425 protein-coding genes, 7 tRNA genes, 3 rRNA genes, 1 pseudogene and 1 riboswitch (2 of these 437 cut by a window edge) are annotated in these 458,728 nt (G+C 68.0%); of the genes and pseudogenes, 244 read left to right on the top strand and 192 right to left on the bottom strand.

Translation table 11 applies throughout. From position 1 onward, the window contains the following. A protein-coding gene (locus ACH46_RS02910) for a polynucleotide kinase-phosphatase (protein ID WP_062394900.1) crosses the window boundary here: on the bottom strand, window positions 1-91 show its 5' portion. 2,381 nt of this gene lie to the left of the window's left edge; the window shows 91 of its 2,472 coding nt (coding positions 1-91); the start codon lies at window positions 89-91; its stop codon lies beyond the left edge, outside the window. A 46-nt stretch (window positions 92-137) separates the two neighbouring features. Further along, complete coding sequence (locus ACH46_RS02915) at window positions 138-1,514, bottom strand: 3' terminal RNA ribose 2'-O-methyltransferase Hen1 (RefSeq protein WP_062394902.1); 1,377 nt, start codon at window positions 1,512-1,514, stop codon at window positions 138-140. A 263-nt stretch (window positions 1,515-1,777) separates the two neighbouring features. On the opposite strand from ACH46_RS02915, the gene ACH46_RS21810 reads away from it, so the two are divergent. Both ACH46_RS21810 and ACH46_RS02920 read left to right on the top strand, forming a co-directional pair. Continuing rightward, window positions 1,778-1,912, top strand: a complete 135-nt coding sequence (locus ACH46_RS21810; protein ID WP_257720449.1) for a hypothetical protein — start codon at window positions 1,778-1,780, stop codon at window positions 1,910-1,912. A 121-nt stretch (window positions 1,913-2,033) separates the two neighbouring features. Beyond that, complete coding sequence (locus tag ACH46_RS02920; protein WP_157850989.1) at window positions 2,034-2,252, top strand: hypothetical protein; 219 nt, start codon at window positions 2,034-2,036, stop codon at window positions 2,250-2,252. Between the two features lie 84 nt (window positions 2,253-2,336). Here the strand turns inward: ACH46_RS02920 and ACH46_RS02925 are convergent, their stop codons facing one another. Together ACH46_RS02925 and ACH46_RS02930 are read right to left on the bottom strand one after the other, a co-directional pair. Next, complete coding sequence (locus tag ACH46_RS02925) at window positions 2,337-3,917, bottom strand: DHA2 family efflux MFS transporter permease subunit (protein WP_062391602.1); 1,581 nt, start codon at window positions 3,915-3,917, stop codon at window positions 2,337-2,339. 22 nt (window positions 3,918-3,939) lie between these two features. Further along, on the bottom strand, window positions 3,940-4,410 hold the full coding sequence (locus ACH46_RS02930) for a MarR family winged helix-turn-helix transcriptional regulator (RefSeq protein WP_062391603.1): 471 nt from the start codon (window positions 4,408-4,410) through the stop codon (window positions 3,940-3,942). An 81-nt stretch (window positions 4,411-4,491) separates the two neighbouring features. On the opposite strand from ACH46_RS02930, the gene ACH46_RS02935 reads away from it, so the two are divergent. From ACH46_RS02935 to ACH46_RS02950, 4 genes are all read left to right on the top strand, one after another. Continuing rightward, on the top strand, window positions 4,492-4,983 hold the full coding sequence (locus ACH46_RS02935; RefSeq protein ID WP_062391604.1) for a glutathione peroxidase: 492 nt from the start codon (window positions 4,492-4,494) through the stop codon (window positions 4,981-4,983). Between the two features lie 127 nt (window positions 4,984-5,110). Next, on the top strand, window positions 5,111-5,350 hold the full coding sequence (gene purS, locus ACH46_RS02940; RefSeq protein ID WP_062391605.1) for a phosphoribosylformylglycinamidine synthase subunit PurS: 240 nt from the start codon (window positions 5,111-5,113) through the stop codon (window positions 5,348-5,350). Between the two features lie 7 nt (window positions 5,351-5,357). Continuing rightward, window positions 5,358-6,038, top strand: coding sequence for a phosphoribosylformylglycinamidine synthase subunit PurQ (gene purQ, locus ACH46_RS02945; RefSeq protein ID WP_062391606.1), 681 nt, complete (start codon window positions 5,358-5,360; stop codon window positions 6,036-6,038). After that, complete coding sequence (locus ACH46_RS02950; protein WP_062391607.1) at window positions 6,038-7,333, top strand: M18 family aminopeptidase; 1,296 nt, start codon at window positions 6,038-6,040, stop codon at window positions 7,331-7,333. Before purQ ends, ACH46_RS02950 begins: the two co-directional genes overlap by 1 nt. A 70-nt stretch (window positions 7,334-7,403) precedes the next feature. On the opposite strand, the gene ACH46_RS02955 is transcribed toward ACH46_RS02950, so the two are convergent. Next, window positions 7,404-8,261: an NmrA family NAD(P)-binding protein gene (locus ACH46_RS02955; RefSeq protein ID WP_062391608.1), complete on the bottom strand. Its 858-nt coding sequence runs from the start codon at window positions 8,259-8,261 to the stop codon at window positions 7,404-7,406. A gap of 110 nt (window positions 8,262-8,371) precedes the next feature. Here ACH46_RS02955 and ACH46_RS02960 point away from each other — a divergent pair, with 110 nt between their 5' ends. Beyond that, entirely contained in the window at window positions 8,372-8,767 is a 396-nt protein-coding gene (locus ACH46_RS02960; RefSeq protein WP_062394904.1) for a winged helix-turn-helix transcriptional regulator, read from the top strand. Between the two features lie 13 nt (window positions 8,768-8,780). Here the strand turns inward: ACH46_RS02960 and ACH46_RS02965 are convergent, their stop codons facing one another. Then, on the bottom strand, window positions 8,781-9,272 hold the full coding sequence (locus ACH46_RS02965) for a MarR family winged helix-turn-helix transcriptional regulator (RefSeq protein ID WP_062394906.1): 492 nt from the start codon (window positions 9,270-9,272) through the stop codon (window positions 8,781-8,783). A gap of 88 nt (window positions 9,273-9,360) precedes the next feature. On the opposite strand from ACH46_RS02965, the gene ACH46_RS02970 reads away from it, so the two are divergent. After that, window positions 9,361-9,738 carry a DoxX family protein gene (locus ACH46_RS02970; protein ID WP_062391609.1) on the top strand — a complete coding sequence of 126 codons (378 nt, stop codon included), beginning with the start codon at window positions 9,361-9,363 and terminating at the stop codon, window positions 9,736-9,738. Between the two features lie 110 nt (window positions 9,739-9,848). On the opposite strand, the gene ACH46_RS02975 is transcribed toward ACH46_RS02970, so the two are convergent. After that, complete coding sequence (locus ACH46_RS02975; protein ID WP_226995743.1) at window positions 9,849-11,165, bottom strand: PQQ-binding-like beta-propeller repeat protein; 1,317 nt, start codon at window positions 11,163-11,165, stop codon at window positions 9,849-9,851. 384 nt (window positions 11,166-11,549) lie between these two features. Between ACH46_RS02975 and ACH46_RS02980 the strand changes: the two genes are divergently transcribed. The 6 genes from ACH46_RS02980 to ACH46_RS03005 all read left to right on the top strand — a co-directional run bounded on the left by ACH46_RS02980 (window position 11,550) and on the right by ACH46_RS03005 (window position 18,882). After that, window positions 11,550-14,090, top strand: a complete 2,541-nt coding sequence (locus ACH46_RS02980; RefSeq protein ID WP_062391611.1) for an ATP-dependent Clp protease ATP-binding subunit — start codon at window positions 11,550-11,552, stop codon at window positions 14,088-14,090. Between the two features lie 337 nt (window positions 14,091-14,427). Then, a complete protein-coding gene (locus ACH46_RS02985) occupies window positions 14,428-15,021 on the top strand; it encodes an LLM class flavin-dependent oxidoreductase (protein ID WP_226995744.1) in 594 nt (197 codons plus the stop codon). Window positions 15,022-15,023: 2 nt separating this feature from the next. Further along, window positions 15,024-16,100 carry a zinc-binding dehydrogenase gene (locus ACH46_RS02990; RefSeq protein WP_062391612.1) on the top strand — a complete coding sequence of 359 codons (1,077 nt, stop codon included), beginning with the start codon at window positions 15,024-15,026 and terminating at the stop codon, window positions 16,098-16,100. Between the two features lie 30 nt (window positions 16,101-16,130). Beyond that, a complete protein-coding gene (locus tag ACH46_RS02995; protein ID WP_062391613.1) occupies window positions 16,131-17,108 on the top strand; it encodes an alpha/beta fold hydrolase in 978 nt (325 codons plus the stop codon). A 46-nt stretch (window positions 17,109-17,154) separates the two neighbouring features. Next, window positions 17,155-17,793 carry a TetR/AcrR family transcriptional regulator gene (locus ACH46_RS03000; RefSeq protein WP_062391614.1) on the top strand — a complete coding sequence of 213 codons (639 nt, stop codon included), beginning with the start codon at window positions 17,155-17,157 and terminating at the stop codon, window positions 17,791-17,793. Window positions 17,794-17,934: 141 nt separating this feature from the next. Beyond that, the gene (locus tag ACH46_RS03005; RefSeq protein WP_062391615.1) at window positions 17,935-18,882 is read left to right on the top strand and encodes an alpha/beta hydrolase; all 948 of its coding nucleotides are present in this window, start codon (window positions 17,935-17,937) and stop codon (window positions 18,880-18,882) included. Between the two features lie 25 nt (window positions 18,883-18,907). Here the strand turns inward: ACH46_RS03005 and ACH46_RS03010 are convergent, their stop codons facing one another. Together ACH46_RS03010 and ACH46_RS03015 are read right to left on the bottom strand one after the other, a co-directional pair. Beyond that, window positions 18,908-19,486: a Dabb family protein gene (locus ACH46_RS03010; protein WP_062391616.1), complete on the bottom strand. Its 579-nt coding sequence runs from the start codon at window positions 19,484-19,486 to the stop codon at window positions 18,908-18,910. Next, window positions 19,479-19,823: a hypothetical protein gene (locus ACH46_RS03015; protein ID WP_062394908.1), complete on the bottom strand. Its 345-nt coding sequence runs from the start codon at window positions 19,821-19,823 to the stop codon at window positions 19,479-19,481. The genes ACH46_RS03010 and ACH46_RS03015 overlap by 8 nt, the downstream gene beginning before the upstream one ends. Before the next feature lie 275 nt (window positions 19,824-20,098). Here ACH46_RS03015 and ACH46_RS03020 point away from each other — a divergent pair, with 275 nt between their 5' ends. Then, the gene (locus ACH46_RS03020) at window positions 20,099-21,007 is read left to right on the top strand and encodes an SGNH/GDSL hydrolase family protein (protein WP_062391617.1); all 909 of its coding nucleotides are present in this window, start codon (window positions 20,099-20,101) and stop codon (window positions 21,005-21,007) included. Window positions 21,008-21,191: 184 nt separating this feature from the next. Here the strand turns inward: ACH46_RS03020 and ACH46_RS03025 are convergent, their stop codons facing one another. After that, window positions 21,192-22,730, bottom strand: coding sequence for an acyltransferase (locus ACH46_RS03025; RefSeq protein ID WP_062391618.1), 1,539 nt, complete (start codon window positions 22,728-22,730; stop codon window positions 21,192-21,194). A 223-nt stretch (window positions 22,731-22,953) separates the two neighbouring features. Between ACH46_RS03025 and ACH46_RS03030 the strand changes: the two genes are divergently transcribed. The 5 genes from ACH46_RS03030 to ACH46_RS03050 all read left to right on the top strand — a co-directional run bounded on the left by ACH46_RS03030 (window position 22,954) and on the right by ACH46_RS03050 (window position 27,597). After that, complete coding sequence (locus ACH46_RS03030) at window positions 22,954-24,039, top strand: alpha/beta hydrolase (RefSeq protein WP_062391619.1); 1,086 nt, start codon at window positions 22,954-22,956, stop codon at window positions 24,037-24,039. 52 nt (window positions 24,040-24,091) lie between these two features. After that, window positions 24,092-25,111, top strand: a complete 1,020-nt coding sequence (locus ACH46_RS03035) for a hypothetical protein (RefSeq protein WP_157850990.1) — start codon at window positions 24,092-24,094, stop codon at window positions 25,109-25,111. A gap of 139 nt (window positions 25,112-25,250) precedes the next feature. Further along, window positions 25,251-25,997, top strand: coding sequence for a mycofactocin-coupled SDR family oxidoreductase (locus tag ACH46_RS03040; protein WP_062394910.1), 747 nt, complete (start codon window positions 25,251-25,253; stop codon window positions 25,995-25,997). A gap of 5 nt (window positions 25,998-26,002) precedes the next feature. Then, entirely contained in the window at window positions 26,003-26,866 is an 864-nt protein-coding gene (locus ACH46_RS03045) for a mycofactocin-coupled SDR family oxidoreductase (RefSeq protein WP_062394912.1), read from the top strand. After that, window positions 26,863-27,597, top strand: coding sequence for an SDR family NAD(P)-dependent oxidoreductase (locus tag ACH46_RS03050; protein ID WP_062391621.1), 735 nt, complete (start codon window positions 26,863-26,865; stop codon window positions 27,595-27,597). Before ACH46_RS03045 ends, ACH46_RS03050 begins: the two co-directional genes overlap by 4 nt. 155 nt (window positions 27,598-27,752) lie before the next feature. On the opposite strand, the gene ACH46_RS03055 is transcribed toward ACH46_RS03050, so the two are convergent. The 6 genes from ACH46_RS03055 to ACH46_RS03080 form a co-directional block, all read right to left on the bottom strand. Continuing rightward, the gene (locus ACH46_RS03055) at window positions 27,753-28,619 is read right to left on the bottom strand and encodes an alpha/beta fold hydrolase (RefSeq protein ID WP_062391622.1); all 867 of its coding nucleotides are present in this window, start codon (window positions 28,617-28,619) and stop codon (window positions 27,753-27,755) included. Window positions 28,620-28,700: 81 nt separating this feature from the next. Beyond that, window positions 28,701-28,958, bottom strand: coding sequence for a hypothetical protein (locus tag ACH46_RS03060; RefSeq protein ID WP_062391623.1), 258 nt, complete (start codon window positions 28,956-28,958; stop codon window positions 28,701-28,703). Window positions 28,959-28,978: 20 nt separating this feature from the next. Next, the gene (locus ACH46_RS03065; RefSeq protein ID WP_120298687.1) at window positions 28,979-29,344 is read right to left on the bottom strand and encodes a nuclear transport factor 2 family protein; all 366 of its coding nucleotides are present in this window, start codon (window positions 29,342-29,344) and stop codon (window positions 28,979-28,981) included. A 35-nt stretch (window positions 29,345-29,379) separates the two neighbouring features. Further along, window positions 29,380-29,889: a VOC family protein gene (locus ACH46_RS03070; RefSeq protein WP_062391624.1), complete on the bottom strand. Its 510-nt coding sequence runs from the start codon at window positions 29,887-29,889 to the stop codon at window positions 29,380-29,382. Next, window positions 29,886-31,565, bottom strand: coding sequence for an FAD-dependent oxidoreductase (locus tag ACH46_RS03075; RefSeq protein ID WP_062391625.1), 1,680 nt, complete (start codon window positions 31,563-31,565; stop codon window positions 29,886-29,888). The genes ACH46_RS03070 and ACH46_RS03075 overlap by 4 nt, the downstream gene beginning before the upstream one ends. A 30-nt stretch (window positions 31,566-31,595) precedes the next feature. After that, complete coding sequence (locus ACH46_RS03080) at window positions 31,596-33,152, bottom strand: FAD-binding protein (RefSeq protein WP_062391626.1); 1,557 nt, start codon at window positions 33,150-33,152, stop codon at window positions 31,596-31,598. 241 nt (window positions 33,153-33,393) lie between these two features. Here ACH46_RS03080 and ACH46_RS03085 point away from each other — a divergent pair, with 241 nt between their 5' ends. Next, window positions 33,394-35,031 (top strand): flavin-containing monooxygenase, encoded by a 1,638-nt coding sequence (locus ACH46_RS03085; RefSeq protein WP_226995745.1) that lies wholly within the window; start codon window positions 33,394-33,396, stop codon window positions 35,029-35,031. 159 nt (window positions 35,032-35,190) lie between these two features. On the opposite strand, the gene ACH46_RS03090 is transcribed toward ACH46_RS03085, so the two are convergent. From ACH46_RS03090 to kstR, 6 genes are all read right to left on the bottom strand, one after another. Then, entirely contained in the window at window positions 35,191-35,703 is a 513-nt protein-coding gene (locus ACH46_RS03090) for a flavin reductase family protein (protein ID WP_062391628.1), read from the bottom strand. A gap of 151 nt (window positions 35,704-35,854) precedes the next feature. Beyond that, complete coding sequence (locus ACH46_RS03095) at window positions 35,855-36,664, bottom strand: IclR family transcriptional regulator (protein ID WP_082399356.1); 810 nt, start codon at window positions 36,662-36,664, stop codon at window positions 35,855-35,857. A gap of 216 nt (window positions 36,665-36,880) precedes the next feature. Then, on the bottom strand, window positions 36,881-37,786 hold the full coding sequence (gene bphC / locus ACH46_RS03100) for a biphenyl-2,3-diol 1,2-dioxygenase (protein ID WP_062391630.1): 906 nt from the start codon (window positions 37,784-37,786) through the stop codon (window positions 36,881-36,883). 32 nt (window positions 37,787-37,818) lie between these two features. After that, a complete protein-coding gene (locus ACH46_RS03105; protein WP_062391631.1) occupies window positions 37,819-39,000 on the bottom strand; it encodes an acyl-CoA dehydrogenase family protein in 1,182 nt (393 codons plus the stop codon). Between the two features lie 207 nt (window positions 39,001-39,207). Continuing rightward, window positions 39,208-40,362 (bottom strand): 3-ketosteroid-9-alpha-monooxygenase, oxygenase component, encoded by a 1,155-nt coding sequence (locus ACH46_RS03110; RefSeq protein ID WP_062391632.1) that lies wholly within the window; start codon window positions 40,360-40,362, stop codon window positions 39,208-39,210. Between the two features lie 240 nt (window positions 40,363-40,602). Continuing rightward, window positions 40,603-41,265 (bottom strand): cholesterol catabolism transcriptional regulator KstR, encoded by a 663-nt coding sequence (gene kstR, locus ACH46_RS03115; RefSeq protein ID WP_062391633.1) that lies wholly within the window; start codon window positions 41,263-41,265, stop codon window positions 40,603-40,605. Window positions 41,266-41,396: 131 nt separating this feature from the next. Between kstR and ACH46_RS03120 the strand changes: the two genes are divergently transcribed. The 8 genes from ACH46_RS03120 (at window position 41,397) to ACH46_RS03155 (ending at window position 50,773) form a co-directional block, all read left to right on the top strand. After that, window positions 41,397-43,571: an acyl-CoA dehydrogenase family protein gene (locus ACH46_RS03120; RefSeq protein WP_062391634.1), complete on the top strand. Its 2,175-nt coding sequence runs from the start codon at window positions 41,397-41,399 to the stop codon at window positions 43,569-43,571. A 100-nt stretch (window positions 43,572-43,671) separates the two neighbouring features. Beyond that, window positions 43,672-44,763, top strand: a complete 1,092-nt coding sequence (locus ACH46_RS03125) for an acyl-CoA dehydrogenase family protein (protein WP_062391635.1) — start codon at window positions 43,672-43,674, stop codon at window positions 44,761-44,763. Further along, window positions 44,754-45,920 (top strand): acyl-CoA dehydrogenase family protein, encoded by a 1,167-nt coding sequence (locus tag ACH46_RS03130; protein WP_062391636.1) that lies wholly within the window; start codon window positions 44,754-44,756, stop codon window positions 45,918-45,920. The genes ACH46_RS03125 and ACH46_RS03130 overlap by 10 nt, the downstream gene beginning before the upstream one ends. 10 nt (window positions 45,921-45,930) lie before the next feature. Beyond that, the gene (locus ACH46_RS03135; RefSeq protein WP_062391637.1) at window positions 45,931-46,968 is read left to right on the top strand and encodes a bifunctional MaoC family dehydratase N-terminal/OB-fold nucleic acid binding domain-containing protein; all 1,038 of its coding nucleotides are present in this window, start codon (window positions 45,931-45,933) and stop codon (window positions 46,966-46,968) included. Beyond that, the gene (locus ACH46_RS03140) at window positions 46,965-47,381 is read left to right on the top strand and encodes a MaoC family dehydratase (protein ID WP_269465035.1); all 417 of its coding nucleotides are present in this window, start codon (window positions 46,965-46,967) and stop codon (window positions 47,379-47,381) included. The genes ACH46_RS03135 and ACH46_RS03140 overlap by 4 nt, the downstream gene beginning before the upstream one ends. Next, window positions 47,381-48,559 (top strand): lipid-transfer protein, encoded by a 1,179-nt coding sequence (locus ACH46_RS03145; RefSeq protein ID WP_062391638.1) that lies wholly within the window; start codon window positions 47,381-47,383, stop codon window positions 48,557-48,559. Before ACH46_RS03140 ends, ACH46_RS03145 begins: the two co-directional genes overlap by 1 nt. Before the next feature lie 46 nt (window positions 48,560-48,605). Beyond that, window positions 48,606-50,228, top strand: coding sequence for an AMP-binding protein (locus tag ACH46_RS03150; protein WP_062391639.1), 1,623 nt, complete (start codon window positions 48,606-48,608; stop codon window positions 50,226-50,228). A gap of 197 nt (window positions 50,229-50,425) precedes the next feature. Then, entirely contained in the window at window positions 50,426-50,773 is a 348-nt protein-coding gene (locus ACH46_RS03155) for a DUF732 domain-containing protein (RefSeq protein ID WP_062391640.1), read from the top strand. A gap of 9 nt (window positions 50,774-50,782) precedes the next feature. Here the strand turns inward: ACH46_RS03155 and ACH46_RS03160 are convergent, their stop codons facing one another. Both ACH46_RS03160 and ACH46_RS03165 read right to left on the bottom strand, forming a co-directional pair. Continuing rightward, entirely contained in the window at window positions 50,783-52,396 is a 1,614-nt protein-coding gene (locus ACH46_RS03160) for an ABC-F family ATP-binding cassette domain-containing protein (protein WP_062391641.1), read from the bottom strand. Window positions 52,397-52,571: 175 nt separating this feature from the next. After that, complete coding sequence (locus ACH46_RS03165; RefSeq protein WP_062391642.1) at window positions 52,572-53,024, bottom strand: MarR family winged helix-turn-helix transcriptional regulator; 453 nt, start codon at window positions 53,022-53,024, stop codon at window positions 52,572-52,574. 98 nt (window positions 53,025-53,122) lie between these two features. On the opposite strand from ACH46_RS03165, the gene ACH46_RS03170 reads away from it, so the two are divergent. Continuing rightward, the gene (locus tag ACH46_RS03170) at window positions 53,123-53,506 is read left to right on the top strand and encodes a DUF5313 family protein (protein ID WP_062391643.1); all 384 of its coding nucleotides are present in this window, start codon (window positions 53,123-53,125) and stop codon (window positions 53,504-53,506) included. A gap of 18 nt (window positions 53,507-53,524) precedes the next feature. On the opposite strand, the gene ACH46_RS03175 is transcribed toward ACH46_RS03170, so the two are convergent. From ACH46_RS03175 to ACH46_RS03185, 3 genes are all read right to left on the bottom strand, one after another. Further along, window positions 53,525-54,103 carry a hypothetical protein gene (locus tag ACH46_RS03175; RefSeq protein ID WP_157850991.1) on the bottom strand — a complete coding sequence of 193 codons (579 nt, stop codon included), beginning with the start codon at window positions 54,101-54,103 and terminating at the stop codon, window positions 53,525-53,527. 104 nt (window positions 54,104-54,207) lie between these two features. After that, on the bottom strand, window positions 54,208-54,798 hold the full coding sequence (locus tag ACH46_RS03180; RefSeq protein ID WP_062391645.1) for a hypothetical protein: 591 nt from the start codon (window positions 54,796-54,798) through the stop codon (window positions 54,208-54,210). Between the two features lie 11 nt (window positions 54,799-54,809). Continuing rightward, window positions 54,810-56,351: an MFS transporter gene (locus ACH46_RS03185; protein ID WP_226995746.1), complete on the bottom strand. Its 1,542-nt coding sequence runs from the start codon at window positions 56,349-56,351 to the stop codon at window positions 54,810-54,812. Between the two features lie 125 nt (window positions 56,352-56,476). Between ACH46_RS03185 and ACH46_RS21195 the strand changes: the two genes are divergently transcribed. Then, window positions 56,477-56,632 (top strand): hypothetical protein, encoded by a 156-nt coding sequence (locus ACH46_RS21195; RefSeq protein WP_157850992.1) that lies wholly within the window; start codon window positions 56,477-56,479, stop codon window positions 56,630-56,632. A 38-nt stretch (window positions 56,633-56,670) separates the two neighbouring features. On the opposite strand, the gene ACH46_RS03190 is transcribed toward ACH46_RS21195, so the two are convergent. From ACH46_RS03190 to ACH46_RS03215, 6 genes are all read right to left on the bottom strand, one after another. After that, window positions 56,671-57,102 (bottom strand): DUF6918 family protein, encoded by a 432-nt coding sequence (locus tag ACH46_RS03190; RefSeq protein ID WP_062391647.1) that lies wholly within the window; start codon window positions 57,100-57,102, stop codon window positions 56,671-56,673. Between the two features lie 14 nt (window positions 57,103-57,116). Next, window positions 57,117-57,977 carry a MaoC/PaaZ C-terminal domain-containing protein gene (locus ACH46_RS03195; RefSeq protein WP_062391648.1) on the bottom strand — a complete coding sequence of 287 codons (861 nt, stop codon included), beginning with the start codon at window positions 57,975-57,977 and terminating at the stop codon, window positions 57,117-57,119. 3 nt (window positions 57,978-57,980) lie between these two features. Beyond that, window positions 57,981-59,675 (bottom strand): 3-oxosteroid 1-dehydrogenase, encoded by a 1,695-nt coding sequence (kstD, locus tag ACH46_RS03200; protein ID WP_062391649.1) that lies wholly within the window; start codon window positions 59,673-59,675, stop codon window positions 57,981-57,983. Between the two features lie 279 nt (window positions 59,676-59,954). Next, entirely contained in the window at window positions 59,955-60,797 is an 843-nt protein-coding gene (locus tag ACH46_RS03205; RefSeq protein ID WP_062391650.1) for a class I SAM-dependent methyltransferase, read from the bottom strand. Window positions 60,798-60,802: 5 nt separating this feature from the next. Beyond that, entirely contained in the window at window positions 60,803-61,588 is a 786-nt protein-coding gene (locus tag ACH46_RS03210) for a VOC family protein (RefSeq protein ID WP_062391651.1), read from the bottom strand. Window positions 61,589-61,696: 108 nt separating this feature from the next. Next, window positions 61,697-62,605: a cytochrome c oxidase assembly protein gene (locus ACH46_RS03215; RefSeq protein WP_062391652.1), complete on the bottom strand. Its 909-nt coding sequence runs from the start codon at window positions 62,603-62,605 to the stop codon at window positions 61,697-61,699. 178 nt (window positions 62,606-62,783) lie between these two features. Between ACH46_RS03215 and ACH46_RS03220 the strand changes: the two genes are divergently transcribed. Further along, window positions 62,784-64,115, top strand: a complete 1,332-nt coding sequence (locus ACH46_RS03220) for an LCP family protein (protein ID WP_226995747.1) — start codon at window positions 62,784-62,786, stop codon at window positions 64,113-64,115. Between the two features lie 26 nt (window positions 64,116-64,141). Here the strand turns inward: ACH46_RS03220 and ACH46_RS03225 are convergent, their stop codons facing one another. Both ACH46_RS03225 and ACH46_RS03230 read right to left on the bottom strand, forming a co-directional pair. After that, window positions 64,142-64,531, bottom strand: a complete 390-nt coding sequence (locus ACH46_RS03225; protein ID WP_062391653.1) for a hypothetical protein — start codon at window positions 64,529-64,531, stop codon at window positions 64,142-64,144. Beyond that, window positions 64,531-65,709, bottom strand: coding sequence for a 3-ketosteroid-9-alpha-monooxygenase, oxygenase component (locus ACH46_RS03230; protein WP_193392937.1), 1,179 nt, complete (start codon window positions 65,707-65,709; stop codon window positions 64,531-64,533). The genes ACH46_RS03225 and ACH46_RS03230 overlap by 1 nt, the downstream gene beginning before the upstream one ends. A 158-nt stretch (window positions 65,710-65,867) precedes the next feature. On the opposite strand from ACH46_RS03230, the gene hsaA reads away from it, so the two are divergent. The 6 genes from hsaA (at window position 65,868) to ACH46_RS03260 (ending at window position 71,882) form a co-directional block, all read left to right on the top strand. Next, window positions 65,868-67,052 (top strand): 3-hydroxy-9,10-secoandrosta-1,3,5(10)-triene-9,17-dione monooxygenase oxygenase subunit, encoded by a 1,185-nt coding sequence (gene hsaA, locus ACH46_RS03235; protein ID WP_062391655.1) that lies wholly within the window; start codon window positions 65,868-65,870, stop codon window positions 67,050-67,052. 107 nt (window positions 67,053-67,159) lie between these two features. Continuing rightward, the gene (hsaC, locus tag ACH46_RS03240) at window positions 67,160-68,074 is read left to right on the top strand and encodes an iron-dependent extradiol dioxygenase HsaC (protein WP_269465036.1); all 915 of its coding nucleotides are present in this window, start codon (window positions 67,160-67,162) and stop codon (window positions 68,072-68,074) included. Between the two features lie 121 nt (window positions 68,075-68,195). Then, entirely contained in the window at window positions 68,196-68,771 is a 576-nt protein-coding gene (hsaB, locus tag ACH46_RS03245; RefSeq protein ID WP_062391656.1) for a 3-hydroxy-9,10-secoandrosta-1,3,5(10)-triene-9,17-dione monooxygenase reductase subunit, read from the top strand. After that, complete coding sequence (locus tag ACH46_RS03250; RefSeq protein WP_226995748.1) at window positions 68,762-69,958, top strand: hypothetical protein; 1,197 nt, start codon at window positions 68,762-68,764, stop codon at window positions 69,956-69,958. The genes hsaB and ACH46_RS03250 overlap by 10 nt, the downstream gene beginning before the upstream one ends. Before the next feature lie 9 nt (window positions 69,959-69,967). Then, entirely contained in the window at window positions 69,968-70,750 is a 783-nt protein-coding gene (locus ACH46_RS03255; RefSeq protein ID WP_062391657.1) for an SDR family oxidoreductase, read from the top strand. After that, window positions 70,743-71,882 (top strand): sulfotransferase family protein, encoded by a 1,140-nt coding sequence (locus tag ACH46_RS03260; protein ID WP_062391658.1) that lies wholly within the window; start codon window positions 70,743-70,745, stop codon window positions 71,880-71,882. The genes ACH46_RS03255 and ACH46_RS03260 overlap by 8 nt, the downstream gene beginning before the upstream one ends. Window positions 71,883-71,885: 3 nt before the next feature. On the opposite strand, the gene ACH46_RS03265 is transcribed toward ACH46_RS03260, so the two are convergent. Then, window positions 71,886-73,409 (bottom strand): long-chain-fatty-acid--CoA ligase, encoded by a 1,524-nt coding sequence (locus tag ACH46_RS03265; RefSeq protein WP_062391659.1) that lies wholly within the window; start codon window positions 73,407-73,409, stop codon window positions 71,886-71,888. Between the two features lie 127 nt (window positions 73,410-73,536). Here ACH46_RS03265 and ACH46_RS03270 point away from each other — a divergent pair, with 127 nt between their 5' ends. The 6 genes from ACH46_RS03270 to ACH46_RS03295 all read left to right on the top strand — a co-directional run bounded on the left by ACH46_RS03270 (window position 73,537) and on the right by ACH46_RS03295 (window position 78,543). Further along, window positions 73,537-74,718: a lipid-transfer protein gene (locus tag ACH46_RS03270; RefSeq protein ID WP_062391660.1), complete on the top strand. Its 1,182-nt coding sequence runs from the start codon at window positions 73,537-73,539 to the stop codon at window positions 74,716-74,718. Further along, the gene (locus ACH46_RS03275) at window positions 74,718-75,179 is read left to right on the top strand and encodes a MaoC family dehydratase N-terminal domain-containing protein (RefSeq protein ID WP_062391661.1); all 462 of its coding nucleotides are present in this window, start codon (window positions 74,718-74,720) and stop codon (window positions 75,177-75,179) included. The genes ACH46_RS03270 and ACH46_RS03275 overlap by 1 nt, the downstream gene beginning before the upstream one ends. Next, window positions 75,176-75,583 carry a MaoC/PaaZ C-terminal domain-containing protein gene (locus ACH46_RS03280; RefSeq protein WP_062391662.1) on the top strand — a complete coding sequence of 136 codons (408 nt, stop codon included), beginning with the start codon at window positions 75,176-75,178 and terminating at the stop codon, window positions 75,581-75,583. The genes ACH46_RS03275 and ACH46_RS03280 overlap by 4 nt, the downstream gene beginning before the upstream one ends. Window positions 75,584-75,614: 31 nt before the next feature. Further along, a complete protein-coding gene (locus ACH46_RS03285) occupies window positions 75,615-76,442 on the top strand; it encodes an SDR family NAD(P)-dependent oxidoreductase (RefSeq protein WP_062391663.1) in 828 nt (275 codons plus the stop codon). A 24-nt stretch (window positions 76,443-76,466) separates the two neighbouring features. Next, entirely contained in the window at window positions 76,467-77,597 is a 1,131-nt protein-coding gene (locus ACH46_RS21415; RefSeq protein ID WP_162234637.1) for a TetR/AcrR family transcriptional regulator, read from the top strand. A gap of 103 nt (window positions 77,598-77,700) precedes the next feature. Then, window positions 77,701-78,543, top strand: a complete 843-nt coding sequence (locus tag ACH46_RS03295; protein ID WP_062391665.1) for an SDR family NAD(P)-dependent oxidoreductase — start codon at window positions 77,701-77,703, stop codon at window positions 78,541-78,543. Between the two features lie 103 nt (window positions 78,544-78,646). Here the strand turns inward: ACH46_RS03295 and ACH46_RS03300 are convergent, their stop codons facing one another. After that, on the bottom strand, window positions 78,647-79,516 hold the full coding sequence (locus ACH46_RS03300) for an alpha/beta fold hydrolase (RefSeq protein WP_062391666.1): 870 nt from the start codon (window positions 79,514-79,516) through the stop codon (window positions 78,647-78,649). Between the two features lie 131 nt (window positions 79,517-79,647). On the opposite strand from ACH46_RS03300, the gene ACH46_RS03305 reads away from it, so the two are divergent. Together ACH46_RS03305 and ACH46_RS03310 are read left to right on the top strand one after the other, a co-directional pair. Further along, window positions 79,648-80,886 (top strand): Nramp family divalent metal transporter, encoded by a 1,239-nt coding sequence (locus ACH46_RS03305; protein ID WP_062391667.1) that lies wholly within the window; start codon window positions 79,648-79,650, stop codon window positions 80,884-80,886. Between the two features lie 110 nt (window positions 80,887-80,996). Then, a complete protein-coding gene (locus ACH46_RS03310) occupies window positions 80,997-81,536 on the top strand; it encodes a hypothetical protein (protein ID WP_082399862.1) in 540 nt (179 codons plus the stop codon). A gap of 12 nt (window positions 81,537-81,548) precedes the next feature. On the opposite strand, the gene ACH46_RS03315 is transcribed toward ACH46_RS03310, so the two are convergent. The 4 genes from ACH46_RS03315 to ACH46_RS03330 are packed head-to-tail and all read right to left on the bottom strand — an operon-like array spanning window position 81,549 to window position 85,682. Then, entirely contained in the window at window positions 81,549-82,640 is a 1,092-nt protein-coding gene (locus ACH46_RS03315) for an acyl-CoA dehydrogenase family protein (protein WP_062391669.1), read from the bottom strand. Then, entirely contained in the window at window positions 82,637-83,602 is a 966-nt protein-coding gene (locus ACH46_RS03320) for an acyl-CoA dehydrogenase family protein (RefSeq protein WP_062391670.1), read from the bottom strand. The genes ACH46_RS03315 and ACH46_RS03320 overlap by 4 nt, the downstream gene beginning before the upstream one ends. Before the next feature lie 2 nt (window positions 83,603-83,604). Beyond that, complete coding sequence (locus ACH46_RS03325; protein ID WP_062391671.1) at window positions 83,605-84,768, bottom strand: acyl-CoA dehydrogenase family protein; 1,164 nt, start codon at window positions 84,766-84,768, stop codon at window positions 83,605-83,607. Next, window positions 84,768-85,682 carry an enoyl-CoA hydratase gene (locus ACH46_RS03330; protein WP_062391672.1) on the bottom strand — a complete coding sequence of 305 codons (915 nt, stop codon included), beginning with the start codon at window positions 85,680-85,682 and terminating at the stop codon, window positions 84,768-84,770. Before ACH46_RS03330 ends, ACH46_RS03325 begins: the two co-directional genes overlap by 1 nt. Before the next feature lie 175 nt (window positions 85,683-85,857). Here ACH46_RS03330 and ACH46_RS03335 point away from each other — a divergent pair, with 175 nt between their 5' ends. Then, window positions 85,858-87,126: a Fic family protein gene (locus ACH46_RS03335; RefSeq protein ID WP_062391673.1), complete on the top strand. Its 1,269-nt coding sequence runs from the start codon at window positions 85,858-85,860 to the stop codon at window positions 87,124-87,126. Window positions 87,127-87,144: 18 nt separating this feature from the next. On the opposite strand, the gene ACH46_RS03340 is transcribed toward ACH46_RS03335, so the two are convergent. The 6 genes from ACH46_RS03340 to ACH46_RS03365 all read right to left on the bottom strand — a co-directional run bounded on the left by ACH46_RS03340 (window position 87,145) and on the right by ACH46_RS03365 (window position 90,689). Continuing rightward, entirely contained in the window at window positions 87,145-87,594 is a 450-nt protein-coding gene (locus tag ACH46_RS03340) for a hypothetical protein (RefSeq protein ID WP_062391674.1), read from the bottom strand. Continuing rightward, on the bottom strand, window positions 87,591-88,187 hold the full coding sequence (locus tag ACH46_RS03345; protein ID WP_062391675.1) for a helix-turn-helix transcriptional regulator: 597 nt from the start codon (window positions 88,185-88,187) through the stop codon (window positions 87,591-87,593). The genes ACH46_RS03340 and ACH46_RS03345 overlap by 4 nt, the downstream gene beginning before the upstream one ends. A gap of 21 nt (window positions 88,188-88,208) precedes the next feature. After that, window positions 88,209-88,556, bottom strand: coding sequence for a ferredoxin (gene fdxA, locus ACH46_RS03350; RefSeq protein ID WP_062391676.1), 348 nt, complete (start codon window positions 88,554-88,556; stop codon window positions 88,209-88,211). A 4-nt stretch (window positions 88,557-88,560) separates the two neighbouring features. Then, entirely contained in the window at window positions 88,561-88,974 is a 414-nt protein-coding gene (locus ACH46_RS03355; RefSeq protein WP_062391677.1) for a cupin domain-containing protein, read from the bottom strand. Between the two features lie 100 nt (window positions 88,975-89,074). Next, on the bottom strand, window positions 89,075-89,761 hold the full coding sequence (locus tag ACH46_RS03360) for a hypothetical protein (protein ID WP_157850993.1): 687 nt from the start codon (window positions 89,759-89,761) through the stop codon (window positions 89,075-89,077). A 40-nt stretch (window positions 89,762-89,801) separates the two neighbouring features. Continuing rightward, entirely contained in the window at window positions 89,802-90,689 is an 888-nt protein-coding gene (locus ACH46_RS03365) for an IclR family transcriptional regulator (RefSeq protein ID WP_082399360.1), read from the bottom strand. A gap of 53 nt (window positions 90,690-90,742) precedes the next feature. Here ACH46_RS03365 and cysD point away from each other — a divergent pair, with 53 nt between their 5' ends. Next, on the top strand, window positions 90,743-91,696 hold the full coding sequence (gene cysD / locus ACH46_RS03370) for a sulfate adenylyltransferase subunit CysD (RefSeq protein WP_417935292.1): 954 nt from the start codon (window positions 90,743-90,745) through the stop codon (window positions 91,694-91,696). Then, window positions 91,696-93,585, top strand: coding sequence for an adenylyl-sulfate kinase (gene cysC / locus ACH46_RS03375; RefSeq protein WP_062391680.1), 1,890 nt, complete (start codon window positions 91,696-91,698; stop codon window positions 93,583-93,585). Before cysD ends, cysC begins: the two co-directional genes overlap by 1 nt. A gap of 19 nt (window positions 93,586-93,604) precedes the next feature. Here cysC and ACH46_RS03380 read toward each other — a convergent pair whose 3' ends face one another. After that, window positions 93,605-93,982: a hypothetical protein gene (locus ACH46_RS03380; protein WP_062391681.1), complete on the bottom strand. Its 378-nt coding sequence runs from the start codon at window positions 93,980-93,982 to the stop codon at window positions 93,605-93,607. Window positions 93,983-94,120: 138 nt separating this feature from the next. Here ACH46_RS03380 and ACH46_RS03385 point away from each other — a divergent pair, with 138 nt between their 5' ends. Then, window positions 94,121-94,699, top strand: a complete 579-nt coding sequence (locus tag ACH46_RS03385) for a type IV toxin-antitoxin system AbiEi family antitoxin domain-containing protein (RefSeq protein ID WP_157850994.1) — start codon at window positions 94,121-94,123, stop codon at window positions 94,697-94,699. 549 nt (window positions 94,700-95,248) lie between these two features. Here ACH46_RS03385 and eccA read toward each other — a convergent pair. Continuing rightward, complete coding sequence (gene eccA / locus ACH46_RS03390) at window positions 95,249-96,964, bottom strand: type VII secretion AAA-ATPase EccA (protein ID WP_062391683.1); 1,716 nt, start codon at window positions 96,962-96,964, stop codon at window positions 95,249-95,251. Between the two features lie 144 nt (window positions 96,965-97,108). On the opposite strand from eccA, the gene purL reads away from it, so the two are divergent. From purL to ACH46_RS03415, 5 genes are all read left to right on the top strand, one after another. After that, on the top strand, window positions 97,109-99,388 hold the full coding sequence (purL, locus tag ACH46_RS03395; RefSeq protein ID WP_062391684.1) for a phosphoribosylformylglycinamidine synthase subunit PurL: 2,280 nt from the start codon (window positions 97,109-97,111) through the stop codon (window positions 99,386-99,388). 5 nt (window positions 99,389-99,393) lie between these two features. Next, window positions 99,394-101,160: an alpha/beta hydrolase gene (locus ACH46_RS03400; RefSeq protein WP_417935272.1), complete on the top strand. Its 1,767-nt coding sequence runs from the start codon at window positions 99,394-99,396 to the stop codon at window positions 101,158-101,160. Window positions 101,161-101,181: 21 nt separating this feature from the next. Next, window positions 101,182-101,628, top strand: coding sequence for a DUF2752 domain-containing protein (locus tag ACH46_RS03405; protein WP_226995749.1), 447 nt, complete (start codon window positions 101,182-101,184; stop codon window positions 101,626-101,628). 110 nt (window positions 101,629-101,738) lie between these two features. Then, window positions 101,739-102,614, top strand: coding sequence for an RDD family protein (locus tag ACH46_RS03410; RefSeq protein WP_062391686.1), 876 nt, complete (start codon window positions 101,739-101,741; stop codon window positions 102,612-102,614). Between the two features lie 52 nt (window positions 102,615-102,666). Next, complete coding sequence (locus tag ACH46_RS03415) at window positions 102,667-103,593, top strand: RDD family protein (RefSeq protein WP_062391687.1); 927 nt, start codon at window positions 102,667-102,669, stop codon at window positions 103,591-103,593. Between the two features lie 15 nt (window positions 103,594-103,608). Here the strand turns inward: ACH46_RS03415 and ACH46_RS03420 are convergent, their stop codons facing one another. Further along, a complete protein-coding gene (locus ACH46_RS03420) occupies window positions 103,609-104,271 on the bottom strand; it encodes a TetR/AcrR family transcriptional regulator (protein WP_062391688.1) in 663 nt (220 codons plus the stop codon). 53 nt (window positions 104,272-104,324) lie between these two features. Between ACH46_RS03420 and ACH46_RS03425 the strand changes: the two genes are divergently transcribed. Beyond that, window positions 104,325-105,773, top strand: coding sequence for a carotenoid oxygenase family protein (locus ACH46_RS03425; RefSeq protein WP_062391689.1), 1,449 nt, complete (start codon window positions 104,325-104,327; stop codon window positions 105,771-105,773). Here the strand turns inward: ACH46_RS03425 and ACH46_RS03430 are convergent. Then, window positions 105,755-107,263 (bottom strand): glutamate-cysteine ligase family protein, encoded by a 1,509-nt coding sequence (locus ACH46_RS03430; protein WP_062391690.1) that lies wholly within the window; start codon window positions 107,261-107,263, stop codon window positions 105,755-105,757. The two genes, ACH46_RS03425 and ACH46_RS03430, sit on opposite strands and share 19 nt — an antisense overlap. Window positions 107,264-107,345: 82 nt before the next feature. On the opposite strand from ACH46_RS03430, the gene ACH46_RS03435 reads away from it, so the two are divergent. The 4 genes from ACH46_RS03435 (at window position 107,346) to purM (ending at window position 111,633) form a co-directional block, all read left to right on the top strand. Continuing rightward, window positions 107,346-108,212, top strand: a complete 867-nt coding sequence (locus tag ACH46_RS03435) for a PHP domain-containing protein (protein WP_226995750.1) — start codon at window positions 107,346-107,348, stop codon at window positions 108,210-108,212. 86 nt (window positions 108,213-108,298) lie between these two features. Beyond that, the gene (locus ACH46_RS03440) at window positions 108,299-108,766 is read left to right on the top strand and encodes a sterol carrier family protein (RefSeq protein WP_157850995.1); all 468 of its coding nucleotides are present in this window, start codon (window positions 108,299-108,301) and stop codon (window positions 108,764-108,766) included. A gap of 57 nt (window positions 108,767-108,823) precedes the next feature. After that, window positions 108,824-110,416, top strand: coding sequence for an amidophosphoribosyltransferase (gene purF, locus ACH46_RS03445; protein ID WP_062391691.1), 1,593 nt, complete (start codon window positions 108,824-108,826; stop codon window positions 110,414-110,416). Between the two features lie 131 nt (window positions 110,417-110,547). Then, a complete protein-coding gene (purM, locus tag ACH46_RS03450; RefSeq protein ID WP_062391692.1) occupies window positions 110,548-111,633 on the top strand; it encodes a phosphoribosylformylglycinamidine cyclo-ligase in 1,086 nt (361 codons plus the stop codon). 775 nt (window positions 111,634-112,408) lie between these two features. Here purM and ACH46_RS20740 read toward each other — a convergent pair. From ACH46_RS20740 to ACH46_RS03460, 3 genes are all read right to left on the bottom strand, one after another. Next, window positions 112,409-112,588 carry a DUF3073 domain-containing protein gene (locus ACH46_RS20740; RefSeq protein ID WP_082399364.1) on the bottom strand — a complete coding sequence of 60 codons (180 nt, stop codon included), beginning with the start codon at window positions 112,586-112,588 and terminating at the stop codon, window positions 112,409-112,411. A 176-nt stretch (window positions 112,589-112,764) separates the two neighbouring features. Then, window positions 112,765-113,937, bottom strand: a complete 1,173-nt coding sequence (gene ygfZ / locus ACH46_RS03455) for a CAF17-like 4Fe-4S cluster assembly/insertion protein YgfZ (RefSeq protein WP_062391693.1) — start codon at window positions 113,935-113,937, stop codon at window positions 112,765-112,767. A gap of 112 nt (window positions 113,938-114,049) precedes the next feature. Continuing rightward, entirely contained in the window at window positions 114,050-114,916 is an 867-nt protein-coding gene (locus tag ACH46_RS03460) for an SDR family NAD(P)-dependent oxidoreductase (RefSeq protein ID WP_062391694.1), read from the bottom strand. Window positions 114,917-115,004: 88 nt separating this feature from the next. On the opposite strand from ACH46_RS03460, the gene ACH46_RS03465 reads away from it, so the two are divergent. The 5 genes from ACH46_RS03465 to cydC all read left to right on the top strand — a co-directional run bounded on the left by ACH46_RS03465 (window position 115,005) and on the right by cydC (window position 121,908). After that, on the top strand, window positions 115,005-115,847 hold the full coding sequence (locus tag ACH46_RS03465; protein WP_062391695.1) for an aminodeoxychorismate lyase: 843 nt from the start codon (window positions 115,005-115,007) through the stop codon (window positions 115,845-115,847). Between the two features lie 101 nt (window positions 115,848-115,948). Then, on the top strand, window positions 115,949-117,511 hold the full coding sequence (locus ACH46_RS03470; RefSeq protein WP_062391696.1) for a cytochrome ubiquinol oxidase subunit I: 1,563 nt from the start codon (window positions 115,949-115,951) through the stop codon (window positions 117,509-117,511). A gap of 10 nt (window positions 117,512-117,521) precedes the next feature. Then, window positions 117,522-118,574, top strand: coding sequence for a cytochrome d ubiquinol oxidase subunit II (cydB, locus tag ACH46_RS03475; RefSeq protein WP_062391697.1), 1,053 nt, complete (start codon window positions 117,522-117,524; stop codon window positions 118,572-118,574). Continuing rightward, a complete protein-coding gene (cydD, locus tag ACH46_RS03480; protein ID WP_062391698.1) occupies window positions 118,571-120,265 on the top strand; it encodes a thiol reductant ABC exporter subunit CydD in 1,695 nt (564 codons plus the stop codon). The genes cydB and cydD overlap by 4 nt, the downstream gene beginning before the upstream one ends. Continuing rightward, window positions 120,262-121,908, top strand: coding sequence for a thiol reductant ABC exporter subunit CydC (cydC, locus tag ACH46_RS03485; RefSeq protein WP_062391699.1), 1,647 nt, complete (start codon window positions 120,262-120,264; stop codon window positions 121,906-121,908). Before cydD ends, cydC begins: the two co-directional genes overlap by 4 nt. Window positions 121,909-121,936: 28 nt before the next feature. Here cydC and ACH46_RS03490 read toward each other — a convergent pair whose 3' ends face one another. Then, entirely contained in the window at window positions 121,937-122,554 is a 618-nt protein-coding gene (locus ACH46_RS03490; protein ID WP_062391700.1) for a heme-binding beta-barrel domain-containing protein, read from the bottom strand. A 298-nt stretch (window positions 122,555-122,852) separates the two neighbouring features. Here ACH46_RS03490 and ACH46_RS03495 point away from each other — a divergent pair, with 298 nt between their 5' ends. From ACH46_RS03495 to ACH46_RS03535, 9 genes are all read left to right on the top strand, one after another. Next, the gene (locus ACH46_RS03495) at window positions 122,853-123,548 is read left to right on the top strand and encodes a 3-oxoacid CoA-transferase subunit A (RefSeq protein WP_062391701.1); all 696 of its coding nucleotides are present in this window, start codon (window positions 122,853-122,855) and stop codon (window positions 123,546-123,548) included. Beyond that, window positions 123,545-124,207, top strand: coding sequence for a 3-oxoacid CoA-transferase subunit B (locus ACH46_RS03500; RefSeq protein ID WP_062391702.1), 663 nt, complete (start codon window positions 123,545-123,547; stop codon window positions 124,205-124,207). Before ACH46_RS03495 ends, ACH46_RS03500 begins: the two co-directional genes overlap by 4 nt. Window positions 124,208-124,268: 61 nt before the next feature. Next, window positions 124,269-125,177, top strand: coding sequence for a LysR family transcriptional regulator (locus ACH46_RS03505; RefSeq protein ID WP_062391703.1), 909 nt, complete (start codon window positions 124,269-124,271; stop codon window positions 125,175-125,177). Between the two features lie 114 nt (window positions 125,178-125,291). Further along, a complete protein-coding gene (locus tag ACH46_RS03510; protein ID WP_062391704.1) occupies window positions 125,292-125,684 on the top strand; it encodes a hypothetical protein in 393 nt (130 codons plus the stop codon). A gap of 26 nt (window positions 125,685-125,710) precedes the next feature. Further along, window positions 125,711-126,661: a ferritin family protein gene (locus tag ACH46_RS03515; protein ID WP_062391705.1), complete on the top strand. Its 951-nt coding sequence runs from the start codon at window positions 125,711-125,713 to the stop codon at window positions 126,659-126,661. Further along, window positions 126,658-126,942, top strand: a complete 285-nt coding sequence (locus ACH46_RS03520; RefSeq protein ID WP_062391706.1) for an MmoB/DmpM family protein — start codon at window positions 126,658-126,660, stop codon at window positions 126,940-126,942. The genes ACH46_RS03515 and ACH46_RS03520 overlap by 4 nt, the downstream gene beginning before the upstream one ends. A 26-nt stretch (window positions 126,943-126,968) precedes the next feature. Continuing rightward, window positions 126,969-128,528, top strand: a complete 1,560-nt coding sequence (locus tag ACH46_RS03525) for a YHS domain-containing protein (RefSeq protein ID WP_062391707.1) — start codon at window positions 126,969-126,971, stop codon at window positions 128,526-128,528. A gap of 3 nt (window positions 128,529-128,531) precedes the next feature. Continuing rightward, entirely contained in the window at window positions 128,532-128,858 is a 327-nt protein-coding gene (locus ACH46_RS03530) for a phenol hydroxylase subunit P4 (protein ID WP_062391708.1), read from the top strand. Between the two features lie 17 nt (window positions 128,859-128,875). Then, window positions 128,876-129,952: a 2Fe-2S iron-sulfur cluster-binding protein gene (locus ACH46_RS03535; RefSeq protein ID WP_062391709.1), complete on the top strand. Its 1,077-nt coding sequence runs from the start codon at window positions 128,876-128,878 to the stop codon at window positions 129,950-129,952. Window positions 129,953-130,029: 77 nt separating this feature from the next. Here the strand turns inward: ACH46_RS03535 and ACH46_RS03540 are convergent, their stop codons facing one another. The 5 genes from ACH46_RS03540 to ACH46_RS03560 all read right to left on the bottom strand — a co-directional run bounded on the left by ACH46_RS03540 (window position 130,030) and on the right by ACH46_RS03560 (window position 134,165). After that, window positions 130,030-130,974 (bottom strand): type IV toxin-antitoxin system AbiEi family antitoxin, encoded by a 945-nt coding sequence (locus ACH46_RS03540; RefSeq protein ID WP_062391710.1) that lies wholly within the window; start codon window positions 130,972-130,974, stop codon window positions 130,030-130,032. A 167-nt stretch (window positions 130,975-131,141) separates the two neighbouring features. After that, a complete protein-coding gene (locus ACH46_RS03545) occupies window positions 131,142-131,642 on the bottom strand; it encodes a hemerythrin domain-containing protein (protein ID WP_062394927.1) in 501 nt (166 codons plus the stop codon). Window positions 131,643-131,805: 163 nt separating this feature from the next. Then, window positions 131,806-132,111 carry a DUF1416 domain-containing protein gene (locus tag ACH46_RS03550; RefSeq protein WP_062391711.1) on the bottom strand — a complete coding sequence of 102 codons (306 nt, stop codon included), beginning with the start codon at window positions 132,109-132,111 and terminating at the stop codon, window positions 131,806-131,808. A gap of 33 nt (window positions 132,112-132,144) precedes the next feature. Next, on the bottom strand, window positions 132,145-132,972 hold the full coding sequence (locus tag ACH46_RS03555; RefSeq protein WP_062391712.1) for a sulfurtransferase: 828 nt from the start codon (window positions 132,970-132,972) through the stop codon (window positions 132,145-132,147). A gap of 278 nt (window positions 132,973-133,250) precedes the next feature. After that, window positions 133,251-134,165 carry an LmeA family phospholipid-binding protein gene (locus tag ACH46_RS03560; protein ID WP_062391713.1) on the bottom strand — a complete coding sequence of 305 codons (915 nt, stop codon included), beginning with the start codon at window positions 134,163-134,165 and terminating at the stop codon, window positions 133,251-133,253. Between the two features lie 115 nt (window positions 134,166-134,280). Between ACH46_RS03560 and ACH46_RS03565 the strand changes: the two genes are divergently transcribed. From ACH46_RS03565 to ACH46_RS03595, 7 genes are all read left to right on the top strand, one after another. After that, window positions 134,281-135,021 (top strand): response regulator transcription factor, encoded by a 741-nt coding sequence (locus ACH46_RS03565; protein WP_062391714.1) that lies wholly within the window; start codon window positions 134,281-134,283, stop codon window positions 135,019-135,021. After that, window positions 135,014-135,946 carry a mycothiol synthase gene (gene mshD, locus ACH46_RS03570; protein ID WP_062391715.1) on the top strand — a complete coding sequence of 311 codons (933 nt, stop codon included), beginning with the start codon at window positions 135,014-135,016 and terminating at the stop codon, window positions 135,944-135,946. The genes ACH46_RS03565 and mshD overlap by 8 nt, the downstream gene beginning before the upstream one ends. 202 nt (window positions 135,947-136,148) lie before the next feature. Beyond that, complete coding sequence (gene pstS, locus ACH46_RS03575) at window positions 136,149-137,219, top strand: phosphate ABC transporter substrate-binding protein PstS (RefSeq protein WP_082399366.1); 1,071 nt, start codon at window positions 136,149-136,151, stop codon at window positions 137,217-137,219. Between the two features lie 53 nt (window positions 137,220-137,272). Continuing rightward, the gene (pstC, locus tag ACH46_RS03580; protein ID WP_062394928.1) at window positions 137,273-138,316 is read left to right on the top strand and encodes a phosphate ABC transporter permease subunit PstC; all 1,044 of its coding nucleotides are present in this window, start codon (window positions 137,273-137,275) and stop codon (window positions 138,314-138,316) included. A gap of 11 nt (window positions 138,317-138,327) precedes the next feature. Then, entirely contained in the window at window positions 138,328-139,215 is an 888-nt protein-coding gene (pstA, locus tag ACH46_RS03585; protein ID WP_062391716.1) for a phosphate ABC transporter permease PstA, read from the top strand. Between the two features lie 4 nt (window positions 139,216-139,219). Next, a complete protein-coding gene (gene pstB, locus ACH46_RS03590; protein WP_062391717.1) occupies window positions 139,220-139,996 on the top strand; it encodes a phosphate ABC transporter ATP-binding protein PstB in 777 nt (258 codons plus the stop codon). A 136-nt stretch (window positions 139,997-140,132) separates the two neighbouring features. Beyond that, window positions 140,133-140,753: a TetR/AcrR family transcriptional regulator gene (locus ACH46_RS03595; protein WP_062391718.1), complete on the top strand. Its 621-nt coding sequence runs from the start codon at window positions 140,133-140,135 to the stop codon at window positions 140,751-140,753. 24 nt (window positions 140,754-140,777) lie between these two features. On the opposite strand, the gene phoU is transcribed toward ACH46_RS03595, so the two are convergent. From phoU to ACH46_RS03640, 9 genes are all read right to left on the bottom strand, one after another. Next, complete coding sequence (gene phoU, locus ACH46_RS03600) at window positions 140,778-141,440, bottom strand: phosphate signaling complex protein PhoU (RefSeq protein WP_062391719.1); 663 nt, start codon at window positions 141,438-141,440, stop codon at window positions 140,778-140,780. 100 nt (window positions 141,441-141,540) lie between these two features. Further along, window positions 141,541-143,853, bottom strand: a complete 2,313-nt coding sequence (locus ACH46_RS03605; RefSeq protein WP_062391720.1) for an LCP family protein — start codon at window positions 143,851-143,853, stop codon at window positions 141,541-141,543. 128 nt (window positions 143,854-143,981) lie between these two features. Further along, window positions 143,982-145,067 carry a tRNA dihydrouridine synthase DusB gene (gene dusB / locus ACH46_RS03610; RefSeq protein ID WP_236995121.1) on the bottom strand — a complete coding sequence of 362 codons (1,086 nt, stop codon included), beginning with the start codon at window positions 145,065-145,067 and terminating at the stop codon, window positions 143,982-143,984. 170 nt (window positions 145,068-145,237) lie between these two features. Continuing rightward, the gene (locus tag ACH46_RS03615) at window positions 145,238-146,230 is read right to left on the bottom strand and encodes an acyl-ACP desaturase (RefSeq protein ID WP_062391722.1); all 993 of its coding nucleotides are present in this window, start codon (window positions 146,228-146,230) and stop codon (window positions 145,238-145,240) included. Between the two features lie 452 nt (window positions 146,231-146,682). Continuing rightward, a complete protein-coding gene (locus ACH46_RS03620; protein WP_062391723.1) occupies window positions 146,683-147,537 on the bottom strand; it encodes a DUF1266 domain-containing protein in 855 nt (284 codons plus the stop codon). A 4-nt stretch (window positions 147,538-147,541) separates the two neighbouring features. After that, complete coding sequence (locus ACH46_RS03625; RefSeq protein WP_226995751.1) at window positions 147,542-148,291, bottom strand: DUF1266 domain-containing protein; 750 nt, start codon at window positions 148,289-148,291, stop codon at window positions 147,542-147,544. 169 nt (window positions 148,292-148,460) lie between these two features. Beyond that, window positions 148,461-149,309: a DUF1266 domain-containing protein gene (locus ACH46_RS03630; protein ID WP_157850996.1), complete on the bottom strand. Its 849-nt coding sequence runs from the start codon at window positions 149,307-149,309 to the stop codon at window positions 148,461-148,463. After that, the gene (locus tag ACH46_RS03635) at window positions 149,276-149,980 is read right to left on the bottom strand and encodes a DUF1266 domain-containing protein (protein ID WP_082399863.1); all 705 of its coding nucleotides are present in this window, start codon (window positions 149,978-149,980) and stop codon (window positions 149,276-149,278) included. The genes ACH46_RS03630 and ACH46_RS03635 overlap by 34 nt, the downstream gene beginning before the upstream one ends. A 181-nt stretch (window positions 149,981-150,161) precedes the next feature. After that, window positions 150,162-150,674, bottom strand: a complete 513-nt coding sequence (locus tag ACH46_RS03640; RefSeq protein ID WP_062391726.1) for a nuclear transport factor 2 family protein — start codon at window positions 150,672-150,674, stop codon at window positions 150,162-150,164. A 160-nt stretch (window positions 150,675-150,834) separates the two neighbouring features. Here ACH46_RS03640 and ACH46_RS03645 point away from each other — a divergent pair, with 160 nt between their 5' ends. Continuing rightward, on the top strand, window positions 150,835-152,628 hold the full coding sequence (locus tag ACH46_RS03645) for a serine/threonine-protein kinase (RefSeq protein WP_062391727.1): 1,794 nt from the start codon (window positions 150,835-150,837) through the stop codon (window positions 152,626-152,628). Window positions 152,629-152,639: 11 nt separating this feature from the next. Further along, window positions 152,640-153,440 carry a hypothetical protein gene (locus ACH46_RS03650; protein ID WP_082399864.1) on the top strand — a complete coding sequence of 267 codons (801 nt, stop codon included), beginning with the start codon at window positions 152,640-152,642 and terminating at the stop codon, window positions 153,438-153,440. Window positions 153,441-153,465: 25 nt separating this feature from the next. Here ACH46_RS03650 and ACH46_RS03655 read toward each other — a convergent pair whose 3' ends face one another. From ACH46_RS03655 to ACH46_RS03680, 6 genes are all read right to left on the bottom strand, one after another. Beyond that, window positions 153,466-154,059, bottom strand: a complete 594-nt coding sequence (locus tag ACH46_RS03655) for a hypothetical protein (RefSeq protein WP_062391729.1) — start codon at window positions 154,057-154,059, stop codon at window positions 153,466-153,468. A 51-nt stretch (window positions 154,060-154,110) separates the two neighbouring features. Next, the gene (locus tag ACH46_RS03660) at window positions 154,111-155,406 is read right to left on the bottom strand and encodes a hypothetical protein (protein ID WP_062391730.1); all 1,296 of its coding nucleotides are present in this window, start codon (window positions 155,404-155,406) and stop codon (window positions 154,111-154,113) included. A 77-nt stretch (window positions 155,407-155,483) separates the two neighbouring features. Continuing rightward, the gene (locus tag ACH46_RS03665; RefSeq protein WP_062391731.1) at window positions 155,484-156,239 is read right to left on the bottom strand and encodes a DUF8176 domain-containing protein; all 756 of its coding nucleotides are present in this window, start codon (window positions 156,237-156,239) and stop codon (window positions 155,484-155,486) included. A 223-nt stretch (window positions 156,240-156,462) separates the two neighbouring features. Beyond that, window positions 156,463-157,887 carry a MinD/ParA family ATP-binding protein gene (locus ACH46_RS03670; protein WP_062391732.1) on the bottom strand — a complete coding sequence of 475 codons (1,425 nt, stop codon included), beginning with the start codon at window positions 157,885-157,887 and terminating at the stop codon, window positions 156,463-156,465. A gap of 67 nt (window positions 157,888-157,954) precedes the next feature. After that, a complete protein-coding gene (locus ACH46_RS03675) occupies window positions 157,955-159,169 on the bottom strand; it encodes a MinD/ParA family ATP-binding protein (RefSeq protein WP_082399372.1) in 1,215 nt (404 codons plus the stop codon). 396 nt (window positions 159,170-159,565) lie between these two features. Continuing rightward, complete coding sequence (locus ACH46_RS03680; protein WP_062391734.1) at window positions 159,566-159,850, bottom strand: hypothetical protein; 285 nt, start codon at window positions 159,848-159,850, stop codon at window positions 159,566-159,568. A gap of 354 nt (window positions 159,851-160,204) precedes the next feature. Here ACH46_RS03680 and ACH46_RS03685 point away from each other — a divergent pair, with 354 nt between their 5' ends. From ACH46_RS03685 to ACH46_RS03705, 5 genes are all read left to right on the top strand, one after another. After that, window positions 160,205-161,779: a hypothetical protein gene (locus ACH46_RS03685; RefSeq protein WP_062391735.1), complete on the top strand. Its 1,575-nt coding sequence runs from the start codon at window positions 160,205-160,207 to the stop codon at window positions 161,777-161,779. 120 nt (window positions 161,780-161,899) lie between these two features. Beyond that, window positions 161,900-162,847, top strand: coding sequence for an acyl-ACP desaturase (locus ACH46_RS03690; RefSeq protein ID WP_062391736.1), 948 nt, complete (start codon window positions 161,900-161,902; stop codon window positions 162,845-162,847). Window positions 162,848-163,014: 167 nt separating this feature from the next. Further along, window positions 163,015-164,460, top strand: a complete 1,446-nt coding sequence (locus ACH46_RS03695; RefSeq protein ID WP_062391737.1) for a WS/DGAT/MGAT family O-acyltransferase — start codon at window positions 163,015-163,017, stop codon at window positions 164,458-164,460. Window positions 164,461-164,548: 88 nt separating this feature from the next. Then, entirely contained in the window at window positions 164,549-165,238 is a 690-nt protein-coding gene (locus tag ACH46_RS03700; protein WP_062391738.1) for a nitroreductase family protein, read from the top strand. A gap of 120 nt (window positions 165,239-165,358) precedes the next feature. Continuing rightward, complete coding sequence (locus ACH46_RS03705) at window positions 165,359-165,850, top strand: hypothetical protein (protein WP_157850997.1); 492 nt, start codon at window positions 165,359-165,361, stop codon at window positions 165,848-165,850. 174 nt (window positions 165,851-166,024) lie between these two features. Here ACH46_RS03705 and ACH46_RS03710 read toward each other — a convergent pair whose 3' ends face one another. Then, on the bottom strand, window positions 166,025-168,043 hold the full coding sequence (locus ACH46_RS03710) for an NAD(+) synthase (protein ID WP_062391740.1): 2,019 nt from the start codon (window positions 168,041-168,043) through the stop codon (window positions 166,025-166,027). A 98-nt stretch (window positions 168,044-168,141) separates the two neighbouring features. On the opposite strand from ACH46_RS03710, the gene ACH46_RS03715 reads away from it, so the two are divergent. Together ACH46_RS03715 and ACH46_RS03720 are read left to right on the top strand one after the other, a co-directional pair. After that, window positions 168,142-168,675, top strand: coding sequence for a copper resistance CopC family protein (locus ACH46_RS03715; RefSeq protein WP_062391741.1), 534 nt, complete (start codon window positions 168,142-168,144; stop codon window positions 168,673-168,675). 3 nt (window positions 168,676-168,678) lie between these two features. Next, window positions 168,679-169,584: a CopD family protein gene (locus tag ACH46_RS03720; RefSeq protein WP_062391742.1), complete on the top strand. Its 906-nt coding sequence runs from the start codon at window positions 168,679-168,681 to the stop codon at window positions 169,582-169,584. 94 nt (window positions 169,585-169,678) lie between these two features. On the opposite strand, the gene ACH46_RS03725 is transcribed toward ACH46_RS03720, so the two are convergent. Beyond that, window positions 169,679-170,584 (bottom strand): alpha/beta fold hydrolase, encoded by a 906-nt coding sequence (locus tag ACH46_RS03725; protein ID WP_062391743.1) that lies wholly within the window; start codon window positions 170,582-170,584, stop codon window positions 169,679-169,681. Between the two features lie 111 nt (window positions 170,585-170,695). Between ACH46_RS03725 and ACH46_RS03730 the strand changes: the two genes are divergently transcribed. Next, complete coding sequence (locus ACH46_RS03730; protein WP_062391744.1) at window positions 170,696-171,586, top strand: alpha/beta fold hydrolase; 891 nt, start codon at window positions 170,696-170,698, stop codon at window positions 171,584-171,586. On the opposite strand, the gene ACH46_RS03735 is transcribed toward ACH46_RS03730, so the two are convergent. Further along, a complete protein-coding gene (locus ACH46_RS03735) occupies window positions 171,583-174,630 on the bottom strand; it encodes an MMPL family transporter (protein WP_062391745.1) in 3,048 nt (1,015 codons plus the stop codon). The two genes, ACH46_RS03730 and ACH46_RS03735, sit on opposite strands and share 4 nt — an antisense overlap. Window positions 174,631-174,808: 178 nt before the next feature. Here ACH46_RS03735 and ACH46_RS03740 point away from each other — a divergent pair. Next, window positions 174,809-174,881 (top strand) — tRNA-Lys (locus ACH46_RS03740). 317 nt (window positions 174,882-175,198) lie between these two features. Here the strand turns inward: ACH46_RS03740 and ACH46_RS03745 are convergent. Next, a complete protein-coding gene (locus ACH46_RS03745; RefSeq protein ID WP_062391746.1) occupies window positions 175,199-176,026 on the bottom strand; it encodes an ABC transporter six-transmembrane domain-containing protein in 828 nt (275 codons plus the stop codon). Window positions 176,027-176,370: 344 nt separating this feature from the next. Continuing rightward, window positions 176,371-178,287 carry a potassium transporter Kup gene (locus ACH46_RS03750; protein ID WP_062391747.1) on the bottom strand — a complete coding sequence of 639 codons (1,917 nt, stop codon included), beginning with the start codon at window positions 178,285-178,287 and terminating at the stop codon, window positions 176,371-176,373. Between the two features lie 161 nt (window positions 178,288-178,448). Between ACH46_RS03750 and ACH46_RS03755 the strand changes: the two genes are divergently transcribed. The 8 genes from ACH46_RS03755 to ACH46_RS03790 all read left to right on the top strand — a co-directional run bounded on the left by ACH46_RS03755 (window position 178,449) and on the right by ACH46_RS03790 (window position 186,395). Then, a tRNA-Glu gene (locus tag ACH46_RS03755) sits at window positions 178,449-178,521 on the top strand. A 45-nt stretch (window positions 178,522-178,566) separates the two neighbouring features. After that, a tRNA-Asp gene (locus tag ACH46_RS03760) sits at window positions 178,567-178,640 on the top strand. A 28-nt stretch (window positions 178,641-178,668) separates the two neighbouring features. Further along, window positions 178,669-178,742: transfer RNA gene (locus ACH46_RS03765), tRNA-Phe, on the top strand. Between the two features lie 179 nt (window positions 178,743-178,921). Next, entirely contained in the window at window positions 178,922-181,744 is a 2,823-nt protein-coding gene (locus ACH46_RS03770) for a hypothetical protein (RefSeq protein ID WP_226995752.1), read from the top strand. A gap of 103 nt (window positions 181,745-181,847) precedes the next feature. Further along, window positions 181,848-183,011 carry a zinc-binding dehydrogenase gene (locus tag ACH46_RS03775; RefSeq protein WP_062391749.1) on the top strand — a complete coding sequence of 388 codons (1,164 nt, stop codon included), beginning with the start codon at window positions 181,848-181,850 and terminating at the stop codon, window positions 183,009-183,011. 149 nt (window positions 183,012-183,160) lie between these two features. Continuing rightward, window positions 183,161-183,715 carry a YceI family protein gene (locus tag ACH46_RS03780; RefSeq protein WP_062391750.1) on the top strand — a complete coding sequence of 185 codons (555 nt, stop codon included), beginning with the start codon at window positions 183,161-183,163 and terminating at the stop codon, window positions 183,713-183,715. A gap of 62 nt (window positions 183,716-183,777) precedes the next feature. Continuing rightward, on the top strand, window positions 183,778-185,517 hold the full coding sequence (locus ACH46_RS03785; protein WP_226995753.1) for an adenylate/guanylate cyclase domain-containing protein: 1,740 nt from the start codon (window positions 183,778-183,780) through the stop codon (window positions 185,515-185,517). Between the two features lie 2 nt (window positions 185,518-185,519). Then, window positions 185,520-186,395 (top strand): oxidoreductase, encoded by an 876-nt coding sequence (locus ACH46_RS03790; protein WP_062391751.1) that lies wholly within the window; start codon window positions 185,520-185,522, stop codon window positions 186,393-186,395. A 198-nt stretch (window positions 186,396-186,593) separates the two neighbouring features. Here ACH46_RS03790 and ACH46_RS03795 read toward each other — a convergent pair whose 3' ends face one another. Further along, entirely contained in the window at window positions 186,594-187,226 is a 633-nt protein-coding gene (locus ACH46_RS03795; protein ID WP_062391752.1) for an alpha-ketoglutarate-dependent dioxygenase AlkB, read from the bottom strand. A gap of 111 nt (window positions 187,227-187,337) precedes the next feature. Between ACH46_RS03795 and ACH46_RS03800 the strand changes: the two genes are divergently transcribed. After that, window positions 187,338-187,778, top strand: coding sequence for a hypothetical protein (locus ACH46_RS03800; RefSeq protein WP_062394934.1), 441 nt, complete (start codon window positions 187,338-187,340; stop codon window positions 187,776-187,778). A 33-nt stretch (window positions 187,779-187,811) separates the two neighbouring features. After that, on the top strand, window positions 187,812-188,969 hold the full coding sequence (locus tag ACH46_RS03805) for a pyridoxal phosphate-dependent aminotransferase (protein WP_062391753.1): 1,158 nt from the start codon (window positions 187,812-187,814) through the stop codon (window positions 188,967-188,969). A 31-nt stretch (window positions 188,970-189,000) separates the two neighbouring features. On the opposite strand, the gene ACH46_RS03810 is transcribed toward ACH46_RS03805, so the two are convergent. Together ACH46_RS03810 and ACH46_RS03815 are read right to left on the bottom strand one after the other, a co-directional pair. Further along, the gene (locus tag ACH46_RS03810; RefSeq protein WP_062391754.1) at window positions 189,001-190,653 is read right to left on the bottom strand and encodes a DNA repair helicase XPB; all 1,653 of its coding nucleotides are present in this window, start codon (window positions 190,651-190,653) and stop codon (window positions 189,001-189,003) included. Window positions 190,654-190,715: 62 nt separating this feature from the next. Next, window positions 190,716-193,052: a helicase-associated domain-containing protein gene (locus tag ACH46_RS03815; RefSeq protein WP_062391755.1), complete on the bottom strand. Its 2,337-nt coding sequence runs from the start codon at window positions 193,050-193,052 to the stop codon at window positions 190,716-190,718. Window positions 193,053-193,098: 46 nt separating this feature from the next. Here ACH46_RS03815 and ACH46_RS03820 point away from each other — a divergent pair, with 46 nt between their 5' ends. Next, entirely contained in the window at window positions 193,099-193,278 is a 180-nt protein-coding gene (locus ACH46_RS03820) for a hypothetical protein (RefSeq protein ID WP_120298690.1), read from the top strand. A 166-nt stretch (window positions 193,279-193,444) separates the two neighbouring features. Here ACH46_RS03820 and ACH46_RS03825 read toward each other — a convergent pair whose 3' ends face one another. From ACH46_RS03825 to ACH46_RS03835, 3 genes are all read right to left on the bottom strand, one after another. After that, on the bottom strand, window positions 193,445-194,071 hold the full coding sequence (locus ACH46_RS03825; protein ID WP_062391756.1) for a transglycosylase family protein: 627 nt from the start codon (window positions 194,069-194,071) through the stop codon (window positions 193,445-193,447). A gap of 7 nt (window positions 194,072-194,078) precedes the next feature. Beyond that, window positions 194,079-194,265: riboswitch (cyclic di-AMP (ydaO/yuaA leader) on the bottom strand. A 260-nt stretch (window positions 194,266-194,525) separates the two neighbouring features. Next, on the bottom strand, window positions 194,526-195,056 hold the full coding sequence (locus ACH46_RS03830) for a flavin reductase family protein (RefSeq protein ID WP_062391757.1): 531 nt from the start codon (window positions 195,054-195,056) through the stop codon (window positions 194,526-194,528). Beyond that, on the bottom strand, window positions 195,053-195,262 hold the full coding sequence (locus tag ACH46_RS03835; protein WP_062391758.1) for a hypothetical protein: 210 nt from the start codon (window positions 195,260-195,262) through the stop codon (window positions 195,053-195,055). Before ACH46_RS03835 ends, ACH46_RS03830 begins: the two co-directional genes overlap by 4 nt. A 113-nt stretch (window positions 195,263-195,375) precedes the next feature. Between ACH46_RS03835 and ACH46_RS03840 the strand changes: the two genes are divergently transcribed. After that, window positions 195,376-195,801 (top strand): cold-shock protein, encoded by a 426-nt coding sequence (locus ACH46_RS03840; RefSeq protein WP_062394937.1) that lies wholly within the window; start codon window positions 195,376-195,378, stop codon window positions 195,799-195,801. A gap of 68 nt (window positions 195,802-195,869) precedes the next feature. Here ACH46_RS03840 and ACH46_RS03845 read toward each other — a convergent pair whose 3' ends face one another. Further along, the gene (locus ACH46_RS03845) at window positions 195,870-196,466 is read right to left on the bottom strand and encodes a DUF2771 family protein (RefSeq protein ID WP_062391759.1); all 597 of its coding nucleotides are present in this window, start codon (window positions 196,464-196,466) and stop codon (window positions 195,870-195,872) included. 25 nt (window positions 196,467-196,491) lie between these two features. Then, entirely contained in the window at window positions 196,492-198,276 is a 1,785-nt protein-coding gene (locus ACH46_RS03850; RefSeq protein WP_062391760.1) for an MFS transporter, read from the bottom strand. A gap of 94 nt (window positions 198,277-198,370) precedes the next feature. Between ACH46_RS03850 and ACH46_RS03855 the strand changes: the two genes are divergently transcribed. The 3 genes from ACH46_RS03855 (at window position 198,371) to ACH46_RS03865 (ending at window position 202,638) form a co-directional block, all read left to right on the top strand. Further along, window positions 198,371-199,231 carry a DUF3027 domain-containing protein gene (locus ACH46_RS03855; protein WP_082399376.1) on the top strand — a complete coding sequence of 287 codons (861 nt, stop codon included), beginning with the start codon at window positions 198,371-198,373 and terminating at the stop codon, window positions 199,229-199,231. Continuing rightward, complete coding sequence (locus ACH46_RS03860) at window positions 199,212-201,200, top strand: sacsin N-terminal ATP-binding-like domain-containing protein (RefSeq protein ID WP_335334158.1); 1,989 nt, start codon at window positions 199,212-199,214, stop codon at window positions 201,198-201,200. The genes ACH46_RS03855 and ACH46_RS03860 overlap by 20 nt, the downstream gene beginning before the upstream one ends. 790 nt (window positions 201,201-201,990) lie before the next feature. Beyond that, a complete protein-coding gene (locus ACH46_RS03865; RefSeq protein ID WP_226995754.1) occupies window positions 201,991-202,638 on the top strand; it encodes a phosphatase PAP2 family protein in 648 nt (215 codons plus the stop codon). On the opposite strand, the gene ACH46_RS03870 is transcribed toward ACH46_RS03865, so the two are convergent. Continuing rightward, entirely contained in the window at window positions 202,614-202,868 is a 255-nt protein-coding gene (locus tag ACH46_RS03870) for a DUF2530 domain-containing protein (RefSeq protein ID WP_062391763.1), read from the bottom strand. The genes ACH46_RS03865 and ACH46_RS03870 overlap by 25 nt on opposite strands. Before the next feature lie 99 nt (window positions 202,869-202,967). Here ACH46_RS03870 and ACH46_RS03875 point away from each other — a divergent pair, with 99 nt between their 5' ends. Beyond that, window positions 202,968-204,482, top strand: a complete 1,515-nt coding sequence (locus ACH46_RS03875) for an NCS2 family permease (RefSeq protein WP_062391764.1) — start codon at window positions 202,968-202,970, stop codon at window positions 204,480-204,482. Between the two features lie 79 nt (window positions 204,483-204,561). On the opposite strand, the gene ACH46_RS03880 is transcribed toward ACH46_RS03875, so the two are convergent. Further along, entirely contained in the window at window positions 204,562-205,803 is a 1,242-nt protein-coding gene (locus ACH46_RS03880) for a GNAT family N-acetyltransferase (protein WP_226995755.1), read from the bottom strand. Between the two features lie 74 nt (window positions 205,804-205,877). Between ACH46_RS03880 and ACH46_RS03885 the strand changes: the two genes are divergently transcribed. Next, the gene (locus ACH46_RS03885) at window positions 205,878-206,747 is read left to right on the top strand and encodes a TrmH family RNA methyltransferase (protein WP_062391765.1); all 870 of its coding nucleotides are present in this window, start codon (window positions 205,878-205,880) and stop codon (window positions 206,745-206,747) included. Between the two features lie 145 nt (window positions 206,748-206,892). Here the strand turns inward: ACH46_RS03885 and ACH46_RS03890 are convergent, their stop codons facing one another. The 5 genes from ACH46_RS03890 to yczE all read right to left on the bottom strand — a co-directional run bounded on the left by ACH46_RS03890 (window position 206,893) and on the right by yczE (window position 211,090). Then, a complete protein-coding gene (locus ACH46_RS03890; RefSeq protein ID WP_062391766.1) occupies window positions 206,893-207,738 on the bottom strand; it encodes a DUF6928 family protein in 846 nt (281 codons plus the stop codon). A 17-nt stretch (window positions 207,739-207,755) separates the two neighbouring features. Continuing rightward, entirely contained in the window at window positions 207,756-208,799 is a 1,044-nt protein-coding gene (gene sepH / locus ACH46_RS03895) for a septation protein SepH (RefSeq protein WP_062391767.1), read from the bottom strand. Window positions 208,800-208,994: 195 nt separating this feature from the next. Continuing rightward, entirely contained in the window at window positions 208,995-210,128 is a 1,134-nt protein-coding gene (gene serC, locus ACH46_RS03900; RefSeq protein ID WP_062391768.1) for a phosphoserine transaminase, read from the bottom strand. 63 nt (window positions 210,129-210,191) lie between these two features. Next, window positions 210,192-210,272, bottom strand: a complete 81-nt coding sequence (locus tag ACH46_RS21905; RefSeq protein WP_417935293.1) for a hypothetical protein — start codon at window positions 210,270-210,272, stop codon at window positions 210,192-210,194. Between the two features lie 182 nt (window positions 210,273-210,454). Then, window positions 210,455-211,090: a membrane protein YczE gene (yczE, locus tag ACH46_RS03905; protein WP_062391769.1), complete on the bottom strand. Its 636-nt coding sequence runs from the start codon at window positions 211,088-211,090 to the stop codon at window positions 210,455-210,457. Between the two features lie 60 nt (window positions 211,091-211,150). On the opposite strand from yczE, the gene yczR reads away from it, so the two are divergent. The 3 genes from yczR (at window position 211,151) to ACH46_RS03920 (ending at window position 214,679) form a co-directional block, all read left to right on the top strand. Then, window positions 211,151-212,614, top strand: a complete 1,464-nt coding sequence (gene yczR / locus ACH46_RS03910; RefSeq protein ID WP_062391770.1) for a MocR-like transcription factor YczR — start codon at window positions 211,151-211,153, stop codon at window positions 212,612-212,614. Between the two features lie 11 nt (window positions 212,615-212,625). Further along, the gene (gene pdxH, locus ACH46_RS03915) at window positions 212,626-213,339 is read left to right on the top strand and encodes a pyridoxamine 5'-phosphate oxidase (protein ID WP_062391771.1); all 714 of its coding nucleotides are present in this window, start codon (window positions 212,626-212,628) and stop codon (window positions 213,337-213,339) included. A 62-nt stretch (window positions 213,340-213,401) separates the two neighbouring features. Continuing rightward, window positions 213,402-214,679: an MFS transporter gene (locus tag ACH46_RS03920; protein ID WP_062391772.1), complete on the top strand. Its 1,278-nt coding sequence runs from the start codon at window positions 213,402-213,404 to the stop codon at window positions 214,677-214,679. A gap of 175 nt (window positions 214,680-214,854) precedes the next feature. Here ACH46_RS03920 and ACH46_RS03925 read toward each other — a convergent pair whose 3' ends face one another. The 5 genes from ACH46_RS03925 to ACH46_RS03945 all read right to left on the bottom strand — a co-directional run bounded on the left by ACH46_RS03925 (window position 214,855) and on the right by ACH46_RS03945 (window position 219,614). Next, window positions 214,855-215,928 carry a YihY/virulence factor BrkB family protein gene (locus ACH46_RS03925; RefSeq protein WP_062391773.1) on the bottom strand — a complete coding sequence of 358 codons (1,074 nt, stop codon included), beginning with the start codon at window positions 215,926-215,928 and terminating at the stop codon, window positions 214,855-214,857. A gap of 56 nt (window positions 215,929-215,984) precedes the next feature. Then, window positions 215,985-216,917 (bottom strand): alpha/beta fold hydrolase, encoded by a 933-nt coding sequence (locus ACH46_RS03930; RefSeq protein ID WP_062394940.1) that lies wholly within the window; start codon window positions 216,915-216,917, stop codon window positions 215,985-215,987. A 103-nt stretch (window positions 216,918-217,020) separates the two neighbouring features. Continuing rightward, a complete protein-coding gene (locus ACH46_RS03935) occupies window positions 217,021-218,010 on the bottom strand; it encodes an oxygenase MpaB family protein (RefSeq protein WP_062391774.1) in 990 nt (329 codons plus the stop codon). 45 nt (window positions 218,011-218,055) lie between these two features. Then, window positions 218,056-218,922, bottom strand: coding sequence for a 5-oxoprolinase subunit C family protein (locus ACH46_RS03940; protein WP_062391775.1), 867 nt, complete (start codon window positions 218,920-218,922; stop codon window positions 218,056-218,058). Continuing rightward, window positions 218,919-219,614 carry a 5-oxoprolinase subunit B family protein gene (locus ACH46_RS03945; RefSeq protein WP_062391776.1) on the bottom strand — a complete coding sequence of 232 codons (696 nt, stop codon included), beginning with the start codon at window positions 219,612-219,614 and terminating at the stop codon, window positions 218,919-218,921. The genes ACH46_RS03940 and ACH46_RS03945 overlap by 4 nt, the downstream gene beginning before the upstream one ends. A gap of 146 nt (window positions 219,615-219,760) precedes the next feature. Here ACH46_RS03945 and ACH46_RS03950 point away from each other — a divergent pair, with 146 nt between their 5' ends. The 5 genes from ACH46_RS03950 to ACH46_RS03970 all read left to right on the top strand — a co-directional run bounded on the left by ACH46_RS03950 (window position 219,761) and on the right by ACH46_RS03970 (window position 224,578). Next, window positions 219,761-221,071 carry a citrate synthase gene (locus ACH46_RS03950; RefSeq protein ID WP_082399382.1) on the top strand — a complete coding sequence of 437 codons (1,311 nt, stop codon included), beginning with the start codon at window positions 219,761-219,763 and terminating at the stop codon, window positions 221,069-221,071. 2 nt (window positions 221,072-221,073) lie between these two features. Further along, window positions 221,074-221,430: an FKBP-type peptidyl-prolyl cis-trans isomerase gene (locus tag ACH46_RS03955; RefSeq protein WP_062391777.1), complete on the top strand. Its 357-nt coding sequence runs from the start codon at window positions 221,074-221,076 to the stop codon at window positions 221,428-221,430. A gap of 97 nt (window positions 221,431-221,527) precedes the next feature. Further along, window positions 221,528-222,511, top strand: a complete 984-nt coding sequence (locus ACH46_RS03960; protein ID WP_062391778.1) for an acrylyl-CoA reductase family protein — start codon at window positions 221,528-221,530, stop codon at window positions 222,509-222,511. Window positions 222,512-222,628: 117 nt separating this feature from the next. After that, on the top strand, window positions 222,629-223,360 hold the full coding sequence (locus ACH46_RS03965; RefSeq protein WP_062391779.1) for an enoyl-CoA hydratase: 732 nt from the start codon (window positions 222,629-222,631) through the stop codon (window positions 223,358-223,360). 180 nt (window positions 223,361-223,540) lie between these two features. Further along, window positions 223,541-224,578, top strand: coding sequence for a hypothetical protein (locus ACH46_RS03970; RefSeq protein WP_157850998.1), 1,038 nt, complete (start codon window positions 223,541-223,543; stop codon window positions 224,576-224,578). A gap of 53 nt (window positions 224,579-224,631) precedes the next feature. On the opposite strand, the gene ACH46_RS03975 is transcribed toward ACH46_RS03970, so the two are convergent. Continuing rightward, complete coding sequence (locus tag ACH46_RS03975) at window positions 224,632-225,945, bottom strand: D-arabinono-1,4-lactone oxidase (RefSeq protein WP_062391781.1); 1,314 nt, start codon at window positions 225,943-225,945, stop codon at window positions 224,632-224,634. Continuing rightward, the gene (locus ACH46_RS03980; protein ID WP_062391782.1) at window positions 225,942-227,186 is read right to left on the bottom strand and encodes an alanine racemase; all 1,245 of its coding nucleotides are present in this window, start codon (window positions 227,184-227,186) and stop codon (window positions 225,942-225,944) included. The genes ACH46_RS03975 and ACH46_RS03980 overlap by 4 nt, the downstream gene beginning before the upstream one ends. 123 nt (window positions 227,187-227,309) lie before the next feature. Here ACH46_RS03980 and ACH46_RS03985 point away from each other — a divergent pair, with 123 nt between their 5' ends. From ACH46_RS03985 to ACH46_RS03995, 3 genes are read left to right on the top strand one after another with little or no spacing between them, the layout of a single operon-like run. Next, window positions 227,310-228,407 carry an MBL fold metallo-hydrolase gene (locus ACH46_RS03985; protein ID WP_226995756.1) on the top strand — a complete coding sequence of 366 codons (1,098 nt, stop codon included), beginning with the start codon at window positions 227,310-227,312 and terminating at the stop codon, window positions 228,405-228,407. Beyond that, the gene (locus ACH46_RS03990; protein WP_062394943.1) at window positions 228,404-230,947 is read left to right on the top strand and encodes an HAD-IC family P-type ATPase; all 2,544 of its coding nucleotides are present in this window, start codon (window positions 228,404-228,406) and stop codon (window positions 230,945-230,947) included. Before ACH46_RS03985 ends, ACH46_RS03990 begins: the two co-directional genes overlap by 4 nt. Before the next feature lie 50 nt (window positions 230,948-230,997). Next, entirely contained in the window at window positions 230,998-231,186 is a 189-nt protein-coding gene (locus ACH46_RS03995; RefSeq protein ID WP_062391784.1) for an antitoxin, read from the top strand. Window positions 231,187-231,381: 195 nt separating this feature from the next. Here the strand turns inward: ACH46_RS03995 and ACH46_RS04000 are convergent, their stop codons facing one another. Next, window positions 231,382-232,032: a DNA-3-methyladenine glycosylase gene (locus ACH46_RS04000; protein WP_062391785.1), complete on the bottom strand. Its 651-nt coding sequence runs from the start codon at window positions 232,030-232,032 to the stop codon at window positions 231,382-231,384. Here ACH46_RS04000 and ACH46_RS04005 point away from each other — a divergent pair. Further along, window positions 232,010-232,447 (top strand): type II toxin-antitoxin system Rv0910 family toxin, encoded by a 438-nt coding sequence (locus ACH46_RS04005; RefSeq protein ID WP_062391786.1) that lies wholly within the window; start codon window positions 232,010-232,012, stop codon window positions 232,445-232,447. The two genes, ACH46_RS04000 and ACH46_RS04005, sit on opposite strands and share 23 nt — an antisense overlap. Window positions 232,448-232,454: 7 nt before the next feature. Here the strand turns inward: ACH46_RS04005 and ACH46_RS04010 are convergent, their stop codons facing one another. The 6 genes from ACH46_RS04010 to ACH46_RS04035 form a co-directional block, all read right to left on the bottom strand. After that, window positions 232,455-233,054, bottom strand: a complete 600-nt coding sequence (locus ACH46_RS04010) for a sunset domain-containing protein (RefSeq protein ID WP_062391787.1) — start codon at window positions 233,052-233,054, stop codon at window positions 232,455-232,457. A gap of 109 nt (window positions 233,055-233,163) precedes the next feature. Further along, window positions 233,164-233,236: transfer RNA gene (locus ACH46_RS04015), tRNA-Arg, on the bottom strand. A 74-nt stretch (window positions 233,237-233,310) separates the two neighbouring features. After that, on the bottom strand, window positions 233,311-234,792 hold the full coding sequence (locus ACH46_RS04020) for an amino acid permease (protein WP_062391788.1): 1,482 nt from the start codon (window positions 234,790-234,792) through the stop codon (window positions 233,311-233,313). A gap of 9 nt (window positions 234,793-234,801) precedes the next feature. Further along, on the bottom strand, window positions 234,802-236,244 hold the full coding sequence (locus ACH46_RS04025) for an aspartate ammonia-lyase (RefSeq protein WP_062391789.1): 1,443 nt from the start codon (window positions 236,242-236,244) through the stop codon (window positions 234,802-234,804). Between the two features lie 82 nt (window positions 236,245-236,326). Further along, the gene (locus ACH46_RS04030) at window positions 236,327-237,277 is read right to left on the bottom strand and encodes an asparaginase (RefSeq protein ID WP_062391790.1); all 951 of its coding nucleotides are present in this window, start codon (window positions 237,275-237,277) and stop codon (window positions 236,327-236,329) included. Then, window positions 237,274-237,981 (bottom strand): FadR/GntR family transcriptional regulator, encoded by a 708-nt coding sequence (locus ACH46_RS04035; RefSeq protein ID WP_062391791.1) that lies wholly within the window; start codon window positions 237,979-237,981, stop codon window positions 237,274-237,276. The genes ACH46_RS04030 and ACH46_RS04035 overlap by 4 nt, the downstream gene beginning before the upstream one ends. Before the next feature lie 100 nt (window positions 237,982-238,081). On the opposite strand from ACH46_RS04035, the gene ACH46_RS04040 reads away from it, so the two are divergent. Then, entirely contained in the window at window positions 238,082-238,906 is an 825-nt protein-coding gene (locus ACH46_RS04040; RefSeq protein ID WP_062391792.1) for an SDR family oxidoreductase, read from the top strand. Window positions 238,907-238,976: 70 nt separating this feature from the next. Here ACH46_RS04040 and ACH46_RS04045 read toward each other — a convergent pair whose 3' ends face one another. Then, a complete protein-coding gene (locus ACH46_RS04045) occupies window positions 238,977-239,726 on the bottom strand; it encodes a 3'(2'),5'-bisphosphate nucleotidase CysQ (RefSeq protein WP_062391793.1) in 750 nt (249 codons plus the stop codon). Window positions 239,727-239,790: 64 nt separating this feature from the next. On the opposite strand from ACH46_RS04045, the gene ACH46_RS04050 reads away from it, so the two are divergent. Continuing rightward, entirely contained in the window at window positions 239,791-240,684 is an 894-nt protein-coding gene (locus ACH46_RS04050) for an Fpg/Nei family DNA glycosylase (RefSeq protein WP_062391794.1), read from the top strand. Window positions 240,685-240,691: 7 nt separating this feature from the next. Here the strand turns inward: ACH46_RS04050 and ACH46_RS04055 are convergent, their stop codons facing one another. Continuing rightward, window positions 240,692-241,894, bottom strand: a complete 1,203-nt coding sequence (locus ACH46_RS04055; protein WP_082399384.1) for a DUF4185 domain-containing protein — start codon at window positions 241,892-241,894, stop codon at window positions 240,692-240,694. A gap of 85 nt (window positions 241,895-241,979) precedes the next feature. Then, entirely contained in the window at window positions 241,980-243,269 is a 1,290-nt protein-coding gene (locus tag ACH46_RS04060) for a DUF4185 domain-containing protein (protein ID WP_062391795.1), read from the bottom strand. Between the two features lie 166 nt (window positions 243,270-243,435). On the opposite strand from ACH46_RS04060, the gene ACH46_RS04065 reads away from it, so the two are divergent. Together ACH46_RS04065 and pgi are read left to right on the top strand one after the other, a co-directional pair. Beyond that, entirely contained in the window at window positions 243,436-244,176 is a 741-nt protein-coding gene (locus ACH46_RS04065; RefSeq protein ID WP_062391796.1) for an SDR family oxidoreductase, read from the top strand. A 78-nt stretch (window positions 244,177-244,254) separates the two neighbouring features. Beyond that, window positions 244,255-245,949, top strand: coding sequence for a glucose-6-phosphate isomerase (gene pgi / locus ACH46_RS04070; RefSeq protein WP_120298692.1), 1,695 nt, complete (start codon window positions 244,255-244,257; stop codon window positions 245,947-245,949). Between the two features lie 24 nt (window positions 245,950-245,973). On the opposite strand, the gene ACH46_RS04075 is transcribed toward pgi, so the two are convergent. After that, complete coding sequence (locus ACH46_RS04075; protein ID WP_226995849.1) at window positions 245,974-246,246, bottom strand: chorismate mutase; 273 nt, start codon at window positions 246,244-246,246, stop codon at window positions 245,974-245,976. Between the two features lie 194 nt (window positions 246,247-246,440). Here ACH46_RS04075 and ACH46_RS04080 point away from each other — a divergent pair, with 194 nt between their 5' ends. Together ACH46_RS04080 and ACH46_RS04085 are read left to right on the top strand one after the other, a co-directional pair. Further along, complete coding sequence (locus ACH46_RS04080; protein WP_062391799.1) at window positions 246,441-248,273, top strand: hypothetical protein; 1,833 nt, start codon at window positions 246,441-246,443, stop codon at window positions 248,271-248,273. A 45-nt stretch (window positions 248,274-248,318) separates the two neighbouring features. After that, window positions 248,319-250,844, top strand: coding sequence for a UvrD-helicase domain-containing protein (locus tag ACH46_RS04085; RefSeq protein ID WP_062391800.1), 2,526 nt, complete (start codon window positions 248,319-248,321; stop codon window positions 250,842-250,844). A 544-nt stretch (window positions 250,845-251,388) separates the two neighbouring features. Here the strand turns inward: ACH46_RS04085 and ACH46_RS04090 are convergent. Further along, window positions 251,389-252,393, bottom strand: a complete 1,005-nt coding sequence (locus tag ACH46_RS04090; RefSeq protein ID WP_082399386.1) for a M23 family metallopeptidase — start codon at window positions 252,391-252,393, stop codon at window positions 251,389-251,391. A gap of 299 nt (window positions 252,394-252,692) precedes the next feature. Here ACH46_RS04090 and sucC point away from each other — a divergent pair, with 299 nt between their 5' ends. The 19 genes from sucC (at window position 252,693) to ACH46_RS04185 (ending at window position 274,599) form a co-directional block, all read left to right on the top strand. Next, window positions 252,693-253,856: an ADP-forming succinate--CoA ligase subunit beta gene (sucC, locus tag ACH46_RS04095; protein ID WP_062391801.1), complete on the top strand. Its 1,164-nt coding sequence runs from the start codon at window positions 252,693-252,695 to the stop codon at window positions 253,854-253,856. 16 nt (window positions 253,857-253,872) lie between these two features. Further along, entirely contained in the window at window positions 253,873-254,775 is a 903-nt protein-coding gene (sucD, locus tag ACH46_RS04100; RefSeq protein ID WP_062391802.1) for a succinate--CoA ligase subunit alpha, read from the top strand. A gap of 99 nt (window positions 254,776-254,874) precedes the next feature. Continuing rightward, the gene (locus tag ACH46_RS04105) at window positions 254,875-255,441 is read left to right on the top strand and encodes a hypothetical protein (protein ID WP_062391803.1); all 567 of its coding nucleotides are present in this window, start codon (window positions 254,875-254,877) and stop codon (window positions 255,439-255,441) included. Further along, window positions 255,431-255,922 carry an RDD family protein gene (locus tag ACH46_RS04110; RefSeq protein ID WP_082399388.1) on the top strand — a complete coding sequence of 164 codons (492 nt, stop codon included), beginning with the start codon at window positions 255,431-255,433 and terminating at the stop codon, window positions 255,920-255,922. The genes ACH46_RS04105 and ACH46_RS04110 overlap by 11 nt, the downstream gene beginning before the upstream one ends. 8 nt (window positions 255,923-255,930) lie before the next feature. Beyond that, window positions 255,931-256,671 carry a DUF5336 domain-containing protein gene (locus tag ACH46_RS04115; RefSeq protein ID WP_062391804.1) on the top strand — a complete coding sequence of 247 codons (741 nt, stop codon included), beginning with the start codon at window positions 255,931-255,933 and terminating at the stop codon, window positions 256,669-256,671. Window positions 256,672-256,712: 41 nt separating this feature from the next. Continuing rightward, window positions 256,713-258,062 (top strand): carboxyl transferase domain-containing protein, encoded by a 1,350-nt coding sequence (locus tag ACH46_RS04120; RefSeq protein WP_226995757.1) that lies wholly within the window; start codon window positions 256,713-256,715, stop codon window positions 258,060-258,062. Window positions 258,063-258,075: 13 nt separating this feature from the next. Further along, window positions 258,076-258,690 (top strand): TetR/AcrR family transcriptional regulator, encoded by a 615-nt coding sequence (locus ACH46_RS04125; protein ID WP_062391806.1) that lies wholly within the window; start codon window positions 258,076-258,078, stop codon window positions 258,688-258,690. A 141-nt stretch (window positions 258,691-258,831) separates the two neighbouring features. After that, window positions 258,832-260,397 (top strand): carboxyl transferase domain-containing protein, encoded by a 1,566-nt coding sequence (locus tag ACH46_RS04130; protein ID WP_062391807.1) that lies wholly within the window; start codon window positions 258,832-258,834, stop codon window positions 260,395-260,397. A gap of 11 nt (window positions 260,398-260,408) precedes the next feature. Then, on the top strand, window positions 260,409-262,490 hold the full coding sequence (locus tag ACH46_RS04135; protein WP_062391808.1) for an acetyl/propionyl/methylcrotonyl-CoA carboxylase subunit alpha: 2,082 nt from the start codon (window positions 260,409-260,411) through the stop codon (window positions 262,488-262,490). A gap of 74 nt (window positions 262,491-262,564) precedes the next feature. After that, window positions 262,565-263,713 carry an acyl-CoA dehydrogenase family protein gene (locus tag ACH46_RS04140; RefSeq protein WP_062391809.1) on the top strand — a complete coding sequence of 383 codons (1,149 nt, stop codon included), beginning with the start codon at window positions 262,565-262,567 and terminating at the stop codon, window positions 263,711-263,713. Then, on the top strand, window positions 263,710-264,207 hold the full coding sequence (locus tag ACH46_RS04145; RefSeq protein WP_062391810.1) for a MaoC family dehydratase: 498 nt from the start codon (window positions 263,710-263,712) through the stop codon (window positions 264,205-264,207). The genes ACH46_RS04140 and ACH46_RS04145 overlap by 4 nt, the downstream gene beginning before the upstream one ends. 13 nt (window positions 264,208-264,220) lie before the next feature. Further along, window positions 264,221-265,045, top strand: coding sequence for an HpcH/HpaI aldolase/citrate lyase family protein (locus tag ACH46_RS04150; protein ID WP_062391811.1), 825 nt, complete (start codon window positions 264,221-264,223; stop codon window positions 265,043-265,045). Window positions 265,046-265,402: 357 nt separating this feature from the next. Next, window positions 265,403-267,043 (top strand): AMP-binding protein, encoded by a 1,641-nt coding sequence (locus ACH46_RS04155; protein WP_062391812.1) that lies wholly within the window; start codon window positions 265,403-265,405, stop codon window positions 267,041-267,043. Beyond that, window positions 267,040-268,977 carry an acetoacetate--CoA ligase gene (locus ACH46_RS04160; protein WP_062391813.1) on the top strand — a complete coding sequence of 646 codons (1,938 nt, stop codon included), beginning with the start codon at window positions 267,040-267,042 and terminating at the stop codon, window positions 268,975-268,977. Before ACH46_RS04155 ends, ACH46_RS04160 begins: the two co-directional genes overlap by 4 nt. A gap of 104 nt (window positions 268,978-269,081) precedes the next feature. Next, entirely contained in the window at window positions 269,082-269,969 is an 888-nt protein-coding gene (locus tag ACH46_RS04165; protein ID WP_062391814.1) for a DUF5336 domain-containing protein, read from the top strand. A 158-nt stretch (window positions 269,970-270,127) separates the two neighbouring features. Beyond that, window positions 270,128-271,531 carry a cell division protein PerM gene (locus ACH46_RS04170; protein WP_062394948.1) on the top strand — a complete coding sequence of 468 codons (1,404 nt, stop codon included), beginning with the start codon at window positions 270,128-270,130 and terminating at the stop codon, window positions 271,529-271,531. A gap of 169 nt (window positions 271,532-271,700) precedes the next feature. Then, a complete protein-coding gene (gene purN, locus ACH46_RS04175; RefSeq protein WP_062391815.1) occupies window positions 271,701-272,282 on the top strand; it encodes a phosphoribosylglycinamide formyltransferase in 582 nt (193 codons plus the stop codon). Continuing rightward, the gene (gene purH / locus ACH46_RS04180) at window positions 272,279-273,853 is read left to right on the top strand and encodes a bifunctional phosphoribosylaminoimidazolecarboxamide formyltransferase/IMP cyclohydrolase (protein WP_062391816.1); all 1,575 of its coding nucleotides are present in this window, start codon (window positions 272,279-272,281) and stop codon (window positions 273,851-273,853) included. Before purN ends, purH begins: the two co-directional genes overlap by 4 nt. Beyond that, entirely contained in the window at window positions 273,850-274,599 is a 750-nt protein-coding gene (locus tag ACH46_RS04185; protein WP_062391817.1) for a sulfite exporter TauE/SafE family protein, read from the top strand. The genes purH and ACH46_RS04185 overlap by 4 nt, the downstream gene beginning before the upstream one ends. On the opposite strand, the gene ACH46_RS04190 is transcribed toward ACH46_RS04185, so the two are convergent. The 3 genes from ACH46_RS04190 to ACH46_RS04200 are packed head-to-tail and all read right to left on the bottom strand — an operon-like array spanning window position 274,596 to window position 276,600. After that, window positions 274,596-275,297, bottom strand: a complete 702-nt coding sequence (locus ACH46_RS04190) for a hypothetical protein (protein WP_062391818.1) — start codon at window positions 275,295-275,297, stop codon at window positions 274,596-274,598. The two genes, ACH46_RS04185 and ACH46_RS04190, sit on opposite strands and share 4 nt — an antisense overlap. Then, window positions 275,294-276,214, bottom strand: a complete 921-nt coding sequence (locus ACH46_RS04195; RefSeq protein ID WP_062391819.1) for an ABC transporter ATP-binding protein — start codon at window positions 276,212-276,214, stop codon at window positions 275,294-275,296. Before ACH46_RS04195 ends, ACH46_RS04190 begins: the two co-directional genes overlap by 4 nt. Beyond that, window positions 276,211-276,600 carry a GntR family transcriptional regulator gene (locus ACH46_RS04200; protein ID WP_062391820.1) on the bottom strand — a complete coding sequence of 130 codons (390 nt, stop codon included), beginning with the start codon at window positions 276,598-276,600 and terminating at the stop codon, window positions 276,211-276,213. Before ACH46_RS04200 ends, ACH46_RS04195 begins: the two co-directional genes overlap by 4 nt. A 95-nt stretch (window positions 276,601-276,695) precedes the next feature. Between ACH46_RS04200 and ACH46_RS04205 the strand changes: the two genes are divergently transcribed. The 5 genes from ACH46_RS04205 (at window position 276,696) to ACH46_RS04225 (ending at window position 279,437) form a co-directional block, all read left to right on the top strand. Then, window positions 276,696-277,094, top strand: a complete 399-nt coding sequence (locus ACH46_RS04205) for a YchJ family protein (RefSeq protein ID WP_062391821.1) — start codon at window positions 276,696-276,698, stop codon at window positions 277,092-277,094. 82 nt (window positions 277,095-277,176) lie between these two features. Then, the gene (locus tag ACH46_RS04210; protein WP_226995758.1) at window positions 277,177-277,953 is read left to right on the top strand and encodes a TauD/TfdA dioxygenase family protein; all 777 of its coding nucleotides are present in this window, start codon (window positions 277,177-277,179) and stop codon (window positions 277,951-277,953) included. 76 nt (window positions 277,954-278,029) lie between these two features. After that, window positions 278,030-278,386, top strand: a complete 357-nt coding sequence (locus tag ACH46_RS04215; RefSeq protein WP_062391822.1) for an ArsR/SmtB family transcription factor — start codon at window positions 278,030-278,032, stop codon at window positions 278,384-278,386. Then, window positions 278,383-278,877 (top strand): SRPBCC domain-containing protein, encoded by a 495-nt coding sequence (locus ACH46_RS04220; protein ID WP_062391823.1) that lies wholly within the window; start codon window positions 278,383-278,385, stop codon window positions 278,875-278,877. Before ACH46_RS04215 ends, ACH46_RS04220 begins: the two co-directional genes overlap by 4 nt. Beyond that, complete coding sequence (locus ACH46_RS04225) at window positions 278,874-279,437, top strand: DinB family protein (protein ID WP_062391824.1); 564 nt, start codon at window positions 278,874-278,876, stop codon at window positions 279,435-279,437. The genes ACH46_RS04220 and ACH46_RS04225 overlap by 4 nt, the downstream gene beginning before the upstream one ends. A 42-nt stretch (window positions 279,438-279,479) precedes the next feature. On the opposite strand, the gene ACH46_RS04230 is transcribed toward ACH46_RS04225, so the two are convergent. After that, window positions 279,480-280,073, bottom strand: coding sequence for a TIGR03086 family metal-binding protein (locus ACH46_RS04230; RefSeq protein ID WP_062391825.1), 594 nt, complete (start codon window positions 280,071-280,073; stop codon window positions 279,480-279,482). 102 nt (window positions 280,074-280,175) lie between these two features. Between ACH46_RS04230 and ACH46_RS04235 the strand changes: the two genes are divergently transcribed. The 4 genes from ACH46_RS04235 to ACH46_RS04250 are packed head-to-tail and all read left to right on the top strand — an operon-like array spanning window position 280,176 to window position 284,825. Then, the gene (locus tag ACH46_RS04235) at window positions 280,176-281,615 is read left to right on the top strand and encodes a sigma 54-interacting transcriptional regulator (RefSeq protein ID WP_226995759.1); all 1,440 of its coding nucleotides are present in this window, start codon (window positions 280,176-280,178) and stop codon (window positions 281,613-281,615) included. Between the two features lie 36 nt (window positions 281,616-281,651). Further along, window positions 281,652-283,640, top strand: a complete 1,989-nt coding sequence (locus ACH46_RS04240; RefSeq protein ID WP_062391827.1) for a VWA domain-containing protein — start codon at window positions 281,652-281,654, stop codon at window positions 283,638-283,640. After that, on the top strand, window positions 283,640-284,221 hold the full coding sequence (gene mug / locus ACH46_RS04245) for a G/U mismatch-specific DNA glycosylase (RefSeq protein ID WP_062391828.1): 582 nt from the start codon (window positions 283,640-283,642) through the stop codon (window positions 284,219-284,221). Before ACH46_RS04240 ends, mug begins: the two co-directional genes overlap by 1 nt. Window positions 284,222-284,231: 10 nt before the next feature. Further along, the gene (locus ACH46_RS04250) at window positions 284,232-284,825 is read left to right on the top strand and encodes a DUF1707 SHOCT-like domain-containing protein (RefSeq protein WP_062391829.1); all 594 of its coding nucleotides are present in this window, start codon (window positions 284,232-284,234) and stop codon (window positions 284,823-284,825) included. 107 nt (window positions 284,826-284,932) lie between these two features. Here the strand turns inward: ACH46_RS04250 and ACH46_RS04255 are convergent, their stop codons facing one another. The 3 genes from ACH46_RS04255 to ACH46_RS04265 form a co-directional block, all read right to left on the bottom strand. After that, on the bottom strand, window positions 284,933-285,745 hold the full coding sequence (locus ACH46_RS04255; protein ID WP_062391830.1) for a hypothetical protein: 813 nt from the start codon (window positions 285,743-285,745) through the stop codon (window positions 284,933-284,935). Continuing rightward, window positions 285,708-286,754, bottom strand: a complete 1,047-nt coding sequence (locus tag ACH46_RS04260) for a type IV toxin-antitoxin system AbiEi family antitoxin (RefSeq protein WP_062391831.1) — start codon at window positions 286,752-286,754, stop codon at window positions 285,708-285,710. Before ACH46_RS04260 ends, ACH46_RS04255 begins: the two co-directional genes overlap by 38 nt. Window positions 286,755-286,912: 158 nt before the next feature. After that, window positions 286,913-287,845 carry an AEC family transporter gene (locus tag ACH46_RS04265; protein ID WP_062391832.1) on the bottom strand — a complete coding sequence of 311 codons (933 nt, stop codon included), beginning with the start codon at window positions 287,843-287,845 and terminating at the stop codon, window positions 286,913-286,915. A 393-nt stretch (window positions 287,846-288,238) separates the two neighbouring features. Between ACH46_RS04265 and rpmF the strand changes: the two genes are divergently transcribed. The 4 genes from rpmF (at window position 288,239) to ACH46_RS04285 (ending at window position 293,915) form a co-directional block, all read left to right on the top strand. After that, a complete protein-coding gene (gene rpmF, locus ACH46_RS04270; RefSeq protein WP_062391833.1) occupies window positions 288,239-288,412 on the top strand; it encodes a 50S ribosomal protein L32 in 174 nt (57 codons plus the stop codon). 244 nt (window positions 288,413-288,656) lie between these two features. Further along, a complete protein-coding gene (betT, locus tag ACH46_RS04275) occupies window positions 288,657-290,825 on the top strand; it encodes a choline BCCT transporter BetT (protein ID WP_193392939.1) in 2,169 nt (722 codons plus the stop codon). Further along, complete coding sequence (locus tag ACH46_RS04280; RefSeq protein ID WP_062391834.1) at window positions 290,815-292,314, top strand: aldehyde dehydrogenase family protein; 1,500 nt, start codon at window positions 290,815-290,817, stop codon at window positions 292,312-292,314. Before betT ends, ACH46_RS04280 begins: the two co-directional genes overlap by 11 nt. A gap of 23 nt (window positions 292,315-292,337) precedes the next feature. Next, a complete protein-coding gene (locus ACH46_RS04285) occupies window positions 292,338-293,915 on the top strand; it encodes a GMC family oxidoreductase (protein ID WP_062391835.1) in 1,578 nt (525 codons plus the stop codon). Between the two features lie 85 nt (window positions 293,916-294,000). Here the strand turns inward: ACH46_RS04285 and ACH46_RS04290 are convergent, their stop codons facing one another. Continuing rightward, window positions 294,001-294,771, bottom strand: coding sequence for an SDR family oxidoreductase (locus tag ACH46_RS04290; RefSeq protein WP_062391836.1), 771 nt, complete (start codon window positions 294,769-294,771; stop codon window positions 294,001-294,003). 153 nt (window positions 294,772-294,924) lie between these two features. Between ACH46_RS04290 and ACH46_RS04295 the strand changes: the two genes are divergently transcribed. The 10 genes from ACH46_RS04295 to ACH46_RS04340 all read left to right on the top strand — a co-directional run bounded on the left by ACH46_RS04295 (window position 294,925) and on the right by ACH46_RS04340 (window position 304,159). Next, complete coding sequence (locus ACH46_RS04295; protein ID WP_062391837.1) at window positions 294,925-295,857, top strand: AurF N-oxygenase family protein; 933 nt, start codon at window positions 294,925-294,927, stop codon at window positions 295,855-295,857. 9 nt (window positions 295,858-295,866) lie between these two features. After that, the gene (locus tag ACH46_RS04300; RefSeq protein WP_062391838.1) at window positions 295,867-297,444 is read left to right on the top strand and encodes an FAD-dependent oxidoreductase; all 1,578 of its coding nucleotides are present in this window, start codon (window positions 295,867-295,869) and stop codon (window positions 297,442-297,444) included. Window positions 297,445-297,525: 81 nt separating this feature from the next. Further along, window positions 297,526-298,209 carry a response regulator transcription factor gene (locus tag ACH46_RS04305; RefSeq protein WP_062391839.1) on the top strand — a complete coding sequence of 228 codons (684 nt, stop codon included), beginning with the start codon at window positions 297,526-297,528 and terminating at the stop codon, window positions 298,207-298,209. Between the two features lie 9 nt (window positions 298,210-298,218). Further along, window positions 298,219-299,637 carry a HAMP domain-containing sensor histidine kinase gene (locus tag ACH46_RS04310; protein ID WP_062391840.1) on the top strand — a complete coding sequence of 473 codons (1,419 nt, stop codon included), beginning with the start codon at window positions 298,219-298,221 and terminating at the stop codon, window positions 299,635-299,637. Between the two features lie 91 nt (window positions 299,638-299,728). Further along, window positions 299,729-301,120, top strand: a complete 1,392-nt coding sequence (locus ACH46_RS04315; protein ID WP_062391841.1) for a S1C family serine protease — start codon at window positions 299,729-299,731, stop codon at window positions 301,118-301,120. A gap of 72 nt (window positions 301,121-301,192) precedes the next feature. Continuing rightward, window positions 301,193-301,714 carry a MogA/MoaB family molybdenum cofactor biosynthesis protein gene (locus tag ACH46_RS04320; protein ID WP_062391842.1) on the top strand — a complete coding sequence of 174 codons (522 nt, stop codon included), beginning with the start codon at window positions 301,193-301,195 and terminating at the stop codon, window positions 301,712-301,714. Continuing rightward, complete coding sequence (locus tag ACH46_RS04325; protein ID WP_062391843.1) at window positions 301,704-301,889, top strand: hypothetical protein; 186 nt, start codon at window positions 301,704-301,706, stop codon at window positions 301,887-301,889. Before ACH46_RS04320 ends, ACH46_RS04325 begins: the two co-directional genes overlap by 11 nt. Window positions 301,890-302,061: 172 nt before the next feature. Further along, window positions 302,062-302,694 carry an MspA family porin gene (locus tag ACH46_RS04330; RefSeq protein WP_062391844.1) on the top strand — a complete coding sequence of 211 codons (633 nt, stop codon included), beginning with the start codon at window positions 302,062-302,064 and terminating at the stop codon, window positions 302,692-302,694. 91 nt (window positions 302,695-302,785) lie between these two features. Next, window positions 302,786-303,382: an MspA family porin gene (locus ACH46_RS04335; RefSeq protein WP_335334159.1), complete on the top strand. Its 597-nt coding sequence runs from the start codon at window positions 302,786-302,788 to the stop codon at window positions 303,380-303,382. A 105-nt stretch (window positions 303,383-303,487) separates the two neighbouring features. Beyond that, window positions 303,488-304,159, top strand: coding sequence for a biliverdin-producing heme oxygenase (locus ACH46_RS04340; protein ID WP_062391846.1), 672 nt, complete (start codon window positions 303,488-303,490; stop codon window positions 304,157-304,159). A 63-nt stretch (window positions 304,160-304,222) separates the two neighbouring features. Here the strand turns inward: ACH46_RS04340 and ACH46_RS04345 are convergent, their stop codons facing one another. Continuing rightward, complete coding sequence (locus tag ACH46_RS04345; RefSeq protein ID WP_062391847.1) at window positions 304,223-305,473, bottom strand: IS110 family RNA-guided transposase; 1,251 nt, start codon at window positions 305,471-305,473, stop codon at window positions 304,223-304,225. Window positions 305,474-305,735: 262 nt separating this feature from the next. Here ACH46_RS04345 and ACH46_RS04350 point away from each other — a divergent pair, with 262 nt between their 5' ends. Continuing rightward, complete coding sequence (locus ACH46_RS04350; RefSeq protein WP_062391848.1) at window positions 305,736-306,995, top strand: IS256 family transposase; 1,260 nt, start codon at window positions 305,736-305,738, stop codon at window positions 306,993-306,995. A 194-nt stretch (window positions 306,996-307,189) separates the two neighbouring features. On the opposite strand, the gene ACH46_RS04360 is transcribed toward ACH46_RS04350, so the two are convergent. Then, window positions 307,190-307,963 (bottom strand): MscL family protein, encoded by a 774-nt coding sequence (locus ACH46_RS04360; RefSeq protein WP_236995113.1) that lies wholly within the window; start codon window positions 307,961-307,963, stop codon window positions 307,190-307,192. A 126-nt stretch (window positions 307,964-308,089) separates the two neighbouring features. Next, the gene (locus tag ACH46_RS04365) at window positions 308,090-308,638 is read right to left on the bottom strand and encodes an SAF domain-containing protein (protein WP_062394951.1); all 549 of its coding nucleotides are present in this window, start codon (window positions 308,636-308,638) and stop codon (window positions 308,090-308,092) included. Window positions 308,639-308,856: 218 nt separating this feature from the next. On the opposite strand from ACH46_RS04365, the gene nhaA reads away from it, so the two are divergent. Next, window positions 308,857-310,122: a Na+/H+ antiporter NhaA gene (nhaA, locus tag ACH46_RS04370; RefSeq protein ID WP_062391851.1), complete on the top strand. Its 1,266-nt coding sequence runs from the start codon at window positions 308,857-308,859 to the stop codon at window positions 310,120-310,122. On the opposite strand, the gene ACH46_RS04375 is transcribed toward nhaA, so the two are convergent. Then, window positions 310,086-311,633: an alanine/glycine:cation symporter family protein gene (locus ACH46_RS04375; RefSeq protein ID WP_062391852.1), complete on the bottom strand. Its 1,548-nt coding sequence runs from the start codon at window positions 311,631-311,633 to the stop codon at window positions 310,086-310,088. The genes nhaA and ACH46_RS04375 overlap by 37 nt on opposite strands. A gap of 158 nt (window positions 311,634-311,791) precedes the next feature. Between ACH46_RS04375 and ACH46_RS04380 the strand changes: the two genes are divergently transcribed. Continuing rightward, on the top strand, window positions 311,792-312,103 hold the full coding sequence (locus tag ACH46_RS04380; protein ID WP_062391853.1) for an FmdB family zinc ribbon protein: 312 nt from the start codon (window positions 311,792-311,794) through the stop codon (window positions 312,101-312,103). Between the two features lie 6 nt (window positions 312,104-312,109). On the opposite strand, the gene ACH46_RS04385 is transcribed toward ACH46_RS04380, so the two are convergent. Continuing rightward, the gene (locus tag ACH46_RS04385) at window positions 312,110-312,691 is read right to left on the bottom strand and encodes a 5-formyltetrahydrofolate cyclo-ligase (RefSeq protein WP_062391854.1); all 582 of its coding nucleotides are present in this window, start codon (window positions 312,689-312,691) and stop codon (window positions 312,110-312,112) included. Window positions 312,692-312,753: 62 nt separating this feature from the next. On the opposite strand from ACH46_RS04385, the gene ACH46_RS04390 reads away from it, so the two are divergent. From ACH46_RS04390 to ACH46_RS21450, 5 genes are all read left to right on the top strand, one after another. Further along, entirely contained in the window at window positions 312,754-313,692 is a 939-nt protein-coding gene (locus tag ACH46_RS04390) for a UTP--glucose-1-phosphate uridylyltransferase (protein ID WP_062391855.1), read from the top strand. Between the two features lie 124 nt (window positions 313,693-313,816). Further along, complete coding sequence (glp, locus tag ACH46_RS04395) at window positions 313,817-315,121, top strand: molybdotransferase-like divisome protein Glp (protein ID WP_062391856.1); 1,305 nt, start codon at window positions 313,817-313,819, stop codon at window positions 315,119-315,121. 31 nt (window positions 315,122-315,152) lie between these two features. Continuing rightward, window positions 315,153-315,809, top strand: coding sequence for a GNAT family N-acetyltransferase (locus ACH46_RS04400; protein WP_062391857.1), 657 nt, complete (start codon window positions 315,153-315,155; stop codon window positions 315,807-315,809). 120 nt (window positions 315,810-315,929) lie between these two features. Further along, window positions 315,930-317,150 (top strand): divisome protein SepX/GlpR, encoded by a 1,221-nt coding sequence (gene sepX / locus ACH46_RS04405; RefSeq protein WP_062391858.1) that lies wholly within the window; start codon window positions 315,930-315,932, stop codon window positions 317,148-317,150. Window positions 317,151-317,177: 27 nt separating this feature from the next. Next, entirely contained in the window at window positions 317,178-317,354 is a 177-nt protein-coding gene (locus tag ACH46_RS21450) for a hypothetical protein (protein WP_193392941.1), read from the top strand. A 114-nt stretch (window positions 317,355-317,468) separates the two neighbouring features. Here the strand turns inward: ACH46_RS21450 and ACH46_RS04410 are convergent, their stop codons facing one another. The 3 genes from ACH46_RS04410 to ACH46_RS21050 all read right to left on the bottom strand — a co-directional run bounded on the left by ACH46_RS04410 (window position 317,469) and on the right by ACH46_RS21050 (window position 319,528). Next, window positions 317,469-318,212, bottom strand: coding sequence for a hypothetical protein (locus ACH46_RS04410; RefSeq protein WP_062391859.1), 744 nt, complete (start codon window positions 318,210-318,212; stop codon window positions 317,469-317,471). Window positions 318,213-318,314: 102 nt separating this feature from the next. Beyond that, window positions 318,315-318,812 carry an MmpS family transport accessory protein gene (locus ACH46_RS04415; RefSeq protein WP_062391860.1) on the bottom strand — a complete coding sequence of 166 codons (498 nt, stop codon included), beginning with the start codon at window positions 318,810-318,812 and terminating at the stop codon, window positions 318,315-318,317. A gap of 458 nt (window positions 318,813-319,270) precedes the next feature. Beyond that, window positions 319,271-319,528: a hypothetical protein gene (locus ACH46_RS21050; RefSeq protein WP_120298694.1), complete on the bottom strand. Its 258-nt coding sequence runs from the start codon at window positions 319,526-319,528 to the stop codon at window positions 319,271-319,273. 285 nt (window positions 319,529-319,813) lie between these two features. Between ACH46_RS21050 and ACH46_RS21205 the strand changes: the two genes are divergently transcribed. Then, on the top strand, window positions 319,814-319,987 hold the full coding sequence (locus tag ACH46_RS21205; protein ID WP_157850999.1) for a Rha family transcriptional regulator: 174 nt from the start codon (window positions 319,814-319,816) through the stop codon (window positions 319,985-319,987). Between the two features lie 352 nt (window positions 319,988-320,339). Then, window positions 320,340-320,594 carry a hypothetical protein gene (locus ACH46_RS04425; protein ID WP_062391861.1) on the top strand — a complete coding sequence of 85 codons (255 nt, stop codon included), beginning with the start codon at window positions 320,340-320,342 and terminating at the stop codon, window positions 320,592-320,594. A 589-nt stretch (window positions 320,595-321,183) separates the two neighbouring features. On the opposite strand, the gene ACH46_RS21210 is transcribed toward ACH46_RS04425, so the two are convergent. Then, complete coding sequence (locus ACH46_RS21210; RefSeq protein ID WP_157851000.1) at window positions 321,184-321,564, bottom strand: DUF5994 family protein; 381 nt, start codon at window positions 321,562-321,564, stop codon at window positions 321,184-321,186. Continuing rightward, a complete protein-coding gene (locus ACH46_RS21215; RefSeq protein ID WP_157851001.1) occupies window positions 321,561-322,259 on the bottom strand; it encodes a hypothetical protein in 699 nt (232 codons plus the stop codon). The genes ACH46_RS21210 and ACH46_RS21215 overlap by 4 nt, the downstream gene beginning before the upstream one ends. Window positions 322,260-322,781: 522 nt before the next feature. Here ACH46_RS21215 and ACH46_RS21220 point away from each other — a divergent pair. From ACH46_RS21220 to ACH46_RS04455, 5 genes and pseudogenes are all read left to right on the top strand, one after another. Next, on the top strand, window positions 322,782-322,952 hold the full coding sequence (locus tag ACH46_RS21220) for a hypothetical protein (RefSeq protein ID WP_157851002.1): 171 nt from the start codon (window positions 322,782-322,784) through the stop codon (window positions 322,950-322,952). Between the two features lie 148 nt (window positions 322,953-323,100). Next, the gene (gene istA / locus ACH46_RS04445) at window positions 323,101-324,687 is read left to right on the top strand and encodes an IS21 family transposase (protein ID WP_062391207.1); all 1,587 of its coding nucleotides are present in this window, start codon (window positions 323,101-323,103) and stop codon (window positions 324,685-324,687) included. Continuing rightward, window positions 324,687-325,439: an ATP-binding protein gene (locus tag ACH46_RS04450; protein ID WP_062391206.1), complete on the top strand. Its 753-nt coding sequence runs from the start codon at window positions 324,687-324,689 to the stop codon at window positions 325,437-325,439. Before istA ends, ACH46_RS04450 begins: the two co-directional genes overlap by 1 nt. Before the next feature lie 74 nt (window positions 325,440-325,513). Beyond that, entirely contained in the window at window positions 325,514-325,696 is a 183-nt protein-coding gene (locus tag ACH46_RS21225; protein ID WP_157851003.1) for a hypothetical protein, read from the top strand. Window positions 325,697-325,709: 13 nt separating this feature from the next. Next, window positions 325,710-325,979 (top strand): annotated as a pseudogene (locus ACH46_RS04455) (IS30 family transposase); the annotation flags it as partial. Window positions 325,980-326,123: 144 nt separating this feature from the next. Here the strand turns inward: ACH46_RS04455 and ACH46_RS04460 are convergent. Then, window positions 326,124-326,196: transfer RNA gene (locus tag ACH46_RS04460), tRNA-Ala, on the bottom strand. A 509-nt stretch (window positions 326,197-326,705) separates the two neighbouring features. Then, on the bottom strand, window positions 326,706-327,761 hold the full coding sequence (locus ACH46_RS04465; protein ID WP_062391866.1) for a GmrSD restriction endonuclease domain-containing protein: 1,056 nt from the start codon (window positions 327,759-327,761) through the stop codon (window positions 326,706-326,708). Window positions 327,762-327,825: 64 nt separating this feature from the next. Between ACH46_RS04465 and ACH46_RS04470 the strand changes: the two genes are divergently transcribed. Then, window positions 327,826-329,238 carry a carboxylesterase/lipase family protein gene (locus ACH46_RS04470; RefSeq protein WP_062391867.1) on the top strand — a complete coding sequence of 471 codons (1,413 nt, stop codon included), beginning with the start codon at window positions 327,826-327,828 and terminating at the stop codon, window positions 329,236-329,238. A gap of 8 nt (window positions 329,239-329,246) precedes the next feature. Here the strand turns inward: ACH46_RS04470 and ACH46_RS04475 are convergent, their stop codons facing one another. The 4 genes from ACH46_RS04475 to ACH46_RS04490 all read right to left on the bottom strand — a co-directional run bounded on the left by ACH46_RS04475 (window position 329,247) and on the right by ACH46_RS04490 (window position 333,792). Beyond that, complete coding sequence (locus tag ACH46_RS04475; RefSeq protein ID WP_062391868.1) at window positions 329,247-330,875, bottom strand: alpha/beta hydrolase family protein; 1,629 nt, start codon at window positions 330,873-330,875, stop codon at window positions 329,247-329,249. Further along, window positions 330,872-331,156, bottom strand: a complete 285-nt coding sequence (locus ACH46_RS04480; protein ID WP_062391869.1) for a hypothetical protein — start codon at window positions 331,154-331,156, stop codon at window positions 330,872-330,874. The genes ACH46_RS04475 and ACH46_RS04480 overlap by 4 nt, the downstream gene beginning before the upstream one ends. A gap of 124 nt (window positions 331,157-331,280) precedes the next feature. Further along, window positions 331,281-332,774, bottom strand: a complete 1,494-nt coding sequence (locus ACH46_RS04485; RefSeq protein ID WP_062391870.1) for an FAD-dependent oxidoreductase — start codon at window positions 332,772-332,774, stop codon at window positions 331,281-331,283. 7 nt (window positions 332,775-332,781) lie between these two features. Continuing rightward, window positions 332,782-333,792, bottom strand: coding sequence for an AurF N-oxygenase family protein (locus ACH46_RS04490; protein ID WP_062391871.1), 1,011 nt, complete (start codon window positions 333,790-333,792; stop codon window positions 332,782-332,784). A gap of 166 nt (window positions 333,793-333,958) precedes the next feature. On the opposite strand from ACH46_RS04490, the gene ACH46_RS04495 reads away from it, so the two are divergent. Then, window positions 333,959-335,641 (top strand): cation:proton antiporter, encoded by a 1,683-nt coding sequence (locus tag ACH46_RS04495; RefSeq protein ID WP_062394953.1) that lies wholly within the window; start codon window positions 333,959-333,961, stop codon window positions 335,639-335,641. Window positions 335,642-335,664: 23 nt separating this feature from the next. Here the strand turns inward: ACH46_RS04495 and ACH46_RS04500 are convergent, their stop codons facing one another. Beyond that, entirely contained in the window at window positions 335,665-335,967 is a 303-nt protein-coding gene (locus ACH46_RS04500; RefSeq protein WP_062391872.1) for a hypothetical protein, read from the bottom strand. A 173-nt stretch (window positions 335,968-336,140) separates the two neighbouring features. On the opposite strand from ACH46_RS04500, the gene ACH46_RS04505 reads away from it, so the two are divergent. Further along, window positions 336,141-337,007 carry a universal stress protein gene (locus ACH46_RS04505; protein WP_062391873.1) on the top strand — a complete coding sequence of 289 codons (867 nt, stop codon included), beginning with the start codon at window positions 336,141-336,143 and terminating at the stop codon, window positions 337,005-337,007. A gap of 93 nt (window positions 337,008-337,100) precedes the next feature. Then, on the top strand, window positions 337,101-338,291 hold the full coding sequence (locus tag ACH46_RS04510) for an MFS transporter (RefSeq protein WP_062391874.1): 1,191 nt from the start codon (window positions 337,101-337,103) through the stop codon (window positions 338,289-338,291). A gap of 10 nt (window positions 338,292-338,301) precedes the next feature. Here ACH46_RS04510 and ACH46_RS04515 read toward each other — a convergent pair whose 3' ends face one another. After that, on the bottom strand, window positions 338,302-339,858 hold the full coding sequence (locus ACH46_RS04515) for a dolichyl-phosphate-mannose--protein mannosyltransferase (protein ID WP_062394955.1): 1,557 nt from the start codon (window positions 339,856-339,858) through the stop codon (window positions 338,302-338,304). Between the two features lie 53 nt (window positions 339,859-339,911). Here ACH46_RS04515 and rsmI point away from each other — a divergent pair, with 53 nt between their 5' ends. Next, window positions 339,912-340,787 carry a 16S rRNA (cytidine(1402)-2'-O)-methyltransferase gene (gene rsmI, locus ACH46_RS04520; protein WP_062391875.1) on the top strand — a complete coding sequence of 292 codons (876 nt, stop codon included), beginning with the start codon at window positions 339,912-339,914 and terminating at the stop codon, window positions 340,785-340,787. Continuing rightward, complete coding sequence (locus ACH46_RS04525; protein ID WP_062391876.1) at window positions 340,784-341,851, top strand: tellurite resistance/C4-dicarboxylate transporter family protein; 1,068 nt, start codon at window positions 340,784-340,786, stop codon at window positions 341,849-341,851. Before rsmI ends, ACH46_RS04525 begins: the two co-directional genes overlap by 4 nt. An 11-nt stretch (window positions 341,852-341,862) precedes the next feature. Here the strand turns inward: ACH46_RS04525 and ACH46_RS04530 are convergent, their stop codons facing one another. The 4 genes from ACH46_RS04530 to ACH46_RS04545 all read right to left on the bottom strand — a co-directional run bounded on the left by ACH46_RS04530 (window position 341,863) and on the right by ACH46_RS04545 (window position 347,961). Continuing rightward, entirely contained in the window at window positions 341,863-343,029 is a 1,167-nt protein-coding gene (locus tag ACH46_RS04530) for an aminodeoxychorismate synthase component I (RefSeq protein ID WP_062391877.1), read from the bottom strand. 10 nt (window positions 343,030-343,039) lie between these two features. Beyond that, window positions 343,040-344,611: a methionine--tRNA ligase gene (gene metG, locus ACH46_RS04535; RefSeq protein WP_062391878.1), complete on the bottom strand. Its 1,572-nt coding sequence runs from the start codon at window positions 344,609-344,611 to the stop codon at window positions 343,040-343,042. Between the two features lie 141 nt (window positions 344,612-344,752). Beyond that, window positions 344,753-347,119, bottom strand: coding sequence for a glycoside hydrolase family 65 protein (locus ACH46_RS04540; protein ID WP_062394957.1), 2,367 nt, complete (start codon window positions 347,117-347,119; stop codon window positions 344,753-344,755). A gap of 110 nt (window positions 347,120-347,229) precedes the next feature. Beyond that, window positions 347,230-347,961: an HAD family hydrolase gene (locus ACH46_RS04545; RefSeq protein ID WP_062394958.1), complete on the bottom strand. Its 732-nt coding sequence runs from the start codon at window positions 347,959-347,961 to the stop codon at window positions 347,230-347,232. A gap of 94 nt (window positions 347,962-348,055) precedes the next feature. Here ACH46_RS04545 and ACH46_RS04550 point away from each other — a divergent pair, with 94 nt between their 5' ends. The 12 genes from ACH46_RS04550 (at window position 348,056) to ACH46_RS04605 (ending at window position 362,724) form a co-directional block, all read left to right on the top strand. Continuing rightward, window positions 348,056-348,904 carry a PhzF family phenazine biosynthesis protein gene (locus ACH46_RS04550; RefSeq protein WP_062391879.1) on the top strand — a complete coding sequence of 283 codons (849 nt, stop codon included), beginning with the start codon at window positions 348,056-348,058 and terminating at the stop codon, window positions 348,902-348,904. Further along, a complete protein-coding gene (locus tag ACH46_RS04555; RefSeq protein ID WP_062391880.1) occupies window positions 348,901-349,779 on the top strand; it encodes a TatD family hydrolase in 879 nt (292 codons plus the stop codon). Before ACH46_RS04550 ends, ACH46_RS04555 begins: the two co-directional genes overlap by 4 nt. A gap of 76 nt (window positions 349,780-349,855) precedes the next feature. Then, window positions 349,856-350,968: a resuscitation-promoting factor gene (locus ACH46_RS04560; protein ID WP_062391881.1), complete on the top strand. Its 1,113-nt coding sequence runs from the start codon at window positions 349,856-349,858 to the stop codon at window positions 350,966-350,968. Between the two features lie 601 nt (window positions 350,969-351,569). Continuing rightward, on the top strand, window positions 351,570-352,463 hold the full coding sequence (gene rsmA / locus ACH46_RS04565; RefSeq protein WP_226995761.1) for a 16S rRNA (adenine(1518)-N(6)/adenine(1519)-N(6))-dimethyltransferase RsmA: 894 nt from the start codon (window positions 351,570-351,572) through the stop codon (window positions 352,461-352,463). Further along, the gene (locus tag ACH46_RS04570) at window positions 352,463-353,383 is read left to right on the top strand and encodes a 4-(cytidine 5'-diphospho)-2-C-methyl-D-erythritol kinase (RefSeq protein ID WP_082399396.1); all 921 of its coding nucleotides are present in this window, start codon (window positions 352,463-352,465) and stop codon (window positions 353,381-353,383) included. Before rsmA ends, ACH46_RS04570 begins: the two co-directional genes overlap by 1 nt. 19 nt (window positions 353,384-353,402) lie before the next feature. Beyond that, entirely contained in the window at window positions 353,403-355,217 is a 1,815-nt protein-coding gene (locus ACH46_RS04575) for an ABC-F family ATP-binding cassette domain-containing protein (RefSeq protein ID WP_062391883.1), read from the top strand. 125 nt (window positions 355,218-355,342) lie between these two features. Next, window positions 355,343-355,870, top strand: a complete 528-nt coding sequence (locus tag ACH46_RS04580) for a DUF4282 domain-containing protein (protein ID WP_062391884.1) — start codon at window positions 355,343-355,345, stop codon at window positions 355,868-355,870. 58 nt (window positions 355,871-355,928) lie between these two features. Continuing rightward, the gene (locus tag ACH46_RS04585; protein WP_062394961.1) at window positions 355,929-356,930 is read left to right on the top strand and encodes an enoyl-CoA hydratase/isomerase family protein; all 1,002 of its coding nucleotides are present in this window, start codon (window positions 355,929-355,931) and stop codon (window positions 356,928-356,930) included. A 193-nt stretch (window positions 356,931-357,123) separates the two neighbouring features. Next, a complete protein-coding gene (locus ACH46_RS04590) occupies window positions 357,124-358,680 on the top strand; it encodes a sodium:solute symporter family transporter (protein WP_157851004.1) in 1,557 nt (518 codons plus the stop codon). Then, the gene (locus ACH46_RS04595; RefSeq protein WP_062391886.1) at window positions 358,680-359,093 is read left to right on the top strand and encodes a hypothetical protein; all 414 of its coding nucleotides are present in this window, start codon (window positions 358,680-358,682) and stop codon (window positions 359,091-359,093) included. Before ACH46_RS04590 ends, ACH46_RS04595 begins: the two co-directional genes overlap by 1 nt. Window positions 359,094-359,140: 47 nt before the next feature. Continuing rightward, entirely contained in the window at window positions 359,141-361,024 is a 1,884-nt protein-coding gene (locus ACH46_RS04600) for a helix-turn-helix domain-containing protein (protein WP_062391887.1), read from the top strand. Between the two features lie 53 nt (window positions 361,025-361,077). Then, a complete protein-coding gene (locus ACH46_RS04605; RefSeq protein WP_062391888.1) occupies window positions 361,078-362,724 on the top strand; it encodes an AMP-binding protein in 1,647 nt (548 codons plus the stop codon). Between the two features lie 7 nt (window positions 362,725-362,731). Here ACH46_RS04605 and ACH46_RS04610 read toward each other — a convergent pair whose 3' ends face one another. The 3 genes from ACH46_RS04610 to ACH46_RS04620 all read right to left on the bottom strand — a co-directional run bounded on the left by ACH46_RS04610 (window position 362,732) and on the right by ACH46_RS04620 (window position 366,430). Beyond that, the gene (locus ACH46_RS04610; RefSeq protein WP_226995762.1) at window positions 362,732-363,439 is read right to left on the bottom strand and encodes a hypothetical protein; all 708 of its coding nucleotides are present in this window, start codon (window positions 363,437-363,439) and stop codon (window positions 362,732-362,734) included. A gap of 4 nt (window positions 363,440-363,443) precedes the next feature. After that, entirely contained in the window at window positions 363,444-365,051 is a 1,608-nt protein-coding gene (locus ACH46_RS04615; RefSeq protein WP_062391889.1) for a peptide chain release factor 3, read from the bottom strand. A 359-nt stretch (window positions 365,052-365,410) separates the two neighbouring features. Continuing rightward, entirely contained in the window at window positions 365,411-366,430 is a 1,020-nt protein-coding gene (locus tag ACH46_RS04620; protein WP_062391890.1) for a beta-ketoacyl-ACP synthase III, read from the bottom strand. Between the two features lie 162 nt (window positions 366,431-366,592). On the opposite strand from ACH46_RS04620, the gene ACH46_RS04625 reads away from it, so the two are divergent. The 3 genes from ACH46_RS04625 to ACH46_RS04635 all read left to right on the top strand — a co-directional run bounded on the left by ACH46_RS04625 (window position 366,593) and on the right by ACH46_RS04635 (window position 369,072). Beyond that, the gene (locus ACH46_RS04625) at window positions 366,593-367,237 is read left to right on the top strand and encodes a PadR family transcriptional regulator (protein WP_062391891.1); all 645 of its coding nucleotides are present in this window, start codon (window positions 366,593-366,595) and stop codon (window positions 367,235-367,237) included. Window positions 367,238-367,322: 85 nt separating this feature from the next. Then, window positions 367,323-368,327 (top strand): ATP-binding cassette domain-containing protein, encoded by a 1,005-nt coding sequence (locus tag ACH46_RS04630; RefSeq protein WP_062391892.1) that lies wholly within the window; start codon window positions 367,323-367,325, stop codon window positions 368,325-368,327. Then, window positions 368,311-369,072: an ABC transporter permease gene (locus ACH46_RS04635; RefSeq protein WP_062391893.1), complete on the top strand. Its 762-nt coding sequence runs from the start codon at window positions 368,311-368,313 to the stop codon at window positions 369,070-369,072. Before ACH46_RS04630 ends, ACH46_RS04635 begins: the two co-directional genes overlap by 17 nt. Window positions 369,073-369,130: 58 nt before the next feature. Here the strand turns inward: ACH46_RS04635 and ACH46_RS04640 are convergent, their stop codons facing one another. Then, entirely contained in the window at window positions 369,131-369,646 is a 516-nt protein-coding gene (locus ACH46_RS04640) for a nuclear transport factor 2 family protein (RefSeq protein ID WP_062391894.1), read from the bottom strand. Between the two features lie 218 nt (window positions 369,647-369,864). Between ACH46_RS04640 and ACH46_RS04645 the strand changes: the two genes are divergently transcribed. Continuing rightward, window positions 369,865-370,920, top strand: a complete 1,056-nt coding sequence (locus tag ACH46_RS04645; RefSeq protein WP_417935294.1) for an oxidoreductase — start codon at window positions 369,865-369,867, stop codon at window positions 370,918-370,920. 105 nt (window positions 370,921-371,025) lie between these two features. Here ACH46_RS04645 and ACH46_RS04650 read toward each other — a convergent pair whose 3' ends face one another. The 3 genes from ACH46_RS04650 to ACH46_RS04660 all read right to left on the bottom strand — a co-directional run bounded on the left by ACH46_RS04650 (window position 371,026) and on the right by ACH46_RS04660 (window position 374,876). After that, complete coding sequence (locus ACH46_RS04650) at window positions 371,026-372,102, bottom strand: beta-ketoacyl-ACP synthase 3 (RefSeq protein WP_120298695.1); 1,077 nt, start codon at window positions 372,100-372,102, stop codon at window positions 371,026-371,028. 159 nt (window positions 372,103-372,261) lie between these two features. Beyond that, window positions 372,262-373,521 (bottom strand): MFS transporter, encoded by a 1,260-nt coding sequence (locus ACH46_RS04655; RefSeq protein WP_062391897.1) that lies wholly within the window; start codon window positions 373,519-373,521, stop codon window positions 372,262-372,264. Next, the gene (locus tag ACH46_RS04660) at window positions 373,518-374,876 is read right to left on the bottom strand and encodes a GH1 family beta-glucosidase (RefSeq protein ID WP_062391898.1); all 1,359 of its coding nucleotides are present in this window, start codon (window positions 374,874-374,876) and stop codon (window positions 373,518-373,520) included. The genes ACH46_RS04655 and ACH46_RS04660 overlap by 4 nt, the downstream gene beginning before the upstream one ends. Before the next feature lie 183 nt (window positions 374,877-375,059). On the opposite strand from ACH46_RS04660, the gene ACH46_RS04665 reads away from it, so the two are divergent. After that, a complete protein-coding gene (locus tag ACH46_RS04665; RefSeq protein ID WP_062391899.1) occupies window positions 375,060-375,494 on the top strand; it encodes a hypothetical protein in 435 nt (144 codons plus the stop codon). A 230-nt stretch (window positions 375,495-375,724) separates the two neighbouring features. Here the strand turns inward: ACH46_RS04665 and pth are convergent, their stop codons facing one another. Together pth and ACH46_RS04675 are read right to left on the bottom strand one after the other, a co-directional pair. Further along, window positions 375,725-376,291: an aminoacyl-tRNA hydrolase gene (pth, locus tag ACH46_RS04670; protein WP_062391900.1), complete on the bottom strand. Its 567-nt coding sequence runs from the start codon at window positions 376,289-376,291 to the stop codon at window positions 375,725-375,727. A 26-nt stretch (window positions 376,292-376,317) separates the two neighbouring features. Further along, window positions 376,318-376,920: a 50S ribosomal protein L25/general stress protein Ctc gene (locus ACH46_RS04675; RefSeq protein WP_062391901.1), complete on the bottom strand. Its 603-nt coding sequence runs from the start codon at window positions 376,918-376,920 to the stop codon at window positions 376,318-376,320. Between the two features lie 205 nt (window positions 376,921-377,125). On the opposite strand from ACH46_RS04675, the gene ACH46_RS04680 reads away from it, so the two are divergent. Next, the gene (locus tag ACH46_RS04680) at window positions 377,126-377,572 is read left to right on the top strand and encodes a limonene-1,2-epoxide hydrolase family protein (RefSeq protein WP_062391902.1); all 447 of its coding nucleotides are present in this window, start codon (window positions 377,126-377,128) and stop codon (window positions 377,570-377,572) included. Here the strand turns inward: ACH46_RS04680 and arsC are convergent. Beyond that, window positions 377,569-377,910 carry an arsenate reductase (glutaredoxin) gene (gene arsC, locus ACH46_RS04685; protein WP_062391903.1) on the bottom strand — a complete coding sequence of 114 codons (342 nt, stop codon included), beginning with the start codon at window positions 377,908-377,910 and terminating at the stop codon, window positions 377,569-377,571. The two genes, ACH46_RS04680 and arsC, sit on opposite strands and share 4 nt — an antisense overlap. 82 nt (window positions 377,911-377,992) lie before the next feature. On the opposite strand from arsC, the gene ACH46_RS04690 reads away from it, so the two are divergent. Then, window positions 377,993-378,580 carry a hypothetical protein gene (locus tag ACH46_RS04690; RefSeq protein WP_062391904.1) on the top strand — a complete coding sequence of 196 codons (588 nt, stop codon included), beginning with the start codon at window positions 377,993-377,995 and terminating at the stop codon, window positions 378,578-378,580. On the opposite strand, the gene ACH46_RS04695 is transcribed toward ACH46_RS04690, so the two are convergent. Then, window positions 378,552-379,529, bottom strand: coding sequence for a ribose-phosphate diphosphokinase (locus ACH46_RS04695; RefSeq protein ID WP_062391905.1), 978 nt, complete (start codon window positions 379,527-379,529; stop codon window positions 378,552-378,554). The genes ACH46_RS04690 and ACH46_RS04695 overlap by 29 nt on opposite strands. 78 nt (window positions 379,530-379,607) lie before the next feature. Further along, complete coding sequence (gene glmU / locus ACH46_RS04700; RefSeq protein ID WP_062391906.1) at window positions 379,608-381,092, bottom strand: bifunctional UDP-N-acetylglucosamine diphosphorylase/glucosamine-1-phosphate N-acetyltransferase GlmU; 1,485 nt, start codon at window positions 381,090-381,092, stop codon at window positions 379,608-379,610. Window positions 381,093-381,340: 248 nt separating this feature from the next. Between glmU and ACH46_RS04705 the strand changes: the two genes are divergently transcribed. The 6 genes from ACH46_RS04705 to ACH46_RS04730 all read left to right on the top strand — a co-directional run bounded on the left by ACH46_RS04705 (window position 381,341) and on the right by ACH46_RS04730 (window position 388,932). Next, a tRNA-Gln gene (locus tag ACH46_RS04705) sits at window positions 381,341-381,411 on the top strand. A 19-nt stretch (window positions 381,412-381,430) separates the two neighbouring features. Next, window positions 381,431-381,994, top strand: coding sequence for a hypothetical protein (locus ACH46_RS04710; protein WP_157851005.1), 564 nt, complete (start codon window positions 381,431-381,433; stop codon window positions 381,992-381,994). Window positions 381,995-382,525: 531 nt separating this feature from the next. Beyond that, window positions 382,526-384,046: ribosomal RNA gene (locus ACH46_RS04715) — 16S ribosomal RNA — on the top strand. 509 nt (window positions 384,047-384,555) lie between these two features. Beyond that, window positions 384,556-387,691 (top strand): 23S ribosomal RNA (locus tag ACH46_RS04720). Between the two features lie 144 nt (window positions 387,692-387,835). Then, window positions 387,836-387,952 (top strand): 5S ribosomal RNA (gene rrf / locus ACH46_RS04725). The 16S, 23S and 5S rRNA genes sit together here, the layout of an rRNA operon. Window positions 387,953-388,230: 278 nt before the next feature. Continuing rightward, window positions 388,231-388,932 carry a TetR/AcrR family transcriptional regulator gene (locus ACH46_RS04730; RefSeq protein ID WP_062391908.1) on the top strand — a complete coding sequence of 234 codons (702 nt, stop codon included), beginning with the start codon at window positions 388,231-388,233 and terminating at the stop codon, window positions 388,930-388,932. Here the strand turns inward: ACH46_RS04730 and ACH46_RS04735 are convergent. Continuing rightward, window positions 388,907-390,295: an amino acid permease gene (locus ACH46_RS04735; protein ID WP_226995763.1), complete on the bottom strand. Its 1,389-nt coding sequence runs from the start codon at window positions 390,293-390,295 to the stop codon at window positions 388,907-388,909. The two genes, ACH46_RS04730 and ACH46_RS04735, sit on opposite strands and share 26 nt — an antisense overlap. A 41-nt stretch (window positions 390,296-390,336) precedes the next feature. Here ACH46_RS04735 and ACH46_RS04740 point away from each other — a divergent pair, with 41 nt between their 5' ends. The 5 genes from ACH46_RS04740 to mfd all read left to right on the top strand — a co-directional run bounded on the left by ACH46_RS04740 (window position 390,337) and on the right by mfd (window position 397,237). Next, complete coding sequence (locus ACH46_RS04740; RefSeq protein WP_062391909.1) at window positions 390,337-390,840, top strand: GNAT family N-acetyltransferase; 504 nt, start codon at window positions 390,337-390,339, stop codon at window positions 390,838-390,840. A 383-nt stretch (window positions 390,841-391,223) separates the two neighbouring features. Beyond that, on the top strand, window positions 391,224-391,799 hold the full coding sequence (locus ACH46_RS04750) for a hypothetical protein (protein ID WP_062391911.1): 576 nt from the start codon (window positions 391,224-391,226) through the stop codon (window positions 391,797-391,799). A 71-nt stretch (window positions 391,800-391,870) separates the two neighbouring features. After that, the gene (locus ACH46_RS04755; RefSeq protein WP_062391912.1) at window positions 391,871-392,410 is read left to right on the top strand and encodes a copper chaperone PCu(A)C; all 540 of its coding nucleotides are present in this window, start codon (window positions 391,871-391,873) and stop codon (window positions 392,408-392,410) included. Then, complete coding sequence (locus ACH46_RS04760) at window positions 392,407-393,624, top strand: Dyp-type peroxidase (RefSeq protein ID WP_062391913.1); 1,218 nt, start codon at window positions 392,407-392,409, stop codon at window positions 393,622-393,624. Before ACH46_RS04755 ends, ACH46_RS04760 begins: the two co-directional genes overlap by 4 nt. A 10-nt stretch (window positions 393,625-393,634) precedes the next feature. Continuing rightward, the gene (gene mfd / locus ACH46_RS04765) at window positions 393,635-397,237 is read left to right on the top strand and encodes a transcription-repair coupling factor (RefSeq protein WP_062391914.1); all 3,603 of its coding nucleotides are present in this window, start codon (window positions 393,635-393,637) and stop codon (window positions 397,235-397,237) included. On the opposite strand, the gene ACH46_RS04770 is transcribed toward mfd, so the two are convergent. Next, entirely contained in the window at window positions 397,234-397,791 is a 558-nt protein-coding gene (locus ACH46_RS04770; protein ID WP_062391915.1) for a TIGR03086 family metal-binding protein, read from the bottom strand. The genes mfd and ACH46_RS04770 overlap by 4 nt on opposite strands. A 105-nt stretch (window positions 397,792-397,896) precedes the next feature. Between ACH46_RS04770 and ACH46_RS04775 the strand changes: the two genes are divergently transcribed. Both ACH46_RS04775 and ACH46_RS04780 read left to right on the top strand, forming a co-directional pair. Beyond that, the gene (locus ACH46_RS04775; RefSeq protein ID WP_062391916.1) at window positions 397,897-398,235 is read left to right on the top strand and encodes a hypothetical protein; all 339 of its coding nucleotides are present in this window, start codon (window positions 397,897-397,899) and stop codon (window positions 398,233-398,235) included. Between the two features lie 25 nt (window positions 398,236-398,260). Then, window positions 398,261-399,157 carry a helix-turn-helix domain-containing protein gene (locus ACH46_RS04780; protein ID WP_157851006.1) on the top strand — a complete coding sequence of 299 codons (897 nt, stop codon included), beginning with the start codon at window positions 398,261-398,263 and terminating at the stop codon, window positions 399,155-399,157. A 348-nt stretch (window positions 399,158-399,505) separates the two neighbouring features. Here the strand turns inward: ACH46_RS04780 and ACH46_RS04785 are convergent, their stop codons facing one another. The 3 genes from ACH46_RS04785 to dapA form a co-directional block, all read right to left on the bottom strand. Next, window positions 399,506-399,949 carry an Hsp20/alpha crystallin family protein gene (locus ACH46_RS04785; protein WP_062391918.1) on the bottom strand — a complete coding sequence of 148 codons (444 nt, stop codon included), beginning with the start codon at window positions 399,947-399,949 and terminating at the stop codon, window positions 399,506-399,508. A 179-nt stretch (window positions 399,950-400,128) separates the two neighbouring features. Next, a complete protein-coding gene (locus tag ACH46_RS04790; protein ID WP_062391919.1) occupies window positions 400,129-401,313 on the bottom strand; it encodes a Fic family protein in 1,185 nt (394 codons plus the stop codon). A 137-nt stretch (window positions 401,314-401,450) separates the two neighbouring features. Beyond that, on the bottom strand, window positions 401,451-402,380 hold the full coding sequence (dapA, locus tag ACH46_RS04795; RefSeq protein WP_062391920.1) for a 4-hydroxy-tetrahydrodipicolinate synthase: 930 nt from the start codon (window positions 402,378-402,380) through the stop codon (window positions 401,451-401,453). A 72-nt stretch (window positions 402,381-402,452) separates the two neighbouring features. Here dapA and ACH46_RS04800 point away from each other — a divergent pair, with 72 nt between their 5' ends. Then, entirely contained in the window at window positions 402,453-403,352 is a 900-nt protein-coding gene (locus ACH46_RS04800; protein ID WP_062391921.1) for a LysR family transcriptional regulator, read from the top strand. 4 nt (window positions 403,353-403,356) lie between these two features. On the opposite strand, the gene acs is transcribed toward ACH46_RS04800, so the two are convergent. After that, window positions 403,357-405,306, bottom strand: a complete 1,950-nt coding sequence (gene acs / locus ACH46_RS04805; protein WP_062391922.1) for an acetate--CoA ligase — start codon at window positions 405,304-405,306, stop codon at window positions 403,357-403,359. Between the two features lie 255 nt (window positions 405,307-405,561). Here acs and ACH46_RS04810 point away from each other — a divergent pair, with 255 nt between their 5' ends. Further along, window positions 405,562-406,791, top strand: a complete 1,230-nt coding sequence (locus ACH46_RS04810; protein WP_062391923.1) for a P-loop NTPase family protein — start codon at window positions 405,562-405,564, stop codon at window positions 406,789-406,791. A 66-nt stretch (window positions 406,792-406,857) separates the two neighbouring features. On the opposite strand, the gene ACH46_RS04815 is transcribed toward ACH46_RS04810, so the two are convergent. From ACH46_RS04815 to cynR, 3 genes are all read right to left on the bottom strand, one after another. Beyond that, window positions 406,858-407,364 (bottom strand): DUF4822 domain-containing protein, encoded by a 507-nt coding sequence (locus ACH46_RS04815; RefSeq protein ID WP_062391924.1) that lies wholly within the window; start codon window positions 407,362-407,364, stop codon window positions 406,858-406,860. Between the two features lie 34 nt (window positions 407,365-407,398). Further along, window positions 407,399-407,902 (bottom strand): nucleoside deaminase, encoded by a 504-nt coding sequence (locus ACH46_RS04820; protein WP_062391925.1) that lies wholly within the window; start codon window positions 407,900-407,902, stop codon window positions 407,399-407,401. Between the two features lie 69 nt (window positions 407,903-407,971). After that, complete coding sequence (cynR, locus tag ACH46_RS04825) at window positions 407,972-408,865, bottom strand: transcriptional regulator CynR (RefSeq protein WP_062391926.1); 894 nt, start codon at window positions 408,863-408,865, stop codon at window positions 407,972-407,974. Window positions 408,866-408,972: 107 nt separating this feature from the next. Between cynR and ACH46_RS04830 the strand changes: the two genes are divergently transcribed. After that, window positions 408,973-409,764: an ankyrin repeat domain-containing protein gene (locus tag ACH46_RS04830; protein WP_226995764.1), complete on the top strand. Its 792-nt coding sequence runs from the start codon at window positions 408,973-408,975 to the stop codon at window positions 409,762-409,764. Next, complete coding sequence (locus tag ACH46_RS04835; protein WP_062391927.1) at window positions 409,761-410,933, top strand: amidohydrolase family protein; 1,173 nt, start codon at window positions 409,761-409,763, stop codon at window positions 410,931-410,933. Before ACH46_RS04830 ends, ACH46_RS04835 begins: the two co-directional genes overlap by 4 nt. A gap of 63 nt (window positions 410,934-410,996) precedes the next feature. Here ACH46_RS04835 and ACH46_RS04840 read toward each other — a convergent pair whose 3' ends face one another. The 3 genes from ACH46_RS04840 to ACH46_RS04850 all read right to left on the bottom strand — a co-directional run bounded on the left by ACH46_RS04840 (window position 410,997) and on the right by ACH46_RS04850 (window position 413,838). Continuing rightward, entirely contained in the window at window positions 410,997-411,305 is a 309-nt protein-coding gene (locus ACH46_RS04840) for a hypothetical protein (RefSeq protein ID WP_157851008.1), read from the bottom strand. A 536-nt stretch (window positions 411,306-411,841) separates the two neighbouring features. Continuing rightward, complete coding sequence (locus ACH46_RS04845; protein WP_062391929.1) at window positions 411,842-412,309, bottom strand: PaaI family thioesterase; 468 nt, start codon at window positions 412,307-412,309, stop codon at window positions 411,842-411,844. After that, entirely contained in the window at window positions 412,306-413,838 is a 1,533-nt protein-coding gene (locus ACH46_RS04850) for a class I adenylate-forming enzyme family protein (protein WP_062391930.1), read from the bottom strand. The genes ACH46_RS04845 and ACH46_RS04850 overlap by 4 nt, the downstream gene beginning before the upstream one ends. A gap of 487 nt (window positions 413,839-414,325) precedes the next feature. Between ACH46_RS04850 and ACH46_RS04855 the strand changes: the two genes are divergently transcribed. The 4 genes from ACH46_RS04855 (at window position 414,326) to ACH46_RS20745 (ending at window position 418,718) form a co-directional block, all read left to right on the top strand. Then, entirely contained in the window at window positions 414,326-415,465 is a 1,140-nt protein-coding gene (locus ACH46_RS04855) for a nucleoside triphosphate pyrophosphohydrolase (RefSeq protein WP_062391931.1), read from the top strand. 6 nt (window positions 415,466-415,471) lie between these two features. Further along, on the top strand, window positions 415,472-416,230 hold the full coding sequence (locus ACH46_RS04860; RefSeq protein ID WP_157851009.1) for an HNH endonuclease: 759 nt from the start codon (window positions 415,472-415,474) through the stop codon (window positions 416,228-416,230). A gap of 216 nt (window positions 416,231-416,446) precedes the next feature. After that, on the top strand, window positions 416,447-417,730 hold the full coding sequence (locus ACH46_RS04865) for a DNA cytosine methyltransferase (protein ID WP_062391933.1): 1,284 nt from the start codon (window positions 416,447-416,449) through the stop codon (window positions 417,728-417,730). Between the two features lie 49 nt (window positions 417,731-417,779). Then, on the top strand, window positions 417,780-418,718 hold the full coding sequence (locus ACH46_RS20745; protein WP_082399400.1) for a NaeI family type II restriction endonuclease: 939 nt from the start codon (window positions 417,780-417,782) through the stop codon (window positions 418,716-418,718). 696 nt (window positions 418,719-419,414) lie between these two features. Here the strand turns inward: ACH46_RS20745 and ACH46_RS04870 are convergent. The 4 genes from ACH46_RS04870 to efeU form a co-directional block, all read right to left on the bottom strand. Continuing rightward, window positions 419,415-419,831: a TIGR02611 family protein gene (locus tag ACH46_RS04870; RefSeq protein WP_062391934.1), complete on the bottom strand. Its 417-nt coding sequence runs from the start codon at window positions 419,829-419,831 to the stop codon at window positions 419,415-419,417. A gap of 392 nt (window positions 419,832-420,223) precedes the next feature. Then, window positions 420,224-421,552 (bottom strand): iron uptake transporter deferrochelatase/peroxidase subunit, encoded by a 1,329-nt coding sequence (efeB, locus tag ACH46_RS04875; protein WP_062394968.1) that lies wholly within the window; start codon window positions 421,550-421,552, stop codon window positions 420,224-420,226. A gap of 29 nt (window positions 421,553-421,581) precedes the next feature. After that, window positions 421,582-422,799 (bottom strand): iron uptake system protein EfeO, encoded by a 1,218-nt coding sequence (efeO, locus tag ACH46_RS04880; RefSeq protein ID WP_062391935.1) that lies wholly within the window; start codon window positions 422,797-422,799, stop codon window positions 421,582-421,584. A 41-nt stretch (window positions 422,800-422,840) separates the two neighbouring features. After that, window positions 422,841-423,734, bottom strand: coding sequence for an iron uptake transporter permease EfeU (efeU, locus tag ACH46_RS04885; protein ID WP_062391936.1), 894 nt, complete (start codon window positions 423,732-423,734; stop codon window positions 422,841-422,843). A 415-nt stretch (window positions 423,735-424,149) separates the two neighbouring features. Between efeU and ACH46_RS04890 the strand changes: the two genes are divergently transcribed. From ACH46_RS04890 to ACH46_RS04910, 5 genes are all read left to right on the top strand, one after another. Beyond that, a complete protein-coding gene (locus ACH46_RS04890; protein ID WP_082399401.1) occupies window positions 424,150-424,851 on the top strand; it encodes a lytic transglycosylase domain-containing protein in 702 nt (233 codons plus the stop codon). A 73-nt stretch (window positions 424,852-424,924) separates the two neighbouring features. Beyond that, entirely contained in the window at window positions 424,925-426,208 is a 1,284-nt protein-coding gene (eno, locus tag ACH46_RS04895) for a phosphopyruvate hydratase (RefSeq protein WP_062391938.1), read from the top strand. 259 nt (window positions 426,209-426,467) lie between these two features. Continuing rightward, on the top strand, window positions 426,468-426,944 hold the full coding sequence (locus ACH46_RS04900) for a septum formation initiator family protein (RefSeq protein WP_226995765.1): 477 nt from the start codon (window positions 426,468-426,470) through the stop codon (window positions 426,942-426,944). Then, a complete protein-coding gene (locus ACH46_RS04905) occupies window positions 426,945-427,463 on the top strand; it encodes a DUF501 domain-containing protein (RefSeq protein WP_062391939.1) in 519 nt (172 codons plus the stop codon). Then, window positions 427,460-428,416: a Ppx/GppA phosphatase family protein gene (locus ACH46_RS04910; RefSeq protein ID WP_062391940.1), complete on the top strand. Its 957-nt coding sequence runs from the start codon at window positions 427,460-427,462 to the stop codon at window positions 428,414-428,416. The genes ACH46_RS04905 and ACH46_RS04910 overlap by 4 nt, the downstream gene beginning before the upstream one ends. A 64-nt stretch (window positions 428,417-428,480) precedes the next feature. Here the strand turns inward: ACH46_RS04910 and ACH46_RS04915 are convergent, their stop codons facing one another. Beyond that, the gene (locus tag ACH46_RS04915; protein ID WP_062394972.1) at window positions 428,481-428,981 is read right to left on the bottom strand and encodes a DUF4395 domain-containing protein; all 501 of its coding nucleotides are present in this window, start codon (window positions 428,979-428,981) and stop codon (window positions 428,481-428,483) included. A 191-nt stretch (window positions 428,982-429,172) separates the two neighbouring features. On the opposite strand from ACH46_RS04915, the gene ACH46_RS04920 reads away from it, so the two are divergent. Further along, the gene (locus ACH46_RS04920; RefSeq protein WP_226995766.1) at window positions 429,173-430,090 is read left to right on the top strand and encodes an endonuclease domain-containing protein; all 918 of its coding nucleotides are present in this window, start codon (window positions 429,173-429,175) and stop codon (window positions 430,088-430,090) included. 18 nt (window positions 430,091-430,108) lie between these two features. On the opposite strand, the gene recQ is transcribed toward ACH46_RS04920, so the two are convergent. The 5 genes from recQ to ACH46_RS04945 form a co-directional block, all read right to left on the bottom strand. Beyond that, on the bottom strand, window positions 430,109-431,944 hold the full coding sequence (gene recQ, locus ACH46_RS04925; RefSeq protein WP_062391941.1) for a DNA helicase RecQ: 1,836 nt from the start codon (window positions 431,942-431,944) through the stop codon (window positions 430,109-430,111). A gap of 7 nt (window positions 431,945-431,951) precedes the next feature. After that, entirely contained in the window at window positions 431,952-432,245 is a 294-nt protein-coding gene (locus ACH46_RS04930) for a hypothetical protein (protein ID WP_062391942.1), read from the bottom strand. 67 nt (window positions 432,246-432,312) lie between these two features. Further along, window positions 432,313-433,245: an alpha/beta fold hydrolase gene (locus ACH46_RS04935; RefSeq protein WP_062394979.1), complete on the bottom strand. Its 933-nt coding sequence runs from the start codon at window positions 433,243-433,245 to the stop codon at window positions 432,313-432,315. Between the two features lie 196 nt (window positions 433,246-433,441). Further along, complete coding sequence (locus ACH46_RS04940; RefSeq protein WP_062391943.1) at window positions 433,442-434,608, bottom strand: fatty acid desaturase family protein; 1,167 nt, start codon at window positions 434,606-434,608, stop codon at window positions 433,442-433,444. Between the two features lie 5 nt (window positions 434,609-434,613). Continuing rightward, the gene (locus ACH46_RS04945) at window positions 434,614-435,690 is read right to left on the bottom strand and encodes a ferredoxin reductase (RefSeq protein WP_062391944.1); all 1,077 of its coding nucleotides are present in this window, start codon (window positions 435,688-435,690) and stop codon (window positions 434,614-434,616) included. Window positions 435,691-435,860: 170 nt separating this feature from the next. On the opposite strand from ACH46_RS04945, the gene ACH46_RS04950 reads away from it, so the two are divergent. The 4 genes from ACH46_RS04950 (at window position 435,861) to ACH46_RS04965 (ending at window position 440,070) form a co-directional block, all read left to right on the top strand. Then, on the top strand, window positions 435,861-436,553 hold the full coding sequence (locus tag ACH46_RS04950) for a TetR family transcriptional regulator (RefSeq protein ID WP_062391945.1): 693 nt from the start codon (window positions 435,861-435,863) through the stop codon (window positions 436,551-436,553). Between the two features lie 60 nt (window positions 436,554-436,613). Continuing rightward, entirely contained in the window at window positions 436,614-438,101 is a 1,488-nt protein-coding gene (locus ACH46_RS04955; protein WP_062391946.1) for a serine/threonine-protein kinase, read from the top strand. Between the two features lie 53 nt (window positions 438,102-438,154). Continuing rightward, a complete protein-coding gene (locus ACH46_RS04960; RefSeq protein ID WP_226995767.1) occupies window positions 438,155-439,033 on the top strand; it encodes a serine hydrolase in 879 nt (292 codons plus the stop codon). A 119-nt stretch (window positions 439,034-439,152) separates the two neighbouring features. Next, the gene (locus ACH46_RS04965; RefSeq protein ID WP_226995768.1) at window positions 439,153-440,070 is read left to right on the top strand and encodes a serine hydrolase; all 918 of its coding nucleotides are present in this window, start codon (window positions 439,153-439,155) and stop codon (window positions 440,068-440,070) included. A gap of 244 nt (window positions 440,071-440,314) precedes the next feature. On the opposite strand, the gene ACH46_RS04970 is transcribed toward ACH46_RS04965, so the two are convergent. Genes ACH46_RS04970 through ACH46_RS04985 form a run of 4 tightly spaced genes read right to left on the bottom strand, consistent with a single transcriptional unit; the run spans window position 440,315 to window position 443,877 of the window. After that, on the bottom strand, window positions 440,315-441,673 hold the full coding sequence (locus tag ACH46_RS04970) for a dipeptidase (RefSeq protein ID WP_062391948.1): 1,359 nt from the start codon (window positions 441,671-441,673) through the stop codon (window positions 440,315-440,317). 28 nt (window positions 441,674-441,701) lie between these two features. Beyond that, entirely contained in the window at window positions 441,702-442,457 is a 756-nt protein-coding gene (locus tag ACH46_RS04975) for a pirin family protein (protein WP_062391949.1), read from the bottom strand. Continuing rightward, a complete protein-coding gene (locus ACH46_RS04980) occupies window positions 442,454-442,906 on the bottom strand; it encodes a MarR family winged helix-turn-helix transcriptional regulator (protein ID WP_062391950.1) in 453 nt (150 codons plus the stop codon). Before ACH46_RS04980 ends, ACH46_RS04975 begins: the two co-directional genes overlap by 4 nt. Continuing rightward, a complete protein-coding gene (locus tag ACH46_RS04985) occupies window positions 442,903-443,877 on the bottom strand; it encodes a pirin family protein (protein ID WP_062394982.1) in 975 nt (324 codons plus the stop codon). The genes ACH46_RS04980 and ACH46_RS04985 overlap by 4 nt, the downstream gene beginning before the upstream one ends. A 118-nt stretch (window positions 443,878-443,995) precedes the next feature. On the opposite strand from ACH46_RS04985, the gene ACH46_RS04990 reads away from it, so the two are divergent. From ACH46_RS04990 to ACH46_RS05000, 3 genes are all read left to right on the top strand, one after another. Beyond that, window positions 443,996-444,409 (top strand): SNARE domain-containing protein, encoded by a 414-nt coding sequence (locus ACH46_RS04990; RefSeq protein WP_062391951.1) that lies wholly within the window; start codon window positions 443,996-443,998, stop codon window positions 444,407-444,409. An 81-nt stretch (window positions 444,410-444,490) separates the two neighbouring features. After that, the gene (gene aqpZ / locus ACH46_RS04995; protein WP_062391952.1) at window positions 444,491-445,297 is read left to right on the top strand and encodes an aquaporin Z; all 807 of its coding nucleotides are present in this window, start codon (window positions 444,491-444,493) and stop codon (window positions 445,295-445,297) included. 4 nt (window positions 445,298-445,301) lie between these two features. Next, window positions 445,302-446,135 carry an alpha/beta hydrolase gene (locus ACH46_RS05000; RefSeq protein ID WP_062391953.1) on the top strand — a complete coding sequence of 278 codons (834 nt, stop codon included), beginning with the start codon at window positions 445,302-445,304 and terminating at the stop codon, window positions 446,133-446,135. A 99-nt stretch (window positions 446,136-446,234) separates the two neighbouring features. Here ACH46_RS05000 and ACH46_RS05005 read toward each other — a convergent pair whose 3' ends face one another. From ACH46_RS05005 to ACH46_RS21455, 3 genes are read right to left on the bottom strand one after another with little or no spacing between them, the layout of a single operon-like run. Then, window positions 446,235-448,025 (bottom strand): acyl-CoA dehydrogenase, encoded by a 1,791-nt coding sequence (locus ACH46_RS05005; RefSeq protein ID WP_062391954.1) that lies wholly within the window; start codon window positions 448,023-448,025, stop codon window positions 446,235-446,237. 15 nt (window positions 448,026-448,040) lie between these two features. Beyond that, complete coding sequence (locus tag ACH46_RS05010) at window positions 448,041-448,889, bottom strand: SDR family NAD(P)-dependent oxidoreductase (RefSeq protein WP_062391955.1); 849 nt, start codon at window positions 448,887-448,889, stop codon at window positions 448,041-448,043. 4 nt (window positions 448,890-448,893) lie between these two features. Beyond that, window positions 448,894-449,055, bottom strand: coding sequence for a hypothetical protein (locus tag ACH46_RS21455; RefSeq protein ID WP_193392942.1), 162 nt, complete (start codon window positions 449,053-449,055; stop codon window positions 448,894-448,896). A gap of 230 nt (window positions 449,056-449,285) precedes the next feature. Between ACH46_RS21455 and ACH46_RS05015 the strand changes: the two genes are divergently transcribed. Then, window positions 449,286-450,440, top strand: a complete 1,155-nt coding sequence (locus ACH46_RS05015) for a DUF3089 domain-containing protein (protein ID WP_062391956.1) — start codon at window positions 449,286-449,288, stop codon at window positions 450,438-450,440. An 8-nt stretch (window positions 450,441-450,448) separates the two neighbouring features. Here ACH46_RS05015 and ACH46_RS05020 read toward each other — a convergent pair whose 3' ends face one another. From ACH46_RS05020 to ACH46_RS05050, 7 genes are all read right to left on the bottom strand, one after another. Further along, window positions 450,449-451,960, bottom strand: coding sequence for a serine/threonine-protein kinase (locus tag ACH46_RS05020; RefSeq protein ID WP_062391957.1), 1,512 nt, complete (start codon window positions 451,958-451,960; stop codon window positions 450,449-450,451). A 64-nt stretch (window positions 451,961-452,024) separates the two neighbouring features. After that, window positions 452,025-452,720 carry a hypothetical protein gene (locus ACH46_RS05025; protein WP_226995769.1) on the bottom strand — a complete coding sequence of 232 codons (696 nt, stop codon included), beginning with the start codon at window positions 452,718-452,720 and terminating at the stop codon, window positions 452,025-452,027. 26 nt (window positions 452,721-452,746) lie between these two features. After that, window positions 452,747-453,370 carry a TetR/AcrR family transcriptional regulator gene (locus ACH46_RS05030; protein ID WP_062391959.1) on the bottom strand — a complete coding sequence of 208 codons (624 nt, stop codon included), beginning with the start codon at window positions 453,368-453,370 and terminating at the stop codon, window positions 452,747-452,749. A 9-nt stretch (window positions 453,371-453,379) separates the two neighbouring features. Continuing rightward, window positions 453,380-455,647 carry an MMPL family transporter gene (locus ACH46_RS05035; protein ID WP_062391960.1) on the bottom strand — a complete coding sequence of 756 codons (2,268 nt, stop codon included), beginning with the start codon at window positions 455,645-455,647 and terminating at the stop codon, window positions 453,380-453,382. Window positions 455,648-455,728: 81 nt separating this feature from the next. Next, entirely contained in the window at window positions 455,729-457,144 is a 1,416-nt protein-coding gene (locus tag ACH46_RS05040) for a YibE/F family protein (protein ID WP_062391961.1), read from the bottom strand. 35 nt (window positions 457,145-457,179) lie between these two features. Then, window positions 457,180-458,337: an acyl-CoA dehydrogenase family protein gene (locus tag ACH46_RS05045; RefSeq protein ID WP_062391962.1), complete on the bottom strand. Its 1,158-nt coding sequence runs from the start codon at window positions 458,335-458,337 to the stop codon at window positions 457,180-457,182. A 72-nt stretch (window positions 458,338-458,409) separates the two neighbouring features. After that, window positions 458,410-458,728, bottom strand: partial view of a TetR/AcrR family transcriptional regulator gene (locus tag ACH46_RS05050; protein WP_062391963.1) — the 3' portion only. Its footprint extends 293 nt past the window's final position; only the last 319 of its 612 coding nucleotides appear in the window; its start codon lies beyond the right edge, outside the window — the gene reads right to left on this strand; the stop codon is at window positions 458,410-458,412.

A 458,728-nucleotide genomic window follows, 5' to 3' on the forward strand; every position in this document is an offset into this window, starting at 1 on the left:
CGCTGGAGACCACCTCCGTTGGGAGGAAGTGGCGGGCGGCGAAGGTCGACTTGCCGCTGCCGGACGTGCCGATCAGCAGGATCAGGCCCATTGCGGGCACGCCGAGCTCGGCCGGGCGGACGGATCGCGTGGAGTCGTCAGTCACGGGTGAACACCGCCATCTGGGTCGGGCTGCCGAGGGTGTCGTCGACGTCGCCGATGCCGGACCGGGTCACGTGGTAGCCGTGTTCGGCGGCGACGCGGTCGGACCAGTCGGCGAACTCCGCGCGTGACCACTCGAAGCGGTGATCGGTGTGCCGGAGCCCGTCGAGACCCTCGTACAGGGTGTTGTAGTCGCTGTTGGGGGTGGTGAGGATGACGGTCTTCGGGGCGGCAGCGCCGAAGACGACGCGTTCCAGGGCACCGAGCCGCGGCGGGTCGACGTGCTCGATCACCTCCATGAGCACGGCGGCGTCGAATCCTGCGAACCGGTCGTCCTCGTAGGTGAGCGCCGCCTGGAACAGGTCCAGGCGGTCGGCCTGGCGTTCGGTCATGTCGTCGACGTGCAGGCGGTCGTGTGCGCGGCGGAGCTCGCTCATCGACACGTCGCAGCCTGTGACCTTCGGAATGCCGGTGTCGCGCAGCACTTTGGAGAGCAGCTGCCCCGAACCGCAGCCGAAGTCGATCACCGACGACGGCGTCAGGCCTCTCAGCACGCTGAGCACGGCGTCGTGCCGAGCGACGTTCAGCGACGGTCGTGCCGGTGCGGGCTCCGCGGGTTCGTCGGGGTCCACGGTGTCGTCGAGCTCGGCGAGGCGAGCCCGAGCGACGGCGTCGAGCCCGCTGGTCCGCGCCAGGTATCGGCTCGCGATCAGATCGCGTTCGGGGTGGGCGGCGAGCCAGCCCTCGCCGGCGCGGAGCAGCTTGTCGACCTCGTCAGCGCTCTGCCAGTAGTGCTTCGACATGTCGAACATCGGCAGCAGCACGTACAGCTGGTTCAGGGCGTCGGCCAGGCGGATGTCGCCGGTCAGCCGCACCGAGAAGTAGCGGCTGTCGCCCCAGTCGGGGAAGGCGGCGTCGAGCGGGATCGGCTCCGCGGTCACCGTCCAGCCGAGCGGTCCGAAGACCCGGTCGATGACGTCGGCGCCGTCGCGGCAGGGGAGTGCCGGGATCGAGATCTCCAGCGGGATCGGTGAATCCGCGAGCTCCTGCCGGGAGTCGCAACGGCCGGTGCGGGCCGTCCGGAAGACGTCGGCCAGGGCCGAAGCGAGCATCGAAGTGGCTGCGTAGGGGCGGTCGTTCACGTACTGCGCGAGCGCGAAGTCCGGCGATCGGCGGCCGCGCGCCTTCGCCAGGCGCAGCGGATCCACCTCCAGCAGCAGCGCCGCCGTGCACCGTTCGTCCGTCGCCTCCGGGTAGAAGACCGTCGCCGTGCACGACGGCTGGTCGAAGCGTTGGACGCGCTCGGGATGCTTGTAGAGCAGGTAACCGAGGTCGGTGGCGGGGCGGTGCGTGGTGGTGATGGTGATCAGCACGTCGATCAACTGCCGTGCGGCAGAGTCCTTTCGGGTGGACGGATCCGGCCGGAGGTCGGATGTCCAGTATTGCCGGGGTGCCGAGGCGTGCAAGTGATTTAGCGGGTAGCGTCCGAATCTGTGGAATTCGAGGGATTCGTCCACAGAGGGCGGTCAATGTCGTGACGTGGGCGTGAAACCCAGCCGAGTGGCTTTACGTTCGCCTCATGCCGGCACAAGCATGGGTGACCCCGATCGTGGGACTTGTCGCGACAGTGGGGGTCGTGAGCACTCCCAATCAGCGGAGCCGTGCCGACAACAGGCGCGAGTGGTGGGTGCGGTTCGAATGGGCGATGAACGCGACGTACTCGCCGGATCCGCTGGTTCGGAGCGACGGATGGGGGATCGTGCGGGTCTAGGTCGTCTCGGACCTCGCGACGACGACCGAACGAACCGTGATCACCGCGATGACCAGGAGACTCGTCGGTGAACCCGTGGGGCAGGAGGAGCGGTAACGTGTCGGGTACGGAGGAGGTCAGCATGGACGGTTCGAGGCAGCGGGTGCTGACGGAGCGGGACCGCTATCAGGCTGCACTGACCCTGGCGTTGGCCAGTCGGACGATGAAACAGCCGGTGCCACCGGAAGCGACGGCAGTCATCGACAGCTACGAGGCGGAGCACGGTAAGTGTGAAGTCATGCCCGAGTTGCCTCCTCCGACCTGGGCCCAGCGAGTGAAGTCCTTCTTCCTTCGCAGTTGACGTCGGGTGTGCACGCAAGAACACGAAAGCGCCCCGCGAGCATGCAGCTTGCGGGGCGCTTCGTATTCGTCAGTGTGGTGACGGTCAGTGCATCACGACGGGCGTCTGAGTCTCCTCGTCGGCTCCACCACCGAGGACCATCTTCTTGCGCGGCAGGAAGAAGGCCGGGACCAGCGTCAGGACCACCAGGACGGTCGCGACGATGAACGTGTTGCCGAAGGTCGACGCCATGTCGGCCGCGACGGTGCCCTTCGCCTGTGCTGCGATGGCCGGGATCTGGTCGGGCGTCGTCGTCGCTGTGATGAGGCCCTGGTCCTTCATCACTTCCAGACCCTTGTCCTGGTCCTGCCCGGCCTGCATGAAGGCGCGAGTCAGTGGGCTCAGCGACGTGGTGAAGATGACCGTGATGACGGCGGTGCCGATCGACGACGCAGTCTGCTGGATCGCGTTCATCAGGGTGGAGCCGTCGGCGATCTCGTGGCCGCGCAGCGTGGCGAGCGAGGCCGACATGATCGGCATCATCGTCATGCCCATGCCGAGACCCTGGACGAACAGAGCGCCACACAGGAACCAGTACGAGGTGTCGGTGCCGAGCGTGATGAACGCCGAGACGCCGATGGCGATCAGGACCAGACCGCCGAGGACGAACTTGCCGGGGCCGATCTTGTCGGTCATCTTGCCCGCGATCGGCATGGTCAGCATGGCGCCGATGCCCTGGGGAGCCAGAAGCAGGCCTGCGGTCAGGGTCGTCTCGCCGCGGACGCCGATGAAGTACTGCGGGTACAGCAGTGAGGCGCCGAAGAAGGCGATCGCGAACAGCGACATGGTGATCACCGCGGTGCGGAGCGTCGGGTTGCGGAACAGACGCAGGTCGATCAGCGGGTTGCTGCTGCGCAGCGCGTGCGTGATGAAGGAGGCGATCAGGATGGCGCCGATGATCATCGGGATGTAGACGCGGGGCGCGTTGAAGGTCTGCTCCTCGGCGCTCGACGAGACACCGAACAGGAACAGTGCCAGGCCCGGGGACAGCATGAGCAGGCCGAGGACGTCGATCTTCTTGCCCGGCTCCTCGTCACCGCCCGGCAGGGCGAAGAACGCGTACACCAGCGAGATGATGCCGATCGGGACGTTGATCAGGAAGACCCAGTGCCACGAGGCGATCTCGATCAGCCAGCCGCCGAGGATCGGGCCCATGATGGGGCCGAGCAGCATGGGGATGCCGAGGACGGCCATGACCGAACCGACACGCTCCGGGCCGGCCGCGCGGGTCATGATCATCATGCCGATCGGCATGAGCAGACCGCCGCCGAAGCCCTGGATCACGCGGAACGCGACCAGGGAGCCGATGTTCCACGCGAGGGCGCAGAGGACGGAGCCGATCAGGAACAGGACCAGCGACGCCATGTAGACGCGCTTGGTGCCGAAGCGCGACGCGGCCCAGCTGGCCGTCGGGATCACCGCGGCCAGGGCCAGGGTGTAACCGGTCATCGACCAGGCGGCGCCGGCCGTCGAGGTGTTGAAGGTCTCGATGAAGGTGTTCTGCGCGACCGCGACGACGGTGACGTCGAGGATCGACATGATGGCACCCAGGACGACGACGCCCGCGACGATGAAGACTTGGCGGTCGAGCTTGTCGCTCGCGACTCCCGGTGGGGAGGTGGTCATGAGGATTCCTTTTTCGAAAGGGTCAGTGATGAGCGGACTTCGGGGCGTCGGAGATCGACTCGAGAGCCGAGCTCAGAGCGGACTGGAGGTCGGCGCGGACGTCTCCGGGGATCTCGGCGACGATGCTCGCCAGATCCTCGTCGCGCATCCGGAACTTGCTGTGGATGAGCTCGCGTCCCTGGTCGGACAGGGACAGACGTTTCACGCGTCGGTCGGTCTCGTCCTCGCGTCGGACGACGAGGTCGATCGCCACCAGTCGGTCGGCACCGCGACCCGCCGCGGCGAGCGACAGATCGACGGCCTCGGCCAGTTCGTTCACCGACAGATCGTGATCGCTGCGGAACAGGACCATCAGCATGCGGAGCTGCGAGAGGGTCATGTCCGTGGAGGCGACGCGATCGACGGTGCTGCAGGAGGCCCGTGCCGCGACCCGTTCGAGGAACGACACCAGAACGCTGGTGCAGGCCTCGACGGAAGTGGGAGAGTTCGACACCTGAAAGAAGTTACGCCCACGCAACTATTGCCGCAACGCAATAAGTGGTGACTTCTCCCACGGGCGCTTATCCTGTGGGACATGGGTCACGCCAACATCAAAGAAATTCCTGTCCGCGCTCTCGACGGCGGTGAGTTCTCCCTCGCAGGCCTCACCGGACCGCTGCTCGTGGTGAACGTCGCGTCCAAGTGCGGCCTCACTCCCCAGTACACCGCGCTCGAGAAGCTGCAGAAGGACTACGGCGACCGCGGCCTCACCGTCGTCGGCGTTCCGTGCAACCAGTTCATGGGGCAGGAGCCCGGCACCGCCGAGGAGATCGCCACCTTCTGTTCCACCACCTACGGCGTCACCTTCCCGCTGCTGGAGAAGACCGACGTGAACGGCGACGACCGCCACCCGCTGTACGCCGAACTGACGCAGACGCCCGACGCGAACGGCGAGGCCGGCGACATCCAGTGGAACTTCGAGAAGTTCCTCGTCGCCGCCGACGGCACCGTCGCGGCCCGCTTCCGTCCGCGCACCGAGCCCGACGCCCCGGAAGTCGTCTCGGCCATCGAGGCGGCCCTCGGTTAGGCACGGCCTAGGTCTCGGTCAGGGAATGTCTGCCGCCTGCGGTTCGGCAGGTAGAGTAGGCGCGTAAACCGTCCGGCCCGCTCGGGGTGGACATTCGACACCATCGGTGTGAGGAGCAGTGCGGCGAATGGCGCGTGTAGTTGTCGATGTGATGCCCAAGGCGGAGATCCTGGACCCGCAGGGACAGGCCATCGTCGGGGCGCTCGGGCGTCTCGGATTCGAGGGCGTCGCCGACGTCCGACAGGGCAAGCGGTTCGAGTTGGAGGTCGACGGCTCGGTCGACGACGCCACCCTGGAGCGGATCGCCGAAGAACTCCTGACCAACACGGTCATCGAGAACTTCAACGTCTCGCGCGTCGCGGAGTAGGGACGCCATGACTGCACGTATCGGAGTCATCACCTTCCCCGGCACGCTCGACGACATCGACGCGGCCCGCGCCGTCACCGCGGCCGGCGGCGAAGCCGTCAACCTGTGGCACGGCGACGCCGACCTGAAGGGCGTCGACGCCGTCGTCGTGCCCGGCGGGTTCTCGTACGGCGACTACCTGCGCTGCGGTGCCATCGCCAAGTTCGCGCCCGTCATGGGCGAAGTGGTCGCGGCGGCCGAGCGGGGCATGCCGGTCCTCGGCATCTGCAACGGCTTCCAGATCCTCGCCGAGGCGGGGCTGCTGCCCGGCGCCCTGACCCGCAACGAGGGTCTGCACTTCGTGTGCCGCGACCAGTGGCTGCGCGTCGAGTCGAACACCACCGCGTGGACCTCGCGCTACGAGGTCGGTGCCGAGATCCTGATCCCGCTCAAGTCGGGTGAGGGTCGCTACGTCGCCGACGACGAGACCCTCGAAGAGCTCAAGGGTGAGGGACGCATCGTCTTCTCGTACGCGGGCGACAACCCCAACGGCTCGAGGCTCGAGATCGCGGGCGTCTCCAGCGCCAACGGTCGTGTCGTCGGCCTGATGCCGCACCCGGAGCACGCCATCGGCGCGCTCACCGGCCCCAGCGACGACGGTCTCGGCCTGTTCTACTCGGCACTGGACACGGTCCTCGCGTCCGTCTGATGACTGCGAACACGTCGGCGAGTGCGGCGGGGCTCGGTGACTTCATCGACGCCTCGCCGTCGCCGTTTCACGTCTGTGCCACGGTCGCGGGGATCCTCGACGACGCCGGATACACGCGGCTGTCGGAGACCGACGCCTGGGCCGACTCCGCCGCCGATCTCGGTCGGCACTACGTGGTGCGCGGCGGCTCGATCATCGCGTGGAATGCGGAGGGGCGCGGTGCGAGCCCCCTGCCTCCGCGGCCGCGCTTCCGAATCGTCGGCGGCCACACCGACAGCCCCAACCTGCGCGTCAAGCAGAACCCGGACCGCACCAGTGTCGGCCTGGCGACCGTCGCGCTGGAACCGTACGGCGGCGCCTGGCTGAACTCCTGGCTCGACCGCGACCTCGGCCTGTCCGGGCGCCTGGCCTACGCGGACGCCGACGGGAACGTCGACTTCGCACTCGTGAAGATCGACGAACCGATCCTGCGCGTCCCGCAGCTGGCGATCCACCTGTCCGAGGATCGCAAGGGCGTGAGCCTGAATCCGCAAAACCACGTCGACGCGATCCGCGGGGTGGGGGAGACGCAGCCGCTGCTCGCCTTCGTCGCGGAGCACGCGGGCATCGATCCGGACGCCGTTCTGGGCTGGGAGCTCATGACGCACGACGTGGCGCCGTCGCGCATCATCGGCGCCGAGCAGGATCTGCTCAGCGCACCGCGCCTGGACAACCAGGGCACCTGTTACGCCGGACTGCGCGCGCTGCTCGACGCGGAGCCGTCGGGCAGCATCGCGATGCTGGCGCTCTTCGACCACGAGGAGGTCGGCTCCGGATCCGAGCGCGGCGCGTCGTCGGATTTCCTGGTGACGGTGTGCGAACGGATCGTCGGCGCGACCGGCGGCGGCCGAGACGACTTCCTGCGAGCGATGGCCGACAGCATCTGCGTCTCCGGCGACATGGCGCACGCGACGCACCCCAACTACCCGGACCGGCACGAGCCGTCGCACCGCATCGCGATCAACGGCGGCCCGGTGCTGAAGGTGAACCAGAACCTGCGCTATGCGTCCGATGCGATCGGCGAGGCGGAGTTCGCACTCGCCTGCCGTGACGCGCAGGTGCCGCTGCAGCGGTACATTCACCGCGCCGACCTGCCGTGCGGCTCGACCATCGGTCCGCTCACCGCCACCCGCACCGGCCTGCTGACCGTCGACGTCGGCGCACCCCAACTCGCGATGCACAGCGCTCGCGAGTTGATGGGCGCCGACGACGTCGCGATGTACTCGGCGGCGCTCGCGGCGTTCCTGCGGAGGTAGTCCACGACCGCCTGTGCCGTACTTCTGTCCCGAGTTGCGGGACGGAAGTACGGCACAAGCGCCTGCCGGACTACGCCAGTGCAGCCTTGACGACCTCGGCGAACGGGGTACTCGACGTGCCGCGCAGGTCGGCGAGAGCCGACGAGGTGGAGTCGAGAGCGCCGTTGGCGACGCCCGCATCGGAGTCGGCGAGGATCGCGGCGAACGGTCCGGGGACGCCTGCGCCCTCCAGGATCTTCGCGTACTCGGCCTCGGGCAGGTCCTGGTAGGCGACCGGCTTGCCGCTGACGGCCGCGAACGTCGCGGCGATGTCGGCGTAGGTCAGGTGCTCGTCGCCGGCGAGCTCGTAGACGGCGGCGGGCTCGTCGATCAGCAGGGCGGCTGCGGCAGCATCGGCGTAGTCGGCGCGAGCCGCGGGTGCCACGACACCGGTGCCCGCGCTGCCGGCGAAGACGCCCGACTCCAGTGCCGGGGCCAGTGACTGCGTGTAGTTCTCCGAGTACCAGCCGTTGCGCAGCAGCACCGTCGTCAAGCCGCTCTCGGCCAACAGCTTCTCGGTGGCGACGTGCTCCTCGGCGAGGGCGAGCGGAGACTTGTCGGCGCGCAGGATGCTGGTGTACGCGAGCAGACCGACGCCCGCGGCCTTCGCCGATTCGATCACGTTGGTGTGCTGGGGGAGGCGCCTGCCGACCTCGGGGCCGGACACCAGGAGTAGCCGGTCGACGCCGGCGAAGGCGGCGCCGAGCGCGGCGGGATCGCCGTAGTCGGCGACGCGGACGGTCACGCCCGCGGCCTTCAACGCATCGGCCTTGGCCTCGTCGCGGACCACTGCCACGATCTCGGACGGTGCGACGCCGCGCGCGATGAGTGCGTTCACGGCGGCACCGCCGAGGCCGCCGGTTGCTCCGGTCACTGCATAGGTCGTCATCGGTCTTCCCTTCGTCGATGATTCTTGGTTCCCAAACATCATGCACTTACTAAAAGTAATGTGCAATGGTGATCGTCAGCACATGCGGTTCGGGCGCGTACGATGGCGGCATGTCCGCAGTGCCGCAGCCTGAGAATGAGGTCGACCCCACCCTGGAGGCCGACGTCTTCTCGCGGAACTGCTCGTCGCGCGAGATTCTGCAGAACGTCACGAGTCGCTGGGGTCTGCTCGCGCTGGTGGCCCTGCTCGACGGAGAGTTGCGGTTCAACGCGCTCCGTCGCCGGGTGGACGGCGTCAGCGAGCGGATGTTGTCGGTGACCCTGCAATCCTTGGAGCGCGACGGCTACGTGCACCGCGAGATGCTGCAGGCCATCCCGCCGCGCGTCGAGTACTCGCTGACCGACATGGGGCGTGCGGTGGCACCGCAACTGCGCGGGTTGATCGACCTCGTCGAGGGACAGGTGCCCGCCGTCAGCGAAGCGCGCGGGGAGTACGACGCGCGCTGACCTCCGCCGGGTCTCAGTGGTCGCAGTCGGGGGCCAGTCGCTGAATCATCTTGGTGCACGCCGAGCGGAGGGCGTCGCGTTCGTCGTCGGTCAGGCCGTCGAAGACCAACCGTCGCACCTCCGCCACGTGTCCGGGTGCGGCCGCGCCGACCGTCTGTAGCCCGTCGGCGGTGAGGACGGCCATCGTGTAACGGCCGTCGGTCGGGTCGGGATCGCGGCGAACCAGACCACGCTTCTCCAGGCGACGGATCAGATGCGACAGCCGAGACAGCTCGGAGCTCGCCAGGAGGGCGAGGCGGCTCATGCGCATCGCATAATCGGGCTGCTCCGACAGGGCGGCGAGCACGTAGTACTCCAGGAAGCTGAGCTCGGCGTCGCGCTGCAACTGCGCGGTGAGGGCGGCCGGCAGGGTGCTCATCATGACGTGCAGGGCCTGCCACGTCGCGAGTTCGTCGCCGGTGAGCCAGTGAGGTTCGGGGATGCTGTCCGGCTCGACGACGTTCATGACCACCACTCTACTAGCCGTCACTTGAACATTCATGTCATTGGCTCTAGAGTTACATGAAAATTCAAGTAAAAGACAGGGAGAACTGATGAACATCGCACTGTGGATCGTGGCCGGCGTGCTGGCCGCCCTGTTCCTGATGGTCGGTGCCGCGAAGGCGGTCAAGTCGAAGGAGCAGTTCCTCGCCGACCCGCGCATGGCCTGGGCGGAGAATTATCCGGCTGGTCTGATCACCTTCATCGGCGTCGCCGAGGTACTCGGCGCAGCGGGTCTGATCCTGCCCGGCGCCTTCGGAATCGCCACCCCGCTGGTCGGCATCGCGACGATCGCGTTGGCGATCACGATGGTCGGCGCGATCGTCGTCCACGTGCGGCGCAGCGAGTGGCAGAGCGTCGTGATGAACGCGGTTCTGCTGGCGCTGCTGGTGTTCGTCGCCGTCGGTCGCCTGGGCGCCTACTCCTTCTAATGTCCCGCACCACTTGTCGGCGAGTCGCACCACCTCTGTTTCTCGCACTCGGTCGCGACCAAGTGCGGGAAACACAAGTGGTGCGACTCGATGTGCCGGCCGCGACGGGACTAGTTCGGGCGTAGCACGGTGAGGGTGCTGCCCTGGCGGAGAACGATCCGACCGTCGACGATCTCAGCGGTTCCGGAGATCGGACGCGACCACAGTTGCGTTCCGGCATCGATGCTGTAGGCGGTCAACTGATTCGGATTCGCGAAGACGGCCATCTCGTTGGAGGCGCCCACGCAGGTCGAGACGTCGAGGCCGGCGTCCGGGTCGTCGAGGGCCGGGGGCGGCATGGAGCCGCGGCGAGCGCCGTCGATCAGGTCGAAGAAGACCCGTGACCGATCCTTGCGCGCCACCGAGAACACCGCGCCGCACGGCCGTGCATTGGACTTCGACAGGTTCGGGTCGCCTATCTGCCAGAGTGCTTCGCCGGTCGCCGGATCGACGATCTCGTAGCGTCCCGCCGCTTCGAGCGCCGAGCCCTCGCCCGCGGGTGCGATCACGGGATACGTCGACGGGCCACGGACCAGACGCGATCGCTCGGCGGTGCCCGACGGCGTGCCGGAGACGCCGGTATCGGTGGCGGGGTAGAAGGTGACCGACTCCGATCCGGGCGCGGTCCGAGCGGCGGCGATCCCGGTGCTGAAGGTGTCGATGGTGCACTGGCTGCAGGAGACGAGGTCGTCGCCGTCGACCGGGTCGACGACGAAGCTCGCGCCGTCCGAGGTGGCGACGACCAGCGCGTCGTGCGCCGCACTGACCTTGGCGGCGCCGGCGAAGGTGCGGCTCCACATCGTGGTGCCCGAGGGGGTGCGCAGGCTGACCTGGTAGCCCGACTGATTGACGTGCACGAAGTTCGGACCCAAGCCGATCACCGTCGACGTGTCGTCGCTGTCCGCGGCGCGGGTCGGGATGCCCGACGAGCGGTCGACCAGGTAGAAGCCGTTCTTCGGGCCGTCTATCTGGAGGCGGATCGCGCAGCCGATCTGGCCGCGAGCGGTGATTCCGCAGCTGCCGAAGCCTGCGTCGACGGGCGCGTCCCACTGAGGTCGCCCCGAGCGGGAGTCGACCAGCATGAACTCGCGTTTGAATCCGACCGGGTACGAGATCAGCCAGTCGTTGCCGGCGGTGGCCGCCACGGTGACCGCTCCCTGACCGCCCGCGCCAGGCAGCACGGTGTCGTCGAGCGTCCACGACTCCGCGGGCTCGGCGGCGTAATTCTGCAGGACGCCCTGCGCGGAGGGATCGCCGTCGACGGTCGGCGTGCCGGACAGGACGACGCCTGCGGTCACCAGCAGAGCGATGGATCCGGCCGCGGCGACCGCGGGCATCCCGAGGTGCAAGCGGTCGAGGAGTGCGCGCAGCGACATGCGATCAGTCAATCACGTGTCCGGGATACCTCCGGAACCCCGGCTCGGAGGCGAGTTCGCGACCCCGGTCGGCCCGGACCCGGACGGCGCTGTGATCTGGCGCACGCTACCATCGGTAGGGTGTCGAGCCGCTGGAAGACGTGCGTTTCCGGTGCGGTTCGAGAGGTCGATCTCCACTCTTGACGCCCGTTCGCTCAGGGCGTACGAGGGCGGGAACATCGGCCTTGAGCGCGACGTTATCAACCACAGAACCCCGTCGCAGTCCAGAGCACCCGCCTGAGGCTGGGCGTAAAAGCAGCGTTGTCGTCACTGACCACTACAGTGGAGGCAGGGCTGGTCGCCAAAGTTCGTCACATAGGTGACAGCGGCCGGGGCGCAAGCAATAGAGGGAGAACAATGTTCGAACGGTTCACCGACCGCGCACGCCGGGTTGTCGTCCTGGCGCAGGAAGAAGCGCGGATGCTCAACCACAACTACATCGGTACCGAGCACATCCTCCTGGGTCTCATCCACGAGGGTGAAGGTGTCGCCGCCAAGGCACTCGAATCACTCGGCATCTCGTTGGAGGCCGTCCGCAGTCAGGTCGAGGAGATCATCGGTCAGGGCCAGCAGGCGCCGTCCGGTCACATCCCCTTCACCCCGCGTGCCAAGAAAGTGCTGGAGCTGAGCCTCCGCGAGGCGCTGCAGCTGGGCCACAACTACATCGGCACCGAGCACATCCTGCTCGGCCTGATCCGCGAGGGTGAGGGCGTCGCCGCGCAGGTGCTGGTGAAGCTGGGCGCCGACCTGAACAAGGTCCGCCAGCAGGTCATCCAGCTGCTCTCGGGTTACCAGGGCAAGGAGCCTGCCGAGGCGGGCACCGGCGCGCGGTCGTCGGAGTCGGGCACCCCGTCGACGTCGCTGGTGCTGGACCAGTTCGGTCGTAACCTCACCACCGCCGCGAGCGAGGGCAAACTCGACCCCGTCATCGGGCGCGAGAAAGAGGTCGAGCGGATCATGCAGGTCCTCTCGCGTCGCACCAAGAACAATCCGGTCCTCATCGGCGAGCCCGGCGTCGGCAAGACCGCCGTCGTCGAAGGCCTGGCGCAGGCGATCGTCGCGGGCAACGTCCCGGAGACGCTCAAGGACAAGCAGCTGTACACCCTCGACCTCGGTTCGCTGGTCGCGGGCAGCCGCTACCGCGGTGACTTCGAGGAGCGCCTGAAGAAGGTCCTCAAGGAGATCAACACTCGCGGCGACATCATCCTGTTCATCGACGAGCTGCACCAGCTGGTCGGTGCCGGCGCTGCCGAGGGCGCGATCGACGCCGCCAGCATCCTGAAGCCGAAGCTGGCCCGCGGCGAGCTGCAGACCATCGGCGCCACCACTCTCGACGAGTACCGCAAGTACATCGAGAAGGATGCCGCGCTGGAGCGTCGTTTCCAGCCGGTCCAGGTCGGCGAGCCGTCGGTGGAGCACACCATCGAGATCCTCAAGGGTCTGCGCGACCGCTACGAGCAGCACCACAAGGTGTCCATCACCGACGGAGCCCTCGCTGCGGCGGCGACCCTCGCGGATCGCTACATCAACGACCGCTTCCTGCCGGACAAGGCCATCGACCTCATCGACGAGGCCGGCGCCCGCATGCGCATCCGTCGCATGACCGCCCCGCCAGACCTGCGCGAGTTCGACGATCGCATCGCCGACGCGCGCAAGGAGAAGGAGTCGGCGATCGACGCGCAGGACTTCGAGAAGGCCGCCAGCCTCCGCGACAAGGAGAAGCAGCTGGTCGCCGAGCGGGCTGAGCGGGAGAAGCAGTGGCGTGCGGGCGACCTCGACGTCGTCGCCGAGGTCAACGACGAGGAGATCGCCGAGGTCCTGGGCAACTGGACCGGCATCCCGGTCTTCAAGCTCACCGAGGAGGAGACCACCCGTCTGCTCCGCATGGAGGACGAGCTCCACAAGCGGATCATCGGGCAGAAGGACGCCGTCGCCGCCGTGTCGCGGGCGATCCGTCGTACGCGTGCGGGCCTCAAGGACCCGAAGCGTCCGTCGGGCTCGTTTATCTTCGCCGGCCCGTCGGGCGTCGGTAAGACCGAGCTGTCCAAGGCGCTCGCCAACTTCCTGTTCGGCGAGGACGACGCCCTGATCCAGATCGACATGGGCGAGTTCCACGACCGCTTCACCGCGTCGCGTCTGTTCGGTGCCCCTCCCGGCTACGTCGGCTACGACGAGGGCGGCCAGCTGACCGAGAAGGTCCGCCGCAAGCCGTTCTCCGTCGTCCTGTTCGACGAGATCGAGAAGGCGCACTCGGAGATCTACAACACCCTGTTGCAGGTCCTCGAAGACGGCCGCCTCACCGACGGTCAGGGTCGCACGGTGGACTTCAAGAACACCGTCTTGATCTTCACGTCCAACCTGGGCACCGCCGACATCTCGAAGGCCGTCGGCATGGGCTTCAGCAAGGACGACGGCCGCGGCTCCAACTACGACCGGATGAAGCAGAAGGTCAACGACGAGCTGAAGAAGCACTTCCGCCCCGAGTTCCTCAACCGCATCGATGACATCATCGTGTTCCATCAGCTGACGCAGGACGAGATCATCCAGATGGTCGACCTGATGATCGGTCGCGTGGAGGCGCAGCTGAAGAACAAGGACATGGATCTGGAGCTGACCGACAAGGCCAAGCTGCTGCTGGCCAAGCGTGGCTTCGATCCGGTGCTGGGCGCGCGTCCTCTGCGTCGCACCATCCAGCGCGAGATCGAGGACCAGCTCTCGGAGAAGATCCTCTTCGAGGAGATCAAGGCCGGTCAGATCATCCTGATCGACGTCGAGGGCTGGGACGGCGAAGGCGTGGGCGAGGACGCGAAGTTCACGTTCAGCGGTTCCGAGCGTCCGCGCGCGGTCCCCGACGCTCCGGTGGAGCTGACCAAGACCTCGGAGGGCGAGGCGGGCTGATCGTGACGATCGGCTGACACCGCAGTACCACGGCGCCGACCGTCGCCGGGAGAGATCCCGGCGGCGGTCGGCGCTTTTTCGTCGTGTGACGTCCGTGGACGATGAGCGTCTCCCGGTGAGTGGGAGGTCCGCCGAGTTTCAGCACAATTGTTAAGTCAAGTGATCAAACTCTTTGTCAGGCCGGAATCGATTCAGATGACCGGCGAGGACCGACTGGTTCACGCTGCGCGAAGCCCGTGCGCAGCTGCCGACGTACGACCCCGCGGGCATCGAGGTCGTCACCGCGTCGACCATCTCGCCGAACGGGTCGGTCCTCGCAGGCACCAACGGCCTGTCGATGCTGTCGTTGGCGGCGAGCTCGCCGGTCGGATTCGAGGCGCTCGATCGGAACTGGGGGATCTACGAGAAGGTCTCGGCCGAGCACGGGCACGTCGCCGACCGCTCCACCTGGCGCGTGGTCAACCCGATGTTCCTCGCCGAGACGCAGGCCGACGCCGAACGCGCGGTCCAGCGACGCATCCAGTCGATGGCCTACTACGCGAATCGCCAGAACGGCCGCTACCCCGACTGGGGCGAGACCCCGAAGGGCGTCATCGACCACTGGCGCAACGAGGGGATCGGCGAGTTCGGTCAGGCCATCATCGGCACCCCGGACCAGGCGATCGCCCAGATCGAGCGCCTCATCGAGAAGACCGGCGGCTTCGGCACCATGCTGATCCTGCACGTCGACATGGCCGACTGGGAGGACACCAAGCGCAGCTTCGAACTGTTCGCGTCCGAGGTGATCCCTCACTTCCGACGTCGCAATGTCGGTCGACAGGCCAGCCTTCAGTTCGCCGAGGACAACCGGGAATTCTTGATCGGCGGCCTGGTCAACGCGCTCCAGAAGGCGAGCGCCGAGTACGCCGACGGCGAGAAGGCGAGGGCGTGACCATGCGCGCTGTGCAGTTCCTGGACGACGAGTTCGCCCTCGCCGAGGTCGCCGATCTCCCCACGCTGGGACCCGGACAGATCCGGATCGACATCCACGCCTGCGGCATCTGCGGCAGCGACCTGTCCGCGTCGAAGGCGCCGTGCCGGTTCGTGGAGGTGATGCACGCGGCCCGCTACCCGCTGGCGGAGTTCGACCCGAATCGGCCCATCGTCCTCGGTCACGAGTACGCCGGACTGGTCGCCGAGACGGCCGACGACGTGACCGACCTCGCGGTCGGCGACCGCGTGACCGGGCTCGGGATCGTCACCGACACCAGCACCGGGATCCCGAAGATCATCGGCTACTCCAACAGCTATCACGGCGGGTTCGGCGACCAGATCGTCGTCGACGCGGTGTGGGTGCGGCACGTCCCCGACGGCTTGTCGCTGGAGCACGCCGCACTGGCAGAGCCCCTGCACGTCGGCGAACTGCACATGCAGCGGTCCGGGTTGACCTCGTCCGACTCCGCCCTCGTCATCGGCTGCGGAACCATCGGGCTCGGCGCGATCATCGCCGCCAAGGCGCGGGGCGCGCATCGGGTGATCGCGTCCGAGCCGTCACCGAAGCGACGTGAACTCGCGAAGCGGATGGGTGCCGACATCGTCGTCGATCCGACGGCCGAGGATCCGATCGACGTGTGGAATCGCTTCGTCGCCGACGGCGGCGACACGCTGGAGAGCGGTGGCGGCGGGACCCTCATCGCCTATGAGTGCAGTGGCCGCCAGGGCATGATCGACACCCTGCTCCGGACCCTGCCGTTCGACTCCCGCATCCAGGTGCTGGCCGCGCCGTTCGCCGACGAGACCATCGTGCCGGTGATCGGACAGCTCCGTCGCATCGCCATCAACTTCGGACACGGGCCCACCGAACGCGCCTACGAGATCGTGCTGGAACGCCTGGCGGACGGCACCGTCGACGCCGACGCGATCATCACCGGCCGCGTCGGTCTGGAGGGCGTCGCCGACGCCTTCACCGCGCTCCGGAGCCCCGACGACCACGTCAAGATCATGGTCCTCCCGCGCGGCACGGCCCACTGACCGGCGACTCCCATCAGAAAGCGACACGACATGCTGCTTCCCGAACCCCGATTCGTCGACACCGACGGTGCGCGGATCGCCGTCTACGAGGCGATTCCGACCGGCGTCCCCAACGACGTCTGCGTGGTCCTGTGCCACGGCTTCCCCGAGCTCGCCGCGAGCTGGCACCGCCAACTGCAGCCGATCGCCGACGCCGGCTTCCACGTGCTGGCACCCGACATGAGCGGCTACGGACTGTCCACCGGTCCCGAGGACCGCACCGCGTACAGCATCGCGGAGAACACCGCCGACGTCGCCGCGCTGGTCCGCGACGCCGGCTTCGAGAAGGCCGTGGTCGTCGGCCACGACTTCGGCGGAATGATGTCGTGGTGGACGCCCTACCTGCAACCGGAGGTGGTCGCCGGCGTCATCACGCTGAACACGCCGTTCGGCTACATCCGCAACGATCCGCTCGAGAAGTACGCGGAGCTCTACGGCCCGGACAACTACGTCGCGTACTTCCAGACCGACGAGTGCGAGGCGTTGATGGACGCGGACGTCGCGCGGACCGTCCGGTTCTTCTTCCGTCGCGACACCGGGCAGGGCACCAACCTCTCGAGATCGGGCCGACACGATCCGGAGTCGATGGCCTACATCCACTGGCTGAAGGACGACGAGGCCACCTGGCCCGGCGAGGTGGTCATGTCCGACGAGGAGATGGCGTTCTACGTCGACGCGTACCGACGGTCGGGCTTCGGCGGCGGACTCAACTGGTACCGGAGCATCCAGAACAACTGGCGCGTCCACAACCGACTGTTCCCCGACGGCCGGATCCCGCGCCAGTCGATACCCGCGCTGTTGATCGCGGCCCGCCACGATCCGGTTTGCGCACCGCAGCTGACGGACGATCTGCTGCAGTACTTCGACACCTTCGAGCGGCGGGTGCTCGACACCGGGCACTGGACGCAGCTGGAGGACCCGGACGGGACGACGGCCCTGATCGTCGACTGGCTGACACGTCACTTCTGACCGATTCGCTATCGTCGATCAGCGAGGACGGACAGTGAGGACATCGATGGCGGACGCGGTACCCAACCGGCTGGGCACGGCGACGCGCGCCCTGCTCATCGAGACCGCGGAACGGCTGTTCGCCGAGCAGGGGATCGACGCGGTCTCGGTGCGCTCGATCAACACCGCGGCGGGGCAGGGGGCCGCCGCCGTGTACTACCACTTCGGGACCAAGGAGGGACTGCTCACAGCGGTCCTGACGGACCTCGGGAACGATGTCGCCGCCGACATCACCGGGCGCCTCGCCGACCTGGCCGGCGATCCGCGCACCCCCGACCTCGAGGACGTGGTCCGCGCCCTGGCGACGCCGTATCTCGCGCTCCTTCAGCGGGAACGCGTCCGCGGCATGCGGTGGATCCGGATCGTCGTACAGCTGCTCGGCGATCGTCGAGCAGCGATCGCCGAGACCGGACAGGACGAGGTGACGGCGGCACTGCGCGCGCAGGTCCGTCGAGCCGTTCCCGGCGTCGCCCGGGAGCGGGTCGACAGGCGGTGGCCCATCGCGGTCGCGAGCTTCCTGCAGTCGCTCACCCGGATCGACGACGGAGTACCCGGTCGCGGACGGTTGTCGGACGATGAGCTCGTCGAGTTCTTCGACGATCTGGTGGCGTTCGTCGCGGGCGGCGCGGCGCGGATGCTGGGCTGAGTCGGATGCTGGGCCGGCCGGTCGGCTCGGGTCCCGCTGTCCGGGACGGGGCGGCGCCGCTCGGGTCCTCTGCTCCTAGGTTCGTAGGAGAAGCGTCGTGCGCGCTGCGCCGCCCCGCATCCGTCACTCTGGAGGACCCCGATGAGCAACCGTCGAACCGATCTGCACCCCGAGGTGGAAGCGATGCTCGCCACCCTCGAATCGGGGTTCCCCGACGTCACCGCGTTCCCCGCGGCGGAGGTGCGGGCCATGATCGACGCGCGCAAGGCGCCGCTCGGAACCGAGCCCGCGATGCAGACGGTGACCGACCTGACGATCGACGGGCCCGACGGCGATCCGCTGCCGCTGCGCGTCTACACCCCGCATGCGGCGGCCGATAGGGCGCTCCCGACCATCGTCTTCGCGCACGGCGGCGGCTTCGTCTTCTGCGGCGTCGACAGTCACGACGAGTTCGCGCGGTCGCTCGCCGAGAACACCGGCACCGTCGTCGTGTCGGTGGACTACCGACTGGCACCCGAGCACCAGGCACCGGCCGCGCTGGAGGACATGTACGCCGCCGTCCAGTGGGCGGCCGAGCATGCGGGCGAATACGGTGGTGATCCGGAGCGGATCGCCGTCGCGGGCGACAGCGCGGGCGGACTCCTCTCGGCGACGGTGTGCCTGGCGGCCCGCGAGCGAGGCGGCTCGACGATCGTCGCGCAGATCCTGCTGTACCCGGTGATCGACGACGACTTCGACACCGAGTCGTACCGCCGCTACGGCGAGGGCTACTACAACACCACGTCGGCGATGCGGTGGTACTGGGATCAGTACGCGCCGAACAATCGTGACGACATGCTGGTGATGCCGACGAAGGCGGAGTCTCTCGCCGGACTGCCGCCCGCCGTCGTCGTCACCGCCGAACTCGATCCGCCGAGCGTGTCCGGCGAACGCTACGCCGACCGGCTGCGCGCCGACGGCGTCGAGGTCTACGCGCACCGCCTGGACGGGCTGTTCCACGGGGTGCTCACCTTCGCGAAGTTCCCCCTGACCCCGCAGGCGCGGGCCACGGTGTGGGATCTCGTCGCGAAGGTGCTGCCCAGCGCGTAGATCCGGTGACGACCGGCTCGACGTCTCAGACGTCGAGCCGGTCGTCTGTCAGCAGACAGGCGACGTGGCACAGCCGTTCCAGCGTGATGTGCTCGGGGACCTCGGGATCGAACCAGCGATCCACCAGACCCCAGTGCACCGGATGGCGCATGTACTGGCCGCGCAGGCCCTCCGGATCGGAGAACACCTGCTCCCACACGTGTGTGAACGGAGTGGGACCGTGCGCGGATTCGACGCGGCTCAACCGCCACCAGAGGATCGACGGGAGGTGCTCGGGCATCGTCAGGGTGTCCCGCTCGAAGCGGGCGATCGCCGCGTCGTCGGCGTCATCGCGTACCCCGAGCAGCAGGGTGCGGTAGACGTTGCCCGGGCGCGGAGTGCGCCGCAGACCGGCCGTCCCGGGCCGGTAGCGGACCCACTCGTCGGCGGCCGACGCCTCTGGGAGCGCATGGGAGCGGGCGTGCACCAGGACGTCGCCGCCGTTGATGGCACCGGGCAGAACCGGTCCGACGATCGTCGGACCCGCGGTGGCCGAGCGCAGTGCGGCGACGGCATCGTCGGCGCGGGCGGTGGTCAGCAGACGCGTTTCGAGCAGCTCAGACATCGGCCAACGCCGCCAGATTCAGATCCCGTGCGGCCGACGTCCGGGACCGACTCTCGATCAGCGGGGCCACCTCCGACCACCATGCCGACGGATCCGGGTCGTGGCGGGCAGCGAGGGCGGCGGCCCACCAGGCGTCCACATCGGCGACGGCGAGAACCGCAGTGACGGTGTTGACGTCGTGGTCGAGCCACAGCGGCGGGCTGACCAGCACGGAGTCGAGGACCAGACCGCGCCGGGCGGCGGCGGGCACGTATTCGTTGCGGTAGCGCCGGACGAACTCGCGGCCCGCACCGGGCGCGGTGACGACCCGATCGACGATGTAGACGGCTTCGGACAAGTCGTGATCCTTCCGCATGGAACGTGGGCGATCACGTCGCCGCGGCCGGTCGGCGGCACGGGGATGTGATCTGTGGCCACTGTTCACCGCGCGACGGCAGTTCAGTGGGGGTGCGGCCGGTGGTCGGGCACGTGTCGTCGAACGTTCCGATGACCGGGAGGCGCAGGGCCGATCTGTCCGAACCGTGTCGTCGCATCGTGGGATTCCTTACATGACAGAGCGATTGCGGAACCGCATTAGGCGTTTGTTCAGGTGAGTGTGTGAAAATCTCCTCCATGCGTCCCTCCGCGAATCGTCCGGCAGCCATCGTCGCCGTCATCGTCGCGGTGGTCGTGACGGCAATGGTGGGAATCGTGCTCTCGACGACGCGCGGCGGACCCGCCGCCAGCACCGCGTCGATGGTGACGGCGTCGCCTGACGAAACCGCGGTGCCGACCTATGTGGCGATGGGCAGTTCGTTCGCGGCCGGCCCCGGTGAGGGGCCGATCGTCGACCACCGGTGCCTGCGGACCGGCGACAACTATCCGAGCCAAGTGGCGCGGCAGGTCGGACTGAAACTGGTCGACGTGACGTGCTCGGGATCCACGGCCGCCGAACTGGTGACGGGTCCCAAGAAACACCGCAAGCCCACGCGTCGACCGCAGGTGGAGGCTGTCGACCGGAACACGAAGCTGGTCACCATCACCACCGGCGGAAACGACATCGACTTCATCGGGCGGATCATGACCGAGGCCTGCGTCAACATGCGCGCGCTGGGACTCTCGCACTGCGGGTCGGGTCGGCTGATCCCGGTTCCGCCGAACCCCGCCGACTATGCGCGTCTGGAGCAGTCGCTGATCCGGGCCGTCGACACGATCAAGGCGCGCGGCCCGCAGGCGCGGATCGTCCTGGTGGACTACACGCCGGTCGTCGCGGTCAACGCGCCGCCGTGCGAACTGTTGCCGCTGGCACCGTGGCAGGTGGACCAGGAGACGCAGATCGCGCGTGAGATGTCGGCGATCAACCAGCGCGTCGCCGACCGCACCGGCGCCCTGCACGTGGTGACCACACAGTTGGCTCCACAGCACTCCGCGTGCGGTCCGCAGCCGTGGGTGCGCGGCTTCGGCAAGAAGATGGTGTTCCACCCGAATGCGGCGGGTAAGGCCGGCATCGCCGACCTGGTGGTCGCAGAACTGCGTCGCTGATCGCGTTCGCGCCTCGTCGCACCAGTTCTGTCTCCCGCACTCGGTCGCGACTGAGTGCGGGAGACACAAGTGGTGCTGCTGGTCGACGAGTGGTGCAACACGGCCTAGGGCCCCGCATTGATCGGTGAGATCGGTGCGGGGCCCTGGGCTCGCGTGTCGAAACCGGTCGGTTCCGGGCGGCGGTCTACGCCTTGACGGGCTTCGCGTCGTGAGCGGCGTTGCTCTGCTTGACGCCGACGACGACCGCCGAGAGCATCAGCAGGGCGCTGATTCCGAAGATCAGGAAGCCGAGCTGGGCGCCGTCGGGCACCTTCTCGTAGATCGCGAAGCCGACTGCACCGCCCAGGGCGGCGACGAAGGACGCCCGGCCCCAGCGCTGGATGCGCCAGTCGATGCGCTCGCGGCCGGTGGTGACCAGGCTGATGGGGCTGCGCCGCAGGACCTCCACCAGGAAGACCGTGACGGCGACGGTCACCAGGAAGGTGGTGATCAGGTTGAACCACAGCGGCACGGTGTCGAAGTGCCTGCGCGAGAGCGGCAGCACCGACGACAGGACGATCACGTGCGCCAGGTAGATGCCGAAGGAGCGATCCGCAGCCGTCTGCATCACGCGGTCGGCTCCCGACCCCGGTCGACGGTGCTCCTGCCAGATGGTGCCTGCGATGTACAGGATGATGATGATTCCGACGAACATGAAGGCGTTGTGCACCATGAACACGTTGGTGGCGCGGAACATCTCCTCGGCCTTGGGGCCCTTGTTGATGACCGGGATGATGACGTTGTTCACCTTGATCACGTAGTAGACCAGGGTGAGCACGATCGTGACCAGCGAGACGCCGATGAGCGGTGCACGGTAGCGGCGCATCAGGGCGCCGAAGGCGTCGAAGTGGTAGGCCGCGAGGCAGCCGAGCAGGATGAAGAACTGGTACGGGAACAGGGTGACGCCCAGGTAGCGCCAGATGAGACCGGGGAGGTCATTCGGGTCGTCGAAGAATCCGAGTGGCGGTCGGACCATGTGGTACAGCAGCCAGATGTGGAAGATTCCGCTCGCCGCCAGGATGTAGCGGTGGTAGCCCCAGGTCCGCTTGATGACCCACAGGACGGCCGGGAAGACCAGGTAGATCTGCATGCTCACCGACAGGAAGTACAGGTGGTAGGCGGCGTTGCCGGTCGCGAGGTCGTAGATCAGGCTCTTCAACGCCAACCGCTCGCTGGCGCCGTCGTGGAAGATGCCCCAGATCGCGTCGAGGCCGCCGCGCTGATAGTGGCGGTTGAGCCAGTAGAACAGCGACCACATCAGGAACGGCAGGCCGATCAGCTTGTATCGGCGTCGCCAGAAGGTCGGGGCGTGCAGTTCGCGGTTGCGGTACTGGTAGGTCAGCACGAAGCCGGTGAGCGCGAAGAAGCAGTAGCGCGTGTAGCGCAGCATGAGACCGACGCCCTCTGCGACGATCGCGGTGGCCGGTGCCAGACCCAGGATCACGTGGTCGAGGATGACGCCGCCGAAGGTGAACAGGCGGACGAAGTCGATCTGGTAGAGGTGCCCGCCGGACTTCTTCTTCGGTGCCGGAGCCGCAGGGGCTTCAGTCGAGGTCTCGGCTCCGTCTCCCGGCGTCTCCGCTGAGGGATCTGCGGGGGCAGCCTCTCCCGTCGTCGGTCGGGTGTCTTCGGCGTCGGTCACGCGTTCCGGCGCGTCCTCGACCTTCGCTTGGGTTTCTACCACCTGAGGGATCCCTGTCATGGTTCGTTCGGTTGCCACGACGGCATGCCGTCGCCTTGCAGAGGGTACTAGCCGACGCTGGGTAAACGCACTTTCCGGCCTCGAGAATTGCCGGGAAATGCCATAATGCGGCCTTCTTGTGTGGTTCTGATAACTGTCCGGCCGCAGAATTTCCTCGGGTTTCAGTCTTTCGCAGCCAGTGGTTACTATGTGACTGAAGTTGTTCATGGGGCGGAAGGGGTTTGCTGTGCGGAATGTCAGTTCGCGCGCCGCGGTGCTGGCGAGCGTGTTCGCCGTGGTGATCGCGGGTGCGGGAGTCGCGTCGGCGGAACCCGCGACGACCACACCGAGCACGACGGCGCCGGGAGCGAGCACGTCCACCGAGCCGACCACCGCGAAGCTGCCCGCGCGCATGGTGTCGTTGACCAAGGTCTCGCCGACCGAGTCGCTGGCCGAGGTGTACTCGGGCGCGATGGGCCGCACCATCCAGTTGAACGTCCTGCGCCCGACGGACAGCGATGCCCCTGCCCCGATCCTGTACCTCCTGAACGGTGCGGGCGGCGGCGAGGACGCGGCCACCTGGCGCGCCAAGACCGACTACAAGCGCTTCTTCGCCGACAAGCACGTCAACGTCGTCACTCCCGTCGGCGGAGCCTTCTCCTATTACACGGACTGGCAGAAGGACGACCCGGTGCTCGGTCGCAACAAGTGGCAGACCTTCCTCACCGAGGAGTTGCCCCCGTTGCTCGACACAGCACTGAACGCGACGGGCGCCAACGCCATCGCAGGCATCTCGATGTCGGGTACGTCGGTCTTCAACCTCGCGATCGCGGCACCGAAGCTGTACCGCTCGGTCGCCGCGTACAGCGGTTGCGCTCGCACCAGCGACCCGCTCGGCCAGGCCTACATCCGCACCGTGATCGGCGATCGCGGTCGCGGCGACGTCACCAACATGTGGGGACCGCTCGACGGTCCCGGCTGGCGGGACAACGACCCATACCTGCACGTCTCAGCGCTCAAAGGCGTCAAGGTCTACATGACCTCGGGCACCGGACTGCCCGGTCGCTACGACACCCTCGACTCCCGCCTGATCGACGGTGACCCGGCCGTCCTGATGGATCAGGTGCTCATGGGCGGAGTCATCGAGGCCGCGGTCCGCAGCTGCACCACGCAGATGGAGCAGGCGCTCAAGTCGGCGAAGGTCGACACCACAGTCATCAATCGTCCGCTCGGCACCCACTCGTGGGAGTACTGGCAGAAGGACCTGCACACCACGTGGCCGATGATCGCCAAGGATCTCGGCATCGGTTGATCTCCGAAGCGTCGGCCCGCCGATGTCGGAGGGCGACGCTATGGTTTCGACCATGATGCGACGACGTAGACTCCGCCTTCTGCTGGTCGGGGTGGCGGCTCTGCTCGGAATCGGGATTCTGGTCGGCTGCGGCGGCACGGACAGTACTGCCGGTGACGGCGGACCGGTGCTCACCGAGACGGTCACCGCTGACCCCACCGCATCGGGGCCGGCGACCTCCGCGGCACCGGACTGCTCGAAGGGCGTGCCCGATCTCAGCGGGCCGGTGACGCTCAGTTCGGCCGGCAACTTCTACCACGTCGGGAAGACGGTGCAGTCGGGCGGCGACTCCTGCTTCGGCTTCCGGATCTATGACGGCATGATCGGCGACCGCACGCAGGGTGCGGGCACCGGCGCGTCCGCGGTGCAGCTCCTCGTGGTCTTCGTCGACGGAAAGCCCGTCCTCGACCCCACGCCGTATCTCACCAAGGGCGTTCGCGCCGTCAAGTGGAGTGCCACGCAGATCGACGTGCAGTTCGACATGCGTGAGCGGGGCATCGATCCGGAGTCGTGGGTCGATGCGACCTACCGGCGTTCGGGTTCCACCGTGACCGCCGATCGCCCGGACTTCGGTTCGCGGATGTCCGTGACGTCGTTCCCCGGCTCGAACGCCGCACCGTCGACGCCCCCGTCCGCCGGGACGGTTCCGCTGGACCGGTTCCGGAAGGGCGAGCAGTTCGCGTTCCGGTCGCCGACCGGCGCGATCGTGTGCGTGTCGCGCGGCACGGCGTTCCGCTGTGAGACTCCGAACGCCGGACACCGGGTGCCGGCGACCGAGGTGTGCGGCTTCTACGCCGAGAAGTACGAGACCGCCGGCTCCAACGTCTTTATGTGGAAGGACGGCGCCGCGTGCGCCACCACGCTGCAAGGCATGTGGGCGACGGCCGACGGGATCCTGCAGTACGGCGAGAGCGTGACCGTTCCCGTCCCCGACGGGAACCTCACCTGCTCGTCGAGCGACACCGGGTTCCGGTGCGTCGACGTGAACGGTAGGGGCTTCTCTGTGTCGAGGGAGACCTTCGCGCGCCTGTAGGGCCGTCGCCCGGGCATCGGTGTTCCGGTGATCGGGAAGTGAGCGCGCCGACCTGGGCCGTCGACCTTAGATTCGGGCCGTGGACACAACTGTACGAATCGACGGAACGGTCGCGCTCGTCACCGGCGCGGCCAGCGGCATGGGCCGCGCTCACTGTCGGCGACTCGCGCAAGCGGGCGCCGACATCATCGCCTTCGACCTCGACGCGGCCGCCGACGGCCTCGCCGAGACCGCGGCGCTCGTGGAGGCGGAGGGACGACGGTGCGTGACCGCACTCGTCGACGTGACCTCGGTCGACGGTATGAAATCGGCGGTCGACGCCGCCGTCGCCGAGACCGGTCGGCTCGACACCGTGGTCGCCAACGCAGGCATCTACCCGGCCGCGGGGTTCTCGTGGGAGTTGACCGACGAGGAATGGCAGCGGCCCCTCGACATCAACGTGACCGGAGCGTGGAGCACCGTGCGTGCGGCGCTGCCGCACCTGACGTCCGGCGCGTCGATCGTCATCATCAGCTCCACCAACGGCATCAAGGGCGGCGCCCGCGTCGCCCACTACACCGCGGGCAAACACGCGGTGGTCGGACTGGCCCGCACCCTCGCCAACGAGGCGGGCCCGCGCGGCATCCGCGTCAACACCGTCCATCCCGGTTCGGTCGCGACGCCGATGATCCTGAACCCGCAGGTCTTCGCCAAACTGTGCCCCGGCATCGAGAACCCCACCGAGGAGGACGCGGCCCGGGTCCTCTCCACCCGCACCTTGCTGCCCGTCCCATGGGTGAAGCCCGAGGACGTCAGCAACGCCGTCCTCTTCCTCGCCTCCGACATGTCCCGCTATGTGACCGGCACCCAGATCGTGGTCGACGCCGGCCTCGTCCAGAAAGTGTGAACCCGATGACTGACACTCCCGCCACCGCAAGTACGGCGCGTCCCGGGCGCCTCTCCGGCAAGGTCGCGTTCGTCACCGGTGCCGCCCGCGGAATCGGGCGCGCGCAGGCCGTCCGCTTCGCCGAGGAGGGCGCCGACGTCATCGGCGTCGACCTCTGCGGCCCCGTCGAGACGGTCCGCATCGATCCGGCGACGCGCGAGGACCTCGACGAGACCGCCGCCGCCGTCCGCGCCGCGGCCGGTCGATTCTCCGCGCACGTCGCCGACGTCCGCGACGGGGAGGCCCTGCGCGCCGCCGTCGCCGCCGGCGTGGACGAGTTCGGCGGCCTCGACGTCGTCTGCGCCACCGCGGGCATCACCTCCCGCGGCATGGTCGGCGAACTGTCCGAGGATACCTGGAAGACCATGCTCGACGTCAACCTCACCGGCGTCTGGCAGACAACCAAGGCCGCGATCCCGCACCTGATCGAACGTGGCTCCGGCTCCATCGTGCTGGTCAGCTCCATCGCCGGACTCCGCGGCCTCTACGGCGTATCGCACTACGTGGCGGCCAAGCACGGCGTCGTCGGCCTGATGCGGTCGCTGGCGCAGGAGATGGCGCCCTACGGCATCCGCGTCAACACCGTGCACCCCACCAACGTCAACACGCCGATGATCCAGAACGACGTCGTCCGCGGCGGTTTCCGCCCCGACCTCGAAACTGTCACCCTCGAGCAGTTCGCCGAGTCGGCCAAGACGATGAACATGCTCGACATCCCGTGGGTGGAGCCCGTCGACATCGCCAACGCGTCGCTGTTCCTCGCGTCCGACGAGGCCCGCTACATCACCGCGATCACGCTTCCCGTCGACGCCGGTTCGACGCAGCGGTGACCGACGCGGGGACGGCGCGGCACGCGGTCGTGACCGGCGGAGCGAGCGGGATCGGCGACGCTGTCGTCGAACGGTTCGTCGACCGCGGTCTCGCCGTGACCGTGCTCGACCTCGCCGTGCCCGCGGCCCCTCGTGCCGGTGTCCGCTACCTCCCGCTGGACGTCACCGACGTCGACGCAGTGGAAGCGGCGATGGCGCCGGCCGCGGAGGGGCAACCGGTGCCGGACGTCCTGGTGACCAGTCACGGCATCCGCGGGGAGTTCGTGCCGGCGCTTGAGATGGACCCGGAACGCTTCCGCCGCGTCTTCGACGTCCACGTCACGGGGACGTTCCTCGTCGCACGAGCCTTCGCGCGTCCGCTCCTGGAAGCCGGTGCGTCCGGCTCCATTGTCACGATCTCGTCGACGACGGCCTACCGAGGGTGGACGAATCAGGCAGACTACGGCTCGGCGAAGGCCGCGGTGGGACAGCTGACGCAGAATCTGGCCGTCGAGTGGGCACCGCTCATCCGCGTCAACGGCGTCGCACCCGGGCACACCCTCACGCCGATGGTGCAGGAGATGATCGATCAGGGTTACGACGTCTCGGCGACCGAACAGCGGACGCCACTGGGACGTCTGTGTCGTCCCGACGAGATGGCGCGCTCCATCGAGCACCTCGCTCTCGACGCGAGTTTCGTGACCGGCGTGACGCTCCCCGTCGACGGCGGCTGGACGGCCGTCGGGAAGTGACGACTGAGGTCCCGCAGACGCGGGAAACCGCATCCGCGTGACTCCCCGACATCCGTGTGCCTCCTGGGTCCGCGGATACCGCTGAACCACGCGGATGCCCCCAACGACGACGGAGCCCGGGCTGGTGACCCAGCCCGGGCTCCGTCGTCTGTCCGTCAGGCCTCGAGCAGGAATCCCATCACCGAGCGCTCGAAGGCGGCCTTGGCCTCGATCATCGCCCAGTGACCGCAGTTCGGGAACACGTGGAGTTCGGCGTTCGGGATGGTCCGCATCGGCACGAGGGCCATGTCGAGCGGGCTGACGCGGTCGTCGCGGCCCCAGGTGAGCAGGGTCTTGGCGGTGACCTTGTGCATCATCGCCCACTGCGGCGGGGTGTCGGACGCGTTCATCATCTTGATCATCGCGGCGAAGGTCTCGCGGCCGTACATGCGGCGAGCGCTCTCCAGTGCGCCCGGATCGGTCGCGAGGGCCCAGCGCTCCTCGATCAGCTCCTCGGTGACGGTCGCGGGATCCCACACCATCGAGTGCAGCCAGCGGAGCAGGGCGTCGCGGGTGGGGTTCTCGGTGAAGTCCTGCAGCAGCTTGATGCCCTCGCCGGGGCCGGGGCTGAAGATGTTGCGGCCGATGCCGCCGACGGTGACCAGACGGCGGATCCGGCCGGGGTGGGCCAGGTCGTAGCCGATGCCGACGCCGCCGCCCATGGAGTTGCCGACCACGTCGAAGGTCTCGAGGCCGAGCTGGTCGACGAAGACCTCCAGCGCGCTCAGTGCGGTGACCATCGGGTGGCCGCCCCAGTCGTCGCTGATGCCGAAACCGGGGAACTCCAGGATCAGGCAGCGGAAGTGCTCGCCGAACAGGCCGATGTTGCTGCGGAAGTTGCGCCAGCCGGAGACACCGGGACCCGATCCGTGCAGCAGGACCAGGGGCGGACCGTCGCCGAACTCGTGATAGCGCAGGACCCCCTGGTCGGTGGACAACTCGCGCAGGGTCTCGTCGTAGTCGGGGATGACCGAGGCGGTCATGGATATCTCCTTCGAAGTGGTGGAAAGCAGAACGCCGGCCGTGCAGTCGTGAGACCTCAGGCCGGCGATCTTCAGAGGTGACTAACCGATCCGGCCGGGGACCGGCTCTTCGCGGTGGGTGTCGGTCGGGACGTGGCCCATACGGACCTGCGCCTCGATCGAGTCGCGCAGCGCCAGGCAGTGCGGGACGTGGTTGATGTCCTCGCCGAGCTTGGCGCGTTCGGCGAACTCGGGGCAGGACGCGATCGAGTCCTGCGTCCACTGCACGCTGGTGTGCACCGGGCTGAACTTCTCGACCAGGACCTTGTTGCTGCAGCTGGCGCAGGTGACTTCGTACATCTGCTCGTTCCTTTCGCCGCTCAGGCGGCGGTCATGTCCTCGGGCGCCCAGAACGCGCGCATCGAGGTGATCTGACCGGCGTCGTTGAAGGTCATGACGTCGATCGGTTCGATCGTGTAGGTGGCGTCGCCGGCCTTGGTGACGACCCGGAACAGGAAGGCGGCCTCCAGGCCGGCCACGCGGGCGGTCAGCAGTTCGGTGCTGATCTCGCCCTGCAGGCCGCCGTAGAAGGCCTCGATCGCGGCGCGACCGCGGTGCGGCTCCGAGCCCACCGGGTCCTCGAGGGTGGCGTCGTCGGCGTAGAGCGCCGCGACCTTCGAGGCCTCGCCGGAGGCGACGGCCGCCAGGTACTGGCCGATCGCGGCCTTGATGTCGGGTGCTGCCATGGTGATTCTCCTTGCTTGGTGGTGTGGGTGGCCGGTCAGCCGAACTCGCGGACGGGGTCGGTCCCGTCCCAGTCCCGGGCGGCCGCGATGCCTGCGTCGAGCATCTCGCGCATGCCGTGGCCCTGGATGTACTCGAACACGAGACCGGGCTGATCCGGCGATTCCAGGTAGGCCACCTGGGTCGCCTCGTTGCCCGCCCGGAAGAGGACCTGCAGCCCGCGGGCCGTGGCCGCGGCGACGTCGGCGTCGAGGTCGTCCCTGAGCCACGCGACGTGATGCGGACCGAGTTTGGGCGTGCCGTCGTCGAACGCGTACGGCGACGGGGTGGACGACGTGATCGCCATCAGCTCCACCGGGAGGGAGCCGGTGTAGCCCATGGCGACGTCGAAGGTCACCGAGGTGTCCTCGCCGCGATACTGCCCGTCGAGGGTGACACCGCGGAACACGGTCCACGGACCGATGCCGGTGTGCTCGATCCAGTGTGCGATCGCGGCGTCGAGGTCGGAGACCACGTAGCCGTTCTGGACGATCTGCCCGCCGGTCATACGGTCTCTGCGACCTTCACGTCGGCGGCGTGGTTCGCGGCCACATAGCCGAAGGTCATCGCGGGGCCGATGGTGGCGCCCGGGCCGGCATAGTCGTTGCCCATCACGGCGGCGGAGGTGTTGCCGACCGCGTACAGGCCGCCGATCACCGAACCGTCTCCCCGCAGCACCTGGGCGTTCTCGTTGTAGACCAGGCCGCCCTTGGTGCCGAGGTCGCCGACGACCATCTTCAGACCGTAGAACGGTCCCTGATCGATGGAGTCGAGGACCGGGTTGGGGAGCGTCGGATCGCCGTAGTAACGGTCGTAGGCGCTCTCGCCGCGCTGGAAGTCGTCGTCGCGACCGGACGGGACCATCCGGTTGTAGCGGTCGACGGTGGCGCGGAACTGCTCGACCGGGACGCCGATCTTGCCTGCGAGCTCCTCGATGGTGTCGGCCACCACGAGCAGGCCGCTGGAGTACCACTTCTCCGGGAACTTCTGGCCGGGCATGATGCCGCCGACCGGGTACCGCTTCTTGGCGAGGGCGTCGAACACGAACCACGCCGGACCGTGATGGCCTGCCAGCTGCTCGTGCGTGAAGGTGACGTACGGGGCGGCCTCGTTGGTGAACCGCTTGCCGTGCTGGTCGACGATGATCGCGCGCGGCACCGACCGCTCGGCGACCATGGTCTGGTTGGTGCCGCGCGGCGTGTGGATGGACGGCATCCACCAGGCGTCGTCCATCAGCGAGACGGCGGCGCCGACGGCCTCGCCCGCGCGGATGCCGTCACCGGTGTTGCTCTCGGCGCCCGCGCTGAAGTTCTCGTGGGAACCCTCGGGCAGGTACTGCTTGCGCATCTCGTCGTTGAACTCGAAGCCGCCGCTGGCCAGGACCACGCCGCGGGTCGCACGGATCCGCCGGGTCTTGCCGCCGCGCGTCACCTCGACGCCGATCACGGCGCCGGACTCGTCGGTGATCAGCGACTGCATCGGCGACGACAGCCACAGCCGGACGTCGGTGTCCTGCAGCGCCAGGCGCAGCCGGATGATCAGCGCCTGGCCGAGGCTGGCCATGTCGCGCTTCAGGACGACGGCCTTGACGGCCTTGAAGCCGGTGGCCAGCGCGGCGCGCTTGGCCTTCCAGGTCCGCGCGATCATGTTGAGCGCGACGAAGTCCTTCTGCGTGATGTACAGGCCGGGCGGAGTCGGAATGGCGTCCGGGCGCAGCTGCGCCTCGTCGACGCCGAGGGCGTGACGGTCGACCGGCACGGGCTCGATGGACCGACCGCGCGGATGCCCGCCGGGGTTCTCCGGGTGGTAGTCGGCGTAGCCGGTGCACCACGACCACCGGATGTGCGGGCTGCGGTCCAGGAAGTCGAGCATCTTGGGGCCCTGCTCGATGAAGGCGTCGAGGTTGGCCGACGGCACCTGGTCGCCGACGATCGAGTCGAGGTACCGGCGGACGTCGGCGGGGTCGTCGACGATGCCGAGCTTGCGCAGCGTCGGGTTGTTCGGGACCCACACGCCGCCGCCGGAGAGAGCGGTGTTGCCGCCGTAGACGTCGGCCTTCTCGACGATCAGCGTCTTGAGCTTGCGGTCTGCGGCGGTCAGCGCGGCGGTCATGCCGCCGGCGCCGCTGCCGACGACGACGAGGTCGTACTCCTCGTCCCACTGTGCGTTCTGGGTATCGCTCACTGTCGTGTCCTTATCGAAGTCGGTGGTCGCTCAGCCGCGCGCGAGGATGTCGCGGACGGCGAGGTGGCTGAACAGCATCGAGGTGCCGATGGGGTTGCCGCCGCCGGGGTAGACGGTGCCGCTGGGTGCGGCCATGGTGTTGCCCGCGGCGTAGAGGCCGGTGATGACCGAGCCGTCGGGGCGCAGCACGTTGCCCGCGTTGTTGGTCTTCAGACCGCCCTTGGTGCCGAGGTCGGAGACGCCGAACGCGGCCGCGTGGAACGGTCCCTGGTCGAGGGACACCAGCGGCGGCTCACCGTTCGAGAAGGCGCGGTCGTAGGCCTCGTCGCCGCGACCGAAGTCGGGGTCGACGCCGGTCGGGACCTGCTCGTTGAACCGTGCGACGGTCGCAGCGAGGGCGTCGGCGGGGACGCCGATCTTCTCGGCGAGCTCCTCGACGGTGTCGGCGGTGTGCCACAGCCCGGCCTCGCGGTACTCCTCGGTGGGGAAGAACTCGAGGTTCGCGGCCTTGATCGGCGGGACCTCGCCCTCCTTGTCGTCGTAGATCATCCAGAACGGGAGGGTGACGTCGCCCTTGGCGATCTGATCGAGGACGTCGCGGCCCAGGCGGTCGTAGGGGGCTGACTCGTTGACGAAGCGCTTGCCGTCCTGGTTGACGAAGATGCCGCCGGTGAACCAGAGGGCGAACGCGCTGCGGCCGTCCGGGTGGGTGAGACCCGGCGACCACCAGGCCTGATCCATGAGATCGATGTCGGCGCCGGCGGCGATGCCCGCCTTGTGCGCCAGGCCCTGGTTGGTCGGCGGACCCATGGTGTCGCGGGCGACGCCTGGCACGCCGTACTCGGTGCGCATGGCGTCGTTGCCCTCGAAGCCACCCGCGGCCAGCAGGACGCCGCGACGTGCGCGGATCGCCTGGCGCTCACCGTTGACTTCGATGATCACTCCGGTCACGGCGCCGTCTTCGACGACCAGATCGACCACAGGCGAGTTCAGTTGGACGGTCGCGTTGTCGAAGGTCGCGATGGCCTTGAGGAAGCGGGCGACGAGGGCGCGACCGCCGATGTACAGGTCGTTCGGGGTCTCGGAGCCGTGACGGTCGACGTCCAGCGGTCCGCGCACGACGTCCTTGTACTCGGGGGCGTCGGAGACCTGCAGCGGGTTCGGCATGGTGTGCCGCATGCCGTCGAGCTTGGCCTTCGGTGCCTTGCCGAAGTAGTCGGGCCACGGCAGCGGCACGAACTCGAGGTGCTCGTCCTGCTCCAGGTACTCGATCAGCGGGGCGCCGCCGCGGACGTAGGTCTCCTGCAGGTCGGCCGGGGTGCGGTCGCCGACCACCGAGCGGTAGTAGGTGAGGGCGTCTTCGATGGTGTCGTCGGCGCCCGCGCGCAGCAGGACCGGGTTGCACGGGAACCACATGCCGCCGCCGCCCGAGTATGCGGTAGTGCCGCCGAACTTGTCGGAGGCCTCGACCATCAGGACCGACAGGCCTTCACGCGCGGCGGTGTACGTGCCCGTGACGCCGCCTGCGCCTGATCCGGCGACGACGACGTCGTATTCCTGAGTCCATTCGGGGGTCTGCTCGGGCATCGAATTTTGCTCCATCCGGGCCGTCCGTGCCAGTGCACTCGGGGCCCTTGGGTCGTAGGGAGGACGTGTCGACCGTATGGGGTGAGGCGTGCGTCACGCAGAGTGATTCCCGCTCATCGGGACGTGCCGGTCAGCGGGAACAGCCCTGGCAGACGGGGGTGCGCGGCCCCTAGCGTTAATGCTCGAATCAGGAAACTGTCGTCCGCCCTCGAGTCGGTTGGCAGCAGGAGAAAGGCACATCGTGACCGAACAAGTGACGACTCCCGTCGCAGAACCCACCGGCTCGACGCCCCTCGACGCAGTGGTCGTCGGCGCGGGCTTCGCCGGCATCTACTCCCTCTACCGTCTCCGCAAGGACGGTCTGTCGGTGCGGGTCTTCGAGGCCGCGGCCGGCGTCGGCGGCGTCTGGTACTGGAACCGATACCCGGGCGCCCGCTGCGACGTCGAGAGCGTCGACTACTCGTACTCCTTCGACGAGGACCTCCAGCAGGAGTGGAACTGGAAGGAGAAGTACGCGACGCAGCCGGAGATCCTCGCGTACATGGAGCACGTGGTGGAGCGCTTCGACCTTGCGAAGGACATCACTCTCAACACCCGCGTCACCGACATCGTCTTCGACGAGGACGCGCAGTTGTGGGCGGTCACCACCGACACCGGCGAGTCCGTCCGTGCCCGCTTCGTGGTGCTCGGCCTGGGCCCCCTCTCGAACTCCAACATCCCGAACATCCCCGGGATCCACGACTTCGCCGGACCGATGCTGCACACGGGTCAGTGGCCGCATGAGCCGGTCGACTTCACCGGTCAGCGCGTCGGCGTCATCGGCACCGGTTCCTCCGGCATACAGTCGATCCCGGAGATCGCCAAGCAGGCCGCCAAGCTGACCGTCTTCCAGCGGACCCCGAACTTCTCGGTCCCCGCGGGCAATCGGCCGCTCACCGACGAGGACCGCGCCGCGCAGAAGGCCGACTACGCCGAGCGCCGGCGGCTCTCCCGCCTGAGCGGCGGCGGTTCGCCTCACGAGACGCATCTCAAGAGCGCGCTGGAGGTCTCCGACGAGGAGCGTCGCGCCGTCTACGAGGAGTGGTGGCGCAAGGGCGGCGTGCTGTTCAGCAAGGCCTTCCCCGATCAGTTCACCAGCATCGAGGCCAACGACACCGCCCGGGACTTCTGGGTCGAGAAGGTGCGCGCCAAGGTCGACGACCCGAAGATCGCCGAGCTGCTCATCCCCACCAGCCATCCGATCGGCACCAAGCGGATCTGCACCGACTCCGGCTACTTCGAGACCTTCAACCGCGACAACGTGGAACTGGTGAACCTGCGGGAGTCGCCGATCGAGCGGATCGACGCCACCGGGGTCGTCACCGCCGACGGCCGCCACCACGACCTCGACGCGCTGGTCCTGGCAACCGGCTACGACGCGATGACCGGCTCGGTGAAGAAGATCAACATCGTCGGGCGCGGCGGCAAGACCCTCAACGAGGAGTGGTCGGGGGGCGCCCGCACCTACCTCGGCCTCGGCATCGAGGGCTTCCCGAACCTGTTCAACCTCACCGGCCCCGGCAGCCCGTCGGTCCTGGCGAACATGGTCCTGCACTCCGAGCTGCACGTCGACTGGGTCGCCACTGCCATCGCCGACCTCGCCGACCGCGGCGCCGTCCTCATGGAGCCGACGCACGACGCCGTCGAGGGCTGGGTGGAGGAGTGCCGCAAGCGCGCCGAGGGCTCGTTGATGGTGAAGGCCGACTCCTGGTACCTCGGTGCCAACATCCCCGGCCGGCCGCGCGTCTTCATGCCCTTCGTCGGTGGCTTCGGCGTCTACGGCGAGATCATCAACAAGGTGGCCGCGGACGGCTATCCGGGGTTCGCGTTCTCGGAGTGACGTCGCGCTGATTCATCGAGGCGGGCCGGGTCGTGATGACCCGGCCCGTTTCGTGTGTGTGGAGCTGACCGGCGCGGTCGGCTCCTCCAGGGAACGACGGAGAACCGAATAGGGCGGGCTGGGTCGTGATGACCCAACCCGCCTCTCTGCGGCTTCGCGCTAGCTGAAGTTGCCGAACCCGCCGCGGTAGAAGAGCAGGGGACCGTTGTCGATCGAGTGGATCGCGAGGTCGGTGACGCGGCAGACGACGATCGTGTGGTCGCCGGCGTCGTGCTCGGCCTCGACGGTGGCCTCCACGTGGGCAAGGGCCTCGTGGATGAACGGGGCGCCGTTGCCCGCGGGGCTGTGGGCCACGCCGGCGAACTTGTCGGTGCCCGACTTTGAGAACTGGCGGCACAGCGGGCCCTGGGGGCCGGCCAGGACGTTGATGCACACGGTGCCGCTGTTGCGCAGACGCGGCCAGCTGGACGACGTCTTGGCCGGGCAGAACGCGATCAGCGGGGGATCGAGTGACACCGAGACGACGGACTGGCAGGTGAGCCCGACGGGCTCGTCGCCGTCGTTGGCGGTGATGATGGCGACGCCGGTCGCGAAATGGCCCATCACTTCGCGCAGGTCGGAGGATGAGATCACGGCTTGCTCCTGGACGGGATGGGGGAGGGTGCTCTGCATGGGGTGCCTCGGTATCAGAACTCCGGTCCGTGCCGGAGGATGTTCGTGGACTTGGTTTCGTGGACTGTGTTCTCGATGGTCTGCGCGGGCGGCGGCAGGAACAAGACTTTCTCCCACCGAGCGGTTAACTCGCGCGGATGCCGGGGAGTGCTCAGCCGGCGACGGGAAGGTGCTGGCGGGCCACCATCGGGCGACGCTGCTGCAGGGTCGGCGTGATGCGGAGATCGGGTCCGCCGGCGTTGCGCCAGGTGCCGAGCGCGGCCATGCGGAGCGGGGCGGCCAGTCGGTTGTCGAACTTGAGCTGGTCGACGGGGCCGCAGATGGAGACGGCGGCGACGGCCCTGCCGGGCTCGCCGATCGGGGCGGCGATGCAGCCGAAGCGCGGGACGGCCTCTTCGCGCTCGATGGCGATGCCGCGGTCGCGGACCGACTCGAGCTCCTTCGTGAGCTGCGTGCTGGAGGCGATCGAGAAGCGGGTCTTGCGCTCCAGCTCGTGGGCGTCGGACGACTCCGGTTCCTGCTCCGTGTGGGCCAGCAGGACCTTGCCGATGGCGGTGCAGTGGGCGGGCTGCTTGCCGCCGACGCGGGTGGGGAGGGCCTTGCCGAGGTTCTCGCCGACCTTCTCCAGGTAGACGACGTCGTTGCCCTGCAGAACCCCGAGGTGGACCACGAAGCCGGTCATCCGATGCAGCTCGTGCAGGAACGGGACGGCCGAGGCGTGGAGGCGGTCCTGGTGGATGGCGAGCGAGCCGAGCTCCACGAGGCGCATGCCGAGCTCGTACTCGCGGCCTTCACGGCGGAGCCAGCGGAGGGCGACGAGGCGCTCCAGCATGCGGTGCGCCGACGAGCGGGGGAGACCGGTGCGGCGGACGATCTCCGCGAGGGTCTGGCGGGCGTGGCCGTCGAAGGCGTCCAGAACGAGGGTGAGGCGGTCGAGAACTGCGCTCGGGGTTTCAGTCATGGTCTTTCGCTCCTGTTGCATCGGGCTGAATGCGTGAAAGAGGGGGAGTCTGGCCAGTAAAACGTCTGTGACCACGCTCTTTCTATTAGGTATATAGGACTGTATCCCGTGATGAGAGGTATGTCACGCGAAACTTTGAAAGTGGCTCGTGACATGCGAGAACGCCGCGTTCCACAGATGTGGAACGCGGCGTTCTTCAGGTGTCGAGACGGCCGATCACATGGCGGCGAGCGGCTCGCTGCCGGACCAGTCGTGGCCCCAATAGCTGTCGGCGGTGATCTCCTCGGCCGTGTAGCCGGCCTCGTCGACCCGCATGCCCTCGCAGCCGAACTCGATGTCCCAGCCGCCCGGTGCGCGGACGTAGAACGAGATCATCTTGTCGTTGGTGTGCCGACCGAGGGTCGACGACACCGAGAAGCCGTCCTTCATGACGCGGTCGAGCGCCTGGCCGACGGCGTCGAGGGTCTCGACCTCCACCATGATGTGGATGAGGCCGGGGGCGCCGCCGTGCGGGGCGGGGCACAGCGCGAGGCTGTGATGGCGCTCGTTGACGCCCATGAAGCGGATGCGGACCGGACCGAACTCCGGCGGGGCCGGGATGCGCATGGCGCCGCGGGGCAGGAAGCCGAGGACCTTCTCGTAGAACTCCACCGAGCCGTTCAGATCCATGACGGGCAGCACCACGTGGCCGAGGCCCTGGTCGCCGGTGACGAAGGTGGCGCCGAACGGCGTCACGATGGGGCTGTGGTCCAGGACGGGGCCGTGGAAGATCTCGATGGTGGCGCCTGCGGGATCGGTGAAGGTGAAGCCCGCCTCGATGCGTCGTGCGTCGGCCTCGTCGTTCGTCAGGTCGGTGACCGCCACGCCGGCACTGGACACGGCCTCGCGGACGCGGGCCAGAGCCGAGCCGTCGCGCACCTCCCAGCCGATGGTCACGATCTCGTCGGTCTCGCCCTCGACGATGGTGATGCGGGCGGCCCGCTCGTCCATCCGCAGGTAGAGCGCGTTCTCGTCCGGGCCCGAGCCCTCGGCGAAGCCGAGCACGTCGAAGGCGAAGGTGCGCCAGCGCGGAAGGTCGTTGGTCTGGATCTTGACGTAGCCAAGTCCCTTGATGTCGGTCATCTCAATCGGTCTTTCTCGTGTTCGGGAGGGGATCAGATCATCGACGCGAGGTTCGGCGGAACCTCGAAGCCCATCGAGCTGAGTGCGGCCGCGTGCCAGGTGGTGCTCGGCACGTGGATCGCGTGGTTGAGGCCGGCGTGCGCGTCGCGCCAGAAGCGCTGCAGCGGCTGGTCCATGCGCAGGGCGTTGCCGCCCGAGCGCGCGAAGATCTGGTCGACGGCCATCACGGCGCGCCATGCGGAGTGGATCTGCTGCTGGCGGCCTGCGGCGCGACGCTCGAAGTCGACCTCCTTCCCCGCATCGACCAGATCCCAGATCTCGTCGATGTTCGCCAGGAGCGACATGCGAGCGGACTTGATCTCCGCGGCGGCCTCGCCGAGGGCGAACAGGTTGTAGGGGTCGTCCTTGATCGCGACGCCCGACGCACCGATGCGGTTGCGCTGGTAGTCGAGGTGAGCGGCGAGCGCGCCCTCGGCGATGCCGATGACGGCCGAGGTGATGCCCAGCGGGAACATCGCCGACCACGGCATCTTGAAGAGGGTCTTCTCCATGCCGGCTTCGATCTGGGCGGTGCCGTCGATGACGTGGTCACCGTTCATGACGCGGTACGACGGGACGAAGGCGTCCTTGACGATGATGTCCTTGGAGCCGGTGCCCTTCAGGCCGACGACGTTCCAGGAGTCCTCGACGATGGTGTAGTCGCTGCGCGGCAGGATCATGTGGAGCATGGTCGGGGGCATGGCCATCTCGCCCTCGGGGGTGCCGAGCATGGCGCCGAGGAAGATCCAGTCGCAGTGGTCGGTGCCCGAGCTGAACTGCCAGCGGCCGTTGAAGATGTAGCCGCCGTCGACCGGGCGAGCGATGCCGGTGGGCGCGTACGGCGAGGCGATCCAGGTGTTGTCGTCCTCGCCCCAGACCTCTTCCTGCACCTTGGGATCGGCGAACGCCATCTGCCACGGGTGGACGCCGACGATGCCGCACACCCAGCCGGTGGAGCCGTCGAGGCTCGCGGCCTTCATGACGGTCTCGGCGAACTCGCGCGGGTGGGACTCCAGGCCTCCGTAGTTGGCGGGTGCCAGAAGCTTCATGACACCGGAGTCGCGCAGGCCCTTGGCGATCGGGTCCGCGACGCGGGTGAGCTGCTCGTTGGTCTCGGCGCTCTCACGGATCTGATCGGCGATCTCGCCGATGGCGTCGATGGGGCGTGTGGTCATGGGGTCCTCGGTTCTACAGAAGGGATGGGTCGGAGATCGTTCCGCCGTCTGCCGGATGATCACCCGGATGGCTCCATGGTGGCCTGCGTCTCAGTGGCGTGCGAGGGGCGTTCCCGGTCAATGGAACAGGTTCGCGTCGCGTGCGGGGGTCGAACCGCGGAAAAGGGCACCGCTGCGCTGCAGCGGTGCCCTTCCGTCGGAATCCGATCACATGGTGGTGGTGTCCACGACCCGGCCGGCGGCGATGTTCTCGGCCACCTCGGCCTCCCAGCTCTCGACCGCGCGGGTGGTGTCGATCTCGAACTCGAAGCGGTTGGTCATGTCCTCGGTGACGTCCTCGATGTCGACGTAGAACTGCTTGTACCAGCGACGCATCTGGTAGACGGGGCCGTCCTCCTCCGACAGGAGCGGGTTGTCGATGGGCGCCTTGTCCTTCCAGATCTTGACGTCCTGCTCGAAGCCGACCTTGACGCCCTGGGCGAACTGATCGGCCATCGCCTGCGCATCCTCGTCGGACATTCCCTGCGGCTTCTTGACGCTGGCGCCGTACATGAGCACGAAGGAGTTGTTGTCGATCGGGTAGTGGCAGTTGATCAGGTTGGTCTCGATGACCATGTCGTTGGCGTAGCTGCGGAGCACGTCGATCATGTAGGACGGGCCGTAGTAGTACGCCTCGGACTCCAGGCGGGAGTCGGGGTCGTCGTAGTTGGTGCCGCTGGTGATGTCCTCACGCGGCGTCGAGTGCATGATCTGGCCGGCGACGTGGCCCTCGAAGATGTTCTTGAAGAACCGCGGGAACGCGTAGTGCACATAGAAGAAGTGCGCCATGTCGACGTTGTTGTCGACGATCTCGCGGCAGTGCGAACCCTCGATGACCAGGGAGCTCCAGTTCCACTCGGTCCACTCGTCGGTGCCGTAGCCCTCGATCTCCGGGATGGTGACCTCGTCGGTGGGCTTGGATCCCTGGGGGTCGTGCCAGACGAACAGCTGACCGTTGCGCTCGAGCGTGGGCCAGGAGCGGGTCTTGGCGACCGGGGGCACGCGGCGGGCGTAGGGGATGCCGGTGCAGCGGCCGTTGCCGCCCCAGCGCCAGTCGTGGAATGGGCAGGCGATGGAGTCGCCCTTGACCTCGCCGTTGGCGAGGTTGCCGCCCATGTGGCGGCAGTAGGCGTCGAGGATGTGGATCTTGCCGTCGTTCTGGCCCTGGAAGACGACGAGCTGGGTGCCGAAGGCCTTGATCTGGTGGGGCTTGCCGTCGTTGTATTCGGACAGCAGGCCGAGGCAGTGCCAGCCGCGAGCGAATCGCTCGGGGGCTCCGGCCGATTCGATGGACCGGAATTCTTCGTCAGCGGTGGTGGTCATGAATGGTGTCCTCCTCGGTGCCGGTCGGGACTGGGCCGGCGCATCGGGTGTCATCCTGGGCCTCGCCCAGACCATCTCATCGTTATCTGGATCACTCAGGAGGGAAGGATGTGTTCCCGGTCAATGGAACACTGCGATGACAGGAGGTCGATCGGGGGACAGTGCGCAGTGGCGGAAAACGACAGGTCCCGCGACGACAGGCGTCGCGGGACTTCGGCTGATCGAGGGGATTTCGGCTGGTCAGTCCCGGTCGAGAAGCAGCTTGACCGTCAGCTCCATGCGGTTGGTGACGTCGGTGGCCGACGCGCGGCGGGTGAGCCACTGGACCAGGTTCGACATCCAGACGTCCGAGATGACGCGGGCGATGGCGAGTTCCTGTGCTGAAGGCTGGGCCTCGGGGTCGTCGGTGTCCATCATCGCGCCGGCCAGCAGGCGGTCGATGATGTCGGCGACGCGGTTCACCTCGCTGGTGGCCGACGCGTCGGCGAACATGAACGCTCGGGTCATGGCCTCGGTGAGCAGGGGGTCCTTCTGCATCGCGAAGGTGATCATGTCGAGGACGAAGCGAAGTCGTTCCACGGGGTTGTCGCCCTGCAGGACGGTTCGGTCGGCGCGCGACTCCACCTTCTCGAACTCGCGGGCCAGCGCCGTCACCAGCAGGTGGACCTTCGACGGGAAGTAGCGGTAGAGGGTGCCGACGGCGACGTCGGCCTTGTCGGCGACGGCACGCATTTGCACCGCGTCGTAGCCGCCCTTCGAGGCGAGGGCGAGGGTGGCGTCGAGGATGCGGCGGCGGCGTTCGCGCTGTGCCGCCGACCCGACCTCCGCGCCCGACAGCTGGGCGGGAGCGGGCGGGGGAGCCGGAACGTCGGCCTCGGTCTTCGTCGATCCCGCGCCTGCCATAGAAATTCGTCTCCTCGTTGCCGTGCATCTCCCTGCCGCCGGTTGGCAGCGACGGGAAGATCGTGTACACCCAATGAATATTAGAACAGGTTCTAATTGGTGTTACCAACAAAATCGCGGAGGAGATCTCGGTGACAATCGCCACGTCAGCGGACCAACGGGTCGTAGTCGACAGTATCGCCGCCTGGGCTCGGGCGCGGGAGGTGCGTGCGGCGGTTCGCAGTGATCTCGACGATTCCGCCGCGTCGTGGCGTCCGCTGTGGCAGCAGATCGCCGACCTCGGGCTGTTCGCCGCCGGCGTCCCCGAGCGATTCGGCGGCGCCGACGGCACCGTCGAGGACGTCGCGGTGATGCTCTCCGCATGCGGCGAGGAACTGGTTCCGGGGCCGCTCGCGGCCTCTGTCGCGACCGCGTACGTGCTCGCCGCCCAGGAGAACCCGCTGGCAGAGGCGGTGCTGGCGGGGGAGCGTCCGGTGGTCGTGCCTGCGTCCGCGTATGCGGACGCGGCGGGCTTCGGGCTGGGCGACGACGGTCGTGCGGACCTCGGGCTGGTCCCGGGTTTCGTGCCGGACGCATTGATCGTCGCGCCCGTGAAGTCGGGCGACGGTCGTGCGGTCTGGCGCGTCATCGACCCGTTGACCTGCGGTGTCGAGACCGAAGCGGTCGACGGACCGCTCGACGGCACCGCGGTCCCGGTCTCGGTCCGGCTGACCGGGGTCTTGACCGACGCGCTGATCGAGATCGGCGACGGCGACCTGTTCGTCGCTCTCCTGCACCTCGGCGTCGTCGCCTATCAGGCCGGCGTGGCCCGCCACGCGCTGACGACCGCTGTCGAGTACGCGAAGGTCCGCACGCAGTTCGGCGCGCCCATCGGTTCGTTCCAGGCCGTGAAGCAAATCTGTGCCGACATGCTCTGCCGCAGCGAGCAGCTGGGGGCGGCCGCCTGGGACCTGGCGCGGGCGCTCGACGACGCAGTGGACGACCCGACCGACGATCGGGCTGCGCAGGTGGAGTTGAGCCGACTGGCCGCGGTGGTCCTGACCGCCGACCTGGCGCAGGCCAACGCCAAAGACGCGATCCAGGTACTCGGCGGCATCGGCTTCACCTTCGAGCACGACGCTCACCTGGACCTGCGGTCGTCGCTGGCCGCACGGATGCTGCTCGGGGCGGGGGAGGCGCAGCGCGTCGAACTCGCACGACTCGGCCGCGAGGGTCGCCGGCGCGAGTTCTCCCTGGACCTGGTCGACGCTGAGGCGCAGCGCCCCGCCATCGCGGCGACCGCCGACGCCATCGCCGCGGCGGCACCCGACGCCCGTCGCGCCGAACTGGCGCGCACGGGCTTCCTGGCGCCGCACTGGCCGGCCCCGTACGGGCTGTCGGCCGACCCGGCGCTGCAGCTGCTGATCGACTCCGAACTCGACCGCGTCGGCGTGGTCCGTCCCGACCTGGTGATCGCGGGCTGGGCGCTCCCCACGATCCTGGAGCACGGCACCGACCTGCAGCGCGAGACGTTCGTCGCGCCGACTCTCGCAGGCGACATCCGGTGGTGCCAGCTCTTCAGTGAACCGGAGGCCGGTAGCGACCTCGCGTCCCTGCGGACCCGTGCGGTCCGGACCGACGGCGGCTGGCTGCTGACCGGGCAGAAGATCTGGACGTCGGAGGCGCAGATGTCCCAGTGGGCGGTCTGCCTCGCCCGCACCAACCCGGACGTCCCCAAGCATCAGGGCATCACCTACTTCCTCGTCGACATGGCGGCGGCCGGCATCGACATCCGCCCGCTGCGCGAGCTGACCGGTCGCGCCATGTTCAACGAGGTCTTCCTCGACAACGTCTTCGTTCCCGACGAGATGGTGGTCGGCGAGGTCGACAACGGGTGGCGGCTGGCGCGCACGACACTCGCCAACGAGCGGGTCGCCATGGGCGGGTCGGGCCTCGGCAAGGAGGTCGACTCGCTGCTGCGTCAGCTCGATGCCGCCGACATGGACCTCACGCAGGCGCAGACCCTGACGCTCGGCGGGATCATCGCCGATGCCCACATCGGCCGCGTGATGGATGCGCGGTCGGTGGCCCAGCGACTCAGCGGTACCGACCCCGGCGCCACGTCGAGCGTTCGGAAGCTGATCGGCGTGGTGCACCGCCAGGCGGTTCCGGAGTTCGCGACCGATCTGCTCGGCACGGCCGGGCTGGCGGCGAGCGCGGCTACCGGGTTCCTGTTGCTGAACCGCTGTCTGTCGATCGCCGGCGGCACCAGTCAGATCCTGAAGAACGCGGCCGCTGAGCGGATTCTGGGCCTCCCGCGCGGCTGATTCGCCGGTAGAAGTCCTGGATGTGGCCGCTTTGTGACGGCGGTCTCGATCCATCTGATATGAATAAATAGAACACGTTCTAATTTTGAGGAGGAGCCGGGTGGATTTCGCCCTGGAGCCCGCCGCCGCTGCGGTCCGCGACGTCGCCGACGAGGTGATCAAGCGGCTGCAGCCCGACTGGGAGAGCAAGTTCGCCGACGACCTCGGCGGCTTCGATCATGCCGCGTGGGAGGCGCTCGTCGCGTCCGGCGTCACCGTTCTGCCGCTGCCGGAATCGCTCGGCGGTGACGACCTGCAGATCGACGCGCTGGTCCCGTTGATGCAGCGGGCCGGGCACGACGCCGTCGTCGCACCGCTCATCGGAACCCTCGTGTCCGCACTGATGCTCGCGCGGTCGCCGGAGGCTAGTGCTCACGGTCGCTCCATCGCGGAGGGCGGCTGGCATGCCGTCGCGATCGGGGAGAACGGTCGTGCGCTCGGCGAACGACCCGCCGCGACCCTCACCGGAACGGTCGACGGTGCCCGCCTCGACGGCGTCAAGACCGGCGTCCTCGCCGCCGAGGGCGCCGCCGCGATCGTCGTCGCCGCCGACCGCGGCACCGTCATCGTCCCGGCCGACGCACCGGGTGTCACGATCACCCGCACCGCGTCGTCGTCCGGTCAGGGCGAGTACCGGGTGGTGTTCGACGCCGTCGAGATCCCGGTCGCCGACATCCTCGACCACGGCCCGCGTGCGGCGGTCGACGCCTACCGCGCGCTGCTCGCGGCCTACGCCGACGGCCTCGTCGCCGGCGCCATCGCCCGCACCGCGACGCACGTGTCGACCCGCGAGCAGTTCGGCAAGCCGATCGCCGCGTTCCAGGCCGTCGGCCAGCAGCTCGCCGACGTGTACGTGGTCTCGCGGACCATGAATCTGGTGGCGACCGCGGCCGCCTGGGATCTCGCCAACGGATCCGACGCGTCGGCCGACCTCGCGACCGCGATGTACTGGGTCTCCGCCGAACTCCCCGCCACCCTGCGCACCATGACGCACCTGCACGGCGGGATCGGCGTGGACGTCACGTACCCACTGCACCGGTACTTCTCGCTGGTCAAGGACTTCGCGCGCCTCGCAGGCGGTGCGCACCAGACCCTGGACGTCCTCGCCGACGAGACCGTCCCGACCGGACGGGAGGCCGCCGCATGTTCGTAGCGTTCACCGACGAGCAGATCGCACTCCGCGACGAGCTCCGCACCTACTTCGCCGGCCTCATCAGCCCCGACGAGGAGCGCACCATGCGCACCGAGCGGCACGGCCCCACCTACCGGAACGTCATCGCCCGCATGGGCGCGGACGGCTGGTTGGGCGTCGGCTGGCCGACCGAGTTCGGCGGCAAGGGCTTCGGCGAGATCGAGCAGCAGATCTTCACCAACGAGGCCGTCCGAGCCGACATCCCGCTGCCGTCGGTCACCCTGCAGACCGTGGGTCCCACCCTGCAGCGCTACGGCACCCAGGAGCAGAAGGACTTCTTCCTCCCGAAGATCCTCGAGGGCACCGTCCACTTCGCGATCGGCTACACCGAGCCCGACGCGGGCACCGACCTCGCGTCGCTCACCACGCGCGCGGTCGTCGACCCGGCGACCGGCGACTACATCGTCAACGGCCAGAAGATCTTCACCACCGGCGGCCACGACGCCGACTACATCTGGCTGGCCTGCCGCACGGATGCGGACGCCCCCAAGCACAAGGGCATCTCGATCCTCATCGTGGACACGAAGGATCCGGGCTTCACCTGGACGCCGATCATCACCGCCGACGGCGCCCACCACGTCAACGCCACCTACTACAACGACGTCCGCGTGCCCGCGAGCATGCGCGTGTGCGAGGAGGGCGACGGCTGGAAGCTGATCACCACGCAGCTCAACCACGAACGCGTCATGCTCGGGCCGTCGGGCCGCATCGGCGGACTCGAAGACCGCGTCCGCGCCTGGGCCACCGCCGCCCAGCACGAGGGCGCGCCCGTCATCGAGCACCAGCGCGTGCGTCGGCTGCTCGCCCAGATCGGCGCCTACGAACGGCTCAACGAACTGCTCAACTGGCAGGTCGCGTCGAACGGGGAGATCTCGATGGCCGACGCCGCCGCGACCAAGGTGTTCTCCACCGAACGACTGCAGGTGATCTACCGGCTGATCGACGACGTCGTCGGGCACTACGGCGACTTCTCCGACCCGGTGACCGCCGAGTTCGTCGACTGGCTCGACATGCAGGCCAAACGCAACGTCGTCATCACCTTCGGCGGCGGCGTCAACGAGGTCATGCGCGACATGATCGGCACGGCCGGGCTCGGCCTGCCCCGGATCAAGCGATAGGGGACCGGACATGACCCTCACACCCCAGTCCACGCCGGAGGAGATCCTCGCGGCCGCCGAGACCGTCAAGGCTCGCGGCGCCAGCGCCCCGCGCGCCGGCCGCGATCCCATCAACCAGCCGATGATCAACAACTGGTTGGAGGCGATGGAGGACGCCAACCCGATCTACGTCGACGACGACGCCGCCCGCGCCGCCGGGCACCCGGGCGTCGTCGCGCCGCCCGCCATGGCGCAGGTCTGGACCATGCGCGGCCTGCACGGCACGCGCACCGACGACGATCCGCTGGGCCTGGCCACGGAGCTCTTCGACGACGCCGGCTACACCTCGGTGGTCGCCACCAACTGCGACACCGTCTATCACCGCTACACCCGGCCGGGTGAGGAGGTGACCATCTCGTCGGAGCTGACCGACGTGGTGGGCCCCAAGCAGACCGCACTCGGCGAGGGCTGGTTCTTCACCACGCGCAACACCTGGCGGGTGCGGGCGAGCGGAGCGACGGGGGACGATGCAGGCGAGACGGTCGCCGAGATGGACTTCCGGATCCTCAAGTTCCGGCCCGCGGCTGCTGCGCCCGCTGAGGCCGAGTCCGCGTCGGCGTACGACGACCTCGATCCCACCAAGCTGATCCGGCCGTCCGCCTCCCGCGACACCCAGTTCTTCTGGGACGGCGTCGCCGCGCACGAACTGCGGATCCAGAAGCTCCCGGACGGCTCGCTCCATCACCCGCCGATCCCCGCGACGTGGACCGAGCGCGACGCCGACGGTCGGTTCCCCGGCACCGACTACGTCGTCGCCTCGGGCACCGGCACCGTCTACAGCTACGTCGTGCACCACGCCCCGCGCGTGCCCGGTCGCGAACTGCCGTTCGTCGTCGCGCTCGTGGAACTCGACGAGGGCGTCCGAATGCTCGGTCAGCTCCGCGGTGTGGACCCCGAGACCGTCGCCATCGGCCAGCCGGTCGAGGTGGAGTTCCTCGACTTCCCGGCCGACGACGACAACGACCAGCCCTGGCACCTGTACGCCTGGCGGGCGAAGGAGGCGAAGTGAGCACCACGAGTACCGAGGTGGGGACCATCGAGGTGGGGCAGGCCCTGCCACCGCTGGTGATCGACGCGACCCCGACGTTCGTCGTCGCGACCGCCCTGGCGACCCGCGACTTCCAGGACGTCCACCACGACCGCGACCTGGCCCACCAGAAGGGCTCCAAGGACATCTTCGTCAACATCCTGACGGACACGGGTCTGGTGGAGCGTTTCGTCACCGACTGGGCGGGCCCGCGCGCCCGGATCACCGGCATCAAGCTCAAGCTCGGCGTGCCCTGGTACGCCTACGACACCCTCACCTTCACCGGCGAGGTCACCGCGGTGGACGGGAGCGCGATCACCGTCGCGGTGACCGGCACCAACGCTCTCGGCAAGCATGTGATCTCCACGGTCACCTTCACCCGCGAGGAGGCGTGATGACCGACCGCACCCTGTCCGGGAAGGCGGCGATCGCCGGCATCGGCGCCACCGACTTCTCCAAGAACTCCGGCCGCAGCGAACTGCGACTGGCCGCCGAATGCGTCAACGCCGCGCTCGCCGACGCGGGTCTGACCGCCGCCGACGTCGACGGCCTGGTGACCTTCACGATGGACACCAACATGGAGATCGCCGTCGCCCGCGCCACCGGCATCCCCGAACTGAAGTACTTCTCGCGGATCCACTACGGCGGCGGGGCCGCTGCGTCGACCGTGCAGCAGGCGGCCATGGCCGTCGCGACCGGCGTGTGCGACGTCGTGGTCGCCTACCGCGCCTTCAACGAGCGGTCGGGGCATCGCTTCGGTCAGGTCAGCAAGGACGTCGCCAACCAGGCCAACTCCTCGGGCGCCGACAACGCCTTCTCGTATCCCCACGGCCTCTCGACGCCCGCTGGGTTCGTCGCGATGGTCGCGCAGCGCTACATGCACGAGTACGGCGCCACCAGCGAGGACTTCGGTCGCATCGCCGTCGTCGACCGCAAGCACGCCGCCGTGAACCCGAACGCCTTCTTCTACGGCAAGCCGATCACCCTCGAGGACCACCAGAACTCGCGGTACATCGCCGAGCCGCTGCATCTGCTGGACTGCTGTCAGGAGTCCGACGGCGGCGTGGCACTCGTCATCGTCTCGCCCGAACGCGCCAGGGACCTGAAGCAGAAGCCGGTCACGATCGCCGGCGCGGCGTCGGGCAGCGGTCGCGACCAGTTCATCATGACCAGCTACTACCGCGATGCGCTGCCGGAGCTGGAGGAGATGGGCCTGGTCGGGCGACAGCTGTACGCGCAGTCCGGGCTCGGGCCGTCGGACATCGACATGGCCGTCCTCTACGACCACTTCACGCCCTACACGCTGATCCAGCTCGAGGAGCTGGGCTTTTGTGAACGCGGCGAGGCGAAGGACTTCGTCTCCCAGCCCGGCGCATTGGAGGTCGGCGGCGCGCTGCCGCTGAACACGCACGGCGGCCAGCTCGGCGAGGCCTACATCCACGGGATGAACGGCATCGCCGAGGGCGTGCGCCAGCTGCGCGGCACCTCCGTCAACCAGGTCGACGGCGCCGAGCGCGTCCTCGTCACCGCGGGCGCCGGCGTGCCCACCTCCGGCCTCATCCTCACCGCCTGACCCACCACGTCCGACTCGTCGGCCCTCCCAAGGAGATCTAAGAAAGATGAAGTTCAACCTCGCAGACGTCTTCGAGACCGTCGCCGACGCCGTATCCGACCGCGTGGTCCTCACGTGGGAAGGCCAGGACATCACCTATGCCGAGCTGGATCGGCTGGCCAACCAGGTGGCGCACAACTTCGCCGCCCACGGTGTCGGCAAGGACGACAACGTCGCCCTGTACCTCAAGAACAGCGTCGAGCACGTCACCTCGCTGCTCGGCCTGATCAAGATCCGCGCGGTCCCGGTCAACGTCAACTACCGCTACACCGACGCCGAGCTGGAGTACATCTTCGACAACTCCGACTCCGCCGCCATCGTCGTCGAACTTCCCGAGCATCAGCGCAGCGTCGCCGAGCTCATGCCGAAACTGCCGGAGCTGCGCACCGTCTTCGTCCTCGGCGACGTGGTGGACGAGTTGACCGCCGCGGCCGCTGCGCTGGACGGTCGGACCGTCGAGATCGTCGATTTCAACGAGTTCCAGGGCCGGCCCACCGAGCGCGATTTCGAGGCCCGCACCGGTGAGGAGATCTACATGATCTACACCGGCGGCACCACCGGCTACCCGAAGGGCGTCATGTGGCAGCACGACGACTTCTTCCGCAAGCCGATCTCCGGCGGCAACCCGTACGGTCCGCCGCGCGCCGACCTCGCGGAGCTGGCCAAGGAAGTCCAGAACTTCCCGTCGATGTCGTTCCTCATCGCCGCGCCGCTGATGCACGGTGCCGCGTCGTACTCGCTGTTCACGTTCATCTCGCTGGGCAGTCGCCTGATCCTGGAGCGCGACTTCGACGCGGCCAAGATCATCCGCAACATCGGCCGCGACAAGACCCAGATGATCCTGATCGTCGGCGACGCCATGGGCATGCCGCTGGTCGACGAGATGGAGAAGCAGAAGGACACCGCAGACTTCTCCACCCTGTTCTCGGTCACCTCCGGCGGTGCGCTGTGGAGCCAGAGCTGCCGCGAACGGATGCTCGCGGTCAAGCCCGACCTGCTGCTGCGCGACAACTTCGGCGCCTCCGAGTCGGGCAACGACGGCGAGATCAAGATGGACGAGAACGGCAACCTGATGGTGCCGCCGACCGACCGCATGATGGTCGTCGACGAGAAGTTCGAGCGGATCACCGAGCCCAACCAGGTCGGGCACATCGCGCGCATCGGCAACATTCCGCTCGGCTACTACAAGGACCCGGAGAAGACCGCCCGCACGTTCCCGACACTGGAAGACGGCACGCGGATCTCGGTGCTCGGCGACATGGGCTACGTCCGCGAGGACGGCAGCATCATCTTCCTGGGCCGCGGCAGCCAGTGCATCAACACCGGCGGCGAGAAGGTCTATGCCGAAGAGGTCGAGGGTGCGCTGCACGCCCACCCGGCCGTCGCCGACGCGCTGGTCGTGCCCGCGCCGGATCCCAAGTACGGGCAGCGGGTCGCCGCCGTGATCTCGCTGAAGCCCGGGGCCGCCGAGCCGTCGCTGGAGGAGATCCAGGAGCACGCCCGCAAGACCCTCGCCCGCTACAAGGTGCCGCGCACCGTCGTCATCGTCGACGAAGTCAAGCGCAGCCCCGCGGGCAAGGCCGACTACAAGTGGGCCAAGGCTACGGCCGCCGACGGGGTCACCGTCTGACGGAGTCATCGACCGACTCTTCTGAAACCGCGCAACGTTGGCGCTTTTCGTCGCATCCAGTACGACGAAAAGCGCCAACGTGCGTCGTTTTCGGCTCGGTTCGCCGAGCCCGCCGCATCGGTATCTCGCGTCGCGACTCTTCGGGCGTTCGGTCGGTCTAGACTTCGATGACTTGTTCCCGACTGAACGGACAGACGATGAAATTCCGGGTTCTTCTGGCGGCTCCGCTGATCGCGGGCGTCGCACTCCTGTCGGCGTGCGGCGGCAGTGACGACAGCGGTTCGGCGGACAAATCCGACGCCGCGACTCAGACCTATCTGAAGGTCGTGAACTCGTCGGGCACGTCGTTCGCGAACGATGACGACGCAGTCGACGCAGGTAAGAAGGTCTGCTCCGACCTGAAGTCCGGGACCTCCATGCTCGACGTCACCAAGGATCTGGAGTCGAAGGCCGGCGGGCAACAGCAGGCGATGATGGTCGCCAGCGCGGCGATCGGCGCGTTCTGCCCCGATCAGCTGGACAAGGTCGGCGCGCCCCACAACTGAGCCCGCTTCTCACGGCAGTTCGGCGCGCTGCTGCAGGCCGCCGTCGCCGTCGAGTTCCACGACGGTGTCCAGCCCCAGTGTCTGCAGGAACGGATAGTCGTGGCTCACGACGATGAGGGCGCCGCGGTAGGCGTTGAGGGCCTCGGCGAGGTGCTCCACGCTGGCGACGTCCAGGTTGTTGGTGGGCTCATCGAGGATCAGCACCTGTGACGGCGGCTCCGCGAACAGCAGCTTGGCCAGGCAGACACGGAATCGTTCGCCGCCGGACAGGGTCGACACCGGGCGATCGACGGCGGCACCGCGCAGCAGCAGTCGCGCGAGGTGATTCCGGATCTGACCGGACTCGGCATCCGGTGCCACCGCATGCACGTTGTCGAGTGCGCTGGCGTCTTCGTCGAGGCCGTCCAACCGCTGCGGCAGGTAGCCCGCGCGGTCGGTGAGGAGCGTGCCGCCGATGTGGCCTGCGGTCGGCTCGGCACCGGTCACCATCTGTTCCAGAAGGGTGGTCTTGCCCGCGCCGTTGGGGCCGACGACCGCCACGCGTTCGGGCCCCTGCACGATCACCGTGCGGTCGCCGTCGGTGAACTCGGCGATCCGTCGGCTGCGCGGGACTGCGGGGTCGGGGAGTTCCAGACTGATGTGGTCGTCGTCCCGGAGGCGGGCGTCAGCGGCGTCGACCGCGGCCTGCGCGGCGTCGACCCGCTGGTCGAGCCCGGACCGCAGCGAGGCTGCCGAGTTCTGCGCGTTGTTCGCGCGCATCCCCTGAATGATCTTGGGGATGCCGCCGTCGCGCGCCGCCTTCTTCGCGGTGCGCTCCCGGCGAGCGAGCTTGGTCTCGGCCTCGACCCGCTGCCGCTTCTCGGTCTTCAAGGTCTGCTGGGCACTGCGTGCGGCCTGCGCGGCGGCGGCCTGCTCTTGCTCCAGGTGTGCCTTCCACTCGCTGTAGGGGCCGCCGAAGGTCTCGACCCGGCCGGCGTGCAGTTCGGCGGTGTGCTGCATCCGCTCCAGCAGTTCCAAGTCGTGGCTGACGACCACCAGAGTGCCCGGCCAGTCGTCGATCATCTCCGCGAGCCGTGCGCGGGTGGGGCGGTCCAGATTGTTGGTGGGTTCGTCGAGCAGGGTGACGGCAGTGCGCCGCAGGCGGAGGCCGGTGACCGCGACCAGCATTGCCTCGCCGCCGGAGAGTTCGGCGACGCTGCGATCGAGGTCCGCAGCAGAGAAACCGATGCGGCTCAACCCCTCGTCGGCGCGGGCCTCGATGTCCCAGTCGTCGCCGATCACGTCGAAGTGCTTCGGATCGGCGTCGCCGGACTCGATGGCCCGCAGCGCGGTCAGCACGTCGGCGATGCCGAGCAGATCGGCGACCGTGGCGGAGGCGGCGAGGGTCAGGTCCTGCGGCAGGTAACCGACGTCGCCCGCGACGTCGATCCGACCGGACGTCGGTGTGAGTCGCCCGGCGATCAGCTTGAGCAGCGTGGACTTTCCGGAGCCGTTGCGGCCGACGAGGCCGGTCCGGCCGGGGTTGAACGCGCCGTCGACGCCGGACAGCGCGATGCTGCCGTCGGGCCAGGCGAAGGAGACGTCGCGCAGAGTGATCGACGACGCGGAGGAACTGGAAGACATGGAGGAGGTCCTTCTACAGAGGAAGTCGTCGCGCGCTCAGACAGGCGCGACGGACTGTGGACAGACGGGTGCCGTGTGACGGCGTCAGATTCTGTCGACCTCGATCTCCACGTCGGCCACCCTACCTGACGTGACTCTGCGGGTGCACTCGAATATCGGTCGGGGCTCGGGCCGGTCAGTCCTTCTCCGATGCGACGGCCGCCGCATTCACCTTCGTCAGGACCGCGTGCAGTTCCTCCAGGAGAGGAAGGTCGCCACCGAGGGCGTCGACCACCTGGCCGGGGATCGCGAGGGCCTGGTTGCGCAGTTCGACGCCGGCGTCGGTGAGGTGGATCTCGACGCTGCGCTCGTCGGCTCCGCTGCGTCGTCGTTCGATGACGCCGTCGGCCTCAAGGCGCTTGAGCATGGGGGACAGGGTCGCCGAGTCGAGCTGCAGTAGCCGCCCGATCTCCTTCACCGGTAGGGGCGCGTGCTGCCAGAGGGTCAGCATCACCAGGTACTGCGGATGCGTGAGGCCGAGCGGTTCCAGGATCCGCCGATAGACGCGCAGCACTGAACGATTGGCGAGGGCGAGTGCGAAGCACACCTGACGTTCCAGCAGCAGCGGGTTTCCAGCGATCGCGGTCATGGCCCGATTCTACGACCGATCGAGTAGCGCGCGATTGAATCGTGCTGTAAGTTGCGTGATATTCAATCGCACGCGATTTATTTTCGAGAGGTTCGACGATGAGCGGTCGCCCGAATCCGATTCAGTGGGTCAGGTACGCCTACGGCCACACCCTGCCCGAGAGCAAACGGGAGTGGGTGCGCAACGATCTCACCGGCCCGATGGCCACCCCGCGGCACCTGATCCGCACGCAGTTCGCCTTCCTGCCGCTGTACCTGGCGATGTTCTTCGCCTTCGACGGTGCGGTGTGGATCCGGGCGCTGATGGTGCTGCTCGCGGTGCTGCTGGCGCTGATCTTCTCCGCCGCCTACATGGCACAGAATCGGGTGGTGCGGCTCCGCAAGCACGACCTCGGGTTCTCGCCGCTCACACAGCGACAGCGCGTTCAGGCCGACGCCGCGACCGAACGCTACCGCGAGATGTACGTGTCCCGTCGCGCCTGACGCCCCGGTGGTCGCGGGTCACGACGTCGCCAGAACACCGTTCTGCACCGTGAACCAGGCGTCGGGTGAGGTGCAGGTGATCGAATTGTTCGGCCGGGCGGTGCACGCGAGGTCGCCGAAGGTGAGTCGGCTGCCCGCGGGCAGATCGGGCGCCGCGGCGGGACCGCCCTCGACGATCGTCGGTTCGGTGCCCTCGTTGGTCAGCACGATCGCGTTCGGCTGTCCGTTGAAGACGTCGACGCTGATGGTCGGTGCGTCGGGCGGGAACGGCGCCGAGCAGGTGATGCGGGCGGTGAGGCCGTTCATCGCCGGGCTCAGGGAGCATTCGCGCAGGGGGTCGTGCGCATAGCTCCACCGGAAGGCGCCGGGGCTGCCTGCCACCGCGTACGCGGCGGGATCGGCCTCGGTGGCGGGCGTGGTCGGAGTGAGCGGTACCGAGGTGATGGTGATCGTCGACGTCCCGGCGGGCGACGGTGTCACCGCCGTGATGCCGGGAGGCGTGCTGGAATCGCTCGCCGGCTGAGCATCGGAACCGCACGCGACCAGCGCGCCGGCGGCGACGACAGCCAGTCCGGACACGGTCCAGAGCCTCTTCACGCCGTCCCCCTCCCGGAATCCCACTTGCCCGGATTCCTCCGCTTCGTTGTTCTGTCTGAGGTTACCCGCACGCTCGGACGAAATCGCCGTGCGTCCGTGATGGATCAGAGGTCGGCCAGTCGCGTTCGGATTGCCGCCCACCGGCGGTGGGCGCGCTGCTGGTGGGCGGTCATCGCCGCCCAGTGCTCGGCCAGGTCGGCGGTCGCGGACTCCTCGGCCACCAGACCCATGCGCGCCAGCAGACCGGCGTAGCCCCGCCGATACCAGCGGTCGATCAACGCTGCGGCCAGGTGCGGGACGTCGGCACCGCCCGGCAGCGGTCCGGGGCCGGACGGGGCGGCGATCTCCAGAATCACTCCGCGCAGCGCAGTCCGGGCGCGGGGATCGTCGATCCCCTCGGACAGCAGGGTCGGGGTCACCGGCAGGCCGTCGTCGACGCGGGCGGTGATCGCGGTGAAGAGGGTGTCGTGGATCGGCCGGAGGAACAGGCCGCTCGCGACGGGCAGATGATCGTCCGACCGCGGCCGGTCGGCGGGTGCGCCGACGATCGCCGTCACGGTCGCCGTCGTCATCGCGTCGGGCGCCCAGATCAGTGAGGTCAGGAACTCCAGCTCCAGGCGGATCGCGTCGTCGATGTCGTCGGGCGACGACGGCGTGCCCGGCGCGATCGACGTCTCTCCGACGTGCTCGTCCATCGATGGCTCCTCTACTGCTCGGACGGCATCACTTGGCGGGGCGCGAACCACCCGAGGCCGGCGGCGCCGACGACGAGGATCGATCCCAGGACCAGACAGGCCGACTGCAGAGGCGGAAGGAACGCGGCCTGCGCGCCGTCGACGATCTGCTGCGCCAGCGGGGCGGCGCTCGCGGGCAGGTGATCGGCCACCTCGACGGCGCCGACCAGCGAACTGCGGATGCCGTCGGACGCCTGCTGCGCGGCGTCGGGGGAGAAGGTCGCGATCTGCTGGTGGGCGAGGTCTGCGGTCGCGTCGATCCGTTTCTCGTATCCGGCGGCGAGAATGCTGCCTGCCAGGGCGATGCCGATGGCGGCGCCCAGTTCGCGGGCGGTGTCGTTGACCGCGGAGCCGACGCCCTGGTTCTCCAGCGGGGTGTTCGCCATGATCGCGGTGGTCGACGGTGCCGTCGCCAGACCGATGCCGACCGCGACCACGCCGAGCATCACACCGAGCTTCCAGTAGACGTCGGCGTCGACCAGGCCGATCGCCAGGATACCGATCCCGGCGGTCGCGATGCCGACCGCGAGGACGATCCGGAGGGAGTCGAAGCGGACCGCGACCCAGTTGCCGATCATCGCGAACGCGCCGACGCCGACGACCATCGGGAACAGGGCGATCGCCGACATGAGCGGGGAGTAGCCGAAGACCAGCTGCAGTTGCAGCAGGAGCAGGTAGAACACGCCGAACGACGCCAGGAACTGCAGCGCCACCGACAGCGACCCGGCCGCGAACGCGCGATTGCGGAACAGTCGGACGTCCAGGAGCGGCGAGGTGCGACGCAGCTCGATGAGCACGAACCCGACCGCCATCGCGACGCCGCCGACCAGGCAGACCAGGATGAGCGGATCGGTCCACCCGCGATGCGGCGCCTCCAGGAGTCCGAAGACGACGGCGGCGACCGCCGTCATCGAGGTCAGGGACCCGACGACGTCGAAGGCTCCGGGGTTCTCGTCCCGGGAGCTGCCGATCGTCGCGACGAGGACGAGCGTCGCGAGTGACGACGCCGCGAACGTGATGAACACCGAATGCCAGGTGAAGAAGTTGAGGAGGACTCCGGTGACGAAGAAGCCGAGGATGGCGCCCGCACCGGCGACACCCGCCCAGACGCTGATCGCGAGGGCGCGCTTCTCTCGGGGCACTCCCGCACTGATCAGCGAGAGCGTCGCGGGCATGATCATCGCGGCGCCCGCGCCCGCGACCAGACGAGTCAGAATGAGCTGGGTGGGGGTGTCGACCCACACCGCGGCGAGGGAGGCGACACCGAAGACCGCCAGACCGGCGAGCAGGACGGGCTTGCGTCCGATCCGGTCGCCGATCGCCCCCGCGGGCAGCAGCAGGGCCGCGAGAACCAGGGTGTAGCCGTCGATGATCCATGTCATCTGGCCGGTGGTGGCGTGGGTGGAGCGCGCGATGTCCGGGAGGGCGGTGTTGAGGGCGGCCATCGCTGCGACGACCAGGCTCACGGCGAGACACGAGACCAACACCAGCCAGGCGGTTCGAAGCGCGGGCATGTCCGCCGCGCGATCTTCACCTGGACTTCCCCCGACACGCACCATCAGTTCACAGCTTTCTTTTGTAACTTGTGACACATTAGTCACACGGACAACAGATCACTCTCGAGCGAAAGATGATCACCATGGCTTCCAACCAACTGACCGCCGGCCGATTGACCACAGGTCGCGTCACACCGTTGCAGCAGGGCCGAATCCACGTCTGGCGCATGCTTGCAATGCTCGCGATCCTGGTCGGCGTCTTCGCCGCACTGCTCCTGATAGTGGCAAGCGCGGTCTGATCAGCATTCTGATCAGACCGCGCTCGTCGCATTCGGAACTATCCCGCGTACTTCTCGATGACGTCGCCCACCGGGCCGAGGGCGTCGATCACATAGCCCTTGGCCTTGCCGCGCACGCTCTTGTACGGCTTCGCGAGCATCGCGGGAGCACTCTCGGCCTGACCGTCGGTCACGGCCAGCAGGGCCTCGGCCGCCGCGTCGTCGTTGGCCTTCAGATGCTCACCGAACGACGTGCCCGCGGGCTTGGAGTCCCACAGCGGTGAGAGCGCCGTCATGAAATCCGGCAGCATCTTGCTGGTGGCGACCTGCACGATGCCCGGCTTGAACTTCTGTGCCGCCTTGTACGCGGTCTTGATCGCAGTGCCCGACAGACCGGACTGCTTCTTCACCTCCGCGTCGATGACGTCGGCGAAATCGGAAGCCATGGCTTCCCGGTTGGCGTCGAGCAGGGGGACGAGCGAGGCGGTCATGCGGAGCCTTTCAGTCAGGAACGAGTGAAGACGACGTTGCCCAGAGCCGGAGCGTCGTCACGATCGACGACGGTGGTGGCCGCAAGCAGTCGGTCGCCATCCTCCCAGGCGCGCACGCGGAGCGTCTCACCGGGGAACACAACGCCCGCGAAGCTGACGCCGTACTCGGCCAACGCTGCCGTGTCGCCGCCGAACACCTCGTCGACGACGGCGCGCGCCACGCTGCCGTACGTGCACAGACCGTGCAGGATCGGGCGCGGGAAACCGGCGGCCGCCGCGAACGCCGGATCGCTGTGCAGCGGGTTGCGGTCGCCGCACAGGCGGTACAGCAGAGCCTGCCCGGGCTGTGTCGGGACCAGGATCTCGTGATCGGCGGCACGATCGGGCAGCACGACCTTCGTCGACGTGCCGCGGTCGCCGCCGAAGCCGCCCTCACCCTTGGCGAAGATCGACGACCGTGCCGTCCACAGCGGCTCGCCCGCCTCGTCGACGGTCACCGACTCCTGGATGACGACGGCGGCCGAGCCCTTGTCCTGCACCTCGGCGATGCGGGTGCGGGTGGTCGCGGTGCCGGATGCGGGCAGCGGCCGGTGCACCCGCACTTGCTGGGCGCCGTGCACCACCTTCGCCAGGTCGATGTCGACGCCCGGGAACTCCACCTTCGGCGCCTCCGTGGCGTGGAAAGTGGCGGCCACCGTCGCGAACGACGGCAGCACCTTGGGCTCGGCGTCGTGGACGTACTGCAGACCGACGGTGTCCATCGGGTCGTGCGCGCCGCCCACGGCGAGGTTGTAGAGGGCCACCTCCCGCGACGTCCACGAGAACGTGACTTCGCCGAGGTCGGCACCGACGGCGACGGAGGGATCGATGGGCATGAATCAAGCTCCTACCTGCGAGACATGGGCCTGCTTGGCCTTCTCGACGGTGTCGAGTGCGGCCAGGTAGCCGAAGACGATGGCCGGTCCGATGGTGGCACCGGGACCGGCGTAGGTGTGGCCCATCACCGGCGCGCTGGTATTGCCCGCGGCGTACAGGCCGGTGATGACGCTACCGTCTTCGCGCAGTGCGCGGCCCGCGATGTCGGTATTGATGCCGCCCTTGGTGCCGAGGTCGCCCGGCACCATCTTCACCGCGTAGAAGGGGGCCTTGTCGACCACGCCGAGGCTCGGGTTCGGCTTGTTGGTGATGTCGCCGTAGTAGTGGTCGTAGGCGCTGTCGCCGCGGTGGAAGTCGGCGTCGGTGCCGCTGCGCGCGAAGCCGTTGAACCGCTCGGTGGTGGCCTTCAGCTTGTCGGCGGGGAGTCCGGTCTTCTCCGCGAGTTCGTCGAGCGTCGCGGCCTTGACGACCACGCCCGACTTGAGCCAGCTCTTCGGCAGTGGCTGTCGGGCGGTGATGCCCGCGAACAGGTAGCGGTTGCGGCAACGCTGGTCGAAGATCAGCCAGCCGGGCACGTTCTCGCCCGGGCCGTCGCCCTGGCCGAAGGCGCCGCCGTACATCTGGTGAACGGCCTCGACGTACGGGAGCGACTCGTTCATGAACCGCTCGCCGCGGGTGTTCACGATGAACGTGCCGGGGACCGACCGCTCCGACAGCGCGAACCACGGACCCTTCGGGAGCGGGATGGTGGGACCCCACCACGCGTCGTCCATCAGGGAGACGCCCGCGCCCGCGGCGAGGGCCGCGTTGATGCCGTCGCCGGTGTTGGTCGGTGCGCCGGTGGTCCACTCGCTGCCGATCGGGGCGCGCTGATACTTGGCACGCATTTGCGGGTTGTGCTCGAATCCGCCGCTGCCCAGAATGACGCCGTAGCGCGATCGGAGTTCCGACGGCTTGCCGTCCACCTCGACGCGGACGCCGACCACCGCGTCGTTCTCGACGATCAGGTCGGTCAACGGCGTGTTCAGCCGGATGTCGACGCCGGCCCGGCGGCAGCCGATCAGCAGTTCGGCGGCCAGCGCGGCGCCCATCGCGATCATCTTCTTGCCGCGGCTGCGCGCCCAGAAGAAGCGGGCGCCCACCTTCGCCATGCGCAGCGGACCGCGCCAGTGACGCAGGCCGGTGTTGAGCCAGCGGTAGTCGGACTGCAGGACCACCATGTTCAGCGGGGCCTTGGTGTACTGCGGGTGCAGGGTGGCGAGGTCGTCGCCCAGCTCGCGGGCGTCGAAGGGCTTCGGCTCCACCGATCGGCCCATCGCACGACCGCCGGGCGCCTCCGGGTAGTAGTCGGAGTAGCCCTTCACCCATTCCAGGTTCAGCGGCGAGTGGGCGATCATGTAGTCGAGCGCCTCGGGGCCGCGGTCGATGTAGGTGTCGATCCGCTCGGCCGGTGCGTGCTCGCCGATGATCGCGTGCGCGTACTTGCGCGCCTCCTCGGGGGTGTCGACGACGCCGTCGCGCTTCAGCACCGAGTTGTTCGGGATCCAGACGCCGCCGCCCGACCGCGACGTGGAGCCGCCCCAGTACGGCGACTTCTCCACCAGCACCGTCTTGAGTCCCTTGCTCGCGGCGGTCAGCGCCGCGGCCAGTCCGGCTCCGCCCGCTCCGACGACGATGACATCGAATTCCTCGCTCATGACTTCCCTCCGGCTCAGCGTCGCGCGCCGCGCACAAAAATAGAACGTGTTTCAGAACAGCTTAAACTAGAACGTGTTCTCACTGAAAGTGGTACGGCTGCGGGCCGCGCGACGACGCAGATGTCGCCGGGAGACGCAGATGCGCTGATTTCACACACTTGCGTCTCCCGCAGACGGTTGCGTCGTCCCGGACGACGCAGATGTCGGCCGGAGACGCGGATGGTGTCCGGGGGAGACGCGAATGTTCCCACTGTCGTCGACTGTCCCCGAAACGGTGCTCTATTTACGAGCGGTCACCAACCAGCAGTGGTTGTCGTGCTGCAGCACGCCGTCCACCACGTGTGCCCGGATGGCGTCGCGGGCACGGCCCAGGAGTGCGAACCACGCGTCGTCGCCGAGTTGGGCGCGCAGCGCACCGCTGCTGGTGGCGCCGATGACGGCGAGTCGCTCGTCGACGCCGTCGGTGAGGCCGCCCGCGCCGTCGTCGCGCGAGTAGACGCTGGTGAAGGTGAAGTCCCGGACGTCGACCTCCGACCACCCGCCGCCCGTCAGGACGCGGCGGACGTGGTCGGGGTCGGCGAAGGCCATCGGCCCGGGTTCGCCCGGGCCGGGCTTGGTGGGCGGCGGATCGACGGCCGCGGCCAGCACGTCGGTGCCGAGTGTGAACATCAGATTGTCGGGTCGGGCCTGCCAGCACACGAATGTGAGGGTGGCGCCGTCGGCCGCGGCCCGATGGATGTTGGCGAACGCGGAGACCGGGTCGGGGAAGAACATGACACCGAACCGGGAGATCACCCGCGCGAAACCGGCACCGTCGGTCAACGCGCGGAGGTCGGCGACCCCGGCGTCGGCGACCAGTGTCCGGGCCTGCGGGACCCGGCGCGTGGCCACCTCGATCATGGCGGGGGAGATGTCGACGCCGACCGGCTGCGCGCCGACCTCCGCCACCGCCTCGAGCAATGCACCGGTACCGCACCCGACGTCGAGCACGATGCCGGCCGGATCGGCGGTCGCGATGATCGCCCCGGTCACGTCACGGAAGAGGTGATCGAAGATCGCGCCCTGCGACGCCCAACCCCCGCCCGCGGTGGCCCACGCCGGGCCGGCACCCTGCTCGGACACGTCGATCACATACCGGCGGGCGGCGAGGCGATGCAGATGGCGGCGCCCAGCGGATCCTTGATCGCGGCGAGAACGCCGTAGGGGGTGTCGTCCGGCGGCATCAGCACCGAGCCGCCGAGTTCCACGGCCTTCTCCAGGGCGGCGGGCACGTCGTCGACGGTGATGTAGACCTGCCAGAACGACGGGTGCCCCTCGCCGAGCATCGCCGCCGCGTCCATGATTCCGGCGTTGGCCTCGCCGCCGATCATCACCTGCGAGTACCCGCTCGGACCGTCGTCCGCGGCGGGGATCGCCTCCAACTCCCAGTCGAAGATCTTCGGGTAGAACGCGGTCGACGCCGCGTAGTCCATCGACATCTCGTCGAACCAGTACGGGGTGCCTGCGGTACCGCGCTCGATGAAGCCGGGGTGGGTGCCCGGCTGCCACGCGCCGAACGCGCCGCCCGCCGGATCGATGTAGACGGCCATCGTGCCCATGTCGCCGACCGGCATCGGCGGGACGATCACGGTGCCGCCGTTCGCGGCGACGGCTTCGGTGGTCGCGGCGGCGTCGTCGCTGCGGAAGTAGACGGCCCAGACGTTGGTGGGTTCGTTGTCCGAACCGGCCATCGGCATCAGACCGGCGACGCGGGCGCCGTTGGCCTGGAAGTTGCGGTAGCCGCCGAAGTCGGCCGACGGCTCCTCGGTGGACCAGCCGAACAGGGCGCCGTAGAACTCGGAGGCGCGATCGACGTCGCTCGACATGAGGTCGAACCAGATGGGTGCGCCGGGAGCGGCGGAGTAGTCGGGCACGGTGGTCTCGCTTTCGATGCTGAAGGATCGTGGAGAGGGAATGTCACGGTTGATGATCGTCGATGGACGATGCCTTGTCGACGGGAATCGTCCGGATCGCGGCGTCGATCATCGGCGGTGGAACCGCTCGCTGAGCTCGGGGTCGTCGAGGAACCACGGACGGTCGGTCGCGACGCCGTCGGTGGGTTCGGCGGGGGAGGTCAGCGCGACATCGGCAGCCCGCGCCGAGCGGTCGTCGTCGGCACGCCAGCGGGCGAACAGATACATCAGGAACGGCAGCCCGACCACGTCGCCGAGGACCCACAGGATCCCCGCGCCGACGGTCTGATCGGTGCGCGGCGACGGTCCCCAGTCCCGGAGCATCGCTTGCCTCACGACGGCGTCGAGAACCCAGCCTTGCCAGAGGACCACGCCGAGCACACCGTCGCCGAGCGTCTCCGCCGTCGCGATCACCAACGACAGTCCCGCGTGTCGATGGCGGGGCACCGGATCGGCCTGCAGCCTGGCGTAGAAGTACACCGTGCCGACCGCGACGAGCAGGGACTCCGTGGCGCGCTGCGCGACCGCCGACTCGACCGTCGCCGAATACCAGGGCGTGAGGAACAGCAGCCACGGGGTCACCAGCATCAACATCGAGGTCGCTAGGGGCGAGAGCAGCCACCGCGCGCCCCACGATCGCCCCGCGCGCAGGGCGGCGCGACGCAGTCGACGATGCGCGACGGCGACGGTCACGGGACGCCCCGCGGCCAGGAGGAACCCCGCGACCAGAGTCAGAAGGACGAAGCCGAGGGCGCGCACCCAGAACAGCACGTCGCCGTAGACCGCGATGAAACCGTTCGCCGTGAACCACCACGCGGCGCACCCCGCGACGAAGGCGGCACGGGTGCCGCGACCGACCCGACCACCGCGCGCGGCGGCCAGGTACGAGACGACGCAGACCAGACACAGCACGGTCGACACCGGGTCGAATCGCCATGAGGTGAGCGCCGTGTGAACGGTGAGTTCGGCCGGCGGCATAGCGCCATGGTTCCACCGCGAACGAGATCCGTCGAACGGCGTTGACCAGTGGTTTCGTGAGTACGGTCCGACGCCGGATCGCCAGTCGACGGATTAAGGGAACAGCAAGGCGCCGCGCGGAGACTGGAACGTTGCGCCGCGGTTTCACGCTGCGCCGGACCGTGAGATGAGGTGAGACGTGCGGCGTCGTCGCAGTGTGGCTCCGGTGCGGCCGACGGCCCGAGAGGTGGTTCAGGCCAGGGTCGCGGCCGGTGAGTACGTTCCCGAATGGCGGATCCCCGGTGCGGCGACGAGACATCGTCGAGGCCCGGCACGACAGCCCGTTCGACGGCAGTCGGCGGGGCTGAAGCTCGCGCGCGGTGTCGTCGCCGTCGCGTCGGTCGTCACGATCGCCGCGTCCGGACTGACCTGGGCCGGAACCCACCACCTGGTCGTCGGATTCACCGTGTCGAGCGCGCTCGGAGTCGACGCGCCGCACTCGACGGGCGGTGCCGAGAACATCCTGCTGATGGGCCTCGACACCCGCAAGGACCTGCACGGTCAGGACCTCCCGCCCGACATCCTCAAACAACTGCACGCCGGCGACAGCAGCAACGGCGGCTACAACACCAACACGATGATCCTGGTGCACATCCCCGCGGACCGGAAGAACATCGTGGCCTTCTCGATCCCGCGCGACGACCTCGTCGACGTCCAGGGGGTCGACGTGCCGCAGGCCAAGATCAAGGAGGCCTACGGTCGGAAGAAGGCCCTCACCGAGAACGAGTTGCAGGCGGCGGGCGTCACCGACCCGTCCGAACTGGAGACCCGCGGCCGCGAAGCGGGGCGGGCCGAGACCATCAAGACTGTCCGTGCGCTCACCGGCGTGCCGATCGACCGGTTCGCCGAGATCAGCCTCGTCGGCTTCTACGACCTCGCGTCGGCGCTCGGCGGGGTGAAGGTCTGCCTCAAGCACGCCGTCTCCGACGGCTACTCGGACGCTCACTTCTCAGCGGGGGAGCACACCCTGACACCGGCGCAGTCGGTCGCCTTCGTCCGACAGCGGCACGGGCTTCAGAACGGCGACCTCGATCGCACGCACCGCCAGCAGGCGTTCATGCTGTCGGCGCTCAATCAGCTGCGCGATGCCGGAACGTTCACCGACCTCGGCAAGATCACCGCCCTGGTCGACGCCGCGCAGCGCGACGTGGTGCTGTCGTCCGGATGGGATCTGGCGACCTGGGCGCAGGAGATGGGCACCGTGCCCGACCAACGGATCTCCTTCTCGACGCTCCCCGTGGTCCGCTACGACACGGTCGACGGTCAGGACGTCAACATCGTCGATCCGGCCGCGATCCGGGCGCGCGTCCAGCGGGCCTTCGGCATGCGGCCGTCGCCGGCTCGGAAGGTCGTGCCGGCGGCCACCGCGGCGTCCGCCACGGACGCCGCTTCGGCGACGGTCGTCGACGCGCCCGTGCCGGACTCCGGGAAGCCGGTCACCAGCGATTCCGGCGTGCCGTGCGTCAACTGACCCCGAGCGGTCGAGTCAGCGGAGGCTCACCAGTACCCGTCCGGGTCCACCTCGGGGGACTCGTCGGGCAGGATTCCCTCGGCGACGGCGTGGTCGATACTCGCCGACAGGCGCGGGCAGGTCGGGAGCAGGGCGGCGTTGCCCCCGCCGGCCCGGATCTCGGCGATCTGCGAGCACTGCGCCAGGGCGTCGTCGTTCCACTGCACGCTGGTGTGATGCGCGCCTGTCTTCTTCACCATCACCTTCGCCAGACAGGTGCGGCACTCCACTTCGCGGAGACCGCCGGTGAGGTAGTGCCGACGATCGCGAGCCGTGGCATCGGCGATCGCCGCAGCGCGGTCCGGGTCGTGCACCCACTGCGGGGCCTTGGCCCAGCCGGACCCCGCAGCGGCGTCGCGTTCGTCGGTGCGGGTCATCAGACCGATGCGCCCTCGTCGGAATCGGCCGAGGCCGCGGCGGCCTCTTCGGCGGCCTTCTTCTCGGCCTGGATCCGGAGGTTCTCCTGGATCTCCAGGTTCCAGGTCTCCTGGGCCTTGGCGGTGTCGATCTCGTACTCGTACCGGCCCGACATCTCCTCGGTGACGTCGGCGGCGTCGACGTAGAACTGCTCGTACCAGCGGCGGAGCTGGTAGACGGGGCCGTCCTCCTCTACGAGCAGCGGGTTGTCGATCCGGGTCTTGCGCTTCCAGATCGCGACGTCCTGCATGAAGCCGACCTCGACGCCCTTGGTGATGGTCTTGACCATGCCGTCGGTCTGCTCGGGCGAGAGTCCCTTCGGGATCTTCGCCATGACGCCGAACATCAGGACGAACGAGTTCGCGTCGATCGGGTAGTGGCAGTTGGTCAGGATGGTCTCGATGGAGTACTTGCCGTAGTACTGCACCATCGGATTCAGCATGTAGGACGGGCCGTAGTACGCGGCGATCGACTCGAGGCGGGTGTCGCCGTACGCGGTCGAGATGCCGACGTCGGGCCGTCCGTGGCTGTTCATGTACTGCGCGGCCGTCTCGCCTTCGAAGACGTTCTTGAAGTAGTCGGGCAGCGCGTAGTGCACGTAGAAGAAGTGCGCCATGTCGACCACGTTGTCGATGATCTCGCGGCAGTTGGAGCCCTCGATCACGATCTTGTTCCAGGTCCAACCGGTCCACTCGTCGCTCCCGAACTCGGCGAGTTCGGGGATCACGATGTCGTCCGACGGCGGGTTGCCCTCGGGATCGTTGTAGACGAAGACCTGGCCGTTGCGGACCATGGTCGGCCAGGTGCGGGTCTTGGCCAGCTTCGGGTGCCGCTTGGCGTAGGGGACCGAGGCGCAGCGGCCCTTGCCGTTCCACTCCCAGCCGTGGAACGCACACGCGACGTTGTCGCCCTTGACCGTGCCCATCGACAGGTCGGCGCCCATGTGTCGACAGAAGGCGTCGAGCGTGTGGACGTCGCCCTGGCGGTCGGCCCACACCACCAGCTTGGTGCCGAAGATCTCCAGCGAGTGCGTCTCGCCGTCGTTGTACTCGTCGACCAGGCCGATGCAGTGCCAACCGCGGGCGAAGCGGGTCGGGGGCGTGCCGGTGTCGATCTCCCGGATATCGGTGTCAACCATCGTGGACTCCTCGTTCGGTGTCTGCTTCGGGCGCATGCGCCCGTCTACTGACGATATTAGAACATGTTTCAACCTAAAATGAGAACGTGTTCTAGTTTTGAACGAGAACGTGTTCTAATGTTGGCATCGAGCGGATGACACGAACAGGAGAGACTCTCATGGCAGGACAGCGAAGCGAGGCCGCACAGCAGGTTCTCGACAAGATCGACGCGCTGCTTCCCGACCTCGCCCAGCGGGCGCAGTCGACGGAAGATGCACGACGGATCCCGGACGAGGTCGCGAGCCTGGTCCAGGCGACGGGCTTCTTCAAGCTGCTGCAGCCCGAGCAGTGGGGCGGTCTCCAGTCCGATCCCGTGACCTACTACGAGGCGGTCCGCCGACTCGCGACCGCGTGCGGGTCCACCGGCTGGGTCTCCGGCATCGTCGGCGTCCACAACTGGCACCTCGCGCTCTTCAGCCAGCAGGCGCAGGAAGACGTCTGGGGCGAAGACCCCGAGACCCGCATCTCGTCGTCGTACGCCCCGATGGGCATGGGCGAGGTGGTCGACGGCGGCTACAAGGTCAACGGATCGTGGGCATGGTCGTCGGGCTGCGAGATCGCGAAGTGGGTCGTGGTCGGCGGTCCGGTGATCAAGCACGGCAAGCCGGTCGACTTCGTCAGCTACCTGATCCCGCGCAGCGACTACAACATCAAGGACGTCTGGAACGTCGTCGGTCTGCGCGGTACCGGCTCCAACACGATCGAGGTCAAGGACGTCTTCGTCCCGTCGCACCGCGTGCTGAGCTTCCGTGCCATGAGCATGGGCACCGCGCCGGGCCTCGAGATCAACACCGCGCCGGTGTACAAGATGCCGTGGGGCACCATTCACCCGTCGGTGATCTCCGCGCCGATCGTCGGCATGGCGTACGGCGCCTACACCGCGCACGTCGAGCACCAGGGCAAGCGCGTCCGCGCCGCCTACGCCGGCGAGAAGTCCAAGGAGGACCCGTTCGCCAAGGTCCGCATCGCCGAGGCCGCCTCCGACATCGACGCCGCGTGGCGTCAGCTGTCGGGCAACCTGCAGGCCGAGTACGACCTCATCGTCGCCGGTGAGGAGGTGCCGATGGAACTGCGCCTGGCCGCCCGCCGCGACCAGGTCCGCGCGACCGGTCGCGCGATCGACGCCATCGACCTGCTCTTCGAGAACTCCGGCGCCCACGCCCTGGAGAACGGCACCCCGATCCAGCGCTTCTGGCGCGACGCCCACGCCGGCCGCGTCCACGCCGCCAACGACCCCGAGCGCGCCTACCAGGCGTTCGGCAACGGCGAGTTCGGGATCCCCATCGGCGACACGATGGTGTAGTGACGCGGAGCGGCAGGTCGAGCCGACTTCCGAGGCCGAAGGCCGAGGCGTCGGTCGAGACCACGTGACGCGGGCTGGGTAAGAAACAACGAACAAGGAACATCGAATTGACTGACGACCAGAGCCCCATCCGGTCTCTCGGCTACATGCGGATCGACGCCACCGACATGGACGCGTGGCGCGAGTACGGACTGAAGGTCCTCGGCATGGTGGAAGGAAGCGGCAGCATTCCGGAGGCCCTGTACCTGCGGATGGACGACTTCCCCGCCCGCCTGGTGATCGTGCCGTCCGACCGCGACCACCTCGCGGCGTCGGGCTGGGAGTGCGCGACAGCGGAGGGACTGCAGGAGGTCCGCGATCGCCTGACCGCTGCCGGCGTCGACTTCCGCGAGGGCACCGCCGAGGAGATCGCAGACCGTCGCGTCGCCGAGTTGATCGTCTTCGCCGACCCGGACGGCAACGTCCTGGAGGCCTTCCACGGGGTCGCACTGCAGCACCGACGCGTGGTGAGCCCGTACGGGCACACGTTCGTGACCGGCGAGCAGGGCCTCGGCCACGTGGTCCTGACCACCACCGACGATGCGAAGGCGCTCGCCTTCTACCGCGATGTCCTCGGCTTCCGTCTCCGCGACTCGATGCGGCTGCCGCCGCAGGTCGTCGGACGGCAGGAGGGGGAGGAGCCGGCATGGCTGCGCTTCTTCGGCTGCAACCCGCGTCACCACTCTCTGGCCTTCCTTCCGATCCCCAACCCGACCGGCATCGTGCACCTCATGGTGGAGGTCGAGAACTCCGACGACGTCGGCCTGGCCCACGACCGCGCCCTGCGTAAGAAGGTCAAGATGTCGGCGACGCTGGGCCGCCACGTCAACGACCTGATGCTGTCCTTCTACATGAAGACGCCCGGCGGCTTCGACATCGAATTCGGGTGCGAGGGACGCCAGGTGGACGACGATGACTGGGTGGCCCGCGAGTCGACGGCCGTCAGTCTGTGGGGTCACGACTTCACGATCGGCATGAAGTAACCACCGATGCTGACATCTGCGTCCCCCTGACGGCACTCCGAGGGCAAATAGCCCTCGGCAGGCCGTCAGGGGGACGCAAATATCGGTACACCCGAACTGAGCTCACGAGTAGGAGAGTCCGATGACTCCGCATTCCCCGTACGGCACCGACGAATTCGACTCCCGGCAGTTCCGGACCGCGATGGGCCAGTTCTGCACGGGCGTCACGGTGATCACCTCGCTCGACGGCGAGGGCGCCCCGGTGGGCTTCGCCTGCCAGTCGTTCTCGGCGCTGTCGCTGGACCCGCCGCTGGTCCTGTTCTGCCCCCAGAAGACCTCCCGCACCTGGCCGGTGATCGAGGCCAACGGCAAGTTCTGCGTCAACGTCCTCTCCAACCGCCAGCAGGACGTCAGTGCGACCTTCGGCGCGCCCGGCTCCGACAAGTTCAAGTCCATCAGGTGGGACGCGTCGCCCGCGGGGCTGCCGGTGCTGCGCAACAATCTCACCTGGGTCGAGTGCTCGGTGGAGAACGTCGTCGACGGCGGCGACCACTGGATCGTGGTCGGTCGTGCGCTCACCCTCGGCGAGGTCCTGCAGGACAAGCCGCTGCTGTTCTACCGCGGCGGCTACCTCTCGACCGAGCATCCTCGGGTGACGCCGGTGCAGGCCGAGCTCGAGAACTTCCTGACCTGGAACGGAGGAGACACGTGGCTGTAGGGGCCGATCTCGCGGGCGTCACCAAACCCTTCACGGACGCCATCGCCGAAGCGGAGGCACTGGTCCTGTCGGCGGAGTTCGCGGAGACCGACGCCGACCTCGCCGAAGGCCTCGACTACCTGGCAGGCGGCATCTCGTCGATCCTGCAGGTGGCGCGGGCCGGGGAGAAGTCGCACCCGTACTTCGTCACCTCCACCGGGCCCTACTCCAAGATGGGCCTCGACAACCCGGACACGATCTACTACCACGCCACGGTCGAGGCCGACGCCACCTATGTGGTGCGCGGCGTCCGCGGCACCACCTCCGACCTCGCCTTCCAGGTGCTGCGCGGCAACTACACGGCCGATGACGTCCCCGGCGGCGAGGTGGCCTTCGACGACCGCGAGATCCCCATCGCCGCCGACGGCACCTTCGAGATCACCTTCGGTCCCGAGAACCCCGACGCCCCCGCGGGCACCCACTTCGTCCTCGGCGAGGGCGCCACCATGCTCTCGGTCCGCGAGGTCTACAGCGACTGGGCCACCGAGGCGCGCGGCTCCATCAGCATCGAGCGGGTCGACGCCGTCGGGGTCCCGCCCGTCGAATTCACGACCGCCCGCATCGCCAAGCGGTACGCGATCGCCGCGAAGATGCTGACCTCCCGCGTCAAAACCTGGTTCAACTTCCCGAAGTGGTTCTACCTCGGGGAACCGGTCAACACCTTCACCGCGCCGCGCACCACGCCCGGCGGGCTCGCGACGCAGTACTCGTCGGTCGGCCACTTCGACCTCCCCGCGGGCACCGCGATGGTCGTCACCGTGCCGAAATCCGACGCCCCCTACCAGGGCTTCCAGCTCGGCAGCCTCTGGTACATCTCGCTCGACTACGTGAACCACCAGACGTCGCTCAATTCGGCGCAGGCCCAGGTTGATCCGGACGGCATGATCCGCATGGTCATCTCGGCCGACGATCCCGGCGTCGCCAACTGGGTCGAGACCACCGGCCGTCGCCGTGGGATCCTGCAGTTCCGGTGGCAGCGGACCGACGCCCCGATCACCCCGGAGCAGGGGCCGACCGCGGTGGTGGTCGACGCCGCCGACGTCCCCGCACACCTGCCCTTCTACGACCAGAACCGCATCGACGCCGCCGGCTGGGCCGAGCGGATCGCGGTGCGACAGCGCGCCTTCGCCCGCCGGATGCTCGGATAGGAGACGACCATGACAGGATTGCTCGACGGAAAAGTGGTCGTCGTCTCGGGCGTCGGCCCCGCCCTGGGACGGGCCGTGTGTCGGCGCTCCGCCGCCGAGGGCGCCCGCGTGGTGCTGGCCGCGCGAACCGCGTCGCGCCTCGACGAGATCGCAGGCCAGATCCGCGACGCCGGCGGTGAGGCGCTGACCGTGCCGACCGACATCACCGACGACGACGCCGTCGCCGCTCTCGTCGACCGCGCCGTCGGCGAGTACGGCCGCGTGGACGCCCTGGTCAACAACGCCTTCGCGCTGCCGTCGATGAAGCCGTTGGGCCGCACCGACTTCGATCAGGTGACCAGCGGCATCGACCTGACCGTCCTCGGCACGCTGCGCGTCATCAAGGCGTTCACGCCCGCGCTCACCGAGGCCAAGGGTTCCATCGTCAACATCAACTCGATGGTCATCCGGCACTCCGAGCCGCGGTACGGCAGCTACAAGATCGCCAAGAGCGCCCTGCTGGCGATGTCGCAGACCCTGGCGACCGAACTCGGCGACGCCGGGATCCGCGTCAACAGCGTGGCGCCCGGCTACATCTGGGACGACCAGCTCAAGTGGTACTTCGGTCAGGTCGCCGAGAAGTACGGCATCACCCCCGAGCAGGTGTACGAGCAGACGGCGTCGCGCAGCGACCTGAAGCGGCTGCCCGAACCCGACGAGATCGCCGACGCCGTCGTCTTCCTCGCCTCCGACATGGCCCGGGCCATCACCGGCCACACCCTCGACGTGAACTGCGGTGAATACCATGACTAGCGCACAGCGAACGTCCGTCGGCAGCATCGACGAGCTGCACGACGCCGCGACGCGGACCGTCGGCCTGTCGGACTTCGGCGACGACGACTACCGCGAGGGTCTGCAGGTCCTCCTCGATTCCTACGCCGCCACCGCCGAGCTGGAACCGCTGGGCAGCAAGATGTTCCGCTACTTCCTCAAAGGCGCGCTGATCGCCCGGCTGCTCAGTGAGGCAGGCTGGAAGGCGAACCCCGGCTGCGTCGAGACGCCGATCGAACGGCCGGTCTTCGTGACCGGACTGCCGCGCACCGGCACCACCGCGCTGCACCGACTGCTCGCCGCCGACCCCGCAAACCAGGGCCTGGAGATGTGGCTGACCGAGTTCCCGCAGCCGCGCCCGCCGCGCGACACCTGGGCCGCCAACCCCGTCTTCCAGCAGATCGACGCCGGACTGTCGCAGCATCACGTCGAGAACCCCGAGTTCATGGGTCTGCACTACATGGGTGCCGCCGAGGTGGAGGAGTGCTGGCAGCTGCTGCGGCAGTCGCTGATGTCGATCTCGTACGAGACCCTCGCGCACATCCCCGACTACTCCGCGTGGCTGTCGCAGCAGGACTGGACGCCCGCCTACGCGCGGCACAAGCGCAACCTGCAGCTCATCGGATCCAACGACGCCGACCGCCGCTGGGTGCTCAAGAATCCGAGCCACCTGTTCGCGCTCGACGCGATCATGGAGGTGTACCCGGACGCGATCATCGTGCAGACGCATCGCGCGCCGGAGACCATCATCGGATCCATGTGCAGCCTCGCCGAACAGGCGACCGCAGGTTACTCGCGGGCGTACACGCCGGAGCGGATCGGGCAGACGCAGTTGGACCTGTGGTCGCGCGGCCTGCGCGACTTCTCCGCGGCCCGGGCGAAGTACGACCCCGCCCAGTTCGTGGACATCGACTTCGCCGACCTGCGCGCCGATCCCTTCGCTGCGGTCGAGAAGGTCTATGACGCCGTCGGCACCCCGCTCTCCGACGAGGGGCGCGCCGCGATGGTCGCGCTCGACGAGGACTCCAAGTCCGGCGACCGCCGTCCCAAGCACACGTACGCCCTGGAGGACTACGGCCTCACCGCCGAGCAGGTGCGGGAGGCGTTCGCCTGACGCCTACCACTCCATCTCGCGCAGCGTCCGCTTCAGGATCTTGCCCGCGCCGGACATCGGGAGGGCGTCGACGAAGGCGACGGTCCGCGGGACCTTGTAGTTCGCGATCTGGTCGCGGCACGAGTCCCGGAGCTCGTCTGCGGTGACCTCGGCGCCGGGCGCCAGGACGACCACCGCGTGGACGCGTTCGCCCCAGGCGTCGTCGGGCACGCCGATCACGGCCACCTGCGCGACCGCCGGATGCTTGGCGAGGGCGTTCTCCACCTCGACGGAGTAGACGTTCTCGCCGCCGGTGATCACCATGTCCTTGATGCGGTCGGCGAGGAAGACGTACCCGGCGTCGTCCATCCGTCCGGCGTCGCCGGTGTGCATCCAGCCGCCGCGTAGAGCTTCTGCGGTCGCGTCCTCCTTGTTCCAGTAACCGGTCATCACGTGGTCCCCGCGGACCAGGATCTCGCCGACCTCGCCGCGCGGCACGTCGACGTCGTCCGGGCCGACGATCCGGATCTCCGAATGCACCGCCGGGCGGCCGCAGCTGCGACGCAGGGCGGGATCGTCGTGGTCGTCGGCGGTGAGGAGCGTGGCGACGGGCGCGACCTCGGTCATCCCGTACGCCTGCGTCAGTCGGGCTGACGGCAGCACTTTTCCGACCCGCTCCAGCAGCGCCTCGGAGATGGGCGACGCGCCGTACAGGATCCGGGACAGGCTCGAGAGGTCCGCGTTCTGCGCTTCGGGGGAGTCGACGAGCATCTGGATCATCGTCGGAACCAGCAGAGCGTCGGTGGCGCCGTGTTCGGCGATCGCGTCGACGACGCCCGCGGGGCTGAACGCCGGGATGATCAGGTGCGTCGCACGGGTGAGGCAGGCCAGATGCCAGGCGGCGAGGTCGGCGAGGTGGAACATCGGTGCGGCGTGGAGCAGGATGCCGCCGCGGTTCATCATGTCGGTGGTGACCTGTGAGCCCATCGCCGAGGTGAGGCACGAGCGGTGCGAGAGCATCACGCCCTTCGGCGCGCCGGTGGTGCCGCCCGTGTAGAAGATGCCGTACAGGTCGTCGCCGTGGCGTCGGGCGTCGTCGACCGGGTCGGCGTCCGCGATCAACTTCTCGTAGTCGAGCATTCCGTCGGGCAGCTCGCCCTCGCCGGTGAAGATCACCGAGCGGAGGTTCGGCGCGGCGTCTCGCAGTGCCGGGACGAGCGGGGCGAACGTGTCGTCGACCAGCAGGATGTCGGTCTGGCAGTCGACCAGCGAGTAGGCGATCTCCGCGGCACTCCAGCGGACGTTGACCGGGTTCACCACGCAGCCCGCCCACGGGACCGCGAGGAGGAACTCGTGGTAGCGGTCGCTGTTGAGGGAGACGATGCCGATCCGGTCGCCGGTCCGCGCGCCGAGCGACTGGAAGGCGCCGGCGAGGCGGGCCACGCGATCGTGGACCTCGGCAGCGGTGCGTCGGCGACCTCGGTACACGGTGACCACGTGCTCCGGCATCAGCTGGGCGGTCTGAGTCAGGGACTGGGTGATCTGCACGGGGACCTCCGGGAGTGAACGAGCGACTGTGTGATATGCGCTACAACTTAGATGACTATTGCATGTTATCTGGGCCTCGTGCAAGATATGTGAATATTCAGTCGTACAAACAATCACGGAGGTCGACATGAGTCGAACATTGGTCGCGGGCGTCGGCATGATCCCGTTCGCCACCCCGCGCAACGGCGCACCCTACGACGAGATGGCACCCGACGCGGTACGTCGCGCCCTCGCGGACGCGGGTGTGGAACTGCGCGACGTCCAGCAGGCCTACGCCGGCTACGTCTATGGCGACTCGACCAGTGGACAGCGTGCGCTGTACCAGGTCGGGACCACCGGAATCCCGATCATCAACGTCAACAACAACTGCTCCACCGGGTCGACGGCGCTGTTCCTGGCCCGTCAGGCCGTGGAGTCCGGCAGCGCGGACTGCGTCCTCGCTTTCGGGTTCGAGCAGATGGAGCGCGGTGCGCTGACGATGAAGTGGCCGGACCGGCCGAGTCCGTTCGTCGACTTCATGAAGATCGCCAACGAGCGCAATGGCGGCGCAAGTGACGCGCCGTTCGCCGCGCAGCTCTTCGGTGGCGCCGGAGCCGAGTATGCGGAGAAATACGGCATGGCGCCGGAGACCTTCGCCCAGATCTCGGTCAAGTCGCGCAAGCACGCCGCGAACAACCCGTTCGCCGTGTTCCGTGACCCGCTGACCGTCGAGGAGGTCATGGCGTCGCCGCAGATCTTCGGTCCGCTGACCCGACTCCAGTGCTGTCCGCCCACCTGTGGCGCGGCCGCCGCCGTCATCGTCAGCGAGGAGTTCGCCCGCAAGCGCGGCCTGCGCACCACCGTCGCGATCAGCGCCCAGGCGATGACCACAGACAACGATGCGACCTTCGACGGCAGCCTCGCCAATCTCGTCGGCGCCGACATGAGCCGTCGCGCCGCCGACCAGGTCTACGAGAAGGCGGGCGTCGCGCCGTCGGACATCCGTGTGGTCGAGTTGCACGACTGCTTCACCGCCAACGAGATCCTCTCGTACGAGGCACTGCGTCTGACACCGGACGGGACCGCCGAGAAGTTCATCCGCGACGGCGACAACACGTACGGCGGCGCCGTCGTCACCAACCCGTCCGGCGGTCTTCTCTCGAAGGGGCACCCCCTCGGTGCCAGCGGTCTGGCCCAGTGCGCGGAGCTGTCGTGGCAACTGCGCGGCGAGGCGGGCGACCGGCAGGTGGACGACGTCACCGTCGCCCTGCAGCACAACATCGGTCTCGGCGGCGCGGCCGTCGTCACCCTCTACGAGAAGGTGTCCTGATGCCGATCGACGCCGACGCCGCCAAGGCGCTCGAGTTCGACGAGTTCTCCGTCGACGTGGAACGCGGCCGCCTGAAGTTCTTCGCCCAGGCCATCGGGCAGACCGATCCGGTCTTCTCCGACCTCGACGCCGCGCAGGCCGCGGGACACCGTGACATTCCGGCGCCGCCGACCTTCCTGTTCAGCCTCGGACTGGAGGCCGCCGAACCGTTCGGTTACCTCGACGACCTCGGCATCGACCTCCGCTTCATCCTCCACGGCGGGCAGGAGTTCGACTATCGCGCGCCGATCTACGCCGGCGACACGATCACCCTGCGCGAGCGGATCGTCGACGTCTACAGCAAGCGCGGCGGCGGGCTGGAGTTCCTCGTGAAGCGCACCGAGTACCTGCGCGGGGAGGAACTGGTGGGGACCGCCACCTCCACGATCGTCGTCCGCCACCCGGAAGGAGCCGCCGCATGAGCGCACCCGCCCTGGCCGACGTCGCCGTCGGCGATCAGCTCCCCGACCTCGAGGTCGGCGAGATCACCCGCACCGTGCTGGCGCTGTTCGCCGGCGCGAGCGGCGACCACAATCCCATCCACATCGACCTCGACGTCGCCCGGTCGGCGGGCCTCGACGACGTCTTCGCGCACGGCATGCTGTCGATGGCGTACCTCGGTCGGCTGTTGACCGACTGGGTGCCTGTCGACCGGATCCGCAGCTACGCGGTGCGGTTCGCCGCCATCACTCCGGTGCACGCCACGCCGGTCTGCCGCGGCACCGTCACCGCTGTCGACGACGGCACCGCCACCCTCGACCTGTCGGTCTCCCTGCCCGACGGCACCGTGACCCTCGCGGGCAGCGCCGTCGTCGCACTCACCTGAATCCTCTTCCCGCACAACAGAAAGCTGAACTGTGAGCACCCTGCAGAACAAAGTCGCCATCGTCACCGGCTCCGGCCGCGGCATCGGTCGTGAGATCGCCCTGAAGCTCGCCTCCGACGGCGCCAAGGTGGTCGTCAACGACCTCGATCAAGAACCCGCCGAGCAGACCGTCGCCGACATCAAGGCCGCGGGCGGCGAAGCCGTCGCGTGCGCGGGCAGCGTCACCGCCGAGGGCTTCGCCGAACGCTTCGTGCAGACCGCTGTCGACACCTTCGGCGGTCTCGACATCATCGTCAACAACGCCGGGTACACCTGGGACTCGGTGATCCAGAAGATGACCGACGAGCAGTGGGACGCGATCCTCGACGTCCACCTCAAGGCGCCGTTCCAGATCCTGCGCGCCGCGCAGCCGGTGATCTCCGGTCTGGTGAAGGCCGAACGCGCCGAGGGGCGCGAGGTCCCGTGCCGCAAGGTCGTCAACATCGCGTCCATCGCCGGCCTCGGCGGCAACGCGGGCCAGGCCAACTACGCGGCCGCCAAGGCCGGCGTCACCGGACTCACCAAGACCATCTCCAAGGAGTGGGGTCGCTACAACGTCACCGCGAACACGGTCGCGTTCGGGCTCATCACCACCCGCCTCACCGAGGTCCCCGCCGGCGGCGACGGCAGCATCGAGATCGAGGGTCGCGAGCTCAAGGTGGGTGTCAACCCGCAACTGCTGGAGACCTTCGCCCAGCAGATCCCGCTCGGCCGCCCGGGCACCCCCGCCGAGGCCGCAGGCGCCGTCTACCTGCTGTGCCGTCCGGAGTCGGACTACGTCAGCGGACAGACGCTGGTGTGCGGCGGCGGATTCTCCTGATCTGAGAATGAGAGGATCGTGACCGTGAGTGGAACCGGAGTCACGCGGACACGACCGGCCAACCGACGAGAGTTGATCGTTGATGCGGCCACGATCCTCTATGCCGATCGCGGCTACGAGAACGTCGCGATGAGTCACGTCGCGGACGCCGTCGGAGTCCGACCGTCGGCGCTGTACCGTCACTTCGCGAACAAGGAGTCGCTGCTCGGCGAGGTCTTCGCCCGATACGTCCAGGCGCTCTGCGACGCCCTCGATGCGACGACACTCGACGGCGGTCGGTTCGACGGCGTCATCGACGTCGTCCTGGCGCGACGCCAGGCGGGCCGACTGTGGATCCGCGAGTCGCGCTTCCTGCCGCACGACGTGGTCGGACCGATCCGCGAGACCCTGCTGTCGCGAGTCGACCGCATCCTCGATGGTTCGACCGGCCCCGGCGTGCGCGTCCGGTCGACCGCCGTTCTCGGGGCGCTGTTCAGCGTGTCCACCCATTCGACGACGGCGGCGCACCCGCCGATGCGTGACCTGATGGTCGATCTCGTGGAGCGAGCCGCCACGGGGCCGGTCGCCGCACCGTCGTCCGAGCGCCCTTCCGGCACCGGCCTCCCGCGCATCACCAAACGCGAGCTCATCCTGTCGGCGGCCGTCGACCTCTTCGCACGGCGCACCTACGACGGCGTCGCGATGGACGACATCGCGGCGGCCGCCGATCTCGCGTCGTCGAGCCTGTACAACCACTTCGCGAGCAAGGGGGAGATCCTCGCGACGGCGCTGCACCGCGGCAACGGCTTCATTCAGATCTCGCTCGACGATGCGCTCGCCGTCGCGGCGTCACCCGAAGACGCATTGCGCGGGGCCGCTGCGGGCTATGCGACGTTCGCCGTCCGTCACCCGGCGCTGGTGCAGGCGATCGTGTCCGAGGTCGCCGAACTGCCCGAGCCCGATCGCGGAGTGCTCTTCGACGCCCAGCGCGGCTATGTCGACGAATGGGTGCATCTGTGCGAGCACCTCGACGCCGACCCGGCCGCTCGCCGCGTCGTCGTGCTGGCTGCGATCGCCGCGGTCAATGCGCTCGCCAACTCCGACGCGGTGGGGCCGACCGACATGGAGTTCGTCGCCGACTACGCGTACCGGATTCTGGGTCTCGACGCCGACTGAGCGTCGCCTCCATCACTGTGTGTCAGGCGAGGAATCAATACCACCTCCCGATGGTTGTACGAATAGAAATACCCAGTACAACCACTATGTGGAGGCAAGTGTCATGTCCGAGATCCCAGCAGCCGAACAATTCGCGGGCAAGGTCGTCGTCATCACCGGCGCGTCGGCAGGCATCGGCTCCGGCTTCGCGAAGCAGGCGGCGGCCTACGGCATGAAGCTGGTCCTGGCCGACATCGCCGAGGAGAAGCTCAACACCGTCGCCGAGGACCTCCGGGCGCAGGGCGTCGAGGTGGAGGCGGTCCGCACCGACGTCTCCGACCCGGCCTCGGTGGAGGCGCTCGCCGAGCGCGCGTACGACCGCTTCGGCGCCGTCGACATGCTCATCAACAACGCGGGCATCATGGCGATGGGCTTCTCGTGGGAGGTTCCCGCGGAGAAGTGGGACGCCGTGCTGCGCGTCAACATCGGCGGTTACGTCAACGGTCTGCGCGCCTTCGTCCCGCGCATGCTGGAGCAGGGGACCAAGGGCTGGATCCTGCAGGTCTCGTCGATCGGCGGCCTGTTCCCGAGTCCGCTGATGTCGCCGTACAGCGTCACCAAGTTCGGCACCCTCGCGCTCACCGAGTCGCTGCACTACGAGATGCAGATGCGTCAGGCACCCATCCAGGTGTCGGTGGTCCTGCCCGACTCGGTCAAGAGCGAGATCTTCTCCGCGGCAAAGGGGGAGAGCACACTGCCCGCCGCGGACGCCTTCAACGACGCCCTGCAGCAGCGCGCCGACACCATCGGCATCACACCCGAGGAGCACGCAGCCCGCGTCTTCGAGCAGGTGGCGCAGGGTCGCTACTGGGTCACCGCGCAGCCGGAGGCCGTCGACCAGGGCATCGTCCCGCGCGCCGAGATGATCCGCGACCGCGTCAACCCGGTCCTGAGCTTCGAGGTCTAGGCTCGCAGAATCGCCGAGTCGCACCACTTCCGGCTCCCGCACTCGGTCGCGACCGAGTGCGGGAGACAGAACTGGTGCGACTCGTCGGCAAGCGGCGCGGGAACTACAGCCCGTGCCGGTCCAGGAACTCAACGATCGCGGCCGCGAACACCTCGTTGTCGTCGCCGGCGACCATGTGCCCGGCGTCGCTGACGTCGGCGATCTCGGCGTGCGGCACCAGCTCTCGCATGTTCTCGATCCCCGCGTCGCTGACGACGTCCGACTTGCCGCCGCGCACCACCAGTGTGGGCGCGGTGACGTTCCTCGCGGCGGCCGCGAGGCGGGCCGGATCGGTGTGACGGCGCGGCTCGTCGCCCTGCCCGGACGTGATGAACGCCGGATCCCAGTGCCAGTACCAGCGGCCGTCGTCGTGGAGGCGGACGTTCTTCTTCAATCCCTCGAGGTTCTTCGGCCGTTTGCGTTCCGGGTTGTAGGCGGCGACGGCGTCGGCCACCTCATCGAGGTTCGCGAAGCCGTCGATGTGGTCGGTCATGAACGCCTTGATGCGGTCGATGCCCTTCTGCTCCACATTGACGACGACGTCGACCATCACCAGTGCGGCCGCGAGGTCGGGATCCTCGCCGAGGGTGCACAGGCCGGTGATGCCGCCGAGCGAGGCGCCGATGATGACCGGTCTGCGGGCGCGGTCGGTCAAGACGGTGCGGAGGTCGGCCACGAAGGCGTCCATCCCGTAGTCGCCGTCGGGCGCCCACTGGCTGTCGCCGTGGCCGCGGAGGTCGAGGGTGTAGACGTCGCGACCGCGCGCCGCGAGGGCTGCCGCCGTCCGGTCCCACGAATGCCGCGTCTGCCCGCCGCCGTGCAGCAGTAGGGCGGGGGTGACGTCGCGGGCGTCGCCGGTCCCGGGCCAGTGGTCGCCGCGGAGTGTGAGGCTTCCGCTGGAGACGGAGAAGGGCTGCGACGTGGAGGGAGCCATTCCTCCACTACTACACCGGCATTGCGCCGCCGGGGCATTGATGTCGGAATCGGTCCCGGTCTGCGGGAGGGTGATTGAACTCATCTGGTTTTCGGTATCCCGAAACTTTGATGGTCGGCTAACCTCAATCCATGTTGCAGCGGCCGCGAAATGGAGTGATCGCGCGAAGCGTAGGACTCCTGGGTCCCGCATTCGTGGCGTCGATCGCCTACGTGGATCCCGGCAACGTCGCCGCGAACATCACCGCCGGCGCCAAGTACGGCTACCTGCTGGTGTGGGTGCTGGTCGTCGCGAACGTGATGGCGGTGATGGTGCAGTACCAGTCGGCCAAACTCGGCGTCGTCACCGGAAAGACGCTGACGACGACGCTCGGCGAGAGGCTGTCGCGGCGCAGTCGGCTGCTCTTCTGGATGCAGGCCGAGCTCGTGGCGGGCGCGACCGACATCGCCGAGGTGATCGGTGGCGCCATCGCACTCAACCTGCTGTTCGGACTGCCGCTGCCGGTCGGCGGCGTGATCGTCGGCCTCGTCTCGATGCTGCTGTTGGCGCTGGCGAACCCGCAGCGACAACGTCAGTTCGAGCATGTGATCGTCGGGCTTCTGGCCGTCATCGTGATCGGCTTCCTCGCCGGCCTCGTCGTCAGTCCGCCCGACGCGGGCGGCGTGCTGAACGGGATGGTCCCGCGGTTCGACGGCACCGAGACCGTCCTCCTCGCGGCATCCATGCTCGGCGCCACCGTGATGCCGCACGCCATCTACCTGCATTCCTCACTGGTCATCGATCGGCACGGCCGCCCCGAGACCGAGCGGCGGACGCGACGACTCCTGTCCGCCACCCGCGTCGACGTGGTCGTCGCACTGGTGATCGCCGGAGCGGTCAACATCGCGCTGCTGGTCCTGGCCGCGACCAGCCTGTACGGCCGCGAGGGCACCGACAGCATCGAGGGAGCGCACGCGGCGGTCCGCGACGCACTCGGTCCGGTGGTGGCGACCGCCTTCGCGGTCGGCCTGCTGGCGTCCGGCATCGCGTCGACGTCGGTCGGCTCGTACGCGGGCGGGACCATCATGAACGGACTGGTGCGCAGGCAGATCCCGATGCTCATCCGACGATCGGTGACCCTGGTGCCCGCGGTGCTGATGCTCGCGATCGGAGTGAACCCGACGATGGCCCTGGTGATCTCGCAGGTGGTGCTGAGCTTCGGCATCCCGTTCGCGATCATTCCGCTGCGCCGCTACACCGCAGACAAGCGACTGATGGGTTCGTTCGCCGACAACCCGTGGCTGCGCTGGGGTTCGGCCGGCGCCGCGGTGGTGATCGTGGCCTTGAACGTCGCGTTGATCATGCTGACGGTGGCGGGTATCGGCGACTGATCGTCGCTCCGGATCTGCGTACCGAAAAGTGGCTCCAGTCCACTTTTGGATACGCAAATCGGTTGCGCCGCAGTGACACACTGACGTCGTGGACATCGGAGAACCGCGACATGTGTGAACAGTGCCTGACGGCACCGGTCTACTTCGGTCAGCCGCTCCCGGGGTGGACGTTGGCGCGTGCTCGGGCGGAGCATCCGAACTCCACCTGGCACCGGGGCGAGTGGGGGCTGATCCGCATCGACGATCCTGCGTTTCGCTGGCGGATCACCCCGACGCGGTCGCCGGATCACGGGATGCCCGAAGAGGAGGCCGACGCCTACTTCAACTCGTTGGATCCGGAGTCGCCGGAGCACCGCCGTTTGATGGTCTTCACCAGTGAGAGCTGGGCTGACTTCTCCGAGGCCTTCGAACGGTGCGATGCCGTCGACGGCTACGAACTCATCAAGGCGGCGGTCCAGGTCGGCTACGACGACTCCGAAGGATACGGATTCTCCCGGTGGCTCTTCGATTACCTCGGCGCGTACCTCGGCACGGCCACACCGGAGTACGACGACGCCGGCGATGCCTGGTACCGAGACAGGTTCGGGGCGGCATCGATCGACGGATCGATCGGTGCCGCCCCGCTGCCCGGCGAGCCGGGCCACGAATGACGATCCGTCCCGCTACACGACCACCCGCGCGAGCGCGTCGTGCGGCTGGCCGAAGAGCTGGGCGTCGGCCTGGGCGCGCTTGAAGTACAGGCCGATGTCGTGCTCCCAGGTGATGCCGATGCCGCCGTGCAGTTGAATCGCCTCGCCGGTCACCGCCATGTAGTTCTCGGAGCAGTAGACGTGGGCGGCGGCCGCCAACTCGGCGGCGTCGTCGCGACCCGTCACCAGGGCGTCGATCGCCGCTGCCGACATCGACCGCATGGCCTCCACCTTCACGTACATGTCGGCCATCGCGTGCTTGAGCGCTTGGAACGACGCCAGCGTGCGCCCGAACTGCTTGCGCGCCGAGGTGTACTCGACGGTGAGCGCCAGGGCGCGGGCCGCTCCGCCGACCTGCTCGGCCGACAGCATGGCCCACGCGAGCGTGCGGATGCGCTCGGCGATGTCCGGGGCGGACGCGATGGTCGTGGCGGGCACCTCGTCGAACGTCACGCGCGCCAGCGCACGGGTCGGATCGAGGACCGGCAGCGGGGTGACGGTGACGCCCTCGGCGTGTGCGTCCACCTCGTGCAGGGTGTGCGCGTCGGGGTTGTCCGGACGCCCGGCGATCACCAGGAAGACGTCGGCGGAGTCACCGTCGAGCACGTACTCGGCGGTGCCGCGCAACAGCCCGGCCTCGGCGGTGACGCCCGGTGCGGTCCAGCCGGGATTGCCGGCCCAGCAGAGACCGCCGATCTTCTCGCCCGACGCGAGGTCGGGGAGCAGTCGTGCAGAGGCCTCGTCGTCGCCGGCGGCCAGGACGGCACCGACAGCGAGGACGGCCGACGAGAACACCGGCACCGGAGACAGCGTGCCGCCGACCTCTTCGACGGCCAACGCGGTCTCGGCGAGGGTCGCGCCCGCGCCGTCGAACTCCTCGGGGACGGCGAGCGCGGCGACGCCGATCTCGGTGCAGAGCGTCTCCCACAGCGGCCGATCGATACGACCTTCCGTACGGGTCGCGGCGCGCACCGCGGCCGAGTCACTGCGACGCCTCAGCACGTCGCGAATCGACTCCGCCAGGGCCGCACGGTCTTCGGCGCTGATGGTCTCCGGCGTGCTCACAGCGTCTCCAGGATCAGGGCGCGATGCTGGGCGGGGGTGCCCCACGCCGAGACGAGCGCGCGCGTCTTGGTCAGGTACAGCGAGAGGTCGTGCTCGGCGGTGTAGCCGATCGCGCCCAGCACCTGCAGGCTGCGGCGCGACGCCAGGTAGGCGGCATCCGCAGCGGCGACCTTCGCGGCGGACACGTCGCGCGCGACGTTCGTGCCCTCCGGAGCGTTCCCGTCCAATCCGACGGCCGCGCCGTGCACCAGCGGTCGCGCCATCTCGACGGCGATCGCGACGTCGGCCAGGTGGTGCTTCACCGCCTGGTAGGAGCCGATGGCGCGGTTGAACTGCTTGCGGGCCTTGGCGTAGTCGGACGCGAGGTCGAGCATCGCCGAACCCAGACCGATGAGCTGCGCCGCGGTGGCGAGCGCGCCGAGCTGGGCGACGGCCGACTCGTCGGCCGAGCCGAGCGCTGCGCCCGCCTCGACGTCGGCGACGGTGCGCGTCGGATCCACCGAGGCGTGCTCGGCGACGACGGACGCGGAGCTCAGCGTGCCGTCGCGCAGCAGGTAGACGTCGGCGTCGGCCGGGGCGGCCGCGCGGTAGCCGGTCGCCGCGGCCGCGAGGGTGGCGGGACGACCGCCGAGCAGCGCTTCGAGGGCGTCGGAGGCACCGGCTGCCGCGAGCGCGGTCGGGACGGCGGCGAGGGTCTCGGCGACCGGACCGGGCAGCGCGATGCGTCCGATCTGCTCGGCCGCGACCACCATCTCGGTGGCACCCGCTCCGGAGCCGCCGAGCGCGTCGTCGACGATCAGGCCGGTGATGCCGGCCTCGGCGAGCTGTCGGTAGACGGTCAGGGCGGGGGCGTGGTCGCCCTCCGACCAGGCACGGGCGACGGCGCTGCCGCCGGCCTTCTCGCCGATCGCGGCGACGGTGTCGCGCAGGTCGGTGTGGATGTCGTTGAGGAGGAAGTCCATGTCTATCGGTCTCCGCGGGGCAGGCCGAGCAGTCGCTCGGCGATCACGTTGCGCTGAATCTCGTTGGTGCCCGCGTAGATCGGGCCGGACAGTGAGAAGAGGTAGCCGTCCATCCAGGGATCGTCGAGCTCGGCGTCGACGCCCTGCAGGTCGAGGGCGGTCTCGTGGGCGGCGATGTCCCACTGCGACCAGAACACCTTGTTGATCGACGACTCCATGCCCAGCTGTCCGCCGGCGGCCAGGCGGCTGACCGTCTGGTACGTCGAGAGTTCGTAGGCGCGGGCGCCGATCCAGGCGTCGGCGACGCCCTTGTCGGTGGCGGCGGTCGACGGCAGGTCGCCTGCTGACTTCCACAGCTTCACCAGGCGGTCGGTGGCGGCGAGGAATCGGCCGGGGGAGCGCAGCGAGAGGCCGCGCTCGTTCGCCGCGGTGCTCATCGCGACCTTCCAGCCGTTGTTGACGTCCCCGATGACACCGGAGTTCGCCGGGTCGGCGGGGTCGTCGGGCACGAAGACGTTCTCCAGGAACAGCTCCGCGAAGCCGGCCTCGCCGTCGAGCTGGGCGATCGGGCGGACGGTCACGCCCTCGGCCTTCAAATCGAACATGAAGTACGTGATCCCGCGGTGCCGCTGCGCCTCGGGGTCGGTCCGGAACAGCCCGAAGCCCCAATCGGCGAAGCTGGAGCGCGAGCTCCAGGTCTTCTGTCCGTTGAGGAGCCAGCCGCCCTCGGTGCGGGTGGCGGTGGATCGGAGCGACGCGAGGTCGGAGCCTGCCTCGGGCTCGCTCCACGCCTGGCCCCAGATGACCTCCGACCGCGCCATCTGCGGCATGATCCGGGCCAGCTGCTCGGGGCTCGCGTGCTCGAACAGAGTCGGTGCGAGGAGGAAGATGCCGTTCTGGCTCACGCGCCCGGGCGCACCCGAGCGGTAGTACTCCTCCTCGAAGATCAGCCAGTGCAGCAGCGGCTCGTCGCGGCCGCCGAACTCCACTGGCCAGCTCACCACGGACATGCGGTCGGCGGCCATCTCGGCCTCCCACTTGCGGTGGGCCTCAAAGCCTTCCGCGGTGTCCATGGAGGGAAGCGGCTCGGCCGGGACGTGCTCGGCCAACCAGGCGCGGATCTCCGCGCGGAACGCCTGTGCGGCGTCGTCGAACAACAGATCCATCAGGCCTGTCCCTTCTTCTGGGCGGCGTCGCGCATGCTGCGCGCGTCCATGCCGCCGAGCGAGTCGCCGGAGTCGGCGTCGTTCGCGGCGTGCGCGTAGTGGTGCCAGCCGAAGACCGAGTCCATGGCGTTGCGCATGCCCATCTGGTCTTCGCAGATGTTGACGGCCTTCTTGCTCAGGAACAGGCCCTGCATCGGCATCTCGGTCATCTGCGCGCAGATCTCGTCGACCTTGGCGCCCAGCTCCTCGCGCGGCACGACGTGGTTGACCATGCCCCAGTCCAGGGCCTGCGCGGCGGTGAACCGCTGGCCGGTGAACAGGATCTCCTTGGCGCGACGGGCCCCGAGGACGTAGGCGTGCGCGAAGTACTCGACGCCCGGGATGCCCATGCGGGCCACCGGATCGGAGAAGAACGCGTCGTCGGAGGCGACGATGAAGTCCGCGGCCCACGCCAGCATCAGGCCGCCCGCGATGCACGCGCCGTGCACCTGCGCGATCACCGGCTTCGGGATCTCCCGCCACCGGCGGCACATGCCCATGTAGACCTCGATCTCACGGGCCAGGCGCTGCCCGCTGTCGAGCGGCTGGTCGTCGCTGCGGGTGTGATCCCAGTGCAGCGTCGCGACGTTGGGGTAGAAGGTGTTGAAGTCGCGCTCGGGCGTGCCGATGTCGTGGCCGGCGGAGAAGTGCTTGCCGTTGCCGCGCAGCACGATCACCTTGACGTCGGCGTCGTCGACGGCCTTGCGGAACGCCGCGTCCAGCGAATACGTCATCACCGAGTTCTGCGCGTTGCGGAAGTCGGGACGGTTCAGGGTCACGTAGGCGACGGCGCCGTTGGTCTCATAGGCGATCGGCGACGTGTCGGGTCCGAGGTCGTCGGGCCCCAGCGGGGGAGGGATGACGGCGTTGCTCATACCTCCAGACTCTAACCTAGCAAGTGCTTGGTTGGTAGCCGACGGTCCGCTGGGTGGTCTTTTCGGAATCGGTCTCGCCGTCTTTGATGGTTCCTATTTGACGCGAAGTGTCACTCACGTCGAATAGGATCGACTGCTGACGGCCGTATCTGCTGTCGATGCAGGAGAAAGTGACATGGCCTACCGAACTCTGAAGTCGATCTTCCATCAGCATGATCGCGCTGGATTGGTTCGAGAGGAACGGGTTCGCAGAAACTCGCCCTCGGCCATCCACTGGGACCTTCTGATCGGTGACAGCTCGGCGTTCATGCTCGTCACCCGAGAAGTAGCCGTGCTGGTCGAACGGATCCTGACGCTCGAACCGAGGATCCGCCATCACTGGGATCGACTGCCGGGACGTGCACAATCCGACTATCTGGCTCAGATGATCGTCGACGAGGTTCAGGCCACCAACGAGATCGAACAGGTGCGGTCCACGCGCAAGGAGATCGGCGAGGCGCTGGAAGCCCTGCGTGCAGATGCGCCGATCGGAGGCAAGCGTTTCACGGAGATGGTTCGGCTCTACATGGGCATCGGGAACGCCGACGCGCGGGCACCGCAGACCCTCGACGACCTCCGAGGGGTGTATGACGCGGTGACAGCGGGTGAGGTCGGTGCGGATGCGGCTCCCGACAGTGCACGGTTTCGGACCGGGCCGGTGACCATCGAGTCGGGGACGAAGGTGGTCCATCGGGGAGTTGTTCCGGAGTCGGCGATCGACGAGGCGTTGACAGTGATGATGAGTCAGACACGGGACGTCGAGATTCCGCGGCTGCTCCGGGCCGTCGTCGCGCACTTCATCTTCGAGTTCGCGCATCCGTTCCACGACGGCAACGGCCGGACAGGTCGGTACCTGTTGGCGCTGGACCTTCGCGAGGTTCTGGCACCGTACTCGAGCTTGGCGTTGTCGGCGACGATCGCCGACAACAAGGATCGCTACTATCGGGCGTTCGCCGATGCCGAGGAGCCGTTGAATCGGGGAGACCTGACGGTCTTCGTGACGTCGATCTTGGAGATCATTGCGGAGGCCCAACACCGTCTGCTGACTGATCTTTCAGACCGGGCACAGAAGATCGAGGCGCTGAACGAGCGTATCGGTGACTTCGTGAGCGACGGCCCGCAAGACGGACTTGTATTCCACTCGGCGATCGGCAACCCGTTCGACCTGGCCGACATCGGTGATCTGCTGTTCATCCTGGGGCAGGCGTGGCTCTTCGACGTCAACCGGGCCATCAAACTGCAGTCGCTGGTGCGAACGACGGGGCGGTCGGTGCAGTTCATCAGGCCGCGAGTCCAGTCGCTGGTCGACGTGGGCCTCGTGGAGATCGTGACCCAGAAGCCGCTTCGATTCCGGATCACCCGCAGCGGCGCTGAGATCCTCGGGATCGGCGGGCAACCCGGCTGACGTCGAGTGCGACGCTGACTACCGCGCCCCCAGCACCATCCCGATCGGCGCGCTCACGATGAGGATCGTGAGGATCGCGAGGTAGGCGTACGCCAGGGTGTTGCGGAGCCGGATCAATCCGTGGCCGGCCCACCACGTCAGCGCCAAGACCAGGAGCAGCAGGACGGCGCCGACGTCGATGGTCACCGACGACGAGACGAGCGCGCCGACGATCACGACGGCGTTGGCGACCGCCCACCCGCTGAGCTGAACGATCTGGATCGGTGCGGGGACCGGGGTCGGCAGATTCTGCTGCGCGATCCCGATGATGATGAGCGCGACGCCGCCGACCAGCACCAGATACGCGGCGAGCCAGCTGCCCTTCTCCAGGCCGAGCGGTCCGGTGACGGCGGCCACCAGGCCTCCGGCGACGACGAGTGCGCCGCCGCCCGCGGTGTGGGCGTCGATGCCGATCTGGCGCGTGGTCACGGATGGTCTCCTTCGGTCAGCGAGGCGAAGCAGTGGTCGCCGTCGACGAAGGCGTCGAGTCCGGCCAGTGCCACGTCGGTGCTGTGGGTCGACAGCACCCCTTGCATGATGCCTCGATGGACCGCACACGTGATGCCGGGGCGCTCGCGGGCCAGCTCGAGGAAGGGGCAGCGGTTCAATCGGATGCCGTCGCACGCCTTCTCGGGAGCGAAGCCGAACTCGTCGAGCACGGTCACCAGATCGTCGGTCGGATCGGCGGACGCGGTGGCCCGCTCGCGACCCCACGTCCACCCGGCCTCCGCGGCCTGCTGTTCCGCACCCGGCAGTGCGGCCAGGGCCTTCACCAGCACGCCCGCGAGGAGTTCGTAGTTCCGCGGGCCCGACGGATCCATGGCCGGACGGGCCCGGTACAGCAGTCGGGGACGACCGCGACCGGACTGCTCGGCAGTCTCGGCGAGGACGAGCCCGTCGCCCTCCAGACCGCGCAGATGGAACCGGACGGTGGTCGCCGGGATGTCGCACGCGGCGGACAACTCGGCGACGGTCATCGCAGCTCCGGCGGCGCGGAGGGCGTCGAGGATCGTCGAACGCATCGGGTCAGACCCGTCGGGCCGTCAGTTCTCGCCCTGCGGCGGCTGCGAGGCGACGAGCGGGGCGTCGACGCCGGTCGGACCGATCTTCATGGCGCCGCCGGGCGAACCGAGCGGGGCGTCACGGCCGGGAAGCACCTTCTGGAAGAAGTCGGCGTTGTCGGTGGCGTAGGGAACCCATTCGTCCGGGAGGTCGTCCTCGTAGAAGATGGCTTCGACCGGGCAGACGGGTTCGCAGGCGCCGCAGTCGACGCACTCGTCGGGATGAATGTACAGGCTGCGTCCGCCCTCGTAGATGCAGTCGACGGGGCATTCCTCCACGCAGGCGCGGTCCATCACGTCGACGCAGGGCTGGGCGATCACATAGGTCATCGGATCATCGATTCGGGTTGAAGGGTTCGATGGTGAGCGACGGCTCGCGATGGGAGTGAACCGTCAGGTAGCTGAGGCCGTCGGGGCCCGCGGTGAACGACCGCAGCGAATGGTGCGGCAGCCACAGCAGATCGCCCGCGGTCACCGCGACGTCGTCTGCCTCGGTGCCGACCGTGCCCGAGCCGACGAGGATGTGGACCAGGACGTCCACCTCGCCGCCGCGATGGGTGCCGATGGAACGGCCCGGCGCCAGTCGGATCAGGTTGGAGTCGAGCCCGCGGTCGGGGAAGTCGAGCTTCCAGGCGACCTCGGTGGTCTCGACCTCGGCCCGCGTCCGTTCCGCGGTGTTGCCGAGGACTTGCGGAATCGCGTCCTCGGCAACGGGTTTCGCTCGCGGGCTCGGGGTGGCGTCGGACATGGGCCGTCCTCTCGATTTAAAACAATGGGCTGTTGTAAAAAATCTAGTCCCGTCGAGAGGTGGGCGGCAATGGTGTCTTTGGTCTCTACTCGCGCCGCGACTACCGCGGAGACGCGGCGGCGGCGCGATCGGCGATCGTGGCGAGATACTTCTCGAACTTCTTGGGGTCCAGCAGATCCGGCTCGGTGCCGGGTGACGATGCCAACGACGTCATGATGATCGTGAGGCCGACGTTGTTCCGGTTCACGTAGCCGGTGTACGTGTCGCCCGCACGCTGTCCCGTGTCGGCCATCCGGCCCACCTGGCGGAACACCGTGGCGCCGTCGACGGAGGTGCGGACCGGCGTGTATCGCAGGGTGAAGTCGTAGGCGCCCTCGGACGTCTCCTGCTTCGCGCACCGTCCCGACATGGCGGCCGAGGCCGCCCGAATGTCGATCGTCGGTTGGACGGCCATCTGCATCACCATCACGCCGGGCTCCAGGGTCGCGACCACCGCGTCGGAGTCGGTCGACTTCACCTGCGTCGCCTTGATGAGTCGGGCGCAGTACGGATCCTTCGGCAGCTTCTGCTTGGACGGGTCGATGTCTTTGAGCTTGTCCTGGGCGACGTGCTGGAACGTGGTGCCCGGCGGAAAATCGGCGGCGGTCAGGAGGTAGTCCCGCAGCGAGCTCGGCGTGTCGCTGGGCTGGATGTCGTCGGCGTCGGTCGCATCGCCGCCGCACGCCGTCGCGCCGAGCAGCGCCGCTCCCACGAGTACCGAGGCGGCCACGCGTCGCAGAGTTCTCATGTCGCTGAATCTAGCGGGGGTGACAGCCGAGGTCGTGCCGTCAAATGACGGTCGGCGCACCGAGTTCCGTCGATGCGCGCGCGGCGAAACGCTGCACGGTCTCGCCCAGAGTGGACAGTTCGGCAGCCGGCATCGTCCGGTCCGGTCGTGAGACCAGTGCGGCGACCACCGCGCCGTCTCCGTCGAAGATCGGGGCGCCGATGCTGACCGCGCCGACCTCTCCGACCAACTCGTCGGGGAGGTAGTCGATGGCCGACAGTTCGGAGACCAGGTCGGCCATCCGGGCGCGCAGCCCGGACGGCGCCCCGGCCAGGCCGTTGAGGGCGTCGATGATGGCGCGGTGGTCGTCGGTGATTCGCTCGATGGAGTAGCCGCGCTCGCGGATCGCGTCGAGCGCGGCGGTCAGGCGGGGTCGTTGGTCGTCGGGCGCGCCGGCCAGCCAGGTGTCGCGGGTCGAGGCATCGGCCCAGGCGACGAACTCGCGGCACAACGGCGGTCGTAGCGCCATTCGTCGAACCGGGGTCGACACGACGGTCGACGGTGGACCGGCATGATCGGTGACCGTGACGGCGTCGCCGTCGCGCTGGGCCAGGAAGGCGGGAGTGCCGGTCGCGTCGACCAGTGCCTGCAGGGCGGGGGCTGCGGCAGTGGCCACGATGTCGATCCGGGCGGCACGTCGGCTCGTCGCCAGAAACGACAGCCCGAGGGTGAAAGAATTGTCCGGGCGACGGGTCAGCCAGCCGAGGTCGCACAGTTGTGTCGCGACGGCGTGGGCGGTGCCTCGCGGGATGCCTGTCGACCGCACGATGTCGGCGAGGGTGAGGCCGGTGTCGGCGTGCTCGACGAGCAGCGACATCACCTGCACCACGCGACGCGTGGGCGGGGAGGATTGACGCTCCGTCCCGTCGTCGCTTACCGTGACTGTCATATTGCCAACATTAAGTGTCGGATATTCGACACGTCAAGGAGTGGTTGCGAGTGATCACCTCACCGGACGGAACAGGCTCCGTCGCGTCGGCCGGGACCGGACGACGCTACGACCTGACCACCCTCGAAGAACTCGAAGCGGAGTCGATCCACATCTTCCGTGAGGTCGCCGCGACCTTCGAGCACCCGGCGATGCTGTTCTCCGGCGGCAAGGACTCGGTGGTCATGTTCCACCTGGCGCAGAAGGCCTTCTGGCCGGCGCCGGTTCCGTTCCCGCTGATGCACATCGACACCGGTCACAACTTCGACGAGGTCATCGAGTTCCGCGACCGCGTGGTCGCCGAGACCGGCGTCCGACTGATCGTCGCGAGCGTGCAGGACGACATCGACGCCGGCCGCGTCGTCGAACAGACCGGCCCCGGCACCTCGCGCAACCGCCTGCAGACCACCACGCTGCTGCGCGGCATCTCCGAGAACCGGTTCGACGCGGTCTTCGGCGGTGCTCGCCGGGATGAGGAGAAGGCGCGCGCCAAGGAACGCTTCTTCAGCTTCCGCGACTCCTTCGGCGCGTGGGATCCGCGGAACCAGCGGCCCGAGGTGTGGAATCTGTACAACGGCCACTGCGCGCGCGGCGAGAACATCCGCGTCTTCCCGCTCAGCAACTGGACCGAGCTCGACATCTGGAACTACATCGCGCAGGAGGGCATCGAGCTTCCGTCGATCTACTACGCGCACGACCGCGAGGTGGTCCCGCGCGACGGCATGCTGCTGGCGAACACCCGTTTCCTGGAGACCTACCCGGGGGAGACCGCGCACGTGGAACGCGTGCGCTTCCGGACCGTCGGCGACGCCACCTGCACAGGCTGCGTCGAGAGCGACGCCGACACTGCGGAGAAGGTGATCGCCGAGGTCGCGACCACTCGCGTCACCGAGCGCGGCGCCACCCGCGCCGACGACCGCATCTCCGAAGCAGGCATGGAAGACCGCAAGAAGGAGGGCTACTTCTGATGAGCTCCGATACCGACACCGCCCCCGAGGTCGCCGCTCCCGACGTGGTCGCCCCTGCTGAACTGCTGCGCATCGCCACCGCGGGCAGCGTCGACGACGGCAAGTCGACCCTGATCGGTCGCCTGCTCTACGACTCCAAGTCGATCCTCACCGACCAGCTCGAAGCGATCGAACGGACCAGTGCCAAGCGCGGCGACGAGCACGCCGACCTCGCGCTCCTCACCGACGGCCTGCGCGCCGAACGCGAGCAGGGCATCACCATCGACGTCGCCTATCGCTACTTCGCGACGGCGACGCGGAAGTTCATCATCGCCGACTCGCCCGGCCACGTGCAGTACACGCGCAACATGGTCACCGGCGCGTCGACCGCCGACGTCGCGATCATCCTCATCGACGCGCGCAAGGGGGTCCTGGAGCAGACGCGTCGGCACGCCTTCCTGTCGTCGCTGTTGGGCATTCCGCACCTGACGGTCTGCATCAACAAGATGGACCTGGTGGACTACTCCGAGTCGCGGTTCGAGGAGATCCGCGACGAGGTGGTCGCGTTCGCGGCGAAGCTCAACGTCACCGACATCTCGTTCATCCCGATCTCGGCGCTCGTCGGCGACAACGTGGTGGAGCGCTCCGACGCGATGCCGTGGTACTCCGGTCGGCCGCTGCTGAGCCACCTGGAGAACGTCTACATCGCGTCCGACCGCAACCTGCGCGACGCGCGGTTCCCGGTCCAGTATGTGATCCGCCCGCAGCGCAGCGACGGTTTCGATCACCGCGCATTCGCGGGCACTGTCGCCGGCGGCACCTTCGCGGTCGGTGACAAGGTGGTCGCGCTGCCCGGTGGCTTCGGCACCACCGTCAAGGCCATCTGGGGTCCCGGTGGGGTCGAACTGACCGAGGCCTTCGCCTCGCAGGCCGTGTCCATCGCGCTGGACGACGAGATCGACATCGTCCGCGGCGACATGCTGGTCCGCCCCAACAACCGCCCGCACGTCGGCCGCGAGCTGGATGCGATGGTCTGCTGGTTCTCCGAGACCTCGCAACTCGCGCCCGGCAGCACCTACCGGATGCTGTGCGGCACCCGCGAGACCCGAGTTCGCGTCGACGGCCTCAACTATCGCCTCGATGTCAACACCCTGCACCGCGACGAGGGTGCGAAGGGGTTGGCGCTCAACGAGATCGGCCGTCTCTCGCTGCTCGCGCAGAAGCCGGTCATGTTCGACGAGTACCGCCGCAACCGCGCCACCGGCAGCTTCATCCTGATCGACGAGGCCACCAACGCCACCGTCGCCGCGGGCATGATCAGTGCACCCCTCGCGCGCGACACACAGGTGGTCTGGCAGTCGACGAAGGTGACCCGGGAGCACCGGTCGCACCGCGGAGCCACCCTGTGGCTCACCGGCCTGTCGGCGTCGGGGAAGTCGACCATCGCCATGGAACTGGAGCGACGCATCGTCGCCGAGGGACGGCCGGCGTACCTGCTCGACGGCGACAACCTGCGCCACGGCCTCAACAGCGACCTCGGTTTCAGTGACGACGACCGCCGCGAGAACATCCGCCGCACCGCCGAGGTGGCGTCGCTCTTCGCCGACTCGGGCGCCGTCGCGCTGGTGTCGCTGATCAGTCCGTTCGCCGCCGAACGGCAGCGGGCTCGCGAGATCCACGAGGCGTCCGGCCTGCCCTTCTACGAGATCTTCGTCGACACCCCACTTGAGGACTGCGAGTCCCGCGACCCCAAGGGGCTGTACGCGAAGGCCCGCGCGGGGGAGATTCCGCTGTTCACCGGCATCGACTCGCCGTACGAGCGGCCCGAGAACGCCGACCTGGTGATCCGTCCCGGCGACGGTTCGCCCGCTGAGGTGGCCGAGCGGATCCTTCGGGAGCTCGGGTTGTAGGTCTACTGGGGTGGTAGAGCTACTGGGGGCCGAACTGAAGCGCCATTCCTCCGCTGACGACGAGTAAGACGATCTGCGCCGCGAAGAAGCCGACGGACACGGCGGCGCTGCGGATTCGCCGGTGCACGGCCCAGCAGAGCCACGCGAGGGCCGTGACCCAGAGGACGATGCCGCCGATCGTGCTCAGCGTCGCGGCCCGGTCCGGCCACGCGGGATCGCCGCAGTCGGAGTAGCCGTCGCCGGGTCGGAAGCTGCAGTAGCTGTCGTCAAGAGTCGACAGCTTCGCGAATACGATGCCGATCAGCGGGAGCGGGATCTGAGCGATCAGCAGGGCGATCGAGATGTTTCGGTCCTTTGATGCCGACTGTGCATCGGGTTCGTGGGGCAACATCGGCATTCGCTGACTCTAACAACGTTGTCGGGCAGCGTCATTCGGCCGACTGGCTAGAGTGTCGGATCGTATGCGGCAGATTTGCGTATGAATAAGTGCCTCCAGGGTCGATTTCCATACGCAAATCACTCGAAAATGATTTCGATGGAACCGGACGGGCGTCTGGTGCGTCTAATTGTTGTGGGGGATACGGGAGAAGTCGCACAGTTCCTGGCGGATCATGACGGCGTCATCACGACGAAAGAGGCGTTGGCGTGCGGTTTGAGTCCGGCGCGGATCCGAGGCCGGGTGAACCGTGGCGAGTGGATCAGATTGGCGCACGGTCTTATGCGGTCCGCTTCTCATGAATTCAGCGAGAGGGCGATGGTGCGAGCAGTTGTTCTCGCGCACAACGGCATTGCCGACAGTACGACGGCCGCATGGTGGTTCGGAATGTTGTCAGAGCTGCCGGTGCCATTGACGCTGTCGTGTACGGGGAAGCCGTCGGTGGTCGACTGGCCGGTCGAGGTCCGAGTCAGTCGCCGTGGGCTCCGCGCGGACTGGGTGACCGAAGAACGCGGGCTGGCGGTGACGACGAAGCCGCTGACCGCGCTGATCGCGGCCGTGGAGCTCCCCGAAGGGACGACCTTCCTCGACCGCATGCTGCAGACCGGTCAGGTCGAGCTTCGAGACCTGCAGAAGGCTGTCGAGAGTGCGGCGGGAATGATGTCGATCAGCCCGTAGAAGTTCCAGCTCCAGTCACGTGGTCTCGACCGACGCCTCGGCTTCAGGCCTCGGAAGTCGGCTCGACCTGTCGCTCCGCTCCATTCGCCTGGCCGGAATACGGGGTCGTCGTCGAGATCTCCGGATGGGTCTACCACCGCGACTCGCGTCGTCACGGCAACGACCTCGCGAAGGCGAACTACTTGCAAGAGATCAAATGGTCCGAGCTGCAGTACGACTGGCACATGCTCAACGGTGACGGCGCCGCCTGCATGCAGCAGGTCATCGACAAGCTCAATTCACGGGGTGCAACCGGAATGTGAGGCACGGCGGAGGACTTGCGTAAGAATTCGTCGACTGGGGGTACATTTCCATACGCAAATCGCGATGGGCGCCGTCGTGAGAGGAACGGCCGAGACGACGGGTCAGCCTGTCTGCGAGGCTGAGGCCGCGAAGGTCGCTCCGAAGGCGATGACCGCGACGTGCAGGGCGAGGCAGGTCCTCGCGACGGGGGTACGTTGCTCCATCCAACGGCGGACTCCCGATCCGGCGAGTAATGCGGCGCACCGCTCATCGCAGCCCCGCCAACGCCGCGCGGACGTCCTCCCCGGTGATCGTCATGAGCGCAGCGTCGCTGAGTTCGCCGAGGTCGGCGTCGAGGGCGAGCCGGAGTTCGCGTTCCTCCTCGGCAGCCTCGATCAGGTTGCGCACGTAGCGGCCGTTGCCGGCGAGGTCGGACGCGCGGCGGCCGCCGTCGACGTCGTCGTACAGCTCGGTGAAGGCGTCCTCGAGGACCTCGGCCGCGTCGGCGGATAGGCGTGCGTCCCGGCGCTGGGCCATCGTCTCGGCGATCCGGATCAGTTCGCTCGGCGTGTACGACTCGAAGCGGATCCGGCGCGCGAACCGGGAGGCCAGTCCTTCGTTGGCGGCGAGGAGGCGGTCGATCTCGTCGTCGTAGCCGGCGATGATGACGACGAGCCGGTCGCGGTCGTTCTCCATCCGGGCCAGGAGGGTGTCGACGGCCTCGCGGCCGAAGGCGTCGCCGCCGGACAGTCCCTCCTGAATGAGCGTGTAGGCCTCGTCGATCAGCAGAACGCCGTCAAGGGCGGAATCGAGGACCGCGGAAGTCTTGGGCGCCGTGGATCCGAGGTGTTGGCCGACGAGGTCGCGGCGGCTCACCTCGACCACGGTGTCGGACTTCAGGAGCCCGAGCGCGCAGTAGAGGCGGGCGACGAGTCGCGCGACGGTGGTCTTGCCGGTTCCCGGCGGCCCGGTGAACGCGAGGTGCAGGCTGCGCGACTGTGTCCGCAGTCCCTTCTCGGCGCGGACCTGCGCGAGCGTGGCCGTGGCGCGCAGCCGTTCCACCTGCTCCTTCACAGCGCCGAGTCCGATCTGCGCGGACAACTCGTCGGTCACAGCGCGGACCGCGTCGTCGTCGGGCTGCGCGGTCGGAGGAGCAGAGGGTTCGGGGTCGTCGGCATCGACCGCCAGCCGGTAGGCGGGATTCGCGAGCGCTCGCTGCGCCTCCGACAGCCGCGGGTCCAGCGCGAAGGCTTCCTCCAGGCACGATCGGGCCGCCTCCTCGTCGCCCCGCGTGCGCAGCGCCATCCCGATCAGGAACAGCGCCTGGGGTCGAGCATTCTCGAGCGCAGAGTTGCGGACCGACTCCAGTCGACGGAGACCTTCGTCGAACAGACCGAGGTGGACGCATGCGGTGCCGGCGAGGAAATCGGTGGCGGCGCGCAGGACATCGTCGGGCCACGTGATGGATCCGACGACGTCGAGGACCACCCGCCAGTCCTGCTCCCGGAGCGACACCAGTGCGCGGCAGAAGACGACCGACGGGTCGGCCGAGGCGCCGAGCTGGTCCAACACGTCGACGGCGCCGACCGGGTCGCCGCCGACGAGCAAGGATGCGGCATACGCGGCGGCCGCGTCGACGGGACCGGTGATCGGCAGATCGATGAACATGCCGGTCGGCAGATGTCCCGCAAGGTAGCCGGGCGGGATCCCGAGGCGACGCTGGTCGACGCCGATGCTCGCCCGAGCGCGATAGAGGCCCAGCAGGCTGGGCCCGGACCGATCGCCTGCCGCCACCCGACCGAGCCAGGCGTCGCCCATCCCGGGTGCGATCTCCGAGGCCCGGACGAAGGCCCTCAGCGCCCGGTCGCGGTCGGGTGGCACGTCGCTGACCAGGACGCCGAGGGCGCTGAGCCCAGCCGTGAAGTACTCTCGAGCCGTCGGCGCCACGGCCGTCCCGCGCGCACCCGAATTACTGACATTCATCGTGATCCCCCTGAAACGCCTGCCGGTGTTTCGACCCTAGCGGGTACCGCATCGCATCACGTCGAAATCGGGCGAAGCGGGCGGCGGTGCAGCTCACCTGGCCGAATTCTCGGGCACCGGTCGCGCTGACATAGACTGTCTGGCGTGAGCGCCCAGGTCGATACCGTTTCCCACGCCGCCGATACCCCCGAGCTTCCGCAGCCCTATGCGGAACTCGGCCTCAAGGACGACGAATACGCCCGGATTCGCGAGATCCTGGGCCGTCGCCCCACCGACGCCGAACTGGCGATGTACTCGGTGATGTGGTCCGAGCACTGCAGCTACAAGTCGTCGAAGGTGCACCTGCGCTACTTCGGTGAGACCACCACCGACGAGATGCGCGCGGGCATGCTCGCGGGCATCGGCGAGAACGCCGGCGTCGTCGACGTGGGCGACGGCTGGGCCGTGACCTTCAAGGTGGAATCGCACAACCATCCGAGCTACGTGGAGCCCTACCAGGGCGCCGCGACCGGCGTCGGCGGCATCGTCCGCGACATCATGGCGATGGGTGCCCGCCCGATCGCAGTCATGGACCAGCTGCGCTTCGGCGCGGCCGACCACCCCGACACCCGTCGCGTGGTCGACGGCGTGGTCCGCGGCGTCGGCGGCTACGGCAACTCCCTCGGCCTGCCGAACGTCGGCGGCGAGACCGTCTTCGACGCCAGCTACCAGGGCAACCCCCTCGTGAACGCACTGTGCGCCGGCGTCCTCCGCGTCGAGGACCTGCACCTGGCGTTCGCGTCCGGCGCGGGAAACAAGATCATCCTGTTCGGCGCCCGCACCGGCCTCGACGGCATCGGTGGCGTCTCGGTCCTCGCGTCGGAGACCTTCGACGACGACGGCGGCCCCAGCCGCAAGAAGTTGCCGAGCGTCCAGGTGGGCGACCCGTTCACCGAGAAGGTGCTCATCGAGTGCTGCCTCGACCTCTACAAGGCGGGCATCGTCGTCGGCATCCAGGACCTGGGCGGCGCTGGCCTCTCGTGCGCCACCAGCGAGCTCGCGGCAGCGGGCGACGGCGGCATGCACATCGAGCTCGAGAAGGTGCCGATGCGCGCCGAGGGCATGACGCCCGCGGAGGTGCTCTCGTCGGAGTCGCAGGAGCGCATGTGCGCCGTCGTGAAGCCCGAGAACGTCGACGAGTTCATGGCCGTCTGCCGTAAGTGGGACGTCCTCGCCACCGTCATCGGTGAGGTCACCGACGGCGAGAACCTCGAGGTCACCTGGCACGGCGACACCGTCGTCGACGTTCCGCCGAAGACCGTCGCGCTGGAGGGTCCGGTCTACAACCGCCCCGTCGAGCGCCCGGACTGGCAGGACGAGGTCATCGCCTCCACCACCGCGGGCCTGAAGCGGCCGGAGACCTCCGACGAACTGCGCGAGACCTTCTTGAAGCTGCTCGCCAGCCCCGCGCTGTGCAGCCGCAAGTTCATCACCGAGCAGTACGACCGCTACGTCCGCGGCAACACGGTGCTCGCGGAGAACGCGGACTCCGGCGTCATCCGGATCGACGAGGAGACCGGCCGCGGCATCGCGATCGCCACCGACACCTCCGGCCGCTACGCGTTCTTGGACCCGTACACGGGCGCGCAGCTCGCGCTCGCCGAGGCCTACCGCAACGTGTCGGTCACCGGCGCCACCCCGCGCGCCGTCTCGAACTGTCTCAACTTCGGTTCGCCCGAGGACCCGGCCGTCATGTGGCAGTTCAGCCAGGCCGTCCGCGGCCTCGCCGACGGCTGCGCGCAGCTCGGCATCCCGGTCACCGGCGGCAACGTCAGCTTCTACAACCAGACCGGATCCACCGCGATCCTGCCGACGCCGGTCGTGGCCGTCCTCGGTGTGATCGACGACGTTCGCCGCCGTACGCCCACCGACATCGGCACCGAGCCCGGTGAGACGCTGATCCTCCTCGGCGACACCCGCGACGAGTTCGACGGCTCGATCTGGGCCCAGGTGGAGCACGACCACCTCGGCGGCGTGCCGCCGAAGGTCGACCTGGAGCGCGAGCGCCTGCTCGGCGAGATCCTGGTCGCGGCGTCGCGCGACGGCATGGTCTCGGCGGCGCACGACCTCTCCGAGGGCGGTCTCATCCAGGCCGTCGCGGAGGCCGCGCTCGCCGGCGAGACCGGCTGCCGGATCATCCTCCCGAAGGATGCCGATCCGTTCGTCACCCTGTTCTCCGAGTCCACCGGCCGCGTCCTCGTCGCCGTTCCGCGGACCGAGGAGTCGCGCTTCTCGTCGATGCTCGACGCCCGCGGTCTCCCGTGGACGCGCATCGGCGTCGTCGACCAGGGCAGCGACGCGGTGGAGGTCCAGGGCCACTTCGAGGTGAAGCTCGACGAACTGCGCGAGGTGCACGAGGGCACGCTGCCGACCCTGTTCGGCTGAGATTTTTGAGCGAGCACGAACCGACGGCGGCGGTGACGCGGAGAACTCCGCGCGCCGCCGTTCGTCATTCCTCGATGCGGATGGGATCGGCCGTCACCCGCATCATGCGCATCCTGCGGGTGGATCCGCCGGGGCTGGTGATCGGCACCCTGTTCTACATGTGGTCGCTGACCCCATCGCTCCTGCCGCGGCACTGGGCGTTTCAGGGCCTGATCGGCGGCATCACCGCCGCCACCGGCTATCTGGTCGGCGTGATCCTCGCGGCGATGGCCCGGCGCTGGCTGCTGCCGCAGCTGTCGTGGTGGCCGCTGCCGATCAAGGTCCGTCGCCTCATCCGAATCGGGCTGCCGCCGGCGTGCCTCGCCGCCTCGCTGATCACCCTGCTCTTCGCGGTCCGCTGGCAGACGGAGATCGCCGATCTGATGGGGGCCGACGCGCCGTCGTACCTCGGCTATCTGCGTGCGCCCGTGCTGTCGGCGGTCATCGCCGTCGCGATCGTCGGGACCTTCCGGATCCTCCGCGACATCGTCGGATTCGTCGCGCGCAAGCTGAACCGCGTCTTCCGGATCCCGAAGCGTGTCGCGGGTGTGCTGTCGCTGATCCTGATGCTGGTGGTGGTCTACGGCGTCATCGACGGCATCGCGATCCGCGGCAGCTATGCGGCGATGAACGCGATCTTCAGCGTGCAGAACGACAACACGCGCGACGGCGCCGAGAAGCCGACGCTGCCGGAGAAGTCGGGCAGCCCGGCGTCGCTGGTCCCGTGGGACAGCCTGGGTTTCGAGGGCCGCAACTTCGTGTCGGGCGGGGTCCGCGCCGATCGGCTCGCCGCGTTCAACGGCCGCCCCGCGAAGGAACCGATCCGCGTCTACGCGGGCATCGAGTCGGCCGACGGCGTGGACGCGCAGATGACGCTGATCGTCAACGAGTTGGAGCGGACCGGAGCCTTCGAGCGATCCACCCTCGTCATCATTCCGACCACCGGCACCGGTTGGGTGAACCCGACCGCGTCGCAGACCTTCGAACTGGTCGCCAACGGCGACAGCGCGCTGGTGGCCGCGCAGTACTCGTACCTGCCGAGCTGGGTGTCGTTTCTCGCCGACAAGGAGAAGGCCGCCGAGGCGGGGCGTCGGCTGGTCGACGCGGTCCATGACCGGTGGCTCACGAAACCGGCCGATCATCGACCGAAACTGTTCGTCTACGGCGAGAGCCTCGGTACGCAGGCGGGGGAGGGTGCGTTCGACGACCTGAACGCCATCCGCTCCACCGTCGACGGCGTGCTCTGGGTGGGGCCGCCGAACTCGAATCGACTGTGGCACACCCTCGTTGAACGTCGCGACCCCGGCACGCCGGAGGCCGAACCGACGTATGCGAACGGTCTCGTCGTTCGTTTCGCGAACGACGCCGAGGGCATCCGGCGGAATCCGGACGAGTGGATGTCGCCGCGCGTGCTGTACATCCAGCACCGGTCCGACCCGGTGGTCTGGTGGTCGCCGGATCTGCTGCTGCGCAAACCCGACTGGCTGTCGGAGCAGGCGGGCGGCGACCGCGCGCGGGCCATGCGCTGGTATCCCATCGTCACGTTCTGGCAGGTCAGCGCCGACCTCGGCAATGCGGCGGGCGTTCCCGACGGGCACGGGCACAACTACGGGACGGTGATCCTCGACGGCTGGATCGCCGTGACGCAGCCCGCGGGGTGGACCGACGCCGACACCGCGCGCATCCGGAACGCTCTCGCGGCGCTGCGCGGGTACGACGGTCCGGAGAAGTAGGTGAACGCGGAGCCGGATCGAGTGTCGACGGATCAGGTCCCGTGGGGGCATCTGCCGTGGTTCCTCCGGCATCGGATCGTGACGCCGCTGCTCGCGGTGGTCGGAGTCGCCGTCGTCTGCGCGGTGGTGTGGGTCGGTGATCCGACGACGCCGGGCGGCTTCCTGCCGCCGTGCCCCACCGCGGTGCTCCTGCACCTCGACTGTCCGGTCTGCGGATCCACACGCATGCTGTACGCGCTGCTGCACGGGGATCTCGGTGCGGCACTGCGCTACAACGCTCTCGGCGTGATGGTGACGGTGCTGCTGGTGATCGCGTTCGCGACGTACGTGGTCGGGTTGTGGCGCGGGCGACGGATTCGGACGTGGCTGAGCTGGCGATATACCCCGCTCGTGGCGGGGATCGTCGCGGCGGCGTGGTTCGTGGTCCGCGCCGTTCCGGTGGGGCCGTTCACGGGTCTCGCAGTGTGATCTCGGCCCTGTGACCGGGGGCTTCGTCGGTTGATCGGTCTAGGCCGGGCAGGCGAGCCGTCGGCCGCGGCGCTACTGTTCGAGGGTTGGTTCGTTGAGAGGAACGTGGAATGAGCAACCCCTATGGAGTTCCGGGGCAGGCTCCGGACGGCAGCCAGTACGGTGGGCAGCCGAATCCGGGCCAGCCGCAGTCGGGTGGTCAGTCTCCGCAGGGGCAGCCCCAGTACGGCCAGCAGCAGTACGGTCAGCCTCAGTACGGGCAGCAGTCGTATGGGCAGCCGCAGTACGGTCAGCAGCCGCAGTATGGTCAGCAGCCGCAGTATGGTCAGCCGTCGTACGGTCAGCCCCAGTACTCGCAGCCCCAATACGCCCAGCCGCAGTATGCGCAGCCCCAGTACGCCCAACCTCAGTACGCGCAACCGCAGTACGCCCAACCCCAGTACGGTGCGCCGCAGGCGACCAAAGGCTTCGTCGACATCGCGGGTGTCGGACGCGTCCAGGTCGCCGATCTCACCCAGCGGTTCCTGGCTCGGCTGATCGACAGCGTCGTCTACAGTCTCGTCCTCGGAGCCATCTTCGGTATCGCCTTCGCGACCGTCCTGGGTTCCGAGCCGGAGTGCACCGTCAGCGTCGCGGGCACCTACACCTGCTCGGGTGGCCCCAGCAGTGCCGGCCTCGGTGCGATGTTGCTGCTGACTGCTCTGGGCTTCGTCGTCGGCCTCCTCTACGAGTGGCTCATGGTCGGCCTGACCGGCGCGACCCTCGGCAAGATGGCGATGAAACTCAAGGTGGTCAACGAGACGACCGGTCAACCGATCGGCCTCGACAAGGCCTTCGTGCGACAGTTGATTCCGTTCGTGGGCAGCTTCCTCTGCTACATCGGGGCGATCATCGTGTACCTGTCGCCGAACTTCGATGACACCGGCCGCATGCAGGGCTGGCACGATAAGGCGGCGAACGATCTGGTGATCGTCACACAGCAGTAGTCAGTGGTCCGCATCGTCTGATGCGGAGATCGCGGCGGGAAGAGGACGTGGAATGAGCAGCCCTCACGGGGGTCCCGTACAGGAGCCGAACGGCGAACTCGACGAGCAGGCGCAATACGCGCCGACTCAATTCGAGATCCCGAAGTACGGCTACTCGTCGACCGGGGACCCGACCGAGTTCGTGCAGCAGCCGGTGGATCAGGGCCCGTACGGGCAGGATCCGTTCGGCCAGGTTCCGTTCGGCGGGGCGCAGCATCCGGCGACGCAGCCGTACACGCAGCCCCAGTATTCACCGGCCGAGAACCTGCCACCCGAGTACCAGCAGACCGAGTACGGTCAGCCCGGGTACCTGCCGTCCGCGTACCCGCAGCCCGAGGTCCAGCCGTACTACGCGCCGGCGCCGTACACGGCCGCCCCGTACGGAGCGATGCCGGGCTACTCGGTGCCGACCGACGATTTCGTCGACATCGCGGGTGTCGGCCGGGTCCAGCCGGCGACCTTCCTGCAGCGTGCCCTCGCCCGCCTGATCGACAGTGTCGTCAACACAGCGCTGCTCGCTGTGGTGGTCGTCATCGGGGACAGAATCCTCCGGAACTCCGGGCCCGAGTGCGTCGCCGACGGCACGCGAACGAACGAAGAGTGCCTCCAAGAGGCGGTCGGTTACACCTTCAGTTGGATTTTTCTCATCATCGTCGTCGGGATGCTGTGCGGTGTGCTCTACGAGTGGCTGATGATCGGTCTCGCCGGTGCGACGCTCGGCAAGATGGCGATGCGATTGACCGTCGTCGACGAGGTGACCGGACGGCCGATCGGCCTCGGTGCCGCATTGATCCGACCGCTGATCCCGTTCCTCTCGTTCTTCATCTGCTTCCCGCTCGGCGTGCTCGTCGTCTACCTCTCGCCGGTCTTCGACGATTCGGATCAGCGGCGCGGCTGGCACGACAAGGCGGCGAAGGACATCGTCATCGTCAAGCAGTAGCGCGGCGGGCGGTCGTCACGCCTGCCGGGAGGCGACGTCGTCGAAGGCTCGTTCCGCATCCTCGGGGGGCGTGCCGTATCCGACCACGAGGGCGATGAGCGCGCTGCGGGCGACGAGGTCGTGCACCCCGGTGAGGTGCCCGGCGATCGAGAGCATCGCCAGTCCGTGCACCATGCTCCAGGTGGCGCCTGCACGGATCAGCAACTCGGTTTCGGCGTCGTCCGGGGTGACGCGTCGCAGTGCGTCGACCATCACCAGGAAGGCGGCCCGCCCACTGTTCGAGTCGGTCGGATTCCCGTGCTGCAGCAGCGATGTGCGCTTCGACGACGTCCAGTCCGGTGACGCGTACTGGAACATCAGTGTGTAGAGCCGCGGGTGCTCGGTGGCGAAGCGCAGGTAAGCCAGTCCCTGGCCGATCAGGTCGGCGACGGGATCGTCCGACGATCCGGCGGATCGCAGTGCGTCGGCGAACTCGACGAACCCGCGTTCGCAGACCTCGCCGGCCACCGCGCCGACGCTGCCGAACCGTGAGTACACGGCCATCGTCGACGTGTCCGCCTCCTTCGCGAGTCGGCGGACGGTGAGCGCCTCGACGCCCTCCTGCGTGATCAATCGGTACGCGGACTCGATCAGCATGGCGCGGACCGGATCCGGCGTCTCCCCTTTACGTGCACTCATAACAGCGTTATAGTCTCTTCATAACAGTGTTATAGCAACCGTGGAGGTGCCCGATGAACACGAACCGATTCCTCGAAGGCGAGTACGCGCCCGTCCGGACCGAACTCACCGAACACGACCTGCCGGTCACCGGCACACTGCCCGACTGGCTCGACGGTCGCTACCTCCGCAACGGGCCCAACCCGATCGCCGACGTCGACCCCGACACCTACAACTGGTTCACCGGCGACGGCATGGTCCACGGGATCCGCCTGTCCGGCGGGAAGGGGCTCTGGTACCGGAACCGCTGGGTCGACTCGCACCGCACCGACGTTCTGGGGCGGCCCGGGCCGCGCGAGGCGGGGCGGTCGTTCCTGCACGGTGCCGGCGCCAACACCAACGTCATCGGATTCCAGGGACGGACCCTCGCGCTCGTCGAGGCCGGGCTCGCCTGCGCCGAACTCTCCGACGAACTCGACACGCTCGACGTCTGCGACTTCGACGGCACTGTGCGAGGCGGCTTCACCGCCCATCCGATCGAGGACCCGACCACCGGGGAACTGCACGCGATCAGCTACCACTTCGGTCGCGGAGACAAGGTCCGCTACACCGTGATCGGCATCGACGGCCGTGCTCGCCGCGAGGTCGACATCACCGTCGGCGGCAGCCCGATGATGCACGCCTTCTCGCTCACCGAGAGCACCGTCGTCGTCTACGACCTCCCCGTCGTCTTCGACCCGCGGATCGCCGTCGCCTCCTCGGTTCCGCGCGCCGTCCGACCGCTTGCGCGACTGGCGATGACTGCCGCCGTCGGCCGGGTCCCGATGCCGCACGCGATGGCGGAGCGCCTGCCCCGATCTGGGGCCGGTTCACTGCCGTACAGCTGGAATCCGAAGTACCCGGCCCGAGTCGGGCTGATGCCGCGCGACGGCGACGATGCCGACGTCGTCTGGATCGACGTCGACCCGTGCTACGTCTATCACCCGCTGAATGCCCGCGACGTCGACGGCACGACCGTCGTCGACCTGGTGGTTCACGACCGGACCTTCGACCGCGACCACACCGGCCCCTCCGAGGGACGTCCGCACCTGGAACGGTGGACGCTGGACCCGGTACGTCGGATCTGTCGACGCGAACGACTCTGGGACGCGGCCGTCGAATTCCCGCGGATCGACGACCGCTTCGTCGGCCGTGATCACGGGTCCGGCTGGGTGGTCGGCGGCGAGGGCGACGAGCTCTTCGGGTCGCTGCTCGCACGCGTGAACGCCGACGGTTCCGAGCCGACGACGAGGCGGTTCGGCGACGGTGTCACGCTCGGCGAGTTCACCTTCGTGCCGCGGTCATCCGACGCCGCTCAGGGCGACGGCGTCGTGATGGGCCTGGTCACCGACCTCGCCGCGGACTCGACCCGGCTCGCGGTGCTCGACGCGCAGACCCTAGAGGACATCGCGTCGGTCGCGCTGCCGCAGCGCGTCCCCGCGGGGTTCCACGGGAACTGGAGCGGCTACACCGACCACGCGTGAACGGGCTCGCCCTCGTGCATCAGCGTCGCGTAGTCCTTGACCATGCCGCGCAGCGCCTGGTCGCGAGACTCGCCGGCGTTCTCGCGTGCCGCGACGGCCTTGCGCTGCCAGACCGACCCGGACTGCCTGGTGGCGCAGCGACCTTCGATGACGCCGAGGTAGCGGCGCTTGGCCTTCTCCGACACTCCGAACGCGGTGAGCCCGCGCTCGGCGAGGGGGAGCAGTCGGCGGAGCACCAGTTCGTCGGGGCGGACCCAGCCGATGTTCGGCCAGTACAGCTGCGCGCCGAAACCGAGGCGGGCGCCCGCGGCGAGGTTCTCCTCGGCGGCGTCGAACGACATCTGCGACCACAGCGGGAGGTCGCTCTCGACGAGACCCCGGACCAGACCGTAGTAGAACGCCGAATTTGCCATGATGTCGACGACGGTGGGCCCCGCAGGCAGGACCCGGTTCTCCACGCGCAGATGCGCCTGGCCGTCGACCACGTCGTACACCGGGCGGTTCCAGCGGTACACGGTGCCGTTGTGCAGGCGGAGCTCATCGAGTTCCGGGATGCGGCCGGCGTCGATCTCGGCGATCGGATCGATGTCGGTCGAGACGGGGAGCAGGGCCGGGAAGTAGCGGGTGTTCTCCTCGAAGAGGTCGAAGATGGTGTTGATCCAGCGTTCGCCGAACCACACGCGGGGTCTGACGCCCTGATTCTTCAGTTCCAGCGGGCGGGTGTCGGTGGCCTGCTCGAACACCGGGATCCGCGTCTCGTGCCAGAGCGCGCGGCCGTCGAGGAAGGGGGAGTTGCCCGCGATCGCGACCTGCACGCCGGAGATGGCCTGCGCGGCGTTCCAGTGCGCGGCGAACTCCTCCGGCGCCACCCTCAGGTGCAGCTGCAGCGACGTGCACGCGGCCTCGGGGAGGATCGATTCGCTGGTGGTCTTCCACCGCTCGGGGGTGCGACCGACCTCCAGCGGGACGCCGGTGATGTCCAACTCCAGCGCCTCGCCGCGGGCGGCGAAGATCTGCTCGTCGAGCAGGCTGTAGCGGGGATTGGTGGAGAGCCACTGGTGAGCGAAGTGCTCGTGGCGCAGAGTGGGGAGCATGCCGACCATCAGCAGGTGATTGCCGGTCGACGCCGCGCGCGACTCCGCGCGGTTCAGTGATGTCCGCAGCGACTGCTCCAGGCTGACGGTGTCGCCGCCGACGAAGGGCTGCGGTGCCACGTTGATCTCGATGTTGAACTGGCCCAGCTCGGTCTGGAAGTCCGGATCGGCGATCGCGTCCAGGACCGCGGTGTTCGCCATCGAGGGGGACGCGTCCTCGTCGATCAGATTCAGCTCCACCTCCATGCCGAGGAGCGGTTCCGGCGGCTTCCCGTGATCGGTGAAGAGCCCGTCAGCGAGCATGCGTGCGATGGCTTCGGTACCGCGCGAGACCTGGGATCGGAATCGAACGCGGTCTTCACCGCTGAACTGCTGTTGGCTCACGTCTGTGCCCATGCGGCAATCGTGCCGGACGCCGCGCCGTCGTGAAGCCGAACTCGCGTCATTCGCGGAAATCCGACGCCACTACTGTTGGTTCATGGCCCTCGAGATGACTGCGGATCTGCACACTCACACCATGTTCTCCGACGGGACCGACACACCCGCCGAGCTGCTGGCCGCAGCCCGCGCCGCCGGGCTGACCACCGTCGCGCTGACCGACCACGACACCGCCAAGGGGTGGGACGCGATGGCCGATGCGGTGTCGGCGGGCATGCGCGTGCTGCCCGGAGCGGAGTTCTCGACCAAGCATCCGAACGTCGACGGCGATCTGGTCACCGTGCACCTGCTCGGCTACCTCTTCGACCGCGACGACGCGGGCATCGTCGGCGAGTGGCAGCGGGTCAAGGACGACCGCGCCGGCCGCGGCGCGCGGATCGTGCAGAACCTCATCGACGACGGCTACCCGATCACGCTCGATCGCGTGCAGGAGATCGCGGGTCCCAGCAACATCGGACGCCCGCACATCGCCCGCGCGCTGATGGAGAAGGGCGTCGTCGGCTCGGTGTCCGAGGCGTTCGACGAACTCCTCCACGACGGCAGCCCCTACTACGCGTCACTGCGTTCGACGACCCTCGCCGAGGGCATCGCGATGGTGGTCGCGGCGGGCGGGGTGCCGGTGATCGCGCACTCGCGGGCGCGCGCCGCCGCGTCGGTCCTGACCGCCGAGGTCATCGAGTCGCTGGTGCCTCTCGGCCTCGCCGGCCTCGAGGTGCGCCACCCCGACCACGACGACGCCGCGCGTGCCGAGCTCGCCGACATCGCCGCGAACCTCGGACTGTTGCAGACCGGATCCAGCGACTACCACGGGACCAACAAGACCCTGCGGATCGGGCAGGAGCGGACGGCCGACGAGGTCGTCGAGCAGATCATCGACGCGGGAACCGTCGCGCCATTCGTCGGGTGAGCAGCTTATGCCGTACGTGCGGCCCAACATATGGGACGGAAATACGGCATAAGCGAGAACCGTCTGAGAACCACGAAGGAGGAGCGGTGGGACCGCGAGACAAGGCAGACCCGGCGCAGACTCGGGCGGCGGTGCTGGCCGTCGCAGACTGGTTGCGCGACGAGACCGTGCCTAAGCCGGGACGTGCGGCGTTGGCCGCCGCCGTCCGTCTGACGGCGCGGACCGTCGGACAGGACGCGCCCGGCAACGCGGTGGAGTTGCGGGTTCCGCCGTTCGTCGCGGTCCAGTGCATCGAGGGCGTGCGGCACACGCGCGGCACCCCGCCCAACGTCATCGAGATGGCACCGCGGGAGTGGCTGCTGCTGGCGACGGGGTTGCTCGACTTCGACGAGGCGGTCGCCGACCATCGCGTCAGCGTGTCCGGGCATCGCGCGGGCGATGTGGCCGACTACCTGCCGGTGGTCCCGCTCGGTGGTGTTGCTCACAGGCGGGCATCCGCGGGTGTTCATGAGCGTTCGGACGAGCACGAAGAATTTTCCGAAGGCGGATCGTAACCCGTAGACTGTGGTAACGGTACCGCCCGTCGAGCCCAGGAAATCGGAGCGACTCACTTGACCGAGAAGCTGACTCACCGTCCCAACCTGCTGAATCAGACCGGATGTGGCGGACCGTCGTACCCGAACGTGGATGCGGATCAGCCCGAGAACGAGCCGCGCGAAGAGTGCGGTGTGTTCGGTGTCTGGGCACCCGGCGAAGACGTTGCCAAGCTGACCTACTACGGCCTCTACGCGCTGCAGCATCGCGGCCAGGAGGCTGCGGGCATCTCGGTCGGCGACGGCTCGCAGGTCCTGGTATTCAAGGACCTGGGCCTGGTGAGCCAGGTCTTCGACGAGCAGACCCTCGCCTCCATGGTGGGGCATGTCGCCGTCGGCCACTGCCGCTACTCGACCACGGGTTCCACCACCTGGGAGAACTCGCAGCCGATCTTCCGCACCACCGCGACCGGCAGCGGCGTTGCGCTCGGCCACAACGGCAACCTGGTCAACACCGCCGAGCTGGCCGACCGCGCCCGTGAACTCGGCATCTACGGCACCGCGTCGAACAGTGCAGCCACCTCCGACTCCGACATCCTCGGCGCACTCCTGGCGCACGGTGCCGCGGACAAGAGCCTCGAGCAGTCGGCGATGGAGCTCCTGCCGACCGTCCGGGGCGCCTTCTGCCTCACCTTCCAGGACGAGACGACGCTGTACGCGGCGCGAGACCCGCACGGTGTCCGTCCGCTGTCGCTGGGTCGCCTGGACCGCGGCTGGGTGGTCGCGTCCGAGACCGCAGCCTTCGACATCGTCGGCGCCTCCTTCGTCCGCGACATCGAGCCGGGCGAACTCCTCGCCATCGACTCCGACGGTGTCCGCAGCCAGCGGTTCGCGGAGCCGACCCCCGCGGGCTGCGTCTTCGAGTACGTCTACCTGGCCCGTCCGGACAGCGTCATCAACGGCCGCTCCGTGCACTCGACGCGCGTCGAGATCGGCCGTCGCCTGGCCCGCGAACAGCCCGCCGAGGGCGATCTGGTGATCCCGGTCCCCGAGTCCGGCACGCCGGCCGCGGTCGGCTACGCCCAGGAATCGGGCATCCCCTACGGTCAGGGCCTGATGAAGAACGCGTACGTCGGACGCACCTTCATCCAGCCGTCGCAGACCATTCGCCAGCTGGGCATCCGCCTGAAGTTGAATCCCCTCAAGGAGGTGATTCGCGGCAAGCGCCTGGTGGTGGTCGACGACTCGATCGTCCGCGGCAACACCCAGCGCGCGCTGATCCGCATGCTCCGTGAGGCGGGTGCCGCCGAGGTGCACGTGCGTATCGCGTCGTCGCCGGTCAAGTGGCCGTGCTTCTACGGCATCGACTTCGCCTCGCCCGCCGAGCTGATCGCGAACGGCTCGGACTCCAAGGAGGCGATGGTCGAGAGCGTCCGACAGGCGATCGACGCCGACAGCCTCGGCTACATCACGATCGACGAGATGATCAACGCCACCGGCCAGGAGCGGTCGAGTCTGTGCGCCGCCTGCTTCGATGGCAAGTACCCGATCGAGCTCCCCAGGGAGACGACGATGGGCAAGGCCGTTCTCGAGAGCATGCTGAAGGGCACGAACGGGGTCGACCCGTTGACCGCGGCGAATGACAACGTCAGCGCCGTGATGCGACCCTGACCCACCCGTCGGGCTCCGGCGTCGTCCATTTCGTCGCCGTGCCCGGACCGACCGTGCACTCAGGTACCGTGAGTGCGTCCCACTGCCAGAACGGCTGATGTCAGCTGTCGAATTTCAGGAGAAACAAGAATATGACCGACGGGTCTGTCGACAAGCTGGCGGCCGGTGCATCGTATGCGGCCGCGGGCGTGGACATCGATGCGGGCGAGCGTGCCGTGGAACTCTTCGCGCCGCACGCCAAGCGCGCGACGCGACCCGAGGTCCTCGGCGGGCTCGGCGGTTTCGCCGGCCTGTTCTCGCTGAAGGGCGACTACCGTGAGCCGGTCCTGGCGGCGTCGAGCGACGGCGTCGGCACCAAGCTGGTGATCGCGCAGGCCATGAACAAGCACGACACCGTGGGCCGCGACCTGGTCGCCATGGTGGTCGACGATCTGGTGGTCTGCGGCGCTGAGCCGCTGTTCCTGCAGGACTACATCGCCATCGGCAAGGTGATCCCGGAGATGGTGGCGGACATCGTCAAGGGCATCGCCGACGGCTGCGTGGATGCCGGCTGCGCCCTGCTGGGCGGCGAGACCGCCGAGCACCCGGGCGTCATGGAGGACGGTCACTACGACATCTCCGCGACCGGCGTCGGCGTCGTCGAAGCCGATTCGATCCTCGGCCCCGACCGGGTCCGAGCGGGCGACGTGGTGATCGCGATGGGTTCGTCGGGGCTGCATTCGAACGGCTACTCGCTGGCTCGCAAGGTGCTGCTGGACTGGGGCCACATGGACCTGAACGGCCACGTGGAGGAGTTCGGCCGCACCCTCGGCGAGGAACTGCTGGAGCCGACCCGCATCTACGCGAAGGACTGCCTGGCGCTGGCCGCCGAGAGCGATGTCCGCACGTTTGCGCACGTGACCGGTGGCGGCCTGGCCGACAACCTGGGCCGCGTCCTGCCGAACGGTCTGACCGCGGAGCTGGAGCGCAGCACCTGGACCCCGGCCCCGATCTTCCAGTTGATCGCCCAGCGCGGCCGCGTGGAGCGCGCCGAGATGGAGCGCACCTTCAACATGGGCGTCGGCATGGTCGCGATCGTCTCCCCGGAGGACACCGACCGCGCTCAGGCGATCCTGACCGCCCGCCACGTCGACAACTGGGTGCTGGGCACGGTGAAGGCCGGCGAGGCCGGAGCCAAGGGCTCGGCCGTCCTGGTGGGAGACCACCCGAGGTTCTGACCGACTCTGGAGGTCGCGGCGAGCAATCGCCGCGGCCTTTTTGTCGTCTGCGGGTGGTGGTTTCGGCTCGCTTCGCGGGTCCTGAGCTCGTCGAAGGGCGCTCAACCAGCTGGTTCGCCGGACGAGGTGGCCTTCCCGCACCACTTGTCGGCGAGTCGCACCACCTCTGCTTCTCGCACTCGGTCGCGACCAAGTGCGGGAAACACAAGTGGTGCTACTGGTCGACAAATGGTGCGGCAACCCCTCTCCGGGTGCCGTCGGCCAGCCCGTCCGTCCATGCGCCGTCGACCGTGGGGCACTACTGCCAAAATCAGGCCGTCTGTGCCTCGCCGAGGGAAAACTAACTGCCGTCGGAGAGCCGCAGTCGGCCTGATTTCAGCGATATCGGCGGCTAGGCGTGTGTGATGAGTCCCTTTGCCTGTCTCTGCGGCCCACCGATCCAAGGCAGTGGACTTTTGCCACGCGGGCTGGAAGCAAAAACGCACAACGAGTGGGTGCGAGCGCGCGGTGTACGGACAACGGGTGGAGGGGCCGGATAAGTTGCTGCTGAGCTCTCCGCAGGGACGAGCCGCTAGGCGAGGAGCGAGGACTGCCGAAGCAGCAACTTATCCGGCCCCTCCACCCGCAGACCCAAACCGAACCGCACACAGGCAACACGAGAACCCCGGGTCCGAAGACACGGGGTTCTACGTGTTGTCAGGCGATCATGTCCGGCGCGGAGCGTCGTTCCCCGAACGGGGTGATGCCTGTACGAGTGGGTGAGGCGACAGCGCAGTCAGGCGCGTCGCCACTCCTCTTCACTGTTCCAGCTCTCCTCACTCGTGAATGAGTCATACGACTTGTCGGAGCCACCAGAGAGTTCACGCTGGAGACTGTCGAAGTCGGTATGAGGAGTGGAGTACTTCAGCTGACGAGCAACCTTCGTCTGCTTTGCCTTAGCCCGGCCGCGGCCCATATGGGACCCCCTCGCACAGTGACGGGGCGGCCATCGGTGTGGCGGCCCCGTTCTATTCGTTAATAGTTTTCGTACTGACAGTCTAGCGCGCAGTTCTCATTAAGTCCCATTGCAGCGACGGTCGACACGAAAACCGCTGGTGTCAGCGGTCTTCGTGTCGTCTGTTCGGGGCGGATTCAGCTGCGTCCGCGCAATCGATCGACGGCGGCGCGGCCGGGCGGGACCTGATCGTCGGGGGTGTAGAGGTCGGGGTCGATGCTCGCGGAGGTGGAGTTCTCGGGTGCTTCGGGGTCGCCGATGACGAGTTCGGCGTCGACCGGGATGTTCCGCTTCACGAGCGCGAGCGCGATCGGGCCGTACTCGAAGTGGTCGATGACGGTGCCGACGCGACCCACCTTGCGGCCGCCGGCGGTGACGTCGGCTCCGGTCTCGGGGCGGTACGACGCGCTGCCGTCGAGGTGCAGCAGGACGAGGCGGCGGGGCGGGCGGCCGAGGTTGGCGACGCGGGCCACGGTCTCCTGGCCGCGGTAGCAGCCCTTGTCGAGATGGACGGCGCCGCCCTGTTCGGGGCCGCCGATCCAGTCCACCTCGTGCGGGATGGTCCGTTCGTCGGTGTCGAGGTGCAGGCGTGGGCGCATGGCGCGGACGCGGAGCGCCTCGTAGGTCCACATGCCCGCGGGCTTGGCGCCGGCGTCGACGATCAGCTGCCACCACTCGCGGATGTCGGCGTCGGGGACCACCAGGTCGACGACGGGGGTCTCGCCGCGTTCGCCGAGCGGCGGCATGACGCGCCAGAAGCCGAGCGGCTCGTCGTCGTGCCGGAGTTCGGGGAGGTCGCCCGCCTGGTAGAGCCCGGCGTCGGCGGGGAGGCCGATGGCTTCGGCGATGGGGCCGGTCAGGACGTCGGGGCCGAGGAGGGTCAGGACCTTCATGTCGGGGCGGGCGGCGACGGTCACCTTGGCCCAGAAGACCATCTTGGTGAGGAAGTCGGTGAGGGCGGTGCCGCGGTCGGCTTCGGTGTCGACCCAGGTGGTGCCGTCGATGTCGGTGAGGACGAAGTGGTCCTCAACGCGGCCGTTGCCGTCGAGCGAGAGGTTCTCGGCGCTGTGCCGGTCGGCGAGATGGGTGAGGTGCTGGGTGGACACCGTGTGCAGCCAGGTGAGGCGTTCGTCGCCGGAGAGTTCGATGACGGCGCGGTCGGAGCGGTCGACGATCGCGGCGCGCCGCGTCGCGATGCGTTGCTCCCCGAGCGGGTCGCCGTAGTGCCAGGCGACGCCCGGACTCGGATCGCCTTCGGGAGTGGGGACAGCACCGGGATGGGACGCGAGGATCGCCGACGGAGACGTCATGTGTCCGAGTCTACGAGCCGCGCACGAGGGATGTGGCCGGGGTGGCTGCCCGCGGCGATCTCGATGCGCGGCTCGCTTCGCTCGCACGCTCACTCGATCAGCGTGGATGATCTCAGTCGATGACGGCGGCGGAGAACGTCGTCGGGTCGCCGAGGAACGGGCGGTGCGACGGCGGCTGGTTGCCTTCGATGTCGGTGATCTCGTGCTCCTGGGCCAGTTCGGCGCCGACGAGGATCTGGCCGGTCCGCTCCATCCGCTTCGGGTCGCGGGAGAGGGCGTCGATCACCCGGCCGGGGAACTCGACGGATTCGGCGGTGGCGACGAGGCCGTCGTACATGTCGGGGTCGGCGTTGAAGGCGGCCATGTTGACCTCGGTCTTGAGCAGACCCATCCAGAGCGAGACGACGGCGACGTCGAACGGCTTGAAGTCGACGGCCATGTCGTGCGCCATCTTGTCGACGGCGGCCTTGCCGGAGCCGTAGGCGGGGCCGTGCATGTAGCAGGTGCCGCCGAACGACGACGTGTTCACCACCAGGCCGCCGCCGGTCTCGGACAGGAGGGGTGCCGCGTAGTAAGTAGCGACGTAGGTGGAGCGCAGGCCGACGCCGTGCAGGTCCAGCAAGCCGAGGCCCTTCGTCCAGAACGGCCCCTTGTCGGTGAGGCCGGCTGGCAGGGCGATCGCGTTGTTGACGAGGATGTCGAGGCGACCGTGCTCGCTCCGGATGCGGTCGAACAGGGCCTCGACCTGGGCGTCGTCGTTGTGGTCGACGGCGACGGCGATCCCGGTGCCGCCGCGTGCGGTGATCTCCTCGGCGGTCTCGGTGATGGTGCCCGGCAGGGAGGTCTGGCCTGCCGCGGTGGTCCGGCCGGTCACGTAGACGGTGGTGCCGGGCTGGGCCAGCGCGAGTGCGATGCCCTTGCCCGCTCCGCGACTGGCTCCGGTCACGACGACGATGCGTTCTGTCTGTTCAGCAGTCATGCCTCATGGTGCTACACGGCTGCGCGCACATTCCGGGACTTGCTTCCCGCTGGGTGGAAGTCGTCTCAGGTCGTGACATCGTGGAGGCATGCAGCGTGTAGTGGTCGATGCCGCCGGTCGGGTCGTGGATCCCGACGTTCCGCTTCTGCACGCCGACGACCTCGGCGTCCTGCACGGCGACGGACTGTTCGAGACGATGCTGGTCTGGGACGGGCGGGTCTGCGGGACTGCACGACATCTGCGTCGTCTGGCATGGAGCGCCGAGCCGGCCGGACTGCCCGCGGTGGACGTCGACCACGTGGCGCGCCTGGTCGAGATCGCGGCGAGGGAGTGGACGTCGTCCGCGGAGGGTGCGCTTCGCGTCGTGTACACGGCGGGCCGGGAGGGCACTGCGGCGCCGACCCTCTACGTCTCGATCTCCGAGGTGCCGGAACGCGTCGAGGCCGCGCGGCGCGACGGCGTGCGGGCGGTGTCGTTGCCGTCGGCCTACCGGTCCGGGCTCGCAGCCCAGGCGCCCTGGCTGCTGGCCGGGGTCAAGTCCCTGAGCTACGCGTCGAACGTCGCCGCGTTGCGGCACGTGCAGGCCCTCGGGCTCGACGACGCCGTCTTCCTGTCCGTCGACGGCACGGTGCTGGAGGGGCCGCGCAGCTCGGTGGTCGCGGTGATCGGCGGCGCTCTCGTGACGCCGCGGCGCGACGACGGCATCCTGCCCGGCACCACGCAGGAGGCGGTCTTCGAGCTCGCGCAGCAGCGAGGGATCGCCTCGCGCGAGGAATCGTTGCACGTCAACGACCTGTACGACGCCGATGAGGTGTGGTTGCTGTCCTCGATCACCCTCGCCGCCCGGGTTCGGGAACTGGACGGGCGGGCACTGAACCAGACGAGTGTGGTGGGCGTCGCGGAGTTGGCGCGGGAGTCGGCAGCCTCATAGTTCGGAAATGGGTTGCCTCGGTCACGACCCCTTTACAGCGCAGGAAACACTACTACCGTATGTAGTAGTCCAGTGTTCGGTCGCTGAATCGAGGCCTGCTTGTGAACGTCGTCGACCTGTCCAGATGGCAGTTCGGTATCACCACCGTCTACCACTTCATTCTGGTCCCGCTCACCATTGGCCTCGCGCCGCTCATCGCGGTGATGCAGACCATCTGGCATCGCACGGGCAACGAGCAGTGGCTCCGTGCGACCAAATTCTTCGGCAAGATCTTCCTGATCAACTTCGCGCTCGGCGTCGCCACCGGCATCGTGCAGGAGTTCCAGTTCGGCATGAACTGGAGCGAGTACAGCCGCTTCGTCGCCGACGTCTTCGGCGCGCCCCTCGCGCTCGAGGGCCTGATGGCCTTCTTCCTGGAGTCCACGTTCATCGGCCTGTGGATGTTCGGCTGGGGTCGCCTGCCCAAACGGATTCACCTCGCGTGCATCTGGATGGTCGCGATCGGCGTCAACGTGTCGGCGTACTTCATCATCGTCGCGAACTCGTGGATGCAGCATCCGGTGGGCGTCGAATGGGACGCCGAACGCGACCGGCCGATGATGAACAACTTCATCGCAGTCATCACCAACAACACGACCCTCGTCGCGTTCCCGCACGTCATCCTGGGTGCGCTGCTGACGGCGTCGACCGTCGTCGCCGTGATCGGCCTCTGGTGGATGGCGCGCAACAGCTTCCGCGCGGCCAAGATCGAGGAGGCCGCCGAGACCGGCGACGAGTCGGTGATCCCGGAGACCAGCTCGCCGAGCCAAGTGGGCGCGTCGCCCGAACAGCTCCGGCACGACAACCAGACGCTCTGGCGACCTGTCGCGATCCTGGCGCTGTGGGTGGTCATGGGATCGGGTCTCGGCCTGTTCATCACCGGAGACATGCAGGCCCAGTTGATGTTCAAGCAGCAGCCGATGAAGATGGCCGCCGCCGAGTCGCTGTGCGAGTCCGAGACCGGTGCGCCGTTCTCCGTCCTGAGCATCGGGCGGCAGAACAACTGCGACAACATCGAGCACGTCATCGCCATCCCCAACATGCTCTCGTTCCTGGCCGACCACCGCTTCGACACCGAGGTCAAGGGCGTCAACGAACTGCAGAAGCAGTACCAGGACGCCCTCGGCATGCCCGGGCACAACTTCGCGCCGAACCTCTTCGTCACCTACTGGAGCTTCCGCGCCATGATCACCTGGGCGCTCGGCTCGGTGGTCGTGGCGGCCGGCGGGCTCTGGTTCCTGCGGCGTAAACGGAGCGACGTGCCGCGGTGGTTCGGGCGCCTCGCACTGTGGATGCTGCCCACGCCGTTCCTGGCGAACGCGTCCGGCTGGATCTTCACCGAGATGGGTCGACAGCCGTGGGTCGTCGTCCCGAACTGGGCGGATCCCGACGGCATGCCGTTGAAGGTCCACATGCTGGTGCAGGACGGTGTCTCCAATAACACCGCACCGATGGTGTGGACCACGCTCATCGGCTTCGCGCTGCTCTACGGCGCGCTGGGCGTGGTGTGGTTCTACCTGGAGCGGCGCTACGTGATCGAGGGCCCCGCCGACAAGGACTCCGCGGCCGTCGTCGCCAAGGACGACGACGCCGACGATTCCCCCGAACTCTCGTTCGCCTACTGAGGAGCTGACGATGACTCTTGAGAACGTCTGGTTCGTGATCATCGCGGTCATGTTCACCATGTACTTCGTGCTGGAGGGCTTCGACTTCGGCGTCGGGATGCTGATGACGCTGCCCGACAAGCACGACAGGCACGATCCTGCTCTGGCGGACAAACGGCGTCGCCTGCTCCTGAACACCATCGGCCCCGTGTGGGACGGCAACGAGGTCTGGCTCATCACCGGCGGCGCGGCGTTGTTCGCGGCGTTCGGCGGCTGGTACGCCACCATGTTCTCCGCCTTCTACCTGCCGCTGTTCCTGATCCTGATCGGGCTGATCGTGCGCGTGGTGGCGATCGAATGGCGCGGCAAGATCAACGACGTGAAGTGGCGCCGCTGGTGCGACGTCGGCATCGGTCTCGGCTCGTGGATCCCGGCGATCCTCTGGGGCGTCGCCTTCGCGAACGTCCTCCGCGGGCTGCCGATCGACGCCGACCACCAGTACACGGGCGGCTTCTTCAACCTGCTGAACCCGTACGCGCTGCTCGGCGGAGCGACCACGCTGCTCGCGTTCCTGACGCACGGCGCGGTCTTCGTCGCGCTCAAGACCAGTGGCGAGATGCGCGACGACGCGCAGAAGCGGGCCGCGATCCTCGCGGTGCCGACGGCGATCGTCGCCGCGGTGTTCCTGATCTGGACGCAGCTCGCCCACGGTCACGCGTGGACGTGGGGAGTGGTTGCGATCGCAGCGGTGGCCGCGGTCGGCATGGTGATCGCGACGTTCGCGCGTCGTGAGGGCTGGGCGTTCTTCGCCACGTGCATCGCCATTGCCGGCGTCGCCGTGATGCTCTTCGGCTCGCTGTTCCCGGACGTGATGCCCTCGACCACCGATCCCGCGTACACGCTGACCATCGCCAACACTTCGTCGAGCCACTACACCCTCGTCATCATGACCTGGGCCGCGGCCATCATGACGCCGGTCGTCGTCGGGTACCAGGCGTACAGCTACTGGGTGTTCCGCAAGCGACTGTCGGTGGAGAGCATTCCGGCATCCATCGGACTGCCGCTGCAGAACGTCGGGAAATGACCGCGACCGCCGCTCCGGCGACCGCGGAGGCGCGGCGACGACCGCCGCTGGATCCGCGGCTGCTGCGGGCGTCGCGGTCGGCCCGCAGGCACGTGATCCTGACATCGGTGTTCTCGGTCGGCACGGTGGTCGCGGTGATCGCCGCGGCCGTCGCACTGGCCGGACTGGTCGCCGAGATCATCACCGACTCGACCCGGCGGAGCTTCGCCGATCAGGCGGTCCACCTGACGGTGCTGGCCGTCGCACTGACCGCGCGGGCGGCGATGAGCTACCTCGCGGACCGGACCGGTCGTCGCGCCGCGCACGCGACGATCGATGAACTGCGGGTGGCGGCGCTCGACGCGCTGACCGATCCCACGACCACCAGCCCGCGTGACCTCCTGGGACAGCGCGAACGCGCGTTGACGGTGGTGCTCCGCGGCCTGGACCGGCTGTCGGACTACCTCTCCGGTTACCTGCCCGCGCTGCTGTCCACGGTGATCATCACGCCGATGGTCGTGGCCGCGGTGCTGTGGACCGACTGGATCTCCGGCGTGATCATCATCGTCACGATTCCGCTGATCCCGCTGTTCATGGTGCTGATCGGCCTGGTCACCCGTGATCGCACGCGCCGCAAACTCGACGCGATGAGCCACCAGAACGCCCAGCTCGTCGACCTGATGACCGGCCTGCCGACCCTGCGTGCACTCGGCCGCGCGCAGGGGCCGGCCGGGCAGGTCGCCGACCTCGGCGAACGCCTGCGCCGCACGACGATGAGCTCGCTGCGGATCGCCTTCCTCTCCGGAGCCGTCCTCGAACTGCTCGCGACCCTCAGCGTCGCGCTGGTCGCCGTCAGCATCGGCCTGCGCCTGGTCTTCGGCGAGATGAGCCTCTACTCGGGCGTCCTCGCCCTGGTCCTGGCTCCCGAGGCGTACCTGCCGCTGCGGCAGATCGGCGCCCAGTTCCACAACGCGGAGGACGGAGTCGCGGCGGCCGACGACGTGCTCGACGTGATCGACTCGCGGCACGATGAGTCACGTGGAACATCGCAGGTCACGGCACGTGGGGCTGTCATCTCGATCGACGACGTCGGCATCGCGGGTCGTGACGGCTGGGCGCCGCGCGGCCTCACTGCGACGATCCGTCCCGGCGAGCTCACCGTCCTGACCGGACCCAACGGGACCGGCAAGTCGACGGTCGTCGCCGCGATCCTCGGCCTGCACCGACCCGACGAGGGAACGATCCGCATCGGCGACGTCGACGTGCTCGATCTGGAGCCCGATCCCTACCGGAGTCAGATCGCCTGGCTGCCACAGCATCCCGCCATCGTGCCCGGAACCGTCGCCGAGAACCTCGCGCTGTTCGGAGGGCCCGCGGAGGGCGCACTGAACGACGCCGCCCGCGCCGCAGCGTTCGACGAGGTCCTCGCTGATCTGCCCAACGGCCTCGACACGATGCTGGGCGCGGGCGGCGCGGGACTGTCCGCGGGGCAGCGGCAGCGTCTCGCCCTGACGCGCACGCTCGCCTCGTCCGCGCCCCTGCTCCTGCTCGATGAGCCCACCGCCCACCTCGACGACGAGACCGCCGACCGCGTGCTCGCAGCCCTCGTCGCGCGGGCGCACGCGGGTGCGACGGTCGTGATGGTGTCGCACCGGCCCGCGACGCTCGCGGCGGCCGACCGGGTCGTCGATTTCGGGGAGGCGCTCCGGTGACACGCAGAGATCCGGTCCTCGCCGCGTTGGCGTTCACCGGCCTGCGATGGCGCGGCCTCGTCGTGCCGATCCTGCTCGGCGTCGCGGGCGCACTGTCGGCGCTCGGTCTCGCCGCGCTGTCGGCGTGGTTGATCACCCGCGCCTGGCAGATGCCGCCGGTGCTCTACCTGTCGGTGGCGGTGACCGCAGTCCGGGCGCTCGGCATCTCGCGCGGTGTGTTCCGCTACCTGGAACGCCTCGCGACGCACGACGTCGCCCTTCGCGCGATGGCCGACGCCCGCACCCGCGTCTACCGCGTACTATCGCAGGGCTCTCCCGGCTTCACCGTGGGCCTGCGCCAGTCGGAGCTCATGGCCCGCACCGCCGATGACGTCGACGAGATCGGCAACGCCCTGGTCCGCGGACTGATTCCGATGGCGGTCGGTGCGGTCACCTCCGTCGCGGCGGTCCTCATCATGGCGATGGTATCGGTGCCTGCCGCCGCGGTCTTGGCGGTCGCGTTGCTGGTCAGCGGCGTCCTGGCGCCGTGGTTGGCGGCACGCGGATCGTCCCGCCGGGTGGCCGACGCCGCCCAGGCACGCGAGGACGTGGCCGAGGCCGCCTCGTCGCTGCTGTGGCACGGGCCGGAACTGGCGGTGGCCGGCGCCCGCGAGCGGGTGCTGCGCGCGGTGTCGGCGGCGGATCGTCGCACCGAGCGTGCCGAGGACGCGGGCATGCGGTGGCAGGCCGCCGCGCAGGCCGTGACCCCGATCGCGATGGGCGTCAGTGTCCTCGCCGCTGCGATCATCGGCGTGCAACTGGCGTCCGGACTGTCCGGCTCGCTGATGGACGTCCCCACCGGTGACGGCATCACGCCGATGCTGCTGGGTGTCCTCCTGCTGCTGCCGCTGTCGTCGTTCGAGACCACCGCGCCGCTCGTCGAAGCGGGCATCGCGTGGGAGAGCGGGCGGCAGGCAGCGCGTCGGGTGATGACCCTGGTCGACGGCGCCCGCGCGGGCGGCGGGGCCGGGGACGATCCGGTGGTCGAGACCGCGCCGACGCGCCTGACCGCGGTCGATCTCGAGTGGGGCTGGGAGCACCCGCTGGGCGAGCCGCTCGATCTGGCGCTGGACCCCGGCTCACGCCAGGTGATCGTCGGCCCCAGCGGCGTCGGGAAGTCGACGCTCCTGATGACGATCGCCGGCCTCCTGCCTCCCTTGACCGGTGACGTGACCTGCGACGGGGCCGACCTGCGATCGTCGGTCTGCTACTTCCCCGACGACGCGCACGTCTTCTCGACGACGGTTCGCGAAAACCTGCGCGTGGCGCGCGGCGACGTCTCCGACGCCGAGATCGGCGTCGCGCTGAAGCAGGTCGGACTGGGGGAGTGGCTCGACGGTCTGCCGGGCGGTCTCGACGAGAAACTGGTCGGCGGATCGGCCGCGCTGTCGGGCGGTCAGCGACGTCGCCTGCTGCTCGCGCGGGCGTTGCTGCACCCCGCCCCGGTGGTCCTGCTCGACGAGCCGACCGAACATCTCGACGCTGCCGACGCGCAGCGCTTGATGGCGCTGATCTGCGGAGACCTGTTCGGCGACCGTACCGTCGTCGCGGTGACGCATCAGGACGTGTCGGGCGTGGACGTGCCGGTGCTGCGGCTGGGGTGACCCCCAGCGATCCGGGCGCGAAGCGGCGTCAGCCGATGACGCGACGGAGTTTCGCGGACAGCCGCGGCGTCAGTTCGCCCTCGGCGTCGACGCGCTCTTCCACGTAGGCGAGGTCGCCGTCGGGGACCAGACCGTAGAGGCGCTTGGCGCCGCCGGTGTGGGCGCCGGTCTCGGTGCGGATGGTGACGTCGGTGGTCAGATTCCACGACGTCTGGTTGAGAGGACGCCCGTAGTACAGCTCGATGGAGCCTTCGGCGTGCGTGAGCATGAGCTCGATGGTGTCGTCCTCGCTGATCCGCCAGAAACCGGATTCGCGGAGGTCGGGGCGCACGAACTCGCCCTGCTCGTCGAGCACCCACGAACGGGACTGCCAGACGAGGTAGTTGCCACCGTCGTGCGAGACGATGATCTGCTGACCGAACTGATAGTCGGTGCCGGTCAGCGGGTCGTGCCCTTCGCCCTGGCCCTCCCAGACGCCGACCAACGGCAGGAGTGCGAGCAGGCCGGAGTGAAGATCCGCGCCCTCGCGAAGGTTGGCCGTATCCGGAGGAACGGGGAGGTCGCCGACGGCTGCGAGGTTCTTGCCCGCAGTCTCCTGAGAGCGGAGCTCAGCGTCGGAGATCGCTTCGTTTCCGGAGCGGGTCATGACTCGTCGTTGACCAGTCGGTAGACGGTGTACAGCGCAAACCAGATGATCAGCAGGGATGCGGCTGCCAGCAGGATTTCAAAGAAGATGACCACGACGCTGATACTACAGCGCACCAGTGCCCTGATCGAAACGAGTCGGGCGAGTGAACGCTAGATCACAGGCTGTCTGCCCAACCGTCCCTGTTGAAATCTGAAGAGTATCAATCTCGGAAGAATGGGTAATTGCCAGTATGAATCCGAGGCCATAGCGTCGTAGGGGAACGAAACAACCTCTCACCTGCAGCTAGGAGTGAGCCGTGAGTGCCACTGTGTTCTGCGGCGACGCCGACGAGGCCGTCGCCGGGGTGTCCGACGGATCCACCGTGCTGGTCGGCGGGTTCGGCTTGGCCGGCATGCCCTTCGACCTGATCGACGCCCTCATCCGCCAGGGCGCCACGGATCTGACGATCGTCAGCAACAACGCGGGCAACGGCGATCACGGGCTGGCCGCGCTGCTGGCCGCCGGTCGCGTCCGCAAGATCCTGTGCTCCTTCCCCCGGCAGTCCGACTCGTGGGTCTTCGACGGTCTGTATCGGGAGGGGAAGATCGAGCTGGAGGTGGTTCCGCAGGGCAACCTCGCCGAGCGGATGCGTGCCGCAGGTGCAGGCATCGGCGCGTTCTACTCGCCGACCGCGGTCGGCACGCCGCTCGCTGAAGGCAAGGAGTCGCGCGTCATCGACGGCCGCACCTACCTGCTCGAATACCCGATCAAGGGCGACGTCGCGCTCATCGGAGCGCACCGCGCCGACCGTGCGGGCAACCTGGTCTACCGCAAGACCGCCCGCAACTTCGGACCCGTGATGGCTGCCGCCGCCGACACCACCGTCGTCCAGGTGGAGGAGGTGGTCGACGTCGGCACCCTGGATCCCGAAGCCGTCGTGACGCCCGGCATCTACGTCGACCGCGTCATCGCCACCCCGACCCGCCGATTCGCCGTGGAGGGCGCACGATGAACACTCAGATCACCCTCGCCGCCGATGCTGTCCGCGGCGGCGACCAGCCGCTCACCATGGACCAGCTGGCCGCCCGCATCGCCGCCGACATCCCCGTGGGTTCCTATGTGAACCTCGGCATCGGCCGTCCGACCCAGATCTCCGACCACCTCTCGCCCGACAGCGCCATTACCCTGCACACCGAGAACGGCATGCTCGGCATGGGGCCGCAGGCCCAGGGCGACGAGGTGGACCTCGACCTCACCAACGCGGGCAAGGTGCCGGTCACCGAGCTTCCGGGCGCGGCCTACTTCCATCACGCCGACTCCTTCGCGATGATGCGCGGCGGACACCTCGACGTCTGCGTCATGGGTGCCTTCCAGGTGTCCTACGACGGCGATCTCGCCAACTGGAGCACCGGTGCGCCCGACGCGATCCCGGCGGTCGGCGGCGCGATGGACCTGGCGATCGGCGCCAAACAGGTCTTCGTGATGATGACGCTGTTCGCCCGCAACGGCGACGCCAAGCTGGTGCCGTCGTGCCACTACCCGCTGACCGGCGTCTCCTGCGTCGACCGCGTCTACACCCCGGAGGCGATCATCGCCGTCGGCGCCGACGGAGCGCAGATCCTCGAGACCTTCGGCGAGGAGCCCGCGGAGTTGCTCGCTCGAATGGTCTGAGACCGCATCGGTTCCGCCCCCGCAGTGTCTACAGTCGGGGGCGGAACGGATCGGTGATCACTTGGAACTTCGACATCTCCGCTACTACGTCGCAGTCGCGGAGGAATGCCACTTCGGGCGTGCGGCACAGCGACTGCACATCGCGCAGCCGCCGCTCTCGCAGCAGATCAAACAGCTCGAGGAGGACCTCGGCGTCACCCTGCTGAACCGGTCCACCCGCAAGGTGGAGCTCACCGCTGCCGGTCAGCGCTACCTGGAGCGCGCCCGGGAGATCCTCGCGTCGGTCGACGCCGCCGGCGACGAGGCGAACCGCATCGCGGTCGGCGAGATCGGCCGCGTCTCCATCGGTTTCACCGGCTCGGCGACTTACCACCTGCTGCCCGCCATCGCCCGACGACTGCGCGCCGAACTGCCCGACATCGACCTCGACCTGCACGGCGAGATGCTGACGCCGCAGCAGGCCGAGGCGTTGCACAGCGGCGTCATAGACCTCGGCTTCCTGCGACCGCCCGTGCACGACCGCCAGCTGCGCTACGAGGTGGTCGGCACCGAGGCGATGATCGCAGTCGTGCCGCACACCCATCCGCTCGCGGCGCGGGCGTCCGTCGAGGTGGCCGATCTGGCCGGCGAGCAGTTCGTCTCCTACTCGGGCTTCAATCGATCGGTGGTCTTCCAGGTGGTGATCGACGCCTGCCAGCGGGCGGGCTTCACGCCGTCGATCCGTCACGAGGTCGGTGAGACCTCCACCCTCGTCTCCTTCGTTGCGGCCGGCCTCGGCGTCGCGCTGGTGCCGCAGTCGGTGCAGCAGCTGCAGATCGCGGGTGCGGTGTATGTGCCGCTCGCCGGAGATGCGCCGACCGTCGAACTGGCCATGGCGATGCGCGACGAGCCCCCGTCTCCGCACCTGGAACGTGTCCTGGCCTGCCTGTATACGGCCCTGCCGGAGATCGATCTCACCAGCCTCAGATAAAGATTCCTTTAGTCTTAATGCGGGTGTTTCTAATACTTCACTCCCACCCAATGGTGTGTGAAGATCATCTCAGTACGCAATGAGAATGCGCTACGCCACAGTGGAGGAGATGGGATGACCCCGTTCATGCACCAGGTGCAGGAGTTGCTCGACGGCGCGCCGGCGTCGTCGCCGCAGACCCTGCCGAGCGAAGAGGTGACCGTCGCGCATGCCGCCGACACCCAGGTCATCATCCGTTCGCTCGCCGAGCAGCTGGTCAGTGAGGCCAACGCGGTCCTCGCAGGCAGCGACGAGGCCGTCGGCGTGCTCGGCCTCACCGACGAGACCGGCACCGGCGCCCTCGCCTTCACCCTCGACTACGCCGACCGCACCGCCCGCATCGAGACCGTCGTCTCCGGGCACACCGCCACCGCGCAACTGGTGGTCCGCGGCGTCCCCACGTCCCGACGCCTGGCGGGTGAGGACGAGATGGCCGCGCTGGTCCTCGAACTCATCGCAGGCAACTGACCCAGCCCACCGAGCAGGAGATATCGATGCAATTCGAACTTCGCTACCAGACCATCGAACCGAAGCGACAGACCTACCAGAACATCATCAAGCGGTTCGGCGACGAGCCCGCCACCCGCTACCAGGAGGCCACCCTCGACATCGAGCCGCGGGAGAACTTCCACTACCGGCCCACCTGGACGCCCGACCACGAGCTGTACGACGCGAACTACAGCGCGCTCAAACTGACGGATCCGTACGTCTTCGCCGACCCGCGGCAGTACTACTACACGCCGTACGTCACCAACCGCGCCGCGTTGCACGACGAGTTCGGCAAGACCCTCTCGTACCTGGAGAACCGCGAACTCCTCGCCAAGATGCCCGAGGCCTGGACCCGCGTCGTGGCCGACGTCATCGTCCCGCTGCGCCACTACGAGGCGGGCGCCCAGCTGGTGAGCGTCGCCGGATCCCGATTCGCGTACGGCACGTCGCTGTCGCAGTGCGCCAGCTTCGCCGCGTTCGATCGCATCGGCAACGCGCAGATGCTGTCCCGCATCGGCATCGCCGCGGGTGTCGGCACCGTCGACGTCCTCAAGGGCGCCAAGGAGCAGTGGATGACCGGCGAGCACCTGCAGCCGCTGCGTCGCCTCGTCGAGGAGATCATGGTCGTGGACGACTGGGCCGAGGGCCTGCTCGCCATCGACGCCGTCGACAAGGTGCTGTACCCGGCCCTCTACAGCGGCCTCGACGACCGCGCGCTGCTCGGTGGTGCCGGCGCGTACAGCCTGGTTGCGCAGTACCTGACCACCTGGTTCGCCGACCAGCGCAAGTGGCTCGACGCCCTCGTCAAGGCCTGGCGCGCCGACGCCGAGCACGGCGAGGCCAACGCCGCGACCCTCGACCGCATCGACGTCGAATGGGGCGCCCGCGCCGCCGAAGCGATCGGAGCGCTGACCGCCGTCGTCGACGACGCCGTCGGAGCGGAGGTGTCGGCATGACGCGCGCGACCCGCCCCGTGGGCATCGACATGCAGGAGTCCGACGAGAACCGCGCCATCATCGCGGCCATCCGCGGCGACAACCCCGACATGGAGGTCCGCCGCCTGCCCGGCCTCGTGAAACTGTCGGCCCCCGGCCAGATCGTCATCAACCGCGAATCCGTGGAGGCCCACTTGGGCCGCGAATGGGAGACGGGCGAGTTCCAGCTCGCGATCGTCACCTACACCGGCAACTTCGCCGAATGGGACGACGACCAGATCGTCGTCGCCTGGGAACACTGACCGGACTGTTACGAGGAGACCATCACATGACCACCGCTCAGACCCCCAAGTCCTCGGCCCCCAAGCGCGCCAAGAAGCTGCCGCTCAAGCAGCGCTACTCGGCGCTGACCCGCGACCTCGACTGGGAGCCGTCGTACGTCGAGCATGAGAAGCTGTACCCGTACACCCGCTACGAGGGCATCAAGATCCACGACTGGGACGGTTGGGAGGATCCCTTCCGGTTGACCGTCGACGCGTATTACAAGTACCAGGCGGAGAAGGACAAGCGTCTGTACGCAGTCCTGGACGGCTTCGCTCAGAGCCAGGGGCACCTGACGGTGTCGGACGCGTCGTACCTGAACGCCATCAAGCTGTTCATCCAGGGCGTCACGCCGCTGGAGTACCAGGCGCACCGGCACTTCGCGTACCTCGCCCGCTACCTGGAGGGCCCGGCCCCGCGCTTCGCGGCCCTGTGCCAGAGCGTCGACGAGCTGCGGCACTGCCAGACGCAGGTCCACACCATCAGCAACTACAACAAGTACTACTCGGGCTTCCACTCGTGGTCGCAGATGCACGACCGCGTCTGGTACCTTTCGGTCCCGAAGTCGCTGTTCGACGACGCCATGACCGCCGGCCCGTTCGAGTTCCTGATCTCGATCTCCTTCAGCTTCGAGTACCTGCTGACCAACCTGCTGTTCGTGCCGTTCATGTCGGGTGCCAGCTTCAACGGCGACATGCCGACCATGAGCTTCGGGTTCTCCGCGCAGTCGGACGAGAGCCGCCACATGACGCTGGGCCTGGAGGCCATCAAGTTCCTGCTGGAGCAGGACGAGGACAACGTGCCGATCATCCAGGACTGGATCGACAAGTGGTTCTGGCGCGCGTACCGGATGTCGGCGCTGGTCGCCGGAATGATGGACTACATGCTCCCCAAGCCGGTGATGAGCTGGAAGGAGGCCTTCGAGCTGTACTTCGAGGAGCAGATGCTCGGCGGTCTGTTCCCGGACCTGGAGTTCTACGGCATCCGTCCGCCGCGCCACGTCGAGGACGCCATCGCGGAGAAGGACAAGCTCTCGCACGAGGTCTACAAGATCCTGCACAACTTCTCGTTCGCCGCGTCGTTCACCACGCAGGTCCCTACCGCGGAGCACACGGCGTGGCTGTCGGAGCAGTACGGCGAGACGTTCGACAAGCACTACGGCCCCAACTGGGACAAGCACCGGAAGATCGAGGCAGAGGGCGGTCGCGTCTTCTTCCAGGGGCTCCCGCAGCTGTGCCAGGTGTGTCAGGTGCCGATGGCGTTCACCGAGCGCGACGATCCGACGAAGATCTCGTTCCGGCACAGCGAGTACGAGGGCGAGACCTACCACACCTGCAGCGACGGCTGTCAGTGGATCTTTGAGCGCGAACCCGAGAAGTACGTCCAGGCGTGGCTGCCGGTGCACCAGATCTACCAGGGCAACTGCGGTGGGCCGACGGTCCCCGAGGTCCTCGAGTGGTACGGCATCCAGGAGGGCGACAACGGCGAGTACAAGGGGTCACCCGACTTCGTCTCCTGGCAGGAATGGCATCCCGACACCAAGCAGACCGAGAATCAGGAGGCGTGAGCGATGGCTGTCAAAGCGCTCTACGACTACAAGTACCCCGCGGCCGACCGCGCCGAGATCTTCGGCGAGGACCAGCTGCTGTACGTCCACTGGCTCGGCAACCCGCTGTTCTGTTCGGCGGCGTGCTTCCGTGCCCCGCAGGCGATGAGCTTCAGCGACTTCGTCGCCGAGATCGTGAACCCGTGGGCGGCGTCGGACCCGGACTTCGACCCGTCGTCGATCACCGGCTGGCAGCTCTTCGATGACGCGTTCGATCCGGGCGACGGATCGTCGTCGCTCAAGGATCTCGGCGTCGGGCACAAGGCGCTGCTGAAGTTCACGACGGCCTGAGGAGAAGGGGCCCTGCGATGACCGAAACCCACACCATCACCGTCGAGCCGCTCGGCACGGAACTGCAGTGCCGGGAGGACCAGTCGATTCTGGACGCCTGCCTGCGCAACGGCGTCTGGCTCCCGCACGCCTGCACGCACGGGACCTGCGGGACCTGCAAGGCGGAGGTGCTCGAGGGCGCCATCGACTACGGCGACGCGTCGCCCTACGCACTCCTGGAGAGCGAACGCGCGGAGGGCGCCGCGCTGATGTGCGTGGCCACGCCGCGCGAGGACGTGGTCATCGAGGGCGACGTGGAGATCGAGGAGGGGATCACGATGTATCCCGTCCGCGACTTCAGCGGGACTGTCGAAGTGCTCGACGAGATCGCGCCCGACGTCCGGCGGTTGATCGTGAAGCTCGACGAGCCGATGGACTTCAACGCCGGCCAGTACGTGCAGCTCAACCTGCCCGACGGCGACAATCGGCCGTACTCGATCGCGAGTGCGCCGCACGAGCGCGACCGGGTGGAACTGCACATCAAGCGGACCGAGAACGGTGTCGCGACCGCGGGCTGGGTGTTCGACGGGCTGGCTGTCGGAGACGCGGTGACGCTGTCGGGTCCGTACGGGAAGTTCTACTTCCGGCCCGGGCGTGAGAAGCCGCTGCTGCTCCTCGGCAGCGGCACCGGCCTCGCCCCGCTGGTGTCGATCCTCAAGACCGTCATGGCGATCGAGGACGACGAGGACGGCGACGGCTGGGAGCACGAGGTGGTGATGTACCACGGCGTCGCCCTGGAGAACGGACTCTACGACCGCCAGTGGTTCCAGGACATCGCCGACGAGCGCGATTGGTTCACCTACCGCCCCGCCGTCTCCCGTGAGGAGTGCGACGGCAGGCAGGGCCGCGTCCCCGCGCTGCTGGCCGAGGACTTCCCCCGCGCCGGCGGCAACGTCGCCTACATCTGCGGCAACCCCGCCATGGTCGAGGACACCATGCGTGCCCTCATGAAGGCCCGCCTCTTCCCCCGCGACATCTACCGCGAGGACTTCTTCGACGCCGCCGACCGCGCCAACGGCGCCCACGTCGTCCGCAGCCCGCTGATCAAGCGGTAGTGGGTCCGCGTAGTTCGCCGGTAGCCGCGTAGCTCGCCGTCAGAAGCTGGACTCAGAACCAAGCTTCTGACGGCGAACTACGCGGATAGGAGAGTGACGCCGAAGATCGGAAGGCGTTTGCTCAGATAGGGGATCAGCGTTCGGTTGCGCAGCCGTTCCCAGCCCCACCGAACGACGCCGAGGTCCAGGTCGCGGAGCTGATTCTCGCGTTCCTTCTCTCGGATGACCACCTCGGCGACGGTCTCACCGGGTCGCAACTCCTCTCGGAGGTACTTGCCGTAGCCGTCGAACTCGCCGACGGCGCGGCCCTCCCAGTCGTAGTCGCAGATCGCGAGATGCCCGTTCTCGATGTGGTATTCCGACTGGAGGAGCGGGATCTGGACGTGGGCCTCGATCATCTGGGCTCGACCCCACGACTCTCCGGGATTGTCGGACAGACCGTCGGCGAACTGCAGGGCGTGACGGGCTCTCGCCGCACCGCGTCGAGGGACGCTGAGTCGTTGTTCCAGCTCTTCGCGAGGGACTCCCATTCGGAGAGCGCTGTCGAGGACAGCGAGAATCTTCGCGAAGTCGGTTTCGTGCAGAGCCATGTCGACGGCGGTGCGTGCGGGACTCGTGACGCGGAGTCCGTCGAGGTCGATGACGTCGGCGTCGTCGAGCCTGCTGGCGTGGATGATCTTGGACGGAAAGATGTTGCCGCCGCTGTTGCGGCCGGTGGTGATGTGGACGGCCTTCCGACTCGGCATCAGCAAACCCAAGTCGAGGAGCGCGGCCGCGGACTGGTGGCTGACGGCTCGCACCTCCTCCTTGGCTCGCGCGAGTCCGACGGCCGCGGCGAGTGACCGCCGCCGGTAGCGTTCGCGGAAGGCGTCGCCGGGGTCGGTCGGGAGGTCGAAGGTCGGCGAGTATGCGCCTCTGGCCACCACCTCGATGTGCTTGTCTTTGAGTGCTTTCGCGATCTGCACGTCGGAGACCCCGGAGTCCAGGGCGTCTTTGCGCCAGATGATGCCGTGTGCGTCCATTCCCTGCATACCAATTAGACGCGGGTGCGATCGGATCGGTTCCACCGCCGCGAGTCGGGCGTGTCTCCGACCTATCCGCGTAACTCGCCGTCAGAAGCGGGGTTCAGAACCCAGCTTCTGACGGCGAATTACGCGGATCCCGGCGAACTACGCGGACGCGTGGGAGGTCAGGCGGCGACGGCGCGTTCGCACTCCCAGCCGTCGGGCGTCGTGCCGTCGGCGAGGAAGTCTCGGAGGAAGGCTTGGGAGTCGTCGTCCATGTCGGCGTCGAGGTGCGGGTAGATGATCGGCTCCTCCTTGCCGTTGTGGTCGGCGAGGAGTTCGAGCATCGCCTGGCAGGCGGCGACGGCCTCGCCGCGCTTGGGCTCCTGGTCGACGTCGGCGTCTGCCAAGCGCTCGTCGAGGGCGGCCATCTGGCGCCACATCTGGCCGTGCTCGTTGAGCATCACCATGATCGGCATCATCAGCGGGCCGTTGCGGAGCTGCGGGAACACCAGCTCCTCCTCCAGATAGATGTGGCGGCGAAGGGCCTCCATCGACCCGACCAGCGGTGCGGCCCACTCCTGAACCGATCCGGCGGGCGACGCGGCAACGAACTTCTCGATGCCCTCGTCGATCGCACGATGCTCGACGGTGAGGATCTCGGCGAGAGTGGCTTGTTCTGACATGACATCCTTTCCCGCGTCCGACACGGGCGCTATGTCCACGCTACTACTGCGCGTCGTTGAGTCGCCGTGGTCCGGGGAGACGACAGCGGAGACGACAAGACCCCGGCCCGCCTCAATTGGCAGACCGGGGCCCGTTCTCACCCGGAATCAACCGGGGGTGGTGCTACTTCGCGACGGTGACGTCCTGGTTGTGGACGCCGGGTCCCTCGGGGGAGACCTGCACGTCACCGTTGCCCTGAGCGCTCAGCGCGCGGAGGGTCCAGGTGCCGGGAGCGGCGAAGAAACGGAAGTCGCCGGTGGCCGACGCGACGACCTCGGCGGTGAACTCGCCGGTGCCGTCGAGCAGACGCACGAACGCGCCGGCGACGGGGTTGCCCGAGCCGTCGAGAACCTGACCGGTCAGAACGGTCTCCTTCTCGGTGTCAACGCCTGCGGGAAGGGTCTGACCCTGCTTGGGGGCTGCGCACATGTCGTTAGTCCTCTCAGAGATCTAGGGAAGCGCTCAGCGCTCGATGGGGGCGCCGACGAGGGAGCCGTACTCGACCCAGCTGCCGTCGTAGTTCTTGACGTTCTTCTTGCCGAGCAGCTCCTGCAGCACGAACCAGGTGTGGCTCGAGCGCTCGCCGATGCGGCAGTACGCGATGGTCTCCTTGGAGTCGTCGAAGCCCTGCTCCGCGTACAGCGCGGTGAGTTCGTCGTCCGACTTGAAGGTGCCGTCCTCGTTGGCGGCCTTGGACCACGGGATGTTCAGTGCGCTCGGCACGTGGCCGCGGCCCTGAGCCTGCTCCTGCGGAAGGTGAGCCGGAGCGGCGATCTTGCCCGAGAACTCGTCGGGGCTGCGGACGTCGATCAGGTTCTTGGAACCGATGGAGTCGATGACCTCGTCGCGGAAGGCGCGGATCGAGTTGTCGGCGGCCTGCGCCTTGTAGGTGGTGGCCTCACGCTGCACGGCGTCGCCGTTCAGGGGGCGACCGTCGAGCTCCCACTTCTTGCGGCCGCCGTCGAGCAGGCGGACGTCCTTGTGGCCGTAGATCTTGAAGTACCAGTAGGCGTACGCGGCGAACCAGTTGTTGTTGCCGCCGTACAGAACGACGGTGTCGTCGTTCGAGACACCGCGCTCGCTCAGCAGCGCCGAGAACCGGTCGGCGTCGAGGAAGTCGCGACGCAGGCCGTCCTGCAGGTCCTTCTTCCAGTCGAGGCGGATGGCGCCCGGGATGTGGTTGGTGTCGTAGATCGAGGTGTCCTCATCGACCTCGACGAACACGACGGAGTCGGTGTTGAGGTTCTCTTCAGCCCAGTCAGCGCTGACGAGCACATCGGAGCGTGCCATTTTCGGTTCCTTTCAAGAGATCGCCGCGCGGGCAGCGAAAGTCATTCGACTACAGAAGGGTTCTCGCGAACCTGCGAGAGAGGTTGAGTGCCCGGTGGTCGTACGTCTGCGACGGGACGATCGAGATGCCGCTGAGATCGTCAGCCACGCATCCCGGCGGATACGTTCACCGGTTTAGCGACAGCGTCCGGCGGCGACTCGACAGAGGTCGATCGCCAGTCGGCGTGTGAGCATCAGCTCACGTCGTTGCTGCATGAAATCGACACTACAACGAGAATTCAGGGTCGGCCGGGGAGCGGTTTCGCGTAGTCGATCGGACGGACCGCGACCGGACCGGTCTCGCCGACGGCGACGAGGTCGCTTCCCCTGCTCAGGGCTTGTATAGCGGTGGCTCCCCAGGCCATCTGCATGCGGGGGAGGACGGCTGAGAAGGCTTTTAATACCGCTGAGCGAAACTCCGCGGGGACGTCCGCGGAGTAGTGCTCCTCAGGCCCGTCGTAGAACCCGGTGGCCTCCACATGCACGCGGCCGTCGACGACGAATACGCGAGCGCTGACGCTGACCTTGACCTTCGGCGCGGTGTACGCGGCGGCCGACGGCGGGTAGCCGTTCTGCGTCGCAGGCGAACCCGGCAGCGGGACGGTGCCGCTCAGCATGATGCCGTCTGTGCGCTCCAGCAGGCCGTCGCCCGGACCGCCGCCGCCAGCCTTGTCCTCGGGCGCGGGCGTGTTGATGTAGAGGTCGACGATGTTCATCAGCCGACCGAGCGTCGGCGAATCGATCCGCGTCTCCACCCGCATCGACGACGCCTGCAACACCGTCTCGGGGCCCACGGCGCCGGTGTTCCCGATCCGGGCGTCCTGCAGTCGGGCGTCGACCGTCGACCGGCACGGGTAGCTGCCCGAACAGCCCTCGATCGGAATGCCCTCGGCACTGATCAGGATGGAGTCGAACTCGCCGGAACTGCGGTGGGGCAGGAACGGGAAGCCGCTCATCAAGACGTCGGGCTCGAATTCGACGCCGGGTGAGGCCTGCACGGCCTGCGCCAATCGGTGCTCGGCGCGGGAGCCGGCGAAGTCGTCGACCACCAGCGCCACCACCGCGGCGATCACGACGACGACAGCGATCCACGCGGCCGCGCGCAGGGCTCGGCGGGGCGCGGGCTTCGGGGTGTCGTCAGAGGTCGCGTGCATCGGCGCTATTCTGTCATCTGACAACCGGGTGCTGCGACCAGCGTCGATCGACAGCCCACAACGCAGGGGCGTGGCAAGGACACGCCCCAAGGCCACGACGAGATCGGAGTGGTGTGTGGACCTGCTGCTGTTGACTGAAGAACCGACCGCCGATGTCGCCCTGGGATCCCTCTCCCTGCTGTCCCATCGGGTCGAGATCCTGCCCGCCGACACCTCTTCCCTGGTGCGGTTGGGGCAACCCGCCGTGATCCTGGTGGATGCGCGCGCCGACCTGGCCGCCGCGCGCACTTTCTGCCGCCTGGTCTCCGACACCGATACCGCGCCGGTCATCGCGATCGTCGGCGAGGGCGGACTGGTGGCGGTGAACGGGGACTGGGGGATCGATGACTTCGTCCTGCCCGGCACCGGTCCCGGCGAGCTGGACGCCCGCCTGCGGATGGCGGTGGCGCGCGTCGCCCTGCACGTGGATCAACCCGCTGACAAGGTGACGCTGGGCGAACTCGTCATCGACGAGTCCACGTACACCGCGCGCCTGCGCGGCCGGCCGATCGATCTGACCTACAAGGAGTTCGAACTCCTTAAGTTCCTGGCGCAGAACGCCGGCCGCGTCTACACCCGCGCGCAGCTCCTCCACGAGGTCTGGGGCTACGACTACTTCGGCGGCACCCGCACCGTCGACGTCCACGTCCGACGGCTCCGCGCCAAGCTCGGCAGCGACCACGAGTCGCTGATCGGGACGGTCCGCAACGTGGGCTACAAGGCCGTGAAGCCGCCGCGTCGTCCGGCCGGCGACGGCGCTGCCGCCGAACCCGCGACCCGGAGCGCCGCGGCCGATACATTGGGAGACGATGAATGAGCAGACCTCCCTCCGTGTGATCACCGGCCCCCTCGACGCGTCGGACGTGGCCGCGGCCCACAGTCTCTGCGAGCGCGCCGAACGGGTCGACGGCGTGCCGCCGCTCGCCGAACAGGCACGCCTGGCCATCGACGCCGGGAGCGGCGCCGACCTCCACCTCCGCAGCGAGCACGGCTACGCCAACGTGATCGCGGCGCGCGACGGGGGAGCGGCGATGGTCGAGGCCGTCGTGGACCCCGATCATCGCGGTCGCGGTGAAGGTCGTGCGCTGATCGACGCCGCGCTCACCGCCGCGCAGCAGGTGCCGGGATCGGAGGCTCCGCAGGTGTGGGCGCACGGCGATCTCCCCGCGGCCGCCGCCGTCGCCGAGGCGCTGGGACTGGAACGCGCCCGCGAACTGCTGCAGCTCCGTCGCCCGGTGGCACAGTCGCTGCCCGACCTTCCGCAGCGCGACGACGTGGTCCTCCGCACCTACGCGGGCTCGGCCGACGACGCCGAGATCCTGCGCGTCAACAACGACGCCTTCTCCTGGCATCCCGAGCAGGGCGGGTGGACGCTGCGAGACATCGCCGAGCGCACCGGATCGAACTGGTTCGACCCGGCCGGCCTGTTCCTCGCGTTCGACGCAGACGATCCCGACACACTCCTCGGCTTCCACTGGACCAAGATCCACCGCTTCGACACCGGTGCCGCGCCGCTCGGCGAGGTCTACATCGTCGGCGTCGACTCCGGGTCGCAGGGGCGCGGGCTCGGCGCACTCCTGGCGCTCGCCGGCCTGCACTACATGGCGCAGCTCCGCGTCGACGGTCGCACGCTCGACGAGGTGGAGCTGTACGTGGAGGGCGACAACACCGCGGCGCTGCACACGTACTCGAAGCTCGGTTTCACCCGCTACACGGCGGACATCGCGTACCGGCGTCAGTAGCCCGCGGCCGAGCCGAAACCGTTCGGCTCGGCCGAGTACTCGCCGCCGCGGCGATTCATCTGCGAGATCCCGCGGCGTCCATCAACCGTTCATCTTCCCGTCCGGACTGTTACCCGCGGGGTAACCCTTCGGTCGCCTTTCGCTAACCGGGTGTCGATAGCTTCGGCTCGTTACCTGATCAATCGAAAGGCGCCCGACTCCCATGAGCGTGTCCCCGAAGCTCTTCCGCACCGCAGGTTCCGCAGCCGCGGGCCTGGCCGCAGTCTCCCTCGTCCTCACCGCTTGCGGTGGTGGCGGCGACGCAGCCGGCACCATCACCGGCGAAGGCTCCACCGCCCAGCAGAAGGCCGTCGAGCAGTTCGCGAAGGTCCTGACCGACAACGACGGCGCGGTCCTCGATTACACCGGCTCCGGCTCCGGCGACGGCGTGAAGAAGTTCCTCGCGGGCGACGTCGACTTCGCCGGCTCGGACTCGCCGCTCAAGGAGAAGGAAGTCGCCGACGCCAAGACCCGCTGCGGCGGCAACGACGCATGGCACCTGCCGCTCGTCGCCGGCCCCGTCGCCGTCGCCTTCAACATCCCGGGTGTGGAGAAGCTGAACCTGGACGCCCCGGCCCTCGCGAAGATCTTCGACTCCAAGATCTCCAAGTGGGACGACGCCGCCATCAAGAAGCTGAACCCGGGCGCCAAGCTGCCGTCGACCGACATCGTTCCGGTGCACCGCAGCGACAGCTCCGGCACCACCGACAACTTCACGCGCTACCTGAACACCGCGGCTCCCACCGAGTGGCCGTACGAGCACTCCAAGGAGTGGACCGGCCACGGCGGTTCGGGTGCGTCCAAGTCGACCGGTGTCGGCGACACCGTGAAGAAGACCGAGGGCTCCATCACCTACGTCGAGTGGGGCTTCGCCACCGAGAACAACCTGAGCGTCGCCGCCCTCGACTTCGGCGCGGGCGCCACCGAGCTGACCGCCGCCACCGCGGGCAAGGCGCTCGACGCCGCCAAGTTCGTCAAGTCGGACAGCAAGGACCTCGTCGTCGACACCAAGGCGCTCTACAGCCTCAAGCAGGCCGGTGCGTACCCGCTGGTCCTGACGACCTACGAGATCGTCTGCTCCACCGGCTACCAGGACGCCGAGGTCTCGAAGAACCTGAAGGCCGCGTTCACCACCATTCTCGACAAGGGTCAGGACGGCCTCGACAAGCTCGGCTACGTGCCGCTGCCTGACGCCTTCAAGACCAAGCTGCGCGGAACGATCGACGCGCTGTGACCCGCTCGGACACTCCCGTGAACCCTCGCACCAGACGTGACGAGGACCCGGCCGTGTCCGAGACGCCGGTAGTCGACGCGGCCGCGTCGACGACGGCGACCAGTCAGCGAGGACCGGCAGCCGGGCCGGGCACGAGTGATCGTGCCCGCTCGGCTGTTTCGCGTGTCGGGGACCGCGTCATGGGCACCCTCGCAACTGGCTCGGGCCTGCTGGTCTCGCTCGTCATCGGTCTGATCGCACTGTTCCTGCTGATCCAGGCGGTGCCGGCGCTGGCGAAGAACACCGCCAACTTCTTCACGTACACCGGCAGCTGGGTGGTCTCGGGCACGCAGCTCGAGTTCGGCATCCCGCAGCAGTTCTATGCGACGGTGCTGGTCTCGGTGATCGCCTTGCTGATCGCGATGCCCGTCGCACTCGGCATCGCCCTGTTCGTCACCGAGTACGCACCCAAGCGCCTCGCGGCGCCGATCGCGTACGTGGTGGACCTGCTGGCCGCCGTGCCGTCGATCGTCTACGGCCTGTGGGGCATCCTGGTGCTGGGTCCGGCCATGGTCGGCGTCAACAACTGGCTCGTGGACAATCTCGGTTTCCTACCGTTCTTCAGCACGCCCGACAACGTGGCGAACATGTCGACCGGTGGCACTCTCTTGACCGCGGGCATCGTCCTCGCAGTCATGATCCTGCCGGTCATCACCGCCGTCACCCGCGAGGTCTTCGCGCAGACGCCGCGCGCCCACCGGGAGGCCGCGCTCGCGCTCGGCGCCACCCAGTGGGAAGTGGTGCGCTACGCGGTCCTGCCGTTCGGGTTCTCCGGCTACATCAGCGGTTCGATGCTCGGCCTCGGCCGCGCACTCGGTGAGACGATGGCGCTGCTGCTCATCATCTCCACCGTCGGGCCGATCAACTTCAACCTGATGGAGAGCGGCCAGACCTTCGCGACCGTGATCGCGAACAACGCCGCCGAGTTCGACTCACCGCTCAAGACCGGTGCCTACATCTCGGCCGGCCTGGTGCTGTTCGCCCTCACCTTCCTCGTCAACGCCGCGGCGCGCAGCGTGATCGCGCGTCGGGCCAAGTGGCGGGAGAGAAGACAGTGACAACAACAGACATGGAACTGACAACCCTCTCGCCCCGCCGCAAGGTCACCGACAACGTGGTCCGCGGCGCGGTCACCGCGTCGGTGGCCCTCGCGATCCTGCCGCTCGGCTGGCTGGTCTACACCCTCGTCGCCCGCGGTATCGGTCCGATCCTGAACCCCGACTGGTGGCTGCGGTCCGAGCGCTTCGGCGGTGCGGCCAACGCCATCGTCGGCACCCTGATGCAGACGGCCATCGCAGCCGCCGTGGCCATCCCGCTCGGTGTGCTCGTCGCCATCTACCTCGTCGAATACGCCGACACCAGCAGGCGTCGGGGCGAGCGGAGCGACGGGAGATTCACGCTCGTCCGCATCACCACGTTCATGGTGGACGTCCTCTCGGGCGTGCCGTCGATCGTCGCCGCACTGTTCATCTACGCGGTCTGGCGGACGACGCTCGACATGCCGCGCTCCGGCTTCGCCGTCGCCCTGGCCCTGGTGCTCCTGATGGTGCCGCTGGTGGTGCGCGCCACCGAGGAGATGCTGAAGATCGTCCCGCAGGATCTCCGCGAGGCGTCGTACGCCCTCGGCGTCCCGAAGTGGAAGACGATCGTCCGGATCGTCCTGCCGACCGCGATGTCGGGCATCATCACGGGCATCATGCTGGCCGTCGCCCGCGTGATGGGCGAGTCGGCGCCGGTTCTGATCCTGGTCGGTGCCAGCCGAGCGATGAACTACAACCCGTTCATCGGCAACCAGGAATCGCTGCCGCTGATGATGCTGCAGGAATACAACAAGGGGCCGGGCGGCTACGAGACCGTGTGGGGCGCCGCCCTGACCCTGGTGATCGCCGTCGCGATCGTGTACGTGCTCGCGCGGATCCTTTCCCGATTCACCGGGCCCCGAATGGAGAGAGACTAGAGCCATGGCAAAGAGCCTGACCATTGAGGACCTGAACGTCTTCTACGGCGACTTCCACGCAGTCAAGGACGTGTCGCTGAAGATCGCACCGAAGTCGGTGACCGCGTTCATCGGCCCGTCCGGCTGCGGCAAGTCGACCGTTCTGCGCACCCTGAACCGCATGCACGAGGTGACGCCCGGCGCGTACACCACCGGCTCGGTGAAGCTCGACGGCCTCGACCTCTACGGCAAGAACGTCGACCCGGTCGGTGTTCGCACCACCGTCGGCATGGTGTTCCAGCGGGCCAATCCGTTCCCGACCATGTCGATCCGCGACAACGTGGTGGCCGGTCTGAAGCTGTCGGGCGTGCGCGACAAGGCCAAGCTCGACGAGGTGGCCGAGGCCAGCCTCCGCGGTGCCAACCTGTGGAACGAGGTCAAGGACCGTCTCGACAAGCCGGGCGGTGGCCTCTCCGGCGGCCAGCAGCAGCGACTGTGCATCGCCCGCGCGATCGCGGTCTCACCGCAGGTCCTCCTGATGGACGAGCCGTGCTCGGCGCTCGATCCGATCTCGACGCTCGCCATCGAGGACCTGGTCGCCGAGCTGAAGAGCAGCTACACGATCGTCATCGTCACGCACAACATGCAGCAGGCGGCGCGCGTCAGCGACCAGACCGCCTTCTTCAACCTCTCCGCCGCGGGCAAGCCCGGCGAGCTGGTCGAGGTGGGCGCGACGTCCGACGTGTTCTCGAACCCTGTCCGCAAGGAGACCGAGGACTACATCTCGGGCCGTTTCGGCTGATCTGTCGGCGTCGCCACCTGTGGCGACGCCGTTGCAACCCCGGTCGTGCACGGCACGATCGGGGTTGCCTTTATGGTGGACGATGACTGACTGCGCGGACGACCGTTCGCGATCGATCGATTGACTTCGGGGTGATATGGTCCGGCTCTCAGTAGAACAGCGACGCGAACTGGCGATCGACGCGACGATGCGCGTGATCGCTCGCGACGGTGTCGAGGCCGCCACCACCCGACGCATCGCGCAGGAGGCCAAGGTCGGTCAGTCGAGCCTGTTCTACGCGTTCACCTCTCGTGACGAGCTCCTCGCGGCCGTCGTCGAGCACGGGATCGCGCAGGAGTTGGCCGCCATGGACAGCTGGTTGCGTCAGGCTTCGGCGATGTTCACCGCCTCCCAGATGAGCATCGCCGACGTGCTGAGCACGGCCTTCCAGGCCTTCGCCGACGATCTCGTCGCCAACCGCGACCGCGAGCATGCCCTCGTCGAACTGGCGCTCTACGCACGGCGCACCGAGGGGCTCGAGCACCTGGGGGAGAAGCTCTACGGCGGCTACTACGAGATGATCGCCGGTCTGCTGACCTCGGCCTCCGAGGCCACCGGTGTCACCTGGACGCAGACGCCGGAGTTTCTCGCGCGCATCGTGCTCGCGATGACCGACGGCATGACGCTGAACTACTTGAGCACCGGGGACCGCGCGGTGGTGGACCAGATCGTCGCCGGCGGCGTGCAGCTGCTGCTGGGGTACGTCTCCGCGGGCTGAGCGACTAGTGTCCGGCGCAGGACACTAGCTGGCCTCGAGCAACTGCTCGGGCGTTTTGCCGGTGGCCTGGAAGACCACGCGGCGGGCGATCAGAACGGCGTGGTCGGCGAAGCGCTCGTAATAGCGGCCCAGGAGAGTCACGTCGACGGCGGCGGCGACGCCGTGCTCCCACTCGCGGTCCATCATCACGGTGAACAGGTGGCGGTGGAGGTCGTCCATCGCGTCGTCGTCGTCCATCAGGGTTAAAGCGTCGTGGTAGTCCTGGTTCTGCAGGACGCGCCGCGCGTTGTGCGCCAGCTCGACGGCCAGGCGGCCCATCTCCTCGAAGTAGCCCGCGACCTCTTCGGGCAGCACCTTGGCGGGATGGCGTCGTCGCGCCACCTTGGCGACGTGGAGGGCGAGGGCGCCCATGCGGTCGATCTCGGACACCAGTTGGAAGCCGCTCACCACCGAGCGGAGATCGCCGGCCACCGGGGCCTGCAGGGCCAGCAGTTGGAAGGCCTGGTCCTCGGCCTCACCGGACTTGTCGGCCACGGCGTCGTGATCGGAGATCACCTTCTCGGCCAGCTCGAGATCGGCCTCGAGTAGTGCCTGGGTGGCCTGAGCCATCGCCGTTCCGACCTCATCGACCATGTCGCCGAGAGTCTGATTCAGTGCAGCCATCTGCTCCTGATACGCGTCACGCATAGAGTCCACCTTACGTAAGGCAATTCGCGCACTCCGGTGTCCACGATGAAGACATCATGAACTCTTGGCGCTTTCGGATGTATCGCAGGCGACGCCGCTGCTACGAGCAGGTGGTGTCGCCGGCGTTGGTGACCGAGAGGTCGTTGGGCAGGTTGCTGTTGTCGACGTTCGCGGGCAGCTGCTGAACGTGCAGCACCGTCCCCGCGTCGGGGGCGGAGGTCATGGTCTCGACACCGCCGAAGTCGGAGCCGAGGATCACCGCGACGCCCACCTTCACGGTGTTGTCCTGCTGGATCTTGGCGCCGGGGAACATCGCGGCGACGGTCGCGGCGGAGTCCTGTTCGCCCGGACCGTACCGGACGACGGTGTCGGTGCGCTTCTCCGACGAGTCCGCCACACCCGAGACATCGATGCCCTGGCGGGCGAGTTCCTCCATGACGGTGCCCGCGAGGCCCTTCTCGGCCGTGCCGTTCAGCACGCGAACGCTGGTGTTCGACAAGTACTGCGCCGTCAGGTCGGACTTCGGGGCCGCGGGCTTCGGCTTGGCCGGTGCCGTCGACGTGGACTTCGGCTTGCTCTTCTTCTCGCCGGGCAGCGGCTTGTCGTCGATGATCGCGTTGAAGATGGCATCGATGTCGTCGGTGCGCGGGATCTCGTTGTTCTCGCCGTCTGTGGTGGTGCCCGCGGTCGGGATCGTCAGGAACGTGACGCGGCCCGCGTCCATGCCCTGCATCGACTCGGCCAGATCGATCAGCGACGCGGTGTCGACGTTGTCGACGGTGCTGTACTTGATGAACGTGCTGATCATCTTGTTCAGCTTCGACGGGTTCGAGAGGACGTCGCCCGACAGGGTGGCGCGCAGCAGCGACGACATGAACAACTGCTGGCGCTTGATGCGTCCGTAGTCGCCGTTGCCCTCCACCGAGATGTGGCGGGCGCGGACGTAGTTGAGAGCCTGCCGACCGGTCAGCTTCTTGTGTCCGGCCTTGCGGAGGATGGTGCCGAGCTCGTAGTCGTACAGCGGGACCGTCGAGCACACCTGGACGCCGCCGACCGCGCGCACCACGTGCTCGAAGCCGGAGAAGTCCATGGCGATGAAGTGGTTGATGTTGAGGCCGCTGATCTCGGTGAGCGTCTTGACCAGGCAGTCGGGGCCGCCGTCGGCGTAGACGCTGTTCAGTTTGACGCCGTCGGCGGCGGGCAGGTCGCCGCTGTAGGTGCGTTCGGTGTTGTCCCAGTCCTTGCACTCGGGCCGGCTCACAGCGAGGTCGCGTGGCCACGACACGGCGACCACACGGCTGCGGTCTGCGGGGATGTTCACCAGAATCACCGTGTCGGAGCGGGTGCCCTCGACGGAGTCGGCATCACCGGCACCGACCTTCGCGTTCTTGCCCGAACGACTGTCGGTGCCGACGATCAGGTAGGTCTCGTCGCCGTTCTGGTCGCCCGGCTTGCGGATGCTCGCGTTCTCGGGATCGATGGCCTGAACGACGTTCCACGCGCCGTCGACGGTCCGCAGCATGTTCCATGCGTAGCCGGTGCCGACCAACGACAACAGACAGGCCAGGCCGAGCAGGATGCGGCCGGTGTTGGTCGCGATCTTGCGGGTCCGATGCCGGTCGGTGGCGCTGCGTCGCGTCGCGCGGATCTGGCTGAGAGCCGCGGTCAGATCGGGGGTCTGCTGCAGTCGCCCCCGACGTTTACGCGGTGCGTCGTCGGTGGGCTCGGCGGCGGGGATCTCAGCGACCGGTGCCTTGGGCTTGGGCATGTCCTCGGCGGACGCGTCCGAGGTGGGCGCCTCGGGTGTCGCCGGTTCCGGAGGCCGCGGTGCGGACTGCGCGGCCTTCGCGCGTTGGGCCTCCGCGGCCATCGCAGCGGGGCTGCGCGTGACGCGGGTCTCCGCAGCGCGGCGTGCGGGAGGCGTCGCGGGCCGTTGACCACGCGACTCCTCGGAGAGGCGGGCCGCGGTGGCGGTGTCCGACAGGTCGACGGCCGGCTGATCGGTGACCGGAGGAATCGCCGTCGTCACCTCGTTGGAGGCGGGGGTCTCCGGCCGACGGGGTGCGGGCGGCCGCTGGGCCGGTGGCCGGGTGCCCCGCGGTTGGGGGCGACGCGGCGGCAGCGGCTGCGGGTTCGCGTGATGCGAGGTCTGCGGGGCATCGGTCTCGTCGACGCCCATCTGCTCCATGAGCTGGCGGACCGTCAACCGTCCGCGGGGACGGACATAACCTTCGCGGGACGACGGCTCCCGCAGGCCTTCGGCGCGCGGGGTGGGCGGCGTGCCTTCGGGCGGGCCGCCTGCCTCGCCGAAGCGGGCGCGGAAGTCGTACGCTCCGGACCGGCCGGCGCGACGTGACCGCCGCGCGGGCGTGTCGTCGCTGGGCTCGGAAGAACCGGGGCGGTCAGAACTCACAGTGCTTCTTTCTCGGTGTCGGGGCGGTCCGCGGCGTCGACGGAGGGTTCGACTGGTGAGCCGCGTGCTGCGCACATATTAATGGGAGCACCTGAGAAGTCTCTGCGGCGCGGCCGGTCGAGCGTGCGTCAGCCTCCGGAATGCATGATTTCGGCGCCCTCGGGGACGGTGTCGTCTTCGGGGTCGTCGAGCCAGCCCTCGGGCAGCGCGACCGATGCGGGTGAGCCCTGTCGGCCACGCGGACCGTGGGCGTCGTCCGGGAACGGCGTGTCCGACGGCAGGGTGGAGATCAGTTCTCGCAGGTCGTCAAGGGTTTTCACCAGGGCGAGCGAGGAACGCAGATCCGACCCGGCCGGGAAGCCACGCAGATACCAGGCGATGTGCTTGCGCATCTCGCGCATGCCCTTCATCTCTCCGTGGTGAGCCGAGAGCAGTTCACCGTGGCGAATCATGATCTCGCCCACTTCTCCGAGATTCGGGGGTACGGGGGCCTCCACACCGCGTAGGCGGGCCGACAATTCGGCGAACAGCCAGGGGCGGCCCAGGCAGCCGCGGCCGACCACGATGCCGTCGCACCCGGTCTGCTCCATCATTCGGACGGCGTCGTCGGCCTCGAAGATGTCTCCGTTACCGAGCACCGGGACGCTGGTCACGTGTTCCTTGAGGCGGGCGATCTCGTCCCACACCGCGGTGCCCGAATACCGCTGCGATGCGGTCCGGGCATGCAGGGCGACGGCCTGCGCGCCCTCCTCCGCCGCGATCCGGCCGGCGTCGAGGTGCGTGTGGTGCTCGTCGTCGATGCCGATGCGGAACTTGACGGTGACCGGGATGTCGGTGCCCTCCGTCGCGCGGACGGCGGCGGCGACGATGTTCCGGAACAGGCGACGCTTGTACGGGATCGCGGAGCCGCCGCCCCTGCGGGTGACCTTGGGGACCGGGCAGCCGAAGTTCATGTCGATGTGGTCGGCGAGGTTCTCGTCGACGATCATCTTCGCGGCCTGATAGGTGTACTCCGGATCCACGGTGTACAGCTGCATCGACCGCGGCGTCTCGCTGGGGTCGAAGGCCGTCATGTGCATCGTGACCGGGTGCCGCTCCACCAGGGCGCGGGCGGTGACCATCTCACAGACGTACAGGCCGGAGACGGTGCCGGTGCGGGCCATCTCCAGTTCGCGGCAGAGGACGCGGAATGCGACGTTGGTGACGCCGGCCATCGGGGCGAGGACCACCGGGCTGTTCAGCTCGATGGAGCCGATCCGCAGGGCGGGTTCAGCGGTCTGCTGTCCGGAAGGTGACGTCCGGGCGAGCGAAGCGACGGGAAATGACTTCGCACCGGCGTCTTCGGGGTTCCCCGAAGACGCCGGTGCGGTCAGAGCGACAGTACTCAGGACGCTTGCTTCTCACGCTTGGCGGCCTCGCGGGCCAACGAACGGTCGCGCATCTCCTCGAAGCGGGTCGCGTCGGCGTCGAGCTGTTCGAGGAACGCGGCGAGCTCCTCGCGCGTCTTCTCGCCCTCGGGGCCGAAGTCGGTGCGCTCGAAGACCTTCCACTTGCGCAGGACCGGGTTGACGACCTCTTCCAGGTGCTGGCGGAGGTCGTAGATGCCGTGCTTGGCCATCAGGACGCCGTGGCGACGGAAGTTCGGCATGCCCGCGCCCGGCATCTGGAAGTTGGTGACGATGTCGGTCACCGCGCGCAGCGTCTGGTCGGGGGAGAGGTCCATGCCCGCACCGCAGATGTTGCGGTAGAAGATCATGTGCAGGTTCTCGTCGGCCGCGATGCGCTGCAGCATCTTGTCGGCGATCGGGTCGTTGCAGGCCTTGCCGGTGTTGCGGTGGCTGACGCGGGTCGCGAGCTCCTGGAAGGTCACGTACGCGACCGAGTGCAGGAGGCCCACCTCTTCGCCGTTGGCCTTCATCTCTTCGGCGCGGTCGGCTGCGGCGAGCATCGGGTCGTACCCGTTGGTCATGTGGATCATGCGGGCCTGCTCGAGGGCGACCGGGTCGACGCCGCGGGTCACGACCAGGTAGTCGCGCATCGCGATGCCGTGGCGGTCCTCCTCAGCGGTCCAGCGACCGACCCAGTGGCCCCACGCCGAGTCCATCGAGAAGTTCTCGGCGATCACGCGGTGGTACGAGGGCAGATTGTCCTCGGTCAGCAGGTTGGTGATCATCGCGGCCTTGGCGACCTCGTCGAGCTGCGAATCGGCCGGATCGTAATCCGTGCCGCCCAGCGCCGCGTAGTTCTTGCCCTCGTCCCACGGAACGTAGTCGTGGGGGTTCCAGTCGCGAGCCGTCTTGAGGTGACGATTGACGTTGGCCTCGGCGGTCGGCTCGAGTTCCCGAAGGAGCTCCAGTTGTGTGAGTTGACGTGCCATCGGTGTTCCTCTGGTCGGGTACGGGGTCGTCTCAGGTGTCGGCCGGGTTGCCTGCTCGACACGCCCGACATGCGCATTCACTCCCAGGCTACGTCACGCGCAAGGCTCTCCCCAAGTCTTACGACGTGGCGCGCGGCCCGGAAACGGAGTGCTCCACGTCCTCTAATGTCGCCTGCCAGGGCCGGTGACGTTAACAGATTCCGAGGGTGGGTTACGTCACCGTAGGTTACTTTCCGGTCGGGGTGAGGGCGGCGAGTTCGGGTGGGGTACGAACTCCAGGCGTGCTGTCATGGCGCGACGGGGGTGATGGTTCCGTCGGGTGAGAGTTCGACGATCTGACCGTCGTCGTCCATGTAGACCGCGCGTGCACGCCTCGCACAGCCACCACAAATTACGCGGTTATCGCCCCTTTTTTCTAAGGCCGACGGCTATACGCGTTGGTAGTGCGAGCGTCAGTCGTCACCCAGGACGGGCTCGGTCGGAAACGGCAGGTTGTTCCACGGCGAGTGGCGGGAGTCCATGAACGGACGGACCCACTCGATGGTCTGGACCACCTGCTTGCCGAAGGTGTCGGGGTAGGTGACGATCCGGCCGGCGGCCACGCTCAGCCCGTACGACCGCCACGACGAATGGTTGACGAGCGCACGGTCGCGGGCGGCCAGGGCGACGTTGCGAACCACGTGCGGTCCGCCCCATCCCACCGCGAGCCCCCACTTGGCCACGTTGCAGACGCGGACGAGGTCGTAGCCGTCGAGTGCCTCCACCTCTTCGTCGGCGGCGAGCAGACGCGCCCTGCGGAGGGTGTCCTCCGCGGCGTGAATGTCGGGGATCGACGCGACCAATGCCTCTGCCCACCCGGCGGGGGCCTCCAGACGCTGGGCCTCTGCCGCCAACTCCTGCGACCAGGTGGCGTCGTCGAGCACGCGGACGTCGCGCCGCTGCTTGGCAGCGGTACGCACCTTGGCGGCGTGATAAGCGAGGCTGTTGCCGTACATGCCGTCGAGCAGTCCGCCCAGCACCTCCATCCAGTACTCCTCGGTGGAGATGCCCCAGTCTCTGGTCAGGGGTTGCTTCGGGTCGTAGCCCCAGTCTCCGAGATGGGTCAGCGAGTTCCACTCTGCTCCGTTGGCGGCGGCCATCGGCCCGGACAGGGAGAGCCCCTGAGCGACCGGTCCGTACAGCGTTCCCTCCGGGTCCACCGGGAGGACGTGCTCGGAGTAGTCGCGGTCGATGGCCGCGGCGATCTGCTCGGGGGAGTCGCCCGAGACCAGGCCGACCTTGTCGCGCAACTTGTCGAAGAGTGCCATCGGTTCAGTCCTTGCTCAGTACAGGGGTGGTCGGGAACGGCAGGTTGTTCCAGGGGGAGTGGCGGGAGTCGAGGATCGGCCGCACCGACTCGATCGAGTTGATGACCTGGCGACCCCACGTGTCGGGATAGGTGACGATGCGGCCGGCACAGAAGCTGAGCGCGTACGACCGCCACGACGAGTGATTAGTCAGCATGCTGTCGCGGCAGAGCAGGGCGACCCGCTCCACGACCCACGGTTCACCGAAACCTGCGATCACACCCCAGCGGGCCATCGCGGAGGCCCGGGCGAGGTCGTAGCCGGTGATCGCCTCCACCTCTTCGTCCGCCGCGAGCAGACGAGCCTGCCGAAGAACGTCCTCGGCCGCGCGGATGCCCGGGATGGTCGCGATCAGCGCATCGGCTCGGGCGGTCGCATTGTCGTACTCCGCCGATGCGGCGACGATGTCTTGCGTCCACGTGGCGTCGTCGAGAACGCCGAGATCGCGTCGCCGTCTGCCTTCGGTGCGCACATCGGCGGCCAGCATCGCCGCGACAGCGCCGTAGTCGAACGACACGAGTTCGTTCAGCACCGCCATCCAGCGTTCAGAGTCCGTGATCCGCCAGTTGGCCTCGAGGCCGTGTCGAGTGCTCTCGACGTCGTCGGCGCCGATACCGGTCAACGAGTTCCACTGCATGCCGCTGTCCATCGTGATCGGACAGGCCAACGACAGTCCCTGCGCCAGCGCCCCGTACAGCGGGCCCTCCGGATCCACCGGCAGTACGTAGTCGGTGTAGTCGCGGTTGATCGCCTCGGCGATCAGCGCGGGGTCGTCGTCCGGCCACGGGGCGTCGTCATCCTCGTGGCGGGGGCGACGACGTCGGGCTCGGTGGGCTTGTCGCGCCGGAACTTGTCACGAAGTGCCATGTGTCGGTTCCTCGCGATCAGAAGTCGAAGTCGGTGCCGGTCGGGAACTCGAGGTTCCGCCACGGGCTGTCGAGCGCGGTCAGCAGACTCGCGACATGAGGGAGAGCGCCGTCGAAGCCTGCGCGGGGGTCGTCGTCGTTCAGGGCCGAGCCGACGATGACCGACGCCGCGAACTCGTTCCAGCCGATGAAGTATCGGGTGGCGACGTCACGCGCGGCGAGCAGCGTCTGCCGGACGGCGGCGTAGTCGCCGTAACCGGAGTACGCGCCCCACCGGGCGACGGTGACCGCCCACGAGATCCGGTAGCCGAAGATGTCGCGGACCTTGATGCCCGGCTCCAGGAGTCCCACGTCGGCGATCCAGCCGTCGATCTCGTCCACGGTGCTGATGATGCGGTCGACGGTGTCGTGCGCATCGGGCGTCTGATCGTCCCCGGCCAGCCAACGGTGCATCTCGTCGCGCCACAGTCCGGTGGTGACGACCTCACCGCTGCGCATCATCTCGGCGCGGAAGCCGAGGACCAGGTCGATGTCGCCGCCGTCCGGATTCAGGGCGTCGCCGACCGTCGAAGTCCAGTCGTCCGTGCTGTTGACACCCTGCTGGGCCAGGAAGACACGCGCCGAATACGGCGTCGCGTCGTCGATCGTCAGCGAGTTCCACGCCTGGCCCTGTTCGACGCGGGCCGCGGCACCGAGTGCGAGTGCTTGCGCGACCTCGTCGTACAGGGGGCCGTCGGGGTGCACCGGGATGGTCGACGACGCGAAGGCGCGGAGTTGCTGCGCCGACCCGGCCAGCGGGAGCTGCGCGGGTGCGATGTGGAGGCGGTCCACGGTCAGTTCCGGCCCGGGAACGGAATGTTGGCCCACGGGCTCATCGGGTTCGCCAACAGCGCCTTCACGGTGTGCGCCGGTTCGACGTAGTGGGAGTCGGTCGGGTAGCCGCCGAACAGGACCGACGATGCTGCGACGTACGCGGCGCCGAACGACGCCCACGTCCGATAGCTGGTGATGCCCGACGCGTTATGGCCGAGGGCGTTGATCATCTGCGACACGGTGTTCGGGTCGGCGAATCCCATCCGCGCACCCGCGTGGACCAGGTACGCGGCGCTGACGAGGTCGTGGGCGAACATCGTGACGAGCCGCTCGCCGGGCGGCAGGAGGCCGTCGTTCGCGAGCTGCTCCTCGACGTAGTACGACTTCACCGCCAACCGCACCACCAGGTCCGTGTTCTCCTCGGTCCATCCGGAACGCTCGCCGTGCGCATAGACGGCGGCGACCCAGTCGTCGAGATCCAGGTAGGCGCTTCCGCGCTTCTCCAACTCCTCGTCGCGGATGTCGAGGGCGGTCTCGGCGGGCTTAGATCGGATGCGCTCACCGCGGATCAGGCCGTCGGTGACGTGCAGCCACGAGTCGGCGCTGTTGACCTGCCACTCCCTCGCCAGGTGCAGCTTCTCCTCGACGGTCACCTGCACCCCGCCGCCGGGGACCTCGGGACTGTTCCAATGCAGCCCGAGTTTCGCGGCGACCGGGGCGCTCATCGCGAGCACCGACGCCTGCGGTCCGTGTGCCGGGCCGTGCGGCGATGTGAGGATCGGAACGTCGAATCCGGATGTCTCTTGGGTCCCCTCCCCGTCGAGGATCGACTGTGCGCGTTCGTGGTGACCCTAGCGCAGCGGTCCGACGGGGTCGTTCGGGGCGAGGACGGACGAGATCGACGCGCTACCTTCGCCCGAACATCGCGCCCGTCGTCTCCATCCACTTCCGGGCAGCGTCGTCGAGCGTCCCGAGCTCGGCGGCGCGGTCGCACCAGCGGCGGGCCATCGCGCCGAACTCCATCGGGTTGTAGACGTCCTCCTCGCAGCTCCACAGGCCGTCACCCGCATACGTGAGGATCGTGATGTTGGTGGCGGTGAAGACGGAGCCGTCGCCGGGGTCGCGCATCGGATTGTCGATCTCGCAGATCACCCGTCCGGTCGTCGGGTCGGCCACGTGCCACAGCGCCGGATACTCCGCCATGTGGCTGCCGGGGAAGGCGTGCATCGTCTTCTTGACCCACGCGCGGATCTCCTCGCGACCGGAGAACCGGCCGTACGCGTGCTCGATGTAGTCGGCGTCCACCGTGAACTGGTCGGCCCACCGATCCCAGTCGCCGCTGATCGCGACTCCGGCGGTCGTCGTCTGAAACTGCGCGAACGCTTCGCCTAATTCCTGTGTCGAGAACCGTGTCGTCATGCGGCCCGATGGTAGGTGCGGAGTCCCGGTTCGGGGCCGTGTTCAGGAAGGACGACGCGACGGTGACGTCATTCGGCGGGGATAGGCGGGTTCGGCCGATCGCCCCGGGCCCCGGTAGCATTCGGCCCGAACGGCAGCAACCAGGTGAAACGGCAGGGGCATGTTCGGTATCGGGGACGAGATCGCGGGCTACCGCATCGAGAAGGTGCTGGGCGCAGGGGGCATGGGTGAGGTCTACAAGGCCGCGCACCCGCGCCTGCCGCGCCACGACGCGATCAAGGTGCTGCGCTCGGCACACGGCGGAGATCCGGTGGTGCGTCAGCGTTTTGAGCGCGAAGCGGACTTGATGGCGCCGCTGGCGCATCCGAATCTGGTGCGCGTGTACGACCGCGGCGCCTTCGACGACGTCCTGTGGATCGCCATGGAGATGGTGCCGGGCACCGACGCGTCGAAGCTCGCGAAGAACTCGCCCGCCGGGCTGGATCCCCGGCTGGTGGTCAACATCGTCAACGGTGTGGCCGCCGGCCTGGACACCGCTCACCGGCACGGCGTGCTGCACCGCGACATCAAACCCGCGAACATTCTGATCACCCCCGGGCCCGATCCGGTGATGCCCGACGCGGTCAAGGTCACCGACTTCGGCATCGCCCAGGCACTCGGCGAGGCCGGTGCGGCACTCACCAGCACCGGCACCACCGTCGGGACGATGCGGTACTGCTCGCCGGAGCAGATCGACGGTCGCGGGGTCGATGGTCGCAGCGACGTCTACTCGCTGGCTGCCACGACGTTCGAACTCCTGACCGGCAATGCGCCCTATGACTCGAACAGCCTGCAGGGGCTGATGACCGCGCATCTGTTCGCCGAGCCGCCGCGCGCGTCGGAGCGGACGCGGTCGTTGCCGTCGGCCGTCGACGAGGTGCTGGCCGCTGGACTGGCGAAGGATCCGGCTGCCCGCCCGGCCACCGCGACCGCCTTCGCGCACGCGTTGTATACGGCGTTCACCAGCGGAACCGTCAATCTGCCGCCGAGCGGCCAGATGTTCGCGAACACGCCGGGTGCACCGATCGCCGGTCCGCAGCGGACGCAACGCCCCACTACGCCGGCACCGTCGCAGCCCTTCGCGGCAGCCTCGACGACGACGCCGTCGCCCTGGTACCGGAAGGTGCCGGTGGTCGCGTCGCTCGCGGTGGTCGCCGCCCTGATCCTCGGTGTCGGCAGTGCGATGGTGTGGAACTCGGTCGGCGGTCTCTCCACCCCCGACCAGCCGGATGCGAAGGTGACCGCGGCGGGTGTCGAACTCTCCTGGAAACTGGTCTCCGGTGCTGAGAACTATCTGGTGAAGCAGGACGACACCGTCATTGCGGTGACGACGGATCCGTCGTACGTCCTGCAGTCGCCGCTGCCGGGCAAGCACAGCTACTCGATCGCCGCACGGTCCACCTCGAGCGACGGTTCCGGGTTCTCGCCGGCCGCGGACCTGGCCGTCACCTCGACGTGGGGCGAGTTTCTCGACATCGCCAAGCTGTACCCCGACCTGATCCCCAGCACGCCGGTCAACACGAGCGGCTACGACGCGCTGTGGTGCAGAGGTCTCGGACTGTATCCGGTCGCGGAGCCGAAATCGGCGTCGCGAGTCATTGTGTGCGACAAGCTCGACGACGCGAAGAAGCGGGTGTACTCGGTCGCGATCTACGCCTACCCCACGGCGCAGAATGCGCGTATCGGCTCGTACCGGGACTCCCTGACGGACTCTAAGACCGTTTTCAACTTCGAATCCGCGCAGGGCACCGAGGGCATGTTGAAGTTCGGCACGCTGGACGGCAACGCGACCGCGGTGTTCACGAGCGACTCGAGCCAGGAGAAGGGCAAGGCGCTGACGTTCATCGAGGTCTCGGTGGACGGGGCCAAGGACCCGGCCGCCGCACGCACGATCATGGAAAGGCTGCCGTTCTGATGTCGACGCCGATGACCACCGCAGGTCGGACAGGAATCCCGACCAAGACGATCGCCATCATCGCCGTCGTCGCAGTTCTGGTGCTGCTCGCTTCGCTGTTCGCAGTTCGCTCGATGGTGGGGAGTTCCACTCCCGATGCGCCGTCGGGGCTGAGTGTGTCGTACGAGGACGGCAAGGTCAAGGCGGTCTGGAACACCGTTTCCGGGGCCGACGAATACGTCCTGGTCCGCGACGACAGCACCGTCGCCTACTCCGGCTCCGAGTCGAAGGCAGAGGATCTGACGGCGACGGCCGGTGAGCACACCTATCGGGTTCGTGCCGCGAACTCGGGCCGCTGGTCGGCGGAGAGCGCGGAGACCAAAGTTGCGGTCCTCACCGGGTGGGGACAGCTGACCCAGTTCGTCACCCAGTTCCCTGATCTGCTGCCGAAGACGCCGGACGCCGAGGGCTGGCAGGGGATCACCTGCCGATCGATGGTTCGAGCACTGCTCATCGAGCGGGGCCCGTCGGATCACGGCTCGGGGGATCCCCTCGTCCGGGCTCGGATGCACTGCTTCACGTCTGACATCTCGCTGCAGCCGATGTGGATGACCTCCAAGAACGCGGTGGACCAGTTGATGTCCGAGGTGTCGAAGGACGACTCGCCGGAGTCGATCAGCTGGCGATACGGCACCGGATACGTCGTCGAGTCTGCGCGCACCATCTATCTGCGGTTCAGCGACCGCGACGACCTGGTCATCAATCTGTCACTGAAGGCAGGTGGAAAGAAGGAGCTGCTCGACCTCGCCAACTCGATGCCGCTGGAGAAGTAGGGCCGCCCGCGTCAGCCGGCCGCTCCTACGACAGCCCGCTGATCCGGCCGCCGGTGATCATCGCCAACAGATTCGCGATCTGTTCAGCGTGCTCGCGGCTGTAGGCGTCGACGTCGAAACTCAGTTCCACCGTCCACGGTTCCAGCACTTCGCGGTCGCGGGAGGGCCAGCCGGCATCGATCCCTTCGACGAGGGTTCCGGTCTGTGCGGCGGCCATCCAGGCCTCACGGCACGACGGGTCGGCGTAGTTCCGTTCCGGTTGTGCGGGCACCGGTTCGGCGGGGGCAGAGACTGCCTGTAGGCATGTCGGATGCTGCGAACGGAAGTCCGACGGTGCATCAGCCGTGTACCCGCAGCGGGTGCAGGTGAGCGTCACGACCGCCGGTCCCGCATGTGCGGACACCGGCCGCGGGAGGCGCGGGTCGTTCCGGTTGACGAGCTGCCCGAAGTCGGAGCCCTCGGCGAGAACCGCGTCGACCTCCCACGGCGTCAGGTACCAACTGGCGGGTGGGAGGCCTCGGTCGCGGACGACGCCGCCGGACGCAGCGACGCGCTGCGCGATGTAGGTGACCTTCCACTGAGGTTCCGCAGCCCACTCGGGGTCGACGTCGGAGTTCACCGGATGATCCTCTCTGTACCTACATGCGCGGGTGGTCGACCCGAACGGGAACTACCCGCGGTGTGCGCCGCTCTGGACCGGCTTCTCGGCGGCGGCGTGCTTCGGCGCCTGCTGCGGCCACTCGACCTGCAGTCCGCGGACCACGTCGCCGGCGAGTTCGGTCGCGGCGACGACACCATCGTTGATCGCCTTCTCGGCGGCGGGAGCGCCGGCGCCGAGGGCCTTGATCGGGCCCTGCGCCTGCTCGGCGGTCCAGCCGACCTTGGTGGCGCCGACGGTCATCTTGACGTCGCCGCGCTCGGTGACGACGTAGTCGACCGGCGGCAGTCCCGCGCGGGCGGCGGACTTCTGATCCAGACGGAGTTCGAACTGGTTGGGGCCGGTCTCGGCCTCCTCCGTCGGCGCCTCCGGCTGCGGATCGGTCCGCGGCAGGCCCTTCGGGGGAGCGGCGTTGCCCTTGTCTCCCGAGCCGAGAGCCCAGCCCGCGACGCCACCGATCAGACCGGCGACGACGGCGGTGCCCGCTCCTGCGACCAGGCCGGCTCCGACGGCGACACCGGCACCGATCGCGGCGCCGGCGGCGATGTTGAGGGGAGTGACACCGGGGACCGTGGAGCCGATCACGGCACCGAGCGGAATCGCGACCGCGCCGACGACGATGGTCGTCGCGGTGAAGGCGACCGCGCCGCCGATGGCGCCGGCACCCGCGGCACCCATGACGATCGCGGCGGCCTGGCGGGACGCCTCATCCTCCTCTGCCATGCCCATCGAGATCAGCCCGTTGGCGATCTGCTGTTCGGTGTACGCGGCCCAGCCGTTGGCCCAGTCGATGTACCCGGCCTTGTTCGGGAAGTTCGGGATGTCCTTGTTCTTCATCTCGAAGTTGCCGATGCGCAGGGTCTTCGGCTTCGGCGCGATGCGCTTGACCTTCGGTGCAGACGGATCAGGTGCGTGGATGACACGCGGCGTCGGATCGTAATCGCTGTTGTACGACGGCGGCGTACTGGTCCAACCGTCCTGCGGAGCGGCGGGGGCGGCGGGCAGGCCGCCGGGGCCCGGAGCCGACGACGGCGGCTGCGGAGCGGGCTGCGGCGCCGGAGCCGGAGCGGGAGCCTGCGGTGTGATGCCGCCCTGCTGGCGATCGCCCTGGCCGCCCTCGCCGAATCCGTCCTGTTGCGGTGCGGGGTTCTCACCGCCACCGCCGATACCGCCCTGCTGCGGCGCGGCGAACACTTCACCGGTACCTGCGACGGCGCCGAATGCGACCGACGTCGCCACGAGGGCGGCGAGGCCCGCGTGCGTCAACGGCCGGCCGTGCGAGCGGTGCGTGTCTGTCGTCGGATTCATGAACTCGGGTCCCCTTGTTGCTCAGTGACTGGGAAGTCGTGACCTGCCCGGTCGGGCAGCTGGATGGTGTGTCGGTGTCAGTCGACGGCCGTGTTCGACACGATCAACCACCTGCCGTTGTCGTCGGTGGTCTGGATCAATTGGTGGAAGGTGACCCGGTCGCCGCCCGGCGCCGGGTCGAACTGGGCGAGGTCGGTCCGGTACAGGCCGCCCCCGAGCTCGGTGATGGTCAGGCAGTGCGTCGTCTGCTTCGGCAGGGCGTCGATGGCCTTCTGCAGGTTCTCGATCGACGGGATCACGGCCTGCTGTGCGGCAGGCAGCACGAACTCGCTGACCGCATTCGCATCGCGCTTGTTGTAGTACGCGTAGTTGAACGCCTTGATGACCTCGGGGCCGCTGCCGGTTCCGCCGGCGTCGCGTCCCGTGGTGACCTTGCCGTCCACCTTGGACGGGCAGATCTCGTCGACCGGGGCCGACACGGGAGGCTTGGGCGTCGAAGCGATCGGAGTCGACGAGTCGTCGTCGCCCGCGAAGATCCAGAAGGAACCGCCGATGATCGCACCCAGCACCACGACGCATGCGGCGGCGATCAGCGCGAACCGGCGATTCTTCCGGCGGGTCTTGGGGGCGAACGCATCCGAGGGGAGCACCGTGTAATCGGACGGTGCGGCCCCCGCCGCAGGTCGCTGCGCCGTCGGGAGATCGCCGCTGACCGGCAGATACGCCACCGTCTCGGCGCCGTAGTCGATGCCGTCCTCGACGACGGGGATCTCCTGGGTGTCGTCGTCGGCGAGGAAGAAGTCGTCGCCGTCGGGCCTGCGCGAATCGGTCACCGCCGAACCTCAGCTGCCGTCGACGACGGGGCCTCCGTCATGGAGAGCACGGGACGAGAGGTGCAGGTGGCTCGTGACATCCGATGTTCCTCCCTGACTCGGACCGGCTGATCCGACCGGTATTGCTGCTGTGAACCCATCTGCGTGTTACGTCGAGTTCCGGAAAGGGATCCTAGCCGGGTAGCGTCGGCCTCCCAATTCAGCGACGCGACGACGTGACGCTTCACACCTGCGGGACTTGCGGTCCTTGCTGCGGCGCCTGCATCGGGACTCCCTGCGGTTGCGCCTGCATCGGTGCGCCGGGCATCGGGGCACCCTGCGGCGGCATCCCGCCGAACGGGCCGCCGTAGTAGGCGGGCGGCGGCTGGATCGCGAACGGCTGAACCATGGTCGCGGCCAACTCGAGGAACGCCGACCGGGTGGCAGGCTTCATTTCGTTGAGATCGATGAAACCGCCGATGGCGAGATGCTCGTCGTACGGAATGATCTGCACTGCGCGCGTGCGACCGAGGAAGTACTCCCGCAGCATGTTGACGTCGACGGGCGCGTTCCGGGTCTTCGACGCCGCGATGACGACGACGGTCTCGCGGGCGATCTGCTCGTAGCCGTGGGCGACGAGCCAGTCGAGCGTCGCGACCGCGCTCTGTGCGCCGTCCAACGCGGGCGAGGTGACCAGGACCAGAGCGGTCGCCGACTTCATGACACCCGCCATCGCGGACTGCACGAGTCCGGTGCCGCAGTCGGTCAGGATCATGTTGTAGTGGTTCTCGAGGATCTCGATGACCTGCAGGTACTCGTCCTCGGTGAACGCCTCCGAGATCGCCGGATCCCGCTCGGACGCCAGCACCTCCAGCCGGGACGGTGCCTGGCTGGTGTGCTTGCGGACGTCCATGTAGCGCTCCAGGTGCTCGTCCTGGAGGAGGTCGCGGACCGTCGACGCCGTCTGCGCGGGGATGCGACGCGCCAGGGTGCCGAGGTCGGGATTGGCGTCGACGGCGATCACGCGGTCGCCGCGCAGCGACGCGAGAGCCGAACCGAGGCCGACGGTGACCGTCGTCTTGCCGACGCCGCCCTTCAACGACAGCACCGCCACGCGGAAGTCGTTGCGGATCGGTTGGCGCACGCGATCGGCGAGCTGCGCGATCTCATCCTTCTTCCGAGTGCCGCCGAAGGCCACGAAGTTGTTGGCGAAGCCCTGCAGCGACCGGCGCCAGCCGGGCCGGGATGCGGGTGCCGGTGCCTGCGGGGCCTGACCGTAACCCTGCGGTGCGTATCCCTGGGGCGGGACGCCCTGCGGGTAGCCCTGCTGCGGCTGCTGCTGCCCGTCGACCGGCCCGTAGGCGGGGGCCTGCATCCCTGGGTTCGGCATCACCGGCGCCTGCATGCCTGCGGCCGGCATTCCGGCGGGCGGAGTGAAACCGGACTGCGGGTCGGTGTGGCCGTACGGGACGTCCGGCTGAGGCTGGTAGGGCGGCTGCGCGTGCTGCGGCTGGTAGCCGTACGGGGCCTGAGCTGCAGGATCGGAGACGTAGGCCTCCGCCGGCGCGGCCGGTGCGTCCTGCTGGGGGTATCCGAACTGCGGGTCGACGACCGGGTCGGGCTGGTCGACCGTGGCCCAGGCGGGGGGATGAGTGGAGTTCTCGTTCACTGTTGAAGCCTTTCGAAGAGTTCTGGACCGGGTCGGGATTCACCGGTGCGGGGCAGGTGGGTGGCGGCTATTCGCGGCGGGCGGAGTGCGGGAAGCCCTCGGCGACGGTCGCCGCGAGCTCCATGAACGCCTGACGGGTCTTCTTGTGCATCAGGTCGAGCTCCACCTCGGCGCCCTCGGCGAGGTGCGCGTCGAAGGGGATCTGGTGCACCGCCCGGGTGCGGGCGCGGAAGTGTTGGGCCAACTGATCGACGTCCACCGACTCGGAGGTGCTCCGCGACGAGCAGACGACCACGACCGCCGACTTCGCGAGCTCCCCGTAACCGTGCGCCGACAGCCACTCGAGGGTCGCCGTGGCGCTGCGTGCGCCGTCGATCGCGGGCGAGGTGACCAGCACCAGTGCGTGCGCGTAGCCGAGGACTCCATTCATCGCGGAGTGGCTCAGTCCGGTGCCGCAGTCGGTGAGGATGATGTTGTAGTGGCGACGGAGGATCTCCATCACCCGGCGGTAGTCGGCCTCGCTGAACGCTTCGGCCCGGGCCGGATCCCGCTCGGACGACAGGACTTCCAGTCGGTGCGGTGCCTGCGAGGTGTGGGCGCGGACGTCCGCGTACCGCGTCACCGACCGGTCGGCGATCAGATCGCGGACGGTGGACTTCGTCTCCTGCTGCACCCGCTGCGCCAGCGTCCCCAGGTCGGGGTTGGCGTCGACGGCGATCACGCGGTCGCCGCGCGTCGAGGCGAGCATCGCGCCCAGGCCGATCGTCGTGGTGGTCTTGCCGACGCCGCCCTTGAGGGACAGCACCGCGATTCGATAGTCGCCGCGGATCGGTTGCCGCACAGCGCGAACCAGTTCGGCGTGTCTGATGTCGGCAGGGGAGTCCCCGAGATTCAGCGTGCCGCCGGAGGCCTTGAACACCGCGCGACGCCATCCGCGGGCCGGCGGATGCTTGGCGCGGCGGAGTAGAGCTGCCTCGTCGACGGCACCCGGATCCGGCTCCGAGGGATCAGGCCGCTGTGTCGGCTGCTGAGGTGGCTGCGGGGCCGGGGGCCGCTGCGGTGGAAATGGCGGCATCGGCGCCAGAGGTGCCTGATATGATGGCTCCTCCGGTTCGTCGTCGCCCATGTCGAGCCACGACGGATTCTCCTGCGGTTGGTTCATCCCCGATTTCCTTGCCCCGTCACCGCGACCTGGATCTGCGCGCCGGCGTCCCCGAGTCCCGGTGGTGTCTCGGGTCGATCGGACCCGAGACTCGTACGACGTCTCCCGCAAAGGGAACATCCACGTATTCGGGCGAAACCTACCACGCCGTGGCCGACTCGGCCTAAATGCGTAGGGCTCACTGCGGGGCGTCCTCCTCGTCGTCGTGCGGTGCTCACCAGCATTGATAACAGTGCGCGGAGGGGGCGTCGTCGGCTGTCTGAATGGGCCGATTCGGGCGACGAAAGAGCCGCGACCGAACACCTGAGTGCCGTCGCGGCCGGCAGGTCGGGCGGGGCCGCACCATCTGTCGGCGAGTCGCACCACTTGTGGTTCCCGCACTTGGTCGCGACCGAGTGCCAGAAGCAGAGGTGGTGCGACTCGCCGACAAGTGGTGCGAGGAAGGCCGTCTCGTCCGGCGAACCAGTGGGGCGGTCAGCGACGCGCGGCCTCCCCCGGCGGCCGAATGCACGGCGACTAGGCTTCGAGTTCGACCCGCACGTCGGACCCGTCGGGTGTGGTCGTCACGCGAAGGCTGACAGTGAAGCCGCGGTGGTCGTGGACGGTGATGTCGCGGTTGCTCGGGTGCGGGCCGGGAGCCGGGGTCGGAGGAATGAAACCGCGTTCCTCGGTCAACCGGAGGACGCAGTCTCGCCACTGGTCGATCACGGCGTCCGTCGCGCCGTCCTTCCAGCGTTTGACGTCGTAGCGCCACGGCGGACCCTGGGTAGAGCGGACGGGAACGCTGTGCGACATCCCCATTCGCCCATCGTCTCCCCGTTGAGCGAGGCCAGCGGGACGCTTCCGTCGACGGCGTCGAGGTGGGCGTTCAGGATTCGTTCCACCTCGGTCTTCGACATGGTGATGGCGTCGACGTCCTCGCCGTCGCTGAAGCAACCACCGAGGGCCAGAGTGGGGACGGCGATCAGTGCCGCGGTGGCGCGGCGCGCCGTGGAGGTGATCACAGTCGCCCACAGTAAAGGCAGGGCGCGGTGGCGGAGGCCATGCCGATTCGGTGTCGTCCGAGCGAATGGCCCGACTTCGGGAGATGACGGGTCCGCGTGAGAAGGTGGAAGCCGAAGTACGAGCATGACCGTAGTCGGGGGAGAGGTTTTCGTGCGCAAGAGTCTGATCGCAGCTGCCGGGGCGGCAGTGCTGCTGGTGGTCGTATTGATACTGACGTTGGCCGGAGCCATCCTCCCGTCGGTGGAGGGCACCGCTCGACCCAACGAGGCGACACGTGCACTCAGCGACCTGAACAAGGCGTCGACGGCCCTCGCCGACGCGCCGGGTGCCGAGTACGACGGCCTCATCACCATCTCCACCACGTCGGGATCGGTGAAGGTGCGGGTCACCGGCCTGACCGTGACCGCCGCAGGCGACGTGCAGGGCAAGGTCCAGCAGGGGAGCGACGGGCAGGCGGACTGGCTGCAGATCGGCGACAAGACCTACGCCAAGGGCGGCGACACCTTCTGGAAGAACCACCCGATCTCGAAGCAGCCCAAGAGCGTCACGATGGCCACACCGCCCGCGGACCAGTGGGTCTCGGTCCCCGAATCGTTCCTGGGCATCGACCTGCGTGCCGCCCTCCGGCCGGCACGCCTCGGCCTCAACCTGAGCCAGCAGGACACCGCGCTCGGCGACACCGATCTGCAGGGCCAGTCGGTCGGCCTGATCGGCGAGACCCCCGACAAGCGTGTCGCCACCGGCAAGGATCCGATCGGCGTCTCCGAGATCGACGTGGAGGAGAACGACGGCGGCATCGAAGGCAGCCGACGGTTCCAGGCGGGCTCGCTGACCGTCGGCGTCAACGAGGCGGGCGACGTCGTCGCCCTCCGCGGGCCGCTCGGCAAGGGCTACGGCGGCGACACCATGAAGGTGGAGGCCGACCTGACCGTGCAGAAACTCAACGGCGACGCGGTGCGCGGCGCGTACTCGACCATCAAGAGCAGCCTGCAGGGCGCCAAGATCGGAGCCACCGACGTCACGATCGGTGATCCGACCGGCGACCTCACCTGCAACCGCGGCGGTGACTGCGTCATCAGCTACGACGTCAGCAACACCTCGCCGAGCCTGACCCGCGGCACCGCCTCGGTCAAGATGGACACCTCGTTCAAGAAGGGCGACAAGGAGTTCGCGACGTGCACCGTCACCGTCGCCGTCCCCCTGAACGGTCGGAGCAACCTCACCTGCCGGACCCCGTTCGGGGCGCCGGCCGACGTCAACTCGGGTACCCGCTTCACGGTGACCGTGAACGGCGAGATCGACGACGCAGCCCTGACCGCGGCGCTCGAGCAGGGGCAGAAGGTGGCGGACTCGGCCACCGGCTGGACGCCGACCGCGCCGAAGGCCCTGACCGCTGCGCGCGAATACAACCGTCAGGTGGCGGTCGCGCCGTCGAACTACGTCTACAAGGTGGGCGCGTACGGCTTCGACGGTCGCGAACGTGACGGCACGCTTCTGCTGGTCCACGGGCCCGGATACGAGTCGCACGTCCTGCCCGACGGAACCATGGATCCCGCCTGGAAGGGCACCGAGGAACTGCTGACACAGGCCCGCGACGCCCGCTCGGCTGCCGGCGACAAGCCGGTGCGCATGGTGTTCGACGAGCCTCGCGTCGCAGATGCGGTGCGCGCCTTGCTGATCGCGAACAACATCGAGCGGGTGGAAGTGGTGGCCGCGGTCCTGTGAACCGCTGATCGGGACATAGGTACTGACACACTCGATCCGCCCTGATGTTGCGGCGTGCGCCGATCTGGCTTACCGTGCGGAGCATCACACCAACCGACAAGCCCCGGGAGGCGCTGGCTCGTGCCGGATCTAACTCAAGTCCAACTACTCACCGAACTGGAGCCTGCAGCGGAAGCCGAACTCAATCGGCATCTGTCGCTCGCCAGGGAATGGCACCCGCACGACTACGTCCCGTGGGACGAGGGTCGCAACTTCGCGGCGATGGGCGGCGATGACTGGGATCCGGAGCAGTCGCGCCTGAACCCGGTCGCCAAGGCGGCGATGACGCTGAACCTCCTCACCGAGGACAACCTGCCGTCGTACCACCGCGAGATCACCGAGTACTTCTCGCCCGACGGCGCTTGGGGCACCTGGGTCGGCCGCTGGACCGCCGAGGAGAACCGGCACGCCATCGTGATGCGCGACTACCTAGTCGTCACCCGCGGCGTGGACCCGGTGGCCCTGGAGAACGATCGCATGGTCAACATGACCAAGGGCGCGCACTCCGACGACCTGTCCGGCCTGCTGCGCGGCGTCGCCTACGTCGCCGTCCAGGAGCTCGGCACCCGCGTCAGCCACCGCAACACCGGCAAGGCGTGCAACGACCCGATCGCCGACAAGATGCTGCAGCGCATCGCGGCCGACGAGAACCTGCACATGATCTTCTACCGCAACATCTGTGCCGCCGCGCTCGACCTGGCGCCCGACCAGGCGATGGAGGCCATCACCAGCGTCGTCACCAACTTCGACATGCCCGGCATCGGCATGCCGAACTTCCGCAAGATGAGTCTGCTGATGGCCAAGCACGGCATCTACGACGCCCGCCAGCACCTGGACGACGTCCTCTGGCCCATCATGCGCAAGTGGAAGATCTTCGAGCGCACCGACTTCACCGGCCGCGGCGAGGCCGCCCGCGACGAGCTCGCCGCCTTCCTGGAGAAGTCCGAGGTCGACGCCAAGCGGTTCGAGGAGCAGCGTGATCGCTTCCTCGCCCGCGAAGCCGCCCGCAAGGAGCTCGCCAGCGCCTGACGCACCGGCCTGTTCGACGAGCCCCCGCCATCGGCGGGGGCTCGTCGCGTTGCGCCCTCCCACCTCGGTGGCGGCCGTCACAACGCTAGTGTGAACCGAGCACGACTAATAGAACACGTTCGCAGGTGCGGCGAGTCGCGTCGCACCGAGGAGAAGGGTCGCCGAACATGCAGAGGTTGAGCGGACTGGACGCGTCGTTCCTGTACCTGGAGACCCCGTCTCAGGTGATGAACGTCGCCGCGATCCTGGTCTTGGATCCGTCGACCATCCCCGGCGGCTACTCGTTCTCGTCGCTGCGCATCGAGATGGACCGACGCGTCCGCGGCCTGCCGGTGCTGCGCCGCAAGCTGGCCGACTCCATGACCAACGTCGCTCACCCGGTGTGGGTGGAGGACGACGACTTCAACATCGAGCGACACGTCCACCATGTCGCCATCCCCGCACCCGGCACCATCGAGGAGGTGGCGCAGATGTGCGGGCACTTCGTCAGCCAGGTGCTCGACCGCAAGAAGCCGCTGTGGGACATGTGGGTGCTCGAAGGCATGACCGACGGCAAGGTGGCGCTGGTCCTGCGGATGCACCACGCGTGCGTCGACGGTGCGACCGTCGCGGAGATCCTCGGCGAGCTCGCGACCGCGTCGCCCGAACCGCCGGCTCTGAACGCCGATCGGGTGCAGGAGAGCGCCGGCGGGGCGTCCCGTTCGGACATCGCTGTCGGCGGCGCCGTGAACTACTTCCTGCAGCGCCCCATCGCGCTCGCGAAGCTGATTCCCAAGACGCTGCCCGTGCCCGTCGAATGGATCAAGCGCGCGCGCTCCGGCGACGGCATGCCCGCACCCTTCCTGGCGCCGCGGACCCGCTTCAACGCTCCGCTCACCACCCGCCGCAGCCTGGCCTTCGCCCAGTTGCCGTTCGACGACGTCAAGCGCGTCAAGGACCACTTCGGCGTCAAAGTGAACGGTGTCGTCCTCGCCATGGCGGGCGGCGCCCTGCGCGACTACCTGGAGGCGCGCGGCGATCTCCCCGAGGAACCGCTCGTCGGCCTGGTGCCGGTGTCGGTTCGTGGTGCCGTTGAGAACGATCTGATCGTCGAGGGCACCAACAAGGTGACCGGCATGTTCACCCGACTGCCCACCTCCGTCGCCGACCCGGTGGAGCGGATCCGGCTCGCGGGCAAGTACGCCGATCAGGCCAAGGGGCACCACCAGGGGATCGACGCGAACATCCTGCGCGGCTACGCCGAGTTCGCTCCCGGCAACCTGATGGGATCGCTGATGCGGCTCTACACCGACCGCCACCTCTCGGGGCTGCACCCGCCGGTGTTCAACGCGATCATCTCCAACGTCGCCGGCCCCAACCAACCGATGTACATGCTCGGCACCCGCGTCGACGCGGTGTACCCGATGGGGCCGATCTTTCACGGACTCGGACTCAACATCACCGTCATGTCCGTCGACGGGAAACTGAACGTCGGACTGCTGTCGTGCCCGGACATCGCGGCCGACCTGTGGGACCTGGTGCGCGGCTTCGGAACTCAACTCGATGCGCTGGTCGCCGCCGTCGATGCCGACCTGGAGTCCGAGAAGCAGGCCGACGAGGACTCCGGCGAGTAGCCGGCCCGCCTGATCGGCGAATCCGGGCCGTCGCACGAATCCGTGCGGGTAGTTTTCGAGACAAGACGTTCGAGAGCAGGAGGCCAGCATGGAATTCGACGACGTGATCCGGACGACGTTCGCCGCCCGAGAATTCACTTCCGACCCCGTTCCCGACGAGGTGCTCTGGCAGATCCTCGACACCGCGCGCTTCGCGCCCAGCGGCGGCAACCGGCAGGGCGGCCATGTGATCGTGGTGCGCGACGACGCCGTCAAAGCGCAGATCGCCGAACTGAGCAAGCCGGCCGCCCGACGGTATCTGGCGCAGCGCCGTGCCGGTGAGGCCCCCTGGAACACGGTGCACGACAGCACGATCACCGACGACGACCTCGCCGCCGTCCGCGGCCTCGACAAGTTCGTCGCGCCGATCGCCGAGGCGCCCGTGCTGCTCGTGGTGACCGTCGACCTGTCGGTGGTGGCCGCGATGGACTCCGAACTCGATCGGGTCGGCATCGTCGGCGGCGCATCCGTCTATCCGTTGGTCTGGAACATCCTGACGGCAGCGCGCTCGTACGGGTTCGGCGGCACCATCACGACGATGGCCTCCGCGCAGGAGCCCGGCATGCAGGAGCTCCTCGGTGTTCCCGAACCGAACGCGATCGCCGCCGTCCTCCCGATCGGCCGTCCCGTCAAGCAGTTGACCAAACTGCGGCGCGAGTCGGTGTCGGATTTCGTCACGATGGAACGGTTCGACGGTGAGCCCCTCGGCGGCGCGCCCGGGGACGAGTCGGGGGAGTAGGAGTAGCTGCGAGCCGGCGAACCCGACCACTCTGCCCCGCTGCCGTCGCGGCGTCGATCCATTGGACGACGTGAAGAGGGGACCGCCGTACGGTGAGGACTCGGCGTCGGGAGGAGCACTGTGGTGCAGGAGAGTGCGGTTGAAACGGACCGGTTCACGCTGGGGGCAGGCGCAACCCTGCGGATCCTGTGCGTGGCGGTTCCGGTGCTGCTGGTGGTCGCCCAAGCCGGAATCGTCACGATCCTCGCGTCGTGGCTGACGTGGTGTCTGGTCGCCATCGTGCTCGGCATCCAGCCGACGTGGGACGAGGGGTACCGACTCGATCGGCCGCGCTCGGAATCGGCACTGATCTACGGCGCGTGGTTCCTGGGATTCGTGCTGTTGGTCCTCGGATTGAGCACCGTCCTCGCGTTGACGGCGATCGGCGACTTCTTCAGTGCACTGGCGTTATTCCTCGTCTACGCCTTCCCGGCAGTTCTGGTCGCGGTCGTGATCTACGCGATCTGCCGGGTGCTCGCGAGGTGGTCGGCGCGGCGGCATGCGCGCCATGGTGACCCGACGAGTGAGGACGTCGACGACGGTTTCGACGACGGCGCAGAGTGGTTCGGGTGAGTATGCGGTCGCGATCGGCGTGCGACCCGGGGCGGCGGTTTCGATGCGCGTCCTTCGCTTCGCTCCGGGTGCTTACTCAGGCCGGCGGGGACCCAGCTCGGCGTGCGGTGGCCTCGATACTCGAACGATGCTCGCAAGCTCGCAGCGTCGAACCCGACCATCCTGGGGAGGTCGTCACTCCGGGTGAAGCTCCCGCAGCCAGGCGCCGGAGGGGGCGTCGGAGGGGGAGCGCCAGTCGCCTCGCGGCGAAAGCGACGCCGAACCGATCTTCGGGCCGTTCGGCATCGCGGTGCGCTTGAACTGCTGCGACATGAAGCGCTTCAGGAACACGGTGAGCCACTTGTCGATGGTCGCGTCGTCGTACTCGTGACGCTCGCCGTCGCTCATCATGTCCGACCACGCGCCGCGCGACTTGTCGCCCCACGCCTGCTGCGCCAGATACGCGATCTTGCTGGGGCGGTGGCCGAAACGGGTGAGGTAGTAGAGGAAGAAGTCGTGCAGCTCGTACGGGCCGACGGTGTCCTCAGTGCTCTGGATGTTGCCGTCGGCGTCGGCCGGGACCAACTCGGGGGAGATGACGTCGTCGAGGATCTCCTGCAGCGTCGCGCTGGTCTCCGCCGGGTAGTGCGCGGTCGCGATCTTCCAGCGGATCAGGTGCTGGATCAACGACTTCGGGACACTGCCGTTCACGTTGTAGTGCGACATCTGATCGCCGACACCGTAGGTGCACCAGCCGAGCGCGAGCTCCGACAGGTCGCCGGTGCCGAGCACGATGCCGCCCAGGTGATTGGCGAGGCGGAACAGGTGCGACGTCCGCTCGCCGGCCTGCACGTTCTCGAACGTCACGTCGTACACCGGCTCACCCTTGGCGAACGGATGATCGAGGTCGGCGAGCATCTGCATGCACGACGGCCGGATGTCTAGCTCGTTGCCGGTGACGCCGAGCGAGTCCATCAGCACGTGACTGCGCGCCAGGGTGGCGCCGCCGGTCGCGAAGCCGGGCATCGTGTACGCGTGGATATTGGTGCGCGGCAGGCCGATCGCGTCGAACGCCTGGATGGCGACCAACAGTGCGAGGGTGGAGTCCAGGCCGCCGGAGACGCCGAGGACGATCTTGTCGATCCCCGTGGACCGCAGTCGCTGGACGAGACCCTGCACCTGGATGTCGAGGACCTCGCGGCACCGTTCGTCACGGTCGGCGGCACCGGTCGGGACGAACGGGAACCGTGCGACGGCGCGACGCAGGCCGTCGGTCTCCTCGGGCACACCGAGAGTGAACGAGACGCGGCGCATGTCGCGGGCGCGGTCGGCGAAGTCGCCGACCTGGTCGCGCAGGCTGATCATCCGGGCCCGCTCCTGGCGGAGGCGGTCCAGATCTACGTCGCTGACGACCAGCTGCGGCTCCATCGAGAAGCCCTGACTGCGGGCCAGCAGCGTGCCGTTCTCGGCGATCAGCGCGTCGCCGTCCCACGCGAGATCGGTGGTCGACTCGCCGAACCCGGCTGACACGTACAGCTGCGCGGCGACGCAGCGCGCGGAGTGTCCAGTCACCAGCGATCGGCGATAGGACTGCTTCCCGACGGTCACCGGGCTGCCCGACAGGTTCAGCAGCACCGTGGCACCGGCGAACGACGCCCACGTGCTCGGCGGGATCGCGACCCAACCGTCCTCGCAGACCTCGGCGTGGATGCGGAGGCCGGGGAGGTCGTCGGCCTCGAAGATCAGGTCCGCGCCGAACGGGACGCGCTGCCCGGCGATGACGACGGTGTCGCGGACGGCGTCGCGCGCGGCCGCGAAATACCGCTGCTCGTAGAACTCCCGGTAGTTGGGCACGTACGACTTCGGCGCCACGCCCAGCACGCGGCCGCCGTGGATCAGGATCGCGCAGTTGAACAGGGCGTCGTCGACCCGCAGCGGGGCGCCGACCGCGACGACCGGCGTCAGATCGGCGGTCGCGTCGATCACCGACGTCAGGGCGGCCTCCACCTCGTCGAGCAGAGCATCCTGCTGGACCAGATCGTCGACGCTGTACCCGCACAGACCGAGTTCGGGGAAGGCGACCACGGCCACCGCGTCGCGGTGCGCGCGCTGGATCAGCTCGATGGTGCGCGACGCGTTCTGCCGCGGATCGGCGAGAGCGACCTGGGGGACGGCGGCGGCGAGACGGGCGAAGCCGTGTGAGTAGAGCGACACCCCCTCAGGCTAATCGGTGAACTCGTGTCACGATGGAGGTGAGTCGGCGTCGACCGGCTCGCCTCTTCTGCGAAGTCGTCAAGGTCAGGTGTTTGCGCATGTCCAAGTTGGTGGTCCGGTCCTCCGCGTTCGCGGCAGTGGTTGCGGTCGTCGCACTGATGACGGGGCTGTTCGCCGGCCCCGCGTCGGCGCACTCGGCGCTCATCGGCTCGAGCCCGGAGCAGGGCGCCAAGATCGCGACGGCTCCCGATCGCGTGGTCCTGACTTTCAACGAGGACATCAAGGCGGCCTACGCGACCCTCGTCGTGGTGGGTCCCGACGGCAACTACTGGCAGAAGGGCGATCCGGCGGTCGCGGGCGCCGAGGTGTCCGTGCCGCTGCAGGGCCTGGGCCAGGCCGGCGAATACAAGATCAACTACCGCGTCACCTCTGCGGACGGGCACCCCATCGAGGGCCAGGTGAGCTTCGAGCTCACCGCCGCGAGTGACGGTCAGCCGGGTCAGAAGGCCGACGACTGGCAGCCCGAGAGCGATCACGGCGTCAAGGCGTGGATGTTCATCGTCGGCGGCGTCGTGGTGGTCCTGCTGATCGCCGGCGCGCTGGCGTTGATGGTCGCCAAGCGCCGCCGCTGACCGGTGCCCTCCGACGTCGTGCGCCTGCGCGCCGTCCTGCTCGCTGCGGCCGCGGTGCTGGTCGTGGTCGGTGTCGTGGCCGGTCAGATCCTGGCGACGCCGGAGATGTCGTCGTGGGCGGGCGCGGTGAACCTCAGCGCGGTGTCGCTGCTGGTGGGGCTGGGCGCGTTGCCGCTGCTCGGCGTCACCGCCACGGTCCCCTGGATCGCTGCGACCGCAGGCGTGTGGGGCGCCGCGAGCCTGGTCGGCGGCTGGTTGCAGGTGGCCGAGCGGACGGGGGAGTCGCTGTTCGACGTCGGCCTCGGAGCCTTCGCCGCCGGTGTCGAGACCGGGCTCCCCGGGCTGGTCGGGGTGCTGGGCGCGCTCGCGGTGCTTGGCTGGTGCTTCGCGGCGACGCGGGCCGATCCGCCGATGCTGCTGGTCGCGGTGATCGCGGCGCTCGGCGTGTTGGCGGTGTCCGTGACCGGGCACGGCACCGAATCCGCGTGGATTCCCGTGGTCCTCGGCGTGCATGCGCTGTGCGCCGCATGGTGGGCGGGGACAATCGGTGCGCTGGTCGGGACCGTCCGCGGTAGACGCGGGTGGGCGCGGGCGCTGCCGGAGTTCTCGCGCCGGGCGCTTCCGGCGGTCGTGGCGTTGACAGTGACCGGGGTGGTCGCGGCGGTCGTGCAGATCGGTGTGGGCCCGCAGCTCTGGGACACCGGGTACGGGCGCGTGCTGTTGGCGAAGAGTGTGCTGCTGGTGGTCCTGATCGGTGTCGCCGCGTGGCAGCGGAGGTCGTGGGTACCACGTGCGCAGCGCCACGGCGTCACCGAACGCGAGTCGATCGTCCGAGCGGGCGGCGAACTGCTGATTCTGGCAGTGGTGCTGGGCCTCGCGGCCGGGCTGGCGACGACCGCGGCGGTCTGACAAGAACTTTGGCGACATCTTGCCGCTCAGAGCGGCAAGATGTCGCCAAATGTCTTGGGACGCCAGGCCGAGGGTCGAGCACCCCCCGAATCGGCTACTGTCCCCAGGGCTCCAGCAGGGTGTCGAGGATCCCGACACTGTTGCCGAGGCCGCTGATGTGGCTCTGGCCCTCCAACTTGTGGAGCTCGGCGTCCGGGAGCAGACCGACCATGTGCTGGCCGTGCGAGAACGGGATGATGTTGTCCTTGTCGCCGTGCCACCAGTGCACGTGGGCCTGCACGTCGCCGATACGGAAGCCCCAGTCGCGGACGAACAGCTTCAGATCGGCGAACGGAGCCTCCATCCGGCGGCTGCCGCCGTGCAGGAGATCGTCGAGGAACATCGCGCGGAACTCCGGGCGCGACAGCAGTTCGCGGTCGGCCTCGGGGGACAGGCGACCGTAGATGCTGATGGCGGGATCGGCGATCGGTCGAGCGAAGCCGAGCGCCGTGCTCAACGCCGACCCGATCGGGTGACCGGCCACGTTGAGCAGGGGCACCGCGTACTGCGCGAGCTGCACGGCGCCGCCGTGGATGCCGTCCGGGCCGTTGATCGGGGCCACGCCGCCGACCACGCCGGTCGACACCACACGGTCGGGGAGGAAGTGGGAGACGGCCAGGGTGTACGGACCGCCGCCCGACAGGCCGACCACGGAGAAGCGGTCGATGCCCAGGGTGTCGAGGACCACCTGGAAGTCGATCGCGAAATCGGCGATCGAGTCGTAGCCGTGGACGGTGGACGAGCCGACGCCGGGCCGGTCGAGACCAATCAGTCGGATGCCGCGAAGCTCGGCGTACTCACGCGCCTCGGGCGGGATCTGGCGACGTGCGCCGGGGGTGCCGTGCAGCCAGATGATGGCGGGGCCGTCGTGGGTGCCGAACTCGGAGAAGCCCATCCGGCGGCGGCGTTTGTCGCCGACGGCGATGGAGCCCTCGAGCTTGGGACGATCAATCGGAATCACCTGGCGGAGTATGTCAGATCAGGGCCGTTTCGGCGAGATGCATCGGCCATTTCGTCTAAGAGAACCCTGTGAGCAGGCACTTCTCGGGCGTTCGCAGTGTAGTTTGGTGTCGTGTCTGCGCTGAGTTCTCGTTTCGCGACCGTGCGTCGCGGCATCGGTCATGCTGTCCACCCGTGCCCGGTCTCCGGACTGCCCACGGGACGACGACTCGACCTGCCGGGTCGCGGACAGACCTACATCACCGACTCCGGGAAGGCCGACGGCCCCGTCGTCTTCCTCCTGCACTCGGTCAGCACCACCGGTCTGCTCTGCTGGTATCCGGTGATTCCGCTGTTGGAACGAGACTTCCGCGTCATCACGATGGACCACCGCCTCCATGGCCGCGGGATCGCGTCCGACACCTTCGAACTCGACGACTGCGCCGACGACGTGGTGGCCGTCGCTGATGCCCTCGGCATCGACTCGTTCATCGCCGCCGGTTTCTCGATGGGCGGCGGCATCGCGCAGCTGGCGTGGCAGCGGCATCAGAGCCGCGTGGCCGGCCTGGTCCTGTGCTCCACCGGCCCGTACTTCTCGAGCATCGATCCGGACCGTCTGCTGCTGGAGCAGCGGATCGGACGGGCCCTGACCGTCGTCGACCGGATTCTGCCGACCCCGTCCGAGCGCGCCCTCGACAATTCGTCCGGGAACGCGGTGCGGTGGGCCCTGGCACAGATGGCGTCCACGCCGCTCGGCTTGCAGGGCGCCTTCGCCGAGGCGATGGCGCGGTTCGACTCCCGCGACTGGCTCGGGGACATCACCGCGCCGACCGCCGTCGTCGTCTCGACTCATGACAAGATCGTGCAGCCCGAACGTCAGCAGCTGCTGGTGGACGGCATCCCCGGCGCGCAGCGCTTCGACGTCGCCGGCGGCCACGCGTGCTGCGTGATCGGCGCCGAGAAGTTCGTTCCCGAGTTCACCGCCGCAGTCCGCTCGGTGAGCCGCAGCGCGCTGGCAGTTTAGGCCGGCTTCGACGGCCACCACATCCGGTCGCCGAGCACGGCGATGGTCGCCGGGACCAGCACCGACCGGACGACGAGGATGTCGAGGAGCAGCCCGAGCCCGATGGTGAAGCCGATCTGGACCAGGTTGAACGTGGTGCCCGCCATGAGCGCGAACATGGTGATCGCGAAGACCAGCCCGGCGGTGGTGATGACGCTGCCGGTGCTGCCGAAGCCGCGGATTACTCCGGACTTCAGGCCCCGGCCGACGGACTCCTCGCGGATCCGGGACGCGAACAGCATGCTGTAGTCGGCGCCGACCGCGATCAACGCCATGCCCGCGACGGGTGCGACGGACCAGTCGAGCGGGATCCCGGTCAGGTGCTGCCAGACCAGGGTGCTGATGCCCATCACCGCCGCGAACGAGAGCAGGACCGTCGCGACCAGCACCAGTGGTGCGACGATGCTGCGCAGCAGGATCATCAGCACCAGCGTCACGGCGAGGACGGCGGCAAGACCGAAGACGAGGAGGTCGCGCCGGAGCTGATCGTCCATGTCGGCCGACAGCGACGCCAAGCCGGTGTTGGAGACCTCCGCGTTCGACAGTCCGGTGCCTGCGAGTGCGGCCGTCGCGGCGGGGGCGAGCTGCCGGCTCGCGGCGAGCGCCTCCGGACTGTACGGATTCACCTTCCAGGTCACCATCATCCGTGCGGTGTGCCCGTTCGGTGAGATGAGGAGCTTGCCGCCCTCCACCATCCGCGGGTTCGTCATCGCCTCGGGCGGCAGGTAGAAGCCGCGGCCGGGACCGTCGGACGTCGCCGCACTCATGGCTCCGAGATAGTCGGTGGCCTGCTTGAGGCCGGCGTGCAACTTGTCGGTGAGCTCGGTGATCTGCGCGGTGCCGTCCTTGACCTGATGCAGGCCGTCGGACAGCTGGTCGATGCCCGCCGAGAGCTCGCCGACGCCGGAGCGCAGGCGTTGCAGGTCGGCGCGGACCTGATCGGGGGTGCGGCCGTCGAGCTGGGCCAGCAGACCGCGGAGCCGGTCGAGGAGTCCGCGCAGGGCGACGGCCGAGCGGGCCGCACGGTCGGCGGCCTCGCCGGGCACAGCAGCCGCGGCGCGCAACTGGGTCAGGGTGCGCCGGGCTTGGCCGCCGGTGCTGCGGTCGAGCTGGTCGAAGGCGATGCGGGCCGCGGCGCACCGCGGATCCGCGGTGCATGCGGCGGTGCTGCGGCGGGGCAGGAGCGGGCCGAAGATCTGATCGAACGTGGCGATGGCCGGCTGCGCGGCCGACGCGGCCGAGCGCAGGTCGGCGAGGATGGGACCGACCGCGTCGAGGCTGGTCCGCAGGGTGGCAGTGGCGTCGGTCAGATCGGACCGACCGCCGCTCGCCGCGGCGACGACGGCTTCGGCGGCGTCGAGGGAGTCCAGGACGCCTTCGGCCATCGTCACCACCTGGTCGGTGCCCGCGACGAGTTCGGGCATCCGGCGGGAGGCCTCGTCGGCGCCGTCGGAGAGCTGGTCGACACCGGTGGCCAGACGCACCAGGTCGGGGCGCGAATCGCCGAGCTGCCTCCCTGCGCCGTCGAGCTCCTTCCCGACTCGGCCGGGCACGTAGCCGGCGACCGATTCGACGAGGGGGCGGCCATCGGGACGGGTGATGGAGCGGACGGAGTCGACGGTGTCGAGTCGGGCCACGGCGTCGGCCGCGAGTTCCAGGGCGGCCAGGTCGGCGGTGTTGCGGAGGTCGTGGTCGGCGCGGACGATCAGGTACTCGGTGGCGACGGCGTTGACGCCGTAGTGGTCGTAGACCTCGTCGTACCCGCGGGTGGATTCGTTGGCGTGCACGAACATCGACGACTCGTCCCAGTTGGTCTGGTGGCCCAGGAGCAGGGCGGCGCAACTGACGAGGAAGACCAGCGAAGCCGCGGCGTAGACGCCCGCGCGGCGCATGATGGTCGCGCCGCGGTGACGCCACCGACGCTCGGTGGACGGGCTGGGTTCGGCGAGACCGCGTCGTCCCAGGAGCGACAGCAGGGCGGGCGGCAGTGTCAACGCGAGGGCCAGCACGGTGAGGATGGCGATGGCCGTCGGCGGGCCGGCGGTGCGGAACATGCCGATCTTCGTGAAGATCATGGAGCCCGAGGCGACGGCGATGGTGAGGGCCGACGCGACGAGGATCGGTGCGGTGCGACCGCTTGCTGCGGCGACGGCGTCGCCCACGGGCAGGTCGCGACGACGGCCCTCGTGGTAGGCGGCGAGGGTGAAGATCGCGTAGTCGGTGACGGCGCCGAGCACCAGTGCCGTCATGATCGCGATGGTGAAGTTGGAAATGGAGATCCAGCCGTGGCCGCCGAGGAACGACGCGATCGGGCGTGCGATCGCCAGGCCCAGCGCCAGGGTGATCAGCGGGACCGCCGCTGTCGACACCTTGCGATACACGGCGAAGACGATCACCGAGATCAGCAGGATCGATACCACGGTGATGATGAGCAGGGAGAAGTCGATCGCGGAGAACAGGTCGGCGAGCGTCGCAGTGGGGCCGGTGTAGAAGGTCTGCAGGCCGGCGGGCGGCTTCGCAGCGTCGATCTCTGCGCGGATGCCCTGGGCGGCGTGGTGGGCGCGGGTGGAGCCGACCGATCCCTCGGCGGCGATCAGCAGGTGCACCGCCTTCCCGTCAGGACTGACGGCCGACTCCCGCGTCACCGGCTTTCCGTAGAAGTCGATCAGGTAGGCGATGTCGTCGCTTTTGGTGAGGCGGTCCACCAGGCGGCCGTAGTAGGCCCGGTCCTGCGGGCCGAAGCCCTTCTCGTCGACCAGGACCACGCTGCTGACGGCGTTCGACGGCGGGACGCCGAAGTCGTGCGCCATCTGCTCGAGGTGCTGGTTGGCGGGCAGCGACGACGGTAGGAAGTCGGCGGAGGTCTTCGACACCGTGACCTCGAGCTGGGGGACGGCGACGTTCAGTCCCGCCGCCAGCACGATCCAGAATCCCAGGATCCACCAGGCATGCCGATGCGCGAAACGTCCGACGCCGGTAAATGTCCGGCTGGTTCCGTGAGCCATCGCTCCTCCTCGATTCCGGCGCCGGAGCCCCGGCGCAATAGGTGTAACCATAAGTTGCATAGAACGATTGGTCTACGGTGATGCTCGGCACATTGAAAGTCGCGACGATCTGCCGAGGCCGTGCATGTGGCGCAGGTCGGTTCGCGTAGACTTCCTGAAGTCGCGCTCCGCGTGGCATGCCCCTATAGCTCAGTTGGTAGAGCTACGGACTTTTAATCCGCAGGTCGTAGGTTCGAGCCCTACTGGGGGCACAGTGAAAGGCCGGGCCGGGGATGGGTTCCCCGGTCTGGCCTTTTGTCTGGAGCAGATGGCGCGGATCGAGCCGGCTGGACTGCCCTAGGCTTGTCGAGTGCCGCCTGCGAGCGCAGCGAGCACGCGGCGTATCGCGACGACCGTGAGTTTCGCTGGGGCGCAGTGGTTTTCGCCGGTCGCTACCCAGCCCGCGGCACGAGGTCTCGATACTCGTCGAGCGCTCGCAAGCTCGCGTCGGCGAACTCGACCACCCTGGGGAATGGCCGCCCGCCTGACATATTGCCGACGAACCTCGCTCAGAGGGACGAAATTTGCGCTACGCCTCCGCGGGCAGGCCCTCGAGGCGGCGGACGATGTCGCGGGCGCCGAGGTATTCCTGCCAGGCCTCCGGAAGCATCTCGGAGACGGCGGCGAACTCGAAGACGTACAGCATCACCGCCAGGCGGGCGCCGTCGTCCATGCCGGCCTTCGCGGCGACGATCGCGGCGAAGATCTGCAGCACGACGGTCAGTACGAGGGCGACGGCGAGGTTGGAGGCGTCGAGGTCGGACAGTTTGATCTGCCAGACGTTCAGCATCGAGATGTGCTTGCGGATCTTGGGGCGGTCGTCGAGTTGCAGGACCTCCACCTGGTGCTCGAACTCGTCGTTGAGCTTCCGGTTCAGTCGCAGGGTTCGTCGGGTGGACATCGCGTAGACCAGCAGGATCACGACCGCCATCGCGAGGGCTGCGAGGAAGATCGGGAAGCTCAATGCGGCGAGGAAGACCAGCGTTCCGATGAAGGCACCGACCGCGGCGACGATCATGGGAAGGCCGTGCTCGACGAAGTCGAGAGCCTCGCGGAGCATGTTCAGCCGGGCGGACTTGGTCGAGAGATCGGCGTCGGCCGAGTAGCTGTCAGCGCTCAACTGCTCGTAGATCCGCGCGTACCGGCGGACGTCGAGCAGACGTCGAACCGTCGCGAGCGCGGCGGTCGCGAGGCCGACGATGCCGAGGGTGATCAACCCGCGGTATGAGCCGTCGAGGTAGTCGTCGATCGCGAGGCCGATCAGAAACGGAGCGAAGACGGCGCCGACCGCCTCGGCGGCCATCATGAGCACCGACGTGCCGATCAGCGCGCGGTGTCCGCCGAATGTTGACCACATGCGAACAAGCGTAGAGGGCAAGTCGGACAACCGAACCCGGGTTCGGAAGGCCTGTCACACCGGGATTCGCGCACCGAGCACGACGAGCTGCTCCCGCGGCAGGCTGAAGTGGTGACTCGCGTTTGGGGGTAATGCAATCTTCGTCCCCGTGATGTCGGCTGCCGGGCATATTGTCGGCGAATCGTGCTCAGGGGGACGAAGATTGCATCGCTGCCGGTCATGCGGGGCCTCGATACACGTCGAGCGCTCGCAAGCTCGCGTCGGCGAACTCGCCCAGCCTGGGACGAAACTACGACAGCCCGAGCGGCTGCCGGAGGACGCAGTCGAATTGGTCTTGGCGCAGCTCACACCGGGATCCGCGCGCCGAGTACGACGAGCTGCTCCCGCGGCAGGCTGAAGTGGTCGCTGGCGTCGGACGCCACGTGGCTGCTCGCGAGGAACACCCGCTTGCGCCAGGTGGGCAGGCCGGGCTCGTCGCTCAGGCGCATCTCCACGGTCGAGAGGAAATAGGTGGCGCCGTCGAGGTCGACGCCGGCGGGCAGGTCGCGGTAGCGGGCGAGAGTCGCGGGGATGTCGGGCGACTCGGCGTAACCGAACCGGATGGTGAGACCGTCGATGCCGGGGTTGTCGTCGCCGAGATCGCGCTTCACGAAGCGGTCGGCGTCGTCGATCCGCGGAACGGTCGCCACTTGAACGGCGACGATCAGCACGTGACGATGGCGGACCCGGTTGTGCTCCACATTGGAGCGGAACGCCAGCGGTGCCGACTTCGGGTCGCGGTTGAGGAACACGGCCGTGCCGTCGACGGTCTCGATGCCCTGCCTGGACCGGAGAGAGACGAGGAAATCGGGGAGCGGACCCTCGAGCGTGCTGCGCCGCGCGCCGACGAACAGTCGCCCTCGACGCCAGGTCGTCATGACGATGAACGCGGCGAGCGCCATCACCATCGGCAGCCACGCGCCGTGCACGAACTTGGTGATGTTGGCGCCGAAGAACAGCAGGTCGACGGTCAGCAGGATCAGAGCGCTCGGCACCAGCGCCCACCACGGGGCGTGCCAGCGGTGCCGCGCGACGACGAAGAACAGGACCGTGGTGATGGCGATGGTGCCGGTGACCGCCATGCCGTAGGCGTACGCGAGGGCGTCGGAGCTGCGGAACGCGAAGACCAGGGTGATGACCGAGACCATCAGGAACCAGTTGAGCCACGGCACGTACACCTGCCCGTACTGGCGGTCGGACGTGTGGACCAGCCGTAGGCGCGGCATGTAGCCGAGCTGCGCCGCCTGCGCCGCGACCGAGAACGCTCCCGAGATGACGGCCTGCGCGGCGATGACCGTCGCCATCGTGGTCAGCACGACGAGCGGGATCTGCGCCCAATCCGGGCTGAGAAGGAAGAACGGGGCGCTGAGGTTCGACGGGTCGTGCACCACCAGCGCACCCTGCCCGAGGTAGCAGAGCGTCAGCGCCGGCGCGACGATGAACAGCCATGCGACCGAGATCGGCTGTCGACCGAAGTGGCCCATGTCGGCGTACAGGGCTTCGGCGCCGGTCACCGCCAGCACGACCGCCGCGAGCGCGAAGAACGCGATGTGGAAATGGCCCGTCACGAACGTGAACGCGTACATCGGTGACAGTGCGCGCAGAATCCCCGGCTCGGTGGTGATCCCGCGGATCCCGAGGATGCTGATCACCGCGAACCACAGCACCATCACCGGACCGAAGAACCGGCCCACCCGGCCACTGCCGAACTTCTGCGCCAGGAACAGGACGAACACGATGGCCGCAGTCAGCGGCACCACCCACGAGTGCAGCGCCGGATCGACCACCTTCAGACCCTCGACGGCGGAGAGGACGGAAATAGCCGGGGTGATGATGCTGTCGCCCAGGAACAGGGCGGCGCCGAGGACTCCGAGCCCGGCGAGGATGCCGAACACGCGTGGGTTGATCTCGGTGATCCACCGCTTCAGAAGGGTCATCAGCGCGAGGATGCCGCCCTCGCCGTCGTTGTCGGCGCGCATCGCGAGGAGGACATAGGTGACGGTCACGATGATCATCACCGACCAGAAGATCAGAGAGACGACGCCGTACACGTTGTCGACCGTCGGGGCGATCGGGTGGGGGTCGTGCGGATCGAAGACCGTCTGGACGGTGTAGATCGGGCTGGTGCCGAGGTCGCCGAAGACCACGCCGAGGGCGCCGACGACGAGGGCCGCGCGGAGCGGGTGCGCGACCGTCGGCGTCGCACTGATGTCTGAGGACATTCACCGGAGATTACGCCCGGATCCCGACGCCCGTCGGACGTCGCGGCCGAGCGGTGCTCCGTACCCCGGGTTAATCACCGGAAAACAAGGGGTGAGCAGCGGATTTGTGTTCTTGCGCAGTGATCGCATAGAGTTTGTCTCGCTCCCAACGAGGAACACCGGCCCCCTTCGTCTAGCGGCCTAGGACGCCGCCCTTTCAAGGCGGTAGCGCGGGTTCGAATCCCGTAGGGGGTACGCACCGAAGATCTGCTAAGGTCTTCGAGGCACACAACAGAATATGGCCCTGTGGCGCAGTTGGTTAGCGCGCCGCCCTGTCACGGCGGAGGTCGCGGGTTCGAGTCCCGTCAGGGTCGCTTTGGTTTCGGTTTTACCGATGCCTTCGGCCAGGTAGCTCAGTTGGTACGAGCGTCCGCCTGAAAAGCGGAAGGTCGTCGGTTCGATCCCGACTCTGGCCACATTCTGGAAAGAAGCCCACCGAGAAATCGGTGGGCTTCTTTTGTTTCTGGAGGTGGGGCGACGCGCTCGGCTCGCCCTCAACCAGCGGGAGGGGCTCCGCTCCACCGCTCAACCGACGGCGGGACGGTCGTGAGTCGGCCGACAGCGCTTCCTCCGCGTAATCTATGGGTTCAGTTAGTTGTTCTCGCCGCGCTGTGTAAGGGTTTTCGGTGAGGAAGTCGCAGGACGAGGAGGGGCGATGGCCAACGACGGGACGCCGCAGGCGGACGAGCCAGGGCTGAACGTTGTCGACAACGTCGTCGATCGTGGATACACAGTCGAACGACTGGTGGAGAACCCGGTCGAGACGGTGATCGATAAGCCGGTCACGTTGGAACGGATCGTCGAGCGGCTGGTGGTCAACACCGTCGACACCATCATCGACAAGCCGGCCACCGTGTCGCGCCTGGTGGAGAAGCCGGTCGTGACCGTCGTCGACGAGATCGCCGACAAGCCGGTCAGCGTCACCCGCATCGTCGAACGACCCGTCGTCACCGTCGAAGACGAGATCGCCGACAAGCCCGTCAACCTCCACCGCCTGGTCGAGAAGCCCGTCGTCACCGTGATCGACGACATCGTCGAGAAGCCGGTCGACGTCCCGCGCATGGTGGAGGAAGTCGCCGTCACCTTCGTCGACGACTTCGTCGAGAAGCCCGTCGAACTGCCGCGCATCGTCGAGAAGCCGGTCGTCACCGTCGTCGACAAGATCGTCGAGAAGCCTGTCGAACTCCCGCGCATGGTGGAGCACCCGGTCGTCACGGTCTCCGACAAGATCGTCGAGAAGCCTGTCGAGATCTCTCGCCTGGTGGAGAAGCCCGCGGTCACGGTGGTCGACGACATCGTCGAGAAGCCCGTCGAGATCTCCCGCGCCGTCGAGAAGCCCGTCGTGACGGTGGTCGACGAGATCGTCGAGAAGCCCGTCGAGGTGCCGCGCGTCGTCGAGAAGCCGATCGTCACCGTGCACGACGACATCGTCGACACCGAGATCGAGATCCGCCGCCTGGTGGAGAAGCCGGTCGTCACCGTCCTGGACGACATCGTCGACAAGCCGATCGAGATCCAGCGACTCATCGAGAAGCTGCTGGTGACGGTGGTCGACGAGATCGTCGAGCGGCCCACCGAAGTCTCCCGCATGGTGGAGAAACTGCTCGTCGAGATCACCGACGACGTGGTAGAGAAGCCCATCAGCATCGAGCGCATGGTGGAGAAGCCGATCGTCACCATCGTCGACAAGGTGGTGGAGATCCCCGTCGAATCGATCGTCGAGAAGGTGATCGAGAAGCCCGTCGAGAAGATCGTCGAGGTGATCCGCGAGGTCCCCGTCGAGAAGATCGTCGAGAAGGAGATCGAGGTCCCCGTCGAGAAGATCGTCTATAAGCCTGTCGAAAAGGTTGTGGAGAAGGTCGTCGAGGGCGACGAGGACTCGGCCACCGAGACGGTGGTCGAGAAGGAGATCGAGATCCCGGTCGAGAAGATCGTCTACAAGACGGTCGAGAAGGTCGTGGAGAAGGAAGTCGAGCTCGTTCACGAGAAGGCCTCCATCAAGGAGGTCCCGGTGGAGCGCGAGGTGGTGGTCGAGCAGATCGTCGACAAGCCCATCGAACGCCCCGTCGACCATGTCATCGAGCGCGTCGTGGAAGTCCCGAACGTCGTCGAGAAGGTCATCGAGAAGGACGTCGACCGCGAGGTGGAGCGGGTCGTCGAGATCCCGAACGTCACCGAGAAACTGGTCGAGAAGAACGTCGACCACGTGGTGGAGCGGATCGTCGAGAAGCCGAACGTCGTCGAGAAGATCGTCGAGAAGCCGGTGGAGCACGTCATCGAGCGCGTGGTCGAGAAGCCCGAGCTGATCGAGGAGATCGTCGAGAAGCCGGTGGAGCACACCGTGCAGCGCACCGTCGAGGTCCCGAACGTCGTCGAGGAAGTCGTCGAGAAGTCGGTCGACCACGTGGTCGAGAAGGTCGTCGAGGTCCCGCACGTGATCGAGCACGTGGTGGACAAGCCGGTGGACCGCGTGGTGGAGCGGGTCGTCGAGATCCCCAACGTCGTCGAAGAAGTGGTGGAGAAGTCCGTCGACCACACCGTCACGCGCATCGTCGAGACGCCGAACATGGTCGAGGAGATCGTCGAGACCCCGATTGACCACACGGTCGAGAAGATCGTCGAGGTCCCGAACGTGATCGAGCAGGTCATCGAGAAGCCCGTCGACCGGGTGGTGGAGCGCACCGTCGAGGTCCCGAACATCGTCGACAAGATCGTCGAGAAGCCGATCGACCGGGTGGTGGAGCGCATCATCGAGCGACCGAACGTGGTCGAGAAGGTGGTTGAGCAGCCCGTCGACCGGATCGTCGAGCGCATCGTCGAGGTCCCCAACGTGGTCGAGAAGGTGGTCGACAAGCCGGTCGAGCACATCGTCGAGAAGATCGTCGAACGCCCGGAGATCGTCGAGAAGGTGGTGGAGCAGGAAGTCCGCCGCGAGTTCGACAAGAACGTGCAGACCCCGGTCCTCATCGAGAACGTCATCGAGAAGCGCGTCGACCACGTGGTGGAGCGCATCGTCGAGAAGCCGGTGGAGCACATCATCGAGAAGGTGATCGAGAAGCCGGTCTACGTCGAGGTGGAGAAGATCGTCGAGAAGCCGATCGAGCAGATCGTCGTCGTCGAGAAGCCGGTGATCGTGCGGCGCGTGGTGGAGAAGGAAGTCGAGACCTACATCGACGAGGTGCCCGACGAGGTCCGCGCAGTGACGCACGACCAGCCCGCCGCGGAACCCTCCGAGGGAGCCCGCGCGCAGTTCCTGTCGTCGGAGACCGACGACAGCAAGCACTCGTGGATCAACCGGGAGACCGGAGAGCATCCGGGCGACGGCTTCGCCGGCTCGGACTCGGAGGCGACGCTCCCGCGGCCCCATGTGGATCCGTCGTACCAGGTGCGGAAGGCCCGTCACCGCAGCGAGGACTGAGACGTCTCAGCCGGCGGCGGGTCGCAGAGTCGACCATCGACTCTCCCGCGCCGGGCCCGACCGACAGTAGGAAGCGGCCGGCCCGCGACTCTAGAGTGGACCCATGAAAGCTGTGGTGTGTCACGAGGGTTCGCTCGACGTCCAGGAAGTCCAGATGCCGGAGCCGGGACCCGGCCATGTCCTGATCAAGGTGCTGCGCGCCGGGATCTGCGGCTCCGACCTGCATGCACGCGTGCACGGCGATGTCGCCGCCGACATCGGGCAGAAGGTCGGCTACGACAACTTCATGCGACCGTCGCAGAGCGTGGTGATGGGGCACGAGTTCGTCGGCGAGGTGGTCTCGTACGGTCCCAAGTGCCGTAAGCGCTGGAAGCCGGGGACCTCGGTGGTGGCTCTGCCGATCATCCGCCACGACGACGAGGTGGAGATGGTGGGCCTGTCCGCGCAGGCTCCCGGCGCCTACGCCGAGTACATGGTGGTCCAGGAGGACCTCGCGATGCCGGTCCCGGAGGGGCTCCGTCCTGAACTCGCCGCCCTGACCGAGCCGCTCGCCGTCGCCCATCATGCGGTGCGACGCGGCGACGTGAGCAAGCGCGACGTCGCGGTGGTCGTGGGCTGCGGGCCGATCGGCCTCGCGGTGATCCTCATGCTCAAGGCCGTGGGCGTGAAGACGGTCGTCGCGAGCGACCTGTCGGCGCTGCGGCGCGACCTGGCCCGCGAGTGCGGCGCCGACATCGTCGTCGACCCAGCGGTCGACAGCCCGTGGGATGTGACACCCGCGCAGGACAAGTACTTCACCCGCGTCGGCGACCTGTTCTCGGTGGCCTTCGACGCCATGCACGCTCTGCAGTTCGTCCCGGGCGTCCCGTGGTGGTCGCTGATGGGCGTCGCGGACAAGTTGGCGCTGACCCCGAGCGGCCCCGTGGTCTTCGAATGCGTCGGCGTGCCCGGCATGATCGACGACCTGGTGACCGGCGCGCCGTTCCGGTCGCGCGTGGTGGTGGTCGGCGTGTGCATGGAGCCCGACACCTTCCAGCCGGCGATGGCGGGCAACAAGGAGATCGACCTGCGGTTCGTCTTCGGCTACGACCCGGCGGAGTTCCGCAACACGCTGCACATGATCGCCCGCGGCAAGGTGCGGCCCGAGCCGCTGCTGACCGGGACCGTGGGCCTGGGCGGCACGGCGGCGGCCTTCGACGCGCTGGGCTCGGCGCAGCACCACGCCAAGGTGCTCATCGACCCGCAGAGCGACGTCGTGGAGGTGTGATCGGAAGGGGAGCGGTGCTGCAGGTCGTGTGAAGGTCGTCACATCGGGAAGCAAGCGGACCGCGGTCCGGTTATGCTTCATGTGTGGCGCTGAACGTGCCGACGAAAACTTCACAAGCCCTTCCGAATCACCTCTTCAAGGAGAACAGCATGACTGCAGCAACCCTCGTCCCCACCGAGCTGACCGCCGGCACCTGGAACATCGATCCGGTCCACTCGACCATCGGCTTCTCGGTCCGTCACCTCATGGTCTCGAAGGTCCGCGGCACGTTCGACACCTTCTCGGGCGCCATCGAGATCGCCGAGGACGGCACCCCCTCGGTGAAGGCCGAGATCGACGTGACCTCGATCAACACCCGCAACGAGCAGCGTGACGGCCACATCAAGTCGGCCGACTTCTTCGACGCCGAGAAGTTCCCGACCGCCACCTTCGTCTCGACCGGCGTCGTCGCCAAGGGCGACGACTACGAGCTCACCGGCGACTTCACCCTCAAGGGCATCACCAAGCCGGTGACCCTGAAGATGGAGTTCAACGGCGTCAACCCGGGCATGGGCCACGGCCCCGTCGCCGGCTTCGAGGCCACCACCGTCATCAACCGCAAGGACTTCGGCATCGACATCGAGATGCCCCTCGAGACCGGCGGCACCGTGGTCGGCGACAAGATCTCGCTGACCTTCGAGATCGAAGCGGGTCTCGCAGCCTGATCGCTCCTCCTCATCGCCTCCCGGTTGTTGGGTAATCTCAGTGGGATTCCAACGGCCGGGAGGTGATCTGTTTGCGTACTGAGACACGCGCGGAACTCCACCGTTTCGCGGACTGGGTGGATCGCCGGCTGAAGGTCGCCTATTTCGGCGGCCGACTGGTCGACGGCGGCAGTGAACGTCTCGCCTCGGAGTGGCGCGACATGGACGTGGCTCTGCGCCGCGGGATCGTCGCCCGGGCGTTGATGCTCGGCGGCACGATCGTCGGCGGCGCCAAGATCCTGATCAGCATCGAGACCTTCGTCGCGGTGATGCTCGCGTTCAGCGGGGGCGAGCTCACCCTCCACGCGGGCAACGGCGACCCCGGCATGATCGCGGTGATCCTCTCGACCATCGTCGGTCTGGTGGTCAGCATCGTCATCTCGCTGCTGTTCCTGCGGCCGCAGATGGACTGGTTCGTGACCGGCGACGTCGCCGACGACGAACGCCGCCGCAAGATCCAAGTGATACCGATGCGGGTGGCGCAGGCCGACGTCTGCGGCTGGCTCGCCGCCTACGTCGTGTACGTGATCCTCTCCGGAGCGGCCCAGACCTTTCTGCTGGCGATGCTCGTCGCCTTCCTGTTCGCCGCCGTCACCTCCGCGTGCCTGAACTACATGTTCATCGAGAGCGCCGTCCGGCCGCTGGTGGTCCTGGCGCTCGGCGGCCGTGCGATGGCCGACGTGATGCACGGCGTCCGCGAACGGATGCTCGTGATCTGGGTGGTGTCGTCGGCGGTGCCGATGCTCGGCATGCTCTCGATCATCGTCGGCCGCGCCATGAACATCGTGCCGGGCGTGCTCGACGACCACTTCGACTGGCCGATCGCCTTCCTCGCGTTCATCGCGCTGGCCTCCGGCGGCCGCGTGGTGGGGCTGGTGGGCCGTGCGTTCCGTGATCCGCTCACCGAGATGACCGAGGTCGTCAAAGCTGCCGGCGAGGGCGACCTGACCCGCCGCGTCGCGGTGTACGACTCGTCGGAGATCGGTGTCCTGCAGGACGGTTTCAACAGCATGCTCGAGGGTCTGGAGGAACGCGACCGCATGCGCGAGATCTTCTCCCGTCACGTCGGCGTCGGCGTCGCCGACCTGGCCCTGGAGCACGGCGGGGAACTCGTCGGAGCCAACTCCGACGTGGCCGTCATCTTCGTCGACATCACCGGTTCGACGTCGTTCGCGGCGCACCGCGACCCGCGGGAGACGGCGGTGGTCCTGAACGCCTTCTTCTCGATCGTCGCCGAGGTGGTGGAGCAGCACGGCGGCTTCATCAACAAGTTCGAGGGCGACGCCGCACTGATGATCTTCGGTGCGCCCGCACCCCTGGACAACGCAGCCCAGTCCGCGTTGGCCGCGGCCCGAGCCCTGGGCGAGGCGCTCGGCGAGAAGCTGCCCCTGGAGTGGGGGATGGGCGTCTCGTACGGGCAGGTCTTCGCAGGCAACATCGGTGCACGGACCCGCTACGAGTACACCGTCATCGGTGATCCGGTCAACGAGAGCGCCCGCCTGTCCGACCGGGCCAAGGAGGGGCACTCGCCGATCCTCGCCAGCGGGCAGACGGTCGACGCGGCTGATGCCGATGAGACGGCGCGGTGGCGTCGCGTCGACCGGATCACCCTCCGCGGACGGCCGGAGGCCACCGAGGTCTTCGCGCCGCGCGAACTCCTGGTCCCGGCCCAGCCGCCGTCGCTGGGTAGTGTGCTCTCCGAACTGGTGAAGTTCGGCAAGCCACGAGAGCGGACCGCGCGGTCCGCACCGAAGGAGCACTGACGATGAGTGGATGGTCGCCCGACCGCATTCCCGACCAGCACGGTCGCCGGTTCGTGATCACCGGTGCCAACAGCGGCCTCGGCGCCGAGACGGCCGCCGTCCTCGCCGCGCGCGGTGCCCGGGTGACCCTCGCGTGCCGGAACCTCGAGAAGGCGGCCGTCGTCGCCGATCGGATCGGTTCGGCCGCCACCGTCGCCCACCTGGATCTGGCGGACCTCTCTTCGGTCCGCGAGTTCGCCGGCACCGTCGACGCCGTGGACGTCCTCATCAACAACGCCGGCGTGATGGCGCTGCCGTTGCGGCGGACCGCCGACGGCTTCGAGATGCAGATGGGCACCAACCATCTCGGGCACTTCGCGCTCACCGGGCTGCTGCTGCCGAAGCTGACCGAGCGGGTGGTGACGCTCTCGTCGCTGGCGCACCTGGGTGGCAGCGTCCGCGTCGACGACCTGAACTGGGAACGGCGACGCTACAACCGGTGGGCCGCCTACGGGGACTCGAAGCTCGCCAACCTGGTCTTCGCGCAAGAGTTGGCGCGTCGGATCACGGCCGCCGGTTCGAGCCTGCGGTCGGTCGTCGCCCACCCCGGCTACGCCGCGACCGAACTGATGGGTCACTCGGAGACGCCGGTCGACTATCTGATGAAGGCCGGTGCGCTGCTTCGCGTCGGGCAGCCCGCCGACCAGGGGGCGCTGCCGTCGCTGTACGCCGCGACCGCGGACGTTCCCAACGGCAGTTACTGGGGACCGAGCCTGGTGCTGCGCGGCGGGCCGTCTCCGGCGCGCTACCGCTCGATCGTCGACGACCAGTCGGTCCGCGACAAGCTGTGGGCGGTGTCGGAGAAGCTGACCGGCGTCACCGTCGACGTGCCCGCCTGACAAGTTGACTGATTTCCGGTGATCAGAAGGTTGACGTCGGCAGTTCGCCGGACGACGCGGCCTTCCCCGCACCACTTGTCGGCGAGTCGCACCACTTGTGTTTCTCGCACTCGGTCGCGACTGAGTGCGGGAAACACAAGTGGTGCCACTGGTCGACAGATGGTGCCGCAACCTCTCTCCTGCAGGACTCAGGGATAGTCACCGAACTCCGTGCGGCCGGAACTGGATGCTGATCCGCGGGCCCGCGCCCGGCGACTTCGGCACGGCGTGATCCCACGTTCGCTGGCAGCTCCCGCCCATGACCAGCAGGTCGCCCGAGCCGAGCACGAACTTGCGCGACGGACCGCCGCCGCGCGGACGCAGCAGCAGGGTGCGCGGCGAGCCGAGCGACACGATCCCGATCAGGGTGTCGCAGTCCCGGCCGCGACCGATCCGGTCGCCGTGCCAGGCGACGCTGTCGGCGCCGTCGCGGTACAGTGCCAGCCCCGACGTGGCGAAACCTTCGGGCAGGTCGGCTCGATAATGACTGCTCAGCGCGTCGCGCGCGACGCCGATCAGCGGGTGCGGCAGCGGGGCGTTCTGGTCGTAGAACGAGAGCAGACGGGGGACGTCGAGCATCCGCTCGTACATCTGTCGGCGCTCGGCACGCCACGGGACGTCGGCGCGGAGAGCGTCGAACAGTGGGAGTGAGCCGGTGATCCAGCCGGGGCGGACGTCGACCCACGCGCCATCGGTCAGCTCGTGCCGGACGACACCCGAGCGCAGCGGCGCGAGAGCGGGCGCGTCGGTGGACACGGCGTCGAACAGCGATGCCTGCACCCCGGTGGTCATGCTCCGAGAATACCGGATGATCGAACGTGTGTTCTAGAGTTTGGACGCCGGCTAACTATGTCGCTCGTTCAGACGACATCCCGGGTGACGGACAACACCTGGGAGGAGACCGTGAAACTCACTCGAATCGCAGCGACCGTCGCGGGCGTCGGAGCGCTCGCCGCCGTCGGAGTGCCCGGCGCCGCGGAGGCACGGCCGGTCTCGTCGCAGTACGTCGCGCAGCACTGCATCGGACTGAGTCCGAACGTCGTCGACATCCCGTACAACGGCGGCGTCCGGGTAGACCAGGACGGTCCCGGAAAGTTCGCCGCGTTCTGGGGTAGTGCCAGCCTCTTCGGCTACACCACGGACGGCACCCTGAACTGGCACAACCTCCGCACCGGCCAGAAGGGGCGGGTGCCGGTGACGATCGCGCACAATCTGAGCGGCAACTCGTACGTCGCTGAGGTCGACTCCGGTGCCGGTCCGGTGCGGATCACGACGACCGGCCTCAACCGCGGCCTCCTCACGTTCGGTGCACCGCGCTGTAGCGGCGTCGCGAACATCCGCTGACGACCGCCGGGCGGCGTGTGCGAATCTGGATGCATGCCACTCGTCGATCGCATGCGCCCGTTCACGTCCACCATCTTCGCGGAGATGTCGGCGCTGGCCGTGAAGCACGACGCGATCAATCTCGGTCAGGGTTTCCCGGACACCGACGGTCCCGCGTCGATGCTCGCTGCGGCCGTCGATGCGATCAACAGCGGCGACAACCAGTACCCGCCGGGCATCGGAATCCCCGAGCTGCGGCACGCGGTCGCCGAGCACGAGCGCGAGCAGTACGGCATCGACCTGGACCCGGACACCCAGGTCCTGGTGACCGTCGGCGCCACCGAGGCCATCTCGGGAGCTCTGCTCGGGCTGGTGGAGCCGGGCCGCGAAGTGGTGATGATCGAGCCGTACTACGACGCGTACGCCGCCTGCATCGCGCTCGCGGGAGGTGTTCGCAAGACGGTGCCGCTGGTGCCCGACGGCGACGGCTTCGTCTTGGACCGTGACGCCCTCGCGGCAGCATTCGGCCCGAACACCGCGGCGGTGCTGATCAATTCGCCGCACAATCCCACCGGGACGGTCCTGGGCGACGACGACCTCGCCGAGGTCGCTCGCCTCGCCGCCGAGCACGACGTCGTCGTGATCACCGACGAGGTGTACGAGCACCTGCTCTTCGACGGCCGCACCCAGCACTCGATCGCCACCCTGCCCGGCATGGCCGAGCGCACGCTCCGGATCTCCAGCGCCGCCAAGACCTTCAGCTGCACCGGCTGGAAGGTCGGGTGGGTCACCGGCCCCGCCGAGCTCGTCGCCGCGGCCCGTGCCGCCAAGCAGTTCCTCTCGTACGTGGGCAGCGGCCCGTTCCAGCCGGCTGTCGCGCACGCCCTGCGGAACGAGATGGAGTGGGTGCGGGGCAACGCCCAGCAACTCGAACGCAAGCGCACGGTGCTGTCCGACGCCCTGCGCTCGGCGGGCTTCGGCGTCCACCGCAGCGAGGCCGGCTACTTCGTCTGCGCGGATCCGCGTCCGCTCGGCTACATCGACGGTGCCGCCTTCTGCCGCGAGCTCCCGGAGAAGGTCGGCGTTGCCGCGGTCCCCGTCAGGGCCTTCGTCGACGACACCGCGACCTGGGGCCATCTGGTCCGCTTCGCGTTCTGCAAACGCGACGAGGTGATCGCCGAGGCCGCGGAGCGGTTGCGTCGGCTGGGCTGAGCGAATCCCTCGACCCGACCAGCGTGGGGCGCTACGGCAGCTCGGGGCCCACGATGTCGTCGGCGTCGACGATCCGGTAGGCGTAGCCCTGCTCGGCGAGGAAGCGCTGACGGTGGGCGGCGTAGTCAGCGTCCAGGCTGTCGCGGGAGACCACGGAGTAGAAGTGCGCCTGGCCGCCGTCGGCCTTCGGGCGCAGCAGACGGCCGAGGCGCTGGGCCTCCTCCTGCCGGGATCCGAAGGTGCCGGACACCTGCACGGCGACGGACGCCTCGGGCAGGTCGATGGAGAAGTTGGCGACCTTCGACACCACGAGGGTCTGCAGTTCTCCGCGACGGAAGGCGTCGAAGAGCTTCTCGCGCTCCGCATTCCGCGTCGATCCCTGGATGACGGGCGCGTCGAGCTCGCGGCCCAGCTCCTCGAGCTGGTCGATGTAGGCGCCGATGATGAGCGTCTGCGACCCCTGATGCCGCTCCAGGATGGAGCGCACCACGCGGACCTTGGAATGGGCCGTCGAGCAGAGCTTGTACTTCAGCTCCGGCTCGGCGACGGCGTACTGCAGGCGTTCCTCGTCGGTCATCGTCACGCGGACCTCGATGCACTCCGCGGGAGCGATCCAGCCCTGCGCCTCGATGTCCTTCCATGGGGCGTCGTACCGCTTAGGGCCGATCAGGCTGAAGACGTCGCCCTCGCGGCCGTCCTCGCGGACCAGGGTGGCGGTGAGGCCGAGGCGTCGGCGCGACTGCAGGTCGGCGGTCATCCGGAAGACCGGGGCGGGCAGCAGATGCACCTCGTCGTAGATGATGAGGCCCCAGTCGCGGGAGTCGAAGAGGTCGAGGTTCTTGTAGACGCCCTTCGACTTGCGGGTCATCACCTGATAGGTGGCGATGGTGACCGGGCGGATCTCCTTGCGCTCACCGGAGTACTCGCCGATCTCCTCCTCGGTGAGGGTGGTGCGCGCGATCAGCTCGCGCTTCCACTGACGCCCGGCGACCGTGTTGGTGACCAGGATCAGCGTGGTGGCGGCGGCCTTGGCCATCGCGGCCGCACCGACCATCGTCTTCCCCGCACCGCACGGCAGCACGACGACGCCGGACCCGCCCGCCCAGAACGAGTCGGCCGCGAGCTCCTGGTAGTCGCGCAGCTCCCAGTCGTCCTGCTCCAGCGCGATCGGATGCGCCTCGCCGTCGACGTACCCGGCGAGATCCTCGGCGGGCCAGCCCACCTTCAGCAGGATCTGCTTCAGGCGACCGCGCTCGGACGGATGCACGACCACCGTGTCGTCGTCGATCCGCGCACCCAGCATCGGCGCGACCTTCTTGTGCCGGAGGATCTCCTCGAGCACGGCGCGGTCCAGACTCACCAGGGTGAGGCCGTGCGCGGGGCTCTTGACCAGTTGCAGCCGGCCGAAGCGGCCCATGGTGTCGACGATGTCCACCAGCAGCGGCTGCGGCACCGGGAACCGGGAGTGGGTGACCAGGGCGTCCACCACCTGCTCGGCGTCGTGCCCGGCGGCGCGCGCGTTCCACAGGGCCAGCGGCGTGACTCGATAGGTGTGGACGTGCTCGGGCGCGCGTTCCAGTTCGGCGAACGGCGCGATGGCCGCGCGGGCGGCGGCCGCCCCCGGATGGTCCACCTCCAGCAGGAGGGTCTTGTCCGATTGCACGATGAGCGGTCCGTCAGTCACCCGTCCATTGTCCAGGTCGGACGCGGTCGCGGCCAGTCAGCCCCGGCCGGAAGGCCCGCAGGTCACAGCACTTCGACGCGGGTGATGCGGTGGAGGGGGAAGTGGAGGCCCTCCACGCCGCCGTCCTCGTCGGCCACCAGCTGTCCGGCCGCCAGTGAACGCGCGTGCAGCACATGGCGGCTGGCCGAGCCCTGCGCGTCCACGTAGCCGATCCGCAGTCGTCGACCGGTTCGCAGCGCGAGCTGGATGAGCGCGGAGACGGTCTCGCCCGCGGCACCCGAGGCGGTCGCCGAGACCGGCCCGGCCGCGCGGTCGGCGGTCCGCATCCGTGAGACCACCGCGTGCGCCTGCCCGGGGCCGATGCCCGAGCGACGCGGTGTGGGACCGGCCCCGTGCGTGCGCGTCGGGACGCGGACGCCGCGACTGCGCAGGTCGATCAGAGCGCCCGACGAGTCCTCGCCTGCCGGCGCGAAACCCGCCTCGCGAAGGCGGTCCACCACTTCGCGGAACGGTGCGACGGAGACCGCGACCGTCGGTGCCAGCGCACGGAGGGAGAGGTCGGCGGCGGCCTCGCTCTGCAGCACCTCGGTCAGGGTCGCGGTGTCGTCGCACCGGATGAACGACGCGGCGACGCCCACGCGCAGGCGGCCGTGCCGTCGAGCGACGTCCTCGATCAGATAGGTCAGAGACTGGGGGACCGGCGTGTGCGAGTGCTCGGCGAGGAAGGCGCCGATCTCGGTGCTGCTCCGGCCGGTGTCGAGGGCGCGCCGCACGCTGTCCTCGGTGACGCGGTACATCGACGCGGCACCGCCGGACTCCAGGTCGGCCAGCAGCCGCAGCCGGTCGGCGGTGTCGGGCTGCAGGGGGCCGGGGACCATGACGGTGAGGTCGGCCTGCACCAGGAAGTAGTCGATCAGCTCCGGGAGGGCGGCCTCCATCGCTGCGAGGACGTCGGTCGGCGCCTCATCGTCGACGGGTGCGGCCAACAGCGCGCGGCCGGCGGTCGTGAGCGAACCGTGCGCCACGAGTCCGAGCTCGGTGGCCTCCCGGAGGGTCTCGGCCACCGTGTGCCGGGTCATGCGCCGCAACTGCCGCGGATGCCGCCAGCCGAGGGCCGCCACCAGGGCGTCGACCGATACCGGGTGCGCGGGTTCGGCGTCGAGCAGCGGGCTCAGGACGGCGCGGCGGGAGGCCGCGGCGGTCGCGTCGTAGAGCTCGGACGACAACGCCGCCAGGGTGTTGCCGTCGCGGTCGGTGCCGCCGATCTGCCAGGGGCGGCGGGGCAGCTGCAGCCAGGCGCGCGCCATGCCCAGCCAGCGCTGTTCCGTGGGGTGGTGCGCCCACGCGTCGACGGCGGTGGTGGGAGCGAAGACATCGTCGGCGGTGTAGTCGAGGTCCGAGAGGTCGGGGACGCCGCCGTCGAGCAGCCGTTGCCGCGCGAGGAGTTCGACGAGCAGTCCGACGCGGGGCACCGACAGCGCGGTGGTCTTCGCGAGCCGACGGAGCTCGCGGATGCCGAGGCCACCGGAGCGCAGCAGGGCGGCGGGCGCGGCGCCGAGCGCCTCGATCAGGTCGCCGGCGTGCCGGAGCAGTTCCAGCGCTTCACCGGCGCCCGCGGCGTCGACGGTGTCGGCGTCGAACCGCCCGGGGACGTCCGGATCGGTGAGGGCAGGCGGTCGTAGGGAGGCGGTGAGCAGCGGCGGCTGGTCGCGGAGGATCTGACCCACCTGCGGCGGCAGCTCGACGGTCTGCTCGTCGACCCGCGCCAGCAAGCCGAGAGAGATGAGAGTGGGCACCGGGGCCGACGGGTCGGCGTCCGGTGCGGCGTCGCGGCTGCGGCCGAGGGCGGGCCCTTGGGCGAGCGTCGCGAGCAGTTCACGGGGACGATCGCCTGCGCCGTCGACGCGGGCGCGGATCTCATCGGGTGTCAGGGAGGCCATCGGACCGAGCAGGTGGTTGGCGCGCCAGGGGAGCGCGGTGGGCAGGTGCGCGCCGCCCAACCAGTGCGTGTGCCTGCCGCGTTTGAGCGGTCCGGTGCCCCACAGGAGGCCCGCGGCGACGAGCGCGTCGAGGCGGGCGTCGACGTCCGCGCGGAGGGCGCGCTTGCCGAGGCGGGCGACCACCTCGTCGCGACCGATGGGACCGAGCAGTTCCTTGCGTTCACCGATCTCGGCGGCGGCATCGAGGAAGGTCTCGAGTACGGCGACGGAGAGCAGATCGAGGTTCTCGCCCGCCAGGGAGATCGACGCCGCGGACAGTGCACGAGCTGCGAGGACACCGGTGCCGCGGGGAGGAGGAGACGCGAGATCGGGCCGGGCGATCAGCAGGTCCGCGAGGGCGTCGTCGGACCGCGTGCTCAGGTCGTCGGCCAGACCGCGCAGCGGCAGGTCTGGGCTCATTCGGCCAACTTTACCGCTGGTGAGGCGGGCATGGCACAATGAGGCCGTGGCTAAGAAGACTGGATATGTGGACAACGGCTGGCCGACCGAGATCGGTGATCAGCACGCGGTGACCGAACTCGTCGCGCACCTCGCCGGAGCGCTTTCGCCGTTCGGCGACACCGAGTTCCCGAAGCCGGTGGACGACCTGCCTTACATTCACGCGAAGACCGTCGTCAACCGCTGATCTGAACGACGCTCTGACCGGCCGGACCGTGAGGTCCGGCCGGTTTTCGTGTCTATGGGGAGAGTCGGCGCGCGCGGAGACGAACTCTGCACCATGACCCGACCTCGCATACGCGAAGACCCCCGCCGGAGCGGGGGTCTTCGTCGTCAGATCAGAGTGCTCAGACTCAGAGGAGGTTGAGCAGGCCCTTGTTCTGGTTGTACAGCTTGAGCTGATCGGGGCTCAGGTTGAAGCCCGAGTTCTTCGCAGCGGTCCAGGCGTTCTTCACGGCCGGGTTCACGTTCTTGTTGTTGACCGCGTCGTCGACCTGGCTCTTGGCCTCATCGGAGGTCTTGGCGTCCGAGGTCTTCGGAGCCGGCGACTCCTGCTGCTTCGGAGCCAGCGGGTTGGCCGGAGCGGTCTTCGGCGCGGTGCGCTGGGTGGGGCCCGAGAGGACGCCGCCGCAGGTGGGCCATGCGCCGTTGCCCTGGGTCGCCAGGACGCGCTCGCCGATGGCGATCTGCTGCTCGCGGGTGGCCTGGTCGGCGCTCGGAGCGTACTGGGTGCCGCCGTGGGCCGCCCAGGTGCTCGGGCTGAACTGCAGGCCGCCCTGGTAGCCGTTGCCGGTGTTGATGGCCCAGTTGCCGCCGGACTCGCACTGTGCAACCTGGTTCCACTCGGCGTCCGTTGCGGCCGAAGCGTGGCCTGCGCCCAGGAGGGTGACTCCTGCGCCGCCGCCGATGATGCCGGCGGTGACTGCGATCTTGGCGAAAGTCTTGGTATTGGTCGTCTGCTTGGCGTGACGTCCGGACATAGAAGTTCTTTCCTCTCTCCACGCGCCTACGAGGTGAGCTGTCGGGTTCGAGCGAGAGGTGCTCGGCCCCGCTGGCATCACTGGATGTGACGCTGTCGGGACTTAACCCCAAGGCCGTTCGACGAGTCGATCGGCCGGTTCCTCAAGGGATGTTGGGTCCCCCGTCCTCGCTCCTGAAACTGCATTTGAGGTTGCTCCACCGGCGGAAGCGAGGCTGGGCGCGACCGGTGGAACAGTTCTTCGGGTGATCGCCGGGTCGACGACCGTCATGAACACTACGTCGTTCGAACGGCTGGGTCACCCGTTGCTTCAGACTCGGTTAACGCGCGGGTAGCACTGCGATTCGGACGAAATCACGTCGGCGCTGTTCAGGCCCATGACCCCCATCCCGTGTCCGGTTCGTTATCGATCTGTTATGTGAATAAGATCACACCGCAACTGAGACGTCGGCCACTCAAATCTGGGCGCGACGAGCCTCGAGCGCGCGGAAGCTGCTCGCGTGGAAGACCAGGGGGTCGACGGTGGGATCGCAGCGCAGCGACTCGATCGCCAGCAGCACGACGAAGTGGTCGCCCGCGGGGATCTCGGAGAACACCGTGCAGGCCAGGTGGGCCGTGGCGCCGGGAACGAAGACGGCACCAGACTCGTCGAAGATCGGATGGATGTCGGTGAACCGTTCCTCCGTCGGGCCCGCCAGGCGACGGCAGAGCTCGCCCTGGTGGGCGGCGAAGACGCTGACGCCGACGGTGCCGGGCGCCTTGAGGCTCGGCCACGTCGCCGAGCCGTTGCGCACGCACACCGACACCAGCGGCGGATCGAGCGAGACCGTGGTGAACGCGCTGGCCGACATGCCGATCGGCGCGCCGGCGTCGTCGCGGCGGCACACGGCCACCACTCCGGACGGGAAGCAGCTGAAGGCGCGTTTCAGCGCCGACTGGTCGGTGACCGGGCTCAGAGGGCGGTCCGCGCCCATCGAGGTGGTCATCGACTGCGCCGCCCGGACAGGAGCGCGGCGACCACTCCGACGAGCAGACTCACCGGGGCGCACATCGCGAGGATGTAGAGGATGGCGACCGGCGCGGTCCCGGACTGCCGGACCGCGGGGATCAGCAGCGCGAGAGCGGCGATCATGCCGAGTCCGAAGACGACGACCACCACCGGGAGCAAGCGGGAGGGCTTCTGGGTCTGCATGGCATCCACGGTAGTCGTGGCGCTACCATGAGCAGTAGCGCGCCTCTGCTCGGACTGCCATCGGGCCAGGCGCTTTTGTATGTGGCAGACGACCTCAGTTGAAGGTGATCGCGGTGCCGAGCGGCCGGGTGAAATGGTACGACTCCGAGAAGGGTTTCGGATTCCTGTCGCAGCCTGACGGAGAAGACGTCTACGTGCGCGCCAATGTGCTGCCCGAGGGCGTCTCCGAGTTGAAGGTCGGGCAGAAGGTGGAGTTCGACATGGCGGCCGGTCGACGCGGCCCGCAGGCGCTGCGCGTCTCCGTGCTGGAGCCCGCGCCGAGCGTCGCCCGCAACACTCGCGAAAATGCTCGCCGTGACCGCGACCGCGATGCGAAGCGGCCGTCGCCCGACGAGCTGCACGGCATGGTCGCCGACCTCATCACCCTGCTCGAGAGCAAGGTGCAGCCGGGCCTGCGCAACGGCCGCTACCCGGACCGCAAGACCGCACAGCTGATCTCCGAAGTGGTGCGCGGCGTGACCCGCGAGCTCGATCGCTGACACCGTTCAGGAACGTGGAACGCCCCCGCCGATCGTGAGGATCGGCGGGGGCGTTCCGCTGTGAGGGATCAGTCGCCCTGCGTGCCGTCGAGCGGAGTCTTGTTCGGGATGTCGAAGCCGACCGGCAGCGTTCGGACCGAGAAGACGCCGCGGAACGGGAAGTCGCCCTCGTCGGTGGCCTCCTTCTGACCCGGCGCGGGCAGCTGGACCGCCGAGACCACCGACACCTCGATGCCGATCAGCACTCGGTCCGGCGTGCTCTTCAAGACCTGGGTGGACTTCTCGTCGGGCAGGTGGATCCACTGGACGCGTTCCAGTCCGCGCGGAGTCGCGAACTCGGCCAGCAACGCCCACGGGCTGCTCGAGATCTCCTCGGGCACCGACACCCAGGTCTCGTCTCCGATGCGGACGGGGTGGTCGACGGTGCGAATGACGGGCGTGCCGTCGGCGTTCAACTGAAGGTTGCGGCAGTCGGTCAACTTCTCCGAGCACCAGAACGACGGCTCCACCTGCGCGAGGCCGTCCTCGGCGGTCAGCGCGACCGTCGGGAGCGGCTTCTCGTGACCGCGGACCAGCAGTGCCGTCGCACCGGCGATGATCACGAGCGCGGCGACCACCACCGCTCCGATGATCGCGAGGGCCTTCTTGTCTCCCGGTTGCAGCACGTCTGAACTCGTCTCTCCGTTGGGGCTATCCGCGCGGTCGCGGCTGAGTGGGCATCTGGATGGGCATGGTGGGTGAGGCGTGGTCGGGGCGGCGACCGCCGACACCCGGAACCAGGGTGGCACCGCGACTGGTCAGGACGGTCTGCGCCAGACCGATGCCGAGCAGCACGGTCACGACGGTGAAGCCGATCCACAGTTCGGTGGGCAGCAGGACGCCGAGTGCCGCACCGAGCACCCAGCACAGCTGTAGAACGGTCTCCGAGATCCCGAAGGCCGAGGCGCGGGATTCGTCGGGGAGATCGTCCTGGATGCTCGAATCCATGCAGACCTTCGCGATGGCGCTGGTCGCGGAGCCGATGAACGCGGCGATCACCATGAACAGCAGCTGGCCGAACAGAGCGGCCAGGAGTGCACCGACGAAGGTCGCGGCGGTGGACAAAACGATGATCCGCGTCGGATGCTTCAACTCGATGCGGGTGCCGACGCCGTTACCGAGCGCGTTGCCGACACCGGCGGCGGCACCGACCGCGCCCAGCAGCAGGAGCTGCGCCCAGCCGGAGCTGTCGTCGGTCTGCTGCGCCTTCGCGTAGAACGCGGCGTACAGGGTCATGAAGCCGGTGAGGATGCGGATGGTGCCGTTGCCCCACAGCCCGGTCACGACGGCCTTGCCGAGTGGCTGACGCATCTTGGCGGCCAACCGCTTGGGCAGACTCTGCCCCGACGGCGCGACGGTCTCGGTGTCGGGTCCGCCACGGTAGGTGATGGTGGTCGGGACCTCGCCCTCGGTGACCTCCACCCACGACGGGATCCGCATGCAGTAGAAGGCGCCGACACCGGCTGCAAGCACCAGGAACACCATGGCCCCGGGGAAGTGCAGGCCCTTGCCGAGCGCCAATTCCAGGGCGCCGGCGATGCCGCCGCCGACGATGGTGCCGGCGAGCAGGCCGAACGTGGTGAGGCGGGAGTTGACGCGGACCAGGTCGATCGAGGGCGGCAGCACGCGCGGCGCGACAGCCGATTTGAGGACGCCGAAGGATTTCGACAGCACCATCAGACCCAGCGCGCACGGGTACAGCACGTACGGCGAGTACTCGATCTGCTGGGTGTCGGCGTTGAAGTCGAAGTTGACGATGATCAGCAGGCCCAGCACGGCGCGCAGGGCGAAGGTGCTCGCCATCGCGATGCGCCGGCCGTTCTGCAGTTTGTCGAGCAGCGGACCGATGAGCGGTGCGATCAGCGCGAACGGTGCGATCGTCAAGGCGAGGTACAGCCCGACGCTGACCTTGGAGTCGGCGGTGGCGGCCGCGAAGAACAGGGTGTTCGCGAGGGCGACGGCCATGGCGGCGTCGACCGTGTTGTTCGCGATCACCGGCAGCGTCAGGGCGGTGAGCCCCGACCGGTCGGCGCCGTCGGCGATGGCTGCGCGATGGACCATCTTGACGCCGCGCTCGGTGAAGTACTTGGACCGGCGCGCCATCACGCGCACCACCGTCACCTTCTCCGGCGGCACGTACTCCGCGTCCGGAACCCGCTGATCGCCGCTCGGCGCGTCGATCCGGGTGGTCGGCTCCTCGAGCGGATCGTGCTGCGGATCGAGCGGCGGCAGATGCGGATTGTGGGTGCGCGGCGGCAGATAGCCGTTGCTCGCCGGTCGCTGCCGGGGATCGAACGGCCGTGTGGGGACACGTGGGCGCGGGTCGGCGGGGTAGTTCGCCTGACCGGGGTGCGGCGCAGGGCGCCGCGGTCGGCGCGGAGGCTGCTGCCGACCGCCGTCGCTGGGACGGCCGCTACCGGGTGGACGAGGATTCACGACATCAATTGTTCCCTATCGCACCGACAGAGATCGGATGAGGCGCGCACCGAGGATTCGTCTGGACGACGAACCGACCCCAAAACCATCGATAATGGTCCCTGACGTGCATTCCGGGCGGCCGCTATTGCACACTGGAAGGGTGAGTGTTGCAATCGACAGCGGTGCCCCGGCGAACAGTGCGCTGGTGGATGCCGTCGACTTCGCGCGTGACGCGCTGGTCGCCGACGGCGAGGTTCCAGGTGAGCATCTGGGCGCCCGTGCTGAAGGCGACTATGCCGCCACCCACTACTTCGCCGCGCAGGTTCCCGGCTATCGGGGCTGGCAGTGGTGCGTCGTCGTGGCGGGTGCGCCGGACTCGGCCGGCTTGACCGTCAGCGAGACGGTGCTGCTCCCCGGAGACGACGCCCTCCTCGCGCCGCAATGGGTGCCGTGGGTGGACCGCGTTGCCCCCGGCGACCTGGGGCCCGGCGACATGCTCGCCGCCCCCGAGGACGATCCGCGACTGGTCTCGGGTCAGATCGACACCCTCGATGTGGACCCGGTCGACCGCGACCAGGTGGGCCAGGTGGCTGCCGAAATCGGCCTGGGACGCAAGCGACTCCTCTCCTTCGACGGCCGCGCCGACGCCGCGCAGCGCTGGTACGACGGCGAATACGGGCCCGCCTCGCCGATGGCGCGCAACGCCCGGCACTCGTGCGGCACCTGCGGCTTCTACCTGCCGATCGCCGGTGCCCTGCACGGCGCGTTCGGCGTGTGCGCCAACGAGTTGGCCGCTGACGGTCGTGCCGTCTCCGCCGACTACGGCTGCGGCGCCCACTCCGACGTCCGCGTGGCGGGCGGCGAAGGCAGCCCCGCGTACGACGCCTACGACGACGGCGCCGTCGAGGTCGTGACGATCGTGAAGCCCGCCGACGCGTCGTCGTCGGCAGCCGATGCCCCCGCAGAAGGCTGACCTGCCCGATCCCTTCGGCACCGCCGCCCTCCGCGCGGCGACGCTCGACGGCTGGATCGCGTCGCCGACCCGGCTCGCCGAGGACGCCGCCGCGGAAGCGGAACTCCGCGAGATCGGCTACCGCGACCGACTGTTCACCGAACTCTGCGCCAACGCCGCCGATGCGGCCAGTGCCGCCGGGATCGTCGGACACGTGGCGATCTGTGCCGACGGGGCCGCCGTCCGCGTCGCGAACACCGGCGCCCCGCTGACCGCCGACGGCGTCCGCTCCCTGACCGCGCTGCGCGTCTCCCCGAAACGCGCCGACCCGGAGACCGGCACCGTCGGCCGCTTCGGCATGGGGTTCCGCGCCACCTCCCTGGCCTCCCGCGTCGTCGTGGCCTCGCGCAGCGGCTCCATCGAGTTCGACGCGGCCCGGTCCCGCGCGGCCGTCGCCGAGCGTCTGCCCAGCGCCGCGACCGTCCCCGCGCAACGGCTCGCGTGGCCGTCGTCCGCGGTTCCCGCCGACGGCTACGACACCGAGGTGACCCTCGACGTCGCCGACTCGGACGTCGCGGCCGCCCTCGTCGCCGAGGCCGCCGAGCAGGCCCCCGACCTGCTGCTGGAACTGGAATCGATCGACCGCATCGAGGTGGACGGCCGGGCCTTCGCCCGCCGCGTCGACGGTGACGAGGTGATCGTGACCGCCGACGGCGCGGAGTGCGCGCGCTGGCTGCAGGCCCGATCGGCGACCACCCGCTGGCTGGTTCCGCTCCGTGACGGACGAGTGCTCCCGCTGGAGCGCGATGTTCTGCGCAGCCCCACCGCCACCGACATCGAGACCACCCTGCCCGCGCGGCTCATCGCCCGGCTGCCGCTGACGCCCGATCGCCGCGAACTGCACCCCGCGGCCGACGTCGCCGCGGCCGCTGACGGCTACCCGGAACTCGTCGCCCTGGTGCCCGACGACCAGAAGCAGGCGCTGATCCCCGCGCCGGCCCTCGCCGCGGGCCGCGTGGACGCCCTGCTCCGCGATGCCGTCCGCGACCGGCTCGCCGCGGCGCAGTGGGTGCCGTCAGCGACGGGGGAGGCGCTTGCACCGACGCGCACCTGGGTGTTCCCTGGTCTCACCCCGGACCTCGGCGCGATCCTCGGCGACCTTCTGGAACCCCTCGCGCACCCCGACGTCAGCGACCGGGTGACGGCATCGCTGCTGGTGGGACTCGGTGCCCGGCAGCTCGGTCTGGCCGACCTCGCGGAACTGCTCGCGGGAACCGAGAAGCCGCCTTCGTGGTGGGCCGACCTCTACGCGGCCCTGGAGGGCGCCGTCGTCGACAGCCGCGATGCGGAGGAACTCGGAACCCTGCCGGTCCCGCGCGCCGACGGCCGCATGCACGTCGGCGCCCGCGGCCTGTTCTTGATCGAGGGGCTCGACGCGGTCGACGACCCGCCCGCCCCGACCTGGGTGCCGACTCTCGCCCCCGCCGCCTACAGTCCGCTGCTCGACCGGCTCGGCCTGACCCGCATCACGCCGAGCGAGGCCCTCGACCATCCCGGACTCCTCGGTGAACTGGAGGCCGCCGACGACCACCGCGACCTCGCCGACATCGTCCTGCGCCTGCTGTCGCTGCCCGACGCCGCACCGGCGCCGTCGTCACTCGGTGTCCTGGAACTGCGCGGCACCGACGGCGACGACTGGCCCGCCGACGAACTCCTGCTGCCCGACAGCCCGCTCGCCGCGTCCTGGTCGACGATTCGCCCTTCGGCACCGTCGCCGCAGAGGTCGTCGACCGGTACGGCACCGACGCGCTCCGTCGGCTCGGCGTCGGTTGGGGCTTCTCGGTGGTGCACGACCCGGCGCCCGTCGCACCCGACCACGACCTGCCCGACGAGGACGCCTGGTGGGACTCCCACGAGGTCCCGCCCGACGAGCTCACCGCGATCCGCGATCTCGACCTCGTCGACCCGGACCGCTGGCCTGCCGCCCTGACGCTGCTGGCGACCGACGAATCCACCGCACCGCTCCTCGCCGGCGGATACACCCGCTGGTGGCTGCGGCGTTACGCCGAGATCGACGGCGTCCCGCTGCGGCAGCACCGCGCCGTCGACGACCCGGCCCTCCGCGGTCTCTTCGACGCTGTCGAGGGTCCCGACGCAGCCGTCCCACTGCTCGCCGGTGCGACTCCCGACGACGCCGAGGACGCTGAAGCCTGGCTGGCCGCCCTCGCCGACGATCGCCGCGACATCGCGCCCGGTGTCGCCGCCCGCGCCCACGCCGCCCTGCTCGCCGGCCTGCGCGGGGGACTGTTCACCGTCGCCGACGTGACGCCGCCGGACCGCGCACGGACCCTGACCGGCGGCACCACCGCTGATCCGATCGTCGTCGACGCCCCGTGGTGGACGTCCGTGCTGCCCGCCGACGCCGCGGTTGTGCCCGGTCTGCCCCCGACTCCCGCCGACGCGGCGCTGCTGGCCGACCTGCTGGATGCGACCACCGCCGCCGACCGCTACCACGCGCTGCCCGACCCCGACGGCGATCCCGCGGACCCGGATGCCCGCGACGCCGTCGCGCTCCTGGCCGCGACCGGACTCGTGGCACCGCGGGAGATCCGGCTGCACGACGACCTGCACGTCACCCTCACCGACGGCGACACCTCGACGCGCCATCGGGTTCCGCTGTGGGTCGCCGCCGACGGCACCGTCCACCTGACCCGCCGCGACCGCCGCTGACGGTACGGTGAAGTGCGCGGCGAAACGGATCCGCGCCGACGGACCTTCGGGTGGGAGGGCAGGCAGTGCAGCAGTTCCCGATCGACGATCGCATCACCGACTGGGTGGTCGAGTCACGACACGAACCGCTGACCTCCGTCATGCACATGGTGACCGCCATGGGCGACACCCTGCCGCTCACCCTCGTCGTGATCGGCGTCTTCGTGGTCGCCTGGCTCTCGAACCGCATCGACCTCGCCTCGATGATCGTCGTCGGCAGCCTCAGCGGCTACATCCTGATGATGATCCTGAAACTGCTGTTCTCCCGCGACCGGCCGCCGGTGGAGGACCGGCTGATCGACGTCGGCGGAGCCGCCTTTCCCTCGGGGCACGCCATGCTCAGCACCGTCGTGTACGGGTTGACGGCGGTCGTCGCCTTCCGCGTGTTCCCCCGTGTCCGGGAACGGGCGGTGGCACTGGTCTGGCTGCCGATCCTGGTCCTGCTGATCGGCGTCAGCCGCGTGTACCTGGGCGTGCACTGGGCGTCGGACGTGCTGTTCGGCTGGCTGTTCGGCCTCATCTGGCTCGCGGTCTGCCTGTTCGGACACGCGCAGATCGTCCGTAGACCGGCACTGCTGCGGATGGGGACCAAACACGCGACGGGTCGACCCGGGCAGCCGAGCAGCCCCGCGGATCAGGGGACGTCGAGCCCTTCCTGAGCGCCGCGCGAGCCACGGCGGACCGCGGCCTTCTGCACCAGCACGATGGTGGTGCCGAGGACCCCGACGCCCAACCCGACCAGGCAGATCGTGAGGGCGCTGTCGGGGCCGACGTCGGTGAGCCAGACGATGAGGGTGGCCGCCGCCCAGATCAGCATTCCGATGACGATGACCGGTTCGGGCGCCCGGAGTTTTGCGGGGAGCTCGGGGATCTGGGACACGTCAGGCATGCGTACAGGGTAGCTTTCGCTGGGGTGGCGCATCGTCGTCGGCGGCGTCGCGCAACAATTGTTCTCGACTTCTGACAGGCGAAAGCGAAGGACTTGCCGATGACCGACCCGGTCGACACCGATTCGCAGGAGGCGAGCAGCCCCGAACCGACTCCGATCAGCGAGGAGTCGTCGAGCAGCGGCGGAGTGCTGGACAGGTACTTCAAGCTGAAGGAGCGGCGGACGTCCGTCGGCCGCGAGGTGCGCGGCGGACTGGTCACCTTCTTCACGATGGCGTACATCGTCGTCCTGACCCCGATCATCATCGGCGGCGTTCCCGGCGAGCCGATGAACGCCGACAAGTTCGGCGACGTGCTGCCGATGCTGCAGGTCTCCGCGGTGGTCGCGCTGGTCGCCGGCGTCATGTCGATCGTCTTCGGCATGGTCGCCAATTATCCGTTCGGCATCGCCGCGGGCCTCGGCATCAGCAGCCTGCTGGCCGTGACGATCGCGCCGCAGATGTCGTGGCCGCAGGCCATGGGCCTGGTGATCGTCAACGGCATCATCATCGTCCTGCTCGGTCTCACCGGCGTGCGCACCGCCGTCTTCAACGCAGTCCCGCCGGAACTGAAGTCGGCGATCGCCGCAGGCATCGGTGCGTTCATCGCCTTCATCGGGCTGATCAACGCCGGTTTCGTCACCAAGCCCGCCGCCGCGGGCGCCCCGCCTGTGCAGCTCGGCGACGACGGCTCCATCGCGACCGTCCCCACCCTGATCTTCGTCATCGGCGTCCTGCTGATGGGTGTGCTCGTGGTGAAGAAGGTGCCCGGCGGTCTGCTGCTCGGCATCGTCGTCATGACCGTCGTCTCGATCATCGTCGAGAGCATCATGCACCTGGGCAAGGCGTCCGACGGCCACGGCGGCTGGGCCATGAACATCCCGCAGCTGCCCGACGGCGTCGGTGGCCTCCCCGACCTCAGCCTGGTCGGCAAGGTGGACGTGTTCGGCGCCTTCACCTCTGATGGCGTCGGCGTCCTGATCGCCTCGATCTTCGTCTTCACGCTGCTGCTGTCGAACTTCTTCGACGCCATGGGCACCATGACCGGCCTCGGCAAGGAGGGCGGCCTCACCGACGAGCAGGGCAACCTGCCGGGCATCGGCCGCGCACTGGTCGTGGAGGGCACCGGCGCCATCGTCGGCGGTGCGGCCGCCTCGTCGTCGGCCACCGTGCTCGTCGAGTCGTCGGCCGGCATCGCCGAGGGTGCGCGCACCGGTCTGGCGAACATCGTCACCGGCGTCCTGTTCCTGGCCGCCATGTTCTTCACCCCGCTCTACAGCGTGGTGCCGATGGAGGCCGTCTCACCCGCCCTGGTGATCGTCGGTGCATTGATGATGGGCCAGATCCGCGACATCGACTTCAGCAAGTTCGAGTTCGCGCTCCCGTCGTTCCTCACCATCGTCGCGATGCCGTTCACGTACTCCATCGCCAACGGCATCGGCGTCGGCTTCATCAGCTGGGCCGTCATGGCCGTGGCCCGGGGCGACCGCAAGAGCATGCACCCGCTGCTGTTCATCGTCGCGGCCCTGTTCATCGCCTACTTCGCGCGAGGACCGATCTCGAACCTGGTGGGGTAGCGACCCGGCGAGACTCCCCCGGTCTCGACCGACCCCTCGGCCTTCGGCCTCGGAAGTCGGCTCGACTCGACACTCCGCGTCAGAAGAACGTCCCCGAGAACGGTGCGACGTCGACGGCGAGCATCGCGCCCAGCAGCGCCACATCGTCGTCGGCGCCGTCGATTCGGCCGGCGGCCGCCATCTGGCGGACGGTGATTCCGCCGAGGTACAGGCTCGACAGCGCGGCGATGTCGATGGCGAGGTGCGCGTCGTCGTCGGTCCGGGCGGCGGTCGCGGTGCCGTCGTCGGCGACGGTCAGGCGGTAGCGTCCGCCGCGGTCGCCGAAGCCGTCGGCGATGTCGAGGACCAAGTCGCCCGGGGCAGCGTACGTGCGCAGCTCCAGCGCTTTCACGACGTCGAGGATCGACAGCCACAGCTCGTCCGACCGGCCCTGCACCTCGACGGCGCGCGCGTTGCGCAGCTTCAGCGGCAGGGGATCGTCGACCGGGATCGACGCCTTCACCGCGGACACGAGATCGAGGCCGGTGAGGACGCGCCACAGGTCGGTGTGGGCCTGCGGCGTGGCCGCCACGAAGTCGCCGACCAGGGCGGTCTTGTCGCGGGCGTCGATCCGGTACGCGGCGTAGCCGTCGGCGTGCAGCAGGTAGTGCAGGCCGCTGGTCTGCGAGTTCCGGCGGAAACTGCGGTCGGCCATGATCGACGGCCACCAGGTGTCGGGACGGGTGATGGCACCGGTGCGACCGGCGGCCCAGCGGGCGTGGACGGCGGGGACGTGCTTGGCGATCTGCTCCTGGTTGCCGTAGCGGACGCGGGAGTCCGCGGGGGCCGGCGTGCGGAAGTCCGCGGCCGGCGGCTCCACCCGGATCTGGTGCGAGAAGGCGGCCGGACCGAATCCGAAGCGCTCGTAGATGCCGCCCTCGGAGGCGGTGAGGGTGGCGAACGGGAGGTCGTGCGCGCGCCACGTGCGGTACTGCTCGGTCAGCATCCGGCGCAGCAGTCCGCGTCGACGATGCGTCGCCGACACCGACACCCACGACAGTCCCGCCGTGGTCGCGATGCCGCCGCCGGGGACCGTCACCGGCACCGGGAAGTACAGGGATACGGCGACGATCGGCTGCCCGTCGGAGGCGGTGTCGCGGATGACGACGGTGTCGCCCTCGCCCGCACGGTTGCGGAACTCGATCATCTCGTCGCCGGGCAGCGGCTTCGGCAGCGCGAAGGCGCGGGCGTCGATGGCGAGGATCTCGGGCCAGTCCGTTCCCCGTGGCCGCTCCAGGGAGAGCGGGTCGTTGGATTCGGGCTCAGAGATCGAAGTGCTCACCCGTCCAGTGTGCCAAAGCTCACGGCGGTCGATGCAGTGCATGCGGAGCTGCGACGATGTGAAACCGTTGACGGGTGAACGTCCCGGATGCAGCGCAGTACGACGGCCTGGCCGTGACCGTCATCGACATCGACGATCCTGCGGATCCCCGGGTCGACGACTTCCGCGACCTCAGCAACGTGGACCGACGCCCCGACGTCGCCGTCCGCACCGACGGTGCCGTCGGGAAGGGCCTGGTGATCGCGGAGGGCGTGTTCGTGACGCAGCGGATGATCGCCTCCCGGTTCACCCCGCACGCGTTCTTCGGCGTCGACCGCCGGATCGGGGAACTGGCCGCGGACCTCGCCGACCCGTCGCTGGCCGGGGTCCCGTTCTACCGGGCCTCCCGCGCCGTGATGGCCGAGACCGTCGGATTCCACCTGAACCGCGGCGTGCTGGCGGCCGCGCATCGGCCGGCGGAGCTGTCGGTGGCCGAGGTGATCGCCGATGCTCGGACCGTGGTGGTCCTCGAGGGCGTCAACGACCACGAGAACATCGGAAGCATCTTCCGCAACGCGGCCGGGCTCGGCGTCGACGCCGTGATCTTCGGCGCGCACTGCTCTGATCCGCTCTACCGTCGCTGTGTTCGCGTCTCGATGGGGCACGCCCTGCTGGTGCCGTTCGCGAAGTCCGACGACTGGCCCGGGGACCTGGACGTGCTGCGCACGGAGGGCTTCACGACCGTCGCGCTGACGCCGGGAGAGGGGAGCGTCCCGCTCGCCGGTGCCGTCACCGGCGGCAAGGTGGCCTTCCTCGTCGGCGCCGAGGGGCCGGGGCTCACCGAGGAGACGATGCAGCGCTGCGACGTCCGCGCCCGCATCCCGATGTCGCGCGGGACGGACTCGCTGAACGTCGCGACCGCCGCCGCCGTCGCCTTCTACGAGCGGATCTCGCGGTCGGAGTGAGCCGGGGACGCCCGGCCGCGTGAGGGGGTGCTACCCGCGCGCAAACTTCGTCCCCGTGAGCGGCCGCCGCTGACGATATGCCCGGCAGCAGGCCTCAGGGGGACGAAGTCTGCGACGGTTCGTCGAGCAATCGGACTCGAGCTGCCTACAACCGCCCGCGGAAGCCGAAGTACCGGGAGATCGGGCCGGGAGTGCGTTCCTGCTGAGCGTCGGTCTGATCGCCCGTCTCGGCGTCGAATGTTGCGGCCGGCGCGACGACCCGCTCGATCGGTTCGGTCTCCTCGGCACCGGCTTCGGGAGTGGCGACCTCGGGGACATCGGCGGCGTCGCCGGTCAAGGGCACTGACGATTCGACGAACTGGTCGCGGCCGTCGTCGGGGCCGACGCGGTACACGGTGACCGGAATCCGTGCCGGGTCGAGCGAGGGCTCGGACTCGCGGAAACCGAAGCCGAACCACTCTCGGTTGGCCGCGTCGGCGAGAGCGCCGGGATGGAAGGGGAGTGCGAGCGGGTCGTCGCCCGCGTCGGGCTGAGGGTGCTCACCGGCCCAGTACGGGCCTTCGAACGGGTGGGGGAGTCCGGCGTCGATCTTGATCGATGTCGAGGTCCCGGCGAACGCTCGATGCAGGTCACCGTCGTCCCAGCGGGCGAAGCAGCCGATGTCGGCGCCGGGATCCACCGAGATCAGGGCCCAGGTGTGTCCGACGCCGAGGTCCGCGAGGTACGCCGTCAGCTCGTTGGGATCGGCGGTCCGCAGGCTGTGCCCGGCCAGGACCGCCAGTGAGCCGAAGTGCGCGGCGAAGACGCGGTTGTCGGCGCCGCCGACGGCCGCCCCGAGGTCGGAGGTGCCGATCGCGGTGATCTCCGTGTTGGCGAACGCCTTCTCGATGAACGACGTGGTCTGGGCGGGGTCGATGGAGACGCCCGAACGCAGTTCGGCGGCCGGGTCGTCGCAGTCGACGAACCACAGCACAGAAATATTCGGCAGCACCGAGCCTCCAGATCGTTTCATTCGTTCGGGTGACTGCGGACGCCGAGCAGGACGTCCTCCCACGCCGGGACCGTCGGGGTCGCGCGCTTGCCGCGGTGCCGCGGGGTGGTCGACTCCTTCTCCGCGGGCTTCGTCGGCGCCTGGACTTCGGTGTCGTCGTCGTATCGGAGGTCGAGGACCTCGGACAGGCCCTGTCCGCGTCGACGCTGCTGGTCGGTCACGTCGTCGGCGTTCACCGTCACGAACTCGTGGCCGTCGTCGGACACCTCGCGGGTCGGGGGCTCCGGCACGGGCAGCGGTTCCGGTGCGGCGGGTACGACGGTGGGCCTGCGGTACGACCGTGCCAGGTCGGGCTCGGTGAGCTCGACGGCGAGGTCGTCCATCGGGTCGGTGGTGCCGCCGTGCGATCCGAGGGTGAACCGCCAGTGCGCGTAGACGTCCTCGTCGGGGTCGGGCGCCACCTGCACCACCCACTGGCCGGATTCGGTGCGCCAGGCATCCCACACCGCGTTCTGGGGTGTGCTGCCGCGCAGGACCAGGCATTCGGCGACCAGTTCACCGAGTGTCCACGACGTCGGGCCGTCGATGCCCATGGGATGCGAGGCCCGGGCCAGTTCGGCGGCGCGGCTGCGTTCCAGGATCACCGGGTGCGCGAACCGGTTGATCTTGTCCTCGGAGACGCCGGTCGCCTCGGCGAGCTCGGCGACCGTGGCGCCGGCGCGAACGCGGGCCTGGATCTCTCGCGGGGTCAGCGTGCGGACCGCGGCGACTTCGGCCGGGGCGGGCTTCGCGGGAGGAGCCTCGGTCGGAACCGACTCGAGTGGCGCGGACTCCGTGGATTCGTCGGTGGACTCGACGGCCGGCTCGTCCGACGCGGAATCGTGCGCGTCGTCCGTGGGGTCTTCGGGGGGATCGGCGACGTCGGCGACCGGCTCGGGCGGATGGATGAGGGTGCGCAGCATCGAGTCGATCGGGATCTGAAACTCTTCGCCGGACTCCAGGTCCATGACGATGATGTGCGTGCCGTCCGCATCGGAGCGATCAGCGTGCAGCTCGCGCATCGACTCCTCCTCCGGTCACCAGGTACGCGGACATTGGTTCAACCCTAATGAATTCATCGCCCGAACGCTGGATGGACACGCGGTGAATCGCACGTCGAGCCAGGTGTTTTGCCTGTCGTGCGGGATATGCGGCACTGAGACACCGCTGCCCGCCGAACGGATCGGCGGGCAGCGGTGGGTGACTCAGGGGGGCGATCAGAGGCGCTCGACGATGTAGTCGATGCACTGCGTCAGCTTCGTGATGTCCTCCGGCTCGACGGCCGGGAACATGCCGATGCGCAGCTGATTGCGGCCCAGCTTGCGGTACGGCTCGGTGTCGACGACGCCGTTGGCGCGCAGCGTCTTGGCGACGACTGCCGCGTCGACCGAGTCGGCGAAGTCGATGGTGCCGACCACCTGGCTGCGGTGCGCCTCGTCGGCGAACGGCGACGCGAACTCGCTGGCCTCGGCCCAGTTGTACAGGCGCGAGCTGGAGTCGGCGGTGCGGCCGGTGCAGAAGTCCAGGCCGCCGTTCGAGTTCATCCACTCGATCTGGTTGGCGAACAGCAGCAGCGAGGCGAGCGCCGGGGTGTTGTAGGTCTGGTTCTTGGCGCTGTTGTCGACTACGGTCGGCAGCGACAGGAACTCGGGGCACCAGCGGCCCGACTCCTTGATCTCGGCGATGCGGGCCAGGGCGGCCGGGCTCACGATGGCGACGTAGAGGCCGCCGTCGGAGGCGAAGCTCTTCTGCGGTGCGAAGTAGTAGACGTCGGTCTGCGCGATGTCGACGGGCAGGCCGCCCGCGCCCGAGGTGGCGTCGATGGCGATGAGGGCGTCACCGGCGGCTTCGGGACGCAGGACCGGGACGGCCACACCGGTGGAGGTCTCGTTCTGCGCCCAACCGATGAGGTCCACGCCCTCGACGTCGGCGGCGGTCAGCGCGGCCGGATCGGGTGCCGTTCCGGGATCGGTCGAGATGACCTTCGGATCCTGCAGGAAGGGAGCCTTCTTGGAGACCGTCGCGAACTTCGACGAGAACTCGCCGTAGGTCAGGTTCAGGGCGCGCTCGCGGATCAGGCCGAACGACGCGGCGTCCCAGAAGGCGGTGGTGCCGCCGTTGGAGATCAGGACCTCGTAGCCCTCGGGCAGCGAGAACAGCTGGGACAGGCCGGAACGGATGTCGCCGACGACGTTCTTGACCGGCGCCTGACGGTGGCTGGTGCCGAACACCGACGCACCGGTGTCGACCAGCGACTGCAGCTGCTCGGGGCGGACCTTGGAGGGGCCGCAGCCGAAGCGGCCGTCTGAGGGAAGGAGTTCGGCGGGCAGCGTGATTGCAGTATCGGTCATGTCGTCGATTCTAAAACAGTGCTGGTGGGCGGTGCGCGCCGCCAGTCGATCACGTGGGGCGGCTCACGCGGGCAGGGACTTCACGATCGCGATCAGCGAGTCGAGGAAGGCCTCCTCGCCGAACGTGTTGACCTTCCAGAACACCGCCTGGCTGCCACCCGAGGTGATCGCCGACAGGAAGTTGCGCTCGCCGACGCGCTGCCGTTGAGGATTCCCGCGTGCAGACGGCCCAGGACGTCGTCGAAATCTCCGTTGATGACCGTCTCGTACTTCGCCGTGCAGTGATCATGACGGGTGTCCGGGACTCCGTCATTCAGTGGAGGGAGTCAGCAGGTCGCCCGCTCGTCGGTGACCGTCGTCGCTTGCGCCGCGATGTCGCCGGCGACGGCGCGGTCGACGCGCATCACGCGGGCGAACCACTGGATCAGCGGGCCGACGCCGAACGCGTACAGCACTGTGCCGACGCCGAAGGTGCCGCCGAGGAAGAAACCGATCACCACGACCGCCACCTCCAGGACGGTGCGGACCACCCGGACCGACCACCCGGTGCGGGCGACGAGGCCGGTCATCAGGCCGTCGCGCGGGCCGGGACCCAGGCGGGCGCCGATGTAGAGGGCTGTCGCGAAGGCGTTGACGACGATGCCTGCCAGCATCATCGGGATCGCGACGAGCAGCTTCGGGTGGTCGGGGAGGAATCGGCTGACGGCGTCGAACGCCAGGCCGATGACGATCACGTTCGCGACGGTGCCGAAGCCGGGTCGCTGCCGGATCGGCAGCCACAGCAGGAGCACGACGGCGCCGACGATGATCGTGACGGTGCCGACCGACAGACCGACGTGCTCGGCCAGGCCCTGGTGCAGCACGTCCCACGGGATGTTGCCCAGCCCGGCGTGCAGGATCATCGCCATCGAGACGCCGTAGAGGACCAGGCCGACGCCGAGCGCCAGAAGTCGTGTGAACATGCTTCCACTGTGGCGAAAACTGGTACTGGAATCCATAGCCAGTTGTGAAACACTGGACTCATGGTGACTCCGACCGGCGTGATCGGTGCCGCAGCTCTCGCCCGACATCTCGGTGCCTGGCGCCCAGCGGGACCGCAGCCCTCGTATCGGGCGCTGGCCGACGCCCTGCGCGTCTTGGTTCTGGACGGCCGCGTCCCCGTCGGCACCGGCCTGCCGAGCGAACGCACCCTTGCCGCGGCGCTCGACGTCTCGCGCACCACCGTCGCGGGCGCGTACGCCGCGCTCCGCGAGAGCGGGCACCTGTTGTCCCGTCAGGGTGCGCGCAGCGTCCTGCGGCTCCCGGTCCAGGTGCCCGCCGAACCCGTCGATCTCGGGGCAGAGGGCGACATGATCAAGCTGAACATCGCGGCCCCCGCCGCCCCGGTGCAGATCGTGCACGACGGCTACCGGCACGCGCTCGAGTGTGCGCCCGGGTATCTCACCGGCTCGGGCCTGTACCCGAACGGACTCCGCGCCCTCACCGAGACCATCGCCGACCGCTACACCGAACGCGGCCTGCCGACGACCGCCGATCAGATCCTGGTGACGTCCGGCGCCCAGCACGCGCTGCGGCTGGTGCTGGACATCCGCGTCTCACCCGGCGACCGCGTTCTGCTGGAGCAGCCCACCCACCACGGCACCATCCTCGCGCTGGCCCGCCACCGCGCCCGCGCCGTCACCATCGGCCTGCACCCCGAGCACGGATGGGACCTCGACCAGCTGGAATCGACGGTGCGGCTGCAGCGGCCCGCGCTGATCTTCGTCATCCCCGACTTCCACAACCCGACCGGACTCCTGCTCGACGAGGCCGGTCGCATCCGCCTCGGGGAGATCTCGGCCCGCTACCGGGTGCCGGTGGTGGTCGACGAGACGATGGTGGAACTGGGACTCGACGTCGCCGCGCCGCCCCCGGTGGCGGCGTTCGCTCCGCGCGGCGCGGAGATCATCACCCTCGGTTCGGCGAGCAAGACGGTGTGGCCCGGTCTGCGGGTCGGGTGGATCCGCGTCGACGGCCGACCCGACACCTACGCGCTGGCCCGGTACGAGTCGGACCTCGGCGGCGCGGTGTTCGAACAGTTCGCCGCGCAGTACGCGCTCAGCCACCTCGACGACTTCCTGCCGGCCCGGCGCGACGCCCTCCGCCTGCAGCGGGCCGTCGCACTGGAGGCCGTCGACGAGCACCTGCCCGGAGCCGTCCCGGTCCGCGGGGTCGGCGGCCTGTGCCTGTGGGTGTGCCTGCCGCGACCGGTCGCCACCGCCACGGCGGCCGCCGCGGCCGAGCTCGGCGTGCGGCTGATCCCCGGCGGCTCGTTCGGCCCGCACGGTGGCTTCGACAGCCACCTCCGCATCCCGTACACGCTCGACCCCGAGACCCTGGCGGCCGGGATCGACCTCGTCGGACAGGCCTACCGCCGAGCGATCGGCGACGAACCGTGCACGCGGCCCGCCGACGCCCAGGCACTGCCGGATCGGCTGGTGGTGTGAGCGAAAGTAATATGCAGGACGTGAAAAAGCTGGTAGACCTGCCCAGTATGCGAGTCGGATACGGTGCCGCAGACGGGGACGATGCGGCCGGCGCCGACGGATTGGCGGCCAACCTCGATCCGTCGTGGCTGATCGGCGATCCGCCGTGGCTCGGCCTGTTCGAAGCGTGGCTGGCGGAGGCCGTCGTCGCGCGGATCCCCGAACCGAACGCCATGGTGGTCGGCACCGTCGACGCCGACGGACTGCCCGGCACCCGCACCGTCCTGTGCAAGGGCGCCGACGAGCGCGGCATCGTCTTCTTCACCGGCTACCACTCGCAGAAGGGGCGGGCCTTCGACGCGCACCCCTACGCGTCGGCGACCTTTCCGTGGATCGCCCTGGAACGTCAAGTCCACATCCGCGGCCGCGTCGTCAAGGTGACGCCCGAGGAGACGGCAGCCTACTGGCACTCCCGCCCGCGCGGGTCGCAGCTCTCGGGCTACACGTCCGCGCAGTCGCAGCCGATCGGGTCGCGCGCCGAGTTGGAGGCCGCCGCCGCAGCCACCGCCGAGCGCTTCGGCGGACGCGACTCCGACGAGCCGGTGCCGGTCCCGGACGACTGGGGCGGCTACCGCATCGAGCCGGAGGTCGTCGAGTTCTGGCAGGGTCGCGCCAATCGGCTGCACAACCGGGCCCGCGCGGTGCGCACCGCCGACGGCTGGACTCTGGAACGGCTCCAGCCCTAGGCCCCCACCGACGCCACCGTCCACGGCCGCAACAGCCCACGACGGCCCTCACGAAGGCACCCATGTCTCGACGCATTCTGGCCGACACGCGGCCGCTGCAGAACGTCTATTTCCGGCGTCTGTGGACCGCCAACATCGTCACCGTCATCGGTGCGCAGTTGACGATCGTCGCGGTCCCCGCCCAGATCTACGCGATCACCGGCAGCTCCGCCTACGTCGGTCTGTCCGGCGTCTTCGGCCTGGTCCCGCTGGTCGTGTTCGGCCTGTGGGGCGGTGCGCTCGCCGACACCTTCGACCGCCGCCGCATCCTGATGGTCACCACCGTCGGCCTCATCCTCACCTCGGCCGCTTTCTGGCTGCAGGCGGCGCTGGACGTGAACAACGTGTGGCTGCTGCTGTCGATCTTCGCCGTCCAGCAGGCCTTCTTCGCCGTCAACCAGCCCACCCGGACCGCGGTGCTGCCGCGCATCCTGCCGCTGGAACGACTGCCCGCCGCCAACTCCCTGAACATGACGGTGATGCAGGCCGGCGCCATCGCCGGACCGCTGGTCGGCGGTGCCCTGATCCCGATCCTCGGCTTCTCGACGCTGTACCTGGTCGACTCCATCTGTCTGTTCGCGACGCTGTGGGCCGTCGTCACCCTGCCTCCGCTGCCACCCGAACACGAGGAGGGCGTCGCGCCGCCGACCGCCGGTTTCCGGTCGGTGATCGACGGCCTCATCTACCTGAAGGGGCACAAGGTGCTCCTGATGTCGTTCGTCGTCGACCTCATCGCGATGATCTTCGGCATGCCGCGCGCCCTGTTCCCGCAGATCGCGCACGAGAGCTTCGGCGGCCCCACCGACGGCGGCGTCGCCTTCGCCATCCTGTTCATCGCGATCCCGCTCGGCGCGGTGGTCGGCGGCGTCTTCTCCGGCTGGGTGTCGAACGTGGAGCGGCAGGGCCGCGCCGTGGTGATCTGCATCCTGATCTGGGGCGCGTCGATCGCTGTCGCCGGCGCCGTCCTCGTGTTCGCGCGCGGCACCATCCTGCCGATCCTGCCGATCGTCGTCTTCGCGATGATGGTCGGCGGCGCCGCCGACATGGCCTCGGCCGCGTTCCGCCAGACCATGCTGCAGTCGGCGGGCAGCGACGATGTCCGCGGTCGCCTTCAAGGCGTGTTCATCGTGGTGGTCGCGGGCGGTCCGCGCATCGCCGACGTGACCCACGGTGCGACGGCCGCGGTGGCCGGGACCGCGGTCACCGTGGCCGGCGGCGGCATCCTGGTGGTGATCCTGACTGTCGTGGCGGCGCTGGCCGTGCCGGTGTTCTGGCGCTACCGGGCGGCGATCGACAACTAGTGCCCTAGGCCGTGTTGGATGAGTCCCTTTGCCTGTCTCGGCGGCCCGATGAACGCCTGGCTGCGTTGTCGTCGGTCGACATAGCTACCGCTATGCCTCCCTCCTCCGCCTTGCCAGCCGTCCATCGGATCCACCGATCCAAGGCAGTGGACTTTCGCAACACGGCCTAGGCTCCTCAGTCGCGCGGAGGGCGCCGGATCGGTTCGGTGCGCAGCTCGGTGCCGAGCTCAGGCAGGTCCGTCGAGGGCGCGTCGAGCGGTGCCGTGTCCGTGTGGGGTGGATCGTTCGGCGGCTCGTCGAGCGGATTGCGGAAGGTGACGGCGATCTTCTGGAAGCCCTTCAGCCGCTGCATCTGCGCGTACCGGGTGTAGGCGGCGACGTCGCCCGACAGCAGGTGCACGTTGTCGGTGAACTCGGTGAGCAGCGACCGCGGATACAGGCGGTCGACGCGGACGGCGTCGATCTCCAGGCACACCACGATCAGCACCGCGGCCAGGTAGAGGAAGGCGATCAGACCGAGGACCACCGCGAACACACCGGTCACGTCGCGGCTGCGGGCCACGACGCGGGTGATGTAGACGGCGCCGAAGACCTGCAGGCCCTGCCAGCCCAGGGCGGCGAGCACGGCGCCGGGCAGCACGTCGCGGACCCGGACCGGTCGTGCGGTCCCGTGGCGGAAGAGGACGACGAAGACGGCGGTTCCGAGCAACACGCCGACGTAGGGGGAGAGGGTCTGCCAGCCGTCACCGAGGTGGGTCGCCGCGATGTTGATGCCGACCAGGATGATCAGGGCCAGCCCGATCGAGACCAGCAGCGCGGCACCGCGGAGGCGGACCGTGATCGGGTTGGGGCGGGAGTTCCTGGGCACGCCCCAGATGGTGTTCATCGCGTTCTGCGTCGCGACCGAGACACCGAGGGCACCGTAGGCCGCGCCGACCAGACCGACGACGACGGTGGTGGTCCCACCTGTCAGACCTTCGGGGTCGTGGAGTTGGCTGCCGATGACCGGGATCTGTTCGAACGCGGTGTTGAGGATCTGGTCCTTCAACGCCGTGTTGTTCTGCAGCAGCCAGCCGAGGATGGTCGTGAACAGCAGCAGCAGCGGGAACAGCGAGACGAAGGCGTAGTACGTGATCAGTGCTGCGAGGTAGCCGCCCTGATCGTCGACGTACTTGTAGATCACCGCGAGCGGGAAACCGGCCTTCGGGTGGCGACGCTGGAAATCGTCGAAGGACGCGGCGAACGACACCGAGAACCCCCTCGTCGACTCGAAGAACTACCACCGGCGGATGTCAAGGAAAGACCTTACGGGGTCGGCGATTCCAGATCGCGCAAGAAGCCGGTGATCGCGTCGTTCACGGTCGCGGGCGCTTCCATCTGGACGAAGTGCCCGGCGCCGGGGACGACGAGCGTCGACCGCAGGCCGGGGACCAGGTCGGCCATCGTGGCGAGTGCCGCGCGGCCCATCATCGTCAGGACCGGATCCTGCGCGCCGGCGATGAAGGCGGTCGGGACGGTGATCGGCAGGTCGTGGGTGTCGACGGTCTGCTCCCACACCAGGTCCTCGGCGCGGTACCAGTTGAGCCCGCCGGTGAACCCGGTGCGGGCGAACTCGTCGACGTACCGGTCGAACTCCTCGGCGCTGAGCCACGACCACGGCAGCGGCGGTGCCGCGGGCAGCACGTCCAGGTACCCGTTGCCCTCCGACGGGTGCTGCCAGCAGGAGAGATAGTCGCCGGCGCCGCCGAGCGCGTGGAAGATCTTCGCGAGGAACTCGTCCGGATTCGCGTCGAGTTCCGCGTCGGCGACTCCAGGCGTCTGGAAGTAGTGGAAGTGGATGAAATGCTTTGCCGCCATGTGCGCGAACCCTGCCGACGGGCGGATCGGCGACCGCGGGAGGCGCGGGACGCTGAACTGGATCAGTGCGCGCACACGATCGGGCGCCAGGGTCGGCAGATCCCAGGTGAGGTGTGCGCCGAAGTCGTGACCGCCGAACACCGCGCGGTCGAGGCCGAGCGTGTCGAGCAGTCCGACGAGGTCGGCGACGGTGTGCGTGCGGTCGTAGAGTCGCGAGTCCGACGGCGCATCGGTCCCGCCGTAGCCGCGCATGTCCGGCGCGATCACCCGGTAGCCGGCCTCGGCCAGCGCACTCATCTGATGGCGCCAGCTGAACCCGAGGCCGGGGAAGCCGTGGCAAAGGACGATCGGTTCGCCGTCGCCCTGCTCGGTGATCGACATGGTGATGTCGCGGAGGTCGACGGTGCGGTGAGTGAGCGGCTGCACGCCGACCACCCTCGCATGAGGCCGCACGGTGCGGCGCGCATTCAGAGGAGACGTCCCGCTATCGCTCCTCGTTGCTCTGCCACGGCAGGTTGGCGCGGCGGGCGGCAGTGACGGGGCAGTAGTGGATCGGGTTGTCGCGCTCGACGCCCGACGGCAGGTTTCGCGCCGGCGTCTCCAAGAGCGGGGCGTCGGCCGGGACACGGCCGGCGACGCGGTCGACGGCGTCGCGCGGTCGCGGGTGCTTCTCGTAGCGGGCGGGCACCAGGTTCATGACGAGGTTCACGACCTTGCCGAAGCGCTCGAAGCGCCGCTGGTCGGCGTCGGTCCACGACAGTTCCATCATTTCGCGGATCGGCTCGTCGTAGAGGCCGGTGGTGATCCACATGAACAGCCGTCCGACCACGGCGACCTGCCTGCGCCACAGCCACGTCGGCATCCAGCCCCGCATCCACGGCGGCGGCGGGAGCTGGGTGATGTCCAGGACGGTGCGGACGGCGGCGTGGTCGCGGAGCACGTGGCGACACATGTGGTCCCAGTACTCGAGGAATTCCTCGTAGGTGTCGGGACACGGTCGCATGCTGACGCCGTACTGGGCGTACCAGGCGCGGGACTCGTCGAACAGGGCGCGCTTGTCGGCCTCGCTGATCGGCGGACCGAAGGCCTCGGCGCATCGGATGTTGCCGTACCAGAAGGTGGCGTGCGCCCAGTAGAAGACGTCGGGGTCGAGGGCGTGGTAGCGCTCGCCGTTCTCCATCGTCCCCTTGATGGTGAGGTGGTAGTCGCGCACTTCTCGTCCGGTCGCGGGCGTCTGGTCGAAGACGACGCCGCTGATCGGATACAGCGAACGCATCAGCCGCTCCCAGCGTTCGCCGAAGAAGTCGGAGTGGTCCCAGACGCCGGCGGCGAGCTTCGGGTGCATGTTCTGCATGGAGCCCGACCACAGCCCCATGAGCATTCCGCGCCAGCTCCCGAAGTACTTCCACGTCACCGAGTCGGGGCCGGGAGCGGGAAGGTGTGGGGCCTTCGCGACCGTCTCTACCTGCGTCATGAGACGAACCTATGTAAGTCGTCTCAGTCTGTCAATCGGTCTGAGTCAGCGGAGGCGCAGCCGGACGACGTCGCCCGCGGTCAATTGCGCTGCGCGCCAGACCGACTCCGGATTCAAGACCGCGACCACCGGGTAGCCGCCCGTCACCGGGTGGTCGGCCAGGAAGATCACCGGCTGACCGCTCGGCGGGATCTGCACGCCGCCCAACGGGACGCCTTCGCTGCGCAGCTCGGGGAGGTCGTCGCGGTGGCGGGGGAGGGGGGCGGCGTCGGTCCGGTCGAGGCGCAGGCCCACCCGGTTGCTCGCCGGCGTCACCGTCCACCGGCCGACGGCGAGGACGCCGACGTCGACCAGGCGATCGTCGCGCGGACCGGGGTCGGCGATCAGATCCACGAGGTCGGGAACCGCCCCGGCCGGTGCGAACGTGGTGGCGGGCCAGACGTCGGCGTCGGTGCCGACCGCCAGGACGTCACCGTTCCGCAGCGGCGCCGGACCCAGCCCGGACAACGTGTCGGTGGAGCGGGAGTCGAGTTCCGCGGGGGCGTCAAAACCCCCGCGGACCGCGACGTAGTTCCGGCAGCCGCGCGGCGGGGTGGACACCTCGATCAGGTCGCCGTCGGACACGGGCACCGCGCCGTGGCTGCCGACGTCTTTGCCGCCCACCCGCACCCGGACGGCGGGGCCGGTGACGGCGATCAGCAGTCGGCCCGTCGCGCGCGCCGACCACCCGCCGAGGGTCACCTCGACGGCCGCAGCGCCCTCCGCGTTACCGACGAGGCGGTTGGCCTGCCGGAGTGCGGGCAGGTCGGCGGCGCCCGACCGCGGCACCCCGAGGTGCGCGAAGCCGGGGCGGCCGAGGTCCTGGAATGTGGCCAGCGGTCCGGTGCTCACCACGGTGAGCGACGCGCTCACGACGCGGCCTCGGCGACGAACCGGACCGTGGTTCCCGCGGCGAGCAGAGCGGGCGGTCGTGCGGTGCTGTCCCACATCGTCGCCTCGGTGCGACCGAGGAGAAACCATCCGCCCGGACTGCTCCGCGGATACACGGCGCTGTACCCGGCGGCCACGGCCACCGAACCGGCGGGCACCGAGGGGCGCGACTGCGAACGGCGGGTGATCCGTTGAAACATCTCACAGTCTTCGGGCTTGCTCGACGGGTCCGGAATGAGGTAGCCGAAGCCGGGCGCGAAGCCCATGAACTGCACCCGCCACAGGACCGCCTGATGCGCTTCGATCAGCCGCTCCGGGGACACGTCCAACAGGGTCGCGGCCTCACTCAGATCGGCGCCGTCGTACACCGTCGACAGCGTCAGATCGGGCGTCGGCGCCGCCGGTGATTCAGGTTCGGATGTGCTTGCCGCGCCGGAGAACTCACGGCGCGCCGCATGGACGATGCGGAACACGGCGAGCTGGTCCAGTCCGGCTCCCGGCAGCGCCTCGACGAGGATCGTCTCCGCCGCGGGTACCACGTCGCACGCGGGCAGGCGGCCGTCGTCGACCGCGGCCCGCAGCGCCCGTGCGCACAGCTGCGCCTCAGGCTCCGGCGACGCTCCGGCGCTGAAGTCAAGGAGGATCCCGTCGCTTCCCGCTGGTAGCTCTCGCATGTCATCAACCTACCGACATGTGAGTAAGCTGAGGACGCAACGATCGTCGCGGGCGCCGAGTAGGGACCCTCATGCGGCGTCATGGTCGAACCACGACTAGGTTGTTACGCAGCAACTGCTCACGCGCGAGTTAATAAGGGGTTTGTGTGTCCGTTGACAATGACGTGACCGAACAGACGACAGGGAAGTTCACCTACCCGGGTGGCGAGATCGACCTGCCGATCCTGAAGGCCGCAGAGGGAAGCGACTCGGTCGCGCTGGGCTCTTTCCTCGCGAAGACCGGGTTGACCACGTTCGACGGAGGCTTCGTCAACACTGCGGCCACCAAGTCGGCGATCACCTACATCGACGGCGACGCGGGGATCCTGCGTTACCGCGGGTACCCGATCGATCAGCTGGCGTCGAACTCGACCTTCATCGAGGTCAGCTACCTCCTGATCTACGGCGAGCTGCCGACTCCGGCTCAGCTCGACGACTTCACCAACCGCATCCAGCGCCACACGCTGCTGCACGAGGACCTCAAGCGGTTCTTCGACGGCTTCCCGCGGAACGCGCACCCGATGCCGGTGGTCTCGAGCGCCGTCAACGCGCTGAGCGCCTACTACCAGGACTCGCTCGATCCCAAGGATCCCGAGCAGGTCGAACTGGCCACCATCCGCCTTCTCGCGAAGCTGCCGACCATCGCGGCCTACGCGTACAAGAAGTCGCAGGGCCAGCCGTTCCTGTACCCGGACAACTCGCTGAGCCTGGTCGAGAACTTCCTGCGCATGACCTTCGGCTTCCCGGCCGAGCCGTACGAGGTGAACCCCGACGTCGCCAAGGCGCTCGACATGCTGTTCATCCTGCACGCGGACCACGAGCAGAACTGCTCCACCTCCACCGTGCGCCTCGTCGGCTCGTCGCAGGCCAACCTCTTCACGTCCATCTCGGGCGGCATCAACGCGCTCTGGGGTCCGCTGCACGGCGGCGCCAACCAGGCCGTCCTGGAGATGCTCGACGAGATCCGCGCTTCCGGTGGCGACACCAAGGCCTTCATGAACAAGGTCAAGAACAAGGAAGACGGCGTGAAGCTCATGGGCTTCGGTCACCGCGTCTACAAGAACTACGATCCGCGTGCCGCGATCGTCAAGCAGACCGCTGACAAGATCCTCGAGACCCTCGGCGTGCAGGACGACCTGCTCGAGATCGCCAAGGGCCTGGAGGAGGTCGCCCTCAGCGACGACTACTTCATCGAGCGTCGCCTGTACCCGAACGTCGACTTCTACACCGGCGTCATCTACCGCGCGATGGGCTTCCCGACCCGCATGTTCACCGTGCTGTTCGCCCTCGGACGCCTGCCCGGTTGGATCGCGCACTGGCGCGAGATGCACGCCGACCCGACCACCAAGATCGGCCGCCCGCGCCAGCTGTACACCGGCTACACCGAGCGTCCGTACACCCAGATGGGGGATCGCTGACCATGAGCAAGCCCGAAGTCGAGTTCCCGGAGGGACCGGCCCCGTCGTCGCTCGAGGTCACCGACCTGGTGATCGGTGACGGCCCGGAGGCGCAGCACGGCGGCACCGTCGACGTGCACTACGTCGGTGTCGAGTTCGAGTCCGGCGAGGAGTTCGACTCGTCGTGGGACCGCGGCCAGTCCGCGCGCTTCCCGCTCGACGCGTTGATCCCCGGCTGGCAGGAGGGCATCCCCGGCATGAAGGTGGGCGGTCGTCGTCGCCTCGTCGTGCCGCCGGAGCTGGCCTACGGTCCGGCCGGCGCCGGCCACCGGCTGTCGGGCAAGACCCTGATCTTCGTGATCGACCTGCTCGGCGTCTGATCGCACAGATTCTCATGACAACACCCGCGTCGCATGTGTGGCGCGGGTGTTGCCGTCTCTGCTCACCGAAACCGCTTCATCGACAGGAGTACAGCGAATGACATTCACCGCCATGGTCGCCCGTGAGAACGACGGAGCCGTCACCCTCACCCGCGAAGAGGTCGGCGAGAACTTCCTGCCCGACGGTGACGTGACCATCCGCGTCGAGTACTCCAGCATCAACTACAAGGACGCGCTCGCGGTGACCCCGCGCGGCGGCGTGGTCCGCGACTACCCGATCATCCCCGGCATCGACATCGCCGGCGTCGTCGAGCGGTCGTCGTCCGACGACTTCGCCGTCGGCGACGCGGTGATCGCCCACGGGCACGACATCGGTACCGCCCGGCACGGCGGTTACGCGGAACTGGCGCGGGTGTCCGCCGACCAGGTGGTCAAGCTCGGCACCCTGAGCACTCGCGAGGCCGCCGCCATCGGCACCGCGGGATTCACTGCGGCCATGAGCGTTCAGGCCATCCTGAACGGCGGTTACCGTCCGTCCGACGGCCCGATCCTCGTCACCGGGGCCAGCGGCGGCGTCGGCACCGTCAGCATCGACCTGCTCAGCAAGTTCGGCTTCGAGGTGGTGGCCTCCAGCGGTAAGGCCGAGGCTGCCGAGTTGCTGACCGGACTGGGCGCCTCCTCGGTGATCGGCCGCCTGCCCGAGGATCCCGAAGCGAAGATCCGGCCGCTCGGCAAGCAGCAGTGGTCCGCCGCCGTCGACTGCGTCGGTGGCCGCACCCTGGCCTACGTGCTGTCGAGCGTGAACTACGGCGGCACCGTGGCCGCCAGCGGCCTCACCGGCGGTGCGGGGCTCGACACCACCGTGATGCCGTTCATCCTCCGCGGTGTGACCCTCGCGGGCATCGACTCGGTGCAGAAGAACATTGACTTCCGCCGTGACCTCTGGCACCGGCTGGAAGCCGAGTTCCGTCCGCAGCATCTGGATCGACTCATTCACGAGATCGGCCTCGACGACCTCCCGGAGACCCTCCAGACCATCCTCGCCGGCCGCGCGATCGGTCGGGGAGTCGTGAAGATCTAGAACTCTCCAGAACGATTGCGACATTGAGCCGCTCAGAGCGGCTCAATGTCGCACTTTCTTCCGAGTCCGTCCCACCCGACCCGAGACGGGACCTTCGGCCCGCGATAGCATGCCCGCATGATTGTGAGTACCGCCACTGGAAACGTCACGACCATCGAACTCGCCCGCGAGGAGAAGCGGAACGCCCTCAACGAGGAGATGGTCGAAGGTCTCTCGAAGGCCTTCACCAAGGCGGTGAAGGACGGCGCGCGGGTGATCGTCCTGACCGGCCGCGGCAAGGTGTTCAGCGCAGGCGCGGACCTCTCCGGCCCCGTGTACGACGAGGCCTTCCTGGATCAGCTCGTCGCGCTCATCAAGCAGATCGAGTCCACTCCGGTCCCGGTGATCGCGGCGCTGAACGGCGCTGCGCTCGGCGCGGGTCTGCAACTCGCGATGGCCGCGGACCTGCGGGTCATGGTGCCGACCGCCCTCGCGGGCATCCCGGCCGCGAAGATCGGCGTCGCCATCGACGAGTGGACCATCCGTCGCCTGACGTCGCTCGTCGGCACCGGTCTGGCGCGCGGCATGCTGATCGGCTGCGACCCGCTGACCGCCGAGAAGGCCGAGGCACTCGGCTTCGCGAACCGGATCGGCGACCTGGCCGTCGCGCAGGAGTGGGCCGCCCAGATCGCGCTGCTGGCGCCGCTCACGCTGCGTCACTACAAGCTGGTCTTCACCGGCGACGGCGCTCGTGACGAGGCGCCCGCCGACCGCACGGAGGCGATGCGCGCAGCGTGGCTCTCCGACGACGTGCAGGAGGCGCGCGCCGCGCGCGTCGAGAAGCGCGCACCGGTGTTCACCGGACAGTAATCGCTCCCGAATCAGCGGTGTTCCCCCCCCTTATAGTGACGAGGAACACCGCTGTCGCGGGCCGCGGTGATCGCCACTCGGCGTCGTTCCTCCGATACGCCCCGAACATTGGCATTGATATGGTGACGGCGTTCGAGCCGGACTCTTCCGGCAAATCGTCTCATGACTCGGGGGATTTCGATGAAGAAGTATGGATTGGTCGCGCTGTCGGCCGCAGCGGTGATGGCGTTGAGTGGTTGTGGATCGGACGCGCCGTCGACCAGTGATACGCCTGTCGCCAAGGCGACATCGGTGGCGATGGCCTGCGACATGCTCGGCAAGGCGGTCAGTGACTTCTCGCGACCGGCCCAGGCCTGGGTGTTCCAGAAGCCGATCGGCGAGGACCCGGGGACCAGCGACAAGGACACCGTCCTGAAGATGATCGACGATTCCGATGCCGGGCAGGCGGAGGTCAAGGCGATCGCGCTGCGCATCTGGGACCTCGCTCCCAAGATGGAGTCCGCTGTGGAAGCGAAGGACGACGCACTGGCTCAGCAGATCATGAACGACGCCAAGAAGCCGCACGACGAGTTCATCGCCCGCTGCTCGAAGGAATCGGATTGGGGATCCAAGTCGTCCATCGTCAGTCTGCGCGGAACCCTCGACAGCAAGCCTGGCGACTACTCGGTTCCGTCTGCGCCCGCGTCCGCCCCGACGTCGTCTGCCGCGCCGACGTCCTCGAAGGCCCCGAAGCCGTTCACGCCGACCAAGCTCGGCACCACGGTGAAGCTTGGTGAGCCGGTGTCGTTGGAGTTCACCTACCAGGGCCAGAAGGGGCAGGCGGAGTTCACGGTGACCGGGGTTCGCACGGCGACCTCGGATGATCTGAAGTCGATCAGCGAGGAAGCTCGCGCGAAGGCGAAGACCTTCGTCTTCGTCGAGGCGACCGCGAAGTACCCGAAGGACTTCGATGTGACGAAGATGTCGTCGATGGCTAGCCCGACGGATCTCTATCCTCGTTACGAGGTCGCGGCGACCGACGGATCGACCGGCAGTCACCTCACCGTGATCGGCTCGTTCAAACCGTGTGAAGACGACAAGTCCAGCGGCTTGGAGGTCAAATTCTGCAGCGCATACGGTTTCGCCGCGCCGGATGCGAAGGTCTCCGAGGTTCGGATGATCGAGGCGAACTCCGAGGGTCCGAAGTCGGACGGACCGCTGTTCATCTGGAAGAAGTAGCGTCCCCGCTCGTTGAGCGCCTCCGCTGGTTGGCCGCTGGGCGAGCGGAGCGTTCAGGCGCCCAGGGTCTGGCGGAGGTAGGGGTTGGCGAAGGTCCGCTGGGGGTCGAAGCGGTCGCGGACGGCGAGGAAGTCGTCGAACCGCGGATAAACGCTGCGGAGGTAGTCGGCGTCGCGGGTGTGCATCTTTCCCCAGTGCGGACGACCGCCGTGCGCGGTCATGACGTCCTCGACGTCGCGGAAATAGGACTGCGCGTCGAGGGTGTCGTCGCGGTGGTAGCGGTGCACGGCGACGTACCCCGACGCACGACCGCTCGCGGTCGACAGCATCAGCTCGTCGGCGGCCGCGGCCCGGACCTCGACGGGGAAGCTCACCCGATGGCGGCGACGGTCGATGACGGTGCGCAGCTCGCGCAGCGCGTCGGGCACGGCGTCGAGGGGGAGTGCATACTCCATCTCCCGGAACCGGACGTCGCGGTTCGAGATGAAGATCTTGTCCGACCGGTCGGTGTACGTGCGCGCCGACAGCACGCGGCCGGACACCTGGTTGATGGTCGGCACCAGCCGCGGCTGCTTGGCGGAGAGGGTGCACAGCAGCCGGAAGGCGCTGTTCGACAGCAGTTCGTCGTCGATGTAGCGGCGGACCTTCCCGGGGCCGTTCGACGGTGTCGACGCGGGTAGCCGGGTGTTGGTCTTGGTGAGGGTGCAGGTGGTGTGCGGGAACCAGTAGAACTCGTAGTGGTCGACGGTCGCCACCTTGTCGAGGAAGCCGTCGATGGTCTCGTCGGCGTCGCCGGGGGCCTCGACGGCCTCGATCGCGAAGGCGTCCACCAACTGCAGGGTGATGTCGGTGAGGATGCCGAGCGCACCGAGGCCGAGCGCCGCGGCCTCCAGATCCGGATCGTCCTCGTCGACGATGCGGACCTGTCCGGTGCCGTCGACCAGGGTGACGCCGCGGATCTGCGTCGAGATGCCGCCGAAGGCCCCACCCGTGCCGTGCGTGCCGGTGGACGTGGCGCCCGAGATGGTCTGCCGGTCGATGTCGCCGAGGTTGGTCATCGCCAGACCGAGCGGCTCCACCAGCGCCGGGATCTGATGCAGCGGCGTGCCCGCGCCGAGCGTGATGCGTTTGGCGTCGAGGTCGACGTCGCGGACGCCGCGGAACCCCGACATGTCGACTTGGACGCCGGGTGCGACCGCGATCTCGGAGAAGCTGTGGCCCGAGCCGACCGCTTTCACGGTGTCGCCGCGCTCGGCGGCGGCCGCGACGTCGGCCGCCAACGCCTCGGTGCTCTGCGGCACGATCAGCCTGCTCGGGGTGCACGACGCGGTGCCGCCCCAGTTGCGCCAGGTTGCGGACCCGGTCATAGGAAACACCTTCCCTCTCCTCGGTAGGTCGGAACCACGTCGACCACGTCGGCGCCGCCGTCGTCGTTCCGGCGGATCAGCGCGACGCGCTCGGTGCGTTCGGCGGGCTCGCCGGACTTGGTGTGCCGGAACCAGACGCGATCGCCGACGCGCAGGTCGCGCGCTGCGGCGCCGACGAGCGGGGTCTGCACCTCGCCCGCCGCCTCGGTGCCCACGTACTCCAGACCCTCGGGCCACACGGGTTTCGGCAGCCGGTCGTCGGCGGGCGGCCCGGACGCGATCCAGCCGCCGCCTGCACAGGTGACGATGCCGTCGGCGGGGTGACGCAGCACGTCGAGGCCGAAGGCCATCGCGGGTGCGGGCCGAAAGTGCCGGTAGGTGTCGAACAGATGCCCGCCGAAGAACCCGGACCCGGCGGCGATGTCGGTGACCGACGCGTCCTTGGCGGTCTCCTCCAACGATCCGGTGCCGCCGGCGTTGACGAACTCGAGGTCGGCGATCTCGCGGAGTGCGGCGATCACCTTGCCGCGGCGGTGCCGGATCTCGGCCATGGACGCGAGCTGGATGGCGTTGACCGCCGTGTTCATTGCGAGCTTGCCCGGCGCGGCGTTGCCGACCCCCGCCACCTGCGCCTCGTACGACATCACGCCGACCAGCGTGAAGCCGTCGCGCGCGGCGATGGTCCGGGCGAGCTCGACGGCCTGCTCCCGGGTGTGGATCGGTGAGCGGCGCACGCCGAGGTGGACCCGACCTCCCGCGGCGCGGAGGGAGGCGTCGAGGTCGATCGCGACGCGGACGGACGGACGCTGCGCGGGCGGAAGCACGGTGTCGACGAGGTCGAGCTGGGCTGCGTCGTCGACCAGGAGGGTGACTCGGCGGCAGGCGAGGTCGTCGGCCAGCAGGGTGGCGAGGGCGTCGCGTTTGACGGTCGGATAGCCGAGGAGGACGTCGGCGACGCCGGACTCGGTGGCGAGCCAGTGGGCTTCGGCGACGTCGTAGGCCAGGACACCGGCGAAGCCGAGGCGATCCAGGATCTGCTCGATGATCGACCGCACGCGCAGCGATTTGGAGGCGACGCGGATCGGGACGCCGGACGCGCGACGGTGCAGGTCGGCGATGTTGTGGTCGAGCAGGTCCAGGTCCAGCGCGAGGACGGGGGAGTCGAGGTCCGCGCGGCGGACGGCGTCGTCCAGCGCGGCCCAGTCGGGCGTCGCGCGCCAGCTCGGGGCGGTGTCTGTCACGGGTGCTCCGTCCTTCTCTCAGCAAAGTTGATCGAACGATCAACTGTGAATGACTCCAGCATAGGGCATACCCGGATGGAAATGTGTCTCGGACCACTCTTGCACGGTGACTACGCTGGTCGAGTGACCTTCAAAGCGCCAGCCCTGCGTCTGACCCGGCCCGCACCTCTGCTCGCGATGGGCGCCTCCGCCGAGGCGATCGCGGAGACGACGGTCGGCTCGCCGTACCGGGTCGACGGAACGTTCGCGAACCTCGACTCGTCCTCGGTGCTGGAGGGCCCTGGCTTGGACACCGCCGTCGACATGCTTCGTCGACCGGGCAAGCCGACCAACGCGATCCCGGTCCTCACGCCGACCTTCGCCGCGGAACCGGGAGACCTCGTGGTCACCTGGCTCGGTCACGCGAGCACGGTCGTCGACCTCGACGGCGTCCGCATCCTCACCGACCCGGTGTTGTCGGCGCGCTGCTCGCCGTCGCAGTTGGTCGGGCCCAAGCGGATGCACCGAGCGCCGGTGGCCGCGAGCGACCTTCCGCCGGTCGACGTCGTGCTGATCAGCCACGACCACTACGACCACCTCGACACCCCGACGATCATCACCCTCGCCGCGACGCAGCCCGAGGCGCTCTTCGTCGTCCCGATCGGCGTCGACGCGCACCTGCGGGCGTGGGGCGTCGACGCCTCACGCATCCGGACCGCCGACTGGTTCGACGACGTCACGCTGACCGTCCGCGGCACGACGATCGGCTTCCACGCGGTCCCCGCCCGGCACTTCTCCGGTCGCGGCCTGTCCCGGAATCTGACGCAGTGGGTCAGCTGGGCGATCGTCGGCCCGCACCACCGGGTCTTCTTCTCCGGCGACACCGGCTTCACGGACTCCTACGCTCGCACAGGCGACGACCACGGGCCCTTCGACGTCAGCCTCATCGCCATCGGCGCCTACGACCCCGCCTGGCACGACATCCACCTCAACCCCGAAGAGGGCGTCGCCGTGCACCGGATGCTCAACGGCGCCGAGCGCGGCGCGCTGCTGGTGCCGATCCACTGGGGTACTTTCAACCTGGCGCGCCACTCCTGGGCGGATCCGGTGCGCCGCCTGACCGCGGAAGCGGAGAGCGCCGGCGTCGAGATCTGCATCCCCCGACCCGGGGCGACGCTGCACTCGGACAGCCGCACGGGCACCGCCTTCTTCGACTCGACCTGGTGGGAGCGAACCGCATGACGACCTCGACGACGACGGGCCGCGACCCCGGCCTCACCGCGGCGGAGGTCGCCGAGCGCACCGCCGCGGGCCAGGCCAACGTCACCCCCGACAAGTCCGGGCGGTCGGTGGCCGACATCGTCAAGGCCAACGTCTTCACCCGCATCAACGCGATCCTCGGCGTGCTGTTCGCGATCGTCGCGTCCACCGGCTCGTTCATCAACGGACTGTTCGGTCTGCTGATCATCGCCAACAGCGGCATCGGCATCATCCAGGAGGTCCGCGCCAAGAAGACGCTCGACCGCCTCGCGATCGTGGGCCAGACCCGGCCCGTCGTCCGGCGCGACGGCGTCTCCGCCGAGATCCCCGCCGCCGAGGTGGTGCTCGGCGACCTCATCGAGCTGGGTCCCGGCGACCAGGTGATCGTCGACGGCGAGACGGTCGAATCCGAGTCGCTCGACATGGACGAGTCGCTGCTCACCGGCGAGGCCGACGCCGTCGACAAGGCGATCGGCGACGAGATCATGTCCGGCAGCTTCGTTGTCGCCGGTTCCGGCACCTACCGCGCCACCAAGGTGGGCGCCGACTCGTACGCCAACAAGCTCGCCGCCGAGGCCTCCAAGTTCACCCTCGTCTCCTCAGAACTGCGGTCGGGTATCGACCAGATCCTCAAGGTCATCACCTGGCTGCTGATCCCGGCCGGCATCCTCACCATCGTCAACCAGCTCTTCATCAGCCAGAACGGACTGCGCACGGCGCTGCTCGGGATGGTCGCGGCACTGGTCCCGATGGTGCCCGAGGGCCTCGTTCTGATGACGTCGATCGCGTTCGCCGTCGGCGTCGTCCGACTCGGCCAACGCCAGTGCCTGGTCAACGAGCTCCCCGCGATCGAGGGCCTGGCCCGCGTCGATGTGGTCTGCACCGACAAGACCGGCACCCTCACCGAGAACGGCATGCGGCTGTCGGAGCTGCGGATCGTGACAGCGGATTCCGAGGATGCCGCCGTGCAGGCGCACGTGGAGCAGGCGCTCGCGTCGATCGCCGCGCACGACCCGCGACCCAACGCCAGCATCCAGGCCGTGCAGGAGGCCTACCCCGACGCGCCCGACTGGTCGACGTCGGCGATCCTCCCGTTCAGCTCCGCCAACAAGTTCTCCGGCATGTCGCTGCGCGACGCCGCCGGCACCGATCAGGGCAACTGGCTGATCGGCGCGCCCGACGTCCTGCTGGATCCGGAGTCCGAGACCGCGCAGCTGGCGTCCGACCTCGGCTCCACCGGCCTGCGGATCCTGCTCCTCGCCACCACCGACGTCCCCGTCGACGCCGAGCCGAGCGGCGACACCGCGGTCCCCGGCACGCTGGTGCCCACCGCTCTCGTCGTCCTGGAACAGCGCGTCCGGCCCGACGCCCGCGACACCATCGAGTACTTCGAGTCGCAGCACGTGGCGGTCAAGATCATCTCCGGCGACAACGCCCGCTCGGTCGGCGCCGTCGGCGAATCGCTCGGGCTCGGCAGTCCGGACACCGCCGTCGACGCGCGGAAGCTGCCCGCGGACGACGACGCCGCGCTCGCCGAGGTGATCGCCGACGCCGACGCCTTCGGGCGCGTCCGCCCCGACCAGAAGCGCGCCATGGTGAAGGCCCTCCAGTCGCAGGAGCACACGGTCGCGATGACCGGTGACGGCGTCAACGACGTCCTCGCCCTCAAAGACGCCGACATCGGCGTCGCAATGGGCTCGGGATCCTCGGCCGCGCGGTCGGTGGCGCAGATCGTCCTGCTGGACAACAAGTTCGCCACCCTCCCGTACGTGGTCGGCGAGGGCCGTCGCGTCATCGGCAACATCGAACGCGTCTCGAACCTGTTCCTCACCAAGACCGTGTACGCGGTGCTGCTGGCGCTGCTCATCGGCGGTGCCGGCCTGCTCGCGAAGACGTTCGACTGGGCGTCGATCAGCTACCCGTTCCAACCGATCCACGTCACCATCTCCGCCTGGTTCACCATCGGCATCCCGGCATTCGTGCTGTCGCTGGCGCCGAACAACGAGCGCGCCAAGACCGGTTTCGTGCGACGCGTCCTGACGCAGGCCGTGCCGAACGGCGTCATCGTCGGTCTGGCGACCTTCACCTGCTTCCTACTGGTGAACCGCGACTACTCGGCCGAACTCGGCAACTACATCGCGAACGTGGCCGCCGAGCCGCGCGTCGGGATCGCGGCCGTCGCCAACGCGACACAGACCCTCGGTGCCGTGCAGACGCAGGCGGCCACCGCGGCTCTGGCCACGATGATCGCGATCGCCGTCTACGTGCTCGTGGTGGTCGCGCGGCCGTACAACTGGTGGAAGATGGTGCTGCTCGCGGTCTCGGTCGGCGCATACGTTCTGATCTTCACCGTTCCGTTCACCCAGCGACTGTTCCACCTCGACTCGTCGAACATGAAGATGATGGGCATCGCCGCCGTGTGCGCCCTGGTCGGGTGCTTGGCTGTCGAAGCGTCGACGCAGGTCATGAATCGATACCTGGAGCGAAAGAACAAACTCCGCGAGCATCCCGTCTCGGTCTGACGACGTGTCTTGCGCGGGCCGTCGACCCGGCCGCGCAGTACACTTCCTCCATGGATCTCAACGGAATCGTGAACAAGGCCAAGGACGCACTGAAGTCCAACCCGGATCTCATCGAGAAGGGCGGCGACGCGATCGACAAGGCGACCGGCGGCAAGTACGCCTCGCAGGTCGACAAGGCTCAGGACGCCGCGCGCAAGGCTGTCGGTGCGGAGCAGAAGCAGCAGGGCGAGCAGCAGTAGAGACTAGCCGTCGATTTCGGCAGTAGTGCCTCTTTGTCGACGGCGCACGGACGGACGGGGGTGGCCGGCGGCACCCGGAGGGTGGTTGCCGCACCATCTGTCGACCGGTGGCACCACTTGTGTTTCCCGCTCTTGGTCGCGACCGAGTGCGAGAAGCAGAAGTGGTGCGACTCGCCGAAGAGTGGTGCGTCAACCTCAGCGTGCGGCCTTCGCGTGTCGACGGTACGCCGAGACCGACGGTTCGCCGTCGATCCAGAAGCGCCATGGCCGGTCGGCCGCCAGTCGTACTCCGACTCGCGGGCCGGCGACGATCTGTGCGGCGTTGTAGACGCTCTCATCGGGAGCCAGATGCACGCCGGTCCCGTCCAGGAGGTCGGTCTCCAAATCGGCCTTGGTGATGCCGAGCGCGCGCGTCAGATTCCCCGGCCCGCGCGCGAGGAGATGATCGGCGACGTCGCCGCGCCGCTCGTGTGCGGCCTCCAGCCCGTCGACCACGATCCCGGCCCGCAGCAGAACCGCGGACCCCTCACCCTCCGGACTCGTCACGATGTTCGCGCAATGATGGGTGTGGATCTGATAGACGTACAGCCGGAACGCGGGGCCGTACATGGTCTTCGACCGCTTGGTCCGCGTGAAGGCGTGCGACGCCGGGTCGTCGGGTCCGTTGTAGGCCTCCACCTCGGTGATCAGCAGTGACGCACCGTATCCGACCAGGCGGCGACCGAGGAGTGCGCGGGCGGCTTCGAGAACCGGGGGATGGTCGTCGTAGACGTCTTCCGTGGGTTCTGTCTGTGACGGCCGGTTCCGATTACTCTCTATAGCCATGGCTAAGACCAGTGACTCCATTCATGTCGCGCTCCCTCCGGAGGATACCTTCGCGTGCGCGGCCGACCTGTCCCGCTACGACGAGTGGCTGGTCCTGCACGACGGCTGGCGCAGTCCGCTGCCCGCCGCTGAGGACCTGAAGAAGGGCACCAAGATCTCCTCGGTCATCAAGGCCAAGGGCACACGGGTCCGCTTCGCGTGGGAGATCGAGAAGTTCAACCGCCCGTCCGAGGTGGTCCTCAAAGGCGCGGGCAAGGGCGGTGTCAAAGCCAAGATCGACCTGCTCGTGGAACCCGACGGCGACGGCTCCAAGGTCACCTTCTTGATCGACCTCGGCGGACTGCCCTTGATGGGCCCGGTGGGCAAGGCCTCAGCGCTCGCGGTCAAGGGCGACATCGGGAAGTCGCTGCAGAAGTTCAACGCGCTCTTCGGTTGAGCGGAACCTACTTCGGCGCGACGCCCGGTTCGAAGCCCGCGATCTCGGCCGTTGGGGCCGTCGCGAACCAGAGGTCGGGAGTCACCGTCGCGTACTCGCCGTCGCTCGGGCGGTAGTACCGACCCGACTCGGTGACGGCTTTGATCGGGTAGCCGTCCGGTGCGCGCAGGCGGTCGTCGCGGAAGGGGCGCGACGCACCGATCGGCAGGGGGACGGGGCCGCCCTCGGACGGGACGCGGGTGCCCGGCTTCGGCGGACGAGCGGCTGCCGCGGCCAAGGCGTCGGCGCGCGCGATGGCCTCGGCGGCGCTCGACTCGCGGCCCGATGCGAGCGCGCTCAGACGAGCGGCGCGCTGCGGCGTCACCTCGGGGAAACCGGGGCCGGTCGCCGGCGTGAACGCGGCGAAGTCGTACTCGTCGCGACCGCGCAGGGCGGCGACGATCAGGACGACGACGGGGAGCAGCAGCAGGAGCATCCACCACCAGGGCGAGACGCCGTCGTCCGCCGCGGCGGCGACGGTGCTCGCGTGGGCAGGGGCGGGGACCAGCAGTGCGGCGGTCGTCGCGGCTGCGAGTCCGAGGGCGAGGGCGCGGTGGCGCGTCGTCATGGCTGCGGATCCTCCTGCTGAATCACATGGATGAGTGCTTCGTCAGAAACTTTAGACATCCCCGAAGCACGCGCGCGCATTACCGTCGCAATCGTCGACGGTGCAGAAGTGCTCCCGGCAGGATTCGAACCTGCGACACCCGCTTTAGGAGAGCGGTGCTCTATCCCCTGAGCTACGAGAGCGCGGACCGCAGACCGGTCCCGCCGGCGAGACCGATGGGGATCGTGTCGCCGACGGGAGCAGTCTACGTGAGCAGTCAGGGGCGGGACGCGTCGACCGGCACCGGAGCGTCCGCGGTGGCGATCGGGCCCGTGTGTGCGGCGGCCAGACGCATCACGCGACCGCGGCACAGGTACCAGCCGCCGACCAGGGCGGGGACGATGATCAGCAGCGAGGCGACGGTCCAGGTGCCGACCGGACGGTCGAACGCCATGAGCACCACCACGCTCACCAGGAACGCCAGCGTGAGATAGCCGCTCCACGGTGCCATGACCATCCGGAACGCCGGCCGCTCCATGAGGCCGCGCTTGGCGCGGTGATAGAGCGCCAGCTGGCACAGGACGATCATGCCCCAGGACGCGATGATGCCGAGCGACGCGAGGTTGAGGACGATCTCGAACGCCTGCGCCGGGACCACCGCGTTGAGCAGAACGCCCGCACCGGCGACGGCGCCGGTGATGAGGATGCCGCCGTAGGGCACGCCGTTGCCGTTCATGCGAGCCGCGAACTGGGGCGCCGAGCCGGCCAACGCCATCGACCGCAGGATCCGCCCGGTGGAGTACATGCCGGCGTTGAGTGACGACAGCGCCGCCGTGAGCACGACGAGGTCCATGATCGTGTCCATGCCGTCGACGCCGATGGAACCGAAGAACGTGACGAACGGCGACTCACCCGCCTTGTACGCGGTGTACGGGAGCAGCAGGGACAGCAGGACCAGCGAGCCGACGTAGAACACCGCGATCCGCAGGATCACCGTGTTGATCGCCTTCGGCATCACCTTCTCCGGGTTCTCAGTCTCGCCGGCCGCGGTTCCCAGCAGTTCGATGGACGCGTAGGCGAACACGACGCCCTGAATGACGACGAGCGCGGGCATCAGGCCCTGCGGCAGGAATCCGCCGTTCTCGTGGATCAACGACAGGCCGGTGGTCTGGCCGTCGACCGGGGTGCCGAACACCACGAAGTACACGCCGATGATGAGGAAGCCGACCAGGGCCGCGACCTTGATCAGGGCGAACCAGAACTCCAACTCGCCGAACACCTTGACCGAGATGAGGTTCAGACCCAGCACCAGCACCAGCGCGGCGAGCGCCCACACCCACTGAGGGACCGCACCGATCCAGTCCACGTACTTGGAGAAGAAGTGCATGTACAGCGCGGAAGCGGTGATGTCGACGATCCCGGTCATCGCCCAGTTCAACCAGTACAGCCAGCCGGTCGCGAACGACGCCTTCTCGCCGAAGAATTCGCGCGCATAGGAGACGAACGAGCCGGCCGTCGGACGGTGGAGAACGAGTTCGCCGAGCGCTCGGAGGATGAGGAACGCGAAGAAGCCGCAGACCGCGTAGCTGATGACGATCGCGGGACCGGCGCCGGCGAGGCGGCCGCCCGCGCCCATGAACAGGCCGGTGCCGATGGCGCCGCCGATCGCGATCATCTGGATCTGCCGGGGCTTGAGCGCGCGGTGGTAGTCGCCGTCGCCTTCGGACAGCGCGGGACCCGTGGTGGGGGAGGTGGTCATGGCATTCCTTCAGTCGGAGACCGCGGAGCAGTCGGGAAGGTCGGAGAGGTTGGCCAGCCGTTCGGGCCGGAGGAGGGCGGCGAGGTCGTCGGCGCTGAGCAGGTCGCGCTCCAGCACCAGTTCGGCGACGCCGCGACCGGAGTGCAGGGCCTCCATGGCGATGGACGTCGAAGCGGCGTAGCCGAGACGAGGATTCAACGCGGTGACCAGGCCGATGGAGTGTTCGACGTTGCGGCGCAGGAGGTCCTCGTTCGCGGTGATGCCGGTGATGCAGTTCTCGGTGAGCGTGTCGACGGCCGCGGCGAGGTGGCGCAGCGACTCGGAGAGACTGTGCACGATGATCGGCTCGAACGCGTTCAACTGCAGTTGGCCGGACTCGGCGGCCATGCTGATGGTCAGGTCGTGGCCGACCACCTGGAAGGCCACCTGGTTGACCACCTCGGGGATCACCGGATTCACCTTGCCGGGCATGATCGACGACCCCGACTGCACCGCGGGCAGGTTGATCTCGTTCAGCCCGGCGCGGGGGCCGGAGGACAGCAGGCGCAGGTCGTTGCAGATCTTGGACAGCTTGATCGCCACGCGCTTCAGCACGCCGGACAGGTGCACGAATGCGCCCACGTCCTGGGTGGCCTCGATGAGATCCGGGGAGGTGACGAGATCGATGCCGGTGAGGTCGGCGAGATGCGCGCGGGCGGTCTCCGCGTACCCGACGGGTGCGTTGAGTCCAGTGCCGATCGCGGTGGCGCCGAGGTTGATCTCGTGCATCAGCCGCAGCGACTCCGCGAGGCGTGCGCGGTCCTCGCCGATCGTCACCGCGTACGTGCCGAACTCCTGACCGAGGGTCATCGGGACCGCGTCCTGCAGCTGCGTCCGACCCATCTTCACGACGGTGCGGAACTCGGTGGCCTTGGCGCGGAACGCCTCCTGGATCCGGGCCAGCGCATCGAGCAGCGGCTGTGCGGCGAAGACCGTCGCGACGTTGACCGCAGTGGGATAGACGTCGTTGGTGGACTGCGAGAGATTCACGTGGTCGTTGGGGTGCAGGTATCGGTATTCGCCCTTCTCGTGCCCCATCAGCTCCAGGGCCCGGTTGGCGATGACCTCGTTCGCGTTCATGTTCGACGACGTGCCCGCGCCGCCCTGGATCACGTCGACGATGAACTCGTCGTGCAGGGCGCCGGCGGCGACCTCCGCGGCGGCGGCCTCGATCACCGCGGCGCGCTCGGCGTCGAGCAGGCCGAGGTCGCGGTTGGCGCGCGCGGCGGCCTGCTTGACCAGTGCCAGTGCTCGCACCAGGGCGGGATTGGTGGAGAGCGGTCGTCCGGTGATGGGGAAGTTGTGGGCGGCGCGCAGCGCGTGCACGCCGTAGTAGGCGTCGACGGGGACGTCGAGGTCGCCGACGAGGTCGTGCTCGCTGCGGACGGACGGGGTCTGGCTGGTCTGAGGCATGGGGGTACTCCTGGAGGGACGCCCGGGGGTGCGGGCTGGGGTGACAACGGATCCGAGCCGGCGCGGTGACGCCGGGCGGGGTTCAGAGGGCGCGCAGTGCGCCGACGGGACGGCCGCCGCCGAGAGCGACCGATTCGAAGAGCGGAGCGAGGGACTCGGCGAGGTCCGGACGGAGGTCGGCGAGTGCGGCCGCGGCGACGGGCATCCTGGCCCGGTCGCCGCCGTCGGCGATCTTGAGGGCGAGAGCGGTGCCGTCGCGGAGGGCGAGGAGTTGGATCCCCTCGAAGCCGTCCTTGGCGACGGCGCCGGGGAGTGCGCGCATGACGGAGGTGACATCGCGGTCCTCACCGGCGACCAGTTCGGGGTGGGCGCGCATCGCGTCCGCGACGGCCGCCTCCGGGGTGCCGGGTGCCGCCGTGGTCAGGCGGGCGAACGCCCGCGCCATGCCGTCGAGGGTCAGGGCGTAGACCGGGGTGCCGCAGCCGTCGGTGGAGGCGATCGCGATGGTCTCGCCGGTGAGGTCTTCGACGGCGTCGCGGAGGACCCTGGCGATCGGATGGTCGAGGGCGAGGTAGTCCGGCAGCGACCAACCGCGCTGCACGCAGAGTGCGAGCAGCGCCGCGTGCTTGCCCGAGCAGTTCTGCGCGAGCCGGGTGGGGCCGTGCCCGGCCCGCAGCCAGGCCGCGCGTTCGGCGACGCCGTACGGCAGGTCCGGGGCGTTGCGCAGTGCGTCCGCGGTCAGCCCGGCGTCGGCCAGCGTGGACCGCGCGACGTCCTGGTGCCGCGGAGCACCGGAGTGACTGGCCGCGGCCAATGCCAACTGCTCGGTGGTCAGGGCCAGGCCGGCGCGGAGGAGGCCGACGGCGAAGAGCGGCTTGAGGGCCGAGCGAGGGTAGAAACGGTCGCTCTGGACGCCGTCGCGACGGAGGACCCCGCCGGTCGGGTTCACGACGACGAGGCTCCCGTGATGGACGGACTCGACGATCTCGCCGCGGGTCTGGACGGCGAGGGGGACGTGGTGGGGAAGGGTCATTCGCTCGTGTTCCTGGTGATGGTGGTGACGGCGTCGTGCACGGCGTCGAGGTGATCTCTCATCGCCGCGGCGGCGGCGTCCGGGTCGCCGTTCACGATGGCGGCGACGATGATGCGGTGCTCGGCCTGCGATGGCTCGGTGCGCCCGGCGGTCAGGTTCACGGTCTGCGACTGCTGTGCCATGGCGTCCCGCAGGCCGCCGACCATGCGTGCGAAGACCCGGTTGCCGGAGGCCGCGGCGATGGCGCCGTGGAAGTCGGTGTCGAGCTGGACCCACGCGGCCGGGTCGTCCTCTGCCTCCATGGCGTCGAGCAGGCCGGTCAGCCGTTCGATGTCGGTCGTGGAGCGGCGGGCCGCGGCCAGGCGGGCCGCGGGGATCTCGAGGTGGGGGCGGGCCTCGAACAGCTCGGTGGCGGAGTAGCTGCCCAGATCGAGATCCGGACGGGCGTCCTGGGCGACGACGAACGTGCCGCGACCGGTCTCCGTCCTCGTCAGACCGAGCGTCGCACACGACCGCAGCGCCTCCCGGACGACCGAACGGGAGACGCCGTACGCCTCGCCGAGCACGGCCTCCGACGGGAGTTTGGTGCCGACCGGATCGGCGCCGCTCTCGATGCGATGGCGCAGGGCTTCGAAGACGGCTTCGGCGGCGCTGGTACGCGTGATCCGAAGTCGTCCGGCTGTCGAGCTGTCTGACAGGTTCATGGATCAAGTATGTGACCTGCGGCACGTCGACGTCAAGGCCTCTCTCGGGACACCACGCGCGGTGGGGTATGGCGAGGCCGGTCCGACTACCGTGGGGGCCATGACCAAATCGATCACCGGGCAGCGGACTGTGCTGGTCACCGGGGCAAGCAGTGGAATCGGCGAAGCGGTGGCACGACAGTTCGTGGCGCTGGGACACAAGGTGTACGGCACCAGCCGGAACCCTGAGACGGTGAAGAACCCGATCCCCGGCGTCACCTACGTGCGTTTGGACAACGCCGACTACGAGTCGGCGAAGGCCTGCGCCGAGGAGATCGGCGACCTCGACATCCTGATCAACAATGCGGGCGAGAGTGCGGCGGGCGCCTTCGAGGACACCCCGATGGATGCCGTCGAGCACCTCTTCGCCGTGAACGTCTTCGGTCCGGTGGCGCTCACCAAGGCGGTGCTCCCGCGCATGCGGCACCGTCGCACCGGGACCATCGTGATGGTCGGGTCCATGCTGTCGAGCTTCCCGGTGGCCTTCCGCACCAACTACGCGGCCACCAAGTCGGCGCTCAAGGGATACGCGATGGCGCTGCGCCGCGAGGTGGCGCCGTACGGCATCCGAGTCACGACGGTGGAGCCCGGCACCATCGCCACCGGCATCGGCGACCGTCGCACCGTCCACATCAAGCCCGACTCCGTGTACCGCGAGGAGTACGAGACCCTCGCGGCCGCGACCCGCAGGAACGAGGGCAAGGGCATCGCCGCGTCGGCGATGGCGGAGACCATCGTCGAGGCCGCGCTCGCCGAGAACCCGAAGCCGCTCTACGCCCGCGGCAACCGCGCGCCGGTCGTCTTCGCCCTCCGCAGACTGGTTCCGCGGCAGGCGGTGCTGGACCTGACCTCGCGCGTCCACGGGCTCGCCAAGATCCGACGCTGAGCGAGACGAGAGAAGTGTCGTCGAATCGGGCCCCACGCCCGGTACGACGACACTTTTCTGCGTCGGGACCTCACCAGGGTGACGAGACGGCCTCCAGGACAGCGTCGGCGATCTCCGACCGGCAGATCACGAAATCCGGCATGTATGCGTGGGGTGTGTTGTAGACGATCGGGCTGCCGTCCAGGCGACTGCAGTGCAGGCCCGCGGCCAGGGCGACGCCGACCGGCGCGCAGTTGTCCCACTCGTACTGGCCGCCGGAGTGCACGTAGGCGTCGACGTCGCCGCGCACCACCGCCATCGCCTTGGCCCCCGCGGAGCCGATGCGGACCGGCGTCAGTCCGAGGCGTTCGGAGACCGCCGCCGAATGATAGGTGTGCCCGTAGCGGCTGACCGCGAGGCGACCGGTCAGCGGACCGTCCACCGCGGCGACCTCATCGCTGCGGAAGACCTCACCTTTCGCGGGCAGGGAGACGGCGGCGACCTCGGGGGAACCGTCGATCGCGAGCGCCACGTGCACCGCCCAGTCGGATGTCCCCATCGCGAACTCGCTGGTGCCGTCGAGCGGGTCGATGATCCAGACGCGCTGCGCGGTGGATCGGTTGCCGACGTCGTCGCCCTCCTCGGACAGCACCGCGTCGTGCGGACGGTGCCTGCGGAGGACGGTGGAGATCCACGCCTGCGCCAGCGCGTCACCGACGTCGCCGACCAGATGCCCGGTGAGGAGGTCGTCGTGGCGGATGCCGACCAGCACCTTCCCCGCGCCTTCGGCGATCGCTGCGGCCAACTCGGCATCGGACATCGCAGACGGTGAGTGGCGCATCCACTTACTAGATCACAATGCCAACCCATCACGCCGCGAACCCGAGGTGGCGCACACTGGACCCATGCCGGAGCTCCCCGAGATCACCGCCATCGCCACCTTCCTCGACTCCCGCGCGGCCGGTCTTCCGATCCGCCGGGTCGACGTCGCCTCCCTCGCCGTGCTCAAGACCGCCGATCCGCCGTACACCGCACTCGCCGGACGGATCGTGTCGGCAGTGGATCGAATCGGCAAGTACCTCGTCATCCGCACCGTCGCGGGCCCCGACAGCGCAGCCGACGACGACCCGGAGATCGACCTCGTCCTCCACCTCTCGCGCGCGGGTTGGGTCCGCTGGAGCGACGCGCTCTCACAGACTCCGCCGAAACCGGGCGGCAAGGGGCCCATCGCCCTGCGCGTGCACTGCGGCCTGCCGGGGGAGGGCTTCGACGTCACCGAGGCCGGCACCCAGAAGCGTCTCGCCGCGTGGATCGTGCGCGACACCGCGGACGTGGAACGCATCGCCACCCTCGGGCCGGAGGTGCTGGGCCTGACTCGCGACCACCTCGCCGGGATCCTCGCGGGCAGCGGCGCCCGCATCAAGAACCTGCTCACCGACCAGCGGGTGATCGCCGGCGTCGGCAACGCCTACTCCGACGAGATCCTGCACGTGGCGAAGCTGTCGCCGTTCGCGACGTCGAAGAACTTGACCGACGAGCAGGTCACCGCACTTCACGACGCGATCCGCTCGGTCCTGCTCGACGCGGTGGCGCGCCTCGAGGGGCAGGAGGCGGCCCGACTCAAGGCCGAGAAACGGACCGGCCTGCGGGTGCACGCCCGGACCGGCCTGCCGTGCCCGGTGTGCGGGGACACGGTCCGCGAGGTGTCGTTCGCGGACCGCTCGTTCCAGTACTGCCCCACCTGTCAGACGGGCGGCAAGATCCTCGCCGACCGCCGCATGTCGCGACTGCTCAAGTAGCTCGACATCAGCGTCGAACGGTGGTGCGGACCAGCATCACGTTGTAGTCCTCCCACCGGCTGGCGTTGAAGTACAGCTCGGGGCCGGTGCCGCGCAGAGCGGGGGAGTTCGGCAGCATCATCGGGGCATACAGCTCCAGGTTCGACGGCGCGACCCGGCGCGGCGGGCTCCACGGGCCCTGCGGGCTCGCGGCGGTGCGCATCAGGACGCCGCGCGGACTGTCGAGCATCACGTAGCGGTTCAGGTACGGGCTCCACGACACCGACAACTCGGTGACCGGCCCGCGCACCACGGCTCGCGCGACGTCGGGGTTGCCGACGATCCAGGTCCTGCCGTCCCAGTACTGGTACTTCCCGCGATCGAGGATGTCGCCGGGACGGAAGCGTGCCACGTATGCGGCGCCGAATCGCCCGTTCGGGGTGCCGTACTGGTACACCCAGCCGCTGTCGGCGCCGCCGCCCTTCGCGTAGGCGCTCTGCTGGAACTTGGCGTCGCCCGCCTGGAACGACGGCCACGATGCGGGCACCGGAATGGTGATCCCCGCGTTGACACGGATGGTGTTCTGCGGCGTGTACCAACTGCGGCCGTTGTTGTTCGAGACCGCGATCGCGGAGTAGTTGGTGTACCAGACGCTCGCCGGGCCCCAGGCTCGGACGGACATGTAGTTGACGTACTGCTTGCCGCCGATCGAGATGCCCGCGGTCGGGATGGCGGTCTTCTCGACTCCTTCGACGCCGACGGCGCCGAACATCTCACCCGCGTAGCCGCGGCCGCTGAGGCTGAGGCCGTCGGACAGGTTGCCGTCGGTGGATCGCAGCAGCACATTGTGGCGCCACTGCTGGGCGGGCGCGAGGCAGTTGCCGAAGGTGTCGCCGAAGGCCATCAACGTCTGTCCGCGGCCGTTGTCCCAGGCGACGCCGACGTCGGTGCCGGAGATCCCGAACCGACCGAAGGTCCTGTTCGGGCTCTTGGGGCCGGTGACCCAGCTGATGGTCTTGGTGCCGCCGTGGTCGTAGGCGGGCATCGCCTTCTGCGGACCGATCGGGGAGCCGCCGCGCGGCAGCAGCTTGTTGATGATCGGGATCGGTACTCCGGTTCCGCTGTTGCTGCACGCGCGGGCGTCGGCCGTGCCGGTGGGAACCGCGCTCACCAGCCCGGTCGAGACGGCAGTGCAGGCGAGCAGGGACAGCAGTCGTGAAGGCAATCGCATAGGTCTCAAATCTTCTGGGTCAGGTTCGCGTCCTTACCTTGGTATCAGGTCGCACTCAGTCTGGGACAGAGTCCTCGCCGATCTGTTACCGGAGCGTGGTTCGCATCAGTACCACGTTGTAGTCGTTCCACAGGCTGCCGTTGAAGTACAGTTCCGGCCCGGTGCCTAGGAGCGCCGGGGACTGGGGGAGCATCATCGGCGCGTAGACGCCGTGCCTCGCGTGCACCAGCGTCGTCGGTGCGCTCCACGGGCCTTCGGGGTGATCGGCGGTCCGCAGCTCCAAGCCGGTGCGCGGGCTCTGCAGCATCAGATACTTCCCCAGTCGCTCGCTCCATGCCACGGACAGTTCGGACACCGGGGCCTCGACCACCTGCGCGGCGGCGGCGTCGGCCAGGGCGTCGATCGACGTTGCCCAGTCGCGGCCGGTCCAGTACTGGTAACGATCGAGCTGCAGGACGTCCGCGGGGCGGAAGCGGGCGAGACGAGCGGGACCGGACCGGCCCGACGGCGTGCCGAACTGATAGATCCACCCCGCATCCTCTCGTCGTCCGGCGACGTACGCGGTCTGCTGGAACCCGGCGTTCTGCGCGTTGAGCGGGGGCAGGTCGCCGAGAGTCGGGATCGTGGTGTCGACGTTGATGCGGAGGGTCTCGGGCACCGTGACCCAGGTCTGCCCGTTGTCCGAGGACACGGCGATCGCCGAGAAGTTGGTGTCCCACGATCCCGCGGGACCCCACTTCCGGACCGACATGTAGTTCAGGTACTGCTTGCCGTCGATGGCGATGCCGGACGTGGGGATCGAGGTGACCTCGAGGCCCTCCTGTCCGGCGGCGCCGATCATCTCCCTTGCGAAGTGCGGTCGGTCGGCCGAAACCGACGCCCCGGAACTGGAGTCGCCCGCGACACCGTCGGCGACGGTCAGGCCGTCGGACGGGTCGGCGTCGTCGGTCCGCAACAGCACGTTGTGGCGCCACTGGCCTTTGTCGGCCCGGCAGTCGCCGAAGGTGTCACCGAAGGCCATCAGCGTCTGCCCGGAACCGTTGTCCCAGGCCGCGCCGACGTCGGTGCCGGAGATGCCGAAGCGGGTCAGCGTCCGATTGGCGCTGCGCGGGCCGGTGACCCACGCGACGGCCCTGGTGGTTCCATCGTCGATGCGGGGCAGCGGTCCCTGCGGGCCGTCGGAGTCGACCGCCGACGACCCGAGTCCGCCGAGAGAGCCCGTGCTGAGGAAGGGGAGGAGCGACGAGCCGTTGCCGTTCCGGACGCCGCAGGGCGCAGCGTCTGCGGGGCCGGACCCCACAATGCTCAGTGACAGTGCGACGAGTGCGGTGCACAGGGTGCTTGCTGCCGCGGTGCGGGAGGTGAGGCGACGCATCCGCGGGCTCCTGATCGATGACGGTCGCCACGACCGCGGTGTGGCGGATGTGACAGAAGTGATTCTAGTGATTAAAGGGAATCATGTCCGACAAGTCCTGCGGTAGGGCTTCGCGGTCACGATCTGATCTCGCCCGGAGACTGACTCGTCGGTAAGATCTGGGCTCATGACGCGCGAGAAGATCATCATCACCGGTGCCAGCTCCGGTCTCGGGGAGGGCATGGCCCGGGAGTTCGCCCGCCGAGGCCGCAGCCTGGGCCTCGCGGCGCGTCGCATCGATCGGCTCGAAGCCCTCGCCGCCGACCTGGACTCGACCGCCGCGCAGGTCGCCGTCGCACAGCTCGACGTGACCGACCTCGACGCCGTCCCGGTGGCCTTCGAGAAGCTGGCAGGCGAGCTCGGCGGCGTGGACCGCGTCATCGTCAACGCCGGCCTCGGCAAGGGTGCCCGCATCGGGACCGGCAAGGCGGCGGCGAACCTGGAGACTGTGCAGACCAATCTGGTCGGTGCGCTGGCCCAGGTGGAGGCGGCCATGGCGATCTTCCGCAGACAGAACAGTGGGCACCTGGTCCTCGTCAGCTCGATGAGCGCGGTGCGCGGACTCCCGAAGGCGCAGGCCGCCTACTCGGCGTCGAAGGCCGGACTGTCGGCGCTCGGGCAGGGATTGCAGGCCGAGCTCAAGGGGAGTCCGATCGCGGTCACCGTTCTGCTCCCGGGCTACATCGAGACCGACATCAACCGCGGCGTCAAGACGTCGATGCTGACCGACACGGACACCGGTGTCGCGGCGATGGTGGCCGCCATCGAGGCCGAGCCCAAGCGGGCGGCGGTGCCGTCGTGGCCGTGGACGCCCATCTCGTGGGCGCTGCGCTATCTGCCCGACGCGGTCACCGCGCGTCTCATCTGACGGAGCGCAGCCGGCCGTCGTCCCTGTTCTCGGGACACCCGTGGGCGGAAACGCGGCAGACCGCATAGTGTTGGGCGAATGACGACCACTATGCGGGGATTGTTTGACGGGGGCTCCGACTTCGACATCAGTTCGACCGTGTCATGGCACGCGCTGGCTGCGCATCAGCAGCACATGTACAACCTCCACCTGCGAGAACTGTTCGCCATGGCCCCCGATCGGGGTCGCGAGCTCACCGTCCAGGCCGCCGATCTGCGGATCGACTTCTCGAAGAACCACATCACCCGGGAGACCGTCGAGTTGCTGGCCGCGCTCGCCCGCGAGGCCGGCGTCGAAGAGAAGCGCGACGCGATGTTCGCGGGCGCGCACATCAACACGTCCGAGGACCGCGCCGTCCTGCACACCGCGCTCCGTCTGCCGCGCGATGCGGAGCTCGTCGTCGACGGGCAGGACGTGGTGGCCGACGTCCACGAAGTGCTCGACGCCATGGGCGAGTTCACCGACCGCGTCCGTTCGGGCGAGTGGACCGGGCACACCGGGAAGGCGATCACCGACGTCGTCAACATCGGCATCGGCGGCAGCGACCTGGGCCCCGTCATGGCCTACGAGGCGCTGCGCCACTACCGGCATCCGCGCCTGACCGGACACTTCGTCTCCAACAGCGACCCGTCCGACCTCGCCGCCGCACTCGACGGCCTCGACGCCGAGACGACGCTGTTCGTGGTGTCGTCGAAGACCTTCACCACCCTCGAGACCATCACCAACGCGACCGCCGCCAAGGCGTGGCTGCTGAGCGAGCTCGGGGTCGGCGAGGGCGATCCCGCGGTGGAGAAGCACTTCGTCGCGGTCAGCACCAACGCCGAGGAGGTGTCGGCGTTCGGCATCGACACCGACAACATGTTCGGTTTCTGGAGCTGGGTGGGCGGTCGCTACTCGATCGACTCGGCGATCGGGCTGTCGTTGATGATCGCGATCGGGCGCGAGCGATTCGACGAGTTCCTCGCCGGCTTCCACGCGATCGACGAGCACTTCCGCACCGCGCCGCTGGAGGAGAACGGTCCGGCGCTGCTGGCGCTGGTCGGCCTCTGGTACTCCAACTTCTGGGACGCGCAGTCGCAGGCGGTGATGCCGTACTCCAACGACATGGAACGCTTCCCGGCGTACCTGCAGCAGCTGACGATGGAGTCCAACGGCAAGTCCGTCACCACCGCCGGCCACCACGTCACCACGCCGACCGGCTCCATCTACTGGGGCGAGCCCGGCACCAACGGGCAGCACGCATTCTTCCAACTCCTGCACCAGGGCACGTGGCTGATCCCGGCCGACTTCATCGGCTTCGCCAATCCGGTCGACGACCGCACGACGGCCGACGGGCGGTCGTTCCACGACATCCTCATGGCCAACTTCTTCGCCCAGACCGAAGTCCTCGCGTTCGGCAAGACTGCCGACGACATCGCCGCCGAAGGCGTGCCGCCGGCCCTGGTCCCGCACAAGGTGATGCCCGGCAATCGGCCCACGACGTCGATCCTCGCGCCGCAGCTGACCCCGTCGGTCCTGGGTCAGTTGATCGCGCTGTACGAGCACCAGACCTTCGTGAAGGGCATGGTGTGGGGAATCAACCCCTTCGACCAGTGGGGCGTGGAACTCGGCAAGCAGCAGGCCAACGCCCTGATGGGCGTGATCGGCGACGACGCGGTCCCCGCGCAGCAGCCCGACTCGTCGACCGATGCGATGGTGCGCTGGTACCGCGAGCAGCGCGGGCGGAAGGTGTAGACCACCCGCCACGCGCCGGGTGTCCTACCTCCCCAAGCGGCCGCGGCCGAGGCGCAGCAGGAGCATCGCGAGAGTGTGCCCCTCGGTGCCCAGCGGCTCGAAGCGGTCCAGGACCTTCATCTCGCGGCTGTGCACCAGACGCGGGCCGCCGGTCGCCATCCGGTGCGCACCGATCTTCTTCGAGACGGCGCTGCGCCGCTGGATGGCGGCGAGAATGACGGCGTCCATGCGGTCGATCTCACCGCGGAGTTCGTCGATGTCGTCGGGCAGGGCGTCGACGTCGGAGCTCAGATTCAGGGCGTCGAGGTCGAGGGCGAACGGCGCGGAATTGCTCGTCCCACCGGTCGCGCCGTCGTTGTTCTGCTGATCATCCTGGTCACTCACGGTTTCTGATTTTGCCACGCGCGATCGGCGTTGAGGACGGCGCGTAGGGTGTGGCCGCGAGAGTCGAACACATCCGTCCCGGGGCGACGCAGAGGAGAACCCACGGAATGATCACCGCCAGAAGAGCCGGAACCATTGCACTGGCGCTGATCGCGGCGCAACTCGTCGTCCGCGCCGTACTGGTGGCGTGGGGCGACTTCTACTGGGACGACCTGGTGCTGATCGGCCGCGCGTCGTCGCACTCCATCCTGAGCTGGGACTTCCTCGGGCACAGCCACGACGGGCACTTCATGCCCGGGGCCTTCCTGGTCGCGGGCGTCACCACGCTGCTCGCACCCGTCCAGTGGTGGTTGCCGGCGGCGACCCTGGTGGTGCTGCAGGCTGCGGCGTCGTTCGCGGTGTGGCGGATGATCCGCGCTCTGGCCCCTCGCGCGCCCGGCTGGGGACTGGCCGCGCTCGCGTTCTACCTGTTCACGCCGATGACCGTGGCCGGCTACATCTGGTGGGCGGCCGCCCTCAACACCCTGCCGATGCAGATCGTGATGGCCGTGGTGGTGGCCAACGTGGTGATCCTGGTGCGCGACCGGCCCGACGGTCGGCGTGGTCGACGGCTGACGATCGGGGCGGTGGCGGCGTTCGTCGTCGCACTGCTGTTCTTCGAGAAGTCGCTGTTCATCCTTCCTGTGGCCTTCGTCGCCGCGCTGCTCGCGCTGCGCGGTGCCACCCGCCCCCAGTGGTCCGGTGGGGAAGTGGACTACCGGCAGTCGCCGCTCACCCAGACCTTCCTGCGCGCCCGGACGCTGTGGCTCACGCTCGGTGGGATCTTCGTGGCGTGGACCGTGCTGTTCCTGGCGACCTCGACCGCCACCGCCGGGGTGCACTCCCTCGGGCAGACGGCCCACCTGGTGTGGCGGAGCGTCAACAACGCGATCGTCCCGTCGCTGGTCGGCGGACCGTGGTCGTGGGACCGGTGGACGCCGTCACCGCCGATGGGCTTCCCGTCCGTGTGGATGATCGTGGCGGGCTGGGTCGTGCTGGTCGCGGTGATCGCCGCGACCGTGAAGACCAAGCGCGGAGCCCCGATGATCTGGGTGTTCACCCTGCTGTACGCGGTCGGCGCGCAGATCCCGGTGATGTGGAACCGCTCCAGCGACAACACCGCCCTCGAACTCGCTCAGACCATGCGCTACCTGCCCGACACCGCGCTCGTCCTCGCCATCGCGTTCGCGCTTCTGGCCGCCGCGCCGCGCGACGTCGGCGCGCACACGGCCGACGCACCGGCGCCGAGCCGGCGGCTCGCCACGGTCGGTGTGGTCGGCGGCGTGCTGGTCACGGTGTCGGCGATGGTCGCGACGATGTCGTACGGGCAGTCGTGGCGCGACGATCCCACCGGCGAGTACCTCGCCAACGCCCGGGCCTCGCTGGCGCAGATGGACGGCAAGGTGATGTTCGACCAGCCGGTCCCGCTGGAGGTCCTGCTGCCGGTCGCCTACCCGAACAACATGATCAGTCACGTCTTCGGGCGGGTCGCCCAGCGGCCCGACTTCGGGAACGTGACCGATCAACTGAAAGTCCTCGACCCCGACGGGAAGCTGGTCGCCGGCGCCGTGACCCCGACCCGCACGTTCAAGCCGAGTCGGGGGAGTTGCGCGAAGCCGGGGATCGACGGACCCGCGCAGCTGCCCCTCAGCGGACCGCTGCTGGACTGGAAGTTCACCGTCGGCTTCAGCTACTGCGCCGACCGCGACGGGGTCGTCGAACTCCGGTTGGAGGGCGGCCTGCCCGTGCAGGCACCCGTTCGCGCGGGCCTGCACGCGCTCTACGTTCAACTCGACGGTCACGGCGACGCCGTGCAGATCCGCCCGGTCACGCCCGGGCTGCGCCTGCACACCGGCGACGGTCGCCTCGGCGAGCCCGCGATGGCGGCGCTGGTGCCGTAGCTGCAAGTCTTACTTGTCGGTGCCCGCGGGTAGCCTGGACAGGCCATGAACACTTCACTTGCTGCCGCGACCGAGACCACGCTGAGCGACCGGGGACGCGAACTCCTCGACGGACTCAACCCGCAGCAACGAGAAGCCGTCCTGCACGCGGGATCCCCGCTGCTGATCGTCGCCGGTGCGGGCTCGGGCAAGACCGCCGTGCTGACCCGCCGCATCGCGTTCCTGCTCGCCGAGCGCGACGTGACGCCCGGACAGATCCTGGCGATCACCTTCACCAACAAGGCGGCGGCCGAGATGCGCGAACGCGTCATCGACCTCGTCGGACCGCGCGCCGCCTACATGTGGGTGTCGACCTTCCATTCCACCTGCGTGCGGATCCTCCGCGCCCAGTCGGGGCTGCTCGGGAACCGCAACTCCAACTTCTCCATCTACGATGCCGACGACTCCCGCCGCCTCATCGGCATGGTGGTCCGCGACCTGGAACTCGACCCCAAGAAGTTCAGTCCCCGCGGCGTCGGCACGCAGATCTCGAACTTCAAGAACGAGCTCAAAGACCCCGACGACGCCGCGGCCGAGGCCGCTGCCGAAGGCAACACCGACCTCACCGCGGGTGCCATCGCGCAGATCTACGCCGAGTACCAGCGGCGCCTGGCCGCGGCCAACGCCTTCGACTTCGACGACCTCATCGGCGAGACCGTCTCCCTGCTGCAACGGCACCCCAACGTCGCCGAGTACTACCGTCGCCGCTTCCGGCACGTCCTGATCGACGAGTACCAGGACACCAACCACGCGCAGTACGTGCTGGTCCGAGAACTGGTCGGCGAGAAGGTCACCGAGTCCGGACTGGAGCCGTCCGAACTGTGCGTGGTCGGTGACGCCGACCAGTCCATCTACGCCTTCCGCGGTGCGACGATCCGCAACATCGAGGAGTTCGAGCGCGACTACCCGGACGCCGAGACCATCCTCCTGGAGCAGAACTACCGCTCCACGCAGACCATCCTGTCCGCGGCCAACGCCGTCATCTCCCGCAACGCGGGCCGCCGCGAGAAGAAGCTGTGGACCGATTCCGGCGACGGCGACCTCATCGTCGGCTACGTCGCCGACTCCGACCGCGACGAGTCCGCCTTCATCGCCAAGCAGATCGAAGAGCTCGTCGACTACTCGATCGGCGGATCGGCCAGCCACACCTACGCCGACGTCGCCGTCTTCTACCGAACCAACACCGGCTCGCGCTCGCTGGAAGAGGTCTTCGTCCGCCACGGCATCCCCTACAAGGTGGTCGGCGGAACCAAGTTCTATGAGCGCAAGGAGGTCCGCGACATCGTCGCCTACCTGCGCGTGGTCGCCAACCCGGACGACGCGGTCAGCCTCCGCCGGATCCTCAACACCCCGCGCCGCGGCATCGGCGACCGCGCCGAGGCCTGCGTCGCCGTGCACGCCGAGAACCTCGGCATCAGCTTCTACCAGGCGCTCGTCGACGCCACCGAGAACCGCGTCGCGCTCCTCAACACCCGCGCCGTCAAACAGATCACCTCGTTCGTCAACCTCATCGAAGGCTTCCGCAGCGACTTCCTGATGGCGTTCGGTGCCGTCGGAGGCGAGCAGGTCGACGACGCCGTCGCCGACGCCACCACCGAAGGCGCCGACATCGGCGAACTCGTCGACGCCATCGTCGACCGCAGCGGCTACCGCGCCGAACTCGAAGGCTCCAACGACCCGCAGGACGCAGCCCGGCTCGACAACCTCAACGAGCTCATCGCCGTCGCCCGGGACTTCAGCGCCGAGGCCGCCCAGGCCGCCGAAGAGGCACCCGACGACGAGACCGACGAGGACGGAGAGATCGTCGGCGACGGCGAACCCGAGCCCGGTTCGCTCGCCGCCTTCCTCGAGAAGGTCTCGCTCGTCGCCGACGCCGACCAGGTCCCCGACGAAGGGGAGGGCGTCGTCACGATGATGACCCTCCACACCGCCAAGGGTCTGGAGTTCCCCGTCGTCTTCGTCACCGGTTGGGAAGACGGCCACTTTCCGCACATGCGCGCCCTCGGCGATCCCGCCGAACTCAGCGAGGAACGACGCCTCGCCTACGTCGGCATCACCCGGGCCCGGGAGAAGCTGTACCTGACCCGAGCCATGTCGCGTGCCTCCTGGGGGCAGCCGGTCTCCAACCCCGAATCCCGCTTCCTCCAAGAGATCCCGCAGCACCTCATCGACTGGCGACGCACCGAACCCAAACGCGGCATGCGCGACCACGGCTCCCGCGGCGGCAGCTTCGGGTTCGGCTCCACCCGTGGCGGATCGTCGTTCGGGGGTTCGTCGTTCGGGGGTTCCGACGGCGGCTTCGGTTCCGGCATGCGCGGGCGGTCGTCGTACTCCTCCGACCCCACCCGCGGCCGCAACAAGAACGTCCACTACGAGATCGGCGACCGCATGAACCACCCCCAGTACGGCATGGGGAAGGCCGTCGCCAAGGAAGGCAGCGGCGTCACCGAACGGATCACGTTCGACTTCGGAGGCAGCGTGGGGCGGGTCACGCTGATGACTGTTGGCGGGTTGCCTGGGGAGAAGCTGTAGTTCTGTGGCTTGGCGGGGAGATCGGCGACGCGAGAAGTTCTTTCCTCGGCAGTCCTCGCTCCTCGGCTAGCGCCTCGTCCCTGCGGAGAGCTCGACGAAAACTTGCTCGGCGCCCCTCTCCGGGCCGTTCCAGCGTTTCCCGGCCGTCGTCGTGACCCTTTTGTTTGATCTGGGTCCCAGCGTCTTCTTACGTTGCGGGTTGGTGCCTCCATCGCTGATTGAGCCGCGACGAACGTAGTGAGGAGCGTGTCGAAATCACGTGACGATCGGCTGGAGGTCCGCATCGGTGACGCGGTCACCACCGATCCCGTATCCGCGTAACTCGGCGGGATCCGCGTAGTTCTGAACTACGCGGATCTCGGTGAACTACGCGATCTCGGTGAACTACGCGGATGCGTAGATGCGTCTGTCGGGGACTGGAGTTGCGTCTGCCGGCGACAGATGCGTCGTCTGGGACGACGCAAGTGTTGGTGGGAGACGCGGATGTGGGCGAGAGGAGCGAAAAGCCCCGCACCTGGCGGTGCGGGGCCTCGTTCTGTAAGTCTCAGTTCGTCAGCGCGGAGAGCTTGACGCCTTCCTTCGCGAGCCAGGGAGCGGGATCGACCTTCACCATGTGGCCGCCCTTCGGGATCCACTTCTCGAAGTGGAGGTGCGGGCCTGTCGAGAAGCCCTCGCTGCCGACCAGTCCGATGACGTCGCCCGCGGTGACCTTCTCGCCCTTCGACACGTTCACGCCCGACGCCGACATGTGGCCGTACATCGTGATGGTGCCGTCCGGAGCCTTGATCTGAATCCAGTTGCCGTAACCCGACGCCGGGCCGGCCGCGACGACGACGCCGTCGGTCGCCGCGTGAATCGGCGTGCCCAGCGGGGCGGCCATGTCGATGCCGCCGTGGAACGAACCCCACCGCGGCGCGAACGCCGAGGTCAGCTGGTAGACGCCGAGCGGCAGCGGGCTCACGACCAGCGGCTTGCGCTTCGCGGCTTCGGCCGCGGCCTTCGCCTTCTGGTCGGCGGTGCCGATCGCCAACTGCGAGTCGAGGTCGGAGAGGTCGGCGTTCGACGCGGAACCGACGGCCCGCGGAGCAGACGCATCGTTCGTCACATTCGCGGCGGGCGTGACGTTCGCGGCCGGAGTGGGTGCCGGTGCGGGAGTCGAAGCCAACGGGCTCGGCTGGCTGTCGCCCGCCGAACCGGTGACCGCCATCGCGGTGGCCCCGGCGGCGATCGCCAGCAGTGCAGTGCGTGCACGCAGGGCAGCGGGCGGTGCCTGCAGGCGGTGCCGCGGCTTCGGTCGCACCGCGGCCGGAGCGGCCTCGGGAGCGTCGTCGAGCTGCGTCTCCGCAGGCAGAAGGATCTCGGTGGTGCTGACGGTGTCGCTGATCGGTCCGGCGTCGTCACGGACGGCGTCGCCGCCCAGGCCCAGGCGCAAGCGGCGCGACGGGAGCGGAAAGTCGTGGGTGGCGGGGGTGTCGATGGGTGCAGAGACGTCTTGGCGAGCAGCCGTGTCCTCACGGTCGAGAAGGCTCCGTGTTGCCAAGTCGTTCACCTCAATCGCATTTCACGCAGACGCCCTGTCAGGGGTGTCCATGTCGTGACCTAGTCGTTACCAACCCCACTGACGGTAACGAACGCCAAGCGTGAAGTCTACCGGCGGGTTGCCTCCACTCCTCATTCTGGCTGCTCAACGGCGGAATCTTCGGTGCATATGGGTTACTGGCGAGTAGGGCGTGATTATTCGCACAAGGTTGGGGGGAGGTGCAAAAGCGATGGGCTCGGGGCATTAGAGTCGCCTATGGCCCGCGTTACACCGAAGCGGGCGGAACATTACTTCAGATGGTGAGCTGAATGGATCTCTTCGAATACCAGGCGAAGGAACTGTTCGCCAAGCATGGGGTACCCACCACACCCGGTCGGGTGACCGATACTGCCGCTGATGCGCGCGCGATTGCCGAGGAAATCGGTAAGCCCGTGATGATCAAGGCGCAGGTCAAGGTCGGCGGCCGTGGTAAGGCGGGTGGCGTCAAGTACGCCGCGACCCCTGATGACGCACAGACGCACGCTGAAAACATCCTCGGGCTCGATATCAAGGGCCACGTTGTCAAGCGCCTCCTCGTTGCCGAGGCCAGTGACATCGCGGAGGAGTACTACATCTCGTTCCTGCTTGACCGCGCGAACCGCACCTACCTGGCCATGTGCTCGGTCGAGGGCGGCATGGAGATCGAAGAGGTCGCGGCCACCAAGCCCGAGCGCCTCGCCAAGATCGCCGTCGACGCAGTCAAGGGCGTCGACCTCGCGTTCGCTCGCGAGATCGCCGAGAAGGGACACCTGCCCGCCGAGGTCCTCGACGCCGCAGCCGTGACCATCCAGAAGCTCTGGGAGACCTTCGTCGCCGAAGACGCCCTGCTGGTCGAGGTCAACCCGCTCGTCCGCACCCCGGACGACCAGATCCTCGCCCTCGACGGCAAGGTGACCCTGGACGGCAACGCCGACTTCCGTCAGGCCGGCCACGCGGACTTCCAGGACAAGGACGCGACCGATCCCCTCGAGCTCAAGGCTCAGGAGAACGACCTCAACTACGTCAAGCTCGACGGACAGGTCGGTGTCATCGGTAACGGTGCCGGTCTGGTCATGTCGACCCTCGACGTCGTCGCCTACGCGGGCGAGAACCACGGCGGCGTCAAGCCCGCCAACTTTCTGGACATCGGCGGCGGCGCATCGGCCGACGTCATGGCCGCGGGTCTCGACGTCATCCTCGGTGACGAGCAGGTCAAGAGCGTCTTCGTGAACGTCTTCGGCGGCATCACCGCCTGTGACGCGGTCGCCAACGGCATCATCGGCGCGCTCGCCAAGCTGGGCGACGCCGCCAGCAAGCCGCTGGTCGTCCGTCTCGACGGCAACAAGGTCGAGGAGGGTCGCAAGATCCTCGCTGAGGCCAACCACCCGCTGGTGACCGTGGCCGAGACCATGGACGCCGGCGCCGACAAGGCCGCCGAGCTGGCGAACAAGTAGGAGACGAAGCAGACTCATGTCGATCTACCTGAACAAGAACAACAAGGTCATCGTCCAGGGCATCACCGGCGGCGAGGGCACCAAGCACACCGCGCTGATGCTGAAGGCCGGCACCAACGTCGTCGGCGGCGTCAATGCCCGCAAGGCCGGCACCACCGTGTCGCACGTCGACGCCGACGGCAACGCCGTCGAGCTGCCGGTGTTCGCGTCGGTCGCCGAGGCCATGGAGAAGACCGGGGCCGACACCTCGATCGCCTTCGTGCCCCCCGCCTTCTCGAAGGACGCCATCATCGAGGCCATCGACGCGGAGATCCCGCTGCTCGTGGTCATCACCGAGGGCATCCCCGTCCAGGACTCGGCGTACGCCTGGGCGTACAACGTCGACAAGGGCGAGAAGACCCGCATCATCGGCCCGAACTGCCCCGGCATCATCACGCCGGGCGAGGCCCTGGTCGGCATCACCCCGAACAACATCACCGGCAAGGGCCCGATCGGCCTCGTGTCGAAGTCGGGCACCCTGACCTACCAGATGATGTACGAGCTGCGTGACCTCGGCTTCTCGAGCGCCATCGGCATCGGCGGCGACCCGGTCATCGGCACCACGCACATCGACGCCATCGAGGCCTTCGAGAACGACCCGGAGACCAAGCTCATCGTCATGATCGGCGAGATCGGCGGCGACGCCGAGGAGCGTGCGGCCGAGTACATCAAGGCCAACGTCACCAAGCCGGTCGTCGGCTACGTCGCGGGCTTCACGGCTCCGGAGGGCAAGACCATGGGCCACGCCGGCGCCATCGTCTCCGGCAGCTCCGGCACCGCGCAGGCCAAGAAGGAGGCCCTCGAGGCCGCAGGCGTCAAGGTCGGCAAGACGCCGAGCGAGACCGCCGCACTGGCACGCGAGCTCTTCGCAGCACTCTGATCGAACCCTCGGCCTCCGGGCCGACCGCTTGATCCCCCAGCGCCCCGGCGCGGCAGCAATGCCGCCCGGGGCGCTGGGCGTCTGCGCCATAATCAAGCGGTGATAACGGAACTGGTGACCGGCACGGTGAATCGTGCGATCGGCGTCCCGCGCGCGGTGATCCGCGGAGTGTTGGCCGAGGCGATCACCTTCCTCACCGAAGAGGTGGACCTGACCGAGGTGCTGATCGCCGCCGTCGACCTGGACCGGGTCCTGCAGTCGGTCGACCTCGACGCCCTGATCAAGCGCCTCGACATCCAGGCGGTTCTCGACGGAATCGACCTGAATCCGATCCTCGCGCGTCTCGATCTCAACCCGGTTCTCCAACGGCTCGACCTGAACCCGGTGCTCGCGACAGTCGACGTCGACGCCGTGATCGACCGCGTCGACATCGACAAGGCGGTGCGCGGAGTCGACATCGACGGCGTGCTCGCCCGCGTCGATCTCGTGACCGTCGGCAACCGCGTGATCGACGGGGTCGACCTGTCGGCCATCGTGCGCGACGCGTCGTCGACGGTGACCACCGAGATGATCTCCGACGTGCGCAGCAGCAGTGAGCGGGCGGACGACGCCGTCGAGGGCTTCGTGAACCGCGTCCTTCGGCGGAAGCCCACCGATGACGAGTGAACTCCGGACCGCTGGCATAGTCAGCAGACTCATCGCCGCGGTCATCGACGTGGTGATCGTTGCCGCGGTCCTCGGCGGCGGCTACCTGGGCACCACTCTGCTGCTGTTCGCTCTCGACGTCCGGACCTTCACGTTCCCGCAGATCGGCTGGTGGTTCACGACCACCGGTTTCGTCGTCGCGTCGTTCCTGTATCTGGCTCTCTGCTGGATGTCGACGGGCCGCACCATCGGTGCCGTGATGATGGGGCTGCGCGTGGTCCGGATCAGCGGACGCCGACTGCACGTGGCCCAGGCGGTGCTGCGCGCCGCCGCCTGCGTGGCGTTCCCGATCGGGCTGTTCTGGGTGGTGCTCTCCCCGAAGCGGCTGTCGCTGCAGGACACCGTGCTGCGCACGACGGTGGTGTACAGGACGACGCCACAGCAGACGACGCGACGCGGTGCTCGAGTCGACGCCTTCCCACTGTCCGAGTCGGGTGATTAGATACCGGCATGACGAATCCACAGGAACCGGGCCACGCGGAGCGGCAGAACCCGACCGGCCCACCCGGACCCGAGTCCGAGCGCTGGGCGGCGGCACCGTCGTGGTCCGACCAGACGCAAGCGGTGCCCACCTACGCCGCCGGTCCGCAGACGGGCTTCCCCCAACCGCCACAGGGGCAGCCCTACGGGCCGGGCTTCGGCCCGATGCCGGTGGCTCCGCGGCCGTCCTTCGTCAGTCGACTTCCGCGCCCCGCGCTGATGGCGTTGACGGCGTCGGTGGCGGGCATCATCACCTTCTTCATGGGGTTCCTCGGGTGGATCACCATCACCGACACCATCGACCGGAAGGCCGAGAACTGGGCCAACGAACTCGGTGACAGCGTCAGCATTCCGGCGTATCTGACGCCCTCGCTGGTCTTGAGTCCCGGCTGGTTCTTCCTGCTGCTGGGTGCTGTCGCGGTGGCGAGCGCGGGTCTCATCGCGCCGAAGCTGCGCCACTTCCTGCCGTATCTGGCGTTTCTGGCGGTCGTCGGCTGGCTGGGCCTGTTCGTCTGCGCCCTGGGGCTGCCGCCGTTCATCTCGCTCGGCGCCGGTGCCTATGTGGCGCTGATCTTCGGGTTCCTGCAGGCCGCGCTCCTGGTGGTGGCCGCGGTGTTGGACGGTATGGACGACCGGCCGAGCGGCCCGGTCCAGCCCGGCGGACAAGCGCCGCCCGCCGGTCCCGGATTCCCGCCCCGTCTGGGGTTCTGACCGGCCCTCGCGCCGGGGCCCGGTGAGGCATCATCGGACACATGCGAGTTGATCGACCGGATGCGAACGCCATGATCGACGCGGCGTTGGACCCGGAGTCCTGGGAATCGTGGGATCGGCCCGGCGAGGTGGAGTCGGTGCTGACCGGCCGCGGTACCGCGGGCGGTCGACCGGTGGCCCTGGTGGTCAGCGAGTTCGGTGTCGCCGGCGGATCGATCGGCGCCGTCGCCGGTCAGCGGATCGCCGACGCCGTCCGCCGCGCGACCGCCGAACGACTTCCGATCCTCGCGATGCCCGCCTCGGGCGGCACCCGCATGCAGGAGGGCACTCCCGCGTTCCTGCAGATGTCCGCGATCACGGCGGTCGTAAACGACCACCGCGACGCGGGCCTGCCGTACCTGGTGTACCTCCGGCATCCCACCACCGGCGGCGTCTTCGCCTCGTGGGGTTCGCTGGGCGACGCCATCTGGGCGCAACCCGGTGCGCTGACCGGCTTCCTGGGCCCCAAGGTGTACGCGGGCATCTACGGGGAGCCGTTCCCGCCGGGCGTCCAGTACTCCGACAACCTGCGGCGCCTCGGCTTCATCGACGAGGTCTTCGCGCCCGCCGCCCTGGGGCGACGACTCGCCAGACTGCTCGAAGCGCTCGACCCGGCCGCCGAGGCCGTCCGAACCGGCCGCGTGGGGTCGCTGGCCGCGGTAGGGGTCGACGATGCGTGGGCGGCGGTGGAAGCGACCAGGGTGCGGGGGCGAACCGGTCTCGGAGCCCTCGAGGCACACCTTGGTGCACTCCACGTCGCCGGTGACGGACCCATCCGCTTCTCGATCGCCCGCTTCGGCAGCCGACCGACCGTCCTGGTCGGGCAGGATCGCGGCGTGCAGTCCGCCGGCCATCTGATCTCGGCGCCCGAACTGCGCGTCGCCCGGCGCGCGATCGAGCTCGCCGACCGGTGGTCGCTGCCCCTCGTGACCGTCGTCGACACCAGCGGCGGAGAGCTGTCCGCCGACGCGGAGGAGTCGGGACTGGCCAGGCAGATCGCGCACTGCACCGCCGAACTCCTCGGGGCGCGCGTGCCGACCGCGTCCATCCTGCTGGGGCAGGGGACCGGCGGCGCGGCACTGGCGATGTTCCCGACCGACCTGCGGATCGCCGCGTCGGACGCGTGGCTCTCACCGCTGCCGCCGGAAGGGGCCAGCATCATCATGCACGGCGATGTCGACCATGCGCCGACGATGGCGCGAGAGCAGCACATCTGGTCCCGCGACCTTCGTGAGCTGGGGATTCTCGACGCCGTCGCCGACACGGTGGACGAACTCGTCGCACGGATCGACGCTTGGGCCGCGTCGGATCCGCAGCCCGATCGGGCCGGGCGGGTGCGGGTCGGGCGGTAGAGTCGGCACCGCCATGTCATCCGATCCCGTCACGCCGCCGCGCCCGGCGACCCGTCGCGAACAGGCGAAAGCTGCACGCCGCGTGGAGATCCTCGCCTCCGCCGCCCGCCAGTTCGCGCTGCGCGGATACCAGGGCGTGCGGTTGGAGGACATCGGCGCGGACGTCGGCATCAGCGGTCCGGCCATGTACCGGCACTTCGCGTCGAAGACCGACCTGCTCGACACGATCCTCGTCGACGTCTCCGAACAGCTCCACGAGGGGGGAGTGGCGGCGGCGTCGTCGCCCGGGTCGCCCGACGACCGCCTGCACCGCCTCATCGAGTTCCACATCGACGTTCTGGTGACCCGCCCCGATCTGATCAGCGTGCAGGACCGCGACCTGTTCTCCCTGTCCGAGGACGCCCGGTACCGGGTGCGGTCGCTGCAGCGTCGCTACGTGGAGGAGTGGGTGCGGGTCCTGTGTGAGCGCGCGACCGAGCGGGGCGCCGAATTGGAGGCCGTCGAGGCCCGGGTGCGGATCCACGCGATATTCGGCCTGCTCAACTCCTCACCGCGCCTGCCCGCGTTTGCGCCGGATCGCTTGCGCGACCTGCTGATCGGCATGGCACTGCGCGCCCTCGACGGCTGATCGCCGGAATCGGTCGCGGAAAGTCCCTGACGTCGGCGCGAACATTCGGGAAACTCATCTCGCAGACCACTGGAAAATGTGGCCGCACTCACCTATCCTCAATTTCAGTTAATGAAAACTAACTGAAAGGCGGGCACGACGGTGACGACCTCAACCGAAGCGCACCTGGCCAACGTCGATGTGCTGCGGAACCGGCTGCTGGCCGCCGCGCAGGGCGGGGGAGAGAAGGCGCGCGCACGCCATCTCTCCCGTGGCAAGCTGCTTCCGCGCGATCGCATCGACGGCCTGATCGACCCGGGCTCGCCGTTCCTGGAGGTGGCCCCGCTGGCCGCCAACGGCATGTACAACGACAAGGCTCCCGCCGCCGGCGTGGTCGCGGGCATCGGCCGCATCCACGGCCGCGAGTGCATGATCGTCGCCAACGACGCCACCGTCTCCGGCGGCACCTACTACCCGGTCACCGTCAAGAAGCATCTGCGCGCGCAGGAGATCGCCGCGCAGAACCGACTGCCCTGCATCTACCTCGTCGACTCCGGCGGCGCCATGCTCCTGAACCAGGAGGAGGTGTTCCCGGACCGCGAGCACTTCGGCCGCATCTTCTTCAACCAGGCCACCATGAGCGCCGCGGGCATCCCGCAGATCTCCGCGGTTCTCGGCTCGTCCACCGCAGGCGGCGCCTACGTCCCCGCGATGAGCGACGAGAACGTGATCGTCCGCAACCAGGGCACCATCTTCCTGGCAGGCCCGCCGCTGGTGAAGGCCGCGACCGGCGAGGACGTCACCGCCGAGGAGCTCGGCGGCGGCACCATGCACTCCACCGTCTCCGGCGTCACCGACCACCTCGTCGACAACGATGAGCAGGCGCTCGCCAAGGTCCGCGAGATCGTCAAGACCTTCGGCCCGCGCGAGCCGGCGCAGTGGGACACCGTGCCCACCCGCACCCCGAAGCGCGCGCAGACCGACATCTACGACGTCGTCCCCACCGATTCGCGGATCCCGTACGACGTCCGCGAGGTCATCGAGATCCTGTCCGACGGCGGCGAGTACAGCGAGTTCAAGGCGGGCTACGGCGAGTCGCTGATCACCGCGTTCGCCACCCTCCACGGCCATCCGGTGGGCTTCGTCGCCAACAACGGCGTCCTCTTCAGCGAGTCTGCGCTCAAGGGCGCGCACTTCATCGAACTCTGCGACCAGCGCCGGATCCCGCTGATCTTCCTGCAGAACATCACCGGCTTCATGGTCGGCCGCCAGTACGAGGAGGGCGGCATCGCCAAGAACGGCGCCAAGATGGTCAACGCCGTCGCCTGCGCCCGCGTCCCCAAGCTGACCGTGATGATCGGAGGCTCGTTCGGTGCCGGCAACTACTCCATGTGCGGCCGCGCCTACTCGCCGCGGTTCCTGTGGATGTGGCCCAACGCCCGCATCTCGGTGATGGGCGGCCCGCAGGCCGCGGACACCCTCGCGACCGTCCGCCGCGGCAGCATCGAACGCTCCGGCGGTACCTGGTCGGCGGACGAGGAAGAGGCCTTCAAGGAACCGATCCGCAAGCAGTTCGAGGAACAGTCCGACGCCTACTACTCCACCGCGCGACTGTGGGACGACGGGATCATCGACCCCGCCGACACCCGCACCGTGCTCGGCCTGGCCCTGGAGGCCTGCCGCTACGCGCCCTGCAGCGACCCCGCCTACGGCGTCTTCCGGATGTGAGAGACCAGAACATGAACACCACTGACACCCGCACCCCCGGCGCCCGCACGCGCAGCATCCGCAAGGTCCTCGTGGCCAACCGCGGCGAGATCGCGTGCCGCGTCATCGCCACCCTCCACCAGATGGGCATCAAGTCCGTCGCCGTCTACTCCGACGCCGACGTCGACGCCCCGCATGTCAAGGCCGCAGACGAGGCCGTCCGCCTCGGACCCGCCGCCGCGACGCAGAGCTACCTGCTGATCGACGCCGTCGTCGACGCCGCCCGCATCACCGGTGCCGACGCCGTCCACCCCGGCTACGGCTTCCTGTCCGAGAACCAGCAGTTCGCACAGGCTCTTGCCGACGCGGGCATCGTCTTCATCGGGCCGCCCGCCTCGGCGATCGCCACGATGGGCGACAAGATCACCGCCCGCGCGGCCGTCACCGAGCGTGACGTCCCCGTGGTCCCCGGCATCTCCCGTCCCGGCCTGACCGACCAGGAACTCATCGACGGCTCGGAGGGCGTCGGCTTCCCAGTCCTCATCAAGCCGAGCGCCGGCGGCGGCGGCAAGGGCATGCACCGCGTCGAAGACCCCGCGGGCCTGCCCGAAGCCCTCGTCACCGCGCGCCGCGAGGCCGCCTCCGCCTTCGGCGACGACACCCTGTTCCTGGAGCACTTCGTCGAGACCCCGCGCCACATCGAGGTGCAGGTCCTGGCCGACGAGCACGGCAACGTGATCCACCTCGGCGAACGCGAATGCTCACTGCAGCGTCGTCACCAGAAGGTCATCGAGGAGGCGCCGTCGGCCCTGCTCGACGAGGCCACCCGCGCCCGGATCGGCGCCGCGGCGTGCGACGCGGCCCGGTCTGTCGGCTACACCGGCGCGGGCACCGTCGAGTTCATCGTGTCCGCGCACCGGCCCGACCGGTTCTTCTTCATGGAGATGAACACCCGCCTCCAGGTGGAGCACCCCGTCACCGAGATGGTGACCGGCGTCGACCTCGTCGAACAGCAGATCCGCGTGGCGCGCGGTGAGGCCCTGTCGTTGACCCAGGACGACATCGTCCTGACCGGGCACGCCGTGGAGGCCCGCGTCTACGCCGAGGATCCGGCGGAGGGCTTCCTCCCGACGGGCGGCACCATCGAGCGGCTGTCGTGGCCGCGGGTCGCCTCCGACGAGCCCCGCCACGACGTCAGCGTCCGCATCGACAGCGGCGTCGCCGCCGGTTCGGTGATCGGCAGCGATTACGACCCGATGCTCGCCAAGGTCATCGCCTACGGCGCCGACCGCGACGAGGCACTGGACCGGCTCGACGAAGCCCTCGCCGAGACCCGCCTCCTCGGCGTCGTCAGCAACATCGACTTCTGCCGCCACGTCCTGGCCCACCCGAAGGTCCGCGACGGCGAACTCGACACCGAACTGCTCGACCGCATCGGCGCCGAGTACGCCGCGCCTGAGGCCGACCCGCGCGCCCTCGTGGCCGCCACCCTCGGTGCGCTGGACCTCGGCGACCCCGACGACCTGTGGTCGTCAGCGCTCGGCTTCCGCATCGGCGCACCGTCGCCCGTCGTCGTCCGCCTCACCGAGGGCGGCCGCCGGTACACGGTCTCCGCGCAGATCACCCGCACCCGCCCCGGTGTCGTCGACGCCGCCGTCACCATCGAGTACGTCGACGGAGACGATGACAGTGCGGGCCGTGAACCCTGGCAGAGCGACGTGAGTCTCCGGCAGGTGCGTCCCGGCGTCTTCGACCTCGTCTTCGACGGCCGCGCCCGCCGCTGGGGTGTCCTCGCCGACGAACGCACCGGCCGTCGCTGGGTGTCCGGCCAGCCCGGAACCTGGATTCTCGAGACGGTGCGCGCGCTCGCGGAGGACGATGAGAGCGACGCCGCGGGCGGAGTCCTGAGCCCCATGCCGGGCACCGTGGTCGCCGTCCCCGGCGTCGACGGTGACGAGGTCGCGGCCGGCGACCCGCTGGTGGTGGTCGAGGCGATGAAGATGGAACACACGCTGCGGGCCCCGATCGACGGCACCGCGTCGATCAAGGTGCGCGTCGGCGACAAGGTGGACGCCAAGCAGCTGCTCGCCCTGGTCCAGCACGCCGCCGACTGACCAGAATCTGGACATCCAGAGAACTTCACACGACGTAAGAATTTTCGAGAAGACGACATGAGGACTGCACTCACATGGAACTGACGCAGGAATACACCGACCTGGTGAACACGGTGCGCGACTTCGCGCAGCAGGTGGTGGCGCCCGTCGCAGGCAAGCACGACGAGGAGAAGTCGTTCCCGTACGAACTCGTCGAACAGATGGGCCAGATGGGCCTGTTCGGCCTCCCGTTCAGCGAGGAGTTCGGCGGCATGGGCGGCGACTACTTCGCCCTCGCCCTCGCGCTGGAGGAGCTCGGCAAGGTGGACCAGTCCACCGCCATCACCGTCGAGGCAGGCGTCGGCCTGGGCGCCATGCCGATCTACCGCTTCGGCACCCAGGAGCAGAAGGAGACCTGGCTCCCGGACCTTCTCGCGGGCAATCGACTCGCGGGCTTCGGCCTCACCGAGCCCGGTGCGGGCTCGGATGCCGGTGCCACCGCCACCACCGCACGCGAGGACGGCGACGAGTGGGTCATCAACGGCGGCAAGCAGTTCATCACCAACTCCGGAACCGACATCACCTCGCTGGTCACCGTCACCGCCGTCACCGGCGAGCGGGACAACGGCCGCAAGGAGATCTCGACGATCATCGTCCCCGCGGGCACCCCCGGCTTCACCGCCGAACCCGCCTACAACAAGGTCGGCTGGAACGCCTCGGACACGCACCCGCTGAGCTTCAGCGACGCGCGCGTCCCCCGCGCCAACCTGCTCGGTGAGCGCGGCCGCGGCTACGCGAACTTCCTGTCGATCCTCGACGAAGGACGCATCGCCATCGCCGGCCTCGCCACCGGCGTCGCCCAGGGCTGCGTCGACGAGTCGATCAAGTACGCCCGCGACCGCAAGTCGTTCGGCAAGTCGATCGCCGAGTTCCAGACCGTCTCCTTCGCCATCGCCCGCATGGAGGCACGCGCGCACGTCGCCCGCCAGGCGTACTACGACGCGGCCGCCAAGATGCTCGCGGGCAAGCCCTTCAAGAAGGAGGCCGCGATCGCCAAGATGGTGTCGTCCGAGGCCGCGATGGACAACGCGCGCATGGCCACCCAGATCCACGGCGGCTACGGCTTCATGAACGAGTACCCGGTCGCCCGCCACTACCGGGACTCCAAGATCCTCGAGATCGGCGAGGGCACCACCGAGGTGCAGCTCATGCTGATCGCCCGCTCGCTCGGACTGCCGGCATGACCTCGGCAGAAGGCGCGAAGCGCGTCACCCAGCGTGGCCTCTGGTACGAGGAGTTCGAGGTCGGCACCGTCTACGAGCACCGCCCGGGACGGACCATCACCGAGGCCGACAACACCCTGTTCACCACGCTGACGATGAACACGCAGGCGCTCCACCTCGACGCCGCGTGGTCGGCGACGCAGCCCGGCTTCGGCGGGCAGCGGCTCGTCAACTCGATGCTGACCCTGTCGACCATCGTCGGGCTGTCGGTGGCACAGCTGACGCAGGGCACCCTCGTCGCCAACCTCGGCTTCCACGAGATCGCGTTCCCAGCGCCGATGTTCGCCGGCGACACCCTCTACGGCGAGACCGAGTGCACCGGCAAGCGGCTCTCCAAGTCACGCCCGGGGGAGGGGATCATCGACCTCACCCACATCGGCCGCAACCAGGACGGCGTCGTCGTGGCCCGCGCCTCGCGGTCGACGCTCGTCCGCGTCCGCCCCGAGGAGGGCTGACGACGTGGCAGAGATGTGGACCCCGACCGGCCCGGCACTCCTGTTCTGCCCGGCCGACCGCCCCGAGCGGTACAGCAAGGCCCTCGACCGCGCCGACATGGTGATCCTCGACCTCGAAGACGCGGTCGCCCCGGTCAACAAGGCCGCTGCCCGCGAGGCGCTCATCGGCAACCCCGTCGCCGCCGACCGGGTGATCGTGCGGATCAACCCCGCCGACACCGCCGAGCACGCCCACGACCTCGACGCGGTGCAGTCGACGTCGTACCGCCTCGTCATGCAGGCCAAAGTGGAGTCCGCCGCACAGGTCACGGCCCACGGACTGCCGACCATCGCCCTCATCGAGACCCCGCTCGGCGCCCTCCGCGTCGAAGAGATCGCCGCAGCCCCCAACTGCGTCGGCCTCATGTGGGGTGCCGAAGACCTCGCCGCAGGCATGGGCGGAACGTCCAGCCGGTTCGAAGACGACGAAGCGCACCCCGGCCGCTACCGCGACATCGCCCGCTACGTCCGCGCCCGCGTCCGCCTCACCGCGGCCGCCCTCGGCGTCGCCGCCATCGACTCGGTCCACATCGACATCGCCGACGTCGACGGACTCCGCGCCGAAGTCCGTGACGCCGTCGCCCAGGGCTACACCGCCACCGCCTGCATCCACCCCAGCCAGGCCGCGCCCATCCGCGAGGGATATGCGCCGTCGGCCGAGCGGGTGGAGTGGGCACGCGCCGTCATGGCGGGAGCCCTCGAGCACGACGGCGGCGTCTTCGCCCTCGACGGGGAGATGATCGATGGGCCGGTGATTGCCCAGGCCCGTGCAGTTCTCTCCAGGGTCACGTCGGCGTGATTCTCGTGGAGGGCCGGTCGCGGCGGGGATCGGGGCCGCGTTGCCTCGGTAGTCCTCGGGCCCGGTCGGAGCGGGTGCTCGGACCGTGTCACCTCGGCAGTCCTCGCTCCTCGGCTAGCGCCTCGTCCCTGCGGAGAGCTCGGCGATCACGGTCCGAGCACCCGCTCCGACCTCGTTTCGTCGTCTCTCCGCCATCTCCCCGCTGGTTGAGCCGTCGCGAGGCGCTAGCCGAGCGGCGTGTCGAAACCTCGCTGAACCAGCGAGAGTGTCAGCGGTCGCTCAATCAGCGCGAGGGGACAGCGGTGATAGACCAAGCTTTTTCTTACAGCGGTAGATCGAATACCTACGGAGGACACCATGACTGAAACCGAAGGCCAGGGATTGTCGTACGCGAAGGGCGGGAGTGAGCCCGCGCTGCTGACGGACACCATTGGGCGGACGTTCGCGGCGACCGCGGCGAAGTATCCCGACGTCGCGGCGCTCATCGACGCCGCCGTCGACCGCACTTGGACGTGGACCGAACTGCGGCGCGACGTCCTCGCCCTCGCCGCGGGCATGATGCGGCACGGCGTGCAGCCCGGCGACCGCGTCGGACTGTGGGCGCCCAACCGCTTCGAATGGGTCCTCACCCAGTTCGCCGCCGCCGAGATCGGCGCGATCCTCGTCGTCATCAACCCGTCGTACCGCCGCCACGAGCTGGCCTACGCCCTCAAACAGTCCGGAACCAGTCTCGTACTGTCGGCGGAACGCTTCCGCGACTCCGAATACGCGGTCATGCTGAACGACGTCCGCGACCAGACTCCGGACCTCCGCGAAGTGGTCCTCTTCGAATCCGACGCCTTCACCGAGATGCTCGCCGAGCCCTCCGCCGACGAACTCGCGACGATCGCCGACATCGCGGCAGGTCTGAAGGCCGAAGACCCGATCAACATCCAGTACACGTCCGGCACCACGGGCTCGCCGAAGGGCGTCACCCTGACGCACCTCAACATCGGCAACAACGGCTACATGGTCGGCGCACTCCTCGACTACACCGAGGCCGACCGCATCTGCCTTCCGGTGCCCTTCTACCACTGCTTCGGCATGGTGATGGGCAACCTCGCGTCCATCTCGCTGGGCGCCGCGATGGTGATCCCCGGTCCCGCGTTCGATCCGAAGGCCACCCTGGCGGCCGTCGAGAAGTACCGCTGCACCAGCCTCTACGGCGTCCCGACCATGTTCATCGCCGAGCTCGCCCTTCTCGATGCGGGTTCTGAATTCGACCTGTCGTCGCTGCGGACCGGCATCATGGCCGGCTCACCCTGCCCCGAGCAGGTGATGCGCCGAGTCATCGACGAGATGAACATGTCGCAGGTGTCCATCTGCTACGGCATGACCGAGACCAGTCCGGTCTCCACCCAGACCCGCATGGACGACGCCATGGACCTGCGCGTCGCCACCGTCGGTCGCGTGTGCCCGCACCTCGAGATCAAGATCGCCGACCCGATCACCGGCGAGACCCTGCCTTACGGGGAGACCGGAGAGTTCCGCACCCGCGGCTACTCCGTCATGAAGGGATACTGGAACGACCCGGAGAAGACCGCCGACGCGATCGACGGCGACGGCTGGATGCGCACCGGCGACCTCGGCGTGATGAGCGACGACGGCTACGTCCGCATCACCGGACGCATCAAGGACATGGTGATCCGCGGCGGCGAGAACATCTACCCGCGCGAGATCGAGGAGTTCCTCTACACTCACCCCGACATCGTCGACGCGCAGGTCATCGGCGTCCCCGACGAGAAGTACGGCGAAGAGTTGATGGCGTGGGTCCGCGTCAAGGACGGCGCCGAGATCACCGCCGACGCGATCCGGGAGTTCGCGACCGGGCACATCTCGCGTCATAAGATCCCCAAGTATGTGCATGTGGTCGATGAGTTCCCGATGACCGTCACCGGCAAGGTGAGGAAGGTGGAGATGCGCGAGAAGTCGATCGAGTTCCTGGGACTCGGGTCGTGACCGTCTTCGACCGGTTCGCCGAGAAGCTCTCCGAGCGGACCGGAACATCGCTCACCTCGTACAACGGCGTCTGGCAGTACTCGGTCGACGACCTGCCCGGCTTCTGGCGCACCGTCTGGGAGTTCTTCGCCCTCGACGAGATCGCCGAGACGCCGCTCGCCGACGGCGATGCCGCCGTCCTCGCCGACGCCACCATGCCGGGCGCCGTCTGGTTCCCGGACATCGAGCTGAATTACGCCGACGCCATTCTGCGGCACGCCGATCTGCCCGGCGAGGCGATCGTCGGGCTCGACGAGGACGGCAACCGCGTCGCCGTCAGCTGGGCGGAGCTCCCGGTCCGAGTCGGCGCCGTCGCCCATGCGATGCGCGAGCTCGGCGTGGGACGGGGCGACGTGGTGTCGGCGTACCTGCCCGACATCCCCGAAGCCGTCATCGCCTTCCTGGCGACGGCGTCGCTCGGCGCCGTCTGGTCGGGTTGCGGTCAGGACTACGCACCCGAAGGCGCCGCCGGCCGACTGGCACAGCTGGAGCCGAAGGTGCTGTTCTCCGCCGCCGGATACCGGTACAACGGCAAGGACATCGACAAGGTCGCCGACTCCGTCGAACTCGCCGGCCTGCTCGGCGACGTCACGCACATCATGGTCGACGCACCCGACGGGCAGGCGGGCGTCACGCCGTGGGCCGAGGTCATCGCCGACCAGTCGCACCGACCGGAACCGGTGAAGGTGCCGTTCGACCACCCGCTGTGGGTGTTGTTCTCGTCCGGCACCACCGGCCGCCCGAAGGGCATCGTCCACGGGCACGGCGGCGTCGTCATCGAGCACCTCAAGTGCACCGCGATCCAGTCCGACCTGGACGAGAACTCCGTGTTCTTCTGGCAGACCGCGCTCAGCTGGATGATGTGGAACTACCAGGTCGCGGGCCTGCTCGTCGGTGCCCGGATCGTCACGTACAGCGGTTCGGCGCTCTACCCGAACGCCGACCGGCTGTGGTCGGTGGTCGCCGACGAGCACGTCACCTTCTTCGGGACCAGCCCCGGCCAACTGCAGGCCTCCCGCAAGGCGGGGCTGCACCCCGGCGTCGAGCACGACCTGTCCGCGCTGAGCCTGCTCGGCAGTACCGGCTCCACCCTGGCTGCGGACCTCTTCGACTGGGTCGACGCAGAGGTCAAGGCCGACCTCCCGATCTCGTCGATCAGCGGCGGCACCGACGTCGTCTCCGCGTTCGCCGGCGGCACCACCGGTGTGCCGGTGGTCGCGGGCGAACTGTCCGCGCGCTTCCTCGGCGTCGCCCTCGAGGCGTGGTCGCCCAGCGGACAGCCGCTCGTCGACGAGGTCGGCGAGATGGTGATCACCGAACCCATGCCGTCGATGCCGGTCATGTTCTGGAACGACCCGGACGGCGAGCGCTACCGCTCCGCGTACTTCACCCACGAGTGGGACGGCGACGGGCCGACTACACCGGTGTGGCGGCACGGTGACTGGGTCACCGTCACCGACCGCGGATCGCTGGTGATCCACGGCCGCAGCGACGCCACTCTCAACCGGCACGGCATCCGCATGGGGTCGGCCGACATCTACGAGGTCGTCGAAGGCGTCCCGGAGATCGCGGAGGCCTTCGTCCTCGGGGTCGACGGCGCCGACGGCAAGTACTGGATGCCGCTGTTCGTGACATTGGTCTCCGGCGCGGAATTGACCGACGAACTCACGTCCCGCATCGCCGCCGAAGTGAAGACGCGACTGTCGCCGCGGCACGTGCCCGACGAGATCGTCGTCGCCCCGGGCATCCCGCACACCAGGACCGGAAAGAAGCTCGAAGTGCCGGTCACAGCGATTCTGGCGGGTCATTCCGAGGTCAACGTGGATCCGAAATCCGTCGACGACTACTCGCTCATCGAGTGGTACGCCGAGCGGGGGCGCGCGCACCGCTGGTGATTCAAACGATGGACTGTGTTCAGCGTGCTGCCAGGACGGTGTATTAGCGTGGAGGCCGTTCGGCCATCACTGGGGGTGGCCCGTGCTTCACGAGGAGTGATTGGATGACTTACCCGCAGTCGGGGTCCGGCTACGGCCAGGGCGATGCCGGCCAGCAGCAGTACGGTCAGCAGGCCGGTTACGGTCAGCAGCAGTACGGACAGCAGGCGGGCTATGGCCAACAGCAGTACGGCCAGCAGCAGGCCGGCTACGGCCAGCAGCAGTACGGCTACCAGGCGCCGAAGCCGCCGAGCCAGGGGCTTCCGGCGAACACTCCTACGATCCTCGCAGGCGTTGTCGCCGCGCTCGGCATCATCACGCTGTTCTGCGGGTTCCTGCCGGGCGGCGGAACTGACTCCCAGACGGTCGAGGTGCCCGGCATGCCGGGGCTGAGCCAAACAGTGCAGGGGACCAACTTCAAGCTGTTCATCACGGCGTTCGCCACGCCGTGGGCGCTGCTCGCCGTTGCCGGCGTGATCGCTGCGATCACCTTCCTGCTCGCTGCCGAGAAGTGGGTCGTCGGTGTCATCACCTCGTTGACCGCGGTCAGCGCGTTGTCCACCATCTTCCTGTTCTTCGATGCCGACGGCATCAAGGCTGGAGCCATCATCCTGCTGATCACGTCGATCCTCGCGCTGATTGCGTCGGTTCTGTGGCTGCTCATCGAGACGGACAAGATCAAGACCGCTCCCGCCGTCGCCGCGGCCGCTCCCGCTGCCGCGGCGTCGGCCTACGGCTACGGCCAGCAGGCTCAGGCTCAGCAGCCGCAGCAGGCTCAGCAGTCCTACGGCCAGCCGTCCGCGCAGCCGACCTACCAGGCAGGCTCGGCCTACGGTCAGCCCGCCGCGCAGGGTTACGGTCAGCCGGACTCGTCGCCGTCGAACCCGGCCCCGGCCGCCGGTGACGCCGGTGCGACCACCGCGTTCCAGCAGCCGGACTCCGGCCAGCACTGAGTTCCATCCGAACGTCCCCGACAACCGCCAGCGGTCGTCGGGGACGTTTGTCGTCTGGGCACCGGTTCCTGAGTCGCGGCTGTGGGTTCGAGCGCATTCGCGGGGTTCGCGGCGCGTCGAGAGGTGCCGTGCCGGGGAGCGTGCCACCCTCGTAGGTGATGTCCGCGCCCACTACCGAATCACTGGCGACCCGTCTGCGACAGGTCCGCCTGGACCGTCGTGCCGATCAGGCGCCGAAACTGCCCGCCACCTGGGACGTGATCAAGGTGGGCCTCACGGTCCCGACGTTCGCGTGGCTGGCTGCGGTGGCGCTGGTGTTGATCACCAAGGTCGCGGCGGGCGCCGGGTTCTCCGGTCTCGGATCGGCGACGGCGGCGGGCTGGCTCGCCATGAACCAGACGGCGCTGATCATCGGCGGCGTCACCATCGGCGTCCTGCCGTTGGCCCCGACGCTGTTGATCGGTTACGGCACGTACCGCGTGGTGCGGCGCGCGACCGGCGACGCCGACTCGTTCAACGAAGTCCTCCGCGTCGCGGGCACCGCCGTGATCGGCCCCGTCCTCGCCACCGCGCTGGCTCTGGCCGTGGTGGCCGACGGGGTGTCGTCGGTCAGCCCCATCGGCAACCCGAATCCGCTGGCGGCCTTCGGCATGACGATCCTGATCCACGGCGTGGCCGCCGGTGCGGGCCTGCTTCCGCGAGTGCTGCCGCCGTTCCTCGACGAGTTCGCGATCGCGGCGTCGGACCGGGTCGGTGCGCGTGGCGGCGCAGCAGCCTTCTTCGCCCTGCTCTCCGGAGGCGCCGTCGCGGTCTTCGTCGGTTTCGCACTCCACTTCGACGAGATCCGCGCGATCACCGAGCAGGGCAACACGTTCGACGGCTACCTCGGTCTCACCGTCCTCTCGATCCTCTACCTGCCGAACTTCGTCGTCGGAGCCGCCGCCGTCGCGACCGGAGCGAGCGCGAGCCTGGGCAGTTCCGTCATCGACGCACTCAGCACCCACCCCGGCACCGTGCCGCCGATCCCGATCGCGGCGATCGTGCCGACGTCGAACCTCGGCGCGTGGGGTGCGCTGCTCTTCCTGGTTCCGGCGATCGCGGGAATTCTGCTGGGCTGGTACACCCGCAGTGCCGACATCGTCGACCACCTGCGTGCCGTCGGCGTCGGCACCGCCGTCGCGTCACTGCTGATGGTGGTCGCGGCCGGACTGTCCGGCGGCACCCTCGGTGAACTGGGAGAGGCCGGCGTCGGGGTTCCCCTCGCGGGAGTCTTCACCTTCACCGCAGTCGGAATCGCCGCGGCCGTGACCGCGGGCGTCCTGTGGTTGGTCGGCTACCTGCGCGATCGTCGTGCCGGCGTCGCGGACGACGACTTCGAGGACCTCTTCGACGAGGACGAGACTTTCGCAGACGACACCGACTTCGAGGACTTCGACGACTTCACAGACGTCGACGACGAGGATGCGCAGCCGGAGGACGGCGAGGTCGACGCACCGGATCCGGATGCGGACGAGCTCGAATCGGCCGCGGCCGACGAGCCTTCGACCTCCGACCCGGCATGATCTCTCGCACTACCAACGCGTATAGCTGTCGGCCTTCGCGAAATGGGCGGATTTCGGCTGTGAACGTGGTGGCTGTGCGAGCGCCCGCCCTGCGCGCCGCCTCCCGCGCGGTTCCCACTAAGCTGTACCCGTGACATCAGCTCAAGACGCCCGCGTACCCGTGGTCGTCATGGCATCTGGAACCGGATCGTTGATGGCCGCCATCATGGATCTCGCCGCCGCAGACGACGCACCGTTCCAGGTGGTCGGCGTGGTGGTCGACCGTGATTGCGCGGCCGCCGATCGTGCGATCGACGCCGACATCCCCGTGATCCTGTGCTCGCTCCGCGACTACGACGACCGCTCCGCGTGGGACGCCGGGCTCACCGCGGCCGTCGCCGAACTCGCCCCCGAATGGGTGGTCACCGCCGGATTCATGAAGATCCTGGGACCGGAGTTCCTCGGCCGCTTCGGCGGTCGGATCGTGAACTCCCACCCGGCCCTGCTCCCGGCCTTCCCGGGCGCGCACGGCGTGTCCGACGCCCTCGCCTACGGAGTCAAGGTCACCGGAACCACGGTGCACCTGGTCGACGGCGGCGTCGACACCGGACCGATCCTCGCGCAGCGCATCGTGGAGGTGCTGCCCGACGACACCGAAGAAACTCTCCACGAACGCATCAAAGAAGTCGAGCGCGTGCTGCTGCCGGAAACGGTGCACGCGGTCGTCACCCGTGGCGTTGTCACCGATGGACGAAAGGCACACATCAAGTGAATGCACCCGCAGACTCCGGAGCACGCGCCGTCAAGCGCGCGCTGGTCAGCGTCTACGACAAGACCGGTCTTCCCGAACTCGCGACGGCGCTGCACGCCGCGGGCGTCGAGATCGTCTCGACCGGCTCCACCGCCAAGACCATCGCCGGTGCGGGAGTTCCCGTCGTCGAGGTCAGCGAGCTGACCGGCTTCCCGGAGTGCCTCGAGGGCCGGGTCAAGACCCTGCATCCCCGCGTGCACGCAGGCATCCTCGCCGACACCCGCAAGGACGACCATCTCGCGCAACTCGACGAGCTCGGCGTCGCCCCGTTCGAGCTGGTCATCGTGAACCTCTACCCGTTCACCGAGACCGTCGCCTCGGGCGCCACCCCGGACGAGTGCGTGGAGCAGATCGACATCGGCGGCCCGTCGATGGTCCGTGCCGCAGCCAAGAACCACCCGTCGGTCGGCGTCGTGGTCTCGCCCGCCGACTACGCGGACGTCATCGCCGCGGTGCAGGCCGGCGGTTTCACGCTGGCGCAGCGCAAGCAGCTCGCCGCCAAGGCCTTCCGCCACACCGCCGACTACGACGTCGCCGTCGCCTCCTGGATGAGCTCCGTCGTCGCTCCGGCGGAGGACGAGTCGACGTTCCCGGTGTGGGAGGGTGCGACGTGGAAGCGTTCGGCAGCCCTGCGCTACGGAGAGAACCCGCACCAGGCGGCCGCGCTCTTCGTCGACACCGCCGCCGCACCCGGCCTCGCCGAGGCCGAGCAGCTGCACGGCAAGGAGATGTCGTTCAACAACTACACCGACGGTGACGCCGCGTGGCGTGCCGCCTACGACCACGCCGAGCCGGCCGTCGCGATCATCAAGCACGCCAACCCGTGCGGCATCGCGGTCGGCACCGACATCGCCGAGGCCCACCGTCTGGCCCACGCGTGCGACCCGGTCAGCGCCTACGGCGGCGTCATCGCCACCAACCGTGAGGTGTCCGTCGAGATGGCCGAGCAGGTCGCCGACATCTTCACCGAGGTCATCATCGCGCCGAGCTACGCCGACGGCGCCGTCGACGTCCTCTCGCGCAAGAAGAACATCCGCATCCTGGTCGCGCAGGCGCCGCACGTCTCGGGCGTCGAGCTGCGTCCGATCTCCGGCGGACTGCTGGTCCAGGAGCGCGACATGATCGACGCCGACGGCGACGATCCCGCCAATTGGACCCTTGCCGCCGGCGACGCAGCCGACGAGGCCACCCTGCGCGACCTCGTCTTCGCTTGGCGTGCCTGCCGCGCGGTGAAGTCGAACGCCATCCTGCTCGCCAACGACGGCGCCTCGGTCGGCGTCGGCATGGGCCAGGTGAACCGCGTCGACTCCGCGTACCTCGCGGTGAAGCGCGCGGGCGATCGGGCCTCCGGCTCGGTCGGCGCCTCGGACGCCTTCTTCCCGTTCCCGGACGGCCTCCAGATCCTGCTCGACGCCGGCGTCCGCGCCGTCGTGCAGCCTGGCGGCTCCATCCGTGACAACGAGGTCATCGAAGCGGCGAAGGCCGCGGGCGTCACGATGTACCTGACCGGCGCGCGCCACTTCGCACACTGACCGTTCTGTCACTGCTCGGCCTGGTCGCGGCGGGTTTCGTCGCGGCACTGGTCGGGTACGTGACCGGGCTGGCGTCGCTCGTCAGCTATCCGGCGCTGCTCGCGTTCGGCCTGAACCCCCTCGCGGCCAACGTCACCAACACGGTGGCGTTGGTCGCGAGTGGTATCGGCAGCTTCGCGAAGTCGGGTCGTGATCTCACGGCCGACGACGGCGGGCGGTCGCTGATCAAGTCGGCGGTCGTGGCCCTCGCCGGCGGCGCGGTGGGCGCGGCGCTGTTGCTCCTGGCACCCGCGGAGGCCTTCGCGTACGTGGTGCCGTACCTGGTGGCGCTCGCGGCGATCGCCCTGCTGCTGCAGCCCTACCTGCGGCAATGGTTCGATCGCGGCGTGGACCGCCCGTTCCTGTGGGCGTTCGCGGTCTTCGCCGTCTCGATCTACGGAGGCTACTTCGGCGCCGGAGCCGGCGTCGTCTTCGTCGCCTGCGCCATGCTGCTGACCGAGTTGCCGCTGTGGAAGTCGGTCCTGCTGAAGTCGGCGCTGCTCGGCGTAGCGAACGCGGTCGCCGCCGTCGGGTTCATGATCTTCGGTCCCGTCGACTGGGTCGCAGCCCTCGCGATGGGCATCGGGTGCCTGCTCGGCGGATGGATGGGGCCGCCGGTGGTCGCACGACTGCCCGCGACTCCGCTGCGCATCGCCATCGGAATCGCGGGCCTGGGGTTGGCCGTGTGGTTGGGGTTCTCGAGCTAGGGGATCGCGCGGAGCAGCGTCGTGTACGACGCTCCCGCCAGCAACGCCGATACCACCAGTCCGCCGAGCGCCACGCGCAGCGGTGTCAGGTCCATGAACCATCGGCCGATGCTCGGCCAGCCGCCGCCCAGACTGATCCCGAGGATCGCGACGGCCAGCAGCAGTCCGAGGCTCACGCCGAGGAGGATCAGCCACAGCACGCCGAACCGCTTGTAGACGGTAGCGGCGAAGAAGCCGATCGTGAACGTCAGGATCGGTGCCATGAAGTACAGGAGCGTCGCCGGGCCGGCGCCCTGATCCCAGATCCACGGGACGGCGAAGAAGTAGCCGTCGACGCCCCAGCCGTTCGTGGCCTTCTCGACGAGGCCTCCGATCAGGTACACCAGCGCCAGCAGGACCGACGCCCCGATCGCGGTGAGGTAGGTGCCGACGAAGAACTCGCGCCGGGTCACGCTCATGGCCTGCGAGAACGGGAAGGTCATCAGCAGTGCTTGGACGCCGATCACCGCGAAGTACCAGAGAGGGGCCTGCGAGCCGCCGCCGAACATCGGCTCGTCGAGGTCGTCGACCGAGATGTGGATCGAGATGTAGATGATCATCGAGATCGCGAACGATGCGCCGAAGATGATCAACGGCAGCCAGATGAACGTCTTCCGGTTGATCAACTGCATCCGGATCACGTTGAGTGTGCGAGTCATCGCTGGGCTCCCTTCACGGTGGCGTGGGCACGGGTGGCATCGGCGTGCTGGGTCAGTCGCACGATCAACTCCTGCAGGGAGACCGGCGACGTGGAGAGGGCGGTGCGGGCCATCTCGTCGTAGTCGTCGGCGGTCAGCTCGCCCATCACGGTGGCCGAGGCGATCGGCCCGAGGTGGTCGCGGTGCAGTTCTTCGCGGTCGCCGATCAGGGCGTCCACGGCCTGCTCGTTGCCGACGACGGTGAACGCCCGCCCGCGAAGGTCGTCGGCGGTGTCGTCGAGGACCAGGCGGCCGTCGTCGACCACCAGGACGCGTTCGATGAGGTCGGCGATCTCGTCGATCAGGTGGCTGGACAGGACGATGGTCCGCGGGTGCTCGGTGTAGTCCTGCAGCAGGCGGTCGTAGAAGGTCTGCCGGGCGACGGCGTCGAGGCCCAGGTACGGCTCGTCGAAGAAGGTGATCTCGGCGCGCGAGGCGAGTCCGATGATCACGCCGACCGCCGACCGCTGACCGCGGGACAGCTTCTTGATCCGCGTGCGGCGAGGCAGGCGGAAGTCGCTGATGAGTTGCTCGGCGAAATCGTGATCCCAATTGGGGTAGAACAGGCTGGCCATCGCGAACGCGTGGTCGGCCACCGAGTCCTCGGGGTACCGCTGGCTGTCGCGGACGAAGCAGATGCGGGGGAGGACTCGGGTGTTCTCGTACGGCTCCTCACCGAAGATTCGGGCCTCGCCGGAGGTGGCGAAGTTCTGCGCGGTCAGGAGTGTCATCAGGGTGGTCTTGCCCGCGCCGTTGCGTCCGAAGAGTCCGCAGATGGTGTGTTCGGGGAGGTCGAAGGTGACTTCTTCGAGCGCGGTGGTGGAGCCGTAACGCTTGGTGAGTCCTCGCGCGCTGACGGCAGGTGAGCCGGTGGTCATGACCGGTCTCCTTTCGGCGGTTGGTCGGTGGTTGCGGAACGTTCGTGAATGAGGGCGACGACGTCGTCCGTCGTCAGGCCGAGGCGACCGGCCTCGGCGAGCAGCGGCATCACGTAGCGATCGGCGAAGGCGTCATGTCTGCGGCCACTGAGCTTGGCGCGGGCGCCGGCGGCGACGAACATCCCGACGCCGCGCTTCTTGTAAAGGACGCCGCGGTCCACCAGGAGGTTGATGCCCTTGGCGGCGGTCGCGGGGTTGATTCGGTAGAAGGCGGCGAGTTCGTTGGTCGACGGCGCGCGCGTCTCCTCGGCGAGGGTGCCATCGATGATCGAATCGGCGATGGTGTCTGCGATCTGCTGGAAGATCGCCCTCCCGTCATCGATCACTGTCGGTACCTCCGTTATCTGGTTAATTAGTCGACTAACTAACCATGCAACTGTCCACGGCACCTTGTCAAGGGGTGGCCGGTAGCGTTCTCGACATGACTGATCGGCGATGCCCGTGCGGCTCGGGTGAGAGGCTCTCCGCATGCTGCGGTCGCTATCTGGCCGGAACGGGGGAGGGAAAGGCCGCGCCGACCGCGGAAGCGCTGATGCGCAGCAGGTTCACCGCCTTCGCGCTCGGCGACGAGACCCACCTGCTCGCCACCTGGCATCCCGACACGCGCCCGCCGTCGTGCCCGCCCGACTCGGACACGCGATGGCTCTTCCTGACGATCGACGACGTCGTCGACGGCACGCCCTTTCATGCGACCGGCGTCGTGGAGTTCACTGCCGTGTATCGGGACGACGGTGGTCGTGGGGAACTGCACGAACGCAGCCGGTTTGAACGGATCGACGGCCGTTGGTACTACCTCGACGGGGTGCACGCGATGCGTTGAGAGGTCGCTCGCCTGCGGAATCTTAGAATCGTGGTGATTTTTTGCCTGGCCGGGTGGGGTGTACGTCGGGATCATGTGCCCCATGACCATCGATCTCGCGCGTGCCGTCGCTCTGGACATCCACCCGCTGGGGCCGACGATCGGCGCGGAGATCTCCGACATCGACATTCTGTTCGCGACCAACGCGCAGGTCGCGGCGATTCGTACGGCCCTGACGGAACACAAGGTGCTGGTGTTGCGCAACCAGAACCTCGAGGACGACCAGCATCTTCACTTCGCGCTGCGGCTCGGCGATGGGGAGCCAGGGGAGGTTGACGTGCTCGACAGCGACGATCGGCTGCCCGTGCACGGCTGGCGATCGGACGAGAGTTTCCTGGTGACACCCCCGGCCGCGTCGATCGTCCGCCCGGTGATTCTCCCGGGCCTCGGCGGCGACACCAGCTGGGCCGACGGTGAGGCCGCCTATGAGTCGCTGTCGGATGCGGATCGACGATTGGCCGACGGTCTGATTGCTGTGCACGACGATGGCGCGGACCGTGGGCCGACGCGCCACCCCGTCGTCCGTGTGCACCCCGAGTCCGGGCGGCGCAGCCTGTTCGTGAACCCGGTGTACACCTCGCACATCGAGGGGGTGTCCGACGACGAGAGTCGCGCCCTGCTCGAGGTCTTCTACGCCCATCTGACCAGGCCGGAACACATCGTCCGGCATCGCTGGCGTCTGGGTGACGTGGTGCTGTGGGATGCGCGGTCGACGCTGCGCTACGTCAATCGCGACTACGTCGGCCGCCGCCGGATGCACTGCGTGAATCTGTGCGGTGAGGTACCGGCGGGGGTCCGCGGTGGACGCCGCGAAAGTTGATCAACCAAACGGTTGACAACTGATCGGAACCGCCGTCTACTTGTAATCAACCATTTGGTTGATTAAGGAGTTCGAGGTGTCCGACGAGCTGTCCCTGGTCTTCTCCGCGCTGGCGGATCCGCTGCGGCGCGACATCGTCGCGCGGCTCACCGTCGCCGACGCGACGGTCGGGGAGCTCGCCGAGCCCTACGACGTCAGCGTGCAGGCCGTCTCCAAGCACCTCAAGGTGCTCGAGCAGTCCGGTCTCGTATCGCGCAGCGGAGCAGGCAGACGTCGACCGGTTCACCTCGAAGCGGAGGTCTTCGACCTGATGACCAAATGGATCGAGCGGTACCGACGCCAGGCAGAGGCGCGATACCAACGGCTCGACGCGGTGCTCGCCGAGATGGCCGACCGCGACCTCCCTCACCGATCCGAAGGAACGGCATCATGAACACCGACATCTACGCCGAAGCGGCGATCGAAGCCGACCCCACCCTGCCGATCATCAGGGTCACCCGCGACTTCCACGCCACTCCTGCGCAACTGGCCAAGGCACACCTCGACCCCGACCTCTACCTGCGTTGGGTGGGGCCGGGCGGCATCGTCTCCCGCAGCATCGTCTGGGATGCGCGCGACGGCGGCGAGTGGCGCTACGTCTCCGAGCACGACGGCGAGGAGTACCGCTTCCGCGGTTGCTTCCACACCGTCAGTGACACCTTGATCATCCAGACCTTCACCTACGAGGGCATGCCGGACGACGTGTCTCTCGAATCCCTGCGCTTCGTCGACCTCGGCGACGGCCGCACCCGACTCGAAGCGCAGTCGCTGTGCGAGTCCCTCGAATCGCGCGACGCCTGGCTCCGGTCGGGCATGGAGACGGGCGTCGTCGACGGCTACCGGAAGCTCGATCGGCTCCTCGAGTCCGGCGAGGTGACGGCGTGACCGTGCTCGGGGATCTTTCGCCGGCCGAGCGGCACCGTGTGATTGCGGAGGGCTTCGCGCAGGAGGCGCGGGCGACCGCGGACTGGGATGCGCAGTCGCCGGTCGCGGACTGGGCGGCGCGCGATGTGGTCGGTCATCTCCTGGACTGGTTCCCCGGCTTCCTCGCCGGTGGCGGCGTCGAGCTGGAGCCCACGGCGCTCGGGGACGATCCGGTCGCTGCGTGGACGGCGCATTCGGCGCGCGTGCAGGAGCTCTTCGCGCGCGGCGACGTGGAATTCAGCCACCCGATGATCGGGACGCTTCCGCTCGCCGATGCCGTCGACCGGTTCTACACGGCTGACGTCTTCATGCACACCTGGGATCTCGCGCAGGCCGGCGGTCGTAGGCCCGACCTCGACCAGGACTACGCCGAGCAACTCCTCACCGGGCTGGCGGCCATGGAGGACGTGCTGCGGTCGTCCGGGCAGTACGGACCGGCGGTTCCCGCCCCGGACAGCGCCGACGCCGTCGTGCGCCTGGCGGCCTTCATCGGGCGGGATCCTGCCTTCGCCGAGGACTGACTCGTCAGCCGCGTGGTTTCGACTCGCTGCGGCTCGCTCAACTCAACCGGCGGTGGGGACCCACGCCGGATCCCTCCCCGCGAAACCCAGCACCTGATCGGTGGCGTCGCTGTCGTCGGGCACACCGACCGCGGCGCTGAACACTCCGGGTCGACGCGTCACCTCGTCGGGAACGTGCGCGAACACGCCGCGGATGAATTCGACGGCCTCGTCCGGAAATCGGACCGACCGACCCGAGGCGGCCGCGAGGTCCCAACCGTGGATGAACAGGTCGACCGCCGGGAACGACAGACCGTCGCGGACGGTCCGACGGCCGACCGGGCTGTCGACCTCGCGATCCAGGTCGGTGGCGTGCGCGAGGGAATCCTGCGCGTCGGCGGCGGTCATCGCCCACCACACCGCCGGGTCGCCGTCGACGGCCGACGAGGGCGGATCGCTGCGCTGGAGGCTCATCTCGTCACCGCGGAGGATGCGGGCCCCGATCGACGTCGCCTCGCCGACGTGCCCGAGCACGTCGAGCGCCGTCCACCCCGCGCACGGCGAGTCCGCCGACCAGCGCTCCGCCGGGACCGCGGCGACGACGTCGCTGAAGAACCGGAGGCCGTTCTCGTAGGTGTCCAATGCGTTCCAGGTCATGGGGTCTCCTTGTTCGACGGCTTGAAACAAGGGTAGGCGAGGCCTACGACGATTCGCGCCGCGTTCGCCGGTCGCCCGCCGATTCCGGGTAGCGTGGATCACGTGGCTGTCACTGATATCGACACTCCTGCACCGGCTCTGACGACCCTCGGCGAACTCCGCGCCTCGGGACATGTGGAACGCGAGATCCGCGACGAGATCCGTAACAACCTGCTCGCCGCGCTCCGCGCCGGGGACGATCCGTGGGACGGCATCGTCGGCTTCGAGGACACCGTGATCCCGCAGCTCGAACGAGCACTGATCGCCGGGCACGACATCGTGATGCTCGGCGAACGCGGCCAGGGCAAGACGCGTCTGCTCCGTACTCTGTCGGGCCTGCTCGACGAGTGGACCCCGGTCATCGCGGGCTCCGAGCTCGGCGAGCACCCGTACCGTCCGATCCTTCCGGCCTCGATCCGGCGCGCGGCCGAACTCGGCGACGACCTCCCGATCGCCTGGCGCCACCGCAGCGAGCGGTACAGCGAGAAGCTCGCGACCCCGGACACCTCGGTCGCCGACCTGGTCGGCGACATCGACCCGATGAAGGTGGCGCAGGGCCGCAGTCTGGGCGACCCGGAGACCATCGCCTTCGGACTCATCCCGCGCGCCCACCGCGGCATCATCGCGATCAACGAGCTCCCCGACCTCGCCGAACGCATTCAGGTGTCGATGCTGAACGTGATGGAGGAGCGCGACGTCCAGGTCCGCGGCTACAGCCTCCGACTTCCGCTCGACGTCCTCGTCGCCGCCAGCGCGAATCCCGAGGACTACACCAACCGCGGTCGCATCATCACCCCGCTCAAGGACCGCTTCGGCGCCGAGATCCGCACGCACTATCCGCTGGATCTGGAAGACGAGATCGACGTCATCGAGCAGGAGGCCGATCTCGTCGCCTCGGTCCCGACCTACTTGATCGAGGTCCTCGCGCGGTTCACCCGGTACGCCCGCGAGCACCCGTCCATCGACCAGCGGTCGGGCGTCTCCGCGCGCTTCTCGATCGCCGGCGCCGAGACCGTCGCGGCGGCCGCCCTGCACCGGTCCGCGGTGGCGGGGGAGGAGTTCCCCGTCGCGCGTCCGGTCGACCTCCAGTCGGTCATCGAGGTGCTGCGCGGCAAGGTGGAGTTCGAGTCCGGCGAAGAGGGTCGGGAGATGGAGATCCTCGACTACCTGCTGCGCAAGTCGGTCGCCGACACGGTCCGCGCTCACCTGGCGGGCGTCGACATGCGTCCGCTGGTCCTGGCGCTCGAAGCCGGCGAGGAGGTCCTCACCGGCGACCGGGTGCCGGCCGACGAGGTCCTCACCGCGCTCGGCGACGACGACGCCGTCTCCGTCCTGCTCGACGAGATCGCCGAACGACTCGACGTCACCGCGGACGCCGAACGCGCCAGCGCCGCCGAGCTCGCCCTGGAGGGCCTCTACCTGGCTCGACGCATCGGCAAGGACACCGACGAGTTCGGGCGCACCGCCTACCTCGTCGAACGCCCCGACGCCGACGAGGATTAGCACGACGATCGGGACCGGCAAGACACGGACGAGGCCATGACCAGACGCAGTTCGCACCGCTCCGCCTACCGGCGCTACACCGGCGGGCCGGACCCGCTGGCACCGCCGGTCGACCTCCGCGAGGCGCTGGAGGCGATCGGCGACGACGTCATGTCCGGCGCGTCGCCCGAACGCGCGCTGCGGGAGTTCCTGCGGCGCGGCAGCGAGAACATGCGCGGCCTGGACCGCCTCGCCGAGATGGCGAACAAGCGTCGCCGGGAACTGCTCCGCAACCGGAACCTCGACGGCACCTTCGACGAGATCCGCGAACTCCTGGACTCCGCGGTCCTCAACGAACGCAAGCAGTTGGCCCGCGACCTCGACGACGACGCCCGCTTCGCCGAGATGCAGATCGAGAACCTCCCCGCCTCCACCGCGCAGGCCGTCAAAGAACTCGCCGACTACGACTGGCGCAGCCCGGAGGCCCGCGCCGACTACGAGAAGATCTCCGACCTCCTCGGCCGCGAAGTCCTGGACCAGCGCTTCGCCGGCATGAAGCAGGCCCTCGAGGGCGCCACCGACGAGGACCGGCAGCAGATCTCCGAGATGCTCGACGACCTCAACGACCTCCTCGCGGCGCACAACCGCGGTGAGGACACCACCGAGCAGTTCGCCGAGTTCATGGACAAGCACGGCGAGTACTTCCCGGAGAATCCGGAGAACACCGAGGAGCTCGTCGACGCCCTGGCACGACGATCCGCCGCCGCCCAGCAGTTCTTCAACTCGCTGACCCCCGAACAGCAGGCCGAACTCGCCGAACTCTCGGCCCAGGCGTTCGGCTCACCGCAGTTGATGTCGCAGCTGTCGCAGATGGACAGCGCGCTCCGCGAGGCGCGCCCCGACCTGGACTGGGACGGCGGCCAACGCTTCTCCGGCGATCAACCGATGGGCCTCGGCGAGGGCGCCGCAGCCCTCCGCGACATCGCCGACCTGGAGAATCTCGCCGAGCAGCTGTCGCAGGGATATGCGGGCGCGCAGTTGGAGGACATCGACCTCGACGCGCTGGCCCGGCAGCTCGGTGACGAAGCCGCGGCCGACGCCCGCACCCTCGCCGAACTCGACCGTGCGATGCACGAGCAGGGCTTCTTCGACCGCAATCAGGACGGGCAGCTGCGACTCAGCCCGAAGGCGATGCGCAGGCTCGGGCAGGCGATTCTCCGCGACATCGCCCAGCAGCTCTCCGCGCGCGGCGGCGACCGCCAGACCGACCTCGCCGGGCGCCTCGGCGAGCCGACCGGTAGCAGTCGCGAATGGCAGTTCGGCGACACCCAGCCGTGGAACGTCACCCGCACCGTCACCAACGCCGTGCTCCGCACCGTCGCCGAGAACCCGTCTGCAGCCGCCGACCTGCGCGCCGGCGGAGGTGTTCGGATCGGCGTCGACGACATCGAGGTCATCGAGACCGAGGCCCGCACGCAGGCCGCGGTGGTGCTGCTGGTCGACACGTCGTTCTCCATGGTGATGGAGGGCAGGTGGACGCCGATGAAGCGGACCGCGCTCGCGCTCAACCAGCTGATCTCCACCCGTTTCCGCGCCGACGAACTGCACCTGATCGAGTTCGGCCGCGTCGCCCGCGACACCACCGTCGAGACGCTGACGGGCCTGGAGCCGCGGATGGAGCAGGGCACCAACCTGCACCACGGTCTCCTGCTGGCGCAGCGGCATCTGCGGCGCTTCCCGAACGCGCAGCCGGTCGTCCTCATCGTCACCGACGGCGAACCCACCGCCCATCTGGAGGCGAACGGCGAGGACTTCTTCTACTACCCGCCGCACCCGCGGACCATCGGCCTCACCGTCGCCGAGCTCGATCATCTCTCGCGGATGGGCACGCAGGTCACGTTCTTCCGGCTGGGCGACGACCCCGGCCTCGCCCGGTTCATCGACCAGATCGCCCGCCGCATCGGCGGTCGCGTAGTGGCACCCGACCTCGACGGGCTCGGGGCCGCGGTCATCGGCGACTACCTGCGTTCGCGTCGGGCGCGGTAGTGCGCTTCACTCGCGACGAACTCCTGGCCTTCACCGGCACCACCGTCCCGGACTTCATCGGGCCCGACTGCCGACTCCTCATCGCCGGCATCAACCCCGGCCTCTGGACGGCGGCCACCGGCGCGCACTTCGCGCGCCGCGGCAACCGCTTCTACCCGGCACTGCACGCCGCCGGCATCGTCGACCACGTCATCGACGCGTCGCAGGGGATGCGCGACGACGACGCCCGCGCGCTCTTCGACGCGGGCCTCGGCATCACCAACGTGGTGTCGCGCGCCACCGCGAAGGCCTCCGACCTCACCCGACAGGAACTGGTCGACGGCGGCCGCGCACTGGTGCGCACCGCCGAACGGGTGCGACCGCGGGTCCTCGCGATCCTCGGGGTCACCGCCTACCGCGACGCCTTCGGGGAACGGAAGGCGACCGTCGGAGAACAGGACACGACCATCGGCGGTGCACGCCTCTGGGTGCTGCCGAACCCCAGCGGCCTCAACGCGCACGAGACGGTCGCGAGCCTGGCCGTCGCCTACCGGGAGGCCGCAGATGCCGCAGGGGTCCCGGATCTCCGGAATAGTCGTTAGTGTCGGTCGTATGAGCGACCTCGAACCGCGCGACGTCCGAGCCAGCGATGCGGACCGCGAACGCACCCACAGTCTTCTGTCAGCCGCGATGTCGCAAGGTGCGCTGACGCCCGAGGAGTACTCCGAGCGCGCCGGTCAGGCGGTGAACGCCAAGACGCGCGGCGAGCTCGACCTCCTCGTCAACGATCTTCCGCTCGACCAACTCCGTTCCGCAGCCGTCGACCTGCCGCACAACCCGACCAGGATCAGTGCCTCCGGCGCCCGCCCGGTCACCACGGCCACCGCGATCTTCGGTGGCCGCGAGATCGGCGGTCGTGCCGTCGTCGGCACCTCCCTCGCCGCCACTGCATTCATGGGCGGCGTGGAACTGGACTTGCGGAACGTCGAGTTCACCGCGCCCGTCCTCGAGATCCACTGCCGTGCTGTGATGGGCGGCATCGAGATCACCGTCCCGCACGACGTGACCGTCGAGATCCACGGCATCGGCATCATGGGCGGCTTCGGCGGTCGCGGCGCCGGACCCGGCAACGACGGCGCACCCCGCGTCGTCATCGGCGGCTTCGCCTTCATGGGCGGTGTCGGCGTGCGGCGTCGCGAGGGGTGAACGGGGCCGGCGGTGCGCGTCCGGATGTTTGAGTCGGCCTCACGCGCTGCGCACCTGCAATGGAACCGAAGCAAGCGGCTGACGTCAGAGCAGTTGACTCAACTCGCTCAGCGGGATCCGTCTCGGAGACCTGAGACAATGGCGTTGATGATACTGAGGTCGTTCTCAACCGGCCAGGTGCAGTCGGGAGGCCGAATGTGCGCGGCAAGATGTTCGAGATCAGCGCTATCGAATCGATCCTGGAGACACTGGCGCTCAGTCGCACTGAGGACGGCGCGCATTTCAGCTCCGACGAGATGCGCGGCCGCGACTTCCGTGTCGAACTCGTACTGGGTCACGACGTCGGAGTGAGCGTCGTAGAGTGTCGCGATATCGTTGGCGATCCAGTGGACGGTTAATCCGAGGTCGGGGCCGTCCTTGTCCGTCCGGTTCTCGGCGCCTCTGTCGAGCCACGCATGCGACTTCAATGCGGCGTAGCCTCCCAGCGGTGGGAATCGGAGGTCGAGGCCGTCGTCGACCTGTAGTGTCCACGCCCGGGCGTGCGCGTCAGCGAAGCCGTGCACGTTCATGGTCAGGTCGTGCGGTGGGTGCGATGAGCTGCCGCGTGGTGATTCGATGGGGCCGAAGGGGATGACGTCCACGGGGATTGAGAGGATTGAGAACCGATGCCCCGACTGTCCTATGGGTGCGAACTCGGCGCGGATCGCTTCGAACGTCTGCCAGTTCGACAGCGCGAGCGCGACGTCGGCGTCGGTGGTTCCTCGCAGCGCTTGGGTGCAGCCGTAGGCTGTGTGGAGAGCGTCTCGACATCGGGCTCCCACCACCATCAAATGGTCGGCGGTGATGAATCTGGATAATTCGACGATGACGGACACGAGGTCGTCATAGGCGCGTGGGTCGCAGCGACTCGAATCGAACATCGAATCTCCTCAGGTCGTTGGCAGCTTCGATTTGGCGGGCTTCGCGGGAAGCCAGCAGATCGGCGAACACCAGTGGGGCCGGTGCCGTCTTCATGTCGCGGAATCCAGGAAGGTCGGTCCAGAACATCCGCGAAACGTGGATTGAACCGGTCGGTGACTTGCGCCAACGGTTTGCGATGATGATGTCGGCTGGAATCTCTCGGCCGGGGGTCTTCACATACAGCGTCAGGGTCTGCGGGTTTCGGATGATCTCGGGTGCCGCCTGCTCGCCACTGACGGCCCAGATCAGGGAGTCTGGTGCGTGCCAAGCGGTTGGATCGGCTTCGAACCGCATCATCTCGTTGCTGCGTCCGAGTCCGTTCGGATACGCCTGAGCCCAGGAATCGAGGAGTTCCGGACCTCGCGCCAGGGTGGTCTTTCGTCCGAAGCGTTCGACGAACCCGCTGTCCGACAGGAGGTCGACCGTGGCCTTGGTGGCACCGAGTGAGGCGCCGGAGTGTTCGGCGAGCACTCGATACGGTTGGTTCAGTAAGTCTGGCCTGGTCAGGATTGCGCAGATGATCTGGGAGCGGACGGTGCTGAAGAGGTTCGTATTGGCTGGAGCTTCAATCGTGTCCAGTGCTGCGGTGGGTGGCGACCCGACAGTTGGGCGGCGTCCACGAACGTCGATGATGAGGTCGCTGTCCCTGATGTATGCGTTTCCGGCGCTGTCGATGTACCAGATGCCGGTGTCTCGTATTGTGTCGGCGGTGCGGCCGTGGATTCGATCGGCGATGATGAGCACTCGGCGTGAACGAGACGAGTGAGCGAACTGAAAGGCGGCGTCCGCGGTTATCGTCGGCCGGTAGTGGGCCTCGACGTCGATCTCTCGTCGGCCGTCCTTGAAATGGAGTGTCAGGCGCGGGCTGAGGGCGTCCTCCGAGTCGAGGAGGCCCTCAGCGGCCAGGCCGAAGTCCGACAGATGCCTGGCGCAGGCTGCCAGGGTCTGGGTCCTATGTTCGGTGAACATGCTGTTCAGTTTAGCTGAATATGCAGAAATAATGAACACAAAGAGCGTTCTGTTCAGTAAATGACCAGGTAGAAGCCATTTATGTTCATTATTCTTAGTCGTTCAATATTTCTGAAAACGATGAAATACTGAACAAGGTCGATCTCCTGTCTGCTGCGTCACGCCAACGTCACCGCGGCCACCGCGATCACCGGGATCGACAGCAGCGTCGTCACCAACGCGGAATCGCGGGCCAGCACCTCGCCGCGTTGATACCGCGTCGCGTACACCAGCACGTTCTGCGCGGTCGGCAGCGCCGCGATCACCACCTGCGCGAACAGATGATGGCCCGTCAAACCGAAACCCCAGCGGGAGATCGCGTACGCCAGCAGCGGCATCGCCGCCATCTTCATCACCGCCGCCAGGACGATGTCGCGGCGCGGGCTCTCGCCCTTCTTGAACACGCGCACCCCGGTCAGCGTCAGGCCGAAGACCAGCAGGGCGAGCGGCACCGACGCCTGCCCGAGCATGTTCAACGGCTCCATGATCGGCTTCGGCGGCACCCAGCCGACCACCGAGATCACCAGACCGACGACGCCGCCGATCAGAATCGGATTGCGCAGCGGAACCAGCGCCGTCTTCAGCGTCGAGGTCCGCCGATCCGCCGGGAGCGCGGTGATGTCCAGCGCCGCGAGCGCGACGGGGGAATAGAAGACGATCTGGAACAGCAGCAGCGGTGCGATGAACGACGCGTCGTCGAGCACGAAGATCGCGATCGGCAGCCCCAGATTCACACTGTTCACGTACGACGACGACAGCGCGCCGATCACCATCTCCGGAACCGCGCGCCCCAGCCAGAACTTGGCGAGCAGTGCGTACACAGCGCCGATGATCAGCGCCGTCGCCGACGCGATCGCCAAGGTGGAGGAGAAGACGGCCGACAGGTCGCTCGTCGCCAACGCGTGAATCAGCAGTGCGGGCGTGCAGACGAAGAAGACGACGCGCGACAGGACCGACGACGCCTGCTCGCCGAGCACTCCCGTGCGGCCCAGGATGTAGCCGAGGGCTACCACGATGAAGATGACGGTGAACCCGGAGATGACGCCTTGCACTGGTTGAAGTATGCCTGGCTGGGTGCTTGTCGAGAATTCGCGGGTGTCTGTCGAGAATTCGGGCGCGCACGAGGCAGACAGCTCGAACGCTGTCCTGACGTGTCAGCGCGAGCGGTGAGGATTTCGGCGGCGGAGAATCGCTCGACGAGCTCTCCGCAGGGACGAGGCCCTAGCCGAGGAGCGTGGACTGTCGAGGAGGCGATTCTCCGCCGCCGAAATCCTCACCACCACGCAGTGTCGCAGTGCTCCGCTTTGCGTTCGACGGGGTCCGCCGGTTAACCTAGTCAGGTTGTGTGCCGCGGTCGCTATGCCGTGGTGGCAAAGCGATCAGCGGGTCAGGCGGGTCGGGATTCAAGCCCGAACCCACCCGCAAGGTAGAGAAGGGCTGGAACCATGGCAGTACCCAAGCGCCGGATGTCGCGGGCCAACACCCGCAGCCGTCGTTCGCAGTGGAAGGCAGACAACGTCGCCCTGCAGGAAGAGAAGATCAACGGCGTTTCGCAGCGCATCCCGCGCCGCCTCGTGAAGGCGGTCAAGCTCGGACTGGTCGACCTCGACCGTCGCTGAGCCTGCGCGCTAGCAAACCCAAACGACTGTGACCGGCGAGAAATCGCCGGTCACAGTCGTTTTCTGTCTTCCCGAACCACCCCGGCGCCGATCGGCCACGGGTAACGGTGAGGTCTCGAATCCCTGCCCGCTTCCGTGAGCCGTCGGCGGCCGCGTTACGTTGCCTTTAATTCGGAACCGAAGTGATACGTAACTAATTGCGAGATTTGTCAGGGATGTGATCGTGGCTGCTACAACTCAATCCGTGGAATCGGACACTGGGCCGATACGCGTCAACAAGACCGTGTTCTTCGGTTCCAGCGCAGGGATCGTGGGCATCATCATCTGGGCGCTCATCGACCAGGAGGGCGCCGACCGGGTCATCGGTACGGCCGTCAACTGGGTGTCCACGGAACTCGGCTGGTTCTACATCCTCCTCGCCGCCTCGGTCCTCGCCTTCGTCATCTGGGCGGCGGCGTCGAAGGTCGGGCAGGTGAAACTCGGTCCCGATCATGCGAAACCCACCTACAGCGTCTTCTCCTGGACGGCCATGCTGTTCGCTGCCGGCATCGGTATCGACCTCATGTTCTTCTCGGTCGCCGAGCCCGTGACGCAACTCGCGCAGCCGCCGGTGGGCGACGGTCACTCGCTCGAGGCGACCCGCATGGCCGTCGTCTGGACGCTCTTCCACTACGGGCTCATCGGCTGGGGTCTGTACGCCCTGATCGGTATGGCGCTCGCGTTCTTCGCCTACCGCTACAACCAACCGCTCAGCCTGCGCTCGGCGTTGCGCCCGATCTTCGGCGATCGCGTCAACGGATTCCTGGGCGACAGCGTCGACATCGCTGCCCTCCTCGGTGCCATCTTCGGTCTGGCGACCAGCCTCGGCATCGGGGTCGCACAGCTCAACGTGGGCCTCGACGACCTCTTCGGGATCGCGCAGAGCACGTGGGCGCAGGGCGGATTGATCGCGCTCGCCGTCGTCATCGCCACCCTGTCGGCGGTGTCCGGTGTCGACAAGGGCGTCAAGCGGCTGTCCGAGATCAACGTCCTCGTTGCGGTCGGCCTGATGCTGTTCATCCTGATCTTCGGGTCCACCACGTTCCTGATGAACGCGATGATCCAGAACACCGGCGACTTCATCTCCCGGTTCCCGAGCATGGTCCTCGACACCATGGCGTACAGCCGCAACGAGGCGGTCGACGGCTGGATGTCGAACTGGACCCTGTTCTTCTGGGCCTGGTGGATCGCGTGGGCACCCTTCGTCGGACTCTTCCTGGCCCGCATCTCGCGTGGCCGCACCATCCGCCAGTTCGTGACCGGAACGCTGATCATCCCGTTCCTGTTCATCCTGATGTGGATCTCGATCTTCGGGAACAGCGCGCTCGACATCGTCCGCGGCGGGAACACCCAGTTCCAGGACACCGCCATCAACGAGCCCGAGAAGGCGTTCTACTCGCTGCTCCACGAGTACCCGGCGGCACCGGTCCTCGTCGTCATCGCCACCTTCACCGGACTGCTGTTCTATGTCACCAGCGCCGACTCTGGTGCGCTGGTCATGTCGCACTTCTCCTCGCGGATCACCGACAACGAGTCCGACGGTCCCCGCTGGGTCCGGATCTTCTGGGCGTCGGCCACCGGTCTGCTGACCCTGGCCATGCTGATGATCGGCGGCATCTCAACGCTGCAGCAGGCCACCGTCATCATGGGCCTGCCGTTCGCGATCGTCGTCCTGCTGATGGTGCTCGGCCTGTTCCGCGCGTTCCAGGTGGAGGCGCTGTGGGTGGACTCGCGCCGGGTCGCGCTCACCCGCGCGTTGTCGAGCCGCGCCTCGGGCGGCACCGCCCTCAACTGGCGTCAGCGCGTCGCGCGCGCCGTCCGGTACCCCGACCACGACGACGTCGTCCACTTCACGCAGACCATCGTCGCGCCCGCGCTGCGCGACGTCGCCGCCGAGCTCAACAGGTCCGGTATGGAGGCGTCGGTCGGCGTCACCCACGTCGACTCCTACGACCTCGACGCCTATCACCTCGACGTCGCCTTCAACGGCAAGAAGGCCTTCCACTATCAGGTCTTCCCGACCCGCTATCCGACCCCGGTGTTCGGCGGAAGCCCCGGCGCCGCCGACCACTTCTTCCGCCTCGAGGTGTTCACCGCGCAGGGCAGCGAGGGATTCGACGTCTTCGGGTTCACCAAGACGCAGATCAGCTCCAACGTCCTCGACCACTACGAACGGCACATCGAGTACCTGCACACGGTCGGCGACGCCGAATCGTCGCACACCGAGTCGGAGGCGACCCTCGACTGGTCGGCCGACTTCATCGACGAGGCAGAACTCGACGAGGAGCTCGCGGCCCAGACCGAGGACTTCTCCGCACTGACCGACATTTCCGACCCCGACCTTCTCGACAAGGAGACGATTCGTGAACCCTGAGACCCTGTTCATCGACGGTGAATGGGTCGGCGCGTCCGACGGCGGCACGCGTGAGATCCGCTGCCCCGCCGACGGCAGCCTGGTGGCCTCCGTCAGCGAGGCCACCTCCGACGACACGGTCCGCGCCATCGGCGCCGCCCGCGCGGCCTTCGACGACCGCCGCTGGGCGTCGGTGCCCGCGCCGGAGCGCTGCGAGCTGGTCCGCAAGGTCGCGGCCACCATCCGCGACCGCAAGGAGGAGTGGGCCCGCGCCGAAGCCCTCGACACCGGCAAGCGGATCGTCGAGGCTCGCCTCGACATGGACGACATCGCGAATTGCTTCGACTACTTCGCGAACATCGGCGCGCAGGACGCCGGCCGCCTGGTCGACGCCGGGTCCGCCGAGGTCGTCAGCCGCATCCAGTACGAGCCGGTCGGCGTCTGCGGCCTCATCACGCCGTGGAATTACCCGCTGCTGCAGGCCGCGTGGAAGATCGCCCCCGCTCTCGTCGCCGGGTGCTCGTTCGTCCTCAAGCCCGCCGAACTGACCCCGCACACGGCGATCATGACCGTCGCGCTGCTGCAGGAACTCGGGCTGCCAGACGGCGTCGCCAACCTGGTCACCGGTGCAGGTGCCACCGCGGGCGCTCCGCTGTCGTCGCACCCCGACGTCGACCTGGTGTCGTTCACCGGAGGACTCGTCACCGGCCGCGTCATCGCCGCCGGCGCCGCGCCCACCGTCAAGAAGGTCGCACTGGAGCTCGGCGGCAAGAATCCGAACGTGATCTTCGCCGACGCCGACTTCGACGCGGCCGTCGACAACGCGCTCAACGCAGCCTTCGTCCACTCCGGTCAGGTCTGCTCGGCCGGCGCACGCCTCGTCGTGCAGGACACCATCGCCGAGAAGTTCGTCGACGCCCTCGTCGAGCGCGCGCAGCACATCGTGCTCGGCGGACCGTTCGACGACGCCGCGGAGACCGGACCGCTGATCTCGGCAGCCCACCGCGACAAGGTCCACGCGTACGTGCAGGCCGGTGTCGCCGAGGGTGCGCGCGTGCGCTGCGGCGGTCAGTTCGCGACCGGGACATCGGGGGCGTCGGACCTCGACGCCGGCTTCTACTACCTGCCGACGGTCATCGACAACGTCCGGCAGGGCATGTCCGTCGTGGTCGACGAGGCCTTCGGTCCCGTCGTCACCGTCGAGACCTTCACCGACGAGGACGATGCCGTCCGCATCGCCAACGACACCATCTACGGTCTCGCCGGCGCCGTCTGGACGCAGGACGCGGGCAAGGCGCAGCGCATCGCCAACCGCCTGCGCCACGGCACCATCTGGATCAACGACTTCCACCCCTACCTGCCGCAGGCGGAGTGGGGCGGATTCGGGCAGTCGGGCGTCGGTCGCGAACTCGGTTCGACCGGGCTCGACGAGTACCGGGAAGCCAAGCACGTCTATCAGAACATCGCGCCGGCGGTCACCGGATGGTTCGCCGACCGCACGCAGAACTAGGCAGAAGAAGCACCGGAGAGGATATGAGTACAGTGGCGCAGGCACAGGTCAGGGAGTTCGACTACGTCGTCGTCGGAGGCGGCTCCGGAGGATGCGCGGCCGCCGCGCGATTGTCGGAGGATCCGTCGGTCAGCGTCGCGTTGATCGAGGCCGGACCCGACGACCGCGGGATCCCCGAGGTGCTGCAGCTGAACCGGTGGATGGAACTGTTGGAGTCCGGCTACGACTGGGACTACCCGATCGAGCCGCAGGCCAACGGCAACTCGTTCATGCGGCACGCGCGCGCCAAGGTGCTCGGCGGCTGCTCATCGCACAATTCGTGCATCGCGTTCTGGCCGCCCGCCGAGGACATGAACTCGTGGGAGAGTAAGTACGGTGCCACCGGCTGGAACGCCGCCTCCCTCTGGCCGGTCTTGAAGCGACTGGAGACCAACGAGGACGCCGGCCCCGACGCCCCGCACCACGGTGACAGCGGCCCGGTGAACCTGATGAACGTGCCGCCCAACGATCCGTGCGGCGTCGCCCTCCTGAAGGCGGCGAGCGAGTTCGGCATCCCGACCGTCAAGTTCAACACCGGCACCACGGTGACGTCGGGCGCCAACTTCTTCCAGATCAACTCGCGTGCTGACGGCACCCGATCGTCGTCGTCGGTCTCCTACATCCACCCGATCGCCGACCGCGAGAACTTCACCCTCCTCACCGGGCTCCGCGCCAAGAAGCTGATCTTCGACGGCCTCCGCTGCGTCGGCGTCGAGCTGGTCGACAACCAGTTCGGCAAGACCCAGACCGTCCGCGCCGGACTCGAGCTGGTCCTGTCCGCCGGTGCCATCGACACCCCGAAACTGCTGATGCTGTCCGGCATCGGCCCGGCCGAGCACCTCGCCGGCCGCGGCGTCGAGGTCCTCCTCGATTCGCCGGGTGTCGGCATCAACCTGCAGGACCATCCCGAGGGCGTCATCTCGTGGGAGGCCAAGCAGCCGATGGTCACCGAGTCCACCCAGTGGTGGGAGATCGGCATCTTCGACACCGTCGACTCCGGTCTGGACCGACCCGACCTGATGATGCACTACGGCAGCGTGCCGTTCGACATGCACACGGTCCGACGCGGCTACCCGAGCGTCGACAACGCCTTCTGCCTCACGCCCAACGTCACGCACGCCCGCTCCCGCGGCACCGTCACCCTGGCCTCGCGCGACTTCCGCGACAAGCCGCACGTGGATCCGAAGTACTTCACCGATCCCGAGGGCTACGACATGCGGATCATGATCGAGGGCATCCGCCGCGCCCGCGAGATCGTCAAGCAGCCCGCCATGGCGGAGTGGGCCGGCCGCGAACTGTTCCCCGGCCCCGACAACAACAGCGACGCCGAGCTCGCGAAGTACATCACCCGCACCCACAACACCGTCTACCACCCGGTGGGTTCGGCCGCGATGGGCTCGGCCGACGACGCCCCCGTCGACGCCGAACTACGGGTCAAGGGCGTCGAAGGCCTCCGCGTCGCCGACGCCTCCGTCTTCCCCGAGCACATCTCCGTCAACCCGAACATCACCGTGATGATGATCGGCGAGAAGTGCGCGGACCTGCTGAAGGCTGCGCGGTAGCTGTTCGCTCACTGAAACGACGCTCGCTCACCTCCGGAGGTGAGCGAGCGTCGTTCTAGTAAGCGGACGGGCCGAAGTGAGCGGACTACTGCGCGATGAGTTTGTTGACGGTCCGGTTCAGGACGTTCGGAATGAACTTGGCCGCGTTGCCGAGCAGCGTCGTCTGCAGGCCGACGGAGTAGCTGGTGCGCGAGAGTGCGCGGTCGGCGGCGGTCGGGTGGACCGATTCCCACACCTTGTCGGCCACTTGCTCGGGGGTGATGTGGACGCCGAGCGTCTTGGTGCTCTTCGCGTCGTTGTCGGCCAGAGCGGTCTTGGCCCAAAGGGGCCAGATGCTGACGACGCGGATGTCGTCGGGCGCCCACTCCAGTTCCAGCGCCTCGGTCAGGCCGGCGACGTAGAACTTCGCGGCACTGTAGGTGGCGATGCCGGGCTGGCCGTAGATGGCCGACGCCGACGCGATGTTCACCAGGTGCGAGCCGGGCGTCGCCTTGAGGTAGGGGTGGGCGGCCCGGGCGCCGAAGGTGACGCCGAGTGCGTCGATGTCGATCTGCGCCTTGATCGCAGCGGTCGAGATCTCGGTCAGGGGTCCGGCGACCAGGACGCCCGCATTGTTGTCGAGGACGTCGAGTCGGCCGTCGGTGTGTGCGGTGAACTCGCCGAGTCGCGCCTCCCACTGCTCGGGGTCGCGGACGTCGAGCACACCGGTGATGAATTCGGGGTGCTCGGCGGCGACGGCGGTCAGCGACTCCTCGCTCACGTCGTACACGCCGACGGTCCAGCCCTCGGCTGCGAAACGCTTCGCGGTGGCCAGTCCGATGCCTGCTGCACCGCCGCTGATGAAGATCGAAGGCACGAGTTCTCCCTACGTTGAACTGCGAGGATGAGCCCCGCACTGTTATTACCGGTCAGTAGGGACTCTAGTCCGTCGACTTCCCTCGATGCGAGTGTTACCGTGACAATGAGTGTTGTTACAACAAGTGATGTGAATGTACACCGGAGGTCAGCGATGACTGCAGCGATGGAACGTCCCGAATTCGCCCCGACAGTGGTCAGCATGCGTGATCACGGCGCCGAGCAGGTGTCGGAACGGCTGCTGAAATCCGCGGCACAGCTCTCTCGAAATGCCATGACCGAGATCGACTGGTCCCTCCCGATGGATCCCACCAAGTACGGCTGCAGCCCGGAATGGTCGTCGCTGTACGGAACCGACTACTGGGACGAGCTCACCGAGGAGCAGCGCATCGCGCTGACCCGCCACGAGTTCGCCTCGATCATGAACATCGGCATCTGGTTCGAGATGATCCTGCAGGAGCTGGTCCTGGTGGATCAGTACAACGGCGACTACCACTCCGCCGAGTTCCAGTTCGCGCTCGTCGAGATCGCCGACGAGTGCCGCCACTCGCTGATGTTCGCGAAGGCCTCGGAGAAGATGGTGGGCACCTCGTACCACCCGCATCCGCGCATCGCGAAGGCCGGCAAGTACTTCAAGACGATCGCGCGCAACGAGATCGCCTATGCGGGAATCCTCGTCGCCGAGGAGATCCTCGACGTCTTCCAACGCGGCTGCATGCGGGACGAGCGGGTGCTTCCGTTCATCCGCACGGTCAACGAGATCCATGTGCTCGAGGAGTCGCGTCACATGAAGTACGCGCGCGAGCAGGTGCGCGACTCCATGCGCGAGGCCGGTCCGGCACGACGTGGGTACAGCGCACTGGTCATCGCGGCCGGTGCCTACCTCATCGTCAGCAGTCTGGTGCAGCCGAAGGCGTACGCCGACGCGGGCCTCAACGTCCACCGAGCGATGGCCGCGCGCAGCACCAACACCCACTACCACGCGATGATTCGGAGCGGCTGCGTCCACCTCATGGAGTTCCTCGACGAGGTGGGACTGCTGACCAAGCCGGCGCTGCGGTTCTACCGCAGAGCCCACATGATCTAGGGAATCGCCATGACCTACGTCATCACGCAATCCTGCTGCAGCGACGCCGCGTGCGTCGCCGTGTGCCCGGTCAACTGCATCCACCCGACGCCCGAGGAGCGAGGCTTCGGCACCTCCGACATCCTCCACGTGGACCCCGACGCCTGCATCGACTGCGGGGCGTGCGCGGACGCCTGCCCGGTCAACGCGATCTTCCCGGCCGACCGCCTCGGCGAGCGGGACCGGGTCTTCGTCGACATCAACGCCGCCTACTACCGGGAGAACCCCGACATCTCGTCCGGCTGGACCGACGTCGTCTACCCGGAGATCCCGCGCCTGCCGCACGATCTCCGCGTCGCGATCGTCGGCACCGGACCGTCGGGCGGCTACGCCCTGCGCACGCTCCTCAACCGCACCGAGGCGTCGGTGACCGTCTTCGACGCGCTGCCGACCCCGGGCGGATTGGTGCGGGCCGGGGTCGCCCCGGACCATCCGAGCACCAAGGACGTGATGAAGAGCTTCGATCTCCTCTATCGCGATCGTCGGGTGAGGATGGCGACCAACGTCGAGATCGGCGGCGACACCGCGGCGGGGCAGATCACGCCCGCGGAACTCGCCGAGCACTTCGACGCCGTCTTCTACGCGGTCGGCGCCTCGCAGGCCCGCATTCTCGGCATTCCGGGTGAGGATCTGCCGGGCAGCACCTCTGCCACCGATCTCGTCGCCTGGTACAACGCGGTGCCGGGTGCGTCCGGCCCGTCGATCCCGGTCGACGGCAGTGGTCGAGCGGTGATCGTCGGGACCGGCAACGTGGCGCTCGACGTCGCCCGCATCATGGTGTCGCCGCCGGAACTGCTCGCGACCACCGACATCGCCGACCGCGCCCTCGACCTCCTCCGAAGGCAGAACATCCACGAAGTGGTGCTCCTGGGGCGCGGCGGTCCGGAGTCCGCGGCGTACACGGCCGCCGAGTTCCGCGCCCTGTCGGTGATCCCCGGCGTCGACGTGGTGGTGCACGACGGTGCTGACGGACCGCTGGATCTCTCCGGGCCGCCGTCACCGGAACGACGCCGGATCGTCTTCCTCTTCCACACGTCACCGGTCGCCGCGCAGGGCGACGGCGCCGTCGAATCGGTGACCGTCACCTCGGCCGGGCACGACCACCGCATCGCCGCGGACCTCCTCATCCGTTCCATCGGCTACCGCTCCACGCCGATCGAAGGACTGCCCTTCGACGACGCCGCCGGCCGCTTCCCCGTCCGCGACGGCCGACTGCTGGCCGAGAGCGGCGAGCCGATCCCCGGCGCCTACGTCCTCGGGTGGGCGGCACGCGGATCCACCGGCGGCATCGGCGCCAACAAGCTGCACGCGATCGAGACGGTGGAGGCGTTCATCGCCGACACCGCCGACGGACTCCCGCGCACCGCCGCCGGGCCGGACGACTTCGCCGCGCTGCTGCGCACCCGCAGACGCCAGTCCGTCGGCTACCGCGGGATCGCGGCCATCGACCGTCGCGAACGCGAGCGCGGCGCCGCGCAGGGACGACCGCGGGTCAAGTTCACCGAGGTCGGTGAGATGCTCGCGGCGGCCGGTCGACGTCGTCGATGACCGCGACCGCGAGAAGTCGCATTCGCTCGTTCCGGCGTGTTCGCTCAGTCGAATCTCAGTTGTGGATATAAGACTGTAGCCATGCGCATCCTGGTGGTGGACGACGATCGTGCGGTCCGAGAGTCCCTTCGACGTTCACTGACGTTCAACGGTTACACCGTCGACACGGCGGGCGACGGCCTCGAAGCACTCGAGAAGGTCATCGCCGACCGACCCGATCTGATGGTGCTGGACGTGATGATGCCGCGCCTCGACGGTCTCGAGGTGTGCCGTCGCCTGCGGTCGGCGGGCGACGACCTTCCGATTCTGGTGCTCACCGCCCGCGACTCGGTGTCCGAGCGGGTCAGTGGTCTCGATGCCGGCGCCGACGACTACCTGCCGAAGCCGTTCGCGTTGGAGGAACTCCTGGCCCGACTGCGGTCGCTGCTGCGTCGCACCACGCGCGATGAGGACGAGTCCGAGGCCGTCTCGTTCGCCGACCTCACCCTGGACCCGGTGACCCGCGAGGTCACGCGCGGCGAGCGGCACATCAGCCTCACCCGCACGGAGTTCTCGCTGCTGGAGATGCTGATGAGCAACCCGAAGCGCGTCCTGACCCGCAGCCGCATTCTGGAAGAGGTCTGGGGCTACGACTTCCCGACCTCCGGCAACGCCCTCGAGGTCTACATCGGCTACCTCCGTCGCAAGACCGAGGCCGAGGGCGAAGCGCGACTGATCCACACTGTTCGCGGCGTCGGCTACGTGCTGCGCGAGGGAACCCCGTAGGCCTCACTCGTGCGCAGTCCACTCCGCCTGACCCGCTCGGTCTCCCTGCGGCGTCGCGTCGCGCTGCTCGCCGCCGCCGTCGTGCTCCTGTCCGCGGTCCTGATGGCGGGCGCCGCCTACTTCGTGGTGTCCCGGTCGATGTACAACGACGTCGACGCTCAGCTCGTCGCCCGCGCCGACGGGCTCACCGCCCTCGGCAAGGTCGGTCGTCTCAGCAGCGGCCCCGAAGCCCTTCTGGCCGGCACCGTGTTCTCGACGTCGATCACCATCGCCCTCGTCGATCCCACCGGGCACGCGACGGCCATCGGTCAGGTGCCTTTCGGCGACCCGGAACGCGCCGTCGCGAACTCCACCAACCCGCCCGGCAAGCTCAATCAGAGCCTGCGGACCACCGGCAATTACCGTGTCCTCGCCCGCAAGCTGTCGGACGGCGACACGCTGGTGCTGGCGCAGTCGCTGGACCGGACCGACGCCGTCATCGCGCGGCTCGCGTCCGTCCTGTTCATCGTCGGCGGTGTTGGCGTCGCCTTCGCCGCGATCGCAGGCACCGCCGTCGCACGCACCGGCCTGCGGCCGGTCACTCGCCTCACCGCCGCGGCCGAACGCGTCGCGCGCACTCAGGACCTGACGCCGATCCCGGTGACCGGCACCGACGAGCTGGCCCGCCTTACCGAGAGCTTCAACACCATGCTCCGGGCGCTCGCCGAGTCCCGCGATCAGCAGGCGCGACTCGTCGCCGACGCCGGCCACGAACTCAAGACACCGCTCACCTCGCTGCGGACCAACCTCGAACTTCTCATCGCATCGTCGGCGCCCGGCGCCCCGTCGATGCCCGCCTCCGACATGGTGGAGTTGCGGTCGGACGTGATGGCGCAGATCGAGGAACTCTCGACGTTGGTCGGCGACCTCGTCGACTTGGCCCGCGACGACGCCCTCGAAGCCGTTCACCAGGAGGTGGACCTGGAGGAGGTGGTCGATTCGGCGCTCGAACGCGTGCGACGTCGCCGCACCGACATCGACTTCGATGTTCAGACCATCCCGTGGTTCGTCTTCGGCGAGGAGCATGGACTCTCCCGCGCCGTGCTCAACGTGCTCGACAACGCCGCGAAGTGGAGCCCGCCGGGCCGGGCGGTCCGCGTTCGCCTGGAGCAGGTGGGGCCGGCGACCGCCGAGCTCAGCGTTGCCGACGCCGGTCCCGGCATCGCACCCGAGGACCGGGAACTGGTCTTCGAACGCTTCTACCGCTCCGACGCCACTCGGTCCATGCCGGGATCAGGGCTGGGTCTGGCGATCGTCCGGCAGGTGGTGACCCGCATCGGTGGTTCGGCGACGGCCGACGTGTCCGACGAGGGCGGCGCGCTGATCCGCCTGCGGCTGCCGGGGCTCTCGCACCACACCGAACCCGATCCCATCGTCGTCCGCCGCTGATGGCGGCTCACAGGGAGTTGGCAGGAACCTGGCAGGACGCGGCCACCGGGGACTCGGAGACTTCACAGAAAAGTAAAATAGGCTGAGTCCCATGACGAACGGCGAATACCCCGGAAACGACGATTGGCGGCAGGTTCCACAGTCTCCGAACCAGCCTCCGACCGGCGGATTCCCGGCCTACGGTCAGCCCGGCGACGGACCTGCGGGCGGAGAGCGTTACCCCGGCCCCACTCCGACCGGTCAGTTCCCGGCGGCTCCGCAGCCCACCGGCCAGTTCCAGGCTGCGCCCAACCCCACCGGACAGTTTCCGACGGCGTCGACTCCCGGCGCCCAGCAGCCGCCGTGGGGTCCGCCCCCCGGGGCGACGGGGCCGGGACCGGTGCAGCAGCCCGGCTCGGGCAAGAGCGGTGTCGGCAAGAAGGCCGTCGTCGGTCTGGCGGCGGTCGCCCTCCTGGCCGGCGGTATCGGGGGAGGGGTCGGCGCGTGGGCGGTCAACGGTTCCCAGGACAACACGTCGCAGTCCACGACTCTCGCGTCCGGCCCGACGATGACCGAGCAGCCGGAGGCCGCACCCGGTTCGGTGCAGGAGACTGCGGCCAAGGTGCTGCCGTCGGTCGTGTCGATCACCGTCGCCGTCGGCCGCCAGGTGGGTTCGGGCTCCGGCATCATCCTCAGCGGTGACGGCGTCATCCTCACCAACAATCACGTGATCAGTGCGGGCGGTGGTCGTCCCGCCGACGAGATCATGGTCAGCTTCAACGACGGCAGTCGTGCGCCGGCGAAGGTGCTGGGTGCCGATCCGACGTCGGACATCGCGGTGATCAAGGTCGACAAGACCGGCCTGCAGCCCATCACCATCGGCAAGTCCGACAACCTGAAGGTGGGCCAGAACGTGATCGCCGTCGGTTCGCCGCTCGGCCTCGACGGCACCGTCACCACCGGCATCATCAGCTCGCTGAACCGTCCGGTGTCGACCACGGGGTCCGACGGCGAGGAGTCGGTGATGGATGCGATCCAGACCGACGCCGCCATCAACCCAGGCAACTCGGGTGGTGCTCTGGTGAACTCGGCCGGCGCGCTCATCGGCGTCAACTCGGCCATCGCCACGGTCAGCGGCGGCTCCGGTCAGGCAGGCAGCATCGGTCTCGGCTTCGCCATCCCCGTCGACCAGGCGATGCGGATCGCCGACCAGATCCGCTCGGGCGGCACGGCCAAGCAGGCCACCCTGGGCGTCAACGTGCGACCCAGCAGCGACGTCAACCGGCCCGGCGCGATGGTCGTCGGCGTCACGGACGGCGGCGCCGCCAAGGCCGCCGGGATTCCCGCGGGTGCGGTGATCACTCAGGTCAACGATCGCAGGATCGCATCGTCGGAGGCTTTGGTTGCTTCCATCCGTTCTCACGCTCCGGGCGATACGGTGAAGATCACGTACTACGTGGGGAACGACAACAAGACCGTCCAGGTGACGCTGGGATCCAGCTGATCCGAACGATTCACGTACCGAGCCGCAGTCCGGCGAGAAACAGCCGGGAAACTTTGACGAAAGGTTGGATGAATGATTGACGGCGTGGAAGCAGAACCGGAGGCCGCCGTTCAGGGGTTGGTAACCCCGCGTGCACTGGTCGTGGTGGTCGACGATCGCATCGTCGGCGGCGAGGTGCCCGACACTCTCGGCCCACTGGTCGTCGAACTGCTCGAGGAGGCGGACTTCCACGTCGACGCCACCACCGCGGTGTCGGCCGACGAGGTCGAGATTCGCAATGCGATCAATACGGCCGTCATCGGCGGCGTGGACCTGGTCGTCTCGGTCGGCGGCGTGGGCGTCGGCCCGCGCGATGTGACCCCCGAGGCGGCTGAGCCGCTGCTTGATCGTCGACTGCGCGGAATCGAAGAGGCGATCCGGAGTTCAGGTCTGTCCGCGGGCTCGGCGGACGCGGGACTTTCCCGCGGTGTCGCCGGTATTTCTGGTCAGACCGTGGTCGTGAACCTGTCGTCGTCCCGCGCCGCTGTCCGCGACGGGATGGCGACGCTGATCCCCTTGGCACATCACGTGATCGCCGCGATCAGTGAGTTCTGAGACCGACCCCGAGAAGGATCCGAAGACGGCGGAGGCGAGCTGGCGACGACGTCGTCGGCTCGACGCCGTCTTCGGCGATGATCTCCCCGAAACGGTCACCGATCCGGGCGAAAACCCCCACGCCGGCCGCGGGCGACGGTGGTACGACGAGAACCGACCCCCGCACCACGGGTGAGACCTACGCAAGCCAACCGGTCAGTAAGTGATGCTTCTCACTTAGGGTGCGATAACTCTTTTCTCCACTCTGCAAGTATCTAATGCGTGAGCTAACCTAAGCCGCGGCTGAGAAAACAGCCGATCAGACTTGGGTGCGACAAAACCTGTCGACCGCATGAAGGGTGATACGTGTGAAGTTGAGTGGTGTCGGAAAGCGCGCGGCGGTCCTGGCCGCAGCCGCGCTGACCGCAGTGACCGGAGTAGCAGTCGTCGGAACGGGTACGGCAGACGCCGCTCGCCTTCCGGGTGGACACACCAAGGCCGTCGGCATCGACGGTCAGGTCGTGAACATCTCCCGCAGCAACGAGAGCTCGCGCATCATGCCGTCGCTGGCCGCCAATGGTGCGGGCCGCGCGGCGTCGGCGTCGGGCACCTTCAAGACGACGCTGAGCAAGGGTGCGGGCATCATGACCGTCGGCTACCTCGTCGGCTGCCAGATCAACATCGAGGGCCTCAAGGGCACCCTGGGCGCCTCGATGACCCTGGACGGTTCGTTCAAGGGCACCGGTGCGATCAGCGTTCCGCTGACCCCGGGTCAGGTTGCGTTCGTCCCTGTCGAGAAGATGGCGCTCAAGAAGGGTAAGGGCACCATCGTGCTCGACAGCGTCTCCATCGATGTTCAGCTGTGCGGCGGTTACGCCTCGGCGCGCTCGGTGGCTCAGGTCATCGCGGCGGAAGGTTACAAGGCCGAAGAAGGCAAGCTGACAGGTAAGAGCGGCTATGTCCAGGCATCCCTTTACGGCCGTCCGTTCAGCCTCGGCTGACCCGATTCCACAGACTTAACGAGGTAGAACAATGAACAAGCGAATTCTTCGCGGAGTCACCGCGTCTGCAGCTGTGGCTGGGGCGGCTCTCATGGGAGCCACGATGGTTCCCGCTCCGGCTAATGCGGCACCCGTGCCCGGCACCACCAAGGTCAAGAACTTCTCCGAGGGCAGCGTCACCATCAAGCTCTACGACCAGTCCGCTCGCGTGAGCCGCGCCGTCACCAACATCCCGACCTCGCGAGAGGTCATGGTGTCCGGCAAGGTGCGCGTCGCCACGTCCGGCGGAGTCAAGGGCGGCGCGATCAACGCCGGCTACATCGTGGGCTGCCAGCTGACGTTCGGTGCCAGTGCTGGCGCAAACGGTGGCGTGAACGGTGGTTTTGACAAGGACGGAAACTACGCGATCACGGCGACTCCCAAGGACTTCGGCGGCAACGGCACCATCGTGCTCGGACCGGGCCAGGCGGGCTACGTCCCGATCATCGTCTCGAAGTCCGATGACAAGGTCACCAACAGCTTCGGCTTCGGCGCGCCTCAGGGCGGCGTGGCCTTCAGTGGCGAGCGTTTCGGTGTGGACGGCTGTGCCGGCTACGCCCAGGCGCGCGCCAAGGTGACCGTCCGCGTCGCAACCGACACCTTCGTCGGCAACGTCACGCTGTACGGTCGTCCGTTCAGCATCGGCTGACATCTTCTCCAGAACGAGGCCCGCGACCGGATCGGTCGCGGGCCTCGTTTTAGTCCGCCAGGTTTGTTATTTTAGGCTTACCTTAATTATCCGCGAAGGGAAGTCATGACGATCACGTCGCCCGCGCTCGTCACCGATGCGCGTTTGTCAGTACAGATGAAGCAGGACTCCCTGGTCGAGCACGAGCAGGCCGAGAACTCTCCGTTCATCGCCGACCTCTTGACCGGGCGGGTCGACGCCGCGGGCTACATCGCGTACCTGCATCGACTGCGGATCGTCTACGTGGCGCTCGAGCGTGCCTCGCGGGAACTGGCCGACGATCTGCAACTGCGCCACGTGCACGACCCCGCGCTGGAGCGGGTCGCAGCCATCGACGCGGACCTGGCCGATTGGGCTCGCCTCTTCGACGTCGCGCTTGCGTCGGTCTCCTCCCCGGCGGCGGAGGCCTATGCCCAGCGCATCACTGACGTCTCGACGTGGGGCGGGAACGTCGTCGCGCATCACTACACGCGATACCTGGGCGATCTGTCCGGCGGCCAGGTGATGGGGCGGATCCTGGACCGCACGTTCGGCCTCGACGGTGCCGGGACCGCGATGTACTCCTTCGACCTCGCCACGCCCGTCAAGCCGTACAAGGACGCCTACCGCCGCAGTCTCGACGTGATCGGGGAGTCGCTGGATGCGTCGCAGCGCGCGCAGGTCGTCGACGAGGTCCGACTCGCGTTCCGGTTGAACCGCGCTTTGTTCGCGGAGTTGGATCAGCTCCGCTCCGTGTAGGGCGAGACCCAGCCCGCGGCGGTCTGTAAGGAAGGTAATCGTGAGTTTCGCTGTTTGTCCTGGTCAGGCTGCTTTCGTGATTTCGACGTTGTAGCCGAGGTTGCGGAGTTGGTTGAGGGCTCGGCGGCGGGTCCGATCGGCGTTGGTGCGTTCGTAGTGGTCGCCGCCGAGGTCGTGGAACTCGGTGTCGGTGGTCAGCATGTACCAGATCGCCACGCCCATCGCCCGTTCGGTGGCGACGATCGCGCGCAGGAAACCGCGACGGGCTTTGATGCGCCGGTACCGGACGGCGAGGTAGTACTGACCGTTGCTCTTGGCGATCGCCAGCGCCGAGATTCCCAGTGCGCCCTTGAGCCAGGTGTCACCGGGTCTGGCTTTCACATTCTTGCGGCGGTTGGCCGACTGGTATTGCCCCGGGCTGACGCCGATCCAGGAGACGAACTGCTCCGGGGTGGGGAACACGCTCATATCGCCGCCGGTCTCGGCGATGATGATGTTGGCGACGGTCACCGAGATTCCGGGGATCGTGCAGAGGAGGTCGCGGGCACGACGAAACGGGGACATCGCCTCCTCGATCAACGCTTCAAGCTCACGAATTTGTCCGTCGAGCGCGGCGATGTGGTCGAGGTGGAACCCGATGATGCGACCATCGTGGTCGGAGAATCGTCCGGTCAACGCCCGAACCAGTTGAGGGCGTTTGGCATCACGCATTCGCTTGACCGCGAGATCGGCGAGCACTTCGGGATCGCGTTCCCCGTCGACGAGAGCGCGGAGCATCCGATTGGCCGAGACGCCTTCGAGGTTGGAGGCGACCAACGACAGTTTGATGCCGGGCCCCTCCAACCGCTTCTCCAACCGGGAGACCTCCCGAACCCGCTCGCGGACGTACACGGTGCGTAACCGGGTCAGGTCACGCAGTTCCCGGATCGGTTGCGGCGGCACGAACGAACCGCGGACCAGACCGTGCGCCCCGAGATCGGACAGCCACATCGCGTCGTTGACGTCGGTCTTGCGACCGGGGACGTTCTTGACCTGAGCGGCATTGGCCAACAACAACGTGACGCCGTCGTCGATCAGATCCTCGAGCACGTAGTAGAACGGCTTCCAGTAGTCGCTGGTGGCCTCCATCACGATGCATGTGACCTGCTGGGCCTGCAGGTAGTCGCGTAGGGCGAGGACCTGGTCGGTCATCGAACCCCAGTCGGAGACATCCATCGAGGTCTTGCGTGACCCTGAGCCCTGGATCCGGACACACACTTTCGCGCTGGCTTTGCCGATGTCGATGCCGGCGCACCGCTGATGCAAGACCTCCATGACAGGACTCCGATCAGGTCAGGACCATCCGGTGGCCACCGGAACAGTCGGTGAGGGCGTGTGTCACGGGAGGACGACGACATTTCGAAGTCTGTAAGACGTGCTCAAAGGCAACAATCCGCGGATCGGTGGTGCCCCATAGAGTGGTGTAACTCGGTGACCAGGACGGTCGCCGGCAGCGTGTCGTTGCCGGGGACGGGAGCGGTCACCGTGTGATCCTTCGAGTCAACCTTCCACAGAATCCTCGAACGGAGTCATCACGATGACCGCACCCCATATTGTCGACCCTGCTGGCCTGCTGAGCCAAGCCCTCGCCGATGCATCACCGGATCTGATGCGCGAGCTGTTGCAGACGATGATCAACGCCCTGTTATCGGCCGATGCCGACGCCGTCTGCGGCGCCGAATGGGGCCGCCGCTCCGAAGACCGCACCAACCACCGCAACGGCTACCGGCACCGCCCCCTCGACACTCGCGTCGGCACGATCGACGTCGCTGTGCCGAAGCTGCGCTCGGGCACCTACTTCCCCGAGTGGTTGCTCGAACGCCGCAAACGCGCCGAAGCCGCACTGATCACTGTCGTGGCGGACTGCTACCTGGCCGGAGTCTCGACCCGCCGGATGGACAAGTTGGTCAAGACCTTGGGCATTGATTCGTTGTCGAAGTCGCAGGTCTCCCGGATGGCCGAAGATCTTGATGAACAGGTCGCTGCGTTTCGTCATCGCCGTCTCGACGAGGCTGGCCCGTTCACGTTCGTCACCGCCGATGCGTTGACGATCAAGGTCCGCGAGAACAAGCAGGTCGTCAAAGCCGTCGTACTGTTAGCCACCGGCGTCAACGGTGACGGCCACCGCGAAGTCCTCGGTATGCAGGTGGCCACCAGCGAGAGCAAAGCCTCGTGGCACACGTTCTTCGCCGACCTGGTGGCCCGCGGCCTCGGCGGAGTCCGGCTGGTGACCTCCGACGCGCACGCCGGCCTCATCGAAGCGATCGCAGCGAACTTGCCGGGAGCGGCGTGGCAGCGCTGCCGCACCCACTACGCCGCGAACCTGATGGCCGTGTGCCCCAAGTCGATGTGGCCAGCGGTGAAGGCGATGCTGCACAGCGTGTATGACCAGCCCACCGCAGGGGCCGTCAACGCCCAGTTCGACCGGCTCATCGAGTACACCGAAGGACGGCTCCCCGATGTGGCCGAGCACCTCGGCGATGCTCGCGAGGACCTACTGGCGTTCACCGCGTTTCCTGACGACGTGTGGCGACAGATCTGGTCCAACAACCCCACCGAGCGACTCAACCGCGAGATCCGCCGCCGCACCGACGTCGTAGGCATCTTCCCCAACAGAGACGCCATCATCCGGCTCATCGGCGCCGTCCTGGCCGAACAGACCGACGAATGGGCCGAAGGACGCCGATACCTCGGCCTGGAAGTCCTGGGCCGATGCCGACTAACCCTGACCACCGACACCGACACCGACCCGAAGACGGAGGTGAGTACCGACCCGCTGATAGAACTACCCGCCTGAACACCAACGAAGGATCACAAACCAGTTACACCACTACCCGGGACTTGACCCCTTCAGGATGGTCGAGTTCGCCGACGCGAGCTTGCGAGCGCTCGTCGAATATCGAGACCGCCGCGGGCTGGGGCATGAACCACGAAAACAAAACGGCGCCCGCCTCCGAAGAGGCGGGCGCCGTTGCGTGCTGGGTGCGCGGATCAGCGACCGTGACGCGGGGCGTCACCCGGATCCTGACCCGGTGCCGGCGGGTACTGACCCGGTGCGTACTGGCCCGGAGGCAGGTTGCCGGGAGGCGGGTACTCGCCCGGAGCCGGGTTCGGCGTCGGGAAGCCGCCGGTCGGCGGGCCGGCAGGCGGGTTGAAGCCCTGCTGAGCCTGCGGCTGGCCCTGCTGGCCCTGGTAACCCTGCTGCTGCGGCGGGACCTGCATGGTCTGCGTGCGGTCGCCGTACCCCGGAGCCGGAGCCTGCTGCGGTGCGGCCGGTGCGGCGACGGGAGCGGGCGCCTGCGCACCGCGCTGACGAGCTTCTTCGGCGGCCTTTTCAGCCTCGACCTTGGCCTTCTCGGCGGCGTCGCGTGCCTTCGCCTCGGGATCCAGCGCGTTGCGGATCTGGGTCAGCAGCACGATCTCCTCATCCGGATCGTCCTCGCCGTCCTCGAGCTTGCGCAGTTCCTGCAGCTTGTTGTACGGCACGACGATCAGGAAGTAGACCACGGCGGCGACGATCACGAAGTTGATGAACGCCGAGATGACCGCACCGAAGTCCAGGAACGTCGCGGGCTTGTCGGAATCGATCGCGAAGCCGAACCCGCAGACGAAGTCATTGCTGCCCTCGGCGGTCTGCGGGCAATCACCGGTCGGGATCACCGCGATCAGTGGATTGATGATCTTATCGGTGAAGGCCGTGACGATCGCGGTGAAGGCTGCGCCGACGATGACCGCAGTGGCCAACTCGACGACGTTCCCCCGCATCAGGAAATCTTTAAAGCCTTTAAGCACTGTGTTCCCCTCTGGATTTGATTGTGCCTATTGCTAATCGGTGAGTCTAAACCACACCGGAGCGATTCGTGCGACGTAAGGGGCTCTTTACGTAACGGTTCAATGGAGAATCAGGGCTAATGCGACATCGAGACTACCTGCGGCGACGCGCTGAGCGGAGGCCTCATCCATCGCCAGGAGAACCGGCGGGTTGGCGCCCGGAGGCGTTCTTCCGCTCGAATTCGAGGGAGCGACGGCGACAACCGCGCCCCGCGCGAGAACAGTCCGCTCGGCGTCGATCACATCCACCACATCGCCCTGTCGAACCAGATGCGCCACCGATTCATCGGCCGGTCGGACGGGGACCAGTCGGGCGCCACGGATGCCGGTCAGCGATTCGGGAAGTCGCGCCGTCAGAATTCTCTCCTCGGTGATCACCTCACCGCGATTCACCGGACCAGTGAGGCGTTGACCGATCGCCTTCTCGTAATCGGTCAACGCGTGATCGGGAGTCACCTCGATCGGCGTCGCCCGGGCCACGAGGTCCTCGGCGGCGAGGACGGTGCCCGGCTTGAGATCGGTCGCCGCGACGATCAGCGGCGGCGCCTCCGGACGGCGGGTGGAGACGACGGCGGTCGCGACGGCGGCGACCACCAGAACGAGTGCCACGAACCGACGCGTGCGGACCGATCGGAATCGGCCGCTCGACCAGGCGGATCGCAGTCGCGCGCGAACAGTGGGGGACAGGCTTCGGTCACCGGATGCGGGTTTCATGCGGCCAGCATCGGCGGCGTCGGCGGCGGACGAGAGACGAAATCGTCGGGTGTGGATGAATCGAGTCTCCGGACGGTGATTTCCACAGATTCCGCATCTGTCAGGATGTGAGCATGAGCGATGACGTGACCCCAGACACCGTGGCCGCCTCTCCGGCGGAGGGCCCCGGACCGCAGCGCGGCGGTTGGCGGGTGTGGGTCAGCGGCGACGTTCAGGGCGGCGCCATCCTGCTGGTCGCAGCCCTGATCGGGTTCGTTTGGGCCAACACACCGTGGCGGGAGGCCTATCACTCGCTCCTGGCGACGACGGTGGGACCGGAGTCGCTGCACCTGCACTTGACGCTGGCCCAGTGGGCGTCGGACGGACTGCTCGCGATCTTCTTCTTCGTCGTGGGACTGGAGCTCAAGAACGAGTTCGTCACCGGGAGCCTCCGCAGTCCCAAACGGGCGGGCGTCCCGATCGCGGCGGCGGTCGGCGGCATGGTGGTGCCCGCGTTGATCTTCGCCGCCGTCGTCTCGATCGGTGACCCCGAGGCCCTGCGCGGCTGGGCGACGCCGACCGCCACCGACATCGCGTTCGCGCTCGCCGTGTTCGCAGTCCTGGGCCGCGGTCTGCCCGTGGCCCTGCGCGTCTTCCTGATGACACTGGCGGTGGTCGACGACCTCCTCGGCATCGTCGTCATCGCGACCGTCTACACCGAGAACATCGACTTCCTGATGCTGGCGCTGGGCCTGGTCTGCATCGTCGCGTTCGGCTTCGTGATCCGCCTGGCGCGGATCCACTGGTGGGTGCTGCTGCCGTTGGCGCTGGCCGCATGGGGATTCGTGCATTCGTCCGGCGTCCACGCCACCGTCTCCGGCGTGCTGCTCGGATTCATGGTTCCGGCCATGGCGATCCGCGGCGAACGACTGCCGCGCACCGAACGGATGGAGGCCGTGATGGCACCGATCTCGGCGGCCGTCGCCCTGCCGCTGTTCGCGTTCGCGTCGGCCGGCGTCACCGTGATCGGCGTCGGACACATCATTCAGCCGGTCAGCATCGGCGTCTTCCTGGGCCTGGTGGTCGGCAAGGTGATCGGTGTCCTCACCACCACGTTTCTGGTCACCAAGCTGACGCCGCTGCAGTTGGCCGAGGGCATCTCGCTGCGCAGTCTGCTGCCGGTGACCCTCCTGACCGGTATCGGCTTCACGGTCGCACTGCTGATCGCCGAACTGTCCTTCGACGCAGGAACCGGCCTTCCCGCAGATCATCTGCCTGCGGCGAAGATCGGCATCCTCCTCGGTTCACTGACCGCGGCGATCCTGGGCGGTGCGCTCCTGCGTTGGGACGCCCGCCGAATCGGTCACACGACCTCGGTCTCGGTGGACCTCGGCGAGTAGCTCTCCCAGAACTTGGCGCCCTGGATCCCCAGTTTCTTCGGATCGAACACCGGATCCACGCCCATCTTCTTCTGCGCCTCGTAGTCGCGCAGTGCCTTGTACGCAGGCTGCTGCAGGATCAGGATGCCGATGATGTTCAGCCAGGCCATTGCACCGACGCCGATGTCGCCCAGCGCCCACGCCTTGCCGGGCGTGGTGACCGCGCCGTAGACCACGGCGATCAGGATCGTCGCCTGCAGCACCAGCGTCAGGTCGCGGCCCAGGGTGCTGCGCAGCGCCTTGATGTACGTGGTCGACGCCTTGCCGAGCAGGAACCGCAGGTTGGTCTCGGCCATGTAGTAGTAGGCGATGATCGTGGTGAAGCAGAAGAAGCCCAGCGAGATCGCGACGAACGACGCGCCCGCACCGCTCCACAGCGTGTCGAAGCCGATCTGAACGTAGGCGGCACCCGGCTCGGGGTCGGGCGTGACGCTGCTGAACAGTTCGGTGTCGCGGAGGATTCCGCCGGCGACCGACTCGCCGTTGTACACGCGGTAGGCCCCGGTCGAGAGGATCAGGAAGCCGGTGGCCGAGCAGACGAACAGGGTGTCGATGTAGACCGCGAACGCCTGGACCAGGCCCTGCTTGGCCGGGTGCGAGACCTCGGCGGCAGCGGCCGCGTGCGGCCCGGTGCCCTGACCGGCCTCATTCGAGTAGATGCCGCGCTTGACACCCCACATGATGGCCGAGCCGAGGATCGCACCGAAGCCCGCGTCGAAACCGAAGGCGCTGGAGAAGATCAGGCGGAAGGTCTCCGGGATCTGGTCGGCGTTGATCAGCACGACGATGATCGCCAGGACGATGTACACGATCGCCATGAACGGCACGACGACGGCGGCGAAGTTCGCGATGCGCTTGACACCGCCGATGATGATGAAGCCCAGCACCAGCGCGGTGGCGGCGCCGACGACCCACTTGTCGATGGCGGGCCACGCGGTGTGCATGGACTCGGCCATCGAGTTGGCCTGAATTCCCGGCATCAGAACGCCGCAGGCCAGGACCGTGACGGCCGCGAAGATCAGCGCGTAGATGCGGAAGAAGCCCGACGCCTTGGTGTGCTTCAGCGCGCGGTTGAAGTAGTAGGCCGGGCCGCCGCGGTACTCACCGGTCAGCGGATCCTTGGTCTTGTAGATCTGGCCCAGCGTGCACTCGACGAACGACGTCGAGGCGCCGAGGAAGGCCGTCGCCCACATCCAGAACAGGGCGCCCGGGCCGCCGAACGCGATGGCGGTCGCGACGCCGACGATGTTGCCTGCGCCGACACGTCCCGCGAGGGACATCGCGAGCGCCTGGAACGACGAGACGCCGGACTCGGACGACTCGCCCTTGAACATCAGCTTGATCATGTGTCCGAAGTGTCGGACCTGGAGGAACCTGCTTCTGATCGAGAAGTAGACTCCTGCGCCGAGACAGAGGAAGATCAGACCTCTGCTCCAGATCCATTCGTTAGCCGTGTCGATGAGTGTTCCCATGCGGGCGTATCTCTCCCCTGTGTCGGAAAAATGTCCCGCTCACCTTGTCATGGTGACGTCGATCACGGAAGCGGAAGGGTGCCGACTGGCACTCGGAATGTTTGAGTGCCAGGTTCGGTTTACACTGGACGACGAGATCTACACCTTCGGAGGTTCCCGTGCCCACCTACAGCTACGCGTGCACCGTGTGCGACAACAAGTTCGACATCCAGCAGGCGTTCTCGGACGACTCGCTGACCGTCTGCCCCGAATGTGGCGGGCGACTGCGCAAGCTGTTCAACTCGGTCGGCATCGTCTTCAAGGGCAGCGGCTTCTACCGCACCGATTCGCGCTCGGGCAACAGCTCGGTGGCCGCCGGGTCGTCGTCCAGCAGCGACTCGAGTTCCAGCTCGTCGAGCAGCTCGAGCAGCAGCGACTCGTCGTCGAGCAGCAGCTCCAGCACCGCCGGCTCGGCCGCCGCATCCGCCTGACCGCCGTCAGCCGATCTTCACGAACCCGTTCCCGGGGGTGAGGATCCAGTCCATCGGGACGTCGTTCGCCTCGTGCGGCACACCGTCGTCGGCCAGTTCGTCGTCGTGCACCACGGCGACGACCGGCGCGTCGACCGCCGCGAGCGTGCGGTCGTAGTAGCCCGCCCCGCGACCCAGCCGGGCACCGGTCCGGTCTGCGGCCACCGCAGGCACCAGGATCAGCTTCGCCTCGTGGAGCGCATCCGGATCGAGGCGGTACCCGCGCGGCTCCAGCAGTCCCCACCGGCCGGTCTCCAACGCGTCTCCGCCGTGATACTCACCCCACTGCAGCCGGGTCGGATCGCCCTCGGGAACGATCGGCAGCAGCACCCGCAGGTCGCGGTCGAGGAGGGCGTCGAGCATCGCCGTGCCGCCCGGCTCGGCGCGGGTCGCGACATATGCGGCCACCACGTCGCCCGGATCCAACTCGACCGGCAGCCGGTACATCCACTCGGCCAACTCTGCGTTGTGTTGGGCCAGGACGAACGGTGACAGTCCGGCCCGCGCATCCAGGACGCGCCGCCGCATCTCGGACTTCGATTCACTCATCACAGCCCCTTCGCAAGACTCCACCTGTGATCCTGCCAGAAACAGCCACTACGCTGAGCCTCATGCCCGACACCCCCGCACGGCCCGCCGGTCGACGTTCCGCCGAGGTCGCCCCGCCGATCCCGTACACCGCCGTCGTCCCGGCTGCAGGCCTGGGAACCCGCTTCCTGCCGGCCACGAAGACGGTGCCGAAGGAACTGCTGCCCGTCGTCGACACCCCCGGCATCGAGCTGGTGGCAGAGGAGGCCAAGTCGGCGGGTGCGGAGCGGCTGCTGATCGTCACCTCGCCCGGCAAGGACGGCGTGGTGGCGCACTTCGTGGAAGACCTGGTGCTGGAGCACACCCTCGCCTCGCGCGGCAAGGAGGCGATGCTCGCCAAGGTCCGCAACGCGCCGTCGCTCCTCGAAGTGGCGTCCGTGATCCAGGACAAGCCGCTCGGCCTGGGCCACGCTGTCGGCTGCGTGGAGGGCGAGCTGGCCGACGACGAGGACGCGATTGCCGTCCTCCTGCCCGACGATCTGGTGCTGCCCGGCGGAACGCTCGGCCGAATGGCTGCCGCCCGCGCCCGCTACGGCGGCAGCGTGCTGTGCGCCATCGAGGTCCCCGGCGACGAGATCAGCGCCTACGGCGTCTTCGACGTCGAGGACGACCCCGAGAATCCCAACGTCAAGCGGGTCCGCGGCATGGTCGAGAAGCCGCATCCGTCGCTGGCGCCGTCGAACCTGGCCGCCGCGGGACGCTACATCCTGGACCGGAAGGTCTTCGACGCGCTCCGTGCGATCAAGCCCGGTGCGGGCGGCGAGCTGCAGCTCACCGACGCCATCGCGCTGCTCATCGAGTGGGGCGAGCCCGTGCACGTAGTGATCCACGAAGGCACCCGTCACGATCTCGGCAACCCGGGCGGCTACCTGAAGGCCGCCGTAGACTTCGCGCTCGACCGCGACGATTACGGTCCCGAACTGCGCGCATGGCTCACCCGGCGGCTGGCCCAGGACCACTGACCTCCGCGCGCCTTCGTCCGCGGGACGCGGCGGGCCGTTAGCCTCGAAGGGCACGCTGCCCGGCGGCCGTTCCCGTGGTCGTCGCAGTGCGCCTGCGTTGACCTGAGGGAATGTGAGGAGAACTATGCGCTCGGTCGAGGACCATCTGAGCCTCGTGACCGCCTCGGTGGTCGCGCCACGACCGGTGCAGGTTGCCATCTCCGAGGCGGAAGGGCTGCTCTGCGCGGAAGAGGTGGTCACCTCCGATCCGCTGCCAGGCTTCGACCAGGCCGCCATCGACGGGTACGCGGTGCGCGCCGTCGACGTGACCCTCGCCGGGGCGGAGGCACCCGACGACATGTCGACGCTCGTCACCCACGACGTCGACGTGGAGGAGCTCGACGACTCCGGCCGCCTGGTGGTGCATCTGCCGGTGGTCGGCGACGTGACCGCGGGCTCCCGCACCCCCACCCGGCTGCAGCCCGGGCAGGCCGTGCGCGTCGAGACCGGCGCGCCGATGCCGACGCTGGCCGACGCGGTGGTACCGGTCCGCTGGACCGACGGTGGCGAGGACCGCGTCATGGTGGGACACGGCGTGGACTCGGGCGATTACGTCCGCCGCACCGGTGACGACGTCCGCCCCGGCGACGTCGCCGTCCGTGCCGGCTCCATCATCGGCCCGGCCCAGGTGGGGCTGCTGGCGGCCGTCGGACGATCGCGTGTCCTGGTGCATCCCCGCCCGCGCGTCTCGGTGATCGCCGTCGGCAACGAACTGGTCGACATCGACCGCAACCCGGGGGCCGGTCAGGTCTTCGACATCAACAGCTATTCGCTCGCGGCCGCCGCGCGCGACGCCGGCGCCGACGTCCACCGTGTCGGGATCGCGGAGCGTGAACCCGCCAAGCTCCGCGAAGCCGTGGAGGCGCAGCTCATCCGGTCCGAGATCGTCGTGATCTGCGGATCTCTCGGCGGTGCGGCGTCGACTGCCATCACCGACGCGCTCGCCGACCTGGGCGACCTCGACGTCGGGCGGGTCGGCATGCACCCCGGTTCCGTGCAGGGCTTCGGGTGCCTGGGCCGCGACGAGATCCCGACCTTCCTGCTGCCCGCCAACCCGGTCAGCGCCCTGGTGACCTTCGAGGTGATGGTCCGCCCGCTGATCCGCATCGCCCTCGGCAAACGCCAGCCCATGCGCCGCACGGTTCGGGCCCGCAGCATCGGCCCGATCCTCTCGGTGCTGGGGCGGCGCGGTTACCTGCGCGGACAGCTGATGCGCGACGAGCGGTCCGGCGACTACCTGGTCCAGGTGATCGGCGAGTCGGAGACCGGAACCTCCCACCTGTTGGCGGAGCTCGCCGAGGCGAACTGTCTGATCATGGTCGACGAGGACGTCGAAGAAGTCCGCACCGGCGACGAGGTGGACGTGATGTTCCTGGCCCAGCGCGGATAGCCGCTCGGCCCGCCCGCATACAATCGCACCTGTGTTGAGGTGGTTGGTCGATTCCCCGCGTAATCCGGGATGGCCCGCGGAATTGGGTCCGGTACGGGTCAAGGCGGGCGTGGTGACGGTGCGTCCCATTCGGATGCGCGACGCGTCGGAGTGGAGTCGGCTCCGCATCAAGAATCAGAACGACCTGCTGCCGTGGGAACCGACCGGCCAGGGGCCGTGGGCGGCGCGACACCAGCCGTCGTCGTGGGGGCAGATGTTCTCGCTCCTGAAAGCCGAGGCCAAACGCGGGAACGTGCTTCCGTTCGTGATCGAGCTCGACGGCCGCTACGCCGGTCAGTTGACCATCGGCAATGTGCAGCGCGGAGCCGTCCGCAGCGCGTGGATCGGTTACTGGGTGGACTCCGAGGTCGCCGGGGCGGGCGTGGCGTCCGGAGCCGTCGCCCTCGGCGTCGACCATGCCTTCGGTCCCGTCGGCCTGCACCGTCTCGAGGCCACCGTGCAGCCCGACAACCAGGCGTCGCAAGCCGTCCTCGGCAAGATCGGATTCCGGCAGGAGGGGCTCCTGAAGCGCTACATGGACGTGAACGCCCGCTGGCGCGACCATCTGCTGTTCGGGCTCACCGTCGACGAGGTGTCCGGCAGCGCCGTCGACACGCTGATCCGGGCGGGGCGCGCGTTCGCCGTCTGACGCCTGATCGTTGACTGAGAATCGAAGTCGTCCGGCGCGCCTGAGCTCCGGTGCGGGCTGCGGTTCCTACCCTATGAAGTGGACTGAAGTCTTCCGACGACCGAAGAGGAGCTGCCGATCATGCCGACTTCTGTGCTGTGGGTGACCCTGATCGCAGTGTGGCTGTTCGTGCTCATTCCCATGGTGCTGCGCGGACGCCCCCAGGCGCGCAAGACCACGGCCGCCGCCGCCAACACCCGGCTGGTGCACCGCGGTGGTTCGTCGCGTACCGGTGCCTCGCGCACCGCCGCCCGGACCCGGGCCGCGCAGCGCGCCGCCGCCAATGCCGATGAGCAGGCCGAGGAGCGACGTCGGAAGGCGGCCGCGGCGAAGGCGGCGGCAGCCAAGGCCGCTGCCGAGGCCGCCGAGGCCATCAAGTCTGCGGAGACCGACACCGTCGAAGACGACATCGAGGACGGCGACGTAGTGGGCGCCGATGAGACCGACGGCCCTACCCTCGACGCCGAGCTCGTCGACGACGACACCGAGACCGATGAGGTCGTCGAGACCGTCGACGCGGAGGACATCGTCGACGCCGAGATCGACGATGCCGCGGAGGTCGAGGAGGAGCCCGCGGTCGAGACCGAGAAGGTCGACGTGGTCTCCGCAGCTGAGATGACCGACCAGATCTCGGTGGTCGAGGACGACGTGGTCGACATCGACGAGGCCCAGGCCGCCCGTGACACCGACCAGATCCCCGCCGTCGAAGACGAACGGGACGACGAGGAGCTGGACGACGACGCCTCCGACGACTTCGACGAGGTGCTCGACGAAGACGCCGACGACGAGGACGCGGCGGAACCGGAGCCGTCGCCCCGTGAGCTGCGCGGTCGCGGCGGATACGGACCCGACCGGGTCGCCGAGCGCGAGGCCATGCAGTACCGGGAACGGCAGCGGATGGTCATCGGCCTCGGCGTCGTGACGATCGGCGCCATCGTGAGTGCGTTCTTCTTCCAGCCGTGGGGCATCGCATTCGCCTGCGGCATGGTCGCGGCGTTCGGCACCTACCTGTGGCTGCTGCGCCGCGCCGTCCGCGAGGAGCAGGCCCGTCACGCAGTGCGTGCGGCCCGTCGTCGCCGCCAGCAGGCGGAGGACGCACGACTCGAATCGCGGCAGGCCGAGCCCACCTATGTGGAGCCGCCGGCCCGTCTGCGTCGCCCGGGTGGCGCCATCATCCTCGAGATCGACGATGAGGATCCGGCCTTCGACCACCTGCCGACCTACGACTTCGCGGATGCGATGGGCTACCGGGACGAGTACGACGACCAGGATCGTGTCGCCTACGGCCGAGCGGCTGTCTGAGGCCTGCGATCGAACTAGGGTGACACCATGAGCGACGACGAACAGTGGTACTTCAACCTCTCGTCCGGAGAGGTCACCAAAGGCAAGATCGCGAATGTCTTCGATCGGATGGGGCCCTATCCGGACGAGGCGAGTGCTCGCCGCGCCCTCGAAATCGCCGCGCAGCGGAACGCCGCCGCCGATGATGACGACGAGGACGACTGAATTCCGGGTCTCGCCCGTCCCCCTTGACTGAGTGAAGACTTCGGCCCCCGAACCGGCCTGTGAGCCGGATTCGGGGGCCGAAGTTTTAGACGAGTGCGGACTGCCTCCGCAGCCTCAGCGGTTCACCGCTTCGACGGTGCTCGGATGCGCGACGATCCACTCGCGACACGCCTTCGCCGCCCGCCGCAGGGCGAAGATCTCGCCGAGGTAGCTCGCCGGCCCGCCGATCAGCGGAATCCAGCCCAACCAGCTCAGCATGCGCGGGGCGCCGGGACGGTCTCCGACCGCGCGCGACACGTCGTACAGCGCCCGACCGATCTGCCAGAGCTGCGCGACGAACGCCTTCTTGCGTTCCTTCGCGTCGTCCGGCAGTGCCTCGTCGATCGCTCGAGACTCCAGGTGGGCGTCGAGGTCGCGGCCGAACAGGATCGAGGCGAGCATCGCGACGCCCGCTTCGCGTGACGTGACGCCGAATTCGCGGCTCACGCCTCGCAGCACCAGCGCCTGGCTGGCGAAGCCCAGGTAGTCGGCCATCGGCAGCTTCTTGGTCCAGGCACCGAACACGCTCGGGAACGCGACGCCGCCGGTCGTGACCAGGCCAACCCGCGAGACCCACCAGTTGGCGCGGTCGCGCATCGGGAGTTCGTCCCAGCCCGCGGTGCCCGGCCAGTCGAGCACGTTCAGGACGTGCGACGCCGCTCCCGCTCCACGGTCGAGGCAGTTTCGCGGCGACGCGGCCACGAACGTCCGCTGCTTGAGATCAAGGGGATCGGCCGAGGTCAGCACATCGAGCATAGGGTCGATGGTTGCCACGGTGCGGTCGAGGATCTGCGCGAGGTCTGCGTCGGAGAGGGCCACGCGTTCGAGAATAGTGGGGGAGGGCGAGCGATGCTCACCACAGTGAGCGCAGACAGGTCGGACCCGTTCCTCAACTGGAACGGGTGCCGACCTGCTGAGCCGCTACTTGCTCGGTTCGGAGTCCTCGGTCTGGACGCTGTAGGTGCAGTGCGCAGACGCCGCCGGACCCGAACTGGTCTGGGTGTTCTTGACCTGGCCGTTCACGAGGATCTCGCAGGTGATCTTCTGTCCTGCCGCGGCCTCGAAGTCGTTGGTGGCGCTCAGCGAGGCGAGCTTGCCGAACCCGGTCAGCGTCACTTCCTTCTCCCAGGGCAGCGCGGCCTGCGTGTCCTGGGCCATGTTGAAGTCCTTGTCGCTGTACGTGATCATCGCCGCGCCGTCGCCGGTGACCCGATAGGTGACGGTCGCGGTGCTGTTGGCTTGCTTGTCGAGTTCGTTCGCGACGCCGCCGACCATCGCCGAGCAGCCGGCGACGATGGCGATGAAGACGACGACGATGGCGCCGACGATCCACGGCCACTTCTTGCGTTTCGTCGGAACCGGCTGCGGAACGTACTGCTGGCCGTAGGGGTTGGGCTGCTGGGGCTGGGGTGCGGTCATGGGGGCTCCTCACGGAAGTTCTTCACTGAGCGGCGATCGATGGACTGCGCTTCAGTCGGACGCTCGGAAATGTACGACGAGGGTCTGACATCTACGGTTCGCCCCACCTGCGCGGTTAGCCCGTTCGGACGACATTTCGCTATCGGCTGAACGGATGAAAGTCGGGGCTCGTCGAATCCTTCGCCGCGCACGGGTCCCAGTGATGACGAGCGAGAAGGCGTGCGTACACTGCCCAGGTGTGGGCGACCGACTTGTCGCAGTACCGTTGGCTGGTCAACACGTCCAGGACCTCGGCGCGTTCGGTGTCGGTCAGGGGCGTTCGGCGTCGGTCGGGGCCGTACCGGTCCCTGCAGAGGTGGCTGCTTATGCCGGTAATGGGTGGCCGGGGAACTGCCCAGCAGCTCATATGAGCGTTGCACCGTCAGATGCTCGGCGGCCTTGTCGACGGGCGGGGGCGATTACCGCGGTGACCGCTTCGGCGTGTCCGCGCTCTCGGAGAGCATCTCCAGGAGCGCGTGCGCTTTTCCGACCAGATCCAGCGCCGCCTGCGTCTTTGCCAGCTCGGCTTCGGCCGCCTCCGCGCGTGCCCGTGGCTTCTCCATCTCGCGGTCGCGTCCGGTCCGGGTGGCCGGTCGAGGGCCTGCCGACTCGGCCGCCTGCTGCTTACGCCACTCGGCCACATGCGAGGAGTACGACGCCTCGCGCCGCAAGATCATCCCGCGCCCGGCGCGATCAGCGGCGTCCTACTCGGCCACGATCTGAGCCTTATACTCGGCGGTGAACCGCCGCCGATTAGCGTTCTCTGCTTTTGGGGTCACTACTTCATCATCGCCGACAGTCGTATCGGCCAGGGACATCGTCATAGGGACTTGCTCATTTCTCGCCCCGTGCAAGGGAAATCAGGATCTGTATCGGTCTCTCACCCAAACCTGACACACAGGTGCGGGCGGTCAGTCGGCGACCTTGCGGTGGTGGCCGCGTGAGCATGAGTATTCGGTTCGGTGAGCACGGACCTGCAGATCGTGACGACTGCTAACGACGGCACTCCGACGGCCACCTCGCTGATCATCGCGCAGGGCACGGAGACCCAGTACGCATCCGTCCTGCGACTCGTGCGCGACAACCTCGACGATTTCAATCAGTTCGGCTTGGTCGGATTTGAAATCCGGTGCTGAACGAACAGCACTCGACGCTCCTGCTGACGTACATGCGCAAACGTGGAGTTCCGCGGCGGGCGACATCCTGACGATCGAACAGACCGCTGTTGGTGGGACTCCGGGGAAGGGTCTGATGGCAGATTCTGAGGCGGTGACCGCATGATTGGCGTCATGAATCTGGTTGGCACGGTGAAGATTTCGGGTCTGCCGGCCAGCCGCGGCGAGGGCTGAGCGGTGGGGTTCATACGCATTCAGCCGCTGGCATCCGGCCTCGAAAGCGCAGCGGGTTGACAAGGTCGGGAGCTTCTCTACGTCGGTCGACGTCGTCACTGGGTGGTCCGGCTCGTCGGCGGATGCGAGTGGTCTGCGGGTGCAGGGCAGTGGATTCGTTGCGATCACGGCGGCGATCGGTCTCGGTGTCATCGGTCGCGGATTCTCGGTGCAGTTGCGGATCGGAACGGTGGTCTTGCAGACCCGGGTGTTCGACGTCTCGACCACGCTGGCGACGTGGTCGGTCTCGGCGTCGGTCGCCGATTCCGACTCGATCAACCTGTATCTCACGGACTTGCAGCCGGGCGGCGACCGGGCGATCAACTCCGGATACATTCAGATCGCACCGGCCTGACCTTGCGCGCTGCCTCGTCGAGGTGGCGTGAAGGGCTCCATGCTGGTCCAGCCGCCGAGCGGGGCGGGTATCGACCGGCAGCGGATGGTCAAGCAGTCAAGCAGCGATCGCAGTCGATCAGCCGGGGCAGCGTCGAGGGTGCTTCTCAGGTCACAGGGTGGGCATCGGACGCAGCATCGTCAGCGGTGGTCGTCTCGGACGGACTGGTGGTGCAGGGGGCTGGGTCTGCGACGGTCACGTGGTGCACTCCACCTCGGGTGGCTTCTTCCGGCGCGTGCAGGCCAGGATCGATGGTGTTGTGGTCGCCGAGACCGAAGGAAATCCGACACCGGGGCAGCTCACCTGGAGCGGCAACATGGCGGACGGCGCGCCTCGAAATGTGGATTTGGAACACGTCCTACGCCGCCCCGGCGGCGATCACCGCGGCTGGCACCTGGATCGAGGTCGCGCCAGTCTGACCACTAGCGGGGGTGCAGCATGCATCTCGTGATCGCGCCGCCGACATCGGGGCTGGATTGGCAGCGGGCGACGAGATCGGGCACGCAGGGTCATCGATCGACATCACGCGGACTGTGGTGTAGGCGTGAGGCTATGCGGTGGCGAGTTTCCGGGGTCGGTTGTGGGAATCGGTTCGGCGAGCTTGGTGTGCTGGTGGAAGTGGTGGCATTAGGGTTGCGAGCTCGATGGAGCCTCGTTTGCCGATGAAGGTGTTTGTGGCGTATTTCGGGCGCCAGAAGCCTTCGAGGCGGATCGACGTGCCGGTGGCTGAGACGACGGCGGGTCCTTGGATGCCCCAGTCGTTGATGCGGTACACGACACGGCGGATGGTGCCGACTTCTTGGGAGATCTGCTGCGCGATGCGATCGATCTCGATGATGAGGTCGTGGCTCAGTGGGGACCACAGCCCGTGCACTTTGCCGAGTGCTGTGGGGAGCGTCCTTAGTGTGAGCAACGGGTAGGTTCGGCTCATTGTTCGCGTCTGCTTTGCAGGGTGAGGTTGACGGCTTCGGCATCGTAGCGGGCGAAGTCCAGGGCGGCGATCACTTGTTCGAGGACGGCGACCGGGATGCTGAAGAAGCGGGGGGTGGTGCCGTCGCTAATCGAGATGGCAACGTCTTGCGCGGTCACAGAGCCGCCGTTGTCTTGAAGCGTCTTGATTCGCGTGGTGATCGTAATGTTGCGGTGGTGGGTGATGCGCGATCGCCACCAGGTCTCGCGCGTCTCGGGATCGTTGAAGATCCGTTCGGGCTCGCTGGTGGCGGTGACGCGTTCTTCGTCGTTGGTGGGCGAGTAGCTGATGTCGCTGAGCGTTCCTAGTGCTTGCTGTTCAGCGATGCGTTGGCTCCAGTGGTCGATGTCGTCCAGGAAGGCGGTGTCCTCGGCGAGCACGATGAAAGTAGCGCGTTGCTTAGGGTGGGTTGTGGCGTCATGGACGACTCGGTGGGCGACAGTGTCACCGGATGCCGGCGTGTGGTCGCCGGGGTGGAACATGATGTCCCACTCGGCGAGTTCGCCGGATACACGGTTTGTGTCGCCAAGCAGCAGTCCGCGCGCGACGACGCGCGGGTCGCCGGAGTGCTGGGGTCGATTATGGTGGTAGCGGTTGATCGAGGTGAAGACTGAGGGATGTTCACCTGATTGCGAGGTTTGGTTCGTGAATTTCATGGCCGAAGCCGCCTAGCTCGAGGTTGATCGCCTCGGACGATCAGTCAGGATTCCAGCGCGTATCGCCAGGTTATTCGTACTAACTGTCCCTTCAACTGTACGCCTCGTTTGGATTGCGTCGCGGTAGATCCGGGCCTAGCCGCCGACTCCTGACGAAGCGTATGATCGAGATTGAGCTTGAAGTCCACCGCAACCGACGCGGTGCAACCCGCTCAGTAACCAAAGGTCGTAGACCTTGGATCGGAGCGTCCCAGATGACGCAACCATTCGGCCTCCCCATTTCGCGTGATCATATGCGGAGGCAGCGCATTGAGATTCAGCGGCGGATCAGCCGTTCGTTCCTGCCGCTTGTCCCGTCGCGTCACGTTCAGTCTCCAGGCTCGTCGATTGACGAACAGCCAGGTGAATCCCCTGCGAAGTAGGGTCGGCCACAGATGGAATGGCTGACCACTCGCACGACAAAGCCCCGCACACCATTGGTGAGCGGGGCTCTTTCGTCGTTGGCGCTACTTTGCCAGCGTCATGAACGCGGTCGCCTCGATCTTCCCGTTCACATCCTTCGCGGTGCACTCGAACGACATCGTGCTCACGGTGCCAGCCTCGCCACTGGTGTCCTTCAGTGCGTACACCTCGCCGGTCATCTTCCAGCCGTCGCCGTCGGTGACGATCTTCGTTGAGTATTCGGTTCGGTGAGCACCATGTGTTGTCCGGTTCGACGCCGCGGGGCTGTGATGGCGGTTGGGGGATGTCGGCGCCGTCGATATTGGGGTTGAGTGCCACCATGTTTTCCTAGGCTCCTTCTGCCGTGTGCCCTATCACGCGGCAGAAGGAGCAACGAAGAATGGTACGGAAGATCAAGGCGAAGTTGGTGCTTCGTCTGCGGAGCGAGGGACTCTCGCGTCGGCAGATCGCCAGGCAGGGCATGTCGCGGCATTCGGTTGACGCGGTCATCGCTGCCGCTGATGCCGGGGGCGTCACGTTCGACGACGTCGCAGACCTGCCCGATGCAGATGTTTATGAGCGTCTGTTCCCCGGGCGCGGTGAGCATCACAGCGTGTACGCGCAGCCGGACTGGGGGCAGGTTCATCGTGAACTGGCCAAGGTCGGGGTCACGCTGAAGCTGCTGCACGGCGAGTACCGTGACGCGTACACCGCTGCCCGAACGCCGGTGATGGGCTATGACCGGTTCTGCAAGTCGTATCAGCAGTATGTCCTCGTCGCAGGTCTGGCCTCGCGGGTCGGGCACAAGGCTGGCCAGTCTGTCGAGGTCGACTGGTCGGGCAAGACGATGGTGTTGACCGATCCGGTCACCGCCTCGAGGAGCAGGGTGTACCTGTTCGTGGCGTGTCTGCCGTTCTCGCGGTACGCGTTCGTCGAGCCGACCCTGGACATGAAGCAGGACACGTGGTTGCGGGCGAACATCGCGATGTTCTCGTGGTTTGGTGGGAGCGTTCCGCGGATCGTTCCTGACAACCTCAAGACCGGCGTCATCGCCCATCCTGCCGATGGTGAGATTGTGTTGAACGACGCCTATCGCGAACTCGCGGCTCACTACTCGGCAGCGGTTCTCCCGGGCCGAGTCCGCAAGCCGAAAGACAAAGCGAGCGTGGAGAACACCGTCGGCAACATCGCCACCGTGGTGATCGCTGCGCTGCGCCATTGTCAGTTCGCGACGTTGGCCGAGTTGCGGTCGGCGGTCTACGAGCAGGTCAACGGCTACAACGCCGCATCGTTTCAGAAGCGGGCCGGGTCGCGGCAATCGGTTTTCGAAGCCGAGGAGAAGTCGTTGTTGCGGCCGTTGCCGGCGGTCGAGTTCGAGATCAGTCGGTGGGTGTATGCACGACGGGTCCGCAAAGACGGACACGTGGTGTTCGAGAAGAACTTCTACTCGGTCCCGTACACCTACGTCGGCACGGCGGTAGATCTGCGCGTGACCGACACAATGCTCGAGGTCTTCGCCGCAGATAGACGCCTCACCAGCCATCTGCTGGTACCGCCCTCGATGACGAACCAGCACCGCACCAACGACGCCGACCGGCCAGAAGGCCCCGGCTATCGACAGTGGGACCCGGACAGAGTACGGGCATGGGCAGCCCGGACCGGGCCACACACCACGATCGTGGTGGACCGGATCTTCGAGTCCGTACCCGTGGCTGAACAGGGCCTGAATCCCGCGCTGGCGGTCCTGCGGCTGACACGCCGCTTCTCCGGCGAACGTGTCGAGAACGCTGCACAGATCGCGTTGGCCGGCGCGGTGCGCTCGCCCCGCTACGCACACCTGCGACCGATCCTCGACTCCGGCCAAGACCTCGCCCTAGCCGCCGAACCACTGTCGAGATCGGGCGTGCCAAGACCCCTCGACGGCGCCGACGGGTCACCAAGTTCGGGTTTTGTGCGCGGAGCGAGCTACTACGCGGAAGGACAATGATGAGCAGGCTCGATGCTGAGACCAAACGCAAACTCCGAGAGATGGGCGCGGTAACGCTACTGGACGCGCTCGAAGGGCAAGACGACGACCTGGCGCTCGGAATGGCATTCGCCGAACGGGTCCAGATCGCCGTCGACCAGGCACACGCGGCGTTCACCCACCAGAAGGTCGACGGGCTGATCCGCCGCGCCGGCCTTCGCTATCCCGACGCCGATCTGCGTACGATCGACCTAATCGACGAGCAGGGACTCGACCGGACCAAGCTCCTCGCGCTGGCCACGTGCGAGTTCATCGAACGCCACCAGAACGTCGTGTTCGAAGGGTTCACCGGGTCCGGCAAATCGTATCTCGGTTCGGCGGTGGCCAAGGCCGCGTGCCAGCACCGATACCGCGCGCACTACATCCGGATGCCCGATCTGGAAGAAGCATGGGCCGCGGCCAGAGACAAGCCCGGTGGACGCGAGAAATGGCTCCGCAAGTACGCGGCGTTCACCGTGCTGGTCCTAGACGAATGGCTACTGGATCCACCGACAGATGACATCCGGACCATGCTATTGGAGCTGCTCGAACGCCGCCATGACTCCGTCTCGACGGTGTTCTGCACCCAGTACCCGAAGAAGGACTGGCACCACCGCCTCGGCTCAGGCGTGCACGCAGACGCCATCATGGACCGCATCGTGCACACCACGACCTGGATCACGACCGGGGAAATGAACATGCGCGAACACGCTGCCGCCCAGACACGGAGATAACCACCAGTCGGTGAGCACCGCCCTCACAGGCGGCGCTCACCGACGCCACTGGTGGCGCTCACAGGCAATAACGCGTGGCGCTCAACCGCAATATTCACTGGCGCTCACCACGCCGAATACTCACCAGCATCGAAAGCTACCTCGCCGCCAGCAACGCCAATCCGAAACCGTATCTCTGGACCGCCACCGCCGAATCCATCCTCGCCAAAGTCGCCCGCGCACGAGCAACGCTCACCGAAGTAACCAATCAAAACTGAGACACACCACTAGATGGCCGAGCATGCCAGTGTCACCGTTGCTGCTGAGTTGCCGATCTACTTCGCTCATCCGCGTTCGCCGTGGGAGCGGCCCACCAACGAGAACACCAACGGTCTGATCCGCGAGTACCTGCCGAAGAGCACCGAGATTCCGTCTGATCAGTTGTACCTGGAAGCGATCGCCCGCGAACTGAACGAGCGGCCACGGCAGTGTCTGGGCTACTACACCCCGAGGGAAGTCTTCGAACGGTTACTGAAGGACAACGTTGCTTCCACGAGTTGACACCGTCTGGTCCTAAACGGTCGCCAGAGTCGCTCTATAAGGCCGTAGTGCTCGTGGCCCCGGTGTGACCTTCGGCTTTCAGTTCAAATGCGGCGAGACTCCTCGCTCCTGCTCCATCGCAGGTGAGAGGGGGTCTCGTGGTTGTGGAGCTACGGGGAATCGAACCCCGGACCTACTCATTGCGAACGAGTCGCGCTACCAACTGCGCCATAGCCCCTTGGCATCCGCCGTGGCGAACGAAAACAGTTTAACAGGGCATCAACGCCGACGCGCAATCGCCTGGTGGGAGACGATCTCGCGTCGGCGTCGGGAGGCGTGACTACTTGCCGAAGCCGAAGGTGATGGCGATGTGCAGCAGGTCGCCGCCGAAGACGGTGAAGTCGTTGAAGAACTGGGTGAGGGCGGGGAACATGGCGTCTCCTTGGGGTGTCTGTGATGGTCTGCATCAGGCGATGCAGAACGAGACTGGCACGGCCGCGAATCGTGGTCGACCCGGCCGGTGTCGGATCACGATGTCGGTCGCAATGTGTTCTTGCACATAGGAATTCAGGCATCGGAGAGGCGAATTCTCTACCTGCAGCTTCACGCGGTGTTGACGCTGCCGGGATTGACAATCCATCCGGTGGAAATGCTGTGTTCATCGAGCGTCTGGACAGCACCGAGTGCCCCTCCGCAGCCAAGCCTGAAGTGGTACTCGAGTGTTGGTGGCCCGTTTCGAGCCGCGACTTACCTCTCGCAGGCGACGCCGTCGCCGTCACCGTCCATGGCCGGGCGATATCCGGGCTCACCGACGTGCAATGGTGCGGCGCCGGCGGCGCGGGCGGCAGCGCAGTTCTTGTAGTAGACGTCGCCGCCGGCCGGCGCCTCCGGCGTGGTCTCGACCAGCGGGGCGCGCGTGGTCCGCGGCGCGGGCGTGCGGGTGGTCTCAGCGACTGTCGGCGTGGTCTCGGTGGTCTCCGGACTCTCGGTGGGCTCCGGCGCATCCCCACCGCACGCGCCGAGGATGCGCTGCATTGCAGCCTTCTCTGCCGTGGTGACCCACAGCCGGTAGGCGCTCTTCACCTCGATCTGCCGCGACACGTAGGTGCAGCGGTACGAGCGGTTCGGCGGCAGCCAGGTGGCGGCGTCGCCGTCGCTCTTCTGCGCATTGGTGGGACCGTCGACCGCCTGCAGATTGTGGGGATCGTTCGCGAGGTCGGTGCGTTCCTCCGTCGACAACTGCTGAGCACCCTTCTGCCAGGCGTCGGACAGAGCGACCACATGGTCGATCTGCACGGCCGTCGACGTGGACTGACCGCGCTGGAACGCGATCGTCTTCCGCGTGTACGGGTCGTTCAGTGTGCCGGTCAAAACCACGCAGTCACGGGTGCGCGGCTTGAACGTGAGGTCGGTCAGGTCGCGACGCAGGATGTCGTTGCGCGTGTCGCAGCCGTTGTGGCCGCCGGCGACCGAGACGTCATCGGTCCAGGCCTGACCGAACACGCTGCGGCTGTAGCCGGTCTTGGGGGCGCGGCCCTTCACTGCCAGCGTGTCGAGGGTGGCCATGGCGGCGGTCGCCTCCCTGGACAGGCTGCGCGACGACGTGGTCTCGGTCGGCGTCTCGCTGTCAGTGGTGGACGCGGTCGGTGAGGGCCAGGCGATGTCGCCGCGATCGGAGACGGTGCTGGTCGGGGTCGACGCCGTGTCGTCTGCGGGTTCGCAGCCGACGATCAGCACGGCGGCGAGAGCCGCGACCGCACTGATCTGAACGGAACGTCGGGGGAGGGAGGAGCGAACTGACATGCCGACATCATCGCATCCACCTACGACAATTCCGGCGTCGTCGCCCGCGGGGTAACTTGATCGTGTGACCTCCATCTCAGCTCCCTCTCCCGTCGTCTCCACCACTTCCGGCCCCGTTCGCGGGACCGGCGACGGCACCGTCTCCGCCTTCCTCGGAATTCCGTACGCGGCCCCGCCGATCGGGCCCGCAGCCTTCGAGGCACCGCATCCGCACGAGCCGTGGACCGATGTCCGCGACGCCACCGAGTACGGGTCCACCGCACCGCAAGTGGGGTACCCGGCGCCGATCGCCGCACTCCTGGACAACGTCATCGTCCCGGGCGACGACTACCTCAATCTCAACGTCTGGACGCCCGACCCCGACGCGACCGGCCTACCGGTGATGGTCTGGATCCACGGCGGCGCGTTCTCCCGCGGCTCCAACCGCATCGAGATCTACGGCGGCCAGACCTTCGCTCGTGACGGCGTGGTCTGCGTCGGCATCAACTACCGCCTCGGCGTCCCCGGGTTCGGCGCCGTCCCCGGCGCCCCCGACAACCGCGGTCTCCTGGACCAGATCGCCGCACTGGAATGGGTGCGCGACAACATCGCCGCGTTCGGCGGCAACCCCGACGATGTCACGATCTTCGGCGAGAGCGCAGGCGCGATGAGCGTCGCCTCCCTCCTCGCCTCGCCGCGCGCTGTCGGTCTGTTCCACCGGGCGGCGATGCAGAGCGGCAACGCGTTCACTGCCGCCGACCGCGACGACGCCCGCAAGGTGACCGGCAAGCTCGCCGAGAAACTCGGTGTCGAGAACACTGCCGAGGCACTCGGTGCCGTGCCGATGCCTGACCTGCTGCAGGCGCAGACGGAGGTCGTCCTCGAGTTCACCATGAACCCCGACCCCGAGATCTGGGGCAAGACCGTCGCCGACATCGGTCTCGGCATCATGAGCACCTTCCCGGTGATCGACGACGACCTCCTGCCCGCCGCGCCGATTGCGCTGATCGCCGACGGCGCGAGCCGGGGGATTCCGCTGCTCGCGGGATGGAATGAGACCGAGTTCCGGTTCTTCTTCGCGCCGACCGGCGTGCTGGCCGCGGCGACCGATGACATGGCGCGTGGCATGCTGACGCGCGCGGGCATGTCGACCGAGTTCCTCGACAGTCGCCTCGCCGACGGTGTGAGCGCGGGCGACGCCCTGTGCGAGGCCGTCACCGCCATCGCGTTCGCCGACCCCACCCGCGCGATCGCCGCCGCACGACAGGACTCGCCGACGTACCTGTACGAGTTCGCGTATGAGAGCCCGGTCGCCGACATCCGCGCCGGTCACGCCGTCGAACTGCCCTTCGTCTTCGACCACCTGGATCTGGCGCATTCGCTGGTCGGGCCGGACCCGGACCAGTCGGTGGCCGACGCGATGCACGCGGCCTGGGTGCGCTTCGCGAAGACCGGCGACCCGGGCTGGACGGGATCGGATCCGCACCGTTTCCGATGACCGCACGGTCATCGGCCCGGGACCAGCTGCACGGCCTCCGACAGCCAGCCGGAGATCAGGTCGCCGACGTCCTTCCGCGGCTCGATGTCGGGCAGCCGCTCCACATAGGGGACCGGCTCGTCGCCGACGATCACCGCAGCCAGGTTGCGCAGCGCGCCGGACCCCTCGTCGTCCAGGTACCCGGAGTGTGCGTCCTTGCCCGCCACCGGGGTGCCGTCGCTGTAGTTCCCGGAGTCGAGGCGGGTGACTCCCGGAACGTCGTCGGGGTCGCCGCCGTGGTTCCCGAACTCCTGCCAGTACTGGATCGGATCCCCCGGCGGCGTCAGCGAGTACCGCTGGACGGCAGGGTTCGGGTTCCGCCACTCACCGTCACCGACACCGGTGCCCGACGCCGAGGCGTAGACCACCCGGTCGGCCCGCAACCCGAGCTGCTCAGCCGTCCCGACCACGGCGCCGCCGTACGAGTGGCCGATGACGGTCGTCGGCACCCGGATCCCGGACACCTCGAGCTGTCGGTCGACGGCGGCGGTGAAGTCGACCAGGCGTGGCGCGATGTCTAGCGCGGGCACCGGGTCGACGGCGGTGCCCGAGACCGGCGTCAGGTCCTTCTCGAACAGTGACTGCGGGAAGTCGCCGTCGGCGAACACGATCACCGGGGCGCCGCTGGCCTTCGAGAGGCGTGCGGCGCGCTGCCGGTAGGTGTCGGCGCTGTGCAGACCGGTGCCGGTTCCGGGGACCAGGACGGCGAGGCCCGGGGAATCGGCGCGCAGCTCGCCGACCAGCTCGATGAACTGACCGTTGCCGACGTTGTGGAAGCCGAGGAAGGCGCGCGGCACGAGCTTCGACGGGTCGTGCGGGTCGGGCGCGGGTGCCAACAGTCCCCGCAGCTGCCCGGCCTTGGCGCCGTCGCCGCGCCCCGCGGCGACCTCGGCGTCGAGCGCGGCCTGGATCGAGAGACGGTTGGCGCGGGCGCGGTCGGTGAACTCGATGCCGTTCAGGTTGCCGATCAGTTTCGGGGCCGCCGCGATCAGGCTGTCCCGCTGCGCTCGGCTCAGGCTCTCCCAGTAGCGGGCGACGTCGTCCGCGGACATCCCCGCGAGGGTGTTCGCGGCATCGCCGGCGAGCCGGTACTCGCAGTTGGGGAGAGGGACCAGCATGCCGGTCCCGTCGAGGCGTCGGGTGAGGAGGCGGACCTTCATTCCGAGGGAGACGTCGGCGGTGTCGGCCTCGTCGAGGAGCTGCCGGATGCGATCCATCAGGTAGTCGGCATCAGCCCGACGTCTCGGACTCGGGTGGGCGACCGCGCCGTCGTCGTCGACGTTGAAGCCCTGCGATCGAGCTGTCTGCAGTTGACTGCGCAGCCGGTCGCGGACGGCCACCATGCGCGACTGACCGGCGCGGATGGTCACCGCGGCGTCGACGAGGGTGCTCTCCAAGCGCCGCAATCGAGTCGTCTCCGCGGCGACGCGGGCTTCGGCGGCGAGGCGTGTGCGGCCGCTCCAGGTGGGGTCGATGTCGAACGATCTGTGCAGCGAGTCGGCGGTGTTCGCCACGGTCTCGCCGGCGACAGTGTACTCGCCCGCGATCGCCGCCAACTCGTCGAGTGGCCAGGCGAGGACGTCGGACACGGTGGTCACGACCGGCGCCGATCCGCCAGAGCGGCGGCCGCCGCGGCGTCGGCCTCCTCGGTCAGCGCGCCGAAGCGGGCCAGAGCGGACGCCAGCGCGTCGAGCTGTCGGGCGCGGGCGGCGCAGGTCTCCCGTGTCGCACGTCGACACTCGTTCACGGCGGTGACCGCGAGCGATCCGGAGCCGGTCAGCTCGCCGCCGGACAGACTGAGACCGTCGAGCTGCCGGCCGCAGCGTCGCCACAGCGCCACGACCTCCGCGAGTTGTGACGGGGTGATGCCGAAATCCATCGGTGCCTCCGAACGATCGAGCGTGAACCCTTCATTCGGTTAGACGCAGCGGAGGAGCATTCGGATCCCGGACAATCCACAGGCCCGGTCGTCGTCGACGCCGGGCCTGTGGATGATTCGATGTTCAGCTATGGACGGGTGACGTCTTCGGCGTCGGCAGCGCGCCGGCTTCGGCATCCGACAGCAGGTGCTGCACGGTCTCGCCGGAGTCGGTCTTGTTGGTACCGATGAAACCCGACGGCCCGCGCTTGATCCATCCCGTCACGTACAAGCCGGGCAGCGGCGTGTCACCGTCGACGATCCGACCCTCCACATTGGCGATGGTGCCCTTGGCGTCGTCGAACGGCAGACCCGGAACGGGACGGCCGCGATAGCCGATGGCGGTGAGGACCAGACCGGCGTCGATGACGAGCTCCTCGTCGGTGCCGGTCTTGACGAACCGGACGCCGGTCGCGCGGTCGTCGCCGAGGACCTCCTGCGGTGTGTACCCGAACGACAGCCGGATGAAGGGTTCGTCCGGCTTGGGGCGACGCGAGAGCTCCAGCAGCAGGTCCACCTTGGCGGCGACCGTCGTGTCCTCGATCCCCTCGGAGGTGACGCCTTCCAGCTCGGCGGGGTCCACCCACACGTGGGCGGGGCCGTCGACCAGGCCGATCAGTTCCGGCAGCGTGAACGCCGCGTGCTCGGGGCCGCGGCGGGCCACGACCAGCACCTCGCGGATCGACGAACCGCGCAGCGCGGTGAGCGCGGTGCGGTCGATCGAGGTGTGCTCGAGTCGCTCGGGATCGGCGGTGAAGATGCGGGCGACGTCGAGGGCGACGTTGCCGTTGCCGATCACCACGGCACGTTCGGTGCCGAGGTCCGGGGTGGAGAGCGCGAAGTCCGGGTGACCGTTGTACCAGCCGACGACCGACGTGGCGCTCTGCACGCCGGTGCGGTCGATGCCGGGGATCTGCAGCGGACGGTCCGTCGGTGCGCCGCCCGCCCACAGGACGGCGTGGTGCGTCTGGCGGATCCAGTCGAGTGAGACGTCCTTGCCGACCTCGGTGTTCAGCAGGATCCGGATGTTCGGGTTCCGTGCCACCTCGTCGAACAGGTTCGCGATGGTGCGGGTGGACTCGTGATCCGGGGCGACGCCGAAGTGCGCCAGGCCGAACGGCTGGGTGAGCCGCTCGTAGACGGTGATCCGCACCTGGTCGTGCTTGAGCAGCTCGTCTGCCGCGTACATGGCCGACGGACCCGACCCGATGATCGCGATCTTCAGCTCGTCGGGCGTCGCACCGCGCAGCCGCTTCGGCTTCGAGATGGGTGCCATCGGAAGGCGCCAGTCCGCACGCACCGGGAAACGGGCGGTGTCGGGGCCGGGCTCGGGGTAGTGGCCGGCGTTGACGTCGGCGAACCGGGCGGCCTCGTCGGAGAGACGATGACCGGGAACGATGGCGCTGACCGGGCATGCGCTGACGCACGCGCCGCAGTCGACGCACGTCGACGGATCGATGTAGAGCATCTCGGAGAGCCCGAAATCGGGCTCATCGGGAGTGGGATGGATGCAGTTGACCGGGCATGCGTAGACGCACGAGGCGTCACCGCAGCATGCCTGGGTGATGACGTGAGGCAAGTCGGGCTCAGCTCGCGGTGTACGCGGGCTCGCTGCGGTAACGCGATGCGCGACCGTCGATGCCCATGGCGCGCCAGACCTGGCGAGACACCGGGTTCATCAGGCCGCACTGCTCGGCGAGCATGCGGACGTCACCGAAGACACCGGACAGGAAGGCCTTCGACTGGTCGGAGCCCCAGAAGATCTCCTTCATCACGCTGTTCGGCACGTCGAACTGGCGCTGGAACTCCTTCGGCGGCACGACGATGGCGCTGCACAGCACACGCATGACGATCGGCATCGCGATCGACAGCAGGAACTTGGTGGCGCGGCCCTTGCCGGGGATGGTGGTCCGCAGGTGGTTGTGGGCGAAGGAGATGTGACGCGCCTCCTCGGCGACGTGCAGCTCCATGACCGCCGACATCGCGGGGTGCATTTCGCCCTCGGAACGCAGGAAGTCCTTCTGGATGTGGTCGATCGGCTCTTCGCCGGCGAGGACGCCGAAGTAGAAGATGGTCGGCCAGAACGTGGAGAACAGCGGGATGAACGGCGACAGCTTTCGCAGCCAGGGACGCATGCCCTTGGTCTCCATGCCGATGCGGTTCACCAGCTCCTGGAACATGAGGGTGTGGTTGCACTCCTCCTTCGCCTCGTGGGTGGTGTAGCGGAAGCGCTTATCACCGTTCGGGAGGCGGTCGGCGTACTGCATGAGGCCGCGGATCAGGATGGACTCGAACTGCAGGCCCACCTTGGCGACGTTGGCCTGACGCCACATGCCGATCTCGATCTTCTTGTTCTCGGGAAGAGCCTGGTACCAGGGGTGACGGCCGATCGGATCGACGGTCGAGGAGAGGATCCAGCGGGGGTCGTTCGGGACGACGGCCATGTGCGGCGCATCCCAGTCGATGTCCAGGTACGGGTCGAAGTTGCGTCGGACCGAAGCCGATGAGAGGTCGTCGAGGACCTGCGAGTAATTGGGCTCGACGGCCTGCTTGGCGGGCGGGGTGTAGGTTGCCGGCCGGGGCTGTGTTGTCGTCATTGTCTTCTCCTTGACGCTCATCGGTGGACGAGGCTGTCTCCGAACTAGAACTTGTTGTCAACAGCGTCCCACCGGGCCCCTATCTTGTCAATGGTCGATGGCACAATCTGCGTGGGCTGATAGGGGTGGTCCACGTCACAATCATCTCAGTGTGGACAATGTCTTGGTGGAGATCCTGGGAATCATCGTCGTCTGCGTGCTGGCGGTCGCCGGAGCCAACCAGTTGGCACCACGTGTGCGGATCGCCGCACCGTTGCTGCTGGTGGCAGTCGGTGTCGCCGTGAGCTACTTCCCGGAGGTCCCGGACATCTCGGTGAATCCCGAGGTCATCCTCATCGGCGTGCTGCCGCCGCTGCTGTACGCTGCGGCCGTCGCGCTGCCCGCCATGGACTTCAAACGCGATTTTCAAGCGATCAGCGGACTGTCGATCGCCCTCGTCATCATCAGCGCCCTGCTCCTGGGCCTGTTCTTCATGTGGATCCTCCCCGACGCCGACTACGCCACCGGCGTCGCGCTCGGCGCCATCCTCAGCCCGACGGACGCCGTCGCCACCACCACCGTCAGACGCGTCGGTGCACCTCAGCGACTGGTGACGGTCCTGTCGGGCGAGAGCCTGTTCAACGACGCCAGCGCCCTGGTGGTGCTGCGCGCGTCCATCGCGGCCATGGCGACGAGCGTCTCCCTCATCGGCGTCGCCGTGTCGTTCGTCTGGGCCATCATCGCGGCCGTCGTCGTCGGCGGCCTGGTCGGCTTCGTCTTCGTCCGGATCCGCGAGGGCGTGCCGAACGTCGTCGTCGCCACCGCGATCTCGTTCACCACCCCGTACATCGCCTACATCCCGACCGAGCTGATGGGCGCCTCCGGCCTGGTCGCCGCGGTCGCCGCGGGCCTCGTCACCGGCCGAGGATCGATCCGACGGCTCACCGCAGCCCACCGACAATCCGACCAGCAGACGTGGGCCACCGTCGAACTGCTCCTGGAAGGCGGCGTCTTCCTCCTCATGGGGCTGGAGCTGAAAGCCCTGGTCGGCGACGTGTGGGAGAGCAACGAGACGGTATGGCACGCGGTGTGGCCCGCCGCCATCGCCTTCGTGCTGCTGATGATCATCCGCCTCGGCGTGGTGATGACGCTGGTCGCGTGGATCGCACGGCGGTCGCGTCGCGTGATCGCCCGCGAACCACTCCTGGAGCAGATGCAGGACCGACTCGGCGACGCCGAGGTCAGCGCCGACCGGATGACGCGGCGGTTCCAACGGCGCATCGACCGACGCCTGGCCGACATCGATTACTACCGGACCACGTCGATCGGCGTCCGCGAAGGCTACGTGGTGGCCTGGGCGGGCATGCGCGGCGTCGTGACGCTGGCGGCAGCGCAGACCCTGCCCGCCGGGACCCCGTACCGCTCGCTGCTGGTTCTGATCGCCTTCGTCGTCGCCGCCGGATCACTGCTTCTGCAGGGCAGCACGCTGGGGTCGTTCATCAAACTGCTCAAGCTCCCCGATCACCGGGCCGACGCCGCCGACGAGCGACGTCGCCTGAACCGCGAGATGGTCGCCATCAGCGTGGAGGTCCTGCACGACCCGGTGGTGTGCTCGGACGGCATGCTGGCCCGCAACGTCCAGCAGATCCGCATGCTTGAGGACGACGACGACTTCGACGGCGACACCCTGGACCTTCGCCTGCACAACGCCGCCGAGATGCGCCGGGTCCGCCGGGTGATCATCGACCGGCAGCGTGTGGAGTTGATCGACCTGCGCGACCGCGGCGCCTACAGCTCCGAGGCGCTGACCCTGGCGCTGGCACGGCTCGACGCCGAGGAGATCAGCCTCGGAGCGCACGCTCCACGCTGAGCTCGGACGCGGTCAGGACGCGGTCAGGCGAAGAGGATCGTCGGCAGCACGCTGGTGAACCACAGCAGCGACAGGCCCAGCAGCAGCCAGAACGCGCCCTGCCACACCTGCCAGCGGCCGCCGGCGCGCGAGCTGCGGAAGGTGCGGGCTCCGGCGAGGACGGCCCCGAGGAGGACGACGCCCAGTGACGCACCCATGAGCGCCTTGGTGACACCGATGCTGTCGACCGTCCCGGCGCCGATCGCGCACAGGAAGCCGAGGCCCAATGTGACGGCGACGTGGATCGCCGCGGGCCGGAACTCGCGCGACGAGAAGATTGCCGACATCACTGGTACTCCTGAATCCGGGAACTGTTTAGGTATGGCTTCATTGTACGGATCGAGACACAAGGGTCGTCGTACCGATGCACACTGAAGGCTCTTGATGAACAATGGAATTGAGGCTTACTACGGGCGCGGGGATGCGCGTACCGGGCCGGTGTGAAGGAGAGAGTCGCAATATGAGCCTGATTCTGGTCGGCGTCGACGGATCGCCTGAATCGACCAACGCGGTTCGGTGGGCGGCCGCTGCAGCTGCGGCTGAGAACCTCGACCTCAAGATCGTTGCTGCGTACAGCTCTACGACGAGCGATTACGCACCCGGTCTGGTCATTCCTCAGGACGTGATCGACGCGATTCGCAGTGAGTCCACCGGGTTCGTTCAGGACGCCGCGGCCGTCGCCCGCGAAGTGGCGCCGGATGTGAAGCTGAACGGTTCGATCGTCGAGGGTGATGCTGCCCGCGTGCTCCTGGAACTGGGGGAGAACGCCCACATGACGGTGCTCGGCACCCGTGGACTCAGCAGCGTGAAGGGGCTGTTCCTCGGTTCGGTGAGCACCAGCGTGGCCGCGCATTCCAAGGGCCGTGTCGTGATCGTGCCCGGCGGCGCGCTGGGCGGCGACGGCCCCGTCGTCGTCGGCGTGGACGACTCCAAGGTCAGTGACCCCGCTGTCGCCGAGGCCTACCGTCAGGCCGATCTGCGCGGCAAGAAGCTCGTCGCCGTGCACACCTGGACGCCGCTCGACGCCGACGCCCTCCACGGCTTCGGGCTCGACGCCGCGGAGATCGACGAGATGTCGCAGCAGGCCGTCGAGGCCGTCGCCGAGCGCATGGCAGGCTACGGCGAGGACTACCCCGACGTGGAGGTGGAGCGCGTGGTGGTTCCGGAGGAGCCCGCCAAGGCCATCCTCGACGCCGCGGGCGACACCGCCTCGCTGATCGTGATGGGCAGCCGCGGTCGCGGTGGCTTCACCGGTCTGCTTCTCGGCTCGCGCAGCCAGAAGGTGCTGCACCACGCGCACGTTCCGGTGATGATCGCCCGCCGCTGACTCACCTGCCTTACTCCGTATCCGTCGACCACCCAGCGGTCGAAAGATACGGAGTAAGTGCATTTCGGGGTGGCTCGATACTCTGAATCCACAATGAAGAACCTCCCTCGCGGGCTGTGGATCCTGCTGATCGCCAACGCGGTCATCGCTCTCGGATACGGCCTGGTCGCCCCGGCGCTCCCGATCTTCGCCAAGACCTTCGACGTGTCGACCGCGGCCGCAGGCTTCGTCGTCTCGGCGTTCGCTCTGATGCGCCTGCTGTTCGCGCCCGCGGGCGGTCGTCTGGTGACGATCCTCGGGGAACGCAAGATCTATCTGACCGGCCTGCTGATCGTCGCAGTCAGCACCGCGGCCTGCGCCTTCGCGCAGAGCTACTGGCAGCTGCTGGTCTTCCGCGCGGCCGGCGGCATCGGGTCGACCATGTTCACCGTCTCGGCGATGGCACTGCTGATCCGACTGTCTCCGCAGGAGGTCCGCGGCCGCGCGTCCGGCTACTTCTCGGCGGGTTTCCTGGTCGGCAACCTGACCGGTCCGCTGATCGGCGCCGCCCTGGTCGAGTACGGTCTGCGCCTGCCGTTCGTCGTCTACGCCATCGCGCTGCTGATCGCCGCGGCCGTCGTCGCCGGCTTCATGCCGCCTCCGCCCGACCAGACCGCAGCGGCGACTGACGACGAGACCGAACTGCCGTCGGCACCGGAGTTCTTCGCCTCCCTCAAGACCGCCGAGTACCGCGCGATCCTCACCTCCAACTTCGCGCAGGGCTGGGCGTCGATGGGCGTCCGCGTGGCGCTGGTGCCGCTGTTCGTGGAGGAGGGCCTGAACCGCGGAACCGGCTGGGCCGGCGTCATCCTGGCCTGCTACGCGGCGGGCAACATGGCAGCCATCCTGATCTCGGGTCGCCTCTCGGACCGGTACGGGCGTCGGGCCGTGATGCTCCCCGGCCTGATCGTCGCCGCGGCGGGCACCCTGCCGCTCGGTTTCTCGCCGAACATCTGGGTGGCGCTGGCGTTGACCGCGGTCGCCGGTGTCGGCTCCGGGCTCTTCGCGCCCACCCACCAGGCGGCGCTCGGCGACATGCTCGCAGGCCGTCGACGCGGCGGGTCCGCGCTCGCGGCGTACGGGATGGCGTCCGACGTCGGCGCCGTCTCCGGTCCCATCATCACCGGGCTCGTGGCCGACGCCGTCGGCTACGGCGCCGCATTCGTCGTCACCGGCGTCGTGGTGCTGGTGGCGCTCGCGATGTGGTTGTCGGTGCGTGGCGCGGTGCTGCAATCCGCGAGCTGAGCGCGAACGGCTACGACCAGCTCGGCAACCAGATCTGCTGACCCCACTCGGCGTTGGAGATCGGGGCGCCGACGAGGACCGGCCACAGCCACACGAAGTTCGCGATCACCAACGCCACGTAGATCGCGATCGCGAGGACGCTGAGCAGTCGTCTCTCCGACTGCGCACCGCGTGGGGCGGCCCGCAGCAGATCGCCGCAGGCCAGAGCCAAGCCCATCACCAGGAACGGCGCCATCGCGGTGGCGTAGAAGAAGTACATCTGGCGGTCGATGTCGCCGAACCAGGGGAGCACTCCGGCGCCGTACGCCACCAGAACGGCCACGTAACGCCAGTCGCGCCGGGAGACGATCCGCCACAGCCCCCACACGACCATCGGCACCGCGAGCCACCACAGGGCGGGCGTGCCGATCAGCATCTGCGCGCGGACGCAGTCGGAGCCGCCGCACTGGTCGGGCCCATACGAGATGGCGTACAGCATCGGCCGCAGCCCCATCGGCCACGTCCACGGCTTGGACTCCCACGGATGGTGATTGCCCGCTGCGTTGGTGAGCCCGGCGTGGAACTCCAGGATCCCGGATTCGTAGTACCAGAACGAGCGCATCGCGTTGCCGACCCACGACCACGTGCCGTCGGTGCCGATCTTCTCGCCCGTCGCATACCGGTACACCGACGTCTCGGAGGCGAACCACGGCGCGAAGGTCGCCACGTACATGACGAACGGCATCACTGCGAGCGACGATGCCGACGGGACCACGTCGCGCCGCAGCACCCCCAGCCACGGGCGCTGCACGTGGTACGCCTTGCGGGTAGCGACGTCGAAGCCGAGGGAGAGCAGGGTGAAAGCGACGACGAAGTACGCGCCCGACCACTTGGTGCCGCAGGCCAGGCCGAGCATGACGCCCGCAGTGAACCGATACCAGCGGAAGCCGAAGCGCGGTCCGAACGGGGAGTCGCCGACCCGGCCCTCCTCCCACACGCGGTGCATGCGGCGCCGCATCTGATCGCGGTCGGAGATCAGGGCAGCGAAGGCCAGGGTGACGAACAGGATCTGGAAGATGTCGAGCATGCCCATGCGGGACTGCACGAACAGCACACCCTCGCAGATGGCGAAGACACCGGCGATGGCGCCGATCAACGTGGAGCGGGCGAGCCGTCGCACGGTGAGGTAGATCGCGAGAACGATGATCACCCCCGACACCGCGGACATGAACCGCCAGCCGACCGGGTTGTATCCGAACATCCACTCGCTGATCGCCAGCATCCACTTGCCGACCGGCGGATGCACCACCAGGCCGTACGCCGGGTTGTCCTCGATGAAGTTGTCGCCGGTCAGGACCTGCCAGCCCTGCGGCACGTAGTGCTTCTCGTCGAAGACGGGCGTGCCCTTGTCGGTGGGGTTCGAGAGGTCCCAGAAGCGAGTGGCGACGGCGATCAGGACCAGCACGGCCCCGACGATGGTGCCGCGCAGACGGTCGGTGGCGCCGAACACCGGTTCGGGGACCTGCGGACCGGGTGCCGTGCCCAAGTCTTCGGTGAGCGCGCGGTCTTCGACGGTCGCGCGATCGATGGAGGGGGCAGGGGTCACCTGAGCGATGGTAGCCGGATCAGTAGTCTGAGTCGGTGACCAGTAGTGACCCGGAGGCCAGTGGCGGGCCCGGCGCCGGACGCCTCGTTCTGGCGGGAACGCCGATGGGACAGCCGGACGACGCCTCGCCCCGCCTGCGCGAAGCCCTCGGTTCGGCCGACATCGTCGCCGCCGAAGACACTCGTCGCACCCGCGGACTCGCCGCAGCGCTCGGCGTCGAGATCACCGGGCGCGTCCTCAGCTACTACGACCAGGTGGAGGCCGCACGCACCCCCGGTCTGGTCCGAGCCATCTCCGACGGGGCCGTCGTCCTCCTGGTGACCGACGCGGGCATGCCGTCGGTCAGCGATCCCGGCTACCGGCTCGTCGTGGCCTGCGCGGAGGCGGACCTCCCGATGACCTGCCTGCCCGGTCCGTCGGCCGTCACCACCGCGCTCGCCCTGTCGGCGATGCCGTCCGAACGGTTCTGCTTCGACGGCTTCGCCCCGCGCAAGTCCGGAGCCCGCCAGGACTGGCTCGCCGAACTGCGCACCCAGCCGCGGACCGTCGTCTTCTTCGAATCACCGCACCGGCTGGCGCAGACCCTCGCCGACGCGGCCGCCGTGCTGGGGGAGGGCCGTCGTGCCGCCGTCTGTCGCGAACTGACCAAGACCTACGAGGAGGTCAAGCGCGGCACGCTCGCCGAGTTGGCCGCGTGGGCGGCCGACGGCGTGAAGGGCGAGATCACCGTCGTCCTGGCCGGTGCCCCGGCCGTCGACGAGACCGTGTCGATCGACGACGTCGCCGCCCGCGCCCAGGAACTCGCCGACAGCGGCGTCCGTCTCAAGGAGGCGTGCGCGCAGGCCGCTGCCGGAACCCCGTTCTCCCGCCGCGACGTGTACCAGGCCGTCCTCGAGGCGCGAGCCGAATGAAGCTCGTACCGACCGGCGTGCTGGGCGACTCGATCCTCGGTCTCAACCCGGCCTACTTCGGCATGGTCATGGCCACCGGCATCGTGTCGATCGCCGCGAGCATCGAGCAGTGGCATGAACTGTCGGTGGCCCTGCTGTGGGTGTCGATCGTGTCGTACGCGGCGCTGGTGGTCCTGAACCTGCTCCGCCTGATCTACTTCCGCGAGAACGTCGCCCGCGACCTGCGGGTCCCCAACCGGACCTTCGGCTTCTTCACCATCGTCGCGGGCACCGGCGTCGTCGGCGCCCGGCTGGTGATGGACGGACACGTCACCGTCGCGATGGTCCTGCTCGGCCTCAACGCGGCACTGTGGTTGATCTTCGGGTACGTCCTGCCGCCGCTGGCCTTCACCGTCCGCGGCGGACTCCCGCGTCTGGAACGGGCCGACGGCACCTGGTTCCTGTGGGTGGTCGCCACCCAGTCGGTCGCCGTCCTCAGCGCCGCCATCCAGCCGCACGTCACCGCGGGACGGACCGAGCTGGCGCTGCTCGCCGTGTTCTGCTGGGCCGTCGGCGTCTTCCTCTATATGGCGGTCGCACTGTTCGTGGCCTTCCGGGTGTTCATGTACCACCCGAAACCCGGTCAGCTCAGCGGCGCCTACTGGATCGCCATGGGCGCCACCGCCATCACGGTCGTCGCCGGCGCGAACATCGCGACCATGGTCGACGTGCCCATCCTGCGCATCACCCGCGAGACGATCGAAGCGGTGTCGCTGTTCTTCTGGGCGTTCGGCACCTGGTTGATCCCGCCGCTGGTCTTCGCCGGTTACTGGCGGCACGGCATCCACAAGGTGTCCCTGCGCTACGACATCTCGTTCTGGTCCATCGTGTTCCCGCTGGGAATGTACGGTGTCGGCTGCCACCAGCTCGGCATGGTCAACAAGATGCCGATCCTCGACGCTGTGGGCCACGTGGAGATCTGGGTCGCCGTCGCCGCGTGGGCGCTGACCTTCGCCGGCTTCCTCGCCAAGGTCTTCGGCTGGAGCAGGACCGCCGCCGACGGCTACCGGTCGCGGCTCGGCTGAAAGACCGCGATCTAGCGCGGCTGAAAGCCGACGATCGACGCGGCCTTGTCCAGGCACTCCTGCCATTCGGCGGCCGGATCAGAGTCGATCGTGATGCCGCCGCCGACGCCTAGGGTCAGGGTGTTGTCGCCGGTCACGGCGACGGTGCGGATGGCGACGTTCAAGTCCAGCAGTCCGTCGGGCCCCGCGATGCCGACCGCACCGCAGTAGACGCCGCGCGCGTCCGCCTCCCATCCCGCGAGGAGTTCCTGCGCGCGGATCTTCGGCGTCCCGGTCACCGATGCGGGCGGGAAGGTCGCGTCGAGCAGCGCCGTGTTGCCGACGCCGTCGGCCAGCTCGGCGGCCACCGTCGACACCAGATGCCACACGCCCGGTGCGCCGACCACCGTCAGCAGATCGGGTACCGTGACGGCACCGACCCGGGCCACCCTCCCGAGATCGTTGCGGACCAGGTCGACGATCATCACGTTCTCGGCGACGTCCTTGGTCGACGCCGCCAGCAACGCGGGATCGGCGGCCGCGGGCAGGGTGCCCTTGATGGGTGACGACGTGACCCGGCCGCCGCGTCGATCGAGGAACGACTCCGGGCTGAAACTCGCGATCGCACCCCACGCGCCCGACAGCCACGCCGACTTGGCGGGGGCCGTCGCGGCGGCGATGTCGGAGAAGAAGTCGAGCGGACGGCCGTGGAGTGTGCCGCGGAACCGGGTGCACACGCACGCCTGATAGACCTCGCCCGCGGCGATGGCGTCGCGGCACTCCTGCACCGCGTGCACGTGCTGGTCGCGGTCGGGGACGGTCCAGTCGGCGTGCCAGTCGCCGCGGTGCACGTGCGCGGTCAGCGCGTCGGTCACCCAGTCGGGCTGTGGGGCGCCCGTCGCGCTGGTCCACCGCCAGGCACCGTCGACCAGCCGCAGGATGCCGTCGGTACGACCGCCCACCGTCGCGGGCAGCGGCGACTCGTCGACGCGGACCGGGAAGCTCAGAGCACCGAACCAGAAGTCGTCCGGGCGGTCGAGCGGCGGAGTGCCTGCCGTCAGCCGGATCGACGGCGCGATGACCGCGTCGGCGTCGGCCCAGTCGCCGATCAGCGCGGCGGGACCGGGGACGCCGCGGTCCCGCGCGGCACGATCGAGGGCGTGCAGGACGTCGAGCGCCGACGCGGCGTCGCCCGTCATGCCTCGACGATCATGCGTCGGCGGCGGGCATGTCCTGGCGGGGGAACACCGGCGTCGGCTTCGGCAGCGCGGTCCCCGGAACCAGGCGGTCGGCGACGGCGGTGAACTGCCGCGCCTGCGGGTCGGCGTCGACGCACAGCAGGTCGAGCAGGGTGGACGTGGAGCCCGGCATCACCGGCTGCGCCAGCAGCGTGACGATCCGGACCACCTCGGCGCACACGTACAGGACGGTGCCGGTGCGCTCCAGATCGGTCTTGGCCAGCTTCCACGGCTCCTGCGCGGAGATGTAGCGGTTGGTGTCGGCCAGCACCGACCACAGGGCCTCGATGCCCTGGTGGATGGCCTGGCGGTCGAAGAGGTCGCGGACCTTCGGCAGCAGCGCGTCGGCGGCGTCGAGCAGGGCGGTGTCCTCGGCGGTGTACGCGGCCGGTGTCGGAACGGTCGACTCGAAGTACTTGCCGATCATGCTCAGCGTGCGCTGTGCCAGGTTGCCGTACTCGTTGGCGAGGTCGGCGTTGTTGCGGGAGACGATGGCCTCCGCCGAGTACGAGCCGTCCTGCCCGTACGACACCTCGCGGAGGAAGAAGAACCGGACGGCGTCCAGACCGAACTGGGCCACCAGCTCGTGCGGGTCGACCACGTTTCCGACCGACTTGCTCATCTTCTCGCCGCGGTTGAACAGGAAGCCGTGCGCGAAGACACGCTCGGGGACCTCGATCCCGGCGCTCATCAAGAACGCGGGCCAGTACACGCAGTGGAACCGGATGATGTCCTTGCCGATGATGTGCAGGCTGGCCGGCCAGTAGCGCTCCAGCATCTGCTCGTCGTCGGGGAAGCCGACACCGGTCAGGTAGTTGGTCAGCGCGTCCACCCACACGTACATGACGTGCTCGGGGGCGCCCGGGACCGGGACTCCCCAGTCGAACGTGGTGCGCGAGATCGAGAGGTCGTTGAGGCCGCCGGCCACGAAGGCGCGGACCTCGTTGCGGCGGACATCGGGGCCGATGAACTCGGGGCGGCTGTCGTAGAGGGCCAGCAGGCGGTCCTGGTACTGGGACAGGCGGAAGAAGTAGGTCTGCTCCTCGGTCCACGTCAAGACGTGGCCGTTCTCGGTGGCGACCCGGTTGCCGTCGTCGTCGACCGTCGTCTCGTCCTCGGTGAAGAAGGCCTCGTCGCGGACGTCGTACCAGCCGGCATAGGTGTCGAGGTAGATGTCGCCGCCCGCTTCCATCCGCTTCCAGATCTCCTCCGACGCACGATGGTGGTCGGCGTCGGTGGTGCGGATGAACCGGCTCAGATCGGTGCCGAGCGCGGTGTGGAGGGCTTCGAAGCGGTCGGAGTTGGTCTTCGCCAGCTCGGCCGTCGACACACCCTGCTTCTCCGCGGTCTGCTGCATCTTCTGACCGTGCTCGTCGGTGCCCGACTGGAAGCGGACGTCGAATCCGTCCAGCGACTTGAACCGTGCCAGCACGTCCGCCGAGATGAACTCGTAGGCGTGCCCGATGTGCGGGGCGCCGTTCGGATACGCGATGGCGGTGGTGATGTAGAAGGGCGACGACGCGCCAAAGGACTCGCTCGGCATAATAGGGCGATTGTACGTGCGGAGGCCCGGCGAACCGCAGGCAGGCGACCGCTTTCCCGGCGCTGCGAACATTTGCGTCCCCCTGGCACCTCGCCGAGGGCTATTCGCCCTCGGAAGGCCGCCACGGGGACGCGAATATCGCTACCTCGCCGAGCGGCGGTACGGCTCGCAGCCGGGAGGCGCCTCGGGCGGGGTGCGCTCCTCCAGCGGCGGGATGTCGCGGATCACGGGGGTGTCGCCGAGGATGAAGTGTTCGCCGTGGTGGGCCAGGTCGACGGTCGGTCCCGACAGCAGGCGGTAGGTGGCCTGCTGGGAGTCGATGGCGACGACGATCCGCGACTCCCGGATCACCATCCGGAACGACATGTAGTTCAGGCGCGACGGCAGCCGCGGCGCGAACGAGATCTGGCCGTCGAAGTCGCGCATGCCGCCGAAACCCGCGACGCAGTCGGTCCACGCGCCGGCCAGGGCCGCGATGTGCAGGCCCGACGAGACGTTGTTGTGGAGGTCGTGCAGGTCGGTGAAGACCGACTCGCTCATCAGGTCGTACGAGAGGTCCAGGTAGCCCACCTCGGCGGCGGTCACCGCCTCGCAGCACGCCGACAGCGACGAGTCGCGCACCGTGATCGGGTAGTAGTAGTCGAAGTTCGCGAGCTTCTGCTCGGGGGAGAAGCGGTCGCCGAACAGGTACATCGCGAAGACCAGGTCGGCCTGCTTCACCACCTGCTTGCGGTACAGGTCGAAGTACGGGTAGTTCAGCAGCAGCGGGTAGCGGCCGCGGGAGCGGTCGAAGTCCCAGCGGTCCAGCTTGGTGAACGCCTCGCACTGCTGGTGGACGCCGAGCGCGTCGTCGTACGGAATGGTCATGTCGTCGGCGCAGCGCGCCCAGTGGGTCAGGTCGTCGTCGCTGACGCCGAGGCCGCGGGCCACGGCCGGTTGTCGGGCGCACGCGGCGATCGCGTCGCGGAGCGCCTGCTGGACGGCGAGGTTGGTGAAGACGTTGTTGTTGACGATCGCCGTGTACTCGTCGGGGCCGGTGATGCCGTCGATGCGGAACCTGCCGCTGGAGTCGTGGTGGCCGAACGCGGAGAAGAAGCGGGCGATCTCGACGAGCAGTTCGACGCCGCACTCCACCTCGAAGGCCTCGTCGCCGGTGGCGCGGATGTAGCGGGCCGTGGCGTTGGCGATGTCGGCCGAGACGTGGATGCCCGCCGTGCCGGCGGGCCAGTAGCCCGAGCACTCGTCGCCGTTGATGGACCGCCACGGGAACATGGCGCCGTCCTGTCCGAGCTCGGTGGCGCGCTCCCGCGCCTTGTCGAGCGTCATGTGCCGCCAGCGGAGCTCCTCGCCCGCGGCGGCCGGAACGGTGTAGGTCAGCATCGGGAGGACGAAGCTCTCGGTGTCCCAGAAGGTGTGGCCGTCGTAGCCGGGGCCGGTGAGACCTTTCGCGGGGATGGCGCGCGACTGCCCGCGTGCACCGGCCTGCAGCACGTGGAACAGCGCGAATCGCACCGCCTGCTGGAGCTCGGGGTCGCCGTCCAGCTCGATGTCGGCGTCGAGCCAGAACTCGTCCAGGTACTCGGCCTGCTCCGCCTTCAACGCCTCCCACCCGGTTTCGCGGGCCATGGCGAGCGCGGCCTCTACCTGGGCGTGGAGCGCGGGAACCGACCGTCGGGCCGACCAGCCGTAACCCATGTACTTGGTCAGGACCAGCTTGCTGCCCTGCGGGACGGTCGCGGCGACGGTCAGGCGCGCGAGGTCGCCCTCGGCGCGGATCGACGTGTCCGCCGAGCCCGGAATCTCCAGCTCGTGGTCCATGCCCGCGGCGACGGCCAGCTCCGACCGCGCCGTGTGGTGGACCAGGACGGCGGAGAAGTCCTCGGAGTCGGCGAGGTCGGAGATCAGCGGGTTCTCCAACGACGCTGCCATGCGCGGATCGTCCTTCGCGGAGGGGCCGCCGAGCGGCTCGTTCGCGAGGAGATCGGACTGCAGCACCAGCTTCATGTCCTCGCCGATCGGCTCCACCTCGTAGCGGATGGCGGCGACGGTGCGCTTGGTGAACGACACGAGGCGCTCCGACCGGATGCGGACGGTGCGGCCGGTCGGGGAGGTCCACAGGGTACTGCGACGCAGGGTGCCGGTGCGGAAGTCGAGGACCCGCTCGTGCTCCACGGTGCGGCCGTACCGCAGATCCATCGGCTCGTCCTCCACCAACAGGCGGATGATCTTGCCGTCGGTCACGTTCACGACCGTCTGCCCGGACTCCGGGTAGCCGTAGCCGCTCTCGGCGTACGGGAGGTCGCGCAGCTCGTAGAAGCCGCTCAGGTAGGTGCCCGGCTGGTCGACGGGCTCGCCCTCCTCGAAGCTGCCGCGCAGACCGATGTGACCGTTCGACAGCGCGAACAGCGTCTCGGTCCGGCCGATCATGTCGACGTCGAGTCCGCGCCAGCGGAGCTGCCACGGGCTCACGTCGAAGCCCTCCACCGGGTGGACGCCGTGGTGCGGCACGTTCACCGGATCGGTGTGGCTCGACGTGTCTCCGTGCGTGGTGTGCGCCAGCTCGCTGGTGGTCGGTTCGATCACAAGGAGGTCCTTCTCGGCTCTAGCTCGGGGGCAGGTCAGTTCTCGGCGAGAAGCTCGTCGAGATCAGTGACGACGATAGAGGCACCGGCCTCGGTCATCGCGGCCGACTGGCCGCCACCGACGCGGTCGACGCCGACGACGTAACCGAAGCGGCCCGCGGAGCCTGCTTCGACGCCGGAGATCGCGTCCTCGAAGACGGCGGCCGCCGCCGGTGCGACGCCCATCAGCTCCGCGCCGCGGAGAAACGAGTCGGGGGCCGGTTTGCCCGCCAGATGCTCGTCGACGATGGTGTTGCCGTCGACGCGGTGCTCCACGAACTCGGTCAGGCCCGCGGCGTCGAGGACCTGCGCGCCGTTCCGGGAACTGGTCACCACCGCGATGTGCAGGCCCGCGTCCCGCGCCGCGTGCAGGTACCGCACCGAGCCCGGGTAGGCGAGCACGCCGTCGCGCTGCAGTGCCGCCAGGAACGCGTCGTTCTTTCCCGCGGCGATCGCGGTCGCGGTGGCGTCGTCGACGTCGAGCCCGCGGGAGGCCACGAAGCTCCGGACGCCGTCCATGCGCGGGCGGCCGTCCACGTAGTCGAAGTAGTCCTGGTCGGTGAACGGGCGGAGCTCGTCGGTGCGACCGGCGATCGGTTCGCCCGCACGCTCGGTCAGGAACGCGTTGAACGCGTCGGTCCAGGCGACGCGATGCACCGACGCGGTGTCGGTGAGAACACCGTCGAGATCGAACAGCGCCACCGTGATGTCATCAGGAAGTCCCAGCACGCCATCGACGCTACCCGGACCGTGCGGACGCCACGGGTCAACGCGATGACCGTCGCGTGGCGCGCGGTGAACGGTGGCGAGCAGAATGCGAGCCATGATCTACGACTTCTCGCAGATGGACGTCTTCACCGTCGAACCGATGCGCGGCAATCCGGTGGCCGTCGTGCACGGTGCCGACGGTCTCACCGACGAGCAGATGGCGGCGTTCGCCCGCTGGACCAATCTCTCGGAGACCACGTTCCTGCTGGAACCGGTCGACCCGGCAGCCGACTACCGGCTCCGGATCTTCACTCCCGGGGGCGAACTGCCCTTCGCCGGGCATCCGACGCTCGGTTCGGCGCGCGCGTGGCTCGACGCAGGCGGTGTGCCCACCGGCGAGAACCTGATCCAGGAGTGCGGAATCGGTCTGGTGACGATCCGACGCGAGACCGACACCGGCCGCCTCGCGTTCGCTGCGCCGCCCCTGCTGCGGTCCGGACCCGTCGACGAGGAGACGATGGCCCGCGTCCGCGGTGCGCTCGGGCTCGACGCCGACGACGTCCGGGATGCGAACTGGGTGTGCAACGGGCCGCAGTGGCTGGGTGTGCTCCTCGCCGACGGACAGCGGGTGCTCGATGCGACCCTCGACTTCGCGGCGTTGGGCGAGCTGGAAGTCGGCCTCATCGGACCGTGGAACCCGGAGCAGGCCGCGGCGCGCGGCGCCGACTACGAGGTCCGCGCGTTCGTCCCCGAACTCGGCGTTCCCGAGGACCCGGTCACCGGCAGCCTCAACGCAGGCTTCGCGGTCTGGTTGCGCGCCGCGGGCATCGTGCCCGCGTCGTACGTCGTCGCGCAGGGGACCGCCCTGCAGCGCGACGGCCGCGTCCACGTCGTCGACGACGGCGAGCACATCTGGGTCGGCGGTTCGGCGATCGCGGTCGTATCGGGCACAGTGGATCTGTGACCGAACCGGCCAAGGAACTCACCGCCAAGGAGATCAAGAAGCGCAAGCGGCGTCAGCCGCCGCCCGACCCGACCCCGCTTCCGGGGCTCGTCGACGCGCACACCCATCTCGCGGCGTGCGGTGGTCGTAGCGAGGAGGACGTCCGCGCCATCCTCGATCACGCTGAATCCGTCGGCGTCGAGCAGGTCGTGACCGTCGCCGACGACATGGTCGACGCCCGCTGGGCCGTCGCCGCCGCGCACTGGGATCAGCGGGCCTTCGCCGCGGTCGGCCTGCACCCGACGCACGCCGCCGACCTCGACGACGCCGCGAAGGCAGAACTCGAAGAGATGGCCGCGGACCCGCGCGTTGTCGCGATCGGGGAGACCGGGCTCGACTACTACTGGACCACGCGCTCGGACGACTGTGCCGACCCCTCCGTGCAGCGTGAGGCCTTCGCCTGGCACATCGACCTCGCGAAGCGCTCCGGCAAGCCGCTGATGATCCACAACCGGGAGGCCGACCGCGATCTGCTCGACGTTCTCGCGGCCGAGGGCGCGCCGGCGACGGTGATCATGCACTGCTTCTCCGGAACTCCCGAGATCGCCCGCGAATGTGTCGACCTCGGGTACGTGTTGAGCTTCTCCGGAACTGTGACATTCAACAACTCCACCGAATTGCGTGAGGCGGCTCACCTCACGCCCGACGAGCTGATTCTGGTGGAGACCGACGCACCCTTCCTGACCCCGCATCCCTACCGTGGCCAGCCCAATCAGTCGTATTGCATCCCATACACGGCCCGTGCGCTGGCACAAGTCCGCGGCGTGTCGGACGAACAGATGGCCGACACCCTTGGGTCCAACGCGCGCAAGCTTTATTCGCTTCCGTTGCGGTAACGATCACCGAACCGTTATCGTATCGTGATCCGTGCTGCCGACGCGGATGGCTGTACCCGACCCGGCAGGGAAATTGATGTCTGTTTTCAAGCGTATTAACACGTCCACGTCCGTGCGTGCCCGAGTAGCCCTCGGTGCCGTCCTCGCCACCGTCGCCGCAGGAGCGACCACCGGCGCGGTCATGCACAAGGAGGTGACCCTCGCCGTCGACGGCACCAGCACCACGGTCAGCACCATGGCGTTCTCCGTCGACAGCGTCCTCCGCGAGAACGGCATCACCCCCGAAGCAGGCGACAAGATCAGCGTCGACCTCTCCTCGTCGCCCAAGGACAACCAGGTCATCACCGTCGACCGCCTCAAGAAGGTGCAGCTGGTGGTCGACGGCAAGCCCGTCCACATCACCACCAACGCCTCGACCGTCGAAGAAGTCCTCGCCGAGCGCGGCATGGAGTCCAGCTCCGTCACCGAACCGCTCAACCGAGTCCTCCCCGTCTCCGGCGGCGACGTCGACGTCACCTCGCCCAAGCGCGTTCGGCTCGACGACGGCGGCAAGAAGTCCACGCCGACCATCGCAGCCAAGACTGTCGGCGACCTCCTCGCCCGCACCGGCAAGCCGCTCTCCGAGACCGACAAGGTGGTTCCGGCCGCAGACACCCCGGTCACCAAGAACATGAAGATCAAGGTCACCCGCATCGTGACCGAGGACAAGACCGTCACCGAGGCCGTCAAGCCGCCGATGAAGAAGGTCGAGGACGACACCCTCATCAAGGGCAAGAGCGAAGTCGAGGACAAGGGCACCCCCGGCAAGGCCGAGGTCACCTACTCCGTCACCACCGTCAACGGCAAGGTGACCGAGAAGAAGAAGCTCACCCAGAAGGTTCTCGTCGAGCCGAAGGAAGGCACCGTCCGCGTCGGCACCAAGCCGGGCGCCCCGTTCGTCCCGCACGGTGTCTGGGATGCGCTCGCGCAGTGCGAGTCCACCGGCAACTGGGCCATCAACAGCGGCAACGGTTTCTACGGCGGCATCCAGTTCGACCAGAACACCTGGGACCGCTGGGGCGGCCAGGAGTACGCGCCGCGTCCCGACCTCGCGACCCGCGAAGAGCAGATCGCGATCGCCGAGAAGACGCAGGCGGCCCAAGGCTGGGGCGCATGGCCGTCTTGCTCGTCCAAGTTGGGTCTTCGGTAGTCCCCGTTTGAATCGTGCAGCCCGCTCGCGCGGGTTCGCATCGACCATGCCGCCTCGGCAGTCCTCAGCCCTCGGCTAGCGCCTCGGGCCTGCGGAGAGCTCGGCGGTCATGGCCGATGCGAACCCGCGCGAGCTGTTTCGATGGGTCCTTGCGTTCCAGCTGTGCGCGATACGGCCGTGCTTCCTTTTCGATCTCTTCCTTCCAGCGTCGTCGGGTCGCGCCGTCGCTGCCCCGCTCCGCTCGACCGGGCCCGCCCCGCACCGCTGCGCCGCCTCGCCCCGTCCCGCGCCCGCTTTCAGGGTGGTCGAGTGCGCCGACGCGAGCTTGCGAGCGGTCGACGCGTATCGAGACCGCGACGGGCTGGGTCGCAGAGACCGCGAACCCGAACACTCACCGAAAGACTGGGGCGGAGGCCCGAGCGAGTCCGAAGGACGGCGGAAACGAAGCCCGCGAGTGGGGTGGTCGGGGCGGATTCGACCGCCGACCTCTCCGCAGCGACGAGCCCCAGGGGCGAGGAGCGAGGACTGCGGAGGCGGCGAATCCGCCCCGACCACCCCACACGCGAGCGGACGACCCCACACCATCAGTCACAATGAACAAGTGACCAACGACGACGCCCCACGCCTGCTAGGCCCTGCCGAGATCCGCGCGCTCGCCGCAGAGCTCGACGTGCGGCCGACCAAGACGCTGGGCCAGAACTTCGTGCACGACGCGAACACGGTCCGACGGATCGTCACCGCCTCGGGCATCGGGGCCGACGACGTCGTACTGGAAGTGGGGCCCGGCCTCGGGTCGCTGACCCTCGCACTCCTGGAGAAGGCCGGGCGCGTCGTCGCCGTCGAGATCGACCGTAAACTCGCCGCACGACTGCCCCAGACCATCGCCGAGTTCGCACCAGCCCAGGCCGCGAACTTCGACATCGTGACCGCCGACGCGATGACCGTGCACCCCGACGACCTCCCGCACGCGCCGACGGCGCTCGTCGCCAACCTGCCCTACAACGTCGCGGTCCCCGTGCTCCTGCACCTGATGGCCGAGTTCCCGACCATCGGCACCGCGTTGGTGATGGTGCAGGCAGAGGTCGCCGACCGCCTCGCCGCCACGCCCGGCGGCCGCATCTACGGCGTCCCCAGCGTCAAGGCACGGTTCTTCGGCGACGTCGCCCGAGCCGGCTCCATCGGCACCCACGTCTTCTGGCCCGAACCCAAGATCCAGTCGGGACTGGTCCGCATCGACCGCCGCGACGCCTTCGGCACCGACCGCGACCTCCGGGTCCGCACCTTCGCCGCCATCGACGCGGCCTTCGCGCAGCGTCGCAAGACCCTCCGGTCGGCGCTGTCGTCGTGGGCGGGGTCCGCGCCGCAGGCCGAGACGCTGCTGCGCGCCGCCGACATCGATCCCGGACTCCGCGGCGAACGCTGCAGCATCGACGACTTCGTCCGCCTCGCGCAGGCGCGGAAGGACGCGGGCATCGACGGGGGAGTCACGCGATGATGGGCGGAGCCACCGCACGGGTGCCCGCCAAGATCAACCTCCACCTCGGCGTCGGACCGCTGCGCGACGACGGCTTCCACGAACTGTCGACGCTCTACTGCGCGCTGTCGCTGTACGACGACGTCACCGTCCGTGCCGCCGACGAACTCTCGGTCACCGTGCACGGCGAGAGCCGCAGGCAGGTCCCCTCCGACGCGACCAATCTCGCCGCCCGCGCCGTCGTCGCACTGGCTGCTCACGCCGGCACCGATCCCCGGGTCGAGATCACCATCAACAAGTCCATCCCGGTCGCCGGCGGGATGGCCGGCGGCTCCGCCGACGCCGCCGGTGCCCTCGTCGCCGCGGCCCGCCTGTGGCGCCTCGACATCGAGCGCGACGAACTCCTCGCGATCGCCGCAGACCTCGGCTCCGATGTGCCGTTCTCCGTCGTCGGCGGCGCCGCGCTCGGCACCGGCCGCGGCGAACGACTCCTCCCGGTCCTGCACCGCGGCGAGATGCACTGGGTCCTCGCCGTCGCGGGCACCGGTCTGTCGACGCCCGACGTGTACCGCGAGATCGACCGGCTCCGCGCCCGCGACGACGCCGACCGACCGGCCGCCGCCGGAGTCGCACGCCCCGATGCGCTGATGCAGGCTCTCGCATCCGGCGATGTGCATGCGGTGGCCCCTTTGCTTCACAATGATCTGCAGCCGGCCGCGCTGTCGCTGCAACCCATGCTGCGGCGCACGCTGCGTGCCGGACGCGAAGCGGGCGCCCTCGCCGGCATGGTCTCCGGATCGGGTCCCACCTGCGCGTTCCTCTGCGCCGACGCCGACGCCGCCGTGTCGGTGGCCGCCGAACTGTCCGGCTCCGGGGTGGCCAAGGCCGTGCGAACGGCGTCCGGACCGGTGCCGGGCGCCCGGCTCGTCCAGAACAACTGAGTGAGAAGGTAAGCAAGAGATGTCGCGCACCAACACGTCGCTGATCAACGCTGAGCGGATCAGTAAAAGCTTCGGCATCAAGCCGCTGCTCGACGAGGTGAGCGTCGGCATCCACGAGGGCGACCGCATCGGCGTCGTCGGTCTCAACGGTGGCGGCAAGACCACACTTCTGGAGATCCTCGCGGGCATCACCGACGCCGACGACGGCCGCATCTCGCGCGCCGGCGGCATCCGTGTCGCCACCGTCACCCAGCGCGGCGACCTGGACCCCGAGATGACCGTCGCGGAGGCCGTCGTCGGTGTCGACCGCCCCGAGCACGAGTGGGCGGGCGACGCCAGGATCCGCGGCATCCTCGCGGGCATCGGCGTGGACGAGATCCTCGACCGCAAGGTGGGGCACCTGTCGGGCGGGCAGCGTCGTCGCACCGCACTCGCCGCAGCCCTCGTGACCGACTCCGACCTTCTGATCCTCGACGAGCCCACCAACCACCTCGACATCGAGGGCGTCTACTGGCTGGCCGACCACCTGGTGAACCGCCGCAGCGCGCTCGTCGTCGTCACCCACGACCGCTGGTTCCTCGACACCGTCGCCACCCGCACCTGGGAGGTCCACTCGGGGCGGGTCGACGAGTACGACGGCGGTTACAACGACTGGGTGTTCGCGCGCGCCGAACGCTCCCGGCAGGCCGACGCCGCCGAGGAACGCCGCCGCAACCTGGCGCGCAAGGAACTCGCGTGGCTGCGCCGCGGCGCGCCCGCCCGCACCTCCAAGCCGCGCTACCGCGTCGAGGCCGCGGAGAAGCTGATCGCCAACGTCCCGCCGCCCCGCGACACCGTCGAACTGTCGGCGTTCGCCAAGCGCCGACTGGGCCGCGTCGTCATCGAGCTCGAGAACGCGCACCTGGAGACTCCGACCTCCGACGGTTCCGACGGTCGCGAACTGCTCAAGGACACCACGTGGCGCCTCGCGCCGGGCGAACGCATCGGCCTCGTCGGCGTCAACGGCTCCGGCAAGACCACGCTGCTGCGCGCCCTCGCCGGTGACGTCCCCGTGGCCCCCGGCCGACGCATCGAGGGCAAGACCGTCTCCATCGGCTGGCTGCGGCAGGAACTCGACGATCTGGACCCCGAACTGCGTCTGCTCGACGCCGTCGAAGAGGTCGCGGGCACCGTGACGCTCGGCGACAAGGAGCTCTCGGCCAGCCAGCTGGCCGAACGCCTCGGCTTCTCGCCGGCACGTCAGCGGACGCCCGTCGGCGACCTGTCCGGCGGTGAGCGCCGTCGCCTCCAGTTCACCCGCGTCCTGATGGCCGAGCCCAACGTGCTGCTGCTCGACGAGCCGACCAACGACCTCGACATCGACACCCTCCAGCAGGTGGAGGACCTCCTCGACGGCTGGGCGGGCACGCTGGTCGTCATCAGCCACGACCGCTACCTGATCGAACGCGTCTGCGACAGCACATGGGCGCTGTTCGGCGACGGCAAGCTGACCAATCTGCCGCGCGGCATCGAGCAGTACCTGGAGCGACGGCGCGCCGACGCCGGCGCGTCGACCAAGACGGCGAGCTCCGCCAAGGCGGAGGCGCCCAAGGCGCCCGCGGGCAATGGCCTGTCCGCCGCCGACCACCAGGCCGCGCGGAAGGAGTTCAACTCCGTCGAACGCAAAATGGAGAAGCTCGGCAAGGAGATCGCGAAGATCCACGAGACCATGGCGGCCTTCGATCAGAGCGACTACACCGGGCTCGCGGAGCTGACCGAGAAGCTGCGTGCCGCGCAGAGCGAGGTGGACGGTCTCGAGGAGCGCTGGCTGGAGTTGTCGGACCTCGTCGGCTGACCGGTGTCGGTCATTCATTCGACACCCGTTGGGCCACCGGAGTTGTGCAGGTGTCTCAGGTGATTGTTAGGTTAGGTTGACTCCAACCCGGTTCCACCCGGACCGGCCGACCGAGAGGTACTCGCATGACGACGCCGCCGAACGATCCGTTCAACCAGGGCCAGCCCGACGGCCAGCAGCCGCAGTACGGCCAGCAGCCCGAAGGGCAGTACGGCTACCAGCAGCCCGGCGCCTACGGCCAGCAGCCGGGCTCCTATGGACAGCAGCCGGGTGCCTACGGCCAGCCCGCAGCCGCCTACGGTGCGCCGCAGCAGCCGCAGTCGCTCGACCGCGGCTCGTTCTTCTCCGCGCTCTTCGACTTCAAGTTCGACAAGATGGTCGCCACCCGCGTCATCCCGGTGCTGTACCTGATCATCACGATCGTGTTCACCATCGCCGCCGTGGGCATCTTCTTCGCGGGCATCATCTCGTCGTTCTCGCTCATGGGTGACAGCGTCGTTGGCGGCATCGTCTCGCTGCTCTTGACGCTCATCATCGTGCCGCTGGTCTACCTCATCTACCTGACCATCGCGCGCGTCTCGCTCGAGCTCTACATCTCCGTGTTCAAGATCAGCCAGAACACCGCGCAGATCGCTCAGAACACCGCCAAGTAGTCCTCCCCGGGCTAGGCAGGTTTCACACCCGACGCCGCCGCCAGATACCGTGACCGGCATGTCTTACATCCGCACGGAGATCCGCGGCGGCGTCGGCGAAATCATTCTCGACCGCCCCCGCGCCCTGAACGCCCTCGATCAGACGATGATCGACGACATGCAGGCCGTCCTCGAAGCGTGGGGCGACGACGACGCCATCGAACTGGTGCTCGTCTCCTCCGCCAGCGACCGCGCCTTCTGCGCTGGCGGCGACATCCGCGCGATCCGCGACCACGCGATCGCCGGTGAGACCGACGAGGTCCACCACTACTTCGCCTCCGAATACCGGCTCAATCAACTGATCGCCGAATACCCCAAGCCGTACGTCGCACTGGTCGACGGCGCTGCGATGGGCGGCGGTCTCGGCATCAGCGTGCACGGCGAGATCCGCATCGTCACCGAGAACGCGCTGATCGCCATGCCTGAGACCGCGATCGGCTTCTTCCCTGATGTGGGCTCCACCTACTTCCTTCCCCGACTGCCGCAGGGCGTCGGGATGTGGCTCGGCCTCACCGGCGCCCGGATCCGCGGCGCCGACGCCGTCGCCATCGGCCTCGCCACCCATTTCGTGCCGTCCGAACAACTCGGCGACGTCGCCGAAGCCATCCGCAACGGCGTCCCGCTGCGCGACGTCCTCGGCGCTCACCGGATCCCGCCGGTGTCCGATCTCCCGCTCCGCAAGATCGCCGAGTACTTCGACGACGCCAACGTCGTCGCCATCGTCGGCGGCCTTCGCGGCGCGATCGGCGACGCCTGGGCCGAGGAGATGCTCGACCTCCTGCACTCGGCGTCGCCGACCAGCTTGTTCGTCACCGCCGCCCTCATCAAGGAGGGGGAGGTGTCGTCGCTCGCCGAATGCCTCGACCGCGAACTGTCCGCGGCTGGCCGCATCACCGCGCACCCCGACTTCGCCGAGGGCGTCCGCGCGGTCCTCGTCGACAAGGACCGCGACCCGTCGTTCGTGCCCGCGACCGTCGAAGAAGTCGATCCGGCTGTGACGGACGGGATCGCCGGGGTCTGACGGTCCCGGCTCGAATATGTAGGGATGTCCACATGCAGCCGTGATCTGGTGTGCATCTCTCTGTTGTCGCCTCAACATTCGCTTCATACTGTGATCCATATCAACTGATTGCGTGATTGACGCAGCGGTTGTGAACGGATGCACGAAGCGGGTGTCTTCTCGGCCCCGCCTCGGGACTGAAGGAGGCATTTGCGTGAGCAGTCAAGCGTTGATCGTGACCGTGACGGTCATCTACCTCGGTTTGATGATCGGTATCGGCCTGTGGGCCAAGCGGAGGATGAACTCCGCCAAGGAGTTCCTGGTCGCCGGCCAGTCGCTCGGATTCTTCGTGATGGCGATCGCCTCGTTCTCCTCGATCCAGAGTGGATGGGGCATGGTCGGGGCCACCGGCGCGACGGCGTCCTGGGGGATCGGCGGCCTCGCCGTCGGCATCCTGGCACCGCTCGGATTCGCACTGACGTGGTTCCTGCTCGGCGGAAAACTGCGACGGCTGGCGCACGCGCACGACGCGTACAGCATCCCCGACCTGGTGAAGGTCCGCTACGGGAACGGCCCCGCAAGCCTGTGGATGTCGATTGCGCTGATCATCGGCGCCATCGGCTACATGACCGCGCAGGTGGTCGCCGCAGGTGTCATCACCGCGCTGCTGCTCGGCCTGTCGTTCACCCACGCGTTGATCATCGGCGCGATCATCGTCGCCGCGTACACCGTCGCCGGCGGCATGCTCGCGGCCGTCTGGACCGACCTGGTCCAGGGCCTGTTGATGATCGCGATGTCGGTGTTCGTCTTCTTCCTGGCGATCGGTGTCGGCGGCGGATGGTCGTCGACCCTGTCGGGGATCTCCGAGGCGAATCCGGAGTTCCTGCAGCTCGACGGGGTGAAGCCCGCCGTGTGGTGGGTCGCCAACGCGCTGATGATCGCGTTCGGCATGATCGGCCAGCCCCAGCTGATCCACAAGTTCCTGATGCTCCGCTCGCCGCGCGAACTGCGCTGGGGCGCCCTGGTGGCGGCGCTCGGCTACGGCATCACGACTCTGTTCTCCATCGGCATCGGCTTCGCTGCACGCGGGCAGATCGAAGCCGGCCTCATGGCGAAGCCGGAAGCGGCAGACGACACCACGACCGCCTTCCTCGACCAGTTCGCGTCCCCGATCGTGACGGCCCTGGCGCTCACCGCGCTCCTGGCGGCGATCATGTCAAGCGCGAGCAGCTTCATCACCATCGGTGCGAGCGCCATGACCCGCGATCTCCTCGGCGCGTTCGGCCGTGAGATCACCAATGAACTCCGCTGGAACCGCATCGCGAGCATCGTCATCACCGCGGCCGCCGTCGGCGTCGCACTGTTCCTCGACCAGATCATCTACCTGCTAGGCGCCATCGGCTGGTCCGCGTTCGCCGCCGCCACCCTCGGCCCGATCGTCCTCGGACTCTACTGGCGTCGCGGCACCTCCCGCGGCGCGACCGTCGCGATCAGCGGAAGCCTGATCCTGAACATCGTCCTTGTCTTGGCCGACCGCTACGAGTGGTGGACACCGCCGTCGCACTTCTTCACCGGCTTCACCGTGATCGTCGCCGGCGTGGTGCTGTACGTGGTCGCGTCGCTGCTCACCCCGTCCGACGAGGACGTCCGCCGATTCGACACGGTGATCCCGTCGGGATTCCCGGTCCCCGCGGCGGCCACGACGTCCGCTGCCGCCGCCGCGGCGGACCGCGCCGCTGTTCTCGCCGACAACTCTGGAGAAACCCGCTGATGCTCTCGAAGAATTCCAAGGCCATGGACGTGCTGGTCCTCGGCTTCACCGCGCTGCTCGTCATCGCCTTCCTGGGGATGATGTGGAACCTCCCGGCCGCCATGTTCCTGACCACGCCCCTCATGGTGGCGCTCCTCCTGAACATGTCGGTGGTGGAGTGCCAGGATCCGGCTCGGCGACGTTCCGCTCTCATCGTGATCCACACGTACAACGTGCTGTCGTTCATCCTGTGGGCCGTCGCGTTGTGGGGGCTGCACCAGGATCTGGTGATCGGCGGACTCCCGATCAGCACCGCCGTCATCCTGTACTTCGCGTGGCCGTTCTACACCGTCGTCAGCGGTCTCATGTACGCGGCCACCAGCAAATGGCTCGGCCTCGTGGACGCGGTCGACGCGGATGAGGCCCGGGTCTGACGTCGCGGACCGCGGCGGTCGGCACACTCGGCGAGAGGAGGTCATCGATGCTCGGCACACTGCTTCGGCAACTGCTCGATGACGGTCCGAGCTCTGACATCGACGCCGAGATCCTGACCCGGTCGGCGGAGATCGAGCAGTTGCCGCCGGACCTGAGATCCGAGGCGCGCGCGGAACTGGACACCGTCGTCGAACTCCGCGGCCTCCTCGAGATGCTCCGCCGTCGATCGCAGGAGTTGCGGGCGCTGTTCGAGACGGCGGGCGACCTGTCGTCCATGCGCGACGTGGAACGTGTCCTGCAGGCCATCGTCCGCCGCGGTCGTCAGCTCCTCAACACCGACATCGCGTACCTGATGTTGGTGGATCCCGAGCGCGGCGACACCTACATGCGGGTCACCGAAGGCACCACCGGCAAGGGCTTCTCCGACATCCGCCTGCCGCTCGGCGCGGGCCTCGGCGGTCAGGTCGCGGCCGCCGGGATCCCGCTGTGGACGAGGAACTACCTGGCCGACGACCGCCATGAGCCCGTCATCGACGACAGCGTCACCGAGGAGCAGGTCGTCGCCATCCTCGGCGTGCCACTGCGGGTGGGGAGCAAGATCCTCGGCGTGCTCTTCGCTGCGGACCGCTCCGAACGGGTCTTCTCAACCGAGGAGATCTCACTGTTGTCGTCGCTGGCCGATCACGCCGCGATCGCCATCGAGAACGCCTCCCGCTTCGAGGAGACGCGGGATGCCCTCGAACAGCTGGAGGCGGCGAAAGTCGAGATCGAGAGCAACAACCGCCGGCTCCTGCGTGCGGTGGAGCTGCACGAGAAACTGATGGGACTGGTGGTGGGCGGCCACGATCCACAGGACCTCGCCGAAGCGCTGCGCGCCGACCTGACGGCCGAGTGTGTGCTGGTCCACGACGACCGCGGCGGAACCCTCGCGACGTCGGTGCGGCCGGGGACCGTCGCGGACACCGATGCCCTGGTGGCCGCGGTGTCCGGCACCGATGCTGTCGGCTGGCCGGTCCGACGACCGCTCGACGGGCTGGAAGGTGCGGCGGTCCCGATCGTCGCCGCCAACCAGGTCCTCGGAACCCTCTACTACCTGGGGCGCCCGCTCAGCGAGGACGACCTGCGGACCGTGGAACGCGGCATCTCGGCGATCTCGGTGCTGCTGCTGAACCAGCGGGCCAGCGACGAGGCCGACAACCGACTGCGCGGCGAGATCCTCGCCGATCTACTGATGCAGGCGCCGAGCGACGTGATGGGCATCCGCCGTCGGGCGAGCCTCCTCGGCGTCGACCTGGGACAACCGTTCGTCCTCGTCGTGATCCTTCCCGACCACGAGGTGACGAGCGCCCTCCGCTCCGAGGCGGGCGGACTCGCACGGGCGGCCGGGGGACTGGTGTCGTCGTACGCGGACCGGATCGTCGCGCTGGTTCCCCAGCGGTGGTCGTCGGGCCCGGCGCGGGAGGTGGTTCGACGACTGCAGCACATCGGGGTCACCGCGGCGTCGGCCGGACCCAGCACCGAGCTCTCCGACCTCATCGATCTGGAGGACCGCGCCCACCGTGCGGCGAACCTACTCGTCGCGCTCGGTCGCGTCGGAGAGGGGGCTGCGGAGGAGGAGCTCGGCGTGTTCGGTTTGTTGCTCAGCGAGGCGGCACCGGATCGGATCCGGTCGTTCGTCGGCGCCCAGCTAGACCCGGTGCGGCGCTACGACGCGGAGAAGGGCTCCGATCTGTTGGCGACGATGGCGGCGTTCTTCGCCGCTGAGGGAAGCGCGGCCGGGACCGCTGCGGCGCTGTTCATCCACGTCAACACCGTCTACCAGCGGTTGGAGCGCGTCGACCGACTCCTCGGCACTGGCTGGCGGACCGGCGACCGCGCCCTCGAGGTCCGCCTCGCACTGCGGATGGACCGCCTGATGCGCCCCACCTAGCGTCGCCCGGAACTCCCAACGCATGAATGACTTCCACGAAAGGACGGTGCGGCGTGCTCTCCCATGCCCCCACAACCGAATCCGCGCGACCCGCCTGGTGGCAGGACCTCCAGGCCGACGAGTTCGCCTGGCAGGTGCCCGACGACCTCAACATCGCCCGAGTCTGCGCCGACGACCAGGATCCGGCGGCGACGGCTCTCATCGTCGACACCGGATCGGACGTCTCGCACTACACCTTCGGTGAACTCCGCGACCTCAGTCGGCAGTTCGCGGCCGGGCTGCGCGAGGCCGGGATCGACGTGGGGGACCGGATCGGCGTCATGGTGCCGCAGGGTCTGGAAGTGCTGACCGCCCACCTCGGCGCCTACCGCGCGGGTGTCGTCACCGTCCCGCTGTCGGTGAAGTTCGGTCCGTCCGCCGTCCTGCACCGTCTCGGCGACTCGGGGGCACGACTGCTGGTGGTCGACGAGCAGATCCTGCCCCGGATCCGCGACGACATCGCAACCCTGCCGGACCTGGAGACCGTCGTCGTGGTCGGTGCCGCGGGCAACGGTGCCCGCGAGATCGCCTTCGCGGACTTCGCCGATCGGCCCGCCACCACAGAGGCTGACGCGCCGACGACGGCGGAGAGTCCGGCGATCATCGTCTACACGTCCGGCACCACTGGTGCGGCCAAGGGTGCGCTGCACGCCCACCGTGTCCTGCCCGCCCACATGCCGGCGGTGCGGACGGTCTTCGGGAACGCGCCGCAGCCCGGTGACGTCTTCTGGACGCCCGCGGACTGGGCGTGGATCGGCGGCCTGTACGACGTCCTCTTTCCTGCACTCGGGATGGGCTGCGCGGTCGTCGCCACCCCCGACGGGTTCACACCGCAGCGAGCGCTCGAGGTGATGGAGGCCCACCGGGTGACCGCGTCTTTCATCCCGCCGACCGCGTTGAAGCAGATGCGCGCCACCGGTGTCGACCGCGAGGCCGCGTCCGGCTTGTGCGTGCGCGCGCTGGTGTCGGGCGGTGAATCGTTGGGCGAGGTGCTGCGTGCCTGGGTCGCGGAGACCTTTCACGTCGACATCAACGAGTTCTACGGGCAGACCGAGATGAACCTGACCATCGGCACCGACCGCACCGCGTGGACCGCCGAACCCGGGTCGATGGGGCGCGCCTTCCCCGGTTTCACCGTGCGAATTCTGACCGAGGACGACGTCGTCGCCGAGCCCGGGAACGTCGGCGAGATCTGCGTCGCGACCGGCAATCCCGGGCAGTTCCTCGGCTACTGGAATCTGCCGGACCGTACGCAGGACAAGGTGCACGACGGATGGATTCACACCGGTGACCGCGGGCGAGCCGACGCCGACGGCAACATCTGGTACGAAGGCCGGGCCGACGACGTGATCTCCTCGGCCGGTTACCGCATCGGTCCGGGGGAGATCGAGGAGTGCCTGATCACGCATCCGTCCGTCGCGATGGCGGCGGTGATCGGTGTGCCGGACGACCTGCGGGGCGAGGCGGTCCACGCGTTCGTCGTCCCGTCAGCGGACGCGGCACCGGAGCAGACCCTGCGCGTCGAACTGCAGAATCATGTGAAGCACCATTTGGCGTTCTACCAGTACCCGCGCCAGATCACGTTCGTCGACGAATTGCCGACCACCGTCACCGGGAAGATTCTGCGGCGCGAACTCCGCGTGCTCGCCGCCCAGTCCTGACCCGTCGCTACTTCTCCACCTCGAACAGCCCCGACAGGGCAGCCGTCTTGGTCTGGTCGGTCGGTGCGGGCGGCTGCGCGGGGTCGGTCGGGACCGTCGACTCGTCGTCGTAGGTGATGTCGTCGTTCGGGTCCAGCGGGTTGGCGGTCTGCGCGATGGCCTGCGGGCAGTCGAAGCGGCCGGACGCCTTCTTAGCGGTGACCGTCTGCAGTTTCAGCGTGCAGGTCGGCGACGTGTAGTAGACGCCGTCGATGGACACACCGATCGTGGAGGTGATCGGGGAGCCGGGGACGCGAGCGGTGGCACCGCGGGGCCACGGGAGGATGGCACCCGCCAAGTCGACGGCCAGGAACTCCAGTTGGGCGCCCTCACCGCGGTCGCCGGCGAAGGTGAACAGGAGCGTGTCGGGTGGCACGTTCGGGTTCGTGGGACCCGACTTGGCGAACTGCAGGCAGCGGGCGGGCCCGTCGACCGGCGCGACGGAGATCCTGATGGCGCCGTGGGCGTAGTCGAGCCCGTATCCGCTGCGGACGATCTCGCCGGCGGTCGGCGTCGTCGTGCACGCGGCGTCCTTGAGGACCTTGGTCGACGTCTTGATCAGGGGCGGTGGCGTCTCGGTACTGCTCGGTGCGGAGGTCGTGCCGTCGTTGCAGGCGGCCAGCATCAGCATGGCGCCCGCGAGAGCTGCGATCGAGATCGGTCGGATGCGCGTCATCGGATCAGTCGGCTGCTGCGACCAGCGGTTCCAGCAGAAGATCCGAGTGCTCCTTCTCGATGTACTGCAGACGCCACTTGTCGGAGAAGAGCGCCAGGATCGCGCCGTCGCTGCGGGTGAAGACCTCCACGCCGCGCTGCCGGTTCAACTCGGGCGCGCTGGCCTCGTCGGTGCGGCGGGCGATCGAGTAGCCGAGTGGCTCGACGATGGTGTCGACGTTGAACTCGGCCTTCATGCGTGCGGTCACGACCTCGAACTGCATGGGGCCCACCGCAGCCATGACGGGGGAGGCGTCGCCGCGGATGTCGTTGCGCAGCACCTGGACCACGCCCTCGGCGTCCATCTGGTCGACGGCCTTGCGGAACTGCTTGTACTTGTCGGCGGTCGTCACGCGCAGCGCCGAGAAGTGCTCGGGCGCGAACGACGGGATCGGCGGGAACTGCACCTTGGAATCCATGTACAGGGTGTCGCCGGGAGCCAGCGCCATCGCGTTGACCAGGCCGACGACGTCGCCGGGGTAGGCGTTGTCGACCGTGGAGCGGTCGCGCCCGAAGACCGCCTGCGCGTACTTGGTGGCGAACGGCTTGCCGGTCTGCGCGTGGGTGACGACCATGCCGCGCTCGAACTCGCCGGACACGATGCGCATGTAGGCGAGGCGGTCGCGGTGGCTGCTGTCCATGCCTGCCTGCACCTTGAAGACGACGGCGCTGAACGGGTCGGTGACCTCGCGCTCGTCGCCGTCGATGCTCTCGCGGCCGTGCGGCGGCGGCGCGAACTCGACGAGCGCGTCGAGCAGCTGCCGGACGCCGAAGTTCAGCATCGCGGAGGTGAAGATCATCGGCGACGTCTGCCCGGCCAGGAACATCTCCTGGTCGTGGTTCTGGCCGAGCTCGGACAGGAGCTGGTCCTCCTCCTGCGCCTCGGTCCAGGCGTCGCCCTCGCGCTCGGCGGCCTCGTCGGCGTTCATCAGGATCTCGGGGGCGATCTTCGCTCCGCCGGCCGTGCGCTCGAAGTGGATGTACTCGCCGGTGCGTCGGTCCAGCAGACCGCGGTAGTCGCCTGCGATGCCGACCGGCACGTACAGGGGCGTCGGGATGAGGCCGATGCGCTCGCTGATCTCGTCGATCAGCTCCAGAGGCGTCTGGCCGGGGCGGTCCCACTTGTTCACCACGGTGATCACCGGGATGCCGCGGTGGCGGCACACCTGGAACAGCTTCAGCGTCTGCGGCTCCAGGCCCTTCGCCGCGTCGATCAGCATCACGGCGGCGTCGACCGCGGTCAGCACGCGGTAGGTGTCCTCCGAGAAGTCGGAGTGACCGGGGGTGTCGACGAGGTTGATGACGTTCGGCAGCGGCGCCGTCGACGACTCGGGCGTGTAGTTGAACTGCAGTGCCGTCGACGTCACGGAGATGCCGCGCGCCTTCTCCATCTCCATCCAGTCCGAGACCGTCGCCCGTCGACTGCCCTTGCCGTGGACCGCGCCGGCCTCACTGATCATGTGCGCGTGCAGCGCCAACGCCTCGGTCATCGTCGACTTACCGGCATCCGGGTGGGAGATGATGGCGAACGTACGACGGCGCTTTACTTCACGACTGATGACCTCGGAACTCACCCGTCTACGCTAACGGTTTGCCGTGGTAACCGGGAAATTGGAGCGGAGCGACAGATCGAGCCGACGTCCGAGGCCGAAGGCCGAGGCGTCGGACGAGATCGTGGTGAGGGACGCTGGAACGCAACCGCCGGTCCGTCCACCACGTAACCGACTCCTCCGGTGCCGCCCGCATACGATGCTCGGCGGTCTTCCCGCACCACTTCGCGCCTCGTCGCACCAGTTCTGTCTCCCGCACTCGGTCGCGACCGAGTGCGGGAGACACAAGTGGTGCGACTGGTCGACAAATGGTGCGGCACCATCGACGGCTGTGCCGTGTTGGGAATCGGGTGTTCCGTCGCTTGTCTTCCGTCGCCTCCGGTCTATTCGAACGGAATCGGCGGCATCTTCACGACCTGGGCGGCGTAGCTGAGGCCGGCGCCGTAGCCGAGGAGGAGGGCGGTGTCGCCGGGCTTGGCGGCACCGGTCGAGAGGAGGTCCTCCATCGCGAGGGGGATGGACGCGGCGGAGGTGTTGCCGGTCTTCTCGATGTCGTTGGCGATGACCGTCGACTCCGGGAACTTCAGGCTGCGGGCGAGGAGTTCGTTGATGCGCGAGTTGGCCTGGTGGGGGACGAAGACGTCGATCTCGGAGGCGTCGACCTTCGCGACGTCGAGGGCGCGCTGCGCGGCCTTGCCCATCTCGAACGCGGCCCAGCGGAACACGGCGGTGCCCTCGAGGCGCAGGTAGGGGCGGTTCTCGATGTCGCCGCCGTCCATGTAACTGATCCAGTCGATGTCCTGGCGGATCGCGTTGAACTGGGTGCCGTCGCTGCCCCAGACCACCGGACCCAGTTCCTGCTGCTCGGTCGGACCCACGACCACCGCAGCGGCGCCGTCGCCGAAGATGAAGCAGTTGGTGCGATCGGTCATGTCCAGCGCGACCGACAACTGCTCGGCACCGATCACCAGGACGTGGCTGGCCGAACCGCCGCGCACCATGTCGGCGGCCAGCGACATCGCGTACCCGAAGCCTGCGCAGCCGACGGTCACGTCGAACGCCGGGACGCCGTTCGCGCCCAGCTCGGTGGCGATGGCCGTCGCCCCCGCAGGCGTCAGCAGCAGGTGCGTGTTGGTGGCGAGAATGACTGCGTCGATGTCCGACCCCGACAGCAGCGCGTTCGCGATCGCCTTGCGGCCCGCGTTGACGCCCATCTCGACGACGGTCTCGTCGCGCCGCGCGAAGCGCCGACTCTTGATGCCGGTGCGGGTGTAGATCCACTCGTCGGATGAGTCGATGGTCTCGCAGATCTCGTCGTTGGTGACGACGCGCTCGGGTCGGTACGCGCCGATCCCCAGCATGCCGATCTTGCGGACGCCTACAGCTTCGGGCAGTTCGTTCATACGTGAGTCTCCCAATTGTCGGCGTGCGCGGGAACACACGCTTTTCCCGACCGTCTCACGGCCCGCCGGTTACCGGGAAGTAGAACTCGCGAGTAGGCCTGTGTGAGTTCGCATCTGCCGTGTCGGCGGCTCTTCCTGTGCGCGACGATTACCGTTACTTCTATGTCTGTATCGACCACCCGGCTGTTACTGCTCGGCGCGGTCGGACTGTTCGAGCCGGTCAACGGCTACCAGATCCGACGCGAGCTGCTGTCGTGGCGAGTCGACGAATGGGCCAGCATCAAACCGGGCTCGATCTATCACGGCCTCCGCACCCTCGCCGATCAAGGGCTCCTCGCCGATCGCACGCTCGCCGACGACGGCCGCGAGGTGGTGGTCTACCAACTCACCCGCGAGGGGAGGGCGACGCTGGAGGAGGCGGTCATCGCTGCGATCGTCGAGGTCAACATCTTCGACCGCCACGCCTTCCAAGCCGCGTTCGGACTGCTTCCGATGCTCGGCACCGCCAGGGCGACCGAAGCGCTCCGCGCCCGTCGGGTCGAGTTGGCAGGGAAGATCGGCCACATCCTGCCGCCGGCGGGCACCGACCCCTACGCGCCGCCGCATGCCGTGCGCAGCCTGGAGCTCTGGAAGAGCTTCGCCGAGGTGGAACTCCACTGGCTCGACGGGGTCCTCGCCGACATCGACGACGGCGCCCTCGCTTTCGACGGCACCGGACGCTGGAGTCCGCCATCGGACGACCCCGGCTATCAGATGGTCGACGACCGTGCGCGGTACCTCGCGGAGCTCGGCAGAGCCGGCGAGTAGAAAATCCGTTGACACCGGTGGAGTGACCGTCGCACACTGGCTTAGTCAAATTTGACTAATGCTTGATCGCAGGAAGGGGCGACGAATGATTCACGCGCGCGGACTCGCGGCGACATTCGTGACCGGCAAGGGCAAGAACCAACGGGAGGTGCGCGCCGTCGCAGGTGTCGACCTCGACATCGCCGAGGGGGAGGTCGTCGGCTTCCTCGGCCCCAACGGTGCGGGCAAGACCACCACGCTCCGGATGCTGACCACGCTGCTGCGACCGACCGCGGGCACCGCGACCGTCAACGGTTTCGACGTCGTCACCGAATCGGTGCAGGTCCGACGCAGCATCGGGTACGTCTCCCAGATGGGGTCGACGTTCTCCCAGGCACTCGCCGGCGACGAGGTGGCCGACCACGGCCAGCTCTACGGCATGAGTCGCCGGGACGCCGTCGCCCGTGGCAAGGAGCTGTTCTCGCAGCTGCAGCTCGACGGCCTGTGGGATCGGATGCCGAAGAACATGTCCGGCGGCCAGCGCCGTCGCCTCGACATCGCGATGGGCCTCATCCACGATCCGACGCTGGTCTTCCTGGACGAGCCGACCACCGGCCTCGACCCGCAGGCCCGCGCCAACCTGTGGGAGCACATCGCCAAGCTGCGGACCGAGCGCGGCGCGACGGTCTTCCTGACCACCCACTACCTCGACGAGGCCGATGCCCTGTCCGATCGGATCATCATCATCGACAACGGCGTCATCGTCGCCGCGGATACCCCGGAGAACCTGAAGTCGCAGGTCTCCGGCGACCTGGTGCACCTGGAGTTCACGGCGGCCGGGCCGGTGGCGCACGCCGCGCAGCGGCTGGAACAGGTCGGTGCCACAGAGATCGAGGCGGCGGGGTTCGGCGTCCGCGCCCGGCTGCGGGGCTCGGCGAAGGTGATCCCCGGGCTGCTGCGCGACCTCGAATCCGCGGGCGACACCCTCGACTCCATCGAGATCATGCGCCCGACGCTCGACGACGTCTTCCTGACCCTGACCGGCCGCAGCCTGCGCGACGCCGAGGCCGGTGCCGACACCGAGGAGGTGTCCGATGAGATTCCTGCGTGAGTCGTACATCGTGTTCCGCCGTCAGCTGCGGATGAACCTGCGCAACCCCGCCTGGGTGCTGATCGGGATCATGCAGCCGGTGATGTATCTGGTCCTGTTCGGGCCGCTGCTGAAACCGCTCGTCGAGCAGTTCCCGGGTGCGGGCGACAACGCCTACACCTTCCTGGTCCCCGGTCTGCTGGTGCAGCTCGGCATGTTCGGCGCGATGTTCGCCGGCTTCGGCCTCATCGGTGAATGGCGCGAAGGCGTCATCGAAGCCGAACGCGTGACCCCGGCCAGCCGGACGGCGCTGCTGTTCGGTCGACTGCTCCGCGATCTGCTGCAGCTCCTGGTGCAGGCGCTGATTCTGGTGGGTCTCGGTTTCGCGATGGGTATGCGCGGGTCGGTGGTCGGCGTGATCATCGGCATCGTCATCACCCTGCTGGTCGGCGGCGCGTGCGCGGCGGCGTCGAACGCCCTGGCGCTCACCACCAAGAGCGAGGACGTGATGGCGCCGGTCCTCAACATGCTGCTGATGCCGATCCTGCTGCTGTCGGGCATTCTGCTGCCGATGACGCTGGGGCCGGCGTGGCTGAAGCGGGTGTCGGACTTCATGCCGTTCCGGTGGATCGTCGACGCGGTGCGGTCGTCCTTCCTGGGCGACATCGCGGCCTCCAGCGTCGGCTGGGGCCTGCTGGCCGCGGTGGTGCTCAGCGCCCTCGGCGGATGGTGGGGGACCAGCGTCTTCCGCAAGGAGAACGCCTGACCCGTAGACGAGAAGGGGCCGGACCATGCGGTCCGGCCCCTTTCGTGTGGGTCGACGACTACAGCGCCTTCGCGTAGTCGAAGTAGTTCGGCGTCACGTCCTCGCGGAGGCGGCTGAGGCGGCGGTAGCTGATCAGCCAGCGACCGTTCTCCTTGCGGTACTCCTCGTGGTAGTGGCCGTAGCCGTGGAGGTGCTCCTCGTGGTCGCCGTTGGTCCACCACAGCTTGTCCTCCATCACCCAGATGCCGGTGGCGGTGGTGTCCGAGGTCAGCGTGATCTCCGGCATGTGGCCGTGGTGCACGGTGGTCACCTTGGTGTCGCCGTCCAGGAAGGTGCTGATGGCCTGGGTCAGCTTCTCCTTGCCGACGATGCGGTTCGAGGTGTCGCCGGTCTTCGGCTGCTTGTCCTCCGGCAGTCCGCCCCAGGTCTCGGAGACCACGTCGTCGGTGTGCAGCGTCGGGTAGATCTCCCACTGCTTGTTGTCCATGCAGCGCAGGCGGGCGCAGAACGTCCGCTTGATCTCCTCGATGGCCTGGAGTTGCTCCGCAATGCTGAGGGTGAGTTCAGAAGTCATGGTCTCAACCTCGCAGCGTCGGACCGGTGGGACAAGGGGATGTTCCAGTGACCGGACGCACTGTCCGGTCACTGGAATCGCGGATTGTCCGGCACGGTGGGCGTGCGAGAGGGTCGAGCCATGATGATCGATGTGATGCCGCTGTGAGTGACGTTCCTGTGACCTCGTTGTTCTCTCCGTTGACCGTGCGGTCGCTTCAGGTCCCGAACCGGATCGTGATGTCGCCGATGACCCGCGAGTACTCGCCGAACGGCGTGCCCGGACCGGACGTCGCCGCGTACTACACCCGCCGCGCGGTCGGCGGGACCGGACTGATCGTGACCGAGGGCGTCGCGATCGACCACCCGAGTGCTGTCGACAGCCCGTCGGTCCCGCGCCTGCACGGCGAGGAGGCGCTCGCCGGGTGGCGCACGGTGGTCGACGACGTCCACGCCGCGGGCGGCCGGATCATTCCGCAGCTCTGGCACGTCGGCCCGCTGTGGGGTGCGATGGCCGACGTCGATCCGGCGGTGCGCCCCATGCGCCCGTCCGGTCTGTGGGGCACTCCCGGCAAGACGGTGTACTCGCAGGAGTACATCGACGCCAGCGCCGTCCCGGTGGCCGCGATGACGCAGGCCGACATCGACGACGTGATCGCCGCCTACGTGCGGTCGGCGCGCAACGCGGTCGAGGTGGGCTTCGACGGCATCGCCATCCATGCCGGGCACGGCTACCTGCTCGACGCGTTCCTCTGGGCCGACACTAACCGTCGGGACGACGAGTGGGGCGGCGACCTGGAGCGGCGCACCCGCTTCCCGGTCGCCGTGGTCCGCGCGATTCGCGCGGAGATCGGCGACGACCTCCCGATCTTCTATCGCTTCTCCCAGCACAAGCAGCAGGACTACTTGGCGCGGATCGCCGACACTCCGGAGGAGTTGGGCGTGATCCTGTGCGCGCTGGCCGACGCCGGCGTCGACGTCTTCGACGCCAGCTGCCGCCGCTTCGACCTGCCCGCGTTCGACGGCAGCCCGCTGACCCTGGCCGGGTGGGCGAAGAAGTTGACCGGTGCGCGGAGCATGGCCGTCGGCAGTGTGGGCCTCACGAAGTCGCTGCGCGACGAGGGCCCCGCGGAGTCGGCCTCCATCGACAACGTCCACGCCCTGCTGGAGTCCGGCGAGATCGACCTCATCGCCGTCGGCCGCCTCCACCTGGCGGACCCGTCCCTGGCGCAGACCCTGCGCGACGGCGACGTCCCGGTCTTCGACCGCGCCGTCCACGAGGCGAGACTGCACTGACAGCGAATCCAAGATCGAACAACAGAATGCCGAGTCGGTGCGCAAGCCCGACAACGGGATTGAGGTCGGGGACGGTCCGGGCAACGAATCAGGAACGCTGAACGATCAGTCGACGATCCCAGCCAAATGCACCGCCAGCGCACCGGGCTCAGCATCGTCCAACCCATCGAACGACGTCACCTTGGGAGCAGGCGGCAGCGTCGCGACGGTGCCCGCGTAGCTCAGGCCGGCACCGAAGCCGAGGATGAGGGCCAGCTCGCCGCCCTTCGCCTTGCCGGTGGCGAGCATCTCCTCGATGGCGAGGGGGATCGACGCGGCGGAGGTGTTGGCGGTGGTCTCGATGTCGTTGGCCATCGGGATGTTCTCGGGGAGACCGAGGTTCTTCTTCATCAGGTCGTTGATGCGCGCGTTGGCCTGGTGAGGGACGAACACCTCGATGTCGTCGGGGCCTGCACCGGACTCGGTGAGCATCTTGGTGAGGGCGCGCGGCAGGGTGACGGCGGCCCAGCGGAAGACGCGCGGGCCCTCCATCTTGATGATCATGCGGCCGACGGGGTCGGTCTCGGGATCCTTGCCCTGGTATTCGACGGCGCGCGCCATGTATTCGACGGTGTCGTGGTTCTGCTTGATCGCTTCGGCGTTCTCGCCGTCGCTGCCGGACACGATGGGCCCGATGCCGTTTACCTCGCTGGGGCCGACCACGACGGCACCGGCGCCGTCGCCGAAGATGAAGCCGGTGCTGCGGTCGCGCGGGTCGAGGCCCACGGACATGGTCTCGACGCCGATGACGACGACGTACTCTGCGCTGCCCGCGCGGATCGCGTCGGCGGCCACCCCGAGGGCGTAGCCGAAGCCGCCGCAGCCTGCGGCGACGTCGAAGGCGGGGATGCCGTTGAGGCCGATGTCGTAGGCGACGATGGGGGCGCCGTGGGGCACGTTCCAGGGCCAGCTGCTGGTGGCCAGGATCAGCATGCCGATCTTCTCGCGGTCGATGCCGGAGTTGATGATCGCGCGGTCAGCGGCGGCGGCCGACATGCTGCGCATGGTCTCGTCGCCACTGATCCACCGGCGGGCTTTGATGCCGCTGCGCTCGTAGATCCACTGGTCGGAGGAGTCCATCACGCGGCAGAGCTGGTCGTTCGTGATCAGACGCTTCGGTCGGTACGCGCCGATGCCGAGCATCGCGATGTTCGTGTGGCCCGAAGGGGTAACCAGAGTCGCCAAGATAATTCGTCCTCGTCGTCACGTCCGGCGTGGGGGTCGCCGGATACTCGCGGGTAATTCTACGTCCGTGTTGCGTGGCCGTCAGCACAGGATGGCCTTGGGGGTGTGGTGCGTCCGTCACGTCGTCTGATGAGACGCTGTCGCGACGTTCTTCTCGCGCGCGCCGAGCGTCATCGCGGCGCCGATCACCGACAGCACCGACCCTGCGATGAACACCAACCAGAACCCGCCGACCGCGGCCACGAGTCCGGCACCGAGCATCGGTCCGATCAGTTGGCCGAGAGCGGCGGACACGTTGACGATGCCGAGGTCGCGCCCGTGGTCCTCCGCGTGGGGCAGCAGGTCGGTGGCGAAGGCGAGGCCCGCGGTCATGAACGCGCCGTATCCGACACCCATCAACGCCGCGGCGACCACCGTCGTGGCGAAGGTCGTGTGCGCGACGATCACCAGTCCCGCGCACGCCTGGATGCAGGCGGCGACCACCGTCAGCGTTCGACGGTGCCCGCGCCGATCGGCGACGAGTCCGAACACGATGGAGCTGGCGACCGTGAAGATCGTGTAGACGACGATCAGGATCAGCAGGTTGTTCTCGGCGTCGTCCTTGGGCTGGTGCAGCCCGTACAGCAGGAAGAACAGGAACAGCGACGTGCCGAGCGCGTTCCCGATGTTGCCGACGAGGCGACCGCCGAGCATCCACCCGAAGTCGCGGTCGCGCAACGACGCCCACCGTCGACCGTCCGGTGACACCAGCTCGACCCGCGGCACGCGCGGATCGGGGAGCCCGAACGATGCCCACGTGCCGACCGCTGCCACCAGCACCGCGAGCACCAGATAGCCGGGGAGCACGTCGAGCCCCAGCACGACGATCGTCCCGACGCCCAGCACGATGCCCAGCGCCTGGGACGAACCGACGGCCGCCGATGCGGTGCCGCGGCGGTCGGGTGGCAGCTGGTCGGGGATCATGGCGGTGAACGCAGCCGAGGCGACGGCGACGGCCGCGGAGACGCCGATCCAGCAGATCGCGACCAGCCACGGCTGATGCGCCAGCCCGGTGAGGACCAGGAAGATCGCCATGCCCCACGAGCCGCCGAGCGCCCACACGCGGCGTCGTGCACCGAGCCACGTGGGAAAGCGTGACCCGTCGGTGCGGTCGGAGGCGGCACCGGCAAGCGGTCCGGCGATGACGCCCACCAACCCGCCGATCCCGAGGATGAGGCCGGAGACGACCACCGAGTGGATCCAGCGGTCGCCGTCGTCGGAGGTCTGCGCGTCCAGCTGCAGGGGGAGGAGCAGCTGCAGCGGTGTCAGCTGCGCCATCCAGATCACCAGCCACGCGAGCGTGAACAGGGTCATCCAGCGGCGGCCGGTCCGGGTCATGCGCGGTTCTCCGCGATGACGCGGCCGTACCAGTCGTACGACGACTTCGGCGTCCGCGCGCCGCTCTCGAAGTCGACGTGCACCAGACCGAAGCGCTGGGTGAAGCCGTCGGCCCACTCGAAGTTGTCGAGCAGCGACCACACCGTGTACTCCTCCACATCGGCGCCCGCCTCGATCGCTTCGCCGACCGCGCGGATGTGGCCGTCGAGGTAGGAGATCCGGTCCACGTCGCAGGGCGACGCCGCCCGGTCGGGTTCGGGGAACGACGCGCCGTTCTCGCTGACGATGAGCGGAGGCAGGCCGGGATAGCGCCGAGCGAAGTCGAGCAGCAGGTCGCGCAGCGCACCCGGGACGATCGGCCACTCGTCGCCGAATCCGGTCACCGGTGCGCCGGGCGTCGGGACGATGTCGAACGGGATCGGGTTGTCCTCGCCGGTCGGCGCGGTGACGGTGGTGGGGTTGTAGAAGTTCACAGCGTAGAAGTCGGGGCGCGCCGAGATGATCTCCATGTCGCCGTCGCGGATCGGCATGGCGAGGCCGAACGCGGACAGATCGGGATATGTGCCGGTGAGGATCGGGTCGGCGAAGATCCGGTTGTGCAGGAGGTCGTAGGCGGTGACGGCCGCGTGGTCGGCGTCGCCGGGACGCAGCGGCAGGACGCGCGTGTGATTGTTGGCGACGCCCACGGCCTCGGCGCCCGCCCCGCGGAGGACCCGGGCCGCCAGCCCGTGCGCCAGCAGCTGATGATGCGCGGTCGGGAGGGCGTCGAACAGCAGGAACTGCCCGGGCGCGAGTTCACCGGTTGCGTACCCCTGCAGCGTGGTCATCGCCGGCTCGTTGATCGTGTACCAGTGCTTCACCCGGTCGCCGAGTCGGTCGACCACCAGCGCGGAGTAGTCGGCGAACCGCTGCGCGGTGTCCCGGGAGAGCCAGCCGCCGGCGTCGTCGACGGCGATCGGCAGGTCCCAGTGGTACAGCGTCGGGAACGGGGTCACCCCCGCGTCCAGGAGTCCGTCGACCAGTCGCGAGTAGTAGTCCAGGCCTGCGGTGTTGGGGCCGCCGGTTCCGTCGGGCTGCACGCGCGTCCACGAGATGGAGAAGCGGTAGCGGTCCAGTCCCAGGTCGGCGGCCAGCGCGACGTCCTCGCGCCAGCGGTGGTAGCTATCGGGGCCGGGCTCGGCAGTGGAGCCGTCGATCACCGTGTTCGGGGCGTCGACCCACCGATCCCAGATCGAGGGGCCGCGGCCGTCCTCGCTGCGAGCGCCTTCGATCTGGAAGGCCGCGGTGGCTGCGGACCAGCGGATCCGTCGCGGCAGGACGGGGACACCTCGATGTCGGATATCGGCAGCGGTCATGGCGGTCGCCCTTCGTCGAAACCTGATTTGATCGAATGATCTACTTCGGTGACATCATGGCGGATCGATGCCCGCTGCGGGAGGAGGTCGCGGAAACTCGCACCGGATTCCGCGGCCTCGGCGTGTCGTGGAACCGGCTTCGCCCCCGCTGCGTCCAAAGAAACGTGGAACTCTCCAGAACGGGTGTCGCCCGCCGCGAAACGGCGGTCGTTCCCGTCCGAAGATCTGACCGTCGTCCGCGGCCTCCCGGTCGTCGATCTGCCTCTGACCGTGCTGCAGGTGGCGTCCGAGCACGCGGACGGCATCGAGATCATGGATCGCGCGCTGCACGAGCGTCGCGTTCACCTGACTGATCTGCGGCGGAGCCTGGAACGCAACGCCGGTGGAGTCGGGATGCAGCGGGCCCGAATGCTGTTGGACGCGGCGGAGGATCCGTCGGAGTCGGAGGCCGAGCGGTTGTTCGCCAGGCTGCTGCGCGAGTACCAGATCGACGGGTGGACCCAGCAGGTCCCCTTCTGCGGGTACCGCCTGGACTTCCGTGGCCCCAGGAGCAGATCGGCGTCGAGATCCACGGCTGGAAGTTCCACAAGCGGCATCGCCGGTGGGACAGGGATCTGAAGAAGGGCAACCGACTGGTGGTGCAGAGCTGGCTGCCGCTGAGTTACAACTGGGCGCGGCTCGTCAACGACCCAGACGGCTGCATGCGGGAGCTGATCGAGGCGCTTGAACTCCGCAGGGCGGTATGACGCACAACAAACTGTGACATTGAGCCGCACAGAGCGGCTCAATGTCACAGTTTGTCGTAGAGCTTCGGCGATCGCCCCCAGCACTCCCCGCTTTCGGGGCCGCTACCAGGCGTGTACGACGTTCTGCGCGGCCTCCAGGCCCTGCTTCACGAGGAGTTCGGCGGCGTCGACGCCGTTCGCGACCAGCAGTTCCACCTCGGCCTTCGCGGCGCTGGGGAAGGGCTTCAACACGAAGTCGGCGGGATCCTGCCTGCCGGGCGGGCGGCCGATGCCGAGCCGGACGCGGAGGTAATCGCGGGTGCCGACGGTCTGGGAGATGGAGCGCAGGCCGTTGTGGCCGCCTTCACCGCCGCCCTGCTTCAGGCGCACCGCGCCGAAGTCGATGTCGAGCTCGTCGTGCAGCACGATCAACTCGTCGGGGCTGACGGAGTAGTACGCCGCCAGCGGGCCGATCTGTCGGCCGGTGACGTTCATGTAGGTCCGTGCCTTCGCGACCATGACCGGCTCGCCGCCGATCCGCACGGTGGCGGTCAGCGCACCGGAGCGCTTGTGCACGGAAAAGCTCTCGCCGTACGAGGAGACTAGGCTGTCGGCGACCATGGCACCGACATTGTGCCTGGTCTTCTCGTAGGCGGGACCGGGGTTACCCAGTCCGACAATGAGTTTCACTCAGCGTCCAGTCGATTCCGGCGGACTTACTCCGCTGCGGCCTCGGCGTCGTCCTCGTCGTCCTCGTCGTCCTCGGTGGCATCTGCCCGGGGAGCCTCGACGGCGACCAGGGTGGCCTCGGGATCGGTGATGAGGGTGGAGCCTCCGGGCAGTTCCAGATCGCCTGCGGTGATCAGTGCGCCGGGCTCGCGGCCCTCCACCGACACGACGATGTGCTCGGGGATGCTCAGCGCGTCGGCCTCGATCTCGACGGTGCTGGCCTCCTGGACCACCAGGCTGCCGGAGAAGGGATCGCCCTCAATGAGGAGGTTGACCTCGACGACGACCTTCTCGCCACGCTTGACGATGAGGAGGTCGACGTGCTCGACGTAGTTGCGCAGCGGGTGGACGTCGACCTGCTTGGTCAGGGCGAGCTGCTTGGCGCCCTCGATGTCCAGCTCGACGACGGCGTTGGTGCCGTTGTTACGCAGGATGGCGGTGAGGTCGCGGTTCGGGAGCAGCAGGTGCTTGGGGTCGGTGCCGTGGCCGTACAGGACGGCGGGAACCTGGCCGGCGTTGCGGGCGCGGCGGGCGGCGCCCTTGCCCTTGTCGGTGCGGATGGTGGTGGCGAGCTGCGGGGCGGTAGCCATGCGATTCTCCTCGTGGGACGGGTTCGCTGAACGCGTCGCGGCCAGGAACCTCAGGTTCGGATACTTCGTGGTGGCGCCTCAACGTCTGCACACACGGCCCGCGAACTTCAGGCGGCAACACCGCCCGGAAACTTCACACCGTCGCGCCGATTACGGTGACTTCTCACCCTCGCCGAGACAACGCCAGCCAGAATACCATCGGGGCATGACCTCAGAGAAACCGACGGAACTGGTCCACGCCTTCTTCGCAGACCTCGCGCAGGGCCGGGTCGACGCCGCCCTCGACCGCGTCGACGAGCAGATCGTCTACACCAACGTCTCCCTGCCGACCGTGCGCGGCAAGCAGCGCTTCGCGTCGGTGATGCGGGCGCTGAACGGGAAGCATATCGCGTTCGACGCCGCCGTCCTCGCGATCAGTGCCGACGACGACGGTGTGGTCCTGACCGAACGGATCGACGAGTTGACGGTCGGCCCGCTGCGCATTCAGTTCTGGGTCTGCGGCCGCAATGAGGTCCGCGAGGGGCGGATCGCACTGTGGCGCGACTACTTCGACTTCTGGAACTGCACCCGCGGCTTCGTCCGCGCGGTCGCCGCGCTCGTCGTACCCGGCCTGCACAAGCCGCTGCCGAACCCGGTCAGTGGCGCGGTCTAGAGCAGTTCGTCGATCTTGTCGAGCGGTCGCGCCAGCCGCGTGCCCTTCTCGGTGACGACGAACGGTCGCTCCACCAGTACCGGGTGCTCGACCATCGCGTCGAGGATCTGCTCGTCGGAGGCCTCGGCGAGGTTCATCTCCTTGTACAGCTTCTCCCGCTTGCGGGCCGCCTGACCGGGAGTGAGGCCTGCCGCGTCGAACATCGCGGTCAACTGCTCGCGGGTCCAGCCGGTGTCGAGATACTTGACGATCTCCGGTTCGACGCCGGCGTCGCGCAGTTTGGCGAGGGCGTTGCGGGAGGTCACGCAACGGGGATTGTGATAAATTTTCGCGTCCACACGTCCACGGTACGTGGTGCGTGACTGAGCATCGTCTGAGTTCGCAGACAGACGACCGGAGACCTCCGTACCATCGCGGGCCATGATGCTTCGACTGATCAGCCGGATCCTCGCGGCCGTCGCGCTGCTGGCGGTGACCGTTTCCGGTGCCGCGTGGGCGGGCGCGGGGGAGGCCTGCGCGTGCAGTTGCATGCCGTCGACGCCCGAGGAGACCGCAGCGAGAGCCGAAGCCATCGTCGTCGGGAAGGCGCTCTCCCAGCGGGAGAAGGGATTGCGCCGGGTCTACGTCTTCGAAGTGTCGTCGTCCTACAAGACCCGGGTGCACCAGCGGATCGAGATCTGGACCGCGTCTCAGGGGCCGGCGTGCGGGTTGGATCTGACGGCCGGGGAGCAGCGGTCGGTGGTCCTCTACCAGCAGACGTCTCCGGACGGCGACTCTCCGATCGGCTCGTGGTCCGCCAACTCGTGCTCCAACCTGAACGCGCTGAGCCCGATGCCCGCGGCCGCGGGACCGCGACTGGATCCGATCGCCGGGAGTGCAATCGACGACGACGCCGGCCGGTCCCTCACGCGATCACCGTGGGTGGTCGCGGGTTGGGCACTGGCCGGCGTCGTCGTGGTCGTCGGAGGTGCGCTCGCCGTCAGGCGACGCCGTCGAACAGACTCGTGACCGAGCCGTTCTTGAAGACCTCCATGATGGTCTGAGCGAGCAGCGGCGCGATCGAGAGGACCGTCAGGTTCTCGAAGCGCTTCTCCTCCGGGATCGGCAGCGTGTCGGTCGCGATGACCTCGACGGCGCCGCAGTTGGCGAGGCGCTCGGCGGCCGGGTCGGAGAAGACGCCGTGCGTGGTGGCGATGATGACGTCACCGGCACCCGCGTCCTTGAGGACCGAGACGGCGCCGGCGATGGTGCCGCCGGTGTCGATCATGTCGTCGATCAGGACGCAGGTCTTGCCGTCCACGTCGCCGACCACCCGGTTCGACTTGATCTGGTTGGGCACATCGGGATCGCGGGTCTTGTGCACGAACGCCAGCGGTGCGCCGTCGAGCGAGTCGGCCCACTTCTCGCCGACCTTGACGCGGCCGGCGTCGGGGGAGACCACGCAGATGTTCTCGGTGCCGTACTTGTTGCGGACGTACTCGGCCAGCTGACCCTGCGCGTGCATGTGGTCGACGGGGCCGTCGAAGAAGCCCTGGATCTGGTCGGTGTGCAGGTCGACGGTGACGATGCGGTCGGCGCCTGCGGTCTTGAACAGATCGGCGATGAGGCGGGCCGAGATGGGCTCACGACCGCGGTGCTTCTTGTCCTGGCGCGCGTACGGGTAGAACGGGATGATCGCGGTGATGCGCTTGGCCGAGCCGCGCTTCAGGGCGTCGATCATGATGAGGGTCTCCATGACCCACTGGTTCATCGGGTACGGGCAGCTCTGCAGAACGAAGGCGTCGCTGCCGCGGACCGACTCCTCGAAGCGGACGAAGATCTCGCCGTTCGCGAAGTCGCGTGCCGTCTGCGGGGTGAGGTGAACGCCCAGCTCGTCCGACACGGCCTGCGCCAGTTCGGGGTGTGCCCGCCCGGCGAACAGCATGAGATTCTTCTTGTTGTCGGTCGTCCAAGTCATGGGTGACTCATTCTCTCCTCAGCGATGGCTTGATGATTGTCGGGAGTCTGGTGAATCTGCGGTGTCACCTGCAGTTCGCTATTCATTCTGCTGGGCGTCGCTCGCGGCCTCGGCGGCAGGGGTGCCGGGACGCTTCTTGGCGACCCAGCCCTCGATGTTGCGCTGCGGCCCGGACGACACCGCGAGGGCGCCGGAGGGGACGTCCTCGCGCAGCACGGTACCGGCACCGGTGTAGACGCCGTCGCCGATCGTGAGCGGTGCGACGAACATGTTGTCGCTGCCGGTACGGCAGTGCGAGCCGATCACGGTCTTGTGCTTGTTCACGCCGTCGTAGTTGACGAAGACGCTCGACGCGCCGATGTTGGTGTGCTCGCCGATCTCGGCGTCGCCCACGTAGGTCAGGTGCGGAACCTTGGTGCCGTTGCCGATCTTCGCGTTCTTGGTCTCGACGAAGCCGCCGATCTTGCCCTCGACGCCGAGCTCGGTGCCGGGGCGGAGATACGCGAACGGACCGACGTGCGCGTCCGCGCCGATGACGGCCTCGAATCCGTGGGTGCGGACCACGCTGGCGCCCGCGCCGATGACGACGTCGGTGAGCGTGGTGTCGGGGCCGATCTCGGCGTCGTCGGCGATCACGCACCGACCGTGCAGCTGGGTGCCCGGCTCGATCCGCACGTCCTGCCCGATCTCCACGTCGACATCGATCCACGTGGTGGCGGGGTCGACGACGGTGACGCCGGCCAGCATGTGACGGCGGACGATGCGGCGGTTCAGCTCGGTGCCGAGTTCGGCGAGCTGTGCGCGGTCGTTGCAGCCGGCGACGACGCTCGGGTCGTCGACGGTGAAGGCGTGGACGGTGCGGCCGGCGTCGCGGGCGATCGCCACGAGGTCGGTGATGTAGTACTCGCCCTGCGCGTTGTCGGTGGACAGGCTCGCGATGCCGGTCCGCAGCATGTCGGCGGAGAAGGCGTAGATGCCGGCGTTCACTTCGGTGATCGCGCGTTCGGTCTCGCTCGCGTCCTTGTGCTCGGTGATCGCCAGGACGTCGGCGGTGGTGACGTCGACGCCCGGCCCTCCCGCACGGACGATGCGGCCGTACCCGGTGGGGTCGTCGGCGATGAAGCTGGTGAGGGTGACGGCGGCGGCCTCGCCGGAATCGGTCCGCAGGTGCTCGGCGATCAGCGCGGACAGGGTGTCGCCGTCGAGCAGGGGAGCGTCGGCCACCGTGACGATGACGGTGCCGTCGAAGTCGTCGGGGAGCCCGGTCATCCCGGCGCGGGCGGCGTCGCCGGTGCCGAGCGGCTGATCCTGCTCGGCGATGGTGACGGTGCGGCCCAGTTCGGCAGCCACCTCGCCGATCGCAGCGGAGACGCGTTCACGTTCATGGCTGACGACCGCGACCAGATGGTCGGGGTTTAGCGCAGCCGCGCCGTGCAGGGCATGACCGACGAGGGTCCGTCCGCCGATCTCGTGCAGGATCTTCGGCGTCTTGGACTTCATCCGCGTGCCGGCGCCTGCGGCCAACACGATGACGGCGACGCTTCCGGTCGACTGCTCTTGCATCAATCGGGTCCCTCCGCAGTTCGATCGCGTTCGGTCTCCTCAGCGTGGCGTGCGCACGGCACGCCACGGCGATGAGGACGCGGCCGTTGGTGGGTGCGGCCGCCTCGACGAATGGTACTCGGCGGTAGCTGCGGAATGCACGCGTCGGGCGTGAAGCGCGTGTTCAGACCGAGGTCGACGATGGGGTGCCAGTGCCTGCCGCCGATCACCGGTCTCGAGTCGCTATGGCACAATCATGGTCGCACTATTCCGCCATGGTGTAATGGCAACACTCCTGATTTTGGTTCAGGCATTCCAGGTTCGAGTCCTGGTGGCGGAGCAGCGGTTTGGGGATCTCCATGAGCGAGCGAGAAGGCAGGGCGGGCGCGCCCACGCCGCCGCGATGGTGGCGAGTCACGCTGTACGTCATCTATGGGCTGGCAGTGATCTGCGCAGTGACAGTCGTCCTCGGCAGCATTCATCTGATCGACTTCTTCTGGCCGCTGATGTCGGTGGTGTGGGGTGGTCTCATCCTCGGCTCCGCCTGGCTGGTCCTCTCCGCAGTGGGGCTGGCGCGGTATCGCCGAGTCGCCGGCACGATCATCGCCCCGATCTTGGTCTTCGTGCCGATCGCCGCCGTCCTCTGGAGTGGGATCGTGAACGATGTGCAGTTCTCGATGTCGCGGACCGCGCTCGGCGAGATCGCGTCGTCGTGCACTCCGGCCACCGATGTCAGGGCGGGTCTGTTCCGGATCGAGCGCGTCGAATCCGCTGGTGACGCATGTCTGCTCTTCCTGCCGAGTGGGCTCGCCAGCAGCTCGGGACTCGGCATTTTCCCGTCAGGTGTGCCTCGCGAGTATGCCTCGCACATGAAGATCGATCACTACGCCGGCGACTGGTTCACCTTCGTCCGGTGGATTTGATGCTCCGCACGGAGAGCCGGTCATGCCCGGCCCGCGACGGGGGTCCAGACACGCAGGTTGTGTCACTGTGACGAATTAACAGGCCGTTCGTCTGGGGCTCTGCGGTGGTTCGGTCGAGGGTTCCGCGAAAGCGCGGAGGGCCGATTCTGATCCGCAATCGTTGAGGTGGTGTGTCGATTCAACCTCCTGACCTGCAGACTTGACCTTCCTTCCATCTGTGCGTAACTTATTCGAGGTCGGAGCGGCCCAGCCGCCACGGCATCCCCCCCGAAAATCTCACCGCGATTTCGTCGCGGTGATTTTGTCTGGGATCGGCGTAGCCGCCGAGAAGAATTGAAAATCAACGGAATCCCAACGGAAACCAACGATTTGCAGAACTTCAAAATACGGTGCTAGGCTGGAAAACGTTCGCCTCGGAGACGGGAAGGACGCAATAACTACAGATGTCTGCTGGAGTTCGGCCGGGTTTGTTGTCTTTTGGTCAGGTTCTATTTTTCTGGCTTTGTGTTGAAACTTTTGTTTCTGCATTTTTTGTTGGAGAGTTTGATCCTGGCTCAGGACGAACGCTGGCGGCGTGCTTAACACATGCAAGTCGAACGGAAAGGCCCCTTCGGGGGTACTCGAGTGGCGAACGGGTGAGTAACACGTGGGTGATCTGCCCTGAACTCTGGGATAAGCCTGGGAAACTGGGTCTAATACCGGATATGACCTCGCATCGCATGGTGTGGGGTGGAAAGCTTTTGCGGTTTGGGATGGGCCCGCGGCCTATCAGCTTGTTGGTGGGGTAATGGCCTACCAAGGCGACGACGGGTAGCCGACCTGAGAGGGTGATCGGCCACACTGGGACTGAGACACGGCCCAGACTCCTACGGGAGGCAGCAGTGGGGAATATTGCACAATGGGCGCAAGCCTGATGCAGCGACGCCGCGTGAGGGATGACGGCCTTCGGGTTGTAAACCTCTTTCGCCAGGGACGAAGCGCAAGTGACGGTACCTGGAGAAGAAGCACCGGCCAACTACGTGCCAGCAGCCGCGGTAATACGTAGGGTGCGAGCGTTGTCCGGAATTACTGGGCGTAAAGAGCTCGTAGGCGGTTTGTCGCGTCGTCTGTGAAATTCTGCAACTCAATTGCAGGCGTGCAGGCGATACGGGCAGACTTGAGTACTACAGGGGAGACTGGAATTCCTGGTGTAGCGGTGAAATGCGCAGATATCAGGAGGAACACCGGTGGCGAAGGCGGGTCTCTGGGTAGTAACTGACGCTGAGGAGCGAAAGCGTGGGGAGCGAACAGGATTAGATACCCTGGTAGTCCACGCCGTAAACGGTGGGTACTAGGTGTGGGGCTCATTTCACGAGTTCCGTGCCGTAGCTAACGCATTAAGTACCCCGCCTGGGGAGTACGGCCGCAAGGCTAAAACTCAAAGGAATTGACGGGGGCCCGCACAAGCGGCGGAGCATGTGGATTAATTCGATGCAACGCGAAGAACCTTACCTGGGTTTGACATACACCAGACGCAGTCAGAGATGGCTGTTCCCTTGTGGTTGGTGTACAGGTGGTGCATGGCTGTCGTCAGCTCGTGTCGTGAGATGTTGGGTTAAGTCCCGCAACGAGCGCAACCCTTGTCCTGTATTGCCAGCGGGTTATGCCGGGGACTTGCAGGAGACTGCCGGGGTCAACTCGGAGGAAGGTGGGGATGACGTCAAGTCATCATGCCCCTTATGTCCAGGGCTTCACACATGCTACAATGGCGCGTACAGAGGGCTGCGAGACCGTAAGGTGGAGCGAATCCCTTAAAGCGCGTCTCAGTTCGGATTGGGGTCTGCAACTCGACCCCATGAAGTCGGAGTCGCTAGTAATCGCAGATCAGCAACGCTGCGGTGAATACGTTCCCGGGCCTTGTACACACCGCCCGTCACGTCATGAAAGTCGGTAACACCCGAAGCCGGTGGCCTAACCCCTTGTGGGAGGGAGCTGTCGAAGGTGGGATCGGCGATTGGGACGAAGTCGTAACAAGGTAGCCGTACCGGAAGGTGCGGCTGGATCACCTCCTTTCTAAGGAGCAAACAACACTCCAATGCTGATGCCGAATGCGCATCGGGTTGGTGTTTGTTCATGGGTGAAACACAAGAAACCATCATGATGCCGGCTCGGAGCCCTTTTGCTTCGGTCTGGTGGTGGTCTGGTCTCGGTGACGAGACTGGTGAACAATGCACACTATCGGGGTTCTGAGGGAACACACTGTTCTCGCCTCTTGTGGGGGTGAGACTTGTGGGTTGTCTCTGGCTGCTCACTGATTTCCGCTCGACGTGGTCGGGTGCAGGGGTTGGTGGGTGTGTGTTGTTTGAGAAGTGCATAGTGGATGCGAGCATCTAGCTCATGTCGGGACTTCGGTTTCGGTGTGGGTTGTGTGTTCTGCAATTTCGATTCTGGTTTGTGCGATTCGAGTCTTAGTGTTCGGGTTGTATGAATATTTTTTGTTGTATGAATGGTGTCCACATTCGTGCCCTGTGTGCCGGCTGCTGCTGTTGTGGTGGTTGGTGGGGGTGTGTTTGTGGGTGTTGTTGTAAGTGTTTTAGGGCGTTCGGTGGATGCCTTGGTACCAGGAGCCGATGAAGGACGTGGTAGGCCGCGATAGTCCTCGGGGAGTTGTCAAACGAGCTGTGATCCGAGGGTGTCCGAATGGGGAAACCCAGCACGAGTGATGTCGTGTTACCCACCTGTGAATGTATAGCGGGTGTGGAGGGAACGTGGGGAAGTGAAACATCTCAGTACCCACAGGAAGAGAAAACAAAATGTGATTCCGTGAGTAGTGGCGAGCGAAAGCGGATGAGGCTAAACCATGCGTATGTGATACTCGGTAGGGGTTGTGCGTGTGGGGTTGTGGGGTGATCGTTGGGTGTTCTACCGGACATCCGGTCAGTGATAAATCATTATGTTAGGTGAAGTGGCCTGGAATGGTCTGCCGTAGTGGGTGAGAGTCCCGTAACTGAAAGCATGGTGACTGGCTTCGATTTTTCCCAAGTAGCAGCGGGCTCGTGGAATCTGCTGTGAATCTGCCGGGACCACCCGGTAAGCCTAAATACTTTCTGGTGACCGATAGCGGACTAGTACCGTGAGGGAAAGGTGAAAAGTACCCCGGGAGGGGAGTGAAATAGTACCTGAAACCGGACGCTTACAATCCGTCAGAGCCTTGCACTTTTGGTGTTGGGGTGATGGCGTGCCTTTTGAAGAATGAGCCTGCGAGTTAGTGCTCAGTGGCGAGGTTAACCCGTGTGGGGTAGCCGTAGCGAAAGCGAGTCTGAATAGGGCGTTTGAGTCGCTGGGTCTAGACCCGAAGCGGAGTGATCTACCCATGGCCAGGGTGAAGCAGAGGTAAGACTTTGTGGAGGCCCGAACCCACTTCAGTTGAAAATGGAGGGGATGAGTTGTGGGTAGGGGTGAAAGGCCAATCAAACTCCGTGATAGCTGGTTCTCCCCGAAATGCATTTAGGTGCAGCGTTGCGTGTTTCTTACTGGAGGTAGAGCTACTGGATGGCCGATGGGCCCTACTAGGTTACTGACGTCAGCCAAACTCCGAATGCCGGTAAGTGAGAGCGTGGCAGTGAGACTGCGGGGGATAAGCTCCGTAGTCGAGAGGGAAACAGCCCAGATCGCCGGCTAAGGCCCCTAAGCGTGTACTAAGTGGAAAAGGATGTGGGGTTGCTGAGACAACCAGGAGGTTGGCTTAGAAGCAGCCACCCTTGAAAGAGTGCGTAATAGCTCACTGGTCAAGTGATCCTGCGCCGACAATTTAGCGGGGCTCAAGTACACCGCCGAAGCCGCGGCACTCACACATTTCATCGGCTCGTTCCTTTGGGAGCGTGTCTAGTGGTGTGGGTGGGTAGGGGAGCGTCCTGCATCCGTGGAAGCAGCGGAGTGATCCAGTTGTGGAGGGTGTGGGAGTGAGAATGCAGGCATGAGTAGCGAAAGACAAGTGAGAAACTTGTCCGCCGGATGACCAAGGGTTCCTGGGCCAGGTTAATCCGCCCAGGGTGAGTCGGGACCTAAGGCGAGGCCGACAGGCGTAGTCGATGGACAACGGGTTGATATTCCCGTACCCGTGTATCCGCGCCCAGTGATGAATCATCTGTACTAACCATCCAAAAGCCGTTGTTGATTTCTTCGGATTTCTTCCGATGGTGGCTGCGTGGGACCTTGGGTGTAGTAGTCAAGCGATGGGGTGACGCAGGAAGGTAGCTGGGCCAACTGATGGAATAGTTGGTGTAAGCCTGTAGGGCGTTGTGTAGGCAAATCCGCACAACATGTGCCTGAGAGGTGATGCGTAGCCGTTGAGGTGAATTCGGTGATCCTATGCTGTCGAGAAAAGCCTCTAGTGAGTTGGTACACGGCCCGTACCCCAAACCGACACAGGTGGTCAGGTAGAGAATACTAAGGCGATCGAGTGAACTGTGGTTAAGGAACTCGGCAAATTGCCCCCGTAACTTCGGGAGAAGGGGGACCACGATTGGTGAACACTTTTGCGGTGGGAGCTGGTGGTGGTCGCAGAGACCAGAGAGAAGCGACTGTTTACTAAAAACACAGGTCCGTGCGAAGTCGTAAGACGATGTATACGGACTGACGCCTGCCCGGTGCTGGAAGGTTAAGAGGACCGGTTAATCAACTTTGTTGGTGAAGCTGAGAATTTAAGCCCCAGTAAACGGCGGTGGTAACTATAACCATCCTAAGGTAGCGAAATTCCTTGTCGGGTAAGTTCCGACCTGCACGAATGGCGTAACGACTTCTCTGCTGTCTCAACCACAGGCTCGGCGAAATTGCAGTACGAGTAAAGATGCTCGTTACGCGCGGCAGGACGAAAAGACCCCGGGACCTTCACTATAGCTTGGTATTGGTGTTCGGTGCGGTTTGTGTAGGATAGGTGGGAGACTGTGAAGCCGGCACGCTAGTGTTGGTGGAGTCGTTGTTGAAATACCACTCTGATCGTATTGGGCTTCTAACCTCGGACCCTGATCGGGTTCAGGGACAGTGCCTGGTGGGTAGTTTAACTGGGGCGGTTGCCTCCTAAAGTGTAACGGAGGCGCCCAAAGGTTCCCTCAGCCTGGATGGCAATCAGGTGTTGAGTGTAAGTGCACAAGGGAGCTTGACTGTGAGACGTACATGTCGAGCAGGGACGAAAGTCGGGACTAGTGATCCGGCACCGGCAAGTGGAAGCGGTGTCGCTCAACGGATAAAAGGTACCCCGGGGATAACAGGCTGATCTTCCCCAAGAGTCCATATCGACGGGATGGTTTGGCACCTCGATGTCGGCTCGTCGCATCCTGGGGCTGGAGTAGGTCCCAAGGGTTGGGCTGTTCGCCCATTAAAGCGGCACGCGAGCTGGGTTTAGAACGTCGTGAGACAGTTCGGTCTCTATCCGCCGCGCGCGTCTAGAAACTTGAGGAATCCTGTCCCTAGTACGAGAGGACCGGGACGGACGAACCTCTGGTGTGCCAGTTGTTCCGCCAGGAGCACTGCTGGTTAGCTACGTTCGGAAGGGATAACCGCTGAAAGCATCTAAGCGGGAAGCCTGTTCCAAGATGAGGTTTCTCACCCACTTCGGTGGGGTAAGGCCCCCTACAGACTATGGGGTTGATAGGCCAGAACTGTAAGCACAGTAATGTGTTCAGGTGACTGGTACTAATTGGCCGAGGACTTACCAACAACACTCACCATTGTTTGTGCAGACGAAATGGTTTGTGAGTTGGAGTTGTAGACACGCAGACAAGATTTCGCGCATCCACTATGTACTTCTGAAACAACACACCAGCCCTCTGTTGTGGGGTTGGGTGGATAGTTTCATAGAGTTACGGCGGCTATAGCGGTGGGGAAACGCCCGGTCCCATTCCGAACCCGGAAGCTAAGCCCACCTGCGCCGATGGTACTGCACTGTAATGGGTGTGGGAGAGTAGGACACCGCCGAACACAATTTCAGGAAGCCCCTGACCAACACTGTTGGTCAGGGGCTTTCCTCATGTTCGGGCCCGGCCGGCGGCGGTCGCGATACACCCGTTGCTCACTCCGTTCGCAACGGGCACTCGACCACCCTGAAAGGCGACCCAGCCCGCGGCGGTCCCGATACGCGACGAGCCCTCGCAAGCTCGGGTCGGCGAACTCGACCACGCCTGGATGGCGCGGACTCCACCCCGCTCTTGAGAGGCAGTCGAACTCGAGCGTCCTCGGCGTCCCACTACCATGGACCCATGGCGATCAGCAGGCCGGCAGACGGGGCGGAACAGGTCCACAAGGCGCCCCGGGCGCGGATGACAGGAGCGCAGCGCAGGCTGCAGCTCATCGAGGTGGCGCGGGGGCTGTTCGCGGAGCGGGGATTCGAAGGCACGTCGATCGAGGAGATCGCACAGCGTGCCGGCGTCTCGAAGCCGATCGTCTACGAGCACTTCGGGGGAAAGGAAGGCCTCTACGCTGTCGTCGTCGACCGCGAGATGGAGACCCTCCTCGAAATGGTGACGTCGTCTCTGACGAAGAACCGTTCGCTGTATCGCATCCAGCAGGTGGCACTGGCGCTGCTGACCTACATGGAGGAGCGCACGGACGGTTTCCGGATCCTGGTCCGCGGAGAGTCGACCAGCGGTGATGACGACACCCGATACTCGAGTCTGCTGAACGACGCGATCAGCCAGGTGGAGCACATTCTCGCCAAAGACTTCGAGCGACGCGGCTTCGACCCCGCACTGGCACCGCTGTACGCGCAGGCACTGGTCGGGATGGTCTCCGTGACCGCTCAATGGTGGCTGGACGTCCGAGAGCCGGAGAAGGAAGTCGTCGCGGCACACCTGGTCAACCTGTGCTGGAACGGGCTGACCCGTCTCGACCCGAAACCGATGCTCGTCGATTCCGAGTACAAGGAAGCGACCGCGCCTACCGTGCACCCCGACCTGGAGTGACCTGCCGGCGGTCGACGTATGCGCCGATCGCCCAGAGCACGACCGCCACGGCTCCGGTCGATAAGACCTGATTGCGGACGGAGTCGGTGGTGAGCGCGAGAACGACGATCCCGCCGAGCGCGAGGAGCGTGAGGATGGTCAGGTAGGGGTATCCCCACATCTTCATCGGAAGCGCTGTACCGTCCCGATCGGAGCGACGGCGCAGGACCAGCTGTGCGGCGGCGATCGCGATCCACGTGACCAGCAACGTCGATCCGACTACGGACAGCAGACGTTCGAGGACTTCGTCGCCCCAGAAGTAGGTGGCGGGAACCATCAGGAATCCGACGACGATGCTCGCCAGAACGGCGGGTATCGGCACGCCGTTCTTCGCGGTTCGCGTGGCGATCCGAGGCGCCATGCGTCGGTCCGACAATGAGAAGAGCATGCGCGACGCACCGTAGAGATTGACGTTCAGCGACGACAGCAAGGCGATGACGATGATTGCGCCCATGATCGTGGCGACCGCGGGCAGTCCGGCCTGCTCGAGGACTCCCTCGAACGGTCCGCTCTCGATGCGGGGATCGCCCGCAGGCAGGACCAGCATGATCACGGCTACGGATCCGACGTAGAAGATGAGGATGCGCCACACGATGGTGCGGATCGCCTTGGTGACGCTGGGGCCGGGATCGGCGGTCTCGGCCGCGGCCACGGCGATGATTTCGATGCCGCCGAAAGCGAAGGCGATGACCATCAGGGCAGCGGCGATCCCGCCGACACCGTGGGGGAGGAACTCGCCGGGGTTGCTGAGTCCAGGGGAGGGCTCCGAGGTCCATCCGAAGAGATAGGCGGCGCCGATTACGAGGAACACGACGATGGCGACGATCTTGATCAGCGAGAACCAGAACTCCAATTCACCGAAGTTCGAGACGCCGCTGAGATTGAGGACGGTGAAAACGACCATGAACACGAGCGCCCACGCCCACGGGGGCATGACTCCCACGATCCCGTGGAGGGTCGATGCGGCGGCCAGTGCCTCGGCAGCCACGACGATCGTCATCTGAATCCACCAGATCCACCCCATCATGAATCCGGCACCCGGGCCGAGGGCGCTCCCCACGTAATGGGAGAAGGCACCGGGGTTGGGGTCGGCGGCGGCGAGTTCTCCGAGCATCCGCATCACCGACACGATGATCAACCCGATCACCGCGTACGCGACCAGCGCGGCCGGGCCGGCGAGCGCGATGCCTTGACCGGAGCCGACGAACAGGCCGGCACCGATCGCGGAGCCCAAGCTCATCATCACCAGATGGCGGGGCTTGAGCCCACCCTTCAGACGGTGTTCGTCAACGACCTCGATCGGATCGGATCCAGAGTTACCCACCAATCGAGCGTAATGGGTGTGACGTGCGGCAAAATCACCCCATGCCGTCCATCCGCCCCGCCACCGTCGACGATCTCCCCGCCGTCGCCGACATCTACCGCTATTACGTCGAGAACTCGGTCGCGACGTTCGACCTCGAGCCGCTCTCCGTCGCACAGTGGGAGGCGAAACTCGGGCGGATCCGGGATGCCGGCCGACCGTTCATCGTCATGGAGGACGACGATTCAGGTGCGGTCCTCGGCTACGCGTACCTCGGTGTCTACCGTGGCAAGGCCGGGTGGGCGCACACGGCGGAGGACAGCATCTATCTGCGGCCGGAGTCGGCGGGTCGCGGCCTCGGTAGGGTACTTCTCCAAGGCCTGCTCGACGCGACCGACCGCAGCGTGACACACAACGTGATGGCGGTGATCTCCGACGAGGTGGCTGCGTCGGTGGCGCTGCACCGGAAGGTCGGGTTCGTCGAAGTGGGGCGGACCGCCGATGTCGGGAGGAAGTTCGACCGCTGGCTCGGAGCGGTCTACATGCAGTACGCGTTCACGGACTGACTCCCGGTGCGAAAAGTACGATGGTCACCACGTACGAGAGCCGGAGCCCTGCCTCGACGGCATCGTCGTAGCTGATCGTCAGATGGGTGCCTCCGGTGTCGCCCGATGTGCGGACGTGCTCAGTGGGGTTGCGCGTCGGTCTCGGGGGCGCCCGCGTCGTGTTCCGCGAGTCGTCGGCACCGGCGTGCTCGAGCAGTCGGGGCCGGCTGGAGGTTCGGCTTGTGATCACTGTCGGTGACGACAAATTCGTCCCCGTGACGCGGACTGTCGGGCAATACGTCCGGCAAGCGGCATCACGGGGACGAAGATTGCGCCAGCGCAGTCGATCGGGCCCGGAATCCGCGAATCGCTCCCGTACGACAGTCGGTAGTACCCTGGGAGTCGTGCTGATCCGCCCGACGCGTGCCGGTGCGCAGGTCCCCGCGACCGCGCACGGTCTGTTGGCAACGGTGGCCTCCGTGATCCTCGGCATCAGCGCACACTCGCTGGGTGGCGGGCACCTTCCGACCGCCCTGCAACTCGCGACCGTCACCGCCCTCGCGACGTGCGTCGGCCTGGTCCGGGCTGCGCAGCTGCGGGCCGTCGAACGGTCGCGCGCACGGGGCCGCATCAGGATCTCGGCGACCGGCACCCTGACGGCACTGGCCGTCGGCCAAGCGGGAGCGCACACCGTGCTCACCCTGCTCGACGGCACCATGCACGGCGGGGAGATGCTGCCCGGGCCGACGATGCTGCTCTGGCACCTGCTCGCGATCCCGGCCGCCGCCGCTGTCCTGTTCGCCGTCGAACGACTGCATCGCGCGTGCGGCCTGCGCGTCGCCCGCCTGTGGCGGCTGCTGTCCGCACCCGTTTGCACCGACGACGTGCCGTCGGCACCGGTCGACGACACTCTCACGTTCCTCCGACCGTCCCCGATGGTCGCCGCAGCGGGCCTCCGCGGCCCGCCGTCGCAGGTCTGACCCCGCCTTTTCCAGCCCGACCGCCGCACCCGGCGTCGGGAATCAGACCTTGCACGAAAGACGATGCACCCATGGCGATCCGCCGTCTCCTCACCCGTTCCCTCAACCGTTCCGCCGCACTCACCGCGGCCGTCATCCTCCTGCTGATCGCGCTCGTCGCCTGCGGAGGCGAGACCTCCGACAGTCGCGACGCCGACGCGATCACGGTCTCCGACCAGTGGGTCAAGGCCGCAGACTCCGGCATGACGGCCGCGTTCGCGACCCTCCACAACTCCTCCGACCGCGACATCCGGATCGTGTCCGCCCACACCGCGGCCGCCCGCACCACCGAGATGCACGAGGTGGTCGACAACGGTACCGGCGGCACCACCATGCGCCAGAAAGACGGCGGCTTCGTGATCCCCGCCAAGGGCTCCGTGAACCTGACCCCGGGCTCCGAACACTTCATGCTGATGGAACTGCCCAAGCCCATCACCACCGGCCAGAACGTCGCGTTCACCATCCGCTTCGAAGACGGCTCCACCGTCGGATTCCAGGCGCTCGCCCGCGACTTCGACGGCAACCAGGAGAACTACGCGCCCGACGGAGAGCACGAGGGGATGGGCAAGTGACACCGCCGCTCGTCTCCCGGCGGGCGGTGCTCGTCGGCGGAGCCGGGCTGGCGGGCCTCGGCATCGGGGCCGCGACGGTGGGCTTGACGCGCGAGCCCGACGTCGCACCCGGCTCCGGCACCCTGCCGTTCTACGGCGCACGACAGTCCGGGATCACCACGCCTCCGACCGCGCACGCCCAGTACATCGGCCTCGACCTCGTCGACCCCGCCGACGTCCCGACCCTTCAAGGCGTTCTCAACCTGTGGACGCAGGACGCGGCGCGCCTCACCCAGGCGCAGCCCAGCCTCTCCGACACCGAACCGGAACTCGCGACCCTGGCCGGCAACCTGACCGCGACGGTCGGCGTCGGCGATCGCATCTTCCGGGCACCGGCGCTCACGAGGCTGCGGCCGTCGTGGTTGCAACCGCTGCCGTCGTTCTCCATCGACCGGCTGGATCCGAGATGGGGCCAGACCGACCTGCTGCTCAGCCTGGCGTCCGACGATCCTGTCGTCCTCGCGCACGCCACCCGCATGCTGACGGCGTCGGTTCGCCGCAGCGTTCGCGTCCGCTGGGTGCAGCGCGGCTTCCGCAACAGTCCCGGCATGACGACGGGCACCATGCGGAACCTGTTCGGGCAGGTCGACGGCACCGTCCAACCCGCGTCCGACACCTACGACAACCTGCTGTGGGACGACGGTGCCGAACAGTCGTGGATGGCCGACGGCACCAGCCTGGTGCTGCGGCGCATTTCGATGAACATGGACACGTGGGAGGCGATTGACCGCCGCGGACGGGAACTGTCGATGGGGCGGACCCTCGACACCGGCGCGCCGCTGACCGGGACCGACGAGTTCGACGACCCCGTCTTCAGCGCGACGCGCGGCGGCATCCCGGTGATCCCGGCGTCGTCGCACATCGCGCGGGCGCACCGCCGCCACGACCGCGAGCAGTTCCTGCGGCGCGCCTACAACTACGACGACCCGCCCGAGCCCGGCTCGGCGGACACGTCGAACAGTGGGCTCCTGTTCGCCGCCTACCAGCGGAATCCGGTGACGCAGTACGTACCGGTGCAGCAGCGGCTGGCCGACCACGACGACCTCAACACGTGGACCACGCCGATCGGTTCGGCGGTCTACGCGATGCTGCCGGGCGCCACCGAATCACGACCGCTGGGGGCGTCGCTGTTCGACGCCGCCGGTCGTGGCAGCGGAGGTGCGCCGCAGAAGTAGACTCTGAACAGTGTCGAACCCTTCTGCGCCACGACCATCACTGTCCGGGCTGACCTCGTTCGCTCTCGGCGACGCCGCCTTCGGCCTCGTTCGGGATCGAGCGGGGCGGTCCGAACTCGACATCACGGCTCCCGATGCCGCACGACCACTGGTGGTCGCGCAGCTCGCGGCCGTCTCCGACGCGCCCGTGCTGGTGGTCAGCGCCAACGGTCGCGAGGCCGACGACCTGACCGCCGAGCTCGCCGAGTTCCTGGAACCCGGCCCCAACGGCACGCCGGTCGTGGCGCAGTTCCCGTCGTGGGAGACGCTCCCGCACGAGCGGCTCTCGCCCAGCGCCGACACCGTCGGCGCGCGTCTGGCGGTGCTCAGCCGTCTCGCCGATCCGACGGTCGCGCCGCTGCGCGTCGTCGTCGCAACCGTGCGGTCGGTGGTGCAGCCGATGGCGCCCGGCCTCGGCGCGATGCGCGCGGTGACGCTGCAGGAGGGCATCGAAGCCGACTTCGACCACCTCATCGAGCAGCTCGTCGAGATGGCGTACGAGCGCGTTGACATGGTCGGCACCCGCGGCGAGTTCGCGGTACGCGGCGGCATCCTCGACATCTTCCCGACCACCGCCGACTACCCGGTGCGCGTGGAGTTCTGGGGCGACGAGATCACCGACATCCGCGCGTTCTCCGTCGCCGACCAGCGCACGCAGTCGGAGATCGACACCTCTGTCATCCAGATCCACCCGTGCCGCGAACTGGTGCTGACCGCGCAGGTCCGCGACCGCGCCGAACAGCTCGCCGAGACCACCACCGACGAGACGTTGCGCGAGATGCTCGCGAAGCTGGCCGCAGGCATCCCCGTCGAAGGGATGGAGGCGCTGATCCCGGCACTGGTCGACGGTCGGATGCAGATGCTCACCGAGGTGATGCCCGAGGGCACCCGCGTGCTGGTGCTGGATCCGGAGAAGGTCCGCACCCGCGCCGCCGACCTGGCCCGCACTGGCGAGGAGTTCCTGGAGGCGTCGTGGAACGTCGCCGCGCTCGGCGGCGCCGCGCCGGTCGCGGCAGGGGAGCCGTCGATCGATCTGTCCGCGAGCGCTTACCGTGCCGTCGACGAGGTGCAGCGGGAGACGCTCGCCGCGGGCAAGGCGTGGTGGACCATGAGCCCGCTCTCGAGCGGCGTCGGAGACGAGCTGGAGCTGGACCTGCAGCCCGGGCCCGCCCCGCACGGCGACCCGGCCGAGCTCGCCGAACTGATGCGGTCCCTGCACGCACAGGTGGCATCCGGTGGTCGGGCCGCGCTGATCGCCGCCGGCCGCGGCACCGCCACCCGCTTCGTCGACCGTCTCGGCGAGGCGGAGGTCCCGGCCCGCCTGATGGAACCCGGCGAGGACGTGCCCGAAGGGCTGGTCGGCGTCTACCACGGCACCCTGCGACGCGGTCTCGTCCTGCCGTCCGCGGGGCTGGTCCTCGCCACCGAAGCCGACGTCACCGGCGCCCGTGTCGTCGGCGCCAAGGACGGACGACGACTGCCCGCCAAGCGTCGCAACCAGGTGGACCCGCTCGCGCTGGTCGCGGGCGACATGGTGGTCCACGACCAGCACGGCATCGGCAAGTTCGTCGAGATGATCGAGCGGACCATCTCCGGTGCCCGCCGCGAATACCTGGTCATCGAGTACGCCCCCGGCAAGCGCGGCCAGCCGGGCGACCGGCTGTACGTCCCGATGGACGCCCTCGACCAGCTGTCGAGGTACGTCGGCGGCGAGTCGCCGAGCCTGTCGAAGCTGGGCGGCTCCGACTGGGCCAACACGAAGAAGAAGGCGCGCAAGGCGGTCCGCGAGATCGCCGGCGAGCTGGTGCAGCTGTACGCCGCCCGTCACGCCGCGCCCGGTTTCGCGTTCAGCACCGACACCCCGTGGCAGCGCGAGATGGAGGACGCCTTCGACTACACCGAGACCGTCGACCAGATGACGGTGATCGGCGAGGTGAAGGCCGACATGGAGAAGCCGATCCCGATGGACCGCGTCGTCGTCGGCGACGTCGGCTACGGCAAGACCGAGATCGCCGTCCGCGCCGCGTTCAAGGCCGTGCAGGACGGCAAGCAGGTCGCAGTTCTGGTCCCGACCACCATCCTCGCCGGTCAGCACCTGCAGACCTTCAGCGAACGCATGGAGGGCTTCCCGGTCACCGTGCGCGGGCTGTCGCGCTTCACCGATCCGGCCGAGTCGAAGGAGACCATCGCGCAGATGGCGACCGGCGAGGTGGACATCGTCATCGGCACCCACCGCCTCCTGCAGACCGGCATCCGCTGGAAGGACCTCGGTCTGGTGATCGTCGACGAGGAGCAGCGCTTCGGCGTCGAGCACAAGGAGCACATCAAGGCGCTCCGCACGCACGTCGACGTCCTCACCATGTCGGCGACGCCGATCCCGCGCACCCTGGAGATGTCGATGGCCGGCATCCGCGAGATGTCGACCATCCTCACCCCGCCCGAGGAACGCCATCCCGTCCTAACCTACGTCGGCAAGTACAAGGAGAAGCAGGTCGCGGCCGCCATCCGTCGCGAGCTGCTGCGCGACGGCCAGGTGTTCTACGTCCACAACCGGGTGTCGAGCATCGACAAGACCGCCAAGCAGATCGCGGACATGGTGCCGGAGGCGCGCGTCGTCGTCGCCCACGGGCAGATGGGGGAGGAGCAGCTCGAACGCACAGTGCAGGGGTTCTGGGATCGCGAGTACGACGTCCTCGTCTGCACCACGATCATCGAGACCGGCCTGGACATCTCCAACGCCAACACGCTGATCGTCGACCGGGCCGAGAACTTCGGGCTGTCGCAGCTGCACCAGCTCCGCGGTCGCGTGGGGCGCAGCCGTGAGCGCGGCTACGCGTACCTGCTGTACAGCCCGGACAAGCCGCTGACCGAGACCGCCTACGACCGCCTCGCGACCATCGCGCAGAACAACGAGCTCGGCGCGGGCATGGCGGTCGCGCTGAAGGACCTGGAGCTGCGTGGAGCGGGCAACGTGCTCGGCGCTGAGCAGTCCGGTCACGTCGCCGGTGTGGGCTTCGACCTGTACGTCCGCCTGGTCGGCGAGGCCGTCGAGGCCTACCGCGCCGCGGCCGACGGCAAGCCGATCACCACCGAGGAGAACGCCGAGGTTCGCATCGATCTGCCCGTCGACGCGCACATCCCGGTCGAGTACGTCGAGGCCGACCGCCTGCGTCTGGAGGCCTACCGCAAGCTCGCGTCCGCGACCAGTGACGACGACGTCGACGAGGTGATGAGCGAGCTCGTGGACCGCTACGGCGAACCGCCTGTGCAGACGCAGCGCCTCGCGGCGATCGCCCGGCTGCGGCTGCGGTGCCGCGAACGCGGGGTCACCGAGATCGGGGTGGCGGGGCAGTCGGTCAAGATCGCGCCGCTGCTCCTGCTCGACAGTCAGCAGGTCCGCGTCGCGCGCATGTACTCGTCGGCGAGCTACCGTGCTGCGACGCACATGGTCACGCTCCCGATTCCGCGGACCGGCGGCGTCGGCTCGGCCCGCCTCCGCGACACCGAGTTGATCGACTACCTGGTGACGTTCCTGCAGACGATCGTGCCGCTGGAGGTGGCCACCGCTTCCTAGACCTGGCGTCCCGAGAGTCCCGCTAATCGATTCATCGCGGGCGCGTCGGCCGGGACGTCGACCGCCGGGCCGAACACCTTGCCTTTGCCCTGGAAGTCGGGCGTCAGCATGTTCGGAGCGAACACCAGCGACGCCTCGAGTCCCTCCTCGTCGGGCGACCACGGCAGCCCTGCCGCCTGCGCCAGGTCCCAGCCGTGGACCTGGTACTCCCACAGGATCATCGACGCGGCCATGTCGCCGGGCATGCCTGCGCCACCGATGTTCAACGGGTGCGCCAGCGCGGCCGGGAGGAGTTCCGACAACCGGGCGGCGTTGCGGCGCACCTGCTCGGCGCCGCTGCCCTCCACTGTGACGGCCTCGGGGTCCGAGCAGGTGTGATCGTCGGCGGCGTAGCCGTCTGTGAACGCGGTGAGCCATCCGACGACGTGGCCGCGGAGCGTCTGGAAGTCGTACTCCGAGCACGGGGTGGGTGCGGTCGGCGGGGTGGCTGCGGCGTCGTCGAGCAGGTCGGCGAGCTGGTCGAGGACGCGGAGAAGAGCTGTTGAAGTTTCCATGCCTCGACGGTACGGGCATGAGGCTGCGGCGGGATTGAAGATTCGCGACAGGTGGGGGTGGCCGTCGGCCAGGGTTCCGTCACACGGTGACGGTACGATGCGCATATGTCTGAGTCCTACTCTGATTTCCAGCATCAGCCCGCGCAAGCGTGGTCTCAGGCTGAGCCGCGTCCCACGGAGCCGCTGCCCGCGGCGTCCCCGTATCCGACGGCCCCGAACTTCTATCCGCCGCAGCCCGCCTACAAGGCGCCGCAGTACCAGCCCCAGCCGCAGTACCCGCCGTACTACGGACCTGCGCCGATGATCGTTCAGCAGACGACGGTCGTGTCGCCGCAGACGGTGGTCGTGCAGCGCCGTGTCCCGCACGTGCTGCATTTCTTCCTGACTCTCTTCACCGGTGGATTGTGGTTGCCGGTCTGGATCATCGACATCCTCCGACGCTGACGGCGCCGCCACTACGATCGGAAGCGTGACCGAGGAACCCCGAGCGCAGCCGCACTTGGACGTGTCCACGTACACGAGGGGCATCCTCGCACCGGGCAGAATGCTCACCGTCGTCGACTTAGACCGCTACCCGACACCTCCGGAGCTCGACGGACTGATCGACTGGTTCTGGTCGGTGCGCTGGGACCTTCCGACGGGCGAGCGGTATCGACAGCCACTCATCGCGACGCCCGCAGTGAACGTCAGCGTCGGCGCATCGCCACCGCCCGGCGACGACCCTCCGCTCGGCCCGTACCCGGTGGCCGCGGTCCTCGACGGCGTCACCACCGACGTCACCGTCCGGACCCTGTCCGGGAGCGGATGGAACTTCGCAGCCAAGACGACCACCGGCGGCTTCGGCGCGTGGGTCGACGACGTCGCCGCTCTCAACGACGCCTGCCTGCCGATATCGCAGGTCCTCGCCCTGGATGAGGGCTCGCTCGCCGTCCGCGTCGCCGATCTCCCGTTCGGCGCCGATCGCGCCGAACCGATCGTTCGGGAACTCCTGCGACTCCTCGAACTGAGGCCCGCAGCGCGGGTCGAGCGGGCCCGCGAGGTCGCCGCCATCGCCGCCGCGGTCGAGCACGACCGCACCATCCGCACCGTCGACCAGCTCGCTCGGCTCGCCGGCATCACCGCACGGACCCTGCAACGGATGTTCACCGCGTGCGCCGGCGTCTCACCGACCTGGGTGATCCGCCGATTCCGGCTGATCGAGGCCGCCGAGCACGTGCGCGACGGCGTCGCTCCGGACTGGGCGGCGCTGGCCGTCGACCTCGGCTACGCGGATCAGTCGCACCTGACCCGGGACTTCACCGCGACCATCGGGATGTCGCCGGGAGCGTATGCGGCCGGAAATCGAGATCAGCACCCGACCGGGTGACTCCGCATCGCGCTCGAGAGACGTGGAACGCCCGGCGACGACCAAGGGGGAAGTCATCGCCGGGCGTTACCTGGGACGGAATGAATTCGGTTCTGTACTCGATAGACACCTCCCTTCATGGTGAACGGGTGAGGGGCTCTTCCGCGGCGGCGCGAGAGGACGCGACTCGACTAACCGAGCTCGATACCGACTCCCCGGCGCTCATCGTGTCGCCAAGTGACCGGGAACTCCTCTAGTCCGTCGTCGCGGTCGACGTCGATCTGCTGTTCAGACCAGTCGATCGGGTCGGCTTCCATCGCTGTGAGCATGACGAACCTCCTGCACGAACGCGTCAGTCGGGTGGTCGGGTCACTCCGCGGCGGCGGTGATCGCCTGCGGTTCGCTCGCGTGCTCGACGGCGATCTTCCGCGGCTTGGCCTTCTCGGCGATCGGGATGGAGACGGTGAGGACGCCGTTGTTGTACTGCGCGCTGATCGCGGCGGTGTCGATGCCTTCGCCGAGAGTGACCTGGCGGCGATAGGTTCCTGCGAACCGTTCGCTGGCCAACCACTTCACACTGTCGTCGGACGTGAGGGAGCGTTGCGCGGAGAGAGTCAGGACGCCGTTGTCGACGCTGACATCGATGGAACCGGGGTCCACGCCGGGAAGATCTGCGGTCAGCAGGTAGTGGTCCTCGACTTTGTACAGGTCCATCGGCATGAAACGCGGAGTCCGCAGCGTTCCGCTCTGCTGGCCGGTGAGCAGGCCGCGAGCGAGGGCATCAACTTCACTGAAAGGGTCGAATCCAAGCACAGCAATACACCTCCAATCTGACGGCATCGGCCCTGGTGACCGATGTTCTCTATCACTGTGCGACACCGAATTTAGCACTCTCGGGTGCAGAGTGCCAAGGGGTTTCGGGCGATTTTTTGAGGGCGTCGACGAGGCTCTCCCGCATCACTTCTGAAGCGCACATGAAGGGCGCGGACGCGTTAGTGCAGCGCCCGGCGCCCGGCGCGATCGGCGAATGCGTCGAGAGCCTCGAGAACTGCATCGGATCGCCAACATCGGTTCCGTCGCATCCCGCTGAACTCGGTGACGATCCCGGCCGCTTCGAGGTCGGCGAGCGCCCGGCGAGATGCCGTGGCGCTGATGCCGAGTTCGCGTTGTGCGAATGACGCATCGATCACGGGCTGGCGAGCCAGGGCTTGGAGGATCTTGTCGGCGGCCGAACCTCGCCTGACGGGATGCGCCTCTGCCCAGCCTTCTCGGATCGAGCGCAGTTCCAGGACGAGTCGTCGACCGTTGGCGACGGCGTCGAACGTCGCGTCAGCAAACGATCGGCAGATGGGCCGCAGGTCGCCTGCCCGATACGCGGTGAGGGCGTTGAAGTAGTCGTCAGGCGCAGTGAGGAGACCTGCGGAGATCGGGACGGTGATGTTCTGTGTCAGGCCTTTGCCGCGGAGAAGCGCATGGATGAGTGCTCGTCCGGTTCGTCCGTTACCGTCCGGGAACGGGTGGATGGTCTCGAACTGTGCATGGGCGACGGCTGCCTGGAGGAGGACCGGGATGTCGTCGCGGGCGATGAAGTCGATCAAGTCGGTGATGGCGGGCAGAACACGATGGTGCTGAGGCGGGACGAACTCGGCGGAATGAGGAGTCCGACCGCCGATCCAGACGGCGCCGTCACGCCATCGTCCACCGGGAATCCGGGGGTTGTCGTCGCCCAGAAGCGCGAGGTGCATCTCGAGGATGGTCTCGGTGTCGAGACGATCGGACAACCGGACGGCTGCTTGCATCGCTCGGGTGTTTCCGACGATCTCGGTGGCATTTCGCCGACTTCGATCACCGAGCTCGGCGAGGGCGATCGCCTTGGCGGACGCAGTCACCTGCTCGATCTCGGAGGATGACGCGGACTCCGTCCGAAGGAGAGCTGCGCTGAAGGGGGCGATCTCGCCTCCCATCTCGGCGTCGAAGCGAACGATCTCGGTGGAGGCCTCATCGAGAAGAGCGGCGAGGGCGATGGGGACGTCGGGTTGTTCGGCGCTGATCGCGGGGGTGACGGCAGACTGGTAGCTTCCGAAGCCGCGATCGCGACGGCTCCCGAAGTCGGACGGAGTCCACTGAGCGGCCTCATAGGTCACGACTGGCCAGTCGGTCCCTTGTTCTGCTCGCATGGGGCGATCTTACGCCCACTTATCGAATAACCGGTTGCATGGCCGATGGTAACGACCACTTACGGATCGGCCATTGCGAACTTTGTAGTCCTACTGGGCCTCACGCCCAGTAGGACTACAAAGTTCGTGCAGGAGGCCTAGACCGCCAGCAGTCGGTCGCGCACCGGCTGGCCGTCGTTGATGAGCGCCTCCCGGACTACAGCGACGTCGGCGTCGGCCAGTTCGAGCATCGGGGAGCGGACGGCGGCGTGGCCGATGACGCCGATCTCGCGGAGGGCGGCCTTCGCGGTCACGGCACCGGGTGCGGTCTTCATCAAGGCGAGGGTCAGCGGGCGGACCTCGTCGTTGATCGCGCGCGCGGCCGCGAGGTCGCCGACGTCGATCGCCTCCATCAGCGCCAGATTGCGGTCGGCGGACACGGCGCCCACCACGCTGACCACGCCGGACGCGCCGGCGGCGAGGTACGGCAGGTTCAGTTCGTCGATGCCGCAGTAGTAGGAGATGCCGGTCGCGGCCATCACCGACATGGCCTCGAACAGATCGCCCTTCGCGTCCTTCACCGCGGCGATCCGCGGGTGCCGCGCCAGCTCGACGATCGTCTCGTAGGCCAGCGGTAGACCTGTGCGACCGGGGATGTCGTAGACCATGACCGGCAGTTCGGTGGCGTCGGCGATCGCGACGATGTGCGCGATGACGCCGGCCTGCGTCGGCTTGGAGTAGTACGGCGTCACCACCAGCAGGGCGTCAGCGCCTGCGGCGGCGATGACCTGAGCGGTGTGAACGCTCTTGGCGGTGTGGTTGGTGCCGACGCCGACGGTCAGCTTGGTGTCGGGGCCTGCGCCTTCGCGCACCAGCTGCAGGAGGCGGACCAGCTCGTCGACGTCGAGGGTCGGCGCCTCGCCGGTGGTGCCCGCGACGATGATGCCGTCGCAGCCCAGCGCGACCAGATGCTTGGCGACCTCGACGATGCCGAGCTCGTCGAGCGAGCCGTCCGGATTCATGGGGGTCGGCATGGCGACGGTGTTGCGGCCGAAGGCTGCGCGCGCGGAAGATGCGGTCGGTGTCATGCGTCCATCGTCGCTGGACCAACCATTCACCACAAGCGAGCGGATATGGTGGGTAATCGTTAGGAGTACTTCATGATTGATGTCGGTGCGCTGAAGTCTCTGCGCGCGATCGCTGATCTCGGAACCATGGCCCGTGCCGCCGAAGAGCTCGGCTTCACGCCGTCGGCGGTCTCGCAGCAGATCAAACGACTGGAATCGCAGGTCGGAGTGCGTCTCGTCGCTCCGGCCGGCCGCCGCGTGGTCCTGACCCCCGCGGGTCAGGCGCTCGTTGCGACGGCGCCCGCCGTCCTCAACGCCCTCGAGGAGTCCGTCGCTGCAGCGCGATCGGTGGACGCCGGAGCACCGCGCGGTGTGGTGAGAATCGCAGCGTTCTCGACCGGCGTGCGCGGGATCGTCGCTCCCGCGCTGAAGCGGGTGCGCCGGGAGTTCCCGGACGTCCGCGTGGAGGTCGTGGAGCTGGATCCGGTCCCGGCCGTTTATGCGGTGGAGTCCGGGAACGCCGATCTGGCGATGGTGCACGACGCCGACGGTGTCACCGTCGCCGTGCCGCACGGCCTGCAGCGCGCGCACCTGCACACCGATGTCGGCGACCTGGCACTCCCGGTCGGTCACGCGCTCGCGGAAATCGGCCGACCGATCCGACGGTCCGATCTCCGCGACTGCCACTGGGTCACCAGTCCCACCGGCACCGTGTGCCACCGCTGGTTCGAGCGGCTCTTCGCGGGCGCCGACCAGCAGCCCGACGTCGTGCACTCCGTCGACGACTTCGGCACCCAGATGGCGTTGGTCGCCGCCGATCGGGTGGTCGCGCTGATCCCGCGGCTGGCGCGGCCGCGGGTGCCGGACGGGGTGGTGGTGCGGGAGCTGCACTACGCCCCGCGCCGGGAGGTGCACACCGTGTGGCGGTCGAGCGGCGAGGCCGACCCGGCGCTGCGGGCCGTGCTCTCGGCGCTCGATTCGCGCGTCGGCTGAGCACCTACGCTCCCGACACCTCCTGCTGGATCCGGGCGACGACCGACGAGTCGGCGAGGGTCGTCGAGTCGCCGGGCTCGCGGTTCTCGGCGATGTCGCGCAGCAGGCGGCGCATGATCTTGCCGGAGCGGGTCTTCGGCAGTTCGTCGACCAGCATGATCGACCGCGGACTGGCGATGGCGCCGATCTCGGTGCGCACATGCTTGCGGAGTTCGTCGACGATGTCCTGGCCGCCGCCCTTCGCGCTCTCGCGGAGGATGACGAACGCCTCGATCGACTGCCCGGTGGTCTCGTTGGCGGCGCCGACGACGGCGGCCTCGGCCACGGCGTCGTGCGAGACCAGCGCTGACTCGATCTCCGTCGTCGACAGGCGATGGCCGGACACGTTCATGACGTCATCGACGCGGCCGATCACCCAGATGTCGCCGTCCTGATCGCGTTTGGCGCCGTCGCCGGCGAAGTACACGCCCGGGTACTTGTCCCAGTAGGTGTGCTGGAAGCGCTCGTCGTCGCCCCACAGGGTGCGGAGCATGCCGGGCCACGGCTCCTTGATGACGAGGTAGCCGCCCTCACCGTTGCCGACCGGCTCGCCCTGATCGTTGTAGACGTCGGCGACGATGCCCGGCAGGGCGCGCATCGCGGCACCCGGCTTGGTCGCGGTGACGCCGGGCAGCGGGCTGATGAGGATCTGGCCGTTCTCGGTCTGCCACCAGGTGTCGACGACCGGCGTCGTGTCGCCGCCGATGTGCGCGCGGTACCAGATCCACGCCTCCGGGTTGATCGGCTCGCCGACCGAGCCGAGGAGGCGCAGCGACGAGAGGTCGTACTTCGCGGGGATCTGTCTGCCCCACTTCATGAACGTGCGGATCGCGGTCGGTGCGCAGTACAGGATGGTCGCCTTGTACTTCTCGATGATCTCCCACCAGCGCCCCTGGTGCGGGGTGTCGGGGGTGCCCTCGTACATGATCGACGTCGTCGCGTTGGCGAGCGGCCCGTACACGATGTACGAGTGGCCGGTCACCCAGCCGATGTCGGCGGCGGTCCAGTAGACGTCGCTCTCCGGCTTGATGTCGAAGACCGCCCAGTGCGTGTACGACGTGCCGACCAGGTAGCCGCCCGTCGTGTGGAGGATGCCCTTCGGCTTGCCCGTGGTTCCCGACGAGTACATGACGTACAGCGGGTGCTCGGCGTCGAAGGCTTCGGGGGTGTGCTGCTCGGATTGCCGGTCGACGACGTCCGACCACCAGACGTCGCGGCCCTCGGTCCAGTCGACGTCCTGCCCGGTGCGCTTCACCACGAGGACGGTCCGCACGTCGGGGCACGACTCCATGGCCTCGTCGACCACGGCCTTCAGGGGCGACGGCTTGCCACGGCGGTACCCGCCGTCTGCGGTGATGACCACCTCGACGCCGCAGTCCTGCACGCGGTCGGCGATGGCGCGTGCGGAGAAACCGCCGAAGATCACCGTGTGCGGGGCGCCGATGCGGGCGCACGCGAGCATCGCGAAGACGGTTTCCGGGATCATCGGCATGTAGATGGCGACGCGGTCGCCGGTCTTGACGCCCAACTCCAGCAGCGCGTTGGCGGCGCGGCTGACCTCGTCCTGTAGGTCTTTGTAGGTGATGGTGCGGGTGTCGCCGCCCTCGCCCTCGAAGTAGTAGGCGACGCGGTCGCCGAGCCCGTTCTCGACGTGTCGGTCGACGCAGTTGTAGGCGGCGTTCAGCTTGCCGCCGACGAACCACTTGGAGTGCGGGGCGTCCGACCAGTCGAGGACCTCGGTGTAGGGCTCGGCCCACGTGATGCGTTGGGCGGCGTCGTCCCAGAAGCCGAGGCGGTCGGCGGCGGCGCGGTCGTAGGCCTCGGCGGTCACGTTGGCGTTCGCGGTGAACTCGGCGGGTGGCGCGAACGTGCGCGTCTCTTCACTGAGCGCCTGTATCGTCTGGTCCTGAGTCATGGGAGCCTCCTCTGGGGTCGATGCCCGTCGAGGCTGGAGAACACGATCCCTCAGCGACACGGCGGGTTGTGTGCTGCATCTCGACGCGGCGATTCGCGTCGTCGCGCGGGACGTATGACTCGAACATATCCATGCCGGAGGGGCGGTGGTTCGACATTGGGGATACTGCGTGGCGCGTGGTCGGTGGCGGTCTGAGAACATCGCGATATTGGTAATGTTATCAACTAACTATGAATGCTTGATAACATTAGCAACATGCGAAGTGTTGTCAACAATCCCTTCGTCCCGGGATCTGATGTCGTTCCGCCGGTGTGGGCCGGGCGTGCAGCACAGGCCGACGACTGGGAAGGGAAGGTGCGTGCCAGGCGCGTGGCCGGCCTCTACGAGCGCGGTCGCGTGATCCTCGGTGAGCCCGGGCTCGGCAAATCTTCGCTCGTTCGCAGGTTGTCTGATCACGCGGCGAGTCGAGGCGACTGGGTGACGCCGCAACTTCGGATCCCGGTCGGTGCCGACCCGATGAAGTCAGTTGCGACTGCTGTTCTGAAGTTGGCAGATCAAGCCGGCATCAGTGCGGGCCGTGACCGGCAGATCAAGGAACTCCTGGAGCGTGTGCGGTCGATCGAGATCGCCGGGATGGCGCTTTCGATTGACCGCCGTGACGGTCCAGAGCCGTACGCGGCCCTCACTGATCTGTTGATCAAGGTCGGGCTGGCGGCCGCAGAACGTCGAGTCGCGGTTTTCGTTCACGTCGACGAGGTGCAGAACATCACCGATGTCAAGGCGCTCTCACAACTGCTCGTATGCCTGGGGGATGTCCTCGGTTACGAACATGACGTCGTCGCGCCGGGCGGCTACTCCATTGCGACTTTCCTGCCGGTGATCGTGTATCTCACGGGACTGCCGGAATTCGCAGACAGTGCGGGTGCGCGTATGGGGGCGACCTTCGCTCGTCGATTCGCGTGGGAGACCCTGGAACCGATCGACGATGCTGACATCCTGCAAGCGCTGAATGAGTTCGTCAGCGACGGGTGGGAGGTGAGTGACGGTGAAGGCGGCATTGGACGGGTCGGTATGACGCCGGCCGCTGCGGAAGCGATCGTCGACAGGTGTTGTGGCGAGCCGTTCTTGTTCCAGCTCGCGGGCGAGCGGGCATGGGATGCGGGGTCGAGCGCGGTTGTGACTGTGGAGGACGTGGTCGACGGCTGGCGCAGTGCGGAGACGGAAGCGGAACACCACGTCGAACGGATTCTGGATCGATTGCCCGACCGTGAGCGTGAGTTCTTGGAAGCGATGAGTCAGATGGGGCCGGAGAAGCGCACGCCCACCGCGATAGCAGTGCGACTCGGCCTGGAGACCGCGGCGCAGGTCGGCACAACGGCAAAACGCCTCGACTCGACTCGTGGCATCATCCGTCGTGGAAAGCCGTACAGCTTCCGTCATCGCGCGGTCGAGGCCTACCTCACGACGGACTGGCCGCACGTTTAACGTCGACGGAAACACCGCGAGCCGCGAAGCGGAAATGCTTCGCGGCTCGCAGTCTGTGTGGACGACCTACTTGGTCGGCGCCCTGTGGTCGGTGGGGGTGTGGACGATGTCGATCCACACCTTCTTGTTGTTCTCCTCCGGGAACGTGCGGTAGGTGAACGTGGCGTCGGTCAGCTCGACGATCTGCGAGTCGCGCTCGAACTTCACTTTGCCCTTATCGTCCTTCGCGACGATGTGGCGGTTCTTGCCGTCCTGCGAGACGGTCCAGTCGCCCTGCATCTTCGGCTTGTCCTGCAGCGTGTACATGGTGAAGGTGCCGTCGGCGTTGAAGTAGGCGAAGCCCACGTAGGTCTCGACATTCTTGTCGGTCAGCGGCACGTTCTTGCCGGTCTGGTCGACGGCGCCGGTGGTCTCCCACGGATGCGCGGACAGGATCTGCGACGGGGCCTGCGCCTCGGCGGCGGCCGACGTGCTGGTCGACGCGGTCGAGGAGTCGTCGCTGCTGCAGGCGGCGAGCGGGACGGCGATGAGGGCGGTCGCGGCGGCGATGCCTGCGATCTTGGCGAGCTTCATGGACGGCCTTTCGGGAGGGGCTCGAGGGAGGGTGTCAGCGGGAGGTCGGGGCGCCGGCGACGCGCTTGTCGCCGCCGTTGCGCTCTTGCCAGCGTCGGTACACGTCGACGGCGTCGAGTCGGGATTCGTGTCGGATGGGGAGGCGGCGCTCGTTCCAGGGCTTCGCGAACTCGTCGTAGAAGTTGTCGAAGTCGAAGTACTTGCGGTCGTCGACGTAGTGCGCAGAGTAGTCCTCGCGGGTGGTCAGGAAGACCACTTCGTCGGGAGAGCAGTAATAGAGCGAACCCAGGCACATCGGGCACGGCAGCGCCAGGATGTAGATGGTGGCTCCGGTGAGGTGTTCGGTGCCGAGCTTGGTGCACGCCTCGCGGATGGCGAGGATCTCGGCATGCGCGGTCGGATCGTTGGTCTGCGCGACGCGGTTCGGGCTCTCGGCGAGGATCTCACCGTCTTTCACGATGACGGTCGCGAACGGACGACCGCCCTCCTCCACGTTCTTGAGGGCGAGGTCGATGGTGTGCTGCGCGAAGTCTGTCATGCGATCCAGCGTGCGCCCCGATCGCGATAGCGTCCAATATCGAGTTCGGATGATTTCGATAGATGAAATCTATCGTGCGGTGAGCTCGTCGACGACGCTCCGGAGGGCCGTGGTGAACGCTCGGGCTGCGCTGGACCGATAGCCGCCGTCGCGGACCAGGAGTTCCACCTCGCGATCGGGGAGCGGCGGACTCAACGGCAGGCAGGTGAGGTCGTCGTGGGCGTCGGTCGCGAGATCGGGGAGCACGGTGGCGAGATCGGAGCCGCGGGTCACGTCGAGCAGGGCGCTGATGGAGTTCACCTCGATGGCCACGACCGGCGTGGCACCGTGCTCGACGAAGTGGGCGTCGATGTGGGTGCGAGTGGCGAAGTCACTGCTCAGGAGGGTGAGCGGCTCGTCCTTCAATGCGGCGACCGGGGTGGGCGACGCCGCGCCGGTCAGGCGGTGACCTGGTCCCGCCACCAGGCTCAGCGTCTCGGTGTACAGCGACGCGGCGCGGATGCCGGGCAGATGCGGGTGCTCGAAGGCGATGCCGACGTCGATCCGGTCGGCCATCAGGTCGGCCTCGATCCGATCCTGCGTCGTCTCGTGCAGTGCGAGGGTGATGTTCGGGTAGTCCCGACGGAACCGGCTGATCAGCGGTCCCACCAGGTAGGCGGAGAACGTCGGGGTCATCGCCACCCGCACATGGCCGCGGGAGAGGTCGAGGACGTCGTGCACGGCACGACTGCCCGCGTCGAGGTCCCGCAACGCCAACCGCGCGTGGTGCGCGTAGGCGGCGCCGGCGTCAGTCAGCGTCACGGTGCGGCCCGAACGGTCCAGGAGCTCCACACCCAGGTGACGCTCGAACTGCTTGATCTGCTGCGACAGCGTCGGCTGCGAGATGTGCAGCGACTCCGCGGCGCGCGTGAAGTTCCCGTGGTCGGCGACGGCCAACAGATATCGGATGTGGCGGAGCTCCATGCAGGAACCATAGTTGATATCTATCGTCTCCATGGCGCATGCGTCTTGGACGCTATCGCAGAACGTCGGCATGCTGGAGGACGATGCCCGTACATGGAGGTTCCCCTGTGAAGGATTCGATTCGTCGGCCGATCGTCCTGGCGGTCGCCGTCGCCGCGGCGGCCACCGGTCTCACGGCGTGCTCCTCGGAGGAGTCCGCTGCCGCACCCGCCTCGTCGACGACGGTGTCGTCGGTGTCGTCGGTGTCCCAGCCCGCGACCAGTTCGGCGGCAGCGACGACGACGTCGAAGCGCGTCGATCCGTCCCTCAACGGACCGCTGCAGCAGGCGGCCGCCGCCAACGACGCCGCCCGTGTCCGTGAGCTGCTGGCCCGCGGAGCGGAGATCGAGAGCCGCGGCCACCAGGGCCGCACTCCGCTCGTGACGGCCACCAAGAACCGCGCGGTCGACGCCGCCCGCGTCCTCATCGACGCCGGTGCCGACGTGAACGCGAAGGACGACATCCAGGATTCGGCCTACCTGTACGCCGGAGCCGAGGGCTACGACGCGATCCTGCGGATGACGCTCGACCACGGCGCCGACCTGAAGTCGGTCAACCGCTACGGCGGCACCGCGCTGATCCCGGCCGCCGAGCACGGTTTCCTCTCCACGGTGCAGATGCTCATCAAGGCCGGAGTCGACGTCAACCACGTCAACACGCCGGTGTGGACCGCGCTGCACGAGGCCGTGGTCTACGGTGACGGCTCGCAGAAGTACCAGGACGTGGTGACCGCGCTCCTCGACGCCGGTGCCGATCCCAACATCCGTGACGGTCAGGGGCGTACCGTCCTCGCCAATGCGCGGAACAACGGGCAGACCGCGATCGTCCGAATCCTGCTCAATCATGGAGGCGCCCAGTGAATCCCACTCGCATCAGCAACGTCACCGCACCCGATGGGCAGCGCGTCGACATCGCTCTCGTCGACGGTGCGATCGCCGCGATCACGCCCCATCGGTCCGACCCCGCAGTCGCCGACACCGTGATCGACGGTGCCGGCGCGCTGGTGCTGCCCGCGTTCGTCGACGGTCACTGCCACCTGGACAAGACCTTCCTGGGCGCGCCGTGGCAGCCGCACCTCGCGTCGGGGTCGCTGCGTGAGCGGATCGCGAACGAGAAGGTGCTCCGCAGCAGCATCGGCGTGCCGGTCGTCGAGCGTGCGACGGCCCTCGTCGACCAGATGGTCGCCTTCGGCACCGGGCACGTTCGCTCGCACGTCGACATCGATCTCGAAGCCGGGCTCGACGGCCTCCACGCGCTCCTGCAGGTCCGCGACGCCGTGCGCGATCGCCTCGGCATCCAGCTCGTCGCGTTCCCGCAGAGCGGCGTCGTCACCGCACCCGGTGTCGCCGACCTGCTCGACGCGGCCCTCGCCGAGGGCGCCGAACTCTTCGGCGGCCTCGATCCCGTCGGATTCGACGACGACATGAACGGCCAGCTCGACGTGATCTTCGGCCTCGCAGACAAGCACGGCGCGGGCATCGACATCCACCTGCACGACGGCGGCACCGTCGGCACCGCGCAGCTGCGCGCCATCGCCGAGCGGACCCGCGCCCTCGGTCTCGGTGGCAAGGTGACGGTCAGCCACGCGTACGCGCTCGGCCAGGTGTACGGCGACGAGCTCGACAGCACCGCGCAGGCGCTCGGCGACGCGGGAGTCTCGATCCTCACCAACGGTCCGGCAGGCACCATGCCGCCGATCCTGCGTCTGCGCGAGCACGGCGTCCGCGTCTTCGCCGGCTCGGACAACATCCGGGACGCCTGGTGGCCGTACGGCAATGGCGACATGCTCGAGCGCGCCACCATCATCGGCCTCGAAGGCGGCCTGATGAACGACGACGACCTCGCAGTCCTCGCGTCGCTGACCACCGACGTCGCCGCCGACGTCCTCGGAGTGGCCGACTACGGGTTGCGCGCGGGCGGTCGTGCGGACCTGGTCCTCGTCGACGCGCAGAGCGTTCCCGAGGCCGTCGCCGCCCACCCGCCACGGAAGCTGGTCCTGCACGGCGGCCGCGTGGTGCACCAGGCGTAGGTGAGGCCGCCGGTCTTACCATCCTGTCGGACTGCCCTCAGACGTGAATCAGTCCTGCTTTGCTCATTGCTCGCCGTGGGACACCGGGGTCGTGCTCTCGATCACGTCGAAGAAGTGTTTCGCGGGTATGGGCTTAGCCCTGCGGGCTTCGCCCGTTGGCATCAGAACCAGGATTTCTTGGCCGGCGGTCTGTGGGACGAACTTGCCTGTACCGGCTGTCGTGCCGAGGACTCGCAACTCGGCTGACTCTTCGAACCTCCGTGCTCGCTGCCGGACTTTTCGGTCGGAGTCGAGGCTCTGTACTGCGAGGTAGAGTGTCAGGATCATGGCGGCCAGTGCTGCGAGCGATGCGACAAGGGTGCTGGTAGTCATCGCACTTGTCCCTTCGCTCGTCGCGCGGAAATCGTCCAGCAAATCGCTGCTGTGCAGAACGACATTGCGCCTAAAACCCATGGTGCCACACCCATGGGGACGTTGACAGCGCCCGCGTTGACCGTGTCGACGTACCCCCAGACACACAGGACGACGATAAGCGTCAGGGCGGCTCTGAGTCGGTTGGTCGCGGTTACGGAGTACGTCTGCGGTCGACGGTAAAAGTAGCTCAAGTTTGCCGATGTCAGGCCTGCGATGGTCAGGAGCGACATGTAGGGCGCACCGTCAGTGAAGATCTTGACGGGTAGCTCCGAACCCGGGAGCCCACGGTAGACGTGATAGGTCACGAGACTTAGGTAGGGGAGCACGCCGTAGAAGACTATCCAGCATGTCTCTCGGTTGGCGGCCGCCCACCACTCGCCGTCAGGTTCCGAGTTGTGTTCCCCCATGCTGCGTGAATATAGCACGCTAAACGAATTAAAGGGACAAAAGAGTAGGCGTCTGATGGTTGGGACTCGTGAACGCGGACTGTCGAGTTACCTCACCGCCCGCACCTGATACACCCCGTGCGTTGTCGCAACGACAGTCCCGGCCGCGTCGACCAACACCGCATCGACGACGAACTCGCTCCGACCGCTCGACTCCACCTCGCGCCGCATCCGCTCACGCGTCGCAGCGTCGAGCGACGCCTCGCCGCGCACGTCCGTCGTCGCCGGGCGTCGGAACGAGATCTGCAGGTCCTTCACGGTCGGCAGGAACCGGTCGGTGTCGTAGTCGACGATCGCCAATGCACCGCCGAGCACTTCGGCGACCCCGAAGAGCGCACCCGCGTACATCGTCCCCAGGTGATTGCCATTGGTCGCGATCGGCACCGTGGCGACGGCGCGCCCCGACTCCAGTTCGACGATCCGGATCCCGAAGCCCTCGTAGATGCCCGGGACGGTTCCGCGGATGAACTCGTTGGTGAAGCCGACGGGGTCGTCGCGCTTCGAGACCGCCGTCATCGCGTCACGTACGCGAGGCTCTCGCGCAGATCGCGCTTCAAGATCTTGCCCGACGGGTTGCGGGGGATCGACTCGACCACGATAAACTCGTGCGGCAACTTGTAGTGCGAGATCCGTTCGCCGACGAAGGCGCGGACCTCGTCCAGGTCGAGCGTGGCGCCGTCGACCAGCGTCACGAACGCGACGATGCTCTCGCCGAACTCCTCGTGCGGCCGCCCGACGACGGCCGCGTCGACCACGTTCGGGTGCGCGGCCACCGCGCCCTCCACCTCGATGGAGTACACGTTGCGGCCGCCGGTGATGATCATGTCCTTGAGCCGGTCGACGATCGTGATGTAGCCGTCTTCGTCCAGACGGCAGATGTCGCCGGTGTGCAGCCAGCCGTCGACGATGGTGTCTGCGGTGGCCTCGGGCTTGTTCCAGTACTCCTTCATGATGGTCTCGCCGCGCAGGAGCATCTCGCCGGTGGAGCCCGCGGCGATGTCGTTGCCGTCGGGGTCGACGATGCGCACCTCGGTGAGGACGACGGCTTGGCGGCCACTCGCGTCAGGGCGTTCCCTCACCTGGTCGCGGTCGCAGAAGATGCCGCTCGGACCGGCTTCGGTCTGTCCGGCGAGCTGGATGAAGTTCACGTTCGGAAGGGTCGTCACGAGTTGTTCGACGGCGTGCGGCGGCATCGGTGCGGCGCCGAACAGGCCGGTCCGCCAGGCGGAGAGGTCGCGCTCGCCGAGGTCGGGGAGACGCAGCAGAAACTGGAACATGGTGGGGACGCCGAAGAACATGGTGATGCGCTCGGCCTCCAAGTTATCGAGGACCTTGACGGGGTCGAATCCGGCGTGCACCACGTGGGTGGCGCCGACCAATGTGCCGGGGATGAGCAGGATGCAGAGCTCTGCCGCGTGGTACAGCGGCGCGACGTGCAGCAGCCGGTCTGCGTCCTTGATGCCGCAGGTGGTGATGACGGCGAGTGCCGTGCTCATCACGCGGCGGTGATCGAACAGCGCGCCCTTCGGCTTGCCGGTGGTTCCCGACGTGTAGAGGATGTGCGCGTTGTCGGACTCGGTGACGGTGTCGTCGATCGGGGTGGCAGGACGATCGGCGACCAGCGCGAACAGATCTCGGTGTCCGTCGACCGGGCCCAGTGCCAGGAGCTGGAGGTCGTCGGGCAGTCCGTTCTTGCTTGCGGCGTCGACCACCGGCGACAGGGCCGGCGCGAAGGTCAGGAACGTCGACCCGCTGTCGCGCAGGATGTAGTCCAGCTCCGGCGCCGACGACGCCGGGTTGATGGGCACGAAGATCGCGCCGATGCGGTGTGCCGCGTACATGGTGACGACGAAGCGGTCGGAGCTGGGGGAGAACATCGCGAGGCGGTCGCCCTTGCGGAGTCCCTGCTCGGCCAGCCATCCGGCGAGGCGGTCGGCGGCCTGGTCCAGTTCCCGGTAGGTGTACCGGACGTCGCCGAAGATGAGGGCCGTCCGCTCGGGCACACGATTGGCGGACAAGCGGAGCGTGGAACCGATGGTTGGCATGGTGATTCCTCCAGGGGCGCGACTGCGTTTCGGCGACTATCTATTCACTTGGTCGAAGATCTGGACGCTACTGATTCGTGCGGTGGTCGTCCGGACTGCGGCTGGTGTAGGCGGAAGTGCAGGTGGGAGGTGGATGGACCAGGTTGCGGCCGAAGTCGACCCTTCCCGTCTTCCGTTACGTACATCACACTAACAACTATTCACTTACTCAACAAGGGGTAAGTCTTGCCGCGACGCGACCAGGCGCTTTTCCGGACGCGCTCGGTTGCTGTCGGGGTGGAGATTCACTTGGCGGCTTCTGTCAGCGGTTCGGTGTCGGCTGTTCGAGGCGCGACGGGCACGCATCCTGAACTGTGTGGCGGACCCGCTGTGCTGCGGAAATCGGTGAGTAACCGGCGACACGCCTCCTTCCTCCGCGTGTGACGAGAGCGCAGCGCCTCAACGCGTTAATGTCGAGTTCGACACCGAATTGCAGGGAGGAGCTTCCATGACCGTTGTCTTGCTCGACGCGTCGCGGCCCGACCTGATCCCGGCCGGCGCTGTGGCATTGCTCGCGGACACCGTGGCTGTCACCGAAGAGGTTCATCCCTCGTTGCTGTGGCAGCTGCCGTCGTACGTCCTGGTCGGCCTGGTCGGCGACGACCGCACCAGGACGCTCGTCTCGTCCGATCGTGAGCATCCGGCGGTCGTGGAGCGCCTCAAGTGGGGCGAGAACGTCGTTCAGGGTGGCACCATGCCCGGCGGCACGCTGCTGCGGGCGGTCGAACTGATGGACCGACTGCGACGCCTCGGCCCGTGGGAACGTCAGCAGACCCACGACTCCCTGCGCCGCTACCTTCTTGAAGAGGCCTACGAGACGCTCGACGCCATCGATCACGGCACGCCCGACGAGCTGCGGTCCGAGCTCGGCGACCTGCTTCTTCAGGTCCTTTTCCACGCGCGGATCGCGGCGGACTCGGCGACCGGCTCGTTCGACATCGACGATGTCGCGCAGAGTTTCATCGACAAGGTCTCGTACCGCACGCCCGGTGTCCTCAGTGGCGAGCACGAGGACCTGGACCGCCAGATCGACGAGTGGGAGGCCGCCAAAGCCGCCGCCCGCGAACGTGAGCGCAGCAGCGTCCTCGACGGCATCGGCACCACGCAGCCCGCGCTCGCCCTGGTCCAGAAGATCTTCGAGCGCCTCGCCGGCGTCGGCTTCCCCGTCGCTGCCATCAGTCCCTCGCTGTACCGAGTCGACATCCCGTTCCATAAGCACGCGGCCGTCAGCGTCGAAGACGACCTCCGCCGCCGCGCGATCACCCTGATGGATCAGGTTCGCGCAGCCGAGCAGGCCGCCGACGCCGACGACGTCCAGCTGCACGACGAGAACACCTGGCGCAAGTACCTCGGCATGGCCTACGAGCCGGAGACCGAGGAGTTCGAGGTCGACGAGGAACTCGAGGACGACGACGCCGTCGAGTCTGACGAGGCCGAAGACGCCGATCTCGAATGGGACGAGGAGACCGTCGACGCCGATCCGATCGCCAAGAACACGAAGGGCAAGACCCGGAAGTTCAAGGGGCTGAAGGTCGGGAAGGTGCCCGGGATGGTCGTGCACGAGAAGTGGAGTGCTGAGGGGGAGTAGGGGCTGGTGGCACGACAGATTAGTTGGACCTGGCCTGAACTCGTCCTCGCGGTTGAGCTTCGACACGAAGTTGGATGGCTAACCGGCAGCGTCGACGCAGACGATCCGCGGACCGTGGCGCTGTCAGAACTGCTCCGAGCGGCGAACCCGGGACTGGCCCTCGACCAGCGATTTCGTAGCCGCAACTCCGTGCGGCGCAAGGTAGAGGATCTCAAAACTCAGCACCCGGACTACCACGGCAAGCCTACGAAGTCGGGTATTGCTACCAAGCGGATCGTTCATGCCTTTCTCGAGGACCCAGTTCACATGCTCGGCCTAGCCGAACAGTTCAGAGCCGAGCCTCATCTCGTATCGATCGAGTTCACGGACAGCATGCAGGTTGAGTACGTCAACTTGGACGAGCTGGACGGTGACGGTCCAGTATCCGCGATCGAGGGTGCGGTCGCGTACCGGCTTGCGGCGTTTCGTGAACGAGATCCGAAGCTGCGACAAGCGAAGATCGATGAGTCCATGCGCGAACGCGGCACGCTTGCATGTGAGACGTGTGGATTCGACTTCTATGGGACGTACGGTGAGTTGGGCGACGGGTACACGCACGTGCACCACGTGACGCCCCTTCACGTCACGGGTCCGACAGTGACAACGCTGGACGACCTGGTCCTCGTGTGCGCGAATTGCCACGCGATGGTTCACCGGCGAAGGCCTTGGAAGACGCCTGAAGAGATCGTCTCGATCGTTGACGGTAGTCCATACCTGCCAGACTGAGCTGAGCGCCCAAAAAGTGGAACCGGAAAGTCCCGGAGTAGGCAGGGTGCAGTGTCGTGACCTGCGACGACGCCCAGAGTGTCCGAGGTATGCGCTACGACTAGCGAGCAGACCTTGAGCCGGGGGCTGCGGATGACGCGAGCGGCTCGCCACTGTATTGGTCACCGACGTCGCTCGCGACCTATGATCGACTGCTAGTGCGGAGGAGGACAGGGCGTGGCTGCGAGATCTGGTCGGGACGACGACACCTACACGGTCGTAGAGATTTGTGCTGGCGCTGGAGGACAGGCGCTCGGCCTCGAACGGGCCGGCTTCGAGCACGTACTCGCAGTCGAGCTGGACGAGAACGCTGTGGCAACCCTGAAGCTCAACCGTCCGAACTGGGACGTGCGGACGGGGGATGTTGCCAGTTCAGAGGTGTGGAAGCCCGCAGAGTTCGAAGGCGTTTCACTGCTTGCTGGGGGTGTGCCGTGCCCGCCGTTTTCAATCGCAGGTCGGCAACTGGGAGCTTCGGACGAGCGCGACCTATTCTCGTGGGCTGTCGAGCAGGTTGCGGTTGTAAAACCTCGAGCCTTGATGCTTGAGAACGTGCGAGGACTCTCGCAGCCTCGGTTTGATGCATACCGTGCGCGGATACTCGCCCGACTAAGGGAGCTCGGTTACGAGCCATTCTGGAAGCTGTTGCACGCCTCCGACTTTGGTGTTCCGCAACTGCGTCCTCGGTTCGTTCTGGTCGCGCTGAGGCCTGGGGATGCGAAGTATTTCAGGTGGCCACAAGCTCACGAGTCTTCGATCAGTGTCGGTGACGCGCTTAGGGACCTGATGGCTGCTGACGGTTGGCCGCACGCTGACGAGTGGGCGACGATGGCGAACGATGTGGGGCCGACAATCGTTGGTGGGTCGAAGAAGCATGGCGGCGCTGACTTAGGGCCGACGCGCGCGAAGGCTGCATGGCTGCAGCTGGGTGTTGACGGAAAAGGTGTAGCCGATGCGCCGCCGTCGACCGAATCGCCGCGCCCGCATGATACGCCTCCGCGCTTAACAATTGAGATGGTCAAGCGAGTCCAGGGTTGGGGACAGGACTATCCCTGGGAGTTCTCTGGGCGTAAGACGTCGCAGTACCGTCAGATCGGAAATGCATTTCCGCCTCCGGTTGCGCGCGCAGTAGGCGAAGCGGTTCTTGCAGCGTTTCGTCGAGAACTGGTTGGGGGCCTTGGGCAGATCCCTGCGTCAGCGGCACGTGCAGAGGATCCCCTCTACACGTTGCTAGCGGCCAACCCTGGCGGGATTGCTGACGATGAGATTTTCAGGCATCTGCCGCAGCTGACACCGCGGACACTTGCCAAGCGGATCGATCGGCTTGGTCTGGACTTTGAGGTCGAGCAGTCTGTAGCGGGCAATACCACGACATATCGCCTGGGCAACTTCAAGGGTTTCGTCGGGCAGGCTGAGCATTTCCGTCATGACTACATCAGTGAGCACAGGTCCAAAGTGAGCTAATTGCGTGTACGCGCGACAGGCTATGCTGTGGCCGGCTAGGAATGGTTAGATGGCAGCAAAGTCGACTCTGGCCCTTCCGGGCCACACATGTATCCCAGATGATCGGCGTAGTGGTCCGCGCATGCCGCACCAGATACTTGCACCCGAGGAAGACGCTGACTTGCAGCGAGTTGCAAGTTGGCTTGTTGATGCTGACGCGACGACCAAGATTAGAGAGGCCGTCGACGATGCAATCCGGTATGTTCTCGACGGTGCTCGGACGTGGCGATTCGCGTTAACTGACAGCAGAGTTGACTCCGACGAACGGTCTACGGTAGGAACAAAACTTCAGTACCACGTGATTGAGGAGCTTGGTCTCGTAAAGGAACCGCCGCTCGACACGTCGATTGTGGGAATTCCGGTTGAAATCAAAGGGACGGTTCGTCGAAACTGGATGATTCCGCGTGAGGGTCAATGTGAGATCACGTTGATGATCCAAATTGATGCTGATCAACATCGGTTTCGTGCATTCCTTATGCGAACGCACCGTGCGTGGTTGACTGGGATTAAGGGAAATCGAGATCTGAAACGTACGATTCAGAAGGCGGCGCTGGATAGATTTGCTTTGTCGATTGTCGAATGGACGCCACTGCCCTCTGAGCCGCTCCGTCAACTAACGGCGGAGCAGTTGGCGATCGTCTTCGGCAAGCAGGGGCAGGCGCGCCGACTTACAGCACTTTTCGGCTACCTTCCGGAAACGGTGATCCCGCGGCCGACAATCGAAACGGTCTGCGCCAAGAACCAGGATCCGATGCGCCGTGCACGGCAAGCAAAGGAGCAAGTGCTGCAGCAGCACGGCCTGGTGATACTCGTGGGTAAATGGCAGGGTGAACGTGAGTTGGCGAAGCGGCTCGGGTTTGATCTCGGAACGTCATCGTGGGTCGCGGTGCCGAAGTGGAAAATTGAGCCAGAATACATGGTGGAAGGCCGTGAAGCTAGTCTTTGTTGAGGAGGGTTGTGTTCGCGAGTTTCTGCTCGTGATCGAGTGATTAGCGTTTACTGCACGATTTGAGGCCGTGTCGAGGATGTTTGATTCTGCTGTCGACGGGGTAATGTGGTTGTGGAGCATGCTGACGTCGTCGCCTCAACCTTATGCCTTGGCCGCTTTTGTCCAGCGGTCGACGACCATGCAGTGACGCTGGGCGCTTCAGTGAAGCTCGATCCTGCCGACTGACGCAGGTACCCATGGACACCGGTACCGCACAGTTCGCCGCTGACCGGGCGCCACCTGGAACGCGCAATCAGCAGCCGCGATCCTCCAGAAGTAGCGCGTGTAGATATGGACGGTGTGCGCGCCCGTAGCGACGTCGATGGTCCTCTTTCCCCAGCTCTTTCCGACGACGACACCGTCGACCGTGGTCTTGGGGCCGACGATCGCCCACAGGAGGTAGAGCAGTGGGAAGGCCCAGACGTCGAGGGTGAGGAGGGAACCGGTGCCGAGTGGCGACAGGGGACGCTGCCACTGCGGTGGGTAGGGAGGCGGCGGGTATCGCGGTGCCGGCGGTGTCGGAACAGCCCACTGCGGACCGGGCCCGTTCTGGCCGTATGGAGACGGGCCGTAGGGCGGTCGAGGTGGAAGCTGATTCACAGCCGAAGAGTACGCCGCGTCGGACTGCGGTTCATTCGGTCGAGCGAGGCCCAGACGCTATCCGAACAGCGGTGACTTCAACCAGCCGTAGTCGAGTCCGACCCAGTGCTGCGCGACATTCGCAGCGCCGGTGACCCACAGGGTCCCCAGCACGATGGCGCACGTGCCGCTCGCGAGGGCCGCCTGCGCGAGGCGGTTGCCGTCGATGTACTTCGCGTAGAAGTCGTTGAGCAGCCGCATGATCCGGTGGCGGAGCTTGGCTGCCCACTCGAGTTCCTGGGACAGGATCAGCAGACCGAGGAAGACGATCGCCCAGCCCGGACCCGGGTAGGGGATGGTGATGACGCCGACCGCGGTGACCAGAAAACCGACGACGATCGTGACGTAGCGGAGGACCCAGCCGTACTTGGTCTCGTGCCGGACCCGGTGATACGCGGCCCCGAGGTTCTTGAAGCGATCCAGAGTGGTGGGCACGTCGTCGAGTTTGCCAGAAGTTGGGGGAGTGGGGTCGTTGGGCCAGGCTGTGGGGATGTCGACCCAGCCCGCGGCGATCTCGATACTTGACGGCGCTCGCAAGCTCGCGTCGGCAAACTCGATCAACCTGAGAGGTGGCGATCTCGGGGGGCTGGAGGTCTAGCCAGCCTGCGGCGATCTCGATACTTGACGGCGCTCACTACGTTCGCGTCGGCAAACTCGATCAGCCTGAGAGGCGGCGATCTCGGGGGTGCTGGAGGTTGAGCCAGCCTGCGGCGATCTCGATACTCGGCGTCGCTCCGCTGCGCTCCGCGTCGTCGAACTCGATCAACCTGAGGGGCGCGGCGTCGCGATGGTCGATCAACCTGGACTGCGCAGCGCCGCAGGCTCCTTTACTTCTCGAAGAGGTGCTGGCCCCACCACTCGCCGGGCTTGAGGCCGGGCGGGACGGCGAAGTTCGCCGACGCGTTCGGGATCAGGTACTCGGTCATCGCGTCCTTGCGGGACAGTGTGTGCTGCATGGGCACGAACTGCTTGAAGCTGTCGCGGTTGAAGGCGATGAAGAACAGGCCGGCGTCCAGGTGGCCGAAGCCGTCGGAGCCGTCGGTGAAGTTGTAGCCGCGACGCAGGATCTGCACGCCGTTGTTCTGATCCGGATGCGCCAGCCGCATGTGCGCGGTCAGCGGGATGATCGGCGAACCGTACGAGGTGATCTGGAAGTCGGGCTCGTCGAACTCGGCGTCCTTGCCGAGGGGAGCGCCGACACCCTTGGTGCGGCCGATGATGTTCTCCTGCTCCAGGAGATTGGCGCGGTCCCACGGTTCGATGTCCATGCGGATGCGGCGGGCGACGAGGTAGGTGCCGCCGGTCATCCACTGCGCGGCGGGCGGATTGTCGTCGGCGCCGACCCACACCCACTTGTCGACGGTGTCGGTGTCCTCGGCGCGGATGTTCGCGGTGCCGTCCTTGAACCCGAACATGTTGCGCGGGGTCTCCTGACCCTTGGTGGTGGACGCGGTGCGACCGAAACCGAGCTGCGACCACCGCACGGAGACGACGCCGACGCCCATCCGCGCGAGGTTGCGGATGGCGTGGACGGCGACCTGCGGGTCGTCGGCGCACGCCTGAATGCAGATGTCGCCGTACGACCGCGACGGCTCGATCTTCTCCTGCGCGAACGCGGGCAGATCGGCGAGCGCCGCGGGCTTCTTGTGCGCGATCCCGAAACGGTCCTTCGCCGCGGGATTGGACGCGCTGGGACCGAACAGGCCCGGACCGAAACCGATGGTGAGCGTCAGGTGCGCGGCCGAGAGGCCGAGGGCCTCACCGGTGTCGGCCGGCGGGTGGTAGTCACCGAGATCCAGTGCGCCGCCGGGCTCGGTCTCCTCGCCCCGCGTCATGCGCTCGGCGGCGACGGTCCACCGCTTCAGCATGTCGACCAGGGCGTCGCGGGAATCGGTGATGACGTCGAACGAAGCGAAGTGGAGCCGGTCCTGGGCAGCGGTGACGATGCCGGCCTGGTGGTCGCCGCGGAACGGCACCACCTGGTCGGACGACGACGCGTCGTCCGAGCCGGAGACCGCGGCACCGATCGCGCCGCCGCCGGCCAGCCCGGCGACCACGCCGATGCCTGCGGCACCGAGGACGGTACGACGGCTCACGCCGTGCCTGCCTTCGGCGCCCGTCGTCGAATCCTGGCCTGCGGCCTCGGTCGACTCCACTTCGCTCTCGCTCACTTGATTGCGCTCTCCTACTTCGCCATGACGGCGCCGGGCACCATCGACAGGGTCGCCGACAGCGCGTCGACCTTGTCCGAGAGGGCCTTGCGCTGCTCCGGGGTCACCTTGTCGTACGAGACGTAGCCGTCGCCCTGACGGAACTGCTCGATGTCCTTGCTGACCGCGGCGAACTGCGTGTTGATCTTCTCGACCAGGTTCGGGTCACGCTTGGTGATGATGGTCTCGAGCTGGCTGATCAGAGCCTGCGAACCCTCGATGTTCGCGGCGATGTCCCACAGGTCGGTGTGGCTGTACCGATCCTCTTCGCCGCCGACCTTGGTCTTGGCGATCTCGTCGATCAGCGCCTGCGCGCCGCGCACGAACATCTGCGTCTCGAACTGGAAGTCCTTGGCGTCGATCTCGGCCTTCAGCGCCTTGACGTCGGTGACGAGCTGGTCGGCCACCTTGTCGATGTTCGCCTTGGTGTCCGCGGTCTTGGCGTCCTTGGCGTCCGACGGCGCCACCTGGCCTTCACCCTCGCCGACCTGGCTCGCCTGCGGCGGGAACAGGAAACGCTCGATGCGGTGGAAGCCGGTGAACGGCTGCTTGCCGTCCTCGGTGTCGTCCCAGCGCATGTCGATCTTCGGGTCGAGCTCGGGGAACGACTCGGCGACCGGCTCGATCCGCTCGTAGAAGGTGCGGACCAGACCGAACTCGCTGCGGGCCTTGTCGAGGTTGCCGCTCTTCACGTCGCCGGTGAAGGTCTCGGTCTGGGCGAGGAACCCGTTGAGCTGACCGCGCACGTAATCGAGGTAGCGGACCTTGGCGGCCTCGACGTCGGCGGGCGCCTGGCTCTTGGCCTTGGTCTCACCGGTGACCTTGATCTCCTGCCGGATGCCCTGACCGACCATGCCCGGCTTGCAGGCGACCGTGTAGGTGCCGGGCTCGGTGATCTCGACGCCCAGTTTGCCCTTGAGTCCCGGTCCGATGTTCTCGACCTCGGCCAGCACGCGGTTGTTCTTGCCGTAGACGTAGAACTCGGTGACCTTGTCGCCGGCGTTGGTGATCTCGAAGTTCACCTGACCGGTCTGCAGATCGGTGCTCGACAGCTCGCACGCGTCGTCGGTGGAGTTCACCGTGATCGCGCCGTCGCCGGCGGACTTCTCCGTACACGCGGCCAGCGCGAGGGGAGTGGCAGCCACGACGCCGAGGACGACGACGTTCCGCAGAACGGGGGAGAGCTTGGCCATGGGGTTCCTTTCGGGGACTTGCAGGAAGGATCGGGGCGACGTCAGGCGGCGTCGTTGAGGGCGGGCTCGGCAGGCTTCGGCTTCGGCGGCGTGGTGCGCCCGCGGGCGATGAACACGCCGCCGACGATGACGACGTACAGCACCCACGCCACCACCTGGAGCACGGTGGGCTCGGGGCGGAAGTTGAAGATGCCGCCGAGGATGGTGCCGTACCAGCCGTCCTGCGAGTACCAGGACGAGATGTCGAAGGCGATGTTGTCCATGCCGGGCAGCCAGCCGTACACCTGCAGGGCGTGGACGCCGTACGCGAGGATTCCCGCGGCGACGATGATGAGGAAGAAGCCGGTGTAGAGGAAGAACTTGGCGAAGTTGATGCGGATGGCACCGCGGTACAGCAGCCAGGTGAGGCCCATCGCGACGAGGATCCCGAGGAGCAGACCGACCAGCGTCCAGCCCTTGCTGCTGGCGTTCTCGGCGTACCCGACCATCAGCAGGGCGGTCTCGAAGGCCTCGCGGCCGACGGCGAGGAAGGCCAGTCCGAACACGGCGGCGCCGCCCGCGGTCAAGGCGTCGCTGAGACCGGATTTGAGGTCGCCGGAGATGTGCGCGGAGGCCTTCCGCATCCACAGCACCATGAAGGTGACGATGCAGACGGCGACCAGCGAGGCGATGCCCGCGATCAGTTCCGCGCCGAGGCTGGTGATGGTCGACGACCCGTACTGAATGATGAGGAAGGTCGCGATCAGCATGATCAGGGCGGCGGCGACGCCGAGCCAGATCCACTTGAGGGAGTCGCGACGGTCCGACTTCACCGCGAATGCGATGAGCACCATCACGACGATGCCTGCTTCGAGGCCCTCGCGGATGCCGATCAGCCCGCTGCCGACCATCTGGGTGACCACTGACGGGCCGCCCTGGGCGATGAACGTCGTCATCGGTTCCCTTCCAACGCGCGGATGGGTTGGTGAGCCAACCCATATCCAACTGAGCAAGAATAACTCAGCTGCGGTGAGCCTTGCCTCACAGGATTCGTCCGTCTAGCTGCAACGACGCCGAAAACGGTGTGAAAAGTGACGAAGTGCCCTGACGCAAACGGGTCCGACGGGTGTGGCGTCGCGCACAGTCGGCGGACGTCGGATTAGTCTGCTCAGACGACACGCTCGTCGTCGGACCTGGTCACACTCGGGAACTCGCACGACGTTTTCGGCGTTGGGCAGATGATGTGGGACGCTGTTTCGCGGCCACGAGCCGAAATCGCTGTCGCGATGTGACGAGAAGTTGAGGAGCAGGGTGACCCGAGGAGTGAGATCGACGTCGCGCCGACGTCGGTGGTGGATCGCCCCCGTCTCGATGATCGCGGCGGTGACGGTGACGTCGTGCGGCATGCAGATGCCGTGGGATCGCCCCGACATCCCCGACGGCCTCCCTCCGGGCGTCGGCACCCAGCAGCCGTACATCGACGTGAACGCCCCCGGTCGTACCGCGGACAAGATGCGCGCCTGGGCCGAGCCGATCTCCGACTCCACCGGAATCCCGCTCACCTCCCTCGAGGCGTACGGCAACGCCGCCGAGATCCAGCGGCAGCAGCACCCCGAGTGCGGCATCGGCTGGACCACCCTCGCGGGCATCGCGGCCCGCGAGACCAAGCACGGCCGCTACCGCGGCGCCAGCGTCGCGCCGAACGGTGACGTGAGCCCCGAGATCCGCGGGCCCGCGCTCGACGGCACCAACGGCAACCGCGTCATCCGCGACACCGACGGTGGCAAGCTCGACGGCGACAAGGTCTACGACCGCGCCATGGGCCCCTTCCAGTTCATCCCGGAGACGTGGCAGCGGTACGGCGTCGACGCCAACGGCGACGGTGTGGCCGACCCCGACAACATCGACGACGCAGCACTTTCCGCGGCGCGCTACCTGTGCGTCTACTCGGGCGGCGACATGACCACGCCGGAGGGTTGGGAGAAGGCCGTCCACGCCTACAACAACCACACCGCGTACGTGCTCGACGTCCGCAACTACGCCAACGCCTACTCCGTGAACATTCGCTACTGATCTGCGTTTATCCTGGAGCGGACCCGTCGGCGGAGCTTCCGTCGACCCGACGAAACCGAATTGGGGCTGACAAGTGGCAATTATCGAGCAGGTAGGCGCGCGCGAGATCCTCGACTCCCGCGGCAACCCGACCGTCGAGGTCGAGGTGGTCCTGGACGACGGAACCTTCTCGCGGGCGGCTGTGCCTTCGGGCGCGTCGACCGGTGAGCACGAGGCCGTCGAGCTGCGCGATGGCGGCGACCGCTACAACGGCAAGGGCGTCAAGAAGGCCGTCGAGGCAGTCCTGGGCGACATCGCCCCCGAGGTGATCGGCATCGAGGCCGACGACCAGCGCGTGGTGGACCAGACCCTGGTGGACCTGGACGGCACCCCCGACAAGTCGCGACTGGGCGCCAACGCCCTGCTGGGCGTCTCGCTGGCCGTCTCGAAGGCCGCCGCCGAGTCGGCAGGCCTCCCGCTGTTCCGCTACGTCGGCGGACCCAACGCGCACATCCTGCCGGTCCCGATGATGAACATCATCAACGGCGGCGCGCACGCCGACAACGGCATCGACTTCCAGGAGTTCATGATCGCGCCGACCGGTGCGTCGACCTTCGCCGAGTCGCTCCGCTGGGGCGCCGAGGTGTACCACTCGCTGAAGTCCGAGCTCCACAAGCAGGGCCTGAGCACCGCGCTCGGTGACGAGGGCGGCTTCGCCCCCGACCTGCCCAACACGCAGTCCGCGATCGACGTCATCGCCAAGGCCGTCGAGAACGCTGGCTACAAGTTCGGCAGCGACATCGTGATCGCGCTCGACGCCGCGTCGACAGAGTTCTACACCGACGGCGCCTACCAGTTCCAGGGCAAGCCGCACTCGGCCGACGAGATGATCAAGTTCTACGAGAAGCTGGTCGCCGACTACCCGATCGTCTCCATCGAGGACGGCCTGGGCGAGGACGACTGGGCCGGTTGGGCCGCGCTGACCGAGGCCGTCGGCGACAAGGTGCAGCTGGTGGGCGACGACCTGTTCGTCACCAACCCCGAGCGCCTGGAAGAGGGCATCAGCAAGGGCATCGCCAACGCGCTGCTGGTGAAGGTGAACCAGATCGGCACCCTGACCGAGACCCTTGACGCCGTCGCCCTGGCCCACAACAGCGGCTACAAGACGATGATGAGCCACCGTTCCGGCGAGACCGAGGACACCACCATCGCTGATCTGGCCGTCGCCTGCAGCTCCGGCCAGATCAAGACCGGCGCACCCGCTCGTTCCGAGCGCGTCGCCAAGTACAACCAGCTGCTCCGCATCGAAGAGGGCCTCGGCGACGCCGCGCGCTACGCCGGTGACCTGGCGTTCCCGCGTTTCTCGTTCGGTGCGTGATTAGCTAGTAGTCATGGGTGTGGGCGAGACCGAGGGCGACGCGGGGGCTTCCCGGCGTCGAAGCACGCGGAACCGGGGTGATCGTCGGGCGAGTACGTCCCGACGGTCGCGTCCCGACCCGCGGCGCACTCGGTCTCGCTCCACGTCGTCGCGGGGCGAATCGTCCCGCACGCGTTCGGTTTCCGACGACCAGGCGAGCGCCACGCACGACGGTGCGGCCGAATCCCGCGGTCGGGCCGAACGACGGTCTGCCTCGCACGTGGGCGGCCGCCGTCGTCGCCCGTCCGACCGTCCCTCCGGGCACGCGTCCGGCGATCTGCCTGCGGAGCCGTCGCGGCTGGCGCTGTTCGCGCAGCGTCGCGGTGTCAGCGTCACCAACGTCGGCATTGCCGTCGCACTCGGCATCTTCCTGATGCTGACGCTCGCGGTGCCGGTCCGGACCTACATCGCGCAGCGCAACGAGTTCCACCAGTTGCAGCAGGCCAACGCGGATCTGCAGAAGCAGACTCAGGAGTACAAGAGCCGCCTGGCGCAGCAGAGCGACCCCGCGTACATCGAGGTGCAGGCGCGACAGCGACTGCAGATGGTGCCCGAGGGCGAGAAGCCCGTCGTCATCATCAACCCGACGCGCGAGCAGCAAGAAGCACAGCAAGAGCAGGAGCGCCAACGCAAGGCGACTCCCTGGTACGAGAATCTGATGAATGCGGTGTCGACGCCGCCGGAGACCCGAGGGTAAGTGAGCATCACCGAAGCCGACCTGCAGGCGGTCGCGAAGCAGTTGGGACGTGAGCCGCGGGGCGTGCTCGAGATCAGCTACCGGACTCCGGACGGTCAGCCGGCCGTGGTGAAGACCGCGCCGCGCCTGCCCGACGGAACGCCGTTCCCCACCCTGTACTACCTGACCGACCAGCGGCTCACCGGTGCGTGCAGCCGCCTCGAGTCGGGTGGCGTGATGCGCGAGATGCAGGCCCGCCTTGCCGAGGACGCCGAACTCGCCGCGGGCTACCGCCGCGCCTACGAGAGCTACCTGGCCGAGCGCGACGCCATCGAATCGCTCGGCACCGACTTCGCCGGCGGCGGCATGCCCGACCGCGTGAAGTGCCTCCACGTGCTCGTCGCGCACTCGCTGGCCAAGGGGCCGGGCGTCAACCCGCTCGGCGACGAGGCCGTCGCCATGCTCGCCGATGTCGAGAAGATGCGCGGCATCGCGGTGCCTGCGGACTGGCCTGCGCTCGTCGGCGAGGACGACGCGTGACGCGCGTCGCCGCCGTCGACTGCGGCACCAACTCCATCCGCCTGCTGATCGCCGACATCGACGACGCGGGCACCCTGGTCGACGTGGAGCGCGACATGAAGGTCGTGCGTCTGGGCCAGGGCGTCGACGCGACCGGGAAGTTCGCCGACGAGGCCATCGAGCGCACCCGCGTCGAACTGGCCGGGTACGTGGAGCGGATGCTGGCCGCCGGCGTCGAACGCGTGCGCATGGTCGCGACGTCGGCCACCCGCGACGCGAGCAACCGTGACGCATTCTTCGCCATGACCGCAGAGCTCCTCGGTCGCGTCCAAGAAGGGGCGGTCGCCGAGGTGATCACCGGCGACGAGGAGGCGCGGCTGTCGTTCCGCGGCGCCGTCGGCGGACTCGATCCGGCCGACGGACCGTTCGTCGTCACCGACCTGGGCGGCGGCAGCACCGAGGTGGTCGTGGGATCGGTGGTCGGCGGCGACGCGGTGGTCGCGGGGGCGTACTCCGCCGACATCGGCTGCGTGCGTCTCACCGAACGCGCCCTCCCGTCTGATCCGCCCACGCTCGACGAGCAGGCGCGCGCGGTGCTGATCGCCACGGACGAGTTGGCGAAGGCCTTCGCCGGGGTGGACGTGTCCGCCGCGCGCACATGGGTCGGGGTCGCAGGCACCTTGACGACGTTCGCCGCGGTCCACGCCGGACTGGCCGCCTACGATCCCGACGTGATTCACCACTCCCGGATCTCCCTCGCCGACCTGCACGTCCTGTGCGGTCGGATCGTCGCGATGACCCGCGAAGAGCGACTGGCGCTGGGCCCGATGCACCCCGGCCGCGCCGACGTCATCGGCGGCGGCGCCCTCGTGACCCGGGAGCTGGCGCGTCAGTTCGCCGACCGCGCCGCCATCACCGAGATGGTGGTGTCCGAGCACGACATCCTGGACGGGATCGCACTCGGGCTCGTGTGACCCGATTCTTCAAGACGCGTAAGGCGCCCCGCGACGGTGTCGCGGGGCGCCTTACGCGGTAGGTCTACCGGCCGAAGTTGTAGCAGGCCTCGCAGACGCTCTCCGGGATGGTGCCTGCGCGCTGCAGCAGGCCGAAGCCGATGCAGCCGAGGCACAGGCCGAAGGCGAACTCGAGGAACGCGGCGCCGATCAGCGCGCCGACGACGATCTGCGCGGCCAGTCCGAAGCCGAGGAGCGACAGCACCAACGCGGTGCCGGAGAAGGCGAGGCCGATGGTCTGCGCGAAACGCTTCGGCGGGCCGGGGACCGTCTTGGTCTTCTTCCACACCTGCGGGACGATCACGTGCACGGCCAGGCGGCCGAACGGGGAGTAGCGGGGGCCGCCGGCGACACGCAGGGTGAAGCCGAGCGCCAGGACGGCGTACAGCCACGGCTGGTTCACGACGATCGACACGGCGGCCAGCACGATCACCAGACCCGCGGTGGAGCGCGCGGCGTAGTCGTTGACCGGATTCGGGAAGTCGAGCAGTCCGCGGTGCCACGTCGGTGCCTCTTCGAGGGCGATCGACGAGTCGACCTGGGTGAAGACGTCAGAGTTGGTCACGGGTGCTCCTTCTAGCGATGACGCTTCACGATATGTCCGCGCAGAACGCCTGCCCAGGGTTTTTCTCACGCTGATCGGAATGGAATGGGCCGCGCCGGTCGTCGGCACGGCGAGTCGTGGAACCGATGGTCGACTCGGTGCGTCCAATCGGTATGACGAAGGACTCGGGGATTTACACGCGGTTGCAGTTGATCGTGAAGGGCTACGACGATCAGATGATCCGGAAGGCGGTGCGGAACGGGTCTCTGATCCGATTGCGGTCGGGATGGTTCGCGCTCCCGTCCGCGGACGAGCGGGCGATGGCGGCGGTCCGCGACGGGGGCGTGTTGACCTGTGTCGGGGCCTTGGCGTTCTACGACCTGTGGATTCCACCGGGGTGCAACGACCGCCTGCACCTGCGCCGGAGCAAGAACACGACCGGGAAGCACAAGGCCTGCCGACCTCTGGTCGGACGACTGCGGGCGGCGACGGACCCCGTCGACTCGATTCCCGTCGCACTGAGTTGCGCCGCGCGATGTCTCACTCCCGAAGAGTGGATCGCGATCTGTGATTCGTACATGGACCGGACCGGCAAGACTCTTCAGGACGTCGCGGAGGAACTCGTCGGCGCCGGACCGACCGTCGACCGGCTGCTCGCCAAGTGCGAGAGCAGGTCGCAGTCGGGGACCGAGAGCATCGCCCGTGTTCGGCTCCGCTCGCTGGGGTATGACGTCGTGGTGCAGCCGCAGGTGGAGGGTGTCGGTCGGGTGGATCTGCGGATCGGGGTCCTGCTGATCGAGTGCGACAGCATTCTCTATCACGCCAGCAAGGAGGACTACGAGCGCGACCACCACAGGGATAGGCGCGCCATGGTGGACGGCTGGCTGAAGCTGCGACTGACCTACGACGACATCCTCTACGACTGGGACGGCGTCCTCGCCGACATCCGAGCCATCACCAGAACTGACCGGCATCGTGCGCGATCGGCTCGCAAGCGTGAGCTAGTGCAAAAATCAGTCCGCCTGTCGTCCGCCGAGGGAAGATTTCCCTCGGACGGCGACCGATGGCCTGATCTTGGCGATACCTGCTGATATGCGGCGGAGACGCGCCTACGCCGACTCGAAACTCGCGAGGACTTCGAGGACCTGGTCGCCGTAGTTGGTGAGCTTGGCCTGACCGATGCCGGAGACGGAGAGCAGCTGGTCGTGGTTCGACGGCTTGACGCGCGCGATCTCCTCGAGCGTCTTGTTGCCGAGCACTGTGTACGCGGGCGCGCCCGCCTCTTTCGCGACGGCGGCGCGCCAGCGGCGCAGCGCCTCGAAGAGGTTGCGATCCTCGTCGGACAGGTCGGGCGCCGCGGAGGCGCCTCGGGCGGGCTTGGTGCGCGAGCGTGCGGGTGCCTTCACGTCCTCGCGCAGCATCAGTGTCTGCTGGCTGCGCAGCAGCGGCGTCGCCTTGTCGGTGATGGTGAGGACGCCGTAGTCGCCGCGCGGGGCGATGATGCCGAGCGCGAGGAGCTGCCGGACCACGCTGCCCCATTGGCGGGCGTCGAGCTCGGTGCCCTTGCCGTACGTGGTGAGGGCGTCGTGTCCGCGCTGCCGGATGCGGTCGTTTTCGACGCCGCGCAGGATGTCGATGAGATGCCCGGCGCCGCAGGAGAATCCGTGGAATTCGTGGTCGAGCCGCCAGATGGTCGACAGCAGCTTCTGCGCGGGGACGGTGCCGTCCCAGGTGGCGGGCGGGTTCAGACAGGTGTCGCAGTTGCCGCACGGTTCGATCTGCTGGTCGAAGTAGCCGAGCAGCTGCTGCCGACGGCACGTCGACGTCTCGCAGAGGGCGAGCATCGCGTCGAGCAGCTGGGATTGGACGCGACGGTGGGCGGCGTCGCCATCGGACTGATCGATCATCCGGCGCTGGTTGACGACGTCGGCCATGCCGTACGCCATCCACGCGATCGACGGCAAGCCGTCGCGTCCGGCACGGCCTGTCTCCTGGTAGTAACCCTCGATGCTCTTCGGGAGGTCGACGTGCGCGACGAACCGCACGTCCGGCTTGTCGATGCCCATGCCGAACGCGATGGTGGCGACGACGACGATCCCGTCCTCGCGGAGGAAGCGGTGCAGGGTGCCGGCGCGGACCTGACGGTCCAGGCCTGCGTGATACGGCACGGCGTTGATCCCGTTGGACGCGAGGAACGCCGCGTACTCCTCGACCTTCTTGCGGCTGAGCGCGTAGACGATGCCGGTGGCCGGTTCGCCGTCGACGACGCCCTCGGATCTGATGAAGCTCAGCAGTTGCTGCTTGACCCGGTCCTTGGGCTCGATCCGGTAGGTGATGTTGGGACGGTCGAAGCTGGAGACGAAGTGTCGGGCGTTCTCCAAGTGCAGGCGAGCGGTCAGCTCCTCGTGGGTGCGCCGGGTCGCGGTCGCGGTGAGGGCGATGCGCGGGACGTCGGGCCACAGGTCGGCGAGCTCACCGAGTGCGAGGTAGTCGGGCCGGAAGTCGTGGCCCCACTGCGAGACGCAGTGCGCCTCGTCGATCGCGATCAACGACAGCTTCCCGCGCGCGAGGAACTCGCGTGTCCCGCGCTGGCTGAGACGCTCGGGCGCGATGTAGATGAGGTCCAGTTCGCCCGCGAGATACGCGCGCTCCACTTCGGCGCGATCCTCGGGGAACTGCGTCGAGTTGAGGTAGGCGGCCCTCACGCCGAGACGCTGCAGCGCACCCACCTGGTCGGCCATCAGCGCGATGAGCGGCGACACGACCACCGCGCAGCCCTCGCGCACCAGCGCGGGCACCTGGTAGCAGAGGCTCTTGCCGCCGCCGGTCGGCATCAGAACGACGGCGTCGCCGCCGTCGATGACATGGGAGACGATCTGGTCTTGGTCACCGCGGAAGTCGTCGTAGCCGAAGACGTCGCGGAGGACCTGGTACTGGTCGGGCACGCCGCGGTCAGTCGTCCTCGGAGTCGGCGTCGTCGGACTCGTCGTCGCCCTCGCTGTCGTAGCCGTTCAGGGAGTCCTGCTCCTCGGGCTGCGACTTCGGATGCGGCACGGGCGCGGCGTCGCGGCGTGCGGCCTTGGACGCCTCGCGCATCTCGAAGCCGTCGGTGACGAGTTCGCCGATCTCGCGGGCGACGTCGGCCACCGCCGAGGTGATGATGGACGCGATGTTCCCGACCCGATGCGCCGTGTTCTCCACGACGTCCTGGACCAAGTCCTTGTTGCGCTCTGCCCGTCCGACCACTGCTCGTCCCTCCAAGATCGATGCGACTGCTGACCTCCCATCGTAGGCGGACCGGCGGCGCCCGGCTTCAGGGCGTGACGCGCTCCACCATCGCGACGATCTCGGCCTCCACGTCGGCGCGGGTCTCGGGTTCGTTGTGGACCTCGTGTCGGAATCCGGTGTACACGCGAGTCCGCACGTCGCGGTGTCCGGAGGCGACGAGGCGGTTGGCCACGTGGTAGGCGCCCTCGCCGAAGTTCGTCACCGGGTCCTGGTCGCCCGCGAGGATGAGGATCGGCAGGGTGTCGCGGATCTGCGGGTACCAGTCGTCGCTGTTGGCGTCGTCGTACAGGTCGATGAAGCCCTGCAGGAACCTGACGCTCATCGGGGCGCCGAAGTTGTTGAACGGATCGACGGAGTGGTCGCGGACCACGTCGCGGTCGCGGGCCACCCAGTCGGTGGGGCCGACGACATCGTCGTAGCGGTCCAGGAATCCGGAGAAGACCGCCTCGACGTATCCCGCGGCGGCGGGTGCCGCGCGGTCGGGTTCGGCGGCGAGGGCCTCCCGGTCGACGACCGTCTCGATGCCCGGCATCTGCGCCGCGATGCCGCACAGGATCAGGGCGGCGACGTCGTCGCCCGCGCGGGCCGCGAGCGGCCGGGCGATCATCGATCCCCACGAGTGCCCGAAGATCACGTACGGCAGATCGGGGCACTCGGCGCGGGCGGTCGCCATCAGCGTCAGCTCGTCCTCGACGGCGGTCGCGGCGCCGTCGTCGCCGGTGTCGACCCAGAAGCCGGACTCCATGGCGGTCTTGCCGTGCCCGGCGTGGTCGTCGGCCACCACGACGCAGCCGGCGTCGAGCAGGGTGGTGATCAGGTGCAGGTAGCGGCGCGAATGCTCGCCGAGACCGTGGATCAGGTGGACGACGGCGCGCGCCGGTCGTGTCGGGCGGTAGATCCAGCCGTAGACGGTGTCGCGGCCGTTGTGGGAGGGGAACGTCAGCTCAGTCAGTGCCATGAGGGTGACGGTAGTGCGCCGCGGCGGCGGGGCGAGTCGATTCGAGAGGGTTGCCATCAGACCCTGCCCGCGGCGGTCTCGATGCGCAGGCTCGCTTCGCTCGCATGCTCACTCGACCGACGTGGGTGGGCTCCGTCGACGAAACAGCCCGACGCACCGTGGCGGTGCGTCGGGCTGTTTCAGTGCTGTTCGGTGATCAGGCCGCGTTCTCGACGGCCGGGGTCCGCTCGATGTTGACGACGATGTCGTTGTCGTCGCGGGTCATCCAGTTGGGGAGCGAGAGCTTGGCGATCTTCTTCCACGTGGAGCCGAGCTGCTGGCGCAGCGAACCGGTGTTGTACGGGAGGCCGTACTTCTCGCAGATCGCCTCGACCTCGGGCGCCATCTCCGGGTACCGGTTGGCGGGCACGTCGGGGAACAGGTGGTGCTCGATCTGGTGCGAGAGGTTGCCGCTCATGATGTGGAACAGGTCGCTGCCGTAGATGTTGGCCGAGCCGAGCATCTGGCGGACGTACCACTGACCCTTGGTCTCGTCCTGGCACTCCTCGGCGGTGAACGTCTGGGTGCCGCTGGGGAAGTGACCGCAGAAGATGATCGAGTAGGTCCACACGTTGCGGATCAGGTTGGCGCCGGCGTTGCCGATCAGCGTGGTGACGAAGAACGGGCCGGTCAGCGCGGGCCAGATGATGTAGTCCTTGGCGACCTGCTTGCTGGCCTTGCGCCACATGCCCTTCACCAGGCCCTTGATGTCCGACCACTTGCGCTTGCCCTGGATCAGGTTCTCGGCCTCGAGGTCGTGCAGCATGACGCCCCACTCGAACAGCAGCATCAGGGCGGTCGCGTAGCCGAGGTTGCCCAGGAAGTAGGGGTTCCACTTCTGGTCGCGGGCCATGCGGAGGATGCCGTAGCCGATGTCGCGGTCCTCGCCCAGGATGTTGGTGTAGGTGTGGTGCATGTAGTTGTGGCTGTGCTTCCACTGCTCACCCGGGCACACGGTGTCCCAGTCGAACTCGCGCGAGTTGTAGGTGTCCTCGCGCATCCAGTCGAACTGGCCGTGCATGACGTTGTGGCCGATCTCCATGTTGTCGAGGATCTTCGCCACGCCGAGCGACGCGACGCCGGCCAGCCAGATCGGCGGGATGAAGGGCACGTACATCATGGCGCGGCCGGCGAACTCGAGCTTCCGCTGCGCGCGGATGATGGTGTACAGGTACTCGCGGTCGGACTCGCCGAGGTCGGCGACGATGCGCGCGCGGAGCTCGTCGAGATCGTTCCCGAGCTGCTCCACCTGCTCGTAGGAGAGGTTGATCTCCTTGGTGGTGGCGGTTTCGGGCCGGAAGTAATCGGTGATGTTGATTGCCATTGCTTTTAAACCTCGATTTCCACGTCGCCGACGGGCGCGCTGACACAGATCTGGATGTGCTGGCCGGGCTCGGAGTCGAGCTCACCGGTCAGGATGTTGCGGGTGCATCCGCTGGTGCGGACCTTGGTGCAGGAGAAGCAGATGCCCATGCGGCAGCCGTACTCCGGGTCGAGACCGGCCGCCTCGGCCTGCTCCAGCAGGGTGCGACCGTCGTTCGGGGTGGTGACGTCGGACTTGGTGTACGTGATGTCGCCGGTGATGGGTTCGTTGGGATCGAGCACGGGGGAGGTGTCGATGGTGAACGCCTCGGAGAACACGCGGTCGGATAGGCCGCGCTCGTCGGCGTACTCCTTGACCGCGCTCATCAGCGTGCCGGGGCCGCACAGGAACACCTGTGCACCGTCCGCGTCGGCCAGACCGTCCAGGTGGGCGGGCGCGAAGTGCTCGGCGTTCTCGGTGCGCGTGTAGTGAAACTGCACGTCAATGTGGTCGAACGTGCGATCCAGGGCATCGAGTTCGGCGCGGTACGGCACGTCCTCGGGGGTGCGGGCGTAGTGGACGAAGGTGATCGGGCTCCGGTGACCTTCGGCGACCAGTGTGCGCAGCATTGAGAGGACAGGTGTAATCCCGCTGCCGCCGCTGACGAGGACGGTGCGTGCGGGGCGCTGTGCGGGGAGGCTGAACTCGCCCGACGCGGCGCTCAAGCCCAGGACCATGCCGGGGCGAGCGTTCTCGCGCAGGTAGCGGGAGACGAAGCCGCCCGAGTGCGCGGTCACCGTGAGCTCGAGGGCGTCGGTGTTCTGCGCGGCACCGGCCGGCGAGAAGAAGCGGCGGTGGCGGACACCGTCGACAACCACGCTGACCTCGACATACTGTCCGGCCCCGTGGCCCTTCCACTGGCGGGTGGGCTTCAGGACCAGAGTCACCGAGCGGTCCGTCTGGCGGCGGACTTCGGTGATCTTGGCGCGAGTGTCGCGCCAGGTGATCATCGGGTCGATCAGCTCCAGGTAGCGGTCGACCGGGTAGGGGGTGGCGGTCGCTTCGACGATCGATTCGACGAGGCGGGCGAGCGTGTGGGCCATCGTTCTGCTCCTCCGGGATTGCGTTCCGTTTTTCAGTGAACGTCTGTACACAAAAGAGCATGACATATGACCACCTCGGGGTGTCAAGGAAATGGCTGTGTGTCTGCTGTCACGATCGGATTCGGACCGCCCGGCCGGGCCCGACAGGGCGACCGCCTAGACTCGGGGACGTGACTTCTACACCCGACTCACCAGGCACGACGCCGCGTAAGGCCCGTGCCAAGCGGTCGCGTGCGGAGTCCGGCGGCAGCCGCGCGGAGAAGAAAGAGCAGACGCGCCAGGCGCTGTTGGACGCCACGATCGACTTGGTGGACGACCGTTCTTTCGGAAGCATCAGCCTCCGCGAGGTGGCTCGCGGCGCAGGCATCGTGCCCACGGCTTTCTATCGGCACTTCGCGTCGATGGAGGATCTGGGCGTCACGCTGGTCGAGGACGCGATGCGCGTGCTGCGCAGGGCCCTGCGGGAGGCGCGCCGCGACCTCTCGTCCCGCGGCATGCCGACCGCGCGCGACTCGCTGTCGACCCTGCTGAAGAAGGTGCACTCCGACGAGTCGCAGTTCCGCTTCCTCATCAGGGAGCGGCACGGCGGTGTCGCCGAGGTGCGCCGCGCCATCGCCACCGAGCTGCTGCTGTTCTCGCGGGAACTGGCGATCGACCTCGCGCGCGTGCCCACGCTGACCGAGTGGGGAGCGGCCGATCTGGAGGTCGCCGCCGACCTGGTGGTCTCCATCATGATGACGACGGTCGCCGAACTGCTCGACGGCGACGGCCGCGAAGCCACCGAACGCGCGCTGGTGGAGCGCGCGGAGAAGCAGCTCATCATGGTCTTCCTCGGCATGGCGCAGTGGAAGCCCGAGCGCTGATCCGATCCTGATTCCGGCTCCGGCGCGAAACTGTCGGAGCCGTGGGGGAGGATTGTCGGTATGGCGGACCACGGAACACGCGTCGGCACTCGGTTCGGGCCGTATCGGCTCGACGCCCTGCTCGGCTACGGCGGCATGGGTGAGGTCTATCGTGCGCACGACACCGTGCGTGACCGCGACGTGGCGCTGAAACTCCTTCACGAGAACCTCGCCGGCGACGCCACCTATCAGGAACGATTCCGCCGGGAGGCGCAGGCCGTCGCGAAACTCGGCGAGCCGCACATCATCCCCATCCACGACTTCGGTGAGATCGACGGCGTCCTCTACCTCGACATGCGTCTGGTGGAGGGAGAGGACCTCCGGGCGCGACTGCGTCGTACCGGCCCGACGTCGCCTGTCGACACGGTGGCGATCGTCGAGCAGGTGGCCTCGGCGCTCGACGCGGTGCATGCCGTCGGCCTGGCGCACCGCGATGTGAAGCCCGAGAACGTGCTGGTGACGCCGTCGGACTTCGCCTATCTGGTCGACTTCGGGATCGCCCACCAGGGGACGGACACGCACCTCACCCAGACCGGCACCGCCATCGGCTCACTGGCCTACATGGCGCCCGAACAGCTCGACGGCGTCCCGGCCGGCGCCGCGACGGACGTGTACTCGCTGGCGGCGGTGACCTTCGAGGCGTTGACCGGGACGCCGCCGTTCCCCGGGGCGACGGTCAGTCAGATCGTCCGCGCGACCGTGATGAACGACGTCCCGTCCCCGCGGCAGCGGTCCGCCGCGGTGTCGCCGCAGCTCGACGCCGTCGTGATGCGCGGCCTCGCGAAGGCTCCGGAGGCGAGGTTCTCGTCGGCGGGAGCCTTCGCGCAGGCGGCCCGCGCCGCACTGTCCGGGCAGTGGCCGGAAGGCAGTGCGCCGCCCACCGCCGCGCTCGGGGCCGATCCCGCGTACGACCAGACCATGATCGGACAGCGGCCGCCGACCGCGCCGATGACCGGCCCCCAGGCGTACTCGGCACCGGAGCCGCAGCCGGCCCCGTACGCCCAGTCTCCGTACGGTCAGCCTCACTACGCCCAACCCCAGTACGCGCCGCCGCAGAACTACCCGGGGCTTCAGCGGACGGAGTCCGGCGACGGCGGGCGGTCGTTGCAGGTGGTGCTCGGCGTGTTGATCGGACTGCTGGTCCTCGCGCTGATCGGACTGGGCGTCTACTGGTTCGGGTTCCGAACGGCGGCCGGTCCGGGGCAGGCGGCGCCATCGTCGACCACGACCCTGACACAGACGGTTCCGCCGAGCACGAGTGCGGCTCCGACCCCGCCGCCGGGGACCGAACGCTGCAATGCCGACGTGGGAGTGGCCGGCGGTGTCACCAGCTGCGCGTTCGCGGCCAACGTCCGCACCGCCTACCTGGCCGACGGGCCCAAGGGGGAGGCTCGGACGGTGACCGCCGCCAGTCCGGTCACCGGACAGAGCTATGCAATGAACTGCGCGCCGGAAACCGGCGTCGTGGTGTGTCGCGGTGGAAACAATGCGGTGGTGGTGATCTTCTGAGTTTCCGCGGAACCGCGACCGACGGACACTGCGACGAACGAAGGAAATCACTGGTGAAGACAAGCAGGAGTCGGGCGGCGATGCTGGTCGCCGCGAGCGTGTGCCTCACGACGGTGGTCGGGTGCGGGTCGTCGGACTCCACCGAGAAGACGGTGGCGACGGTCGTCGTCACCGAGACCGCGGCCACGACGTCGTCGACGAAGGCTCCCGCGCCGACGGCGAAGCTCGTCGCCAGTTTCGACGCGATGGCGAAGGGGCTGTCCGCGCCGGTCGGTCTGGCGTTGGTCCCGGTGGGTGGTGGCGAGGCGATCACGTTGGGCGACCAGACGCCGCGCGTCGCGTGGTCCACCAGCAAGGTGCCGCTCGCGATCGCGGCCGAACGGGCCGGAGGACAGACCGCCGCGGAGGAGAACGCGATCGTGAACTCCGACAACGCCGCGGCCGAGACGCTGTGGGCGTCGCTCGGCACTCCGACGCAGGCGGCCGCTGCGGTGACCTCGGTGCTGCGCGAAGGCGGGGACAAGGCCACCACTGTGCCGTCTGCGCGGTTGAGGCCCGAGTTCTCGATCTTCGGTCAGACCAGGTGGGCGCTCGGCGACGCGGCGACCTTCGCCGCGGGACTTCCGTGCATGAAGGGCACGAAGCACGTGCTGTCGCTGATGGAGAGCGTCGCGGGCAACCAGCAGTGGGGACTGAAGGCGATCGAGGGTCGGACCTCCGCGGTCAAGGGCGGTTGGGGGCCGACTGCAGGCAGCGGGTACCTGGTGCGGCAGCTCGGTGTGCTGACTCTGCGGGACGGTCGTCGAGTCGGAGTCGCGATGAGCTCGCAGACGGCGGCCGGCTCGATGGAGACGGGTGCTGCTGCGCTCAGTGCGGTGGGGCAGTGGATGTCCAAGCATCTCGCAGCCCTGCCTGCTGGACGATGCCGCTGAACGACGGCCCTTCGATAACGGCAGCGCATCGCTGCGGTGTCGGGTCCGGCACGGGACTACTCGACGCATTTGTACGCCCACTAATGTTGCGAGAGTTGTCTATGTGACCCGAGGTGTTGATGTTGCGAGTGGGGCGTGCGGTCGGAACGGTGTGCGCGGCGGTGGCGATCACCGCTGCCGGAACCGGAGTGGCGCAGGCTGCGCCGCCCCCGCTTCCGAATGTCCTGCTGCAACTCCCGGCTCTCCCGCCGATCCCCGGGCTGCCGACGCCCGCGCCGGGGGTCGATCTGCAGAAGAGCTTCTCGCAACTGTCGAAGAAGATCACGAAGACGATCCCCGGACGTCTCGGCGTCGCCGTCGTCGCGACCGGCAGCGGCGAACCGCTGTTCTTCGGCACTGTGAAGTCGGCGCGCGCCTGGTCGACGTTGAAGGCGCCGGTCGCAGTCGCCGCCGAACGCCGGCACGTCACCAACCTCGGTGCGATGGAGAACAAGGCGATCCGCGACTCCGACAACGCCTCGGCCGAGCAGATCTGGGACTCGCTGGGATCCACGCAGCAGGCGATCGACGCGGTCAGCGCCGTACTCCGCGACGGTGGCGACGCCCGCACGCAGATCGCCTCCGAGCTCAGCAAGCCCGCCAGCTATCCCGGTGCCACGCAGTGGGCCACCACCGACCAGGCGATCTTCGGCGCCAACCTCGCGTGCGTCGCCGGATCGGATCCGGTGCTGCGCAACATGAGTCGGGTGGGACCGAACCAGCGGTGGGGTGTCGCCAAGGGGAAGAAGGGCGTGCGGACCGCGGTCAAGGGCGGATGGGGACCGGTCTCCGACGCCACCGGCAAGTACGTCGTCCGCCAGCTCGCGAACGTCACCACTGATCGCGGCACCGTCGGCGTCAGTCTCGTCGCGATCCCCAACAGCGGCACCTTCGCGGACGGCACCGCCATGCTCACCCGCGTCGGCGACTGGGTGCAGAAGAATCTGAAGAATATGCCGGCCGGGCAGTGCCCGCCGGCGGTTCCGGTGGTGCAGTAGACCCAGCCTGCGGCGGCCTCGACCACGGGGTGGTCGAGTATCGAGGCCTTCCGGCTGGGGCATTTTCCGTCGAGTGCTGTTGTGTTCCAGCGTGACTCGCGGTCGTCTCGATACACCGCGTGCTCGCTGCGCTCGCAGGCGGCACTCGACGAGCCTGGGGAGGCGGCACTCCACGAGCCGGGGGAGGCGGCACGCGACACGCCTGGGGAGGCGGAACTCGACGAGCTTGGGGGAGACGCCTCGCTCAGTCCTTCGTGAACGAACTCAGCAGGATCGCCTCGGTGAGGGCGGTGCGACGGATCTCGCCGGGGTCGACGCTCTCGTTGGGCGCGTGGATGGCGCACAGGGGTTCCTCGACGCCGAGGAGGGCGATCTCGGCGTGCGGAATCGTCTCGTGCAGCACCGTCGTCAGCGGGATCGAGCCGCCCTGTCCGGCGAACTGCACGGGGATGTCGTTGTACGCGGTCGACATCGCGGCGATCAACTGCTGGTAGGCGGGGCCGCTCGGGTCCGCGGAGAAGGCGGCGCCGAATGCGTCGGGCTCGAAGTCCACCTCGACGCCCCACGGGATGTGCTTGCGGAGGTGGGCGACCAGCAGGTCATAGGCCTCGCGGGTGTCGGTGCCCGGCGGAACGCGCAGGTTCAGCATCGCGGCGGCCGTCGGCATGATCGCGGCGGCGCACTCGGCAGTGCTCGGGGCGTCCATGCCGATGACGGTGACGGTCGGACGGGCCCACGCCATGTCGGCGGGCGTGCCGCTGCCGAGGACCTCGGTGCCGGGCAGTGCGCCGACGGTCGCGCGGAACTGGTCGTCGTCGAACTCGAATCCGGTCCACTTCTGATCGGCGCGCAGACCCTCGATGACGGTGTCGCCGCGCTCGTTGCGCAGCGACGACAGGCCGTGGATCAGCGCGGCCATCGCATCGGGCGCGGGACCGCCCGCGCCGCCGGAGTGGACGCCGTTCGTCAGTGCTTTGACCGTCACCTTTACGTTGGTGACGCCGCGGAGGCTGGTGGTCAGCGTCGGGATGCCGACGGTCAGGTTGCCGGTGTCGCCGATGATGATCAGGTCGGCGTCGAACAGCTCGGGGCGAGTGCGGACCAGGTGGTCCAGGCCCTCGCCGCCGGCCTCCTCCGAGCCCTCGATGATCAGGCGGACGTTGCACGCCAGCTCCTCGCCGACGGCGCGGAGCGCGGTCAGGTGCGCCACCAGGTTGCCCTTGCAGTCGGCGCTGCCGCGGCCGTACCAGCGGCCGTCGCGCTCGGTGAGCTCGAACGGCGGTGTCTCCCACAGTGATCGGTCGCCCGCGGGCTGGACGTCGTGGTGGCTGTAGAGCGCGACGGTCGGGCTTCCCTCGGGGCCGGCCAGGTGGCCGACGATGGCGGGGGAGTTGTCGGAGGTGACGATCACTTCGGTCTGGAAACCGAGTGCGGTGAAGGCCTTCGCGACCCAGTCGGCGCTGGCGGTGCTGGCGTCGACGGGCTCGTCGTCGCTGTGGATCGACGGGAAGGCGACGAGTTCGGCCAGATCGGCGCGCGCCTGATCCATCAATTCGTCGACGCGGGCGGCGAGAGTTTCCGGAGTGATGTCCACGGGGCTCATGACATCAAGGATGGCACGACCGCCCCGCTCATGCCGGACGAGGAACGTCGAACTCCGCGTGCATCTCCCAGTACACGATCTCCGCGTCCGACGACGCCGTCAGTGTGAGGTCACCGCTGTCGGCCAGGCGGACCGCGTCGCCCACCGTCAGCGACTCCGGAAGGTCGGGGTCGTCGACCCGGATCTCGCCGCGCACCACGTACAGGTGGCCGAACGGTGAGCCGGGCAGCGTGATGGTCTGACCGGCGTGCGGTCGTGCGATGTGCAGCGCGGCGAACCGGTTCTGGATCCGCAGTGCGGGTGTGTCGGCGTGGGCGGCCCGGCCGGACACCACGACGACGGGGTCGCCGGAGGCGAGCTCGGCGGTGAAGTCGCGTGCGCTGTGGTCGGGCTCCAGTTCGTCGGCGTGCGGCGGCACCCACATCTGGACGACGCGCAGCTTCTGTCCACTGGCCCGATCGTTGGCGTTGCCCTCGGCGTGCCGGATGCCGCGACCCGCGGTCATCGCGCCGACGCTGCCCGCCGCGATGGTCTCGGTGTGGCCGGAGGAATCGCGGTGCTCGACGGCGCCCTCCACCACCCACGTCACGATCTCCATGTTGCGGTGCTGGTGGGAGTCGAGCCCCTCGCCTGCGACCACCTCGTCGTCGTTGTGCATGGCGAGGACGCCGTGGGCGCCCGCAAAGATGTCGAAGTTGCCGGTGCCGGGGAACGACTGCCGCGACGTGAGCCACTCGTTGTTCCAGAAGTGGCGGTCGGCGGCACGGATCAGAGTGGCGGTCATGATGTCTTCTCGCAGTGGTCGAGGTGGTCGGCCAACGCCTGCATGGCGGCGGCCAGGGGCACGGCGTCGTCGGTGGAGACGGCGCTGAAGAACAGTTCGTCGACGTCGGCGCCGTGCTTGCGGGCGGCGCCCTCGAAGGCGGCGGCACCGTCGTCGGTGAGGACCGCGTAGCTGCCCCGACGGTCCTCGGGCGCGCTCTCGCGACGCAGCCATCCGCGCTTGCAGAGGGCGGCCACCTGATAGGTGAGTCGCGATTTGGAGAACACCATGGCGCGGCTGAGCTCGTTCATCCGCAGCCGACGGCCTGGGGCCTCGTGCAGCAGAAGCAACACGTGGTAATCGGCCAGGCACAGGCCGTCGGCGCGAAGTCGGCGATCGAGCTCGGTCTGGATGCGCGCCGAGTTCTCGATGAACAGCCGCCAGGCACGCCGCTTGGCGGCGGCGGTCATTGCTGGACGCGGTGGGGGCGGAGGGCGTCGTCCGGGATCTGGCCGAAGCGGCCGGACTGGAAGTCCTCCATGGCCTGCACGATCTCCTCGCGGGTGTTCATGACGAACGGTCCGTACTGCACGACGGGCTCGCGGATCGGCTGGCCGCCCAGCAGCAGGATCTCCATCGCGGGACGGTTCGAATCCTGGCTCGCGTCGGCGGCGACGGTGATGTGGTCGCCCTTGCCGAGGACCGCCAGCTGGCCGCCCTCGATGGGACGCTGCTCGGAGCCCACGGTTCCGCGCCCGGACAGCACATAGACGAGAGCGTTGAAGTCCTGGCGCCACGGCACCGAGAGCTGGGCTCCGGGCTGAATCGTCGCGTGCGCGAACGTGATCGGCGTGTGGGTGGCACCGGGACCGGCGTGACCGTCGATCTCGCCGGCGATGATCCGGACCAGCGACCCGGCGTCGGCCGAGGTCAGCAGGGTGGACTGGCCGCCCTCGAGACTCTGATACTTGGGCGTCAGGAACTTGTCGGTCGCAGGCAGGTTGACCCACAGCTGGATGCCGTGGAACGTGCCGCCGGACTCGACGAGCGCTGCGGGCGGGGTCTCGATGTGCAGGACGCCCGAACCGGCGGTCATCCACTGGGTGGCGCCGTTCTCGATGAGGCCGCCGCCGCCGTGCGAATCCTGGTGCTGGAAGCGGCCGTCGATCATGTACGTGACGGTCTCGAAGCCGCGGTGCGGGTGCCAGTCCGTGCCGAGCGGCTCGCCGGGCTGGTACTCCACCTCGCCCATCTGATCCATGTGGATGAACGGGTCGAGGGCACGGGACGAGACGCCGGCGAAGGCGCGGACGACGGGGAAGCCCTCGCCCTCGTAACCGCGCGGACCGGTGGTGATGCCGGTGACGGTGCGGTCGGTGTCGGTCTCGGACGGACCCGAGATACGGGGCAGGGTGAGCGTGTCGGCGGTGACGGCGGGCATGGCGACCTCCTGGAGTCTGCGTTCATAGTAGTTCATATTTGAACTACTTCATAGATCTGAAACGCCCGCGATCCCGATTCAATTCCCACCGAGAACAAAAAACGTCATACTTGCAGGTATGGCCATCAACCCGATCGTCGACCGACCGACCCGCGGCGGAGAGCGACAGCGCCTGCGAAAGTTGGCGCAGGCGGCGCTCAACGCCGACCAGACGGTCGACCAGGTGGAAGGCATCCTCGGCGAGGTGGGGCCCGTCCTCTCATCGATGGGCAACACCATCGACGGCCTCGACTCGACGATCGAGAAGCTCAACATCACGCTCGACGAGCTCAACACCACCCTCGCCAAGGTCGACACGACCGTCGGGCGCATGGCCGACGTCGTCGTGCGACTCGAGCGGGTGGTGAGCCGCGTCGAGATCATCGTCACTGTGGCCGAGCAGGCGTTCAAGCCGATTCAGATGCTCGAAAGTGCTGGTCAGACCCTCGGAACGGTGGGAAAAGGGATCGCATCCCGAATCGGTATCGGTTGAGTCTCGATCTGCGAGATCGCTGAATCCTCTTATATGGCGACCCCCGTATCGGGGAATACACATATATAAGGGGGCTCCATCATGGACACTGTTTCCACGCCCGCCAAATGGTTGGCGGAACTCTTCGGCACCTTCTGGCTCGTGTTCGGCGGCGCAGGCACGGCCGTTTTCGCGGCCAAGCAGATCGCCTCGGGCACCAGCGACGTCGGCCACTTCGCGTCCTACAACGTCGGCGTCGGCTTCCTCGGCGTCGCACTCGCCTTCGGCCTGACCGTCGTCACCATGGCGTACGCCGTCGGCCACATCTCGGGTGGACACTTCAACCCGGCCGTCACGCTCGGCGCCGCCGTCGGCGGTCGTCTCCCGTGGCGCGACGTCCCCGGCTACTGGGTGTCGCAGATCATCGGCGGCCTGCTCGGCGGCCTCGCGATCTTCGCCATCGCCAGCGGCAAGGAGGGCTGGGAGGCCACCGGCAACATGGCGGCCAACGGTTACGGCGAGCACTCGCCCGGTGGCTACGCGCTGCTGTCGGTCGCGATCGCCGAGATCATCCTGACCGCGTTCTTCATCATCGTCATCCTCGGCGCCACGGACGGTCGTGCGCCGAAGGGCTTCGGTCCGCTGGCCATCGGCTTGTCACTGACGCTGATCCACCTCATCTCCATCCCGATCTCGAACACCTCAGTGAACCCGGCCCGTTCGATGGGCGTCGCCTTCTTCAACGGCGACGGCGCACCCGCTCAGCTGTGGGCGTTCTTCGTGTTCCCGCTCATCGGTGGTGCGATCGGCGGCGCGCTGTATCCGCTGCTGTTCGAGAACGGCAAGTTCGCTGCGGTCATGTCGGCGGCGGCAAAGCGTGACGAGGACCTGGAGGGTGCCGCAGAATGATGGCATGAAGTCCCAAACTCTGTCCGTGGCAGGCATTCACGGAAACAAGATCGTGTACGACGTCCACCGGCCCGACTCAGGATCGGTGGGCGTCGTCGTTCTGGCGCACGGCCTCGGTGAGCATGCAGGCCGCTACCACCACGTCGCGCAGCGGCTGACCGACGCCGGCTACACGGTGGTCGCACCCGATCACGCCGGGCACGGGCGGTCGGAGGGCAAGCGCCTCGGTGTCACCGACTTCAGCGATTTCACCACCGACCTCGACACCATCATCCGCAACACCGACCGCAGCGGCGGACCCACGTTCCTGCTGGGCCACAGCATGGGCGGTGCCATCGCGCTGAAGTACGCGCTGGACCATCCCGAGGTGCTCGACGGCCTCATCCTGTCCGGTCCCGCCCTGATGCCGGGCGACGACCTTCCTTCGTTCCTGGTGAAGATCGCACCCGTCCTCGGCAAGGTGGCGCCGTGGCTGCCGTCGACCGCGCTGCCCGCATCGGCGCTGAGCCGCGACCCGAATGTCGTCGAGGGCTACCAGGCCGACCCTCTGGTGTGGCAGGGCAAGATCCCCGCGGGTCTCGGCGGCACGCTGATCCAGACCATGTCGACCTTCCCCGGCCGCCTCCCGTCGTTGACCATGCCGACCCTGGCGATGCACGGGAGCGCCGACGCCCTCGCGAACCCGGAGGGCACCCGGATGGTCGGCCGCCTGGCCGGCGGTGACGACGTGACCGTGAAGATCTGGGACGGCCTGTTCCATGAGATCTTCAACGAGCCGGAGCAGGAGGAGGTGCTCGCGACGGTCGTGGAGTGGTTGAAGGGGCATACGGCGGAGTAGTCGCAGACACCTACCGACATTTGCGTCCCCGTGACGGGTCACCGAGGGCAAATAGCCCTCGGTGCCTGCTCACGGGGACGCAAATCGTCGTAGGTGCACCTACAACCAGCTCGGGTCCGTGTCCAGGGTGGTGCGATCCAGCGAGGCGAGCAGATCCAGCTGCGCGGTGGTCTTCGGGAGTTCGTAGGCGAAGAAGTACTTCGTCGCGGCGCGCTTGCCGCGGTAGAAGTCGTCGTCGCCGGTCGCCGACAGCGACTGGTCGAGCCAGAGCCACGCGACGACGATGTGCCCGGCCGCCTCCAGGTACGCGGTGGCGTTGGCGAGGGCGAGCTTCGGATCGCCGGAGGCCCAGACCTGAGCGGTCACCTCGCCGAGGCGCGCGACCTTCGCGGCCAACTGGTCGGCGTACTCCGCAGACTCGCCACCCGCGGCCTTCGCGCGTGCGACGGTCGCGCCGATCGTCTCGCCGAGCAGTTGCAGCCCCTTGCCGCCGTCCATGATCACCTTGCGGCCCAACAGATCCAGGCCGTGGATGCCGTGGGCGCCCTCGTGGATCGGGTTCAGGCGGTTGTCGCGGTAGAACTGCTCGACGTCGAACTCGGTGGTGTAGCCGTAGCCGCCGTGCACCTGGATCGCGAGACTGTTGGCCTCCAGGCACCACTGGCTGGGCCAGCTCTTGGCGATCGGCGTCAGCACCTCCAGGAGCAGATGCGCGCGGTCGCGGGCGTCGGGATCGGCGGCAGTCTGCTCCTCGTCGAGCAGGCGCGCGCAGTACAGGCCCAGCGCCAGCGCACCCTCCACGTACGACTTCTGCGCCAGCATCATCCGCATCACGTCGGCGTGCTCGATGATCGGGACGGGCGCGACGTCGGCGCTCTTCGCGTCCACCGGACGACCCTGCGTGCGGACCTTCGCGTACTCGAGAGACTTCTGGAATCCCGCGTACCCCAACGCCGTTGCGAGGAAGCCGACGCCGATGCGGGCCTCGTTCATCATGTTGAACATGTAGAACAGCCCGCGGTGCGCCTCGCCGACCAGGTAGCCGACGGCGCCGTCACCGTCGCCGAAGGTGCCGTCGCCGAAGTTCAGCAGGGTGTTGGTGGTGCCGCGATTGCCCATCTTGTGGTTGAGGCCCACCAGCGCGACGTCGTTACGGGTGCCGTCGGGCAGGAACTTCGGGACTATGAACAGCGAGATGCCCTTGACTCCGGGGCCGCCGCCCGGGGCCTTCGCGAGCACCAGGTGGACGATGTTCTCGGTGAGTTCGTGATCGCCGCCGGAGATCCACATCTTGGTGCCGTGGATGCGGTATGCGTCGCCGAGTTCTGCGGAGCCGCCCTCCACCGGGGTGGCCTTGGTGGTGATGTCGGCCAGCGACGACCCGGCCTGCGGCTCCGACAGGCACATGGTGCCGTAGAAGCGGCCTTCGAGCATCGGGCGGACCCAGGTGTCGATCTGCGCGGGCGTGCCGTACTTCGCGAGCAGGTTGGCGTTGCCGACGGTGAGGAAGGCGTACGACGTAGTCGCGGCGTTGGCGGCCTGGAAGATGACGGTCGACGCGCGGGCGACGGTGTGCGGCAACTGCATTCCGCCGAGCTCCTCGTCGAACGACGCGGCGATCAGCCCGGCGTCGTTGAATGCCGACAGAGCCTGGCCGATCTCCGGGATCAGCACCACCTTGCCGTCCGGGCCGATCTCGGGATCGGTGCGGTCGGAGATCTTGTTGTGCGTGGCGAAGAGCTTGGTCGCGATGTCCTCGGAGAGGTCGAGGACGCCGTCGAAGGTCTCGCGAGAGTGCTCGGCGAACCGGTCCCGGGAGGGGAGTTCGAGGGTGTCGAGCCACTCGTACAGGAGGAAATCGATGTCGCGGCGGGACATATGTTCGCTCATGCTCTTGTACGTTACTCAGATGCCCATTCGGTTGGTGAGCTGTCCCGCCAGGCGCGGTGACACGGCGGCGATGGCGCGCAGGACCAGCGCGTAGCTCGGATACAGCTCGGCCGGGCGGGTGTCGTAGGCGCGCAGCAGCCAGGACGCAGCCTCGTCGCTGGTGAGGGCGGGAGCGTCGCTGTAGTCGGCGGTGGGCGCGATCATCGGCGTGCGCACCAGCGGGAAGCCCGCGTTGGTGACGACGACGCCGGTGCCGTCGATCTCGGCGTCGAGGGACCGACCGAACGCGGCCAAGGCGGCCTTGGACGCGTGGTAGGCGCCGAACTTCGGCATCGCGCCCGCGCTGACGCCCCAGGTGACGACATTGATGATGTGGCCGCGGCCGGCGTCGATCATCGCGGGCAGCAGTCCGAGGACCAGTTGGACGGGACCGAAGTAGTTGAGCGCCATGGTGCGCTGGTAGTCGTGCAGGCGTTCGGTGGTGTCGACCACCGAACGGCGGATCGATCGGCCGGCGTTGTTGACCAGGACGTCGGGCACGCCGAAGCGGTCGAGGATCTCGGCGGCCAGACGCTTGGCGTCGTCCGGGTCGGACAGATCGGCCGTCACCGGAATCGCGTTGCCGCCGTCGACGACGATCGAATCGCATACCGCGGCGAGCGCGTCGAGGTGTCGGGCGACGGCGATCACGGTGGCGCCGCGGGCCGCGAAGCCCCGGGCTGCGGACTCACCGATTCCGGAAGAGGCGCCGGTGACGATCACCGTCGTGCCGTCGAGTGAACGCTGCTGTCCGCCGATCAGGTGCCGAAGTTCATTGAGTGAGAGCGGCGGGTTCAGCAGGGCGTTGCGGACGACGGTCAGCATGGAGTCACTTGTACTTCTTGATCACCTTGAGGGCTTCTTCAGCGGTGACGTTCTTGGCGACCAGCTTCCCGTTCTTGACCTTGCGGATGCTGAACAGGTCAGCTTTCTTCGCGTCAGCGACATGGAGGCCAGCCTGCTTGGCCTTCTTGTTGAGATCTTCCAGCACGCTTGGATGGTAACCCGTCAAAGTGAACTCGCTTGCGGGGTCCGGGGATGCGGCCCGTTCGTGGTCGGCTTTTGTCGGGGAGTTGATCCACTGATGCGAATGTGTATCAGCGCGTTTCTGTAGGTTTTTCGAGACGGAGCCACTCGACCTTCTCATTTCGCTACGGTGTGATCGGGTCGAGGCGAAGGCAATCGACTTCACATCATCCGGCGCGGAATGGCGAGGCTGACATGATTCTATCGATTCGACGCGGCGCGATCCTGGCGACGGTGGTCGCGACTCTCGCCCTGCTGCTGTCCACGGTGCCGTCGGCGGCCGCTGCACCGGCGAACACCACCTGGCTGTGCAACCCGAGCATGAAAGACGACCCGTGCGATCTGCCGAACGACACCACCGACCTCGGCACCGGTGTCACGACGCCCGCGACCACGGTGCCCGACGCCGACAAAAAGGTCGACTGCTTCTACGTCTATCCGACCGTCACCGACCAGCCGTCGTTCATCGCCGACAAACGGGCGGTGCCCGCGGTGACGTCGATCGCGCGTTTCCAGGCGGCCCGCTTCAACAGTCAGTGCCGGATGTTCGCGCCCGTCTACCGCCAGATGACGCTGTGGGGCCTCTCGCCCGCGGTCGCGGCATCGTGGGTCGGCAACCGCGACCTGCCGAACATCGGTTACGGCGACGTGCTGCGCGCGTGGCGTGAGTACCTGCGCAAGGACAATCGGGGCCGCGGCGTCATCTTCATCGGCCACTCGCAGGGAACGATGATGCTGCGCAAGCTGATCCGCGAGCAGGTGGATCCGGATCCGGCGCTGCGCAAGCGTGTGGTCGGAGCCTTCCTGATGGGCGGGAACGTGATGACCGCGCCCGGCAGAACCACCGGCGGCGACTTCCGGAACATCCCGACCTGCACCCGCGAGGGACAGCCCGGCTGCGTGATGGCGTACTCGACCGAGAAGATCGGCCTGCCGTCGCTGTTCGGCAACTCCGCGCTCGACGTGCTCAGCGCGCCGATGAACCTGCCGACCGGACCGCGCTATCAGGTGGCGTGCACCGACCCGATGAAGATCAGCGGCGATCGCCGCCCCGTCGGCGCCACCACCCCGAGCAAGCCCTACGCGATGGGCGTCATCGCGCTGCTGATGAAGTACACGACGTTCCCGGAGAATCTGCCGTCCACGTCGTCTACCTGGACCACCGGCCGCGGACGAGCAACGCTGAAGTGCACCGACACCCTCGGCTTCCACCGCCTGCACGCGACGATGGTCCGCCCGCAGCAGGTCAACGAGCTGCCGCTGTTCGACACGCACCTGCTCGACATGAACCTCGGCGTCGACCTGCTGGTCAAGATCGCCCGCGAGCAGATCGCGGCGTACACGGCGTAGGCGCTGCGTCAGCAGAGTTCGGTGTTCACCGGTGTCGAATCGTCGAGGCGACGCACGTTCACCCGACTGCTGGTGCGGGCCTTGACCGCGCACGAGTCGGCGAGTGAGGAACCGGGGTAGTAGACCGCGTAGATCGGGTTGCCGTTCAGCGACTGCCTCAGCGAGGCGCAGGACTGGTCGGTGCGCAGGTACTGCGCGCCGGGATGCTCGGCGAGCGCGGACTGGATCTCCGACGCATAGCTGCCCGGACTGGTGGCGCTGTAGACGATGGCGATGGTGGAACCGTCGCACGCCGGCGTGCTGATCGGCGTCGAGAGTCCGAGGTCGCCGCTGCCGCGCTGCGCGGGAGTGGTTCTGGTAGCAGTGGTTCTGGTCGCAGGGGTCTGCGTGGGCGATGCCTGAGTCGTGGTCTCTGTGGTGGGTGCCGCCTGCGTCTGCGTGACGGTCACCGGAGCGGGGGCCGCCTGGCTGGTCTCGGCGGCGGGGCTCGATCCGCCGGAGTTCTTCAGGACGCCCCACCCGATGCCGCCCGCGGCGAGCAGGATGGCGGCGGTGACGGCAGCGGCGATCAGCGGCGTCTTGGAGCGGCTCGCCTTCGCGGGCTCCGCGACGGGGAGCGGCGGGTAGGTGGGCGCAGCGGCGGCCTGGGCCGTCTGCTGCCCGGCCGGACGGACCGGCGCGACCATCGTCGGGGTGTGCGCGGCGGGGGAACGACCGTGCAGCGCGTCCCGGGCCGCGGCGGCCAGGGCTCCGGCCGACGGGAAGCGCGCGGCGGGATCCTTCGCCATACCCACGGCGATCACCCCGTCGAACACCGTCTCCGTGGCCGGGACCGGGCGACTCAGATGCCCGGCGATGATCTGCTCGATGCTGGTGGCCGCGAACGGTTGTGCGCCGGTCAGGCACTCGTACAGCACGCAGGTCAGGGCGTAGACATCGCTCGACGGGCCCGCTGGGACGTCGGTGCCGAATCGTTCGGGCGCCATGTACGCGAAGGAGCCGATCGCCATGCCGGTCGACGTCAGGCGCGTCTGGCCGGCCGACTGCGCGAGACCGAAATCGGCGAGGTAGGCGAAGTCGCGGTCGTCGAGCAAGACGTTCTCCGGCTTCACGTCGCGGTGCAGCAGACCCGACGCGTGCGCGGTGTCGAGCGCTGCGGCCACCTGTTCGACGATGACGACAGCCCGCTCGGGAGGCAGCGGGCCGGCCTTGATGACGGAGCGGAGATCGTGACCGCGCACGATCCGCATGTCGAGGAACAGCTGGCCGTCGAGCTCGCCGAAGTCGTGGATCGGGATGATGTGCGGGTCGTTCAACCGCGCGACGGTCTGTGATTCGCGCAGGAAGCGGGTGCGGAAGGCGTCGTCGTCGGCGAGGGCGGTGGGCAACAGCTTGAGTGCGACGGACCGGTCTTTATCGGTGTCGACCGCCTCGTACACCTCGCCCATGCCGCCGCGACCGAGAAGTTGGACGAGTCGGTACCGGCCGAGGACGGTACCGGAACGGTCGGGGCTGGTCATGCGGCATCCATTCGTCGAGGTGGGGAAGTATCGCCCAGGACACTAGACGATGCGCCCGTCCGTTTCAGGAGTCGCCGGACTCCAGGGCCAGCCTCAGCTCCTGCTCCAACTCGGCGGCTCCGGACGCCGGCAGGTCGATGAGGCCGTCGAGTTCGCGGCGAGCCCGGGCGTAGGCCTGCTGCCGTTCCTGCGGGCTGGCGCCGTCGTCGCTCGCGAGGTTCAGGAGCCGTTGGGCACGGGCCAACCGTTCCTGCTCGGCCTGATCGAAGTCGCCGCGCTTGCGTCGCCGCGCCTCCTTCTCGGCCACCTCGAGGGCGGCGGCGTACTCGTTCACCGCGTCGCGATACTGCTCGACGGCGGCGGGCGACTCCGCGTCGCCGCCGCCGGGGCGCAGCAGTTCGGCGCGACTGCGCGCCCGGTGGAACTCGACGGTCAGCGGTTCGCGCATGTCGACGAGCATCGGGTAGTCGAGGATCGTCGAGAGGTCGGTCTCGTAGCCGAACCAGCGGTCGTCGACGGACTGATGGTCGGCGACGGCCCGTCGGAGCTCGTGCCGCACACTCGCGGCATCCACCCGGCCGCGACTGCGTGCCTGTTCGACCGCGACTCTGGTCTCCTGCTTGATGCGGTACCGCTCCAGGCTGCGCTCCTCGCGGCGACGGTTCCACGCGCCGATCGCGCGCATAGCGCCACCGATGGATCCGCCGAAGATGAAGATCAGCCACCAGTGGCTGACGATCGCGCCGATCACTTGGTCCACCCGTTCAGACTACGTCCGGACGCTGGTCACGGCAGTGGGAAACCGGCCTCCATCATGTCCAGAGCGTCGAGGAATCGCTCCAGCGGAATCTGATTGAGGTCGCCGTCGTCGGACAGATGGAACATGACGCCCGAGACTGCGGCGACGAAGACCTGGAGTCGCGGATTCTTGGGGTCGACGCCGAGATAGTCGGCCAGGAACTCGGTGGCCTCGGAGATGACCCGGTCGGACTCCAACTGGTAGACGGCGCGCAGTGCGGGCTCGGTGTGCAGTATCCGGTAGCGCTCGGGATCGCTGGCCCACGGGTCGTCGAGGGCGAGCTGATACATCTGCGTGATGAGCTCGCGGATCAGGTCGAAGTGCCCGAGGCCGCGGGGGATGCCGGACAGCATCGCCTCGCGCTGCTCGTCGAGGTCGTCGTTGGTGATCACCTGTTCCTTGGACTGGAAGTAGCGGAAGAAGGTGGTGTGCGAGACGTTGGCCGCGTCCGCGATCTGCGCGACGGTCGTCGCCTCGTAGCCGTGTTCGGTGAACAGGGCGAGGGCGGCGGCGCGGATGTCCGCGCGGGTCTGCGCCTTCTGACGCTCACGCAGACCGGGCCGCGGCCCCGGGGTGCTCCCCGGGGCCGCGGCGGTCGAATTGTCGGTCATGCCGTGACCCTACGCGGTGCCGCTCGGAGCGGGTTCCGCGCCGTCGACCGTCGATTCGGCACTGGTGACCACCTCGGTCTCGGCGGCGGGCAGGCCGCGGTCGCGGACCTTCTCACCCTCGATGTCGAAGTTGATGACCAGCTTGTCGAGCCAGCGGGGCAGACCCCAGGCGCGGTCGCCGAGCATCGCGAGGATGCCGGGCACGATGACCATGCGGACCAGGAAGGCGTCGAAGAAGACGGCGATCGCGAGGGCGAAGCCCATCATCTTGGCGGTGGTGTCCGGCGACAGCATGAACGCGGCGAAGACGCTGATCATGATGATCGCGGCCGACACCACGACGCGCGAGCCATGACGGTAACCGGCGACGATCGCGTCCTTGGCACTCATGCCGTGGATGAACTCCTCGCGCATGCGGGTCACCAGGAACACCTGGTAGTCCATCGCGAGGCCGAACACCACGCCGATCAGGAAGATCGGCAGGAACGAGATCAGCGGTTTGGTGTGGTCGATCAGGCCGAACGCGCCGTCGGTGAAGATCGCGGTGGTGATGCCGAAGGTGGCGACCATCGAGAAGATGAAGCCGAGGGTGCCGACCAGCGGGACCAGCAGCGAGCGGAAGACGCCGATCATGATCAGGAACGCCAGGCCCACCACGACGATCAGGTAGGGGATCAGGGCCTTGTCGAGCTTGGCGGAGAGGTCCGACATGATCGCGGTTTGACCGCCGACGTGGATCTCCGCACCCTTCTCGCCGATGACGTCCGACGTGGCGCGGATCTTCTCGACGAGGTCGTGCGTCTGCTCCGACGACGGCGAGCTGGTCGGCGTCACCACGATCATCGCGGAATCGGCGTTCGCGTTCGGATTCTTGGGATCGGTGCCGTTACCCATCCAGGCGACGGTCGCGGGTTCGGCGACGCCCTCCATGGCGCGGATCTTCTCCACCGCGGTGTCGGCGGCGGCGTTGATCGTGCCCTTGTCGGTGTGCATGACCACCATCAGCTGGCCGCCGACACCCTCGCCGAAGCCCTCGGAGATCAGCTCCTGGGCAGCGACCTGGTCGTCGGTGGTGGTGTCCATGCCGAGCTGCATGCCCGACATAGGGATCGCGGCGGCGATCAGGATGGCCAGCGCACCGACGACGAACGGCACCGGACGCTTGACGAGCTGACGGCCGAACTTCACGCCCAGGCTGTCGACGTTCGGCCGCGGTTCGGCGTGCTTGATCCACGGGATCCGCGGGGCGAACGCGAACCGGCCGAATGCGCCGAGCAGAGCCGGGATGAAGGTCAGGGCGGCGCAGACGGCGACGACGATCGCGAGGGCGGCGCCCAGGCCCATCTGCGTGATGATCGGGATGCCGATGACCATCAGGGCGGCGACGGCGATGATGACGGTCAGGCCGGCGAAGACCACGGCCGAGCCCGCGGTGCCGACGGCACGGCCGGCGGCGTCCTCGCGGGCTCCGCCGCGCGCGGACTCCGAGCGGTAGCGCGAGACCACGAACAGTGAGTAGTCGATGCAGACCGCGATGCCGAGCATCGTGATGATGGCGGTAGCCGCCTGGTTGATCGAGAGGACCTCGGCACTCAGGGTCACCAGCATCATGGTGAGGCCGACGCCGACGATGCCGGTCACCAGCGGGATGAACGCGGCGACGAGTGCGCCGAACGCGATGATCATGATGACGAAGGCGATGGCGAAGCCGATCAGCTCGGCCTTGCCCGCGGGTTCCATGGCCGACATGACGCCGCCCATGGCCTCCACCTTGAGGCCGTCGACCCGGTGCTTGGCGAGGGTGTCGACCAGCTGGTTCTTCAGTGTGACGTCGACGTCCATCATGTTCACCGACTGGGAGACGGTGATCAGGCCGACGCGGCCGTCGTCGCCGAGGACCTTCGCGGCCATCTCCGGCTGTGCCTGCGCGACGGTCAGGGGGCTGACGATGGTCTGCGGCTCCGCCTTGTCGAGCTTCTGGAGGTCGGTGACCAGCGCGTCGATGGCGGCGGCGTGATTCTTGAGGCCGTCGTCGGCCTGGACCGCGACGGTGGTGCTCGGCTTCTCCATCTGGTCGCTGAGCTGCGGGAAGTACTCCTGCATCTGCTCCATCGCGACACCGCCGTCGGTGCCGGGGAGGTCGAAGTCCTGCGAGAACTTCGGGCTCAGCGCGCCGACGGATCCGGCGACCACGACGAGGGCGGCCAGCCATGCGACGAGGACCCACCACTTGTGCCGGAATGAGAACCGTCCGACGCGGTACAAGATGGATGACATGCTAACGATTGTTAGTCAGTAACACTTTCTGCGCAAGGGGAGGTGACGAGGGGCGTCGAAACGTCGTTCTCGTGGTCGTGATCACGCCGTGGCGGCCGCCCTCTCCGCCGGCACTCCCGGAACGACGAGCGCGGCGGCGATCGCCGTCGTCAACGGGACGCTGCCCGCGATCGCGATGCCGCCGACGAACGCGCGGGCCAACTCGATCGCGACCTCCTCGCTGGTGATCAGCGAACCGAAGGGCTGGGACGCGACGGAGAACAGGAGGAGCAGTGGCAACGCGCTGCCCGCATACGCGAAGACCAGCGTGTACACCGTGGAGGCGATGTGATCGCGCCCCACGCGCATCGCGGCGCGGAACGCACTGAGTCGCGTCTGCCCGGGAATCGCCGCGAGTTCGAAGGTCGCCGACGCCTGGGTGATGGTCACGTCGTTCAAGACGCCGATCGTGCCGATCACGAAGCCCGCCAGCAGCAGGCCGTTCAGCGAGATGGTGCCCTGATAGAGCTGCAGGCTGGCGGTGGACTCCGTCGACAGCCCGGTGAGGCTCAGCGTCGAGATCGCCAGCTTGCTCAAGACGACGGCCAGCACCAGGGAGGCGAGGGTGCCGAGCAGCGCCGAGCTGGTGCGCAGGCTGAAGCCGTGGGCCAGATAGAGGACCGCGAAGAGGATCGCGCCCGCCGACACCACGGCCACGGCGACCACCGAGTGGCCGTCGAGCACGGAGGGGAGCGTGAAGAAGCCCAGCACGAGGAAGGCGACGCCGAGGGCGGCGATGGCGCGGGCACCGCGCCACGTCGCGACGGCGACGATGGCCAGGACGAAGGCGATGGCCCACCAGATGAGTCCCGTGCCGCGCTGGTAGTCGTAGAAGGAATAGCGCTGGGCGCCGTCGGCCCCGGGGGATGCGGTGACGCGGATCTTGTCGCCGACCTCGAGCTTCGGTTGGCCGGGCTGTGGGTCGTCCGGTGCACCCGACGTCGGCGTGGACAGTCCCGGCGGCGCGTTGTCGGACGTCGACTGGGCGGCGTTGGTCGCAACCATCAGGAGCACGTACTTGTCGCGGTCGGGACCCGAGGTCAGTTGGAGCGTTGAGGCTCGGCACGGCCCCTGTTCGCTCGGCAGCGTGGGCAGGTCGCTGCTCGCGACGCCGATGGCCGGCGCCGAGCAGTCGGCCTTGGTCTGCGACACCACCTCGGCGTCGACGGCCTGAATGGGACCGCCCGTCGCAGAGCGGAACTGCATCGGGATCGGTCGCTCCGCGTGGCTGGGCCAGAGCAGGACGGCGCCGATGCCGATCGCGAGGGCCGCGACCGCCAGGACTCCCACGACGAGGGGCTTCGCGTAGCGCGTCAGCTGGCCGGGGAGCTCACCGCCGTGGTCGTGATGATGGTGATGAGACGACTCCGCCGCGCGTGGAGCGGATTCCCGTCGGGGTCGCTCCGCGCGCGGCGGCAGCTCGTGCTTCGGCTCCGGTTCCGGCAAACGATGGCTCATCGTGCCGAGACTAGAACCTCGGTGTTACCGATACCTTAAAGGCCCATGTCCTTGGCGATGATCGAGCGCATCACTTCGCTGGTGCCGCCGTAGATGCGGTTGACGCGGTTGTCGGCGTACAGGCGAGCGATCGGGTACTCGTTCATGTAGCCGTAGCCGCCGTGCAGTTGGAGGCACCGGTCGATGACGTCGGCGGCGGCCTCGGTGCAGAACAGCTTGGCGGACGCGGCGTCGGCGGCGGTCAGCTCGTGGTTGTCGTAGGCCTCGAGGCAGCGGTCCACGACGGCCTCCATGGCGTCGACCTTGGCCTTGCAGGCGGCCAGCTCGAACTTGGTGTTCTGGAACGACGCGACGGGCTTGCCGAAGACGTTGCGCTCCTGGGTGTACTCCTTGGCGAAGCGGACGGCGGCCGCACCCTGCGCGTAGGCGGACAGGGCGATCGACAGGCGCTCGCGGGGAAGGTGCTGGCCCAGGTAGTAGAAGCCCTGGTTCTCCTCGCCGAGCAGGTCCTCGACCGGGACCTTGACGTCGGTGAACGACAGCTCGGCGGTGTCGGAGGTGCGCAGGCCCAGCTTGTCGAGCTTGCGGCCCACGGCGTAGCCCTCGGCCTTGGTGTCGACGACGAGCAGGGTGATGCCGAAGCGGCGGTCGGTCTCGGACGGGGCCGAGGTGCGGGCGCAGACGATGACGCGGTCGGCGTTGACGCCGCCGGTGATGAAGGTCTTGGCGCCGTTGAGGACGTAGTGCGAGCCGTCCTCGGAGAGCTTGGCGGTGGTGCGCATGCCTGCGAGGTCGGAGCCGGTGCCCGGCTCGGTCATCGCGATGGCCCACATGAGCTCACCGGATGCCATGCCCGGGAGCCAGCGGCCCTTCTGCTCGTCGTTGGCGTGCTTCATCAGGTACGGGAAGCACAGCGGGATGTGAGCGGCGGCGCCGCCGAGGCTGACGCCCGCGCGGGCCATCTCCTCGGTGATGACGGCCTCGAACTTGTAGGAATCGATGCCTGCGCCGCCGAACTCCTCCGGGACCTCGATGCCGAACAGGCCGAGCTCGCCGACCTTGAGGTAGAAGTCGCGCGGCACGATGCCGTTCTCGAGCCACTCGTCGTAGACCGGCACGATCTGGCTCTCGATGAACGCGCGAACGGTCTCGCGGAACGCGTCGTGGTCTTCGTTGTAGATATCGCGGCGCACGGCGCCACCTCCTCATATTGCTGGGCTACTTGATGGGGGCTGGGAGTGAGAGTTCCGGGTGGAGCTCTCGGGTCAGGGGGTCGCTCCGGCGATGCGGAGCGCGGAGTCGGCGTAGAACTCGCCGACGTCGTCGGGCGTCCAGGAACCGCCGTCGCGGTACCAGCGGGCGATGTCGATGCAGGATCCGACGATCGCGACGGCGGCCATGCGCGGTTTCGCGGTGTGGAACACGCCGCGGTCGAGGCCGCGCTGCAGGATCGCGTCGATCACGTTGTCGAGCTCCTTGCGCAACGCGATGATCTCGGCGTGGTGATCCGGCTCCAGCGCGCCGAGCTCGTAGTTCACGACGCGGGCGCTGACGTGCTCCTGGGCGTGGTACTTGGCCAGCGCG

The sequence above is a fragment of the Gordonia phthalatica genome, assembly GCF_001305675.1.
Lineage (GTDB): Bacteria > Actinomycetota > Actinomycetes > Mycobacteriales > Mycobacteriaceae > Gordonia > Gordonia phthalatica.

Bases quoted from the DNA above. Each gene is read 5' to 3' on its own strand.
- ACH46_RS02920 (WP_157850989.1), top strand. From the start codon at position 2,034: ATGGACGGTTCGAGGCAGCGGGTGCTGACGGAGCGGGACCGCTATCAG.
- ACH46_RS02925 (WP_062391602.1), bottom strand. From the start codon at position 3,917: ATGACCACCTCCCCACCGGGAGTCGCGAGCGACAAGCTCGACCGCCAA.
- ACH46_RS02935 (WP_062391604.1), top strand. From the start codon at position 4,492: ATGGGTCACGCCAACATCAAAGAAATTCCTGTCCGCGCTCTCGACGGC.
- purS (WP_062391605.1), top strand. From the start codon at position 5,111: ATGGCGCGTGTAGTTGTCGATGTGATGCCCAAGGCGGAGATCCTGGAC.
- purQ (WP_062391606.1), top strand. From the start codon at position 5,358: ATGACTGCACGTATCGGAGTCATCACCTTCCCCGGCACGCTCGACGAC.
- ACH46_RS02950 (WP_062391607.1), top strand. From the start codon at position 6,038: ATGACTGCGAACACGTCGGCGAGTGCGGCGGGGCTCGGTGACTTCATC.
- ACH46_RS02955 (WP_062391608.1), bottom strand. From the start codon at position 8,261: ATGACGACCTATGCAGTGACCGGAGCAACCGGCGGCCTCGGCGGTGCC.
- ACH46_RS02960 (WP_062394904.1), top strand. From the start codon at position 8,372: ATGTCCGCAGTGCCGCAGCCTGAGAATGAGGTCGACCCCACCCTGGAG.
- ACH46_RS02965 (WP_062394906.1), bottom strand. From the start codon at position 9,272: ATGAACGTCGTCGAGCCGGACAGCATCCCCGAACCTCACTGGCTCACC.
- ACH46_RS02970 (WP_062391609.1), top strand. From the start codon at position 9,361: ATGAACATCGCACTGTGGATCGTGGCCGGCGTGCTGGCCGCCCTGTTC.
- ACH46_RS02980 (WP_062391611.1), top strand. From the start codon at position 11,550: ATGTTCGAACGGTTCACCGACCGCGCACGCCGGGTTGTCGTCCTGGCG.
- ACH46_RS02985 (WP_226995744.1), top strand. From the start codon at position 14,428: ATGCTGTCGTTGGCGGCGAGCTCGCCGGTCGGATTCGAGGCGCTCGAT.
- ACH46_RS02990 (WP_062391612.1), top strand. From the start codon at position 15,024: ATGCGCGCTGTGCAGTTCCTGGACGACGAGTTCGCCCTCGCCGAGGTC.
- ACH46_RS02995 (WP_062391613.1), top strand. From the start codon at position 16,131: ATGCTGCTTCCCGAACCCCGATTCGTCGACACCGACGGTGCGCGGATC.
- ACH46_RS03000 (WP_062391614.1), top strand. From the start codon at position 17,155: ATGGCGGACGCGGTACCCAACCGGCTGGGCACGGCGACGCGCGCCCTG.
- ACH46_RS03005 (WP_062391615.1), top strand. From the start codon at position 17,935: ATGAGCAACCGTCGAACCGATCTGCACCCCGAGGTGGAAGCGATGCTC.
- ACH46_RS03010 (WP_062391616.1), bottom strand. From the start codon at position 19,486: ATGTCTGAGCTGCTCGAAACGCGTCTGCTGACCACCGCCCGCGCCGAC.
- ACH46_RS03020 (WP_062391617.1), top strand. From the start codon at position 20,099: ATGCGTCCCTCCGCGAATCGTCCGGCAGCCATCGTCGCCGTCATCGTC.
- ACH46_RS03030 (WP_062391619.1), top strand. From the start codon at position 22,954: ATGGGGCGGAAGGGGTTTGCTGTGCGGAATGTCAGTTCGCGCGCCGCG.
- ACH46_RS03035 (WP_157850990.1), top strand. From the start codon at position 24,092: ATGATGCGACGACGTAGACTCCGCCTTCTGCTGGTCGGGGTGGCGGCT.
- ACH46_RS03040 (WP_062394910.1), top strand. From the start codon at position 25,251: ATGGGCCGCGCTCACTGTCGGCGACTCGCGCAAGCGGGCGCCGACATC.
- ACH46_RS03045 (WP_062394912.1), top strand. From the start codon at position 26,003: ATGACTGACACTCCCGCCACCGCAAGTACGGCGCGTCCCGGGCGCCTC.
- ACH46_RS03055 (WP_062391622.1), bottom strand. From the start codon at position 28,619: ATGACCGCCTCGGTCATCCCCGACTACGACGAGACCCTGCGCGAGTTG.
- ACH46_RS03060 (WP_062391623.1), bottom strand. From the start codon at position 28,958: ATGTACGAAGTCACCTGCGCCAGCTGCAGCAACAAGGTCCTGGTCGAG.
- ACH46_RS03065 (WP_120298687.1), bottom strand. From the start codon at position 29,344: ATGGCAGCACCCGACATCAAGGCCGCGATCGGCCAGTACCTGGCGGCC.
- ACH46_RS03070 (WP_062391624.1), bottom strand. From the start codon at position 29,889: ATGACCGGCGGGCAGATCGTCCAGAACGGCTACGTGGTCTCCGACCTC.
- ACH46_RS03080 (WP_062391626.1), bottom strand. From the start codon at position 33,152: ATGCCCGAGCAGACCCCCGAATGGACTCAGGAATACGACGTCGTCGTC.
- ACH46_RS03090 (WP_062391628.1), bottom strand. From the start codon at position 35,703: ATGCAGAGCACCCTCCCCCATCCCGTCCAGGAGCAAGCCGTGATCTCA.
- ACH46_RS03095 (WP_082399356.1), bottom strand. From the start codon at position 36,664: ATGACTGAAACCCCGAGCGCAGTTCTCGACCGCCTCACCCTCGTTCTG.
- bphC (WP_062391630.1), bottom strand. From the start codon at position 37,786: ATGACCGACATCAAGGGACTTGGCTACGTCAAGATCCAGACCAACGAC.
- ACH46_RS03105 (WP_062391631.1), bottom strand. From the start codon at position 39,000: ATGACCACACGCCCCATCGACGCCATCGGCGAGATCGCCGATCAGATC.
- ACH46_RS03110 (WP_062391632.1), bottom strand. From the start codon at position 40,362: ATGACCACCACCGCTGACGAAGAATTCCGGTCCATCGAATCGGCCGGA.
- kstR (WP_062391633.1), bottom strand. From the start codon at position 41,265: ATGGCAGGCGCGGGATCGACGAAGACCGAGGCCGACGTTCCGGCTCCC.
- ACH46_RS03130 (WP_062391636.1), top strand. From the start codon at position 44,754: ATGTTCGTAGCGTTCACCGACGAGCAGATCGCACTCCGCGACGAGCTC.
- ACH46_RS03135 (WP_062391637.1), top strand. From the start codon at position 45,931: ATGACCCTCACACCCCAGTCCACGCCGGAGGAGATCCTCGCGGCCGCC.
- ACH46_RS03145 (WP_062391638.1), top strand. From the start codon at position 47,381: ATGACCGACCGCACCCTGTCCGGGAAGGCGGCGATCGCCGGCATCGGC.
- ACH46_RS03150 (WP_062391639.1), top strand. From the start codon at position 48,606: ATGAAGTTCAACCTCGCAGACGTCTTCGAGACCGTCGCCGACGCCGTA.
- ACH46_RS03155 (WP_062391640.1), top strand. From the start codon at position 50,426: ATGAAATTCCGGGTTCTTCTGGCGGCTCCGCTGATCGCGGGCGTCGCA.
- ACH46_RS03160 (WP_062391641.1), bottom strand. From the start codon at position 52,396: ATGTCTTCCAGTTCCTCCGCGTCGTCGATCACTCTGCGCGACGTCTCC.
- ACH46_RS03165 (WP_062391642.1), bottom strand. From the start codon at position 53,024: ATGACCGCGATCGCTGGAAACCCGCTGCTGCTGGAACGTCAGGTGTGC.
- ACH46_RS03170 (WP_062391643.1), top strand. From the start codon at position 53,123: ATGAGCGGTCGCCCGAATCCGATTCAGTGGGTCAGGTACGCCTACGGC.
- ACH46_RS03180 (WP_062391645.1), bottom strand. From the start codon at position 54,798: ATGGACGAGCACGTCGGAGAGACGTCGATCGCGCCGGGCACGCCGTCG.
- ACH46_RS03185 (WP_226995746.1), bottom strand. From the start codon at position 56,351: ATGCCCGCGCTTCGAACCGCCTGGCTGGTGTTGGTCTCGTGTCTCGCC.
- ACH46_RS21195 (WP_157850992.1), top strand. From the start codon at position 56,477: ATGGCTTCCAACCAACTGACCGCCGGCCGATTGACCACAGGTCGCGTC.
- ACH46_RS03190 (WP_062391647.1), bottom strand. From the start codon at position 57,102: ATGACCGCCTCGCTCGTCCCCCTGCTCGACGCCAACCGGGAAGCCATG.
- ACH46_RS03195 (WP_062391648.1), bottom strand. From the start codon at position 57,977: ATGCCCATCGATCCCTCCGTCGCCGTCGGTGCCGACCTCGGCGAAGTC.
- kstD (WP_062391649.1), bottom strand. From the start codon at position 59,675: ATGAGCGAGGAATTCGATGTCATCGTCGTCGGAGCGGGCGGAGCCGGA.
- ACH46_RS03215 (WP_062391652.1), bottom strand. From the start codon at position 62,605: ATGCCGCCGGCCGAACTCACCGTTCACACGGCGCTCACCTCATGGCGA.
- ACH46_RS03225 (WP_062391653.1), bottom strand. From the start codon at position 64,531: ATGACCCGCACCGACGAACGCGACGCCGCTGCGGGGTCCGGCTGGGCC.
- ACH46_RS03230 (WP_193392937.1), bottom strand. From the start codon at position 65,709: ATGGTTGACACCGATATCCGGGAGATCGACACCGGCACGCCCCCGACC.
- hsaA (WP_062391655.1), top strand. From the start codon at position 65,868: ATGGCAGGACAGCGAAGCGAGGCCGCACAGCAGGTTCTCGACAAGATC.
- hsaB (WP_062391656.1), top strand. From the start codon at position 68,196: ATGACTCCGCATTCCCCGTACGGCACCGACGAATTCGACTCCCGGCAG.
- ACH46_RS03255 (WP_062391657.1), top strand. From the start codon at position 69,968: ATGACAGGATTGCTCGACGGAAAAGTGGTCGTCGTCTCGGGCGTCGGC.
- ACH46_RS03260 (WP_062391658.1), top strand. From the start codon at position 70,743: ATGACTAGCGCACAGCGAACGTCCGTCGGCAGCATCGACGAGCTGCAC.
- ACH46_RS03270 (WP_062391660.1), top strand. From the start codon at position 73,537: ATGAGTCGAACATTGGTCGCGGGCGTCGGCATGATCCCGTTCGCCACC.
- ACH46_RS03275 (WP_062391661.1), top strand. From the start codon at position 74,718: ATGCCGATCGACGCCGACGCCGCCAAGGCGCTCGAGTTCGACGAGTTC.
- ACH46_RS03280 (WP_062391662.1), top strand. From the start codon at position 75,176: ATGAGCGCACCCGCCCTGGCCGACGTCGCCGTCGGCGATCAGCTCCCC.
- ACH46_RS03295 (WP_062391665.1), top strand. From the start codon at position 77,701: ATGTCCGAGATCCCAGCAGCCGAACAATTCGCGGGCAAGGTCGTCGTC.
- ACH46_RS03300 (WP_062391666.1), bottom strand. From the start codon at position 79,516: ATGGCTCCCTCCACGTCGCAGCCCTTCTCCGTCTCCAGCGGAAGCCTC.
- ACH46_RS03305 (WP_062391667.1), top strand. From the start codon at position 79,648: ATGTTGCAGCGGCCGCGAAATGGAGTGATCGCGCGAAGCGTAGGACTC.
- ACH46_RS03310 (WP_082399862.1), top strand. From the start codon at position 80,997: ATGTGTGAACAGTGCCTGACGGCACCGGTCTACTTCGGTCAGCCGCTC.
- ACH46_RS03320 (WP_062391670.1), bottom strand. From the start codon at position 83,602: ATGGACTTCCTCCTCAACGACATCCACACCGACCTGCGCGACACCGTC.
- ACH46_RS03325 (WP_062391671.1), bottom strand. From the start codon at position 84,768: ATGGATCTGTTGTTCGACGACGCCGCACAGGCGTTCCGCGCGGAGATC.
- ACH46_RS03330 (WP_062391672.1), bottom strand. From the start codon at position 85,682: ATGAGCAACGCCGTCATCCCTCCCCCGCTGGGGCCCGACGACCTCGGA.
- ACH46_RS03335 (WP_062391673.1), top strand. From the start codon at position 85,858: ATGGCCTACCGAACTCTGAAGTCGATCTTCCATCAGCATGATCGCGCT.
- ACH46_RS03345 (WP_062391675.1), bottom strand. From the start codon at position 88,187: ATGCGTTCGACGATCCTCGACGCCCTCCGCGCCGCCGGAGCTGCGATG.
- fdxA (WP_062391676.1), bottom strand. From the start codon at position 88,556: ATGACCTATGTGATCGCCCAGCCCTGCGTCGACGTGATGGACCGCGCC.
- ACH46_RS03355 (WP_062391677.1), bottom strand. From the start codon at position 88,974: ATGTCCGACGCCACCCCGAGCCCGCGAGCGAAACCCGTTGCCGAGGAC.
- ACH46_RS03360 (WP_157850993.1), bottom strand. From the start codon at position 89,761: ATGAGAACTCTGCGACGCGTGGCCGCCTCGGTACTCGTGGGAGCGGCG.
- ACH46_RS03365 (WP_082399360.1), bottom strand. From the start codon at position 90,689: ATGACAGTCACGGTAAGCGACGACGGGACGGAGCGTCAATCCTCCCCG.
- cysC (WP_062391680.1), top strand. From the start codon at position 91,696: ATGAGCTCCGATACCGACACCGCCCCCGAGGTCGCCGCTCCCGACGTG.
- ACH46_RS03380 (WP_062391681.1), bottom strand. From the start codon at position 93,982: ATGCCGATGTTGCCCCACGAACCCGATGCACAGTCGGCATCAAAGGAC.
- ACH46_RS03385 (WP_157850994.1), top strand. From the start codon at position 94,121: ATGGAACCGGACGGGCGTCTGGTGCGTCTAATTGTTGTGGGGGATACG.
- eccA (WP_062391683.1), bottom strand. From the start codon at position 96,964: ATGAATGTCAGTAATTCGGGTGCGCGCGGGACGGCCGTGGCGCCGACG.
- ACH46_RS03410 (WP_062391686.1), top strand. From the start codon at position 101,739: ATGAGCAACCCCTATGGAGTTCCGGGGCAGGCTCCGGACGGCAGCCAG.
- ACH46_RS03415 (WP_062391687.1), top strand. From the start codon at position 102,667: ATGAGCAGCCCTCACGGGGGTCCCGTACAGGAGCCGAACGGCGAACTC.
- ACH46_RS03420 (WP_062391688.1), bottom strand. From the start codon at position 104,271: ATGAGTGCACGTAAAGGGGAGACGCCGGATCCGGTCCGCGCCATGCTG.
- ACH46_RS03425 (WP_062391689.1), top strand. From the start codon at position 104,325: ATGAACACGAACCGATTCCTCGAAGGCGAGTACGCGCCCGTCCGGACC.
- ACH46_RS03430 (WP_062391690.1), bottom strand. From the start codon at position 107,263: ATGGGCACAGACGTGAGCCAACAGCAGTTCAGCGGTGAAGACCGCGTT.
- ACH46_RS03435 (WP_226995750.1), top strand. From the start codon at position 107,346: ATGGCCCTCGAGATGACTGCGGATCTGCACACTCACACCATGTTCTCC.
- purM (WP_062391692.1), top strand. From the start codon at position 110,548: ATGACCGACGGGTCTGTCGACAAGCTGGCGGCCGGTGCATCGTATGCG.
- ACH46_RS20740 (WP_082399364.1), bottom strand. From the start codon at position 112,588: ATGGGCCGCGGCCGGGCTAAGGCAAAGCAGACGAAGGTTGCTCGTCAG.
- ygfZ (WP_062391693.1), bottom strand. From the start codon at position 113,937: ATGACGTCTCCGTCGGCGATCCTCGCGTCCCATCCCGGTGCTGTCCCC.
- ACH46_RS03460 (WP_062391694.1), bottom strand. From the start codon at position 114,916: ATGACTGCTGAACAGACAGAACGCATCGTCGTCGTGACCGGAGCCAGT.
- ACH46_RS03465 (WP_062391695.1), top strand. From the start codon at position 115,005: ATGCAGCGTGTAGTGGTCGATGCCGCCGGTCGGGTCGTGGATCCCGAC.
- cydB (WP_062391697.1), top strand. From the start codon at position 117,522: ATGACTCTTGAGAACGTCTGGTTCGTGATCATCGCGGTCATGTTCACC.
- cydD (WP_062391698.1), top strand. From the start codon at position 118,571: ATGACCGCGACCGCCGCTCCGGCGACCGCGGAGGCGCGGCGACGACCG.
- ACH46_RS03490 (WP_062391700.1), bottom strand. From the start codon at position 122,554: ATGACCCGCTCCGGAAACGAAGCGATCTCCGACGCTGAGCTCCGCTCT.
- ACH46_RS03500 (WP_062391702.1), top strand. From the start codon at position 123,545: ATGAACACTCAGATCACCCTCGCCGCCGATGCTGTCCGCGGCGGCGAC.
- ACH46_RS03510 (WP_062391704.1), top strand. From the start codon at position 125,292: ATGACCCCGTTCATGCACCAGGTGCAGGAGTTGCTCGACGGCGCGCCG.
- ACH46_RS03515 (WP_062391705.1), top strand. From the start codon at position 125,711: ATGCAATTCGAACTTCGCTACCAGACCATCGAACCGAAGCGACAGACC.
- ACH46_RS03520 (WP_062391706.1), top strand. From the start codon at position 126,658: ATGACGCGCGCGACCCGCCCCGTGGGCATCGACATGCAGGAGTCCGAC.
- ACH46_RS03525 (WP_062391707.1), top strand. From the start codon at position 126,969: ATGACCACCGCTCAGACCCCCAAGTCCTCGGCCCCCAAGCGCGCCAAG.
- ACH46_RS03530 (WP_062391708.1), top strand. From the start codon at position 128,532: ATGGCTGTCAAAGCGCTCTACGACTACAAGTACCCCGCGGCCGACCGC.
- ACH46_RS03535 (WP_062391709.1), top strand. From the start codon at position 128,876: ATGACCGAAACCCACACCATCACCGTCGAGCCGCTCGGCACGGAACTG.
- ACH46_RS03540 (WP_062391710.1), bottom strand. From the start codon at position 130,974: ATGGACGCACACGGCATCATCTGGCGCAAAGACGCCCTGGACTCCGGG.
- ACH46_RS03545 (WP_062394927.1), bottom strand. From the start codon at position 131,642: ATGTCAGAACAAGCCACTCTCGCCGAGATCCTCACCGTCGAGCATCGT.
- ACH46_RS03550 (WP_062391711.1), bottom strand. From the start codon at position 132,111: ATGTGCGCAGCCCCCAAGCAGGGTCAGACCCTTCCCGCAGGCGTTGAC.
- ACH46_RS03555 (WP_062391712.1), bottom strand. From the start codon at position 132,972: ATGGCACGCTCCGATGTGCTCGTCAGCGCTGACTGGGCTGAAGAGAAC.
- ACH46_RS03560 (WP_062391713.1), bottom strand. From the start codon at position 134,165: ATGCACGCGACCTCTGACGACACCCCGAAGCCCGCGCCCCGCCGAGCC.
- mshD (WP_062391715.1), top strand. From the start codon at position 135,014: ATGAATGAGCAGACCTCCCTCCGTGTGATCACCGGCCCCCTCGACGCG.
- pstS (WP_082399366.1), top strand. From the start codon at position 136,149: ATGAGCGTGTCCCCGAAGCTCTTCCGCACCGCAGGTTCCGCAGCCGCG.
- pstA (WP_062391716.1), top strand. From the start codon at position 138,328: ATGGAACTGACAACCCTCTCGCCCCGCCGCAAGGTCACCGACAACGTG.
- pstB (WP_062391717.1), top strand. From the start codon at position 139,220: ATGGCAAAGAGCCTGACCATTGAGGACCTGAACGTCTTCTACGGCGAC.
- ACH46_RS03595 (WP_062391718.1), top strand. From the start codon at position 140,133: ATGGTCCGGCTCTCAGTAGAACAGCGACGCGAACTGGCGATCGACGCG.
- phoU (WP_062391719.1), bottom strand. From the start codon at position 141,440: ATGCGTGACGCGTATCAGGAGCAGATGGCTGCACTGAATCAGACTCTC.
- dusB (WP_236995121.1), bottom strand. From the start codon at position 145,067: ATGGCCGGCGTCACCAACGTCGCATTCCGCGTCCTCTGCCGCGAACTG.
- ACH46_RS03615 (WP_062391722.1), bottom strand. From the start codon at position 146,230: ATGGCACGTCAACTCACACAACTGGAGCTCCTTCGGGAACTCGAGCCG.
- ACH46_RS03620 (WP_062391723.1), bottom strand. From the start codon at position 147,537: ATGGCACTCTTCGACAAGTTGCGCGACAAGGTCGGCCTGGTCTCGGGC.
- ACH46_RS03635 (WP_082399863.1), bottom strand. From the start codon at position 149,980: ATGAGCGCCCCGGTCGCCGCGAAACTCGGGCTGCATTGGAACAGTCCC.
- ACH46_RS03640 (WP_062391726.1), bottom strand. From the start codon at position 150,674: ATGACGACACGGTTCTCGACACAGGAATTAGGCGAAGCGTTCGCGCAG.
- ACH46_RS03645 (WP_062391727.1), top strand. From the start codon at position 150,835: ATGTTCGGTATCGGGGACGAGATCGCGGGCTACCGCATCGAGAAGGTG.
- ACH46_RS03650 (WP_082399864.1), top strand. From the start codon at position 152,640: ATGACCACCGCAGGTCGGACAGGAATCCCGACCAAGACGATCGCCATC.
- ACH46_RS03660 (WP_062391730.1), bottom strand. From the start codon at position 155,406: ATGAATCCGACGACAGACACGCACCGCTCGCACGGCCGGCCGTTGACG.
- ACH46_RS03675 (WP_082399372.1), bottom strand. From the start codon at position 159,169: ATGTTCCCTTTGCGGGAGACGTCGTACGAGTCTCGGGTCCGATCGACC.
- ACH46_RS03680 (WP_062391734.1), bottom strand. From the start codon at position 159,850: ATGGGGATGTCGCACAGCGTTCCCGTCCGCTCTACCCAGGGTCCGCCG.
- ACH46_RS03695 (WP_062391737.1), top strand. From the start codon at position 163,015: ATGCAGAGGTTGAGCGGACTGGACGCGTCGTTCCTGTACCTGGAGACC.
- ACH46_RS03700 (WP_062391738.1), top strand. From the start codon at position 164,549: ATGGAATTCGACGACGTGATCCGGACGACGTTCGCCGCCCGAGAATTC.
- ACH46_RS03715 (WP_062391741.1), top strand. From the start codon at position 168,142: ATGTCCAAGTTGGTGGTCCGGTCCTCCGCGTTCGCGGCAGTGGTTGCG.
- ACH46_RS03735 (WP_062391745.1), bottom strand. From the start codon at position 174,630: ATGGCTCACGGAACCAGCCGGACATTTACCGGCGTCGGACGTTTCGCG.
- ACH46_RS03745 (WP_062391746.1), bottom strand. From the start codon at position 176,026: ATGTGGTCAACATTCGGCGGACACCGCGCGCTGATCGGCACGTCGGTG.
- ACH46_RS03750 (WP_062391747.1), bottom strand. From the start codon at position 178,287: ATGTCCTCAGACATCAGTGCGACGCCGACGGTCGCGCACCCGCTCCGC.
- ACH46_RS03775 (WP_062391749.1), top strand. From the start codon at position 181,848: ATGAAAGCTGTGGTGTGTCACGAGGGTTCGCTCGACGTCCAGGAAGTC.
- ACH46_RS03780 (WP_062391750.1), top strand. From the start codon at position 183,161: ATGACTGCAGCAACCCTCGTCCCCACCGAGCTGACCGCCGGCACCTGG.
- ACH46_RS03790 (WP_062391751.1), top strand. From the start codon at position 185,520: ATGAGTGGATGGTCGCCCGACCGCATTCCCGACCAGCACGGTCGCCGG.
- ACH46_RS03795 (WP_062391752.1), bottom strand. From the start codon at position 187,226: ATGACCACCGGGGTGCAGGCATCGCTGTTCGACGCCGTGTCCACCGAC.
- ACH46_RS03805 (WP_062391753.1), top strand. From the start codon at position 187,812: ATGCCACTCGTCGATCGCATGCGCCCGTTCACGTCCACCATCTTCGCG.
- ACH46_RS03815 (WP_062391755.1), bottom strand. From the start codon at position 193,052: ATGAGCCCAGACCTGCCGCTGCGCGGTCTGGCCGACGACCTGAGCACG.
- ACH46_RS03825 (WP_062391756.1), bottom strand. From the start codon at position 194,071: ATGTCCGGACGTCACGCCAAGCAGACGACCAATACCAAGACTTTCGCC.
- ACH46_RS03830 (WP_062391757.1), bottom strand. From the start codon at position 195,056: ATGACCACCTCGATGGGCGCGGACCGCCCTCTGAGCCCGGTCACCGAC.
- ACH46_RS03835 (WP_062391758.1), bottom strand. From the start codon at position 195,262: ATGCAGACCCAGAAGCCCTCCCGCTTGCTCCCGGTGGTGGTCGTCGTC.
- ACH46_RS03855 (WP_082399376.1), top strand. From the start codon at position 198,371: ATGGTCCCTGACGTGCATTCCGGGCGGCCGCTATTGCACACTGGAAGG.
- ACH46_RS03860 (WP_335334158.1), top strand. From the start codon at position 199,212: ATGCCCCCGCAGAAGGCTGACCTGCCCGATCCCTTCGGCACCGCCGCC.
- ACH46_RS03870 (WP_062391763.1), bottom strand. From the start codon at position 202,868: ATGCCTGACGTGTCCCAGATCCCCGAGCTCCCCGCAAAACTCCGGGCG.
- ACH46_RS03875 (WP_062391764.1), top strand. From the start codon at position 202,968: ATGACCGACCCGGTCGACACCGATTCGCAGGAGGCGAGCAGCCCCGAA.
- sepH (WP_062391767.1), bottom strand. From the start codon at position 208,799: ATGCGCGAGCTGCACGCTGATCGCTCCGATGCGGACGGCACGCACATC.
- serC (WP_062391768.1), bottom strand. From the start codon at position 210,128: ATGACCGATACTGCAATCACGCTGCCCGCCGAACTCCTTCCCTCAGAC.
- yczE (WP_062391769.1), bottom strand. From the start codon at position 211,090: ATGTTCACACGACTTCTGGCGCTCGGCGTCGGCCTGGTCCTCTACGGC.
- yczR (WP_062391770.1), top strand. From the start codon at position 211,151: ATGGTGACTCCGACCGGCGTGATCGGTGCCGCAGCTCTCGCCCGACAT.
- pdxH (WP_062391771.1), top strand. From the start codon at position 212,626: ATGCAGGACGTGAAAAAGCTGGTAGACCTGCCCAGTATGCGAGTCGGA.
- ACH46_RS03920 (WP_062391772.1), top strand. From the start codon at position 213,402: ATGTCTCGACGCATTCTGGCCGACACGCGGCCGCTGCAGAACGTCTAT.
- ACH46_RS03930 (WP_062394940.1), bottom strand. From the start codon at position 216,917: ATGTCGATCACCGAGCAGGGCGACGGCGAACCGATCGTCCTTTGCCAC.
- ACH46_RS03935 (WP_062391774.1), bottom strand. From the start codon at position 218,010: ATGACGCAGGTAGAGACGGTCGCGAAGGCCCCACACCTTCCCGCTCCC.
- ACH46_RS03945 (WP_062391776.1), bottom strand. From the start codon at position 219,614: ATGCGAGAGCTACCAGCGGGAAGCGACGGGATCCTCCTTGACTTCAGC.
- ACH46_RS03955 (WP_062391777.1), top strand. From the start codon at position 221,074: ATGAGCAAGCCCGAAGTCGAGTTCCCGGAGGGACCGGCCCCGTCGTCG.
- ACH46_RS03960 (WP_062391778.1), top strand. From the start codon at position 221,528: ATGACATTCACCGCCATGGTCGCCCGTGAGAACGACGGAGCCGTCACC.
- ACH46_RS03965 (WP_062391779.1), top strand. From the start codon at position 222,629: ATGATTGTGAGTACCGCCACTGGAAACGTCACGACCATCGAACTCGCC.
- ACH46_RS03970 (WP_157850998.1), top strand. From the start codon at position 223,541: ATGAAGAAGTATGGATTGGTCGCGCTGTCGGCCGCAGCGGTGATGGCG.
- ACH46_RS03975 (WP_062391781.1), bottom strand. From the start codon at position 225,945: ATGACCGGGTCCGCAACCTGGCGCAACTGGGGCGGCACCGCGTCGTGC.
- ACH46_RS03990 (WP_062394943.1), top strand. From the start codon at position 228,404: ATGACGACCTCGACGACGACGGGCCGCGACCCCGGCCTCACCGCGGCG.
- ACH46_RS03995 (WP_062391784.1), top strand. From the start codon at position 230,998: ATGGATCTCAACGGAATCGTGAACAAGGCCAAGGACGCACTGAAGTCC.
- ACH46_RS04005 (WP_062391786.1), top strand. From the start codon at position 232,010: ATGGCTAAGACCAGTGACTCCATTCATGTCGCGCTCCCTCCGGAGGAT.
- ACH46_RS04000 (WP_062391785.1), bottom strand. From the start codon at position 232,032: ATGGAGTCACTGGTCTTAGCCATGGCTATAGAGAGTAATCGGAACCGG.
- ACH46_RS04010 (WP_062391787.1), bottom strand. From the start codon at position 233,054: ATGACGACGCGCCACCGCGCCCTCGCCCTCGGACTCGCAGCCGCGACG.
- ACH46_RS04020 (WP_062391788.1), bottom strand. From the start codon at position 234,792: ATGACCACCTCCCCCACCACGGGTCCCGCGCTGTCCGAAGGCGACGGC.
- ACH46_RS04025 (WP_062391789.1), bottom strand. From the start codon at position 236,244: ATGCCTCAGACCAGCCAGACCCCGTCCGTCCGCAGCGAGCACGACCTC.
- ACH46_RS04030 (WP_062391790.1), bottom strand. From the start codon at position 237,277: ATGACCCTTCCCCACCACGTCCCCCTCGCCGTCCAGACCCGCGGCGAG.
- ACH46_RS04035 (WP_062391791.1), bottom strand. From the start codon at position 237,981: ATGAACCTGTCAGACAGCTCGACAGCCGGACGACTTCGGATCACGCGT.
- ACH46_RS04040 (WP_062391792.1), top strand. From the start codon at position 238,082: ATGACCAAATCGATCACCGGGCAGCGGACTGTGCTGGTCACCGGGGCA.
- ACH46_RS04045 (WP_062391793.1), bottom strand. From the start codon at position 239,726: ATGCGCCACTCACCGTCTGCGATGTCCGATGCCGAGTTGGCCGCAGCG.
- ACH46_RS04050 (WP_062391794.1), top strand. From the start codon at position 239,791: ATGCCGGAGCTCCCCGAGATCACCGCCATCGCCACCTTCCTCGACTCC.
- ACH46_RS04055 (WP_082399384.1), bottom strand. From the start codon at position 241,894: ATGCGATTGCCTTCACGACTGCTGTCCCTGCTCGCCTGCACTGCCGTC.
- ACH46_RS04060 (WP_062391795.1), bottom strand. From the start codon at position 243,269: ATGCGTCGCCTCACCTCCCGCACCGCGGCAGCAAGCACCCTGTGCACC.
- ACH46_RS04065 (WP_062391796.1), top strand. From the start codon at position 243,436: ATGACGCGCGAGAAGATCATCATCACCGGTGCCAGCTCCGGTCTCGGG.
- pgi (WP_120298692.1), top strand. From the start codon at position 244,255: ATGACGACCACTATGCGGGGATTGTTTGACGGGGGCTCCGACTTCGAC.
- ACH46_RS04080 (WP_062391799.1), top strand. From the start codon at position 246,441: ATGATCACCGCCAGAAGAGCCGGAACCATTGCACTGGCGCTGATCGCG.
- ACH46_RS04085 (WP_062391800.1), top strand. From the start codon at position 248,319: ATGAACACTTCACTTGCTGCCGCGACCGAGACCACGCTGAGCGACCGG.
- sucC (WP_062391801.1), top strand. From the start codon at position 252,693: ATGGATCTCTTCGAATACCAGGCGAAGGAACTGTTCGCCAAGCATGGG.
- sucD (WP_062391802.1), top strand. From the start codon at position 253,873: ATGTCGATCTACCTGAACAAGAACAACAAGGTCATCGTCCAGGGCATC.
- ACH46_RS04110 (WP_082399388.1), top strand. From the start codon at position 255,431: ATGACGAGTGAACTCCGGACCGCTGGCATAGTCAGCAGACTCATCGCC.
- ACH46_RS04115 (WP_062391804.1), top strand. From the start codon at position 255,931: ATGACGAATCCACAGGAACCGGGCCACGCGGAGCGGCAGAACCCGACC.
- ACH46_RS04120 (WP_226995757.1), top strand. From the start codon at position 256,713: ATGCGAGTTGATCGACCGGATGCGAACGCCATGATCGACGCGGCGTTG.
- ACH46_RS04125 (WP_062391806.1), top strand. From the start codon at position 258,076: ATGTCATCCGATCCCGTCACGCCGCCGCGCCCGGCGACCCGTCGCGAA.
- ACH46_RS04135 (WP_062391808.1), top strand. From the start codon at position 260,409: ATGAACACCACTGACACCCGCACCCCCGGCGCCCGCACGCGCAGCATC.
- ACH46_RS04140 (WP_062391809.1), top strand. From the start codon at position 262,565: ATGGAACTGACGCAGGAATACACCGACCTGGTGAACACGGTGCGCGAC.
- ACH46_RS04145 (WP_062391810.1), top strand. From the start codon at position 263,710: ATGACCTCGGCAGAAGGCGCGAAGCGCGTCACCCAGCGTGGCCTCTGG.
- ACH46_RS04150 (WP_062391811.1), top strand. From the start codon at position 264,221: ATGTGGACCCCGACCGGCCCGGCACTCCTGTTCTGCCCGGCCGACCGC.
- ACH46_RS04155 (WP_062391812.1), top strand. From the start codon at position 265,403: ATGACTGAAACCGAAGGCCAGGGATTGTCGTACGCGAAGGGCGGGAGT.
- ACH46_RS04165 (WP_062391814.1), top strand. From the start codon at position 269,082: ATGACTTACCCGCAGTCGGGGTCCGGCTACGGCCAGGGCGATGCCGGC.
- ACH46_RS04170 (WP_062394948.1), top strand. From the start codon at position 270,128: ATGTCCGCGCCCACTACCGAATCACTGGCGACCCGTCTGCGACAGGTC.
- purN (WP_062391815.1), top strand. From the start codon at position 271,701: ATGGCATCTGGAACCGGATCGTTGATGGCCGCCATCATGGATCTCGCC.
- ACH46_RS04190 (WP_062391818.1), bottom strand. From the start codon at position 275,297: ATGACTCGCACACTCAACGTGATCCGGATGCAGTTGATCAACCGGAAG.
- ACH46_RS04195 (WP_062391819.1), bottom strand. From the start codon at position 276,214: ATGACCACCGGCTCACCTGCCGTCAGCGCGCGAGGACTCACCAAGCGT.
- ACH46_RS04205 (WP_062391821.1), top strand. From the start codon at position 276,696: ATGACTGATCGGCGATGCCCGTGCGGCTCGGGTGAGAGGCTCTCCGCA.
- ACH46_RS04210 (WP_226995758.1), top strand. From the start codon at position 277,177: ATGACCATCGATCTCGCGCGTGCCGTCGCTCTGGACATCCACCCGCTG.
- ACH46_RS04220 (WP_062391823.1), top strand. From the start codon at position 278,383: ATGAACACCGACATCTACGCCGAAGCGGCGATCGAAGCCGACCCCACC.
- ACH46_RS04230 (WP_062391825.1), bottom strand. From the start codon at position 280,073: ATGACCTGGAACGCATTGGACACCTACGAGAACGGCCTCCGGTTCTTC.
- ACH46_RS04240 (WP_062391827.1), top strand. From the start codon at position 281,652: ATGACCAGACGCAGTTCGCACCGCTCCGCCTACCGGCGCTACACCGGC.
- ACH46_RS04250 (WP_062391829.1), top strand. From the start codon at position 284,232: ATGAGCGACCTCGAACCGCGCGACGTCCGAGCCAGCGATGCGGACCGC.
- ACH46_RS04255 (WP_062391830.1), bottom strand. From the start codon at position 285,745: ATGTTCGATTCGAGTCGCTGCGACCCACGCGCCTATGACGACCTCGTG.
- ACH46_RS04260 (WP_062391831.1), bottom strand. From the start codon at position 286,754: ATGTTCACCGAACATAGGACCCAGACCCTGGCAGCCTGCGCCAGGCAT.
- rpmF (WP_062391833.1), top strand. From the start codon at position 288,239: ATGGCAGTACCCAAGCGCCGGATGTCGCGGGCCAACACCCGCAGCCGT.
- ACH46_RS04285 (WP_062391835.1), top strand. From the start codon at position 292,338: ATGAGTACAGTGGCGCAGGCACAGGTCAGGGAGTTCGACTACGTCGTC.
- ACH46_RS04295 (WP_062391837.1), top strand. From the start codon at position 294,925: ATGACTGCAGCGATGGAACGTCCCGAATTCGCCCCGACAGTGGTCAGC.
- ACH46_RS04300 (WP_062391838.1), top strand. From the start codon at position 295,867: ATGACCTACGTCATCACGCAATCCTGCTGCAGCGACGCCGCGTGCGTC.
- ACH46_RS04305 (WP_062391839.1), top strand. From the start codon at position 297,526: ATGCGCATCCTGGTGGTGGACGACGATCGTGCGGTCCGAGAGTCCCTT.
- ACH46_RS04315 (WP_062391841.1), top strand. From the start codon at position 299,729: ATGACGAACGGCGAATACCCCGGAAACGACGATTGGCGGCAGGTTCCA.
- ACH46_RS04320 (WP_062391842.1), top strand. From the start codon at position 301,193: ATGATTGACGGCGTGGAAGCAGAACCGGAGGCCGCCGTTCAGGGGTTG.
- ACH46_RS04335 (WP_335334159.1), top strand. From the start codon at position 302,786: ATGGGAGCCACGATGGTTCCCGCTCCGGCTAATGCGGCACCCGTGCCC.
- ACH46_RS04340 (WP_062391846.1), top strand. From the start codon at position 303,488: ATGACGATCACGTCGCCCGCGCTCGTCACCGATGCGCGTTTGTCAGTA.
- ACH46_RS04345 (WP_062391847.1), bottom strand. From the start codon at position 305,473: ATGGAGGTCTTGCATCAGCGGTGCGCCGGCATCGACATCGGCAAAGCC.
- ACH46_RS04350 (WP_062391848.1), top strand. From the start codon at position 305,736: ATGACCGCACCCCATATTGTCGACCCTGCTGGCCTGCTGAGCCAAGCC.
- ACH46_RS04360 (WP_236995113.1), bottom strand. From the start codon at position 307,963: ATGCGGGGGAACGTCGTCGAGTTGGCCACTGCGGTCATCGTCGGCGCA.
- nhaA (WP_062391851.1), top strand. From the start codon at position 308,857: ATGAGCGATGACGTGACCCCAGACACCGTGGCCGCCTCTCCGGCGGAG.
- ACH46_RS04375 (WP_062391852.1), bottom strand. From the start codon at position 311,633: ATGGGAACACTCATCGACACGGCTAACGAATGGATCTGGAGCAGAGGT.
- ACH46_RS04385 (WP_062391854.1), bottom strand. From the start codon at position 312,691: ATGAGTGAATCGAAGTCCGAGATGCGGCGGCGCGTCCTGGATGCGCGG.
- ACH46_RS04390 (WP_062391855.1), top strand. From the start codon at position 312,754: ATGCCCGACACCCCCGCACGGCCCGCCGGTCGACGTTCCGCCGAGGTC.
- glp (WP_062391856.1), top strand. From the start codon at position 313,817: ATGCGCTCGGTCGAGGACCATCTGAGCCTCGTGACCGCCTCGGTGGTC.
- sepX (WP_062391858.1), top strand. From the start codon at position 315,930: ATGCCGACTTCTGTGCTGTGGGTGACCCTGATCGCAGTGTGGCTGTTC.
- ACH46_RS21450 (WP_193392941.1), top strand. From the start codon at position 317,178: ATGAGCGACGACGAACAGTGGTACTTCAACCTCTCGTCCGGAGAGGTC.
- ACH46_RS04415 (WP_062391860.1), bottom strand. From the start codon at position 318,812: ATGACCGCACCCCAGCCCCAGCAGCCCAACCCCTACGGCCAGCAGTAC.
- ACH46_RS21050 (WP_120298694.1), bottom strand. From the start codon at position 319,528: ATGATCTTGCGGCGCGAGGCGTCGTACTCCTCGCATGTGGCCGAGTGG.
- ACH46_RS21210 (WP_157851000.1), bottom strand. From the start codon at position 321,564: ATGAGCCGAACCTACCCGTTGCTCACACTAAGGACGCTCCCCACAGCA.
- ACH46_RS21215 (WP_157851001.1), bottom strand. From the start codon at position 322,259: ATGAAATTCACGAACCAAACCTCGCAATCAGGTGAACATCCCTCAGTC.
- ACH46_RS21220 (WP_157851002.1), top strand. From the start codon at position 322,782: ATGAACGCGGTCGCCTCGATCTTCCCGTTCACATCCTTCGCGGTGCAC.
- istA (WP_062391207.1), top strand. From the start codon at position 323,101: ATGGTACGGAAGATCAAGGCGAAGTTGGTGCTTCGTCTGCGGAGCGAG.
- ACH46_RS04450 (WP_062391206.1), top strand. From the start codon at position 324,687: ATGAGCAGGCTCGATGCTGAGACCAAACGCAAACTCCGAGAGATGGGC.
- ACH46_RS04465 (WP_062391866.1), bottom strand. From the start codon at position 327,761: ATGTCAGTTCGCTCCTCCCTCCCCCGACGTTCCGTTCAGATCAGTGCG.
- ACH46_RS04480 (WP_062391869.1), bottom strand. From the start codon at position 331,156: ATGGATTTCGGCATCACCCCGTCACAACTCGCGGAGGTCGTGGCGCTG.
- ACH46_RS04490 (WP_062391871.1), bottom strand. From the start codon at position 333,792: ATGACGACAACACAGCCCCGGCCGGCAACCTACACCCCGCCCGCCAAG.
- ACH46_RS04500 (WP_062391872.1), bottom strand. From the start codon at position 335,967: ATGTCGGCAATCTTCTCGTCGCGCGAGTTCCGGCCCGCGGCGATCCAC.
- ACH46_RS04505 (WP_062391873.1), top strand. From the start codon at position 336,141: ATGAGCCTGATTCTGGTCGGCGTCGACGGATCGCCTGAATCGACCAAC.
- ACH46_RS04510 (WP_062391874.1), top strand. From the start codon at position 337,101: ATGAAGAACCTCCCTCGCGGGCTGTGGATCCTGCTGATCGCCAACGCG.
- ACH46_RS04525 (WP_062391876.1), top strand. From the start codon at position 340,784: ATGAAGCTCGTACCGACCGGCGTGCTGGGCGACTCGATCCTCGGTCTC.
- ACH46_RS04530 (WP_062391877.1), bottom strand. From the start codon at position 343,029: ATGACGGGCGACGCCGCGTCGGCGCTCGACGTCCTGCACGCCCTCGAT.
- metG (WP_062391878.1), bottom strand. From the start codon at position 344,611: ATGCCGAGCGAGTCCTTTGGCGCGTCGTCGCCCTTCTACATCACCACC.
- ACH46_RS04550 (WP_062391879.1), top strand. From the start codon at position 348,056: ATGATCTACGACTTCTCGCAGATGGACGTCTTCACCGTCGAACCGATG.
- ACH46_RS04560 (WP_062391881.1), top strand. From the start codon at position 349,856: ATGTCTGTTTTCAAGCGTATTAACACGTCCACGTCCGTGCGTGCCCGA.
- ACH46_RS04570 (WP_082399396.1), top strand. From the start codon at position 352,463: ATGGGCGGAGCCACCGCACGGGTGCCCGCCAAGATCAACCTCCACCTC.
- ACH46_RS04575 (WP_062391883.1), top strand. From the start codon at position 353,403: ATGTCGCGCACCAACACGTCGCTGATCAACGCTGAGCGGATCAGTAAA.
- ACH46_RS04580 (WP_062391884.1), top strand. From the start codon at position 355,343: ATGACGACGCCGCCGAACGATCCGTTCAACCAGGGCCAGCCCGACGGC.
- ACH46_RS04585 (WP_062394961.1), top strand. From the start codon at position 355,929: ATGTCTTACATCCGCACGGAGATCCGCGGCGGCGTCGGCGAAATCATT.
- ACH46_RS04595 (WP_062391886.1), top strand. From the start codon at position 358,680: ATGCTCTCGAAGAATTCCAAGGCCATGGACGTGCTGGTCCTCGGCTTC.
- ACH46_RS04600 (WP_062391887.1), top strand. From the start codon at position 359,141: ATGCTCGGCACACTGCTTCGGCAACTGCTCGATGACGGTCCGAGCTCT.
- ACH46_RS04610 (WP_226995762.1), bottom strand. From the start codon at position 363,439: ATGACGCGCATCCGACCGATCTCGATCGCAGCTCTCGCGGGCGCCATG.
- ACH46_RS04620 (WP_062391890.1), bottom strand. From the start codon at position 366,430: ATGAACGAACTGCCCGAAGCTGTAGGCGTCCGCAAGATCGGCATGCTG.
- ACH46_RS04625 (WP_062391891.1), top strand. From the start codon at position 366,593: ATGTCTGTATCGACCACCCGGCTGTTACTGCTCGGCGCGGTCGGACTG.
- ACH46_RS04630 (WP_062391892.1), top strand. From the start codon at position 367,323: ATGATTCACGCGCGCGGACTCGCGGCGACATTCGTGACCGGCAAGGGC.
- ACH46_RS04635 (WP_062391893.1), top strand. From the start codon at position 368,311: ATGAGATTCCTGCGTGAGTCGTACATCGTGTTCCGCCGTCAGCTGCGG.
- ACH46_RS04640 (WP_062391894.1), bottom strand. From the start codon at position 369,646: ATGACTTCTGAACTCACCCTCAGCATTGCGGAGCAACTCCAGGCCATC.
- ACH46_RS04645 (WP_417935294.1), top strand. From the start codon at position 369,865: ATGTCGCCGATGACCCGCGAGTACTCGCCGAACGGCGTGCCCGGACCG.
- ACH46_RS04650 (WP_120298695.1), bottom strand. From the start codon at position 372,102: ATGCTCGGCATCGGCGCGTACCGACCGAAGCGTCTGATCACGAACGAC.
- ACH46_RS04655 (WP_062391897.1), bottom strand. From the start codon at position 373,521: ATGACCCGGACCGGCCGCCGCTGGATGACCCTGTTCACGCTCGCGTGG.
- ACH46_RS04660 (WP_062391898.1), bottom strand. From the start codon at position 374,876: ATGACCGCTGCCGATATCCGACATCGAGGTGTCCCCGTCCTGCCGCGA.
- ACH46_RS04675 (WP_062391901.1), bottom strand. From the start codon at position 376,920: ATGGCTACCGCCCCGCAGCTCGCCACCACCATCCGCACCGACAAGGGC.
- ACH46_RS04680 (WP_062391902.1), top strand. From the start codon at position 377,126: ATGACCTCAGAGAAACCGACGGAACTGGTCCACGCCTTCTTCGCAGAC.
- ACH46_RS04690 (WP_062391904.1), top strand. From the start codon at position 377,993: ATGATGCTTCGACTGATCAGCCGGATCCTCGCGGCCGTCGCGCTGCTG.
- ACH46_RS04695 (WP_062391905.1), bottom strand. From the start codon at position 379,529: ATGACTTGGACGACCGACAACAAGAAGAATCTCATGCTGTTCGCCGGG.
- glmU (WP_062391906.1), bottom strand. From the start codon at position 381,092: ATGCAAGAGCAGTCGACCGGAAGCGTCGCCGTCATCGTGTTGGCCGCA.
- ACH46_RS04710 (WP_157851005.1), top strand. From the start codon at position 381,431: ATGAGCGAGCGAGAAGGCAGGGCGGGCGCGCCCACGCCGCCGCGATGG.
- ACH46_RS04730 (WP_062391908.1), top strand. From the start codon at position 388,231: ATGGCGATCAGCAGGCCGGCAGACGGGGCGGAACAGGTCCACAAGGCG.
- ACH46_RS04740 (WP_062391909.1), top strand. From the start codon at position 390,337: ATGCCGTCCATCCGCCCCGCCACCGTCGACGATCTCCCCGCCGTCGCC.
- ACH46_RS04755 (WP_062391912.1), top strand. From the start codon at position 391,871: ATGGCGATCCGCCGTCTCCTCACCCGTTCCCTCAACCGTTCCGCCGCA.
- ACH46_RS04770 (WP_062391915.1), bottom strand. From the start codon at position 397,791: ATGGAAACTTCAACAGCTCTTCTCCGCGTCCTCGACCAGCTCGCCGAC.
- ACH46_RS04775 (WP_062391916.1), top strand. From the start codon at position 397,897: ATGTCTGAGTCCTACTCTGATTTCCAGCATCAGCCCGCGCAAGCGTGG.
- ACH46_RS04790 (WP_062391919.1), bottom strand. From the start codon at position 401,313: ATGCGAGCAGAACAAGGGACCGACTGGCCAGTCGTGACCTATGAGGCC.
- dapA (WP_062391920.1), bottom strand. From the start codon at position 402,380: ATGACACCGACCGCATCTTCCGCGCGCGCAGCCTTCGGCCGCAACACC.
- ACH46_RS04800 (WP_062391921.1), top strand. From the start codon at position 402,453: ATGATTGATGTCGGTGCGCTGAAGTCTCTGCGCGCGATCGCTGATCTC.
- acs (WP_062391922.1), bottom strand. From the start codon at position 405,306: ATGACTCAGGACCAGACGATACAGGCGCTCAGTGAAGAGACGCGCACG.
- ACH46_RS04810 (WP_062391923.1), top strand. From the start codon at position 405,562: ATGCGAAGTGTTGTCAACAATCCCTTCGTCCCGGGATCTGATGTCGTT.
- ACH46_RS04815 (WP_062391924.1), bottom strand. From the start codon at position 407,364: ATGAAGCTCGCCAAGATCGCAGGCATCGCCGCCGCGACCGCCCTCATC.
- ACH46_RS04820 (WP_062391925.1), bottom strand. From the start codon at position 407,902: ATGACAGACTTCGCGCAGCACACCATCGACCTCGCCCTCAAGAACGTG.
- cynR (WP_062391926.1), bottom strand. From the start codon at position 408,865: ATGGAGCTCCGCCACATCCGATATCTGTTGGCCGTCGCCGACCACGGG.
- ACH46_RS04840 (WP_157851008.1), bottom strand. From the start codon at position 411,305: ATGACTACCAGCACCCTTGTCGCATCGCTCGCAGCACTGGCCGCCATG.
- ACH46_RS04845 (WP_062391929.1), bottom strand. From the start codon at position 412,309: ATGACGGCGGTCTCGAAGCGCGACGACCCCGTCGGCTTCACCAACGAG.
- ACH46_RS04850 (WP_062391930.1), bottom strand. From the start codon at position 413,838: ATGCCAACCATCGGTTCCACGCTCCGCTTGTCCGCCAATCGTGTGCCC.
- ACH46_RS04855 (WP_062391931.1), top strand. From the start codon at position 414,326: ATGACCGTTGTCTTGCTCGACGCGTCGCGGCCCGACCTGATCCCGGCC.
- ACH46_RS20745 (WP_082399400.1), top strand. From the start codon at position 417,780: ATGGCAGCAAAGTCGACTCTGGCCCTTCCGGGCCACACATGTATCCCA.
- efeO (WP_062391935.1), bottom strand. From the start codon at position 422,799: ATGGCCAAGCTCTCCCCCGTTCTGCGGAACGTCGTCGTCCTCGGCGTC.
- efeU (WP_062391936.1), bottom strand. From the start codon at position 423,734: ATGACGACGTTCATCGCCCAGGGCGGCCCGTCAGTGGTCACCCAGATG.
- ACH46_RS04890 (WP_082399401.1), top strand. From the start codon at position 424,150: ATGATCGCGGCGGTGACGGTGACGTCGTGCGGCATGCAGATGCCGTGG.
- ACH46_RS04920 (WP_226995766.1), top strand. From the start codon at position 429,173: ATGACGAAGGACTCGGGGATTTACACGCGGTTGCAGTTGATCGTGAAG.
- ACH46_RS04935 (WP_062394979.1), bottom strand. From the start codon at position 433,245: ATGGCACTGACTGAGCTGACGTTCCCCTCCCACAACGGCCGCGACACC.
- ACH46_RS04940 (WP_062391943.1), bottom strand. From the start codon at position 434,608: ATGGCAATCAACATCACCGATTACTTCCGGCCCGAAACCGCCACCACC.
- ACH46_RS04945 (WP_062391944.1), bottom strand. From the start codon at position 435,690: ATGGCCCACACGCTCGCCCGCCTCGTCGAATCGATCGTCGAAGCGACC.
- ACH46_RS04955 (WP_062391946.1), top strand. From the start codon at position 436,614: ATGGCGGACCACGGAACACGCGTCGGCACTCGGTTCGGGCCGTATCGG.
- ACH46_RS04965 (WP_226995768.1), top strand. From the start codon at position 439,153: ATGTTGCGAGTGGGGCGTGCGGTCGGAACGGTGTGCGCGGCGGTGGCG.
- ACH46_RS04970 (WP_062391948.1), bottom strand. From the start codon at position 441,673: ATGAGCCCCGTGGACATCACTCCGGAAACTCTCGCCGCCCGCGTCGAC.
- ACH46_RS04975 (WP_062391949.1), bottom strand. From the start codon at position 442,457: ATGACCGCCACTCTGATCCGTGCCGCCGACCGCCACTTCTGGAACAAC.
- ACH46_RS04980 (WP_062391950.1), bottom strand. From the start codon at position 442,906: ATGACCGCCGCCGCCAAGCGGCGTGCCTGGCGGCTGTTCATCGAGAAC.
- ACH46_RS04985 (WP_062394982.1), bottom strand. From the start codon at position 443,877: ATGCCCGCCGTCACCGCCGACACGCTCACCCTGCCCCGTATCTCGGGT.
- ACH46_RS04990 (WP_062391951.1), top strand. From the start codon at position 443,996: ATGGCCATCAACCCGATCGTCGACCGACCGACCCGCGGCGGAGAGCGA.
- aqpZ (WP_062391952.1), top strand. From the start codon at position 444,491: ATGGACACTGTTTCCACGCCCGCCAAATGGTTGGCGGAACTCTTCGGC.
- ACH46_RS05000 (WP_062391953.1), top strand. From the start codon at position 445,302: ATGAAGTCCCAAACTCTGTCCGTGGCAGGCATTCACGGAAACAAGATC.
- ACH46_RS05005 (WP_062391954.1), bottom strand. From the start codon at position 448,025: ATGAGCGAACATATGTCCCGCCGCGACATCGATTTCCTCCTGTACGAG.
- ACH46_RS05010 (WP_062391955.1), bottom strand. From the start codon at position 448,889: ATGCTGACCGTCGTCCGCAACGCCCTGCTGAACCCGCCGCTCTCACTC.
- ACH46_RS05015 (WP_062391956.1), top strand. From the start codon at position 449,286: ATGATTCTATCGATTCGACGCGGCGCGATCCTGGCGACGGTGGTCGCG.
- ACH46_RS05020 (WP_062391957.1), bottom strand. From the start codon at position 451,960: ATGACCAGCCCCGACCGTTCCGGTACCGTCCTCGGCCGGTACCGACTC.
- ACH46_RS05030 (WP_062391959.1), bottom strand. From the start codon at position 453,370: ATGACCGACAATTCGACCGCCGCGGCCCCGGGGAGCACCCCGGGGCCG.
- ACH46_RS05035 (WP_062391960.1), bottom strand. From the start codon at position 455,647: ATGTCATCCATCTTGTACCGCGTCGGACGGTTCTCATTCCGGCACAAG.
- ACH46_RS05040 (WP_062391961.1), bottom strand. From the start codon at position 457,144: ATGAGCCATCGTTTGCCGGAACCGGAGCCGAAGCACGAGCTGCCGCCG.